The 461373-nt window shown below is 73.5% G+C and carries 404 protein-coding genes, 5 tRNA genes, 1 other RNA gene, 3 pseudogenes and 4 riboswitches (2 of these 417 only partly in view); of the genes and pseudogenes, 223 read left to right on the top strand and 190 right to left on the bottom strand.

Annotation, left to right across the window (positions count from 1 at the left end; genetic code table 11):
* Nucleotides 1–135 carry the final stretch of a pyruvate, phosphate dikinase gene (gene ppdK, locus OH807_RS14225; protein ID WP_406198358.1) on the top strand. It extends 2574 nt beyond the left edge of the window, so 135 of the gene's 2709 nt are visible here — the last part of the coding sequence; the start codon falls outside the window, past its left edge; the stop codon is at nt 133–135.
* A 265-nt stretch (nt 136–400) separates the two neighbouring features.
* On the top strand, nt 401–937 hold the full coding sequence (locus tag OH807_RS14220; protein ID WP_406198356.1) for a ribonuclease domain-containing protein: 537 nt from the start codon (nt 401–403) through the stop codon (nt 935–937).
* Nucleotides 938–970: 33 nt separating this feature from the next.
* Here OH807_RS14220 and OH807_RS14215 read toward each other — a convergent pair whose 3' ends face one another.
* Nucleotides 971–1732 (bottom strand): hypothetical protein, encoded by a 762-nt coding sequence (locus OH807_RS14215; protein ID WP_406198353.1) that lies wholly within the window; start codon nt 1730–1732, stop codon nt 971–973.
* A gap of 109 nt (nt 1733–1841) precedes the next feature.
* Between OH807_RS14215 and OH807_RS14210 the strand changes: the two are divergent.
* Nucleotides 1842–2735, top strand: a pseudogene (locus OH807_RS14210) (ADP-ribosylglycohydrolase family protein); the annotation flags it as partial.
* 497 nt (nt 2736–3232) lie between these two features.
* On the opposite strand, the gene OH807_RS14205 reads toward OH807_RS14210, so the two are convergent.
* Nucleotides 3233–3961: a GNAT family N-acetyltransferase gene (locus tag OH807_RS14205; RefSeq protein ID WP_406198351.1), complete on the bottom strand. Its 729-nt coding sequence runs from the start codon at nt 3959–3961 to the stop codon at nt 3233–3235.
* 688 nt (nt 3962–4649) lie between these two features.
* Between OH807_RS14205 and OH807_RS14200 the strand changes: the two genes are divergently transcribed.
* The 6 genes from OH807_RS14200 to OH807_RS14175 all read left to right on the top strand — a co-directional run bounded on the left by OH807_RS14200 (nt 4650) and on the right by OH807_RS14175 (nt 12171).
* Nucleotides 4650–5594, top strand: coding sequence for a PAC2 family protein (locus tag OH807_RS14200; protein WP_406198348.1), 945 nt, complete (start codon nt 4650–4652; stop codon nt 5592–5594).
* A gap of 242 nt (nt 5595–5836) precedes the next feature.
* Complete coding sequence (locus OH807_RS14195; RefSeq protein ID WP_406198345.1) at nt 5837–6829, top strand: SGNH/GDSL hydrolase family protein; 993 nt, start codon at nt 5837–5839, stop codon at nt 6827–6829.
* 117 nt (nt 6830–6946) lie between these two features.
* Complete coding sequence (locus OH807_RS14190; protein ID WP_406198342.1) at nt 6947–7312, top strand: hypothetical protein; 366 nt, start codon at nt 6947–6949, stop codon at nt 7310–7312.
* Nucleotides 7313–7460: 148 nt separating this feature from the next.
* Nucleotides 7461–8771, top strand: coding sequence for a deoxyguanosinetriphosphate triphosphohydrolase (locus OH807_RS14185; RefSeq protein ID WP_406198340.1), 1311 nt, complete (start codon nt 7461–7463; stop codon nt 8769–8771).
* Between the two features lie 100 nt (nt 8772–8871).
* Nucleotides 8872–10779: a DNA primase gene (gene dnaG, locus OH807_RS14180; RefSeq protein ID WP_406198338.1), complete on the top strand. Its 1908-nt coding sequence runs from the start codon at nt 8872–8874 to the stop codon at nt 10777–10779.
* A gap of 117 nt (nt 10780–10896) precedes the next feature.
* Complete coding sequence (locus OH807_RS14175) at nt 10897–12171, top strand: RNA polymerase sigma factor (RefSeq protein WP_406198336.1); 1275 nt, start codon at nt 10897–10899, stop codon at nt 12169–12171.
* 110 nt (nt 12172–12281) lie between these two features.
* Here the strand turns inward: OH807_RS14175 and OH807_RS14170 are convergent, their stop codons facing one another.
* The 4 genes from OH807_RS14170 to OH807_RS14155 form a co-directional block, all read right to left on the bottom strand.
* Nucleotides 12282–13505, bottom strand: coding sequence for a DUF2690 domain-containing protein (locus tag OH807_RS14170; protein WP_406198334.1), 1224 nt, complete (start codon nt 13503–13505; stop codon nt 12282–12284).
* Nucleotides 13506–13942: 437 nt separating this feature from the next.
* Complete coding sequence (locus tag OH807_RS14165) at nt 13943–15346, bottom strand: glutamate decarboxylase (RefSeq protein ID WP_406198332.1); 1404 nt, start codon at nt 15344–15346, stop codon at nt 13943–13945.
* Between the two features lie 131 nt (nt 15347–15477).
* Nucleotides 15478–16911, bottom strand: coding sequence for an FGGY family carbohydrate kinase (locus tag OH807_RS14160; RefSeq protein WP_406198330.1), 1434 nt, complete (start codon nt 16909–16911; stop codon nt 15478–15480).
* A gap of 107 nt (nt 16912–17018) precedes the next feature.
* A complete protein-coding gene (locus OH807_RS14155) occupies nt 17019–17312 on the bottom strand; it encodes a hypothetical protein (RefSeq protein ID WP_406198327.1) in 294 nt (97 codons plus the stop codon).
* Between the two features lie 242 nt (nt 17313–17554).
* Between OH807_RS14155 and OH807_RS14150 the strand changes: the two genes are divergently transcribed.
* Together OH807_RS14150 and OH807_RS14145 are read left to right on the top strand one after the other, a co-directional pair.
* Nucleotides 17555–17627 (top strand) — tRNA-Asn (locus tag OH807_RS14150).
* Between the two features lie 62 nt (nt 17628–17689).
* A tRNA-Asn gene (locus tag OH807_RS14145) sits at nt 17690–17762 on the top strand.
* A gap of 118 nt (nt 17763–17880) precedes the next feature.
* Here the strand turns inward: OH807_RS14145 and OH807_RS14140 are convergent.
* Together OH807_RS14140 and OH807_RS14135 are read right to left on the bottom strand one after the other, a co-directional pair.
* Nucleotides 17881–18630, bottom strand: coding sequence for a trypsin-like serine peptidase (locus OH807_RS14140; protein ID WP_406198324.1), 750 nt, complete (start codon nt 18628–18630; stop codon nt 17881–17883).
* 105 nt (nt 18631–18735) lie between these two features.
* On the bottom strand, nt 18736–19593 hold the full coding sequence (locus tag OH807_RS14135; RefSeq protein ID WP_406198321.1) for a trypsin-like serine peptidase: 858 nt from the start codon (nt 19591–19593) through the stop codon (nt 18736–18738).
* Between the two features lie 191 nt (nt 19594–19784).
* Between OH807_RS14135 and OH807_RS14130 the strand changes: the two genes are divergently transcribed.
* Nucleotides 19785–19858, top strand: a tRNA-Ile gene (locus tag OH807_RS14130).
* Nucleotides 19859–20211: 353 nt separating this feature from the next.
* Here the strand turns inward: OH807_RS14130 and OH807_RS14125 are convergent.
* Nucleotides 20212–22314, bottom strand: coding sequence for a hypothetical protein (locus tag OH807_RS14125; protein ID WP_406198318.1), 2103 nt, complete (start codon nt 22312–22314; stop codon nt 20212–20214).
* 262 nt (nt 22315–22576) lie between these two features.
* Between OH807_RS14125 and OH807_RS14120 the strand changes: the two genes are divergently transcribed.
* Nucleotides 22577–23497, top strand: coding sequence for a 1-aminocyclopropane-1-carboxylate deaminase/D-cysteine desulfhydrase (locus tag OH807_RS14120; protein ID WP_406198316.1), 921 nt, complete (start codon nt 22577–22579; stop codon nt 23495–23497).
* A gap of 51 nt (nt 23498–23548) precedes the next feature.
* Here the strand turns inward: OH807_RS14120 and OH807_RS14115 are convergent, their stop codons facing one another.
* Both OH807_RS14115 and OH807_RS14110 read right to left on the bottom strand, forming a co-directional pair.
* Nucleotides 23549–25132 (bottom strand): LCP family protein, encoded by a 1584-nt coding sequence (locus OH807_RS14115; RefSeq protein ID WP_406198314.1) that lies wholly within the window; start codon nt 25130–25132, stop codon nt 23549–23551.
* Nucleotides 25133–25303: 171 nt separating this feature from the next.
* Nucleotides 25304–25756, bottom strand: a complete 453-nt coding sequence (locus tag OH807_RS14110) for a MarR family winged helix-turn-helix transcriptional regulator (protein WP_406198311.1) — start codon at nt 25754–25756, stop codon at nt 25304–25306.
* A gap of 93 nt (nt 25757–25849) precedes the next feature.
* Here OH807_RS14110 and OH807_RS14105 point away from each other — a divergent pair, with 93 nt between their 5' ends.
* On the top strand, nt 25850–26872 hold the full coding sequence (locus tag OH807_RS14105) for an NADP-dependent oxidoreductase (RefSeq protein ID WP_406198308.1): 1023 nt from the start codon (nt 25850–25852) through the stop codon (nt 26870–26872).
* Nucleotides 26873–27236: 364 nt separating this feature from the next.
* On the top strand, nt 27237–27731 hold the full coding sequence (locus OH807_RS14100; protein ID WP_406198305.1) for a DUF3145 domain-containing protein: 495 nt from the start codon (nt 27237–27239) through the stop codon (nt 27729–27731).
* Between the two features lie 62 nt (nt 27732–27793).
* On the opposite strand, the gene fabF is transcribed toward OH807_RS14100, so the two are convergent.
* From fabF to OH807_RS14075, 5 genes are all read right to left on the bottom strand, one after another.
* Entirely contained in the window at nt 27794–29059 is a 1266-nt protein-coding gene (fabF, locus tag OH807_RS14095) for a beta-ketoacyl-ACP synthase II (RefSeq protein ID WP_406198303.1), read from the bottom strand.
* A gap of 148 nt (nt 29060–29207) precedes the next feature.
* The gene (locus tag OH807_RS14090; protein ID WP_406198300.1) at nt 29208–29450 is read right to left on the bottom strand and encodes an acyl carrier protein; all 243 of its coding nucleotides are present in this window, start codon (nt 29448–29450) and stop codon (nt 29208–29210) included.
* Nucleotides 29451–29532: 82 nt separating this feature from the next.
* A complete protein-coding gene (locus OH807_RS14085; RefSeq protein ID WP_406198298.1) occupies nt 29533–30564 on the bottom strand; it encodes a beta-ketoacyl-ACP synthase III in 1032 nt (343 codons plus the stop codon).
* Complete coding sequence (locus OH807_RS14080) at nt 30561–31508, bottom strand: ACP S-malonyltransferase (protein ID WP_406198296.1); 948 nt, start codon at nt 31506–31508, stop codon at nt 30561–30563. The genes OH807_RS14085 and OH807_RS14080 overlap by 4 nt, the downstream gene beginning before the upstream one ends.
* Nucleotides 31509–31599: 91 nt before the next feature.
* On the bottom strand, nt 31600–32796 hold the full coding sequence (locus OH807_RS14075; protein WP_406210975.1) for a PucR family transcriptional regulator: 1197 nt from the start codon (nt 32794–32796) through the stop codon (nt 31600–31602).
* Nucleotides 32797–33125: 329 nt separating this feature from the next.
* On the opposite strand from OH807_RS14075, the gene OH807_RS14070 reads away from it, so the two are divergent.
* A complete protein-coding gene (locus OH807_RS14070; RefSeq protein WP_406198294.1) occupies nt 33126–33902 on the top strand; it encodes a pirin family protein in 777 nt (258 codons plus the stop codon).
* Nucleotides 33903–33974: 72 nt separating this feature from the next.
* On the opposite strand, the gene OH807_RS14065 is transcribed toward OH807_RS14070, so the two are convergent.
* Nucleotides 33975–34808: a serine hydrolase domain-containing protein gene (locus OH807_RS14065; protein WP_406198292.1), complete on the bottom strand. Its 834-nt coding sequence runs from the start codon at nt 34806–34808 to the stop codon at nt 33975–33977.
* A 152-nt stretch (nt 34809–34960) separates the two neighbouring features.
* Here OH807_RS14065 and OH807_RS14060 point away from each other — a divergent pair, with 152 nt between their 5' ends.
* The 3 genes from OH807_RS14060 to OH807_RS14050 all read left to right on the top strand — a co-directional run bounded on the left by OH807_RS14060 (nt 34961) and on the right by OH807_RS14050 (nt 37604).
* Entirely contained in the window at nt 34961–35419 is a 459-nt protein-coding gene (locus tag OH807_RS14060; protein WP_406210973.1) for a MerR family transcriptional regulator, read from the top strand.
* Nucleotides 35416–36429 carry an aldo/keto reductase gene (locus tag OH807_RS14055; protein ID WP_406198289.1) on the top strand — a complete coding sequence of 338 codons (1014 nt, stop codon included), beginning with the start codon at nt 35416–35418 and terminating at the stop codon, nt 36427–36429. The genes OH807_RS14060 and OH807_RS14055 overlap by 4 nt, the downstream gene beginning before the upstream one ends.
* A 188-nt stretch (nt 36430–36617) precedes the next feature.
* Nucleotides 36618–37604, top strand: a complete 987-nt coding sequence (locus tag OH807_RS14050; protein ID WP_406198286.1) for a helix-turn-helix transcriptional regulator — start codon at nt 36618–36620, stop codon at nt 37602–37604.
* Nucleotides 37605–37622: 18 nt separating this feature from the next.
* Here the strand turns inward: OH807_RS14050 and OH807_RS14045 are convergent, their stop codons facing one another.
* The 9 genes from OH807_RS14045 to OH807_RS14005 all read right to left on the bottom strand — a co-directional run bounded on the left by OH807_RS14045 (nt 37623) and on the right by OH807_RS14005 (nt 49521).
* Entirely contained in the window at nt 37623–38834 is a 1212-nt protein-coding gene (locus OH807_RS14045) for an alpha/beta hydrolase (RefSeq protein WP_406198284.1), read from the bottom strand.
* A 125-nt stretch (nt 38835–38959) separates the two neighbouring features.
* Nucleotides 38960–39358 carry an MmcQ/YjbR family DNA-binding protein gene (locus OH807_RS14040; protein ID WP_406198282.1) on the bottom strand — a complete coding sequence of 133 codons (399 nt, stop codon included), beginning with the start codon at nt 39356–39358 and terminating at the stop codon, nt 38960–38962.
* A gap of 89 nt (nt 39359–39447) precedes the next feature.
* A complete protein-coding gene (locus OH807_RS14035; RefSeq protein ID WP_406198280.1) occupies nt 39448–41736 on the bottom strand; it encodes a Dyp-type peroxidase in 2289 nt (762 codons plus the stop codon).
* A gap of 50 nt (nt 41737–41786) precedes the next feature.
* Nucleotides 41787–43688, bottom strand: a complete 1902-nt coding sequence (locus OH807_RS14030; RefSeq protein WP_406198278.1) for a galactose oxidase-like domain-containing protein — start codon at nt 43686–43688, stop codon at nt 41787–41789.
* Nucleotides 43689–43967: 279 nt separating this feature from the next.
* Nucleotides 43968–45197, bottom strand: coding sequence for an acyltransferase (locus tag OH807_RS14025; protein WP_406198276.1), 1230 nt, complete (start codon nt 45195–45197; stop codon nt 43968–43970).
* A 107-nt stretch (nt 45198–45304) separates the two neighbouring features.
* On the bottom strand, nt 45305–46447 hold the full coding sequence (locus OH807_RS14020; RefSeq protein ID WP_406198273.1) for an alpha/beta hydrolase: 1143 nt from the start codon (nt 46445–46447) through the stop codon (nt 45305–45307).
* A 220-nt stretch (nt 46448–46667) separates the two neighbouring features.
* The gene (locus OH807_RS14015) at nt 46668–47342 is read right to left on the bottom strand and encodes a response regulator (protein WP_406198270.1); all 675 of its coding nucleotides are present in this window, start codon (nt 47340–47342) and stop codon (nt 46668–46670) included.
* Entirely contained in the window at nt 47339–48643 is a 1305-nt protein-coding gene (locus tag OH807_RS14010; protein ID WP_406198268.1) for a sensor histidine kinase, read from the bottom strand. Before OH807_RS14010 ends, OH807_RS14015 begins: the two co-directional genes overlap by 4 nt.
* A 179-nt stretch (nt 48644–48822) precedes the next feature.
* The gene (locus tag OH807_RS14005) at nt 48823–49521 is read right to left on the bottom strand and encodes a TetR/AcrR family transcriptional regulator (protein ID WP_406198265.1); all 699 of its coding nucleotides are present in this window, start codon (nt 49519–49521) and stop codon (nt 48823–48825) included.
* A 271-nt stretch (nt 49522–49792) separates the two neighbouring features.
* Here OH807_RS14005 and OH807_RS14000 point away from each other — a divergent pair, with 271 nt between their 5' ends.
* Entirely contained in the window at nt 49793–51397 is a 1605-nt protein-coding gene (locus tag OH807_RS14000) for an MFS transporter (RefSeq protein WP_406198263.1), read from the top strand.
* Between the two features lie 202 nt (nt 51398–51599).
* Here the strand turns inward: OH807_RS14000 and aceE are convergent, their stop codons facing one another.
* Nucleotides 51600–54350: a pyruvate dehydrogenase (acetyl-transferring), homodimeric type gene (aceE, locus tag OH807_RS13995; protein ID WP_406198261.1), complete on the bottom strand. Its 2751-nt coding sequence runs from the start codon at nt 54348–54350 to the stop codon at nt 51600–51602.
* Between the two features lie 516 nt (nt 54351–54866).
* Between aceE and OH807_RS13990 the strand changes: the two genes are divergently transcribed.
* The 5 genes from OH807_RS13990 to OH807_RS13970 all read left to right on the top strand — a co-directional run bounded on the left by OH807_RS13990 (nt 54867) and on the right by OH807_RS13970 (nt 58931).
* Entirely contained in the window at nt 54867–55301 is a 435-nt protein-coding gene (locus tag OH807_RS13990; RefSeq protein WP_406198258.1) for a DUF3052 domain-containing protein, read from the top strand.
* A 228-nt stretch (nt 55302–55529) separates the two neighbouring features.
* A complete protein-coding gene (locus OH807_RS13985; protein ID WP_406198256.1) occupies nt 55530–55988 on the top strand; it encodes a peroxiredoxin in 459 nt (152 codons plus the stop codon).
* 239 nt (nt 55989–56227) lie between these two features.
* Nucleotides 56228–56803: a TerD family protein gene (locus OH807_RS13980; RefSeq protein ID WP_406198254.1), complete on the top strand. Its 576-nt coding sequence runs from the start codon at nt 56228–56230 to the stop codon at nt 56801–56803.
* 388 nt (nt 56804–57191) lie between these two features.
* Nucleotides 57192–57767, top strand: coding sequence for a TerD family protein (locus OH807_RS13975; protein WP_406198252.1), 576 nt, complete (start codon nt 57192–57194; stop codon nt 57765–57767).
* 60 nt (nt 57768–57827) lie between these two features.
* Nucleotides 57828–58931 carry a DUF475 domain-containing protein gene (locus OH807_RS13970; RefSeq protein WP_406198250.1) on the top strand — a complete coding sequence of 368 codons (1104 nt, stop codon included), beginning with the start codon at nt 57828–57830 and terminating at the stop codon, nt 58929–58931.
* 87 nt (nt 58932–59018) lie between these two features.
* On the opposite strand, the gene OH807_RS13965 is transcribed toward OH807_RS13970, so the two are convergent.
* Entirely contained in the window at nt 59019–60218 is a 1200-nt protein-coding gene (locus OH807_RS13965) for a DUF2637 domain-containing protein (protein WP_406198248.1), read from the bottom strand.
* 414 nt (nt 60219–60632) lie between these two features.
* Between OH807_RS13965 and OH807_RS13960 the strand changes: the two genes are divergently transcribed.
* Nucleotides 60633–61361 carry a Tellurium resistance gene (locus tag OH807_RS13960; protein WP_406198246.1) on the top strand — a complete coding sequence of 243 codons (729 nt, stop codon included), beginning with the start codon at nt 60633–60635 and terminating at the stop codon, nt 61359–61361.
* Between the two features lie 79 nt (nt 61362–61440).
* Here the strand turns inward: OH807_RS13960 and OH807_RS13955 are convergent, their stop codons facing one another.
* Nucleotides 61441–62634: a TerD family protein gene (locus tag OH807_RS13955; protein WP_406198244.1), complete on the bottom strand. Its 1194-nt coding sequence runs from the start codon at nt 62632–62634 to the stop codon at nt 61441–61443.
* A 635-nt stretch (nt 62635–63269) separates the two neighbouring features.
* On the opposite strand from OH807_RS13955, the gene OH807_RS13950 reads away from it, so the two are divergent.
* From OH807_RS13950 to OH807_RS13940, 3 genes are all read left to right on the top strand, one after another.
* On the top strand, nt 63270–64577 hold the full coding sequence (locus OH807_RS13950) for an HpcH/HpaI aldolase/citrate lyase family protein (RefSeq protein WP_406198242.1): 1308 nt from the start codon (nt 63270–63272) through the stop codon (nt 64575–64577).
* 189 nt (nt 64578–64766) lie between these two features.
* Nucleotides 64767–67277, top strand: a complete 2511-nt coding sequence (locus tag OH807_RS13945) for a phosphoribosyltransferase (RefSeq protein ID WP_406198240.1) — start codon at nt 64767–64769, stop codon at nt 67275–67277.
* A 5-nt stretch (nt 67278–67282) separates the two neighbouring features.
* On the top strand, nt 67283–68245 hold the full coding sequence (locus OH807_RS13940; protein WP_406198238.1) for an HAD family hydrolase: 963 nt from the start codon (nt 67283–67285) through the stop codon (nt 68243–68245).
* 103 nt (nt 68246–68348) lie between these two features.
* Here OH807_RS13940 and OH807_RS13935 read toward each other — a convergent pair whose 3' ends face one another.
* The 3 genes from OH807_RS13935 to OH807_RS13925 all read right to left on the bottom strand — a co-directional run bounded on the left by OH807_RS13935 (nt 68349) and on the right by OH807_RS13925 (nt 70478).
* Nucleotides 68349–68570: a zinc ribbon domain-containing protein gene (locus tag OH807_RS13935; RefSeq protein WP_406198236.1), complete on the bottom strand. Its 222-nt coding sequence runs from the start codon at nt 68568–68570 to the stop codon at nt 68349–68351.
* Between the two features lie 19 nt (nt 68571–68589).
* Nucleotides 68590–69060: a DUF4442 domain-containing protein gene (locus OH807_RS13930; RefSeq protein WP_406198234.1), complete on the bottom strand. Its 471-nt coding sequence runs from the start codon at nt 69058–69060 to the stop codon at nt 68590–68592.
* 83 nt (nt 69061–69143) lie between these two features.
* Nucleotides 69144–70478, bottom strand: a complete 1335-nt coding sequence (locus tag OH807_RS13925) for a hypothetical protein (protein ID WP_406198232.1) — start codon at nt 70476–70478, stop codon at nt 69144–69146.
* 206 nt (nt 70479–70684) lie between these two features.
* Here OH807_RS13925 and OH807_RS13920 point away from each other — a divergent pair.
* The 3 genes from OH807_RS13920 to OH807_RS13910 all read left to right on the top strand — a co-directional run bounded on the left by OH807_RS13920 (nt 70685) and on the right by OH807_RS13910 (nt 73710).
* A tRNA-Val gene (locus tag OH807_RS13920) sits at nt 70685–70756 on the top strand.
* Between the two features lie 441 nt (nt 70757–71197).
* Complete coding sequence (locus tag OH807_RS13915) at nt 71198–71974, top strand: serine/threonine-protein kinase (protein WP_406198230.1); 777 nt, start codon at nt 71198–71200, stop codon at nt 71972–71974.
* Nucleotides 71971–73710: a DUF262 domain-containing protein gene (locus OH807_RS13910; protein ID WP_406198228.1), complete on the top strand. Its 1740-nt coding sequence runs from the start codon at nt 71971–71973 to the stop codon at nt 73708–73710. The genes OH807_RS13915 and OH807_RS13910 overlap by 4 nt, the downstream gene beginning before the upstream one ends.
* Nucleotides 73711–73842: 132 nt before the next feature.
* On the opposite strand, the gene OH807_RS13905 is transcribed toward OH807_RS13910, so the two are convergent.
* Entirely contained in the window at nt 73843–75534 is a 1692-nt protein-coding gene (locus OH807_RS13905; RefSeq protein WP_406198226.1) for an HNH endonuclease, read from the bottom strand.
* Between the two features lie 176 nt (nt 75535–75710).
* Here OH807_RS13905 and OH807_RS13900 point away from each other — a divergent pair, with 176 nt between their 5' ends.
* From OH807_RS13900 to OH807_RS13870, 7 genes are all read left to right on the top strand, one after another.
* Nucleotides 75711–76418, top strand: a complete 708-nt coding sequence (locus OH807_RS13900) for a VIT family protein (protein ID WP_406198224.1) — start codon at nt 75711–75713, stop codon at nt 76416–76418.
* A gap of 131 nt (nt 76419–76549) precedes the next feature.
* On the top strand, nt 76550–79087 hold the full coding sequence (locus OH807_RS13895; RefSeq protein WP_406210971.1) for an ATP-dependent Clp protease ATP-binding subunit: 2538 nt from the start codon (nt 76550–76552) through the stop codon (nt 79085–79087).
* Nucleotides 79088–79480: 393 nt separating this feature from the next.
* On the top strand, nt 79481–80686 hold the full coding sequence (locus tag OH807_RS13890; protein WP_406198222.1) for a sensor histidine kinase: 1206 nt from the start codon (nt 79481–79483) through the stop codon (nt 80684–80686).
* The gene (locus tag OH807_RS13885) at nt 80683–81360 is read left to right on the top strand and encodes a response regulator (protein ID WP_406198220.1); all 678 of its coding nucleotides are present in this window, start codon (nt 80683–80685) and stop codon (nt 81358–81360) included. Before OH807_RS13890 ends, OH807_RS13885 begins: the two co-directional genes overlap by 4 nt.
* A 301-nt stretch (nt 81361–81661) precedes the next feature.
* Nucleotides 81662–81970: an SHOCT domain-containing protein gene (locus tag OH807_RS13880; RefSeq protein WP_406198217.1), complete on the top strand. Its 309-nt coding sequence runs from the start codon at nt 81662–81664 to the stop codon at nt 81968–81970.
* Entirely contained in the window at nt 81967–82722 is a 756-nt protein-coding gene (locus tag OH807_RS13875; RefSeq protein WP_406198215.1) for an ABC transporter ATP-binding protein, read from the top strand. The genes OH807_RS13880 and OH807_RS13875 overlap by 4 nt, the downstream gene beginning before the upstream one ends.
* The gene (locus OH807_RS13870) at nt 82719–85298 is read left to right on the top strand and encodes an ABC transporter permease (RefSeq protein WP_406198213.1); all 2580 of its coding nucleotides are present in this window, start codon (nt 82719–82721) and stop codon (nt 85296–85298) included. The genes OH807_RS13875 and OH807_RS13870 overlap by 4 nt, the downstream gene beginning before the upstream one ends.
* A gap of 111 nt (nt 85299–85409) precedes the next feature.
* Here OH807_RS13870 and OH807_RS13865 read toward each other — a convergent pair whose 3' ends face one another.
* The 3 genes from OH807_RS13865 to OH807_RS13855 all read right to left on the bottom strand — a co-directional run bounded on the left by OH807_RS13865 (nt 85410) and on the right by OH807_RS13855 (nt 87157).
* Nucleotides 85410–86222: a metallophosphoesterase family protein gene (locus tag OH807_RS13865; protein WP_406198211.1), complete on the bottom strand. Its 813-nt coding sequence runs from the start codon at nt 86220–86222 to the stop codon at nt 85410–85412.
* Between the two features lie 385 nt (nt 86223–86607).
* Nucleotides 86608–86952, bottom strand: a complete 345-nt coding sequence (locus tag OH807_RS13860; RefSeq protein ID WP_406198209.1) for a hypothetical protein — start codon at nt 86950–86952, stop codon at nt 86608–86610.
* Nucleotides 86953–87001: 49 nt separating this feature from the next.
* Nucleotides 87002–87157, bottom strand: a complete 156-nt coding sequence (locus OH807_RS13855; RefSeq protein ID WP_406198207.1) for a hypothetical protein — start codon at nt 87155–87157, stop codon at nt 87002–87004.
* 51 nt (nt 87158–87208) lie between these two features.
* Here OH807_RS13855 and OH807_RS13850 point away from each other — a divergent pair, with 51 nt between their 5' ends.
* From OH807_RS13850 to OH807_RS13825, 6 genes are all read left to right on the top strand, one after another.
* Nucleotides 87209–88072, top strand: coding sequence for a TetR family transcriptional regulator (locus OH807_RS13850; protein WP_406198205.1), 864 nt, complete (start codon nt 87209–87211; stop codon nt 88070–88072).
* A 106-nt stretch (nt 88073–88178) separates the two neighbouring features.
* The gene (locus OH807_RS13845; protein WP_406198203.1) at nt 88179–89096 is read left to right on the top strand and encodes a serine protease; all 918 of its coding nucleotides are present in this window, start codon (nt 88179–88181) and stop codon (nt 89094–89096) included.
* Between the two features lie 139 nt (nt 89097–89235).
* A complete protein-coding gene (locus OH807_RS13840; protein ID WP_406198200.1) occupies nt 89236–90723 on the top strand; it encodes a S28 family serine protease in 1488 nt (495 codons plus the stop codon).
* Nucleotides 90724–90981: 258 nt separating this feature from the next.
* Nucleotides 90982–91611: a TetR/AcrR family transcriptional regulator gene (locus OH807_RS13835; RefSeq protein WP_406198198.1), complete on the top strand. Its 630-nt coding sequence runs from the start codon at nt 90982–90984 to the stop codon at nt 91609–91611.
* On the top strand, nt 91595–93229 hold the full coding sequence (locus tag OH807_RS13830; RefSeq protein WP_406198196.1) for an acyl-CoA dehydrogenase family protein: 1635 nt from the start codon (nt 91595–91597) through the stop codon (nt 93227–93229). The genes OH807_RS13835 and OH807_RS13830 overlap by 17 nt, the downstream gene beginning before the upstream one ends.
* Before the next feature lie 86 nt (nt 93230–93315).
* Nucleotides 93316–94272: an amidohydrolase family protein gene (locus OH807_RS13825; RefSeq protein WP_406210969.1), complete on the top strand. Its 957-nt coding sequence runs from the start codon at nt 93316–93318 to the stop codon at nt 94270–94272.
* Between the two features lie 3 nt (nt 94273–94275).
* Here OH807_RS13825 and OH807_RS13820 read toward each other — a convergent pair whose 3' ends face one another.
* Nucleotides 94276–95145, bottom strand: a complete 870-nt coding sequence (locus OH807_RS13820) for an inositol monophosphatase family protein (protein WP_406198194.1) — start codon at nt 95143–95145, stop codon at nt 94276–94278.
* A gap of 122 nt (nt 95146–95267) precedes the next feature.
* Between OH807_RS13820 and OH807_RS13815 the strand changes: the two genes are divergently transcribed.
* Nucleotides 95268–96326, top strand: a complete 1059-nt coding sequence (locus OH807_RS13815) for an Lrp/AsnC family transcriptional regulator (RefSeq protein ID WP_406198191.1) — start codon at nt 95268–95270, stop codon at nt 96324–96326.
* A gap of 93 nt (nt 96327–96419) precedes the next feature.
* Here the strand turns inward: OH807_RS13815 and OH807_RS13810 are convergent, their stop codons facing one another.
* Nucleotides 96420–96908, bottom strand: a complete 489-nt coding sequence (locus OH807_RS13810; RefSeq protein WP_406198189.1) for a DUF2269 family protein — start codon at nt 96906–96908, stop codon at nt 96420–96422.
* A 191-nt stretch (nt 96909–97099) separates the two neighbouring features.
* A complete protein-coding gene (locus OH807_RS13805) occupies nt 97100–97825 on the bottom strand; it encodes a 4'-phosphopantetheinyl transferase family protein (protein ID WP_406198186.1) in 726 nt (241 codons plus the stop codon).
* Nucleotides 97826–98026: 201 nt separating this feature from the next.
* On the opposite strand from OH807_RS13805, the gene OH807_RS13800 reads away from it, so the two are divergent.
* Nucleotides 98027–99637, top strand: coding sequence for a choice-of-anchor A family protein (locus tag OH807_RS13800; protein ID WP_406198184.1), 1611 nt, complete (start codon nt 98027–98029; stop codon nt 99635–99637).
* A 103-nt stretch (nt 99638–99740) separates the two neighbouring features.
* On the opposite strand, the gene OH807_RS13795 is transcribed toward OH807_RS13800, so the two are convergent.
* Nucleotides 99741–100367: a TetR/AcrR family transcriptional regulator gene (locus OH807_RS13795; protein ID WP_406198182.1), complete on the bottom strand. Its 627-nt coding sequence runs from the start codon at nt 100365–100367 to the stop codon at nt 99741–99743.
* Between the two features lie 76 nt (nt 100368–100443).
* Here OH807_RS13795 and OH807_RS13790 point away from each other — a divergent pair, with 76 nt between their 5' ends.
* Nucleotides 100444–101388: a hypothetical protein gene (locus OH807_RS13790; protein WP_406198180.1), complete on the top strand. Its 945-nt coding sequence runs from the start codon at nt 100444–100446 to the stop codon at nt 101386–101388.
* 70 nt (nt 101389–101458) lie between these two features.
* Here the strand turns inward: OH807_RS13790 and OH807_RS13785 are convergent, their stop codons facing one another.
* The 5 genes and pseudogenes from OH807_RS13785 to OH807_RS13765 form a co-directional block, all read right to left on the bottom strand.
* On the bottom strand, nt 101459–101956 hold the full coding sequence (locus OH807_RS13785) for a hypothetical protein (RefSeq protein WP_406198178.1): 498 nt from the start codon (nt 101954–101956) through the stop codon (nt 101459–101461).
* A gap of 246 nt (nt 101957–102202) precedes the next feature.
* Nucleotides 102203–102557: pseudogene (locus OH807_RS13780) on the bottom strand (SDR family oxidoreductase); the annotation flags it as partial.
* A gap of 40 nt (nt 102558–102597) precedes the next feature.
* Nucleotides 102598–102819 carry a hypothetical protein gene (locus tag OH807_RS13775; RefSeq protein WP_406198176.1) on the bottom strand — a complete coding sequence of 74 codons (222 nt, stop codon included), beginning with the start codon at nt 102817–102819 and terminating at the stop codon, nt 102598–102600.
* A gap of 85 nt (nt 102820–102904) precedes the next feature.
* A complete protein-coding gene (gene kynU, locus OH807_RS13770) occupies nt 102905–104131 on the bottom strand; it encodes a kynureninase (protein ID WP_406198174.1) in 1227 nt (408 codons plus the stop codon).
* Nucleotides 104132–104244: 113 nt separating this feature from the next.
* Nucleotides 104245–105075, bottom strand: a complete 831-nt coding sequence (locus OH807_RS13765; protein ID WP_406198171.1) for a tryptophan 2,3-dioxygenase — start codon at nt 105073–105075, stop codon at nt 104245–104247.
* 200 nt (nt 105076–105275) lie between these two features.
* Here OH807_RS13765 and OH807_RS13760 point away from each other — a divergent pair, with 200 nt between their 5' ends.
* Complete coding sequence (locus tag OH807_RS13760; protein WP_406198168.1) at nt 105276–105710, top strand: Lrp/AsnC family transcriptional regulator; 435 nt, start codon at nt 105276–105278, stop codon at nt 105708–105710.
* A 50-nt stretch (nt 105711–105760) separates the two neighbouring features.
* Nucleotides 105761–106303 carry an NADPH-dependent FMN reductase gene (locus tag OH807_RS13755; RefSeq protein ID WP_406198166.1) on the top strand — a complete coding sequence of 181 codons (543 nt, stop codon included), beginning with the start codon at nt 105761–105763 and terminating at the stop codon, nt 106301–106303.
* Nucleotides 106304–106357: 54 nt separating this feature from the next.
* Here the strand turns inward: OH807_RS13755 and OH807_RS13750 are convergent, their stop codons facing one another.
* Both OH807_RS13750 and OH807_RS13745 read right to left on the bottom strand, forming a co-directional pair.
* Nucleotides 106358–106993, bottom strand: a complete 636-nt coding sequence (locus tag OH807_RS13750) for a MarC family protein (protein WP_406198164.1) — start codon at nt 106991–106993, stop codon at nt 106358–106360.
* Nucleotides 106994–107015: 22 nt separating this feature from the next.
* Complete coding sequence (locus OH807_RS13745) at nt 107016–107333, bottom strand: barstar family protein (protein WP_406198162.1); 318 nt, start codon at nt 107331–107333, stop codon at nt 107016–107018.
* A 170-nt stretch (nt 107334–107503) separates the two neighbouring features.
* On the opposite strand from OH807_RS13745, the gene OH807_RS13740 reads away from it, so the two are divergent.
* The 3 genes from OH807_RS13740 to OH807_RS13730 all read left to right on the top strand — a co-directional run bounded on the left by OH807_RS13740 (nt 107504) and on the right by OH807_RS13730 (nt 110974).
* On the top strand, nt 107504–108064 hold the full coding sequence (locus OH807_RS13740; protein WP_406198160.1) for a DoxX family protein: 561 nt from the start codon (nt 107504–107506) through the stop codon (nt 108062–108064).
* 155 nt (nt 108065–108219) lie between these two features.
* Nucleotides 108220–108855 (top strand): FxLYD domain-containing protein, encoded by a 636-nt coding sequence (locus tag OH807_RS13735; RefSeq protein WP_406198157.1) that lies wholly within the window; start codon nt 108220–108222, stop codon nt 108853–108855.
* A gap of 298 nt (nt 108856–109153) precedes the next feature.
* Nucleotides 109154–110974, top strand: a complete 1821-nt coding sequence (locus OH807_RS13730; RefSeq protein ID WP_406198155.1) for a glycosyl hydrolase family 18 protein — start codon at nt 109154–109156, stop codon at nt 110972–110974.
* A gap of 139 nt (nt 110975–111113) precedes the next feature.
* Here OH807_RS13730 and OH807_RS13725 read toward each other — a convergent pair whose 3' ends face one another.
* Entirely contained in the window at nt 111114–111662 is a 549-nt protein-coding gene (locus OH807_RS13725) for a hypothetical protein (protein ID WP_406198153.1), read from the bottom strand.
* Nucleotides 111663–111837: 175 nt separating this feature from the next.
* Nucleotides 111838–112398 carry a MarR family winged helix-turn-helix transcriptional regulator gene (locus tag OH807_RS13720; protein WP_406198150.1) on the bottom strand — a complete coding sequence of 187 codons (561 nt, stop codon included), beginning with the start codon at nt 112396–112398 and terminating at the stop codon, nt 111838–111840.
* Nucleotides 112399–112580: 182 nt separating this feature from the next.
* Between OH807_RS13720 and OH807_RS13715 the strand changes: the two genes are divergently transcribed.
* The 4 genes from OH807_RS13715 (at nt 112581) to OH807_RS13700 (ending at nt 117330) form a co-directional block, all read left to right on the top strand.
* Complete coding sequence (locus OH807_RS13715; RefSeq protein WP_406198147.1) at nt 112581–113873, top strand: MFS transporter; 1293 nt, start codon at nt 112581–112583, stop codon at nt 113871–113873.
* Between the two features lie 238 nt (nt 113874–114111).
* Nucleotides 114112–115737 carry a dolichyl-phosphate-mannose--protein mannosyltransferase gene (locus tag OH807_RS13710; RefSeq protein ID WP_406198145.1) on the top strand — a complete coding sequence of 542 codons (1626 nt, stop codon included), beginning with the start codon at nt 114112–114114 and terminating at the stop codon, nt 115735–115737.
* 3 nt (nt 115738–115740) lie between these two features.
* Nucleotides 115741–116535, top strand: coding sequence for an ABC transporter permease (locus OH807_RS13705; protein ID WP_406198142.1), 795 nt, complete (start codon nt 115741–115743; stop codon nt 116533–116535).
* A gap of 210 nt (nt 116536–116745) precedes the next feature.
* Nucleotides 116746–117330 (top strand): TMEM165/GDT1 family protein, encoded by a 585-nt coding sequence (locus OH807_RS13700; RefSeq protein ID WP_406198140.1) that lies wholly within the window; start codon nt 116746–116748, stop codon nt 117328–117330.
* Nucleotides 117331–117394: 64 nt separating this feature from the next.
* Here the strand turns inward: OH807_RS13700 and OH807_RS13695 are convergent, their stop codons facing one another.
* The gene (locus OH807_RS13695; RefSeq protein ID WP_406198137.1) at nt 117395–118600 is read right to left on the bottom strand and encodes a peptidoglycan-binding protein; all 1206 of its coding nucleotides are present in this window, start codon (nt 118598–118600) and stop codon (nt 117395–117397) included.
* A 360-nt stretch (nt 118601–118960) separates the two neighbouring features.
* On the opposite strand from OH807_RS13695, the gene OH807_RS13690 reads away from it, so the two are divergent.
* Entirely contained in the window at nt 118961–121042 is a 2082-nt protein-coding gene (locus OH807_RS13690; protein WP_406198135.1) for an MDR family MFS transporter, read from the top strand.
* Nucleotides 121043–121132: 90 nt separating this feature from the next.
* Here the strand turns inward: OH807_RS13690 and OH807_RS13685 are convergent, their stop codons facing one another.
* Both OH807_RS13685 and OH807_RS13680 read right to left on the bottom strand, forming a co-directional pair.
* A complete protein-coding gene (locus tag OH807_RS13685) occupies nt 121133–121447 on the bottom strand; it encodes a hypothetical protein (protein WP_406198133.1) in 315 nt (104 codons plus the stop codon).
* Nucleotides 121448–121779: 332 nt separating this feature from the next.
* Nucleotides 121780–122289 (bottom strand): MarR family winged helix-turn-helix transcriptional regulator, encoded by a 510-nt coding sequence (locus OH807_RS13680; RefSeq protein WP_406198131.1) that lies wholly within the window; start codon nt 122287–122289, stop codon nt 121780–121782.
* Nucleotides 122290–122349: 60 nt separating this feature from the next.
* Between OH807_RS13680 and OH807_RS13675 the strand changes: the two genes are divergently transcribed.
* Nucleotides 122350–122733 carry a cupin domain-containing protein gene (locus OH807_RS13675; protein WP_406198129.1) on the top strand — a complete coding sequence of 128 codons (384 nt, stop codon included), beginning with the start codon at nt 122350–122352 and terminating at the stop codon, nt 122731–122733.
* Nucleotides 122734–122824: 91 nt separating this feature from the next.
* Here the strand turns inward: OH807_RS13675 and OH807_RS13670 are convergent, their stop codons facing one another.
* On the bottom strand, nt 122825–123760 hold the full coding sequence (locus OH807_RS13670; RefSeq protein ID WP_406198126.1) for an LAETG motif-containing sortase-dependent surface protein: 936 nt from the start codon (nt 123758–123760) through the stop codon (nt 122825–122827).
* 328 nt (nt 123761–124088) lie between these two features.
* Here OH807_RS13670 and OH807_RS13665 point away from each other — a divergent pair, with 328 nt between their 5' ends.
* On the top strand, nt 124089–124424 hold the full coding sequence (locus OH807_RS13665; RefSeq protein ID WP_406198123.1) for an antibiotic biosynthesis monooxygenase family protein: 336 nt from the start codon (nt 124089–124091) through the stop codon (nt 124422–124424).
* A gap of 201 nt (nt 124425–124625) precedes the next feature.
* On the opposite strand, the gene OH807_RS13660 is transcribed toward OH807_RS13665, so the two are convergent.
* Complete coding sequence (locus OH807_RS13660; protein WP_406198120.1) at nt 124626–125231, bottom strand: NADPH-dependent FMN reductase; 606 nt, start codon at nt 125229–125231, stop codon at nt 124626–124628.
* Between the two features lie 153 nt (nt 125232–125384).
* Here OH807_RS13660 and OH807_RS13655 point away from each other — a divergent pair, with 153 nt between their 5' ends.
* A complete protein-coding gene (locus OH807_RS13655; protein WP_406198117.1) occupies nt 125385–126233 on the top strand; it encodes a helix-turn-helix domain-containing protein in 849 nt (282 codons plus the stop codon).
* A gap of 73 nt (nt 126234–126306) precedes the next feature.
* Here the strand turns inward: OH807_RS13655 and OH807_RS13650 are convergent, their stop codons facing one another.
* The 6 genes from OH807_RS13650 to OH807_RS13625 all read right to left on the bottom strand — a co-directional run bounded on the left by OH807_RS13650 (nt 126307) and on the right by OH807_RS13625 (nt 133509).
* On the bottom strand, nt 126307–127200 hold the full coding sequence (locus tag OH807_RS13650; RefSeq protein WP_406198114.1) for an ECF transporter S component: 894 nt from the start codon (nt 127198–127200) through the stop codon (nt 126307–126309).
* The gene (locus tag OH807_RS13645) at nt 127197–128861 is read right to left on the bottom strand and encodes an ABC transporter ATP-binding protein (protein WP_406198112.1); all 1665 of its coding nucleotides are present in this window, start codon (nt 128859–128861) and stop codon (nt 127197–127199) included. The genes OH807_RS13650 and OH807_RS13645 overlap by 4 nt, the downstream gene beginning before the upstream one ends.
* A complete protein-coding gene (locus tag OH807_RS13640; RefSeq protein WP_406198109.1) occupies nt 128858–129988 on the bottom strand; it encodes a CbiQ family ECF transporter T component in 1131 nt (376 codons plus the stop codon). Before OH807_RS13640 ends, OH807_RS13645 begins: the two co-directional genes overlap by 4 nt.
* Nucleotides 129989–130345: 357 nt before the next feature.
* Nucleotides 130346–131098: an SCO2322 family protein gene (locus OH807_RS13635; RefSeq protein WP_406198107.1), complete on the bottom strand. Its 753-nt coding sequence runs from the start codon at nt 131096–131098 to the stop codon at nt 130346–130348.
* Between the two features lie 122 nt (nt 131099–131220).
* Nucleotides 131221–132486: a prenyltransferase/squalene oxidase repeat-containing protein gene (locus OH807_RS13630; RefSeq protein WP_406198105.1), complete on the bottom strand. Its 1266-nt coding sequence runs from the start codon at nt 132484–132486 to the stop codon at nt 131221–131223.
* 108 nt (nt 132487–132594) lie between these two features.
* Nucleotides 132595–132673: riboswitch (cobalamin riboswitch) on the bottom strand.
* Between the two features lie 179 nt (nt 132674–132852).
* Nucleotides 132853–133509: a TetR family transcriptional regulator gene (locus OH807_RS13625; RefSeq protein ID WP_406198102.1), complete on the bottom strand. Its 657-nt coding sequence runs from the start codon at nt 133507–133509 to the stop codon at nt 132853–132855.
* Between the two features lie 430 nt (nt 133510–133939).
* Here OH807_RS13625 and OH807_RS13620 point away from each other — a divergent pair, with 430 nt between their 5' ends.
* The 3 genes from OH807_RS13620 (at nt 133940) to OH807_RS13610 (ending at nt 137323) form a co-directional block, all read left to right on the top strand.
* A complete protein-coding gene (locus tag OH807_RS13620; protein ID WP_406198099.1) occupies nt 133940–135256 on the top strand; it encodes a glycosyltransferase family 4 protein in 1317 nt (438 codons plus the stop codon).
* A gap of 130 nt (nt 135257–135386) precedes the next feature.
* Complete coding sequence (locus tag OH807_RS13615) at nt 135387–136247, top strand: class I SAM-dependent methyltransferase (protein ID WP_406198097.1); 861 nt, start codon at nt 135387–135389, stop codon at nt 136245–136247.
* Nucleotides 136244–137323, top strand: a complete 1080-nt coding sequence (locus OH807_RS13610) for a prenyltransferase (RefSeq protein WP_406198095.1) — start codon at nt 136244–136246, stop codon at nt 137321–137323. The genes OH807_RS13615 and OH807_RS13610 overlap by 4 nt, the downstream gene beginning before the upstream one ends.
* Before the next feature lie 172 nt (nt 137324–137495).
* Here the strand turns inward: OH807_RS13610 and OH807_RS13605 are convergent, their stop codons facing one another.
* The 4 genes from OH807_RS13605 to OH807_RS13590 form a co-directional block, all read right to left on the bottom strand.
* Nucleotides 137496–138443, bottom strand: coding sequence for a hypothetical protein (locus tag OH807_RS13605; RefSeq protein WP_406198093.1), 948 nt, complete (start codon nt 138441–138443; stop codon nt 137496–137498).
* 207 nt (nt 138444–138650) lie between these two features.
* Entirely contained in the window at nt 138651–139712 is a 1062-nt protein-coding gene (locus tag OH807_RS13600) for an N-acetylmuramoyl-L-alanine amidase (protein ID WP_406198090.1), read from the bottom strand.
* Between the two features lie 7 nt (nt 139713–139719).
* The gene (locus OH807_RS13595) at nt 139720–140592 is read right to left on the bottom strand and encodes a hypothetical protein (protein ID WP_406198087.1); all 873 of its coding nucleotides are present in this window, start codon (nt 140590–140592) and stop codon (nt 139720–139722) included.
* A gap of 567 nt (nt 140593–141159) precedes the next feature.
* Nucleotides 141160–141813, bottom strand: coding sequence for a class I SAM-dependent methyltransferase (locus OH807_RS13590; protein WP_406198085.1), 654 nt, complete (start codon nt 141811–141813; stop codon nt 141160–141162).
* A gap of 202 nt (nt 141814–142015) precedes the next feature.
* Between OH807_RS13590 and OH807_RS13585 the strand changes: the two genes are divergently transcribed.
* Entirely contained in the window at nt 142016–143143 is a 1128-nt protein-coding gene (locus tag OH807_RS13585) for a zinc-binding dehydrogenase (protein WP_406198082.1), read from the top strand.
* A 129-nt stretch (nt 143144–143272) separates the two neighbouring features.
* Here the strand turns inward: OH807_RS13585 and OH807_RS13580 are convergent, their stop codons facing one another.
* The 3 genes from OH807_RS13580 to lanL all read right to left on the bottom strand — a co-directional run bounded on the left by OH807_RS13580 (nt 143273) and on the right by lanL (nt 148957).
* Nucleotides 143273–143509, bottom strand: coding sequence for a hypothetical protein (locus OH807_RS13580; protein ID WP_406198080.1), 237 nt, complete (start codon nt 143507–143509; stop codon nt 143273–143275).
* A 367-nt stretch (nt 143510–143876) separates the two neighbouring features.
* On the bottom strand, nt 143877–145898 hold the full coding sequence (locus OH807_RS13575; protein WP_406198078.1) for an alpha/beta fold hydrolase: 2022 nt from the start codon (nt 145896–145898) through the stop codon (nt 143877–143879).
* Nucleotides 145895–148957, bottom strand: coding sequence for a class IV lanthionine synthetase LanL (gene lanL / locus OH807_RS13570; protein WP_406198077.1), 3063 nt, complete (start codon nt 148955–148957; stop codon nt 145895–145897). Before lanL ends, OH807_RS13575 begins: the two co-directional genes overlap by 4 nt.
* A 599-nt stretch (nt 148958–149556) precedes the next feature.
* Here lanL and OH807_RS13565 point away from each other — a divergent pair.
* From OH807_RS13565 to OH807_RS13555, 3 genes are read left to right on the top strand one after another with little or no spacing between them, the layout of a single operon-like run.
* The gene (locus OH807_RS13565; RefSeq protein WP_406198075.1) at nt 149557–150393 is read left to right on the top strand and encodes a Nif3-like dinuclear metal center hexameric protein; all 837 of its coding nucleotides are present in this window, start codon (nt 149557–149559) and stop codon (nt 150391–150393) included.
* A 23-nt stretch (nt 150394–150416) separates the two neighbouring features.
* Nucleotides 150417–151160, top strand: a complete 744-nt coding sequence (locus tag OH807_RS13560) for a zinc ribbon domain-containing protein (RefSeq protein WP_406198073.1) — start codon at nt 150417–150419, stop codon at nt 151158–151160.
* A gap of 4 nt (nt 151161–151164) precedes the next feature.
* Nucleotides 151165–152322 carry a bifunctional RNase H/acid phosphatase gene (locus OH807_RS13555; RefSeq protein ID WP_406198071.1) on the top strand — a complete coding sequence of 386 codons (1158 nt, stop codon included), beginning with the start codon at nt 151165–151167 and terminating at the stop codon, nt 152320–152322.
* An 82-nt stretch (nt 152323–152404) separates the two neighbouring features.
* Here the strand turns inward: OH807_RS13555 and yaaA are convergent, their stop codons facing one another.
* Nucleotides 152405–153190 (bottom strand): peroxide stress protein YaaA, encoded by a 786-nt coding sequence (gene yaaA, locus OH807_RS13550; RefSeq protein ID WP_406198068.1) that lies wholly within the window; start codon nt 153188–153190, stop codon nt 152405–152407.
* 99 nt (nt 153191–153289) lie between these two features.
* A complete protein-coding gene (locus OH807_RS13545; protein WP_406198066.1) occupies nt 153290–153733 on the bottom strand; it encodes a DUF3995 domain-containing protein in 444 nt (147 codons plus the stop codon).
* Between the two features lie 150 nt (nt 153734–153883).
* Between OH807_RS13545 and OH807_RS13540 the strand changes: the two genes are divergently transcribed.
* The 5 genes from OH807_RS13540 (at nt 153884) to rnpB (ending at nt 158405) form a co-directional block, all read left to right on the top strand.
* Complete coding sequence (locus OH807_RS13540; protein WP_406198064.1) at nt 153884–154219, top strand: hypothetical protein; 336 nt, start codon at nt 153884–153886, stop codon at nt 154217–154219.
* Nucleotides 154216–154611: a type II toxin-antitoxin system death-on-curing family toxin gene (locus OH807_RS13535; RefSeq protein WP_406198061.1), complete on the top strand. Its 396-nt coding sequence runs from the start codon at nt 154216–154218 to the stop codon at nt 154609–154611. The genes OH807_RS13540 and OH807_RS13535 overlap by 4 nt, the downstream gene beginning before the upstream one ends.
* Before the next feature lie 150 nt (nt 154612–154761).
* Nucleotides 154762–156267: an RNB domain-containing ribonuclease gene (locus OH807_RS13530; protein WP_406198060.1), complete on the top strand. Its 1506-nt coding sequence runs from the start codon at nt 154762–154764 to the stop codon at nt 156265–156267.
* 218 nt (nt 156268–156485) lie between these two features.
* Complete coding sequence (locus OH807_RS13525) at nt 156486–157994, top strand: MFS transporter (RefSeq protein WP_406198058.1); 1509 nt, start codon at nt 156486–156488, stop codon at nt 157992–157994.
* 13 nt (nt 157995–158007) lie between these two features.
* Nucleotides 158008–158405, top strand: an RNA gene (gene rnpB / locus OH807_RS13520) — RNase P RNA component class A.
* A gap of 128 nt (nt 158406–158533) precedes the next feature.
* On the opposite strand, the gene OH807_RS13515 is transcribed toward rnpB, so the two are convergent.
* Together OH807_RS13515 and OH807_RS13510 are read right to left on the bottom strand one after the other, a co-directional pair.
* Nucleotides 158534–158791: a Prokaryotic metallothionein gene (locus tag OH807_RS13515; RefSeq protein WP_406198055.1), complete on the bottom strand. Its 258-nt coding sequence runs from the start codon at nt 158789–158791 to the stop codon at nt 158534–158536.
* Nucleotides 158792–158890: 99 nt separating this feature from the next.
* On the bottom strand, nt 158891–159289 hold the full coding sequence (locus tag OH807_RS13510; protein WP_406198053.1) for an ACT domain-containing protein: 399 nt from the start codon (nt 159287–159289) through the stop codon (nt 158891–158893).
* A gap of 144 nt (nt 159290–159433) precedes the next feature.
* Here OH807_RS13510 and OH807_RS13505 point away from each other — a divergent pair, with 144 nt between their 5' ends.
* Nucleotides 159434–160105, top strand: a complete 672-nt coding sequence (locus OH807_RS13505; protein WP_406198051.1) for a PadR family transcriptional regulator — start codon at nt 159434–159436, stop codon at nt 160103–160105.
* 79 nt (nt 160106–160184) lie between these two features.
* On the opposite strand, the gene OH807_RS13500 is transcribed toward OH807_RS13505, so the two are convergent.
* Both OH807_RS13500 and OH807_RS13495 read right to left on the bottom strand, forming a co-directional pair.
* On the bottom strand, nt 160185–160388 hold the full coding sequence (locus OH807_RS13500) for a hypothetical protein (protein WP_406198049.1): 204 nt from the start codon (nt 160386–160388) through the stop codon (nt 160185–160187).
* 29 nt (nt 160389–160417) lie between these two features.
* Complete coding sequence (locus OH807_RS13495) at nt 160418–160648, bottom strand: hypothetical protein (RefSeq protein ID WP_406198048.1); 231 nt, start codon at nt 160646–160648, stop codon at nt 160418–160420.
* Nucleotides 160649–161093: 445 nt separating this feature from the next.
* Here OH807_RS13495 and OH807_RS13490 point away from each other — a divergent pair, with 445 nt between their 5' ends.
* A complete protein-coding gene (locus tag OH807_RS13490; RefSeq protein ID WP_406198046.1) occupies nt 161094–161795 on the top strand; it encodes a bifunctional DNA primase/polymerase in 702 nt (233 codons plus the stop codon).
* 68 nt (nt 161796–161863) lie between these two features.
* On the opposite strand, the gene map is transcribed toward OH807_RS13490, so the two are convergent.
* Nucleotides 161864–162709, bottom strand: coding sequence for a type I methionyl aminopeptidase (gene map / locus OH807_RS13485; RefSeq protein WP_406198045.1), 846 nt, complete (start codon nt 162707–162709; stop codon nt 161864–161866).
* A 111-nt stretch (nt 162710–162820) separates the two neighbouring features.
* Between map and OH807_RS13480 the strand changes: the two genes are divergently transcribed.
* Nucleotides 162821–163045: a hypothetical protein gene (locus OH807_RS13480; protein WP_406210967.1), complete on the top strand. Its 225-nt coding sequence runs from the start codon at nt 162821–162823 to the stop codon at nt 163043–163045.
* A 33-nt stretch (nt 163046–163078) separates the two neighbouring features.
* On the opposite strand, the gene OH807_RS13475 is transcribed toward OH807_RS13480, so the two are convergent.
* From OH807_RS13475 to OH807_RS13465, 3 genes are all read right to left on the bottom strand, one after another.
* The gene (locus tag OH807_RS13475; RefSeq protein ID WP_406198043.1) at nt 163079–163753 is read right to left on the bottom strand and encodes a GNAT family N-acetyltransferase; all 675 of its coding nucleotides are present in this window, start codon (nt 163751–163753) and stop codon (nt 163079–163081) included.
* A 66-nt stretch (nt 163754–163819) separates the two neighbouring features.
* A complete protein-coding gene (locus tag OH807_RS13470) occupies nt 163820–165238 on the bottom strand; it encodes an MFS transporter (protein WP_406198041.1) in 1419 nt (472 codons plus the stop codon).
* A gap of 121 nt (nt 165239–165359) precedes the next feature.
* The gene (locus OH807_RS13465; protein ID WP_406198039.1) at nt 165360–165977 is read right to left on the bottom strand and encodes a hypothetical protein; all 618 of its coding nucleotides are present in this window, start codon (nt 165975–165977) and stop codon (nt 165360–165362) included.
* 46 nt (nt 165978–166023) lie between these two features.
* On the opposite strand from OH807_RS13465, the gene npdG reads away from it, so the two are divergent.
* Both npdG and OH807_RS13455 read left to right on the top strand, forming a co-directional pair.
* Nucleotides 166024–166716, top strand: coding sequence for an NADPH-dependent F420 reductase (gene npdG, locus OH807_RS13460; RefSeq protein ID WP_406198037.1), 693 nt, complete (start codon nt 166024–166026; stop codon nt 166714–166716).
* A gap of 161 nt (nt 166717–166877) precedes the next feature.
* Entirely contained in the window at nt 166878–167078 is a 201-nt protein-coding gene (locus OH807_RS13455; RefSeq protein WP_406198035.1) for a hypothetical protein, read from the top strand.
* A gap of 36 nt (nt 167079–167114) precedes the next feature.
* On the opposite strand, the gene OH807_RS13450 is transcribed toward OH807_RS13455, so the two are convergent.
* Entirely contained in the window at nt 167115–167930 is an 816-nt protein-coding gene (locus OH807_RS13450) for a site-2 protease family protein (protein ID WP_406198033.1), read from the bottom strand.
* A gap of 178 nt (nt 167931–168108) precedes the next feature.
* On the opposite strand from OH807_RS13450, the gene OH807_RS13445 reads away from it, so the two are divergent.
* Complete coding sequence (locus OH807_RS13445) at nt 168109–171597, top strand: AfsR/SARP family transcriptional regulator (protein ID WP_406198030.1); 3489 nt, start codon at nt 168109–168111, stop codon at nt 171595–171597.
* 100 nt (nt 171598–171697) lie between these two features.
* Here the strand turns inward: OH807_RS13445 and OH807_RS13440 are convergent, their stop codons facing one another.
* The 3 genes from OH807_RS13440 to panB form a co-directional block, all read right to left on the bottom strand.
* Entirely contained in the window at nt 171698–172510 is an 813-nt protein-coding gene (locus OH807_RS13440; protein ID WP_406198027.1) for an ABC transporter permease, read from the bottom strand.
* The gene (locus OH807_RS13435) at nt 172507–173529 is read right to left on the bottom strand and encodes an ATP-binding cassette domain-containing protein (RefSeq protein ID WP_406198024.1); all 1023 of its coding nucleotides are present in this window, start codon (nt 173527–173529) and stop codon (nt 172507–172509) included. Before OH807_RS13435 ends, OH807_RS13440 begins: the two co-directional genes overlap by 4 nt.
* A gap of 289 nt (nt 173530–173818) precedes the next feature.
* Nucleotides 173819–174688, bottom strand: a complete 870-nt coding sequence (gene panB, locus OH807_RS13430; RefSeq protein ID WP_406198021.1) for a 3-methyl-2-oxobutanoate hydroxymethyltransferase — start codon at nt 174686–174688, stop codon at nt 173819–173821.
* Nucleotides 174689–174973: 285 nt separating this feature from the next.
* On the opposite strand from panB, the gene OH807_RS13425 reads away from it, so the two are divergent.
* The 3 genes from OH807_RS13425 (at nt 174974) to OH807_RS13415 (ending at nt 178933) form a co-directional block, all read left to right on the top strand.
* A complete protein-coding gene (locus OH807_RS13425) occupies nt 174974–176623 on the top strand; it encodes an MFS transporter (RefSeq protein ID WP_406198018.1) in 1650 nt (549 codons plus the stop codon).
* A gap of 209 nt (nt 176624–176832) precedes the next feature.
* Entirely contained in the window at nt 176833–177474 is a 642-nt protein-coding gene (locus OH807_RS13420; protein WP_406198016.1) for a TetR/AcrR family transcriptional regulator, read from the top strand.
* Nucleotides 177475–177847: 373 nt separating this feature from the next.
* Nucleotides 177848–178933: an endonuclease/exonuclease/phosphatase family protein gene (locus OH807_RS13415; RefSeq protein ID WP_406198014.1), complete on the top strand. Its 1086-nt coding sequence runs from the start codon at nt 177848–177850 to the stop codon at nt 178931–178933.
* A gap of 3 nt (nt 178934–178936) precedes the next feature.
* On the opposite strand, the gene OH807_RS13410 is transcribed toward OH807_RS13415, so the two are convergent.
* Complete coding sequence (locus tag OH807_RS13410; protein ID WP_406198011.1) at nt 178937–180691, bottom strand: NAD+ synthase; 1755 nt, start codon at nt 180689–180691, stop codon at nt 178937–178939.
* Between the two features lie 150 nt (nt 180692–180841).
* On the opposite strand from OH807_RS13410, the gene OH807_RS13405 reads away from it, so the two are divergent.
* The 3 genes from OH807_RS13405 (at nt 180842) to OH807_RS13395 (ending at nt 187031) form a co-directional block, all read left to right on the top strand.
* Nucleotides 180842–182203 (top strand): glutamine synthetase family protein, encoded by a 1362-nt coding sequence (locus OH807_RS13405; protein WP_406198008.1) that lies wholly within the window; start codon nt 180842–180844, stop codon nt 182201–182203.
* 229 nt (nt 182204–182432) lie between these two features.
* Nucleotides 182433–183704: a hypothetical protein gene (locus tag OH807_RS13400; RefSeq protein ID WP_406198005.1), complete on the top strand. Its 1272-nt coding sequence runs from the start codon at nt 182433–182435 to the stop codon at nt 183702–183704.
* A 303-nt stretch (nt 183705–184007) separates the two neighbouring features.
* Nucleotides 184008–187031 carry a bifunctional [glutamine synthetase] adenylyltransferase/[glutamine synthetase]-adenylyl-L-tyrosine phosphorylase gene (locus tag OH807_RS13395; protein WP_406198003.1) on the top strand — a complete coding sequence of 1008 codons (3024 nt, stop codon included), beginning with the start codon at nt 184008–184010 and terminating at the stop codon, nt 187029–187031.
* A 66-nt stretch (nt 187032–187097) separates the two neighbouring features.
* On the opposite strand, the gene OH807_RS13390 is transcribed toward OH807_RS13395, so the two are convergent.
* Complete coding sequence (locus OH807_RS13390) at nt 187098–188063, bottom strand: phosphatase PAP2 family protein (RefSeq protein WP_406198000.1); 966 nt, start codon at nt 188061–188063, stop codon at nt 187098–187100.
* 318 nt (nt 188064–188381) lie between these two features.
* On the opposite strand from OH807_RS13390, the gene pulA reads away from it, so the two are divergent.
* The 5 genes from pulA (at nt 188382) to OH807_RS13365 (ending at nt 201239) form a co-directional block, all read left to right on the top strand.
* Nucleotides 188382–193940, top strand: a complete 5559-nt coding sequence (pulA, locus tag OH807_RS13385; RefSeq protein ID WP_406197996.1) for a pullulanase-type alpha-1,6-glucosidase — start codon at nt 188382–188384, stop codon at nt 193938–193940.
* 736 nt (nt 193941–194676) lie between these two features.
* Entirely contained in the window at nt 194677–197007 is a 2331-nt protein-coding gene (locus tag OH807_RS13380) for a M4 family metallopeptidase (protein ID WP_406197994.1), read from the top strand.
* A 341-nt stretch (nt 197008–197348) separates the two neighbouring features.
* Nucleotides 197349–198674, top strand: coding sequence for an ammonium transporter (locus tag OH807_RS13375; RefSeq protein ID WP_406197992.1), 1326 nt, complete (start codon nt 197349–197351; stop codon nt 198672–198674).
* Nucleotides 198671–199009, top strand: coding sequence for a P-II family nitrogen regulator (locus OH807_RS13370; protein ID WP_406197989.1), 339 nt, complete (start codon nt 198671–198673; stop codon nt 199007–199009). The genes OH807_RS13375 and OH807_RS13370 overlap by 4 nt, the downstream gene beginning before the upstream one ends.
* 478 nt (nt 199010–199487) lie before the next feature.
* The gene (locus tag OH807_RS13365) at nt 199488–201239 is read left to right on the top strand and encodes a carbohydrate-binding module family 20 domain-containing protein (protein ID WP_406197987.1); all 1752 of its coding nucleotides are present in this window, start codon (nt 199488–199490) and stop codon (nt 201237–201239) included.
* Between the two features lie 182 nt (nt 201240–201421).
* On the opposite strand, the gene OH807_RS13360 is transcribed toward OH807_RS13365, so the two are convergent.
* Nucleotides 201422–202186 (bottom strand): SDR family oxidoreductase, encoded by a 765-nt coding sequence (locus OH807_RS13360; protein ID WP_406197985.1) that lies wholly within the window; start codon nt 202184–202186, stop codon nt 201422–201424.
* Nucleotides 202187–202597: 411 nt separating this feature from the next.
* On the opposite strand from OH807_RS13360, the gene OH807_RS13355 reads away from it, so the two are divergent.
* Together OH807_RS13355 and OH807_RS13350 are read left to right on the top strand one after the other, a co-directional pair.
* On the top strand, nt 202598–203662 hold the full coding sequence (locus OH807_RS13355; RefSeq protein ID WP_406197983.1) for an alpha/beta hydrolase: 1065 nt from the start codon (nt 202598–202600) through the stop codon (nt 203660–203662).
* A gap of 517 nt (nt 203663–204179) precedes the next feature.
* Entirely contained in the window at nt 204180–204938 is a 759-nt protein-coding gene (locus OH807_RS13350) for a hemerythrin domain-containing protein (protein WP_406197981.1), read from the top strand.
* Nucleotides 204939–205038: 100 nt separating this feature from the next.
* Here the strand turns inward: OH807_RS13350 and OH807_RS13345 are convergent, their stop codons facing one another.
* Complete coding sequence (locus OH807_RS13345; RefSeq protein WP_406197979.1) at nt 205039–206523, bottom strand: FAD-dependent monooxygenase; 1485 nt, start codon at nt 206521–206523, stop codon at nt 205039–205041.
* Between the two features lie 131 nt (nt 206524–206654).
* Between OH807_RS13345 and OH807_RS13340 the strand changes: the two genes are divergently transcribed.
* Together OH807_RS13340 and OH807_RS13335 are read left to right on the top strand one after the other, a co-directional pair.
* Nucleotides 206655–207308, top strand: coding sequence for a TetR/AcrR family transcriptional regulator C-terminal domain-containing protein (locus OH807_RS13340; RefSeq protein WP_406197976.1), 654 nt, complete (start codon nt 206655–206657; stop codon nt 207306–207308).
* A 93-nt stretch (nt 207309–207401) separates the two neighbouring features.
* The gene (locus tag OH807_RS13335; RefSeq protein ID WP_406197974.1) at nt 207402–207782 is read left to right on the top strand and encodes a hypothetical protein; all 381 of its coding nucleotides are present in this window, start codon (nt 207402–207404) and stop codon (nt 207780–207782) included.
* 19 nt (nt 207783–207801) lie between these two features.
* On the opposite strand, the gene OH807_RS13330 is transcribed toward OH807_RS13335, so the two are convergent.
* On the bottom strand, nt 207802–208395 hold the full coding sequence (locus tag OH807_RS13330; RefSeq protein WP_406197971.1) for a DUF6891 domain-containing protein: 594 nt from the start codon (nt 208393–208395) through the stop codon (nt 207802–207804).
* 64 nt (nt 208396–208459) lie between these two features.
* Between OH807_RS13330 and OH807_RS13325 the strand changes: the two genes are divergently transcribed.
* Entirely contained in the window at nt 208460–209422 is a 963-nt protein-coding gene (locus OH807_RS13325; RefSeq protein WP_406197969.1) for a DUF1152 domain-containing protein, read from the top strand.
* A gap of 34 nt (nt 209423–209456) precedes the next feature.
* Here the strand turns inward: OH807_RS13325 and OH807_RS13320 are convergent, their stop codons facing one another.
* Together OH807_RS13320 and OH807_RS13315 are read right to left on the bottom strand one after the other, a co-directional pair.
* Nucleotides 209457–210002: an FHA domain-containing protein gene (locus tag OH807_RS13320; protein ID WP_406197967.1), complete on the bottom strand. Its 546-nt coding sequence runs from the start codon at nt 210000–210002 to the stop codon at nt 209457–209459.
* A 103-nt stretch (nt 210003–210105) separates the two neighbouring features.
* Complete coding sequence (locus OH807_RS13315; protein ID WP_406197965.1) at nt 210106–210672, bottom strand: DUF1697 domain-containing protein; 567 nt, start codon at nt 210670–210672, stop codon at nt 210106–210108.
* Nucleotides 210673–210750: 78 nt separating this feature from the next.
* Between OH807_RS13315 and OH807_RS13310 the strand changes: the two genes are divergently transcribed.
* The gene (locus OH807_RS13310; protein WP_406197963.1) at nt 210751–211221 is read left to right on the top strand and encodes a pyridoxamine 5'-phosphate oxidase family protein; all 471 of its coding nucleotides are present in this window, start codon (nt 210751–210753) and stop codon (nt 211219–211221) included.
* 77 nt (nt 211222–211298) lie between these two features.
* On the opposite strand, the gene OH807_RS13305 is transcribed toward OH807_RS13310, so the two are convergent.
* Nucleotides 211299–211664 (bottom strand): ArsC/Spx/MgsR family protein, encoded by a 366-nt coding sequence (locus tag OH807_RS13305; RefSeq protein WP_406197960.1) that lies wholly within the window; start codon nt 211662–211664, stop codon nt 211299–211301.
* A 131-nt stretch (nt 211665–211795) separates the two neighbouring features.
* Between OH807_RS13305 and OH807_RS13300 the strand changes: the two genes are divergently transcribed.
* Nucleotides 211796–213013 carry a cytochrome P450 gene (locus OH807_RS13300; protein WP_406197958.1) on the top strand — a complete coding sequence of 406 codons (1218 nt, stop codon included), beginning with the start codon at nt 211796–211798 and terminating at the stop codon, nt 213011–213013.
* 47 nt (nt 213014–213060) lie between these two features.
* On the opposite strand, the gene OH807_RS13295 is transcribed toward OH807_RS13300, so the two are convergent.
* The 10 genes from OH807_RS13295 to OH807_RS13250 are packed head-to-tail and all read right to left on the bottom strand — an operon-like array spanning nt 213061 to nt 222523.
* Nucleotides 213061–214653: an MFS transporter gene (locus OH807_RS13295; RefSeq protein ID WP_406197956.1), complete on the bottom strand. Its 1593-nt coding sequence runs from the start codon at nt 214651–214653 to the stop codon at nt 213061–213063.
* The gene (locus OH807_RS13290) at nt 214650–215129 is read right to left on the bottom strand and encodes a type II toxin-antitoxin system RatA family toxin (protein WP_406197953.1); all 480 of its coding nucleotides are present in this window, start codon (nt 215127–215129) and stop codon (nt 214650–214652) included. Before OH807_RS13290 ends, OH807_RS13295 begins: the two co-directional genes overlap by 4 nt.
* A gap of 51 nt (nt 215130–215180) precedes the next feature.
* Nucleotides 215181–216311 (bottom strand): acyl-CoA dehydrogenase family protein, encoded by a 1131-nt coding sequence (locus OH807_RS13285; RefSeq protein WP_406197951.1) that lies wholly within the window; start codon nt 216309–216311, stop codon nt 215181–215183.
* Complete coding sequence (locus OH807_RS13280; protein WP_406197949.1) at nt 216298–217158, bottom strand: alpha/beta fold hydrolase; 861 nt, start codon at nt 217156–217158, stop codon at nt 216298–216300. Before OH807_RS13280 ends, OH807_RS13285 begins: the two co-directional genes overlap by 14 nt.
* Before the next feature lie 50 nt (nt 217159–217208).
* On the bottom strand, nt 217209–218159 hold the full coding sequence (locus tag OH807_RS13275; protein WP_406197946.1) for a VlmB-like protein: 951 nt from the start codon (nt 218157–218159) through the stop codon (nt 217209–217211).
* Between the two features lie 23 nt (nt 218160–218182).
* Complete coding sequence (locus OH807_RS13270; protein WP_406197944.1) at nt 218183–219160, bottom strand: bifunctional lysylphosphatidylglycerol flippase/synthetase MprF; 978 nt, start codon at nt 219158–219160, stop codon at nt 218183–218185.
* On the bottom strand, nt 219157–219612 hold the full coding sequence (locus OH807_RS13265; protein WP_406197941.1) for a hypothetical protein: 456 nt from the start codon (nt 219610–219612) through the stop codon (nt 219157–219159). Before OH807_RS13265 ends, OH807_RS13270 begins: the two co-directional genes overlap by 4 nt.
* A gap of 24 nt (nt 219613–219636) precedes the next feature.
* Entirely contained in the window at nt 219637–220683 is a 1047-nt protein-coding gene (locus tag OH807_RS13260) for an SDR family oxidoreductase (RefSeq protein WP_406197938.1), read from the bottom strand.
* A gap of 45 nt (nt 220684–220728) precedes the next feature.
* Nucleotides 220729–221988, bottom strand: a complete 1260-nt coding sequence (locus tag OH807_RS13255; protein ID WP_406197936.1) for an aspartate aminotransferase family protein — start codon at nt 221986–221988, stop codon at nt 220729–220731.
* A gap of 55 nt (nt 221989–222043) precedes the next feature.
* Nucleotides 222044–222523, bottom strand: coding sequence for an SRPBCC family protein (locus OH807_RS13250; protein WP_406197933.1), 480 nt, complete (start codon nt 222521–222523; stop codon nt 222044–222046).
* A gap of 637 nt (nt 222524–223160) precedes the next feature.
* On the opposite strand from OH807_RS13250, the gene OH807_RS13245 reads away from it, so the two are divergent.
* Nucleotides 223161–224012: a CPBP family intramembrane glutamic endopeptidase gene (locus tag OH807_RS13245; RefSeq protein WP_406197930.1), complete on the top strand. Its 852-nt coding sequence runs from the start codon at nt 223161–223163 to the stop codon at nt 224010–224012.
* A 269-nt stretch (nt 224013–224281) separates the two neighbouring features.
* Here the strand turns inward: OH807_RS13245 and glnA are convergent, their stop codons facing one another.
* Nucleotides 224282–225694, bottom strand: a complete 1413-nt coding sequence (gene glnA, locus OH807_RS13240; protein ID WP_406197928.1) for a type I glutamate--ammonia ligase — start codon at nt 225692–225694, stop codon at nt 224282–224284.
* Nucleotides 225695–225966: 272 nt separating this feature from the next.
* Between glnA and OH807_RS13235 the strand changes: the two genes are divergently transcribed.
* Entirely contained in the window at nt 225967–226434 is a 468-nt protein-coding gene (locus OH807_RS13235; protein WP_406197926.1) for an RDD family protein, read from the top strand.
* Nucleotides 226435–226592: 158 nt separating this feature from the next.
* Here the strand turns inward: OH807_RS13235 and OH807_RS13230 are convergent, their stop codons facing one another.
* The 7 genes from OH807_RS13230 to OH807_RS13200 form a co-directional block, all read right to left on the bottom strand.
* Nucleotides 226593–227282, bottom strand: a complete 690-nt coding sequence (locus OH807_RS13230) for a DUF4191 domain-containing protein (RefSeq protein ID WP_406197924.1) — start codon at nt 227280–227282, stop codon at nt 226593–226595.
* Nucleotides 227283–227400: 118 nt separating this feature from the next.
* Nucleotides 227401–227598, bottom strand: a complete 198-nt coding sequence (locus OH807_RS13225; RefSeq protein WP_406197922.1) for a hypothetical protein — start codon at nt 227596–227598, stop codon at nt 227401–227403.
* Between the two features lie 160 nt (nt 227599–227758).
* Nucleotides 227759–228712, bottom strand: a complete 954-nt coding sequence (gene lipA / locus OH807_RS13220; RefSeq protein ID WP_406197919.1) for a lipoyl synthase — start codon at nt 228710–228712, stop codon at nt 227759–227761.
* Nucleotides 228713–228875: 163 nt separating this feature from the next.
* Nucleotides 228876–229646 (bottom strand): lipoyl(octanoyl) transferase LipB, encoded by a 771-nt coding sequence (gene lipB / locus OH807_RS13215; protein WP_406210966.1) that lies wholly within the window; start codon nt 229644–229646, stop codon nt 228876–228878.
* A 204-nt stretch (nt 229647–229850) separates the two neighbouring features.
* Nucleotides 229851–231791, bottom strand: coding sequence for a helix-turn-helix domain-containing protein (locus OH807_RS13210; RefSeq protein WP_406197916.1), 1941 nt, complete (start codon nt 231789–231791; stop codon nt 229851–229853).
* A 106-nt stretch (nt 231792–231897) separates the two neighbouring features.
* Entirely contained in the window at nt 231898–233292 is a 1395-nt protein-coding gene (locus OH807_RS13205; RefSeq protein WP_406197914.1) for an MFS transporter, read from the bottom strand.
* Between the two features lie 58 nt (nt 233293–233350).
* Nucleotides 233351–234112, bottom strand: coding sequence for a 3-hydroxybutyrate dehydrogenase (locus OH807_RS13200; RefSeq protein ID WP_406197911.1), 762 nt, complete (start codon nt 234110–234112; stop codon nt 233351–233353).
* Nucleotides 234113–234421: 309 nt separating this feature from the next.
* On the opposite strand from OH807_RS13200, the gene OH807_RS13195 reads away from it, so the two are divergent.
* Nucleotides 234422–236311, top strand: coding sequence for a regulator (locus OH807_RS13195; protein WP_406197909.1), 1890 nt, complete (start codon nt 234422–234424; stop codon nt 236309–236311).
* A gap of 59 nt (nt 236312–236370) precedes the next feature.
* On the opposite strand, the gene OH807_RS13190 is transcribed toward OH807_RS13195, so the two are convergent.
* Together OH807_RS13190 and OH807_RS13185 are read right to left on the bottom strand one after the other, a co-directional pair.
* On the bottom strand, nt 236371–237702 hold the full coding sequence (locus OH807_RS13190; RefSeq protein ID WP_406197907.1) for an NAD(P)/FAD-dependent oxidoreductase: 1332 nt from the start codon (nt 237700–237702) through the stop codon (nt 236371–236373).
* A gap of 394 nt (nt 237703–238096) precedes the next feature.
* Nucleotides 238097–239002 (bottom strand): TIGR01777 family oxidoreductase, encoded by a 906-nt coding sequence (locus OH807_RS13185; protein ID WP_406197905.1) that lies wholly within the window; start codon nt 239000–239002, stop codon nt 238097–238099.
* Nucleotides 239003–239131: 129 nt separating this feature from the next.
* Between OH807_RS13185 and OH807_RS13180 the strand changes: the two genes are divergently transcribed.
* Both OH807_RS13180 and OH807_RS13175 read left to right on the top strand, forming a co-directional pair.
* Entirely contained in the window at nt 239132–239629 is a 498-nt protein-coding gene (locus OH807_RS13180) for a GNAT family N-acetyltransferase (protein WP_406197902.1), read from the top strand.
* 268 nt (nt 239630–239897) lie between these two features.
* Entirely contained in the window at nt 239898–240974 is a 1077-nt protein-coding gene (locus tag OH807_RS13175) for a DUF2510 domain-containing protein (RefSeq protein WP_406197899.1), read from the top strand.
* Nucleotides 240975–241057: 83 nt separating this feature from the next.
* Here the strand turns inward: OH807_RS13175 and OH807_RS13170 are convergent, their stop codons facing one another.
* The 7 genes and pseudogenes from OH807_RS13170 to cobU form a co-directional block, all read right to left on the bottom strand.
* Nucleotides 241058–241573, bottom strand: a complete 516-nt coding sequence (locus tag OH807_RS13170; protein WP_406210964.1) for a DUF4240 domain-containing protein — start codon at nt 241571–241573, stop codon at nt 241058–241060.
* Nucleotides 241574–241714: 141 nt separating this feature from the next.
* Nucleotides 241715–243544: a 2-oxoglutarate dehydrogenase, E2 component, dihydrolipoamide succinyltransferase gene (gene sucB / locus OH807_RS13165; protein WP_406197897.1), complete on the bottom strand. Its 1830-nt coding sequence runs from the start codon at nt 243542–243544 to the stop codon at nt 241715–241717.
* 58 nt (nt 243545–243602) lie between these two features.
* Nucleotides 243603–244991 (bottom strand): dihydrolipoyl dehydrogenase, encoded by a 1389-nt coding sequence (lpdA, locus tag OH807_RS13160; RefSeq protein WP_406197895.1) that lies wholly within the window; start codon nt 244989–244991, stop codon nt 243603–243605.
* Nucleotides 244992–245409: 418 nt separating this feature from the next.
* The gene (locus OH807_RS13155; RefSeq protein ID WP_406197892.1) at nt 245410–246915 is read right to left on the bottom strand and encodes a leucyl aminopeptidase; all 1506 of its coding nucleotides are present in this window, start codon (nt 246913–246915) and stop codon (nt 245410–245412) included.
* A gap of 296 nt (nt 246916–247211) precedes the next feature.
* Nucleotides 247212–248009: an adenosylcobinamide-GDP ribazoletransferase gene (locus OH807_RS13150; protein ID WP_406197890.1), complete on the bottom strand. Its 798-nt coding sequence runs from the start codon at nt 248007–248009 to the stop codon at nt 247212–247214.
* Nucleotides 248010–248066: 57 nt separating this feature from the next.
* A complete protein-coding gene (gene cobT / locus OH807_RS13145) occupies nt 248067–249182 on the bottom strand; it encodes a nicotinate-nucleotide--dimethylbenzimidazole phosphoribosyltransferase (RefSeq protein ID WP_406197887.1) in 1116 nt (371 codons plus the stop codon).
* Between the two features lie 28 nt (nt 249183–249210).
* A pseudogene (gene cobU / locus OH807_RS13140) lies at nt 249211–249789 on the bottom strand (bifunctional adenosylcobinamide kinase/adenosylcobinamide-phosphate guanylyltransferase); the annotation flags it as partial.
* A 111-nt stretch (nt 249790–249900) separates the two neighbouring features.
* On the opposite strand from cobU, the gene OH807_RS13135 reads away from it, so the two are divergent.
* Nucleotides 249901–250104 (top strand): hypothetical protein, encoded by a 204-nt coding sequence (locus OH807_RS13135; protein WP_406197884.1) that lies wholly within the window; start codon nt 249901–249903, stop codon nt 250102–250104.
* Nucleotides 250105–250140: 36 nt separating this feature from the next.
* On the opposite strand, the gene OH807_RS13130 is transcribed toward OH807_RS13135, so the two are convergent.
* Entirely contained in the window at nt 250141–250863 is a 723-nt protein-coding gene (locus tag OH807_RS13130; RefSeq protein ID WP_406210963.1) for a class I SAM-dependent methyltransferase, read from the bottom strand.
* Nucleotides 250864–251039: 176 nt separating this feature from the next.
* On the bottom strand, nt 251040–251636 hold the full coding sequence (locus tag OH807_RS13125; protein WP_406197881.1) for a DUF3043 domain-containing protein: 597 nt from the start codon (nt 251634–251636) through the stop codon (nt 251040–251042).
* A gap of 299 nt (nt 251637–251935) precedes the next feature.
* On the opposite strand from OH807_RS13125, the gene OH807_RS13120 reads away from it, so the two are divergent.
* Together OH807_RS13120 and OH807_RS13115 are read left to right on the top strand one after the other, a co-directional pair.
* Nucleotides 251936–252742, top strand: a complete 807-nt coding sequence (locus OH807_RS13120; protein ID WP_406197879.1) for a PspA/IM30 family protein — start codon at nt 251936–251938, stop codon at nt 252740–252742.
* Nucleotides 252743–252779: 37 nt separating this feature from the next.
* Nucleotides 252780–253073, top strand: a complete 294-nt coding sequence (locus tag OH807_RS13115) for a hypothetical protein (RefSeq protein ID WP_406197876.1) — start codon at nt 252780–252782, stop codon at nt 253071–253073.
* A 116-nt stretch (nt 253074–253189) separates the two neighbouring features.
* Here OH807_RS13115 and nadA read toward each other — a convergent pair whose 3' ends face one another.
* Nucleotides 253190–254374: a quinolinate synthase NadA gene (gene nadA / locus OH807_RS13110; protein WP_406197874.1), complete on the bottom strand. Its 1185-nt coding sequence runs from the start codon at nt 254372–254374 to the stop codon at nt 253190–253192.
* A 376-nt stretch (nt 254375–254750) separates the two neighbouring features.
* On the opposite strand from nadA, the gene OH807_RS13105 reads away from it, so the two are divergent.
* The gene (locus OH807_RS13105; protein WP_406197871.1) at nt 254751–255215 is read left to right on the top strand and encodes an Lrp/AsnC family transcriptional regulator; all 465 of its coding nucleotides are present in this window, start codon (nt 254751–254753) and stop codon (nt 255213–255215) included.
* A gap of 276 nt (nt 255216–255491) precedes the next feature.
* Nucleotides 255492–256874 (top strand): pyridoxal phosphate-dependent decarboxylase family protein, encoded by a 1383-nt coding sequence (locus tag OH807_RS13100; protein ID WP_406197868.1) that lies wholly within the window; start codon nt 255492–255494, stop codon nt 256872–256874.
* 71 nt (nt 256875–256945) lie between these two features.
* Here OH807_RS13100 and OH807_RS13095 read toward each other — a convergent pair whose 3' ends face one another.
* Nucleotides 256946–257827, bottom strand: a complete 882-nt coding sequence (locus OH807_RS13095; protein ID WP_406197865.1) for a GNAT family N-acetyltransferase — start codon at nt 257825–257827, stop codon at nt 256946–256948.
* A 246-nt stretch (nt 257828–258073) separates the two neighbouring features.
* Between OH807_RS13095 and OH807_RS13090 the strand changes: the two genes are divergently transcribed.
* Entirely contained in the window at nt 258074–258427 is a 354-nt protein-coding gene (locus tag OH807_RS13090) for a HesB/IscA family protein (protein WP_406197862.1), read from the top strand.
* Between the two features lie 84 nt (nt 258428–258511).
* On the opposite strand, the gene OH807_RS13085 is transcribed toward OH807_RS13090, so the two are convergent.
* Nucleotides 258512–259231 carry a hypothetical protein gene (locus tag OH807_RS13085; RefSeq protein ID WP_406197859.1) on the bottom strand — a complete coding sequence of 240 codons (720 nt, stop codon included), beginning with the start codon at nt 259229–259231 and terminating at the stop codon, nt 258512–258514.
* 115 nt (nt 259232–259346) lie between these two features.
* On the bottom strand, nt 259347–259565 hold the full coding sequence (locus OH807_RS13080; protein ID WP_406197857.1) for a hypothetical protein: 219 nt from the start codon (nt 259563–259565) through the stop codon (nt 259347–259349).
* A gap of 247 nt (nt 259566–259812) precedes the next feature.
* On the opposite strand from OH807_RS13080, the gene OH807_RS13075 reads away from it, so the two are divergent.
* The gene (locus tag OH807_RS13075) at nt 259813–260790 is read left to right on the top strand and encodes a carbohydrate kinase family protein (RefSeq protein ID WP_406197854.1); all 978 of its coding nucleotides are present in this window, start codon (nt 259813–259815) and stop codon (nt 260788–260790) included.
* 53 nt (nt 260791–260843) lie between these two features.
* On the opposite strand, the gene OH807_RS13070 is transcribed toward OH807_RS13075, so the two are convergent.
* The gene (locus OH807_RS13070) at nt 260844–262226 is read right to left on the bottom strand and encodes a cysteine desulfurase/sulfurtransferase TusA family protein (RefSeq protein ID WP_406197851.1); all 1383 of its coding nucleotides are present in this window, start codon (nt 262224–262226) and stop codon (nt 260844–260846) included.
* A 367-nt stretch (nt 262227–262593) separates the two neighbouring features.
* Between OH807_RS13070 and coxB the strand changes: the two genes are divergently transcribed.
* The 4 genes from coxB to OH807_RS13050 all read left to right on the top strand — a co-directional run bounded on the left by coxB (nt 262594) and on the right by OH807_RS13050 (nt 267067).
* A complete protein-coding gene (coxB, locus tag OH807_RS13065) occupies nt 262594–263448 on the top strand; it encodes a cytochrome c oxidase subunit II (protein ID WP_406197849.1) in 855 nt (284 codons plus the stop codon).
* Nucleotides 263445–265220: a cytochrome c oxidase subunit I gene (gene ctaD / locus OH807_RS13060; protein ID WP_406197847.1), complete on the top strand. Its 1776-nt coding sequence runs from the start codon at nt 263445–263447 to the stop codon at nt 265218–265220. The genes coxB and ctaD overlap by 4 nt, the downstream gene beginning before the upstream one ends.
* Entirely contained in the window at nt 265220–265636 is a 417-nt protein-coding gene (locus tag OH807_RS13055) for a cytochrome c oxidase subunit 4 (RefSeq protein WP_406197844.1), read from the top strand. Before ctaD ends, OH807_RS13055 begins: the two co-directional genes overlap by 1 nt.
* A gap of 168 nt (nt 265637–265804) precedes the next feature.
* Nucleotides 265805–267067: an Ig-like domain-containing protein gene (locus OH807_RS13050; RefSeq protein WP_406197841.1), complete on the top strand. Its 1263-nt coding sequence runs from the start codon at nt 265805–265807 to the stop codon at nt 267065–267067.
* A 21-nt stretch (nt 267068–267088) separates the two neighbouring features.
* Here the strand turns inward: OH807_RS13050 and OH807_RS13045 are convergent, their stop codons facing one another.
* The 5 genes from OH807_RS13045 to OH807_RS13025 form a co-directional block, all read right to left on the bottom strand.
* Complete coding sequence (locus OH807_RS13045; protein WP_406197839.1) at nt 267089–267481, bottom strand: GntR family transcriptional regulator; 393 nt, start codon at nt 267479–267481, stop codon at nt 267089–267091.
* A gap of 103 nt (nt 267482–267584) precedes the next feature.
* Nucleotides 267585–269249 (bottom strand): cytochrome bc complex cytochrome b subunit, encoded by a 1665-nt coding sequence (locus tag OH807_RS13040; RefSeq protein ID WP_406197837.1) that lies wholly within the window; start codon nt 269247–269249, stop codon nt 267585–267587.
* Nucleotides 269246–270316 (bottom strand): Rieske 2Fe-2S domain-containing protein, encoded by a 1071-nt coding sequence (locus OH807_RS13035; protein WP_406197834.1) that lies wholly within the window; start codon nt 270314–270316, stop codon nt 269246–269248. Before OH807_RS13035 ends, OH807_RS13040 begins: the two co-directional genes overlap by 4 nt.
* The gene (locus OH807_RS13030) at nt 270313–271122 is read right to left on the bottom strand and encodes a c-type cytochrome (RefSeq protein ID WP_406197832.1); all 810 of its coding nucleotides are present in this window, start codon (nt 271120–271122) and stop codon (nt 270313–270315) included. The genes OH807_RS13035 and OH807_RS13030 overlap by 4 nt, the downstream gene beginning before the upstream one ends.
* Nucleotides 271123–271306: 184 nt before the next feature.
* Nucleotides 271307–271927, bottom strand: coding sequence for a heme-copper oxidase subunit III (locus tag OH807_RS13025; RefSeq protein ID WP_280674579.1), 621 nt, complete (start codon nt 271925–271927; stop codon nt 271307–271309).
* A gap of 397 nt (nt 271928–272324) precedes the next feature.
* On the opposite strand from OH807_RS13025, the gene OH807_RS13020 reads away from it, so the two are divergent.
* The 3 genes from OH807_RS13020 (at nt 272325) to OH807_RS13010 (ending at nt 275635) form a co-directional block, all read left to right on the top strand.
* A complete protein-coding gene (locus tag OH807_RS13020; RefSeq protein ID WP_406197828.1) occupies nt 272325–272750 on the top strand; it encodes a hypothetical protein in 426 nt (141 codons plus the stop codon).
* Between the two features lie 153 nt (nt 272751–272903).
* Nucleotides 272904–273980: an anthranilate phosphoribosyltransferase gene (trpD, locus tag OH807_RS13015; protein WP_406197826.1), complete on the top strand. Its 1077-nt coding sequence runs from the start codon at nt 272904–272906 to the stop codon at nt 273978–273980.
* Nucleotides 273981–274087: 107 nt separating this feature from the next.
* Nucleotides 274088–274205, top strand: a riboswitch (SAM riboswitch).
* Nucleotides 274206–274255: 50 nt separating this feature from the next.
* Entirely contained in the window at nt 274256–275635 is a 1380-nt protein-coding gene (locus OH807_RS13010) for an aminotransferase class V-fold PLP-dependent enzyme (protein ID WP_406197824.1), read from the top strand.
* Nucleotides 275636–275650: 15 nt separating this feature from the next.
* On the opposite strand, the gene OH807_RS13005 is transcribed toward OH807_RS13010, so the two are convergent.
* Complete coding sequence (locus OH807_RS13005; RefSeq protein ID WP_406197822.1) at nt 275651–275932, bottom strand: Lrp/AsnC ligand binding domain-containing protein; 282 nt, start codon at nt 275930–275932, stop codon at nt 275651–275653.
* Nucleotides 275933–275973: 41 nt separating this feature from the next.
* On the bottom strand, nt 275974–276756 hold the full coding sequence (locus OH807_RS13000; protein WP_406197820.1) for a rhomboid family intramembrane serine protease: 783 nt from the start codon (nt 276754–276756) through the stop codon (nt 275974–275976).
* A gap of 201 nt (nt 276757–276957) precedes the next feature.
* Here OH807_RS13000 and OH807_RS12995 point away from each other — a divergent pair, with 201 nt between their 5' ends.
* The 6 genes from OH807_RS12995 to OH807_RS12970 all read left to right on the top strand — a co-directional run bounded on the left by OH807_RS12995 (nt 276958) and on the right by OH807_RS12970 (nt 284411).
* On the top strand, nt 276958–277218 hold the full coding sequence (locus tag OH807_RS12995) for a hypothetical protein (RefSeq protein WP_406197818.1): 261 nt from the start codon (nt 276958–276960) through the stop codon (nt 277216–277218).
* A gap of 394 nt (nt 277219–277612) precedes the next feature.
* The gene (locus OH807_RS12990) at nt 277613–278935 is read left to right on the top strand and encodes an NYN domain-containing protein (protein WP_406210961.1); all 1323 of its coding nucleotides are present in this window, start codon (nt 277613–277615) and stop codon (nt 278933–278935) included.
* A gap of 212 nt (nt 278936–279147) precedes the next feature.
* Nucleotides 279148–280191, top strand: a complete 1044-nt coding sequence (locus OH807_RS12985; RefSeq protein ID WP_406197815.1) for an NlpC/P60 family protein — start codon at nt 279148–279150, stop codon at nt 280189–280191.
* A 327-nt stretch (nt 280192–280518) separates the two neighbouring features.
* A riboswitch (cyclic di-AMP (ydaO/yuaA leader) is annotated at nt 280519–280673 on the top strand.
* A gap of 10 nt (nt 280674–280683) precedes the next feature.
* Nucleotides 280684–281820, top strand: a complete 1137-nt coding sequence (locus OH807_RS12980; protein ID WP_406197812.1) for an NlpC/P60 family protein — start codon at nt 280684–280686, stop codon at nt 281818–281820.
* A gap of 225 nt (nt 281821–282045) precedes the next feature.
* Nucleotides 282046–283110: an NlpC/P60 family protein gene (locus OH807_RS12975; RefSeq protein WP_406197809.1), complete on the top strand. Its 1065-nt coding sequence runs from the start codon at nt 282046–282048 to the stop codon at nt 283108–283110.
* 269 nt (nt 283111–283379) lie between these two features.
* Entirely contained in the window at nt 283380–284411 is a 1032-nt protein-coding gene (locus OH807_RS12970; RefSeq protein WP_406197807.1) for a hypothetical protein, read from the top strand.
* 30 nt (nt 284412–284441) lie between these two features.
* On the opposite strand, the gene OH807_RS12965 is transcribed toward OH807_RS12970, so the two are convergent.
* Nucleotides 284442–285860, bottom strand: coding sequence for a glycosyltransferase 87 family protein (locus OH807_RS12965; protein WP_406197804.1), 1419 nt, complete (start codon nt 285858–285860; stop codon nt 284442–284444).
* Between the two features lie 246 nt (nt 285861–286106).
* On the opposite strand from OH807_RS12965, the gene OH807_RS12960 reads away from it, so the two are divergent.
* Complete coding sequence (locus OH807_RS12960; RefSeq protein ID WP_406197802.1) at nt 286107–287243, top strand: glycosyltransferase family 4 protein; 1137 nt, start codon at nt 286107–286109, stop codon at nt 287241–287243.
* 118 nt (nt 287244–287361) lie between these two features.
* Here OH807_RS12960 and OH807_RS12955 read toward each other — a convergent pair whose 3' ends face one another.
* Nucleotides 287362–289155, bottom strand: a complete 1794-nt coding sequence (locus OH807_RS12955) for an AMP-dependent synthetase/ligase (RefSeq protein WP_406197801.1) — start codon at nt 289153–289155, stop codon at nt 287362–287364.
* Between the two features lie 330 nt (nt 289156–289485).
* Here OH807_RS12955 and OH807_RS12950 point away from each other — a divergent pair, with 330 nt between their 5' ends.
* The 5 genes from OH807_RS12950 (at nt 289486) to OH807_RS12930 (ending at nt 293873) form a co-directional block, all read left to right on the top strand.
* Entirely contained in the window at nt 289486–289947 is a 462-nt protein-coding gene (locus OH807_RS12950) for an SRPBCC family protein (RefSeq protein ID WP_406197798.1), read from the top strand.
* Between the two features lie 26 nt (nt 289948–289973).
* Nucleotides 289974–291146: an ArsA family ATPase gene (locus OH807_RS12945; protein ID WP_406197796.1), complete on the top strand. Its 1173-nt coding sequence runs from the start codon at nt 289974–289976 to the stop codon at nt 291144–291146.
* Nucleotides 291147–291313: 167 nt separating this feature from the next.
* Nucleotides 291314–291673 (top strand): DUF5304 family protein, encoded by a 360-nt coding sequence (locus OH807_RS12940; RefSeq protein WP_406197792.1) that lies wholly within the window; start codon nt 291314–291316, stop codon nt 291671–291673.
* 192 nt (nt 291674–291865) lie between these two features.
* On the top strand, nt 291866–292810 hold the full coding sequence (locus tag OH807_RS12935; protein ID WP_406197791.1) for an ROK family glucokinase: 945 nt from the start codon (nt 291866–291868) through the stop codon (nt 292808–292810).
* A 304-nt stretch (nt 292811–293114) separates the two neighbouring features.
* On the top strand, nt 293115–293873 hold the full coding sequence (locus OH807_RS12930) for an endonuclease/exonuclease/phosphatase family protein (protein WP_406197789.1): 759 nt from the start codon (nt 293115–293117) through the stop codon (nt 293871–293873).
* 7 nt (nt 293874–293880) lie between these two features.
* On the opposite strand, the gene OH807_RS12925 is transcribed toward OH807_RS12930, so the two are convergent.
* Nucleotides 293881–294561 carry a hypothetical protein gene (locus OH807_RS12925; RefSeq protein WP_406197787.1) on the bottom strand — a complete coding sequence of 227 codons (681 nt, stop codon included), beginning with the start codon at nt 294559–294561 and terminating at the stop codon, nt 293881–293883.
* Between the two features lie 10 nt (nt 294562–294571).
* Nucleotides 294572–295366, bottom strand: a complete 795-nt coding sequence (locus OH807_RS12920) for an alpha/beta hydrolase (protein WP_406197785.1) — start codon at nt 295364–295366, stop codon at nt 294572–294574.
* 216 nt (nt 295367–295582) lie between these two features.
* Between OH807_RS12920 and OH807_RS12915 the strand changes: the two genes are divergently transcribed.
* The 3 genes from OH807_RS12915 (at nt 295583) to OH807_RS12905 (ending at nt 298437) form a co-directional block, all read left to right on the top strand.
* Nucleotides 295583–296470: a lysophospholipid acyltransferase family protein gene (locus OH807_RS12915; protein ID WP_406197782.1), complete on the top strand. Its 888-nt coding sequence runs from the start codon at nt 295583–295585 to the stop codon at nt 296468–296470.
* Nucleotides 296471–296513: 43 nt separating this feature from the next.
* On the top strand, nt 296514–297719 hold the full coding sequence (gene macS / locus OH807_RS12910; protein ID WP_406197780.1) for a MacS family sensor histidine kinase: 1206 nt from the start codon (nt 296514–296516) through the stop codon (nt 297717–297719).
* A 76-nt stretch (nt 297720–297795) separates the two neighbouring features.
* Nucleotides 297796–298437 carry a response regulator gene (locus tag OH807_RS12905; RefSeq protein WP_406210959.1) on the top strand — a complete coding sequence of 214 codons (642 nt, stop codon included), beginning with the start codon at nt 297796–297798 and terminating at the stop codon, nt 298435–298437.
* Between the two features lie 40 nt (nt 298438–298477).
* Here OH807_RS12905 and OH807_RS12900 read toward each other — a convergent pair whose 3' ends face one another.
* Nucleotides 298478–300412 carry an anthranilate synthase family protein gene (locus OH807_RS12900; RefSeq protein ID WP_406197777.1) on the bottom strand — a complete coding sequence of 645 codons (1935 nt, stop codon included), beginning with the start codon at nt 300410–300412 and terminating at the stop codon, nt 298478–298480.
* A 303-nt stretch (nt 300413–300715) separates the two neighbouring features.
* Between OH807_RS12900 and OH807_RS12895 the strand changes: the two genes are divergently transcribed.
* Nucleotides 300716–302053: a class II 3-deoxy-7-phosphoheptulonate synthase gene (locus OH807_RS12895; protein WP_406197774.1), complete on the top strand. Its 1338-nt coding sequence runs from the start codon at nt 300716–300718 to the stop codon at nt 302051–302053.
* A gap of 156 nt (nt 302054–302209) precedes the next feature.
* On the top strand, nt 302210–302491 hold the full coding sequence (locus OH807_RS12890) for a bacterioferritin-associated ferredoxin (RefSeq protein WP_406197772.1): 282 nt from the start codon (nt 302210–302212) through the stop codon (nt 302489–302491).
* 79 nt (nt 302492–302570) lie between these two features.
* Here the strand turns inward: OH807_RS12890 and bfr are convergent, their stop codons facing one another.
* Nucleotides 302571–303050 carry a bacterioferritin gene (bfr, locus tag OH807_RS12885; protein ID WP_406197769.1) on the bottom strand — a complete coding sequence of 160 codons (480 nt, stop codon included), beginning with the start codon at nt 303048–303050 and terminating at the stop codon, nt 302571–302573.
* A gap of 219 nt (nt 303051–303269) precedes the next feature.
* On the opposite strand from bfr, the gene OH807_RS12880 reads away from it, so the two are divergent.
* Complete coding sequence (locus OH807_RS12880) at nt 303270–303899, top strand: sulfite oxidase-like oxidoreductase (RefSeq protein ID WP_406197766.1); 630 nt, start codon at nt 303270–303272, stop codon at nt 303897–303899.
* A 39-nt stretch (nt 303900–303938) separates the two neighbouring features.
* On the opposite strand, the gene OH807_RS12875 is transcribed toward OH807_RS12880, so the two are convergent.
* The 5 genes from OH807_RS12875 to thiO form a co-directional block, all read right to left on the bottom strand.
* Entirely contained in the window at nt 303939–305309 is a 1371-nt protein-coding gene (locus OH807_RS12875; RefSeq protein ID WP_406197764.1) for an FAD-binding oxidoreductase, read from the bottom strand.
* A 162-nt stretch (nt 305310–305471) separates the two neighbouring features.
* Nucleotides 305472–307289 (bottom strand): Stk1 family PASTA domain-containing Ser/Thr kinase, encoded by a 1818-nt coding sequence (pknB, locus tag OH807_RS12870; RefSeq protein WP_406197762.1) that lies wholly within the window; start codon nt 307287–307289, stop codon nt 305472–305474.
* 139 nt (nt 307290–307428) lie between these two features.
* Entirely contained in the window at nt 307429–308205 is a 777-nt protein-coding gene (locus OH807_RS12865; RefSeq protein WP_406210956.1) for a thiazole synthase, read from the bottom strand.
* A gap of 131 nt (nt 308206–308336) precedes the next feature.
* Entirely contained in the window at nt 308337–308546 is a 210-nt protein-coding gene (gene thiS, locus OH807_RS12860) for a sulfur carrier protein ThiS (protein WP_406197759.1), read from the bottom strand.
* Entirely contained in the window at nt 308543–309709 is a 1167-nt protein-coding gene (gene thiO, locus OH807_RS12855; protein ID WP_406197757.1) for a glycine oxidase ThiO, read from the bottom strand. Before thiO ends, thiS begins: the two co-directional genes overlap by 4 nt.
* Nucleotides 309704–309816, bottom strand: a riboswitch (TPP riboswitch). (Overlaps the previous gene by 6 nt.)
* A 118-nt stretch (nt 309817–309934) precedes the next feature.
* On the opposite strand from thiO, the gene OH807_RS12850 reads away from it, so the two are divergent.
* Genes OH807_RS12850 through thiE form a run of 3 tightly spaced genes read left to right on the top strand, consistent with a single transcriptional unit; the run spans nt 309935 to nt 312198 of the window.
* Nucleotides 309935–311131: an NAD(P)/FAD-dependent oxidoreductase gene (locus OH807_RS12850; RefSeq protein WP_406197755.1), complete on the top strand. Its 1197-nt coding sequence runs from the start codon at nt 309935–309937 to the stop codon at nt 311129–311131.
* Nucleotides 311132–311182: 51 nt separating this feature from the next.
* Nucleotides 311183–311548 carry an Rv2175c family DNA-binding protein gene (locus tag OH807_RS12845; RefSeq protein ID WP_406197754.1) on the top strand — a complete coding sequence of 122 codons (366 nt, stop codon included), beginning with the start codon at nt 311183–311185 and terminating at the stop codon, nt 311546–311548.
* Nucleotides 311548–312198 (top strand): thiamine phosphate synthase, encoded by a 651-nt coding sequence (gene thiE, locus OH807_RS12840; protein WP_406197751.1) that lies wholly within the window; start codon nt 311548–311550, stop codon nt 312196–312198. The genes OH807_RS12845 and thiE overlap by 1 nt, the downstream gene beginning before the upstream one ends.
* Nucleotides 312199–312252: 54 nt before the next feature.
* On the opposite strand, the gene OH807_RS12835 is transcribed toward thiE, so the two are convergent.
* A complete protein-coding gene (locus OH807_RS12835) occupies nt 312253–313359 on the bottom strand; it encodes a polyprenyl synthetase family protein (protein WP_406197749.1) in 1107 nt (368 codons plus the stop codon).
* A gap of 186 nt (nt 313360–313545) precedes the next feature.
* Here OH807_RS12835 and metF point away from each other — a divergent pair, with 186 nt between their 5' ends.
* Entirely contained in the window at nt 313546–314460 is a 915-nt protein-coding gene (gene metF / locus OH807_RS12830) for a methylenetetrahydrofolate reductase [NAD(P)H] (protein WP_406197746.1), read from the top strand.
* Nucleotides 314461–314592: 132 nt separating this feature from the next.
* A complete protein-coding gene (locus tag OH807_RS12825; RefSeq protein WP_406197744.1) occupies nt 314593–315495 on the top strand; it encodes a hypothetical protein in 903 nt (300 codons plus the stop codon).
* A gap of 16 nt (nt 315496–315511) precedes the next feature.
* Here the strand turns inward: OH807_RS12825 and OH807_RS12820 are convergent, their stop codons facing one another.
* Both OH807_RS12820 and OH807_RS12815 read right to left on the bottom strand, forming a co-directional pair.
* Entirely contained in the window at nt 315512–317029 is a 1518-nt protein-coding gene (locus tag OH807_RS12820) for a phytoene desaturase family protein (protein ID WP_406197741.1), read from the bottom strand.
* 9 nt (nt 317030–317038) lie between these two features.
* Entirely contained in the window at nt 317039–317671 is a 633-nt protein-coding gene (locus tag OH807_RS12815; RefSeq protein WP_406197739.1) for a DUF4126 domain-containing protein, read from the bottom strand.
* Nucleotides 317672–318244: 573 nt separating this feature from the next.
* On the opposite strand from OH807_RS12815, the gene OH807_RS12810 reads away from it, so the two are divergent.
* The 3 genes from OH807_RS12810 (at nt 318245) to OH807_RS12800 (ending at nt 320496) form a co-directional block, all read left to right on the top strand.
* Nucleotides 318245–318832 (top strand): SAV_6107 family HEPN domain-containing protein, encoded by a 588-nt coding sequence (locus OH807_RS12810; RefSeq protein WP_406197737.1) that lies wholly within the window; start codon nt 318245–318247, stop codon nt 318830–318832.
* 79 nt (nt 318833–318911) lie between these two features.
* Nucleotides 318912–319664: a methyltransferase domain-containing protein gene (locus tag OH807_RS12805; RefSeq protein WP_406197735.1), complete on the top strand. Its 753-nt coding sequence runs from the start codon at nt 318912–318914 to the stop codon at nt 319662–319664.
* Between the two features lie 442 nt (nt 319665–320106).
* The gene (locus OH807_RS12800) at nt 320107–320496 is read left to right on the top strand and encodes a DUF3040 domain-containing protein (RefSeq protein WP_406197733.1); all 390 of its coding nucleotides are present in this window, start codon (nt 320107–320109) and stop codon (nt 320494–320496) included.
* Nucleotides 320497–320671: 175 nt separating this feature from the next.
* Here the strand turns inward: OH807_RS12800 and OH807_RS12795 are convergent, their stop codons facing one another.
* From OH807_RS12795 to OH807_RS12780, 4 genes are all read right to left on the bottom strand, one after another.
* A complete protein-coding gene (locus OH807_RS12795; RefSeq protein ID WP_406197731.1) occupies nt 320672–323131 on the bottom strand; it encodes a transglutaminaseTgpA domain-containing protein in 2460 nt (819 codons plus the stop codon).
* Nucleotides 323128–324450: a DUF58 domain-containing protein gene (locus OH807_RS12790; protein ID WP_406197729.1), complete on the bottom strand. Its 1323-nt coding sequence runs from the start codon at nt 324448–324450 to the stop codon at nt 323128–323130. Before OH807_RS12790 ends, OH807_RS12795 begins: the two co-directional genes overlap by 4 nt.
* 1 nt (nt 324451) lies before the next feature.
* Nucleotides 324452–325417: an AAA family ATPase gene (locus OH807_RS12785; protein WP_406210954.1), complete on the bottom strand. Its 966-nt coding sequence runs from the start codon at nt 325415–325417 to the stop codon at nt 324452–324454.
* A 473-nt stretch (nt 325418–325890) separates the two neighbouring features.
* The gene (locus OH807_RS12780; RefSeq protein WP_406197727.1) at nt 325891–326433 is read right to left on the bottom strand and encodes a beta-class carbonic anhydrase; all 543 of its coding nucleotides are present in this window, start codon (nt 326431–326433) and stop codon (nt 325891–325893) included.
* A gap of 568 nt (nt 326434–327001) precedes the next feature.
* Between OH807_RS12780 and rsmH the strand changes: the two genes are divergently transcribed.
* The 16 genes from rsmH to OH807_RS12700 all read left to right on the top strand — a co-directional run bounded on the left by rsmH (nt 327002) and on the right by OH807_RS12700 (nt 345608).
* Nucleotides 327002–327976: a 16S rRNA (cytosine(1402)-N(4))-methyltransferase RsmH gene (rsmH, locus tag OH807_RS12775; protein ID WP_406197725.1), complete on the top strand. Its 975-nt coding sequence runs from the start codon at nt 327002–327004 to the stop codon at nt 327974–327976.
* A gap of 36 nt (nt 327977–328012) precedes the next feature.
* The gene (locus tag OH807_RS12770; protein ID WP_406197723.1) at nt 328013–328567 is read left to right on the top strand and encodes a cell division protein FtsL; all 555 of its coding nucleotides are present in this window, start codon (nt 328013–328015) and stop codon (nt 328565–328567) included.
* A gap of 133 nt (nt 328568–328700) precedes the next feature.
* Nucleotides 328701–330986, top strand: a complete 2286-nt coding sequence (locus tag OH807_RS12765; RefSeq protein WP_406197721.1) for a penicillin-binding transpeptidase domain-containing protein — start codon at nt 328701–328703, stop codon at nt 330984–330986.
* A gap of 6 nt (nt 330987–330992) precedes the next feature.
* Nucleotides 330993–332645 (top strand): UDP-N-acetylmuramoyl-L-alanyl-D-glutamate--2,6-diaminopimelate ligase, encoded by a 1653-nt coding sequence (locus OH807_RS12760; protein ID WP_406197719.1) that lies wholly within the window; start codon nt 330993–330995, stop codon nt 332643–332645.
* Nucleotides 332642–334045 (top strand): UDP-N-acetylmuramoyl-tripeptide--D-alanyl-D-alanine ligase, encoded by a 1404-nt coding sequence (gene murF / locus OH807_RS12755; protein ID WP_406197717.1) that lies wholly within the window; start codon nt 332642–332644, stop codon nt 334043–334045. The genes OH807_RS12760 and murF overlap by 4 nt, the downstream gene beginning before the upstream one ends.
* Complete coding sequence (gene mraY, locus OH807_RS12750) at nt 334045–335106, top strand: phospho-N-acetylmuramoyl-pentapeptide-transferase (protein ID WP_406197715.1); 1062 nt, start codon at nt 334045–334047, stop codon at nt 335104–335106. The genes murF and mraY overlap by 1 nt, the downstream gene beginning before the upstream one ends.
* On the top strand, nt 335103–336551 hold the full coding sequence (gene murD / locus OH807_RS12745) for a UDP-N-acetylmuramoyl-L-alanine--D-glutamate ligase (RefSeq protein ID WP_406197712.1): 1449 nt from the start codon (nt 335103–335105) through the stop codon (nt 336549–336551). The genes mraY and murD overlap by 4 nt, the downstream gene beginning before the upstream one ends.
* A 109-nt stretch (nt 336552–336660) precedes the next feature.
* Nucleotides 336661–337968, top strand: coding sequence for a putative lipid II flippase FtsW (gene ftsW, locus OH807_RS12740; RefSeq protein ID WP_406210951.1), 1308 nt, complete (start codon nt 336661–336663; stop codon nt 337966–337968).
* Between the two features lie 6 nt (nt 337969–337974).
* On the top strand, nt 337975–339081 hold the full coding sequence (murG, locus tag OH807_RS12735; protein WP_406197710.1) for an undecaprenyldiphospho-muramoylpentapeptide beta-N-acetylglucosaminyltransferase: 1107 nt from the start codon (nt 337975–337977) through the stop codon (nt 339079–339081).
* The gene (locus OH807_RS12730) at nt 339074–339880 is read left to right on the top strand and encodes a cell division protein FtsQ/DivIB (protein WP_406197708.1); all 807 of its coding nucleotides are present in this window, start codon (nt 339074–339076) and stop codon (nt 339878–339880) included. The genes murG and OH807_RS12730 overlap by 8 nt, the downstream gene beginning before the upstream one ends.
* A gap of 365 nt (nt 339881–340245) precedes the next feature.
* Nucleotides 340246–341472, top strand: a complete 1227-nt coding sequence (gene ftsZ / locus OH807_RS12725; protein WP_406197706.1) for a cell division protein FtsZ — start codon at nt 340246–340248, stop codon at nt 341470–341472.
* A complete protein-coding gene (gene pgeF / locus OH807_RS12720) occupies nt 341469–342203 on the top strand; it encodes a peptidoglycan editing factor PgeF (protein ID WP_406197703.1) in 735 nt (244 codons plus the stop codon). Before ftsZ ends, pgeF begins: the two co-directional genes overlap by 4 nt.
* Complete coding sequence (locus OH807_RS12715; RefSeq protein ID WP_406197702.1) at nt 342200–343003, top strand: YggS family pyridoxal phosphate-dependent enzyme; 804 nt, start codon at nt 342200–342202, stop codon at nt 343001–343003. Before pgeF ends, OH807_RS12715 begins: the two co-directional genes overlap by 4 nt.
* 227 nt (nt 343004–343230) lie before the next feature.
* Nucleotides 343231–343833, top strand: coding sequence for a cell division protein SepF (locus tag OH807_RS12710; protein ID WP_030391444.1), 603 nt, complete (start codon nt 343231–343233; stop codon nt 343831–343833).
* 93 nt (nt 343834–343926) lie between these two features.
* Nucleotides 343927–344208 (top strand): YggT family protein, encoded by a 282-nt coding sequence (locus OH807_RS12705; protein WP_238740330.1) that lies wholly within the window; start codon nt 343927–343929, stop codon nt 344206–344208.
* 59 nt (nt 344209–344267) lie between these two features.
* Nucleotides 344268–345608, top strand: a complete 1341-nt coding sequence (locus OH807_RS12700) for a DivIVA domain-containing protein (protein WP_406197699.1) — start codon at nt 344268–344270, stop codon at nt 345606–345608.
* A gap of 154 nt (nt 345609–345762) precedes the next feature.
* On the opposite strand, the gene ileS is transcribed toward OH807_RS12700, so the two are convergent.
* Nucleotides 345763–348891 (bottom strand): isoleucine--tRNA ligase, encoded by a 3129-nt coding sequence (gene ileS, locus OH807_RS12695; RefSeq protein ID WP_406197697.1) that lies wholly within the window; start codon nt 348889–348891, stop codon nt 345763–345765.
* A gap of 607 nt (nt 348892–349498) precedes the next feature.
* Between ileS and OH807_RS12690 the strand changes: the two genes are divergently transcribed.
* The 4 genes from OH807_RS12690 to OH807_RS12675 all read left to right on the top strand — a co-directional run bounded on the left by OH807_RS12690 (nt 349499) and on the right by OH807_RS12675 (nt 352269).
* Nucleotides 349499–350002: a TraR/DksA family transcriptional regulator gene (locus tag OH807_RS12690; protein WP_406197695.1), complete on the top strand. Its 504-nt coding sequence runs from the start codon at nt 349499–349501 to the stop codon at nt 350000–350002.
* A gap of 111 nt (nt 350003–350113) precedes the next feature.
* Entirely contained in the window at nt 350114–350764 is a 651-nt protein-coding gene (gene lspA / locus OH807_RS12685; protein WP_406210948.1) for a signal peptidase II, read from the top strand.
* A 94-nt stretch (nt 350765–350858) separates the two neighbouring features.
* Entirely contained in the window at nt 350859–351797 is a 939-nt protein-coding gene (locus OH807_RS12680) for an RluA family pseudouridine synthase (protein WP_406197693.1), read from the top strand.
* A gap of 1 nt (nt 351798) precedes the next feature.
* Nucleotides 351799–352269, top strand: a complete 471-nt coding sequence (locus OH807_RS12675) for a GNAT family N-acetyltransferase (protein ID WP_406197691.1) — start codon at nt 351799–351801, stop codon at nt 352267–352269.
* A gap of 71 nt (nt 352270–352340) precedes the next feature.
* On the opposite strand, the gene OH807_RS12670 is transcribed toward OH807_RS12675, so the two are convergent.
* Nucleotides 352341–353366, bottom strand: coding sequence for a mechanosensitive ion channel family protein (locus OH807_RS12670; RefSeq protein ID WP_406197689.1), 1026 nt, complete (start codon nt 353364–353366; stop codon nt 352341–352343).
* A gap of 166 nt (nt 353367–353532) precedes the next feature.
* Here OH807_RS12670 and OH807_RS12665 point away from each other — a divergent pair, with 166 nt between their 5' ends.
* Nucleotides 353533–356391 (top strand): alpha/beta fold hydrolase, encoded by a 2859-nt coding sequence (locus OH807_RS12665; protein ID WP_406197686.1) that lies wholly within the window; start codon nt 353533–353535, stop codon nt 356389–356391.
* Nucleotides 356388–357245: an ABC transporter permease gene (locus OH807_RS12660; RefSeq protein WP_406197683.1), complete on the top strand. Its 858-nt coding sequence runs from the start codon at nt 356388–356390 to the stop codon at nt 357243–357245. The genes OH807_RS12665 and OH807_RS12660 overlap by 4 nt, the downstream gene beginning before the upstream one ends.
* Before the next feature lie 42 nt (nt 357246–357287).
* Here OH807_RS12660 and OH807_RS12655 read toward each other — a convergent pair whose 3' ends face one another.
* Nucleotides 357288–358922, bottom strand: a complete 1635-nt coding sequence (locus tag OH807_RS12655; RefSeq protein ID WP_406210945.1) for an alkaline phosphatase D family protein — start codon at nt 358920–358922, stop codon at nt 357288–357290.
* Between the two features lie 220 nt (nt 358923–359142).
* Here OH807_RS12655 and OH807_RS12650 point away from each other — a divergent pair, with 220 nt between their 5' ends.
* From OH807_RS12650 to OH807_RS12640, 3 genes are all read left to right on the top strand, one after another.
* A complete protein-coding gene (locus OH807_RS12650; RefSeq protein WP_406197681.1) occupies nt 359143–359745 on the top strand; it encodes a dienelactone hydrolase family protein in 603 nt (200 codons plus the stop codon).
* 160 nt (nt 359746–359905) lie between these two features.
* Nucleotides 359906–360994, top strand: a complete 1089-nt coding sequence (locus tag OH807_RS12645; RefSeq protein WP_406197679.1) for an alpha/beta hydrolase — start codon at nt 359906–359908, stop codon at nt 360992–360994.
* Nucleotides 360991–362202 carry a hypothetical protein gene (locus tag OH807_RS12640; protein ID WP_406197676.1) on the top strand — a complete coding sequence of 404 codons (1212 nt, stop codon included), beginning with the start codon at nt 360991–360993 and terminating at the stop codon, nt 362200–362202. Before OH807_RS12645 ends, OH807_RS12640 begins: the two co-directional genes overlap by 4 nt.
* A 3-nt stretch (nt 362203–362205) precedes the next feature.
* Here OH807_RS12640 and OH807_RS12635 read toward each other — a convergent pair whose 3' ends face one another.
* The gene (locus OH807_RS12635) at nt 362206–363534 is read right to left on the bottom strand and encodes a DUF2252 domain-containing protein (RefSeq protein ID WP_406197674.1); all 1329 of its coding nucleotides are present in this window, start codon (nt 363532–363534) and stop codon (nt 362206–362208) included.
* Nucleotides 363535–363760: 226 nt separating this feature from the next.
* Here OH807_RS12635 and dnaE point away from each other — a divergent pair, with 226 nt between their 5' ends.
* Nucleotides 363761–367246, top strand: coding sequence for a DNA polymerase III subunit alpha (gene dnaE / locus OH807_RS12630; protein WP_406210942.1), 3486 nt, complete (start codon nt 363761–363763; stop codon nt 367244–367246).
* A gap of 61 nt (nt 367247–367307) precedes the next feature.
* On the opposite strand, the gene OH807_RS12625 is transcribed toward dnaE, so the two are convergent.
* On the bottom strand, nt 367308–368198 hold the full coding sequence (locus OH807_RS12625) for a LysR substrate-binding domain-containing protein (RefSeq protein ID WP_406197672.1): 891 nt from the start codon (nt 368196–368198) through the stop codon (nt 367308–367310).
* 72 nt (nt 368199–368270) lie between these two features.
* Here OH807_RS12625 and OH807_RS12620 point away from each other — a divergent pair, with 72 nt between their 5' ends.
* The 6 genes from OH807_RS12620 (at nt 368271) to OH807_RS12595 (ending at nt 374770) form a co-directional block, all read left to right on the top strand.
* Nucleotides 368271–369161, top strand: coding sequence for a dihydrodipicolinate synthase family protein (locus OH807_RS12620; RefSeq protein WP_406197669.1), 891 nt, complete (start codon nt 368271–368273; stop codon nt 369159–369161).
* Between the two features lie 97 nt (nt 369162–369258).
* Nucleotides 369259–370287, top strand: a complete 1029-nt coding sequence (locus OH807_RS12615) for an aspartate-semialdehyde dehydrogenase (protein WP_406197666.1) — start codon at nt 369259–369261, stop codon at nt 370285–370287.
* 267 nt (nt 370288–370554) lie between these two features.
* Nucleotides 370555–371775, top strand: coding sequence for an NYN domain-containing protein (locus OH807_RS12610; protein ID WP_406197663.1), 1221 nt, complete (start codon nt 370555–370557; stop codon nt 371773–371775).
* 252 nt (nt 371776–372027) lie between these two features.
* Complete coding sequence (locus tag OH807_RS12605) at nt 372028–372975, top strand: ABC transporter ATP-binding protein (protein ID WP_406197660.1); 948 nt, start codon at nt 372028–372030, stop codon at nt 372973–372975.
* Nucleotides 372972–373784 carry an ABC transporter permease gene (locus tag OH807_RS12600; protein WP_406197658.1) on the top strand — a complete coding sequence of 271 codons (813 nt, stop codon included), beginning with the start codon at nt 372972–372974 and terminating at the stop codon, nt 373782–373784. The genes OH807_RS12605 and OH807_RS12600 overlap by 4 nt, the downstream gene beginning before the upstream one ends.
* A gap of 107 nt (nt 373785–373891) precedes the next feature.
* Complete coding sequence (locus OH807_RS12595; RefSeq protein WP_406197655.1) at nt 373892–374770, top strand: hypothetical protein; 879 nt, start codon at nt 373892–373894, stop codon at nt 374768–374770.
* 50 nt (nt 374771–374820) lie between these two features.
* Here the strand turns inward: OH807_RS12595 and ybaK are convergent, their stop codons facing one another.
* From ybaK to OH807_RS12580, 3 genes are read right to left on the bottom strand one after another with little or no spacing between them, the layout of a single operon-like run.
* Nucleotides 374821–375315: a Cys-tRNA(Pro) deacylase gene (gene ybaK, locus OH807_RS12590; RefSeq protein ID WP_406197653.1), complete on the bottom strand. Its 495-nt coding sequence runs from the start codon at nt 375313–375315 to the stop codon at nt 374821–374823.
* A gap of 55 nt (nt 375316–375370) precedes the next feature.
* Complete coding sequence (locus OH807_RS12585; RefSeq protein WP_406197651.1) at nt 375371–376099, bottom strand: LON peptidase substrate-binding domain-containing protein; 729 nt, start codon at nt 376097–376099, stop codon at nt 375371–375373.
* A gap of 42 nt (nt 376100–376141) precedes the next feature.
* Entirely contained in the window at nt 376142–377722 is a 1581-nt protein-coding gene (locus OH807_RS12580) for an oxidoreductase (protein WP_406197649.1), read from the bottom strand.
* 91 nt (nt 377723–377813) lie between these two features.
* Between OH807_RS12580 and hisD the strand changes: the two genes are divergently transcribed.
* From hisD to hisF, 8 genes are read left to right on the top strand one after another with little or no spacing between them, the layout of a single operon-like run.
* Nucleotides 377814–379202 carry a histidinol dehydrogenase gene (gene hisD, locus OH807_RS12575; RefSeq protein WP_406197647.1) on the top strand — a complete coding sequence of 463 codons (1389 nt, stop codon included), beginning with the start codon at nt 377814–377816 and terminating at the stop codon, nt 379200–379202.
* Entirely contained in the window at nt 379199–380299 is a 1101-nt protein-coding gene (locus OH807_RS12570) for a histidinol-phosphate transaminase (protein WP_406197645.1), read from the top strand. Before hisD ends, OH807_RS12570 begins: the two co-directional genes overlap by 4 nt.
* 6 nt (nt 380300–380305) lie before the next feature.
* The gene (gene hisB / locus OH807_RS12565) at nt 380306–380899 is read left to right on the top strand and encodes an imidazoleglycerol-phosphate dehydratase HisB (RefSeq protein ID WP_406197643.1); all 594 of its coding nucleotides are present in this window, start codon (nt 380306–380308) and stop codon (nt 380897–380899) included.
* Nucleotides 380896–381048 (top strand): hypothetical protein, encoded by a 153-nt coding sequence (locus OH807_RS12560; RefSeq protein WP_406197641.1) that lies wholly within the window; start codon nt 380896–380898, stop codon nt 381046–381048. The genes hisB and OH807_RS12560 overlap by 4 nt, the downstream gene beginning before the upstream one ends.
* 55 nt (nt 381049–381103) lie before the next feature.
* Nucleotides 381104–381739 (top strand): imidazole glycerol phosphate synthase subunit HisH, encoded by a 636-nt coding sequence (gene hisH, locus OH807_RS12555; protein WP_406197638.1) that lies wholly within the window; start codon nt 381104–381106, stop codon nt 381737–381739.
* A gap of 19 nt (nt 381740–381758) precedes the next feature.
* Complete coding sequence (gene priA, locus OH807_RS12550; protein ID WP_148645547.1) at nt 381759–382484, top strand: bifunctional 1-(5-phosphoribosyl)-5-((5-phosphoribosylamino)methylideneamino)imidazole-4-carboxamide isomerase/phosphoribosylanthranilate isomerase PriA; 726 nt, start codon at nt 381759–381761, stop codon at nt 382482–382484.
* Nucleotides 382481–382912: a Rid family hydrolase gene (locus OH807_RS12545; RefSeq protein WP_406197635.1), complete on the top strand. Its 432-nt coding sequence runs from the start codon at nt 382481–382483 to the stop codon at nt 382910–382912. The genes priA and OH807_RS12545 overlap by 4 nt, the downstream gene beginning before the upstream one ends.
* Nucleotides 382909–383679 (top strand): imidazole glycerol phosphate synthase subunit HisF, encoded by a 771-nt coding sequence (gene hisF / locus OH807_RS12540; RefSeq protein ID WP_406197633.1) that lies wholly within the window; start codon nt 382909–382911, stop codon nt 383677–383679. The genes OH807_RS12545 and hisF overlap by 4 nt, the downstream gene beginning before the upstream one ends.
* Before the next feature lie 60 nt (nt 383680–383739).
* Here the strand turns inward: hisF and OH807_RS12535 are convergent, their stop codons facing one another.
* From OH807_RS12535 to OH807_RS12525, 3 genes are all read right to left on the bottom strand, one after another.
* Entirely contained in the window at nt 383740–384522 is a 783-nt protein-coding gene (locus tag OH807_RS12535) for a VOC family protein (RefSeq protein WP_406197631.1), read from the bottom strand.
* A 131-nt stretch (nt 384523–384653) separates the two neighbouring features.
* Entirely contained in the window at nt 384654–385304 is a 651-nt protein-coding gene (locus OH807_RS12530; RefSeq protein ID WP_406197629.1) for a TIGR03085 family metal-binding protein, read from the bottom strand.
* A gap of 91 nt (nt 385305–385395) precedes the next feature.
* Nucleotides 385396–386037, bottom strand: coding sequence for a hypothetical protein (locus OH807_RS12525; RefSeq protein ID WP_406197627.1), 642 nt, complete (start codon nt 386035–386037; stop codon nt 385396–385398).
* Between the two features lie 133 nt (nt 386038–386170).
* Here OH807_RS12525 and OH807_RS12520 point away from each other — a divergent pair, with 133 nt between their 5' ends.
* The 18 genes from OH807_RS12520 (at nt 386171) to OH807_RS12435 (ending at nt 404923) form a co-directional block, all read left to right on the top strand.
* Nucleotides 386171–386644, top strand: coding sequence for a hypothetical protein (locus OH807_RS12520; protein ID WP_406197626.1), 474 nt, complete (start codon nt 386171–386173; stop codon nt 386642–386644).
* Between the two features lie 63 nt (nt 386645–386707).
* Complete coding sequence (gene hisI / locus OH807_RS12515) at nt 386708–387085, top strand: phosphoribosyl-AMP cyclohydrolase (protein WP_406197624.1); 378 nt, start codon at nt 386708–386710, stop codon at nt 387083–387085.
* A gap of 33 nt (nt 387086–387118) precedes the next feature.
* Nucleotides 387119–388639, top strand: coding sequence for an anthranilate synthase component I (locus OH807_RS12510; protein WP_406197622.1), 1521 nt, complete (start codon nt 387119–387121; stop codon nt 388637–388639).
* Nucleotides 388640–388751: 112 nt separating this feature from the next.
* Nucleotides 388752–389258, top strand: coding sequence for a Uma2 family endonuclease (locus OH807_RS12505; RefSeq protein ID WP_406197620.1), 507 nt, complete (start codon nt 388752–388754; stop codon nt 389256–389258).
* Complete coding sequence (locus OH807_RS12500) at nt 389255–389878, top strand: TIGR02234 family membrane protein (protein WP_406197618.1); 624 nt, start codon at nt 389255–389257, stop codon at nt 389876–389878. The genes OH807_RS12505 and OH807_RS12500 overlap by 4 nt, the downstream gene beginning before the upstream one ends.
* Nucleotides 389879–390089: 211 nt before the next feature.
* Nucleotides 390090–390332, top strand: a complete 243-nt coding sequence (locus tag OH807_RS12495) for an HGxxPAAW family protein (RefSeq protein ID WP_406197616.1) — start codon at nt 390090–390092, stop codon at nt 390330–390332.
* A gap of 103 nt (nt 390333–390435) precedes the next feature.
* Nucleotides 390436–390876 (top strand): DUF2752 domain-containing protein, encoded by a 441-nt coding sequence (locus OH807_RS12490; RefSeq protein ID WP_406197614.1) that lies wholly within the window; start codon nt 390436–390438, stop codon nt 390874–390876.
* A gap of 264 nt (nt 390877–391140) precedes the next feature.
* The gene (gene trpC, locus OH807_RS12485) at nt 391141–391947 is read left to right on the top strand and encodes an indole-3-glycerol phosphate synthase TrpC (RefSeq protein WP_406197612.1); all 807 of its coding nucleotides are present in this window, start codon (nt 391141–391143) and stop codon (nt 391945–391947) included.
* 10 nt (nt 391948–391957) lie between these two features.
* Nucleotides 391958–392107 carry a tryptophan biosynthesis modulator TrpM gene (trpM, locus tag OH807_RS12480; protein WP_406197610.1) on the top strand — a complete coding sequence of 50 codons (150 nt, stop codon included), beginning with the start codon at nt 391958–391960 and terminating at the stop codon, nt 392105–392107.
* A gap of 47 nt (nt 392108–392154) precedes the next feature.
* Nucleotides 392155–393405: a tryptophan synthase subunit beta gene (gene trpB, locus OH807_RS12475; protein ID WP_406210940.1), complete on the top strand. Its 1251-nt coding sequence runs from the start codon at nt 392155–392157 to the stop codon at nt 393403–393405.
* A gap of 1 nt (nt 393406) precedes the next feature.
* A complete protein-coding gene (trpA, locus tag OH807_RS12470; RefSeq protein ID WP_406197608.1) occupies nt 393407–394234 on the top strand; it encodes a tryptophan synthase subunit alpha in 828 nt (275 codons plus the stop codon).
* A gap of 260 nt (nt 394235–394494) precedes the next feature.
* Entirely contained in the window at nt 394495–394758 is a 264-nt protein-coding gene (locus OH807_RS12465; RefSeq protein WP_406197606.1) for a hypothetical protein, read from the top strand.
* Nucleotides 394759–394883: 125 nt separating this feature from the next.
* The gene (locus OH807_RS12460) at nt 394884–395372 is read left to right on the top strand and encodes a MauE/DoxX family redox-associated membrane protein (RefSeq protein WP_406197604.1); all 489 of its coding nucleotides are present in this window, start codon (nt 394884–394886) and stop codon (nt 395370–395372) included.
* Nucleotides 395373–395434: 62 nt separating this feature from the next.
* A complete protein-coding gene (locus OH807_RS12455; RefSeq protein WP_406197602.1) occupies nt 395435–396298 on the top strand; it encodes a DsbA family protein in 864 nt (287 codons plus the stop codon).
* 134 nt (nt 396299–396432) lie between these two features.
* Nucleotides 396433–397521: a prolipoprotein diacylglyceryl transferase gene (lgt, locus tag OH807_RS12450; protein ID WP_406197600.1), complete on the top strand. Its 1089-nt coding sequence runs from the start codon at nt 396433–396435 to the stop codon at nt 397519–397521.
* A 154-nt stretch (nt 397522–397675) separates the two neighbouring features.
* Nucleotides 397676–398407, top strand: a complete 732-nt coding sequence (locus OH807_RS12445; protein ID WP_406197598.1) for a VIT1/CCC1 transporter family protein — start codon at nt 397676–397678, stop codon at nt 398405–398407.
* 458 nt (nt 398408–398865) lie between these two features.
* Nucleotides 398866–403470 (top strand): glutamate synthase large subunit, encoded by a 4605-nt coding sequence (gene gltB, locus OH807_RS12440; RefSeq protein WP_406210937.1) that lies wholly within the window; start codon nt 398866–398868, stop codon nt 403468–403470.
* Nucleotides 403463–404923 (top strand): glutamate synthase subunit beta, encoded by a 1461-nt coding sequence (locus OH807_RS12435; RefSeq protein WP_406197596.1) that lies wholly within the window; start codon nt 403463–403465, stop codon nt 404921–404923. The genes gltB and OH807_RS12435 overlap by 8 nt, the downstream gene beginning before the upstream one ends.
* 245 nt (nt 404924–405168) lie before the next feature.
* Here OH807_RS12435 and OH807_RS12430 read toward each other — a convergent pair whose 3' ends face one another.
* Nucleotides 405169–406143 carry a helix-turn-helix domain-containing protein gene (locus OH807_RS12430; RefSeq protein WP_406197594.1) on the bottom strand — a complete coding sequence of 325 codons (975 nt, stop codon included), beginning with the start codon at nt 406141–406143 and terminating at the stop codon, nt 405169–405171.
* A 128-nt stretch (nt 406144–406271) separates the two neighbouring features.
* Here OH807_RS12430 and OH807_RS12425 point away from each other — a divergent pair, with 128 nt between their 5' ends.
* From OH807_RS12425 to OH807_RS12415, 3 genes are all read left to right on the top strand, one after another.
* Nucleotides 406272–407522 (top strand): MFS transporter, encoded by a 1251-nt coding sequence (locus tag OH807_RS12425; protein ID WP_406197592.1) that lies wholly within the window; start codon nt 406272–406274, stop codon nt 407520–407522.
* 79 nt (nt 407523–407601) lie between these two features.
* Nucleotides 407602–408468, top strand: a complete 867-nt coding sequence (locus OH807_RS12420; RefSeq protein ID WP_406197590.1) for a helix-turn-helix domain-containing protein — start codon at nt 407602–407604, stop codon at nt 408466–408468.
* Nucleotides 408469–408548: 80 nt separating this feature from the next.
* Nucleotides 408549–410006, top strand: coding sequence for an aldehyde dehydrogenase family protein (locus OH807_RS12415; RefSeq protein WP_406197588.1), 1458 nt, complete (start codon nt 408549–408551; stop codon nt 410004–410006).
* Nucleotides 410007–410057: 51 nt separating this feature from the next.
* Here OH807_RS12415 and OH807_RS12410 read toward each other — a convergent pair whose 3' ends face one another.
* The 3 genes from OH807_RS12410 to OH807_RS12400 all read right to left on the bottom strand — a co-directional run bounded on the left by OH807_RS12410 (nt 410058) and on the right by OH807_RS12400 (nt 413691).
* Nucleotides 410058–410630, bottom strand: coding sequence for a Uma2 family endonuclease (locus OH807_RS12410; RefSeq protein WP_406197586.1), 573 nt, complete (start codon nt 410628–410630; stop codon nt 410058–410060).
* 135 nt (nt 410631–410765) lie between these two features.
* Nucleotides 410766–412595, bottom strand: a complete 1830-nt coding sequence (locus OH807_RS12405; protein ID WP_406197584.1) for a bifunctional metallophosphatase/5'-nucleotidase — start codon at nt 412593–412595, stop codon at nt 410766–410768.
* A gap of 424 nt (nt 412596–413019) precedes the next feature.
* A complete protein-coding gene (locus tag OH807_RS12400) occupies nt 413020–413691 on the bottom strand; it encodes a LuxR C-terminal-related transcriptional regulator (protein WP_406210934.1) in 672 nt (223 codons plus the stop codon).
* A gap of 585 nt (nt 413692–414276) precedes the next feature.
* On the opposite strand from OH807_RS12400, the gene OH807_RS12395 reads away from it, so the two are divergent.
* On the top strand, nt 414277–417570 hold the full coding sequence (locus OH807_RS12395) for an AAA family ATPase (protein WP_406197581.1): 3294 nt from the start codon (nt 414277–414279) through the stop codon (nt 417568–417570).
* 30 nt (nt 417571–417600) lie between these two features.
* On the opposite strand, the gene OH807_RS12390 is transcribed toward OH807_RS12395, so the two are convergent.
* Genes OH807_RS12390 through OH807_RS12380 form a run of 3 tightly spaced genes read right to left on the bottom strand, consistent with a single transcriptional unit; the run spans nt 417601 to nt 420952 of the window.
* Nucleotides 417601–418206 carry a hypothetical protein gene (locus OH807_RS12390; protein WP_406197578.1) on the bottom strand — a complete coding sequence of 202 codons (606 nt, stop codon included), beginning with the start codon at nt 418204–418206 and terminating at the stop codon, nt 417601–417603.
* A complete protein-coding gene (locus OH807_RS12385; RefSeq protein ID WP_406197576.1) occupies nt 418193–419836 on the bottom strand; it encodes a VWA domain-containing protein in 1644 nt (547 codons plus the stop codon). The genes OH807_RS12390 and OH807_RS12385 overlap by 14 nt, the downstream gene beginning before the upstream one ends.
* Nucleotides 419837–419854: 18 nt before the next feature.
* Nucleotides 419855–420952, bottom strand: a complete 1098-nt coding sequence (locus OH807_RS12380; protein WP_406197575.1) for a hypothetical protein — start codon at nt 420950–420952, stop codon at nt 419855–419857.
* 266 nt (nt 420953–421218) lie between these two features.
* On the opposite strand from OH807_RS12380, the gene pyk reads away from it, so the two are divergent.
* Nucleotides 421219–422649, top strand: a complete 1431-nt coding sequence (gene pyk, locus OH807_RS12375; RefSeq protein WP_406197573.1) for a pyruvate kinase — start codon at nt 421219–421221, stop codon at nt 422647–422649.
* Nucleotides 422650–422687: 38 nt separating this feature from the next.
* On the opposite strand, the gene OH807_RS12370 is transcribed toward pyk, so the two are convergent.
* Complete coding sequence (locus OH807_RS12370; protein WP_406197572.1) at nt 422688–423476, bottom strand: helix-turn-helix domain-containing protein; 789 nt, start codon at nt 423474–423476, stop codon at nt 422688–422690.
* 103 nt (nt 423477–423579) lie between these two features.
* A tRNA-Leu gene (locus tag OH807_RS12365) sits at nt 423580–423662 on the bottom strand.
* 62 nt (nt 423663–423724) lie between these two features.
* Between OH807_RS12365 and OH807_RS12360 the strand changes: the two genes are divergently transcribed.
* Nucleotides 423725–424411 carry an ANTAR domain-containing response regulator gene (locus OH807_RS12360; protein ID WP_406197570.1) on the top strand — a complete coding sequence of 229 codons (687 nt, stop codon included), beginning with the start codon at nt 423725–423727 and terminating at the stop codon, nt 424409–424411.
* A gap of 64 nt (nt 424412–424475) precedes the next feature.
* Here the strand turns inward: OH807_RS12360 and OH807_RS12355 are convergent, their stop codons facing one another.
* From OH807_RS12355 to OH807_RS12330, 6 genes are all read right to left on the bottom strand, one after another.
* Complete coding sequence (locus OH807_RS12355; RefSeq protein ID WP_406197567.1) at nt 424476–425192, bottom strand: ABC transporter ATP-binding protein; 717 nt, start codon at nt 425190–425192, stop codon at nt 424476–424478.
* Complete coding sequence (locus OH807_RS12350) at nt 425189–426028, bottom strand: ABC transporter ATP-binding protein (RefSeq protein WP_406197565.1); 840 nt, start codon at nt 426026–426028, stop codon at nt 425189–425191. Before OH807_RS12350 ends, OH807_RS12355 begins: the two co-directional genes overlap by 4 nt.
* 8 nt (nt 426029–426036) lie before the next feature.
* On the bottom strand, nt 426037–427965 hold the full coding sequence (locus OH807_RS12345) for a branched-chain amino acid ABC transporter permease (RefSeq protein ID WP_406210932.1): 1929 nt from the start codon (nt 427963–427965) through the stop codon (nt 426037–426039).
* Between the two features lie 5 nt (nt 427966–427970).
* On the bottom strand, nt 427971–428900 hold the full coding sequence (locus OH807_RS12340; protein ID WP_406197562.1) for a branched-chain amino acid ABC transporter permease: 930 nt from the start codon (nt 428898–428900) through the stop codon (nt 427971–427973).
* A gap of 128 nt (nt 428901–429028) precedes the next feature.
* Nucleotides 429029–430261, bottom strand: a complete 1233-nt coding sequence (locus tag OH807_RS12335) for a branched-chain amino acid ABC transporter substrate-binding protein (RefSeq protein ID WP_406197560.1) — start codon at nt 430259–430261, stop codon at nt 429029–429031.
* A gap of 627 nt (nt 430262–430888) precedes the next feature.
* Entirely contained in the window at nt 430889–431365 is a 477-nt protein-coding gene (locus tag OH807_RS12330; RefSeq protein WP_406197557.1) for a PaaI family thioesterase, read from the bottom strand.
* Between the two features lie 265 nt (nt 431366–431630).
* Between OH807_RS12330 and polA the strand changes: the two genes are divergently transcribed.
* The 3 genes from polA to OH807_RS12315 all read left to right on the top strand — a co-directional run bounded on the left by polA (nt 431631) and on the right by OH807_RS12315 (nt 436477).
* Entirely contained in the window at nt 431631–434315 is a 2685-nt protein-coding gene (polA, locus tag OH807_RS12325) for a DNA polymerase I (protein ID WP_406210929.1), read from the top strand.
* Between the two features lie 108 nt (nt 434316–434423).
* Nucleotides 434424–434987, top strand: coding sequence for a hypothetical protein (locus OH807_RS12320; RefSeq protein WP_406197555.1), 564 nt, complete (start codon nt 434424–434426; stop codon nt 434985–434987).
* 311 nt (nt 434988–435298) lie between these two features.
* Entirely contained in the window at nt 435299–436477 is a 1179-nt protein-coding gene (locus OH807_RS12315) for a DUF3103 family protein (RefSeq protein WP_406197552.1), read from the top strand.
* 185 nt (nt 436478–436662) lie between these two features.
* Here OH807_RS12315 and OH807_RS12310 read toward each other — a convergent pair whose 3' ends face one another.
* The 3 genes from OH807_RS12310 to OH807_RS12300 all read right to left on the bottom strand — a co-directional run bounded on the left by OH807_RS12310 (nt 436663) and on the right by OH807_RS12300 (nt 440650).
* Entirely contained in the window at nt 436663–436911 is a 249-nt protein-coding gene (locus OH807_RS12310; RefSeq protein ID WP_406197549.1) for a DUF5302 domain-containing protein, read from the bottom strand.
* Nucleotides 436912–437112: 201 nt separating this feature from the next.
* Complete coding sequence (hrpB, locus tag OH807_RS12305) at nt 437113–439689, bottom strand: ATP-dependent helicase HrpB (RefSeq protein ID WP_406197546.1); 2577 nt, start codon at nt 439687–439689, stop codon at nt 437113–437115.
* Nucleotides 439690–439795: 106 nt separating this feature from the next.
* Complete coding sequence (locus tag OH807_RS12300) at nt 439796–440650, bottom strand: class I SAM-dependent methyltransferase (RefSeq protein ID WP_406197544.1); 855 nt, start codon at nt 440648–440650, stop codon at nt 439796–439798.
* Between the two features lie 411 nt (nt 440651–441061).
* Here OH807_RS12300 and rpsA point away from each other — a divergent pair, with 411 nt between their 5' ends.
* Nucleotides 441062–442552 (top strand): 30S ribosomal protein S1, encoded by a 1491-nt coding sequence (gene rpsA / locus OH807_RS12295; RefSeq protein WP_406197541.1) that lies wholly within the window; start codon nt 441062–441064, stop codon nt 442550–442552.
* 252 nt (nt 442553–442804) lie between these two features.
* Complete coding sequence (locus tag OH807_RS12290) at nt 442805–445006, top strand: MMPL family transporter (RefSeq protein ID WP_406197539.1); 2202 nt, start codon at nt 442805–442807, stop codon at nt 445004–445006.
* Nucleotides 445007–445024: 18 nt separating this feature from the next.
* Here OH807_RS12290 and zapE read toward each other — a convergent pair whose 3' ends face one another.
* Nucleotides 445025–446128, bottom strand: coding sequence for a cell division protein ZapE (gene zapE / locus OH807_RS12285; protein ID WP_406197537.1), 1104 nt, complete (start codon nt 446126–446128; stop codon nt 445025–445027).
* Nucleotides 446129–446249: 121 nt separating this feature from the next.
* Nucleotides 446250–446675: a MarR family winged helix-turn-helix transcriptional regulator gene (locus tag OH807_RS12280; RefSeq protein WP_406197535.1), complete on the bottom strand. Its 426-nt coding sequence runs from the start codon at nt 446673–446675 to the stop codon at nt 446250–446252.
* Nucleotides 446676–446737: 62 nt separating this feature from the next.
* Here OH807_RS12280 and OH807_RS12275 point away from each other — a divergent pair, with 62 nt between their 5' ends.
* Genes OH807_RS12275 through OH807_RS12265 form a run of 3 tightly spaced genes read left to right on the top strand, consistent with a single transcriptional unit; the run spans nt 446738 to nt 448586 of the window.
* Nucleotides 446738–447379 carry an MBL fold metallo-hydrolase gene (locus tag OH807_RS12275; protein ID WP_406197533.1) on the top strand — a complete coding sequence of 214 codons (642 nt, stop codon included), beginning with the start codon at nt 446738–446740 and terminating at the stop codon, nt 447377–447379.
* Nucleotides 447380–447411: 32 nt separating this feature from the next.
* Nucleotides 447412–448008, top strand: coding sequence for a dephospho-CoA kinase (gene coaE / locus OH807_RS12270; RefSeq protein ID WP_406197531.1), 597 nt, complete (start codon nt 447412–447414; stop codon nt 448006–448008).
* A gap of 38 nt (nt 448009–448046) precedes the next feature.
* On the top strand, nt 448047–448586 hold the full coding sequence (locus tag OH807_RS12265) for a GNAT family N-acetyltransferase (protein ID WP_406197527.1): 540 nt from the start codon (nt 448047–448049) through the stop codon (nt 448584–448586).
* Between the two features lie 74 nt (nt 448587–448660).
* Here the strand turns inward: OH807_RS12265 and OH807_RS12260 are convergent, their stop codons facing one another.
* Entirely contained in the window at nt 448661–449299 is a 639-nt protein-coding gene (locus OH807_RS12260; protein ID WP_406197524.1) for an HD domain-containing protein, read from the bottom strand.
* The gene (locus OH807_RS12255; protein WP_406197521.1) at nt 449296–450030 is read right to left on the bottom strand and encodes a glutamine amidotransferase-related protein; all 735 of its coding nucleotides are present in this window, start codon (nt 450028–450030) and stop codon (nt 449296–449298) included. The genes OH807_RS12260 and OH807_RS12255 overlap by 4 nt, the downstream gene beginning before the upstream one ends.
* A gap of 76 nt (nt 450031–450106) precedes the next feature.
* On the opposite strand from OH807_RS12255, the gene OH807_RS12250 reads away from it, so the two are divergent.
* Entirely contained in the window at nt 450107–450988 is an 882-nt protein-coding gene (locus OH807_RS12250) for a LysR family transcriptional regulator (RefSeq protein ID WP_406197518.1), read from the top strand.
* 70 nt (nt 450989–451058) lie between these two features.
* Here OH807_RS12250 and OH807_RS12245 read toward each other — a convergent pair whose 3' ends face one another.
* A complete protein-coding gene (locus OH807_RS12245; protein ID WP_406197515.1) occupies nt 451059–451475 on the bottom strand; it encodes a hypothetical protein in 417 nt (138 codons plus the stop codon).
* 175 nt (nt 451476–451650) lie between these two features.
* On the opposite strand from OH807_RS12245, the gene OH807_RS12240 reads away from it, so the two are divergent.
* On the top strand, nt 451651–452856 hold the full coding sequence (locus OH807_RS12240; RefSeq protein WP_406197512.1) for a serine hydrolase domain-containing protein: 1206 nt from the start codon (nt 451651–451653) through the stop codon (nt 452854–452856).
* A gap of 78 nt (nt 452857–452934) precedes the next feature.
* Here OH807_RS12240 and OH807_RS12235 read toward each other — a convergent pair whose 3' ends face one another.
* Nucleotides 452935–453396, bottom strand: coding sequence for a hypothetical protein (locus tag OH807_RS12235; protein ID WP_406197509.1), 462 nt, complete (start codon nt 453394–453396; stop codon nt 452935–452937).
* 164 nt (nt 453397–453560) lie between these two features.
* A complete protein-coding gene (locus OH807_RS12230) occupies nt 453561–453944 on the bottom strand; it encodes a hypothetical protein (RefSeq protein WP_406197506.1) in 384 nt (127 codons plus the stop codon).
* A 98-nt stretch (nt 453945–454042) separates the two neighbouring features.
* Between OH807_RS12230 and OH807_RS12225 the strand changes: the two genes are divergently transcribed.
* Nucleotides 454043–454507, top strand: a complete 465-nt coding sequence (locus OH807_RS12225; protein WP_406197503.1) for a MarR family transcriptional regulator — start codon at nt 454043–454045, stop codon at nt 454505–454507.
* Between the two features lie 82 nt (nt 454508–454589).
* Here OH807_RS12225 and OH807_RS12220 read toward each other — a convergent pair whose 3' ends face one another.
* A complete protein-coding gene (locus OH807_RS12220) occupies nt 454590–454787 on the bottom strand; it encodes a DUF397 domain-containing protein (protein WP_406197500.1) in 198 nt (65 codons plus the stop codon).
* Entirely contained in the window at nt 454784–455638 is an 855-nt protein-coding gene (locus OH807_RS12215) for a helix-turn-helix domain-containing protein (RefSeq protein ID WP_406197497.1), read from the bottom strand. The genes OH807_RS12220 and OH807_RS12215 overlap by 4 nt, the downstream gene beginning before the upstream one ends.
* Before the next feature lie 259 nt (nt 455639–455897).
* Between OH807_RS12215 and OH807_RS12210 the strand changes: the two genes are divergently transcribed.
* Both OH807_RS12210 and OH807_RS12205 read left to right on the top strand, forming a co-directional pair.
* The gene (locus OH807_RS12210; RefSeq protein WP_406197494.1) at nt 455898–456350 is read left to right on the top strand and encodes an ATP-binding protein; all 453 of its coding nucleotides are present in this window, start codon (nt 455898–455900) and stop codon (nt 456348–456350) included.
* Nucleotides 456347–456631 (top strand): hypothetical protein, encoded by a 285-nt coding sequence (locus OH807_RS12205; protein WP_406197492.1) that lies wholly within the window; start codon nt 456347–456349, stop codon nt 456629–456631. Before OH807_RS12210 ends, OH807_RS12205 begins: the two co-directional genes overlap by 4 nt.
* Before the next feature lie 275 nt (nt 456632–456906).
* Here OH807_RS12205 and OH807_RS12200 read toward each other — a convergent pair whose 3' ends face one another.
* Nucleotides 456907–457473, bottom strand: a complete 567-nt coding sequence (locus OH807_RS12200; protein ID WP_406197489.1) for a TetR/AcrR family transcriptional regulator — start codon at nt 457471–457473, stop codon at nt 456907–456909.
* A gap of 111 nt (nt 457474–457584) precedes the next feature.
* Here OH807_RS12200 and OH807_RS12195 point away from each other — a divergent pair, with 111 nt between their 5' ends.
* A complete protein-coding gene (locus OH807_RS12195) occupies nt 457585–458025 on the top strand; it encodes a hypothetical protein (RefSeq protein WP_406197486.1) in 441 nt (146 codons plus the stop codon).
* 235 nt (nt 458026–458260) lie between these two features.
* On the opposite strand, the gene OH807_RS12190 is transcribed toward OH807_RS12195, so the two are convergent.
* Complete coding sequence (locus OH807_RS12190; RefSeq protein WP_406197483.1) at nt 458261–458587, bottom strand: hypothetical protein; 327 nt, start codon at nt 458585–458587, stop codon at nt 458261–458263.
* A 172-nt stretch (nt 458588–458759) separates the two neighbouring features.
* Here OH807_RS12190 and OH807_RS12185 point away from each other — a divergent pair, with 172 nt between their 5' ends.
* Nucleotides 458760–459284 carry a GNAT family N-acetyltransferase gene (locus tag OH807_RS12185; RefSeq protein WP_406197481.1) on the top strand — a complete coding sequence of 175 codons (525 nt, stop codon included), beginning with the start codon at nt 458760–458762 and terminating at the stop codon, nt 459282–459284.
* Between the two features lie 18 nt (nt 459285–459302).
* Here OH807_RS12185 and OH807_RS12180 read toward each other — a convergent pair whose 3' ends face one another.
* On the bottom strand, nt 459303–459785 hold the full coding sequence (locus OH807_RS12180; RefSeq protein WP_406197479.1) for a cupredoxin domain-containing protein: 483 nt from the start codon (nt 459783–459785) through the stop codon (nt 459303–459305).
* Between the two features lie 150 nt (nt 459786–459935).
* Complete coding sequence (gene soxR / locus OH807_RS12175) at nt 459936–460466, bottom strand: redox-sensitive transcriptional activator SoxR (RefSeq protein WP_406197476.1); 531 nt, start codon at nt 460464–460466, stop codon at nt 459936–459938.
* A 55-nt stretch (nt 460467–460521) separates the two neighbouring features.
* On the opposite strand from soxR, the gene OH807_RS12170 reads away from it, so the two are divergent.
* On the top strand, nt 460522–461232 hold the full coding sequence (locus tag OH807_RS12170) for a transketolase (protein WP_406197473.1): 711 nt from the start codon (nt 460522–460524) through the stop codon (nt 461230–461232).
* Between the two features lie 36 nt (nt 461233–461268).
* Nucleotides 461269–461373, top strand: partial view of a transketolase family protein gene (locus tag OH807_RS12165; protein WP_406197471.1) — the 5' end (the start) only. It continues 789 nt past the right edge of the window; only the first 105 of its 894 coding nucleotides appear in the window; it begins with the start codon at nt 461269–461271; the stop codon falls past the right edge of the window.

The raw sequence follows: 461373 nt of genomic DNA, 5'->3' as shown, positions 1-461373 counted from the left end.
GGCGACCCGGAGTCGGTGCACTTCTTCCACGAGGTGGGGCTGGACTACGTCTCCTGCTCCCCCTTCCGGATCCCGGTGGCGCGCCTGGAGGCAGGCCGCGCCGCCATCGAGACTGCGGGCAGCGACTCGCGCTGAGCGGGTAGGCGCCCTCCTCACCAGGCATCGGTGAGGAGGGCCCGCCCGACCACGGCGCGGTCCCGTCGCTGACCGCATCCCTCCCGCACGGGAGGGCGTACACCGGAGCTCGGCGCAGGAGAACCGGCGTACGTAACGCGGCCGGGAGGGAACGGACAACGGCGTCCGCCCCTCCCGGCCGCGTACTGCTTTTCCGCGCCGGTGTGGCCGCAGCCACGCGTGTGGCTCGCCGGGCCCGGCCCGGCCGGCTGCCAAGCTGGAGCACATGACCAGCAAGAACCGCCTGCTCGGCCCCGTGGCCGCCCTGCTCTGCGTGCTCGCCGCCGCGGCCGGGTGCGGCACCTCGGACGACGCGGCGAAGCACCCGAAGGCCGCCTCCTCCGCCTCGGCTGCTGCCTCCTCCGCCGCCGTCGGCACGTCGACGGCCCCGAAGCCGTCCGCGCCCAAGCCGTCCGCGCCCTCCGTGGCGGCGTCCGGGACGCCCGGGACGGCCACCGGCTGGGTGCCCAGCGACCCCGCACTCGCCGACGTCTGCCGCACCGCGCTGCCCGGCCAGGCCGTCGACACGCTCGGGCTGATCGCCAAGGGCGGCCCGTACCCGTACCGCTCGGACGGCATCGTCTTCGAGAACCGGGAGAACCGCCTGCCGCGCAAGGCCTCCGGCTACTACCACGAGTTCACCGTGGTCACCCCCGGCTCCGGCGACCGCGGTGCCCGCCGGGTCGTCACCGGCAGCTCCGGCGAGCAGTACTGGACGGCCGACCACTACGGCAGCTTCCAGGAGATCGACGCCCGCTGCTGATCGCCCCGGCCGGCGCCGTCGGGCCCGGGCCTCTCACCGGGCCCGGCGCCGGCTGATCCGGGCGTGCGGGCCGTGCGGGCCGGTGGCGAGCAGCGCGGCCAACTCGCCCAGCACCGGAGCCGGATCGCGCCGCAGCTGGACGGGCGTGGTGCGGACCACCGGCAGCCCGGCCGCGGTGAACCGGTTGGCCCGGGTGAGGCTCCGCTCGTGGTCGGCCGGGCGCAGGTGCCAGGCCCGGGGGTCGATCTCCAGCGCCACGCAGGCCTGCGGCCAGTAGGCGTCCGGAACGGCGAGGAACCGTCCGTCCAGCAGGAGCACCGGATTCCAGAGCGGTTCGGGCAGGCCCGCGCCGAGCACCAGCCCCCGGGCCTCCCCTTCCACCACCGACCGCACTCCGGCCGCGAGGTCCTCCACCACCTGGGCGACGTGCGGGAGCCGGGGTACGGCGGGCCCGGCGAGCAACTGGTCCAGCAGTTCGCCGAGGCCTGCCCGGCGGACGGCAGTCCGGCGTCGGCGAGCACCGCCGCCCCGGTCAGCAGGACTTCGCCGTCCTGTGCGGCCCGGCCCTTCGGCCGCGTACGCCACTGCCGCGCGCAGCCGCCGATGGGCGGTCAGCCGCCCGCTCTGCAGGCGGATCACCCGGGGCAGCACCCGCTGCCGGGGCCCGCCCGGCCGCAGGCGGCGGGCGATGGTGCCGGGTGGCACGCCGAGGCTGCGCAGCTGTGCCCGGGTGACGATGTGCTGCTGGTCGGCACCGAGCAGCAGCAGTGGGTGGAGTGGATCGGAGCGGGTCATGGCGGGGTGTTTCCCGCCCGGCTCGGAGGTATGCGAAACATCCCCCGCCGGGGGAGTCCGAGGGGAATCGGGTTGACGGGCCCCGGCCGGGCCGGTGAGCTGGGGCGTGATGATGACACTTCACAGCGGCCCGGCGCTCGACGCGCTGAACGGCCTCTCCGTCGGCGACGCCCTCGGCGCCCAGTTCTTCGTTCCCGACACCGCCGCCGCCCACTTCGCGGCCCGCACCGCCCCGCCCGGTCCCTGGCCCTGGACCGACGACACCGAGATGGCCTGCTCGGTCCACGCGGCCCGGGCCGAGCGCGGCGCCATCGACACCGCGGACCTCACCTGGTCCTTCGCCCGCCGGCACGACTTCGACCGCGGCTACGGCCCCGCCGCCAACCGCCTGCTCCGGCTGGTCCGCGAGGGCGGCGACGCCAAGGCGCTGGCGGCCGAACTCTTCGACGGCCAGGGCTCCTACGGCAACGGCGCCGCCATGCGGGTGGCCCCGCTGGGCGCGCTGTACGCCGACGATCCGGCCGAGGCGGTGGGGCCCGCCGCGGACACCGCGGTGATCACCCACACCCACCCGCAGGCCGTGGACGGCGCGATCGCCGTCGCGGTGGCCGCCGCCTACGCGGTCCGGGCGCGGACCGTGGCCATGACGCCGAACACCTTCCTGGCGGCGGTCGCCGCGCTGACCCCGCGGGGGGCCGTCCACGACGGTCTGACCGAGGCGATCGGCCTGCTCGCCGAACCGGACATCGGCGTCGCCGCCTCGGCGCTCGGCAACGGCAGCCGGACCAGCGCCGCCGACACCGTCCCCTACGCGCTCTGGTGCGCGGCCCGTCGGCTCAGCGACTACCCGGCGGCGCTCTGGGAGGCGATCGGCGCGGGCGGGGACATGGACACCGTCGCCGCCATCACCGGCGGCGTGGTCGCCGCGTACACCGGCACGACCGGCATCCCGGCCGCGTGGATGGCCGCCCGCGAGGTGCTCCCCGCGTGGGCCTTCCCGGCGCCCGGCTCGGTGGCCGCCGCGCCGGTGGACCGGCGCCACCTGCGGCCGCTCCTGCTGCCGCGCCGCTGCCCGGTGCCGGACGTGGTCTGGACGGAGGAGGAGTGGCAGCGGATCAGGGGCGGTCTGCGCTCCCGCGAGATGGAGCAGAAGTGGGAGTCCTACACCGCCGAGGGCGTGCTGCACCTGCACCGCAGCTGGACCGGCTTCGCGGTGTGGAACGTCCGGGTGGCCCCGGTGCGGGGCGGCGGCTGGCGGCCCGTGTCGGCGCTGGTCGAGGCGCACCCCGACCGGTACAAGGGCGTGCCCGACGCCGAGGAACTCGCGGTGATCCTCGGCGTGGCCGCCCGGGGGTACCGGAGCTGACCCGTGCGTGGGCCGGCCCGGGCGGCGGCCTTCCGGGGCCGCCGCCCTCCCGCCGTCCTCCCGGCGCCGGCGGCCCCGGGGTGGCACGGTTCGCGCCGTCACCGCCCGGGGTGTCACGCCCCGGGCGGTGACGCTCAGGCCGTGATCAGCTGCGCGGTGCCGCCGCCGTGTCTGAGGCACTCCTGGTTGATCGCCGGATCCGGGGCGCTCGGCGAGGTGGCGGCGGCGATCCGCAGCTCGATGATGTCCCGCACCGCGGGCCACTCGGAGTCGAGGATCGAGTAGAACGCGGTGGAGCGGACCACCCCGTCCAGCCCGCGCGAGTGCGCCCGGCGGACGCCCTCCGAGGTGGCGCCGAGCCGCTCGATCGCCGCCCGCGACCGCAGGTTGCGGGCGTCCGCGCGCAGCGAGATCCGCTGTACCTGCCACTCCTCGAAGGCGTAGCGCAGCATCAGCAGCTTCGCCTCGGTGTTGATGCCGGTGCCCTGGGCGCGCGGCGAGAGCCAGGTGTTGCCGATCTCGGCGGCGTCCGGCACGGCCGTGGCCGGATCACCGAACGGCACGCCGGGCACCGGCGGCCAGACGACCGGGCCCTGCCAGTAGTCGAGCTCCAGGAACCGGGTGGAGCCGACCACCCGGCCGTCGGCGAGATTCACCGTCGCGAACGGCATCGACCGGCCCGCGGCCCGGTCGGCGAGGGCGCGCGCGATGTAGTCGCGGGCCGCTTCCAGGCCGTGCGGCACGGCGGTGAAGGCGTAGGTCGTACGGTCCTCGGCGCCGGCCATGGCGATGGCTTCGGCGTGGTGCGGGGCGAGGGGCTCCAGCCGCACGGTGCGGCCGGTGAGGATGACAGGTACGGGCACGGAACCTTCGGCCCTTCATCGGTCGGAGGGTGCGGCCCGCCCCGGGGTACGGCGCAGGCTGCGGTGGACATACGCCCCGTTCCGGAGGCCGCCCGTCCATGCCCGCGCACGCCGGAGGCTGGTCGAGCGGGGAGGGGGCGGCGGCCCGGAGGCGGGCAGCGCGGTGCCGGAACGGACACGGGTCGACGGACCGGTCCGGCGGGATGAGCGAGGGGACAGTGTGCGTCCGCGAAATGGCCGAAGAAGGAACGAGAGCGCGAAGGGAAGCAGGCGGCCAGGTGAAGGCAAGATGCGTCGTGGGTGACTGGCCGAACACCGGTCCGGGTCGTGATCGACGGCGTTACGGACGACGTGACGACGACGCGACGATGCGAGGCAGCGAGAGGACGATACCCGCCAGAAGGCGGTGCGTCACTTCGCAGCACACGAATGGGCGCGCAAGTGTGCCGCCGGCGTCTCCGGAAGGCCGCTCGGACGCCCGTGACCAGCGGATTTCCCTCCGGATGCGATCATGGTCGGGAGGGCACTTCGGTGGGCCGCGGGGGCACTCCGGCGGCCGGCCGGGCGTTCACCGGCGCAGTGGGGGAGCGGCGGCCGGCCGGGGCGGGAATTCCGGCGGGTCCCGGCACGCTGGAGACGGGGAGAAGCCGGTACGGATCGACGAGTAGAGAACGGGGTTGGGTGCGCGGTGCGTGATCCCCAGGCGCTGTACGAGCTGGATCAGCAGGGCGTTGCCGCGGTGGCCGCGGCGAACGCCACGTTGGCCGACACCGGCGCCGGTCTGGTGCTGCTCCACCACTTCGAGGGCTTCATGGACGCCGGCGAGGCCGGCGGTCAGGTGGTGGCCCACCTGCTGGAGCAGGGGGCGCCCCAGGTGGTGGCCCGTTTCGACCACGACCGTCTGGTGGACTACCGGGCCCGTCGCCCCGCGATGGTCTTCGACCGCGAGCACTGGTCCTCCTACGAGCCGCCGGAGATCCTGCTCCAGCTCGTCCACGACGCGGCCGGGGCCCCGTTCCTGCTGCTCACCGGGCCCGAGCCGGACGTCGAGTGGGAGGCCTTCGCGGCCGCCGTCCGCGGGCTGGTCGAGCGGTTCGAAGTCCGGCTGGCGCTGGACTTCCACGGCATCCCGATGGGCGTGCCGCACACCCGCCCGGTCGGCCTGACCCCGCACGGCAACCGGCTGGACCTCGCGACCGGCTACCCGCAGTGGTTCGAGCAGGCCCAGGTGCCGGGCAGTGCCCAGGCGCTGCTGGAGTACCGGCTCGCCGAGGCCGGGCACGACGTGCTGGGCTTCGCCGTGCACGTGCCGCACTACGTGGCCCGCTCCGAGTACCCGGCGGCGGCGGTGCTGATCCTGGAGGCCGTGCAGTCGGCCACCGGCCTGGTCCTGCCGGGCACCCGGCTGCGCGAGCGGGTCGGCGAGGTCTACGCCGACATCGAGGAGCAGCTGACCCACGGGGACGGCGAGCTGCGTTCGGCGATCCGCGGCATGGAGGGCCAGTACGACGCGGTGGCCGGTGTCGAGGGCCGGGAGAGCCTGCTGGCCGAGCCGGTGGACCTGCCGTCGGCCGACGAGCTGGGCCGGCGCTTCGAGCAGTTCCTGGCCGAGCACGAGCGCGGCCCCGAGTAGCACCACCACCCCGCCGGGGCGGGGCGCCGGGAGATCATCGGAAGGGCGGGAGTCATCGGACCCCGCCCGTTCGTTGGCGACGCGGTGCCCGGGGGACGGGCTGCTGCAGGGAGAGTCGTCGTCGTTCCGACCCCCGGGGGGATTCCATGCCGGTGCCCACGCGCCCGACCGCGCTTCTGCGCGCACACCTGCGTCCGCGTCCGCGGACACGCCCGAGTACGCATTCGGGCACACGTCCGGCGGTGCGTCCGGCCGGGGTGCGGGCCGCCGCGCTCGCCGCGGGCCTGGCCGCCGTGCTGCTGACCGGCTGCAGCGGCGGGGGCGGTGCGGACGGGGCCCCCGCCCTCCCGTCGGACGGCCCGCGCCCGGTGCGCGCGACGCCGACGCCGACCCCGACACCCCCGCCCACCGGCCCCTACGTGGCACTGGGGGACTCGTACACCTCGGGCCTGAAGATCGCCCCGCAGGTCGGCGAGCCGAAGGGCTGCGCACGCTCGGCCGTCAACTACCCGTCCCTGGTGGCCACGGCGCTGGGCCTGGGGGCCGGTCAGTTCCGCGACGTCAGCTGCAGCGGCGCCCGCACCGGAGACCTGACGGGCGCCCAGCAGACCGACGGCGGGGCCAATCCGCCGCAGTTGGACGCACTCACGCCGGCCACCCGGCTGGTGACCGTCGGGATCGGCGGCAACGACGCCGGGTTCATGGAGGTCGTCACCGAGTGCGCCAAGGAGAACCTGGTCGACGCGGTGAAGAGCATGATCGGCTCCGGCCGGGCGCAGGCGCCCTGCCGGGAGCACTATGCCTCGGTCGGCGGCGCCGCCGACCAGGTCCAGCGCAAGGTCGACGCGGCCGGCGAGCGGCTGGGCCAGGTGCTCCAGGAGGTCAGGCGCCGCTCCCCGCAGGCCCGGGTCTACGTGGTCGGCTACCCGTCGCTGCTGCCGGCCGAGCCGGCGAGCTGTGTGCCGGTGCTGGGGAACGCCGTCGCCGCCGCCGACCTGGGTTTCCTGGTGGAGAAGGAGCAGCAGCTGAACGCGATGCTCAAGCAGCGGGCGGAGGGCGCCGGCGCGGTCTACGTGGACGCCGCCGCGCCCTCGGCCGGTCACGACATGTGCGCCGGCGAGGCCACCCGCTGGGTGGAGCCGCCGTTCCCGGCGTCCGGTCTGGCGGCGATCCACCCCAACGCCAGGGGGCAGCAGGGCGTGGCCGACGCGGTGCTCAAGGCCGTCCGGGGCTGAACCCGGCCCGGACCGGCGCCCCCGGACCGCCCCGGACCGGCCCGGACCGGCGGGCGGGCGCGTCCCGCAGTGCGGCCGGCCCTTCCGCACGCCGTCCTCCCGTGCCACCATGCCGCGGTGAACTCCGCTGCCGCACCACGGGATCCGGTCCGACTCGGCGATGCCCTCCGCTTCCTCACCGAGCTGGTGGCCTGGGTCGCCACCCCCTGGGCCCTGGCCGGTCACTCGACGGTGCTCGCCGTGCTGTCGGTGGTCCTGCTGATCGGCCTCCCGACGGTCTTCGGCACCCCGGGCGACAAGAAGCAGGTGATCGTTGCCGTCCCCGGCGCGGGCACCGTCGCCCTGGTGGCCCTCCAGCTGGCCGCCGCCGTGGTCTCCTCGTGGGCGGCCTGGCCCGCCCCGGTCGCCGCCCCGGTCACCGTGCTGGCCGCCGCCTGCGCCGTCACCGAACTGCCCCGCTGGCGCCGGTTGCTCGCCACCTGACCCCCTCGCCGCCCGACCCCGGCCCGTCGCTGCCCGCTGCCCGCCGCTCGCCGCCCCGGGGCGGGGCCCAGGGTTCACGCCCCGGCCCGCGCCCCTTCGCGCGCGGCACACCTCCGGTGTCGGAGCGGCGGCCTACAGTGATTGGCATATGGACGACACCGCGCACCGCCCCACTGCCGACACGACTCCGTACGACCACGCCGCCGAGGCCCGTTGGGTCCCCGAGCCGGACAAGCGCCCCGGCCGGACGGCGTTCCAGCGCGACCGCGCCCGCGTGCTCCACTCCGCCGCCCTGCGCCGGCTGGCCGGCACCACCCAGGTGGTCGCCCCGATGCGCAGTGACTTCCCCCGGACGAGACTCACCCACTCCCTCGAATGCGCCCAGGTGGGCCGGGAGTTGGGTGCGGCCCTGGGGTGCGACCCGGACCTCGTCGAGACGGCGTGCCTGGCCCACGACATCGGCCACCCGCCGTTCGGCCACACCGGCGAGGAGGCCCTCGACCAGGCCGCCGAGGCCTGTGGTGGCTTCGAGGGCAACGCGCAGTCGCTGCGCATCCTCACCCGGCTGGAGCCCAAGCGGTTCGCCCCGCAGGGCGAGGAGCCGGCCCGGCTGGCCCCCTGGCCCGGCCGCAGCGTCGGCCTCAACCTGAGCCGGGCCGCGCTGGACGCCGCCACCAAGTACCCGTGGACGCACGGCGCCCACCCGGCCGACCCGGCCTCGCCCAAGTACGGCGTCTACGCCGACGACCTGCCGGTCTTCCGCTGGCTGCGGGCCGGCTCCCCGGCCGGGCGCAAGTGCTTCGAGGCCACGGTGATGGACTGGTCCGACGACGTGGCCTACTCCACCCACGACGTCGAGGACGGTCTCCAGGCCGGCCACATCGACCCGGCCGTCCTCCGGGCCCCGAGCGAGCGCGCCGAGCTCTTCAAGGTGGCCGAGCGCTACGCCCCGGACGCCGAGCCCGAGGAGCTCGCCGCGGCCCTGGACCGGCTGCTCGGCCAGGAGTGGTGGCCGAGCGCGTACGACGGCACGGCGCGGGCCCGGGCCGGTCTCAAGGACCTCACCAGCCAGCTGATCGGCCGCTTCTGCCTGGCCGCCGAGCAGGCCACCCGGGCCCGCTACGGCCCCGGCCGGCTCACCCGGTACGAGGCCGAGCTGGTGGTGCCGCGGGACGTCCGGCTGGAGTGCGCGGTGCTCAAGGCCGTCGCGGTGCGCTTCGTGATGCAGCGCGACGAGCAGGCCCAGCTCCGGGCCCGCCAGCGGATCGTGATCGCCGAGCTGGCGTACGTGCTCAACGAGCGCGCCCCCGAGGGGCTGGACCCGGTCTTCGCCGCGCTGTACCAGGAGGCCGACGACGACCGCGGCGCCCTGCGCGCGGTGATCGACCAGATCGCCACGCTCACCGACGCCTCCGCCCTCGCGCTGCACGGCCGGCTGGTCGGCGCGGCCTGGACGTAGCTGCCCCGGGTACGGGGGCCGAAGGGCCGGAACCGGGGGCCGGGGGGCCGGGTGAGCACGCTCACCCGGGAAACCCCGGCCGTCCCAGTAGACTTCCGGGGTGGCCGGGCGGATCAGGGACGAAGACGTACAGGCGGTGCGCAGCGCACTGCCGATCGACGTGGTCGTCGGCGACTACGTACAGCTCACCAATGGTGGCGGTGGTGAGTACAAGGGCGTCTGCCCCTTCCACGACGAGAAGTCCGCGTCGTTCTACGTGAACCCGGCCAAGGGTGTCTTCCACTGCTTCGGCTGCCAGGAGAACGGCGACACCATCGCCTTCCTGATGAAGATCGAGCACTTCACCTTCGCCGAGGCCGTCGAGCGGATGGCCGCCCAGGCCAACATCACGCTCCGCTACGAGGAGGGCGGCTACAGTCCGCGCCACCAGCAGGGCGAGCGCACCCGTCTGGTCGAGGCGCACAAGGTGGCCGCCGCCTACTACCGGGAGCAGCTGACCTCGCCGGAGGCGGAGATCGGCCGCCGGTTCCTCGCCGAGCGCGGCTTCGACGAGGCGGCGGCGAGCACCTTCGGGGTCGGCTACGCCCCGGTCGGCTGGGAGCACCTGGTCCGTTACCTGCGGGGCAAGGGCTTCAGCGACAAGGAGATCCTGGTCGGCGGCCTGGCCTCGCAGGGGCAGCGCGGCGGGCTGATCGACCGGTTCCGCGGGCGGCTGGTCTGGCCGATCCGCGACATCGCCGGCGAGGTGGTCGGCTTCGGCGCCCGTCGGCTGCGCGAGGACGACAACGGCCCGAAGTACCTGAACACGCCCGAGACGCCGATCTACAAGAAGTCCCACGTGCTGTACGGGATCGACCTGGCGAAGAAGGAGATCGCCAAGTCGGGCCGGGCCGTGGTGGTGGAGGGTTACACCGATGTGATGGCCTGCCACCTGGCGGGCGTCACCACGGCGGTGGCGACCTGCGGTACCGCCTTCGCCGAGGATCACATCAAGATCATCCGCCGGTTGCTGATGGACACCTCCCAGTACCGCGGCGAGACGGTCTTCACCTTCGACGGCGACGCCGCCGGCCAGAAGGCCGCCCTGCGGGCCTTCGAGGACGACCAGAAGTTCGCGGCCAAGACCTCGATCGCGGTCAGTCCGGGCGGCATGGACCCGTGCGACCTGCGGCTGGCCATGGGTGACAACGCCGTCCGCGAGCTGATCGACAACCCCGTCCCGCTGTTCGAGTTCGCGCTGCGGTCGGCCGTCGCCCGGCACCGGGTGGAGACCCCGGAGGGCCGCTCGGCGGCACTGGAGGAGGCCGCGCCGATCGTCGCCAAGATCAAGGACCGCTCGATCCAGCACCAGTACGCCGTCCGGCTGGCCGGCATGCTCGGCATCCTGGACGAGCAGTTCGTGGTCCGCCGGATCTCCCAGCTGGCCCGCTGGGACCGCGAGCGCCAGCAGAACCCGCGCGCCGCCGGCCAGCAGCGCCGCCCCGAGCAGCCGCAGCCGGTGAGGTCCGTCACCCCGCTGTTCCGCCTCAACCCGCGCGACCCGGCCCAGTTCGTCGAGCGCGAGCTGCTCAAGCTGGCCCTCCAGCACCCGGACCTCGTCGCCCCGACCTTCGACAACTACGGCGAGGACGAGTTTCCGACCCCGCCGTACACGGCCGTGCGCCGTGCCATCGGCCAGGCCGGCGGAGCGGCGTACGGGGCCGGCCAGGCCGACTTCACCGGTGCGGTGCGCGAGGCGTGCCCGGACGACCAGGTGCGGTCGCTGGTGACCGAGCTCACCGTGGAGCCGGTGCGTTCGCGCCGCAAGGTGGACGCGATCTACGCGGGGGAGTTCCTGGTGAAGCTGCGGCTCCAGGCGGTGGACCAGCGGATCACCGAAGGCCGGGCACACCTCAACCAGCTCCACGCCCGTGGCGCGAGCGAGGAGTGGAACGCGGTGAGCAACGAGCTCTGGCAGCTGGAGCAGTACAAGCAGCGACTGCGCAGCCAGGGTGCCGCCGGGCTGTAGCCCCGCCGGAGAAAGTCGGCGCACGAGTCTCGGCCACGGAGTGTGGCGTGCCGCACACTGGGGGCGTCCCACCTCTTTTCAGCGCGGGTCCGCCAGAGTCGCGCCCGCCCCGAGGGGATGCCCGTGGACCAAGGCCTTGCCGCGACCGCCCGCCCGACCACCGACCCGCTCGCCCCCCACGACGACCACGGCCGGGCCGGGGCGCCGCCCCCGGAGAGAGCCCGGCCGGCCGCCCAGGGCCACCCGCAGGACCCCGCCGGCGAGCCGGACCCCTCGGCCGGACCGGGCCCGGAAGCCGACGCGGACCTCGACCCCGGCCCCGACGACCCCGGCCCTGATCCCGGCCCTGATCCCGGCCTCGATCCCGATCCCGATCCCGATCCCGATCCCGAAGCCGAAGCCGAAGCCGAAGCCGCGACGCGGACCGGGGCCGGCCCGGACCTCGACGGAGGACGGGAGCCCGGCCCGTTGGGCGCCACCGGCCCGGCGGCCGACCTGTTCCGCCAGTACCTGCGCGAGATCGGCCGGATCCGGCTGCTGACCGCGGCCGAGGAGGTGGAGCTGGCCTGTCGGATCGAGGCGGGCCTGTTCGCCGAGGAGCGGCTGAACCGCGAGCAGTCGACCGCGGACCCGCTGGCCGGTGAGCTGGACGCGCTCGTGGTGATCGGCCGGATCGCCAAACGGCGGCTGATCGAGGCCAACCTGCGCCTGGTGGTCTCGGTCGCCAAGCGCTACATCGGCCGTGGCCTGACGCTGCTGGACCTCGTCCAGGAGGGCAACCTCGGCCTGATCCGGGCGGTGGAGAAGTTCGACTACGCGCGCGGCTACAAGTTCTCGACCTACGCCACCTGGTGGATCCGGCAGGCGATGAGCCGGGCCCTGGCCGACCAGGCCCGCACGATCCGGGTACCGGTGCACGTGGTCGAGCTGATCAACCGGGTGGTGCGGGTACAGCGCGCGCTGCTCCAGGAGCGGGGGGCGGAGCCCACCCCTGCCGAGATCGGCGTCGTCCTGGGCCTGACCGAGCACCGGGTGCGCGAGCTGATCCGGCTGGCGCAGGAGCCGATCTCGCTGCACACCCCGGTCGGCGAGGAGGACGACGTGGCGCTCGGGGACCTCATCGAGGACGCCGACGCGGCCTCACCCGCCGAGTCGGCCACCTTCCTGTTGCTGCGTCAGCACCTGGACGCGGTGCTGGCCACCCTCGGCGAACGCGAACGCCAGGTCGTCCAGCTCCGCTACGGCCTGGACGACGGGCGCCCGCGCACGCTGGAGGAGATCGGTGTGCTGTTCGGGGTGACCAGGGAGCGGATCCGCCAGATCGAGTCCAAGACCCTCGTCAAGCTCCGCGACCACGCCTTCGCCGCCCAGCTCCGCGGCTACCTCGACTAGCTGCGCCCGCCCCCGCAGCCCCCCGGTGACCCTGCCTCTGCACCGCCGCCCCCGTACCGCCGCCCCCCCGTACCGCTGCCGCCCCGCCGGAGTCCCGCCCCGTCCGCGCCCTAGGAGGACGCGGACGGGCTCGGCGCGCCCGCCGGCGGAGCGGCCGGGCTCGCGGCCGTCTCCGGGGGCAGGGCCGGGCTCGCGGAGGTCGCCGGCGGCGAGGCCGGGCCGATCGGGATCGGGGTGGAGGCGACCATCTGGGCCAGGCCGGAGACGTTCGCCGTGCAGTCGTTCCCGGCCGGCTGGTGCCCGCAGACCCGGAAGGTGGCGTTCGGGTCGGCGGCGTTCACCATGGCCGAGTAGTTGTCGTAGCCCCAGTGGATGAGGGCCATCTCCGTCTCGCCGGTGCTGCTGGTGATGGTGGCGAAGTCGTCCGGTTCGCCCTCGGTGATGGCGGCCCAGGCGGCCTGGCACTTCTGGCTGTAGCGGAGGTAGATCACCACCTTGCCGATGTTGCCGGTCTGCAGGGTCCGGGCGTCGGCGCCGCAGCCGGTGGTCTTGGGGTCCTTGTGCGAGCAGCCCATCGCCTGACAGGTGCCGGGCGGGGCCGGCGAGGCGGGCTTGGACGCCGGGCCGGAGGAGGCCAGTGGCTGCGCGACGGTGGCCGGGTCGCCCCCGGTGCGGTGCGTGTACCGGAGGCCGGCCAGGACCAGCAGCAGGGTCACCACCAGGGCACCGGTCAGCAGCGCCACCGGCCGGCGCCAGCGGCGCGGGGCCGCGGTGGCCGGCTCGGCCGGCACCAGCACGGGCTCCGCGTCGTCGGCGGGCAGCAGTACCGGTTCCGCGTCCCCGGCCGTCCCCGGGGCGCCCTGCGGGCCGTCCGCCGGGTCGGCCTCGACGAGGTCCTCCGCCCCGTTCTCCGCCCCGTTCTCCGCCCTGCTCTCCGTCGTGCTCCCTGCCCCGCTCCCGGCACCGCTCTCCGTGCCGGCCCCGACCACGGTCTCCGGCACGGCCTCGACCTCGGTGACGCCCGTGGTGAGGCCCTGGGCGGCGCCCTCCGGGCCGCCCGCCGCCTCGTCCTCCGGCGCCGACGTCTCCGCCCAGAGCCTGCGCAGTGCGGGGCCGTCGCACTCCACCGCCCTGATCAGCGCCTCCAGCGCCTGCTCGGTGACGATCCGTTTGCCGTTGAGCCAGCGCTCCCAGGAGGCCCGGCTGTAGTGGGTGCGGGTCGCGAGTTCGGACAGGGAGAGCCCGGTCGTGTCCTTGACGGCGCGCAGTTCTTCCGTCAGACGTTTGGCGGGCGCGGACAGGTCGTCCGGGAGTTGCTTCCAGGCGGATGCCATGCGGTCTTCCCAACATCGGAAACGGGGACGCGGGACGATCGGGCCGAGTTGGGCACCGGCCCGGGTCCGGGTGCGCTTCCGCGTCTCCAACCTCACCGGCCCGCCGTCTCAAACACCAGGTCATGGCGCTGAGACGGACGGAAGTGTCTCACAACACCGCTGACGGCTCGAACATTCACACGTCAGTCGTGCATTGTTCTCGGGCCGGTCCGATTTCGGCGCCGGGATGCTTCGTCCGGGCACCGTTCACAGGCCGTGCGTCCGTCGTCCCGACCCCCCCACACCGACCGTGGCAGCCTCGCGGGGGGAGGCTGCCCCGGTTGCAGGGACGCGCGGCGGGGAGAGCGCTTGCGTGCCGCTCTCCCCGCCGCGGACCACGGACCGGGGATCCCGGAACGATCACGGGGCCCCGGGGCGTGCAGGGGTGCCGGTGCGGATCAGTGGTGGAAGGCTGTCCGGGCCGGTACCCCGAGCTCCTTCAGCGGGCCGGGCTGGCTCCGCAGCTCCGGCAGCAGCCGGGTGAGGTCGTTGAGCAGCAGGTCGGCGAGGTCCCGCGAGAAGCCGTTGCGGCAGACCACCCGCAGGACCGAGAGGTCCTCCCGGTTCGCCGGGAAGGTGTAGGCGGGCACCTGCCAGCCGCGCTCGCGCAGCCGCCGCGACACGTCGAACACGTCGAACGGGACGTCGTCGGTGGTGGTGAAGGCGAAGACCGGGAGGTCCTCACCGCGGGTCAGCATCCGGAAGCAGCCGAGCGCCTCGATCTTCCCGGCCAGGTAGACGGCCACCTCCCGGGACGCTCCCTGGACCGCCCGGTAGCCGTCCCGGCCGAGCCGCAGGAAGGTGTAGTACTGCGCGATCACCTCGGCGCCGGGGCGGGAGAAGTTGAGCGCGAAGGTCGGCATCTCGCCCCCCAGGTAGTTGACCCGGAAGACGAGCTCCTCCGGCAGCGCCTCGTGGTCGCGCCAGAGCGCCCAGCCGACGCCCGGGTAGACCAGGCCGTACTTGTGCCCGGACGTGTTGATCGAGGCGACCCTGGGCAGCCGGAAGTCCCACTCCAGCTCCGGGTCGAGGAAGGGCGCGACCATGGCGCCGGAGGCGCCGTCCACGTGGACCGGGACGTCCAGGCCGGTGCGCCGCTGGAGCTCGTCGAGCGCCGCGCAGATCTCCGCCACCGGCTCGTAGGAGCCGTCGAAGGTGGAGCCGAGGATGCCGACCACGCCGATGGTGTTCTCGTCGCACAGCGCCACGGCCTGTTCGGCCCCGAGGTGGTAGCGCTCGCCCTCCATCGGGGCGGTGCGCGCCTCGACCTCCCAGAAGTTGCAGAACTTCTCCCAGCAGACCTGCACGTTGACGCCCATCACCAGGTTGGGCCGGGCACCGGCCGCGTAGCGGTCGGTGTTGCGGCTCATCCAGCGGCGCTTGAGGGCGAGGCCGGCCAGCATGCAGGCCTCGCTGGAGCCGGTGGTGGAGCAGCCGACCGCGCCGTCCGGGTCGGGGGCGTGCCAGAGGTCGGCGAGGATGGCCACGCAGCGCCGCTCCAGCTCGGCGGTCTGCGGGTACTCGTCCTTGTCGATCATGTTCTTGTCGAGGCACTCGGTCATCAGCCGGGTGGCCTGGATCTCCATCGACGTGGTGACGAAGGTCGCGAGGTTCAGCTTGGCGTTGCCGTCCAGCATCAGTTCGTCGTGGATCAGCTGGTACGCGGTGTCGGCCGGCACCGGGCCGTCGCCGAGCCGGTGCAGTGGCGGAGCCAGCTCCATCGCGCCGAGCGGGTCGGCGGCGCCGACGAACGGGCCTACGGTCAGCCGGCGGTCGTCGCCCGCTCCCTTGTGCAGAGCCATGGGATCCTGCCGCCCTTCGGTCTGGTAACCGCGTCCTCTCCCACGCTGCCACCGGCGGCCGGGTGACGCATCTTCACCGGCGGCGGCGACCACGGCGGCGGCGAGGGCCCGGGCGGCGGCCCCGGGGCGGCTCAGCCGGCCGTCTGCGGGTGGATCTGTTCCTTCGCAGCCCGGTACTGCCGCCGCACGGCCTCGCCCACCGGCAGGTCCTGTTCGGCGTCCGGCGTGACGGTGACCGTCTCCGGCAGCTCCCAGCGCGGCGGCTCGGGGGTGCCGGCCAGGGCCCAGGCGGCCTGCCGGGCCGCGCCGCGCGCGGCGTGCGCGCCGGGCGGGGGCACCACGACGGGGACGCCGAACAGCAGCGGCGCGATCTCCCGGACGGCCGGCAGCCGCCCGGCGGCTCCGAGCAGGAAGACCCGCCGTACCTCGACGCCGCCGGCCCGCAGCACGTCCAGGGCGTCCGCGAGGTTGCAGAGCATGCCCTCGACGGCCGCCCGGGCCAGGTGCTCGGGCGTCATCGACTCGGCCCGCATGCCGGTCAGCGTGCCGGCCGCGTGCGGCAGCGCGGGCGTCCGCTCGCCGTCCAGGTAGGGCAGCAGCACCATCCCGTACGCCCCGGGGGAGGACCGCAGGGCCAGCTCGCTCAGGCCGTCCAGGTCGCGGCCGAGCAGGGCGGCGGTGGAGCGGAGCACCTGGGCGGCGTTCAGGGTGGCGACCATCGGCAGGTGGCGGCCGGTGGCGTCGGCGAACGAGGAGACCAGCCCGGAGGCGTCCACCACGGCCTGCTCGTGCACCGCGAAGATGGTCCCGGAGCTGCCGAGCGAGACCGCCGCGTCACCGGGCTGCAGGCCGAGGCCGAGTGCGGCGGCCATGTTGTCCCCGGTGCCGGCCGAGATCAGCAGCCCTTCGGGGGTGTGTCCGGCGGGTTCGGCCGGGCCGAGCACCTCGGGCAGCTTCAGCTGGTGGCCGAGCGCCAGCTCGACGAGGTCCTGCCGGTACTCACCGGTGATCGGCGACCAGTAGCCGGTGCCGGAGGCGTCGCCCCGGTCGGTGGTACGCCGCTTGGGGTGACCGAGCAGTTGCCAGACCAGCCAGTCGTGCGGCAGCAGCACCTCGGCGACCCGGCGGGCGTTGGCCGGCTCGAACTCGGCCAGCCAGCGCAGCTTGGCGATGGTGTGCATCGGGCCGGGGACGGCACCGATCGCGGCCGTCCAGGCCGCCGGGCCGCCGAGCGCGTCGACCAGCGCGGCGGCGGCGCCGCTGGACCGCGGGTCGTTCCAGAGGATCGCGGGCCGCACCAGCACGCCGCCGGCGTCCAGGCCGATCATGCCGTGCTGCTGCGCGCTGACGCCGATCGCCCGGACGCCCTCCAGCAGGCCGCCGGCGGCCGCGTCGCCGAGCGAGTGCAGCCAGACCTGCGGGTCGGCCTCGCCGGCCCGGGTACCGCCGCCCTCCGGCATGGGGTGCGGGGCCTTGCCGGAGCGCAGAACCGCGCCGGTCCCGGAGTCGCACGCGACGATCCTGGTGCGACCGGTCGAGCTGTCTATCCCCGCGACGATGGCCATGTCGAGATCATGCCTCAGCGGACGTCCGGACGCGGTCCGTCCGGGCAAGTGTTGCCCGTTCGGTACCGCTCCGGAGTCGTCGCGGACGGCTTGCCGTCACCGGCCCGTCACGGCCGGAAGGTACCCCAGCTGTCGTCCTCCGCCCGGGCGCGGTTGAAGTACGGCACCCGGTCGGTGACCGAGTTCGGCAGCCGGTCCCCGACCTTGTCCGCGACGGCGCCGGCGGCCTTCCCGGCCACGGCGCCGGCCTGCTGCCTGGCCTTGTCGGCGGCGGTCTGCACCGTGGGGTTCCGGGCGACCTGCCGGGTGACCTTGGCGATCTGTTCGTACCGCTGGCGCCCGGCCCGCGAGCCCAGCACGTAGCCCGCTGCGAGTCCGACGATCAACGACAACTTCCACATGATCGGATTCCACCCTCTCCTGGCGGCCCCTGCCGCATTGCCCTACCCGTCCCTCGGGGCGGCGAACCGTCCGTGCCCCCAGCATCCCCGGGCAGTCTGCCGGGCGCGCGCGGGGCGCGCCGGGCGGGGTGCCGGGGCGGCCGGGGAAAGCGATTGGCGGACCACCCCCCCGAGTGCGCTAATGTATGTCCCGCAGCGAGCGCCGAGGAGCCCGGGAGACCGGGGGCCGAGGCGGGAGCCGATCCCCCATAGCTCAATTGGCAGAGCAGCCGACTGTTAATCGGCAGGTTATTGGTTCGAGTCCAATTGGGGGAGCTCAGGTGGCCGCCCGTCAGGGTCGGCTTGCCTGGCCGTGGTGCGACAGTTGTCCACTGCGATCCCGCATAGCTCAATTGGCAGAGCAGCCGACTGTTAATCGGCAGGTTATTGGTTCGAGTCCAATTGCGGGAGCTTCACCTGGTCCGCCCGGTGACTGCTCAGAGCGAAGGCCCCCCGGCCGACCGGGGGGCCTTCGTGTTTCTCCGGCGCACGCGGCTCACGCCGGGCCCGTCCGTGGTGGGCGCAGGCCTCAGCCGGTGGCCCGGCCGTAGAGCTCGGCGACCCGGCCGTCGAAGGTGATGCTGTACGAGGTGCCGGGGGTGTCGCCGCCCTCCTGGTAGCCGCCGATCACGCCGACCACGGTGCCGCCCGTGGTGACCCACGGGCTGCCGCTGGTGCCGTCGGTGTAGCCGCCGCAGTCGAACCGCTCCTGGGTCGCGCTCTGCGCACGCGTCCGGACCGAGCAGGTGATCGGCTCGTCGCGCTCGTTGGGGTAGCCGGTCACCGCGACCGGCAGGCCGAAGCCCTGGCCGGTGCCGAGCGGGTTGCCGCCGACGGCGTCCTCGATCTCCCGGCCGTCCACCGGCCGGACGGTGACGAAGGCCACGTCGTACTCGGGGTCGTCGCCGGCCGCCCAGTGCGGATCGACGGTGACCGACTGGACCGGCCAGCTGCCGTGCGGGGCGTAGCCGTTCCGGTAGCCGGGGGTGAACACCAGGCCGTCCAGCAGGCCGATCCGGCGGCTCTGCACGCAGTGCGCGGCCGTCACCAGGAGGTTGTGCCGGGGGCTGTGCACCACGCTCGCCGTGCAGGCCCGGGGGCCCTGGGCGGTGCGGACCGAGAGCGTGCCGATCCGGTCGCCCGCCGGGCTCTGCCGGGCCACCTCGGCGGTCGGCGGCTGTCCGTCCCCGCTGCCGCAGGCGGTGCCGGCGGCGAGCAGCAGGGCCGTCAGTGCGGCAGCCCTGGCCGCTGGCGCGGGCCGTACCGGGCGGGGGGCCATCCGGGCTCCGTCTCGTCCTCGGGGCGGGCCCTGCCGGGTCGTGCGGACCGCCGTTCGTGAGGAAGATCTACCAGGCGCCGCCCCGGTCCGCCAACCCCGGCCCGGTCAGCCGGTTGCGCGGTCGTACAGGGCCTGGACCCGGTCGCCGAAGTAGCTGCTGTACGAGGTGTCGGGGGAGTCGCCGCCCTCCTGGTAGCCGCCGATCACGCCGATCACGGTGCCGGTGCGGGTGGCCGGTTCGAAGTCCGTCACCCAGGGGCTGCCGCTGGTGCCGCCGGTCCAGTCGGGGCAGTCGATCCGCAGCTGGGTCGGGCTCTGCTCCGACGTGGTGTTGCTGCAGGTGATCGGCACGTCGCTGGTGCCCGGATAGCCGGTGACCTTCACCGGCACCTGGTAGCCGCGGTCGACGCCCAGCCGGTTGGCGCCGAGCACCTGCTGCACCTGCTGCCCGTTCTGCGACTGGACCACCGCGAAGGCGACGTCCACGTCCGGGTCGGCGTCGTCCTTCCAGGCCTGGTCGACGGTGACCGCCAGCAGCGGCCAGACGCCGCTGGGGGTGTCGCCGTCCCGGTAGCCGGGGACGAAGACCAGGTCGCTGCGCTGTCCCAGCCGGGAGTCCCAGACGCAGTGCGCGGCGGTGACGATCAGATTGAGCCCGGCGCTGTCGACCACGCTGGCGGTGCAGAAGTGGTCGCCGTCCGCGTTGCGGGTGAAGACGGCGCCGACCAGTCCGTTGAGCACGGTGGGCTTGGCGGTGCGGGTGACGCCGGTGTGCCGGCCGAGTGCGCCGCGGAGCCGGTCCCGGCTCCAGCCGTGGCTGTCGGTGGAGAGCGTGGTCGGTCCGGTGGCGGGGTGCGAGCTCACCGTCGGGGTGGCGCCGCCGGGGCCCGCCGCGGTGGTGCAGCCCGCCACCGCCAGGACCGCCAGTGCCGAGCCCACCGCCGCCAGCTCACGTACCGTCATCCGCCCAGGCTCCCCGGCGTCGTCGCGGGTCCGCCAGCGGGGCTGCTCCGGGCGGGGAGGCGTGTTCCCTCGCATACCCGTGTGCGCCCCCGGCGCGCATCACGGGTGATCGACCGGCTATGCTGCCCGGGACGGCCTTGCGGGGCCGTCTGCTGCTGCCGCGGCCGGGTCTCCGGTGCGGGTGGCGAACCGGGGCGGTAGCTCAGCCGGTTAGAGCAGGGGACTCATAATCCCTTGGTCGTGGGTTCGAGTCCCACCCGCCCCACCCTTCGCCCGGCGACCGGGCTTGACCAGGTGCGGTCATCTGCACGCACTCTAGTGACCGCTGCTCCCGGCAGCTGCACCGACAGGCCGGGAATCACTCGAATAGGGCCGCGTCGAGGGCGCGTTGACGCCCGGCCGGACAGCTCCGGCCCCGCGCCCGCCCCGGCACCGCCCGCGCGCCCCCGCCCGCACCACGGCTCCGCGCGCCACGTTCCCGCGCGCCACGTCCCCGCATGCCCCGCGCCTCCCCCGAGGCTCCGCAAGGACGCGTGACGGCCCGTACGCGCCGGCGAAGGCCGCAGGGCCGCCACCGGTGGTCGGTGGCGGCCCTGCGGTGTCGGCTTCGGTGTCGGCTCAGCCGATCCTGACCGGCTCGACCTCCAGCTTGCCCTCGGCGTTCCGCCGGATCTGGCAGACCTCCAGGCCGGGGTGCTTGCCCTTGCCGGCCAGCGACTTCACCTCGGCGATGAGCTTGGCGTCGTCCAGGTAGAAGCGCAGCGGGTCGGGCGAGGTGGCCGCGTAGTCCAGGATGTCCTGGGCGCTGCGGCGGCTGAGCGCCCACTCCCAGGCCTTCCAGGAGCGGCCCTGGTCCCGGTTGAGCACGCCGAGCCAGAGGTTGTCCTCGCCGGAGCCCCAGTCCGCGGCCTGCTCGCCCCAGGCCCGGGAGCCGCCCAGCGACACTGCGATGCGCTCGTCGTGGGCGGGCCGGGAGGTGTGGATCGCGGCGACCCGCTTGGCGACGTCCCCGCGGGCCTGCGCGCCGCGGAGCATGACCCGGCCGGGGCTGCCCTCCCAGCCGGAGGCGAAGGCGGCGTCCGGCTGGCCGTCGGAGATCACGCCGTAGAGCAGGCAGCCGGTCGCCGCCAGGACGGCGATGCCCGACCGCAGGCCGAGGCCCGGGCCGCGGGTACGGGTGCGGGGCTCCGTACGGGTGACCGCGGGCCGCCCGCCGGCGAAGACCCGGCGGCCGAACAGCGGGAGCAGCGCGGCGGCCATCGTGACCAGGCCGATCACCAGCAGCTGGTGGAGCATCTTCTCGTAGAAGTAGGACGTGCTGCCGACCGTCCGGACCTGGTACGTCATGATCCCGAAGGACAGCAGCACGATCCCGGTGCAGGAGACCAGCGCCGCCCGGCAGGCGCGGTTGGCGCGCGCCGCCGGGGTGAGCAGCACCACGACGGTCGCGGCCACCAGCGGGAAGAGCACGTGCCGGCCGACCGGGCCGATGCCGCCGGGCAGGGTCAGCACGTCGGCGGAGCCGGCCGACTTGAGGTTCACGTAGATCGGGAAGAGCGCGAGCACGCCGGCGACGGCGGAGGTCGCCAGCACGAACACCCAGTGCCGCTTCCAGCCGCGCAGGTGGACGACGGCCCAGCCGAGCACGGTGAGGCCGGCGGCCGGCAGCAGCAGGTAGTGGCCGAAGGAGATGCCCACGGTGAGCGCGGCCAGCACGACGACCTGCTCGTGGATCCGGGTGAGCGGCCGGATCGCCAGGGCGACCAGGACGGCCAGGAGGCCCAGCGCGAAGATCTCGCTGATGAAGCCGTTGAGGTACATCTTGGGCAGTTCGGCGACGACCAGGAAGGCGGTGGCGGGCAGCAGCAGGGCCAGGCCCCGCCAGCCGCGCAGCGCGGGCCCGGCGGCCCGGTGCATCGCCCAGAGCACCGCCACGGCCAGGGCCGCGGTGGTCACCGTGTAGAGCAGGACGAACAGCGAGGTCTGGATCAGCGATTCACCCCGCCCGGTCCCCCCGCGCAGGAAGCTGGTGATCACCGCCAGAGTCAGGTGGCTGCCCTGCGGATAGGTGGCGAGGCCCTGCTGCACGGTGCCGGCCGCCTCGGTCTGGTGCAGCGATGCGAGGCCGCCGAGACGCAGGATCGTGTCGTAGAGGGCGCTGTGCCGCCCGAGGTCCTCCGCCGACAGGATCAGGGCCAGTCGGCCGGTGGCGTCCCGGCGCAGCACCGGGTACATGATGAAGGCGCAGGCCAGGCCGGCGGAGAGCAGCAGCGGGTGGTCGCGGGTGGGCAGCAGCGCGCGGATCCGGGCGGCCGGTGCGACGCCGGGCCGGCGCGGGGCCGGCCCGACGGCAGCCCGGGCGACGACCAGCACGACGGCGGTCAGCTCGGCCAGGGCCAGTGGGGCGAGGCCCCACGGCCAGCGGCTGGCGACCAGGCCGAGTACGCACGTCCAGCCGACCAGGGTGACGCCGGAGATCATCATCCGGTCGAAGGCAGTGGCCTTGGACCGTATCAGCGTGGCGGCGGCGATCCAGAGCAGGAAGAAGCTGAGCACGTCGGCCCGGACCAGGTGGAACAGCGGCGGCAGCCCGAGCAGCAGGGCGGCGAACCGGAGCAGGTCGCTCCCCGGCCGGCGCCGGCCGGGCCGGGGGGACCGCCCTCCGCCGACGCGACCGCCGGGTCTGCCCGGTGAGCGGGGCTCAGCCGTTGGTTCTGTCATCTCTGTCACATCGGACGGTGCGAGCGGCACAGCGTTCCCCCACAAACATGAACGGCTTTTGGAAATTCGAAGACTCGTTTGAGGTTCTTCGGGTGGTACAAGTGTGAAGCATTGCTTCGCCTGCTACCGAAGCGGGGTCGGCCGAACGGGCAGGTCCGCAGGGCCTCCGAAGGGTGGACCGGCGAGGACGTCGCACGGTTGTGCGCCTTGTCGATTCTTTACCTTCCGGCCCCGGCGCCCGGGCGATTCGTATGCTGGCGTGATGCTCGAACCCGCACTGCTGCCGACCCCCCTGGTGGACTGCACCGACGAGGTGCTGGCCCGCGCCGGGGTGGAGCTGCGACTCAAACGGGACGACCTGCTGCACCCGTCGGTGCCGGGCAACAAGTGGCGCAAGCTGGCCCCCAACCTGGCGGCGGCGGTCGAGCAGGGGCAGGCGCGGCTGCTGACCTTCGGCGGGGCCTACTCCACCCATCTGCGCGCGGTCGCGGTGGCGGCCGGCGCGCTCGGGCTGGAGAGCGTCGGGCTGGTCCGGGGCGAGGAGCTGGCCGGCGCCCCGCGCAACTGGTCGCTGCGGGCCGCGGAGGCGGCGGGCATGCGCCTGGAGTTCCTGTCCCGGACGGCGTACCGGGAGACGGCGGGCCGCTGCACGGCGGGCGAGGTCGCGGCGGAGCTGCAGCGCCGGTGGGGGCCGTGCCTGGTGCTGCCGGAGGGCGGCTCCAACGCGCTGGCGGCGGCCGGCGCGGCGGCCGTCCCGGCCGAGCTGCCCGGCCTCGGTGAGCGGGACGTGGTCTGCTGCCCGGTCGGGACGGGCGGCACGCTGGCCGGGATCGCGGCCGGGCTGCCGCCGGGCGCGCGGGCGCTCGGGGTGGCGGTCCTGCGCGGGGGCGCCGGGTATCTGGAGGGCGAGGTGGCCCGCCTTCAGCGGGTCGCGTTCGGGCGGGAGTCCGGCAACTGGCGGATCGACCACGACCACCACGGCGGCGGCTACGGCCGGGTGCCGGCCGGGCTGTCCGTCTTCGCGGAGGATTTCGAGCGGCGGCACGGGGTCGCCCTGGAGCGCCGTTACGTCGCCAAACTGCTCGCCGCCCTGTACGACCTGGCGGCGGCCGGCGCCTTCCCGGCCGGCACCCGGCTGACCGCGGTGGTCACCGGTCTGCCGGATCCGCCGCAGGCGGACTGAGAGCGGCCCGGACCGGCCGGGGCCCCGGTGTCCCGGTCCCCGGCCCCGCCCTCAGCCGAAGGTGAGATCGGCGCAGGGGTCGGTGTCGGCCCCGCGGGTGTTCTCGGCGATGCCGCTGGGGACCCCGCTGGGCACGGAGGGCGTGGCACCGGCGCCCGTGGCACCGGCGCCCGGGGCACCGGTGCTCGCGGTGCCGGTGGTCGTCGTGCCGGGGACGCCGGGGTGCCGGCCGGCCTGGGCGCCCGGGTCGACCGGGCCCTCGACGGAGTCGAGCCCGGTGGACAGGCTCGGGAGGTAGTCGCGGCCCAGGGTGACGGTGATCCCCCCGTTGCCGGCCTCCTCGGTCAGCCTGGCCCCGGGGAAGAGCGGCGCCACCTGCTCGGCGACGGCCTTCAGGGCCGGGTCGTACGCGATCTCGGTCTGCAGCCGGCCGCCCTTGGTGGCGTCCAGGGTGACGTTCTGGAAGCCCTTGCCGCGGAGTGCCTCCGCGCCCTTGCCGGCCAGTCCGGGGGTGCCGACGCCGTTGACCACGGTGACCGGGGTGGCTGCCTGCTCGGGGGTGAGCGCGGTGGGCGTGGCCCCGGGCACGCCGCCGGGGGACGCGGCGCCGGGTGTCTGGCCGGTGCCCTGGCCGTCCAGCGTGCGGTCCTCGCGGAGCAGCTTCCAGAGGGTGTCGACGTCCGGGTGCACGAGCGCGACGCGATCGCCGGAGAACCGCCAGGGGGTGGTGACGAAGGTGATGTCGGAGAGCTTGATGCTCTGCAGCGACTGGGCGAAGTCCACCAGCTTCATCGCGGTGCCCAGGCCCTCGTCCACGGTGAGCGAGCGGGTGGCGGCGTCGGCCAGCGGGAGCAGGGTGGGCAGGGAGAAGCCGAGGCCCTGGATCTTGCGGATCATCGAGGAGAGGAAGGCCTGCTGGCGCTTCATCCGCCCGATGTCGGAATTGTCGCCGAAGCCGTACCGGGCCCGCAGGTAGTCCACCGCGGGCTGGCCGGAGATCTTCTGCATCCCCTTCTTGAGCCGGATGTTGTGCGAGTTCACGTCGTTGGGGACGCAGACGTCCACGCCGTTGACGGCCTCGGTCATCGCGGCGACGCCCTTGAAGTCGACCACGATGGTGTGGTCGATCCGCAGGCCGGTCAGGGTCTCGACGGTGTTCTGCGTGCACGCCGGGTTCCCCTTGGGGAACTCGCCGACGGTGAAGGCCGAGTTGAACATCTGGTTGGTCCGCGGGGCCGTCCAGCCGCCGTTCGGCAGCCGGCAGGCGGGGACGGTCACCAGCGCGTCGCGGGGTATCGAGACGCCGACGGCGTGCTTGTGGTCGGCGTATATGTGGAGCAGGATCGCGGTGTCCGAGTGGCCGACGCCGAGGTCGCCGCCGCCGAGGTCGTCGTTGCCGTCGTCCCGGGTGTCCGAGCCGAGCACCAGCACGTTGACCGGTACCGAGGCGCCGGGGGTGACCGGGACGGGGGCCGGGGGCCGCTCGGTGGCGACGCCGCCGGCGTCGAAGGTGGTGATGTTGCTGTCGAGCCGGTGGTAGAACCAGGCGCCGGCGCCGGCCACCGACAGCACCAGGACGGCCGCGAGGCCCACAGCGGTCCGTACGATGCGCCGACGGCGCGAGCTGCTGCTCATCCTCCCCGGCCCCCCCGTCTTCAGGTGTCGTTCCCTGCCCGCACCGGTGCCCGGGCAGGCCGGTGCGAGTCTCGAACGTTAGACGTTTCGGGGAAGTGTTCGGTTACAGTCGATGGCCGGCCAATTGGTACGGACCGGGCGCCGGGGCTGTGATGCTGCTCACGCCACCGGTCAGGAGGCGCCCGAGAGCATCCGGCGGAGCAGGTCCCGGAGCAGGGTCCGCTCCTGCGGGCCGAGCGCGGCCAGCGGCTCGCGGGCGAAGTTGAGCGACTCGCGGAGCTCCTCCGAGGCGGCCGCGCCGGTCTCGGTGGCGGCGACCAGTTTGACCCGGCGGTCCTGCCGGTCGGCCTCCCGGGTGACGAAGCCGCGCGACTCCAGCCGGTCGACGATGCCGGTGATGTTGGACGGCTCGCAGCTGAGCGTCTGGGCGATGTGCCGCATCGGCATCGGCCCGCGCCGCAGCAGCGCGAGCACCTTGGCCTGGGCGCCGGTGAGCGAGCGGGCGGCGGCGGCCTCCTCGTACTCGCGGTGGAAGAGCGCGACCAGACTGGCCATCAGGTCGACGACCTCACGGGTGATCTCCTCGGGCTGCGGCGTGGCGTCCCGGGTCGGCTGGGTGTCCATGGTTCACAGTCTACCTGAACAGTTGACAACATGAACCTTTCATGTCCATCGTTACTTCAGTAACTCAACCTTTCATGCACCAAGGAGTTCCCGATGGCCGAGTACGAAGCGCCCGCCACCGCCCGCGAATGGCACCTCGCCGCCCGCCCGCGGGGCTGGCCGGTCCCGGCCGACTTCGCGCTGGCCGAGGCGCCGGTCCGGGCCCCGGAGCCGGGCGAGATCCTGGTCCGCAACGCCTACCTCTCGGTGGACCCGTACATGCGCGGCCGGATGAACGACGTGAAGTCCTACGTCCCGCCGTTCCGGCTCGGCCAGGTGATGGACGGCGGCGCCGTCGGTTACGTCGTCGCCTCCGCGGCCGAGGGCTTCGCCCCGGGCGACGCCGTGCTGCACGGGCTCGGCTGGCGCGAGTACGCCACCGTCGAGGCGAAGCGCGCGGTGAAGGTCGACCCGTCCGTGCCGCTCTCCGCCTACCTCGGCGTGCTCGGCATGACCGGCCTCACCGCCTACGCCGGCCTGCTCGCGGTCGGCGGCCTCAAGGAGGGCGACCGGGTCTTCGTCTCCGGCGCGGCCGGCGCGGTCGGCTCGATGGTCGGCCGGATCGCCCGGCTCAAGGGCGCCTCACTGGTGGTCGGCTCGGCCGGCTCGGCGGAGAAGGTCGCCAAGCTGGTCGGCGAGTACGGGTTCGACGCCGCGTTCAACTACAAGGACGCCCCGGTCGCCGAGCAGCTCGCGAAGGCCGCCCCGGACGGCATCGACCTGTACTTCGACAACGTCGGCGGCGAGCACCTGGAGGCCGCGATCGGCGCGCTCGGCGTGCACGGCCGTGCGGTGCTCTGCGGCGCGATCGCCCAGTACAACGACACCTCGGCGCCGGCCGCCCCGCGCAACCTGGCGCTGACCATCGGCAAGCGGCTGCGCCTGGAGGGCATGCTGGTGGGCGACCACGCCGCCCTGCAGCCGGAGTTCGTCGCCGAGGTGGGCGGCTGGCTGCGGGACGGCAGGCTGCGCAACGAGGAGACCGTGGTGGACGGCTTCGAGCACACCGTGGACGCCTTCCTCGACCTGCTGCGCGGGGGCAACACCGGCAAGATGGTGGTCCGCCTCGACGGCTGACGCCGGGTCGGCGGAGCCGCCGGTGAACCGCCCCGCCACCCCTCCGGGTGCGCGGGGCGGTTTGCGTACCGGGCGCAGGGGATCCGGCCGCACTACCGCATTCCGGCCGGATCCGAAAGTGCGTCAGCCGTGGTGAGGGGCGGCGCGGTACGGTGGTTGCGCCCGGCGATGGGGCCGTTCGGGGGAGAGATCCCACCGAGGGGTGGACCGCGTTGAGGATTCGACTAGCATTGAGCGAAAGCCTGTCCGTTTTGCTCAATTTAGTGGCTTAATGTCGGCTAACGTGGGTAACTGTGGATCAACTACAGGCGCGAACGCGAGGCAGCTGGGGAAGGCGACCCTCGTCCACAGCCTGGAGGTCCCGGTGACGACACGTGGAGTCCTGTATGTCCACTCCGCGCCCCGCGCGCTGTGCCCGCACGTCGAGTGGGCCGTCGCAGGGGTGCTGGGTGCACGGGTGAGTCTGGACTGGATCCGCCAGCCGGCCGCACCCGGCCACTGGCGTGCCGAGCTCTCCTGGCAGGGCGAGCCCGGTACGGCCTCGAAGCTCGCCTCCGCCCTGCGCGGCTGGCAGCTGATGCGGTACGAAGTGACCAGTGAGCCCTGCGCCACGGCGGAGGGCGAGCGGTACAGCAGCACGCCCACGCTCGGCATCTTCCACGCCGTCACGGGCATCCACGGCGACATCCTGATCCCCGAGGACCGGCTGCGCGCCGTCCTGCTGCGCGCCCGCAGCGAGGGGGCCGACCTGGAGGCCGAGATCTCCCGGCTGCTGGGCAAGCCCTGGGACGACGAGCTGGAGCCGTTCCGCTACGCCGGGGAGGGCGCTCCGGTGCGCTGGCTGCACCAGGTGGTCTGAGTACGCGGAGGGGGCCGGCGCCGTTGACGGGCGCCGGCCCCCTCCGCGTGTTCGGGTACCGGTCAGACGCTGCGGAAGGCCAGCACCACGTTGTGGCCGCCGAAGCCGAACGAGTTGTTCAGCGCCGCGATCCGGCCCTCGGGCAGGGTGCGGGGCTCGCCCCGGACGATGTCCGCGTCCACGTCGTCGTCCAGGTCCTCGACGTTGATGGTCGGCGGGGCCGTCCGGTTGTGCAGGGCCAGCACGGTGGCGACGGTCTCGATGCCGCCGGCGCCGCCCAGCAGGTGGCCGGTCATCGACTTGGTGGCCGAGATGGCGATGTGGTCCAGGTGCTCGCCGAGCTCCTTGCGCAGCGCCTTCAGCTCGGCCGTGTCGCCCTGCGGGGTCGAGGTGGCGTGCGCGTTGACGTGCACGATCTCGGCCTTGTCCAGGTCGTTGCGGTCGAACAGGTCGGCCAGCGCGCGGGCCACGCCGGCGCCGGTCGGCTCGGGCTGGGCGATGTGGTGGGCGTCCGAGGACAGGCCCTGGCCCACGGCCTCGCAGTAGATCCGGGCGCCGCGCGCCTCGGCGTGCTCGACCGACTCCAGCACGACCACGCCCGCGCCCTCGCCGAGCACGAAGCCGTCGCGGCCCTTGTCGTAGGGGCGGGAGGCGCGCTCCGGCTCGTCGTTGTTCTTCGACATCGCCATCATGTTGGCGAACGCGGCGATCGGCAGCGGGTGGATCGCGGCCTCGGTGCCGCCGGCCACCACGACGTCGGCGCGGCCGGTGCGGATCATCTCGATCGCGTAGCCGATCGCCTCGGCGCCGGAGGCGCAGGCGGAGACGGGGGTGTGCACACCCGCGCGGGCGCCGACCTCCAGGCCGACGTTGGCCGCCGGGGAGTTGGGCATCAGCATCGGGACGGTGTGCGGGGAGACCTTGCGGACGCCCTTCTCCTTCAGCACGTCGTACTGGTCGAGCAGGGTGGTGACGCCGCCGATGCCGGAGGCGATCACGGCGCCCAGGCGCTCGGGGGCCAGCTTCGAGGACTCGTCGGTGGCGGGCGTCTCGTAGCCGGCGTCGGCCCAGGCCTCGCGGGCCGCGATCAGCGCGAACTGCGCCGAGCGGTCCAGTCGGCGGGCCAGCGGGCGGGGGAGGATCTCGCCCGGGTCGACGGCGGTGCGCGCGGCGATCCGGACGGGCAGCTGGGCGGCCCACTCCTCGGTCAGGGCTGCCACCCCGGAGCGCCCGGCGAGCAGGTTCTCCCAGGTGGTGGCGGCGTCGCCGCCCAGCGGCGTGAAGGCGCCGATACCCGTGACGACCACGGTACGGTTTTCAACGGTCACTGGATCTTCTTCTCTCACGTTCGTGCGGGGTTCGGCGGCGCGCCGGGAGTGTGGGGCCCGGCCGGGCGCCCCAGGAGGCGTCCCGGCCGGAGGGTCGGCCGGCTCACGGGGAGCCGGCCGACGTCAGGCGTCGAACGGGTTCGGACGCTCAGGCGTTGGCGATGATGTAGTCCACCGCGTCGCCGACGGTCTTCAGGTTCTTGACCTCGTCGTCCGGGATCTTCACGTCGAAGCGCTCCTCGGCGGCCACGACGACCTCGACCATGGAGAGCGAGTCGACGTCGAGGTCGTCGGTGAAGGACTTGTCGAGCTCGACGTCCTCGGTCGGGATGCCGGCGATCTCGTTGACGATCTCAGCGAGACCTTCCAGGACCTCGTCCTTGGTAGCCATACTGGCTGCTCCTCTTCGGTGGTGAATGCGGCCGCCCGGCGGACGGACGCAGGCTCTGTGGGTGGGTGGGGGCGGAAAGTGCCTAGGGGAGCGTAACGACTGCCGCCGCGTAGACCAGACCCGCCCCGAACCCGATGATCAGTGCGAGGTCGCCGCTACGGGCCTCGCCGCTCTCCAGCATGCGCTCCATCGCCAGGGGGATGGAGGCCGCCGAGGTGTTGCCGGTCTCGGTGATGTCGCGGGCGACGGGCACCGACTCGGGCAGCTTCAGGGCCTTGATCATGGCATCCGTGATGCGCATGTTGGCCTGGTGCGGGATGAACGCGCCGAGCTGGTCGGCGGTGATCCCGGCGGCGTCCAGCGCCTGCTGGGCCACCTTGGCCATCTCCCAGACCGCCCAGCGGAAGACCGTCTGGCCCTCCATCCGCAGGGCCGGCCACTTGAGCGCCTCGCCGGTGCCGTTGACGGCGTCCTCCTTGGCGAAGGCCGTGTCCCAGGCCTGGGTCTGCGTGATGACGTCCTTCTGGGAGCCGTCGGAGCCCCAGATGACCTTGCCGATGCCGGGCGTGTCGGACGGGCCGACGATCGCGGCGCCGGCGCCGTCACCGAAGATGAAGGCCGTCGAGCGGTCCGAGGTGTCGGTCAGGTCGCTGAGCCGCTCCACGCCGATCACCAGGACGTACTCGGCGCTGCCGCCGCGGACCATCCCGTCGGCCAGGCTCAGGCCGTAGCCGAAGCCGGCGCAGGCGGCCGAGATGTCGAAGGCGGGGGCGGTGCCGCAGCCCAGCCGTTCGGCGATCTCGGTGGCGATGGCGGGGGTCTGCTTGAGGTGCGACACGGTGGCGACGACCACGGCGCCGATCCGGTCGGGACCGATCCCGGCCTGGGCGATGGCCTTGCCGGCGGCCTGCACCGACATCTCGGCGACGCTCTCCTCCGGGCCGGCCCAGCGACGCTCGGCGATCCCGCTGCGGGTGCGGATCCACTCGTCGGAGGAGTCGATCCAGTTCAGCACCTCGGCGTTCGGGATCACCCGGACCGGGCGGTAACCGCCGACCCCGTGGATCCGCGAGTACTGGGCGCCGGTGACCGGCTTGATCTGGGGAGCAGTCATGCCTTGTTCTCCTCCTGACCGCCGTGTTCCGCGACGAGCTCGCGGGCCTTCTCCAGGTCGGCGGGGGTCTTGAGGGCCAGCGTTGCCACGCCCTTGAGGTTGCGCTTGACCAGTCCGGTGAGGGTGCCCGCGGGAGCGAGCTCGATGACGGCGGTCGCGCCGAGCCGCTGCAGGGTCTCCATGCAGAGGTCCCAGCGGACCGGGTTGGAGACCTGCGACACCAGGCGGTCCAGGACCTCGGCGCCGGACGCCACGACCGCGCCGTCCCGGTTGGACACGTACGCGACCTCCGGGTCGGCGACCGGCAGGGTCGGGGCCAGCTTGGCCAGCCGCTCCACGCCGGGAGCCATGTGCTCGGTGTGGAACGCGCCCGCGACCTTCAGCGCGATCAGCCGCGCGGAGGCCGGCGGGTCGGCCTTCAGGGCCTCCAGCTGGGGCAGCGTGCCGGCGGCGACGATCTGGCCGCCGCCGTTGTTGTTGGCCGCGGTGAGGCCGTGCTCGGCGAGCTTGGCGGCGACGGCCTCCGGGTCGCCGCCGAGGACGGCGATCATGCCGGTCTCGGTGGCCGCGGCAGCCTCGGCCATCGCCAGGCTGCGCTCACGGACAAAAGTCAGTGCGTCGTGGGCGGAGAGCACCCCGGCGCCGGCGGCGGCGGTGATCTCGCCGACGCTGTGGCCGGCCACGGCACCGACCAGCGCACGGGCGCGGTCCTCGTCCGGGAACAGCGCACGCGCGGTCACCAGGCCGGCGGCCACCAGCAGCGGCTGGGCGACGGCGGTGTCCTTGATCTCCTCGGCGGACGCCTCGGTGCCGGCGTGCACCAGGTCGAGCCCGGCCACCTCCGACCAGCCGCGGAGGCGGTCGGCGACGCCGTCGACCTCCAGCCAGGGGCTGAGGAAACCGGGGGTCTGGGCACCCTGTCCAGGGGCGACGATTACGAGCACGGTTCAACCCTCTCTCGCCGGACGCCCGGGGGCGGGTAGGCGACGGTAACGAAGAAAAGCATCCGGGATTGTAAGGTCCCTACATCGAGGGTCAGCCCTGCTCCCCGGCGGCGGTGAGTCGTCCCAGCGCCAGTGCGATCCGCAGCGTGAACGCCGAACGTACGTCGGACGGAGCGTAGCCGGTGACGTCAGTCACACGTCGGAGCCGGTAGCGCACCGTGTTGGGGTGGACGAAGAGCATCCGGGCCGCTCCCTCCAGGGAGGACGCCTGCTCCAGGTAGACGCTCAGGGTCTCCAGCAGCGCCGAACCGGCCTCGTCCAGCGGTGTGTAGATCTCCTCCACCAGCTGGCGGCGGGCCGCCGCGTCGCCGGCGAGCGCGCGCTCGGGCAGCAGATCGTCCGCCAGCACGGGGCGGGGGGCGTCCGGCCAGGCGGCGCAGGCGCGCAGGCCGGCCGCCGCGGCGTGCGCCGAGCGGGTCGCCGAGAGCAGGTCGGGAACGGTCGGGCCGACCACCACCGGGCCGGCCGCGAACTGGCCGATCAGGGCCCGCGCGGCGTGCACCGGCTCCTTGTCGCCGCCGACCACCACCACCAGGCGCTTGCCGAGCACACCGGTCAGCACGTGCAGCTTGGCGTACCGGGCGGCCCGGCGGATCGCCTCCACCACCAGCTCGCTGTCGCCGTCCGGGGCGCTCCCCATGACGACCCGGACCTGGCTCGGCTGGCCCCAGCCGAGGGCGGCGGCGCGGGAGAGCACGCCCTCGTCCGCGTCCCCGGAGAGCAGCGAGTTGACGACCAGTGCCTCCAGCCGGGCGTCCCAGGCGCCGCGCGCCTCGGCGGCCTGGGCGTAGACCTGGGCGGTCGCGAAGGCGATCTCGCGGGCGTAGACGAGCACGGACTCGCGCATGTCCGCCTCGTCGCCGGGGGAGGCCACCTCCTCGATGGCCTCCTCCATCACCTCGATCGTGGTGCGGATCAGCTCGACGGTCTGGCGCAGCGTGATCGCCCGGGTGAGCTCGCGCGGCGCGGTGCCGAAGACGTCGGTGGAGATCGCCTGGGGGGTGTCGGGGTGGCGGTACCACTCGGTGAAGGCGGCGATGCCGGCCTGGGCGACCAGGCCGATCCAGGAGCGGTGCTCCGGCGGCATGCGGCGGTACCAGCCGAGCTGGTCGTCCATCCGCGCGATGGCCGCGGTGGCCAGCTTGCCCGCGGACCGCTCCAACCGCTTGAGCGTCGCGGCCCGGCGCTCGGCGCGGTCCGCGGCGAGTCTGCGCTCCTGGGCGGTCAGGCGTGGGGCCGCGCGGCCGGGCCGGTCACGGCCCGCGCCGGCGGCCGGGGCCTTCCCGGTCTTCTCGGGCTTGGCGGTCGGGTCGCTCTTGGAGTTCGCGGATGCGGCTGGCACAGGGACAAGACTGCCTCACCGGAGTGACTGCTCGTGCACACCCCCCGCCACAGCGGCACGGTGGCAAGGGTCACAGTCTCGGGCGAGGGGCCCGCCGGCGCCGGATGCGGGGCTCGGCCGGCGGTTGGCGGCGGTGCGGACGACGCGGGCGAGGAGCGCGGTCGCCGGGCCCGGGGCGCCCCGGGAACGGGCCGCGGAGCCGCTACCGTGAGCCTGTGACCGATGCCCCCGCCCGCCCCCGTGCCGATCTGCGCCGCACCGCCGAGCGCTACCTGTCCACCCCGGCCGAGGGCATCGAGACCAGACACGCCTTCTCCTTCTCGGGCCACTACGACCCGGGGAACACGCACTTCGGCGCCCTGCTGGCGTGCAACGAGGAGACGCTCGCCCCGGGCGCCGGGTTCGACGAGCACCGGCACCGCGACACCGAGATCCTCACCTGGGTGCTGGAGGGCGCGCTGGCCCACCGGGACTCCCGGGGGCACAGCGGAGTGGTCCGCCCCGGGATGCTCCAGCACCTGAGCGCGGGCTCCGGCGTCACCCACACCGAGCGCAACGTCGGCGGCGCCGACGGACCGGTGCGCTTCGTCCAGATGTGGCTCCAGCCGGACGTCTTCGACGCGCCCCCGGCGTACGGGCTGCGGCGGGTGGTGCCTGCGGACGGCGGGTTGACGCTGCTCGCCTCCGGGCTGGACCGGGACGCGGGCACCGACGCGCTGCGGCTGCGCCGCGGCGACGCCGCGCTCTGGCTGGTCACCGCCGGCCCCTGGCAGCCGCTGCCCGGACTCCCGGGCGCCGGCTGGCGCTACGCGCACCTGACGGCCGGCTCGCTCGGCTACCGGACGGTGCCGGGGCCGCAGGGCGGCGGGCGGTCGATGGTGCCGGGCGACAGCGTCCGGATCACCGGCGCGGCGTTCGCCGACCCGACGGCCGGCGAGGACGGCGCCGAGCTGCTGCTCTGGGAGATGCACTCGCCGGTCTCGTACGGCTGAGCGCCCGGCAGCCCGGCCGGACCGGCGCCGGGGGCGGCGGTGGCCGGCCGGGGTCCACCGGGGCCTGCCGGGTCAGCCGGCCAGTTCGGTCAGTACCGCGTCCGAGAGGGCGGGCCAGACCTCGGCGGCCCACGGCCCGAAGTCCTGGTCGGTGAGCGCGATGCAGGCCGCGCCGGCCTCCGGGTCCACCCAGAGGAAGGTGCCGGACTGGCCGAAGTGGCCGAAGGTGGCGGCGGAGTTGCGGGTGCCCGTCCAGTGCGGCGCCTTGCCGTCCCGGATCTCGAAGCCGAGGCCCCAGTCGTTCGGCCGGCGGTGGCCGAAGCCGGGCAGCACGCCGCTGGTGCCGGGGAAGGCGACCTCGCGGGTGGCCGCGCGGACGGTCGACGCGTCCAGCAGCTTCGGTGCCTGCAGCTCGGCCGCGAACAGCGCGAGGTCGGCCACCGTGGAGAGGCCGCCGGCCCCGGCCGGGGACTTGTGCGCGGTGTTGATCAGCGTGGAGCCCATGCCGAGCGGCGCGAACACGGCCTCGGCGGCGTACCGGCCGAACTCGATCCCCGAAGCCTGCTGGAGGGCCTGTGCCAGGACGTCGAAACCGGCGTTGGAGTACAGCCGGCGGTTGCCCGGCTCGGCCATCACGCGGTGCTCGTCGAAGGCCAGTCCCGAGGTGTGGGCGAGCAGGTGGCGGACGGTGGAGCCCTCCGGCCCGGCCGGGTCGTCCAGCTCGAAGACGCCCTCCTCGACCGCGACCAGTGCGGCGTACGAGGTGAGCAGCTTGGTCACCGACGCCAGCGGGAAGAGGTGGTCCTGCGGCCCGTGCCCGCCCAGCACCGCGCCGTCCGCACCCCGTACGACGGCCGCCGCCGCGTGCGGCACCGGCCAGGTCTCGATCATCCGCAAGCTCTCCATGCGCCGACTCTAACGGGGCGGCCGGATCCTGTTGGCGGGAGCACCGGGGTGGCAGGCTTGCTTGGAGTGCACTCCAACTCGCTAGCGTCCTAGAAGAGCGCTCACCACTGGGGGTCCCGGTCATGGCAACACTCGCTCCGCTCAAGGTCGACATGCGCACCTGCTCCGACGTGTTCAACACCCCGGTCGGAGAGCCGGACCGCACCCCCCGGCACAGCATCAGCGAGGTGGCGGCGGCCAGCGGCCTCACCGCCCACACGCTGCGCTGGTACGAGCGGATCGGCCTGCTCGACCCGGTCGACCGCTCCGCCTCCGGCCGGCGCAGCTACTGCGACGCGGACCTGCACCGGCTGGCCTTCCTGGGCCGGCTGCGGCTGACCGGCATGACGGTGGCCGACATGCTCCGGTACGTCGAACTGGCCCGCCGTGGTGAGCAGACCTTCGAGGACCGGCGCGACCTGCTGCTCGCCCACCGCGAGGAGGTCCGGCAGCGGATCGCCGACCTCCACGCAACCCTCGCCGTCCTCGACTACAAGATCGATCTCTACGTCGGCAGGATCGCCGAACGCGGTGAGCCGGCGGACCGCCCGCAGAGGAAGAAGAGCGCATGAGCCTCCCCACTCTCCCCACGGCACTGCTCGGCACCGACGGCCCGACCGTCGGCGTCCAGGGCCTCGGCTGCATGGGCATGAGCGATTTCTACGGCCCGACCGACACCCCCGAGGCGCTCGCCACGCTGGACGCCGCGCTGGAGCGCGGCGTCACCCTGTTCGACACCGCGGACGCCTACGGGTTCGGCCGCAACGAGGAGCTGATCGGCCCCTTCGTCCGCGCCAACCGGGACCACGTGGTGGTCGCCACCAAGTTCGCCTTCGAGCGCAAGGAGGAGGACCCGGACTACCGCGGCATCCGCAACGACCCGGCGTACATCCGGGCCTCGGTGGACGCCTCGCTGCGCCGCCTGGGCGTCGATGTGATCGACCTCTACTACATGCACCGCCGGGACCCTGCCGTCCCGCTGGCCGAGTCGGTCGGCACGATGGCCGAGCTGGTGCGGGCGGGCAAGGTCCGCCACCTCGGGCTCTCCGAGGTGACCGGCGCCGAGCTGCGCGAGGCGTACGCGGTGCACCCGATCGCCGCCCTCCAGTCCGAGTGGTCGGTCTTCGCCCGGGACGTCGAGCGTTCGGCGGTGCCGGCCGCGGCCGAGCTGGGCGTCGCCTTCGTGCCGTACTCGCCGCTCGGCCGGGGCTTTCTGGCCGGCTCGTTCGCCGCCGCCGAGGAGCTCGCCGCGGACGACGTCCGGCGTACCCAGCCCCGCTTCACGGGGGCCAACGCGACGGCCAACGCCGAGCTGCTCGAACCGCTCCGGAAGATCGCCGGGGCCCGTGGCCTGACGCCCGCCCAGGTGGCGCTCGCCTGGGTCCAGCAGCGTGCCGAGGTGCACGGGCTGACGGTGGTCCCGATCCCGGGCACCCGCAGGCGCACCCGGCTCGCCGAGAACACCGCGGCCGCGACGCTGCGGCTGGACGCCGGGGAGCTGGCCGCGCTGGAGCCGGTCGCCGGCCTGGTCGCCGGCGACCGCTACCCGAACATGGCCCTCATCTCCACCGACCGGGAGTAGCGACCGGGAGTAGCGACCGGTCGAGCGGCCGGGAGCGGCCCGGGCCCCCGGCCGAGCGGCCGGGGGCCCGGGCCCCGGGTGGTCTCCGTGCGGAACCGGCCCCGGCGGAGCGCGCCGGTCCGGTTCGCGGAGGCAATTTCCCGGTAAAACCTGACAACCCGCGTCAGGGTTTCTGCGATCCTGCCGGGATGAAGGCCGACCGCCTGCTCTCGATACTGCTGCTGCTCCAGACCCGCGGCCGGGTGTCCGCCACCGAACTGGCCGAACGGCTGGAGGTGTCGGTCCGCACCATCTACCGCGACGTGGAGGCGCTGTCGGCGGCCGGCGTCCCGGTCTACACCGAGCGCGGACGGCACGGCGGGATCGCGCTGCTGCCCGGCTACCGCACCGATGTCAGCGGCCTCACCACGGACGAGGCGCGTGCCCTGTTCGTGCTGTCCGCCCAGGGCGCGCACAGCGACCTCGGGCTGGACGGCGCACTCGGCTCGGCGCTGCGCAAGGTGATGGCCGCGCTGCCCGCCCCGCACCGCCCGGCCGCCGAGCGGATCAGCGAGCGCGTCCTGGTCGACCCGGCGCGGTGGCTCCAGCCCGGGGCCCCGCCCGGTCCGGACCTCGGCGAGCTGCAGCACGCCGTCTTCGCCGACCGCCGGCTGCGGCTGCGCTACCGGCACAGCGGTACGCCGGCCCCGGTCGACTACACCGTCGATCCGTACGGCCTGGTCTCCAAGGCCTCGGTCTGGTACCTGGTGGCCGATCTGCACGGCGGGCCACGGCTGTTCCGGGTCGAGCGGGTCCTCGCGGCGGAGACCGCCGAGGAGCCGGTGCGCCGCCGCCCGGGGGTGGGGCTCGGCGAGGTCTGGGCAGGGCTGCGCGAGCAGATCGAGCGGCTGCCGAGGGAGGTGCCGGTGCGGGTCCGGGTGCGGCGCGGGCGGCTGGACATGTTCGTCCGGATCCACGGCGCCCGGCTCACCGCACCGCCGCCGCCCGACTCGGTGGCCGGGGCCGCCGACGAGTGGGTCGAGCTGGCGATGGCCTTCCAGACGCTGCCGTCCGTCCGGGCCCTGCTCTCCTTCGTCGCGGACGCCGAGGTGGTCTCGCCGCCCGCGGCCCGCCGGGAGCTGGCCCGGGCGGCCGCCGAGGCGGTCCGGCTCTACCGGGACCGGCCCGGCGGGTAGCCCGCCGGGCCGGCCGGCTCAGGCCTCGGGGGCGGGGCGGACCACGTCCTGGTAGTGGCCGAGCGAGATGGCCGCGAAGTTGTGCAGGCTGTCGGTGCCGTCGGTGAAGTAGCCATTGTGGCCGGAGGAGCGGGCCGAGGAGATCTGCTCGGCGCCGAAGTCGGCCGAGGTCGGGTCGGCGCCGTGGCCGAGCCCGCCGACCTCCAGGTACGGGACGTTCCCGATCCAGTCGCTGCCGTTGCGGGTGGCCCAGACGTGTACGCCGGTGCCGAGCTCGGCGGTGCTCTGCACACCCATGCCGGGGCTGCCGAACACCATGAGGTCGGTGATCCCGGAGGTGTCGGACGGCGAGGCGGCCGCCCGCGGGATCTCGGGGGCGGCGTTGCCGCAGACCACCGAGCCGTAGGAGTGGCAGAGCAGGGAGGGCGGCGCGTCCGGCCGGGTGGTCTCCTTGAGACCGGCGAGCAGCCGCTCCAGCCGCGGTGCGCCGACGTCGGCGAGCCGGGAGGTGACGGCGTCCGGGCCGAGGCCGGACGGCGTGACGTAGCCGGTCCAGGCGATCACCGCCGTGCGGGTGCCGGGTGACTGCCGGTGCTCCTCGGCGTACAGCGCGCGGGCCATGCCGGCGGGGGAGCGCAGCGGTTCGGCCGTCTGGTCGAAGTGGCCGAGGTCGGCGTCGGATCCGGGGACGAGGACGGCGATCCGGTCGGCGTCGCCGAGGTCGCCCCAGACCTCGGAGACCAGGCCCCGGCCGCGCGGGTCGAAGGCCAGGATCTGGCGTTCGGGGGCCAGCAGGTGGTCGATGTCGTTGGCCCGGGAGACGGCGAGCGCCCGCAGGTCGGAGTCGAGGTCCTGGTCGGCGGCGCGGGCCCGGGAGTGGTCCCGTTCGGCGGTGAGCGCGATCCGGTTGGCGCGGTAGCGCAGCTCGACCGGGGCGCCGTCGAAGTTGCCGACCACCAGCGGGTAGTCCTGGATCAGCCGGTCCAGCTCGGTGGGCGCCAGCGAGGCGAAGAACTCGGCGGCGGCGGCCGGTGCGGTGCTCGCGGGGTCGGGCAGCGAGCGGTCGAAGGAGTGGTCCTGGACCCACGCGCTGCTGCCGGCCGGTGGCGTGGAGATCGCCAGCTGCTCGGTCGAGGCGGCGGCCTGGGCCGCGGCGGCGCCGGCATCGGCGAGCACGGCGCACCCCGCGAAGGCTCCGATCAGTACACGCTTCCACCGCCGACGGCGCATCGCGTCAACTCCCTAGGGGCCCGTGACCGTTCCACGGGCGGGGCCCGGAGGGTGGTACGCCTGCCAGCTTCGACTGCCAACTTCTGTGCGCAAGCCTAGGGTGCCCGGAGGAACACCGGGCCGCCTCAAACTGTGGGATGGATCACATGAACCGGGAGTGTCCGGTCGGCGTCCCGCGCCACCCCGGGAGTGTCGTCGAACTCCCGGACCAGCCGCTTGGGCGCGGCGCGCCGCCAGGCCTCGGTGAGCAGGCCGCTGAGCTCCTCCGGTTCCACCAGGTCGAGCCGGACGCCGATCCAGCCGTGCCGGCCGACGTACTTGGGACAGGAGAAGACCTCGGGGTCGGCCGCGATCAGCTCGGTCTGGTCCTCCCGGGAGGCCTTGAGGCTGACGGTCGTGCCGTCGGGGGAGCCCATGGCGAAGATCTTCGTCCGGACCCGCAGGGTCTCGATCTCCCAGGTGGGCTGCTGCTCGGCCTCGGGCAGGGCGAGCGCCATCGCCCGGAACTCGTCGAACGTCACCATGGCCGCAGCGTAGGCCACCGGGGCGGCGGCGCGCGCCCGCCCCCGGTGCGTGGCGCGGACCGGGGGCGGGGCGGGGCGGTTGCCGGGGGTCAGGACAGCGAGGTCCAGGCGCTGCAGGCGCGGTCGCCGGTGACCAGGCGGTCCGGGTGGCCGCTGCCGTCGGAGACCGAGATCCGGCGGTAGTTCTCGCCGTGGAACACCCAGTACTCGCTCTTGCCGCCGACCCGCTGCTGGTCGGGCACCGGCAGGAAGCAGCCGACCGCGGCGATCCCGTTCAGCGAGCCCCACTGGGAGAGTTCGCGGTCGCTGCGCTCGCAGACGTCGGTGTGCGCGGCGCCGTCGGCCACCGAGACGAGCCGGTACCGCTGGCGGCCGCCGGTGGTGTGGAACACCCAGTACCAGCTCTTGCCGCCGACCCGCTGCTGGTCGGGCACCGGCAGGAAGCAGTCCACCCGGTCGACCCCGCCGAGTGAGCCCCAGGCGGTGAGGTCGCGGTCCGGGCGTTCCAGGGCGCCGGTGTGGGTGCTGCCGCAGGTGACCGAGACGGCGCGGTACTGCTGGCGGCCGCCGGTGGTGTGGAACACCCAGTACCAGCTCTTGCCGGCCGGGTTCCGGAGGTCCGGCATCGGCAGCACGCAGTCGATCCGGCCGATGCCCCGGAGGCAGTCCTGGCTGCTCAGCAGGCCGTCGGCCTCGACCGTGCGGTCGGTGTGGGCCGGGCCGTCGGCCACCGCGATCTTCCGGTAGCGGTCGCCGTGGCAGGCCCAGAACTGGCTCTGCCCGCTCTTGCGCCACTGGTCCGGTACGGCCACGAACTCGTCGGCCGGGTAGGCCCGGCCCGGCTTCGGGGTGCTCCCGCCGCCCTGCCGGCTCTGCGCCTGCCCGGTGAGCCGCCCGTCGGCGAGCGCCTTCAGGGTGCTGACGGACGGTGCGAACGCGTACACCGAGCCCTGGGTCTGGACGAACTGCTGGAAGCTCAGCGGGGTGTGCCGGACGGCGCCGTCCGGGCCGCGGCTCTCGAAGTCGACGTCGTCGGCCTCCTGGATCACCGGGTCCTTGCCGGGCTGCGGGTTGCGCCCGGGCGGGAAGTCCGGCTGGTCGATCCAGTCGGCCTGGATGAACTCGAACTGCCGGGCGATGTCGGCCTGGTAGCAGACGAAGAGCAGGCCGCGCGGGTCGTCCGGCCCGCCGGGGCCCTCGGCGGCGGGGTCGAACGGGTGGCCGTAGGGGGCGCCGCGCCGCATGATCCGCCGGCCGTCCAGGTCCTTGGCGTCGAGCGGGGGCCGACCGGGGTCGGGGGCCTGCAGGCCGGCGCGCGGACTGGTCTTGCGCAGGTGCGAGAAGAGCGGGGTGACCAGGCCCTCCAGGTCGTCCCGGTAGTCGAAGTCGTTGTCCGACGAGGCCTTCGGGTCGTTCGGGACGTCCCGGTCCTGGTGCTTGCAGACCGGCGCGCCGGAGCGCCAGCGGCCGACCAGCCGGGCGGCCAGCCATTCGGCGGTGGCGGTGTCCGGGACGGCCTTGGCCTGCTTGAGCTCCTTGAGCTTGACCGAGACCTGCGACCACCAGCCGGGGACGTCCTGGGCGAGCCGGCGGACCACCTGGAAGGAGCCGTTGCGCGCCCACGCGGGGAAGTCGGTGAAGCTGCCGGGGGCGGGCTCCTCGCCGACCACGAACTCGCCGGCCGGGACGATCCGGGTGCCCGGGTGGCCCTCGACCTGCTCCTGGTCGGCCGGGTCCGGCCGGTCGAAGAAGCGGATGCCGGGCTCGCTGATGCCGTCCTTGAAGCCGAAGTGCTCCTTGCCCCGGCGGCTGCCGAGCAGGGTCTTCGCGTTCTGCTGGAAGATGATCAGGATGGTGGCCTCGGCGGCCGCCTCGCGCTGGGCGGTGACGGCGGCCGCGAGGTCCTGCTCGGTGTCCGAGGCGATCGTCAGCACCGCGTGCACGGGCTGGGTCCGGCCGTTCCCGAAGAGCCAGTTCTCCGGCGAGTTGTCGCCGGTGTCGCCGAGCGCGCCGGCCCGCTTGGCCGAGCCCTCCTTGAAGGCCTCCAGGCCGCTGCCGGGCGGCGGGGCCTGCTCGAACGGGTCGGTGGCGGAGAGCACGCGCAGGCCCTCGTAGGTGAGGCTGACGCCCAGCCAGGTGGCCCTGAGCGAGCTGGGGTCGTCGCCGCCCGAGGTCCGCCGGGCCCGGCTGAACGCCTCGTTGAAGTCGGCGACCTGGCGGGTGGTGGCGATCTGCGGGGCCAGTACGCGCAGCCAGTCGCGGGCCCGGGCCGCGTCCTCGAACTTCAGGAACAGCAGCGTGACGTTGTCCTTCTTGAAGCCGGCGACGATGTCGCCCTGGATCTCATCGCTCTCGCGCAGTCTCAGATCCGTTGCCATGGGGTGGTTGTCCTCCGTCGGGTGGGTGGATGGGTGGGGCGGGGGCGGCATCAGGCCGTCGGGCCGAGCTGCACCCACTGGGCGACGGAGGGCACGCCCTGGTCGTTGAGCAGGAAGAGCATGTACCAGCCGGGGGGCGCCGCCTTGGCGTCCGGCGGCGCCTGGAACTCCAGCCGGTTGCCGGCTCGGCTGCTGAGCCGCAGCTCGACGTGGCGCTGGCTGGTGTTGACGGAGTGCGTCGCGGTGGTCGGCGAGAGCAGGACGGCCTTGGCGGCGCGCTCCGGGGTCGTGGTGGTGACCAGGAACTTCTTGTCGTAGCCGATCGGTGTGGTCGGGGCCCGGTCGAGCGAGGGCCGGTTGCCCTGGTGCAGGTAGGCCGGTTCGAAGATCTCGATGGTGCCGTTCATGTCGTCCTTGATGTCCGGGTCGTTGGCGAGCTGCTGGAGCTCGTCGCCGGTCACCATGACGCGCCCGTCGGGCAGGACCACGGCGTTGGAGTGGTAGCCGCGCGGCAGCCGCTGGACGGGGCCGAGCCGCCAGTTGCCCTGCGCGTCGCGCAGCTCGGTCTGCCGGTACTTGAGGTCGGCGTTGGGGTTGTAGGGCCCGTTCCCGTAGTCGCGGATGTCGTACGCGCCGTTGACGGTCATCAGCGTGCCGTTGGGCAGCAGCAGGGTGTCGTCCTGGGTGCGGCCGAACGCGCGGGACTTCTCCGCCGTCCAGGTGCCGTTGGAGAACCGCAGCGTGCTCGGGTTGTCGCGGTCGCCGCCGAGGATCAGCGCGGAGTCCGGGCCGTTGGGGCCGCCGGGCAGGGGGATCGCCGAGCCGTAGTTGCGCTTCTTGCCGTCCGGGCGGGCCTGGAGGTCGCTGCGGGTCTCGTTGACCGGGTCGAAGGACCACTGCTCGTCGGGGTGGCGGCCGAAGCCGTAGATGTTGCCGTCGCGCAGCGAGAACAGGTGCGGGTAGTCCAGGCTGAACGGCGCGTCGGCCCGGAAGCGGTCGACCGGGGTGTTCTTCGGGGTCTCGGTCTTCAGGTGCGGCACCGGGTAGCCCTTGGCGGGGAAGCGCTCCACCACCGGGGTCGGGGTGCCCCAGCCCAGTTCGGACTGGCCGGACATGATGAGCTGCCGGCCGTCGGCGCCGGTCACCACGGACGGGTACCAGCGGCCGACGGACATGTCGGGGTTGCGGGTCCAGGTCTCCGTCCACGGGTCGAAGACCAGCGAGAGCTTGGCGCCGGTGCCGCCGTTGCCGCCGAGGTTGCCGCCGAACACGCCGAGCATGCCGTTGGGCAGGAAGGAGTGGCCGGCGCAGAAGAACGGCGCCGGGCGGGGCTCGTTCAGGCCGTCCGGCATGTCGACCACCGGCGGGGTGACCTTCTTGAAGGCGTCCGCCCCGGTGCCCCTGGCCGGATCCCAGAGGAAGGCGCGGCCGGCGTTCTCCTTGCCGGTGGTCTGGGTCGGGGCGGGCTCCTTCTCCGGGTTGGTCTCGATCCGCTCGAACGAGAACAGCAGCACCTTGCCGGTCGGCAGCATGGCGATGTGCGCGGCGAACTCGGGGGAGGGGAAGTACTCCTTGAACGCGCCGAAGACGGTCGGGTCGAAGGCGGCGTTGATGCCGGTCTGGGAGTCCGTCAGGGCCTTGAGCCGGTTGGTCCGGGTGGTCTGCGGGTAGTCGCCGATGCCGCGGACGGCCGCGCGGGCCCGGGCGTGCTCCTCCGCGTGCTCCGGGCCGAGCGCCGCGACCTCGTCGTCCCGCAGCTCGGCGAGGACCCGGGGCGAGGTGATGTGCGGGGCGGTGCCGGCGGGTTCGTCGGCACCGTGGGCCCGGACCAGGGCGCCGGCCGGGGCGGCGCCGGCCAGGGCGGTGCCGGCGGCGAGTGCGCAGACCACGGCGGTGGCGGACAGCCGGCGGGCCCGGGACGGGCGCTGCGGCCGCGGCGGGGACAGGGACATGGGACTCCTCGCAAGGGGGGACGTCGGGAGGGTCGGGGGAGGGGCCGGCGGGTGCGGGCGTCCGGGCCGTGGGAGGGGCCGGGCGGAGCAGTCGTCGCCGACGGTCACAGGAGATCACGGCGCGTGGTGGTTCGCATGCGGACTCCCGTGCTTCGACGGGCGCGTGTCGCCGAACGGACGGGGCGTGCGCCCGAACGGCTCACGCCCCGTCAGTCCCTCGATCTCCCGCGCCGGTTCCCCCGGCCTGCTCCCGGCGGTACCCGGCCGGAGCCCGCCGGCTCAGACCACGCCCAGTGCGTACGCGGCGAAGAGCGCCGCCGCGGCGCCGGCCACCGCCTTCCAGGTCCGCGAGAACACCGTCCACGGGCCGTCGAAGCGGCGGGTGAACAGGCCGATCAGGGCCAGCACCGCGCCGAACAGCGGGAGCAGCGCCAGCCGGGCCGCCACCCAGCCGAGCGAGTCCGGGGCGCCGGTCAGCCCGGGCACCGTGCCGAGGGCCGCCGCCCCGGGCACCGCGACGGCGAGCATCGCGCTCTGGTGCCAGCAGAAGATCGTCATCGCCGAGAGGTTGACCACCGCCACCGGCAGCCAGAGCAGCGGACGGCGCTCCAGCAGCCGGCCCAGCCGCTCGCGCAGCAGTACCGCGGCGCCGCACTGCACTGCCGCCAGGGCCAGGACCAGCAGGGACGGCGGGTGCGAGTTGGTCCGCCCGGCGCCCGGCACGCCGACCATGCTGGCCGGGTAGTGGAAGACCAGCAGCAGGACGGCGAACAGCGCGCCGCCGCCGAGCAGCAGCAGCCGGGCGGCCGGCCGGCCCAGCTGCCCCCGGGCCCAGAGCACGCCCAGCTGGTAGGCGAACAGCCAGCCCGGCAGGATGTTCAGCAGCCCGATCCAGGAGGGCACGGCGTCCGCCCACGGGCCGTACCGCAGCAGGTCGACGGCGGCGACCGCGGCGACCAGGACGCCGGCCGACCAGCCGCGCAGCCGGCGGGCGGCGGTGACGCAGAGCGGGGTGAGCGCGGTCAGCCCGAGGTGGACCGCGATGTACCAGAGCGGCTGCACCACCAGCACCGAACCGGTCCGCACGGTGTCGCCCGGCACGCCGAGCCGTTGCAGCAGCGGGATCAGCACGGCCCAGACGGCGGCCACCCCGAGGACGGGGCGCAGCAGCCGGACGGCCCGGCCGCGCAGCCAGGCGGCGTGGCCGACCCCGCGGGCCCGGGCCCGCTCCAGCGAGTGGACGGCGGAGTGGCCGCCGACCAGGAAGAAGACGCCGAGCATCTGCAGCACCCAGCTGACCGGGGCGAAGAAGCCGAGCGAGGTGAGCGGGCTGGCGTTGTGCAGGGCGCCGTCGGGGGAGCGGGTGAGGCCGCCGAGCATCCAGTGCCCGACCGGGACGGCGAGCAGGGCGAGGGCGCGCAGGCCGTCCAGGGCGCGGTCGCGGCCTTCGGGGGTGCGGGCGTCGATCCGGGCGGCGGTGCGGCGCAGGGCGGTGAGCGGACGGGGCACGGCGTTTGCTCCCTCGGTCGGGCCGGGTGGGCGTGGGTGCGGACGGTTCTGACGTGGTCGGGCGTGGTCGGGCGCTGCCGGGCGCGGCCGGACCGGCCGCGTGTGCCTCAGTGGCCGAGGGCGACCGCGGCGAAGGCGGCCAGCGAGGCGGTGCCGGGGGCGAAGTAGCCGGTGTGGCCGTGGGATCCGGTGGCGGGCAGCAGGCGGGCGCCGAAGCCGGGGCCGGTCGGATCGGCGCCGTGGCCGAGGCCCAGGACGGAGACGTTGGGCACGTTGCCGATCCAGTCGGAGCCGTTGCGTTCGGTGGCCCAGAGCGGTACCGCGGGGTCGAGGCCGGCCGCGGAGCCGACGCCCATCCCGGGGGAGCCGAGCACCACCACGCCGGAGGCCTGCCGCGGCCCCGGCCGGGCCAGCCCGCAGACCACCGAGCCGTAGCTGTGGCAGAACACCGTGGCGGGCGCCTCCGGAGCGGTGCTGACGGCGAGTCCGTCGAGCAGCCGGCCCAGCCGCTGCGCCCCGGCGCGGGCGAGCGTCTCGGTGGCGGCGTCCGGGCCGAGCCCGACCGGGGTCGTGTAGCCGGCCCAGGCGATCACCGCGGTCTGCCGGCCGGTGGCCCCGTACAGTTCGCGGGCCATCCCGGCCGGGGTGCCGTACGGGTCGGTGGGCCGGTCGAAGCTGTCCAGGTCGATGTCGGAGCCGGGGACGACGACGGCCGTCCGGCGGGCGGCGGCGAGGTCGCCGTACACCTCGGCGACCTGGCCGCGGCCGCGCGGGTCGAAGGCGAGGATCTGCCGGCCGCCGTCGAGCAGGGTGCGGTAGCGCTCGGCGCGGTCGCGGGCGTCGGCCCGGTCCTGCGGGGTGGCCGCCGGGTCGGCGGCCGTGGCCAGCCGGCGGTCGCGCTCCTCGGCGAGGGCCAGCGCGTTGGCCCGGTACCGGAGCGCGACGGGGGCGCCGTCCAGGTTGCCGACCACCAGCGGGTGACGGACGGCCAGGGCGTCCTGCGCGGCCGGCGGCAGCCGGGCGAAGAGTGCGGCGACCTCGGCGGCGGAGGCGGTGCCCGGATCGGGCAGCCGGAGGCCGAGGGCGGTGTCCGCGACCCAGGCCGCACTGCCGGGCGGCGGGCCGGTGACGGCCTGCTGGGCGCCGGCGGCCCAGCCGCCCGCGCCCAGGACGGTGGCCAGGGCGACCGCGGCGGCGGCGACGGCCCGCCGGATCCGCCGGGGCCTGTGGTGGGTACGGGGCTGCCGCATGTCCGTGCTCTCCCTTGTCCGTTCGTTGCCGACGGAGAGGAAGGTAGGAGGACGGCGGCCCCGCGGGCGTCACACCGCGGGGCCAACTGCCGGGTGCTACCCGGGTATCACGGACGACCCGGCACCGGACGACCCGACACCGGACGGCGCGTCATCGGGTGGTGCGTCACCGATCGGGGGTCACTGATCGGGTCACCGATCGGGACTCACCGGCCGGGCGTCACTGGCCGGGCGTCACCAGGCCCGACTCGTAGGCGAGGACGACGGCCTGGGCCCGGTCGCGCAGGCCGAGCTTGCCGAGGATGCGGCCGATGTGCGTCTTCACGGTCTGCTCGGCGAGGACCAGCCCGGCGGCGATCTCCTGGTTGGAGAGGCCGCGGGCGATCAGCTCCAGCACCTCCGTCTCCCGGGGGGTCAGACCGTTCAGCCGCAGCTTCGGGTCCCGGCGCGGGGCGGGCCTGGTCCGGGCGAAGTCCTCGATCAGCCGGCGCGTCACCGACGGGGCGAGCAGCGCCTCGCCGGCCGCGACCACCCGGACGGCGGCGATCAGGTCGGCCGGGGGCGCGTCCTTCAGCAGGAAGCCGCCGGCCCCGGCCCGCAGCGCCTCGTACACGTAGTCGTCCACGTCGAAGGTGGTCAGCATCAGCACCTTCGGCCGGTGGGCGCCGGGGACGGCCGGGTCGAGCAGCCGGCGGGTCGCCTCCAGGCCGTCCATGACGGGCATCCGGACGTCCATCAGGACCACGTCCGGGTGGGTGCGTCCGCTGACCTCCAGGGCCTGCGCGCCGTCCGGGGCGTCGCCCACCACGTCGATGTCGCTCTGGGCGTTCAGCAGGGCGGCGAAGCCCGCCCGAACCATCGCCTGGTCGTCGGCAATGATCACGCGGATGGTCATGCTGGTGTCTCCCCCGGGGTGTCGAACGGCAGAACGGCGGCCACCTTGAAGCCGCCGTCCGGCAGCGGGCCGGTGTCCAGCCTGCCATCCAGCAGCCGGACCCGTTCGCGCATCCCGACCAGCCCGTGGCCGGTGCCCTCGGCCGAGGCCTCCAGCGACTCGGCGCGGGCGGGCGGGGCGCCGTTCACCACGGTGACCAGCAGGCGCCGGTCGTCGACCGCCAGCGAGACCCAGGCCTGCGCGCCGGGCGCGTGCCGCACGACGTTGGCCAGCGCCTCCTGGACGATCCGGTAGACGGAGAGGTCGACGGCCGGGGGCAGGGTGCCGGCCAGCTCCGGCGGAGCGGCCAGCTCGGCCGGCACCCCGGCCCGGCCGACCGTCTCGACCAGCTGCGCCAGTTGCCCGACGCCGGGCTGCGGCGCCGTCTCGGCGCCGGACTCCTCGCTGCGCAGCACGCCCAGCAGCCGCCGCATCTCGGCCAGCGACTCGCGCGCGGTGCCGGCGACGGCGGTGAACTCCTCGACGGCCGCGGTCGGGAGGCCGGGGATCCGGTAGGGGGCGCTGGCCGCCTGCACGGCGATCACCGACATGTGGTGGGCGACCACGTCGTGCAGCTCGCGGGCGATCCGGGCACGCTCCTCCAGCAGCGTGCGCCGCTCGCGCTCGGCCTCGCTGATGTGCTCCTGCTCGGCGAGCAGCCGCTGTGCCTCGGCCCGCTCGCGCAGGGCCCCGCCGAGCACCAGGACGGCGCCGGTCAGGGCCAGCGCCAGCACGCTGTTGTCGCCGCCGGAGCGGCCGAGCCCGACCACCGACAGGGCGAGACTGACGGCCCCGGTGACCAGCCAGACCAGGACGAGGACGCGCCGCGGCTCGCGGAGTGCGAGCAGCAGCATCAGGAACAGGTAGCCGACCAGGCCGGTGGCCGGCCAGGGCACGCTCGCCGAGCCGCTGCCGAAGGCCAGCACCAGGACGGAGGAGGCCAGGTCGGCGCCGGCGATCATCCACCAGGCGGGCAGCGGGCGGGTGACCGCGAGCAGCAGCGGCACCGTCTGCGCCACGGCCAGGGCGGCGGCGAGCCCCCCGCTCAGCCCGTAGTCGTGGGCGAGGACGTTGATCGCGCTGGGCAGCAGCGAGCAGACCGCGGCGAGCACGAGCAGGTGGGGCAGGGCGCGTACCCAGCGGTGCGGGGAGTGGGCCAGCGGCGGGGCGTGGTCGGTGGACGGGTGGGCGAGCGGGGCGAGCAGGGCGAGTGCGGCGGTCGCGGTGCCGCCCCCGGCCGGCCCGGCGGGCGGCTTGATCATCCGGTCAGCCTAGGGCGCCCGGGAGCCGCGGTCATCGGACCGGGGACCGGGATCCGGTGTAGCACTCCGGTACGACCTCGCGGCGGTCGGTGGTGCGGCGAGGCGGTGTGGCCGGCGGTGCGGCGCGGGGGCGGTCGGCGGTGCCGCCCGGGGCGGTCGGTGGTGCGGCGCGGGGCCGGTCACTGCCGCCAGTCGCTCGCCAGTGCGGGTCCGAGCTGGTCGAAGTGACGCTCGATCAGCTCGATCATCCCGTCCGGGCCGCCCTGCTCCTGGTCGTCCGTCCAGGACAGGTGGGCGGCGCGCAGCACGCTGCCGAAGACGGCGGCGATCACCCGGGGGCGCAGGTCCCGCGCCGGGTCCAGGCCCTCCCGGGCCGCGATCAGCTGGGCCACCACGCGCTCCTGCTCGGTGACCCGGCGCAGGTGGGCGGCGAGCAGGGTGGGGTTCTCCTCGATCATCTGGAGCAGCTCCAGCGCGCTGGTGACCGAGCCGGCGCCGGTGCGGAGCGGGGAGCCGAGGTCGCGCCAGGACTCCACGATCGCCGCGCGCAGCGCCTGCAGCGGGTTCTCGCCGGCGGGGCGCCCGCGCAGCCGGGCGATGAAGTAGTCCTCCGCCTCGGCGAGCACCGCGAGCGCGACCTCGTCCTTGTTGGCGAAGTAGCGGAAGAAGGTGCGCTGGGAGACGTCGACGGCGGCGGCGATCTCGTCCACGGTCGTCCGGGCGAATCCCTGGCCGAGGAACAGCCGGTGGGCGGCCTCGATCAGGGCGTCCCGGGTCTGCTGCTTCTTGCGCTCGCGCAGGCCGGGGCCGGCGGCCTGGCTGCCCTGGCCGGCGCCGTCGGCGGGTGCGGTGGCGGCGAGCAGGGGCTGAGCGGCCATGGCGGGGCCTTCCGGGCAGGGCGTGGACATGGGGCGTGGACGTGGGGCGTCGATCGGTGCGGTGCGCGGGTGCGGTGCGCTGGTGCGGGGCTGATCACAACTCTAGCGCTCTGACATATGTCAGTTCAGGCCATAAGGCAGTGTTTGCCGAATGACAGTCGCTGACATAATCTGCCGACGTGGCGCCCGCCGGGCCGGGTAACTCGTGGGGACGGGTGGGCCGGGGCGCCACGCCCATGCCTGTTCGCCGCCATGCCCCGGAGGGCCCCAGATGAGCCAGTCCGTCGTCAAGAGCGCCGAGGCGGACCTTCCGCCGCAGCGCAGGACCGCGTCGGGGGGCGGCCTCCAGGGGCACCCCTGGCTGACCCTGCTGACCGTCGCGGTCGGCGTGATGATGGTCGCCCTGGACGGCACGATCGTCGCGATCGCCAACCCGGTCATCCAGGCCGACCTCAAGGCCGCGCCGTCCGAGATCCAGTGGGTGACCAGCGGCTACCTGCTCGCCCTCGCGGTCTTCCTGATCACCGCCGGCAAGATCGGCGACCGGTTCGGCCACAAGAACACCTTCCTGGTCGGCGCGGTCGGCTTCGCCGCCACCTCGGCGGCCATCGGCTTCGCCGGGAACATCCAGACGGTGATCGCCTTCCGCGTCCTCCAGGGCCTGTTCGGCGCGCTGCTCCAGCCGGCCGCACTCGGCCTGCTGCGCGGGGCCTTCCCGGCCGAGAAGCTCAACATGGCGATCGGCATCTGGGGCGGCGTGATCGGCGCCTCCACCGCGGCCGGCCCGATCGTCGGCGGCCTGCTCGTCGAGCACGTCAACTGGGAGTCGGTCTTCTTCATCAACATCCCGGTCGGCCTGATCGCACTCGGCCTGGGCCTGTGGATCCTCAAGGACGTGCGCGCCGAGAAGGCCGCCAAGTCCTTCGACGTCCCCGGCATCGTGCTGCTCTCGGTGGCGATGTTCGCGCTGGTCTTCGGCATCATCAAGGCCCCCGAGTGGGGCTGGGGCGATCCCGCCACGCTGCTCTGCCTGATCGGCGCGGTCGTGCTGATGACGGCCTTCGCGTTCTGGCAGCGGGTGGCCCGCGAGCCGCTCGTCCCGCTCAGCCTGTTCCGCTCGCTGCCGCTGTCGGCCGGCACCCTGCTGATGGTGCTGATGGCCTTCTCGTTCTTCGGCGCGATCTTCTTCGTGACCTTCTACCTGCAGAACGTGCACGGCATGACGCCGGTCGAGGCGGGCGTCCACCTGCTGCCGATGACCGGCATGATGATCGTCGGCTCGCCGATCGCCGGCATCGCGATCGGCAAGCTCGGCCCGCGGATCCCGATCGTCACCGGCATGGTGATCACCACCGTCGCGATGTTCGGCATGTCCACCCTGGACGCCGGCTCCGGCAACGGCGCGATGGCGCTCTGGTTCATCCTGATGGGCCTGGGCATCAGCCCGGTCATGGTCGGCGCCACCGAGGTGATCGTCGGCAACGCCCCGCTGGAGCTCTCCGGCGTGGCCGGCGGCGTGCAGCAGGCCGCGATGCAGGTCGGCGGCAGCCTCGGCACCGCGGTGCTGGGCGCGCTGATGGCGGCCAAGGTCACCGACGTGCTGCCGGGCAACTGGGCGAAGGCCGGCCTCCCGCCGGTCGAGGGCGCCGAGGCGGCGGGCCTGAACCAGGCCGCGCAGCTCGGCATCGCCCCGCCCGCCCCGGCCGGCACCCCGCAGCAGGCGGTCGACGCGATGGCCGGCGCCGTCCACGACTCCTTCGTCAGCGGCATGTCGCTCGCCTTCGCGGTCGCCGCCGTGGTCGCCTTCGGGGCCGCGCTCCTCGGGCTGCTCACCCGCCGCGGTGCCACCGACGCCGGGCCGGCCGTGCACATCTGACACCGGCCCCGACGGCGGCCCCGGACTCGGCGGAGTCCGGGGCCGTCGGCGTTCCGCGCGCAGGCCGCGGGCCGGTACCGCCCGCCCGGCGGCCGCGGCGAGCGCGGCGGGCACCGGGGGTGGACGCCGTAAGGGCCGGACCCCCGGGAGGGAGTCCGGCCCTTACGGCACCAAGGAGCACTCAGCGGTGCTCAGGGTGTGCTCAGGCGTCGCCGCCGGCGGCACCCGGGTCGGCTGCCGCGACGTCCAGCAGCTGGTAGCGGTCGATCGCGTCCTTCAGCGCGCTGCGGTCGATCTTGCCCTGCTTGGCGAGCTCGGTGAGCACGCCCAGCACGACCGACTGCGCGTCGATGTGGAAGAAGCGACGGGCCGCGCCACGGGTGTCGGCGAAGCCGAAGCCGTCCGCACCCAGCGACTGGTACTGGCCCGGCACCCAGCGCGAGATCTGGTCCGGCACCGCGCGCATCCAGTCGGACACGGCGACGAACGGGCCCTCGGCGCCCTGGAGCTTCTGCGTCACGTACGGGACGCGCTGCTGCTCCTCGGGGTGCAGCAGGTTGAACTCCTCGGCCTCCACCGCGTCGCGGCGCAGCTCGTTCCAGGAGGTCGCGGACCAGACGTCGGCCTTGACGTTCCACTCCGCGGCGAGGATGCGCTGGGCTTCCAGGGCCCACGGCACGGCCACGCCGGAGGCGAGGATCTGGGCCGGGATCTGGCCGGCGGTGCCGGGCGCGTACCGGTGCAGACCCTTGAGGATGCCCTCGACGTCGACGTTCTCCGGCTCGGCCGGCATCTTGATCGGCTCGTTGTAGACGGTCATGTAGTAGAAGACGTCCTCGCCGTGCGGGAACTCCGCCGACGAGCCGTACATCCGCCGCAGGCCGTCCTGGACGATGTGCGCGATCTCGAAGCCGTACGCGGGGTCGTACGCGACGACGCCCGGGTTGGTCGAGGCCAGCAGGTGCGAGTGGCCGTCGGCGTGCTGCAGGCCCTCACCGGTCAGCGTGGTCCGGCCGGCGGTGGCGCCGATCACGAAGCCGCGGGCCAGCTGGTCGGCCATCTGCCAGAACTGGTCACCGGTGCGCTGGAACCCGAACATCGAGTAGAAGACGTAGACCGGGATCAGCGGCTCGCCGTGGGTCGCGTAGGACGACCCGGCGGCGATCAGCGAGGCGGTGCAGCCCGCCTCGGAGATGCCGTCGTGCAGCATCTGGCCGGTCGGGGACTCCTTGTACGCCAGCAGCAGCTCGCGGTCGACCGACTCGTAGGTCTGGCCGAGCGGGTTGTAGATCTTCGCCGACGGGAAGAGCGAGTCCATGCCGAAGGTGCGGTACTCGTCGGGCGCGATCGGCACGAAGCGGTTGCCGATGCCCTTGTCCCGCATGAGGTCCTTGAGCACCCGGACGAACGCCATGGTGGTGGCGATGGTCTGGTTGCCGGAGCCCTTCTTGACCGCCTTGTAGGCGTCGTCGCCCGGGAGCTCCAGCTGCCGCGGCCGCACCTTGCGGGTCGGTACGTAGCCGCCCAGCTCCTGGCGGCGGTCGTGCATGTACTGGATCTCCTCCGAGTCACGGCCCGGGTGGTAGTAGGGCGGGTAGCCCTCCTCCAGCTGCTTGTCCGTGATCGGGATGTGCAGGCGGTCGCGGAAGCGCTTCAGGTCCTCGACCGTCAGCTTCTTCATCTGGTGCGTCGCGTTGCGGCCCTCGAAGTTGGGGCCGAGCGTCCAGCCCTTGACCGTCTGGGCGAGGATGACCGTCGGCTGGCCCTTGTGCTCGCGGGCCGCCTTGAAGGCCGCGTAGACCTTGGCGTGGTCGTGGCCGCCGCGACCCAGGTGCTGGATCTGCTGGTCGGTCATGCTCTCGACCATCTTGCGCAGCCGCAGGTCGCCGCCGAAGAAGTTCTCGCGGATGTACGCGCCGGTCTCGGTGGCGTAGGTCTGGAACTGGCCGTCGACCGTGGTGTTCAGCTTGTTCACCAGGACGCCGTCGCGGTCCTGCGCGAGCAGCGGGTCCCAGCTGCGGTCCCAGACCAGCTTGATCACGTTCCAGCCGGCGCCGCGGAACTGCGACTCCAGCTCCTGGATGATCTTGCCGTTGCCGCGGACCGGGCCGTCGAGGCGCTGCAGGTTGCAGTTGACCACGAAGGTCAGGTTGTCCAGGCCCTCGCGCGAGGCGAGCGACAGCTGGCCGAGCGACTCGGGCTCGTCCATCTCGCCGTCGCCGAGGAAGGCGTAGACGTGCGAGGCGGAGGTGTCCTTGATGCCGCGGTGCTCCAGGTAGCGGTTCATCCGGGCCTGGTAGATCGCGCCGAGCGGGCCGAGGCCCATCGAGACGGTCGGGAACTCCCAGAAGTCCGGCATGAGCCGCGGGTGCGGGTAGCTGGAGAGGCCGTACGGGGCCTTCGACTTCTCCTGGCGGAAGGCGTCGAGCTGCTGCTCGGTCAGCCGGTCCAGGAGGAACGCGCGGGCGTAGATGCCGGGGGAGGCGTGACCCTGGAAGAAGATCTGGTCGCCGGACTCGCCGTCGGCGTCCTTGCCCCGGAAGAAGTAGTTGAAGCCGACGTCGTAGAGCGACGCGGAGGAGGCGAAGGTGGCGATGTGGCCACCCACCCCGATGCCAGGACGCTGGGCGCGCGAAACCATGACGGCCGCGTTCCAGCGAGTGGCGTTGAGGACCTTGCGCTCGATCTCCTCGTTGCCGGGGAAGAAGGGCTCGTCCTTGGTGGCGATGGTGTTGACGTAGTCCGTGCTGCGCATCTCGGGCACGGCGACACGCTTCTCGCGGGCGCGCTCGATCAGGCGGAGCATCAGGTAGCGGGCGCGCTCGCGCCCCCGCTCGTCGATGGCCGCGTCAAGCGACTCCAGCCATTCCGCGGTCTCCTCGGGATCGAAGTCCGGGACCTGACTCGGAAGGCCGCCAATGATGATCGGGTTGCGATCGGATCCGGAAGCCACGCTGTTCCTTCACTGTCGGTCGAAACTGAGGTGTGTCGCGCCGCCTCCATCGTGCTACCGCGCTCGGAGATCCGTCATCTCTACCGATCGGTAACCGTTCCGCCTGGTGGGCGGGACGGTCTGGCGGCGAGCGGATCAGGCGCTGTTGCCTGCACCGCGCACCGCCGGGTGTTACGAAAAGAGGTGGTCCGACCTGGTTGCCCGACCGTCCGATGGCGGGCGGTCGGGGTGAGGGCCAACAGGAGACTCTACGCCCGCACACGCGTGGACCCGAATGCCGTTCGCATCTCGGGCACGCGTACGGCCTGTGGGCCGGGACCACCCGAAGCATCCTTGTCCTACGCAGAGAAGGGCAAATCGGTGTGATTCGCGACACGTCGACCGGCGTGTTCCCGTGCGACACGTCAACCTTTGGAGGGGATCGGGGGTCGGGTACTTGCGCGAACCGCCGCGCCCGTGTGGACTACGGCCACAGCCTCGGCATGGACGCCGGGCCGAATACTGGAGGTTATTCCCGTGAGCGCGACCGCGGACCCCGCGGACAAGTCCAACCCGGCCCACCGTCTCGGTTTCGAGAAGGACCAGATCATCCAGGAGCTGGGGTACGACGAAGACAGTGACCAGGAACTCCGCGAGGGCATCGAGGAGATCACCGGGACGGATCTCGTCGACGAGGACTACGACGACGTCGCCGACGCCGTCCTGCTGTGGCACCGCGACGACGACGGGGATCTCACCGACTCCCTCGTCGACGCCCTGGAATACCTGGCGGAGGGCGGCCTGATCTGGCTCCTGACGCCCAAGACCGGCCGTGGCGGTCACATCGAGGCCTCCGACATCGCCGATGCGGCGCGGACGGCGGGCCTCTCGCAGACCAGCTCGATCGCGGTCGCCAAGGACTGGGCCGCCACCCGCCTGGCCACCAAGGCCGCCAAGGGCGGCAAGCGCTGAGCACTCGGTGACGGCACCGGCCGGGCCCCGCTGGAGGAAGCTCCAGCGGGGCCCGGCCGTTTCGCGCGGCCGGCTGGAGACGCTGCCGGGAGCGGCGTTCGCCCAGGGCGAAAGTGGTCGCCCGGAGCCGGGTGGCCTCACCCGTCCGGCCGAATCGGGGCAAACGAATGCGAGGATGGCGCTCGCCGCGCCCGCCGCGCGGTCCCGTCGCGTCAGAAAGGTCCCACCATGGCCATCGAGATCGGCACCGAGGCTCCGGACTTCGAGCTGAAGAACCAGCACGGCGAGCTGGTCAAGCTCTCCGACTTCCGGGGCGAGAAGAACGTCGTCGTGGTCTTCTACCCGTTCTCCTTCACCGGCGTCTGCACCGGCGAGGTCTGCGCGATCCAGAAGGAGCTGCCGCGGCTCCAGAACGACGACGTGCAGGTGCTCGGCGTCTCGAACGACTCGCCCTTCACCCAGCGCGTCTTCGCCGACCAGGAGGGCCTGGACTTCCCGCTGCTCTCCGACTTCTGGCCGCACGGCGAGGTCTCCCGCGCCTACGGCGTCTTCGACGAGGAGAAGGGCTGCGCCGTGCGCGGCACCTTCGTGATCGACAAGGCCGGCGTGGTCCGCTGGAGCGTCGTCAACGGCCTGCCGGACGCCCGTGACGAGCAGGAGTACCTGAAGGTCCTCGGCTCGCTCTGAGCCGCCTCCGAGCCGCCTCCGGGGCCTCTTCCCGGCCTTCTCCGGACCGGCTCCGGGCCCCGCGGGCCCGGCTCGGCCAAGAATCGAACAGCCACACCGGGCCCGTTCCCTGCCCAGGACGGGAACCCGGCACTACGATCGGTCCGTTGGCTGGTCAGAGGCCCGGGGGCAACCGCCACCGACGCCTCGGACCGCACCACGGGGGCACCAGCGAGTGCCTCCCGATTCTTGGAGGACAAGTGGGTGTCAGCCTGAGCAAGGGCGGCAATGTCTCGCTCACCAAGGAGGCCCCCGGCCTGACCGCCGTGGTCGTCGGCCTTGGCTGGGACGTCCGCACCACCACCGGCACGGACTTCGACCTGGACGCCAGCGCCCTGCTCTGCAACGACCAGGGCAAGGTCGGCGCGGACGGCAACTTCGTCTTCTTCAACAACCTGACCAGCCCCGACGGCTCGGTCGAGCACACCGGCGACAACCTCACCGGTGAGGGCGAGGGCGACGACGAGCAGATCAAGGTCAACCTGGCCGGCGTCCCGGCGGACGTTTCCAAGATCGTCTTTCCGGTGTCGATCTACGACGCCGAGAACCGGACCCAGAACTTCGGCCAGGTCCGCAACGCGTTCATCCGCGTGGTGAACCAGGCCGACAACAAGGAGCTGGCCCGGTACGACCTCTCCGAGGACGCCTCGACCGAGACCGCGATGGTCTTCGGCGAGCTGTACCGCAACGGTGCCGAGTGGAAGTTCCGCGCCATCGGCCAGGGCTACGCCTCCGGCCTGCGCGGCATCGCCCAGGACTTCGGCGTCAACGTCTGAGTCGGGTAACGGGCCCGACGGGCACGCGTCCCGACGGGCGCGCGTCCCGGCAGGTCCGGGAGCACCACCACCGGCCGGGGCGGCCGCGGGCGCGATGCGCCGGCGGCCGCCCCGGCTTCGTGCTGCCCGGCTTCGTGGCCCGGCCGGGGTGGTGGTCCGGCAGGTCGGCGGTCCGGTGGCGATCCGCCGTCGGGCGGGGGCCGTTCGGGTTCGTCCTGTTCCGGCGCCGCGGTGTCGCGGTGCCGGGGTGCCGCCCCGGCTTCGCGTTGACCCACCGCACTGGAAGGATAGGAGTTCAGGAAGTTCAGCCGGCCGGACGAGGCCGGACGGGGCCGCGGGGGAATACACCTGAGATGCGCCCCGGGAGGCAAAGGGAGGAAGGACAGCCATGAGTGTCACGCTCGCCAAGGGTGGAAACGTCTCGCTCACCAAGGCCGCGCCGAATCTGACGCAGGTGCAGATCGGCCTGGGCTGGGACGCCCGCTCGACCACCGGCGCGCCGTTCGACCTCGACGCGAGCGCGCTGCTCTGCTCGGGCGGACGGGTGCTCGGCGACGAGTACTTCGTCTTCTACAACAACCTCAAGAGCCCCGAGGGCTCGGTCGAGCACCAGGGCGACAACCTCACCGGTGACGGCGAGGGTGACGACGAGGTCGTGCTGGTCAACCTGGACCTCGTCCCGCCGCAGGTCGACAAGGTGGCCTTCCCGGTGTCGATCTACGACGCCGAGTCCCGCCTGCAGAACTTCGGCCAGGTGCGCAACGCCTACATCCGGGTGGTCAACTCCCTGGACGGGCAGGAGATCGCGCGTTACGACCTCACCGAGGACGCGTCCAGCGAGACCGCGATGATCTTCGGCGAGCTGTACCGCTACGCGGGGGAGTGGAAGTTCCGTGCGGTGGGCCAGGGTTACGCCTCGGGCCTGCGCGGTATTGCCCTCGATTTCGGCGTAAACGTACAGTAAAGGCGCAAAACTCGCATGCTACGTGTGCGACGCCATGAACTCGAAAGGTAACCAAGTCCCGTGTTCCTCCGCACATTCGGCTGGTCATTCGCGATCACCGTCATCGGGCTGATCGCAGCCGGCCTGCTCTGGGGAGCCGAGGGATTCGGCATTGTGCTGATCCTCTCCATCCTGGAGATCTCCCTGTCGTTCGACAACGCGGTGGTCAACGCCACGGTGTTGAAGCGGATGAACCCGTACTGGCAGAAGATCTTCCTCACCGTCGGCGTGCTGATCGCCGTCTTCGGCATGCGGCTGATCTTCCCGCTGCTGGTGGTCGGCCTCACCGCGCACCTCAGCCCGTCAACCGTCATCGACCTGGCGCTGCACTCGGACAAGACCTACGAGGGCCAGACGTACGCCCAGTACCTGGAGGCCGCCAACCCGGCCATCGCGGCGTTCGGCGGCATCTTCCTGCTGATGATCTTCCTCGACTTCATCTTCGAGGAGAAGGACTACAACTGGCTGGCCTGGATCGAGCGTCCGCTGGAGAAGGTCGGCAAGCTGGAGGCCTTCTCCTCGGTCGTCGCGCTGGTCACGCTGCTGCTCGCGTCCAACTTCTTCGCCGGTGACCACGCCGAGACGGTGCTGCTCGCCGGTGTGCTCGGCCTCGTCACCTACCTCACCGTCAACGGCCTCTCCTCGGTGTTCGAGGCCGGGCTGGAGGAAGAGGCGGAGAAGGAGGAGGAGGCCGAGAAGTCCGGCAAGTCCATCGTCCAGGTGGGCGGCAAGGCCGCGTTCTTCCTCTTCATGTACCTGGAGGTCCTGGACGCCTCGTTCTCCTTCGACGGCGTCGTCGGCGCGTTCGCCATCTCCAGTGACATCTTCCAGATCACCCTGGGCCTCGGTATCGGCGCGATGTACATCCGCTCGCTGACCGTCTTCCTGGTCCGCAAGGGCACCCTGGACGACTACGTCTACCTGGAGCACGGCGCGCACTACGCGATCGGCGCGCTCTCGGTGATCCTGCTGGTCGGCATCGAGTACCACATCCCGGAGATCGTCACCGGCCTGATCGGTGTCGCCTTCATCGGTCTCGCGCTGGGCTCGTCGGTCCTGCGCAACCGGCGGGAGGCCACCGGCGGCGGGGACGGCGAACGGGAACTGGTGAGCACCGAGAAGTAGCGGAGCTCCGCGCAGCGTCCAACGACGAAACGGCCGTCCCCCCGAGCGGGGGACGGCCGTTTCGTCGTTCCGGCGGTGCGGCGGTGGCTAGCCGAGCTGCTGCTCGATGGCGCGCAGCTTGCGCTCCAGCGAGTCCAGCTTGGGCATCGACAGGGTGTCGTCGTCGGCCGTCAGGTCGATGGTCGAACTGCGGTACGAGGAGGACGCCGAGGACGAGGACGAGGACGACGACGCCGACGAGGAGTACGACGTCGAGGAGCTGCTGCGGTACGGCGACTCGTCGGTGGAGCCGAAGGAGGAGTAGCCGGACGAGGCGGAGCCGACGGCGGCCCGCGGGCGGCGGCCGGCCTCCAGGGCGCTCATCGGCGAGGACTCCGGCGTGCTGGACGTGCTGGGGGAGGCGGTGTCGGCTCCCGCGGCTAGGGCAGGCTCCGTAGCGCTCTGGCCGTCTCCGGCAGCGGTGAGGGCGGGCACCTGGCGGCCACCACGGGCCCGGGAGAGCATGCCGCCCTGGCGGGAGATGGCCTTGAGCTCGGCGCGCTCGCGGCGGTCGGCCGTCCGGGCGCGCAGCTTGGCGTCCATCTTCGACTGGCGCTCCTCGCGCACCTCCTCGACGGCCTCGTCCAGGCTGCGGACGTTCTCCAGCAGCATCAGCGACCAGGCGGCGTAGGTCTCGCGGGGGGCGCGCAGCCAGCGCACGATGCGGATCTGCGGGAGCGGGCGCGGCACGAGGCCCTGCTCGCGCAGCGCGGCCTTGCGGGTCTGCTTCAGCGCCCGGTCGAAGAGGATCGCCGCCGAGATCGACATGCCGGAGAAGAACTGCGGCGCACCGTCGTGCGACACGCCGCGCGGGGCGTGCACCCAGTTGAACCAGGCCGAGGCGATCGCGAAGACCCAGACCAGCAGGCGCGAGCCGAGCGCCGCGTCACCGTGGCTGGCCTCGCGCACGGCGAGCACCGAGCAGAACATCGCCGCGCCGTCCAGGCCGAACGGGACGAGGTACTCCCAGCCGTTGGACAGGCCCAGGTTCTCCTTGCCGAAGCCCACCAGGCCGTGGAACGACAGCGCGGCCGCGACGCCGGCGCAGCAGAACAGCAGGACGTAGGAGGAGATCCCGTAGATCATCTCCTTGCGCCGGCGGCGCTCCTCGCTGCGCTCCCAGGAGTCGCCCGACTCCTCGGTCTTGCCGTTGTTCTTCAAGCGCAGCGTCGCCACCAGGATGGCGGTGAACAGCAGGGCTGCGCCGCCGATGACGGTCCAGACCAGCTGTATGGAGGTCAGGTTCATTGCGGGTCGGGCCTCGGGTTTCCGCAGGGGACAGGTCACAGTGCGACACAGGCGGTCAGGTTCCGTCCCCGGGACCGGGCCTGACGGTGCGTCTTTGCTGTCGGCGCGCCCGGGCCGCACCCGGGCGGGGGCGGACGGGACACCTGTGCGGCTAGACGATATCGCGTCCGAAGGGGCGGCATGTTACGGGAGGTGAGCTTCGCCCTGCCAATCGACCCGCCGGTGCCGCTCGGCGGGTCGGCGGGCCGGTGTCCGGATCGCGCCGTGGGCCGGTGGTGCGCGGCGGTGTCCGGGGTATGGGGCTGGGTAGGGACTCCGCCGGGTGGGAGTTCGGCTACCCGGCGGGCGGATTGATGCCCGATCATGGAGCGGCGGACCGTCGGAGCGACCGGCGGTGCCTGGGGGAGGACTGGAATGGCCTCGATTTGGGAGTACCTGCGCGGCGAGCGGAACACGCTCGACCCGGGCGGCCAGCAGAAGGTCACGCTCACCAAGTCGACCCCGCAGCACGCGATCACCGGGGCCGCGGCCACCACCGGCTACCTCTACGTCAACCTGCACTGGACGACGCGGATAAACGCTCCGCGCGCCTCCGGCCGGGACTCGCTCCGGCGCTGGTTCAGCCCGCGCATCCTCAGCCCGATGGAACCCGACGCGCAGCAGGGCGCGCAGGTCAACGTCGACCTCGACCTGGCCTGCATGTACGAGCTCTCCGACGGCAGCCGGGGCGTGGTCCAGCCGCTCGGCGGCTACTTCGGCGACCTCCGGAGCGCGCCCTACGTCAAGCTCAGCGGGGACGACCAGTACGGGGCGCCGTCCGGCGAGACGATGTACGTGAACCTGGAGAAGAAGGACCAGTTCAAGCGGCTGCTCATCTTCGTCTACATCTACGACGGCACACCCGCGTTCGAACAGGCCAACGCGGTGGTGACGATCGTGCCGCAGACCGGTCCGCGGATCGAGATCAAGCTGGAGGAGCGGGCGGCGGCGGCGCGCTCCTGCGCGGTGGTGCTGATCGAGAACAGCGGGGACAACACGCTGACCGTCCGCCGCGAGGTGCGGTACGTCAACGGGTTCCAGGCGGACATCGACCGGCTGTACGGCTTCGGGATGCAGTGGCAGCGCGGGTACAAGGAGGCGTGAGGGCCGCCGCCCGGGACCGCCTCGGTGCGTGCGGGTGCGGTTTCGGGTGCGGGTGCCCGCCCGGGCCGCGGGCCCGGTGTCAGCGCGGCTGGAACTGCGGGCCCTGCGGCGGCAGGGCGAACTCCTCGGCGGCGGCGGCCGGCGGCTGGTGGGCCTGCGGCTGCTGCTGGTGGGTCTGGTGCGGCGGCGGGGCGGTGTTCGGCTGGGGGTAGCCGTAGCCGCCGGCCTGTTGGGGCTGCTGCGGCTGCTGCGGTGGGTAGCCGTAGCCGTGGGCCGGCTGATTCGGCGCCTGCTGCGGCTGCGGCTGCTGCGGGTAGGGCTGCTGCTGCGGCTGGGGGTACCCGTAGCCACCGGCCTGCCGGCCACCCTGCTGCGGGTAGCCGTAGCCGCCCGGCTGGTGCGCGGCGGTCTGCGGGGCCGAGTTCGGCTGCGGGTAGCCGTAGCCCGGCCGGGGGTTCGGCGGGGCCTGCGGTGCGGGCGGGGCCGTCGGCGGCAGGGTGGGCGGCGCGGTCGGCGGCGGGGGAGTGTTGGCCGGGACGGCGGGAGCCGTCGTCGGGGCGGGGGGTGCCGTGGTGGGCATCGGGACGGCCGGGGCCAGGGTGAAGGTGCCGGGCTCGGGCCGCGAGCCCGGGCGAGGGTCCGGCAGGGCGGTGCGCGGGTCCGTCGCCGCGGCGGTACCGGGCAGACTCCGCGGGTCGGCGGGCTCGGTGGTCCGCGCCCCGGCCGCGTCGTCCTCGACGGTGATGCCGAAGTCCGTCGCCAGGCCGATCAGCCCGGAGGCGTAGCCCTGACCGACGGCCCGGAACTTCCAGCTGCCGCCCCGGCGGTACAGCTCGCCCGCGACCAGCGCGGTGACTTCGTCGGCCTCGGGCATCGCGAACTCGGCCAGCGCGGGAGCACCCTCGCCGGCGGCCGCGTCGAAGATCAGCACCCGCAGCCCGCTCACGGAGCGGAACGAACCGCCCTCGGAGGAGCCGGCGAGCACCACACGGTCGACGTCGACGGGCAGTTTGCCGAGTTCGGCCTCGATGGTGTCGGCGATCTCGCCGCCGCCGGTCTGCTGCTTGGGCAGGTGCCGCACCAGCCCCGACGGGTGGCGCGGCTGGTTGTAGAAGACGAAGTCGGCATCCGAACGGACCCTGCCGTCGGCGCCGAGGAGCAGTGCGGAAGCGTCCACGTCCGGCGCACCGGGCGTGGCGCTCCAGCGCAGCACGGCGCGGACCGCCGCCACCGGCAGTGCGATGTTGGCGCCCTTGGCCATCACGTGCGTCATAGCCGACCATCCTGCCTGTTCGCCGCCCCTTCGGACAACGTGACCGAAGGTGGCGAAACGGTGGGACTTTGCCAACGCTTGCGCTTTGTGAAGCGGAGGGTAATCTTCCGAGAATTCGATGTTTCGGAACCACGTTCGGCCAGGAGCCGTCCGTACGATGGGCGGCCAGAGGGCCTCGGGGGGTTCGGCAGGGCGTACCAGCAGCGCGAGCCCGGGCACCGCATCGGGAACCACCACGCCCGGCGGGCCGGTTAACCACATGAGGCCCCCGCACTCCGGAGCAGGGTCCGACCATCCGGTTCCGGCCCCTGGTCCGATCCCGGGATCCGACCGGAAACACCACTGCAGTACCCCGCAACCCCGCCCCGCACCCGCACCCGAACCGCCGCCCCGACACCACGCCGCACAACACCGCGACGGCCCGACACCCACGCCGCCCCCCGACGCCACGCCGCCCGCCCGTGCGGGCCCGGCGACCGACCGTTCGGCGCCCGACGGCTCCGGATTCCGCTCCGGAGTCCGCCCGCCCGGCGCACCCGAACACCCCAGCACGTACCCGTCCCAGCGCCCTGCCGCACACCCCGAACCGCTTCGCATCCGCCCGTCCGGCGGCCCGCACCCCTGAGGAGAGCACCATGCGCCACTTCGGCCACCTCGCCGACGACGTACGCGGCCGGCTCTTCCTCGAACAGCCCCGGGCCTTCTCCCCGGAGAGCGACGCCGCCGTGCTGGCCACCGCGCTCGGCGCGACCCTGTACAGCCCGGCCACCAGGCCCACGCTGAGCGCGGACATCCGCAAGCAGGCCGCCCGCGGCGTGGTCTCGATGGTGCTCTGCCTGGAGGACTCGATCGCCGACCACGAGGTGACCGCCGCCGAGGCGAACCTCGTCGCGCAGCTCGGTGAGCTGTGCGGCGGACCGGCGACGGGTGCGGGCGTGGATGCGGGAGCGGGGGTGGGTGCGGGGGCGCGTGCCGAGGCAGGTGCCGCGGTGGGTGCCGAGGCGGTTTCCGGGGAGATTCCGGGGGCCCGGGAGGCCGAAACCTCCACCAGTTGCACACAGGACCTGCCCCTCCTCTTCATCAGGGTCCGCGCCGCCGCCCAGATCACCGACCTCGCCGGACGGCTCGGCCCCGCGGTCCGGCTGATCACGGGCTTCGTCCTGCCGAAGTTCACCGACGAGAACGGCGGCGAGTACCTCGAAGCGCTCGCCGCCGCCGAGGCCGCCAGCGGCCGGCGCCTGTTCGCCATGCCGGTGCTGGAATCCCCCGAGCTCGCCCACCTGGAGACCCGCCGCGAGCAGCTCTTCGCCATCGCCCGCCTGCTCGACAAGTACCGCGAGCGCGTCCTCGCCGTCCGCCTCGGCGTCACCGACCTCTGCTCCGCGTACGGGCTTCGCCGCTCGCCCGACCTGACCGCGTACGACGTGGCCCTGGTCGCCGCGGTGATCGGGGACGTGGTCAACGTGCTGGGCCGGGCCGACGGCACCGGATTCACCGTGACCGGGCCGGTCTGGGAGTACTTCCCCGTCCAGGAGCGGATGTTCAAGCCGCAGCTGCGCCGCACCCCGTTCGCCGAGGCCGAGCCCTCCGGGGAGGCCGTGCGGCAGCGGATCATCGAGCACGACCTGGACGGGCTCATCCGTGAGTTCGAACTGGACCGGGCCAACGGACTGCTCGGCAAGACCTGCATCCACCCCAGCCACGTCCCCGCCGTGCACGCCCTCTCGGTGGTCACGCACGAGGAGTACTCCGACGCCCGGGACATCCTCGACCAGGAGCGCGGCGGCGGCGGGGTGCTGCGCTCGGCGTACACCAACAAGATGAACGAAGCCAAGCCGCACCGCGCCTGGGCGGAGCGGGTGCTGCTGCGGGCCGAGGTGTTCGGGGTGGCCCGGGAGGACGTCAGCTTCGCGGAGCTGCTCTCGGCCTGCCTCTGCGGTTGAGCCCGCGGCGGCGGTGCGGGCCCGTCCCGCCCACCGTCCGGTGCCGCCGTCCACCGCCCCGTACCGCTCCGCACGACCCCTTACCGCTCCGCACGACCCCTTACCGCTCCGTACGACTCGCACGATCCGCGTGACTCGCATGACCCGCACGATCCGCAGGACTCCGTACCATCGAAGGCAGGACCAGTAGTGACAGCACAGCAAGAGTGGACCGGCCGCTGGGTGGCCGACCGGGCCGGAGTCGCCCTGACCGGCTCGGAGCGGCTCCCCGAACTGGTCGGACTGGCCCTGCGCGAGAACCCCAGGCGGGCCCACCTGCTGGTCTCCACGGTGCTCGGCAAGCACGTGCCGCAGCGGCCGTCCGTGGTGCACGGCGCCGGGCTCGACCTCGGCCGCCGGGTCCGCGAGCTGCTCGGCGAGGAGGCGGCCGCGCGGGCCGTCGTGCTCGGCTACGCCGAGACCGCGACCGGGCTCGGCCACAGTGTCGCCGACGGCCTGGACGCCCCCTACCTGCACTCCACCCGCAGGTCGGTGACCGGTCTGACCCCGGTCGGCGGCTTCGAGGAGGAGCACTCGCACGCCACCTCCCACCTGCTGCTGCCCGCCGACCCGGAGCTGCTCGCCGGCGACGGCCCGCTGGTGCTGGTGGACGACGAGTTCTCCACCGGCAACACCGTGCTCAACACCATCCGCGAACTCCACTCCCACCACCCGCGCAGCCACTACGTGGTGGTCGCGCTGGTCGACCTGCGCGACGAGGCCGACCGCCGCCGGCTCGCCGACACCGCTACCGAGCTCGGCACCCGGCTCGACCTGGTGGCCGCCGCCAGCGGCGGCGTCGAGCTGCCCGCCGACATCCTGCACCGCGCCGAGCGCCTGATCGCCGAGACCGGCCCGGCACCGGAGCTGCCGCCCGCCCCTGCCGCCCCCGTGCTGCGGCTCGCCCTGGACTGGCCCGCCGGCCTGCCGGACGGCGGCCGGCACGGCTTCGACGCCACCCACCGGAGCCGGCTCGAAGCCGCCCTCCCGGCGCTGGCCGCACAGCTGGCCGAGGCGCTGGACGGCGACGACGGCCGGGTGCTCGTGCTCGGGTTCGAGGAGCTGATGTACGCGCCGCTGCGACTGGCCGGCGCCCTCGCCGACCTCCTGCCGGGCGGCGACGACCGGGTCCGCTTCTCCACCACCACCCGCTCGCCCGTCCTCGCCGTGGACGACCCCGGCTACGCCATCCGCACCCGGCTCGCCTTCCCCGCGCACGACGACCCGGACGACTCCGCCTCGCGTGAGCGCTACGCCTACAACGTCGCCCCCGGCACCGACCCGGCCCGCCGCTTCGGTGCCGTCGTCCTGGTGGTCGACGACGTCGCCGACACGCCCGCCCTGCACGAGGGCGAGCGGTCCCTGCTGGGCCAGCTGCGCCGGGTGACCGACCGGGTGGTGCTCACCGTGCTGCCCTCGCACCGGCCGGCCGGGGTGGGGGGCGCGGTTGCCGCTTCCCCCGCCGTTTCCCCTGTCGGCGCGTCCGCCGGCGCGTCCACCGGTTCGCTGCCCGGTCCGCTGCCCGGTCCGCTGCGCGGCCCGGCGTTCTCCTCGTACCGCCCCGACGAGGTGGCCTGGCTGCTCAAGGACCTCTCGGACGTCCCGCTGGAGGCGCCCACCGAGGAGCGCGAGGAGGCCGTCCAGAACGGTGGCGCCCACTACGCCGAGTCGCTCCCGGTCGAGTACCAGCCCAGCCCCGAGTACCAGGAGCTGTTCCACCAGGCGCTGCGGCTCTCCGCCCGCCGGATCGCGCTCGCCGTCGGCACCGTCGCCGAGACGCTGGTGCGCGAGCGCGGCCGCGGTCTGGTGCTCGCCTCACTGGCCCGGGCCGGCACCCCGGTGGGCGTCCTGATCCGCCGCTGGCTCGCCTTCGCCCACGGCCTGGACACCCCGCACTACGCCGTCTCGATCATCCGCGGCCGCGGCATCGACCCCGTCGCGCTGCGCTACCTGGACGCCCACCACCACGCCCCCGACGTGGTGTTCGTCGACGGCTGGACCGGCAAGGGCGCCATCACCCGCGAACTCGCCGCGGCACTCGAAGGGTCGTCCTTCGACCCCGAGCTCGCCGTGCTCGCCGACCCCGGCCGCTGCGTCCGCACCTACGGCACCCGGGACGACTTCCTGATCCCGTCCGCCTGTCTCAACTCGACCGTGTCCGGCCTGATCTCGCGCACCGTGCTGCGCCCCGACCTGATCGGCCCGGACGACTTCCACGGCGCCAAGCACTACACCGACCTGGCCGGCGGCGACGTCTCCGAGGCCTTCCTGGACACCGTCGCCGACCACTTCGCCGACGTCCTGGCGCAGGCCCGGGCCGAGGCCGATCTGCTGGCCTCCGCCGACCGCACGCCCGACTGGGTCGGCTGGGCCGCCGTCGAGCGGATCAGCACCGAGTACGGCATCGACAACATCAACCTCGTGAAGCCCGGTGTCGGTGAGACGACCCGGGTCATGCTCCGCCGCGTCCCCTGGCGGGTGCTCGCCCGCCGCGGTACCGGCGCCGACCTCGACCACGTCCGTCTGCTCGCCGCCCAGCGCGGCGTCCCCGTCGAGGAGGTGGACGACCTGCCGTACTCCTGCGTGGGCCTGATCCACCCCCGCTACAGTCGGGGAGCGACCGGTGCCTCCGGCACGGCCGTCCTGGTGAAGGAGTCCTGAACCCGATGAGTCCGAACGATCCCGCCGGTACCGGCGGTTCGGCCGCTTCGTCGAGCGGTGCCCGCGGCTTCCTGGTCGCGAGCGACCTCGACCGCACGCTGATCTACTCCAACCGCGCCCTCGCGCTGGACGTGCCCGACCGGCTCGCGCCGCGGCTGCTCTCGGTCGAGGTGCACGACGGCAAGGCGCTCTCGTTCATGACCGAGCAGGCGGCCGCCCTGCTGGTGGAGCTGGCCCGCGAGGCGCTCGTCGTCCCCGCCACCACCCGGACCAGGACCCAGTACGAGCGGGTCAACCTGCCCGGCCCGACGCCCGCCTGGATCCCGTCCTACGCGATCTGCAGCAACGGCGGCCGGCTCCTCGTGGACGGCGTGCCGGACGCGGACTGGGAGACGGAGGTGGCGGGCCGGCTGGCCGCCGCCTCGGTGCCGCTGGCCGAGGTGGTCGAGCACCTGGCGCTCTGCGCCGACCCGGAGTGGACGCACAAGCGGCGGGTCGCCGACGATCTCTTCGCCTACCTGGTGGTGGAGCGCGCCGAGCTGCCGGCCGGCTGGCTCGACGAGCTCAGCGGCTGGTGCACCGAGCGCGGCTGGACCGTCTCGCTCCAGGGCCGCAAGGTCTACGCCGTCCCGGCCCCGCTCAGCAAGAGCGCGGCCCTGGCGGAGGTCGAGCGGCGGGTCGGCGGGGCCACCGTGCTGGCCGCCGGCGACTCCCTGCTCGACGCCGACCTGCTGCTCGCCGCCGACGCCGCCTGGCGCCCCGGGCACGGCGAACTCGCCGACACCGGCTGGACGGCCCCCGGCGTCACCGCCCTCGACCAGGTAGGGGTGGCGGCGGGGGAGGAGATCGTCCGTCAGTTCCTGGCCCGAGTCCGGGGCGAGGCGGGTGCGGTGGGCGCAGCTGGTTCAGCTGGTGCAACTGGTGCAGCTGGTGCGGCTGGTTCGACCGGCGCGGTCTTCGCGGGGTAGTCCCCGGGCCGGGTGGGCCGTCCGGACCGGGTCGGCCAGGCTGTCGGTGCCGGTTCGGCGTCGATGCCGGCCCGGCCAGGCCCCGCCCCGGACCCCACCCGGGTCAGCCGCAGCAGCCGCCCCCGCAGCAGCCGCCCCCACCACCGGACGGGGCCTGCTGCGGGGCACCCCCGCCGGCCCCGCCGGTGACGGCGACGGCCGACAGCAGCTTCACGGTGTCCTCGTGCCCCTGCGGGCAGACCGCGGGGTCGTTGGCCTGCGCCATGGCGCGGCGGAGTTCGAAGGTGGCCCCGCAGGAGCGGCAGCGGAAGTCGTAACGTGGCATACCCGCAGGGTACCCAGCCTCAGACGGTGCGGCGCTTCTCCCGTACGTACAGCTGCTTGCGGACCCGGGCCACCACCGAACCGTCCGCCGCCAGGACCTCCGTGTCGAACCAGACCAGGGCCTTCTTGCCCTCCTGGGTGAGCTCGCGGATCTCGGCCAGCCGGTCCTCGGTGAGGACGAACTCGGCGAAGATGTCGCCGCGCCCCGGCGAGACGAAGCCGATCTCCGCGGAGGCGTCCCAGACCACGTAGTCGCGCCCGAGGTTCTGCATCACCAGGAGCATCCAGAACGGGTCGGTCATCGCGAAGATCGACCCGCCGAAGTGCGTGCCGACGTAGTTGCGGTTCAGCCGCCCGAGCCGGAGCCGGACCCTCGTCCGCCGGAAGTCGTCGGAGATGGCCAGCACCTTGATCCCGGCGAACAGGAACGGCGGCCAGAGGTTGATCCCACGCCGGAACGTGCGGGCGGAGACCTTGCGCTTACGAGCCATGGCGTGACTCTAGCCCACGAAGTTACCCGTCAGTAACTGGAGTGCTTGCCCGGGTTCGCCGGTGTTCCTTCCACTGCCTCCCGCTACCGGTGGCCGCCGATGTCCCCCCGGATCAGCCCCACCACCCGGGCCGCCGTCTCCCGCACCTCCGCCAGCTCGGTCAGGAAGTGCCAGTAGTCCGGGTGCCGGCCCGCCTCCTCCAATTGCGCCACCGCCCGGTCCAGCCGCCCGACCGCCGCGTCCAGCGGCGCGGCATGCCGCGGGTCCGGCGCCTGCCGCCCCGCCATCGCCAGCCGCTGGGCGTCCCGCAGGGCGAACCGGGTGCGCTCGATCTCCCGGTTCGGGTCGTGCTGCGCCTCGTTCAGCTGCCGCAGGCGCTCGTTCACCGCCACCACCGACCCGTCCGCGGTGTCCAGCAGGGCGCGCACCGTACCGATCGCGCCCGTCGCGTCCGCCCAGCGCTGCTCGTCGCGGGCCCGCGCCGCCTCGGTGAGCTTCTGCTCCGCCGCCCGGCCGGCCTCCGCGACCTGGTCCGGCACCCGCTGGAGGTCCTGCCAGCACGAGGCCGAGAACCGTCGGCGCAGCTCGCTCAGCGCCGGCTCCACCGTCCCCGCCTTCGTCTCCAGCGCCTGGATCCTGGTCCGCAGGCTGGCCACCCGCCGGTCGATCTCCCGCGCCCGCTCCGGCAGGTGCTCCGCGTCCGCCGTGATCGCGTCCGCCCGCTCCTTCACCCGCTCCGCACGCTGCAGCGTCGCCGCCACCCCGTGCCGGGCCGCCCCCTCGTTCAACCGCCCCAGCTCCGGCGCCAGCTCGGCCAGCCGCGCCGCCAGATCGTCCGCCTTCAACCCGGCCCCGCGCACCGCCTCCAGCGCGTTGGTCGCCGCCAGCAGTGCCCGCTTCGCCTGCTCCACCGCCGGCGTCACCCGCATCAGCTGCGACTCGGCGCGCTGCAGCACCGGCTGCAGCCGCTCCAGGAACCCGTTCAGCTCCGCCTGCGCCTGCCCCAGCTGGCCCTTCACGTCCTCCAACTGGTGCCGCGCCCGCGCCGCCGCCCCGGACTCCAACTCCTCCGAGTCCAGGTCGTGCGCGTCCAGCGCGGCCAGGTAGTTCACCGTCACCTGGTCGACCCGGCCGGAGATCGCGTCGAAGTCCGCCGCCGCCCGTCGGGCCGTCGCCTGCTCCGCCGCCGCCCGGACCGTCTCGACCGCCAGCCGCACATCACGCTGGGTCGAATCCAGCTCGTAGAACGCCTGCTGCGCCGCGTCCCGGGCCGCCTTGGCGTCCGCCCGCACACCCTCGCCGCCGCGCCGCCCCCACCAGCCACCACCGCGCCCGCCACCGGCACTGCCGAACGCCGCCGCCCCGGCCGCCCCCAGCGCACCGGCCACCACCAACGGCAGCACCAGCGCCTCGGCCACCGCACTCCCCGGCCGCCCCCGCCTGCTCCCGCCGGCCACCCTCACTGCGCGCTCCCTGCTCCGACCGCTGATCCACCACCCATTCTTCCCGATCACCCCGCCCCACCGGCACCCCACCCGTCCCACTCCCCGGCCGGCTGCACCGCGCCACCCCACGGACCAGGTACTCTAGGCAGTCGTCGTCACCCCACCGGGGCCACGACCGGGGGCGCGTAGCTCAGTGGTAGAGCGCTGCTCTTACAAAGCAGATGTCGGCGGTTCGAAACCGTCCGCGCCCACCCTTTGAACAAGCAGGACTGAGGCTGCGGCCCAGGTCAGGACACCAGTCCTGGCCTGGGCCGCAGCCATATGTCTTGAACCTGTAGCTCCCCTGAGGCTGGCTGCCGCCTGACTAGGCGCCTCCACCTCCTAAAATTCCCCTAAATGATCATGGCGTCTCTGCTGGTCATCAACGGGGGCGCCGGACGGATTCGCCTGAGGGCAAGGGCCGGTCGGGGCCGCAGGTGGGGAACCAGCGGTTGTGGGCTGCCTCCCGGTGGGCGTACGGGCGGGAAGGGGGCTGAGCCCGTTGGCAGGTGAGGCATCTGACGCTGAGCGGGGCGCCCGGTGGCCTATCCAACAGCACGTCGGTTGGTCCATGGTTGGGCGGACGATCTTCAGGTGGCGACCCCGGCCGTCCTTGAAGTTGTGGTCGAACTATGGGGAGCGATTGAACGTACATGGCAAAGTTCAAGAAGATTGAACTCCTGGACAAGGGTGGCCAGGGGGCAGTTTGGAAAGCCAAGGTCGTCGATACCGGCGATATTGTTGCACTGAAGTACCTAGCCTTCGATCCTGGCTCTTCTCGCGATGACCGCGCCAAGCAGAAGCAGCGATTTGTGCGCGAGGTCAACAGTCAGCGCGATCTGGAACATCCTGGAATAATGCCGGTGCTTGCCTGTGCAACTAATTCATCTCCGCCTTGGTATGCGATGCCTCTGGCCGACGGGTCATTGCAAAAATTTTTGGACGGCCCCAAGCAATCTGTTTCGTGGGTTTCCGCGGTGATGGGCGAGGTGCTGGCAGCAGTCGAGTATGCACATGAAAACGGAGTAGTTCATCGGGACCTGAAGCCCAACAACATACTCTCAATCGGCGGCAAATGGGTGGTATCTGATTTCGGATACTGTCGTCGACTCGACTCGAATAGTGCGACTATTACAGAGAAAAATAAGCTCGTTGGATCTGTGGCGTATGCTGCGTTCGAGCAGTATGACGACGCCCATCAGGCATCCCCGGCTGCCGATATATTTGCTCTGACAAAAATTCTGATCCATCTCCTCGCTTGGCAAATCCCTTATCCGTACTCGCGCATAGGGGAGACTCCGGAAGCTCTGCATGGTGCTTTGAAGAAGGGGATTGCGGAGGATCCGCGGAATCGCCCGCAGACTGTTGCCGAGTTCCGAAGCGGAATTAGCGAATTGCTCACAAGTCGACCTGGCAAGGAGAAGCTATGACGTCAATGTTTAAGGAAGACCCGGTATTCAAGACTAATCCGGAGACTATAGGTTCGCTGATTCGGTCGATTCATGACGGATCGCTGGCGCTGCCGAACTTTCAACGCAGCTTTGTTTGGGAGCCCAAGCGGACCGTCGAGCTGATCAAGTCCATAATCCTGCGTTATCCGGCGGGGACTCTTCTGACGTGGGAGCAAAGCTCCTCGCATCGATTCGATTCGCGTCCATTCGAAGAAGCTCCCGAAAACAGTGGGCTTCAACCGCGCCGGCTCGTTCTGGATGGCCAGCAACGACTTACTTCGCTCTATCATGTTCTTGCCGGGAAGGGGGAGTATCAGTTCTTCATCAAGGTGTGGCCGTTCATTGATCCGACCAGTTACACCTTGCGGCCGCTTGAGGAGGTGGAGCTTGAGACTGCCATCGTGGCCTACGATACGCGTGGCAGGTTGAGGTTCAATCCGCTGGACCATGAGTGGCAACTCTCGAACGGAACCTTTCCCCTCTCGAACTTCCAGGGGCTTCGGAAGTCCTTCAAGGCATTCTCCCGTGCGGTCGTCGAGGAGCGTGAGAAGCAGGATGTGCTGGAAGAAACGCTGCATCAGCTGAGGGAAGGCTACCTGCAGCCGCTCGAATCCTACCCCTTTCCCGTCGTCGATCTCCCTGAGCGCACCTCGCTGCTGGCGGTGTGCAACATATTTGAAACCCTCAATAAATCGGCTAAGCCGCTCGGTGCGTTCGAGCTGTTGACTGCAAAATTCTATCCGTCTGGCGCGAGATTGCGCGAGTGGTGGGAAAGTGCGCAGGAAGAATATCCGATCCTAGTTGAATTCGATATTGACCCCTATAATCTCCTCCAGGCGGTTTCACTCCGGGCGCGAGGCTCTGCTCAGCGTGCAGATATCCTCGGAAAGCTGACGTCGGAGGAATTGAAGCAGAATTGGTCGGCCACCGTCACTGCGGCTGCGGACGTGCTCGACATGCTCAAGCGTGAGTGTGGTGTGATATCGCCCCAGTGGCTGCCGTACGGGATGCTACTTGTCCCCATGGCGGCTATCTGGCCCGAGATTGCAGCCTTGCGAACTCAGCAGCGAGGGCATGCTCGTGAACGGCTGCGCCAGTACTATTGGTGCTCCGTTTTCACGGAGAATTTCGATCAGGGAGCCAATAGCCAGGTCGGCGCGGACTACAGATTGCTCAAGGGCTGGGTCCTCAGTCAAGAGGGAAGCCGGGCGCCTGAGGCCGTGGAAACCTTTGGCCTCACCGATGCAGATCTGCTGAGCGCGCGGTCGAATCGGAAGGCGCTCTACCGTGGTGTGATGTCTCTTCTGATTCAAGGCGGAGCGAAGGACTTCCCGTCAGCTCAGGCGGTGTCGAACATCCGGCCGTCGGAAGCGAAGATGGAGACAGTCCAGATATTTCCTAAGGTGTGGCTACAGCAGGAGTTGGCTGGAGCCTCTGCGGACCTCATCCTCAACAGAATAATGGTCGATGGAGAGACGCGTCGTTCAATCAAGATGCGCCCGATTCATGAATATCTGGCGGCGCAGGACTCTCCGCTCCAGACTAAGCTTTTGGATGTTTTGGGATCTCACCTGGTCAACGTGGAGGTTGGATACGGATTTCGAATCGGAAACTATGCAGACTTCCTCCAGGAGCGACTGTCCCTGGTTCTCGAAGCGATCGAGGAAGTAACTGGCCAGGTGGTCATCCTGGATTCAGAGGCGGGTCAGCCCTGAGACTTTATTCCTGCCGGTTCGAATGAATCGGTGATGGATCCTTTCAGGTCCGTACAGCCGAAACGAAGGGTCAGTCCGGTGGAGTTTTTCCACGAACTGGCCCTTCGTCGATTTGGCTGTTGGTGATCGGCGTTAATCCGAGTTGCTGTCGAATGCCGAACTATGGAGAAGCTGGGCAATTTTCTTGAGCTCCCGGCGCAGCTTCTCTCGATTCACCCCGTATGTCTTGAGTGCATGGCAGTTCGGGCATAGGGCAATCATATTCGACGGTATGTCGGGGCCGCCCTTGGCGAGATCTTGGATGTGATCGACCTGAAGGATGGGCGCACCCGCGGTGGTGAGCTCCGTGGGATGCCCGGCGCAGCGAGGGTTCTCGCAGCGACCGTTACTCCTGCGGATGACAGCAGCTCGCGCAGTCGAGCTCCGAACATAGCGCTCGACTTCAGATTGGCGCTTTGCCTCCTTGCGCTGGGCTGCGCCTTCTTCCGCGGCTTTGGCCAGGCGACGGTATGCCTCTTCGTCAGTTTCTTTAGAGTGCCGTGCGGTGGGGTCGACGTCTCCGGGCTGGTACTCCGTCGTCTCGTCGTAGAGTTCTCCGGTGTCGGTCTCCAGCGCATTCGTAACGTCATGCGGCCAGGTTTGGCGTAGTGGCGAGGGGACGGGAGCAAGGATCCATATGAATTCCCGCCGCCATTGCTTGTCCGCTCCTTGGCCCCATCGAAGCCTACGTTGGACGACGACGGCCCACGTTTCGAAGGTGAAGTCTCCGTCGAGAGGCTTGTGCCAGTAGCGGAGCGGCCGCTGAGCCGCCTGGTGATCGGCCAGCGCCTTGTTGCCGTCGACAAGTCGCTGATCACCCTTCAGGCCGTCCCCGACGTAGGCGATCCAGTCCGATCCGGGGAGCTGCCCGTCGGCGTACGGGCCGTTGTCCTTCGAGAACGTGCTGAGAATTCCATCGCCGAGGCTGCCGATCCCCGCCATCTTCTCTCCACCGTAGGAGTGCCAGATGTTGTCGCGCTTCTCGAACTTCTCCCCGATGAGCGGCCGGAGGGAATCGGCCCAGCGACTGGTGAGGAGGTCCCGGAGGTCAAGGGCCTCCAGGAAGTCGGCCGGCAGGGGGTAGAAGAAACGCAGGATGAGGCCGGCTGCAGCCTCGGCCGCTACCTCGGGCTGAGTCTGGATGAGCTGGTAGTCGGCCTCCGGGAACCCGGCTTTGGGGTTGAGCCGGTTCAGCGTTTCGAGCGTGGGTTTCCGTGGCTTGGACGTTGCCGCCGCGGCGTCACTGGATTCGGTCGACTCGATCTGCCAGAGATCGTCACCTACGAGGGCCGTGAACGGATAGTGCGCAGCTTGGGTGCCGTTTCGAACGTCGCCGTACTTCTCCAGGAGCGGGGCGAGCGCCGCGCGCGTCTCCGCCCAGGAACGCTCACGGGGTGCTCCCGCGACTGCCTGACCGATGGCCCACAGCACCAGGAGGGGGCGGTGCGGAGCCGGGCCGGTCTTGCGCATGGCCGGCCGCAAGCTACCGACGCGCCTGACGAACGTTCGGGGCGGTTTGGCTGCTGCGAATCCTTCCCGCTCCAGCCATGCCACTGCTCCTGCTGGCCCGCCACTGAACTGTCCTTGCTTGAGTGCCTCTCCCTGGTCGAAGAGGTGGGCCACCCCTGCGATGGCCTTTGCGTCGTAGTGCTGGCCTTCGTGAACGAGCAGATGTGCCGATACCGCCCGGAAGCCGTAGGTCAGGCGGAAGAGTTCCTCCCCGAGGCGCTCGTGCTCTGCGATCGCTTGCAGGATGCCTGAGCGCGTGATGCCACCGATCTCCATGGAGGAACGGTAGAGCACCTGTCCGACACAGCAGGTTGAGGGCGCTGACTCGGTGCTGAGCTGAGGGGGACGTGTCGCCGGCGTGCCGTGGCGCTTCAACGGGGCTTGGCGGGTGGCGGTCGGTGACGGGCCGGGTGAGGATCGGAAAGGAGGTGGCGTCTGAGGGCGGGGTGTGGATGGACGAGCAGGACAGCGGTAGTAGTCGGGCGGAGATGTCGGCGCGGCTGAATTGGTTGCGGGCGGCGGTGTTGGGGGCGAATGACGGGGTGGTGTCGACGGCGGGGATCGTGACCGGGGTGGCCGGTGCGGCCGGGTCGCGGACGGCGTTGGTGGCGGCCGGGGTGGCGGGGCTGTTGGCGGGGGCGATGTCGATGGCAGCCGGCGAGTACGTCTCGGTGAGCACCCAGCGGGACACCGAGCGGGCCGCGTTGGCCGAGGAGCGGCGTGAGCTCGCGGAGGATCCGGCGGGGGAGTTGGACGAGTTGACCGACTTCTTCCGTGGCAGCGGGTTGGAGGACGGTCTGGCCCGGGAGGTGGCGGTGGCGCTCACCGAGCGGGATGCGCTGGCGGCGCACGCGCACACCGAGTTGGGGATCGATCCGAAGGCGCTCACCGATCCGTGGCAGGCAGCGGTTGCCAGCGCGGCCGCGTTCACGCTGGGTGCGCTGGTGCCGTTGCTTGCGGTGCTGCTGCCGCCGGAGTCCTGGCGGCCGGCGGTGACGGTGCTCGCGGTGCTGGCGGCGCTCGCCGTTTCGGGCTGGACGAGTGCCCGGTTGGGTGGCGCCGGGCCGGGGCGGGCGGTGTTACGCAACGTGGCGGGCGGGATGCTCGCGATGGCCGTCACCTACAGCGGCGGTGTGCTGCTCGACCGTTTCACGGGGTGAGGGTGGGGTGAGGCGGACGGGAAGGGGACGGAAGGGGACGGGAGGGGGCGGGTCGTCCCGGGAGGCGAGGTCACCCGGCCTGTGTTTGTGTGGGCCCGAAACCCGCTTGGGAGAGGTGAATCACCGTGACGATGCCCCCGTTCGGATCGAACGATCCGTTCTCCGATCTGCTCAGCCGGTTCTTCGGCATGAGCCCGTTGGCATCCCCTCCTGCGGTGCAGCGGGTGCCGATCGGTCGGTTGCTGAGCGAGTCCTCGCAGGAGCTGCTGGCGCTGGCCGCGCAGCGTGCCGCGGAGGACGGGAGCAGCGATCTCGACACGGCGCACCTGCTCTGGGCCGCCACCCGGGTGGACCCTTCGCGCCGGATGTTGGAGCGGGCCGGGGTCGACCCGGACCGGGTGGCCGACGACGTGGCCAAGGAGCTGCCGGCCGGGGACGGCGGGGGTGGCGAGGGCGTGCCGGAGGGCCGGCCCGCGCTGACCCCGTCGGCGAAGCGGGCCCTGCTCGCTGCGCACGCGCGGTCGCAGGCGGCCGGCGCCTCGTACATCGGGCCGGAGCACATCCTCGGCGCGCTGCTGGAGGAGCAGCGTTCGGGTGCGGGGACGGCGCTGCGCAGTGCGGCGCCCTCGCCGGAGGCGCTGCGCACGGTGCTCGACGGCCGCGGTGCGGGCGGTGAGCGCAGCAGCACCGGGGCGCACCCGAGCGGGACGCCCACGCTCGACGAGTACGGGCAGGACCTCACCGAGCAGGCGAGGGCGGGCCGGCTGGACCCGGTCGTCGGGCGGGCCGAGGAGATCGAGCAGACCGTTGAGATCCTCTCCCGGCGGACGAAGAACAACCCGGTGCTGATCGGCGAGCCGGGTGTCGGCAAGACGGCGATCGTGGAAGGCCTGGCGCAGCGGATCGTCTCCGGTGACGTGCCGCAGAGCCTGCGGGACAAGCGCGTGGTGACCCTCGACCTCACCGGGCTGGTGGCGGGCTCCAAGTACCGGGGCGAGTTCGAGGAGCGGCTGAAGAGCGTGATCGACGAGGTCACGGCGGCCGAGAAGAGCGTGATCCTGTTCCTGGACGAGTTGCACACCGTGGTCGGTGCGGGCGGTGGCGGCGAGGGTTCGATGGACGCCGGCAACATCCTCAAGCCGGCGCTGGCCCGGGGTGAGCTGAGCGTGGTCGGCGCGACCACATTGGACGAGTACCGCAAGCACATCGAGAAGGACGCCGCGTTGGAGCGGCGCTTCCAGCCGGTGCTGGTGCCGGAGCCGAGCGTCGAGGAGACGGTCGAGATCCTGCACGGGCTGCGTGACGCCTACGAGGCGCACCACCAGGTGCGGTTCACCGACGAGGCGTTGGACGCCGCGGCGTCGCTCTCCGACCGGTACGTCAGCGACCGCTTCCTGCCCGACAAGGCGATCGACCTGCTGGACCAGGCCGGCGCGCGGGTGCGGCTGCGCAGTCTGAGCGGCTCCACCGAGGCGATGCCGGTGCAGGACCGGATCACCAAGCTGCGGCGGGAGCTGGAGGAGGCGGTCGCGGACGAGGAGTTCGTGCGGGCGGCCAATCTCAAGACCGAGTTGCGGCACACCGTGGACGAGTTGGCGGCGCTCGCCGAATCCCGCGAGGAGGTCGTCGAGGTCACCGCGAACGACATCGCCCAGGTGCTGTCGGGGCGGACCGGCATTCCGGTCGCCGAGTTGAACGCGACCGAGCGCGAGCGGCTGCTCAAGCTGGAGGAGCACCTGCACGAGAAGGTGATCGGGCAGGACCAGGCGGTCACGGCCGTCGCCCAGGCGGTGCGGCGCGGCCGGGCCGGGATGGGCGACCCGGAGCGGCCGACCGGCTCCTTCCTCTTCCTAGGGCCGACCGGCGTCGGCAAGACCGAGCTGGCCAAGGCGCTGGCGGCGCTGCTGTTCGGCGATCCGGACCGGATGATCCGCTTCGACATGAGCGAGTTCCAGGAGAAGCACACCGTCTCCCGGCTGGTGGGTTCGCCGCCGGGGTACGTCGGCTACGACGAGGCCGGGCAGCTCACCGAGGCGGTCCGCCGCAAGCCGTACAGCGTGCTGCTCTTCGACGAGGTGGAGAAGGCGCACCCGGACGTCTTCAACCTGCTGCTCCAGGTGTTGGACGACGGACGGTTGACCGACTCCCAGGGGCGTACGGTCGACTTCCGCAACACGGTGGTCATCATGACCAGCAACATCGGCTCGCAGCGGATCCTCGACCATGCGGGTGAGGTGGACGAGATCCGGGAGGACCTGATGCGGGACCTGCGGACGCAGTTCCGGCCGGAGTTCCTCAACCGGATCGACGAGGTGATCGTCTTCCACGCGCTGACCCGGAAGGACCTGCTCAAGGTGGTCGACCTGATGCTGGACCGCAGCCGGCGCCGGCTGAAGGCGCAGGAGGTCCGGCTGGAGGTCACCGACGGTGCCAAGGAGTGGCTGGTGAACCGGGGCTACCAGCCGGAGTTCGGGGCGCGGCCGCTGCGCCGGACCATCCAGTCGGAGCTGGACAACCGGATCTCCAACCTGCTGCTGGACGGCAGCGTGCAGGCGGGGGACACGCTGATCGCCGAGGTGAGCGACGGGGAACTGGTGGTGGCCCTGGCCCGGCCGGAGCCCTCGGCGACCTTCGAGGAGGCCGAGGCGAAGGCGATGGCGGAGGACTGAGGGCGGAGGGCCGGGCGGAGGAGCGGGCCGAGCGGCTGAGCGGGCCGAGCAGGCCGAGGGGGCGGCGGTGCCGTCCGGGGGAGCAGGGTGGCAGGGGTGGTCGGGGGAGATCCGCAGGACCGGCGGGGGAGCGACGGAGCCGGGCGTACTCCCGCGGGAGTACGCCCGGACGCAACCCTCGGGTGACGCGGCGGGGCGGGCGCGGGGTCTAGCCTTCCGGGCATGACGCCGCGTACACCCCAGTCACCGTCGTCGGGCTCCGGGCCGCCGTCGGCGGATTCCGCTCCGCCCGCGGGGGAGCATCCCTCGACGGGCGGGTCCGGTGTGCCCCCGGCCGAGCATGCGGAGCCGTGGCGGCCGCCGTGGGTACGGGCCGCCAAGGCGGGCTGGCCGGTGGCCGCGGCCGCGGTGGTCGCCGCGGTGCAGGTGGCGGGATCCACCGCGGCCGGGCGGCACCAGAGCGGGCGGGTCCCGCTGGACGCCTTCGGGTACCTCCTGCTGTTGCTCGGGCCGGCGCTGCTGGTGTTGCGCCGCCGGTGGCCGGTGGCGGTGGTGGCGGGCACCTCGCTGGTCACGGCGGTGTACCTGGTCGCCGGGTACCCGTACGGGCCGGTCTTCCTGAGCTGGGCGGTCGCCTGCTGCGTCGCGGTGGGCGCCGGGCACCGCAGGGCCGCCTGGGCCGGGCTCGGCGGGGTCTACCTCGTCCACGCGCTGCTCACCTTCGTGGTGCCGGCCGATTGGCAGCGCGCGGCGCGGCCGTCCGTCACGTGGTGGCAGGAGCTGGGGCTGATCGCCTGGCTGCTGCTGGTGGGATCGGTGGCGGAGATCGTGAGGTTCCGGCGGGAGCAGATGGCCGCCCACCGGGAGTACCGGCAGCAACTGGAACAACGCCGGGCCGACGACGAACGGCTGCGGATGGCAAGGGAGTTGCACGACATCCTGGCGCACAGCCTGTCGTTGATCAACATTCAGGCCGGGGTCGCGCTCGCGCTGATCGACAAGAGGCCGGAGCAGGCCCGGACGGCGCTGACCACGATCAGGGCGACCAGCAAGGAGGCGCTCGGCGAGGTCCGCCAGGTGCTCGGGACGCTGCGGGGGCCCGGGGAGGCGCCCCGCGGTCCGGCGCCCGGGCTGGACCGGCTGGACGAGCTGACCGAGCAGGCCGACAATGTCGGGCTGGCGGTCGAGGTGTACGAGGAGGGTGGCCGGCGCGCGCTCCCCGCCGGGCTCGACCTGACGGCCTTCCGGATCGTCCAGGAGTCGCTGACCAACGTGATCCGTCACTCCATCGCCCGGCAGGCGGCGGTCGTCCTGGACTGGAGGGATCCCGAGTCGCTGGTCGTCCGGATCGACGACCCGGGCCCGGCCGCTCCCGGTGACGCGGGCGGGACGGGCAGCGGGCTGGCCGGGATGCGCGAGCGGGCCGCGGCGTTCGGCGGCACCATCACGGCAGAGCGCTCGCCGGACGGCGGGTTCCGGGTCCGGGCGGTGCTGCCGACGAGTGAGCGCCCGGGCGAGCACCCGGCAGGCGGCCGTCCGACGGGCGGCCGTCCGGCAGGTGGGCGGTCGGGCGCCGCCGGTACGGAGGAGAGCGAGTGATCCGGGTCCTGTTGGCGGACGACCAGCTGCTCGTGCGGGCGGGCTTCCGGGTGCTGCTCGACATGCAGGAGGACCTCACCGTCGTCGGCGAGGCGGACGACGGCGAGGCCGCGCTCCGGCTGGCCCGCGAACTCCTGCCGGACGTCGTCCTGATGGACATCCGGATGCCCCGGATGGACGGCCTGGAGGCGACCAGGCGGATCGCCGCAGACCCGGCGCTCTCGGAGGTGCGGGTGGTCGTGCTCACCACCTTCGAGCTGGACGAGTACGTCTTCGAGGCGCTCCGCTCGGGTGCGGCCGGCTTCCTGGTCAAGGACACCGAGCCGGCCGAGCTGCTGCGCGCCGTCCGGGTCGCGGTCGCGGGTGACGCGCTGCTCTCGCCGGGGGTGACGCGCCGGCTGATCGGCGAGTTCGCCGCCCGCTCCAAGGCGCCGGAGGCGGCCGGCACGGGCCTGACCGACGTCTCGGTGCTGACCGAGCGGGAGCGGGAGGTGCTGGCGCTGGTCGGCATGGGCCTCTCCAACGAGGACATCGCCCGCCGGCTGGTGGTCAGCCCGCTGACCGCGAAGACGCACGTCAGCCGGGCGATGGTGAAGCTCGGTGCCCGGGACCGGGCCCAACTCGTCGTGCTGGCGTACGAATCAGGGCTGGTCCGGCCGGGGTGGCTCGGCTGAGGCGTGCGCCGCCGCCGTCCCCCGCGGGCTGCGCGTCCGTGCGCCACCGGTGTGCCCAGTGCCGCCCGCGTCACCGGGAGCCGCCGGATCGCCCGCCCCGCTCGTGTGCCGCGTGGCACTACTACCGCGCCGTGTGGCACCACTACTCCCCGGGCTGCGCCGGGTGGCCGCCCGTACTCCCGCGGGAGTATCCCGACTGCCGCTCCCCGGAGGACGCGGGAGCAGCGACCCCGGCGGGAGGCTCAAGGCACCTCGGGAACCACCCCGAGACCCGAAGCCCACGCCGAGGAGATGAACCACCATGTACACGTTGCTGGCCGACCACGACGGGCACTGGCCCGGCCCCTGGATCCTGCTGATCCCACTGGCCTGGGCCGCCGTGGTGTTCCTCGTGATCCTCCTCCTGCGTCGGACGGTCTGGCGCCGCGGCTGCTGGGCCGGTGCCGGTGCCGGAGCCGACCATCCGCTGGCCGTGCTGGGCCGGCGCTTCGCCGAGGGGGACATCGATGCGGAGGAGTACCGCGCGAGGCGGGCCGTGCTGACGGAGCCGCACCGCACCCGGGACGACGGCTCGTACGACGGTCGGTTCCGAGGGGGTGCCGCGAAGTGACCACCCTCGACGTCGTCCGCGGTACTGCCGCGCGGGTCGCCGATGCCGTCAAGATCTACGGCATCGGCGGCACCGAGGTCCGGGCGCTCGACCACGTCACGGTCGAGTTCCCGGCCGGCCGGTTCACCGCGATCATGGGCCCGTCAGGCTCGGGCAAGTCCACGCTGATGCACTGCGCGGCGGGGCTGGACACGCTCACCGCGGGCAGTGCCTACATCGGTGACACCGAGCTCGGCCAGCTCGGCGACCGGCGGCTGACCCTGCTGCGCCGCGAGCGGATCGGCTTCGTCTTCCAGGCCTTCAACCTGGTGCCCACCCTCACCGTCCGGGAGAACATCACCCTCCCGCTGGACCTGGCCGGCGCCGCGCCGGACCAGGACTGGCTGGACGCGCTGATCGACGTCGTCGGCCTCGGCGACCGGCTGCACCACCGCCCGAGCGAGCTCTCCGGCGGCCAGCAGCAGCGGGTCGCGGTGGCCCGGGCGCTCGCCGGCCGGCCCCAGGTGGTCTTCGCCGACGAGCCGACCGGGAACCTCGACTCGCGCACCGGCGGCGAGGTGCTCGGGTTGCTGCGCCGTGCGGTGGACGAGATGGGGCAGGCGGTCGTCATGGTCACCCACGACCCGGTGGCCGCCGGGCACGCCGACGAGGCGCTGTTCCTCGCCGACGGCCGGCTGGTCGACCGGATGGCGCAGCCGAGCGCGGGCCGGGTGCTCGACCGGATGAAGGCCTTCGAACGGGGGCGGTCATGAGCTCCTCGACGACCACCGCCCGGCTCAGCCTGCGCTCGCTGCGCGCACACAAGCGACGCCTGGTCGGCACGCTGGTGTCGATCCTCCTCGGCGTCAGTTTCCTGACCGGGACGATGGTGCTCGGCGACACACTGCGGGCCAACTTCGACACCCTGTTCGCCGATGCCAACGCCGGGACGGACGTGGTGGTCCGCAGCGCCGACGTGCTGGACTCGCCGGGCACGCCCGGCGGCGTCCGGGCTCCGGTGGACACCGCGTTGGTCGAGCGGCTGCGGGCCGTCCCGGGGGTGGCGGCGGTCGAGCCGTCCGTCCAGGGCGCGGGCCAGCTGGTCGGCAGCGACGGCAAGCCGATCGGCGGGCAGGGACCGCCCACCCTGGCCGGCAACTGGCTCGCCGACAGCCGGCTCAACCCCTACCGGCTGGCCGAGGGGCGTGCGCCCGCCGCACCGGGCGAAGCCGTGATCAACCGCGGCGCGGCGAAGACCGGCGGGCTGCACCTCGGCTCCACCACCGTGCTGCGCACCCCGGACCCGGTGCCGGTCACCGTCGTCGGGATCGCCACCTTCGGCGACAGCGCCGACGGGATGGGGCCGAGCACCTTCACCGCGCTCACCTTCGCGGAGGCCGGGCGCCATCTGACGCCGAAGGGTGCCGGACAGGCCAGCTCGATCCAGGTCCGGGCGGCGGGCGGGATCTCCCAGCGCGAACTGGCGGCCAGGATCGCCCCGCAGCTGCCGGGCGGGGTGGAGGCGGTCACGGGGGCGGCGGCCACCCAGGAGAGCACCGCGATGGTGTCCGGGCGGTTCCTCACCATGTTCACCACCCTGTTGCTGGTCTTCGCCGGGATCGCGCTGCTGGTCGCGACCTTCACCATCCACAACACCTTCGCCATCGTGGTGGCCCAGCGGACCAGGGAGAACGCCCTGCTGCGGGCGCTCGGCGCGGTGCGCGGGCAGGTACTCGGGGCGACGCTGGCCGAGGCGCTGGCCGTCGGCGCGCTGGCCTCGCTGGGCGGGGTGCTCGGCGGCATCGGGGTGGCGGCGGGGCTCAAGGCGCTGTTCTCGGTACTCGGCTTCTCGCTGCCGACCGGCGGCATGGTGATCAGTACGGCCGCGGTCGCCCTGCCGCTGCTGACCGGCACGGCGGTGGCGGTGGGCTCGGCGCTGCTGCCGGCTGTCCGGGCCGGGCGCACCGCGCCGCTCGCGGCGTTGCGCGAGACCGGGGTGGACCGGGCGGCCGAGGGGCGGTCCGGGGCGGTCCGGGTGGCCCTGGGCGGCCTGCTGGTCGCGGCCGGGGTCCCGGCCGCCGCGGTCGGTGCGACGGACGGGCCGTCCGTGACGCTGACGGTCGTCGGTGCCCTGGGGGCGCTGGCCGGGGTGGTGGTGCTCGGCCCGGTCGCCGCGGCCTTCGCGGTCCGCACCCTGGGGGCGCCGCTGCCCCGGCTGCGCGGGGTCTCCGGCACGCTGGCCCGGCGCAACGCGGCCCGCAACCCGCGTCGGACGGCGGCCACGGCGAGCGCCCTGATGATCGGCGTCGCGGTGGTCACGCTGTTCACGGTCTTCGGCGCTTCGATCAAGGCCACCCTGGATGACACGGTGGACTCCTCCTTCGCCGGCGACCTCGCCGTCACCGCGCCCTCGTTCGGTGCGGGTGGCAGCGGGGTCAGCCCGAAGCTGGCCGACGCCCTGGCCCAACTGCCGGAGGTCCGTCAGACGGTGGGCCTCGGTCGCGGGGTCGCGCGGGTGGACGGCCACGGCCGGACGCTGGACGTCACCGATCCGGCGCGGCTGGCCGGGATCGTCGACCTCGGGCGGGTCGACGGGGCTCTCGACGCCCTCGGCGCCGACGGCCTGGCGGTCTCGCGCAGCGAGGCGGCCCAGCACGGCTGGCGGCTCGGCCAGAGCGTCACCCTCGGCTTCACGGACGGCGCGAACGCCCCGTTCACCGTCCGGGCGCTGTACGAGGGGGGCGGGCTGGCCGGGGACTACCTGATAACCCGCCAGGCCTGGGCGCCGCACCGGGGGCAGGAGGCGGACACCATGGTGGCCGTCGGGCTGCGGAGCGGGGTGGGGCTCGACGCGGGCAGGGCGGCGGTCGAGAAGGCCGCGGCGCCGTTCGGGAACCCACAGGTGCAGGACCGCGACGAGTACGCGGCGAGCGCCGCCGGCGGCGTCGACATGATGCTCTCGGTGGTCTACGCGCTGCTGGCGCTGGCGGTACTGATCGCGCTGCTCGGGATCGCCAACACGCTGACGCTGGCCGTGCACGAGCGGACCAGGGAGCTGGGCCTGTTGCGGGCGGTGGGCCAGACCAGGGCGCAGTTGCGGGGCATGGTGCGCTGGGAGTCGGTGCTGGTGGCCGCGTTCGGGACGGTCGGCGGGCTCGGTCTCGGGGCGTTCCTCGGCTGGGCGCTGGTACGGGCCTCGGACAGCGCGGGGACGGGCGCGTTCGCGATACCGCCGGTGCAGCTCACGGTGGTGCTGGTGGCCGGGTTGCTGGCCGGTGCGGTGGCCGGCCTCCGTCCGGCGGGCCGGGCGGCGCGACTGGACGTGCTCCGGGCGATCGCGACGGACTGAGGAGGACAGGTGTCCGACCGTTCGGCGGCGGGTGCGCCGGGTGCAGCAGGCGTGCCGGGTGCACCCGCCGCACCCGCCGCACCCGCCGCACCTGCTGCACCCGGCGCGGGCTCAGCCCTCCTGCGGGAAGACCTGCCGCAGCAGCGGTTCGGGGAGGCCGCGCTTGCGCCACTCACGGGGGTAGCCGAGCGAGACCTCCTCGAAGCGGACTCCGTCGTAGCTGGTCACCCGGGGGATGTGCAGATGGCCGTAGATCATCGCAGCGGTGTTGAAGCGCCGGTGCCAGTCGGCGGTGAGCTCCGTGCCGCACCACTGGGCGAACTCCGGGTACCAGAGGATCTCGGTGGGGTGGCGCACCAGCGGGTAGTGGTTGACCAGGACCAGCGGCAGGTCCGGGTCGTGGGCCGCGAGCCGCTGCTCGGTGAGCCGGACGCGCTCGCGGCACCAGGAGTCGCGGTCCGGGAACGGGTCCGGGTGGAGCATCCGCTCGTCCGCGCAGACCACACCGCTGGTGTACGCGGCCTCCAGGGACTCCTCCTTGGTGGTCGTCCCCGGTGCACGGAAGGAGTAGTCGTAGAGCAGGAACAGCGGTGCGACGGCGACCGGGCCGCCGGGGCCCTCCCAGACGGGGTACGGGTCCTCGGGGGTCACGACACCGAGACCGCGGCAGAGCTCGACCAGGTGCTGGTAGCGGGCCACCCCGCGCAGCTGCACCGGGTCCTCGGGGTGGGTCCACAACTCGTGGTTGCCGGGGGCCCAGATCACCCGGGCGAAGCGCTCGGCGAGCAGACGCAGCGTCCACTCGATGGAGGTGGTGATCTCGGCGATGTCGCCGGCGACGATCAGCCAGTCGTCGGGGGAGTCGGGTTGCAGCTTCTCCACCAGGTCGCGGTTCTCCTGGTAGGAGACGTGCAGGTCGCTCACGGCGAGCAGACGGCCTGCCCGCCCGGAGCCTCCGGGCGCACCGGCCCGTCCCGACTGCGCGTCACTCTGGTATTCGGTCGTCACTCCAGCCCCCATACGGTCATCCGGCCGATGCCGCCACAGTACGGGGGCGGGCCGGTCCGGCGCCGAAGGTTGACTGGATCAGTCGTTCGAGTGGCTCGGTTCCTGCCCCGGCCCGGACGGTCCGGCCGGCGATCCGGCCGGCGATCCGGCCGGCGATCCGTCCGGAACCGTCCGGACGGTTCCGGACGGTCCCGGTCGGTCCCGGTCGGTCCCGGGGAGTCCCCGACAGGCCACGAGCGAGCTCTCCCCAGGCGGCCCCCAGGCGTCCACTCACGAGCGGACCCGGAAGGGCGGCCGGCGTTCAGTAGCCCAGGTGCCAGAGCACGCCGTGGCCCGCAACGGTGGTGACGGCGAGGATGACCAGCGAGGCGGCGCCGAGCAGCAGGCCGAGGGCGGCGCGTCCGCGGCGGCGGGTGCCCCGGACCAGGGCGAGCGTGCCGAGGGTGATGGCGAGCGGGCCCAGGACGAGGTTGAAGAGGAGTAGGCCCGGCAGGCCGAGCAGGAAGGAGGCGACGGCCAGGTTGTCGGCCTCGGCAGTGGTGTGACGGCGCGTCGTGCTCATGGCGGTGCGGGAAGCGGTGCTCGTGGCAGCGTTCGGGGCGGTGCCCACGGCGGCGCTCGTGACGGTGCTGGAGGCGGTGCTCATGATGACGGCAGGTCCTTCCGGGATCGGGGAGAGGTGAGCAGGCGGTGGGTCAACGCTGCCGCAGGCGGGCGAGGCCCTCGCGGGCGCCGAAGGCGAGCAGCCACGCGCCGATGGCGGCGGAGGCGGTGAGGAAGACCGGGAGCGAGGTGTGCGCGGCGGCGCCGATGAGGACGCCCATGGCGACCAGGGCGGTGAGCAGGATCATGGCGGGTCCCTTCGGTGCTCGTGCCGTGGGCGGCACGATGTCGGCGGATGGATGAAGGCTGACGGCCGGCAGTTGATCGGTGCCGGCATCCGGCATCCGGCATCGGCATTCGACGCCGACGCCGACACCGACATCGACACCGGCGTCCGACGCGGCATCCGACACCGGCCCCCGAAGTCGGCGTCCGCCAGCCGTCGACTTTCAGTTGACAACTGTTCGCTGAATCCTCCGTCACTCTACGCGGGCTGGCGAATTTCGGCAAACAACTGTTTACTGAATGACGTGAGTCACACCGTTGGGGCCAGGCAGGCCCAGAAGCAGCAGAGTCGGCGCGCGTTGCTGGACGCGGGGCTGGGTCTGTTGGCCGATCAGAACCTCGCCAGCCTCGGCGTGCGCGAGGTGACCCGGGCTGCCGGGCTGTCGCCGGCCGCGTTCTACCGGCATTTTCCGGATCTCGCGGCGCTCGGCGTGGCGCTGGTCGAGGAGTCGCTCGCCAGCCTCCATGTCATGGTCCGGTCGGTGCTGGCCGGGGCCGGCGGCCCGGAGGAGCTGATCGACCGGACGGTGGACGTCATCGAGCAGCACGTCCGAGGGCATCACCCGCACGTGCGCTTCCTCGCGCGCGAGCGGCACGGTGGGGTGCGGCAGGTGCGGGAGGCGATCGACGCCGAGCTGGGGCGGTTCGCCGAGGAGGTCGGTACGGCGCTCGCGCTCCAGTCGGTGTCGCAGGGCTGGAGTCGGGAGGATCTGCGGATGCTGGCGGAGCTGTACGTCGACCACATGGTCTCCACGGCCGCCGCGCTCCTGGAGGCGCAGGAGTCGGGGGATCCGGCCCGCGAGCGGCGGATCGCCGGCACGGCGCGGCTCCAGTTGCGGCTGATCAGCCTCGGCCGCCGTCACTGGCAAGGCAGTTGAGACGCCCGGCATCCGAAGCCGGATGACCTCTCTTTGTGGGCAGGACCCTTGACATCTCGTCATGTCCGCGCCAGCTTTGGTGCACCCCCACAACGAGAGGTCTCTCATGAAGAAGCCGCTCATAGGCATGTTCGCCGCGCTCCTGCTCGCCGGGGCGACCGCCCTCGCCGCCGCCCCCACCGCCGCCGCCGCCCCCACGGCCACCGGCACCACCACGGCTGCCGACGCCACCACCGCCACCGCCGCTGCCGCCGGCACCACCGCTGCCGATGCCACCGCCACCGCCGCGGCAGCCGTCAACTTCGCCGGGACGGTGGCGCTCAGCAACTGCTCCGGCTCCCTGGTCCGGATGCCCGGCTCCGCCGCGACGGACCCGGCGCTCGTCCTCTCGAACGGCCACTGCCTGGAGAGCGGGTTCCCCGGCCCCGGCGTGGTCGTCGTCAACCAGGCGTCCAGCCGCAGCTTCTCGCTGCTCAACTCGACCGGTGGAACGGCCGCCACGCTCCGCGCCACCAAGGTGGTCTACGGGACGATGACCGACACCGACGTGTCGATCTACCAGCTGAACACCACCTACGCCTCGATCCAGTCCCGCTACGGGATCGCCCCGCTGACCATCGCGGCGAGCCACCCCGTCCAGGGCACCTCGATCAAGGTCGTCTCCGGGTACTGGAAGAAGATCTACTCCTGCTCGGTCGACGGCTTCGTCTACCGGCTGAAGGAGGGGTCCTGGACCTGGAAGGACTCGGTCCGCTACACCTCCAGCTGCAACACCATCGGCGGCACCTCCGGCTCGCCCGTGGTGGACGTCAACTCCGGCCAGGTCGTCGCCGTGAACAACACCGGCAACGAGGACGGCCAGCGCTGCACCGACAACAACCCGTGCGAGGTCGACCAGAACGGTGTGGTGACCGTCCGCAAGGGCATCAACTACGCCCAGGAGACCTACGGCATCCCCGCCTGCTTCGCCGCCGGGAACCGCCTCGACCTCAGCCTTCCCGGCTGCGCCCTGCCGCGCCCCTGACCAGCACACTTTTTCCCGGTGGGCCACCCGCGACCGGCGGGTGGCCCACTCGGCCGTCTACCGGACGGCCGCCCGACCGGCAGCCGGGCACCGGCTGCCGGAGAGTGTCGAACAGTTCCGTTGACCCGATGGAGAATTGATGTCCACGAAGCTCAGAAGGCTGTTGGTCTCCGTACTGCTGATACCCGTGTTCGGCCTCGGCCTGGCGGCGCCCGCCCTGGCCGCGCCTCCCGCCCCGGACGGAAGGGCCGCCGCCGGGTCCTTTGCCGCCGGGTCCTCCGTCGCCGACAACGCCTCGGCCGACATCAAGGACCGCCTGGCGGCGCTTCCCGGGATGACCGTCACCGAGGAGAAGGCCACCGACGCCGACCACCGCTACTTCCTGCTCACCTACACCCAGCCGATCGACCACTTCCGCCCGTGGCTGGGTACCTTCCAGCAGCGGCTGAGCGTCTTGCACCGGGGCTACGACCGCCCGACCGTCTTCTACACCAACGGCTACACCCTCGGCACCAATCCGTCGCGCACCGAGCCGACCCGGCTGACCGACGGCAACCAGGTGTCCATCGAGTACCGCTACTTCACGCCGTCCCGGCCGGAGCCCGCCGACTGGACCAAGGCCGGCATCGAGCAGGCGGCGAACGACTCGCACCGGATCGTCACCGCACTCAAGCGGATCTACCACGAGTCCTGGCTCTCCACCGGCGCCAGCAAGGGCGGCATGTCGTCGACCTACTTCCGCCGGTTCTTCCCGGACGACGTGGACGGCACCGTCGCCTACGTCGCGCCCAACGACGTCGACAACCGCGAGGACTCCGCCTACACCGACTTCTTCAAGAACGTCGGTACCCCGGAGTGCCGTGCGGCGCTGAACGCCGCCCAGCGCGAGCTGCTCGTCCGGCGTGACCGGCTGGAGGCCCGCTACGTGGCCGACAACGCCGCCGCCGGCTCGACCTTCGCCACCACCGGCAGCGCCGACCGGGCGTACGAGGCCGGCGTGCTGGACGTGATCTGGGCGTTCTGGCAGTACAGCACCGCGGCGGACTGCGCGAGCGTCCCGACGGCCACCTCGACCGACGACCAGCTGTACGCGTGGTTCGACGTCCAGTCCGGCATCACCGGCAACAGCGACCAGTCGCTCGCCAAGTACACCGCGTACTACTACCAGGCCGGCACCGAGCTGGGCTCGCCCAGCTTCGACGTCTCGGCCCTCAAGGGCCTGCTGCACTACGACTACAAGGAGCTGTACTCGCCGCGCACCTACGTGCCGAAGAACATCCCGATGCGCTTCGACCCGGCCGCGATGCGCGACATCGACCGCTGGGTGAAGCACTCGGCCGAGCGGATCATCTTCGTCTACGGGCAGAACGACCCGTGGGGTGCCGAGCCGTTCCGGCTGGGCCGCGGCAGTGAGGACAGCTACGTCTACACCGTGCCCGGTGGCAACCACGGCTCCAACATCGGCAAGCTGCCGGCGGCGGAGTCGGCGGCGGCGACCGCCAAGGTGCTGGAGTGGGCCGGTCTGGCCGACCCGGCGAAGGCGCGCTCGCTCGCCGGGTCGCACACCATCCCGCCGTTCGGTCCGCTGGACGAGGAAGGCCTGAAGCTGGAGCACAACCGCCTGTAGCGGGGAACGGGGAGCGGCAGCGCCCGCGGCGGTGCCGCGCACCCGTCGCGCACCCGCCCCGCAGGGCCACCCGTCGGCAGTACGCCGGCGGGTGGCCCTTTTCTGCATCGCCGCGCCCGCACCCGCCCGCTGCGCCCGCACCCGCCCGCACCCGCCCGCCGCGCCCGCACCCGCCCGCGCCCGCCCGCGCCACCCGCCCCGCCGGGAAAGCGACTCCGCCCCCTCCCCGAAGCAGTGAATCAGTGCTTCAATGCTTCCATGGCCTACCGACGCACGCCCGCCGTCCAAGCCCGCCTGGACGCCCAGCGCGAGGCGGTGCTGCAGTCCGCGGTCGGGCTGCTCGCCGAGCGCGGCTACGGCGGCTGCTCGATGGCCGCCGTAGCGGACCGCGCCGGGATCGCCACCGGCAGCCTCTACCAGCACTTCGCCAACAAGGCCGAGCTGTCGGTCGAGCTCTTCCGCCGGGTGGTCAACCGGGAGGTCGCCGCCGTCCACGAGGCGGTCGCCCGCCAGGAGACCCCGCAGCAGCGGATCGCCGCCGTGGTCGAGACCTTCTCCACCCGTGCCCTGCGCGCGCCGCGGCTCGCCCACGCGCTGCTGGTCGAGCCGGCCGACGCCGTCGTGGACAGCGAACGCCTGGTGTTCCGGCGGGCGTTCCGGGACGTGATCGCCGCCCAGATCGGCGCCGCCGTGGCGGCCGGCGAACTGCCCCGGCAGGACCCGGAACTGACCGCCGCCGCACTGGTCGGCGCGGTCGGCGAGGCGTTGGCCGGCCCGCTCGTGGCGGCGCACACCCCGGCCACCGGGGACACCGTGCCCGAGGTGGTCCCCGCCCTGGTCTCCTTCACCCTGCGTGCCCTGGGAGGACGCGATGACAGCGACGCATGAGGTCACCAACCAGGTGCCCCTGCCGTACGGACACGACACCGCCGCCGACCCGGCCCTGCTCGCCGCCCTGCACCGGGCCGGTGCCGGCTGGGCCGAGCCCGAACTGCACGAACTCGGCCGCCTGGCCGGCTCCGAACAGGCCGCCGAATGGGGCCGGCTGGCCAACGAGAACCCGCCGGTGCTGCGCACCCACGACCGGTTCGGGCACCGGATCGACGAGGTGGAGTTCCACCCCGCCTGGCACGAGCTGATGCGCACCGCGGTCGGCCACGGTCTGCACGCCGCTCCCTGGCGCGACGAGCGGCCCGCCGCCCACACCGCCCGGGCGGCCAAGTTCTTCGTCTGGGGGCAGGTCGAGGCCGGCCACACCTGCCCGGTGTCGATGACGTACGCCGCCGTCCCCGCCCTGCGCGCGACGCCCGCCCTCGCCGCCGAGCTGGAGCCGCTGCTGACCTCCACCGTGTACGACTTCGGGCTGCGCGAGCCGCACGGCAAGCGCGGGCTGATCGCCGGCATGTCGATGACGGAGAAGCAGGGTGGTTCGGACGTCCGCACCAACACCACCACCGCCACCCCGCAGCCGGACGGCACCTACCGGCTGACCGGCCACAAGTGGTTCACCTCGGCGCCGATGTCGGACCTCTTCCTGACGCTGGCCCAGGCGCCGGGCGGACTGAGCTGCTTCGTGCTGCCGCGCGTCCTCCCGGACGGCAGCCGCAACCGGCTGCTGTTCCAGCGGCTCAAGGACAAGCTGGGGAACAAGTCCAACGCGTCCGCCGAGGTCGAGTACGACGGCGCGGTCGGCCTGTTGGTGGGGGAGGAGGGCCGGGGCGTTCCGACCATCATCGAGATGGTCAACATGACCCGCCTCGACTGCACCGTCGGCGCCGCCTCCGGCATGCGCCTCGGCGCCACCCGCGCCGTCCAGCACGCCGTCCACCGCCGCGCGTTCGGCAAGGCGCTGGTGGACCAGCCGCTGATGCGCAACGTGCTGGCCGACCTGGTGGTGGAGTCCGAGGCGGCCACCGCCGTGGCGATGCGGCTCGCCGAGGCCACCGACCGGGCGCTCGCCGGGGACGGGACGGAGGTGCTGGTGCGGCGGTTGGGGCTGGCGGTCGCCAAGTACTGGGTCTGCAAGCGTGGTCCGGCGCACGCCGCGGAGGCGCTGGAGTGCCTGGGCGGCAACGGCTACGTCGAGGAGTCCGGGATGCCCCGGCTCTACCGGGAGGCGCCGCTGGTCTCGATCTGGGAGGGCTCGGGCAACGTCGCCGCCCTCGACGCGCTGCGGGCGATGGCCAAGCGGCCGGAGACCGTCGAGGCGTTCCTCGGCGAGCTGGACGCCGCCGCGGGCGCCGACCGCCGGCTCGACGCCGCCGTGGCCGGTCTCCGCAAGGAGCTCGCCGACCTGAGCGACCTGGAGTTCCGCACCCGCCGGCTGGTCGAGTCGATGGCGCTGGCGTTCCAGGGGTCGCTGCTCGTCCGCCACGGCGACCAGGCGGTGGCGGACGCCTTCTGTGCCTCCCGGCTCGGCGGCGACCACGGCGCGGCGTTCGGCACCCTGCCCGCCGGCACCGACGCCGGGGCGATCATCGACCGTGCCCGCCCGGTGCCCGCGTGAGCGCCGGCGGGCCGGCACCCGTTCCCGGAGCTGCCCCCACCCCCGCCGGGCCGGACGGCCGCGAGCGGGCCGTCGACGCGGCCGAGGTGGCCGAGGCGGCCGAGGTCCGGGCGTTCTGGCAGCGCCTCGGCCTGCCCGGACTGATCGACGTGCACACCCACTTCATGCCGCAGAACGTCCTCGACAAGGTGTGGGCGTACTTCGACGCGGCGGGCCCGCTGGTCGGCCGGCCGTGGCCGATCACCTACCGCCAGAGCGAGGACGAACGCGTCCGCCGGCTGCGGGACTTCGGTGTCCGGGCGTTCACCTCGATGCTCTACCCGCACAAGCCGGGCATGGCCACCTGGCTCAACAGCTGGTCCGCCGGCTTCGCCGCCCGGACGCCGGACTGCCTGCACACCGCGACCTTCTTCCCCGAGCCCGGCGCGCCCGGGTACGTGGCCCGGGCGATCGAGGACGGCGCCCGGGTCTTCAAGGCGCACCTCCAGGTCGGCGGGTACGACCCGGCGGACCAGCTGCTCGACGAGGTCTGGGGGCTGCTCGCGGAGACCGGCACGCCGGTGGTGACGCACTGCGGCTCCGGCCCCGTCCCGGGCAAGCACACCGGCGCCGGTCCGATCGGCGAGGTGCTGGCCCGGCACCCGCGGCTCCGCCTGGTCGTCGCCCATCTCGGCCTGCCCGAGTACACCGACTTCCTCGACCTCGCCGAGCGGTACCCGGAGGTCCGGCTCGACACCACCATCGCGTTCACCGACTTCGTGGAGGGCGACACGCCGTTCCCGCCCGCCGAACTGCCCCGCCTGGCCGGGCTCGGCGAGCGCGTCCTGCTCGGCAGCGACTTCCCCAACATCCCGCACCGGTACGTGCACCAGCTGGTGGCGCTGGAGCGGCTGGGGCTGGGGGACGACTGGCTGCGCGCGGTCTGCCACGACAACGCGGCCCGGCTGTTCGGGCTCCCGCCGGTGGCCGGGCAGCCCGTCCCGAGGTCGTCCGCCGCGCCGCCGGCCGCCGTGTCCGCCCCCGCGCCGGCTGCCACCGGCTGACCGTCAGCCGACCCGGCCCAGGACCTCCAGCACCGGCCCGTGCAGCCCGGGCGCGGCGGCGAGGAAGCTGTCGGAGCCGGCCGTCCAGGCCGCTCCCGCCGCGTCCGAGACCGTCGCGCCCGCCTCGGCCGCGATCAGCGCGCCCGGCAGCAGGTTGCCCGGGTCGGCGCCGTACTCCCAGAACAGCGTCAGGTGACCCGAGCCGACCTGGGCGACCTGCAGCGAGGTCGGGCCCAGGTTGCGCACCGCGAGCACCTCGCCCAGCACCGCCGTGAGCGACTCGCCCGCCCGGCGCAGCGCGAGCTCGTCCCCGGCGGCCCCCGGGGGCTGGCTGGTCCCGGCGACGGCGACGGCGAGTTCGCGCTCCGGCGGCGCGACGGGCCGGCCGTCCAGTTCGGCGCCACCGCCCCGGACGGCCCGGTACGTCCGCCCTCCGAGCTGCGGCGCGTGCACCACGGCCAGCACCGGGGCACCGTCGCGGAGCAGGGTGGCCGTGACGGCCCAGTGCGGCAGGCCGAGCAGGTACTGCACGGCGCCGTCGGTGGCGTCGCAGACCCACCACTCGCCCTCGGCGGGCACCGATTCCGCGAGCTCGTCCGTCACCCAGCCGGCCTGCGGGCGCAGTTCGCCCAGCCGGGCCCGCAGCCGGGCGGCGGCGGGGCCGTCCAGCGCTGCGAAGTGCGCGAACGCCTCCGCCCGCGTCCGGGCGGCGATGGGCTCGGCGGGCTGCCCCGCTGCCAACCGCGCGCCGACCTCCCGTACCGCGGCCTCGACCCCGGTCAGCAGCTCCCTGAGCCCGTCCACCGTGCCCGCGTCCGCCTCCCCACCCGTGCCCGCACCCGTGTCCGTGCCCGCATCCGCTCGCCTGTCCATCGCCGTTCTCCCGATCCGTTCCGTTCCGGCGGCCGGTGATCCCGTCCGCTGCGGACAAGGAGTACCGTCCGTACTGCCGAACGCGCCTCTGCGGGGGCGGGAAGTGACGGAGATCGGACCTCATGGACCTCGAAGCTGCTGATCCGGACAGCGTGCTGGACGTGCTCGACCGCCGGCTGGTCTGCGCGTTGCAGGTGGACGGTCGGGCCGAGACCGGCCGGATCGCCGAGGTGCTCGGCGTCTCCGCCCGGACGGTCACCCGCCGGCTGGCCCGGATGCAGCAGACCGGACTGCTGCGCGTGGTCCGGATGCCCGATGTCGAGGACGCCGCGGTGGGCGCGCTGCTGCTGCGCGTCCGGGTGCTGCGCGGCAAGGTCGACACCATCGCGCAGGCCCTGGCCGACCGGCCGGACGTGCCGTTCGTCGACGTGATGCTCGGCGGTCAGGAGGTCGGCGCGGTGATGCTCGGCGACGCCGGCTCCCGGGACCGCCTGCTCCACGCGCAACTGCCGGCCACGGCCGCCGTCACCGAGACCACCACGCACGCCGTGCTGCACGCCTTCTCCGACGCGGGGCAGTGGCAGGCCGGCTACCTGGACGCGGCCGAGGTGGCCGCCCTCACCCCGCCTCCCGCGCCGCGGGCGGACCAGGGGCGGACGCCGCTCGACGAGCTCGACCGCACCCTGCTGGCCGGCCTCTCCGAGGACGCACGCCGGTCGCACGCGGCCCTCGCGGCGGCCGCGGGCGCGCCCGAGTCGACCGTCCGGCGCAGGCTGCACCGGCTCGCCGAGGCCGGGCTGATCCGCACCCACGCCACCGTCGACCCGCGGTTGCTGGGCATGGCGGTGGACGCCAACCTCTGGCTCGACGTCCCGCCGGGGCGGCTCGCCGAGGTCGGGACGGCACTGGCCCGCCACCCGCAGGTGCACGGCGTCTTCGCCACCAGCGGACCGGCCAACCTGGTGGCCACGGTGTTCTGCCCGGACCACGGCGGCCTCTACCGGTTCCTCACCGGGACGCTGGGCCCGCTCGGCGTCGACCGTGCCGAGACCGCGATCGTCGACCGTGCCGTCAAACGCGCGGGGGTACCGCTCCGCCGGCCGTTCCCACGGCCGGTTCACCGACCGGCTCGGCAGCCCGTTCCGCACCTGCCCCCGCACCGGTCGCGCGCCCGGCCCTGACCGGGAAGGCCCTGGTCGGGAAGGGCAGAGTCGGGAAGGGCGGGGCCGGGGAAGGCCCTGGCCGGGACGGTGCCGCCCGTGGTGCCGGGGGCGTCAGACGCCGGTGGTCGAACCCGGTCGGATGATCATCAGGACCACGACCACGGCCCAGAGCAGATTGAAGACGCCTGCCGTCATCGGGAGCAGCCGCAGGCCCTGGACGGCCTTTCCGTGCTCGGGTGCGTCGGCGTCGAGGTCGAGGTCGAGCGCGTCCACCGCGGCCTGCTGCGCCGGCAGCACGAAGAGCAGCAAGGAGAGCGCCGCGAGCGCGGTGAGCACCATCGAGACGATCAGCCAGGACTGCCCGAGCACGTCCATCACCTGGGCCACGCCGATGCCCATCACCGGGACGGCGACCCCCAGCAGCGCGTAGACCTGGGTGATCCGGTGCAGCAGCCGCAGCGAGCCCGCCTCGGCGGCCCGCTCCGCCCCGCCGGCCAGGGCGGCCTGCGCCCGGCGCGGGAACATGCTGACGGCCACCGCCACCGGGCCGATGAACAGCACCGAGGCGAGGACGTGCAGGCTCAGCAGGAACTTGGCCATGGCGGGAGCACCCCTCGGTCAAACGGGGGCTGCGCGCCGGTGACGTGGCGCGGGCAGCCGGGGCAGCCGGTTTCCGCGCCCCGAACAGGCACGCTAACACCGCTTATCCGGGGCCCGGCCGCGTGGGGTCCGGCCCCGACAGCCCCGAACGCTCCGGTCCCCGACAGTCCCCGACGGCCCTCCGGCCCGGCTCAGCCGGCGGACGGCGTCGTCAGCAGGGCGATCCGGGGCGCCGCGGTGCTGACCGCCGAGACGGCGGCGCCGTGGGCGGGATCGGTCCAGTCGAGCAGGTGGAGGTCCTGGTAACGGCTGTGCAGCGGCCGCCCGGCCGGGACGTCGAGCGGCAGGGCGGACAGGTCGACGGCGGCGAGGCCGTCCAGGCTGGCCCGGCCGAGCTTGATCAGCGACTCCTTGCGCACCCACTGCCGCAGGAACGCCACGCCCGGCTCGGGGTGACTCCGGACCTGTGCCAGCTCGGCCGGGCCGAGCACCCGCCCGGCGACGTCGAGCAGTGAGCCGCTGCGCGCGGTCAGCTCGACGTCGACGCCGATCGGCCGGAGCCCCGCGCCGGCGGCGACCACGCCGTTGGTGTGGGAGAGGCTGACGTGGACGTCCGGGTGGTCCGGCAGGTACGGCCGCCCGTGGTCCGCCTTCCCGCAGTCCGGGCAGTTCTGGGCCAGTGTCAGCGCCGTGACCGGGAGGCCGAGGAGCCGGGCGGCGCAGAGGCGGACCAGGATGTGCGCGGCGGTGAAGTCGTCCCGCGCCGCCTCGTACCGGAACCGGGCGGCGCGCTCGCGCTCCAGTGCGGTGAGCAGGTGCTCGCCGGCCTCGGGGTGCCGCAGGACGTCGGCGCTGGCCGCGACGGCGGCGAGCGGGGCGTGCTGGTCCTGATCGTGCTCCTGGTCCTCGGAAGTCATCCCCCCAACCTAGCGGGGCCGCGGTGGCGGTACGCCGACTGGCCCGTACGGATGATTTTCGGATCATTACTGATGGTCTATAGGGTATGAATAGTCCGATTTGATATCGGATGCTCCGGATCCGCCGGAAATCAGCCGGGATCAATGGAACGGTGGCGGGCCGTGCGGCCCGCCTTCTTCTCTGTGCGGAGGAATGTGTCGATGGATCAGGACACCGGTGCGCCGGACCGCAGCAGGACCGCCACGAAGAGGGCCCCGGAGGCCCGGCGGCGACGGGCCGTCCGGATCGGGGTGGCGACCGTCGTCGCGGCGCTGCCGCTGGCCGCCGTCCTGACGGTCGGTTCGGCCGCGCCCCTGGCCCCGCCGCTGGGTGCCTGCACCGGGCCGGACTGCCCCGCCACCTGGCCCTCGCCCCCGCACAACGGCGACTTCGCCGGGCGCGACGCCTCGATCAACATCTTCACCGGCGGCGACTACACGGTGAACGGCCGGGCCGCCGAGGCCGAGGGCAAGATCGTCACCCTGGGCAACCTCACCGTCGACAAGAGCCAGGGCGGAGGCAACTTCAACATGGGTGTGGTGGGCGTCGGTTCGCGCGTCGTGCCGCCCAACGGGAGCGACTTCGTCACCGTCGGCGGAAACGTGGACGTGAAGACCGGCAACCGGATCCTGATCGGCGGCAGCGACTCCAAGGGCCAGGCCTTCGGCAACCTCCGCTATGCGGGCACGCTCTCCGGCACCGTTTCCATCGACCCGACCGGTCAGGCGATCAAGGACGCGGACGCCGCCGCGCCGTTCCAGTCGGTGCTCACCCAGATCGAGGAGGTGTCCGCCTGCGTCGCCAGGGCCACCGCGACCGGCACGGTCGTCGTCACGAACAGTGAGGCGACCTTCACCGGTGACGGGACGAGCATGAAGCAGGTCTTCAACGTCACCGAGAACCTGGGCGCGGCCGGCCGGCAGATCGGCCTGGTCTTCGCCAATGTCCCGGCCGGTGCCACCGTCGTGGTCAACGTCCTGCCGGACGACGCGATCATCAACACCTACACCGGCACCGGCCTGCCGGGGGACCAGACCACCGAGATGCGCTCCAAGCTGATGTGGAACTTCCCCACGTCGAGCAATGCGCAGCTACTGGGTGGCGGGCAGTTCCAGGGCTCCGTGATGGCGGGCAATCCGGCGGGAACCACCACGATCGGGATCGCCGGCCTGAATGGCCGCGTCTACCTCGCCGGCAACCTCATCCAGACCGGGAGCGGCGGCTACGAGATCCACAGCTACCCCTTCGACGGGGACCTGCCGGACTGCAACGTGACGCCGAGCCCCTCGCCGAGCCCGACGTCCCCGAGCCCGACCTCGCCGTCGCCCTCGCCGACGTCCCCGCACCCGACGTCCCCGCACCCGACCTCGCCGCACCCGACCTCGCCGCACCCGACGTCCCCGCACCCGACCTCGCCGCGTCCGACGTCCCCGCACCCGACGTCCCCGCACCCGACCTCGCCGCGTCCGACGTCCCCGAGCCCCACCTCGCCGCACCCGACATGGTCCCCGACGTCCCCGAGCCCGACCTCGCCGGCGCCGACCTCGACGAGCGCCGCTCCGACCGGCCCGACCTGGCAGCCGACCAGTGACCGCCCGACCGACCATCACCCGACGCACCGTCCGACCGGCGGCGCACCGACCGGCAGTGGTTCACTGCCGTCCACCGGTGCGGGCAACGCCCCGGTGGTGTTCGGTCTGGCCGGTGTCGGCCTGCTCGGCCTCGGCGGTCTCGCCGTCCTGGCCGTCCGCCGCCGCGGCCGCCACGGCTAACCCGGCACGCGCGGCGCTCCGGTGCCGAGCCGACGTCAGGCCGCCCGGTCACCCGACCGGGCGGCCTGACCCGCTTCCGCTTCCGTTGCCGTCCCCGGCCGGCTCACCGCTTCGGGTAGTCCGCCAGGCCTCCCCGGAGCAGGTCGAACGCCGCCGCGGCGGCCGTCTCGACCCGGGCCCGGACGGCTCCGGCCGGCTCGCCGGCCACGATGCCGCGCCGGATCTCCGCGATCACCGCCCGGTGCGCCCCCGCCAGGGCGCCCGCCAGGATCCGCGGCAGTGGGTCCCCCGGGTCCGCGCCGGCCTCCTCGGCCAGTGCCTCGGCGAGCGCCGCATCGGACCGTTCGCCCAGTTCCAGCAGCCGGGCCCGGAGCGCCGGGCTCTCCGCGACCACCCGCCAGAACGCGATGGCTCCGGCGTTCAGCCCGTACGTCGGCTCGCCCTCCGTCAGTCCGGCCAGCAGGTCGGCCCGGACGGCGTCGACGGCCGAGCTGCCCGCGGGCCGCTCCCGGACCACCGTCGCGAGCCGGGCCACCACCTCGTCCTGCCGGTCGAAGAAGAGGTCCTCCTTGGTCGGGAAGTAGTTGAACACCGTGTTGGTCGAGACGCCGGCCGCCCTGGCCACCTCGACCACGGTGACCTGGTCGAATCCGCGCTCGACGAACAGGCCCATCGCCGTGTCGGCCAGCAGGGTCCGGGTCTGCCGCTTCTTGAGTTCGCGAAGTCCCATGACGGGCATCGTGCCAGGAATCATAGGGCTGCACCAAATTTGGAGTGACGCCAAAAATATCGGCTACGGTGACGGCATGACCTTCACCTTCGGCATCTACCCCGGCGGTCTGCTCGGCGACGAGACCGGCGTGATCGAACCCGCCAGCCCGGACGACCCGGCACTGATCGACGCAGCTCTGCGTGAACTCCAGGGCGCCGCACCCGACTTCCTGGTGCGCGCCTACCGCTCCCACCCCGGTGGGGCGTGCGCTCCGGCCGCACCCGAGCGCTACGCCGTCGACGGCCGCCGGCTCGACCTCGTGCTCCAGTTCCGGGAGTCGAGCGGGCGTCTGGACGGCTGGCTCGACTTCGTCCGGCGGACCGTCCGCACCGACGGCCACCGGATCGCCGTCCTGCAGATCTGCGAGGAGCCCAACGTCGACCTGCCGCCGGTCGACGGCAGCATCCCCAACGTCCGGCAGGCGCTGGTGCAGGGGGTGATCGCAGCCAAGGAGGAGGCGCTGGCCTGTGGGTACGACCTCGCGGTCGGGTTCAACGCGGCGCTGGACTTCGACCCCGCCGCCACCTTCTGGCCGGAGCTGGGCGCCCTCGCCGACGAGCGGTTCCACCGTGCGCTCGACTACGTCGGCCTGGACTTCTTCCCCGACGTCTTCCGGCCCGTCCCGGCGGGCCGGCTCGGTGAGGTGGTCGCCGGGGTGGTCACCGGGTTCCGGCGCGACGACCTCGCCAAGGCCGGCATCGGCCCGGCGGTGCCGATCCGGATCTGCGAACACGGCTGGCCCACCGGCCCGGACCGGACCGAGGAGCGGCAGGCCGAGGTGGTCGAGGAGGTGGTCCGCACGGTGGCCGGCCTCGCGGCCGAACTCGCTGTCGAGGGCTACGCGTTCTTCAGTCTCCGGGATGCCGACAGTGCGGGATCGGGCATCTTCGACCGGTTCGGCCTGCTTCGGGACGACTACTCCCGCAAGCCGGCCTTCGCCGTCTACCGGCGGCTGGTCGAGGAGCTGACGGTGAGCTGACCCGCTGGCTGATGGGCCGCCGGCCGGGCGAGCGGCCCGACCGGCCGTGCGGCCCATCCGGCCGTGCGGTTCAGCGTTCGTCGAAGAACCTTGCCACGGTGTTGCGTTGGGCGGCGACCGCAGCGAGCGGCTCGCCGACCACCCGCCCCGCCAGCTCGACGGCCAGCACGCCGACGTCCTGCTGGAGGACGACGCCCGCGAGCGCCTGGTCGACGGTGATCCGGGCGTTCGCCTCGGCGACCAGGCGGTCCCGCTCCCGGATGCCCTCCTCGCGGGCCGCCGCGATGATCGCCGCACCGCGCTCGGCGGCCTCCTGGCGGATCCGGGCTGCCTCGTGGCGGGCGGTCGCCAGCTCCTGCCGGTAGGCCTGGTACGTCCGTTCAGCCTCGGCGCGGGTCTCCTCCGCCCGCTCCTCCCGCCCCTCGATCGCGTCCCGCCGCTCGGCCAGTAGGTGTTCGATGCGCGGCAGGACGCTGCGGCCGAGCAGCTGGACCATCAGGAAGAAGCAGAGCAGTCCGAGGGCGAGTTCGGTCAGGTCGGGCTTCAGCGGTCCGAGTGCGAGGTTCATACACCCCTCCTATGGCCTGTCTGTCGATCATAGGACGGGCGCCCTCGGCCGAAAAGACTGATGGTACGTCAATTCGGTGGTGAGTGAGGCACGGTGGGCCACCGGTCGGACCGCCGGGTGGTGCCGGAGTGGCCACGGCGTCGTCGACGGGCGGCCGGGGGAGGGGTGTTCGGCGTGGTGCCGCGGGCCGGTGCCGGGGCTCGACGGGCATCGGGGGCCCCGGCGCCAGGTCGACCGGGCCGGGTGTCACTGCCCCATGACGTACTTCACGGTCGGTCCGGTGGTCCACGCCGTCGACGGCGAGCTCGGCGCCGGTGACGTACGAGGAGTCGTCGGAGAGCAGGTGGACCACGGCGGTGGCGATCTCGGGTGCCTCGCCGACCCGGGCCATCGGGGTGTTGGGGTAGTTGCCCTCGCCGCGCCGGATGCCGACGGCCGCGGTCATCGGCGTCTAGGTCATCCCCGGGTGGACGGAGTTGACCCGGATCCGCTCGGCGCCCAGCTCGACCGCGCCGATCTTGGAGAGGCCGCGGACGGTCCACTTGGACGCGCCGTAGCCGGCGGTGAGGGCGAGACCCATCAGGCCGGCGGCGCCGGTGATGATGACGGTCTTGCCGGTCAGGTCGTTCACGGGGTGCTCCTCAGGGGGTCGGTGCGGAGAGCATGGCGGCGGACATCGTCACCAGGTCGACGAGGAAGGTCTCCTCGTCGGTCAGCGGGGTGGCCCCGGTGAGGTACTGCTGCGCCCGGTCGGCCGGCGCGGCCCCGATCAGGGTCAGCACCAGGTCGATCCGCTCCAGCCGGACCGGCTCCGGCAGGGCCGGGATCCGCTCCTCGACCAGCCCGATCAGCTGCCACGGCAAGTGCCGTGGCGAAGCGCCGCAAGCAGCACGGCACCCCGGCAGGATCGCCGGGGTGCCGTGCCGTGCCGTGCCGTGCCGTGCCGGGTCAGGTCACCTCGCCGCGCCGGGAGAAGCGCTCCTCCCGCCACTCGCCGCTCTCCAGCACCTCGGCCAGCTGCTGCGCCGCGTCCCACACGTCGGTGTACGAGAGGTAGAGCGGCGTGAAGCCGAACCGCATCAGGTCCGGAGCACGGAAGTCCCCGATCACCCCGCGCGCGATCAGCGCCTGGACCACCGGGTAGCCGTCGGCGTGCCGCAGCGCGACCTGGCTGCCGCGCCGCGCGTGCTCGCGCGGGGTGACCACCTCGACGCCGTCCAGGCCCTCCACCAGGCTGATGAACAGATCGGTCAGCGCCAGGCTCTTCGCCCGCACCGCGGTCAGGTCCGCCTGCTCCCAGACGTCCAGCGAGGACTCCAGGGCCGCCTGTCCGAGCAGCGAGGGCGAGCTGGTCAGGAACCGGCCGATGCCCGTCCTCGGGTCGTAGCCGGGCTCGAAGGCGAACGGGCGGGCGTGCCCGAACCAGCCGCTCAGCGGCTGCTCCGGACCGGCCGCGAGGTGGCGCTCGGCCACGTACAGGAAGGCCGGCGAGCCGGGGCCGCCGTTCAGGTACTTGTAGGTGCAGCCGACCGCGAAGTCCGCGCCACTGGCGCCGAGCTCGACCGGAAGGGCGCCCACCGAGTGGCAGACGTCCCAGATCATCAGGGCGCCGGCGGCCCGGACCCGGGCGGTGATCCCGGGCATGTCGAGCAGCTCGCCGGTGCGGTAGTCCACGTGCGAGAGGACGACGGCGGCGACGTCCGCGTCCAGGTGCCGGTCCAGCTCCTCCGGCGTGACCAGGACGCTGCGCGCGCCCTCGAACAGCCCGGTGACGCCCTCGGCGATGTAGAGGTCGGTGGGGAAGGCCGCGGAGTCGCCGAGCACCGTCCGCCGGCCCGGACGCAGCCGCAGCGCGGTCGTCAGGACCTTGAACAGGTTGACCGAGGTGGTGTCGCAGACCACCACCTCCGCCGGGTCGGCCCCGATCAGCGGCGCGATCCGGCGGCCCAGCCGGTACGGCTGCTCGAACCAGCCGGCCTCGTTCCAGCTGCGGATCAGGGCCCGGCCCCACTCCTCCTCGACCACCTGCTGCACCCGCCCGGGGGTGCGGACGGGCAGCACGCCGAGCGAGTTCCCGTCCAGGTAGACGATGCCCTCGGGCACCGAGAACTCCTTGCGGAACGCCGCCAGTGGGTCGGCGGCGTCCAGCGCCGCGCACTTCTCGCGCGTGATCATTCCCGGCTCCCTGCCCACTCGCCCGTCCATCCCTTCGTCCACCGCAGCCCTGTCCGCCGCGTTCCCGTCCACTGCTTGCCCGTCCGTTGCGTTCCCGTCCGCCGCCCGCCCGGTCACAGCTCGTCCCGGACGGTCCACAGCTCGGGGAAGACGTCCTGCTCGGCCGCCTTGCGCAGCCAGGTCAGGCCGCTGGAGCCGCCCGAGCCGGGCTTGGCGCCCATCGCCCGGCGCACCGCGGCCAGGTGCCGCTGCCGCCACCTGGTCACCCGTTCGGCGACGTCCAGCAGGGCTTCGGCGAGCGGCTGCAGCGCGGCGTGCGCGGGGTCGGTGTAGACCTGCCGCCAGGCCGCCTCCACCGCCGGATCGGCGCGGTGCCGCTGCTCGGAGGGCTCGTGCGGCACGTCCAGCCCGTGCCGGGCGAGCAGGGCCAGCGCATCGTCGTACAGGCCGGGGGCGCGCAGGGCGGCGCTCAGCTCGGCGCGGTCGTCGGGCGCCTCGTCGTACATCCGCAGCAGGGCGGGGTTCTTGTTGCCGAGCAGGAACTCCAGGTGCAGGAAGGCCGCGGACTGGAAGCCCGAGGCCTCGCCGAACACCGAGCGGAAGGCGTTGAACTCGTGCGGCGTCATGGTCGCCAGGAGGTCCCACGACTCGACCAGTACGTTCTGCACATGGGTGCCGCGGCGCAGGGCGGCCAGCGCGGCCGGCAGGTCGTCCTCGCGCAGCGCCTGCTGGGCGAGCGTCCACTCGTGCCGCAGCAGGCCGAAAAGCAGCTCCATCACCTGGGTGCTGACGATGAACGACAGCTCCGCCGGCACCTTGCTGCGCGGGTTCTGCAGGCTGTGCAGCTCGGCCAGCCGCACGTACCGGGCGTACGGGGTGCCGTCACCCGGCTCGCCGCCCCGGCCGAACGACAGCTTGGGTGTCTCCACCGCGTCGTGCCCCATCCCGATCCCTCCTGATGACCCGCACCGTTGCGGGGCCCCATTGTGCGGCGGCCACCACCCGCTCTTGAATGGGCTCCGGACACCGCTAACCGGCTGACGCCTGTCGTTCGAGAGGTCTTTCCGCCGATCCTCCTTACGATCGGAAGGAAGCGGAATCCAGCCACCTGAAACCCGCCGATCACGACCCACCGGGAGCCGTTTTGGACGCCGTCGACCGCCGCCTGCTGGCCGAGCTGCAGGCCGATGCCCGGCTCTCGTACAACGAACTCTCCCGCCGGGTGAGCCTCTCCGCACCCGCCGTCGCCGAACGGGTCCGCCGACTGGAGGCGGACGGGGTGATCAGCGGCTACCACGCGCACGTCGACCCGGCCCGGGCCGGGCTGCCGATCACCGCGGTGGTCCAGCTCCAGTGCTACGGCCCGCGCTGCGTGCTGCGCGACCCCGAGGTGGCCCACTGGCCCGAGGTGCTCCAGCTGCACCGGGTGACCGGCGGCGCCTGCTGCGTGCTGCTGGTCGCGGTGCCCGGGATGGCCGCCTTCGAGGCCCTGATCGACCGCCTCGGCGGCTACGGCCAGCCGTCCAGCTCGATGATCCTCTCCAGCCCGGTGCCCTGGCGCCCGGTGGTCGCGCCCTGAGGCGGGCTTTTCCGCACCGGGCGGCCCGGCGGAACGGTAGGTTCCTCGCCATGCCGAACGACGACCGTCACATCCTGCTGCTCCCGGGCAGCCTGCGCGCCGGCTCCACCAACGAGACGGTGCTGCGCACCGCCGCCGCGGTGGCGCACGCCATCGAGGGCATCAGCGCCACCTACTACACCGGCCTGGCCGGACTCCCGCACTTCAACCCCGACCTCGACACCGACCCGCTCCCCGAGCAGGTCGCGGCACTGCGGGCGGCCGTCGAGGCCGCCGACGCCCTGCTGATCTGTACCCCCGAGTACGCGGGCACGCTGCCCGGCGCGTTCAAGAACCTGCTCGACTGGACGGTCGGCGGGGTCGAGATCTCGGACAAGCCGACCGGCTGGATCACCGCCGCCGCCCCCGGCCGCGGCGGGGGCGCCGAGGCGACGCTGCGCACCGTGCTCGGCTACACCGGCGCGGCCGTGGTGGACGAGGCCTGCGTGCGGATCCCACTGGACCGCGCCGGCGTCGGCCCGGACGGGCTGGCCACCGACCCGCTGGTCCGGGACCGGATCGGCGAGGTGCTGGCCCGCCTGGCGGCCGGCTGACGCCTCCCCGCACCGGCCGGTACCCGCACCGGGTGCGGCGCCTCCCGGACGGGCTCAGTGCCCGTCCGGGAGGTGCAGGCCGAGGCCGGCCAGGCCGTTCAGGAACAGCTCCACCCCGACCGCCGCGAGCAGCAGGCCGAGCAGCCGGGAGAGCACCTCCAGCGAGGTGCGGTGGGTGCGCCGCATCAGCGGGGCCAGCGCCGCGACGCAGAAGTAGTTGATCACCACGACGGCGATGTAGGCCCCGGCGACGGTGGTCCGCCAGCCCCAGTCGTCCTTGGTCAGCGAGCCGACCAGCACCGCCGTGATCGCCAGCGGGCTGGCGATGTAGGGCAGCAGCAGCTCGCGGATGCCGTCCACCATCGGGTTCGGCAGGTGCTCGTCCTCCTCGTCGGCGCCGATGCCGAGGTGGACGCCGAGGACCAGCGCGACGGCGTAGATGAAGAAGATCGCCCCGCCCGCCAGCTGCAGCGACTGGTCGCTGATGTGGAACAGCGTCGTCACGGCGTCGGCGCTGTAGGCGAGCACCAGCCCGATGAGGGCGGAGATCAGCGTCGACCAGGCCGCCAGCCGGCGCAGCTCGCCGGTGCTGCGGGTGCCGGCCAGCCGGGCGAACGACAACAGGACCTTCGGCGGGCCGACCACGGCGAAGAAGGCGATGAAGGCGCTGCTCAGGTTGAAGACGAACATGGGCCAAGCATGGCCGGGGCGGTCAGCGCAGCTCGACCGCCACGCCCTCGGCCTGCAGGGTGACGAGGATCGCCTCGAAGTAGCCGAGTCGCCGCTCGCCCAGCCGGACCGTGCCGGTCAGGTGCGCGCGGGCGACGCCGGCCTCCTCCCAGACCAGGGTGAACGGGGGAGTGGGACCGAAGCCGCCGTGCAGGCAGTCGGCCAGCGCGTCCAGGTTGGAGCCGTAGTAGCCCCCGGGGCCGTTCAGGGCGGCGCCCAGGGCCGTGTAGAAGGCCTCGCGGTCGGTGATCGGGCGTCCGTCCAGCACGTAGGTGGGCCGCTCCGGCCGGGTGACGGTCATGCGCGGCTCCGTTTCCGTTCACTCGGGTATTCCTCGCTCCCTCGATATTCGCCCGGATGGCGGTCCCGGGTCGAACCGACCCGCCCGATCGGCTGCTATGGAAACCGGCTGCTGCGGAAGCCGGACCACCTCCGCTGGAACGATCACCTCCGCTGGAACGAGGACTCGACATGTGTCTGAACCGTAAGGACCTGGGCCTGCTGGCCCTGCGCGGCGCCGTCGGCGGAGTGCTGATCGCGCACGGCACCCAGAAGCTGTTCGGCTGGTTCGGCGGCGGTGGCCTGGAGGGCACCGCCCAGGCGATGGAGCACATGGGCTTCCACCCGGGGCGGCAGAGCGCCCTGGCCGCGGGCCTCGGCGAGGCGGGAGGCGGCGCCATGCTGGTGGCCGGCCTGGCCACGCCGGCGGCCGGTGCGGTGGTGGCCGGCACGATGGCGGGCGCGGTCGCCGTGCACGCCCCGGCCGGCTTCTTCGTGACCGGCGGCGGCTACGAGTACCCGGCGTTCCTCGGGGCGACCGGCCTGGCGCTGGGCCTGGCCGGCCCCGGCCGGTACTCGCTCGACCACCTGACCGGCCACGCCTTCGACCGCCCGTGGGTGGGCGTGCTGGTGTTCGCCGCGAGCGCGGCCTCCGCGTACGGCGTGGTGGCCCGCCGCCGGCACGTGGTGCGGCTGCGGGAGGAGCGCGCCGCGGTGGAGGCCGAGGGGCAGGAGGGCGCGGGGCTCTCCTGACCGCCGCCCCGCGCCGGCCCGTGGTGCACCGCGGGCGCCGCCGGATCAGGGCTCACCCGGATGCACCAGCCCTGCTGGCGGCCGTGGGCGCCGCCTCGGAGGGTGGGCGGGAGGTGTGCCGGGCACCCCGGCCCAGGGCAGAATCGAGGACCCCGATGGACCGTCAGCCGGATCGCAGGCCCGAGGGCCGGGCGACCACGCCGTGCCGGCCGACCGCGCAGGACCAGGACGCCCCCGTGGTCCGCCGGCCGCGCCGCGCCGTGGCCGGCGCGCTGACCGCGGCCCTGCTCGGCGGGGCGGCCCTGGCCGGCTGCTCCTCGGGCAGTCCGGCGAACAGTGCGGTCTCCTCGGCCGCCGCCGCGGTGGAGTCGGGCATCTCGGCCGCGGCTTCGGCGGCTGCGTCGGCGGCCGCCTCGGCCGCGGGCGGGGTCTCCTCGGCGCTCGCCTCGGCCGTGGCGTCGGCGGCCTCGTCGGCGGAGGCCGCGGCCTCCTCGGCGGTGGCCGCCGTCAAGGGCGGGCTGGACGCCAAGGGCGACGTCACCGCCGCCGCGGTGACGATCGGCTCGGACAACAAGGCCGAGGTGCAGCTCACCGTCACCAACCACGGGCAGCAGTCGGCCCGGTACGTGATCCAGGTCAACTTCACCGACGGCTCCGGCAACGTGCTGGACGCGACGGCAGTGACCGTCCCGGACGTCGGGGCCGGGCAGAGCACCCAGGTCACCGCACGCAGCAACCGCGATCTGACCGGAACGGTCAAGGTCGACGTGGCCAATGCGGTCCGCTACTGACCCGCAGGTCAGCGGGGGTGCGGTGGGACGCGGGGAACCTTAACGGCGGCTCAAGGCTCAACATCACCCCTTGACGGGGGAGTTGGTCTAGTCCATTTTAATCCCAGGTGCAGGGAGCCCCTGAACCGGCGTCAGCGGTCTAGGCCGCGGGCGCCGGTTCGGCATATCCCGGTGTCCGTCAAGGCATGTTCCCGCTCGATTCCCTTCCCTGTTCTGTCATGCCCTGGTCGTGCGGCCCCACCCCGTACGAGCCCCCCGGGGCGGCGCGGAATCCCCCACAACCAGGAGTCACGCACCCATGCTCCGTTCACGTATCGAAAGGGCCGGGAGCCCGGTCCAGGAGAGCGGCCGCCGCCGGCGCCCGAAGAGCCTGGCCGCCATCGCGGCCGGCACGACCGCCTCCCTGCTGCTCGGCGCGGGCCTCGCCCTCACCGGCGGCGCCTCGGCCAACGCGGCCGTCACCAACAGCACCGGCGCGCCCGCCACCAGCGGCGGCATCAAGGTCGCCTACTTCGACCAGTGGTCGATCTACGCGAACGCGTACTACCCCAAGACGATCCAGGACACCGGCGTCGCCGGGAAGCTGGACTACCTGATCTACTCGTTCGCCAACATCAACCCGACCGACCTCGGCTGTTTCGAGGCGAACAAGGCGGCGAGCCAGGACGACAACAACCCGAACGCCGGTGACGGTGCGGGCGACTCGTTCGCGGACTACCAGAAGAGCTTCGGCCCGGACATCTCGGTGGACGGCGTCGGCGACGCCTGGGGCCAGCCGATCGCGGGCAACTTCAACCAGCTGAAGAAGCTGAAGGCGAAGAACCCGAACCTCAAGGTCCTCATCTCGCTGGGCGGCTGGACCTACTCGAAGTACTTCTCGGCGGCGGCCGCCACGGACGCCTCCCGCAAGAAGCTCGTGTCGTCCTGCATCGACATGTTCATCAAGGGCAACCTGCCGACCGAGGCCGGCTACGGCGGCCCGGGCTCGGCGGCCGGGATCTTCGACGGCATCGACATCGACTGGGAGTACCCGGGCGGTGGCGGCCACACCGGCAACATCTCCAGCCCGAACGACAAGCAGAACTTCACCCTGCTGCTGAAGGAGCTGCGCGAGCAGCTCGACGCCCAGGGCAAGACCGACGGCAAGACCTACGCCACCGCGGCGGCGGTCGGCGCCGGCCAGGACAAGATCCGGAACGTCGAGACCGACAAGATCGGCCAGTACCTGACGTTCCTGGACATCATGACCTATGACATGCACGGCGCCTGGGACGCCAAGGGCCCGACCAACCACCAGGCCCCGATCTACTCCGGCCCGGACGACCCGATGACCCCGGCGGCGCCGGGCCACGGCAAGTACTCGGTCGACAACGCGATCAAGGCGTACACCGCCGGCGACGCCGACTACGGCATCCCGGGCGGCTTCCCCGCCAAGAAGATCAACGTGGGTGTCCCGTTCTACTACCGTGGCTGGACCGGCGTCCAGAACAACGGCAAGAACGGCCTCTTCCAGCCGGCCACCGGCCCGGCCGCCGGCGCCTCGATGTCCGGCAGCGTCCCCGGTATCCAGATGTACAAGGAGCTGGCGGGCTTCGTCGACAACCCGGCGAAGACCTTCTGGGACGACACCGCGAAGACCACGTACTTCTACGACGGCACCACCTTCTGGTCCGGTGAGGACACCCGCTCGATCCAGGCCAAGGTGGACTACGCCCACTGCAACGGCCTCGGCGGCTCCTTCGCCTTCTCGCTGTACGACCTGGGCACCAAGACCGCGCTGTTCGACAAGATGGTCGAGGCCACCAACGGCTCCGCCGCCGCCTGCCCGGCCGCGCCGTCGCCGACCCCGACCGCGACCCAGACGGTGACCCCGACCCCGACCGCGACGGCGACCGCCACGGCGACGGCGACCGCCACCGCGACCCCGACGGCCACCACGACCCCGACCTCCCCGGCCGGTTGCGCCGGTGCCCCGAGCTGGGACGCGGCCGCCACCTACGCGACCTCGACCAAGGTCTCCTGGAAGGGTCACTACTACACCAACAAGTGGTGGACCAAGGGCGAGGACCCCACCACCACCGGTCAGTGGGGCGTCTGGACCGACAACGGTCCCTGCTGAGCACCTGAGCGACCGAGCGCCTCGGCAGCCGAGCTGCTGAGCTGCTGAGCACCTGAGGGCCTGACGGACCCTCGCACCGAAGACCGGGCGGCCCCGGGCGAGCATGATCTCGCCCGGGGCCGCCTGTCGTGCGCGCCGCTCAGATCTTGGCGTAGGTGACTGTGATGGTCTCGGCCGAGCTGCTGATCAGCAGGTTGATGTCCCCCTTCTCGGCGAGGCTCGTGCCCGTGCCCATGTCGGTCACCTCGAAGCCGGCGTCCTTCAGCGCCTTCGCGTAGGCGGCGTAGCCGCCGCCGGTGGCCTCGAAGGTCATGATGTACGTGCCGGTCGCGCCGTTGACCAGGGTGAGCTTGCCGGTCGGGAGCAGCACGCCGGGGGGCAGGTCGGCCGGCTTGGTCTTGCCGCCCAGGATGACGTCCGTCCCCGAGGGTGCCGGGGCGGGCGCGGCCGGCGTGGAGGAGGCCGGGACCGCGGCCGGGGTGGACGGAGCCGGTGCGGCCGTGGAGGCGGTCGTGGAGGCGCTTGCCGCGGTGGGGGGCGGGGTCGGGGCCGCCGCGGCGGTGCTGGGGGCGGAGCTCCCGGCGGCGGTGGCCGAGGTGCCGTCGTTGCAGGCGGTGAGCCCGAGCCCAGCCACGACGGCAATGGTGAGCAGGGCGGATGCGCGCTTGAGCTGCATGGTGGTGGCCAATCGGTGACGTGGTATCAGTGATCCCTTGTGTCAAGCAGATTGGCACACGGATGTGTCATTCCTCAGGGGATTCCTCCGACCATCCGGGCTCCCCGGGGTCGGCCCCGCCGCCCCGGCCCCGACCTGGCCCCGACTCCCTTGGCGCCGACGCCCCGGCCTCCCGGCCGGGGGTGGGTCAGGCCAGGTCGTCGGTGCGGCCGAGGGCGTCGGGCTGGCTCTCCTCGATGCGGCGCAGCATCCGGGCCAGCATGCCGGAGAGCACCGTGCGGTCCTCGCCGACGAGGTCCTGGAGCAGTTCCTCCTCGAAGACGGCGGCCATCCGCATCGACTCCAGCCACTTGTCGCGGCCGTTCTCGGTCAGCTCGATGATCACCCGGACCCGGTTGGTCTCGTCCCGCTCCCGGGTGACGAGGTCCTCGGCGACCATCCGGTCGATCCGGTGGGTCATCGCCGCCGGGGTCAGCCCCAGCCGCTTGGCCAGCTCGCCCGGGCCCAGTCGGTAGGGGCTGCCGGCGACCACCAGGGCCTTGAGCACCTCCCACTCGGCGGAGGTGATTCCCAGCACAGTCAGCTGCCGGCCGTAGGCGACGCCCATCCGCCGGGCGACCCGGGAGAGCGTCTGCACGATCGTCTCCACCTGCGGGTCCACGGTGGGGAATTCCCGCTGGTAGACGGCCACCTGCTCGGCGATGCCCAGCTCGCGGGTGCTGGCCGGCTCGGGCTTCTCTGCTGTCATGCGGACCAGTGTCGCACGCGGGGGTGCAGCCCTTAAGCCTTTGACTCCACACTCTTCCGGTGCTAAGACTTTATATCGCCAGACTTTAGCTCTTAAATCTTCTGGCCTTAAGACTATCCAGCGAAACCCTGGGCGTGACCCCGGGGGGACCCAGTGAAGGGGTGTGCACGGTGACCGGCACGGTGAAGCAGCAGAGGCAGCAGCGCGGGGCGGGCGGCCCGCTGCGCCGCGTCCAGATCGGCAACGCGCTCAGTGCGTTCGGCAGCGGATTCACGATGCCGTACATGTTCGTGTACGTGGACCAGGTGCGGGGCCTGGGATCGCTGGCCGCCGGGATGGTGTTCACCGTCTTCGCGCTGGCCGCGCTCGCCGTCCTCCCGTTCACCGGCCGCGGCATCGACCGGTACGGCCCGCGCCCGGTGCTGCTGGCCGGCGCCGCACTGGCCGCCACCGGGGCGTTCGCCTTCGGCCACGCCACCGGCACCCCGGCCCTGCTGGTCTCCTCCTTCCTCTTCGGAGCGGGTGTCACCACCTGCCAGCCGGCGCTGGCCACGATGATCGTCCGCTGCTCCACCGCGGCGACCCGCTCGCACGCCTTCGCGCTGCAGTTCACCCTGATCAACCTGGGCATGGGCATCGGCGCGCTGGTCGGCGGCCAGATCGTGGACGTCGCCGACCCGGCCAGCCTGACCCGGCTGTTCACCATCGAGGCGGCGACCTTCCTCGGCCTCGCCCTGGCGACCGGCACCGCGCGGATCCCGAACGCCGCCCCCGTCCTGCTCCAGGACCGGAAGGACGGCCCGCAGGGGCTGCGCGCCCTGGTCGCCGACAAGGCGATGCTGCGGCTCTGCGTGCTCGCCGGGCTGATCTTCTTCACCTGCTACGGCCAGTTCGAGTCCGGCGTCGCGGCCTTCGCCACCGACACCGTCGGCACCGCGCCCTCGACCCTGGGCATCGCCATCGGTGCCAACGCGCTGACCATCGTCGTCCTGCAGATGTTCATGGTGCGGATCACCGCCCGCCGCCGCCGCACCACCGCGATGGCCGCGGCCGGCGTGGTCTGGCTGGGCGCCTGGGCGATGGCGCTGGTCGCCGGCCTGATCCGGACCGAGACCATGGCCGCCACGGTCGCGATCGTCTCGATCTACGCCCTGTTCGGGGTCGGCGAGTCGCTGCTCGCCCCCACCATGGGCCCGATCGTCGCCGATCTCGCCCCGGCCCGGCTGCTCGGCACCTACAACTCCGGGTACGCCCTGGTGAAGCAGATCGCGATCGCGGTCGGCCCGGCCGTCGGTGTCCTGCTGGTCGGCTCCGGCACCTGGCCGCTCTACCTGGCGGCGATGGCCGGCTCCACCGTGCTGGTCGTCGTCCTGGCACTGAAGCTGCGGCCGTACCTCACGGCGGCGCAGGACAACGCGGCGCCGGTCGTGGTCCGCGCCCCGCTCCCCGTCCGGGAGCTGCAGACCGCCGCCTGAGCCCTCCGGGCCGCCGCCCGGACCGCCCGGACCGCCGGGCGCCGCGGCCCGGGACACCTGCCCGGGCCGCCGTCCGGGCAGGTCCGGGCGGCCCGCGGGCACCCGGGCGGCTGCGCCGTCCGGGTCACCTGGACGGCGCCCGTCGCGCTTGGATTCGGGACCACCGCCACATAGTGTCAGTGCCTGTTGACTGCCCGGCCCCGGCCGGCACAGGCGAGACAGGCGAATCGGCGAGGCTATGACGCAAGCGGCGCTCACGCACCCACCCGCACCCCCAGCCCCCGCGGCCCCCGAACCGGCGCCGCGGGGGCTGCTGCGCCGGGCGGCCGACCGGGCCGACTGGCTCGGGCCGATCGGCGTGGCACTCTTCGCGGGCCTGCTCCGGTTCTGGAACCTCGGCTACCCCAACGCCTTCGTCTTCGACGAGACGTACTACCCCAAGGACGCCTGGTCGCTGCTCGAGCAGGGCTACGAGGGCACCTGGCCGGACAGCGCCAACGCCGACATCCTGGCCGTCCCGCAGCACGTCCCGCTCACCTCGGCGCCCGAGTTCATCGCCCACCCGCCGCTCGGCAAGTGGGTGATCTCGCTCGGTGAGGCGGCCTTCGGACTGCACCCGTTCGGCTGGCGGTTCATGACCGCGCTGCTCGGCACCGTCACGGTGCTGATGCTGGCCAGGATCGGCCGCCGGCTGTTCGGCTCCACCCTGATCGGCTGCACCGCCGCCCTGCTGATGTCCGTCGACGGGCTCCAGCTGGTGATGAGCCGGGTCGGCCTGCTGGACGGCGTCCAGATGTTCTTCGTCCTCGCGGCCTTCGGCAGCCTGCTGATCGACCGCGACCGCACCCGCACCCGGCTGGCCGCCGCCCGCGAGGGGAACGGCCCCGACGGTGACCGGATCCGGCTCGGTTGGCGCCCCTGGCGGATCGCCGCCGGGGTGTTCGTCGGCGCGGCCTGCGGCGTCAAGTGGAACGGCGCCATGGTGCTCGCCGCCTTCGGCCTGCTCACCGTGCTCTGGGACCAGTCCGGCCGCCGCTGGGCCGGCGCCCGCCGCCCCTGGCGCTCGATGCTGCGCCGGGACGCGCCGCCCGCCCTGCTGGCCATGGTCGGCTCCGCCCTGGTGGTGTACGTCGGGGCCTGGGCCGGCTGGCTCGCCACCGGCGGACGGAACGCCGGCGGGTACGACCGGCACTGGGCCGACGACCGGGCCGGGCTCTCCCCGGACAGCTTCCTCGGCGTCCCGCTGCCGCGGCTGCCGATGACCTGGGTGCCCGCGCCGCTGCGCAGCCTCTGGCACTACCACTCGCAGATGTACGACTTCAACACCGGGCTGAGCACCCCGCACACCTACCAGTCCAACCCGTTCAGCTGGCTGGTCCAGGGCCGCCCGGTCTCCATGTACTGGGAGCAGGTGCCCGCCGGGCAGCACGGCTGTACCGCCTCCGGCGGCTGCGCGGCGCAGATCCTCGGCCTCGGCACCCCCCTGCTCTGGTGGACCGCCTGCTTCGCCCTGGTCTACCTGCTCTGGCGCTGGTTCTTCCGCCGCGACTGGCGCTCCGGCGCGGTGCTCTGCGGCGTCGCCGGCGTCTACCTGCCGTGGTTCCAGTACCAGGAGCGGACCGTCTTCTCCTTCTACATGGTCGTGCTGGTGCCGTTCCTCTGCCTGGCCGTCGCCCAGATGCTCGGCGCGATGCTCGGGCCGGAGGGCTGCACACCCGAGCGGCGCCGGCTCGGCGCGGCCGGGGCGGGCCTGATCGTGCTGGCGATCGTGGGCTGCTTCGCCTTCTTCTACCCCCTCTACACGGCGGAGGTGATCCCGATGACGTCCTGGCAGGACCGGATGTGGTTCACCAGCTGGATCTGAGCCGTGGCGCCGTCGGCGGCGACCCCGGTGGCGGCGGCCGGCAGCCAGCTGCTGCCGGTCACCCCGCTGCTCGGGGTGGTCACGGCACTCCTGCTGGCCGCCGCCGTGGCGGTGGCCGGCCGGGGCCTGCTCGGCCACGGGCGGGCGGTGCTCCGGGCCGGCCTGCGCGCGGTGGTGCAGCTGGCCGTCGTCGCCCTGGTGATCACCTGGGTGGTCGGCTCGCTCTGGTGGTCGGCGCTGTTCGTCGTGCTGATGTTCGCGGTCGCGGTGCGTACCGCCGGGCGCCGGATGACCCCCGGGCCGGCGTGGACGTGGGCGGCCGCGCCGATCGGCGCCGGGGTGCTCCCGGTGCTCGCGCTGCTGCTGGCGGTCGGACTGCTGCCGCTCAAGGGGCTGTCGGTCATCCCGGTCGCCGGCATCCTGATCGGCGGCGCGCTCAGCGCCACCTCGTTGGCCGGCCGACGGGCCCTGGACGAGCTGCGGCAGCGCCACGGAGAGGTGGAGGCGGCGCTCGCCCTGGGCTTCGAGGAGCGCGACGCCCGGCTGGAGATCTGCCGCACCGCCGCCGCGACCTCGCTCGTCCCGGCCCTCGACCAGACCCGGACGGTGGGCCTGGTCACCCTGCCCGGCGCCTTCGTCGGCATGCTGCTCGGTGGCGCCACCCCGGTGCAGGCGGGCGCGGTGCAGCTGTTCGTGCTGGTCGCGCTGCTGGCGGTGGAGTCGGTGGCGATCGTGGTGGTGCTGGAGCTGGTCGCCCGCGGGCTGGTGGGCGCCGGGCGTCCCGGCGGAGTCGGGTAGTCTTGGACGCGTTGAAGGGGAGTAGCCCTCCACCGGACCGTCGACATACTGGCCCCCCGGGGCCCGGCGCCCGGGGCATCCTGACCGTTGGGGTGCCGGCGAGACCTTCGGCCGCAGTGCTGTGATTTCTGACCAGTGCTGTCGGGCCGGAGCGACCCCTTGCGGAGCTGCCGAGGCCGGACAGCCCGACCGAGGGATACCGAACCCCCGATGAGCCTGACCGTTGCCGCCATCACCTTCGGCATCGTCTTCCTGGCCGAACTGCCGGACAAGACCGCCCTGGCCAGCCTGATGCTCGGCGCCAAGTACCGCGCGAGCTACGTCTTCGCCGGAATCGCCGCCGCCTTCGCCCTCCAGGTGGGCATCGCCCTGGTGGCCGGCCACCTGCTCTCGCTGCTCCCGCACCGCTGGGTGGAGGGCGTGACCGGCGTGCTGTTCCTGGCCGGCGCCGCCATGCTGCTCTTCCACGGCGGCGACGACGAGGACGGCCACGCCGCCAAGGAGCCGACGGCCAACAGCTTCTGGAAGGTCGCCGGCGCCAGCTTCGTGGTCGTCGCGATCGCCGAGTTCGGCGACCTCACCCAGATCATGACCGCCAACCTGGCCGCCAAGTACGCCGATCCGCTCGCTGTCGGCCTCGGCGCCTGGCTGGCGCTCTGCGCCGTCGCCGGGATCGCCATCGTCGGCGGGCAGAAGCTGCTGAAGCACGTGCCGATGAAGGTGATCATCCGGGTCGCGGCCGGGGTGATGGTGCTGATGGCCGGTGTGAGCATCTTCCAGGCGGTCACCGGCTGACGACGCGTCGCGGACGGCCGTCGCCCGGTGACCGGCCTGCGGGGCCGGCCCGGCCGACAGCCGTTCAGCAGGTGGTGCGCTTCGCGAGGGCGGCGGCGGTGTTGGGGCCGTAGACCCCGCTCTCGTCGCCCTGGACGCCCTGCATCACCTGGAAGTACTGCACCGACGTCTCGGTCCGGGAGTCGAAGCTGCCGTTCTGCGGGATGCTCATCCAGCACAGGACGACCGACAGCTTGCGCTGCATCTCCTTCACTCCGGCGCCCTTGTCCCCGTACTTCAGCGCCTGGAAGGTGGGGGAGGCCGTCGGCGTGGGAGTGGTCGCGGTCGGGGTGGGCGTCGGGGTGGGGGTCGGGCTCGGCGCGGGCGGCGTGGTGACGACGGGGGCCGGGGGAGCGGCCGGCGGCGTCGTGGCCGTGGCGGGCGGAGCCGTCGTCCTGGTCGGGCTGGGCCTGGCCGTTCTGCTCGCCGACGGGCTCGGCGCGTCACTCGTGGACGGCGGCGCGCTCGGGCTCGGCTCCGCCGGAGTGGTCGGGTCGGCCGGTGCGGGCGCCAGGCTCGTGGTCGGCGCCGGCTGCGCCTGGTGCTCCGGTTCGCCGGAGGGCGCCACCGCGTACGCCAGGCCGACGGTGAGTGCCAGCAGGCCGGCGCCGGCTGCGATCAGCAGGCCCTTGCGGCGGCCCGGCGAGCCCTCCTCGGCCTGCTCGGCCGCGCGGCGGGCGGCCCGGCCGCCGGTGCCCTCCGCCGGTCCGGCGGCCCCGGCGGGTGCCGTGCGGTCGAACGGGAAGAGGCCGATCTCGTCGCCGGCGGCCGGCGGCTGCCCGTCGTCGTGGCGCCCGCTGTCGTAGGGCCCGCTGCCGTGGCGCCCGCTGTCGTACGGCCGGTCGTCGTGCGGCTGCGGGCCCTGCCGGTACGGCTGCTGCTGGTGTCCGGTCTGCTGGTGTCCGGTCTGCTGGTACGCCGTCGGCTGAGGCGCCGACATCACCGGGGGCAGCACGGTGGTCGCGTAGGCGTCCGCGTCCGGTCCGAGCGGCGGGGCGTGCGGCGGGGCGTGCGGTACGGGCGGCAGGACGGAGGTGGCGAACGGGTCCGTCGCTCCGGCCGGGGGCGGGGTGTCCGCGACCTGGCCGACGGCCTGCGGCACGTACGGCCGGACCAGTGGCGGGCCTTCGAGGTGCGGGAGGACGGCGGTCTCGGTCAGGCCCGGATCCGGGAGGCACCGGCACCCGGCGGAGCGTGCGGTGCCGCACGTCGGGCAGTGCTGGTCCGGCATCGGCCGGCCCTCCTCGGTCTCGGATCGGTTCTCGCGGTGCCCCCGGCGGCGGTTCTCGGACGCGTGTTCCCGGGGGCGAACGCGCCTGATTATGCAGGACGTCCACAAGGGGGGACAGGGGCGTCCGACCGGCTCCGGGGGTGTTGTGCCGGTTGGTGGTGGTTGTGACCTGATGAACGGTCGATGGGCCCGGGCCGTCCCCCGAACGGCCCACGTTCTTACGTTCGGCTCAACTGGACGGCGCAAACCCGGGCATTTCTGACAGCATGGTGAACCGGGAGTGATCGTCCGCACGGACCCCGGCCGCCGGGGTCCGCGAGCCGCCCGCGAGTCCAGGCCCGCGACCCCTACGGAGACCTCATGACGGATCCGATCGCCGCGTCCGACCGGAGCCCGGTGAACGAACCGGGCCCGCCGGAGGTCACCGTCCCCAACCTGTGGGTGCCGATCAGCGCCCTGCTGCTGGCGATGCTGCTCGCCGCGCTCGACCAGACCATCGTCTCCACCGCGCTGCCCACCATCGTCAGCGACCTCGGCGGCCTGGAGCACCTCTCCTGGGTGGTCACCGCCTACATGCTGGCCTCCACGGCGGCCACCCCGCTCTGGGGCAAGCTCGGCGACATGTACGGCCGGAAGAAGTTCTTCCAGGCCTCGATCGTGATCTTCCTGCTGGGCTCGGTGCTCTGCGGCATCGCCCAGAACATGGGCGAGCTGATCGCCTTCCGCGCCCTCCAGGGCCTGGGCGGCGGCGGGCTGATGGTGCTGTCGCAGGCCATCGTCGGGGACCTCGTCTCCCCCCGGGACCGCGGAAAGTACCAGGGCCTGTTCGGTGCCGTCTTCGGCGTCACCAGCGTGCTCGGCCCGCTGCTCGGCGGCCTCTTCGTGGACAACCTCAGCTGGCGCTGGGTCTTCTACATCAACCTGCCGATCGGCGTGCTCGCCCTGGTGGTGATCGCCGCCGTGCTGCACGGGACGGAGGTCAAGCGGCAGCACCGGATCGACTACCTCGGCACCGTGCTGATCGCCTCGGTGGCCACCTGCCTGGTCCTGATGACCTCGCTCGGCGGGACGACGTGGGAGTGGAGCTCCTGGCAGATCGTCGGTCTCGGGGTGCTGGGTCTCGTCCTGCTGGTCGCCTTCGTCATGGTCGAACGGACCGCCGCCGAACCGGTGCTGCCGCTGCGGCTGTTCCGCTCCCGGACGTTCAGCCTGGTCGCCGTCATCTCCTTCGTGGTCGGCTTCGCGATGTTCGGCGCGCTCACCTACCTGCCGACCTTCCTCCAGGTGGTCATGCAGGTCTCGCCGACCATGTCCGGCATCCACATGCTGCCGATGGTGCTCGGCATGCTGGTCACCTCGATCGGCTCCGGCCAGATCGTCGCCCGCACCGGCCACTACCGGGCCTTCCCGATCGCCGGAACGGCCGTCACCACGGTCGGCCTGCTGCTGCTCTCCCGACTGGACGAGCACAGCAGCACCTTCGAGATGAGCTGCTACTTCCTGGTGTTCGGCCTCGGTCTCGGCCTGGTGATGCAGGTGCTGGTGCTGATCGTGCAGAACTCCGTCGGCTACCAGGACCTTGGCGTGGCCACCGCCGGCGCCACCTTCTTCCGCTCCATCGGTGCGTCCTTCGGCGTCTCCATCTTCGGCACCGTCTTCGCCTCGGGGCTCAACTCCCGGCTCCAGGAGGCCTTGGTGGGCATCCCGCTGCCGCCGGGGTTCGACCCCGGGGCGGTCACCTCCGACCCGCGCGTGATCGCGAGCCTGCCCGCGGACGCCCAGGCCGGGATCTACCACGCGTATGCCGAGTCGATCACCCGGGTCTTCCTGTACGCGGTGCCGGTCGCCCTCGTCGCCTTCGTGCTCTCGCTCTTCCTGCGCGAGCAGAAGCTCCGCTCGACCGTCACCGCCCCCGACCTCAGCGAGTCGATCGGGCTGAACCCGGTCGAACGGTCCTCGCTGGACGAGATCGCCCGCTCCCTCTCGGTGCTGAGCAGCCGGGAGGCCAGACGGGACCTCTTCCGCCGCATCACCGCCGGCGCCGGGCTCGATCTCAAGCCCGCCTCCAGCTGGCTGCTCCTGCAGATGTACCACCACGGCTCCGTCGAGCCCGCCGAACTGGCGGAGCGCCGGGTCGTCCCGATCGCGGTGGTCGAGGAGGCCGTCCGGGAGGTCGAGGGCCGCGGGCTCGCCCTGCGGCACGGAGGGCTCCCGATGCGGCTCACCGAGCAGGGTGAGGCCGCGGCGGTGCGTCTGGTGGCGGCGCGGCGCGAACAGCTCTCCGACCTGCTCGGCGACTGGGACGAGAAGCAGTACGCGGACCTCGCCGACCTGCTGACCCGGCTCTCCTCCACCCTCTGCGCCGACCGGCGGGACAAGCCCGACCCGCCCGACCGGGTCGGCCCCGAGCACCCGTACCACGCGGAGGGCCGCTCGTTCTGACGGGGCGTTCCGGGTGCCGGGGCGTTGCGGGCGGCGTGGCCGGGCCCGCCACCCGGGGGCGGCGGGCCCGGCCGTGGTGCGTCGGGGGCGTCAGCAGCGGGTCAGGCCGGTGAAGCGCGTCAGGTCGACGGCGGAGGCCGTCCTCACCTCGCCGGGGGCGAGGACCAGGCAGGTGCCCCAGGAGCCGCCGGCGAAGGAGGAGAAGTTGACCTTCACCTGCTGCTCGCCGGCGCAGCCGTTGGTGACCCGGACGGTGGTGCCGAGGACGGTGCTGACCCGGGTCGTGACGCAGCTGGGTACCGGGTCGGCCGAGGCGGGCGAAACGGCGCCGGCGATGCCCTGGCCCGACACGGCCAGGGCAATTCCGCCGAGCGCAACGACTGCGGTCCTGGTGGTAATGCGCATTTCGGCTGTGCTCCTCGCATGTTCGACAGGCGGCCTGATCGGCCGTGGAATTCCGTCGATTACATACCGCCGTCGGCCGTGAGGGCAGGGGTGCCGCGATTCTTTGCACCTTCCTGCGTCCGCCCTTGTGCCGGGGCCCCGGAGTGGTCTTGGATCGCCGGTCGGGGCGGCGCCGGAGGGCGCCCGGCCCCGCTTCCGCTCCGTATTTCCGGGACTTCCCCGGCCGGGCCTCAGGACCGGTCCGGAAATGGACCGTGTGGCTCCGCGCCGGCTCCGGTGAGTTCGCGGCCGAACGCCACGCCGATTTCGGCCCGGGCCCCGTCCGGTGCGGCCTAGGAGGCGCCGAACCAGCGGGGCGTGTCGAGTCGGAAGGGATCGCCGGGGGCGAGCGTCCGCAGGTCGGCCTCCAGGGCGCGCAGCCGCTCCTCGCCGAGCGTCTCGGACCACTGGGTGCGTAGCTCGTCGAAGATCCGGGCGGAGCGGACCAGGCAGTCCACGCCCCGCGCGGTGAGCCGGACCACCTTGCGTCGGGCGTCGGCCGGGTCGCCGGCGCGTTCGACGTAGCCGAGCTGTTCGAGGTGCTCGACGGTCTTGCCCGCGGCCTGCTTGGAGACCCCGAGGCGGCGGCCGAGTTCGACGGCGGTGGTGCCGTCCGGTCCGATCGCCTGGAAGACGAAGCCGTGCATCGGCCGGAGACCGGGGTGTCCTTCGCGGGCGATCCGTTCGTGCAGTTCGTCGATGATCTCGCGGAAGGCGAGCAGCAGGCGCAGTGGCAGCTCGTAGCCGGGGGCGGGGGTGGAGGCGGATGCGGGCGTGGCTGGGGGTGCGGGTTCGCTTGACACGATAGACAACCTCATTGACCATATAGACAACTCAGTTGTCTATCTTAGGGGGAGTCACCCATGTCCGTCGTCCGCAGCACCGAAGCCCGCCGCACCGAGACGCCCAACGCCGTGATGACCACCTTCGCCTCGCCCGCCCAGGGCGGCACCGGTCTGGCGATGTGGCGGGTGGAGATGGGCGCGGGCAAGCAGGGGCCGCTGCACGTGTTCGACGTCGAGCAGATCTGGACCGTCCTGGGCGGCGGCGCGACCGTCGAACTGGGTGCGGACGAGCTCGCGGTGGGGGCCGGCGACACGGTGATCATGCCCGCAGGTGTCGCCCGCCGGATCACCACGGGCACCGCGGGCGGCTTCACCGCCGTGGTGGCCGCGCCCGGCGGGGCCCGGGTGCACAAGGTCGGCGAGTCCGGGGACACGGCCTTCGTCCCGGGGTGGATCGCCTGACCGGGGCCGGCTCCGGCCGCCGGCCGATGCTTCGCACGCCGAGGGGCGCGGACGGTCGTCCGCACCCCTCGGCACCTCGCCGGAGCGGGGATCAGCTGTGCGCGCCCGCCTTGCGGCGGCGCAGCACGAGCAGCGTTCCGGCGCCGGCGGCGAGGACGGCGGCGCCGCCCAGGGCGATCGGGAGGGTGCTGGAGTCGGTGCCCGTCTCGGCCAGGTGCGGGCCGGCGGCGGGCGAGGAGGCCGCGGCCGCGGGGGTGCCGGTGGCTGCGGTCGAGGTGCTGCCGGCCTTGTCGGAGACCTTGAAGTTGCCCTCGTAGTAGGCGAGGTACTGGGTGCAGCTGTCCTTCTTGTCGGACGCGGGCTTCGGGATGCCGACGTTGTCGAAGGCCTCGGAGCCACCGCCGAGGTTGCCGCCGAACGCACCGGTCGGGGCGCTCTGGGTGGCGGCTATCCGGAACCCGAGGGTGAGCTTCTCGCCCTTGGCCAGCTTGAACGCACCCAGGTTGACGGCCCGGTCGACCAGCTTCGCGGGCTTCCAGTCCCCGCCGGGCACGTGGACCTGGACGTCGAAGAAGTCGCTCTTCCAGGCCACCGGCCCGGGCTCGTTCTCGTCCGTGATGTAGATGCTCGCCTCGAACTTCGCGAGGTCGACACCGGTGGTGTTCTCGAAGACGACGCTCACCTCCTGGGCCGGGCCGCCCTTGACCAGGGTGGCCCCCCACAGGCCGGTGCCGGTGAACTTGAGGTCGCCGTGGTGCACGCCGCCCGAGCAGCGGTTGTCGACGCTCGGCGTGGCGGTCGGCAGCGTCGGCCGGGTGGTCGGCGTGGCGGGGGCGGTGGTGGGGGCGGACGGCGTGCCGCTCGCCGTCGGGGCGGTCGACGGGCCGGTCGACGGGGAGCCGGTGGCGGAGTTGGAGGCGGTCGGGCTCGGCGAGACCGCGACGGCACCGGCGGAGGTCGCACCGATGGTCGCGCCGAGGGAGAGGGCGAGCAGCGTGGATGCGGCCAGGAGGCGGGAAGAGCGCAAGATCGATTCTCCGACGTTGGGCGAATTGTGCCTGAATACGGGTGGCTTGTGGGCCGGCGGTGGGCCGGGCCCGGGTCGCGCCGGCGCAGCCTATCGATCACTGGGCGAACGTTTTCGGCCGGGTGGCGGGAAGGGGCCGATGCCGCGCGCCGGTCGGGGTGGGCGCGACGGGGCCGGGCTCGCGCGGGCCTTCGTAGGCTGTCCCGGGTGGCGCCCCGGCGCCGTCCTCGCGTCGTTCGCCCCGTCGCAGGTGTGAGACTGCTCGCACGTGACCGGGGCAGGTCGCAGGTCGCCACCCCGGCCGACCGAGCAACTGGAGAGGTGTCAGATGGCTAGCGTGGTCAAGATCAACGTGCTGACCGTACCCGCCGAGCAGCGGGCGGAGCTGGAGAAGAGGTTCGCCTCGCGGGCCGGTGCGGTGGAGAACTCGGACGGGTTCGAGTGGTTCGAGCTGCTCCGGCCGGTCGAGGGCACGGACCAGTACCTCGTCTACACGCGCTGGCGCAGCGAGGACGACTTCAAGGCCTGGATGGAGGGCCCCATGCAGGCCGCCCACCGCCAGGGCCCGCCGTCCGAGGGCGGCGAGGCCCCGAAGCGTCCGGCGGCCAGCGGCTCCACGCTGTGGTCCTTCGAGGTGGTGCAGTCGGCCGGTCCGAAGGCCTGAGGCCCGGACGGACAGAACGGCGCGCCCCGGACGGTGGTCCGGGGCGCGCCGTCGTCAGGTGCGGCGGTGGTGTGCGCCGTCGTCAGATGCGGCGGTGGTGCGCGCCGACGCCGGTCACCGGCGGGCAGCGGCCCGTCGGACGGTGTCCCGCCACCGCCGGGGCCCGGGCGCGCGCGGCTGCCGGGGCTCACCGTCGGGGGCTCACCGGCCTGCGGTGAACGGGCGGTCGCGGCGGGCGTCGTGGAGGACCGAGGCCCACCAGTGCAGCTGGTCGAGCATCACCTTGGCCGAGCCCTCCGGCTCCTCCGGGGCGAGCAGCGTGCCGTCGGGCGAGAAGAGCAGGTAGTAACGGGGGAACGAGACGTAGTCGCGGACGGTGTGGGCGTGCAACTCGTTGAACACCTGGCGCAGTTGCTCGATCGCCAGCAGGCCGCCACTGGCGCCGCTGTAGCCGACGAAGCCGATCGGCTTGGCCTGCCACTCGGTGTAGTGCCAGTCGATGGCGGCCTTCAGCGAGGCCGGGAAGCTCCGGTTGTAGTCGGGCGTCACCACGACCACCGCATCGGCGGCCCTGAGCCGCCGGGTCAGCTCGGCCATTCCGGCGGGGCGGGGCAGGTCGGGCTGCATCGCGGGGGACACGGAGGGCAGTTCGAGCGGGATCTCGAAGTCCGCCAGGTCGATCGGATCGACGTCGAACTCGTCGTGCCGCCCTGCCTGGTCGACGAACCAGTTCGCCACGACCGGGCCGAACCGGCCGTTGCGGACGCTGCCGACGACCACGGCGAGCCTCAGCTTCTCAACGGACATGGGTGTGCTCCTCGGGAGGGGTGCGGACGGCCGGCCACCGTCGGGCCGGACGACTCCAAAACTGCCCGGCGCGCGGAGCGGGAGGAAGGCCGGGCGGAGACTGGTAGTGGCAGGGCCACGATCCGGTCCGGGCCCGGGTGTTACGTTCGCCGGGTGAGCGACAACGAGCTGGGTCTCTTCCTGCGCCTGCGCCGGGAGGCCGTCACACCGGCCGAGGTCGGCCTGCTGGCCGGGCCGCGTCGCCGGACGCCCGGGCTGCGCCGGGCCGAACTGGCCACCATCGCCGGGGTGAGCGTCGAGTACGTCACCAGACTGGAACAGGGGCGGGACCGGCGGCCGTCGGCACCGGTGCTGGCGGCGCTGGCCGACGCGCTGCGACTGACCGCGGGCGAGCGCGTCCACCTGCACCGGCTGGTCAAGGGGGCCGATCCGGGCTTCAGTTGCACCGGCGGCGCCGGGCCGAACCGGTCGGTGCGGCCGACCGTGCAGGCACTGCTCGACCGGCTGGAGCCGGCCCCTGCCGTGCTGCTGAACCGGCTGAGCGAGGTCCTGTCCTGTACGGACGGCTACCGGCAGGTCCACGGGCCGATCGGATCGCTGGACGGCAGGCAGCCGAACTTCGCGCGGTTCGTCTTCACCGACCCGCGGGCCCGCACGGCCTTCCCCGACTGGGAGACGGTCGCCGACGAGCAGGTCGCCGCCCTCAAGCAGGGGCCGGGCCGGTCGGACCCCCACGTCGGCGCGCTGGTAGACGAGTTGACGGTGTCCTGCGGGGCGGAGTTCACCCGGCGCCTGGAGACCCTGCCCGGGCTCCCGCGGGCGAACGGCGTCACCCGGCTGAGCCACCCCGGGGCGGGCGAGCTGCGGCTCGGCTACGAGACGCTCGAACTGCCCGCCGACGACGACCAGCGGCTGGTCGTCCACCTGCCGGCGGACGAGGCGACCGCCGCCGCGCTCGACCGGCTCACCGGCCGGCGGCCGGGCGCGCTGCGGGCGGTCTGAGGGGGGCCGGGGCCCAGCGGTTCCGGGGGCCGGCGGTCCGGGGTCGAGTGGTCCGGGGCGGCCCGGCCCGGCGTTACGGCGTCCGTTCGGGCGGGTTGAACTCGACCGGGGCGGCGAAGGCGGCGCGGCGGGTGGCCCGGCGCAGTGCGCGGAGCACGGGCGTGCCGAGGGTGAGGCAGAGCGTGACGGTGAGCACGGCGCGGGGGAGGTCCCAGCCGAGCGAGGTGGTGAGGCAGTAGACGGCGAAGCGGACCAGGTTGGCGGAGACGGGATCACCGGGAACGAAGGAGATCGAGCTCGCCAGGCCGGCGATGTAGGGCCAGCCCTGGAGGTTCATGATCGTGCCGTAGAGGATCGCGGCCGTGGCGCCGTAGACCGCGAGCAGGGCGAGTTCGCGGCGGCCGCGCAGGCCGGCCGCGCCCGGGAGCAGACCCGCGCCGAGGCAGACCCAGCCCATCGCGAGCATCTGGAACGGCAGCCAGGGCCCCACCCCGCCGGTCAGCAGGGCGGAGGCGAACATCGAGAGCGAGCCGAGCACGAAGCCGAACCCCGGCCCGAGCACCCGTCCGGCCAGCACCATCAGGAAGAACATCGGCTCCAGCCCGGCCGTCCCCGCGCCCAGCGGGCGCAGCGCGGCGCCCGCGGCGGCCAGCACGCCGAGCAGGGCGACCGCCTTCGCGTCCAGCCCGGGTGCGCCGCCGCCCGCCGCGCGGCCCTCGGAGATCTGCGCGATCACGACGGCGAGCAGCAGGGGCAGGAGCAGGGCGAACAGCCAAGGGGCGTCCTTGGCGTGGCCGACCAGGGCGGAGTCGGTGGCGGCGAGCAGCGGCCAGCCGAAGGCGGTGACGCCGACGAAGGAGGTGAGCAGCAGCGTCGCGACGGAGCGCCGGCCGAGCGGCACGGGGTGTCGGCCGAGCCGGGCGGTGTGTCGGCGGAGCCGGGCGGTGCGCGGGTCGGGGCGGGTCATCCGGCGCTCCCGTCGAGGGCCCGCTCGACCTGGTGGACGGTGAGCCAGGGGGAGGGGGCGAGGATCTTGGCGACCTGCGGGGCGAAGGCCGGCGAGGAGACCACCACCTCGGGGGTCGGGCCGTCGGCGACGATCTCGCCCTCGGCCAGGATCACCGTGCGGTGGGCGAGTTCGGCGGCCAGTTCGACGTCGTGGGTGGCCAGCAGCACGGCGTGGCCCTCGGCGGCGAGCGTGCGCAGGATCTCCACCAGCCGGGCCTTGGCGGCGTAGTCGAGGCCGCGGGTCGGCTCGTCGAGCAGCAGCAGGGGCGGCCGTGCCGTGAGGACGACGGCCAGCGCCAGGCTCAGCCGCTGGCCCTCCGAGAGGTCGCGCGGGTGGGCGTCGTCGGCGATGCCGGGCAGCAGCCGTTCGACCAGCGCGCGGCAGGTGCCGGCCGCGGCGCCCGCGTCGCCGTCGGCGGCTGCGCACTCGGCGGCGACGCTCTCCCCGTACAGCAGATCGCGCGGATCCTGCGGGACGAGGCCGACCCGGCGGATCAGTTCGGCGGGCCGGGTGCGGTGCGGGGTGAGCCCGCCGACCCGGACGCTGCCGGCGGCGGGCGCGTGCAGGCCGACCAGCGCGCCCAGCAGGGTGGACTTGCCGGCGCCGTTGCGGCCCATGAGGGCGGCGATCTCGCCGGGGCGGAGGGTGAGGTCGACGCCGCGCAGCGCGTGTACGGGGCCGCGCCGGACAGCCAGACGGTCGGCGTCGGCGATCGGGGCGGCCGTCGGGGTGGGGCTCTCTCCGACGGTCGGGGCGGTCGGGGCGGTCGGGGCGGTCCTGGTGACCGGTGCGGGGGTCGGGTGCAGGCCGTCCAGGCGGGTGCGCAGGCCGGCGGCCTTGCGGCGGGCGTCGCGGACCGACAGCGGCAGCGGGTGCCAGCCCGCGAGCCGGCCGAGGCCGACCACCGGCGGGTGGACGGGGGAGTGCGCCATCACCTCGGCGGGCTCGCCGAGCACGGGCGGCCTGCCGGGGTCGAGCAGCAGGACCTGATCGGCGTACTGGACGACCCGCTCCAGCCGGTGCTCGGCCATCAGCACGGTGGTGCCCAGGTCGTGGACCAGCCGTTGCAGTACGGACAGCACCTCCTCGGCGGCCCCCGGGTCGAGGGCGGAGGTGGGCTCGTCCAGGACCAGCACGCGAGGGTGGACGGTGAGCACCGAGCCGATCGCGACCCGCTGCTGCTGGCCGCCGGAGAGCGAATGCAGCGCACGGTCACGCAGCTCGGCGAGGCCCAGCAGGTCGAGCGTCTCCTCGACCCGGCGCCGCATCACGTCCGACGGCAGGCCCAGCGACTCCATGCCGTAGGCGAGTTCGTCCTCGACGGTGTCGGTGACGAAGTGCGCCTGCGGATCCTGCCCCACGGTGCCGACGAGGTCGGCGAGGTCGCGCGGCCGGTGCTCGCGGGTGTCCCGCCCGCCGACGGTGACCTGGCCGTGCAGCACGCCGCCGGTGAAGTGCGGGACGAGCCCGCTGACCGTCCCCAGCAGGGTGGACTTTCCGGAGCCCGACGGGCCCACCAGCAGGCAGAGTTCGCCCTCGGGGACGGTCAGGTCGACACCGCTGAGCGCCGGGGCGGCGGCATCGGCGTACTGGACGGAGACCTGCTCGAAAGTGATCACGAGGCCCTCCGGGGCGGGTGCGGGGCGGCGAAGGCCGGGACCAGGCCGACGAGGACGGCGAGGACGGCGGCCAGTGGCAGGGTGGGAGCGGTCGGCGGCACGACGGTGGGGGCGAAGGCGGCCGGGTGCTGGCCGGAGAGCCAGATCGTCAACCCGGCCACGGCGGCTCCGGAGCCGGCGGTCAGCCACTCCGGCCAGGCCCATGGGTCCGGCCGGTAGCGGGACCGGACGGATCGCCGGCTGCCGAGAAGCAGGCCGGTGAACGCGGCGGCCAGCCCGAGCAGCAGGACCGGCAGGGCCCAGCCGGCACCCCCGGCGGTCAGCAGGCCGTACGCGGCCAGGCAGATGCCCAGCAGGCCGGCCAGGGTGAGCGCGGCGGTGGTGCGGGCGAGGCGCGCCGGGACGTCGGCGGTGCGGCCGAAGCCCCGGGTGTCCATGGCGGCGGCCAGCGCCACCGAACGCTCCAACGCGCCCTCCAGCACGGGAATCCCGACGCTCAGCACGGCGGCGATGCCACGGTCGTTCCGCCCGCGCAGCCGGCGGGCCGCGCGCAGCCGCTGGACGTCGGCCACCAGGTTGGGCGCGAACGTCATCGCCACCACCACGGCCACGCCCGCCTCGTACAGCGCACCGGGCAGGGCGCGCAGCAGGCGGGCCGGGCTGGCGAGGGCGTTGGCGGCGCCGACGCAGACGAGGAGGGTGGCCAGCCGCAGCCCGTCGTAGAGGGCGGCGAGCAGGCCCTCGACGGTGACCCGGCCGCCGATCCGGACACCCTGCGCCCAGGCGGGGAGCGGCACCTCGGGGAGGGTGAAGAGCACATGCGTCCCCGGGACGGGCGAACCGAGCAGCACGGCGAAGACGAGGCGGATGCCGAGCACCAGAAGCCCGAGCCGGAGGAACGCGCCGTACGAACGCGACCACGGCGCATCCCCGCGCCGCGCGGCCACCACGTAACCGGCCACGGCGACGAGCAGGAGCAGGAGCAGCGGGTTGGTGGTGCGGGTGGCCGCGGCCCCGAGGCCGAGCGCCCACAGCCACCAGGCCCCGGGGTGCAGCTGGCGGGGGCCGGTGGGCGGGCGGCGGGTCCGGGTGGTGCGGGGCGGGCCGGCGGCGCGGGGTGTGGTCACGGCGGAGGGGTCCAGGTCGGTGGCGAGTGGGCGGGTGGGTGGGCGTGGCTGGCTGGGCGGGGACTGGGCGGGGGCTGGGCGAGCGGGCGGTTCGGTGAGTGAGCGCTTGGGCGGGCGGTTGGGTGGGCGGCGGGGTGGTGCCGGCGCAGGAAGTCGGACGGGCCGACTTCCTGTGCAGGTGGTGCTTCCCTGCTTCCCGGGCGCTGTCTGTGGGCGGGCCGGTATATGTAGACCGGTCCACAGAGGCGGGCCAGTCGTTGTCTCCGGACCGGTCGGTGCCTCCGGTATATACAGACCGGTCTACATATGTGGACCGGTCTACATATTCACCGGGTGCGGGCCGGGCCCGTACCGGGGTCAGCGGCGACGGCGGACCTGCCAGACGGCGCCCGCGGCTACGACGGCGACGAGTACGGCGCCGCCGATCACGCCGAGGTCCGGACCGCCGCTGCCGGACGAGGAGCCGTCGCGCACGGCGGCGGAGGCCCCTGCGGAGACGTTCCCGCCCGACGGCCGGTCCCCGGCGCCGAGCTGGTCGCCGCAGCCCGCCCGCGGGTATCCGGCGATGGCGCAGAGCAGCCCGTTGGCGCTGTACCGCAGCGGCGGGGCGACGCTCGCCAGCACCTCGGCCGAGTTCGCGTCGGTGGGGACGACGGCGCAGTCGGTGCGCGGCTCGGGCGGTGTCTCGCCGGCGGCGTCGGCGGCGGTGCCGAAGTCCAGGACGACGGCGACGCGCTTGCGCCCCTGCTGCTCCGGCGTGCTGCCGCAGACGGCGGCGAAGTCCCCGGCGGTCCCGGGGCGTGCGGCGTTGCGGCCGCCGTCCGGGCTGACGGCGAACCGCCACCCGTCCACGGCCCCGTCCGGGGGCACGTACACGGTCGGCCCCTGCTGCTGGTACGCCCAGGCGCCGTCCGACCACTTCCAGAACGACCAGTACCGGTACCCGGCCGCCTGGGCCGGTGCGGCCCCGAGGACGAGCAGGATCAGCACCCCGGCGACCATCCCGGCGACGAACCGGATGACGGCGGGAGTGACGCACCGGTTGCGGCCCGGGACGGCGGCCCCGGCGAGGTCGGCGGCCCCGGCAGGCTCACCGGTCTCGGCAGGCACAGTTACCGGCACCGGCACCGGCACCGGCACAGCCGCCGGCGCCGGGAGACCGGCGGTGCCGGGGAGACCCGCCTCCCCGGGCGGCCGCTGTGCGGCAGCCGCCCGGGGAGTGCCGGGGGTGGTCACAGCTTGGCGCCGCGCTTGCGCTGGAAGCTCAGCAGCAGCCCGCCACCGATGCCGATCAGCAGCCCGACGCCGATCAGCCACCACTGGCTGATGCCGCCGTCCTTCTTCTCCTTCGCCGGGGCGGACGCAGCCGAGGAGGCAGCGGAGGCCGCCGCCTTGGGCGCCGGGCCGAGGGCGGTCAGCTGTGCGACGAGGTCGCCGCCGAAGGAGGCGGGGTCGCGCTGCGCGGCCTGGGCGACGAGCAGCAGGGTGGCGGTGGCGGAGGCATCGGTGCCGCTCCTGGTCCAGGCGGAGCCCTCCTTGGCGAGCCAGTCCACCGGGCCGGCCGCCTGCTGCGGGTGGCCGCCCTGGATCAGGCCGAGGGCGGCCCAGGCGGTGGCGGTGTAGTCGGGCGTCGGGGGCGCGCCGGGGGTGGTGAGGGTGAGGTGCTGGCCGCCGGCGGTGAGCTGGGTGGTCAGGTAGGCCCCGATCGCCTCGGCCGAGTCGGCGCGCGGGACGCTGTTCCCGGTCGAGCCGTCGGCGCACGGCAGCGCCTTGGGGGCGGCGTCGGTCCGGTTGGTGTTGGTGACCGGCAGCTTGCCGCCGGCCGCGGCCAGCGAGGCCTGCCCGGCGGCGAGCGCGTTCGGTTCGAGCGCGCCGTCCGGCTTGGGCTGGTAGGCGAAGGCGCCGCGCTGGTCGGCGGGGGCGGCGCAGCCGAGCTGGAAGAGGGCGAGCCCGTCGAAGGCGCTCCGGCCGGCCTTCGCCACCGCGGCCGGGTCGGCCTTGGCGGCGATCAGGGCGTTGACGGCGAGGCCCGTGGAGTTGGCGTCGCCGGGGCTGCCGGGGTTGTAGGCCCAGCTGCCGTCCGCGTTCTGGTTGGTCCTGAACCACTGGACGCCCTTGTCGACGGCGTCCTGGTGCCCGCCGAGGGCGAGCAGGGCCTGGACGGCGACGGCGGTCGCGTTGCTGTCCTCGGTGGTGGCGTCGCAGGCGGCCGTGGTGTCAGCGCGGAACGAGGGCCAGCCGCCGTCGGCGCACTGCTGCCCGGTGAGCCAGGAGACCGCGGAGTCGGCCGGGGTCACCTTGGCGCCCGCCAGCGCGGTGAGGGCGAGGGACTGCCGCCACACCCCGTCGTACGTCGGGTCGCCCTTGCCGTACAGGCCCTCGGGGACGGGTGCGGCGGTGCCGGTCGCGGGGGTGTCGGCGAGGGCGGTCCCGGTGGCGGCACCGGTGAGCAGCGCGGCGGACAGGGCGGCGGCGCCCAGGCGGGCGGCGGTGAGCATGGTGGAGTTGAGCCTTTCGATGAGCGGTGGTGGCCCGGGTGGGCCGTGCCGTAGACCTCGACGGTGCCGGGAGCGGGTGCTTCCGGGCCGGCCGCTCGCCTCTCCACCGGGCACTCCGACTGGCCCGGTCGAACGCGCGCCGGGTTCACGGTTGCGGGGTCAGTGCCGGATTCGCACCGGCTTTCCCCGGAGGAGAAGCGGGATGGAGTTGTCCTGCGGGTGGGTTCTGCGCATCGACTCTAGCCGCCGTGCCGGGGCGTGCGGGACCGCCGGGGCGAGAACACGTTCCACCGGGAACGGGGGCGGGTGCAGTGCAGGTACGGACCCGGGTGCAGTGCCGGTACGGGCCCGGGTCCGGGGCGCCGGTCAGGGCAGGGTGAGCAGTTGGGCGGCGGTGTGCAGGTCGGCGCGGACCTCGGCGATCGAGGAGCGGCCGGAGAGCCAGGAGACGAGGGCCGAGTGCCAGGTGTGCTCGATCACCCGGACGGCCGCGCGCTGGCTCTCGGTGGGCAGGCCGGACTGGCCGATGGAGTCCAGGATGAGCTGTCCGGTGGCGGTGCTCACCCGGTCGACCTCGGCGCTGACCGAGCGGTCCGCGAAGGAGAGCGCGCGGACCATCGCCTCGGCCAGCAGCGGTTCGCGCTGGAGCGCGTGGAAGGCGCGGGTGAGCGTATCGGCGACGCGCGGTGCCGGCTCCGGCTCGGCCGGCGGGTGCCGCCGGACCTGCTCCTGGAGGCCCTGCAACTGCTCCAGCATGACGGCGACGAGCAGGTGGACCTTGGAGGGGAAGTACCGGTACAGGGTGCCGAGCGCGACCTCCGCACCCTCCGCGACCTCCCGCATCTGCACGGCCTCGTACCCACCGCGGGCGGCCAGGACGGTCGCGGCGCGCAGGATCCGCCGCCGCCGCTCGGCCTGTCGCGCGGTCAGCGGCGGGTCGGTGGTCGGTGCGGCGGACGCGGCGGACGTGCCGGGCACGGTGGGGTGCGCGGTGGACGGCGCGGGGGTGGTGGGCGACGGCAAGGGTGCTCCCGGGGCGCGAGAGTGGCGAGGCGCTCCAGCGGATCCGGAGCAGGTGCGGAGCGGATGCGGGGCGGATTCGGAGCAGGGCGCGAGCAGTGGCGGAGCGGATCAGGAGTGGATCAGTGGCGGACCCGGACCGGACCCGGAGCAGATCCGGGCCCGGTCCGCAGTGGCGCCGGACCGGGTTCGGAGCGGTTGCCGGGACGGCCCGGGGTGGGTCCGCCCCGCCGGCCCGGCAGGGTGCTCCGGCGTGGCGTGAATCACCAGCCCTGGCTCCTGACGGCAAGCTACGGGCCGGTATCTTCGAGGTCTCTCATTGTTCACATGGTTGCCGGTGAACTCCACACCGGACTGAAACCTGATCTACTTTAGCGACCGGCAGCACACTGCACACCGGATCGCACACCTAGCGCAGAGATGGGGGCCGACGATGGCCGCGACCGCACACCCGCTGCGGATTGCCCTGCTGTCGTACCGAGGCGACCCGTACTGCGGCGGTCAGGGCGTCTACGTACGGCACCTGTCGCGCGAGCTGGCCCGGCTCGGCCACCACGTGGACGTGATCGGCGCCCAGCCCTACCCGGTGCTGGACGAGGTCGAGGGCCCCGGCTCGGTGCGCCTGGTCGAGCTGCCCAGCCTGGACCTCTACCGCGCCGACGACCCGTTCCGCACCCCGGAACTCGCCGAGTACCGCGGCCCGGTGGACGTGCTGGAGGTGGCGACCATGCGCACCGGCGGCTTCCCGGAGCCGCTGACCTTCTCGCTGCGCGCCCGCCGCTACCTCGCCCTGCACAAGGGCCGCTACGACGTGGTGCACGACAACCAGACGCTCGGCTACGGGCTGCTCGGCCTGGCGCGGCACGGGTTCCCGCTGGTCACCACGATCCACCACCCGATCACCGTCGACCGGCAGTTGGAGCTGGACGCGGCGCCCACCCGGCTCAAGCGGCTGTCGCTGCGCCGCTGGTACGCCTTCACCCGGATGCAGCGGCGGGTGGCCGCCCGGCTGGAGCACATCATCACCGTCTCCGGCAGTTCGAAGCGGGAGATCGTCGAGCACCTGGGTGCCGCGCCCGGCGCGGTCTCGGTGGTGCCGATCGGCGCGGACACGCGGCTCTGGTCGCCGTCGGCGGCGGTGCACCGGGTGCCGGGCCGGATCGTCACCACGTCCAGTGCGGACGTGCCGCTCAAGGGCCTGGTGCACCTGGTCGAGGCGCTGGCCAAGGTGCGCACCGAGCGGGACGCGCACCTGGTCGTGGTCGGCAAGCCGCAGAAGGAGCGCGGGCCGGTCAGTGAGGCGGTCCGGCGCTTCGGGCTGGAGCAGCACATCGAGTTCCGCAGCGGTCTGACCGACCAGGAGCTGGTGGACCTCTACCGTTCGGCGGAGGTGGCCTGCGTGCCGTCCCTGTACGAGGGCTTCTCGCTGCCGGCGGCCGAGGCGATGGCCACCGGGACGCCGCTGGTGGCCACCACCGGCGGGGCGATCCCCGAGGTGGCCGGGCCGGACGGCGAGACCTGTCTGGCCGTCCCGCCGGGCGACGCGGGCGCGCTGGCGGCGGCGCTCGGCCGGCTGCTGGACGATCCGGAGCTGCGGAGCGTGCTCGGCGAGGCCGGGCGGGCCCGGGTGCTCGCCCGGTTCACCTGGCAGCGGGCCGCCGAACTGACCGTCGAGGGGTACCGGTCGGCGATGGCGACCGGGGCCGGGCAGCGGGCCCGCTCCGGACCGGGCTGGCGGTACGTGGCCTGACGGCCGCCCGCCGTGCCGTGCCGTCCCCGCCCGGTCGTGGACTCGACCCCGCAGTTCTGGTTTCTCTCCGACGCGACAACCCGTGACGTGCCGTCGGAACGTTTGGTGCCAAAGGAATGGGAGCCCCGCAGTGCTGACCGTTGATTTCTCGCGCTTCCCGCTCGCCCCCGGCGACCGGGTGCTCGACCTGGGCTGCGGCGGGGGGCGGCACGCGTTCGAGTGCTACCGGCGCGGGGCCAACGTGATCGCCCTCGACCAGAACGCCGAGGAGATCGCCGAGGTCAGGAAGTGGTTCGCGGCCATGGAGCAGGCGGGCGAGGCGCCCGAGGGCGCGTCGGCGGTCGCCATGGAGGGCAACGCGCTGGCCCTGCCGTTCGAGGACGACTACTTCGACAAGATCATCATTTCTGAGGTGATGGAGCACATCCCGGACGACAGGGGCGTGCTCAACGAGATGTTCCGGGTCCTCAAGCCCGGCGGCCTGCTCGCCGTCACCGTGCCGCGCTGGCTACCCGAGAAGATCTGCTGGGCGCTCTCGGACGAGTACCACGAGGTCGAGGGCGGCCACATCCGGATCTACCGCGGCGACGAGCTGCTCGGCAAGCTCCAGGACGCCGGGCTGGAGCCGTACGGCACCCACCACGCGCACGCGCTGCACTCGCCGTACTGGTGGATCAAGTGTGCGGTCGGCGTGGACAACGACAAGGCGCTGCCGGTCAAGGCCTACCACAAGCTGCTGGTCTGGGACATCGTCGGCACCCCGGTGATCAGCACCCTGACCAAGGCCGCCGAGAAGGCGCTCAACCCCGTCATCGGCAAGAGCTTCGTGGCCTACGCGGCCAAGCCCCACCGCGCCGAGCGGGCCGGGACCGGGACCGGGGCCGCCGGGGCCGCCGGGGCCGTCCCCGCCCAGGCCGAGCCGGTGCCCGCCGCCGCTGAGCCGGCCCAGGCCGAGCCGGTGCCCGCCGACGCCGGGCGGGCCGGCGAGTGACCGCCGCCGTCCCCGAGGTGCTGCTGCTGGACGGGGTGCTCGACGCCGCACAGGCCGCCGACACCGTCCGCAGCATCCTCGCCGAGCAGCAGAGCGACGGCGGGATTCCCTGGTTCACCGGTCACCACCTCGACCCGTGGGACCACACCGAGGCCGCGATGGCCCTCGACACCGCGGGTGAGCACGCCGCCGCCGAGGCCGCCTACCGCTGGTTGGCGGCCCGCCAGAACCCGGACGGCTCCTGGTACGCGGCCTACACCTACCCGTCGGACGGCAGCGGGGCGGAGGTCTCCGGCACGGCCAAGGAGACCAACTTCTGCGCGTACGTCGCGGTCGGCGTCTGGCACCATCACCTCAGCACCGGCGACGACGGCTTCCTGGACTGGATCTGGCCGGTGGTCAGGCGGGCCCTGGACTTCATCGTCGGCCTGCGGCTGCCGGGCGGCCCGATCTCCTGGCGGCTCGACGAGAACGGGGAGGCGCCCGACGAGGCGTTGCTCACCGGCTCGTCCAGCATCCTGCACGCGCTCCGCTGCGGCCTGGCCATCGCCGACTACCTGGAGGAGCCGCAGCCCGACTGGGAGCTCGCGACCGGCCGGCTGCGGCACGCCATCGCCCACCACCCCGAGCGGTTCCTCGACAAGGACCGCTTCTCGATGGACTGGTACTACCCCGTCCTCGGCACCGCCCTGCGCGGTCCGGCGGCGCTGGAGCGGATAGAGCGGGACTGGGAGCGCTTCGTCGTCCCCGGTCTCGGCGTCCGCTGCGTCAGCGACCGCCCCTGGGTGACCGGCGGCGAGAGCGCCGAACTGGCCATGGCCCTCTGGGCGGTCGGCGAGTCCGACCGCGCGGTGGACATCCTGCGCTGGATCCAGAAGCACCTGCGGCACACCGACGGCTCGTACTGGACGGGGTACGTCTTCGAGGACGACGCCATCTGGCCCGAGGAGCGCACCACCTGGACGGCGGGGGCGCTGCTGCTGGCCGTCGCCGCGCTCGGCGGCGACCCGGCCACGGTGTCGGTGTTCGGCGGCGACGAGCTGCCCGCCGGCCTGGTGGTGCAGGACTGCTGCTGAGGCGGCCCGGGCGCCCGCCCGCGGCAGCCGCCGGCGGGGACCCGCGGCGGAGTCCACGGCCGGAGCAACAGCCGGATCCACGGCGGGAACCCGCGGTGGGAACGGCAACGCCGAAGGGGCGGGACCGGAGCAATCCGGTCCCGCCCCTTCGGCGTTGCTGCCTTTGGGCGGATCAGCCGCGCTGGATGCCCGAGGCGTCGGTGAGCAGGCCCTGGGTCCCGTCCTGGAGCTGGGCGACCAGCGCGGCACCGCGCTGCTCGACCGCCAGGTACCAGGTGCCCGGGATCAGTTCGCCGACCGGCGCGCCGGCCGGGTTCTCCTTCGGCGCCAGCTGACGGGGCGCCGGGACGGCGAACCAGAACGGCGCGAAGTCGGCCGCCGGAGCCACCGGGGCGGGCTGCGCCTGGGCGGCCTGCTGGGCAGCGGCCTGGGCGGCGGCCTGCTGGGCCGCAGCCTGCTGAGCGGCGGCCTGCTGGGCGGCGGCGTCCAGCGGCTGGCCGGCCTGCGGGGCCGGGTAGCCGTACCCGCCGGGCTGGCCGCCGAAGGCCGGCGACTGCGCCTGCGGCTGCTCCTGGCCGGGGGCCGGGTAGCCGTACTGGCCCGGCTGGCCGGGCTGGCCCGCCTGCGGGGCCGGGTAGCCGCCCGGGTAGCCCTGCTGGACGGCCGGCTTGTCGGTGACCAGCGGCGCCTTCAGGAACGGCAGCAGCGGGGCGGCCGCGGCCGCACCGGCGAGCACGATCAGCGCGATGACGGCGAGCCAGGCGCCGAAGCCGTGGTTCAGGCCCTTCGGCCCACCGCCCAGGGACCAGATCGAGGTCCAGAGCGCGGCGACGGCGAAGGCGATGCCCCACTGGTCCAGCCGCAGGCCGAGCACCTGGCGGTTGGCGGCGGCGGCGCCCTGGAAGCGCTGCACCAGGATCAGGGCGGCGGCCGCGATGCCGAGCAGGAACACCGAGGGCAGGATGGGGAACAGGTCGCTGTCCCACGCGTTCGTCGAGGAGTTGCTGCAGTACCTGCCTGAGCAGTCGACAGTCCAGTACGGCAGGAAGGAGGCGATGAAGAGCAGGACGGCCGCACCTGCGACGGCGGCGTCTCCCCTGGTGAGAGCGCGCAGATTCACTAACGTTCCCCTCGTTGGTGTGTCGTGGACGGCGGTGTTGCACGGTCGGGGTTTCCGGCCAGGAAACTCCGAACGGACCAGAAGCCTAGGGCCAACCGCCCCGCGGGTGCACAGCGGGCTCGGGAATGGGGCGAAGTCGTTGCAAACTGCGCGGGTCCGACCCCTGCCGTCCACCTGCCGATCGGCCGGGCCGCCGGCCCCTGCCGCCTATCGTGTGGTCAGAAACGTCGTCAGGGCGTCGGCGATCCCCTGGGCGGCCTGCTGGCGCCACTGAGGGTCCGTCATTCGCCTGGCGTCGGCAGAGTTGCGCATGTTACCGCACTCGATGAACACCTTGGGCACGGCCGAGAGGTTCAGCCCGCCCAGATCGGAGCGGGTGTCCAGCCCCTGGCTCGCGACGTAGTCGGCGTACGGCTCCCCGGTCGCGGTGTGGAAGCTGTCGCGCAGCAGCAGGCCGAGGCGCTTCGAGGGTGCGACGATCGCCGTGTTGTCGGCCTTTCCCGCGACCACCCTGGCGGGCATGATCACGTGGAAGCCGCTGCCGCCGGCCGGGCCGCCGTCCGCGTGCACCGAGACCGCCGCGTCGGCGTGCGCCTCGGCGCCGGCCCGGGCGCGCTCGTCGATGCAGGGCCCCCACGGCCGGTCACCGTCCTGGGCCAGCACCACCGTGGCGCCGCGGGCGGCGAGGATCTCCCTGGCCCGCCGGGACACGTCCAGCGTGTAGTCGGCCTCGGTGTAGCCGGCGTTGGTGGAGGTGCCGGTGGTGTCGCACTCCTTGCGGGTGTTGCCGATGTCGACCTGGCGGTTGATCTCGGTGGAGTGCGCGAAGTTACCGGGGTTGTGGCCGGGGTCGAGCAGCACCGTCCGGCCGGCCAGCACGGTGGACGCGGGGGTGGCCGGGGCGGCCGGGGCGGACGAGGGCCCGGGGGCCGACGGGGTCGCGGCGGAGGGATCGGCGCCGGCCGGCGGGGTCGCCGGCGGTGCGTCGGCGGGGAGTGTGGCCGTCGGCCCAGACGGAGCGGCCGGACCGCCGGCCGGACCGGTGTCCGGCGCGGCTGCCGCGGCGTTGCCACGGGTGGCCGGCGCGGCGTCGCCCGTCCCGCCGTGGTCGGCGACGGCCTGCCAGCCCAGCCAGCCGGCCAGGCAGAGCGGCACCAGGACGCCGGCCACCGTGGTGGTGCGCACCAGGCGTGAGCGGCGGGGCGGTCGGTCGGGTGAGCTGTCGGGCGTGCCGGGCGTGCCGGGCGTGCCGGGGGTGGTGCGGGTCACGGGTGGTTCAGATCCTGTCCTGGGTGCGTGCGGTCAGGCCGTACGCGTCGGCGATCGCCTTCCACTTCGTCACGAAGTCCTTCTTCGCCTGGGTCGCCTGCGGGTTGAGCTCGTCCGCGTGCTTCTTGTCGGCGGTGTTCGGGGCCGAGCCGGAGCAGCCCTGCGCGGAGACCGCGCGGGCCCAGCTCGCGTACGCGCGGTCGATGTCGGCGGACAGCGACCAGGCGGACTTCAGCGAGGCCACCGCGTCCGCACCGCCGGGCAGGTCGGTGACGGTGAGGGCGGCCAGCTTGCCGAGCAGCTGGTCGCGCTGCTTGCCACCGGTGTCGAACACCTGCGCCGCGCTCTCGATGTCGGGCTTGGAGGGGCAGCTGGACACCTTGGCGACCGCGCTGCCGATCGGGGCCTTCGCGCTCTCGCCCTGGGTCAGCAGCTCGTCCATCGCCTTGGCCTGCGCCTCGGCGTTGGCGCCGGCGGCGCTCGGGCTCGCGGCGGCGGACGCGGTGTCGGTGGCGGCGGGAGTGGGCACCCCGGGCGTGCCGCCGGGCGCCGGCGGCGGGTTGCCGGCGGCAGGCGCGTCGGTGGACGCGGTGGTGCCCGACGGCGCCGGCGCGGCCTGGCCGGCCGGGCTGCCGTCGTCCTTCACCGCCCAGAGGATGCCGCCGCCGAGCGCCAGGACGAAGAGCAGCGCGAAGGCGATCAGCAGCGGCGCGCGCTTGCTGGAGGGGCGGTCCTCGTCGTCGTCCTCGTAGCCCTGCGGGAAGTCGGGCTGCCCGTAGGGCTCCTGGGGGTACGCCTGCTGCCCGTAGGGCTGCGGGGGGTGGGGCGGTTGGCCGTGCGGCTGCTGCGGGTACGACGGGAACGGGGGCGGCGCCGTCACGTGGCCCGGGAAGCCCGTGGCCGGCGCGGCGGGCTGCTGCGGGGCGCCCGGCTGCTGCGGGGCGACGGCCGGGAACGCGGGCGCGGTGGCCAGGTACGGGCGGGCCGCCAGCGGCGGGCCGTGGTCGCCGACGGCACCCGCCGTGGGGGCTGCTGCATCGGCGGCGGGCCGGGCTGCGGCGGGGCCGCTGCGGGCGGGGCCGGCGGGGCGGCCGGCCCCTGGGCGGCCCCCGGCTGCTGCTGCGGGCCGCGGACCCAGCCACCGGCGCCACCGCGCGCGGTGGGGTCCCAGACCGCCGGGGCGGTGTTCTGCTGGTCCGTCATTGCGTTCTGGCCCCCACCGTGTGCCCGGATGCTCTGCCTGGTGCTGTGCCGCTCGGCCGCTCGCGTGCGCCCGCGGTGCGCGTCGGTGCCGCGCGGACACCGTACCGTTCGAACCCCCGCCCGACAGCCCCGGCACGACGTTAGAGCATCCGTGACCGGCCGGGGGCCGGTCCGTGGATCCCGGCCCGGCCGGCCCGGGCGGTGGTACGGCGGGGGTGGTACGGGGCGCCGGGGCGCGGCCGGATCAGGCGGTGGCGCGGCGCAGCACCCGCAGCGAACCGGTCACCGAGACCTCCTCGAACCCCTCGGCCAGCGCCCGCAGGTACACCCGGTACGGCGCCTGTCCGCCGTCCGCCGGATCGGGGAAGACGTCGTGCACCACCAGCAGGCCCTCGGGCGCGAGCCGGGGCGCCCAGCCCTCGTAGTCCCCGGTCGCGTGCTCGTCGGTGTGGCCGCCGTCGATGAACACCAGGCCGACCTGCCCGCCCCAGACCGCCGCGATCTGCGGGGACCGGCCCACCAGGGCCACCACGTACTCCTCCAGGCCGGCCGCGTGCAGGGTGCGGCGGAAGCGTGGGAGCGTGTCCATCCGGCCGACCTCCGGGTCGACGAGCGTCGGGTCGTGGTACTCCCAGCCGGGCTGCTGCTCCTCGGACCCGCGGTGGTGGTCGACGGTCAGTGCCACCGTGCCGGTCTCCCGGGCCGCCGCGGCCAGCAGGATCGCCGAGCGCCCGCAGTAGGTGCCGATCTCCAGCACCGGCAGGCCCGTGCGCCGCGCCGCGGCCACCGCCGCCGCGTACAGCGCCAGCCCCTCGTCCACCGGCATGAACCCGGTCGCGGCCTCGAACGCCGCCAGGACGTCGGGCGCGGGCTGCGGGTTCTCCAGGAGGTCGGACATGGTGCTGCTCCTTGCCGGGGGGTGGGACGGTCGGGGCGCCGTACTCGCCGTACTCGCCGTCGGACCCTACTGGACGGTACGCGACGGCGTCCCGTCCGCCCGGGCCCGGGGGCGGGCGGAGTGGAACGTGTTCCAGTCCGGGCGGGTGGGTCGTGCCAGAATCGGCCCGACCACCGATCCGAGGCGACCCGGGAGCAGACCCATGCGCGCAGCCATCCTGCACAAGACCGGCCAGGACACGCTCGACGTCCGCGACGACGTGGTGGCGGTCGGTTTCGGCCCCGGCAGGGTGCGGGTCCGCCTGCGGGCGGCCAGCCTCTGCCACTCCGACCTCTCGGCGATGAACGGCGTCCTGCCGCAGCCCGCGCCGTTCGTGCCCGGCCACGAGGGCGCGGGTGACGTGGTGGAGGTCGGCGAGGGCGTGGCGGGTGTCGCGGCCGGCGACCGCGTGGTGCTCTGCTGGATGGCGCCCTGCGGCCGCTGCGCCCACTGCGAGCGCGGGCGCGGCCACCTCTGTGTCTCCAGCCTGCGCCGGCTCGGCGCCCCGGGCTTCCGCTTCGGCGGCGACGACGGTGCTGACGGCGGTGGCGCCGGTGAGGGTGGGCCGGGCGGCGCGGTCGAGGCCTCCGGCTTCTACGGCACCGGAGCGTTCGCCGAGGAGGTGGTCGTCGACCAGAACGCGGTGATCAAGGTCCCGGCCGACCTGCCGTACGAGCTGGCCGCCCTGATCGGCTGCGGGGTGACCACCGGCATCGGCGCCGCCGTCCACACGGCCCGGGTCGAGCCCGGGGCCTCGGTCGCGGTGATCGGCGCGGGCGGGGTCGGGGTGGCGGCCGTCCAGGGGGCCCGGGTCTGCGGCGCGGGCCGGATCGCGGTGGTCGACCCGGTCGCCTCGCGGCGGGAGCGGGCGCTGGCCTTCGGCGCCACGGACGCGCTCGCCCCCGAGGAGCTGAAGGGCGTCGCGAAGAGCCTGCCGGGCGGCGGGTTCGACTACGTCTTCGAGGCGGTCGGGCGGGCGGCCACCGTCCGCGCCGGGTACGACGCGGCGCGGCGCGGCGGCGCGGTGGTGGTGGTCGGCGCCGGGGCGCAGGACGACCTCGCGCAGTTCACCATGGGCGAGCTGTTCTTCAACGAGAAGCGGCTGCTGCCTTCGCTGTACGGCGGCGCGTCCGTGCCGCGCACCGTCGCGCTGGTGGTGGACCTGTGGCGGGCCGGGCGGATCGACCTCGACGGCATGGTCACCCACCGGGTCGGGCTGGCGGACGTCAACGAGGCGATCGCGCAGATGCGCAGCGGCGAGGCGCTGCGCACGGTGGTGACCCTGGGCTAGGCCCTCTCGTTCGGACTCGGCGGCCCCGGCCGGCCCCCGCCGCCCCGGCAGGGGCCGGGCGGGTCCGCCGGATGCGACAGGGCCCGCCGCTGCACCCGGCGGGCCCTGTCGTTCGGGCGGGAGCGGGGCTCAGCCCCGGCCGGCCCCGGCCCCGGCGAGCCGGTGGCGGCCGTGCGGGTCGGCCCCGGGGCTGTCGTTGTCGGCGGAACCGCCGCGGTGGCGGCCGTGCGGGTCGGCCCCGGGGCTGTCGTTGTCGGCGGAACCGCCGCGGTGGCGGCCGTGCGCCGCGGTGTCCCCGGTCGCGGTCCCGTCGGCGTCGGTCCCGGTCATCGCGGGGCCGGTGGTGTCGGTGAGGGTGTCGGACATCAGAATCGTCTTCTCCGTGCGAGGGTGCAGATGCTTCGGCGCCTGGCGGACGCCGTGGGCACGGACGGACGCGTGACCGGCACGACCGGGTCGGCGGGCCGCGTCCGGAGCCGGTGATCCCGGCCCGTGCCCCGGACACCCTAATGGCCGGAACGGGTGTGGTCCTATCGAGATCGTCACGGGCGCCCGGCGGCCGCCGGGGCCGCGTGCGACCCGGCGGATCCCCACCCGTGGCCCACCGGTTCGCGGTGGAGCGGTTCGCGGTGGAGCGGCCACAGCACCTGAAGGTCTCCGTGCCGGGCGAGCATGCCGTGGCCGCCGGGCACCAGCCGCCCGGGAGTCCGTGTCGCCGGTGGCGCGGTGTGCGCTACCCGGGCCGGCCGGTCCGCAGGAACGCGGCCAGCAGTTCGTGCAGCACGGCGGCGCCCTCCTCGGCCAGCACCTCGTGCCCGGCGCCGGCCGCCTCGACGTACCGGAAGTCGGCCCCCTCGGTACGGCCGATCCGCAGCAACTCGTGTCGCAGCGAACGGGACTGGCTCACCGGCACGACCTCGTCCCGGTCGCCGTGCACGACCAGCAGCGGCGCACCGATCCGGTGGGCCAGCTGGAGCACGTCGCGCGGGCCGCGGGCGTCGGCGATCGGCTCGCCGCCGCCCAGCCGGGTGGTCAACGCCCGTACCGGTGGGGCCGCTTCGGCCAGCAACCGGGCCCCGGACAGGAACGGTGCGACCACCGCGCAGCGCGCGACCTGCTCGGCCGGTGCGTGCGCGGCCGTCAGCAGGGCCAGGAACGCGCCGTAGCTGACGCCGAACAGGGCGGGCGGCTCCAGGCCGAGTGCGGCGCGCTGGCCCGCGATGCCGTCCAGCAGGTACAGGACGTCGTCGAGGTCAGGCCCGCCCCAGGCGCCCCGGACGGCCATCGCGTGCGCGACTCCGTAGCCGGTGGAGCCGCGCTGGTTCGGCGCGAGGACGGCGAGCCCGCCGGCCGCCATCCGCTGCAGGGCGGGGTCGAACTCCAGCCGCCAGGCGTCCGCCGGGCCGCCGTGCAGGGCGAGGACGAGGTGCGGGCTGCTCAGCCAGGCGTCGCCGCCGTACACCACGGCCTCCAACGGCCCGGCCGGTCCGGCGAGTTCGAGGCTCTGGGCCGGGTGCCACCGCCCGCCGTCGCCGGGCGGGGTGGAGCCGTCCAGCCGCCAGCCGGCGGCCGGTGCGGTCCGGGGTGCGCGCGGCAGGCCGGGCTGCCAGGGCAGGACGGCGTCCCGCCACGGACCGGTCAGGGCCGAGCCGGGCAGCCCGGAGCCGAGCGGTGCCAGTTGCAGGGGCAGCGGCATCGGGCCGGAGCCGGTGGCGGGGGCCGGTCCGTGCGCCAGCAGCGCGTCGACGTCCAGGGTGGCCAGCGCCGCCGGGTGGTCGGGCGCGGAGTAGGGCAGCCGCAGCCCGGCCGCGGACCAGTGCCCGACGGCACCGAGCCGGCCGGCCGGCACCGCCAGCGGCTCCAGCCGCCCGGCCGCCGGCCGCCACAGGGCCAGCGTCGAGCCGGCGCCGTGGTCGATCTGGACGGCCACCCGGGCCCCGTCCGGCGCGGGCCGCAGCGCCACCGGCCGCAGGAACACGCCCGCGACGTGCAGGCACTCGGGGAACCGCAGCGGCTCGCCGCCGCCCAGCAGGCCCCAGCCGAGCCGGTCGGTGCCGGGCGCGTCGCTGCGCACCATCGCGAAGCGGCTGTCCGGGTCGAACAGCACCAGCCGGTCGTTGCTGCCCTCGCCGATCTCCAGCAGCGGGGTGACGAGACCGGTGCGCAGGTCCAGCACGACGGTGCGGACGGTGCCCGCGTCGACCCGGTCCAGAGCCAGCAGGGAGCCGGTGCGGTCGAGCCAGACCCCGCCGCCGTGGAGCCCGGGGAGCTCGGCGACCTGCCGGGGCTCGCTGCCGTCGGCCCGGACCAGCCAGACCGTGGTGGCCGGGCGGGTGTCACTGCCCAGCGCGACGGCGACCGGTGCGCCGGGCCCGTCGTGGGCCTGGTCCGGGAGCGGCAGCAGCCGCAGCCCGGGGCGCTTCAGGGTGGCCAGCGCGCGTTCGGTGGTGGCCGGCCCGGTGCCCGGCCGGGCGGCGTCGAGCAGCACCAGGTCGTGCCGCTCGCCGTCGTGCCGGCAGACCAGGACGGAGCCGTCCGGCAGGGCGACCAGCTCCGAGCGCAGGTTCTCCGACCGGTTGCCGGGCAGGGCCAGCGGTACCGGCACGGCCGGGCCGCTCGCGGGCAGCTGCCAGCTCTCCGCGTACCAGCCGCCGTCGGCGGCCGAGGCGAGGCAGGCGGCGTGGCTGCCGTCGGCGGTGAAGGTGAAGCCGAGGCGGCGCAGGGCCTGCGTCGCCGTCCGGGTGACCACGGTCATGGCGCCCCCGTCCGGTCGGCGCCGGGCGGCCCGGGGGGACCGTCGGCGGGGGCGCCCGGGAAGCCCGGGAGGTCCGGGAAGGCGGGCGGTACCGGGTCCACCCAGAGGCGGGGGCCGCCGTGCCGCAGCCGCAGCAGGAAGGCGAGCGCACCCGCCGTCCCCGTCCCGTACGCGGCGGCGCAGCCGGTGCCGGTCTCGTCGGGCAGCACCAGCAGACCGTTCCGCAGGGCCGTTCGCGCGGTGATCAGCCGGGCGGTCTCCTCCGCGCCGGAGCGGAACTCGACGGCCCCGGTGGCCTCGGCCAGGTCGAGCAGGTACTCGCCGTTCCCGGCCAGCCCGTGGCAGGCGCTGACGCCGCAGTGCCAGCGGCCGGCCAGGACGGCCCGGCCGGCCGCGAGGGCGAGTTCACGGGCGTCCGCGTCGCCGGTGACCTGCCAGAGCCGGAGCAGGAAGGTGCCGGCGCCGGACGAGCCGCTGCACCAGTGGGCGAGCCGGACGTGCTCGGGATCCCGGGAGTCCTGCGGCCACCACGCGCTCTCCTGCACACCGGTGACGGCGGCGGACGCCTCCGCACCGGAGCGGCCGTGCACGGCGCCGCCGGTGAACTCCCGCCGGACGGTGGCCGCGAGCGTGCGGCCGGCTTCGGCGGCGCCGGCGAGCAGGGCCCGGTCACCGCTGGCCTCGGCGGCGGCCAGCAGGAACGCGCCGACGCCGGCCACCCCGTGGGCGAACCCGAGGTGGGTGCTCCCGGCGAGCGCCGAGTCGAAGTCCGCCGGAACCGGCCAGACCGTGCCGTGCGGCGTGGCGCGGCCGGCGGCGAGCAGGTGGTGCCCGCAGCGGGCGGCGCGGGCCAGGAACGTGCGGGCGGACTCCGCGTCCGGGGCGTCGGCGGCGCACCGCAGCTGGAGGAATCCGGCGCCCGCGGCACCGTGGCAGACGTCGGGGTTGGGCCACTCGACGGCTATCCGGCGGGCCAGCCCGGTGGCGCGGTCGGCGAGCGGCCGGTCGGCCAGCGCCGTGGCGGCGTCCAGCAGGGCCCAGGCGGCGCCCGAGCGGCCGAAGTGCAGCCCCGGCAGGACGACCGGCTCGGCGGCGCACCGCCGCTCGACCCACTCCACGGCCGTCCGGGCCGTCCGCCGCGCCTCCGCGCGGACCTCGGCGGGGAGCCCGTCGGCCAGCGCGGCCCGGGCCAGCAGGGCCAGCACCCCGGCGGCGCCGTGCTGGACGTTGCACGGGTCGGACCGCTGCCCGGCCGGGACGGTCGGCCAGAGCCGGTCGCGCCGCTGCGGCGAGGCGGTCGCGGCGAGGTGCCGCAGGCCGTCGTGCAGGACCTGCTCGACGACGGATCCACCGGGCGAGCCGGGCGAGCTGTGCGAGCCGCGGCCCACCGGCGCCGCAGCATGGCCGTTCGTGCCGCCGGCGCCGTCCGCGGCGCCGCCCGCGAGGGCGTCCCGCACCTGCTGCAGGCTCCACCGCTGCTCGGGCTCCTCCGCCCGCAGCCCCAGCACCGCCGGGGCGAGCCGTCGTGCGGTGTCCCCCGAGCGGGCGGCCAGCGCGAGCCAGCGGCCGAGCCGGTCGGCGACCGGGCGGGCGTGCGGCAGGTCCTCGGGCAGCAGCGGGTCGTGGCCGGTGGCGAGCAGGAAGAAGAGCCCGCCGAGCGCGTAGAGGTCGGCGGCCGGCTCGGCCACGGCGGACCCGGTTGCGCCGGCCCGGAGTGTCCCCGTCGCCGGGTCGTCCGCGACCAGGGCGAGCCGCCCCGGTCCCTGCTCGGGGGCCCGGTAGCCGGGGGTGCCGGCGGAGCCGGCGCGGCGGCCGGCCTCGGCGGCCAGTTCCAGGTCGACCAGCCGCAGCGTGCCGTCGGGCTGGACCAGGACGTTCCCGGGGGAGAGGTCGCGGAGCACCAGGCCGAGCTCGTGCACCCGCTCGACCAGGTCGAGCAGCGCGTGGACCAGGGGTCCGGCCTCGGCCCAGTCGACGTCCGGGCTGCCGTCGCGGCGCAGCCGTGCGCCGACCCAGCCGCCGAGCGGCTGCCCGGCGATTCGTTCCTGCACCAGGAACAGTGAGTCGTCCTGCTCGATCAGTTCGACCGGCCGCGGGGCCAGTTGCTGCCCCTCCAGCCGGGCCAGCAGTGCGGCCTCGTGCCGGAGCGCGGCCCGGGCGTCGGTGCCGGACCGGTCCACCTCGATGTGCGCACGGGCCTGCTTGACCACGACCTCCGTGTCGCCGTCGGTGTCCCGGCCGAGGAAGACGCCGCCCTTGGTGCTGTGCCGGATCGCGCCGGTGATCACGTACCGCCCGGCCAGCAGCACCCCACCGGCCCCGCGCCGGGCGGCGGCGGGCCGGCCCGCTCCCGGCCCGCCGCCCTCGTTGGCTGCTCCGGGCCGTTCCGCGAGCGGATCGCGCGCCCACGGGGGGCAGCGGTACGACGCCCCGCGCACGTCCTCGACGCGTTCGCCGCCGGGCCCGCGCAGCATCGACCGGTACCCGCCGTCGTTGCCCAGCTCGGCACGGGCCGCGAAGGCGCCGTACCGGTAGTGGACCCTGCTGCCGGGCCGGTAGGGGCGGTCGGAGAGCACGACCGGCCCGGGCAGTCCGTCGGTGGCCCGGTGCAGGGCGGCCGCCAGCCGCCGGAACTGCTCCTCGTCCGCCGGGTGGACGGTGACGAACTTGCCCGCCGAACCGCGCTCGCTGTTGCGGGAGTTCAGCTCGTGGAGCTGCTCCGGCCCGGCGGCGAACCTGAACGCGCACGGATCGTCGGCCAGCACCTCGGCGACGGCCGACAGCACCGCGCCCCCGACCGCCGAGGCCGCGCTGACGTGGATCTTCCAGCCCTCCTCGGCGAGTTCAGCCGCTTTTCCCGCGGACGGCCTGGCCGTGCACCAGAAGCCCTCGGTGGTGACCTCCCAGCCCCCACCGCGCTCCCGGCCCCCACCGCGCTCCCGGCCCCCACCGCCGGCCAGTGCCGTCCGCGCGACCTCCGGCCACGTGCCGCCCGCATGCGGCCCGCGGCCCGCCGATCCCGTTCCCCCGGCCGTCCGCAGCGATGTGCCCGCTCCCATCCGCTCCCACATCCCTTCGTCTCGGCCGGCGCCCGCCGGTGCCCACTGCTCCGGCACCCGGGCGCACGGCCACGGCCTGATCGGTTTTCCGGAAGCCCCGGGGGAAGCCCCGGGAGCGCTGCCCGGCCGCGTCCGGCGCGGGCCGGTCGGGCCCGGCGCGGCCCGGATCCAGCCGGGCCCGCGCTGCGGCGGGGCGCCTGTCCGACCCCCCGGTCGAGGCAACTTCCCTTCGCAGAAGTGAAGTTACTTTCGGTGCCCGGGCGGACTCAACGCGTGGCGAGTCACTTCACTCGTAAGGGTGATCCAGGCGCTGTTTCGAATATGTACGAGCGGCTCGCTGTGAGCGGCGGGTGCCGCCCGCCCCGCCGGGCGCCCGCCCGCATGCACTGCGCGAGCACGACCCGGGCGGCCCCCGGCCGCCGCCCGGGCGCGCGGGCGCGGTGGTTGACGCGCACCTGTGCGCCCCGTCCCCCGTACCGGGGACGCCCCGGTCGCCGCGCCCGGGCCCGCCCCGGAGGGCCGTCCGGCCGGGGGCACAGCCCGCCGCATCGCGCCCCCGGGCGGCTCGGGCGCCCCCGCGCGCACGGTAGTCTCGACAGGTGCCGAAACTGTCCGACGTCATCACCGCGCTCGAAGAGGTCTACCCGCCGGAGTGGGCGGAGTCCTGGGACGCCGTCGGCCTGGTCTGCGGAGACCCTCGGGCCGAGGTCCGCCGGGTGCTCCTCGCCGTCGACCCCGTGCAGGCGGTCGTGGACGAGGCCGTCGAATGGGGCGCCGACCTGGTGGTCACCCACCACCCCCTCTATCTGCGCGGCACCACCAGCGTCGCCGCCACCACCTTCAAGGGTCGGGTCGTGCACACGCTGATCCGCAACGGCATCGCCCTGCACGTGGCGCACACCAACGCCGACCACGCCGACCCCGGTGTCTCGGACGCGCTGGCCGAGGCGGTGGGCCTGCGGGTCACCGGCCCGCTGGTGCCGGATCCGGCCGACCCGCTGGGCCGCCGCGGCACCGGGCGGATCGGCCTGCTGGAGCCTCCGCTCCCGCTCTCCGCCTTCGCCGCGCGGGTCGCCGCGGGCCTGCCCGCCACGGCCGCCGGCGTCAGGGTCTCGGGGGACCCGAACCGGCTGGTCAGCCGCGTCGCGGTGTGCGGCGGATCGGGCGACAGCCTGTTCGCCGAGGTGCGGGCGGCCGGCGTCGACGCCTACCTGACCGCCGACCTGCGCCACCACCCGGCGTCCGAGGCCGCCGAGACGGCACCGGTCGCGCTGCTCGACGCCGCCCACTGGGCCACCGAGTGGCCCTGGCTCACCCTGGCCGAGAAGGCGCTGCACGGCGCCGCCGGAAAGCGGGGCTGGGCCGTGGAGACGAAGGTCTCCCACCGGGTCACCGACCCGTGGACCGCGCACGCCCCCATGTCCTTCACCGCCTGACCCGATTCACAGGAGCTCTCCGCTTGAACGCCGCGCCCGCCGACCAGATCCGCCTGCTCGACCTCCAGGCCATCGACTCGAAGCTCGACCAGCTGGCCCACCGGCGTCGCAGCCTGCCCGAGCACGCCGAGATCGACAAGGCCACCGCCGACCACACCGCGCTCAAGGACCTGGTGATCGCCGCCCAGGCCCAGCAGGGCGACACCACCCGCGAGCTGACCAAGGCCGAGCAGGACGTCGAGCAGGTCCGCTCCCGCTCCGCCCGCAACCAGCAGCGCCTGGACTCCGGCGCGATCACCTCGCCGAAGGACCTGGAGAACCTCCAGCACGAGATCGGCTCGCTGGCCAAGCGCCAGGGCGACCTCGAAGAGGTCGTGCTGGAGATCATGGAGCGGCTGGAGTCCGCCGAGACCCGGGTCACCGAGCTGACCGCGCGCCTGGAGCACTCCACGGTCGTGCTGACCGAGGCCGAGGCACGCCGTGACGCCGCCTTCGCCGAGATCGACGCCGAGGTGGAGAAGGTCCGCCGCGAGCGCGAGACCGTCGTCGCCGTCGTCCCGGCCGACCTGCTGAAGCTCTACACCCGCCTGCGCGAGCAGCAGGGCGGCGTCGGTGCGGCCCGCCTCTTCCAGCGCCGCTGCGAGGGCTGCCGCGTCGAGTTCGCCGTCTCCGACCTGAACGCCATCAAGGCCGAGCCCAAGGACGCGGTCGTCCGCTGCGACAACTGCGGCCGCATCCTGGTGCGCACCGCCGAGTCGGGCATCTGATCCGGTGGCGGGGCGCAGGTTCATCGTCGAGGCCGACGGCGGCTCCCGGGGCAACCCGGGGCCGGCCGGCTACGGCGCGGTGGTCCGGGACGGCGACACCGGCCTGATCATCGCCGAGGCCGCCGAGTTCATCGGCCACGCCACCAACAACGTGGCCGAGTACAAGGGCCTGATCGCGGGCCTGCGGGCGGCCCGGGAGATCGACCCGGACGCCTCGGTGGACGTCCGGATGGACTCCAAGCTGGTGGTCGAGCAGATGTCCGGCCGCTGGAAGATCAAGCACCCCGACATGCAGCCGCTGGCCGCCGAGGCCCGCACCGTCCTCCCGCGCAGCCAGGTCAAGTACACCTGGATCCCGCGCGAGAAGAACAAGGACGCCGACCGGCTCGCCAACGAGGCGATGGACGCGGGCAAGGCCGGCCGCCAGTGGGAGCCCAGGCCGTTGCGGGCCGCGGCCCCGGCGCAGGCCGTGCCGGCCGCCGAACCGCCGCTGGAGAAGGCCGCGCCGAAGGCCGGCTGGGCGGCCGCCGCCGACCTCGGCACCCCGAGCACCTTCGTGCTGCTCCGCCACGGCGAGACCCACCTGACCCCGGAGAAGCGGTTCTCCGGCAGCGGCGGCAGCGACCCCGAGCTCTCCGAGAAGGGCCGCTGGCAGGCCGAGCGCGCCGCCGAGGCGCTGGCCGCGCGCGGCTCCGTCCAGGCCGTGGTCGCCTCCCCGATGCGCCGCACCCGGGAGACGGCCGAGCTCGTCGCCGCCCGGCTGGGCCTGGAGGTCCGCTACGAGGAGGGCCTGCGCGAGGTCGACTTCGGTGACTGGGAGGGCCTGACCTTCGCCGAGGTCCAGGAGCGCCACCCCGAGGACCTCACCGCCTGGCTCGGCTCGCCCAGGGCGAAGCCGACCGGCAGCACCGAGAGCTTCACCACGCTCACCCACCGGGCCGGGGTCGCCCGGGACAAGATCCTCGCCCGCCACCCCGGGAAGACCGTGCTGGTGGTCTCGCACGTCAGCCCGATCAAGACGCTGGTGCGCCTCGCGCTCGGCGCGCCGCCGGACTCGCTCTACCGGATGGAGCTGTCCGCCGCCTCGCTCTGCGCCGTCCAGTACTACGCGGACGGCAACGCCTCGGTGCGGCTGCTCAACGACACCTCGCACCTGCGCTGACCCCGGGTGGCGGGCTCCCCGCGGAGCCCGCCGCCCCGGTACGCGCCCCGCTGCGGTCCGGGGCGGTGCGTCCGGTCCGGGCTCAGTGCACGTCGGTGACCACGACGTCCAGCTGCCACGGCTTGCGTGCGGTGCCCTCCGCCGCGACCTCCACCCGGTGGCCCAGTCCGAGCAGAGCGTCCGTCAGCTCGCCGGGCGTCTTCGGCTCGGCCCCCGCCACCAGCAGGTCCCGGACCAGCCGGCCCTTGGTCGCCTTGTTGAAGTGGCTGACCACGGTGCGCTTGCCGTTCCGCTCCTGGAGCACCCGTACCGTCGCCGTCCGGGAGGCCACCTCGCCGGCCGGCTTCCACGCCGCCGCGTACGCCGAGCTGCGCAGGTCCAGCACCAGCCCGTCCGCCACCTCCGGCAGCACGGATGCCATCGCGCCCCGCCAGTACGCTCCGAGCGCCCCCGGGCCGGGGAGTTTCACGCCCATCGAGCAGCGGTAGGGCGGGATCCGGTCGCCGATCCGCACCGCACCCCAGAGCCCCGAGAACACCAGCAGCGAACGCCCGGCCCGGTCGTACGCGGCCTCGTCCAGCGTGGCCAGGCCGAGGTTGTCGAACAGCACCCCGGTGTACACCTCACCGGCCGGCAGCGCGCCCGCTGTCGGCAGGCCCGCGTTGCGCGCGATCTCGCCGCGCAGCCCCGGGCTCAGCCCCAGCACGCCGGCGGCGGTGTCCTCGTCGCCGCGGCAGAGCCCGACCAGTGCCTCCAGCACCTGCGCCCGCGCCGCCGTCAGTCCGGGCAGCGAGAGCCCGTCGAGCGCGACCGGCACGCCGTCCCCGGACGCGGCCTTGCCCTCCGAGGGCGGCAACAGGACCAGCACAGCGGACTCCTCAACAGTTTGTGGCGGACGATCCCCGCCACCCTACGCACAAGACGGCCCTCCCCGGGCGCCCGGTCCGCCGCACGGACCGTCCCCGGCCTACTCCCGGACCGCCGCCGCGGCGACCACGGCGGTCCCGGTGCCGAGCGCCAGACAGAGCGGCGAGTAGTAGCGGGCGTTCAACCGCCGGAACCGCTCGCTGCGCTCGGACATGCGCCCGCCGAACACCGTCAGCCCACCCGCGCCGCGGGCCAGCAGCACCCCGGCGACCGCCCGGACGCCCTGCCGCCGCACCCACGTGGGCCCGGCCTTCGGCAGGACCCCGGTCTCCGCACCCACCAGGTACGCCGCCGCGCCGAGCAGCCCCGCCACCGCGGCGCACGCCGCCGCCGGCGGCACCCCGTCACCGGTGCCGACCACCGTGTCCGCGAACTCCTCCGGCGTGCGCGCCGGCCAGGGCGTCACCACCCACACCGCGTGCAGCGCCCCCGTCGCCGCCAGCACCCCGGCCACCGCGGCCCCCGTCACCCGTACCGCACCCATCGCGAACCCCCTTCGCACGTTGCTGTCCCGTCCACCCTAGATCCGCTCACACCGGCGCCCGCCCGTACCCCTGCGCGCCCGGCCACGGCCCGAATTCGGTGGGCCGGCACCGGCGCGCCCCTTACCGTGGGCGTGAAGGAGAGTGACGAGATGACCCTGCGCCCCCTGGACCTCGTGCCCGGCGACGACGACGCCGTGGAGGAGTCCCTGCCCGTCCGGCTGCCCGCCGGGCTGCCCCCGGAGACCAGGCAGGCCCTGGAGTTCGCCCTCCAGGCGGCCGCCGAGGCGGTGATGGCGGGCCGGGTCCGGGTGACGGAGACGGCCGGCCCGGACAGCGCGGAGCTGGCCTTCGACGTGCGCCAGTCCGAGGTGCCGCAGGGGCTGGTGGAGAAGCCGCGGCCTGGCCGGGCCGCGGTGCGGGCCGCCATGGTGGAGCGGATCCGCGCGGCCAACGCGGAGACGCTGGACCGGCTGAAGGACCTGTGAGCGCCGTGGCGGGGCCCGGCCCCACCGAGTACCTCGACCTGGAGGACGTCAGCTACCTCGCCGGCGGCCCGGAGAACATCCGGGACCTCGGGGCGCTGCTGTCGGCCCTGGGCCGCCCGCAGGCCACGGTGTTCGGCCAGGACGCCTACCCGGACCTCTGGGCCAAGGCGGCGGCCCTCGGCCAGAGCCTCGCCCGCAACCACCCGCTGGTCGACCGGAACAAGCGCACCGCCTTCGAGGCGATGCTGCTCTTCCTCGACTACAACGCCGAGCCCTACACCGACCCGCCGCCGGACGACGCGGTCGCGTTCATGCTCCGGCTGGCCACCGGCGGCTACGACGACGCCGTGACCCTCGCGGCGAAGGACCTCCGCTCGCTCCTCGGCCGCTGACCCGTCCGGCCCGCTGACCCGTCCGGGCCGCGAACCCGCCCGGGCTGCGAACCCGCCCGGCCGCGTCCCCGGCACCGGGCGCGCCCGACCACCGGCGCGCCCGGTGGCCGGTTCCGTCGGGAATCACCCGATTCGCCCTACGCTGCCCCCATGCCCCGCCGAAAGCTGCACGTCAAGGCCGCCGACTCCGCCCGGATCAACGCCGAACTGGCCGATTTGCGGGCCCGCCCGGACCTCCGCGTGGGATGGCCCGACGCCGTCCTCGTGGAGGCGGAGGAGGCCGCCCGGACCCCGCGGCTGCCGGAGTACGACGCGACCGCCCTGCCGCTGTTCACCGTCGACCCGCCCGGCTCCCGGGACCTCGACCAGGCCATGCACCTGGCGCACCGCCCGGGCGGCGGCTACCGGGTGCACTACGCCATCGCCGACGTCGCCGCGTTCGTCCGCCCCGGCGGACCGATCGACGCGGAGGCCCGGCTCCGCGTCCAGACCCTGTACTTCCCGGACCACCGCGTCCCGCTGCACCCGGCCCGGCTCTCCGAGGACGCGGCCAGCCTGCTGCCGGGCGAGCCCCGCCCGGCCCTGCTCTGGCAGCTCGACCTGGACGCCGACGGCGCCGTCGTCCTCGCCGACCTGCGCCGCGCCCTCGTCCGCTCGCACCGCCGGCTGGACTACGCGCAGGTGCAGCGCGCCGTGGACGCCGACGGCGCCGACGAGCAGCTCGCCCTGCTGGCCACCGTCGGCCGGCTGCGCGAGGAGCAGGAGCGGGCCCGGGGCGGGATCAGCCTGCCCGTCCCGGAGCAGGAGATCGAGGAGACCCTGCACGGCTACGTGCTCGGCTACCGCGCGCCCCTCCCCGCCGACGGCTGGAACGCGCAGATCTCGCTGCTCACCGGCATGGCCGCGGCCGAGCTGATGCTGGACGCCGGCGTCGGCCTGCTGCGCACCCTGCCCGCCGCCCCGCCGGAGGCCTACCGCCGGCTGCGGCGGACGGCCGAAGCCCTGGACATCGACTGGCCGGAGGGCCTGCCGTACCCGGAGCTGATCCGCTCCCTCGACCCGCAGGCCCCGCTGCACGCCGCCTTCCTCAACGAGTGCACCGGCCTGCTGCGCGGTGCCGGCTACCACGCCTTCGACGTGGCCCGGGACGTGCCGGTCCCGACCGCGCCGGTGCACGCCGCGCTGGCGGCGCCGTACGCGCACTGCACCGCGCCGCTGCGCCGGCTGGCCGACCGCTTCACCCAGGAGGTCTGCGCGGCCGTCGCCGCGGGTGAGGCGGTGCCCGACTGGGCCCGGGAGGCGCTGCCCGCCCTCCCCGGCCTGATGGCGGGCGGGGAGCGCCGCGCGGCCGAGGTGGAACGGGCCTGCGTGGACCTGCTGGAGGCGGAGCTGCTGGCGGGCCGGGAGGGGGAGGAGTTCCCGGCGCTGGTCATCGACGTGGACGAGCGGCGGCCCACCCGTGGCACCGTCCAGTTGCGCGAGCCGGCCGTCCGGGCCCGCTGCGACCGCGCCGACGTCACGGAGGGTGCCGCGGGCGCCACCGGTGGGGCGGCCGGCGCCGACGGGGCCGCCCCGCTCCCGCTCGGCGGACTGCTGCTGGCCCGGCTGACTGTGGCCGACCCGGCCACCCGGACGGTCCGCTTCGCCGCCGTCTGAGCGGCCGTCCGGCCGTCCCGGTGTGAGGATCGGACCGGAACGGCCGGACGGTACCCGCGCCCGGTCCCGCCCGCACCGGGCAGGACCGCAGCGGACCGCGCCGCACCGGGCCGGGCCGGGCCGAAGTCCTTTGACGACGGAGAGTCACCGGCATATCGTCGATCGATCGCGGGCGGACGAGTCGATCCCGAGCGGTCCGGAGCGGAGGAGGCGGCCTCATGGGCCCAGTTGGGCGGCCGGCGGAGTCGGAGCGGCCGGGGCAGGACGACGACCGGCGCCGCCGGCTGCTGATCCTGGCGATCTGCTGCCTGAGCCTGTTCATCGTCGGGCTCGACAACACCGTGGTGAACATCGCCCTGCCGGCGATCCAGAAGGACCTCGACGCCCCGGCCTCCGGCCTGCAATGGGTCATCGACGCGTACACCCTGGTGCTGGCCTCGCTGCTGATGCTGTTCGGTTCGGTGGCCGACCGCTTCGGCCGGCGCCGGGTCTTCCAGGCGGGCCTGCTGCTCTTCGTGCTCGGGTCGCTGCTCTGCAGCCTCGCGCCCAGCCTGGAGTGGCTGGTGGTGTTCCGCGCGGTGCAGGCGGTCGGCGGCTCGATGCTCAACCCGGTGGCGATGTCGATCATCACCAACACCTTCACCGACCCGCGGGAGCGGGCCCGGGCGATCGGCGTCTGGGGCGGCGTGGTCGGCATCTCGATGGCGCTCGGCCCGCTGCTCGGCGGCTTCCTGGTGGCCGGGGCGGGGTGGCCCTCGATCTTCCTGATCAACGTCCCGGTGGGCCTGGCCGCCTGCCTGCTGACGGCCCGGTACGTCCCGGAGTCGCGCGCGCCGAGGGCCCGCCGGCTGGACCCGGTCGGCCAGCTGCTGATGGTCGTGCTGCTCGGCTGCGGCACCGCCGCGATCATCGAGGGCCCGGAGCACGGGTGGACGTCGCCGCTGATCCTCGCGCTGGCCGCCGCGGCCCTGGCCGCACTGGTCGCCTTCCCGCTCTGGGAGCGGCGGGTCGCCGAGCCGCTGGTGGACCCGCGCTTCTTCCGCAGCGCGCCGTTCACCGGCGCCACCGTGACCGCCGTCTGCGCCTTCGCCGCACTCGGCGGCTTCCTCTTCCTCAACACCCTCTACCTGCAGGACGTCCGCCACTACAGCCCGGTGGAGGCGGGCCTGTGGACCCTGCCGATGGCCGGGATGATGCTGGTCTGCGCGCCGCTCTCCGGCCGGATCGTCGGCAGCCGCGGCCCGCGCGGCCCGCTGGTCGCGGCCGGCCTGGGCCTCGCGTCGAGCGGCCTGCTGCTGACCCGGCTGGCCGCGGACTCCCCGCCGGCCCTGCTGCTCGTCGCGTACGCGCTGTTCGGCTTCGGCTTCGGCATGGTCAACGCGCCGATCACCAACGCCGCCGTCTCCGGCATGCCGCGCGCCCAGGCGGGCGTGGCGGCGGCGGTGGCCTCGACCAGCCGCCAGGTCGGCCAGTCGCTGGGCGTTGCCGTGATCGGCACCGTGGTCACCTCCGCGGTGGTCGGCCCGGTCGTCACCGGGCTCGCCCCGGCCAGCCACGCCGGCTGGTGGATCGTGACCGGTCTCGGCGCCGCCATCCTCGTCCTCGGCCTGGTCACCACCACCGACTGGGCCACCGGCACCGCCGTCCGGGTGGCCGCCCGGCTCGGCGGCGAGCCGCCGGTCGTCCGGCCCGGAGTACGGGAGGTCCCGTCCGAGCGGCTACCATGACCACTACGGCGGACGAGCCGGCCGGGCGGTCGCGACGGGTCCTTGGACCCGCCGAGGAACGTCCGGGCTCCACAGAGCAGGGTGGTGGGTAACGCCCACCCGGGGTGACCCGCGGGACAGTGCCACAGAAAACAGACCGCCCGCCGCTTCGGCAGCGGGTAAGGGTGAAACGGTGGTGTAAGAGACCACCAGCGACCGGGGTGACCCGGCCGGCTCGGTAAACCCCACCTGGAGCAAGGTCAAGATCGGTGCCTCCGGGCACCGTGCGCGGATGATCGAGGGCTGCTCGCCCGAGTCCGCGGGTAGACCGCACGAGGCTGTCGGCAACGGCAGCCCTAGATGGATGGCCGCCTCCCCGGGCCGCGCAAGCACCCCGGGAGACAGAACCCGGCGTACAGGCCTGCTCGTCCGCCGCCCAGCGGCCTTTGCCCCGGAAAGGGCCTCCGACCTGAGTCGGAGGCCCTTTCCGAGCTTTCGGGGGCTTGCCGTGCCAGGCGGCCAGAACGTCCCTCGAACGGACCGGCGGGCCCTCGGGGGTTTCAGGAGGGGTGGGCGCCGACGGCGTCGCGGATCTGCTCGCCGAGGCCGCCGTTCACGCGGGCGCAGTTGGCGCAGCAGAAGAACCGGCCGGCGACTTCGACGCCGTGGCCCACGATCCGGACCTCGCACTGCTCGCAGCGCGGTGCGAGCTTCTCCATGGCGCACTCGAAGCTGTCGAAGGTGTACGTGTCGCCGGTGATCGTTTTGATCTCGAAGGCGAGCCAGTAGTCGTTGCCGCAGGTGACGCAGATGGCCATGGCGGCCGTCTCCCTTCCGGTGGGGGCTGACCGACCGGGCGGGCGCTCAGCCCTCCCAGTGTCGGAGCGGCCTCGGTGACCGGCCACTCGGCGCACCCCTCAGGCGGACCGGGTCGCGAGCTCCTCCAGGGCGCGGACCGCCCGGTCGGCGTCGTCGGCGGCGACGAACAGGTGGTCGTGGTGGAAGCCGGCCACCACGTTGCAGCTGATGCCCTCCTCGGCCAGTCGGCCGGCGACGGCGGCGGTCAGGCCGACGGCCTCCAGCGCCGAGTGGATCTGCAGCGTGATCCATGCCGCCACGTATTCGTAGCGCAGGCCGAGCGCGTCCGCCTCCTCCTGGGCCACCACCACCGTCACCCCCTCGGGTTCGGCGACGGTCACCACCGGCCGCATCCCGGCGGGCACCTTCGCGGGCAGCGTGCAGTAGACGTACCGCCCCGGGTTGAGCTGCGGGTGCATGCCGCGCAGCAGGGTCGCAAGGTCTCGTTCTCCGGCCATGCCCGCCACCGTAGCGGCTGCACCGGCGCGGGGAGGGCCGTCGCCGGCTGTGTCGAAAAGCGTTGACGAGCGACAGTCACCGATATATCGTCGAGATATCGAGACAGTGACACGACTGTCCGAACGAACGAGGAGGTGGGCGCGATGCGCTCAGGACGACGATTTCGTGAGGAGGGCCCGTGGGGCGGTAGGCGCCGCGGCCCGGGTCCGGAGTTCGGGGGGACGCCCGGTGAGGGCTTCGAGGGGCGTGGCGCGTTCGGCGCCTTCGGCCCGCCGCCGTTCGGGCCGGGGCGCCCCCCGGGCGGGCCGTTCGGCCACGGCTTCGGTGGCCACGGCGGGCGCGGCCACGGCGGCCCCCGCGGCCGGCGCGGCGGGCGGGCCCGGCGCGGGGACGTGCGCGCCTCGCTGCTGGCGCTGCTCCGGGAGCGGCCGATGCACGGCTACGAGATGATCGCGGAGATCGCCGAGCGGACGGGCGGCGCCTGGCGGCCGAGCCCGGGCTCGATCTACCCGAACCTCCAGCTGCTGGAGGAGGAGGGCCTGATCGTCGCCGAGGAGGTCGGCGGCAAGCGGTTGGTCTCGCTGACCGAGGCCGGGCGCACCGAGGCCGAGGCGGGGCCCGCCGAGCCGTGGGCGGAGGCCGGGCAGGAGGTCGACTGGGCGGCCGTCCAGGAGGTCGGCCAGGCCCTCGGCGCGGTCGACCAGGCGATCCGGCAGGTCATGACGACGGGGACGGAGGCGCAGCGCGCCAAGGGTCTCGCGGTGCTCAACGAGGCCCGCAAGAAGCTCTACCTGATCCTCGCCGAGGATGACTGACCGGCTCGGGGGAGTACGGCAGGGTGGAGCGGGGCCGGCCCGGTGGCGGAGGGGGAACGGCGGCGGCGGTGCTGCCTGCTCAGGGGCGGACGGCGAACAGCGCCACGCACGCGAGCAGCAGCACCGTCCAGCCGAACCAGAGCCAGCCGTTCGGGCCGATCACCGCGCTGTAGAGGCTGACCACGACGAGCAGCCCGGCGGTGACGCCGGCCACCTGGCGGTTGTGCTGCATCACGGCCCGGGGCCGCGTCCTGGAGTGCTGGTGTCGTGCGGTCCGTGCCATGGCCGCCCTCCTCGGGGGAGCGGCGGTCGTCACCCGGAGGCGCGGGCGCTGGCCGCCTCGTCGTACTCGTAGCGCCAGTGCCAGCGGGTGCCGTGCACCTGCTTGGCCCGGACGTACACCAGTGTGCGCGCGGGAGTGTCCCCGTGCGCGGGGACCGGCACCCGGTAGGTCTTGGGCACGCCGTACATCGGCCCCAGCGGGATCGGGAGGATCCGGCCGTCCAGGGGCCCGCCGACGAATTCGGTGTCCGCGCTCTTCACCCCACCAGGGTCTCACCCCGGCGCGGCCGCCCGGCCGGCCGGGAGGGTTCGGGACGGTCCGGGGGAGGGCTTGTGACGTGCCGGTGCCGGGAGTGTGACCGGCGAGGCACCGCCCCCGGTCATTCGGAGGCCCCGCGCACCCTTATCCTTCCTGTTACGCCCTCGGGGTTCACCCGGGTCAGCGGGCCCCGTACGGGCCGGGTCGGGCGCACGTCGGTGTGCCTGCCGGGCCGCCGAGCCGCAGTCTGCGTACTGCCGTGACTCCGTACCGTGACCCGGGCGTCGGTCGTCCGGCAACCCCGGCTCCGGCCGGCGGGGCGCGGACAGCAGGGCCGAGCACCCGAGCACCACCCCGGGAAGCAGCGGGGGGCGCCGTGCGTTGCCTCGGAGTGGTACGTCGAATGCTGTGTCACACCAGGCACAGCAGTGCGCGGAGAGGGGCCCGATGGAATCCGGCAGCAGGTGGACGACCTGGTGGCAGAAGCGTGATCGTCAGCGGGCCCGGCCGGGTGAAGCGGACGGCCCGGCCGCCCGACTGGATCAGCTGCTCGGCGCCGTGCGCGCCGGATTCCCGCTCGCGCCGGCCGCGCATCCGGCCGGGTACCGGTGTTCCTGCGACCGGGTGGCCTGTCCGGCCCCCGCGCAGCACCCGGTGTCCTTCGCCTGGCAGACCCAGGCGACGACCGACCCGGAGCAGGTCGGCCGCTGGCTCTCGCGGGATCCGCTGGCCAACTTCGTCACCGCCACCGGTCGGGTCCACGACGTGCTGGACGTACCGGTCGAGGCCGGCCGGCTGGCCCTGGAGCGGTTGACCGCGCTGGGTGTGGAAGGTCCGGTGGCCGCCGTCGGCGAGGACCGCTACCTGTTCTTCACCGCCACCCGCGGCACCCCGGTGGACGAGGACGAGTGGTGGCCGAGCGCGCTCGACTCCACCCCGGACACCATGTCCGAGCACCCGGGCCTGCGCTGGCACTGCCGCGGCTCGTACACGCTGCTGCCGCCGGCCGCGCTGCCGGACGGCTCCGAGGTCCGCTGGCTGCGCGGGCCCGAGCAGCCCCTGCCGGACCCCCTGCGCGTCCTCGACGTGCTGACCGACGCCTGCACCGAGGTGGGCGCGGTCGCCGAGGAGCAGTGGCTGATCGGGTGACACCCGGCCCGACCCGGCCCCGCCCCGCCCGGTGGGGCCGGGCCGGGCCGGGCGGGCGGGACTGCGGCCTACGGCAGCGTGAGGATCTCCGCGCCGTCCGCCGTGACCACGAGGGTGTGCTCGAACTGGGCGGTGCGCTTGCCGTCCTTGGTGACGACCGTCCAGCCGTCCGCCCAGATCTCGTAGTCGTAGGTGCCCAGGGTGAGCATCGGCTCGATGGTGAAGGTCATCCCCGGCTTGATCACCTCGGTGGCCCGCTCACTGTCGTAGTGCGGCACGATCAGCCCGGAGTGGAACGACGTGTTGATGCCGTGCCCGGTGAAGTCCCGCACCACGCCGTAGCCGAAGCGCTTCGCGTAGGACTCGATGACCCGGCCGATCACGTTGATCTGCCGGCCCGGCTTGACCGCCTTGATCGCCCTGGCGAGGGACTCGCGGGTCCGCTCGACCAGCAGCCGGGACTCCTCGTCCACGTCGCCGCAGAGGTAGGTGGCGTTGAGGTCGCCGTGCACCCCGTGGATGTAGGCGGTGGCGTCGATGTTGACGATGTCGCCGTCCTCCAGCACGGTCGAGTCGGGGATGCCGTGGCAGATCACCTCGTTGATCGACGTGCAGACCGACTTGGGGAAGCCCCGGTAGCCGAGGTCGGAGGGGTAGGCGTCGTGGTCGCACATGTACTCGTGGGCGACGGCGTCCAGGGCGTCGGTGGTGACGCCGGGCGCGATCAGCTTGGCGGCCTCCTCCATCGCCCGGGCGGCGATCCGGCTCGCGATCCGCATCTTCTCGATCGTCTCGGCGGTCTGCACCTCGGGCCCGGTGTACGGCGCCGGCGCGGGCCGGCCGACGTACTCGGGGCGCGCGATGTGCGCCGGGACCTTGCGGGTGGGGGACTGGATGCCGGGTACGAGAGCCATGGCCGCGAGTCTATCCGCCGGCCCCGCCCCGCCCCGGGGGTGTGCGGGAGCATCCGGGCCGGGGAATGATCGGTACGACGTACCCGCCGAACGGGAGTGACCGCCATGCCCATGGGATTCCACCGCAAGCCGACCGGCAAGCCCGGCGAGTGGTTCTACTGCATCAAGCACGCCAAGGTGGAGGAGGGGCCGGAGTGCCCGGCCAAGGACCGCCTCGGCCCGTACGCCACCCGGGAGGAGGCCGCGCAGGCGCTGGCGATCGCCGACGAGCGCAACCGCGAGTGGAAGAACGACCCGCGCTGGAGCGACAAGGCGGAGGGCGACCGGCCCGAGTAGCGGGCGGCCGCCCCCGGCCGGGCCGGCGCTTCGTCAGCCGGCCGCGAGGCCCAGGTACTTGGCGCTGGTCAGCGGCGCGACCACCTGCCAGCCGAGCGAGCTGTAGAGCGCGTGCCCGTCCGGGGTGCCGGCCAGCACGCCGGTCTGGGCGCCCTGCTCGTACGCCGCCGCGGCGAGGGTGCGCATGACGAGGCTGCCGAGGCCGCGCCGGCGGTGCGCGGCGGCGGTCTCGATCTGGTCGGCGACGGCGGTCGCGCCGGTGGGCGCGATCTGGCCGCGGGCCGCCAGCGTGCCGTCGGCGTCGGTGACCAGCGCGCGGACCACGCCACCACGGGTCCAGGTGCGCAGGTGGTAGCCGTCCGGGGCGGTCAGCCGGTGGGCGGGCACCGGCGTCAGCGGGACGGTCATCAGGTAGCCGGGCTCGTCGTCGATCCACCAGTCGGGCCCGAGCCACGGCGCGGTGACCGCGGGATCGGCGAAGATCTTGATCCAGAATCCCTCGGCGCGGACCGAGCCGGCCACCTTGCGGACGTCGGCCTCCCGGACGGCGTCGCCGGTGGCGTCGAAGACGTGCCGGCCGACGTGGCCGGTGAGGCCGACGTCGATCGTGTAGCCCCAGGGCTCGACCACGGGCGGTGCGGCCGCCCGCGACACGATCCATCCGTCGACCCAGCTGCGGACGACGTTCTCCGTCGTGGTCTCCAGCACGGCCACCCCTCCGTTCGGCAGGTCTGAACATCAGTGAGTGTAATGGTCTCGGGTCGCCTGTGTCACTTACTTTTCGACGGCTACCGCGCCCTGTTCCGTCGCCGTCGTGCCCCGCTCCGCCACGCCCCGCTCCGCCACGTCCTGCGCCGTCGTGCCCTGCTCCGCAGCGGCCCGCTCCGCCGCGGCGCGTTCGTGCTCGGCGCGGACGGCGGCCGCGTTCGGGTCGGTGCGGCTGTCGTAGGCCAGCAGGCTGGGCAGCGCGGCCACCAGGGCGAGCACGCCCGCCACGCAGGCCAGGCCGCCGGCCCAGACCGAGGCACGGACGCCGACCGCGCCGGCCATCCCGCCGGCCCGGACCTGGCCGAGCTGCGGGCCGACCGAGTAGCTGAGCAGCTCCACCCCGGCCATCCGGCCACGCACCTCGTCCGGGATGGACTGGTTCCACATCGTGGAGCGGGCGATACCGCTGATCTGGTCGGCGCCGCCGGCCAGGGCCAGGCAGAGCAGCACCAGCCAGATCGACGCGGAGAGCCCGGCCAGGGTCATCGCGGCACCCCAGCCGAGGGCGGCGGCCACCAGCATCCGGCCCTGCCGGTGGATGCCCGACGTCCAGCCGCTGGTCGCCGAGACCGCCAGCGCGCCGACGGCCGAGGCGGCGTACATCGGGCCGAGGGCCCAGCCGGCGTCCAGCTCGGAGGCGAGGAACGGGAAGATCGCCACCGGGAAGGCGAACAGCATCGCGACCAGGTCGACGGCGTAGGTGCCCAGCAGATCCTTTCGGCCCCAGGCGTACCGCACGCCGGTCAGCACGGCCCGGACGGAGGGCTTCTCGGCACCGGTGGGCGGCGGTACCGCGCGGATCCGGGCCAGCATCAGCAGCGAGGCCCCGAAGGTGAGCACGTCCAGCGCGTACGCGGTCTGCACCCCGGCGAAGGCCACGATGACCCCGGCCAGGGCCGGCCCGGCCACCGAACCGGCGTTGCGGTACAGCGAATTGAGCGCGAACGCGGCGGTCAGCTGGTCGTGCGGGACGATCCGCGGGGTGAGCGAGTCCAGTGCCGGGCGCTGGAGGCCGTCGGCGGCGGCGACCAGCGCGGCCACCAGGTAGACCGGCCAGAGCAGCGGGGTGGGCAGCAGTGCGTTGAGCAGCAGGACGCCGGTGAGCAGCCCGAGACCGGCCTCCGAGAACAGCACCAGCTTTCGGCGGTCCAGCGCGTCGGCGAGGGCGCCGCCCCAGAGCCCGAAGACGATCAGCGGCACCAGTTCGAACGCGCCGACCAGGCCGACCGCGAACGAGGAACCGGTGAGGTCCTTGATCTGCATCGGCACGGCGACGTAGGTGAGGAAGCTGCCGAGGCTGGTGATGCAGCCCGAGAGCCAGAGGAACCGGAAGTCGCGGGAGGAGCGCCACGGGGTCAGGTCGGGGCGGAGCGAGCGCAGCAGCGTCGGCAGCCGCCCGCCCGGGGGTGGTTCGGCGTCGTTCACGAACGACCATCCTCGGCGCCCCGTTCTTACCCCCGCAACAGGTTTTCCGCGGACCGGCCGGCGCGGTCCGTGGGCCGGCCGGTCCGCCGGCCCCCGGACGGCGGGCCCACCGGCCGCGGGCCTACCAGCGGCTGATCGCCGGCCCCGCGGTGAGCCGCCCGGCGAGGTCGGCCAGCCGGCCGAGCGCGGACCGGTGCGGTGCCGCCTCACCGGCGGCCGCGCTGACCAGGTGCTGGGCGAGGTCGAACGGCTCCTCCTCGGCGGTGCCGACGGCCAGCCGCTCGTGCGCCAGCCCGGCCAGCCCGGCCAGCCCGGCCAGCCCGGTCGGCCCGGCCGCGCCGTCCACCGCGAGCACCGTCGCGCCGCCGCGCCGGGCGTCCTGCACCCGCTCCAGCAGCCCCTCGCCGACCTCCGCCGGCGCCACCACCAGGACCGTCGCCCCGCGCCCGGCCTCCGTCAGCCGCCGCAGGCCGTGCGTCAGATGGGCCGGGGCCCCGGCGGGCACGCGGTGGCGCAGCAGGGTCGGTGCCAGCCGGGGGACGTCCGACCAGGCGGCCTCGTCCATCAGATGGGCGGCCAGGTGCCACGGCTCGTACTCCTCGGTGCCGACCAGCAGCAGCCCGTTCGCGCCGCGCCGGCCGACCGACCGCCGCAGGGTGCCCGCGAAGCCGCCGACCGTCTCCAGCCAGCCCGTCCCCGACAGCCGTTCCCGAAGTGCCGAAACTCTCACCGCGTCCATGCGGCCAGAATGTCGCGCGGGGCCGGGTGTTTGGCAGGATCGGCCCATGACTTCCCTCGAATCAGCGACAAACCCGGCCCACGAGCTGCCGGACGTCTCGCAGCTGGTGGTCGGCGTCCTCGGTGGCACCGGCGACCAGGGGCGGGGGCTCGCCGTTCGGCTGGCCAAGGCCGGCCAGCAGGTGATCATCGGTTCGCGCGACGCCGCCCGGGCCGAGGCCTCGGCGGCCGAGCTCGGCCTCGGCGTGCGCGGCGCCGACAACGCGACCACCGCGCGGGAGAGCGACATCGTGATCGTGGCCGTCCCCTGGGACGGTCACGCCGCCACCCTGACGGCGCTGCGCGAGGAGCTGGCCGGCAAGATCGTGGTGGACTGCGTCAACCCGCTCGGCTTCGACAAGCAGGGCGCGTACGCGCTGGTGCCCGAGGAGGGCAGCGCCGCGCAGCAGGCCGCCGCGCTGCTGCCGGACTCGCGGGTCACCGCCGCGTTCCACCACCTCTCGGCGGTGCTGCTCCAGGACGAGACGGTCGAGCGGATCGACACCGACGTGATGGTGCTCGGTGACGAGCGCGCCGCCACCGACGTGGTGCAGGCGCTGGCCGGCCGCATCCCGGGGATGCGCGGCATCTTCGCGGGCCGGCTGCGCAACGCCCACCAGGTGGAGTCGCTGGTGGCCAACCTGATCTCGGTCAACCGCCGGTACAAGGCCCACGCGGGCCTGCGGATCACCGACGTCTGAGCCGCGCTCCCGGACGGGGCTCCCGGACGGGGCTCCCGGTCCGGGAGCCCCGTCCGGCCGGCGGCGGCGCGCTGCCCGCCGGCCTCACCCCTGGACCCGGTCCGGGGGTGAGGTCGGCGACAATGGGAGCCGACCGTCAGCCCGCAGTAGGAGCCCCCGCCATGCCCCGTACGTCCCTGTTCGCCTCGATCGTCGTCATCCTCACGCTGGCCGCCGCGGTGGTCGCCCTGGTCCAGGGCAACCTCTGGGGCCTGGTGTGGATCCCGCTGGCCGGCGTCGCGAGCAACGTCCTCTGGCTGAACCTGCGCCGCGCGAAGCTGGCGAAGGCCGTTGCCGAGCGCGACCGGGCGCTGCACGGCTAGGCCGTTCTCGGAAGGCGTCCGGCTTCGCCGGGGGAGCTAGTTCTTCCAGAACGAGAACAGGTACCGGCCGAGCGTGGCGTAGTCGGCGTCCGCACCGAAGAGGCCCATCAGCCCGTACACCGCGTCGAAGAAGAACCGGTTCACCTCGGGCTGCCAGAGCAGGGCGAACACCGCCAGCATCCCGTACGGGGCGAACGGCTCCACCGCGCGCCGGGTCTTGTACGACAGCCAGGGCTCGACGATCCCGTAGCCGTCCAGGCCGGGCACCGGCAGCAGGTTCAGCAGGGCCGCGCTCAGCTGGAGCAGCCCGAGGAAGCCGAGCGCGCCGGCGAACGGCGAGACGGTCAGCTCGTAGCCGTTCCACTGGGCGTGCACCGACGGGTCGTCCAGCCAGCCCGCGCCGATCGGGATCAGCAGCACGGCCGCGCAGAGCAGGTTCACCAGCGGGCCGGCCGCCGAGATCAGGCTGTGCTTGAGCCGGCCGTTGATCCGGTGCCGCTCGATCCAGACCGAGCCGCCGGGCAGGCCGATGCCGCCGAGGATCACGAACACGATCGGCAGCACGAAGCTGAGCAGGATGTTCGTGTACTTGAGCGGGTTCAGCGTCAGGTAGCCCTTGGCCCCTACGGTGAGGTCCCCGCCGTGCAGGGCCGTCCGGGCGTGCGCGTACTCGTGCAGGCAGAGCGAGACCATCCAGCCCGCCACCACGAACAGGAACACCCCGAACGAGGCGTTGCCGTACCCCGCGTAGACCGCCCAGCCGGACGTGGCGAGTATCGCGAGCAGCACCCAGAACACCGGGCTGATCCGGCGGTCCTCGCTGCGCGAACGCTGCGTTGCGGCGAAGGTCATGAGTACGTGCTCCGGGGTGTCTGGGGAACGGGCAGGGGGACCGATCATGCCGGGCGGGCCCGTTGTCGGACAAGCCGTCCCGGGTGAACGTACGGCGCCCCGCCCCCGGTTCCGCCGTGCCGGGAGCGGGCCCGGACAATTGTGCGTGGTACCGGCGGCCATCGATCAGAATGGGCGGGTGCACTACGGCATCCTCGGTACCACCACGGCCCACCACGACGACGGCACGCCCGTCCCGCTCGGCGGCGCCCGGCTGCGCGCGCTGCTCGCGGCGCTGGCCCTGCGGCAGGGCCGGCCGGTGCCGGCCGAGCTGCTGGTGGACGAGGTGTGGGACGCCGAGCCGCCGCAGGACTCCGCCGCCGCCCTGCAGACCCTGGTCGGCCGGCTGCGCCGGACGATCGGCCGGGAGCGGATCGGCTCCGGCCCGGCCGGCTACTGGCTGACCGAGCCGCGCACCGACCTCGGCGAGTTCCAGCGGCTGGCCGGCGAGGGCCGCCGGGCGCTGGAGGAGGACGACCACGCGTCGGCCGCCGAGCACCTGCGGGCCGCGCTGGCGCTCTGGCGCGGCCCGGCCCTCGCCGACCTGCCCGACCCCGGCGGCCCCGCGACCCGGCTGGAGGCCCAGCGGGAGGAGGCCCGCCGGCACCGGATCACCGCCGACCTCGGCCTCGGCCGGGCCGCCGAACTGGTCGCCGAGCTGGCCGAGTTGTCCGGGCAGCAGCCGCTGGACGAGCCACTGCAGTACCTGCTGGTGCGGGCGTTGCACGAGAGCGGCCGCACCGCCGAGGCGCTGCGCCACTACGAGCGGACCCGGCGCATCCTCGCGGACGAGCTGGGCGTCGACCCGGGCCGCCGGCTCCAGGCGCTCCACGCCGAGTTGCTGGCCCCGGTCGCCGTTCCCCGGCCCGCCCCCGAGGCCGGAGCACCCGGAGCACCCGGAGCGCGCGTGGCCCCGGGGCCCCGGCCGGCCGCGTCCGGCGCCCCGGACCGGCCCCACGACCTGGCCCGGCCCGGTGATCCCGCCGGGCCCGGCGCCCCGGACCGGCCCGGCGACCACGACCGGTCGCCGGCGGCCGCCCCGCCGCGCAGCACGGGCAACCTGCGCGGCCGGCTCACCAGCTTCGTCGGCAGGGAAGGCGATCTCGCCGCGCTCCGCGCCGCCCTGACCGTCAGCCGCCTGGTCACCCTGACCGGCCCCGGCGGCTCCGGCAAGACCAGGCTCTCGGTCGAGGCCGGCCGCACCGAGCAGGGCGCCGGGCGCTGGCCGGACGGCGTCTGGCTGGCGGAGCTCGCCCCGCTGGACAGCCCGGCCGCCGTCCCGGCCGCGGTGGTGTCCGCGCTCGGTCTGCGCGAGACCGTCCTGCACACCGGCGGCATGGTCGCCGAGGTGATCGAGAGCCGCACCGAGGACCCGCTGCGCCGGCTGGCCGACCACTGCGGCCACCGCCGGATGCTGCTCGTCCTGGACAACTGCGAGCACCTGGTCCAGGCCGCCGCCGACCTCACCGACCAGCTGCTCGCCGAGTGCCCCGGCCTCACCGTCCTCGCCACCAGCCGCGAACCGCTCGGGGTGCCCGGCGAGACCGTCCTGCCGGTCGAGCCGCTGCCCGACCCGGTGGCGCTGCGGCTGCTGACCGAGCGCGCCACCGCCGCCCGCCCCGGCTTCGACCCGGAGGTCGACCGGGAGGCCTGCGCCGAGATCTGCCGCCGGCTGGACGGCCTGCCGCTCGCCATCGAGCTCGCCGCCGCCCGGCTGCGGGTGATGACGGCCCGCCAGATCGCCGACCGCCTGGACGGCCGCTTCGCCCTGCTCACCGGCGGCAGCCGCACCCTGCTGCCGCGCCAGCAGACCCTGCGGGCGGTGGTCGACTGGAGCTGGGACCTCCTCGGCAAGCGCGAACGGGCGGTGTTCCGGCGGCTCTCGGTGTTCGCCGGCGGCTGGACGCTGGAGGACGCCGAGGCGGTCTGCGCCGACGAGCGGGAGGTGCCCGCCGAGGAGGTCGCCGACCGGCTGCTCTCGCTGGTCGACAAGTCCCTGGTGGTGGCCGATCTGGCGGCGGACGGCCCGCCGCGCTACCGGATGCTGGAGACCATCCACGAGTACGCGGAGGAACGGCTGGCCGCCTCGGCCGAGCGGGCCGCGGTCGAGCGCCGCCACCTGGAGCATTTCTGCGAGCGGGTCCGCACCGCGGACCAGCACATCCACGGCCCGGAGCAGCTGTTCTGGCTGGCGGTGCTGGAGCGGGAGCAGGACAACATCCGGGCCGCGCTGCGCCGGGCCGTGGACCTCGGCGACGAGCAGCACGCGCTGGCCCTCGCGCTCGGCATGAGCTGGTACTGGTCGCTGCGCGGCTTCAGCCTGGAGGCCCGCAGCTGGTACGACGCCGTGCGGTCGATCGGCCCGGACCCGTTCGACCCGGCCGGTCCGCTGCCGGAGCCGCTGGAGCACGGCGTGCTGGACCACCGCCTGCCGATGCCGCCCGCGGTGGCCGCGGAGGCGCGCCGCCAGCTGGCGACGTACCGCCTGGTCGGGCTCTTCGAGGGCAACCTCGACGTGCTGGCCGACGGGGAGGCCGCCCGGCTCTCCCGGGGCCTGCTCGACGCCTACACCCCCGACCTCCCGCAGAGCTACCGGTTCCCCGGCCTGATGCGGGTGTTCGCGGCGTTCCTGGCGGGCCGGCCGGAGGTCCTGCGGGAGCTGCTGGACGACGCGGTGGAGGGCTGCCGCCGGCACGGGGCCCCCACCGACCTGGCGTTCATCCTGCAGATCCGGGCCAAGCTGATGAACGACTGGCCCGGCGGGCTGGAGCAGTCGATCCGCGACGGCGAGGAGTCCCTGGAGCTGTTCCGCCGGACGGGCGACCGCTGGGGGATGTCGCAGGCCTACGCGGCCCACGGCGAGGCGATGGCCCACCGGGGGAGCGCCGAGGAGGCCGTCGCCGCGTACCGGCGGGCGATCGAGCTGGCGGAGGAGCTCGGCGCCCCGCAGGAGGTGCCGATGCTGCGGATCCACCTCGGCAGCGCCCTGCTCGGCAGCGACCTCGCGGAGGGGGAGCGGCGGATCCGCGAGGCGCTGGCCGAGGTCGATCCGGAGGACACCCAGGCGGCCGGCGGCGCGCTGCTCTTCGGTCACCTGATGCTCTGCGGGATCCTCGCCGAGCGCGGCGAGTACGACGAGGCCCTGGCCACGCTGGAGTCGCTCAGCCTGGGCCGGGCCGGCTTCTTCGCCCCCGGCCTGGTCGGCGGGCTGCTGGCGGTCACCCGCGGCTGGGTCACGGCGCGGGCCGGGGATCCGGATCAGGGGCGCGAACTGGTCAACGAGGGGCGGCGGTTGCTGTTCTCCGTGCCGGAGTCCGCGAGCAGCTTCGCGGAGCAGATGGCGGCGATGATGGTGCCGGCGGCGGCCGGTGTCCTGCGGGCGTTCGCCGAGCGCGACGGGGACCTCGACGCGGCCCGCCGGGCGGCGGTGCTGCTCGGCGGCCACTCCGGGCTCAACGGGCCGAAGGGCGGTTACCTGGACCGCATCGAGCGCGAGCGGGCCGAGGAGGGCCTGCGCGGGCTGCTCGGGGACGAGGCGTTCGAGGCGGCGTACGCGGAGGGTGCCGCGACCCCGGTGGGACGGGTCCGGGAGCTGCTGGACCTGATGAACGGGAGGCCGGCCGGCTGACCCCCCGTCCCAGGGGTCGGCCGGCCGGCGGTCGGGTGGGGCCGCGGGGCCCGTGGGCGGTACCCGGCGGCCCGTGCGGGGAGCCGGGCCCGGTGCGGCGTCAGGTCCGCTTGCGGAACCGGGCCACCGCGAGCGGGGCGAAGACCGCGGTGATGCCGATCGACCAGCCCAGCACGATCAGCACCGGGTGGGCCACCGGGCCCTCGCCGTTGAGCAGGGCCCGGCAGGCGTCGGCGAGCGCGGACAGCGGGTTCACCTTGGTGAAGGACTGCAGCCAGCCCGGCATGGTGTCGGTCGGCGCGAAGATCGAGCTGCCGAACTGCATCGGCATCAGGACGAGCATCGAGACCCCCTGGACGGCCTGGACGCTCTTCAGCGACATCCCGAGCAGCATCGAGATCCAGACGATCGACATGCCGAAGAACAGTGACAGGCCGACCGCGGCGAGCAGCTCCAGCGGACCGGTCTTCACCTCGAAGCCGAGGATCATGGCGAAGGCGATCAGGATGGTGAAGGAGACCAGCGCCCGGCAGGTCTCCGCGACGATCTTGGAGAGCAGGACGGAGGACCTGCCGATCGGCAGCGTCCGGAACCGGTCCATCACCCCGGTCTGGAAGTCGCTGTTCAGGCCGGTGCCGACGGCCATCGCCAGTGTGATGCCGGTCTGTCCGAGCAGGCCGGGGATCATGTACTGCTTGTAGGCGTCCTGGCCGCCGGAGATCGCGCCGCCGAAGACGTAGACGAAGAGCACGGTGAAGATGATCGGCATCAGCACCGCGTCGAACATCGACTCCGGGTCCGCCTTGATCCGCATCAGGTTGCGGCGGGTCAGCGCACCGAGGTGGCGCAGCGTGCCGCTCAGGCCGATCCGGGTGTCCTCCACCCGGGTGGGCTCGACGGTTGCGGTGCTCATGCGACGGGCTCCTTGGCGAGGCTGGGGGCGGGCGCCGCGGTGGCCGCGGACTTGCCGGTGATGGTGAGGAAGACCTCGTCCAGGCTGGGCACCTTGGTGTCGATGCCGGCGATGGCGAAGCCGCGGGTGCCGAGCACCCCGACGACGGCGGTGAGCTGCTCCTCGCCGGTGATCGGCACCGACAGCAGCCCGGTGTCGGTGGAGAAGGTCGCCTCGGCGATCCCGGTCTCCTGCACGCAGCGGGCCATCTCGGGCAGTTCGGCCCGGTGCACCGGGCGGACCTGCAGGGTCTGGCCGCCGACCTGGGCCTTGAGCTCGGACACCTGGCCGGCGGCGATCACCCGGCCCCGGTCGATCACGGTCAGCTCGTCGGCGAGCTGCTCCGCCTCCTCCATGTACTGGGTGGTGAGCAGCACGGTGGAGCCCTCGGCGACCATCCGCTGCACCTCGTCCCAGACCTCGTTGCGGGTGCGCGGGTCCAGGCCGGTGGTGGGCTCGTCCAGGTAGAGCACCCGGGGGCGGCCGATCATGGAGGCGGCCAGGTCGAGCCGGCGGCGCATGCCGCCGGAGTAGGTCTTGGCGATCCGCTTGGCGGCCTCGGTGAGCGAGAACCGCTCCAGCAGTTCGGTGGCGCGGGCCTTGGCGTCCTTGCGGGAGAGGTCGAGCAGCCGGCCGATCAGGTAGAGGTTCTCGTAGCCGGAGAGCATCTCGTCGACGGAGGCGTACTGGCCGGTGAGGCCGATGGTGCGGCGCAGCTGCTTGGGCTGGCGCAGTACGTCGTAGCCGCCGACGAAGGCGGTGCCGGCGTCCGGCTTGATGAGCGTGGAGAGGATGCGGACGAGCGTCGTCTTGCCGGCGCCGTTGGGCCCGAGCACGCCGAGCACGGTGCCCTCGCGGACGGTGAGGTCGACTCCGTCGAGGGCCTTGGTGGCGCCGTAGTGCTTGACGATGCCGTGGACCTCCACGGCGTTGCCCGCGGCGGGCCCCCGGTCGTTCGGGGCGGTGGTGATTCGTGTCATGCCCCCAGGCTGCCCGGCCCGGCTGTCGCCCGGCTGTCACCGCGGGGGCCGGGCCCCCGGGCTGCTGTCATCCCGCTGTCGCGCTGCTGTCGCGCGGTGGCCGGCAGGAGGACGGCACGCGGCCGGCAGGGCGACGGTGCGGGGCCGGCAGGGCGACGGTGCGGGGCCGGCAGGGCGACGGTGCGGGGCCGGCAGGGCGACGGCGTGGTGGCCGCCGGGGTGGCGGCGCGGGGCCGGGGTGTGCGGTGGGGCCCCGCTCCGCACACCGGAGCGGGGCCCCACCGGCCCGTCAGTGGAAGGTGTGCTCGGGCGCCGGGAAGGTGCCGGACTGCACGTCCTCGGCGAACGCGCGGGCGGCGTCGCCGAGGACGGCCCGCAGGTTGGCGTACTGCTTGACGAACTTCGGCACCCGGCCGGCCGTCATGCCGGCGAAGTCGGTCCAGACCAGGACCTGGGCGTCGCAGTCGACGCCGGCGCCGATGCCGACGGTCGGGACGGAGAGCTGCTCCGTGACCTGGGCGGCCAGCTCGGCGGGGACGGCCTCCAGGACGACGGCGAAGGCACCGGCCTGCTGGACGGCCTTGGCGTCGCGCAGGAGCCGGTGCGCCGCCTCGTCGCCGCGCCCCTGGACGGGGTAGCCGCCGAACGCGTGCACGGACTGCGGGGTGAGGCCGATGTGGGCCATCACCGGGACGCCGGCCTCGACCAGGAGCTCGATCGAGCGGGCGCTGCGTTCGCCGCCCTCCAGCTTGACCGCTCCGACCCCGGCCTCCTTCATCAGCCGGGCGGCGTTGTGCATGGCCTGGGCGGGGGACTCCTGGTAGGAGCCGAAGGGCAGGTCGGCCACGATCATGGCCCGCTTCGTGCCGCGGACGACGGCTGCGGAGAGCATCACCATCTGATCCATGGTCACCGGTACGGTCGTCTCGTAGCCGAGGTGGCAGTTGCCCGCCGAGTCGCCGACCAGCAGCACCGGGGTGCCGGCCTCGTCGAAGACGCCCGCGGTCAGGGCGTCGTAGGCGGTGAGCATCGACCACTTCTCGCCGCGCTGCTTGGCGGCGGCGAGGTCCCGGACGGTGATGCGGCGGTTGGTGACCCCGCCGTAGAGGGTGGCGGTCGACGCCCGGTCCTGGGCAGGCGAAGGCGAAGAAGCGTTCATCGAACAGGCTCCTGAAGGGTTGTCGTCTCGTGGCGCCGTGCGGCGTCCCCGGATCACCTCCATGTTTGCACGGGCCGGCACGGGCGCAAAGAGGCGTGCACGGAGTCGGGTGCGATCCACGCCACACCGGTCCGTGGCAAGAGCGGGTGAGCGGCGGCTTTGCCCAAACTTTATGAAACGGAGTCGTCTCGTATCGAAAGTCGCGCTACGCTGTTCGGGGGGTTACGAGACGCATTCGACTCGGAATTGCCCGCCAGTGCCACGCCACCACGGACGGGATCCGCCATGACCACCGCAGCCGCGCCACCCCGCGTGCCCGAAGCCATCCACCGCCGCCGCTGGGCGATTCTGGGCACCCTGGTGCTCGCCCTGCTCGTCGTCGTTCTCGACAACTCGATCCTCAACGTCGCGATGAAGACCATCGCGTCCCCGGCGCCCACCGGCCTCGGTGCCAGCCAGAGCGACCTGGAATGGTCGATCAACTCGTACACCCTGGTCTTCGCGGGGCTGCTGTTCACCGCCGGACTGCTCGGCGACCGGTTCGGCCGCAAGCGCGCGCTGCTCGCCGGCATGGTGGTCTTCGGGATCGCCTCGCTGCTCTCCGCGCTGGCCGCCTCGCCCGGTGAACTCATCGGGTACCGCGCCCTGATGGGTGTCGGCGGTGCGCTGGCGATGCCGGCCACGCTGGCCATCATCATGAACGTCTTCGAGCGCGCCGAGCAGCCCAAGGCGATCGGCATCTGGGCCGGCGCGGTCGGCCTGGCCATCGCGATCGGCCCGATCACCGGCGGCCTGCTGATCGAGCACTTCTGGTGGGGCTCGGTCTTCCTGATCAACGTCCCGATCGTGGTGATCGCCCTGGTCGCGATGGTGCTGCTGGTGCCCGAGTCCAAGGACCCGAACCCGGGCCGGCTCGACCCGATAGGCGTGCTGCTGTCGATCATCGGCCTCGTCGCGCTGATCTACGGCATCATCAAGGGCGGCGAGCTGGCCGACTTCACCGCGGCCGCGGCCCTGGTGCCGATGCTGGTCGGCGTGGCGGCGCTGGTCGCCTTCGTCTGGTTCGAGCGCCGCACCTCCCACCCGGCGCTGGACGTCACCTGGTTCCGCAACAAGGTCTTCAGTGCCTCCGTGGTGGTCGTCGGCGTGGTGTTCTTCGCGCTGATGGGCGTCTCGTTCTTCGGCGTCTTCTACACCCAGAGCGTGCGCGGCTACAGCGCGCTCCAGGCCGGCATGCTGATGCTGCCGCTGGCCGTCGCCCAGCTGGTGTTCGCCCCCCGGGCCCGGCTGGTGGTCGACCGCTTCGGCATCCGCGCCACCTGCGCCGGCGGCATGGTGCTGATCGCGGCGGGCTTCGTCGGCTACCAGTTGCTGGACGTCGGCACGCCGATCTGGGTGCTGGTGGTGCTCGGGCTGCTGATGGGCAGTGGCATGGCCCACGTCATGCCGCCGGTGACCGTCGCCATCATGGGCTCGCTGCCGCGCGAGAAGGCCGGGGCCGGTTCGGCGATCAACAACACCTTCCGCCAGGTCGGCGGTTCGCTCGGGGTCGCCGTGCTCGGCGCGGTGCTCTCCACCGTCTACCGCGACGGCATGGCCGACAAGCTGGACCAGCTGCCGACCGAGGCGCTGCGCGAGAAGGCCGGCGAGTCCCTGGAGGCCACCCTGGCCGTCGCCGACCGGCTCGGCCCGCAGGGCGCCGGCCTGGTCGGCCCGGCCAACGACTCCTTCATCAGCGCCATGCACGTGGTGGCCGGGCTCTCCGCCGGCATCACCCTGGTCGGCGCGCTGCTGGCCTGGCTCCTGCTCCCCGGCCGGCTCCCGGCCGGCGGTCCCGGCGCGCCCGGCGGCGCGCCCGGGGCGAAGGACGCCCGGCCGGCGGAGCGGTCGGACGCCGCCGAGCCCGCCCGCGGCACCGCGGCCGCGGACGTCTGACCGGTACGCGGTCGCGGGCACCCCGCCCGCGACCGGGTGTCCGCCCGGCCGGTGCGCTGGGCGAGAATGGGGGCCCTGTCCACCCGGCGGCGTCCGGGCGGGCGGGGCCACCGTCCGTACCGCGGCTTTCACCGGCCCCGGCCCAGGGGCGACAATCGGGAGTGGGGACGGCGCAGCGCGCCCGCGAACATCCAGGAGAGAAGGCGAGGATGACGACGGACACCACCGCGGCGTCGACCTGCACCGGCCCGCGTCGGGGCCGCCCGCGCAGTGAGGCGGCCGAGCAGGCCATCTTCGCCGCGGTCGAGGAGCTCATGGCGGCCGGCACCAGCCTGCCCGAGCTGACCATCGAGGGCATCGCCACCGCCGCCGGGGTCGGCAAGGCCACCATCTACCGGCGCTGGCCCAACAAGGAGGCCCTGCTGATCGACATGGTCAGCAGGCTGGAGGCGCCCGTCCCCGAGCGCACCGGCGGATCGGCCCGGGACGACCTGGTCGCGATGGTCGAGTACATGCGCATCCGCGGCCTCGCCAAGCGCTCCCGCTGGGTGCTCAAGGCCGCGCTCGGCCAGATGCACAGCTGGCCGGAGCTGCACGCCGCGTACCGCGAACGGGTGATCATGCCGCGCCGGATGATGGCGCGCGAGGTGATCCGCCGGGGCGTCGCCGAGGGCGAGCTCCGGGCCGACCTCGACGAGGAGCTGCTGGCCGACCTGCTGATCGGGCCGATCCTCGCCCGCAGCGTGCTCTGGGAGGACTCCGACCTGGAGGATCCGGCGCTGGCCGTCCGGATGGTCGACGCCCTGCTCCAGGGCCTGGCCGGCCCGGTGGCCCGGCCCGCTTCGGGCTGAGACCGGCCGGGCGCGGCCCGCGCCGGTGCGTGTACCTGCGCGCACCGCCGCCGACCTGCATCGACCTGCGCCGAACCGCGCTGACCTGCGTCGTTGTGGAGCCCGGCATTCCGGATCGGGGTGCCCGGGGCGCCGGGCCCACCTCGTCCGACCATCCGTTTCCTCCCGGTTGTGCCCGCTTCCCCGGCGCTCCGGCGTGGCCTGGCTCACCAAACCCGGCCACGCCGGAACCCGCTCCACCGGCCCCGCGTCTGTCCCGGCATAGGCTGAGCCGGAAATCCGATCAAACCGGCACCAGTCCGGCAGCCCGCCCCGCCCACCGGCGGCGTCGTGCACCGGACCGGCAGGCGGGACGAACGACGGGAGCCACGGGATGGCGCAGGCGGACAGTGCGGACCGGGCGGCGGTACCGGAGGCGGGGGGCAGCGACCCGGCCGCCGCCGACGGCACCGACGCCCGGCCCGGCGGCCCCGGCGGCCCGGGGGCGGGCTTCCTGGGCCTGCGCGGCTGGGGCCGGGACGGCCGCGGCAGCACCACCTGGCGGCGCGGCGTGGCCGTCGCCGTCCTGGCCCTGCTCACCGCGGCGCTGCTGGCCTTCCACGCCGAGGTGCCCAACACCGTCGGCAACCTCGGCAGCCTGCTGGAGACCTTCCTGCCCTGGCTCGGCCTGGCCGTCCCGGTGCTGCTGGTGGCCGCACTGCTGCGCCGCTCCGCGACCGCGCTGGTCGCGCTGCTGGTGCCGGTGCTGATCTGGCTCAACATGTTCGGCGGGCTGCTCACCGACAAGAGCGGCGGCGGCGGCGACTGGACGGTGCTCAGCCACAACGTGGCCGCGGCGAACGCCGACACCCGGGGCACCGTGAAGCTGCTGAAGGAGTCCGGCGCCCAGGTCGTCGCGCTCCAGGAGCTGGCCGGCACGGCACTGCGGAGCTACGAGACCGGGCTGGCCGGCACCTACCCGTACCACGCGGTGGAGGGCACCGTCGGCCTCTGGTCCACGTACCCGATCAGCGGGGTGTCCGTGGTGGACATCAAGATGGGCTGGACCAGGGCGTTCCGGGCCCAGGTCGCCACCCCGCAGGGCCCGGTCGCGGTGTACGTGGCGCACCTGCCGTCGGTCCGGCTGAAGGCCGAGGGGGGTTTCACCGTCAACCAGCGGGACGCCAGCGCGCAGGCCCTCGGCGACGCGATCCAGGCCGAGCCGCTGAAGAAGGTCCTGTTGCTCGGCGACCTCAACGGCACCATGAACGACCGCAGCCTGGCGCCGGTCAGCTCGCAGATGCGCTCGGCCCAGGGTGCGGCCGGCGACGGCTTCGGCTTCAGCTGGCCGGCCGCCTTCCCGATGGCCCGGATCGACCAGATCATGAGCAAGGGCGGCCTGCGGCCCACCGACTCCCGGACCCTGGGCCGGGACGGCAGCGACCACCTCGCGGTGGTCGCCGCCTACCGCTACCAGTAGCGGTCAGCCCTGGCGCCACCGGTTGGTGATCGGGAGGCGGCGGTCCCGGCCGAAGCCCTTGACCGAGATCTTCGGGCCCGGCGGGTACTGCCGCCGCTTGTACTCGGCGCCGTCGACCAGCCGGACGACCCGGTCCACCACGGCCGGGTCGAAGCCGGCCGCCACGATCGCGTCCCGGCCCTGGTCACCCTCGACGTAGAGGTCGAGCACGGTGTCCAGCAGGTCGTAGTCGGGCAGCGAGTCGGTGTCCTTCTGGTCCGGCCGCAGCTCGGCGGACGGCGGCTTGCTGATGGTGTTCCCGGGGATCGGGGGCACCTCGCCGCGCCGCTCGGCCTCCTCGTTGCGCCAGCGGGCCAGCCGGAAGATCAGCGACTTGTAGACGTCCTTGATCGGGCCGAACGCGCCCACCGAGTCGCCGTACAGGGTGGAGTAGCCGACCGCCAGCTCGCTCTTGTTGCCGGGCGCGAGCACGATGTGCCCCTCCTGGTTGGAGATCGCCATCAGCAGCGTGCCGCGCAGCCGCGACTGCAGGTTCTCCTCGGCCAGGCCGGTCAGCTCGGTGGCCGCCAGGTAGGCGTCGAACATCGGGGCGATCGACACCGTCCGGAAGTGCAGCCCGGTGCGGCGGGCCAGCTCGGCCGCGTCGTCCTTCGAGTGGTCCGAGGAGTACCGGCTCGGCATCGAGACGCAGTACACGTTCTCCGCGCCGATCGCGTCCACCGCGATGGCCGCCACCAGGGCCGAGTCGATGCCGCCGGAGAGGCCGATCAGCACCGAGCGGAAGCCGTTCTTGCGCACGTACGCCTGGGTGCCGGAGACCAGCGCGGCCCAGATCTCGGCCTCGTCCGAGACCCGCGGCGCGACCTCGGCCCGCACCGGTTCGGCGGGCGCCTCCTGCGGCTCGCCGCCCAGTTCGGTGCGGACCAGCTGCAGCCCGTCGCTGAGCAGCAGGCCGTCGGTGTGGTCGCTGCTCGCGGCGGGCAGCTCCAGGTCCAGGACGAGCAGGTGCTCCTCGAACTGCGGCGACCGGCCCAGCACCTCGCCGTCCGTGCCGACCACGATCGAGTCGCCGTCGAAGACCAGCTCGTCCTGGGCGCCGACCATGTTCACGTACGCGAGCGGGCAGCCCGCCTCGGCGGCGCGGCGCTGCACCAGCTCCAGCCGGGCGTCGTCCTTGTTCCGCTCGTACGGCGAGCCGTTGATCACCAGCAGCAGGCCGGCCTCGGCCTCGCGGGCGGCGGTCACCCGGCCGCCGTCCTGCCAGATGTCCTCGCAGATCGCCAGCGCGACGTCGACCCCGTGCAGCCGCAGCACCGGCAGCTGGTCGCCCGGGACGAACCAGCGGTACTCGTCGAACACGCCGTAGTTGGGCAGGTGGTGCTTGGCGAACCGGGTCACCACCTCGCCCCGGTGCAGCACGGCGGCGCAGTTCTGCGGGGACCCGGCCGGGCGGCCGAACCGCGGCGAGGCGTGCTCGGAGCGGCCGAGGTAGCCGACCACCACCGGCAGCTCGCCCAGCCCCTCGGCGGCCAGCCGGCCGGCCAGCTCGACCAGCGCGGACCGCGAGGCCTCGACGAAGGAGCGGCGCAGGGCGAGGTCCTCGACCGGGTACCCGGTCAGGGCCATCTCGGGGAACGCGACCAGCTGGGCGCCGGCCTCGGCCGCCCGCTTGGTCCAGTGCACCACCTCATCGCTGTTGCGTGCGATGTCACCGACCCAGGGGTCGGTCTGGCTCAGGGCGAGACGGAGATTGGGCATGCCCCGGAGTTTATCGTCCATCTGACGCAATGTCTCGGCCGGGGGTCGCCACTGCCCACGGCGCCGGTGATCCGCCATGATGGGGTCAGTCGCTTTCGGGTGGTTTCCGGGCGTAACACGAACGTAAAGAGCAGAGGTGAGACTGTCCCCATGGGCAAGCAGCAGGAGTTCGTGCTTCGGACGCTCGAAGAGCGTGACATCCGTTTCGTCCGGCTGTGGTTCACCGACGTGCTCGGGTTCCTGAAGTCGGTCGCGGTCGCGCCGGCCGAGCTGGAGCAGGCCTTCGAGGAGGGCATCGGCTTCGACGGCTCGGCGATCGAGGGCTTCGCCCGGGTCTACGAGTCCGACATGATCGCGAAGCCGGACCCGACCACCTTCCAGATCCTGCCCTGGCGCTCGGAGACGCCCGGGACGGCCCGGATGTTCTGCGACATCCTGATGCCGGACGGCTCGCCCTCCTTCGCCGACCCGCGGTTCGTGCTGAAGCGCACCCTGGAGCGGGCCTCCGAACTCGGCTTCACCTTCTACACCCACCCCGAGATCGAGTTCTTCCTGCTGAAGAACCTGCCCGGCGACGGCACCGCGCCGATCCCCGCCGACCAGTCCGGCTACTTCGACCACACCCCGCGCGGGGTGGGCCACGACTTCCGCCGCCAGGCGATCACCATGCTGGAGTCGATGGGCATCTCGGTGGAGTTCTCCCACCACGAGGGCGCCCCCGGCCAGCAGGAGATCGACCTGCGGTACGCCGACGCGCTCTCCACCGCCGACAACATCATGACCTTCCGCCTGGTCATGAAGGAGGTCGCGCTGGAGCAGGGCGTGTACGCCACCTTCATGCCGAAGCCGTTCTCCGACCACCCCGGCTCGGGCATGCACACCCACCTCTCGCTCTTCGAGGGCGACCGCAACGCCTTCCACGAGTCCGGCGCCGAGTACCAGCTCTCCAAGGTCGGCCGCTCCTTCATCGCCGGCCTGCTGAAGTACGCCGCGGAGACCGCCGCCGTCACCAACCAGTGGGTCAACTCGTACAAGCGGATCTGGGGCGGCTCGCAGCGCACCGCGGGCGCCGGCGGCGAGGCCCCCTCGTACATCTGCTGGGGCCACAACAACCGCTCCGCGCTGATCCGCGTCCCGATGTACAAGCCGGGCAAGCAGGGCTCCACCCGGATCGAGGTCCGCTCCCTCGACACCGGCTGCAACCCGTACCTCGCGTACGCCGTCACCCTGGCCGCCGGCCTCAAGGGCATCGAGGAGGGCCTCGAACTGCCGCCCGGTGCCGACGACGACGTCTGGGCGCTGAGCGACTCCGAGCGCCGCGCCCTCGGCATCCAGCCGATGCCGCAGAACCTCGGCGAGGCCATCGACCTGATGCAGCGCAGCGAGCTCGTCGCCGAGACCCTCGGCGAGCACGTGTTCGACTTCTTCCTCCGCAACAAGCGCCAGGAGTGGGAGGAGTACCGCTCCGAGGTCACCCCCTTCGAGCTGCGGAAGAACCTCCAGGTGCTCTGACGGATCATCAACGTGCGAGTGGGCCTGCTCCGATCGGGGGCGGGCCCGCTTCGTTCTCCGTGCGGCCCGGGGGCTGCTGGCGAGGGGGTGGGGCGGCCGGCTCGGCCGGCGTCCTCCGCGCACGCTAATTCGTTGGGCCAATGCGGTTAACCTGCAGCGGTGCGAACCGGGGCCGGGTGGCGAAGGGGCGTATTCAGAAGATCCGTTTTGCGGATCATCCTGGAGTGTCATGCGTACTCGAATCACCACCCTGGTCGTGTCCGGACTGGCCTCGGCCGCTCTCGTGTGGGGCCCGGCCTGCACGGCCCACGCCTCGCCCCTCATCGATCACGGCGCGACCGTCGAATCGGCGGAGGCCCAGGGCGAATGGGTCGACAGCCTCCTCCGGCTGGCCGAGGAGGACAACAGCTCCGCCGACGGCGCCTGGAGCTTCACCGGCCGCAGCACCCTCTACTCGGGTCCCGTCCGCCCGGCCCAGCGGACCGACACCGACCTCGACGCCGACACCGTGGCCATGGCCGTGGCCGACAGCCGGGCGTCGGACGAGGAGCGGATCGACGCCGATGCCGATGCCGCCGTGCAGGGCGAGTCGGTCCAGCCGGGTGAGGTCGCCCCCGAGCGCGGTCAGCCCGGCGCCCAGCCGCCGGCGGGCGCGCACCCCGAGGGGAAGCCGGCCGGCCACGACGAGCCCTGCGAGGAGGACGGGCACGGTGGGCACGAGGGTCACGGTGGGCACGAGGGCCATGGTGACCACGGTGGGCACGAGGGTCACGGCGGGCACGAGGGCCATGGTGACCACGGCGGGCACGAGGGTCACGGCGACCACGGCGACCACGGCGACCACGGCGGTCCGGGGCAGGGCCAGGGCCAGGGGCAGGGGCAGGGGCAGGGGCAGGGGCAGGGCCAGAGCAACGAGCAGAACCAGGGCCAGGGCCAGGGTCAGGGTCAGAGCAGCCAGCAGAGCCAGGGTCAGGGCCAGAGCGGCGAGCAGACCCAGGGGCAGGACCAGCACGTCAACGTCACCGTCATCGTGCAGAACAGCGTCTCCAACAACCTCAACAACAGCGCGAACAACAGCGCGACCAGCAACTCGAACAACTCCGCGCAGAACAGCGCGCAGAACTCGGCGCAGAACAACCAGTCGGCCGCGCAGACCAACAACCTGTCCAACCAGCAGAACCAGGCCGCCCACCAGGCCAACCACCAGATCTCGAAGAACCTGGGCAAGGTCTCGCTCGTCGCGAAGGAGCGGACGCCGGAGAAGCCGGCCCACCACGGCGGGCACGAGTACGAGGGGAAGGGCCCGCACCAGAGTGGGGGCGGGGAGCACGGGTCCGGCTACCAGCACCACGGTGCGGGCCAGGAGCACGCGTCCGGCAGCCAGCACCACGGGGAGCTGGCCGAGACGGGCAACGAGGGGACGCCGATCCTGCTCGGTCTCTCGGCCGCGTTCCTCGCGGCGGGTGTGGCGGTGATGCGGCTCAGCCGACGCCGCGCATGACCGGTCCGTCCCCCGGGGGTGACGGGTGTCCCGGGTGCCGGGTCGCACCGCGTGGCCACCCGGGGGTGCCGTCCCGGCCGTCCAGCGGCCGGGACGTTTGCCGTCCCGCGGGATCGAGCTCGCCGGGCGCCCGGCGTTCCCGATCCCGCGGTGGCCGCCCGCCGGTACGGGGTACCCCCGCCGTTCGACCTGATTCCGCCCGGTCCACCGGCTGATCCCGGACCGGGCGGGTCCGGTCCGCGATCCTGCCCGGCGCGGCGCCGTGAGGGCGCGTAACCTGCTGAGCGGGCGGATGGAGGGGCCATGGCGGTGGAGGAGCAGCGAGCAGGGAGCCGGGTGAGCCGGCCGGAGATCAGGCTGGTCCGGCGCGGGTTCACCGATCCGGCCCAGGCCGTTCGGCTGCTCGCCGGACCGGGTCTGGAACAGCTGGCCGACGACCCCGTCCTGCTGGACGCGCTCGGCGCCACCGCCGACCCCGACCTCGCCCTGCTCGGGCTCGCCCGCCTGCTGGAGGCCGCCGACGAGCCGGACCGGCACACCCTGCGCGACACCCTCACCACCTCCAAGCCGCTGCGCGACCGGCTCCTCGGCGTCCTCGGCGCGTCCACCGCGCTCGCCGACCACCTGGCCCGGCACCCGCACGACTGGCACGCCCTGGTCACCTTCGAGCTGCGCGACATGCACCCCGGCCCGGAGGACTTCCTGCGCGCGCTCCAGCAGGGCGTCCGGGCGGACGACGCGGTCAGCCCGGCGGACGCGCTGCGGGTCGCCTACCGCCGCTGCCTGCTCGCCATCGCCGCCCGCGACCTCACCGGTACCACCGACCTCGCGCAGACCGCCGCCGAGCTGGCCGACCTGGCCGGCGCGACCCTGCAGACCGCCCTGGACATCGCCTCCGAGGAGGACCGGGCCGCCGCCGACGCCTGCCGCCTCGCCGTCATCGGCATGGGCAAGTGCGGCGGGCGCGAGCTCAACTACGTCTCCGACGTGGACGTGATCTTCGTCGCCGAGGCGCGGGAGGGCGTCGACGAGCACGAGGCGATCAAGGCCGCCACCCGGCTGGCCGCCGCGCTCACCCGGCTCTGCGCCGACACCACCGGCGAGGGCACCATCTGGCCGGTCGACGCCAACCTGCGCCCGGAGGGCCGCAACGGCCCGCTGGTCCGCACCCTCGCCAGCCACGTCGCGTACTACCAGCGGTGGGCCAAGACCTGGGAGTTCCAGGCCCTGCTCAAGGCCCGCCCGGTCGCCGGGGACGCCGAGCTGGGCACCGCGTACCTGGCCGCGCTGGAGCCGATGGTCTGGCAGGCCGCCACCCGGGACAACTTCGTCGCCGACGTGCAGCAGATGCGCCGCCGGGTGGTCGACTCCATCCCGGCCACCGAGCTGGACCGCCAGCTCAAGCTCGGCCCCGGCGGGCTGCGCGACGTCGAGTTCTCCGTCCAGCTGCTCCAGCTCGTGCACGGCCGCACCGACCTGGCGCTGCGCAGCGGCAACACCCTGGAGGCGCTCGCCGCGCTCTCCCGCGGCGGCTACGTCGGCCGGGCCGACGCCGCCTCGCTGGACGCCGCCTACCGGTTCCTGCGCTCGCTGGAGCACCGGATCCAGCTGCACCGGCTGCGCCGCACCCACCTGATGCCGACCGCCGAGGAGGACCAGCGCCGGCTGGCCCGCTCGCTCGCCCCGCTGATCAACGACGACACCCGGGCCGACCCGGTCGCCGCCCTCCAGCGGGAGTGGAAGCGGCACGCGGTGGAGGTCCGCCGGCTGCACGAGAAGCTGTTCTACCGGCCGCTGCTCGACGCCGTCGCCGAACTGCCGAGCGGTGCGGCCGGCCTGCGCCCGGACGCGGCCCGGGCCCGGCTGGAGGCGCTCGGCTACGCCGACCCGGCCGCCGCGCTGCGCCACCTCTCCGCGCTCGCCTCCGGCGTCAGCCGCAAGGCGGCCATCCAGCGCACCCTGCTGCCGGTGCTGCTCGGCTGGTTCGCCGACTCCGCGGATCCGGACGCGGGGCTGCTCAACTTCCGCCAGGTCTCCGACGCGCTCGGCCGCACCCCCTGGTACCTGCGGCTGCTGCGTGACGAGAGCGCTGCCGCGGAGCAGCTGGCCCGGGTGCTGTCGGCCGGGCGGCTCGCGCCCGACCTGCTGCTGCGCGCTCCCGAGGCGGTGGCCATGCTGGGCGATCCGCAGGGGTTGGTGCCGCGCGGCCGGGCCGGGCTGGAGCAGGAGATACTGGCCGCCGTCGGCCGTGCCGACTCCACCGGCGCCGCGGTCGCCGCGGCCCGTTCGGTGCGCCGCCGCGAGCTCTTCCGGACGGCCGCCGCCGACGTGCTGGGCCGCCTCGGTGACGATCCCGCCGAGGCCCTGGACGCCGGCGGCGAGGCGCTCACCGCGATCAACGCCGCCACCCTGCAGGGCGCGCTGCGCGCCTGCATCGCCGGCTGGGAGGCCCGGAACGGGGATCTGCCGACCCGGATCGCGGTGATCGCGATGGGCCGGTTCGGCGGCCACGAACTCGGCTACGGATCCGACGCGGACGTGCTCTTCGTCCACGAGCCGCTGCTCGGCTCGCTGGACCAGGAGGCGGCCAAGGCGGCCCAGGCGGTCTGCCACGAGCTGCGCACGCTGCTCTCCGCGCCGTCCACCGAGCCGCCGCTGGAGGTCGACGCCGACCTTCGCCCGGAGGGCCGCAACGGCCCGCTGGTGCGCACCCTCGCGTCCTACACGGCGTACTACCGGCGCTGGTCGCACGCCTGGGAGAGCCAGGCGCTGCTGCGGGCCGAGCCGGTGGCCGGGGACGCGGAGCTGGGCGCGCGGTTCCGGCAGCTGATCGACCCGCTGCGCTACCCGGGCAGCGGGGTGGCGGAGCGGGACGTGGTGGAGATCCGGCGGATCAAGGCCCGGATCGAGGCGGAGCGGCTGCCGCGCGGGGCCGACGCGACCACCCACACCAAGATCGGGCGGGGCGGGCTGGCCGACGTCGAGTGGACCGTCCAGCTGCTCCAGCTGCAGCACGGGCACCGGCTGCCGGAGCTGCGCACCACCCGGACCAGGGCCGCTCTGGCGGCCGCGGTGCGGGCCGGGCTGGTCGAGGAGGACGACGCGGCGGTGCTGGACGCCGCCTGGGTGCTCGCCTCACGGGTGCGGTCCGCGGTGATGCTGGTGCGCGGCCGGCCGGGGGACAGCTTCCCCGGGGATGCCCGGGAGCTGGCCGGGGTGGCCCGCTACCTCGGGTACGGGGCCGGGCACAGCGGGGAGCTGGTGGACGACTACCGGCGCACCACCCGGCGGGCCCGGGCGGTGGTGGAGCGGCTCTTCTACGGCTGACGGCCGGCAGCCGACGACGGAGAGGGCCCCGCGCATCGCGCGGGGCCCTCCCGGTGTCGCCTGTGCTCAGCGGCGTCCGGCGCCGACGGCCGGCTCGCTCCACTGCTCGGGGACGGTGACCGGCTCCTCCGCCGACTCCCGGGCGGGCACCCTGGGCAGTCGGTAGGGCCAGACGTGGTAGATCCACCGGGCGGTGAGGAAGCCGACCAGCAGGCAGAGCTCGCCGCCGACGGCGTCCATCCAGAAGTGGTTGGCGGTCGAGACGATCACGACCAGCGTGGCCGTCGGGTACAGCAGCCCGAGGACGCGGACCCACGTCCGGCGGGCCAGGAAGAAGATCGCCAGGCCGCACCACATCGACCAGCCGATGTGCATCGAGGGCATCGCCGCGAACTGGTTGGACACGTGGGTGGCCGGCCCGGAGGCCATCGACCCCCAGGTGCCGTGGGCCTTCACGGTGTCCACGAATCCGCCGTCGGTCATCAGACGGGGCGGGGCCAGCGGGAAGAAGTAGAAGCCGACCAGCGCGATGCCGGTGGTGACGAACAGCACCGTGCGGGCCGCGCTGTAGCGCCCGGGGTGGCGGCGGTAGAGCCAGACCAGGACACCGATGGTGACGATGAAGTGCAGCGTCGCGTAGTAGTAGTTCATCCCGGTGATCAGCCAGCCGACCTTGTCGACCGTGTGGTTCACCGAGCGCTCCACGGCGACGCCGATGTTCTGCTCGAACTCCCAGATCCACGACGCGTGCTTCTGGGCTATCGCCTCCTGCTCGGGGACGGCGTTGCGCACGAGGGAGTAGACCCAGTAGCTGATCCCGATCAGGGCCAGCTCGAACCAGATCCGTGGCCGCGCCGGTGAACGGCGCTGGTCGCGGATGCGGCTGCGCAGCGCGGCCGAGCGGGACTGGGCGGCACGGGTGGCTCCGTCGGGCATCCGGCCCCGGTGGGCCTGGCCCGCTCCGGAACCGCCACCGTGCGCCGCGTCGGCGTGCTCGGCACCGGGCTGCTGGATCTCGGTCGGTTCCCCCATGGACGAGAAGTCTGCCAGACGTCCCGTAGCCGTCTGCTCATCCTCTGGAAGTGGATTCTTCACCGGTTGTCCCCCTTGAGGGCTAGGGGGTCTCTCCCACCGGGGTAGGGGATGCGGCTGAGTCTGGGGCGAACCGGTGGGACGGACATACGTCCCATTCTCACGCCGAGCGGATCGACCGGCGCAATCGGGGGTCGGGGCACCGGTACGACAGGCGCATTTTCCCCGGAGGAAACGGTTTCTGCATCTTGCTGAAACATATTGCAGCCCGCTAGCGTCCTGGCAACTCGATCACCCCCTTCCCGCAGGGAGCCCTCCGTGGCCGATCTCCCGCCCCGCCGCCGGCGGAGCAGCAGTACCCGCAGACCCGGTCGGACGGCGGTGCTGCTCGCCGCCTCGCTGACCGCCGCGACCCTCGGCGCCGCCCCCGCGGCCCTCGCCGCCGCCCCGCCCGCCCCGCCCTCGGACGCCGCGCTCGCCGCCACCGCCGGGCGGCACGACCTCACCCGCGAGCAGTTCTACTTCGTCCTGCCGGACCGCTTCGCCAACGGTGACCACGCCAACGACACCGGCGGGATCACCGGCAGCAGGCTGGACCACGGCCTCGACCCGGCCGACAAGGGCTTCTACCACGGCGGCGACCTCGCGGGCCTGATCCAGCGCCTCGACTACATCCAGGACCTCGGCACCACCGCGATCTGGATGGCGCCGATCTTCAAGAACAAGCCCGTCCAGGGCGCGGGCGACCCGGCGGGCGCCTCGGCCGGCTACCACGGCTACTGGATCACCGACTTCACCCAGGTCGACCCGCACTTCGGCACCAACGACCAGCTCAAGGAGCTGATAGCCAAGGCGCACCAGCGCGGGATCAAGGTCTTCTTCGACGTCATCACCAACCACACCGCCGACGTCATCGACTACCAGCAGCAGCAGTACGGCTACCGCTCCACCGGTGCCTACCCGGTGCTGGACGCCGACGGCCGCCCGGTCGACGAGACCGCCGTGGCCGACGCCCTCGCGGCCACCGGCCAGGCCCCGGCGCCGGGCCCGACCCCGACCCCGACGCCGGCCTGGCCGAAGCTGACCAAGGACTCGTTCCCGTACAGCCCGGTGTTCCGCAACCCGGCCGACGCCACCGCCAAGACCCCGTCCTGGCTCAACGACCCCTCGCTCTACCACAACCGGGGGGACTCCACCTTTGTCGGCGAGTCCGCGACCGAGGGCGACTTCTCCGGCCTGGACGACCTCGACACCCAGAACCCCCGGGTGGAGAAGGGCTTCGAGAAGGTCTACCAGCAGTGGGTGAAGGACGCCGGCGTGGACGGCTTCCGGATCGACACCGTCAAGCACGTCAACATGGCCTTCTGGCAGCAGTGGGCCCCGGCGCTCAAGGACTTCGCCGCCAAGCAGGGGAACAAGAAGTTCTTCATGTTCGGCGAGGTCTACTCCGGCGACCCGGCGGTCACCTCGCCCTACGTCACCAAGGGCAGGCTCCAGGCCACCCTCGACTTCCCGTTCCAGAACGCCGCCCGCTCCTACGTCTCGCAGGGCGGCTCGGCCCGGAACCTCGCCGACGTGTACGGGCAGGACTACCGCTACACCACCGCCGACACCGACGCCTACGAGCTGCCGACCTTCCTCGGCAACCACGACATGGGCCGGTTCGGCTCCTTCCTGCTGAGCGACAACCCGGGCGCCGACGAGGCCACCCTGCTGAAGAAGGACCGGCTCGGCAGCGAGCTGCAGTTCCTCACCCGCGGCCAGCCCGTCGTCTACTACGGCGACGAGCAGGGCTTCACCGGCGCGGGCGGCGACAAGGACGCCCGGCAGGACCTCTTCGCCTCGCAGACCCCGTCCTACAACAGCGACCGGGTGCTCGGCGGCTCCGCCGGCTCCGCCGACCGCTACGGGCGGACCGGCGAGCTCTACCAAGGCATCGCCGGGCTGGCCCAGCTCCGCCGCGACCACCCGGCGCTCGCCGACGGCGCCCAGATCCAGCGGTACGCGGCGGACGGCCCGGGCGTGTACGCGTTCTCCCGGATCGACGCCGCCCAGCAGGTCGAGTACCTGGTCGCGGTCAACAACGCGACCGAGGCGAAGGCCGTCACCCTGGACACCTTCTCGGCCGGCCAGGGCTTCGACCGGATCTACCCGGCGGCGGGGGAGCGGCTGACCAGTGGCGCGGACCGCAAGGTCACCGTCACCGTGCCGGCGCTGTCCTCCGTCGTCCTCAAGGCGGGTACGAAGCTCGCCCCGGTCGCGGCGGCGCCGCGGATCGCGCTCCGCACACCCGCCGACGGCTCGTCCGGCACCGTGACCGTCGGCGCCGACGTCGACGGCGGCGGCTTCGACCGGGTCACCTTCGCGGCGCAGACCGGGAACGGACCCTGGCAGACCCTGGGCACCGCCGACACCGGGACGTACGCGGCCACCCAGGATCTCGGCGGCGTCGCCCCCGGCACGGTCGTCCGCTACAAGGCCGTCGTCCAGGACTCCAGCGGCCACCTGCGCTCCGTCACCGGCTCCTTCACCACCGGTACCCCCGCGCCGAAGCCGGTGCCCAGCGCCACCGCCCGCCCGTACGCCGTCGTGCACTACCAGCGCCGCAATGGCGACTACGACGGCTGGAACCTCTACGCCTGGGGAGACCTCGCCGACGGCGAGGCCACCCCGTGGCCGGCCGGCCACGGGTTCACCGGCCGGGACGCCTACGGCGCCTTCGCCTACGTGAAGCTCAAGCCCGGCGCCTCCGACGTCGGTTTCGTCGTGGAGAAGGACGGCGTCAAGGACGTCGACGCCGACCGGCACCTCGACGTCGGCGCCGGCGGCGAGGTCTGGCTCACGGAGGGCGACCCGGCCGTCCGCACCGCCAACCCCGGGCCGGTCAACACCCAGCCCGCCAACACCGCGGTGATCCACTACAACCGGGCCGACGGCGACTACGACGGCTGGGGCCTGCACGACTGGACCGGCGCCGCCACCCCCACCGACTGGGGCAACCCGCTACAGCCGGTACGCCGCGACGCCTTCGGCGCCGTCTTCGAGGTGCCGCTCGCGCCCGGCGCGACCAGCCTCAGCTACATCCTGCACAAGGGGAACGACAAGGACCTTCCCACCGACCAGTCGCTGGACCTCGCCGTCAACGGCCGCGAGGTCTGGATCCTCGGCGGCCGCGAGGGCTACCTGCTGCCGCAGAGCAGCGCCGCCGCCTCCCAGCTGGACCTCGGCTCGGCCAAGGCCCAGTGGATCGACGCCCGGACGGTGGTCGTCCCCGCCGGCTACGGCGCGGGCGACGCGGGCCTGGCCGGCGGGACCAGCGCCCAGCTGGTGTACGACCCGGCGGGCGGCATCACCGCCGACCGGGGCGTGCTGAGCGGCCCCGGCCGGTGGATCCGGCTCACCCCCGCACCCGGCGGCCTGACCGACGCCCAGAAGGCCGCGTTCCCGCACCTCGCGGGCTACCGGGCCTTCACCGTGGACCCCCGGGACGCCGCCCGGATCCCCGCCGCGCTCCGCAGCCAGCTGCTCTTCACCGAACACCTGCCGAGCGGTGCGGCCCTGGCCGCCACCGGGGTGCAGATCCCGGGCGTGCTGGACGACCTGTACGCGCGCCGCACCGGCCGGGTGGACTTCGGCCCGGCCTACTACAACGGCAAGGTGGCGCTCTCGGTCTGGGCGCCCACCGCGCAGGAGGTCTCCGTCCAGCTCTTCGACGGCCCGGCCGGCGGCACCCCGAGGACGGTGCCGCTGAAACCGGACGAGGAGACCGGGGTCTGGGAACTCGTCCGGGACAAGGCCGAGCTGGACGGCAAGTACTACCTGTACCAGGTGAAGGTCTGGGCGCCGTCCGTGCGGCAGACGGTGGTCAACACCGTCACCGACCCGTACTCGGTCGCCCTCTCCGCCGATTCGACCCGCAGCCTGGTCGCCGACCTCGCCACCCCGGCGCTCAAGCCGGCGGGCTGGGAGAACCACACCGTCCCGAAGGCCGTGCCGCCCGCGCAGCAGCAGATCCAGGAGCTGCACGTCCGCGACTTCTCGGTCGAGGACACCACCGTGCCGGCCGCCGAACGCGGCACCTACCTGGCCTTCACCGAGTCGCAGTCGGCCGGGATGCGGCACCTGCGCGAGCTGGCCTCGGCCGGCGTGACCACCGTGCACCTGCTGCCGACCTTCGACATCGCCACCGTCCGGGAGAACCGGGCCGAGCAGAAACTGCCCGCCTGCGATCTCAAGGCCCTCGCGGCGGACGGTGAGAAGCAGCAGGAGTGCGTGGCCGCCGTGGCCGCCGAGGACGCCTACAACTGGGGTTACGACCCGCTGCACTACAACGTGCCGGAGGGCTCGTACGCCACCGACCCCGGGGGCACCGCGCGGACGGTGCAGTTCCGGCAGATGGTGCAGGCGATCCACGCGGCCGGACTGCGGGTGGTGCTGGACGTGGTCTACAACCACACGGCGGCCGCCGGGCAGGCCGAGCACTCGGTGCTGGACCGGGTCGTCCCCGGGTACTACCAGCGCCTCGACGCCAACGGCAAGGTGACCACCGACAGTTGCTGCGCGGACACCGCGCCCGAGCACGCCATGATGAACCGCCTGGTGGTGGACTCGGTGACCACCTGGGCCCGTGAGTACAAGGTGGACGGCTTCCGTTTCGACCTGATGGGGCTGGACCCGAAGTCCACCATGCTGGACGTCCAGGCCGCTCTGCGCAGGATGACACCGGACTCGGACGGTGTCGACGGGAAGAACGTCTTCCTCTACGGCGAGGGCTGGAACTTCGGCGCCGTCGCCGACAACGCCCGGTTCCAGCAGGCCACCCAGCTGAACATGGCCGGCACGGGCATCGCCACCTTCGACGACCGGATCCGGGACGCCGCCCGCGGCGGCAACTTCCAGCTCTCCTCCGCCCCGCAACAGGGCTTCGCCTCGGGCCTGTTCACCGACCCGAACGGCTCGCCCGCGAACGGCACCCCGGCGGAGCAGAAGGCCCGGCTGCTCAAGCAGATGGACCAGCTGAAGGTGGCGCTCACCGGCAACCTGGCCGGCTACACCTTCACCGACAGCACCGGAAGGACCGTCACCGGCGCGGGAGTCGACTACAACGGCGCCCCGACCGGCTACGCGGCGAAGCCCGGCGAGTCGGTGGAGTACGTGGACGCGCACGACAACGCCGACCTGTTCGACGCGCTGGCGTACAAGCTGCCGGCCGGCACCGCACCGGCCGACCGGGCCCGGATGCAGGCGTTGGCGCTCTCGTTGACCGCGCTGACCCAGGGCCCGGGCTTCGCCCAGGCCGGCAGCGACCTGCTGCGCTCCAAGTCGCTGGACGCCAACTCCTACGACTCCGGTGACTGGTTCAACGCGATCCACTGGGACCCTTCGCAGGGCAACGGCTGGGGCCGGGGCCTGCCGCCGGCGGCCGACAACAAGGAGATGTGGCCGACCGCCAAGTCCCTGCTGGCCGACCCGCGGCTGACCGTGGGCGCGGCCGACATCGCCGCGACGAGCGCGCAGTACCAGCAGTTCCTGCGGATCAAGCAGGGCTCGCCGCTGTTCGCGCTGCCGACCCTGGCCGCCGTGCAGCAGCGGCTCTCCTACCCGCTCTCCGGCACCGCCGGTGAGACGCCCGGGGTGATCACACTGCACCTGGACGGCACCGGGCTGGCCGGCGCGGAGAAGGGTGTCACCGTGGTGTTCAACGCCACGCCCACCGCGCAGGGGCAGACCGTGGCCGGGCTGAAGGGGACGGCCCAGGCGCTGCACCCCGTCCAGACGGGCGGGACCGACCAGGTGGTCCGGCAGTCCGGATTCGACGCGGCGACCGGCACGTTCACCGTGCCGGGCCGCACGGTGGCGGTGTTCGTCCAGCGCTGACCCGTACCGGCCGGGCGCCTGTTCCGGCCGGACACCCGTCCCGGCGGGACACCTCTTCGGCCGGGCACCCGTACCGGCCGGAAAGGGGCCCCGTACCGCCTGCCCGGCGGTGCGGGGCCCTCGGTGTTCCCGGGCCGGCGCGGCCGCTGCGCACGGCGCTGCGGCCGGTGTCGCGCACGGCGCCGCGGACGGGCTGCGGCCGTCCGCCGGCGTCCGGTTGTGCATGCCCCCGCCGGAGGGTTCCCACTCGGACAATGACTGGCCGAAAACCGTTGTTGGCACGGCCGGAACAGTGAGGTGCCGCCTCCGGACGGCGCCGCCGCCCGCCGCCCGGTGGCGACGGCCGTCCCGTGCACTGGTCAGTGCCCGCCGGGGGTGGCCGAACCGTTCGGTGAACATGAAAACGGTCGCCACTAGTTCCTGCGCCTGTAACACAGTCAAAGGGCCTACCGGTATACGGTTTCGGTCGCTAATCGGCCAATCAGTGGCATGCATCTGTCATTCACGACTCGTTTGCTGCCACGATTCCCCCGGCTGCAGACGAGGGGACCCCACCCCCCGGTGCAGCTGCCCCAGGTCAGGAACAGCGCATCCCCCTGCCGGTAAGTGTTCCACCCTGCTCCGCAACCGCACCCGCGCCGCGCACCGGCGGCGGGGGCCCCCACTGAGCCGCAACCCTGCGGCCAGGTTCTCTCCACCGTTCGCGAACCCCGCGCCGGTCGGAAAAGGAGTCCGCATGTCCCGCTACACCCAGGCCCGGAAGGCAGCGGTTGTCATGGCCGCTTCCACCGCCCTGCTGGTGACCGGCATCCCGGTCATCGCGCAGGCGGCCACCCCCGACGCGCCGGCTGCCGTCGCCGCCCAGCAGGCGGACCGCGCACAGCTGATCTCCTCCGCGAACCAGCAGACCGCCACCCTCGCCCAGACCTTGGGCCTGGGCAGCGAGGAGAAGCTGGTCACCAAGGACGTCATCCAGGACGCCGACGGCACCCGTCACCTGCGGTACGAGCGGACCCTCAACGGCCTGCCCGTCCTCGGTGGCGACCTGGTCGTGCACCAGGCCGCCACCGGCGCGACCAAGGGTGTGGACCGCGCCAGCACCGCGCCGCTGACCGGTGTGAGCACCACGCCGAAGCTGGCCGCACCGGCCGCGCAGTCGGCCGCGCTGGCCGCCGAGTCCGGCACCTCGCTGGAGGCCGCGCCCCGCCTGGTGGTCTGGGCCGCGGACAACAGCCCCCGGCTCGCCTGGGAGACCGTCGTCTCCTCCACCGGCGAGGACGGCACGCCGAGCAAGCTGCACGTCGTCACCGACGCGACCAGCGGCCAGGTCATCCAGAAGTTCGAGGGCATCCAGACCGGCACCGGCAAGGGCGTCTTCGTCGGCAACGTCACCGTCGGCACCACGCAGTCCGGCTCGACGTACCAGCTGAAGGACGCCACCCGCGGTGGGATGTACACCACCAACCTGAACCACGGGACCTCCGGCACCGGCACCCTCTACAGCAAGTCGACCGACACCTGGGGCGACGGCACCGTCGCCAACGGCGAGTCCGCCGCGGTCGACGCCCACTTCGGCGTCTCGGCCACCTGGGACTACTACAAGAACACCTTCGGCCGCAACGGCATCCGCAACGACGGTGTCGGCGCCTACAGCCGCGTCCACTACGGCAACAACTACGTGAACGCGTTCTGGGACGACTCCTGCTTCTGCATGACGTACGGCGACGGCGCGAGCAACACCCACCCGCTGACCGAGCTCGACGTCGCGGGCCACGAGATGAGCCACGGCGTCACCGCGGCCACCGCGAACCTGGACTACTCGGGTGAGTCCGGTGGCCTGAACGAGGCGACCTCGGACATCTTCGGCACCATGGTCGAGTTCTACGCCAACATCCCGACCGACAACCCCGACTACCTCATCGGCGAGTTGATCGACATCAACGGGAACGGCACCCCGCTGCGCTACATGGACAAGCCGTCCAAGGACGGCGGCTCCGCCGACTACTGGTCCTCCACCGTCGGCAACAAGGACGTCCACTACTCGTCCGGCGTCGCCAACCACTTCTTCTACCTGCTGTCCGAGGGCAGCGGCGCGAAGGTCATCAACGGCGTCAGCTACAACTCGCCGACCCAGGGCAACATCACCGTCACGGGCATCGGCCGGGACAAGGCCGCCGCGGTCTGGTACCGCGCGCTGACCACCTACATGACCTCCACCACCAACTACGCCGCGGCGCGCACCGCGACGGAGAAGGCGGCCACCGACCTGTACGGCGCGGGCAGCGCCGAGCTCACCGCGGTCAGCACCGCCTGGGCCGGCGTCAACGTGGGCACCGCCCCGAACCCGGGTGGCGTCACCGTCACCAGCCCGGGCAACCAGAGCACCGCGCTGAACGGTGCGGTCAACCTGCAGATCGCGGCGAGCGGTGGCACGGCTCCGCTGACCTTCACGGCCACCGGCCTGCCGACCGGCCTGTCGATCAGCTCCGCCGGCAAGATCACCGGCACCGCGACCACGGCCGGCACGTACAACGTGACCGTCACCGCGACGGACGCCGCCAACAAGACCGGCACGGCGAGCTTCACCTGGACCGTCTCGGGCGGCGGCGGCAGCTGCACCCCGGCCCAGCTGCTCGGCAACGCGGGCTTCGAGACCGGCACCGCCGCCCCGTGGACGGCCACCAGCGGCGTCGTCGACAACAGCGCCTCCCAGGCCGCGCACGGCGGCACCTGGAAGTCCTGGCTGAACGGCTACGGCTCCACCCACTCGGACAACCTCTCGCAGACCGTCAGCATCCCGGCCGGCTGCAAGGCCTCGCTCAGCTTCTACCTGCACATCGACACCGCCGAGACCGGCTCCACGGTCTACGACAAGCTGGCCGTCACGGTCAACGGCACCGCGCTGAAGACCTACTCCAACGTGGACGCGGCCGCCGGCTACCAGCTCCGCACCTTCGACCTCTCGGCCTACGCCGGCCAGACGGTCACCCTGAAGTTCGCCGGCACCGAGGACTCCTCGCTGCAGACCAGCTTCGTGATCGACGACACCTCGATCCAGACCAGCTGACCCGCCCCGGCGGTCAGTAGGACCAGGTAAGACAGGGAGCAGGGCCCGGCAGCCACGGCTGCCGGGCCCTGCGTCGTGCCCTGCCGCGGGCCCCGCCGTCCCGTGCCCTGCCCTGCGCCCCGCCGTCCCGTGCGCGCCCCGCCGCCGGGTGCGCCGGTGGCCGTCCGGCGGTGCGGGCGGCGTGAGGTTTCCGAAACTCCCGGGCAACTGCGGGGCAACCGCCGGGCAACACGAAACACGGGCGAAACGCGTCCGTCCGCGACCGGAAATCCGTCCTCGCGACACTCTCCCCACCGCGACCTGCGACCCCACTCGACGCAGGCCTTTGGGAAGGCACCCCCATGTTCCTGGCTGACACGTCGCCCGGCCTCGACACCGGTGACACCGCCTGGCTGCTGGCCAGCACCGCACTGGTCCTGCTGATGACCCCCGGTCTGGCGCTGTTCTACGGCGGCATGGTCCGCACCAAGAGCGTGCTCAACATGATCATGATGAGCTTCGTCTCGATCGCCGTCGTCACGGTGGTCTGGCTGGTGGCCGGATACTCGCTCGCCTTCGGCTCCGACGTCGGCGGCTGGGGGCTGATCGGCGGTCTCGAACACATCGGGATGGCCGGAATCACCCCCGCCTCGCTCACCGGGCACGTGCCCACCGTGCTGTTCGCCACCTTCCAGCTGACCTTCGCTGTCATCACCGCCGCCCTGATCAGCGGCGCCATCGCGGACCGGGCCAGATTCGGCTCCTGGGTGGCCTTCACCGCCGTCTGGACGCTGCTGGTCTACGTCCCGGTGGCGCACTGGGTGTTCGCGCCGGGCGGCTGGATCCTGTCGAAGCTCGGCGCCCTGGACTTCGCCGGCGGCACCGTCGTCGAGGTCAACTGCGGGGCGAGCGGCCTGGCCCTGGCGCTGCTGCTCGGCCCGCGGATCGGGTTCCGGAAGGAGGCGATGCGCCCGCACAGCCTGCCGCTGGTGCTGCTCGGCGCGGGCCTGCTCTGGTTCGGCTGGTTCGGCTTCAACGCGGGCTCGGCGCTGGGTGCCAACGGCCTGGCGGCGTCCGCCCTGCTCAACACCCAGGCGGCCGGCTGCACCGGCCTGCTCGGCTGGCTGCTGGTGGAGAAGCGCCGCGACGGCCACGCCACCACGCTCGGCGCGGCCTCCGGCGCGGTGGCCGGCCTGGTCGCGATCACCCCGTCCTGCGGCAGCGTCGACCTGCTCGGCGCGCTGCTGATCGGGCTGGCGGCCGGTGTGGTCTGCTCGTACGCGGTCAGCTGGAAGTTCCGGCTCGGCTTCGACGACTCGCTGGACGTGGTGGGCGTGCACTTCGTGGCCGGGGTGATCGGCACCGCGCTGATCGGTCTGTTCGCCACCACCGCGATGACCGGCGGCCCGGCCGGCCTGCTGCACGGCGGCGGGCTCGGCCAGCTCGGCAAGCAGCTGGTGGCGATCGGCGCCGTCGCGCTGTACGCCTTCGCGGCGACGTACGGGATCGGGCGGGTGATCGACCGGGTGATGGGGTTCCGTGCCAGCGAGGAGCACGAACTCACCGGCCTGGACCTCGCCGTGCACGCCGAGACCGCGTACGATCACGGCGTCCTGGGGCACGGCACGACCGCCCACGCCACCGCCACCGTGTTCACGCACCCGTCCGACAGGACCCCCTCCGCATGAAGCTGATCACCGCGATCGTCAAGCCGTTCAAGCTGGACGAGGTCAAGAACGCGCTGCAGGCCGTCGGCGTGCACGGACTGACCGTCACCGAGGCCAGTGGGTACGGCCGGCAGCACGGGCACACCGAGGTCTACCGGGGCGCCGAGTACCGGATCGACCTGGTGCCCAAGGCCAGGATCGAGGTGGTCGTCGAGGACGAGGACGCCGAGCGGGTGATGGAGGAGATCGTCCGCGCCGCCCGGACCGGGAAGATCGGTGACGGCAAGGTCTGGTCGGTGCCGGTGGACTCGATCGTCCGGGTCCGCACCGGCGAGCGCGGGCCGGACGCGGTCTAGGCCCCCCTCTCTTTTCTTTCGGGCCCCGGGAGCTGACCCGGGGCCCGCCGCGCGCCCGCCCGGCGCCGCGCTGACCCGGGCCCGCCGCGCGCCCGCCCGGTGTTGCAGCCCAGGCACCGTCGGCCGGCCGGCGTCGGTGGCGATCCGCTGCCACCGGGCCGGGTCGGCGGGCGCGATCCGGGTGTCGTCCGCCCCGGCCATGTCGTCCCCCGTGCCCCCGTGCCCCCGTGCCCCCGTCGTGCGCCCGGTGCGCTTGGGGTGTCCGGGGGCCCTGTGCTGCCTGCTGTCATGACTCTCCACGCGACGGCGGGCCGGTAAGTCGCACCCGACCTTTCCGGGACTGCAGAAACGTTGTTCCCAAGACCTTGACGGGCTGCGGCCACGACCCTAGGTTCAGCGCTGCAAGTTTCCAGAAAGTTTCAGCAAGCTTTCACGAGCGGTACCCCAGGCTGCCCCACCCCAGCCCCCAGGAGACATCGTGGTCACCACCGCCCCCATCCGCCGGCCGGCCAGAACGGCCGGCGCGCTCAGCGCCACGGCGGCGCTGGCGCTCTCGCTCACCGCGGGCCTCGCCGGTGCCCCCGCCGCCCAGGCGGCCCCGCCCGGCAACGGAAAGGACGTCACGGCAACGCTCTTCGAGTGGCGCTTCGACTCCGTCGCCAAGGCCTGCACCGACACGCTCGGCCCGAAGGGCTACGGCTTCGTCGAGGTCTCGCCGCCCCAGGAGCACATCCAGGGCAGCCAGTGGTGGACCTCCTACCAGCCCGTCAGCTACCGGATAGCCGGCCGCCTCGGCGACCGGGCGTCCTTCAAGAACATGATCGACACCTGCCACGCGGCCGGCGTCAAGGTGATCGCCGACTCGGTCATCAACCACATGTCGGCCGGCTCCGGCACCGGCACCGGCGGCACCGCGTACACCAAGTACACCTACCCCGGGTACTACCAGGACCAGGACTTCCACTCCTGCCGCACCGCGATCAGCAACTACGGCGACCGCGCCAACGTGCAGAACTGCGAGCTGGTCAACCTCGCCGACCTCAACACCGGCAGCCCCTACGTCCAGCAGACCATCGCCGGTTACCTGAACGACCTGGCCTCGCTCGGGGCCGACGGCTACCGGATCGACGCGGCCAAGCACATCGCCGCCGCCGACCTCGCCGCGATCAAGGCCCGGACGGCCAACCCCAACGCGTACTGGGTCCAGGAGGTCATCTACGGCGCGGGCGAGCCGGTCCAGCCCTCCGAGTACACCGGCACCGGTGACGTCGACGAGTTCCGCTCCGGCACCTGGCTGAAGAGCGCCTTCCAGGGCGGCCGGATCGCCGACCTCGCCACCTGGGGCTCCGGCCTGCTGCCCACCGACAAGGCCCGCACCTTCGTCGACAACTGGGACACCGAGCGCAACGGCTCCACCCTGACGTACAAGGACGGCTCCGCCTACACCCTGGCCAACGTCTTCATGCTGGCCAACCCCTACGGCTCGCCCAACGTCTACTCCGGCTACGCCTTCTCCGGCCACGACGACGGCCCGCCGAACGGCGGCACCGTCAACGCCTGCTACAGCGACGGCTGGAACTGCACGCACGTCTGGCGGCAGGTGGCCAACATGGTCGGCTTCCGCAACGCGGTGGCGGGCACCGGGATCACCAACTGGTGGTCGAACGGCAACAACGCCATCGCCTTCGGCCGGGGCGGCAAGGGCTTCGTGGCCATCAACCGCGAGTCCGGCCCGGTCACCCAGACCTTCCAGACCTCGCTGCCGGCCGGCTCGTACTGCGACGTCCAGCACGGCGACCCGGCCGCGGGCGGCTGCACCGGCCCGTCGTACACCGTCGGCACGGACGGCCGGTTCACCGCCACCGTCGGCGCCGGCGACGCGGTGGCACTGTACGTGGGCGCCCCGGGCAGCGGTTCCGGCGGTGGCGTCCCGGTGACCGATGGCGCCTCCTTCGCGGTCAACGCCACCACCGTCTACGGGCAGAACGTCTACGTGGTCGGCAGCACCGCCGCGCTCGGCGGCTGGGACACCGGAAAGGCGCTGCTGCTCTCCTCGGCCGCCTATCCCGTCTGGAAGCTGGACGTGGCGATGGCCGCCGGCACCGCGTTCGAGTACAAGTACATCCGCAAGGACGGCGCCGGGAACGTGACCTGGGAGTCTGGCGCCAACCGGACGGCCACCGTGCCGGCCTCGGGCCGGGCGGCGCTGAACGACACCTGGCGCAACTGACCGGGTGATCCGGTGACGTGCCGATCCGGTGATCCGGCAAGGCGTTGATCCGGCGACGTGTTGATCCGGTGACGTGCTGATCGGTTCGACGGCCGCCTCCCCGCGCGGGGAGGCGGCCGTCGGGCTTGCGGCGGCGGCCCCCGTCCGCGCGGCCCCTGGTGCGCCGGGGCCGGCCCCCCGGCTCAGCCCCGTCCGATGTAGGGCATGGCCGTTGCCATCACGGTGGCGAACTGCACGTTGGCCTCCAGCGGCAGCCCCGCCATGTGGCGCACGGTGCGGGCGACGTCGGCCACGTCCATGGTCGGCTCCACGGCGACCCGGCCGTCCGCCTGCCGCACGCCGACGCTCATCGCCGCGGTCATGTCGGTGGCGGCGTTGCCGATGTCGATCTGGCCGCAGGCGATCCGGTACGGGCGGCCGTCCAGCGAGAGCGACTTGGTCAGCCCGGTGACGGCGTGCTTGGTCGCGGTGTACGCGATCGACTGCGGGCGCGGCACGTGCGCGGAGATCGAGCCGTTGTTGATGATCCGGCCGCCCTGCGGATGCTGGCCCTTCATCTGCCGGAACGCGGCCCGGGCACAGAGGAACGCCCCGGTGAGGTTGAGGTCGACCACCGCCCGCCACTCGGCGACGTCCAGCTCGTCCACCGGGGCCGGGGCGCCGAAGGTGCCGGCGTTGTTGAACAGCAGGTCGATCCGGCCGAAGCGCTCGGCCGCGGTGGCGAACAGCACGTCCACGGCGTCCGCGTCGGTGACGTCGGTCGGCACCGCGACCGCCGCCCCGCCGAGGTCGGCGCCGGCCGCCGCACAGAGCCGGGCGGTCTCGTGCAGCGGCGCCTCCCGCCGGCCGGCGAGCGCCAGCTGCCAGCCCGCGGCGGCCAGTTCCACGGCCACGGCGCGCCCGACCCCGCTCCCGGCTCCGGTGACGACGGCGATCTGCTGGGGCATGGCGGGCTCCTCGGGCGGTGGTACGGGCGAGCTGATCGTCCCCGATCAGGGGCCCGGAGTCACTGGTGCGAGGCACCAAGGCGCGAGGGTCCCGGCGCCCGTACGGCTGTGCTCCCCGCCGTCGGACCGCACCACCCCGCCGACCGGCGGGGGAGACGCCCCGTCGTCCGGCGGGGTGATCCGGTGCTTTTACCGGATCGGGAACAAACATTGGAACGCCGGTGGCTGTCGCGCAACCGGGCCGCCCCGGTCCACGTCATAAGATCGCAGGACGGCGGGCCGCCGCGCAGGCACGGCACGCCGACATCCGGGGACCACGAACGATGCGCCCCGGGCCTGTCCGGCCCCACCCGGGGGCCATCGCCCGCCTCCCGTCGGAGCGGGCGCGACACCGGTCGGAGAGTCCTCACCGTGCAGCCGCAGTCCACCCGTTTCCGCGCCGCCCTGACCGGCGCCGCCGCCTTCACGCTGGCCGCCTCGCTGGCGGCCTGTGGCAGTACGGACGGCAGTGGGAAGGGGGGCGACGGGAAGGGCGACAGTGCCAAGGGCGCTGCCGGCACGGCGAGCGCGAGCGGCAGCACGGCCCCGGGCACCCCGACGGCCGCCGGCAGCAGCTCCGCGCCGGTCGCCTCCGGCAAGGTCCTGATGCCGACCGGCCCGGCCGCGGCCCTGACCAAGGCCCGGGACACCGTCGCCGGCCAGATCCTGATGACGACGCTGAACGGTCCCAAGTCGGGCGTCTCGGGCAAGGTCTGGGTCTGGCTGCCGCCGGAGTACAACGACCCGAAGTTCGCCCGGACCGGCTTCCCGGTACTCACCCTGTTCGCGGGCGGCCAGAGCAACGGCTACAACACCTGGACCGACGACCAGCTCCCGATCCAGCAGATCGACGCCGAGCTGTCGAAGGCCGGCAAGGCCCACCCGTTCATCATGATCATGCCGGTGCAGAACTTCAATTCGGACGAGAAGAACGCCCTGGACTGCGCCGACATCCCCGGCCAGCCGAAGATGGCCACCTGGATGACCGAGGACATCCCGGACTTCGTCCGCGCCAACTACCGCACCGTGAAGGGCCGCGACGGCTGGGGCCTGATGGGCGCCTCCACCGGTGGGTTCTGCAGCGCGAAGCTCGCCCTCCAGCACCCGGACAAGTACAAGGCGGCCGTCCCGATCGACGGCTACTTCAACCCGGACTCCGGGCTCTGGAAGGGCCACGAGACCGAGCGGCAGGCCAACAACCCCGAGGTGCTGGTCGCCCAGGGCAAGGCCGACGTGAAGCTGCTCGTCACCGCCGGCGGCGCCAACGGGTACGAGACGAAGCTGGTCAAGGCGTGGGTCGCCAAGGCCGCGCCGCCGCTCTCCGTTGAGTACTACGAGCAGCCCGGCGGCAAGCACCTCACCAGCGACTTCAAGAAGATGATCCCGGACACGCTGCAGTGGCTCACCAAGAACCTGGCGGGCCCGCAGAGCGACTGAGCCGGCGCCCGGCCGCCGGGAGCACCTTCGTGCCCCCGGCGGCCGGGCCCGATGACCGACCGACCGTGTCCACCCTCCGGTCGTATGCCGCCCCCGGCCGCCGTGGAAGTCCGCCGGCCGTGTGCCGTGTGCGGTGTTCCGTGGCCCGCCTGCCGCCTGCCGCCTGCCGCCTGCCGCCTGCCGCCTGCCACCCGTCGCGCCTCGGGCTGCCACGCCCCCGCGCCGGCCCTCGCCCGGCCCCCGCCCGGCCCCCCGCCCCCCGGCCACCCGGCCCGCGCCCTCTGTCCGGCTGCCCGCGGCGGGCGCCGCGAGGTGCGGCGCGGCGCGCCGGAGTACCGCTCCGTCAGAGGCCCCGCAGGGGTCTCCCGTCCGGCCCGTCCGGCCTCTGACCTGCACGTCAATCGGACATTGATTCGGCCCTGATCGACTACGGCCACTGTGGTGGGAACGCATTCCGCCAGCTGCGAATCCTCCCGTGGCGACTCCGCCAGCCGTACCAAGCCGTGAAGAGAGTGTCATGCCGAGCCATCTGCTGCCCGTTGCGTCCCTGCCCGCAGTCCCCGCCCAGGCGGGCTCCGACCGTGAGCAGGCCACCGGCGAGGAGCCGCAGGCCGTCCGGTTCGCCGGGCTGCGGCTGGTGTACGCCGCGCTCCGCCGTGATCTGGCGCGACTGCCCACCTCGCTGCGGCTGCTCCAGCCCGGCGAGGACGAGAAGGGCGAGGCACTGCTGCGGCACTGGCACTTCGTCAACACGATGCTGACCTGCCACCACGAGCAGCAGGACACCCGGATCTGGCCGATCGTCAGCCGGTTCGCGCCCGAGCTGCGGCTGCTGCTCAACTGGCTGGAGGCGGACCACCACAACCTCGACCACTCCTTCACCCGGGTCACCACCCTGGTCCGGATCGCGAGCCGGGACGCCGGCAGTGCCTGGCCGGTCGCCTACGCGATGGAGGACCTGGCGGCCCGGCTGGAGACCCACCTGCGGATCGAGGAGCGCCAGCTGCTGCCGCGGATGGAGCGGGTCTTCACCGACCGCTCGCGGGTCGGCAGCCTGTCCGAGCTGCTGGATCTGCTCCAGTCCGCGGACGGCCCCGGCACGGCCGACGCGCTCGCCTGGCTGCTGGACGGCGTCGAGCCGGCGCTGGTCGAGCGGCTGATCGCGGAGTGCGACGACGACGTGGCCCGCAACTGGCCGCACTGGCAGGCCACCTACCAGCGCTGCACCGCTCCGCTCTGGGGCCCGGCCGACGTCCGGGGCGGCGTCGCCGAGTGACCGGCAGCCGTTTTTCCGGGCCCGCGATCTACGCGCGTGGCACATGCCGCACGCATATGCCGGACGGGACGACGCCCGGGCCGGTCCGGCCGCCCCGGCGTCAGCTGATGCCCAGCCGGGCCAGGTAGCCGGGCAGGTCGGCGGGGTCGTCGGTGGCCAGCCCGACGTAGCCGTCCGGCCGGACGACGAACAGCCCGCGGCCGTACGCCCCGGCCGCCACCCCGCCGTCGACCCGGTGCGCCCGCACCCCGGCCGGCACGGCCGGCAGGTCGAGGCCGACGGCGAGCACCGTCACGTGCGTGCCGCGGAAGAGGTCGAAGAGCCGGCCCCCGGGCGAGGATCCGCCCAGTGGCGCGTCCGGCGCCCGGTCGCCCGCGCGCAGCGCCTCCTCGGGGATCTCCCGGCGGGCCTCCACGGTGAGCGGGCCGTCCGGGTAGCCGATGCCCAGCTGCTCCGTGCGCGCCCCCCGGAGCCCGCTCCGCAGTGCGGAGTCCGAGCGGTGCAGCCGGGTGGAGATCTCCAGGACGTCGGAGGCGATCGGCAGCCGCTCCTCCTCGTAGCTGTCCAGCAGTTCCCCGGGTGCCCCGTGCCGCAGCACCTGGCCGAGCTTCCAGCCCAGGTTGTAGGCGTCCTGGATGCTGGTGTTGAGGCCCTGCCCGCCCGCGGGGGAGTGGATGTGCGCGGCGTCGCCCGCCAGGAACACCCGGCCGGCCCGGAACCGCTCGGCCAGTGCCGCCCTGGGGCGGAAGGCGGAGACCCAGCCCACCGCGCCGACCGCGGTGGCGGCGAGGTGGGTGCGGGCCGCGATCACCTCGCGCACCGCCGCCGCCGAGGCCTCCGGCTCCTCGTCCGCGCCGAACCGGGCGAACAGCTGGAAGTCGTCGGTGCCGGGCAGCGGGCAGAGCAGCAGGGCGCTGCCCGGATCCTTCCCCCAGTGGTGCCAGTTGCCGCGGTCGAGGCCGGCCACCCGGACGTCGGCGACCAGGGCGGGCTGCGGGTCGATCTGCTCGCCGGCCATCGGGATGCCGGCCAGCCGCCGGACGGCGCCGCGCCCGCCGTCGGCCGCCACCAGGTACCGGGCGTCGACGGTCCGCGTCGTGCCGTCCGCGCCGGTCAGGGTGGCGACGACCCGGTCGGGGTGCTGGTCGAGGCCGGTGAGTGCGGTGCCGAAGCGGACGGCGCCGCCGAGCTCCCCGAGCCGGTCGTGCAGGAGCTCCTGGGTGCGCCACTGCGGGACCATCCAGATGTGCGGGTACGGGACGGTCGGGTCGTCCGCCGGGCCGTCCGCGACGAGGTCCCACTCGCCCTGCGGCACGCCGTCCTCCCAGGACAGGATGCGGGGGTACCGGCCACCCGCCCGCTGGACGGCGGGCAGGACGCCGAGGTCCTCGAAGACCTCCTGGGTGCGGGGCTGGACGCCCTTGCCGCGGGATCCGGGGAAGAGCGCTCCGGCGCGCTCGACGAGCAGTGCGTCGACGCCGCGGCGGGCGAGGTCGCAGGCCAGGGTGAGCCCGGTCGGGCCGGCGCCGACGATCAGGACGTCGGTCTGCGCGGGGAGGTGCTCGGAGTGCTGGGAAGGCTGCATGGCGCTCTCCTTAACGACGTTAAGTTGACTGATGCGGAGAGCATGGGCTTAACGGTGTTAAGTTGTCAATCCCCGGGGACGGCGGCCGCCCGGCCGCCGGACGCCCGGAGCCACCGGAAGGACGGGCGCCCGTGCCGCCGAAGCTCGACCCCGCACAGGTCGTCGACACCGCACTGCGACTGCTCGACGAGACCGGCCTCGACGGCCTCACCCTGCGCCGCATCGCCACCGAGCTGGACGTCAAGGCGCCCGCGCTGTACTGGCACTTCGCCAACAAGCAGGCCCTGCTGGACGCGATGGCCACCGAGATGCTCCGCCGGATGTCCGCCGGCCACGCCACCTTGCCGGACACCTGGAGCGAGGCGCTCACGCTCACCTGCCGCGGTCTGCGGGCCGCCCTGCTCGGCTACCGGGACGGCGCCAAGGTCTTCAGCGGCACCCGGCTCACCGACCACGGGTTCGCCGAGGGGCAGCATGCCCTGCTCGCCGTCTTCGTCCGGGCCGGCTTCGAACTCGCCGATGCCGTCCAGGCGTTCACCACCGGCTACGCCTACACCATCGGCTTCGTGATCGAGGAGCAGGCCGTCCACCCGGCGCCGGGGGAGCGGGCACCCGGCTACGACCCGGAGCGGCGGGCCGCCGCGATCGACCCCGCGTACGCACTCGCCGCCGCCGCGGGGCACGACCTCTTCGACGGCTTCGAGCGCCGTTTCGAACGCGGCCTGGCCGTCGTCGTGGCTGGCGTCGAACACGTCCTCGGGCCGTCAACGACCAAGCGCCCCTAGGGGATTCGTCCCGGAAGCCTCCGGGGGCGGCCAGGGGGCGAGTACCGCTGCGGGCCGATGGCCCGGCGCCCGCGGGTGCCTACCGTCGGAGCCATGACCACCACATCGCGCCCGGCCCGGCGCCGCACCGCACCGCTCCGCCCGGCCGCCCTGGCGGCCGGCGCCGTCCTGCTGCTCGGCGGCGGGCTCGTCGCCTGCGAGGGCGGCGCCTCGCTCTGCCTGAACGACAACACCTGCGACGTCGTCGTCCGGACCGACGGGGGAGACTCCGCCCGCACCGTCGAGGTCTTCGACGGTGACAGGAAACTCAAGCTGACCGTCGGTCACATCACCGACCGGGCGGCCGAGGTCACGATCGGTGGCGAGACCAAGACGCTCGCCGAGGACGCCGAGACCGCCGTCGGCGCGGCGAAGATCACTCTCCGCAACGCCGATGCGCACGACCACTACGCCGAACTCCACGTCAGCCGCTGACCGAACGGCCGACCCGCCCCTACTCGGGCAGGCGGTTGAGCCAGGTCAGCGGGGTGACGCAGATCGCCTTGCCCGGCGAGCCGTCCCACTCCACGGTCAGGCCGGCCGCCTCCAGCGCCGCCGCCACCTCGCGGCCGATCTCCGTCGTCCGCCCCTCCGCCGACTCCTTCGACTCCCCGTCGGTCCGGAACCCGCCGAACCGCAGCATCAGCCCGCGCCCGGCGGCCGCACCCTCGGTGTCCTGCTGGTGGAAGAAGACGAAACCGCGCGAGTCGTCGTCCGCCTCGCCGCCGATCTCCTCGTAGCCGCAGCTCGCGCAACAGGTGAAGTCCATCGCGGCGACGATGCCCTGGTCCTCCAGCGCGTCGAAGGCCTCCTCCAGCCGGTCCACGTCGGTGACCTCCGGCCAGGACGCCTGCTCGGCCAGCCGCTCCCGCCAGAGCGGGGCGACGATCTCCTCGGCGTCCTCCTCCGTCAGCCCCTGCTCCTCGAACTCGTCGACCAGGGACTCGGCCATCTCGTCCGGCTCCTGGAACCCGCAGCGGATCAACTCGCGGGCACGCTCCTCGGCCTCGCGCCGTACCTCGAACGTGAGCTCGGTCTCCTGGTTCATGACCGAATCCTCGCACCGGCCACCGACAGTCGCGTCGCCGGGCCCCCGGTGTTACCGTCCGGCGGTGTCCTCTCTCGCCGAACCGCCCCTGATCACCCGTCTGATGGCCGCGGACCGCATCCTGATCGCCGGCGCGGGCGGCGGATTCGACGTGTACGCGGGCCTCCCGCTGGCGCTCGCCCTGCGCGCGGCCGGCAAGGAGGTGCACCTGGCCAACCTCTCCTTCACCCACCTGTACGGCCTGCCCGCCGACGTCTGGCTGGAGCCCGACGTGGCCATGGTCCGCCCGGACACCGCCGCGCCCGAGGGCTACTTCCCCGAGCGGACGCTCGCCCGCTGGCTGCACCGGCACGGCATTCCGGACACGGTCTGGGCGTTCCCCTCGGTCGGGGTGAAGCCGCTGCGCGAGGCGTACCGGGCGCTCACCGGCCACCTCGGCGTGGACGCGGTGCTGCTGGTCGACGGCGGCACCGACATCCTGATGCGCGGCGACGAGGCCGGGCTCGGCACCCCGGAGGAGGACATGGCCAGCCTCGGGGCGGTGGCCGGGCTGACCGGCGTGCCCGAGCGGCTGGTCGCCTGCCTGGGCTTCGGCATCGACGCCTTCCACGGCGTCAACCACGCGCTGGTGCTGGAGAACCTGGCCGCGATCGACCGCGCCGGCGGATACCTCGGCGCCTTCTCGATCCCGCGCGACAGCCGCGAGGGGGCGCTCTACCTGGACGCCGTCGAGCACGCCCGGGCCGCCTTCCCCGAGCATCCGAGCATCGTCAACGGCTCGGTGGCGGCCGCCCTGCGCGGCGAGTTCGGCGACGTCCGGTTCACCGACCGGACGCAGCACAGCACGCTCTTCGTCAATCCCCTGATGACGCTGTACTTCGGTGTCACCGTCGAGGCGCTGGCGGCGGAGAACCGCTACCTGCACCTGATCGAACGCACCGAGCTGACGCGTCAGATCAGCACCGTGATCGAGGAGTTCCGGGACGGCCTGCCCGCCCAGCGCCCGCCCCGCCAGTTCCCGCACTGACCGCACCCGCACTGACCGCACCCGCACCGGCCGGTCAGCCCGAGGCGAGCCGGAACTCCAGGTTCCCGAACCGCACCTGGTCGCCCGCGCGGACCCGGACCCCGCCCGCGATCCGCAGGCCGTTCACGTGCGTGCCGTTGGTCGAGCCGAGGTCGTACAGCACCCAGCCCTCGCCCTCCCGCCGCAGTTCGGCGTGGTGGCGGGATACCGAGATGTCGTGCAGCCGCAGACCGGACCCGGGCACCCGGCCGATCGTCAACTGCCCGGCCCCGTCGGCCGGCAGGCTCAGCCCCGGCAGCCGCTCGACCCGCCACGCCCCGCGCAGCCGCACCCCGAACGCCGAGAGCTGCCCCACCGTCCGCAGCAGGAACCGTCCGAGCGGGTTCCCGGCCGGGAGGTCCGCCAGTGCCCGGTCCAACTCGGCCCGGCTGTCGGCCTGCAGCACCAGCTCCATCCGGCCGAGGAAGGTGTCGTGCGAGAGCCGGCCGCTGCCCGCGCTCTCCCGCAGCACTCCGAGCGCGTGTTCGCGCTCGGCCTCGGACGGCCGGACCACGTGCGTCCGGATCTCAGGAGACGTCATGGCCCGATTGTCGGCTCAGCCGCCCCCGCGTGTCCAGATTGCCGGGGCCGCCAACCGGTTCGTCCGTCCCCGACCTGACTGCCGGCGGACTCGCGCGCAGCCGTCAGCCCTTCCGGGCGGCGGCCAGGATCTTGACGGTGGTGTGCAGGAAACGGGCGGTGGCCAGGCCCCGGTAGGACGGGCCGAAGAGCTTGCGGGTGGCGTTCCAGCGGCCGTCCCGCAGGTGGATCACCACGTAGGCGGTGCCCGGGTCGGCGGCGACCACCTGGTAGTCGCCGTCCGGCGAGGTGTACGGGACGGGGAAGTCCGCGGGCAGCGGCTCGGTGAGGAAGTTGACCAGCAACCGGACGTCCGGCGTCGCCTCGATGCCCCCGAACGGCTCGGCGGCGAGCAGCGCCTCGACCTCGTCGACCGTCCGCAGCATCGTCGGGACGGCGTAGCCGAGCGCCTCGGCCAGGTGCTCCTCGATGCGCCGGGTGAGCGCGGCCCGGGCCGCGGCGTCGGCGGCGTCCTCGTCGGCGGTGAAGAAGACGTTGCCGGTCTGGATGTACGAGCGGACGTTGCCGAGGCCCAGCTCGGCGAAGATGCCCCGCAGCCGTTCCATCCGCACCGTCCGGCCGCCGACGTTGATGGACCGCAGGAAGGCGATGTACGTGGTCGTGGTGGTCACCCGGCCAGTGTGGCACCGGCCACCGACACGGGGGCCGGTCGTCCCGCGGCCGCCGGGGCCCGGTGCCACACTGGCGCCATGGCTACCTGGCAGGACTTCGAGTCCGAGGCACCGGATCTGGCCCCCGCCGTGCGGGCCCGGTTCGAGGCGAACAAGCACCACGTCCTGGCGACGCTGCGCAAGGACGGTTCACCGCGGGTGAGCGGCATCGAGGTGGACTTCATCGGTGCCGACCTCACCTTCGGGTCGATGTCCGGGGCGATGAAGGCCCGCGACCTCCAGCGGGACGGCCGCTTCGCCCTGCACGCCCACCCGGGCGGCGAGACGATGGAGGGCGGCGACTCCAAGATCTCCGGCCGGGCCGTCGAGATCACCGACGAGGCCGAGCTGGCCGCCTGGGTGGCGGACCTGCCGGCCCCGCCGCCCGGCCCGTTCCACGCCTTCCGGCTGGAGCTGGAGCAGGTGGTGCACACCTCCGTGGGCGATGACCACCTCTGGATCACGTCCTGGCGTCCGGGCGAGCCGGTGCAGCGGGTCCAGCGGCACTGACGGCGGCACCGGCTGCACCCACGGCGGCGGCACCGGCTGTACCGGCGCCGGCCGGCCCGCCGGCCCGCCGGCCGGGCTCACTTCCGCGGCGGCAGCACCGACTTGACCACCTCGGGCGTCCGGGCCACCACGGCGTGGCCGTCGTCCGCCGTGATGATCGGGCGCTGGATCAGGATGGGGTGCGCCGCCATCGCGGCGATCCAGCGGGCCCGGTCGGCCGGCTCCCTGGTCCACTTCTTCATGCCGAGGTCCTGGGAGGCCTGCTCGTCGAGCCGGGTGATGTCCCACGGCTCCAGGGCCAGCCGCTCCAGCACCTGCTCCAGCTCGGCGGCGGTCGGCGGGTCCTCCAGGTAGCGCCGCACGGTGTACTTGGCACCGACGGCCTCCAGCTCACCGAGTGCCGACCGGCACTTACCGCAGCGTGGGTTGATCCAGATCTCCATGCCGCCAGCCTACCGACCGCCCCTCCCGGTCCGCCGGAACCCGCTTCGGCGGAACCACGGCCCGCGGGAACTCTGTCATGCCCGAAGGCGGTTGACGAACCGGGGCGCGGGTCTCGGGAGGGGAGTACCGGATGGACGGCACGTCGATCGTCGCGGAGCTGCTGACCGGCGAGGGCAGGGCGGATCCGTACCCCCTCTACGCCAGGGCGCACGAGCTGGGCCCGGCCGCCCCTGCGGGGCCGGGCACGGTGCTGGCGGTCGGGTACGCCGCCGCCGACCGGGTGCTGCGCGACCCGGCCTTCGCGCCGGAGGACGTCGAAGGCTCGGCGCTCAGGGACCTCGCCGTCGCCCGGCACTCGTCCGTCACCCTGCTCGGGCGTTCGATCCTGCAGCGCAGCGCGGCCGACCACGCCCGGGTCCGCTCGCTGATCGCCTCCTCCTTCAACGCCCGTCGGGTGGCCGCGCTGCGGCCCGCCGTCGGAGCGGCGGTCGGCCGGCTGCTGGACGACATGGCAGAGCTCGGTGCCGACGGCTCGCCCGTGGACTTCATGGACGCCTTCGCCTTCCGGCTGCCGGTCGAGGTGATCTGCGAGCTGCTCGGCGTGCCCGCCCGGGACCGCCGCCCGTTCCGCGGCCTCGCGGGGAGCCTCACCGCCGCGCTGGAGCTGGTCCAGGACCTCGACGAACTCACCGCCGCCGACGAGGCCGCCGACGAGCTGTCCGGCTACTTCACCGCGCTGGTCGCCGAGCGCCTGGCCCGCCCCCGGGACGACCTGGTCAGCGACCTCGCCCGGACGGCCGTCGACGCCCCCGGCCGGATCTCCGGCGCCGAACTGCTGGCCAACCTGGTGCTGCTGCTGGTGGCCGGCTTCGAGACCACCACCAACCTGCTGGGCAACGGGCTCGCCCTGCTCCTCCACCACCCGCAGGCGATGGACGGGCTGCGCACCGGCGCGCTCGACCCCGCGCTCTTCACGGACGAGGTGCTCCGCCACGACTCGCCGGTCCAGCTGACCACCCGGATCGCGACCGCCCACGGGCTCCGGGTGGCCGGCGTGCCCGCGCCGGCCGGCAGCCTGGTGCTGGTCCTGCTGGCCGCGGCCAACCGCGATCCGGCCCGGTACGACCGCCCCGAGGTGTTCGACCCGGGCCGCACCGACAGCCTGCCGCTCAGCTTCGGGGGCGGCCCGCACTTCTGCCTGGGCTCCCGGCTCGCCCGGCTGGAGGCCGAGCTCGCCGTGCCGGCGCTGCTCGACCGCTTCCCGCGGCTGGCCCCCGGCGGGGTCTCCACCCGGCGGGACCGCCTCGTCCTGCGCGGGTACGAGACCCTGCCGGTCACCGTCCGCTGAGCCGGCGCCCGGCAGGGCCGCGGCCCTGCCGACGGGAACTGCCGGGCCTAGGAGGACACCCCCGGCCGGAGGTCGGCCGTCGCGGGTTCCGGCCTGCCACCGGGTGCCGCGGGCGTGCCGCCGTCCCCTCGCCGCAGCAGGGCGGCCGCCGCGACGGCGGCCAGAGCCGCTCCCACCGCCGCCACCAGGACCGCCGTGTGCATCCCGTCCGCCATCAGGTCACCCGCCGAGCGCAGCACGCTCTGCCGGATGCCGGCCGGCAGCGCGGTGGCGTCGCCGGTCCGTCCGTGTTCGACGGCGTCGGCCAGTTCCTTGCGGGCGGCGTCCGGCAGCGGCAGCGCGGCCAGCGCGTTCGGCAGACCGGAGTGCAGCCGCTGCTGGACGAGGGTGCCGGAGATGGCCACCCCGAAGACGGCCCCGACCTGGCGGCAGGTCTGGGACATCCCCGACGCGAAGCCCGCCTGTTGCGGCGGCACCACCGACAGCAGCGCCACCGTGGCCGGCGCCCCGATCAAGGACACGCCGGTGCCGATCAGGACCAGCGGCCACCAGTACGTCCCGAAGCCGCCCCGGGCCTCCATGCCCACCAGGCCCACGAATCCACCGGCCGTCACCAGGGCACCGATGACGACGGCGATCCTGGTCCCCACCCGGGCGGCCAGGGCCGGTGCCAGCAGCGACGCCACCGTGATGGAGGCGGTCAGCGCCAGCAGCCGGAGACCGGTCTGCACGGGGGTGAGCCCGTTCACCTGCTGAAGGAAGAGGGTGAGCAGGAAGATGATCCCGTACAGGCCGAAGAAGCCGAGGAAGTTCACCGCGCAGGTCATCAGCACGACCCGGTGGCGCAGCAGGGGCAGCGGCAGCATCGGGTGGGACGTCCGGCTCTCCCAGTACAGGCATCCGGCGAGCACCAGGACCGAGCCGGCGAGCAGCCCGACGATCAGGGGCGATCCCCAGCCCCGCCGGCCGGCCTCGATCAGGGCGTAGGCCATCGCCCCGATGCCGGCGACGAACAGCAGCTGGCCGAACCAGTCGGCCTTCCGCCCTCCCGCCGGGCCCGGGCCCAGCGGCAGCAGCCAGGCGAGCGCCCCGAACGCCAGGACACCGATCGGCAGGTTGATCCAGAAGATGCTCTGCCAGGAGTAGGTGTCCACCAGCAGCCCCCCGACGATCGGACCGGCGGCCAGGGCGACGCCGCCCGACCCGGCCCAGGTCGCCACCGCCGACGCCCGCGCCCGCTCCTCCGTGTAGAGCTGCCGGATCAGGGCCAGCGACACGGTGATCATGACGGCACCGAAGACGCCCTGGACGGCCCTGGCCACCAGCAGCGCCTGGACGCCGGTGGACAGCGCGCAGGCCACCGACGAGGCGGTGAAGCCGGTCAGGCCGACCAGGAAGACCCGGCCGCGCCCCAGGGCGTCGCCGAGCGTGCCGGCGGTGAGCAGGAAGCAGGCGAAGGTGAGGACGTAGATGTCGAACACCCACTGGAGGGACGAGACCCCGATGTCCAGCTTCTCCTGCATGTCGGGGAGCGCCACCCCCACGACGGTGCTGTCCAGGTAGACCATGACGACGCCGGCGCAGATGAGGGCCAGGCGTACCGAGCGCGGGCCGCGTCCTTGCGGCCCCCGGGCCGTCACGAGCCGACGACAGCGGTGTCCTGGTGGCTGCTGGTGATTTCGATCCCCTCTCCCAGCAGACCGCGCAGGATGAGCCCGATGCTGTCGATCAGGGCGCGCATGGCGACCGGGTTGATGATCGGTTCCAGGCTGGGGATGCCCATGTCGAACTCGCAGGAGAACAGCACCACGACGTCGTCACCGGTCTGCCGGACGTCCCAGGCGCCGACGAACCGGGCGAAGTCCCCGGTGAGCTGTTCGAAGGTGATCGCCCGGGCGGCGGCGTCGATCACGTCCCGTTCGGTCCAGCGCAGGACGCCGCTGCGGAAGTTCACCGCCCAGGCGGAGTCGACGGTGCCCGCCCGGTCGGAGGTCACCGTGACCTCGCGCACGGCGTCGGTGTGGTCGGCGTACCGCTCGAAGTCGCGGATGCGGTCGAACACTTCGTCCGCGTCCTGGCCGGGGAGCAGTCCCTCGACACGTATCAAGCAGGGCATTGCGGTTTCCTTCCGGAGAGTGGAACGCCGGGCGGGCCGGCGGCGGTCGGTTCAGCCGAGGACCAGCGGTCCGCCGGCGTAGGCCGTGCACAGTGCCTGGCCGGACCAGGCGCGCGACGGCGGGTGGAACTTCAGGGCGGCCGCGCAGGCGGCCAGGTAGGACGTCTCGTCGTCGGAGACGTACGACATGCCGCCGAGCGCTTCCAGACAGCGCGGTACGACCCGGTCGAGGGTGTCCTGGGCCGAGAACCGGACCACCAGCGACTGCAGCAGCTCCGCCTGCCCGACGGGGCCGCCGCCGTCGAGCGGCGACGCGGCGCCGACGACGGCGCCCATCGCGGCCTCCAGCTCCACCAGGATCCGGGCCCGCTCGGAGACGTCCGTCCGGTCGCGGGCGAGCACCCGTTCCGCCAGAGCGCTCGCCATGCCCAGGTACGAGGCCGCCATCATCAGTTCGAACCAGATGAAGCCCACGGTCTGGATCCGGTCCAGGCTGCCGTCCTCGCCCAGCTCGGTGCGGACCACCATCTCCGCCGGCACCCGGACTTCCTCCAGCCGCACCTCGTCGCTCTCGGCTCCGGCCAGCGCGGTGGTGCCCCAGAACGGGTGCACGGAGATGCCGGGGCTGGCGGCGGGTACCAGTGCCACGGCCAGCTGCGGACCGTCGTCGGTGTCGAGCGTCACGGAGGCGGTCAGCAGGTCCATCGACGCGGACAGGCTGCAGGGCTTCTTGGCCCCGTTGAGGACGATGTCGTCGCCGTCCTGCCGGGCGGTGATGGAGGACGCCAGGATCGACTGCCCCGACCTGCCCTCGGCGAACCCGGAGGCCATCAGCAGCCTCTGGTCGGCAACGGCCTCCAGCAGCATCCACTCCAGGCCCTTGGTGGCCTCGTAGGCCTGGATCAGGCCCGCGACCGAGAAGTGGTGCATGGTGGTGGCCACCGCCAGCGACGGGCTGCGCGAGGCCACGGCCCGCTGCACCCGTACGGCCTGCACGGCGCTCGCACCCAGGCCGTGGTGCTCCGAGGGCACCACGAGCCCGGGGCCGCCCGCTTCCTTGAACAGGGCCAGGGCGGGGCCCTGCGGCCGTTCCCGTTCGCTCAGCGGCAGAGCGGCCAGCCGGTCGTCCAGTCCGGGCAGGAGGGTCTCCAGAGTCTCGCGCTCCGGTTCAAGAAACCGCATGGCTGTCTCCTGCGGGTCCGGGCCAGGGCTTGCCCGCGAGCGTGGTGTCGATCCATCGGCCGATCTCCCTGGCGATCGGCTCGGGCCGGTTGGCCCAGGCGGTGTGGCTGAGGCGTTCGGCGTGGTGCCAGCGGGACACCGCGGCGCCCGGCATCAGCCCGCACAGGGCGTCCACCGCGCCCGGCGGGGCCAGCAGGTCGTTGCCGACCGACACCGCCAGTACGGGCAGGCGCAGGTCCGCGATCAGCTGTTCGTAGTCGATGCCGGTGCCGGCCGGGCGGTAGCGGCCGGAACGGGCCATCCGGGCCCAGTCGCCGACCAGGACCCGGGACTGGCGCCCGGCGAAGCCCAGGACGTCGCCGGGCCAGTAGCCGCGCAACCGGGCGACCGCCGCGACGGCGTGGGTGCCCAGGAGCGGGATCAGCGCGGTCGGCCCCGGATAGCTGCGGAAGTGCGGTGTGCCGGCCGCGACCAGCAGGATCCCGTCCAGCTCGGCCGGGTTCCCGGCCGCGTACATCAGGCCGATCTGCCCGCCGATGCTGTGCCCCAGCAGGAACACCGCGCTGCCCGGCGCCCTCTCGCGGAGCGCGCCGAACACGGCGGGGTAGTCGACGGTGGCGAGCTCGTGGTAGCCGTACCGGGCCGAGGAGTCCGGCCGGGGGCGGCTGTCGCCCTGCCCGCGCAGATCGACGACCGCCACGCCCGGTCCGTGCGCGGCCAGTGCCGCGGCGAAGCGCCGGTAGAACCGGGCCCGTACGCCGATCGCGGGCCAGACGACCACCAGGGGAGCTCCGGCCGGGCCCGGCCAGTGGAGCACCGCCAGCTCGGCTCCGTCCGGCAGCGTCACCGTCAGCCGTTCTGCCGGGGCGTCCGCTGCCGGAGGCCCCGGCGGTCGGCTCACTCGCCCATCCCCATGTAGGCCAGGCGGGAGGTCTGGGTCCGGGCGGACCACTCCAGGGCGGTGGCGATCCGCTCGTCCGGGGTGGTGTCCAGCAGCCGGCGGCCCGGCCAGATCTCGTGGTCGCCGATGAGGTCGGCGAGCTGCTGGACGCCTTCCTGGAACAGTTCCTCCCGGCGTTGCAGCACCGCGAAGACCGGCAGCGAGGCCCACAGCTCGTTGCCGCGCCGGACCACGTCCGCCAGGTGTTCCTTGAGCGAAGGGTCCCGCTCCAGGTGCCGCTTGACGATCTCACTGCCGACGGTCAGGTGCCGGATCTCGTCGATCCCCGCTCCCCGCTCCACGCTCGCCGCCGCGGGGTCGACGATCTTCCACTTGTGCTCGCTGAGTTCGCCGGTGGGCGCCAGGATCCCCTCGACCAGGATGGTCAGGACGGCGACTCCGGAGACGAAGGGGTGCGGCCCGTTCATCACCTCCAGGCCGAACTCCTCCAGCGGGTCCAGGACGCCCAGCCGGTGCTCGCCGGCGTACTCCTCGATGACGCCTTCGAGTTCGGCCGCGGGGATGCCGACCTCCACCATGTGCGCGCGGAACGCCTGGGCGTGCCGGGCCTCGTCGAGGAGCTGGGTGGCGTAGAACTCCATGGATTTGACGTCGGGAGCGCTCTGCACCAGTGAGGTGATGGCCCGTGCGGCCTTGTCCTCGGCGATGGAGCGGAAGGAGAACTCAAGGAGGAGCGCGTCACGCAGCGGTCCGGGCTTTCGCATGTGGTCGGGCGTCACGGCGTCGGGGTGGTGGCCGTTCACCAGCCCCCGGAGGGTGCCCTGGGCGACGTTGGCGATCCAGTAGTCCAGGTCGCACTGCTCGGGGCTGAGCCGCAGTTCGCGGGCTCCCTCCAGCACGCCGGGGGCCAGGTCCCAGTCCGCCTCGGGTGCGATGTTCGTCGTCATCCTGTGCTCCTCACGATCGTCGGTCAGATGGCGTTGGTGATGCGGAACAGCTGCCAGAGGGAGGACGGCCGGGGGCCGCCCCTGAAGGCCACGTACTCGGGTTCGATCACCTGCGGCGCCCATTTGAGCTTGAACGCCTGCTGGGACCGGGCCGGGTAGACGAACGCGCCCCGTTCGCCGATCAGCCGCACCGTGCGGGTGAGCAGCGGGCTGGCGTCGGCGGCTTCGGTACCGAGCCCCGCGAACGGGGTCAGCCCCAGGTGGAGCCACTCGGCTCCTTCCTCGGCGAATGTCCGCAGGGCGGTGAAGTTGAGCAGCTCGATCGTGCCGACCGAGGCCTGCGGGGTGCGTCTGGTCAGGTCGTACAGCCAGCCGGGGCGGCTGCCGTACGACGGCGAGTAGGAGACGTAGCCGATCACGGCCCCGTTCCGCTCGGCCACGAACAGCCGCCGGTGCGGGATGCCCCGGCCGGTGCGTTCGCCCACCAGGAAGGTCATCCGTTTGACGTGCCAGCCCTTGTCGCGCAGCCATCTGCGGTCTATCTCGTCCAGTTCCGGCGGCGGGTCGGCGGCCGACACCTCGCGGACGGTGACCCCTTCCCGTCCGGCCCGGGCCATGTTCTGCCGGATCTTGGCCAGCGCCCGGCCCTTCAGCGAGAAGCGGGCCAGGTCGATGCTGTAGGAGCTGCCCAGCTGGTTGACCGTCCAGCCCCGTCCGGCGAACACGTCCAGGTCCGCGGCCCGGACCTGTGCGGCCACCAGGCGCTGCCGGCCGCCGACGACCCGCTGCTGGAACTCGGCCAGCAGCGCGCTGCGGTGCTCGGCCGGCGCGAACGGCCCGCCGAAGGTGAACACGGTGCCCCCGCGCCGCCGGTAGGCGATGACGCCCGGCACGGACGCGGAGGTGAAGTGCTCGACACCGTCGTTGTAGGCGAGGAACCCGCTGGGGTGGTCGGCGTACGCGGCGATGCTCTCCAGCGCGTCCGGCGTCGTGGCCGTCATACGGCGGGCACCTCCACCTGCCGTGCGGCGCGGAAGGCCTTCTGCCGGCCGGTCTCGAAGTGCTCGAAGGGCTCGCTGACCGGCTTGGCGTAGTTGCCCAGCAGGCCGCGGTCGCCGAACAGGTGCAGCGGGACGACCAGCAGGGCCCACTCCGGACCCACCAGCCAGGCCCACAGCAGGATCACCACGCCGGCGGCCAGCCAGGTGTGCATGACGTTGTACAGGACGTGGAACACCGGGTGGATCCGCCCGTCCCTGGACCGGGTGTAGGCGATCAGGCCCGGGATGTAGCCGATGAGGTCGATGTAGGCGAACAGCAGGATCGCCGGTCCCCAGCGCACCTCGCCCAGGTGCCAGAGGAAGGCGACGGCGGCCACGGCGAAGGCGCCGAGGTACTCCGCCCGCGTGGTGCGGTAGTTCTGCCGGTGTCCGAAGGCTTGCTCCGCGCTCATGGTTTCCTTCCAGTGCTCGGGCGGTCAGGCCGTGGCGTAGACGTCGTACCGGGTCCGGATCAGGTGGCGGATCGAGGCCCGCCACGCCTTCTCACTGGCCTCGACGTCCGCCCCGGACTCGCAGCCGGGGATCTCGGTCAGCGAACTGGGGATCGGGTGCTCGTGGAAGAGGACGGCGCTCATGTCCAGCAGCCGGTCGAGCCGGGTCTTCGCCCAGTCGGGCACCACGTCGAAGAACGCGGGGCGCACCAGGCGTTCCACGATGTCCGGGGCGAGCACCCGGAGGGGGTTGACCGTGATGCCCTGGGCGGCGGCCTCTTCGATGATCACCTCGGTCAGCCGGCTGGAGGTGAGCGCGTGGGGCCCGCTGCTGATCCAGTACTCGCCCGCCCGGACGTCCCGGTCCAGCAGCGTCACGATCGCCCGGGCCACCAGGTCCTGAGGGACGAAGTCGACGTAGCCGGTGGGGTCGCTGGGGACGAAGGGCAGCCGGTTGCGCAGGACGTTGTGGGCGAAGGTGTGCAGCCCCTGCGTCTCGGATATCTCCCCGGTGACGGAGTCCCCGATGATGATCGACGGCCGCACGATCACGGCCTGCGCGCCGCTCTCGCGGACGATCTTCTCGCCGGCGACCTTGGACGTCACGTACAGCGACGGACTGCTCCCGGCCCGGCCGGCCTGCTCGCCGCCCGCCGCCCGGATCTCCTCCGCCCGTGCGACGTAGGCCGTGCTGACGTGGATCAGAAGGGCGTCCGCGTCGAGGGCGAACTGCGACATCCCGCGCGCGCCCTGCACGTTGAGGGTTTCCATCTCCTCCGCGGTGCTGCTGAACTTCACCATGCCCGCGGCGTGGATCACGACGTCCACCTCCGCGCAGAGCCTGCGGTAGGTGGTTTCGTCCAGTCCCAGCAGCGGCCGGGAGACGTCGCCGTGCACCACCTCGTCGCAGCCCGGGGGAGCTTTCCGGTGGGCCAGGGCGATGACGCGGTGGTGCCTCAACTGCGGTGCGAGCGCGGTGCCGAGCACTCCGGAGCCACCGGTGAGCAGGACGGTCTTGCCTGACGTTGCCATGTGCGTGGCCTTCCGAAGCTGTCGGGTTGACCGGGCGGAGGGGTCTCAGAACTTCTTCGCCATGGCCGTCAGCGCCCCGTCCACTGCTTCCAGCAGCTGGGTCTCCTCGTCGGGGGTGATGACGGCGGGCGGGGTGAAGCGCACCACCGGGTGCGCGTTGAGCGAGTGGTTGACCACCACGTGACGCTCGACCAGCTCCAGCAGCAGCTCCCCGGCCTGGCTGGCGTCGACGAGTTCGACTCCGATGAGCAGGCCGACGCCGCGCACCTCGCGGACCAGGTGCGGGGCCCGGTCGGCGGCGATGGCGCGCAGGGCGGCCAGCAGCCGGGCGCCCGTCCCGGCGGCCCGCTCGGTCAGCTGCTCGTCGCGGATCACCTCGACGGTGGCGCGTGCGGCGGCCATCGCGATCGGCGCCCCCGAGTAGGTGGACGTGTGCAGGAAGGGGTCGGAGTCGAAGGGCGCGAACGCCTCCGCGGTGGCCAGCGTGGCCGACACCGGGACGACGCCCCCCGACAGGGCCTTCCCGACCAGCAGGACGTCCGGCCGGACCTCCGCGAGATCGCAGCCCCACCAGGCGCCCAGCCGTCCCAGCCCGGTCATCACCTCGTCGACCACCAGGAAGGCGTTGTGCGCCCGGCACAGGGCCGCCACTTCCTTGAGGTAGCCGGGTGGCGGCACGATCACGCCGGCCTCGCTCTGGACGGGTTCGACCACGACGCAGGCTTCGCCGTCGCCCGACCCGAGGACGGCGGCCAGCGCCGCGGTGTCACCGAAGGGGACGTGCTCGACGTGGGGCAGCAGCGGCCGGAACGGATCCTGGTAGAAGGACTTCGCGGTCAGGGAGAGGGCTCCGATGGTCTTGCCGTGGTAGCCGTTCTCCATCGAGATCAGGCGGCGCTTCCCGTGGGCCCTGGCCAGCTTGATGGCCGTCTCCGTGGCCTCGGTGCCGGATCCGGAGAAGTGGACCCGGTCGAGCCCGGCCGGTGCGACCGAGGTCAGCGCCCGGGCGGCGAGTCCGACGACGGGGTCGAGGAAAAGACGCGTGGAAAGGGCCTGCTTTTCCGCCTGCCGTTGTACCGCCGTGACGATACGCGGGTGCCCGGCTCCGGTGAAGAACACTCCGTAGCCGCCGCAGTTGAGGAACTCCTGGCCGTCGGTGGTGATGACGCGCGAGCCCGACGCGGACTGCTCGACGAGACTGCCGAACATCGCGGCGAGTTGACTGCGCCCCTTGCTCAGATGGGCGCGGTGCAGGGCGATCGCTTCATCGGTGGAAATGCTGTCGTCGCTCGCGGATGTACTCATTTCGGAACCCTTCTCCGGGGAGGCGGCTCGTTGTTCGCCGTGCACGAACGGGAACTCATGCCCGCTCCACCGCGGCTTTGAGCCTGGTCAGCGTGGTGCGCATGCCCTTCCGGTTGGCCGCGGGGCGGCCCTCGGGCGGGGTGCCCGTGAAGACCAGGCCGAGGAGTTTGGCGACGGGGGCGCTGCGACCGGATCGCAGGTCCTCCCAGTACTCGGTCACCAGGCAGCCGTCGTCCTGGTGCTCGAAGCGGTAGCCCCACAGGGCCACCGGCATGCCGAACGTGCTCACCGTGAACGCGAAGTCGCGGGCGTCCTCGGCGCGTACGACGGTGCAGGAGGTGAACCAGAGCCACAGTCGCCGGCGGTTCCACCCGATGAACCGCGTCCCCGCCTCGAACCGCCGGCTCCGGGACCACACGCCCACGCATTCCGGGCTCCACTCGCCCATACGCCGGACATTGCTCACCGCGCGGTAGACGGACTCCGCGGAAGCCATGACGAGAATTTTTTCTTCGACGCGCGGTGCGTGGTTCATCGACGCTCCAAACACATGCGGGAGGTGTCGTTCTCGAAACGGAAACAATCGGATGTTACTCGTGAGTCACTGCCGTTGTGGCCGGTTCTGCAAAAAAAGCCGGATGCACTGCGTGAGTTGTTGCCCCGAAGCCGGGGTAAGGGCGGCCGGGCCGCTGCGGCGGAGATCACGATGCCAACCGCGGAGACCTTGATCAAGGGACTATTCCGCCAACATACGGGAACCGCCGGTCGGCGCTAATGCCCGCGGCGGCGGGTGAATTGCGGTCGCTGAGCGGCGGAGGAAACGGGACCCACCGGAGTAAACCGACCCTTCCCGCGGCCGTCCGATCGCCCCCGGTCACCGTTGGGGGCCACGAGGCGAGGGTGACTCCCGTGGCGGACCGGGCCGAGATCCGTCGACCGCGCCTGCCCGGAGCGGCGCCGCCCCGGGCCGCCACGCAGTCACTCCCGGTCTGCCCGGCGAGGGAAGCGGGTGAGGCCCTCCGAGGCGGGGCGCCGCCGCCCGGAGGCGGGAGCGTCCGCCTATGAGTGCTTTAGGGGGCTTTTCCACCTAAATAGCATGAGAAGATCTACGGGAAACCCGCCGTGGTCGGCCGGCCCACCCGGAAGGGCGAGGATCCCGACCATCAGACGAAATGGGGCAGCCGGTGCGTGACGGAGCCGAACTCACACAGGACAGTCGACCGGGGCGCAGGCTGACATGGCAGTGGTTCCTGGTGGTGGTGGTCGTGTACGCGGCCGTCATCCAGGGCCTGGGAGCACTGATCGGGGTGGACACCAGCTACTCCGACAGCCAGTTCCCCACCACCGAGTCCCTGGTGCGCAACGCACTGATCCCCATCGGGGCGTCCATCGTGTTCGCGGCAGCCGTCGTCACCTGGCTCGGCTGGTGGGGGGAGGTCCTCCACTACCGTGCACCCGTGCGGCGCTGGGTGCGCTGGGTGCCGATCTCGATGCTCACCGTCGCGCTGGTCGGGATCAACTACGGTCACCTTGCCGACCAGAGCCTCTCCCTGGTGGCGTGCCTCCTCGTGCTCGGCCTGTTCGTCGGCGTCGGCGAGGAGCTGATGTTCCGTGGCATCGGCGTCCACGTCTTCCGCCGGGCCGGACTCACCGAGGGCAAGGTCGCCCTCTACTCCTCACTGGTCTTCGGCCTCGTGCACGTCAGCAACGCCTTCGGCGAGGGAGCGCAGGCCCTCCTCCAAGCCCTCATCGTCTCCACCTCGGGCTACTTCTTCTACCTGTGCCTGCGGGTCGGCGGCATCATCCTGCTCCCGATGCTCGTCCACGGCCTCTGGGACACCAGCCTGATCTCCAACCTCGTGGGCGACAAGCCCCAGGCGTCCGTGGGAATGCTCCTCATCCTCCTCCTCCAGATCGCCCTCATCGTGGTGCTGTTCGTCAAGCGCCACAAGATCGAGCCCGTACTGCCGGCCCACTACGAGCCGGTGACCGGCCCGAACCCGTCTGCGGCGGGATCGGTCTGAGCGTTCTCGCAGGTTCCGCGCCGTCGCCTGCGTGCTCGGCCGGGTGCGCGAGCACGTCCTGTTGCCGCCCGGCTGCGACGGCCCGGTGCCGGCCGACGGCCACGAGGTGGTCCGCAGTGGTGACGCCCGGACCGTCCTCGCCCCCGCTACGAGCCCTGCCCGTGGGTTTCGACACGACTGGGCCGCACAACGTTTCCGCAGGTCAGCGAGGTGCTGACCTGCGGAAACGATGAGAGATCGACCTGCGTTTCGGCAGCTCGAAGGAGCTTCTACAGGTCGTAGTAGAGCTCGAACTCGTGCGGGTGCGGGCGCAGTGCGATCGGGGCGATCTCGTTGGTGCGCTTGAAGTCGATCCAGGTCTCGATCAGGTCGGGCGTGAAGACGTTGCCCGCGAGCAGGTACTCGTGGTCGGCCTCCAGCGCCTCCAGGACGGCCGGCAGCGAGGACGGCACCTGGGGCACGTTGGCGTGCTCCTCGGGGGCGAGCTCGTAGAGGTCCTTGTCGACCGGCTCCAGCGGCTCGATCTTGTTCTTGATGCCGTCGAGGCCGGCCATCAGCATCGCGGCGAAGGCCAGGTACGGGTTGGACGACGGGTCCGGCGCGCGGAACTCGATGCGCTTGGCCTTGGCGTTGGAGCCGGTGATCGGGATGCGGATCGCGGCCGAGCGGTTGCGCTGCGAGTACACCAGGTTGACCGGCGCCTCGAAGCCCGGGACGAGCCGGTGGTAGGAGTTGACCGACGGGTTGGTGAAGGCCAGCAGCGAGGGGGCGTGCTTGAGCAGGCCGCCGATGTAGTAGCGGGCGGTGTCGGAGAGCCCGGCGTAGCCCTGCTCGTCGTAGAAGAGCGGCGAGCCCTCGGTCCACAGCGACTGGTGGACGTGCATGCCCGAGCCGTTGTCGCCGAAGATCGGCTTCGGCATGAAGGTGGCGGTCTTGCCGTTGCGCCAGGCGACGTTCTTGATGATGTACTTGAACAGCATCAGGTCGTCGGCGGCATGCAGCAGGGTGTTGAACTTGTAGTTGATCTCGGCCTGGCCGGCGGTGCCGACCTCGTGGTGCTGGCGCTCGACCTCCAGCCCGGACGCGGCCAGCTCCAGGGACATCTCGGCGCGCAGGTCGGCGAAGTGGTCGACCGGCGGGATCGGGAAGTACCCGCCCTTGTACTTGACCTTGTAGCCGCGGGCGTCGCCCTCGGCCGAGCCGCTGTTCCAGGCGCCGGCCTCGGAGTCGATGTGGTAGTACGACGCGTTGGCGCCGGTGTCGAAGCGGACCGAGTCGAACACGTAGAACTCGGCCTCGGGGCCGAAGAACGCGGTGTCGGCGATGCCGGAGGAGGCGAGGTAGGCCTCCGCCTTCTTGGCGACGTTGCGCGGGTCGCGGCTGTAGGCCTCGCCGGTGACCGGGTCCTGGATGAAGAAGTTGATGTTGAGGTGCTTTTCCTTGCGGAAGGGGTCGAGCCGGGCCGTGGCCAGGTCGGGGACGAGTGCCATGTCGGACTCGTGGATGGCCTGGAAGCCGCGGATCGACGAGCCGTCGAACATCAGCGTCTCGGACGGGTCGAAGGTCGCCGCGGGCACGGAGAAGTGCTGCATGACGCCCGGGAGGTCGCAGAACCGAACGTCGATGAACTTCACATCGTTGTCCTGAATGAACTGCTTCACTTCGGCGGCGTTGTTGAACATCCATCCTCCTCGGCGTGCGAATGGGGCGGGCCTCACCATAGGAACAGCCCGTTTCCAACCGGTGACCCGGTCGTTTCCTGAATGTTAACCGCCGCCCTCGACCGGGCGGCAAAGCCGTACGCTCCGGGGCAAAACGCTACGCCTGTCCGGGTCGTTCCGGCCAAGTGGTCTGGACCACTTGGGCAGCACGGGGAGCCCCGATTCACCCTTCGGTGGAGGTGCTGCGGGGAGGCGGTGCGGGCCCCGGGTGTTCGCCCGGTTAGTGTGGATTCGTGGACACCAGAGAAGCGTTGGGATCGTGGATCGACGGCCCGAGGGCGGCCGCCGAGAAGATGGGTGCCGACTTCGGGTACCGCGGTGAGCGCCTCGGACTGCCCCAGGAGGGCCCCGGCTCGGTCGGGGGCCCCGGTCGCCGGATCGGTGCTCTGTTCGTCGACGGCTGGCTGGTCTCCCTGGTCGCCTACGGGCTGATCTCCCAGGGCTCCCCGGGCTCCGCCAACCTGTGGACCACCCCGTTGTTCTTCGCCGTCACCGCGCTCCTCCTCGCCACCACGGGGACGACCGTCGGCAAGCGGCTGTTCGGTCTGCGGGTGGTGCGCGTGGACGGCTCCCGCGCCACCATCCCGCAGGTCCTGCTGCGCACGGTGCTGCTCTGCCTGCTGGTGCCGGCGCTGGTCTGGGACCGTGACACCCGCGGTCTGCACGACAAGGCCGTCGGCACCGTCGAGGTCCGGATCTGATCCCCGCCCCGGGGTGCCGCCCCGGGGATCCCCGCCCCGCCCGGAGCGCGGACGCGGCCCGTCACCGGGCCGCGGACGCCGCCCGCCGGGGCGGGAACGTCGAACGGCCCCGTCGCGGAGCTTCCGCGGCGGGGCCGTTTCGTACGAAGGGGGGTGGGTCAGCGGGCCTGGCCGCCCTTGGGCATCCGGGCGCCCTTGGGCATCGGGCCCTTGGGGATCGGCGCCTTGGAGAGCAGGTCGCCCAGTGCGCGCAGCCGGTCGTTGGTCTCGGTGACCTGGGCCGGGGTGATGGCGCGCGGCAGACGCATCAGGTGGATCTGCAGCTTCTTGAGCGGGATCTCGCCCTCGCCGGTGCCCACCACGATGTCGTGCACCGGGACGTCACCGACGACCCGGGCCATCTTCTTCTTCTCGGACGCCAGCAGCGGACGCACCCGGTTGGGGTTGCCCTCGCCGATCAGCGCGATGCCGGCCCGTCCGACGGCGCGGTAGACCGCGTCCTGGTTGCGGGTCACCGCCACCGGGGTGGAGCTGGCGCTCCAGCCGCGCTTGATGTTGTTCAGCACTGCCGCGACCGCTCCCGGCTGCCCCTCCATCTGCCCGAACGCCGCGCGCTCGGCCCGGCGCCCGAAGACGATCGCCATGGCCAGGAAGGCCACGATGAAGCCCAGGATGCCCAGATAGATCGGGTGGTCGATTGCGAAGCCGATGGCGAGGAACACGCCGAAGGTCAGCAGGCCGACGCCGCCGATGATCAGGCCGATCTTGGTGTCGACCTTCTTGGTCATGGTGTAAGCCAGGCGGATCTGCTTCAGTCGCCCGGGGTTCTCGGATGTTTCCCTCGCCATAACGCTCATGGTACGTGCCGTGGGTACGGGATATCCAAGCCCGGGTACCCGTTCGCCCCGAACCGTGACCCGGGTGACCCCGCGCGACTCCGTACAGGAACCGAGGGGATGCGCTCGGCTACCGGTGTGCGGAGCGTTCGGCCGGGCTCCCCGGCGGCGCGTCGCCGTCCCGGTCGGCCGCGTAGCGGCGGTTCTCGCAGACGGCCGTCCAGGCGTTGCGCCGGGCCTGGCGCTGGCCGCCCGCGAGCAGCACGCTCTCGGCCAGCCGGAGCGCGGTGCCCACCGACCGGATGCCGGCCTGCATGCGGACCTGCATGTCGAACAGCTCCCCTCGTGGCGGAAACGATGCGAACGCTTCCATCATCACCACTTCGTGTTACCAGTCGGTGACCCGGCAGTCAAAGCCCGGTGAACCCGGAGAACCCGAAGGGCGGAGCAGAAGCTCCGCCCTCGGGTGATTCGCGGGGTGCCGGCGGTCAGACCGCGGCCTTCGCGCGGTGCTCCAGCGCCTGCCGGTACAGCCGCCCGGCGCGGTACGAGGAGCGCACCAGCGGGCCGGACATGACCCCGGCGAAGCCGAGCTCCTCGGCCTCCTGCTGGAGCTCGACGAACTCGTGCGGCTTCACCCAGCGCTCCACCGGGTGGTGGCGCAGCGACGGGCGCAGGTACTGGGTGATGGTGATCAGCTCGCAGCCGGCCCCGACCAGGTCGGCCAGCGCCTGGCTGACCTCCTCGCGGGTCTCGCCCATGCCCAGGATCAGGTTGGACTTGGTGACCAGCCCGGCCGCGCGGGCCTGGGTGATGACGTCCAGCGAGCGCTCGTAGCGGAACGCGGGGCGGATCCGCTTGAAGATCCGCGGCACCGTCTCGACGTTGTGCGCCAGCACCTCGGGGCGGGAGGAGAAGACCTCGGCCAGCTGCTCCGGGACGGCGTTGAAGTCCGGGATCAGCAGCTCGACGCCGGTGCGGCCGCTCTCGCGGGCGGCCGTCAGCGCGTGCACCTGGCGCACGGTCTCGGCGTACAGCCAGGCGCCGCCGTCCTCCAGGTCGTCGCGGGCGACGCCGGTGATGGTGGCGTAGTTGAGGTCCATCGTCACGATGGACTCGGCGACCCGGCGCGGCTCGTCGCGGTCGAAGTCGGCGGGCTTGCCGGTGTCGATCTGGCAGAAGTCGCAGCGGCGGGTGCACTGGTCACCGCCGATGAGGAAGGTGGCCTCGCGGTCCTCCCAGCACTCGAAGATGTTGGGGCAGCCCGCCTCCTGGCAGACCGTGTGCAGCCCCTCCTTCTTCACCAGCGACTGGAGGGCGTTGTACTCGGGGCCCATCTTCGCGCGGGTCTTGATCCACTCGGGCTTCCGCTCGATGGGGGTCTCGCTGTTGCGGACCTCCAGGCGGAGAAGCTTCCTGCCGTCGGGTGCGACAGCGGACACGTGCGACTCCTAGAACTAGACGGGGTACCCCCAGGGTACGCCTGTGCTTGTACGGCCTCCGCAGGGCCTGCGGCCCGCAATCGCAGGGCAACAGAGCTACCGGCGGGTAGATTCCCGGGGGCCTCCGGGCCGGGCCCGGAATCCGCCGGGGCGTCCCCGGGGCTCAGCGGCTGAGTGCCGGCTCCGGCAGTTCGGCGAACACGTCGGCCAGGTGCTTCTCCACCACGGGGAGCGACTCCCCGACCGGGAAGTCCCGGCCCAGCTCCCCGGAGAGCGAGGCGACGCCCGCGTCCCGGATGCCGCACGGCACGATCCGGTCGAACCAGGTCATGTCCGGGTCGCAGTTCAGCGCGAAGCCGTGCATGGTGACCCCGCGCGAGACCCGCACGCCGATCGCGGCGAGCTTGCGGTCGTCGCCGCGCTGCCCGGCGTTGGACGGCGCGTACTCCGGGCCGGCCAGCCGCGGGTCGATGCCGAGCGGCAGGCCCATCCGCAGGGTCAGGCTGCCGATGTCCACCACCTGCGACGGGTCCACCACCGCGTCCGGGATGGTCTCGCCCAGCACCCAGACGCCGCTGCGGCCCTCGACCCGGGTGCTCTCCACGCCGAACTCGCGGCAGGCGCGGATCAGCGCCTCCTCCAGCCGGCGCACGTACGCGACGACGTCCATCGGCTCGGGGAGCTTCACGATCGGGTAGCCGACCAGCTGGCCGGGGCCGTGCCAGGTGATCTCGCCACCGCGGTTCACCTCGACCACCGGCGTGCCGTCCAGCGGCAGGTCGGCCGGGTTGGTGCGCCGGCCCATCGTGTACACGGGCGGGTGCTCCAGCAGCAGCACGGTGTCGGGGATCTCGTCCGCGACCCGCAGTGCGTGCAGCCGCTGCTGCTCCTGCCAGGCCTCCTGGTACGGGATCGCTCCCTCGCCCAGGCCCATCCGCACGAACCGTACGTTCTCGCTCACCGCTGCTGCTCCTTGCCAGGCGTTCGAGACCAACCTCGCCACTGTACGCCCCGGCCCGGAGCGGTCGTCCAGGTGTCCGGAGGTGGTCCCGGCCACTCCGGGCGGGCCGCCGCCTGCCGTGGGCGCGTTCGTGCGGGCCTTCCCCCGGGCTCCCGTGCCGCCGCCGGGCCGGTGCGCTCAGGCCCCCGCGAGCAGTTGCAGCCGCAGTGCCAGCTGGAGCTCCAGCGAGCGCTCCGGGTGGTTCCAGTCCCGTCCGAGCAGCACCTCGACCCGGTCCAGGCGCTGCACCACGGTGTTCACGTGGACGTGCAGCTCGTCCTTGGCCCGGGTCAGGCTGCCGCCGCAGTCGAAGTAGGCACGCAGGGTGCGGACCAGCTCGGTGCCGCGCCGGGCGTCGTAGTCGAGCAGCGGGCCGAGCACCTCGCCGACGAAGCCGTGCACGTCGTGGCCGTCACCGAGCAGCACCCCGAGGAAGCCGAGCGTCCGTGCGCAGGCGCCGTCCCCGGCCCGGCCGAGCACCCGCAGCGCCCGGACGCAGCGCAGCCCCTCGGCGTACGAGGCGGCCAGTGCCACCGGGCCGGCGGCGGCCCGGCCCGCGCCGACCGTGACCGGGAACCCGGCCAGCCGGGCGAGCCGCTCGGCGGCCTGCTCGGCCGCCCGCTGGGTGCCGCCCGCGGAGCCGTCGTCCGGGACGAGCAGGACGACGCTCTCGCCGTGCTCGGCGCTGATGCCGCGCGAGCCGAACAGGTACCGCCCGGCGGCGCCCGCCAGCCGGCCGCGCTCGGTGGCGGCGTTCGCGGCGTTCGTGGCGTTCGGCGCGACGGCGCCGCCGGCCGGCTCGGCGACCAGCACCAGGTGCGGACGGCCGAGGTCCACGCCGAGCCGGCGGCCGCGTGCGGTGAGGCCCGCCGGATCGCGGTCGGGAGCGGTGAGCAGGTCGGCGAGCAGCTCGCCGCGGACCCTGTTCTCGGTCTCGGCCACCGACCGGCGCAGCAGCAGGAGCAGCGCGGTGACCACGCCGGCCCGCTCGAACAGCCGCCGGTCGGCGTCGTCGAGGTCCGGCCGGCCGAGCAGCACCAGCGCGCCCAGCGGCTCCTGGCCGGCCAGCACCGCGCACACCCAGGTATCGCGGTGCCGCACCGACCGGCCCTCGGCACGGGACGCCGCGACCGCCTCGGCGAGCCCCTCGGCGGGCGCGGCCCGGCCGGCCAGCGGCTCGCCGCCGGTGTCGAGCACGACTATCCCGCCGCCCAGCAGCACGGCCACCTCGGCGGCCACGTCCGGCACCTCGGCGCCGCGCAGGACCAGGTCGGTGAGCCGGTCGTGGCCCTGCTCGGCGCGCTGCACGGCGGCGGAGTGGGCCCGGATCAGGGCGTTGGCGCTGTTCAGCTCGGCGAGCGCGGCCCGGGTGCCGGCCAGCGACTTGGCGGTGTCCAGCGCGATCGCGGCGTGCGCGGCCAGCGTGCAGAGCAGCGCCACCTCGTCGGGGGAGAAGGCGCGCGGCGAGCGGTCGGCGGCGAACAGGACGCCGATCACCCGCCCGCCGAGCAGCAGCGGCACCCCGATGATCGCGACCAGGCCCTCGTCCAGCACCCCCGCGTCGATCGTGCCGGTGTGGTGGAAGCGCTCGTCCGTCCGGTAGTCGGGGGTGGCGTACGGGCGGGCGGTCTGGGCGACCAGCCCGCCGAGGCCGTCACCGAGGCTGAGCCGCAGGGTCTGGAAGAGCACGGAGACCGAGCCGTCGGTGACCCGCATGTAGGTGTCGCCGGCGGCCTCGTCCGGGAGGGTCAGGTACGCGGTGTCGGTGCCGAGCAGCATCCGGGCCCGCCGGACGATCGCCTGCAGCACGGTGTCGAGCTCCCGGGAGGCGGCGAGGTCCCCGGCGGTGTCGAACAGCGCGGTCAGCTCGGCCTCGCGGCGGCGGTGCTGACGCAGCGTCCGGTGCACCCGCAGCGCCTGCCAGGTGGCGCCGTCGATCTCGCTCAGCACGGCCTCCGGCGCCCCCCGGCGGCGGGCCTCGGCCAGCACGTCGGCGAAGTCCTCGGTGGCCGCGCCGGAGGCGAGCAGATCGAGCAGCCGCCGCAGGGCCGGGGCCGAGCTGGTGTGCGGGTCGTTCATGGTGCGGGCCGCCAATCGGCTGTGAACGGGAAGCGCGATGGTACGCCAGACGCGCCACGGCCCGGCGCCCGCGCGGGGGCGGGTGCCGGTGCCGTCCGAGGGGTCGTCAGGCGGCGGCCGGCTTGGCCGCCACCGCGCCCTGCTCCACCCGCTCCCCGGCCTCCTCCCCGCCGGGCTCGATCCCGGTCAGGTCGCGTCCGCGGGTCTCCCGGGCGCACAGCACGGCCACCACGGTGACCAGGCCGGCGATCGCCACGTACACCGAGATCGGGGTCGAGCTGCCGTAGTCCTTCAGCAGCGCGGTCGCGATCAGCGGCGCCGGTGCGCCGGCCGCCACCGAGGCGAACTGGGCGCCGATCGAGGCACCCGAGTACCGCATCCGGGTCGCGAACAGCTCGGAGAAGAAGGCCGCCTGCGGCGCGTACATCGCACTGTGGAAGACCAGCCCGACCGTCACCGCCAGCACCAGCGAGCCGAAGGACTTCGTGTCCACCAGGCCGAAGAAGACGAACGCCCAGACCGCTACGCCGACCGCGCCCACCAGGTAGACCGGCTTGCGCCCGACCCGGTCGGAGAGCGCGCCGAAGAGCGGGATCAGGGCGAACTGCACCGCCGAGGCGATCAGTACGGCGTTCAGCGCGGTCTGCTTGGGCAGGTGCACGTGGGAGACGGCGTAGGCCAGGACGAACGTGGTCATCACGTAGTACGAGATGTTCTCCGCCATCCGGGCGCCCATCGCCACCAGCACCTCGCGCCAGTGGTGCCGGAACACCGCCACCAGCGGCGGCTGTTCGGTCTTCTGCTGCGCCGCCTTGCGGGCCTCGGCCTTCGCCAGCGCCTCCTTGAACAGCGGCGACTCGTCCACCGCCAGCCGGATCCACATCCCGACGGCCACCAGCACCGCCGAGAGCAGGAACGGCACCCGCCAGCCCCAGGCGAGGAAGGTCGCGTCCGACTGCACGGTGGTGAGCAGCGAGAGCACCCCCGCCGCCAGCAGGTTCCCGGCCGGCGCGCCGCCCTGCGGCCACGACGCCCAGAACCCGCGCCGCCGCTGGTCCCCGTGCTCCGACACCAGCAGCACCGCCCCGCCCCACTCGCCGCCGAGCGCGAACCCCTGCACCAGCCGGAGCGCCGTCAGCAGGACCGGCGCCGCGGCCCCGATCGAGTGGTACGTCGGCAGGCAGCCGATCAGCGTGGTGGAGCCGCCCATCAGCAGCAGGCTCACCACCAGCAGCTTCTTGCGGCCGATCCGGTCCCCGAAGTGCCCGAACACCAGGGCCCCGAGCGGTCGCGCGGCGAAGCCGATCGCGTAGGTGAGGAAGGAGAGGAGGGTCCCGGTCAGCGGATCGCTGTTGGGGAAGAAGATCTTGCCGAAGACGAGCGCGGCGGCGGTGCCGTAAAGAAAGTAGTCGTACCACTCGATGGTGGTGCCGATCAGACTGGCGCCGACCACCTTCCACAGCGGGGAGCCTGGTTTCGCGACGACGGGGGAACTGGCCATGGGCGGGATCACCTCGGACGGGGGAGGGACGGGGGCGGGTGCTCGGTGAGCGGGTGCTTCAGTGGGCGGTCCAGCCGCCGTCGACGGGGAGGCTGGCGCCGGTGATGAAGGAGGCGTGCGGGGAGCAGAGCCAGACGGCGAGCCGGGCCACCTCGTCGGGCTCGATCAGGCGCTTGACGGCGGTGCGGTCGAGCATGATCCGCTCGACCACCTCGTCCTCGCGGATGCCGTGCGCCAGCGCCTGCTCGGCGATCTGCCGCTCCACCAGGGCGGTGCGGACGTAGCCGGGGTTGATGCAGTTGCTGGTGACGCCGTACGGCGCGCCCTCCAGGGCGACCGTCTTGCTCAGCCCCTCCAGGGCGTGCTTGGCGGTCACGTAGGCCGACTTGAAGGGGCTGGCCCGCAGGCCGTGGACGGAGGAGATGTTGACCACCCGCCCCCACTCCCGCCCGTACATGTGCGGCAGGGTCCGGCGCAGGATGCGGAACGGGGCCTCGACCATCACCCGCTGGATCAGGGTGAAGCGTTCGAGCGGGAACTCGTGCACGGGCGCGACGTGCTGGAGGCCGGCGTTGTTGACCACGATGTCGGCGTCGTCCGGCAGGGCCTCCACCGCCTCCGGGTCGGAGAGGTCCGCGACGTGCGCGACGCCGCCGATCCGCTCGGCGAGCTCCGCGGCCGGAGCGGCCGCCAGGTCGACGACGTAGACCCGGGCGCCGGCCTCGGCGAGGGCCTCCGCGCAGGCCCGGCCGATGCCCGAGGCGGCCCCGGTGACCAGGGCCGTACGACCGTCGAGCGGGCGGGCTGAAGTGGTGTCCATGGCCGAGAACGGTAGGAATCCGGCGGCCCGACTCCTATGGAGTGGGGAGCCACAGCACCGGGCCTGACTGTGGCGGTCACCACCATGTGTGCCGGAGGGCGGTCCGGCCGCCGGGAGCCAAACCCGTGCTGTCCGGGCTTCCCCACAATGGGCGCCGATGGTTCACCCGTTCGGAGGATTGCTCGGTCAGAACCACCCATAGCGCCCGAATGCTCGCTACATTCACGCCGATTCCCGACAGGGGGCGTCGCCACGGGCAGCCGAAGTGCTGGTGGAGCCGGTGCGGCGTCCGAGAGGTGTTGACTGACTATGCCCCAACGGCCTGCAACCGACAGCCCGGCGTACGGACCGCTCGACCCGCTCGACCAGCACGGAGGCCCGGTCGGCCGGGCCCTTCCGGCCGCCCCCGACGCCCCGACCGCCGACGAGTTGCGAGTGCCTGTGCAGGTCACGTCCGCCGCCCCCGAACCGCACCCGGGCGCCGTCGCCGGCCAGGACGGGCCTGCCGCACCCGTACCGGCTCCGCCCGCGGCCGCGGCCGGCCACGCCGCCGCCGGTCCCCCTCCGGCGGCGCACGCCGCGGCGGCGCACCCGCCGGCCGGGCACGCGGGCCCGGGCCCGCAGAACGGCCAGTTGGCCGCGCTGATCGAGGAGGCCGGGTTCTCGCACGCCGGCCTGGCCCGCCGGGTGGACCAGCTCGGCCTGGAGCACGGCCTCGACCTGCGCTACGACAAGACCTCCGTCACCCGCTGGCTCCGCGGCCAGCAGCCGCGCGGCGCCACCCCCGCGCTGATCGCCGAGGTCTTCACCCGCCGGCTCGGCCGCCGCCTCACCGCCCAGGACCTCGGCCTGGACGCCTGCGCCCCGGTCTACGCCGGGCTGGAGTTCGCCGAGACCCCGCAGGAGGCGGTGGACATCGTGGCGAGCATGTGGCGCAAGGACAACGGCCCGCAGTCCGAGCTGCGCCGGATCGCCTTCACCCCGGCCGGTCTGGTCGTCCCCAGCCGGGACTGGCTGATCGGCCGGACCGACGAGCGGGTGGCCCGGGACGGCTCGACCCTGCCCCGGCCGGAGGCCGCCGCGGCCCCGCCCGCCGCCGTGCCGGGGGCGCCCGCCGCACCCCCGGTGCGCGGCGCCGCGCCCGGCGCCGCCGGAACGCCCGCCGCCCGGGCCGCCGCCGCGGGCCAGGCCGCGGCGTCCGCGCTCGGCCGGGTGCCCACCCAGAGCCGGCGCCCGCCGATCGCGGTCGAGCCGCCGTACACCGATCCGGCCCGCGAGTCGCGCCCGGCGCTACGGGTCGGCCGGGGCGACATCGCGGCGATCCGCGCCGTCGGCGACCTCTTCCGGGCACTGGACCACGCCTACGGCGGCGGCCACGCCCGCCAGGCGCTGGTCCGCTACCTGGAGAGCGAGGCCGAGCCGATGCTGCGCGGCCGCTACGGCGAGCAGATCGGCCGGGCCCTGTTCGGCGCCGTCGCCGACCTGACCAGGCTGGCCGGCTGGACGTCCTTCGACATCGCCGCGCACGGCCTGGCCCAGCGCTACTTCGTCCAGGCGCTGCGGCTCTCCCAGGCGGCGGGGGACCGCGCCCTCGGCGGCTACGTCCTGGTGACGATGAGCCAGCAGGCGGTGCACCTGGGCCACGGCCGGGAGGCCGTCCAGCTGGCCCGGGTGGCCCAGCAGGGGGTCGGCACCGCCGTCCCGCCGACCGTGCAGGCGCTGCTGCACGCCGCCGAGGCGCGCGGGCACGGCCTGCTCGGCGACGTCCGGGCCTGCACCACCGCGCTGGTCCGCTCCGAGCGGTCGCTGGCCGCCGCCCGGGCCGGCGACGAGCTGCCGTCCTGGGCGCGGTACTTCGACGAGGCCCAGCTCTCCGACGAGTTCGCCCACTGCTACCGGGACCTCCAGCAGTGGCGGACGTCCGCCCAGCACGCCGAGAAGTCCCTGCGGCTGCGGTCGCCCGCGTACGCCCGCAGCCGGATCTTCTGCCGGCTCGTCCTGGCCACCGCGCGGCTCGGCATGGGGGACTTGGACGAGGCGTGCACGATGGCCACCGACGCGCTGCGGGCGGCCGGGGAGATGCGTTCGGCCCGCTCGCTGGAGTACGTGCGGGACTTCCACCGCCGGCTCACGCCGTACCGCGGCAGCCCGGTGGCCCGCGCGTTCGAGGAGACGGCGCGTCAGGCGGGGGTGATCTGAGGCGGGCCGGCGGGGCGGCCCGCCCCGCCGGCCGTGCCCCGTGCGGAGCGGGCCCCCGGTCAGGCCGCGGCCTCCGCCGCGCCGACACCGCTCGGCAGCCCGAGGTCGCGCACCACGGCCTGCGCCGCCCGCCGCCCCGACACCAGCGCGCCCTGGGCGCTGCTGGTGTCCCGGTGGTCCCCGCAGACGTAGAGCCCGGCCAGCAGCCGCACCGGGCGCCGGCAGTTGTGCGGCGGCGGCATGGCCGGCACCGCGTCCGGCACGTGCCGCACGCTCAGGAACTGCCAGCCGACGGTCGACGTCCCGTACAGCTCCGCCAGCCGGGCCCGCACCGCCGGTTCGAGCGCGGCCGGGCCGCCCGCGTCGAAGGAGCGCCGGCCGAGCACCGTGGTGGCGATCAGCGCCTGCCCGCGCGGGGCGTACGAGGGGTGCAGCTCGCTGAGCACCACCGAGTGCGAGAGCGTCGGCTGCTGCCCGGCCGGCCGGTCGCCGTCCAGCAGCAGGACGGCCTCGCCCACCGGCGAGCGGTCGGCCGCGTGGTAGAAGGTCGTGACGGGGTGGAAGTCCGGCACCCGCAGCCCGGGCAGCAGCCCGGCGGCGGACCGGGCCCCGGTCGCCACCACCACGGCCTGGGCGCCGATCCGCCCGTGTCCGGCGGTCTCCACGCCGTCGGCCGCGATCGAGGTGACCTGCACCCCGGTGCGCACCGTCCCGGCCGGCAGGGCGGCGGCCAGCTGGGCCGGCACGGCCGCGATCCCGCCGGCGGGCAGACAGAGCCGGCCCCGCGCGTAGCTGCGCAGCACCAGGTCGGCGATCCGGCTGCTGGTGCCCAGGGCCGGGTCACTGAGCAGGGCGGTGAGCAGCGGTCGCAGGAAGCCGTCGACGGTGCGCGGGGCGAGGCCGCGCTCGGCCAGCGCGCGGGCGGTGGTGGTCTCCGGCCGGGCCTGCAGCCGGGCGGCCGGGGTGGCGGCCAGCCGGGCGAGCCAGTTGCCCAGCCGGGCCTTGTCCAGCGCGCTGCCCAGCGGCGCCCGGACGGTGGCCTGCCGGGTGGTGGTGAGCTGAGGGTCCCCGGCGCGGTACCGGCGGCCACCGCTGTGCACGAGTACGCCGGGGGCGAGCGGGCGCAGTTCGAGGCGGTCCAGGTCGAGGACGCGGCGCAGCTCGGGGTAGGCGGTGTTGAGCAGCTGGCTGCCGTGGTCGAGCCGGAACCCGTCCAGTTCACGGGTGGCCATCCGGCCGCCGACCCGGTCCGTGGCCTCCAGGACGTGAACGGTCAGTCCGTGGCCGGTCAGCACGCGGGCGGCGGCCAGGCCCGCGAGTCCGGCGCCCACCACGACGACGTCCGGATCGGAGTGTCGGCGGGTGCGGCGGGTGAAGTCGTACGTGGGCACTGGCGTGCTCCCTCCCTGGTCCCGGAGCTTCGGCCGACGCAGGCAGCGGGGTGCCGGGACACGGTCCGACCATGTGATGCCCAGTCAGTAGGAGCGTCAGACAAGCGCACCGGGCCGTATCCGGGGGCCGGAAGGGGTTCGGCCGCACGCGGCGGTGGCGCGGTCACGGACTGTGCGCCCAACCCGGGGGTTCGGGGGCCGGTGGGCGCGCACGGTCACCGGGGGCGTGCGACGCGCCCACCGTGTGCTCCCGTGCGCCCCCTCCCGGAGCCCCGCCCCGGATCGGCCGGGCATATGCCCCTGGCCAGCACGGATGCCGTAGCGGGCGTACGCGGGCCCGCACCCGCCGGAGCGGACACCCGCTGGACGCGCCGCTACCGGGGGAGTACTCCGCCTACAGCGCGGCCCGCACCGCCGAGTCGACGTCCGGGTGCCGGAACCGGAAGCCCGCGTCCAGCAGGCGTCGCGGCACCACCCGGTGGCTGCCCACCACCTCGATCGCCAGCTCGCCCAGCACCGCCTTCAGCACCGCCTCGGGCACCGGGAACGGCGTCGGCCGCCGCAGCCCCCGGCCGAGCGCCGCCGTCAGCTCGGCGTTGGTCACCGGCTCCGGCGCGGTGAGGTTGAACGCGCCGCTCAGGTCGTCCCGGTCGATCAGGAAGCGCAACGCCGCGACCTCGTCCGCCAGCGAGATGTAGCTCCAGTACTGCCGGCCGTCGCCGAGCCGCCCGCCGAGGCCCAGCCGGAAGAGCGGGAACAGCCGCCCGCCGGCCCCGCCGAGCGCGGAGAGCACCAGCCCGGTCCGCGGGTGGACCACCCGGATCCCGGCCCGCTCGGCCGGGCGCGCGGCGGCCTCCCACTCGACGCAGACCTCGGCCAGGAAGTCGTCCCCGGCGGGGGAGTCCTCGTCGATCACGGTGTCGCCGGTCTGCCCGTACCAGCCGACCGCCGAGGCGCTGACGAGGACCCGCGGCGGCTCCGCCAGCCCGGCCAGCGCGGCGGCGAGCGTCTCGGTGCCGAGCACTCGGCTCTCCCGGATCTCCCGCTTGTACGCGTCCGTCCACCGGTGGTCGCCGACCCCGGCCCCCGCCAGGTGCACCACCGCGTCGACGCCGGCCAGGCCCTCCCGGTCGACCTGGCCGAGCAGCGGGTTCCAGCCGATCGCCGTCGTGCCGTCCGGCTGCGGGCCGGTCCTGGACCGGTGCCGGACCAGCCGGACGACCTCGTGACCGTCCGCCAGCAGGGAGCGGACGAGTGCCGCGCCGATCAATCCCGTGGATCCTGTGACCGCGATTCGCATGGGGTCATCCTCGCAAATGCCGGAGCCCGAACCCCGTATGCGGCCGGGGCGCCGACCGGGTCGTGTCCGGTCGATCGGGCCGGTCGCGGACCTGGGCCGATCCACCGGGCACGCCCTAGCATGGCGCGCATGCACGAGGAAGATCTGATCATCCGTCCTGCGCTGTCCGAGGACGAGAAGGAGCTCTCCGAGCTCAACCGCGCGGCCTGGTCCTGGCTGAGCGACGTCGCTCCCCAGCCCCCCGAGGGCGAGCCGGTGTTCGACGAGCGCCACACCCCGGACCAGTTCCGGCTCGCCGTGCTCGGCGGCCGGATCGTCGGCTACGTCCGGGTGGTCCCGCCGACCCCGCTGGCGAGCAACCGGCACGTCCGGCAGATCCAGGGCCTGGCGGTCGACTCGTCGGTCCGCGGCCGGGGTCTGGGCCGGGCCCTGGTCGAGGCCGCCTGCACGGCCGCCCGGGAGGACGGCGCCCGCCGGATCACCCTGCGCGTGCTCGGGCACAACGCCCCGGCCCGGCGGCTGTACGAGGCCTGCGGCTTCGCGGTCGAGGGCTCGCTGACGGAGGAGTTCCTGATCGACGGCCACTACGTCGACGACATCTGGATGGCCCGCCGGCTCACCGACTGAGCCGCCGCCCCGCACCCGCCGGCTCACCGACCGAGCCGCCGCCCCGCACGGCCCGTCGCGCCGTCCCGCCGTCGCGGCAGCCCCGCCCGCAGCGGTTCCGCCGGACCCCGATCGGACCGTCCGTACCCGCCCGTCCGGCCGCCCGCCGCACCGTCCGCCCCACCCGCCCCCGCTCCTGACGGACCGTCGTGTTCCGTGTTCGTCCGGTAGCAGAGTCGTGACAAACCCAACCTGTCTGGAGGAGCGCCGCGCCGGGTACCGTACGGCCGTGAGCAACTCGACGCCTCCCGGGTGGTACCCGGTACCGGGTGCGGACGGCACGGCCGGTCATGAGCGCTGGTGGGACGGCAACGCCTGGACCAGTGACGTCCGCCCCGTCCAGGGGGGCGGCGGCGGGCTCGCCGACGCCCCGACCCAGGTCTCCTGGCAGACCCCGCAGCAGCAGGCCCCCGTCACGCCGCCGCCCGCCTACGGCTACGGCGCTCCGCAGCAGGGCGTGCCCGGCTACGGCGCCCCGCAGCAGGGCGCGCCCGGGTACGGCTACCCGGCGCAGAACCAGCCCGGCTACGGGTACCCGCAGGGCGGCTACCCGCCGCCCTCGCCGCCCGGCCGGATGAAGCCCGGCGCGGTCATCGGGATCGTGGCCGGGGTGCTGGTCGTGATCGGCGTGATCGCCGCGATCGCCCTGAACAGCGGCGGCGACACCCCGCGGGCGGACCCGACGCCGACGGTCACCGTCACGACGGACCCGAGCCCGACGGCGAGCCCGAGCCGGAAGACCAGCCCGCCGCCGACTCCGACCCCCACCCCGACCCCCACGCCCAGCCTGCCGCCGGTGCCGGTGGTCAAGGACACCGCCGCGGACACCCAGCACTCCATCACCGTGCCGGTCTTCCAGGGCTGGGACGCGCAGACCGACACCACGCACTCGACGGTCTTCCTCGGGAGCGGCCGCTACACCTGCCCGGGCGGCGGCTCGTGCATCCGCGGCCAGTTCTCGGTCGAGAAGGACACCATCGCGGGCGCCTCCGCCCGGGCGGCCGCGGAGGCGGCGATGCCGGCCTACGCGGGGGCCATCTTCACCGGGGTCACCGGGCACACCGACGCCGGCTCGGCGAACACCACGGTGGCGGGCGTCTCGGGGTACGCGGTGCGCTGGCACATCACCACCTCGGACGGCACCAAGGGCTACGTCCTGCTGGTGGCCGTCCCGGCCAAGGGCGGCGGTTACGTGGCCTTCGAGGGCGGGGTGGACGACGCCGCGGGCGCGCCCGACCCCACCGTGCTCGACCAGATCCTCGAGGGCATCAAGCAGGACGGCAGCGCCTCCGGCTCCGGCACCTGAGCCGGCGGCCGGACCGGGCCCCCGAACCGGCCCCCGAACCGCCGTCGGGGCGGTCCGGGGGCCGGCCCGTCCGGGCCCGCGGCTCAGTCCCCGTACCGCTCCCAGAGCTTGGGGAACCGCTTCGCCATCGCGTCCGGGTCGTCGAAGTCGAAGGGCGCGCCGAACGGCCGCGCGGGCTGGCGCCCGCCGACCTCGGGCAGCGGCAGCCCGGTCAGCTGCTCGTGCGCCTCGTCGGCCGCGTAGCCGAGGTCCTCGGCCTCGCCGTCCTCCTCCTCGTCGAACTCCGGCAGCAGGTCGGCCAGGTCGTCCGGCTCGTGCAGCGCACCTTCGAAGACCTCCCGGCCCTGGCCGATCAGCCAGCAGCGGAAGTAGTCGAAGGTGTCCTCGGAGGCGCCGTCGAGCAGCAGGTACGCCGCGCCCCAGAGGTCGGTCCGGTAGGCGCGCTGGAACCGCGCCTCGAAGAGCCGGGCGAAGTCGATGACGTCGTCCGGGGTCAGCAGGACCAGCCGCTCCACCAGCCGATCGGCCTGTTCGTCCGGGTCGCCGTCGGCGGCCTCCCGGGTGTCGTCGATGATCTGCCAGAAGTCGGTCTCGTCCATCACCGCTCAAGCATCCCTGTTCCCCCGTGCGCTCGCATGCGATGACGGTGTGAAACACCCGTCCTTCCGACGGCCGGACAGCGGAACCCCGCGCCGTCCGGGGACGACGCGGGGTTCCGGAGTACTGCGGTGCGGGGAGTCCTACAGGCCGAGCTCGACCTCGAACTCGCCGGCCTCCAGGATCTCCTTGACGGCCACCAGGTAGCGGGCGGCGTCGGCGCCGTCCACCAGGCGGTGGTCGTAGGAGAGCGACAGGTAGGTCATGTCACGGATGCCGATGGCGGTGCCGCCGTCGGCCTCGATGACGACCGGGCGCTTGACGGTCGCGCCGATGCCGAGGATGCCGACCTGGTTCGGCGGCACGATGACGGTGTCGAACAGCGCGCCGCGCGAACCGGTGTTGCTGATGGTGAAGGTGGCGCCGGACAGCTCGTCCGGGGTGATCTTGTTGCCGCGCACCTTGCCGGCCAGCTCCGCGGTCTTCTTGGAGATGCCGGCGATGTTGAGGTCGCCCGCACCCTTGATGACCGGGGTCATCAGACCCTTCTCGGAGTCCACCGCGATACCGATGTTCTCGGTGTCGAAGTAGGTGATGGTGCCCTCGGCCTCGTTGATCCGGGCGTTGACGGCCGGGTTGGTCTTCAGCGCCTGGGCGGCGGCCTTGACGAAGAACGGCATCGGGGACAGCTTGACGCCCTCGCGGGCCAGGAAGCCGTCCTTGGCCTTGTTGCGCAGCGACATGATCTTGGTGACGTCCACCTCGACCACGCTGGTCAGCTGGGCCTGCTCGTGCAGGGCCTTCAGCATGTTGTCGCCGATGGCCTTGCGGATGCGGGTCATCTTGACCGTCTGGCCGCGCAGCGGGGACGGCGCGGCGGCGGCGGCCTTCGGCGCGGCGGCCGGGGCGGCAGCGGCGACCGGGGCCGGCGCGGCCTTGGCGGCCTCGGCGGCGGCGATGACGTCCTGCTTGCGGATCCGGCCGCCGACACCGGTACCGGTGACGGAGGCCAGGGCGACGCCCTGCTCGGCGGCGAGCTTGCGCACCAGCGGGGTGACGTAGGCGTCACCGGCGTCGGCCACCGGAGCGGCCGGGGCGACGGGCGCGGCCGGCGCGACGGGGGCCGGTGCAGCGACCGGAGCGGGCGCGGCCGGGGCCGGGGCAGCGACCGGAGCAGCCGGGGCGACCGGAGCGGCCGGGGCCACCGGAGCCGGAGCGGCGACCGGGGCGGCCGGGGCCACCGGAGCCGGAGCAGCGACCGGAGCGGGGGCGGCAGCCGGGGCCGGAGCGGCAGCCGGGGCGGCCGGGGCGGCAACGGCACCGGCGGCGCCGATCAGCGCGAGCTGGGCGCCGACCTCGGCGGTCTCGTCCTCGCCGACCAGGATCTTCACCACGACACCGGCGACGGGCGACGGGATCTCGGTGTCGACCTTGTCGGTGGAGACCTCGAGCAGCGGCTCGTCGACCTCGACCGTCTCACCCTCGGCCTTCAGCCAACGGGTGACGGTGCCCTCGGTGACCGACTCGCCCAGCGCGGGCAGCAGCACCGGGGTGGCGTCGGCGGCCGGAGCGGCAGCGGCCGGAGCGGCCGGGGCCTCGGCGACCGGAGCGGGGGCGGCGGGCGCCTCCGCGACCGGGGCGGCGACCGGAGCCGGGGCGGCGACCGGAGCCGGGGCGGCGACCGGGGCCGGCGCGGCCTCGGCGACCGGGGCCGGGGCGGCGACCGGGGCACCCGAGCCGTCGTCGATGATCGCCAGCTCGGCGCCCACCTCGACGGTCTCGTCCTCGCCGACCTTGATCGAGGCCAGGATGCCCGAGGCCGGGGCCGGGATCTCGGTGTCGACCTTGTCGGTGGAGACCTCGAGCAGCGGCTCGTCGACCTCCACGCGCTCACCCTCGGCCTTCAGCCAACGGGTGACGGTGCCCTCGGAAACGCTCTCGCCCAGCGCGGGCAGTGTTACTGAGACCGCCATGGTTTCAGCGACTCCTATCAAGTCTTGCGAACTGGAATGGGGGGTTTGTGGGGCGCGATCAGTCGTGCGCGTGCAGCGGCTTGCCGGCCAGCGCCAGGTGCGCCTCGCCCAGGGCCTCGGACTGGGTCGGGTGCGCGTGGATGAGCTGCGCGACCTCGGCCGGCAGCGCCTCCCAGTTGTAGATCAGCTGCGCCTCGCCGACCTGCTCGCCCATGCGGGCGCCGACCATGTGGACGCCGACCACGGCGCCGTCCTTCACCTGGACGAGCTTGATCTCGCCGGCGGTCTTCAGGATCTTGCTCTTGCCGTTGCCGGCCAGGTTGTACTTGAGCGTGACGACCTTGTCCTTGCCGTACAGCTCGACGGCCTTGGCCTCGGAGATGCCGACGGAGGCGACCTCGGGGTTGGAGTAGGTCACCCGCGGCACGCCGTCGTAGTCGATCGGCACGGCCTTCAGGCCGGCCAGGCGCTCGGCGACCAGGATGCCCTCGGCGAAGCCGACGTGGGCCAGCTGCAGGGTCGGGGCGAGGTCACCGACGGCGGAGATGGTGGGCACGTTGGTGCGCATGTACTCGTCGACGAGGACGTAGCCGCGGTCCATCGCGACGCCGTTCTCCTCGTAGCCCAGGCCGGCCGAGACCGGGCCGCGGCCGATGGCGACGAGCAGCAGGTCGGCGTCGATCTGCTTGCCGTTCTCGGTGGAGACGCGCACGCCGGTCTCGGTGTACTCGACACCCGAGAAGCGGGCCTTCAGTTCGAACTTGATGCCGCGCTTGCGGAACGCGCGCTCCAGCAGCTTGGAGGAGTTCTCGTCCTCCAGCGGGACGAGGTGCGGCAGCGCCTCGACGATGGTGACCTCGACGCCGAAGGACTTCCAGACCGAGGCGAACTCGACGCCGATCACGCCGCCGCCGAGGATGACGGCCGACTTCGGGATGAAGCCGAGCTTCAGGGCGTGGTCCGAGGAGATCACGCGGTTGCCGTCGATCTCCAGGCCCGGGATCGAGCGCGGCACGGAGCCGGTGGCCAGGACGATGTGGCGGCCCTCGATGCGCTGGCCGTTGACGTCCACCGAGGTCTGCGAGGAGAGCTTGCCCTCGCCCTGGATGAAGGTCACCTTGCGCGAGGCCACCAGGCCCTGCAGGCCCTTGTACAGGCCGGCGATGACGTCGTCCTTGTACTTGTGGACGCCGTTGATGTCGATGCCCTGGAAGGTGGCCAGAACGCCGAACTCGGCGGCCTCCTTCGTCTCGTCCGCGATCTCGGCGGCGTGCAGCAGTGCCTTGGTCGGGATGCAGCCGCGGTGCAGGCAGGTGCCGCCCAGCTCACCCTTCTCGACCAGGGCGACGCTCAGGCCCAGCTGAGCGGCGCGGAGCGCCGCGGCGTAACCGCCGCTTCCGCCTCCGAGAATGACTACGTCGAAAACGGTGCTGGCGTCGTTCGCCACGTCACGTCCTCCATGCAATGGGGTGGGTCGCCGGGCCGGTCGCGGTCCGGTGGGTCGGAAGCCTTTGTGGGGCGCCCAGTCGTGCCGGAAATACATCTTCGCACTTGTTCACGGCGGCTGATGTCCGGGTCCGCCCCAGGGGTGTCCCACAGGGTGGTCACCGGGGTGGGAGTACCCCCGACGGAAGGGCATCATCGCAGCTCACGGCGGGGTTGACAGCGCCGGGGGCGGAGCTCCGGGCGGTCCGGCGCCGGGTGGGTTCCGCACAGTGGAACAAAGTTTCGCCCGCAGCGAACAGGGGTGCGGGCCCGGCCCGCCCGCTACTCGCAGGTAACCGCCCGGTCGGGGTGCGGACCGGTCCGGAAAGCCGGGCGGGGTCCGGCGCACCCGCGCCGGACCCCGCCCTCCGAAGCCCCGGTCAGGCCTTGTCGCCCGCCGCGGTCCGCTCGGCGAAGCGGACCAGGGTGCGCACCGCGCTCGCGGTGCCGCCCTTGGGGGTGTAGCCGAACGGCGCGCCCTCGTGGAAGGCCGGGCCGGCGATGTCCAGGTGGGCCCAGTCGATGCCCTCGGCCACGAACTCCTTCAGGAACAGGCCGGCCACCAGGCCGCCGCCCATCCGCTCGCCCATGTTGGCCAGGTCGGCGATGGTCGACTCGGTCATGCCCTTGCGCAGCTCGGCCGGCAGCGGCATCGGCCAGGACTGCTCGCCGGCCTCGCCCGCGACGGTGTGCAGCGTCTCGCGCAGCTCGTCGTTGTTGGCCATCACGCCGAAGGTGCGGGAGCCCAGCGCCATCATCATCGCGCCGGTCAGCGTCGCGACGTCGACGATCACGTCCGGGTTCTCCTCGCCGGCCCGCACGATGGCGTCGGCCAGCACCAGACGGCCCTCGGCGTCGGTGTTCAGCACCTCGACGGTCTTGCCGCCGTACATCTTCAGCACGTCGCCCGGGCGGGTGGCCGAGCCGGACGGCATGTTCTCGGCCAGCGCCAGCCACGCGGTGACGTTGACGGCCAGGCCGAGGCGCTTGGCGGAGACCACGGCGGCGAAGACCGCGGCGGCGCCGGCCATGTCGCACTTCATCGTCTCGTTGTGACCGGCCGGCTTCAGCGAGATGCCGCCCGAGTCGTAGGTGATGCCCTTGCCGATGAACGCCAGGCTCGCCTTGGCCTTCGGGTGGGTGTAGGCCACCTTCACCAGCCGCGGCGGGTTCACCGAACCGTTGCCGACGCCCAGCAGGCCGCCGAAGCCGCCCTTGAGCAGCGCCTTCTCGTCCAGCACCTCGACCTTGAGGCCGTGCTCCTTGCCGGCGGCCTGCGCGATCGCGGCGAAGCCCTTCGGGTTCAGGTCGTTCGGCGCGGTGTTGACCAGGTCGCGGGCCCGGTTCATCTCCTCGCCGATGATCAGGGCGCGCTCGACGGCCGCCTTGGCGTCCTTGCTGCCCTTGCGGGCGGCCGTCACCACGAGCTCGCCGACCGGCTCCTTGATGCCGCCCTCGCCCTTGTAGGCGCCGAAGGAGTAGGCGCCGAGCAGGCCGCCCAGCGCGACCGCCTCGACCTCGTCGGCGGACTCGGCCGGCAGTGCCAGCGCGGCCTTCTTGGTGCCGGCCAGCGCGCGGGCGGCGACACCGGCGGCGCGCCGCAGCGCCTCCGCCCCGTAACCGCCCTCGGCGGCGTCGCCGAGGCCGACCGCGAGCACGAGCGCGGCCTTCAGGCCGGCGGGGGAGGGCACCTTGACGGTCTCGCCCTCGGCGCCGGTCGCGCCCAGGGTGGTGAGGACCTCGGCCAGCTTGCCCTCGAACGCCTCGCTCACGGCCTCGGCACCGGGGGCCAGCACAATGCCCTTGGGGCCCTTCGCGACACCGATCACCAGGGCGTCCGCGCGCAGCGAGGCGACGGAGGAGGTGCTCACAGACAATGCAGTCACGTAATGCGTCCTGTTCTTTCGCGGTCCACGGCCGGTCGCGGCGCGGCTGCCGCACCGGCGCAGCCAGCCGCCGCCGCGGGCCCTCCGGCCGCCGCGAGCCGGGTCCGGGGCCACTGGTGCGCACGCCCGCCGGTCGCGGCGGCCGCACACAACAGAAGCCCCGGCTCCTCGACAGGCGTCGGCCGGGCAGGCCTGCGACGGTGCAGGGCTGCGGTGCTCACCGCATGGTAGTCCGCATACTGGGATCACGCGCCGCCCGGTGTCCCACCGCTCGGTACGGGGCCCGGCGGGGCCGTTCAGCCCAGCAGGGCGAGCGCCACCAGGGTGCCGGTCGCGGAGGTCTCGGCCATCGCGCCGAGGACGTCCCCGGTGATCCCGTCCAGTCGTCGTACGCAGCGGCGCAGCAGCAGCCAGGAGCAGCCGAGGCCGGCCGCAACGGCCAGTGGCAGCCGGGCGGCTGACCAGCCGTCGAGTGCGCCGAGGGCCGCCGTCAGCAGCAGCGTGCCGGCGGTGGCCGCCGTCGCGGCGGCCGGGGAGACCGTGCCCGCCACCATCGCCCCGAGCCCGCCCGGCCGGGCGGCCGGCACCGACCGCAGGCAGCCGAGGGCGAGCGCGCACCGGGCAGCCGTGGCCGAGGCGAGCACGGCCAGCGCGCCGCGGGCCGGCGAGGCGTCGAACTCCGAGGCCACCACGGAGATCTGGGCGAACAGGACGAGGAGCAGGGTCAGCACGCCGAACGGACCGATGTCGGACTGCTTCATGATGCGCAGCGCGTCCTCGGCGGGTTTGCCGCTGCCCAGGCCGTCGGCGACGTCGGCGAGCCCGTCCAGGTGCAGTCCGCGGGTCAGCGCCGCCAGCGCGGCGACCGCCGCCACCGCACCGGGGAGCCCGCCGGCCCGCCATGCCACCAGTGCCGCGGCGCCGGCCGCGAGGGCGCCGAGCACCAGCCCGACCAGCGGTGCGGTGGCCATCGCCCGCCCGGCCGCCGGCCGGTCCCACCGGTGCACCCGCACCCGCAGCACCGAGAGCGTCCCGAAGCCGAACCGCAGCCCGTCGCCCCACGAGGCCGGCCCGGTCGAAGGCTCGTCCTGCACGGCCCACCGTTCTTTCGTCCTGCACCACCGGGAGACCCGCGCGGGCCTCCCGGGCAGCTACAGCTGCCCGAGCAGCTCCGCCGCCGAAGGCAGCTTCGGCTGCTCCTTCGGCACGACCGGCCCGGCCGGGACGGCCGCCTGCTCGGCCAGGGCGTCCGCCGCGGCCTGCAGCAGCGGCAGCGCCATCAGCGCGCCGACGCCCTCGCCCATGGTGATCCCCTGCTCCTGCAGCGGCGTCAGGGTCAGCCGGTCGTACGCCTTCGCCTGGGCCGGCTCGCCGCTGGACTGGCCGGCCCGCCACCACTCCGGTGCGCGGAACGCGATCCGCTGCGCGACCAGCGCGCAGGCGGCCGCGACGACGCCGTCCAGCACCACCGGGAGCTTGCGCACCGCGGCCTGGAGCAGGAAGCCGGTGATCGCGGCGAAGTCCGCGCCGCCGGTGGCGCCGAGCAGGGCGAGCTGGTCGCCGAGCACCGGGCGGGCCCGCCGCAGCGAGTCGCGGACGGTCGTGCACTTGACCATCCACACCCGGTCGTCGATGCCCGAGCCGCGCCCGGTCACCGCGGCCGCGTCCGTCCCGCAGAGCGCGCCGACCAGCACGGCCGCCACCGTGGTCGAGCCGACCCCGAGGTCGCCCAGCACCACCAGGTCGGTGCCGGCGTCGGCCTCCTCGTCGGCGACGGCCATGCCGGCCCGGAAGGCCTTGACGGTCTCCTCCGGCGTCAGTGCGTCCTCGGTGTCGATCCGGCCGGAGCCGCGCCGCACCCGGTGCGCGACCACCTCGTCGGGGAAGTCCGCGGGGTCGGCGTCCACCGCGACGTCGACCACCCGCACCTCGGCGCCGAAGCGCCGGGCGAGCAGGGTGACCGGCGCGGTGCCGTCCAGGACGGCCCGGACCCGGGCGGCCGTGCCGCCCTGCGCGGGCAGCCGGGACACCCCGAGGGCCGCCACCCCGTGGTCGGCGGCGAAGAGCAGCACCTTGGGCGCCGACAGCGGCCGCACCGGGGAGCGCCCCTGCACGGACGACAGCCAGCTGCCCAGCTCCTCCAGCCGGCCGAGCCCGCCGCGCGGCCGGTCCAGTGTCTGCCAGCGCTCCTCGGCGGCCCGTCGGGCGCTCTCGTCGGGGCGCTCGACGAGGGAGGAGAAGGTATCGAGATCCACGGTCGTGTCCATCGGTCGGAAGGCTACACGCCGGAGGTGGTCAGCCTGCGGCGGGCTTGACGGTCAGTACCTGCCCCGCGACCACCAGCAGCACACGCTCGGAGGCGTCGGCCACCGCCATGTTCAGCCGGCCCAGGGTGTCGCGGAACCGGCGGCCGGCGGCGGTCGCCGGGACGACACCCATCCCGACCTCGTTGCTGACCGCGATCACCTGACGGTCCGTCCCGGCCCAGGCGGCGGCGAGGGCGGCGCACCGCGCCTGGACGGCGGCCTCGCCGCCGGCCTCCCACACCGCGTCGTCCCAGGCGCCGCACTCGTCCATCACGGCGGTCAGCCAGAGCGCCAGACAGTCGATCAGCACCGGCGCCGGGTCCTGGGCGTCGGCCAGCACGGCCGCCAGGTCGCAGGTCTCGGCGGTCCGCCAGCTCGCCGGCCGCCGCTCGCGGTGCAGCTCCACCCGCCGGGCCCAGTCGGCGTCGTCGCCCCGGGTGCCGCCGGTGGCCACGTACAGCACGTCCTCGTACCGGGCGAGCAGCTGCTCGGCCCGGGTGGACTTGCCGGAGCGCGCGCCGCCGAGGATCAGGGTGCGGGGGAGTGCGGGAGCGGGTGCCATGCGGCCCATCCTGCCCGACGAGGCATACGGAAGATCCCACCGGGCAGGCTAAGGTGCGCAGCACACCGGGCAGCACAGCTCTGCCCGGTACCGGGCAGCACGGAGGAGGAGCCGGGGATGGTCTGGACGTGGCGGTACGAGAAGGCGGACGGCTCCGTGGTGGCTCCGGGGAGCGGCCAGGAGGAGGAGTTCGCGGGCCAGGGGGACGCCGAGACCTGGATCGGGGAGAGCTGGAAGCAGCTGGCCGAGGACGGCGTGGACACCGCGGTCCTGCTCGACGACGGCCGGGAGATCTACTCGATGAGCCTGCACGAGGCCTGAGCGCCCCGGGCCCCGGGGGTCTCGCGGCCTCCGGGGCTACTTCGCCCCGAAGACGTGCAGCAGCGCGGCCACCTGCCGGTACGGGTCGGTGCGGCCGGCCCGCTCCTCGGCCTCCAGCAGCTGGGCCAGCTGCCGCCCGTCGACCGGCGGCGCCGCGTCGTCGGGCGCGTTGTCGGTGAAGACCCGGACGCCGTACCAGTGCCGCAGCGGCACGGACACCTCGGAGAGGGTGACGGAGAGGTCGGCGAGCCGGTCGGCCCGGGCGGCCAGACCGAGCCGGTTGTAGTACCGGTCGCTCTCGAAGGCGTGCAGGGCGGCCCGCCAGTCCCCGCCGGCGGCGGGCCGCAGGGCCAGCGCGTCGCGGTTGCGGACCAGCAGCGAGAGCAGCCCGCCGGGGGCCAGCAGCCGGGCCAGCGAGGCGATCATCGGGTCCGGGTCCGGCAGGTACATCAGGACGCCGTGGCAGAGCACCACGTCGAAGCTGCGGGGGCCGAACCAGCGCCCGCACTGGTGGCCGTCGCCGCTGAGCAGCTGGAGCCGGCCGCGCACCTCGGCCGGCTCCTCGGCGAGCGCCCCCTGGGCGACGCCGAGTGCGACCGGGTCGGAGTCGATGCCGGTGACGTAGTGGCCGGCCCGGGCCAGCCGCAGGGCCTGGGTGCCCTGGCCGCAGCCGATGTCGAGCACCCGCTGGGCGCTGCGGCCGGCCAGCTGTTCGGCCAGCTGCCGGGCGACCAGCTCCTGCCGGACGAGGTTGCGCAGGCCGCCGAGCCGTTCCGGCCACGGGCCGGCGCCGCCGGCGAAGGAGCCGCTGCGCGAGGGCAGCCGGCGCTCCTGGGTGATCCGGTCGTGGCCGCCGTCCCCCTGGCCCGGCAATGCGTACAGGCCGGGCCCCTCCCAAGCCGGAGGGGCCCAGCCGGAGTCCACCGGTTCGGCGGTCAGGGCTTCTCCCCGCGCCGCACCTGCGGCTTGGGCAGCCGGAGCCGGCGCATCTGCAGGATGCGCATCAGGCCGTAGGCGACGGCGCCGCGGGTGTTCTGCCCGGCGAAGCGCGTGGCGAACTGCTTGCGCAGCCCGAGGCCGAGGCGGACGAAGTCCAGGATCACCAGGACGAAGAAGAGCAGGAACAGCACGGTGGAGAGCAGCTGGAGGGCCGGCACCTTCACGATGCTGAGCACCAGGATGACCACCGCGGCGGGCAGGAAGAACTCGGCGAGCGACCAGCGGGCGTCCACGTAGTCGCGGGCGAACTTGCGCACCGGGCCCTTGTCACGGGCCGGCAGGTGGCGCTCGTCGCCCTCCAGCAGCGCGGTGCGCTGCTTCTCGCGCTCGCTGCGCATCCGCTCGCGGGCCTGGCGGGAGGCCTCCTTGCGGTCCTTGGGCACGGTCACCCGAGTGCGCCGGTGGGCCTCGGCCTCACTGCGCTTCGGCGTGGGGCGGCCCTTTTTCGCCTGCGGGTCGCGGGGCAGGGTCGTCTCGTCCTGCTTCTCCAGCACGGTGGAGGCAGCGGCATCATCTGAACGGCGTCGGAACACACCACCAGCGTACGGGGTGCGGAGCCGCTTCTCCGGGTGCCCTCGGACCCAAACGCATATCGATCGCGGCCGGACGGCCCCGGCAACGGATTCCGGGGGCGTCCCGTAGGGGATCGCTCCGGGGGGCGGTTGCTGGGATGAGGGGCGGATCCACCCCGGGGATGAGGCCGTCACGGGGTCGGCTGTAGCAGTCTTGTTGCAGGCAGGTGCACTGCGGCGACGGGCTCGCTGCACATACACTCGTCGTGTCTGGTAACGAGATAGAGACCGCAGGCCGGAGAAGGGGGTACCCGAGGCCCATGAGCGACGGAATCATGAAGCGTATGGGGCTGATCTTCCGCTCCAAGGCGAACAAGGCCTTGGACCGGGCGGAGGATCCGCGTGAGACGCTCGACTATTCGTACCAGAAGCAGCTCGAGCTGCTGCAGAAGGTACGTCGCGGCGTCGCGGACGTGGCCACCTCGCGCAAGCGCCTGGAACTCCAGCTGACCCAGCTCCAGCAGCAGTCCGCGAAGTACGAGGACCAGGGCCGCAAGGCGCTCTCGCTCGGCCGGGAGGACCTCGCGCGCGAGGCGCTGACCCGCAAGGCGAACATGCAGTCCCAGATCACCGACCTGGAGACGCAGTACCAGCAGCTCCAGGCCGAGGAGGAGAAGCTCACGCTCGCCTCCCAGCGGCTGCAGGCCAAGGTGGACGCCTTCCGCACCAAGAAGGAGACCATCAAGGCCACCTACACCGCGGCCCAGGCGCAGACCCGGATCGCCGAGTCCTTCTCCGGCATCTCGGAGGAGATGGGCGACGTCGGCCTGGCGATCCAGCGGGCCGAGGACAAGACCGCCCAGATGCAGGCCCGGGCCGGTGCGATCGACGAGCTGCTGGCCTCCGGCGCGCTCGACGACGCCAGCGGGCTCGGCCGCAAGGACGACATCGAGGCCGAGCTGGAGCGCGTGGCCGGCGGTTCGGACGTCGAGCTGGAGCTGGCCCGGATGAAGGCCGAGCTCACCGGTGGCCCCGCGGCCTCCGGTCCGCAGGCCATCGAGCAGGGCAAGGCGCAGCCGCAGGACGGCTCGTCGCAGGACACCCCGCGCATCAACTACAACAAGTGATCTGAGCTTCACCCCATCAACCAGGGAGACGCACGGCATGATCATGAGGGTCATGGGGGAGGGCCAGTTCGAGGTGGGCGAGGCCCATCTGAACCGGCTCAACGAGCTGGACGAGGAGCTCCTCGGCGCACTGGAGTCGGGGGACGAGGACCACTTCCGCCGGGCGCTCGGTGAGCTGCTCAGTGCGGTGAAGGAGTTCGGGTCCCCGTTGCCGGACGACTCCCTGGAGCCGTCCGACCTGATCCTCCCGGATGCCGACGCGACGATCGACGAGGTCAAGCAGCTGCTGCGGGCCGAGGGTGACGGCCTGATCCCCGGCATTCCCGAGTAGCTGCCGCGTTACCCGCGCCGGACGCCAGACGCGACACGAAGGGGCGGGCCCCTCCCGTACGTACGGGAGGGGCCCGCCCCTTCGGCGTTGCGGGCCCGGCGGTGCCGGTGGTCCGGCTACGGCAGGGCGAGCATCCGGTCCAGCGCCGCCTTGGCGTACTTCTCGGTCTCCGGGTCGACGCTGATCACGTTCGGCACCCGGCCCTCGACCAGCGACTCCAGCGCCCAGACCAGGTGCGGCAGGTCGATCCGGTTCATGGTGGAGCAGAAGCAGACCGCCCGGTCCAGGAAGACGACCTCCTTGTCCGGGTGTGCCTTGGCGAGGCGGCGGACAAGGTTCAGCTCGGTGCCGATGGCCCACTTGGAGCCGGGCTCGGCGGCGTCCAGCGCCTTGATGATGTACTCGGTCGAGCCCACCAGGTCGGCGGCCGCGACGACCTCGTGCCGGCACTCGGGGTGCACCAGCACGTTGACGCCGGGGATGCGCGCGCGGACGTCGTTCACCGAGTCCAGCGAGAACCGGCCGTGCACCGAGCAGTGCCCGCGCCAGAGGATCATCTTGGCGTTCCGCAGCTCCTCGACGGTCAGGCCGCCGTTCGGCTTGTGCGGGTTGTAGAGCACGCAGTCGTCGAGCGAGAGGCCCATCTCGCGGACGGCGGTGTTGCGGCCGAGGTGCTGGTCCGGCAGGAACAGCACCTTCTGGCCCTGCTCGTAGGCCCACTCCAGCGCCCGCTGGGCGTTGGACGAGGTGCAGATGGTGCCGCCGTGCTTGCCGGTGAAGGCCTTGATGTCGGCGGACGAGTTCATGTACGAGACCGGGACGGTCACGTCGGCTATGCCGGCGTCGGTCAGCACGTCCCAGCACTCGGCGACCTGCTCGGCGGTGGCCATGTCGGCCATCGAGCAGCCGGCCGCGAGGTCCGGGAGGATGACCTGCTGGGCCTCGGTGGTGAGGATGTCCGCGGACTCGGCCATGAAGTGCACGCCGCAGAAGACGATGTACTCGGCCTCCGGGCGGGCCGCCGCGTCGCGGGCGAGCTTGAAGGAGTCGCCGGTGACATCGGCGAACTCGATCACCTCGTCGCGCTGGTAGTGGTGGCCCAGGATGAAGACGCGGTCGCCGAGTGCGGCCTTGGCCGCCCGGGCGCGCTCGACGAGGTCCGGGTCGGAGGCGGCCGGGAGGTCGCCGGGACACTCGACGCCGCGTTCGCTGTTCGGGTCGGCCTCCCGGCCGAGCAGCAGCAGAGCGAGCGGCGTCGGGGTGGGGTCGACGCCGTAGGTCTCGGTGATGGTGGTGGTCACGGGCGGGTGCCCTTCTGTGCGGCCGATCGGTGCAGCCTTCTCGTCTATCTGACGCTATCTATGATAACCGGTTAGCGTCAGACTGACGATGGCCATCCTGTCGATGTGACGAGAACCGCTTGCCGGTTCGGACCCCTTCGGCGGAGCCGGGGGCCCACTGTGCGTGGGGTGCCGGAGCGGTCGAACGGATGTTCCGGAGTGGCCCGGGCAGCCGGCGTCCGGGGGTGCGGCCGGGCCCGGACCTGCCCCGGGCGGCCCCGCAGCCGTCATCTGCCGGCGGTGGACTCGCCCCTGTCATCGGCCAGAATGGGGTGCCGAACCGTTTCGGCATCCGCCGCCCCCGCCGATCCCGTACGACCAGTGGAGCCCCGCACCGATGAGCAGCAGCCGAGCGCACGAGACGGTCGCGGCCGACCTGGACGAGACCGACCGTCTGCTGCTCGCCCGGCTGGGCAGCGACGGCCGCGCCTCCTACGCGGAGATCGGCCTCCAGGTGAACCTCTCCGCGACCGCCGTCCGCCGGCGGATCGACCGGCTGCGGGCGCGCGGGGTGGTCCGCGGCTTCACCGTCGTCCTCGACCCCTCGGTGCTCGGCTGGCAGACCGAGGCCTTCGTCGAGGTCTACTGCCGCGAGCGGACCGCCCCCGAGGAGATCCTGGCCAGCCTGCGGAAGTTCCCCGAGGTGGTCGCGGCCTGGACGGTCACCGGCGACCCGGACGCCCTGGTCCACCTGCGCGCGGCCGACATGCGCCACCTGGAGGCCGTCATCGAGCGCATCCGCCGCGAGCCCGGCGTCCAGCGCAGCCGCTCCTCGGTCGTCCTCTCCCAGCTCATCGGCTGACCCCCCCCGGACGGCCCAGCGCGGCCCGGGACTGCGCGGCGCGGCCCGGCGGGGCCCGCGGTACGGCCCGCGGCGCCCCGCGGGCGGCCCGGACGGACCGCGCGCAGGAATCCTGCGCGCACCCCGCCGAACACGCCCGAAACCTGCCTGACCGGCCTCGTTCCGACGCGCGGCACCGGCCCTGCGCTGCCTAGGCTGAAGACGTCCGGCGCGGCGGTGAAAACGTCCCGTGGCGCCGGCCCCTCCCCCGACACCCCACAGCCGAGAGGGACCCCCGTGTCCGCAGCCCCCGACCGCATGCACCGGCCCGACAACGAGCTGGTCGACCTGGTTTTCGACTACATGCGGGAGCGGCTGCAGTACGACCCCGTCCCGCTCGACCACCCCGGTGACGGCGAGCACCTGCGCACCCAGCTGGCCGGCCTGCTCAACCCGGACGGCAACCACCCCGCCGACGTGCTCAAGCTGTACGACCACGAGCTCTCCCGCGCGGTGATCTCCGCCGACAGCCCGCGCTACCTGTCGTTCATCCCGTGCGCCCCCACCAAGGCCGCCCTGCTCTTCGACATGGTCGTCTCCTGCGCGTCGCTGCAGGGCATCTCCTGGCTGGAGGCGGCCGGTGCGATCGCCGCCGAGAACCAGGTGCTGCGCCTCATCGCCGACCGCGCCGGCCTGCCCGCCTCGGCCGGCGGCACCTTCGTCTCCGGCGGCTCGGCCGGCAACCTCTCCGCCCTGGTGGTCGCCCGCGACACCGCCCGCCGCAAGCTGGCCGAGCAGGGCCTGCCCAGCGGCCCGGAGGTCCGGCTGCGGGTCGCCGTCGCCGACCAGGTGCACTCCTCGGTCAAGAACACCTTCAACATCATCGGCGTCGAGGCGTTCAAGGTCCCGACCGTCGACCGGCGGTTCACCGGCGAGGCGCTGCGCGCCGCGCTGGCCGCGGACCCGACCCCGGAGACGGTGATCGCCGTCGTCGGCACCGCCGGCACCACCAACGAGGGCATCGTCGACGACCTCCAGGGTCTCTCCGAGGTCACCCGCGAGCGCGGCCTCTGGTTCCACGTGGACGGCGCCTACGGCGGCGCGGGCCTCTTCGCCCCCTCCGTCCGGGAGCGCTACAACGGCATCGAGCACGCCGACTCGTTCGTGGTGGACCCGCACAAGTGGCTGTTCGCCCCCTTCGACTGCGCCGCGCTGATCTACCGCAACCCGCAGCTGGCCCGCGCCGTGCACACCCAGGACGCCTCCTACCTGGACGTGCTGCACACCGAGGGCGACGAGTGGAACCCCACCGACTACGCGTACCACCTGACCCGGCGCGCCCGCGGCCTGCCGCTCTGGTTCTCGCTGGCCGTGCACGGCACCCAGGCCTACACCGACGCCATCGAGACCGGCCTCCGGCTGGCCCGGGACACCGCCCAGCTGATCCGCGACACCGAGCACCTGGAGCTGCTGTTCGACCCGCAGCTCTCCGCGGTCTGCTTCAAGCGCACGGGCTGGACCAACGAGGACTACTACCGCTGGTCGCAGCAGCTGCTCGCGGACCAGGTCGGCTTCGTCACCCCGACCGGCTGGGACGGCGAGACGGTCGCCCGCTTCGCCTTCCTGCACCCGGGCACCACCATGGAGATGGTCCGGGAGATCCTGGACACCATGGTCTGACCGGCCCGGACCCCGCCCGAACCCCCGCCGGTCCGTCCGGCGGGGGTTCGGGCGTCACCGGGGCGGCGCCGTCACAGCAGCGCGCCGTTCGGCAGGTACGGCGCCGGCGGACGCATCCCGCGCAGCCCCAGGTACCCCCGGGTCTGCGGGGCCAGGCCCACCTCCAGCCCGACGTCCAGCGCCCACTCCTGCTCGGCGGTGAGGAACTCCACCTCGGCCTCCACCCCCTCCGGCACCCGGGCCAGCGCCTCGCGCAGCAGCCGGACGGCGATCCGCTTCGAGGTGGCGGCCAGCAGCCGCACGCCGCCGCCGTCCCGGTAGCAGTAGCCGCTGCCGGCCAGCGCGTCGGCGACCAGCAGCTCCTCGCAGTGGGCCAGCAGCAGCTCGTGGTCCGGCCCGTGCGCGGCCCCGCGCAGCCGCCGGTCCACCGAGTCCAGCAGGTGCCGGTGGGTCGCGTTGCCGCGGTGCACGGGGATGTCCCCGGGGTCGAGCAGCCCGGACCGGTCCACCCGCCCGGCCAGCCGCATGGCGGGGTGCAGCGTGAACCCGGCCAGCCGGTAGCGGCGGGCCGCCGCCGGGGAGGGCGAGGCGCAGAGCATCCCGCGCAGGCAGCCCCGCCCGTACTCCGTCGCCCGCTCCAGCAGCAGCCGTCCGAGGCCCTTGCCCTGGGCCTCCGGCAGCACCGCCAGCAGCGCCAGGATCCAGACGCCCTCGCGGCGCAGCGACAGCACCGCGCCGACCGGCCCGCCGTCGATCTCGGCGAGCCAGCAGCCCTGCGGGTCGGTGCGGACGAGGTGTCTGGTGCGGGCCAGCCGGAAGACCGACCGGGCCCCTGCGGCGTCCGGGCCGTCGTGCCGGCCGGCGGTGTCGGGGAGCGCCGCGAAGGCGGCACGGGCGATCTGCTGGACGGCCTCCGCGTCGGCGGCGGTGTCCCGGACCTGTCGCAGGATCATGCCTTCCATCCTGGCCGCCGCGGCGGCCGCGCGGGGCCGGTTCGTCCGGATCGGCGGGCGGGAGCGGTCCCCGACCACCGCCGGTTGTGCGAGCATGGGGAGCGTAGGGGAGCGGGTGGTACACCCGGCCCACGAAAATTCCGCCGCCGAGGGCCACCGCAAAGACATCCGCCGTCCGGGAAATGAATCCGGACGGCCGTTGGTTGGCACTGGCGGCAGACCGTCGTCAAGACCGGGAGAAAGCAGATGACCGTCCAGGACGAGACCACCGTCGAAAGTGGCATCCTCCTTACCGATGCCGCCGCGGGCAAGGTCAAGGGCCTGCTGGAGCAGGAGGGCCGCGACGACCTCGCTCTGCGCGTCGCCGTCCAGCCCGGTGGCTGCTCCGGCCTGCGTTACCAGCTCTTCTTCGACGAGCGTTCGCTCGACGGCGACGTGCTCAAGGACTTCGATGGTGTGAAGGTCGTCACCGACCGGATGAGCGCCCCGTACCTCGGCGGCGCCACCGTCGACTTCGTGGACACCATCGAGAAGCAGGGCTTCACGATCGACAACCCGAACGCCACCGGCTCCTGCGCCTGCGGCGACTCGTTCAGCTAGTCGTTCTCCTGCCGCTCGGCAGACGGCGAGGGCGGCCCCGGATCCCCGGGGCCGCCCTCGCCGTTTCCGCGTCCACGCCCCGGGCTACCGCCCGCTGACGTCCGGGGTCGCCGGATCCGGTCCGACGTGCGGGTCCGCCTCCAGCGGCACCGGCTGCCCGGTCGCGAGGTCCGTCACCGCCCGGCCCGCCAGCGGCTGCTTCAGATCGGCGGTCACCGTCTGCCGCTTGGCCAGCTCCGCGCAGGACTGGCCGGCCGGGACGGGCGCCGCCACCGCGACCCGGACGTCGACCCGGCCGGGCTTCGACTCGTCCGCCTTGAGCGCGTACCGCTCGCAGATCCCGCCGTAGAACCAGACCGTCAGCCGGTTGCCGTCCACCCGGTAGGTGATCGCCGGGTGCACCGCCGACCCGGCGGACGCCCCGTTGGGATCGGGCTCGCCGACCGCGATGCCCTCGCGCGGGGGAGTGGGGGCCGGCGTCGGCGTGAGCGCCGGCCCGCTCGGCACCGGGCCGGTCGGCCGCGGATCGGGGGTGCTCGCGGAGGGATCGGCCGGCGGCGGCGTCACCGGCGCGGTGGCCGGCGGCGTCGTGGCGCCCGGGCTGCCCGGGGCCGAGGCGGCCCCGGCCGACGGTTGTGAGGTGGCCGCGTCGGAGGCCGTCTTCCCGCCCCCGTCGCACCCGGCCACCGTGACGGCCGCCGCCAGCACCAGACCCGCCAGTGCCGCCGCCCGCCGCCCGCGCGACCGGCCGGCCGGCGCACCGCCGCTGCGCCGCGACATCGGCTCCAGACCCAACAGATCCATCTGACCATCCTCCCGAGGGCTCAACGGTGCCGCCTCGGAAGCCGCACCGCGCGGATGTGACGTGCCCCGGACGGATCCGGTTCCCGCACCCCGTCGCGCACCCTGGGCCGCGCGGTCACATGCCGTACTCGGCCATCCCGGCGACCAGGCGCTGGGCGCCGGAGGAGACCCGGAAGCCGGGCCGTACGGGGGCGGTCGGCTCGGGGCCGGTCGCCAGCAGCGGCCAGAACCGCCGCAGCCGCCGGGAGGAGTCCACCAGTGCGTCGAGCGAATCGCCGTCCGCGTCGCCGCGCAGGGCGGGCGGAACACGCAGCGGGGGGTGACTGGGCATCATCGGTGATCGCTCCGATCCACGGTGCCGCGGCCGCACTGCCACGGCTCGGTCGGGGCCGGACAGGCCCCATGCCAGCGACACTAGGCCGAGGGCCCGGCCCCCACCAGAGCTACCCGGGGGTAGTACACGTTCGAGGGCGGCGGGTGCCAGTTCCGGCGGTATTGCTGCCGCCCACCCCCTCCCGGGTACCGTGGGCGGGTTCACCCCTGCTTCCCGTGGCCATGCCGCCATCCTGAGGAGACCTCCCGTGCGTATCGCCGTCGCCGGCTCGATCGCCACCGACCACCTGATGACGTTTCCCGGCCGGTTCGCCGACCAGCTCGTCGCCGAGCAGCTGCACACCGTGTCGCTGTCCTTCCTGGTCGACACCCTCGACATCCGTCGCGGCGGTGTCGCGCCGAACATCGCCTTCGGCATGGGTGTGCTCGGCCTGCGCCCGATCCTGGTCGGTGCGGCCGGTGCGGACTTCGCCGAGTACCGCAGCTGGCTGGAGCGGAACAACGTGGACTGCCGTTCCGTCCACATCTCCGAGACCCGGCACACTGCCCGCTTCATGTGCACCACGGACGAGGACCACAACCAGATCGCCTCGTTCTACACCGGTGCGATGGCCGAGGCCCGCAACATCGAGCTCCAGCCGGTCGCCGACCGCGTCGGCGGCCTGGACCTCGTCCTGATCGGCGCCGACGACCCGCAGGGCATGGTGCGGCACACCCAGGAGTGCCGTACCCGCGGCTACGCCTTCGCCGCCGACCCGTCCCAGCAGCTGGCCCGCCTCGACGGCGACGACATCCGGGAGATCGTCGACGGCGCCGCGTACCTGTTCACCAACGAGTACGAGGCCGCGCTGATCGAGACCAAGACCGGCTGGGACGCCGACGAGATCCTGACCCGGGTCGGCACCCGGATCACCACCCTCGGCAGCAAGGGCGTCCGGATCGACCGCAAGGGCGAGGCCCCGATCGTGGTCGGCTGCGCCCCCGAGAACGGCAAGGTCGACCCGACCGGCGTCGGTGACGCCTTCCGGGCCGGCTTCCTGGCCGGTCTCTCCTGGGGCCTGGAGCTGGAGCGCTCGGCCCAGCTCGGCTGCATGCTCGCCACCCTGGTGATCGAGACCGTCGGCACCCAGGAGTACGAGCTGCGCCCGGCGGTGTTCCTGCAGCGCTTCGAGGGCGCCTACGGCGCCGAGGCCGCCGCCGACGTCCGGGCCCACCTGGTCAAGTAAGCCCGCGCCGGTCCGCCGCCGCCCCGCGCTGCCCGGTCCGCCGGGCCGCACGGTCAGGCGGTGCGGCGGACCAGGTAGGCCGAGCCCCGGTCGGCGCCGTAGTCGGCGGCCGGGGCCTCGCCCAGGTACTCCTGCCCGCGCATCCCGCACCATGCCGGGATGTCCAGCCGGGCCGCCTCGTCGTCCGCCAGCACCACGACCGTCCCGCCCGGCGCCACCTCGCCGATCCGCTTCGCGAGCTCGATGACCGGCAGCGGGCAGCGCTTGCCGAGCGCGTCGAGGAGCAAAACGCCGCTCCGGCCGGCGGGCGCCGGCAGGTCCAGCCCGAGCGGGGCGCGGACGCCGGCCACCACCTCCGGCAGGACGGTGAGGAACCGCTCGACGTCCGCCTCGGCCGTACCGAACGGCAGCGAGACACGGACGTTCCCCTCGGTGAGCACGCCCATCGCCGCCAGCACGTGGCTGGGGGTCAGGGTGGAGGAGGTGCACGAGGATCCGGAGGAGACGGCGAAGCCGGCCCGGTCCAGCTCGGTCAGCAGCACCTCGCCGTCGACGTAGAGGCAGGAGAAGGTGACGAGGTGCGGCAGCCGCCGGACCGGGTCGCCGACCACCTCCACCTCGGGCACCAGCTGCGGCACCCGGGCCCGGATCCGCTCGACCAGGGCGTGCAGCCGGGCGTTCTCCCGCTCGGCCTCCGCCCGGACGGCCCGCAGCGAGGCCGCCGCCGCCACGATCGCCGGCACGTTGACGTAGCCCGGCACCCGGCCGTTCTCGCGCTCGTCGGCCGGCAGCGGCGAGGAGTACCGCACCCCCTTGCGCACCGCCAGGATCCCGACCCCGGCGGGCCCGCCCCACTTGTGCGCGCTGGCCGCCAGCAGCGACCAGCCGGCCGGTACGGCCACCCGCCCGGCGCTCTGCGCGGCGTCCACCAGCAGCGGCACGTCGCCGCAGAGCCCGGCCACCTCGGTGACCGGCTGCACGGTGCCCACCTCGTGGTTGGCCGACTGCAGCACGGCGAGCGCGGTGTCCGGCCGCAGCGCCGCCGCGAACCGAGCGGGGGAGACCAGCCCGTGGCGGTCCACCGGGACGGCCGTGGCGCTGCCGCCGCCGGCGGCGTGGCGTTCGGCGGTGTGCAGCACGCTGGAGTGCTCGACCGCGGAGTGCACCAGGTGCCCGCCCCGGCGCCGGTTCCCGGTCAGCGCGCCGAGGATGCCCAACTGCACGGCCTGGGTGCCGCTCGCGGTGAAGGCGATCTCGTCGGCCCGGGCGCCCAGCACCTCGGCGACGGTCTCGCGGGCGGCGTCCAGCAGCATCCGGGCCTGCCGTCCGGAGCGGTAGAGCCGGGCGGGGTCGGCCCAACCCTCGTCCAGGGCGGCGGTCAGCGCCTGCCGTGCGACGGGGTGGAGCGGTGCGGTGGAGGCCACATCGAAGTACACCGTCACATTTAACGACACACCCGGGTGCGTTCAGGTGGACCGGGCACCTCACCGCCCGTCAGTCGATCAACCCGAATGTCCGATTCGTCCCCTCCCGACGGACCGTCACCCCCGTTGTCCGAGGTCATCCCCCGATCGGGCGTACGGACCTCGAATGCCTACGATGACCTGCGACGCAGCCCTTGCGGGGCCTGATCGGGCGACCGGGCGGCGCGTTACCGGGACCTGCCCGTCAGCAGCGCATAAGGCTGGAGTAGGGTTTGGCCCGCATAAGCATTCAAACCGTGCCCGTGGACGGGTCGCCGGGGAGGCTCACCAACCTCCGCGGGGCGACGCGAAGGCGGGCGAGACTTCGGGAAGGCGCTACGTGAGTCCCAACGGCTCCGACCGCTCGCCGCGGCGCACGATGCGGCGGAAGCTGCCTCAGGCGCTGGCACTGGGCCTCGTCATCGCGACCGCTACCGGCTGCTCGGCCAACGACCTCCCCAGGCTTGGCCTCCCGAGCCCCGTCACCGAGGAAGGGCCCCTGGTCCTCCACATGTGGCAGGGCTCCTGGATTGCGGCTCTGGCAGTGGGCGCACTGATGTGGGGTCTGATCATCTGGAGCGTGATCTTCCACCGGCGCAGCCGCTCCGGTGTCCAGATCCCTCCGCAGACCCGGTACAACGTGCCCATCGAGGCGCTCTACACCGCGGTCCCCATCATCATCGTCTCGGTGCTCTTCTACTTCGTCGCCCGCGACGAGTCGAAGCTGATCGCCGTCTCCGAGAAGCCGCAGCACACCGTCAACGTGGTGGGCTTCCAGTGGAGCTGGGCGTTCAACTACGAGAACACCGAGAACCCGGACCCGGCCAACAGGGACGCGGCGTACGAGGTGGGCACTCCCAAGGAGATGCCGACGCTGTGGCTGCCGGTCAACGAGAGCGTCCAGTTCCGGCTGACCTCGCGTGACGTCATCCACGACTTCTGGCCGATCAACTTCTTGATGAAGATGGACGTCGTGCCGGGCGTGGTGAACAAGTTCGAGGTCACCCCGAACGTCAAGGGCGAGTACGACGGCAAGTGCGCCGAGCTCTGCGGCGTCGACCACTCGCGCATGCTGTTCAAGGTGAAGGTCGTCGACCGCGTCGACTACGACAAGCACCTGGCGGAGCTGCGGGCCAAGGGCCAGACCGGCGCGGTGCCCTCCGGCATCACGACCATGGGAAGTGAAGAGAAGTGACCATCCTCAACGAGCCCGCCGCGGCCGGCGGGGGCGCCGGGGCCGTCACGGTCGGGGCGCAGCGGACCCGCAAGCCGGGTTCGACCATCATCAAGTGGCTGACCACCACTGACCACAAGACGATCGGCACGCTCTACCTGGGCACGTCCTTCGCCTTCTTCCTGATCGGTGGCATCCTCGCCCTGGTCATGCGCGCCGAGCTGGCTCGTCCCGGGACGCAGATCCTGTCGAACGAGCAGTTCAACCAGGCGTTCACGATGCACGGCACGATCATGCTGCTGATGTTCGCGACGCCGCTCTTCGCCGGCTTCGCGAACTGGATCATGCCGCTCCAGATCGGCGCCCCGGACGTGGCGTTCCCGCGTCTGAACATGTTCGCGTACTGGCTGTACCTGTTCGGCTCGACCATCGCGGTGGCCGGCTTCGTCACCCCGCAGGGTGCCGCCGACTTCGGCTGGTTCGCCTACTCCCCGCTGTCGGACGCCGTCCGCTCGCCGGGTGTCGGTGCCGACATGTGGATCATGGGTCTGGCCTTCTCCGGCTTCGGCACGATCCTCGGTGCGGTCAACTTCATCACCACCATCATCTGCATGCGCGCCCCCGGCATGACGATGTTCCGGATGTCGATCTTCGTCTGGAACGTCCTGCTGACCGCGGTGCTGGTCCTGCTGGCCTTCCCGGTGCTGGCCGCCGCGCTGTTCGCCCTGGAGGCGGACCGAAAATTCGGGGCACACGTCTTCGATCCGGCGAACGGCGGGGCGCTGCTCTGGCAGCACCTGTTCTGGTTCTTCGGTCACCCCGAGGTGTACATCATCGCGCTGCCGTTCTTCGGCATCGTGTCGGAGATCATCCCGGTCTTCAGCCGCAAGCCGATGTTCGGCTACTCCGGCCTGATCGCGGCCACCATCGCGATCGCCGGTCTGTCCGTGACGGTGTGGGCCCACCACATGTACGTCACCGGACAGGTGCTGCTGCCGTTCTTCTCCTTCATGACCTTCCTGATCGCGGTCCCGACCGGTGTGAAGTTCTTCAACTGGGTCGGCACCATGTGGAAGGGCTCGCTGAGCTTCGAGACCCCGATGCTCTGGACGGTCGGCTTCCTGGTGACCTTCCTCTTCGGTGGTCTGACGGGTGTCCTGCTGGCCTCCCCGCCGATCGACTTCCACGTCTCGGACTCGTACTTCGTCGTCGCCCACTTCCACTACGTGGTCTTCGGCACCGTCGTCTTCGCGATGTTCGCCGGCTTCCACTTCTGGTGGCCGAAGATGACCGGCAAGATGCTGGACGAGCGCCTCGGCAAGATCACCTTCTGGACGCTGTTCATCGGCTTCCACGCCACGTTCCTGGTGCAGCACTGGCTCGGCGCGGAGGGCATGCCCCGCCGCTACGCCGACTACCTGGCCTCGGACGGCTTCACCACCCTGAACACCGTCTCGACCATCGGTTCGTTCCTGCTCGGTCTGTCGATCCTGCCGTTCCTCTACAACGTCTGGAAGACCGCCAAGTACGGCGAGAAGGTCGAGGTCGACGACCCGTGGGGCTACGGCCGCTCGCTGGAGTGGGCGACCTCCTGCCCGCCGCCGCGGCACAACTTCCTCACGCTGCCCCGGATCCGCTCCGAATCCCCGGCCTTCGACCTCCACTACCCGGAGATCGCCGCGCTGGACTACCTGGAGAACCACGGTGAGCCGGCCAAGCACCTCGCCGGCGTGACCCCGGCGAAGTACGACGCCCCGCAGCTGGGCAAGGGCAAGAAGGAAGGCGACGCCTGATGAAGGAACAGGGAAAGATCTTCCTCGGCCTCGCGGTGTTCGTCCTCGCGATGGCGATCACCTACGGCCTGTGGACCAACCACTCGGACCTCGGTATCGAGGCGGCGGGCACCACGGCGCTCTTCCTGGCCTTCGCCCTCTGCGCCTTCATCGGGTACTACCTCGCCTTCACCGCCCGCCGGGTGGACAGCGGCGCGGGTGACAACCCCGAGGCCGAGGTGGCGGACGACTCCGGCGAGCTGGGCTTCTTCGCCCCGCACAGCTGGCAGCCGCTCTCGCTGGCGATCGGTGGCGCGCTCGCCTTCATGGGCGTGATCTTCGGTTGGTGGCTGCTGTACTGGTCGATCCCGGTCATCCTGATCGGCCTCTTCGGCTGGGTGTTCGAGTTCTACCGGGGCGAGAACCAGAACCAGTAGGTCCTCCCCCTCGCACAGGGCCGGTCCTCCCGCACGGGAGGACCGGCCCTGTTGCGTCCCCGGAGTGAGCGCCTCACTCCGGTGGTCCAACGGCGGGTCCCCCGGATGTCGCTCTCCCGCCCTGCGTTCCTACGATCTGATCAATCGTGCGAACCCTCGGAGGCGGTCATGGCCGACAGGCGCGGAATCGCAGGTATCGGCGGCATCACGCTGGCCCTGGCAGTGCTGGCCCCGCTGGCCGGCTGCACGGCCGGCGGCGAGCAGGACGACGCCGGTACCGTCCACAAGATCGACGCGGCACCCCTCGTGCACGTCTCGGCCGAGGGCAAGGTGGACCCGTCCCAGCCCGTCACGGTGACCGCCGTGCCGGGCAGCCGGCTCACCGACGTCACCGTGCTCGGCCCGGACGGCCGGGTGGTGGCCGGGCAGCTCTCGGAGGACCAGCTCAGCTGGCAGACCACCGGGCGGCTCAAGGCGGCCACCGACTACACCGTCAGGATCGCCGCCGACGACGGCCGGGGCGGCCGCGGCGAGACCACCGCGGGCTTCTCCACGGTGGCCGCGCAGCGCCTGCTCACCGCCAAGCTCGGCCCGGACTCCTCCGGCACCGGCCTCTACGGCGTGGGCCAGCCGCTCACCGTCCAGCTCTCCGAGGCGGTGAAGGACCCGCAGGCCCGCCAGGAGGTCGAGCGCGCCCTGACCGTCACCTCGCAGCCCGCCGTCACCGGCGGCTGGTACTGGGTGGACGACAAGGACCTGCACTTCCGGCCCGAGGAGTACTGGCCGGCCGGGACGAGCGTGAGCCTGGCCTTCGACGGCACCGGCAGCCGGATCGCGGACGGCCTGTACGGCGGCGACCGCGCCGCCCTGGCCCTGCGGATCGGCGAGCGCGTGGAGACGGTGGTGGACGCCGCCCAGCACGAGCTCACCCTCAAGCGCAGCGGCGAGGTGGTCCGGACGATCCCGGTCACCACCGGCAAGCCCGGCTTCGACACCCGCAACGGCGTCAAGGTCGTGCTCGGCCAGGAGCGCCAGGTCCGGATGAGCGGCGAGACGATCGGCATAGCCGCCGGCAGCTCGGAGGCCTACGACCTCAACGTCGAGTGGGCCACCCGGGTGACCTGGAGCGGCGAGTACGTGCACGCCGCCCCCTGGTCGGTGGGCTCGCAGGGGGTGGCGAACGTCAGCCACGGCTGTACCGGCATGAGCACCGAGAACGCCAAGTGGTTCTACCAGAACACCCGGATCGGGGACCTCGTGACGGTCGTGAACAGCCACGGCGCCGGCATGGAGCCGTTCGGCAACGGCTTCGGGGACTGGAACGTCGCCTGGGCCGACTGGGTCAAGCACAGTGCCCTCGGACAGCCCGTCAGCACCAGCCCGCCCCCCTCCCGGTACCCGGCCGCGGGGATGATCCGCCCGGAGATCTGAGCAGCCCGCAGGGGGTCCCGGTCAGGCCTGCGGCCCCCGCGGAGCCTCCTCCTGGTAGGCGAGCTCCAGGGCGGTCCGCACGGCCGCCAGGGCGTCCGCGAGCGGCACCCCGAGGCGCCGGGCCCGCTCGGCGTACTCGGCGGCCGCCGCGGCGGCCAGCCGGTGTCCGGTGTCCCCGGTGGCGGCGATCAGGGTGCCGCGCCGGCCGTGGGTCTCGACCACGCCGTCGGCCTCCAGCTCCCGGTAGGCCCGGGCCACCGTCCCGGCGGCCAGGCCGAGCTGCTCGGCCAGGGCCCGGACGGTGGGCAGCCGCAGCCCGGTCGGCAGCTCGCCGGTCCGGGCCTGCTCGGCGATCCCGGCACGGATCTGCTCGTACGGGGGAGTGGCGGAGGCGGGGTCGACGGAAAGCTCCACGAGGGCTCCTGACGAAGGGGTGACCGGCGGAAAGCCCGAGGGCCGCCGACCAGAACGAACTCTGGTCGACGGCCCTCGGGGTGGCGCGGGGGTGCGTACGGGATCAGTGGTGGCCGTGGCCGCTGGTGATCTCGTGGTGCTCCTCGGCGGTGGGCTTGGGGATCTGGCTGCCCTCGCCGAAGTAGCCGCGGGAGACCTTCGCCCGGGTGCGGTCGAGGATGCCGGCCTTGCTGGCCACACCGTTCTCGTCCGTCTCGGCCGGCAGCTCGAACGGCTGCGGCTGCTCGTGCGCGGTGAGCGTGTGCAGGTCGGCCTGCGGCAGCTGCGCGTGCACCTCGACGAACTCGCCGTGCGGCAGGCGCTTGATGACGCCGGTCTCGCGGCCGTGCAGCACCTTCTCCTTGTCCCGGCGCTGGAGGCCGAGGCACCAGCGCTTGGTCACGATGAAGGTGAGGACCGGCACCACGAAGAAGCCGACCCGGACGGCGTACGTGACGTCGTTGAGCGACAGGTGCAGGTGGGTCGCGAAGAGGTCGTTGCCACCGGCGACCAGCAGCACCAGGTACAGGCTGATCCAGGCGGCGCCCAGCCCGGTGCGGACCGGGGCGTTGCGCGGGCGGTCCAGGATGTGGTGCTCGCGCTTGTCACCGGTGACCCAGCCCTCGATGAAGGGGTAGGCGGCGATGGAGACCAGCACCAGCGGGAAGACCACCATCAGCGGGATGAACACACCCAGGTTCAGGGTGTGGCCCCAGAGGCCGATCTCCCAGCCCGGCATGACGCGGATCAGGCCCTCGGAGAAGCCCATGTACCAGTCCGGCTGGGCGTCGGTGGACACCTGGTCGGGGCGGTACGGGCCGTACGCCCAGATCGGGTTGATCGAGGCGACCGCCGAGATGACGGCGATCAGACCGAAGACCAGGAAGAAGAAGCCACCGGCCTTGGCCATGTAGACCGGCATCAGCGGCATGCCGACGACGTTCTTCTCGGTCTTGCCCGGGCCCGCCCACTGGGTGTGCTTGTGGTAGAAGACCAGGATCAGGTGCGCGACCAGCAGGCCGAGCATGATGCCCGGGATCAGCAGGACGTGGATGGTGAAGAACCGCGGCACGATGTCGTGGCCGGGGAACTCGCCCCCGAACAGGAACATCTGGATGTAGGTGCCGATCAGCGGCGTCGCCAGGACGGCGCCCTCCATGAACCGGATGCCGGTGCCGGAGAGCAGGTCGTCGGGCAGCGAGTAGCCGAAGAAGCCGTCGAACATGCCCAGGACCAGCAGCAGGAAGCCGAAGACCCAGTTGATCTCGCGCGGCTTGCGGAACGCACCGGTGAAGAACACCCGGAGCATGTGCACGAGCATCGCGGCCACGAAGACCAGGGCGGCCCAGTGGTGGATCTGGCGGATCAGCAGACCGCCGCGGACCTCGAAGCTGATGTCGACGGTCGACTTGTACGCCTCGGACATCGAGATGCCCTTGAGCGGGATGTACGACCCGTCGTAGATCACCTCGCCCATCGAGGGCTTGAAGAAGAGCGTCAGGTAGACACCCGTCAGGATGATGATGACGAAGGTGTAGAGGCAGATCTCGCCCAGCATGAAGGACCAGTGGTCCGGGAAGATCTTCCGCAGGTTGGCCTTGGCGAGGGAGTAGATCCCCAGCCGGCCGTCCGTCCAGTCAGCGGCCTGTTCCCACTTGTTCGCGGGCTTGGCGCGGGTGCTGGCCGGCTTGGAGGCGGCACCGGAGGTGGTGCTGCTCGCGCTACTCATCGAGCACGCTCCCAGTAGCTCGGGCCGACGGGCTCGTCGAAGTCGCCGGTGGCGACCAGGAAGCCCTTCTCGTCAGTGGTGATCTTCAGCTGCGGCAGCGGGTGGCCGGCCGGGCCGAAGATGACGCGCGCGCCGTCCGCCAGGTCGAAGGTCGACTGGTGGCAGGGGCAGAGCGCGTGGTGGGTCTGCTGCTCGTAGAGGCTGATCGGGCAGCCGACGTGGGTGCAGATCTTGGAGTAGGCGAGGATGCCCTCGAAGCCCTTCTCCCGCGACTCGTCGTCCTTGATGTCCTCCGGCGCGATGCGCACCAGCATCAGGGCGTCCTTGGCGATCTGCTGCTGGAAGTCCTCGTCGTGGACGTGCAGCCCCTCGGGCATCGCAAAGGTCAGCGACCCCTGGATGATGTCCTCGGCCTTCATCGGCAGGTTGGTGTTCATGTTGATCAGCTGCAGCGGCTTGGCCGGGGTGGCCTCGATCCAGCCGGTGTGCTCCAACTTGTCCTCGGGCAGCGGGCCCAGGTCGCGCAGCAGCACGACACCGGAGAGCGGCACCAGGGCCATCGAGCCGATGAGGGTGTTGCGGATCATCTTGCGGCGGCCGAAGCCGGACTCCGCGGCGCCGGTCCGGAACTGCTCGATGACGTCGTTGCGGACCTCGTCGTCGGCCTCGATCGGGTGACGCTCGGCCGGGATCTCGTGGTCCGACATCAGGGTGCGGGCCCAGTGGACCGCGCCCGCGCCGATCATGAACAGCGCCACGCCCAGGGTCAGGCCCAGCGCGAAGTTCAGCGCGCTGATGTGGCCCAGCGGGAAGACGTAGACGATCTTGTCCGGGTCGATGGCCACGTAGGAGGCGATGAAGCCCACCGTCGCGAGCATCGAGACCACGAACATCAGCGAGACCTGGCGCTCCGCACGCTTGGCGGCCCGCTCGTCGATGTCGGTGCGACGCGGTTCGTGGGCCGGCAGGCCCGGATCGGCGAACGGATCGCCGTGGGCGGCCACCTCGTGGTGCCCGGCGGAGCCGTGGGACTCCGGAAGCTTCTCTTCTGACATGTCCTGGCTCATGACTTCTTGGCCTTGGTGGTGTGGGCGGCGACCCAGATCGCGACCGCGATGAGAACGCCGAGACCGAAGATCCAGCCGAACAGGCCCTCGGTCACCGGACCGAGGCTGCCGAGCGTGAGACCACCGGGGTTCGGCTCATCGTTGGTGGTGTGGCGGACGAAGGCCACGATCTGCTTCTTCTGCTCCTCGGGCATGGTGGTGTCCGGGAACGACGGCATGTTCTGCGGGCCGGTCTGCATGGCCTCGTAGATGTGCTTGGGGTCAACGCCTTCCAGCGACGGGGCGTACTTGCCCTTGGTCAGGGCACCGCCCTGGCCGGCGAAGTTGTGGCACTGGGCGCAGTTGGTGCGGAACAGCTCGCCGCCCTTGGAGATGTCCTCCGGGTTGGTCGAGGTGTACTGCTCCTCGGTCGGGATGACCGGACCGGGGCCGAGCGAGGCGACGAAGGCGGCGAGCTGGTCGATGTCCGCCTGCGAGTAGATGTTCTTCTTGCGCGGCACCTGGGCGCCGGGCTGCTGGGCCGGCATGCGGCCGGTGCCCACCTGGAAGTCGACCGCGGCGGAGCCGACGCCGACGAGGCTGGGACCGTCGCTGCTGCCCTGGCCGTTCAGGCCGTGGCAGGAGGAGCAGCCCACGGCGAAGAGCTTCTTGCCCTCATCGATCGCGAGCGACTGCGCGGCGACGTCGGCCTGCGCCTTGTCGGCGGGCGCGAACGCGGCGTACAGCCCCCCGGTTGCCGCCAGGGCGAGAAGTAGGACGACCAGCGCCGCCAATGGGTGGCGCCGTCGTGCGGAGAGCTTTTTCACGGAATAACCCCGGTGTCAGGATCTGGTCGACTGGTGGGTGCACCCGGCGGCCGGTCTGGCCGGCACGAGGCTGCCTGTCTAGGGCTGCGCGCGCGGTCGGTCGGTGGGAGCGGCACCGGCAAAGAGGCCCCTCGCCGGTGAGGGCGGGGCCCCGGGGCCGGTGGCCAGCGACCTGATCAGCTGGTTACTTGATCAGGTAGATGGTCGCGAACAGGCCGATCCACACGACATCGACGAAGTGCCAGTAGTACGACACCACGATGGCGGCGGTGGCCTGCTCGTGCGTGAAGCGCTTGGCTGCGTACGTCCGTCCCAGGACCAGCAGGAAGGCGATCAGACCACCCGTCACGTGCATACCGTGGAACCCGGTGGTGAGGTAGAACACCGTGCCGTACGGGTCGGAGGACAGCGAGAGGCCGTCCTTCTTGACCAGCTCGGTGTACTCGAAGATCTGGCCGCCGATGAAGATCGCGCCCATCACGAAGGTGATGACGAACCACGAACGGAGCTTCTTCACGTCCCCGCGCTCGGCCGCGAACACGCCGAGCTGGCAGGTGAGCGAGGAGAGCACCAGGATCGTGGTGTTGACCGAGGAGAAGGGCACGTTGAGCGCGTGCGCCTTCTCGGTCCAGAACTCGGCTCCCTTGACGGAGCGGAGCGTGAAGTACATCGCGAAGAGGGCCGCGAAGAACATCAACTCGGAACTGAGCCAGACGATCGTTCCGACGCTGACCATGTTCGGCCGGTTGACCGATCCGTGCGCGTGCCCGGTTTCTACTGCTGTTGCTGTCGCCACGACGGACATTATGTCGGTCCCTTATTCCGTCTTCACGCCGGGGGGTCTCCCTCGGAGTGTCCGGTGCGTGCGGTATGCCCCCCTGGCACCCGACGGAGCGTCCGGACCGGCACTGAGCAGCGGCGTGTCCCTTTTCTGACGGTTCTTAGAGGGCCCCTTCGACCCCTCTGCCCTGCGTGTCGCTACACCCCTGCGGGGTGGGTGGGGAGTAAAGGGAGGAGCCATTCTGTCGGCCGTACGGGTGGACCGCGCCTACGGGGGTGACGGCGGGTGCTCCGGGCGGGTGAGTCACGGGCGCGGCGGCTTGAGAAGGATCGGGCGGTTGGGGCTCGGCGGCGGGTGATCGGGAGTAGCATCCGGGATGAGGCGAACGTGGTCCGGATCACACTTCGAGGGAGCAGGGCCCATGGCGTACACAGCCGACGAGACGCTGACCGTTCTCGTCTACAGCCACGACCGCAACACCCGCGAACAGGTGCTGACGGCGCTCGGACGCCGGCCCGCCGAGGACCTCCCGGAGCTGTCCTACCTGGAGTGCGCGACCACCCCCGCGGTGCTGAAGGCACTGGAGAAGGGCGGAGTGGACCTCTGCGTGCTGGACGGTGAGGCGGTGCCGGCCGGCGGGCTCGGGCTGGCCCGGCAGCTGAAGGACGAGATCTACGGCTGCCCGCCGCTGCTGGTGCTGATCGGCCGGCCGCAGGACTCCTGGCTGGCGGCCTGGAGCCGGGCGGACGCGGCGATCTCCCGGCCGGTGGACCCGGTGGCGCTGGCCGAGGCCGCCGCCGTGCTGCTGCGGGCCCGGCTGGCGAAGCGCACGCCCGCCGCCGGCTAGCCGCGGCCCGGCGCCGGACGGCCCGGCGGCGCGGGCGTCTCAGTACGAGAGAAAGATCGGTTGCGGCGGGACGGCGGCGTCCCGCCGCTCGATAGGCTGGCTCCCATCCCTACGGACATCCCTCCGGGGATCCGACACGAGCTGGAGTCAGCCATGGTGAACGTGAACCCTGCGAACGGCGGCCAGGACCCCGTGCAGGTGGTCCGCACCTGGCCGGACATCCTGGCGGCGCTGCTGCGGGGCGAGGACCTCGACCAGGACGCCGCCTCGTGGGCGATGGACCGGATCATGAGCGGGGAGGCCTCCCCGGCCCAGGTCGCCGGGTTCATGGTGGCGCTGCGGGCCAAGGGCGAGACGGTCGACGAGGTGGCCGGCCTGGTCGACGCCATGTACGCGCACGCCGAGCCGCTCAGCATCCCCGGCCCGGCCGTGGACATCGTCGGCACCGGCGGGGACCGGGCGAAGACCGTCAACATCTCCACCATGTCGGCGATCGTGGCCGCCGCGGCCGGCGCCAAGGTGGTCAAGCACGGCAACCGGGCCGCCTCCTCGGCGAGCGGCTCCTCGGACGTGCTGGAGAAGCTCGGCATCCGTCTCGACCTCTCCGCCCGGCGGGTCGCCGAGGTGGCCGAGGAGGTCGGGCTCACCTTCTGTTCCGCCGCGAAGTTCCACCCGTCGATGCGGCACGCCGCCACCGCGCGGCGCGACCTCGGGGTGCCGACGGCGTTCAACATCCTCGGCCCGCTGACCAACCCGGCGCGGGTCACCGCCCACGCGATCGGCTGCTTCGACACCCGGCTGGCCGGGCTGATCGCCGGCGTCCTGGCCCGGCGCGGTGCCCGCGCCCTGGTCTTCCGGGGCGACGACGGCCTGGACGAGCTGACCATCACCACCACCTCGCGGGTCTGGATCGTGGCCGGCGGTGAGGTCACCGAGACCACCTTCGACCCGACGGAGGTGGGCATCGAGCCGGTCGGCATCGAAGCGCTGCGCGGCGCGGACCCGGCGTACAACGCGGAGGTGGCCCGCCGGCTGCTGGCCGGCGAGCGCGGGCCGGTGCGCGACGCCGTCCTGCTGAACGCCGCGGCGGGGCTGACCGCGCTGGACCTCACCGACGCGCCGCTCGCCGAGCAGCTGGCGGCGGGCATGGAACGGGCCGCGGCCGCCATCGACTCGGGCGCCGCGCAGGACGTCCTGAAGCGCTGGTCGGAGGCGACCGCCCAGGCCTGAGACGGCCGTTGGGGGCCCGCGGGGGCGCACTCCGCGGGCCCCTGCCGTTGTCCGGATGGCGGACCGGTGTTTGACCACCCGACGGACGCGACCTAGAGTCTTGGCCAGGTCATGAGTGACAGCACAAAGCCCCAGCTGGCTGTCCGGCAACCCTCCGTCCGTGGCGGGGTGCCCTGGGTGAGGACCGGGTCCCGCGGCAAACCGTCCGCGTGGCAAGCGCGGACGCCGGACGAGACGTACTCCCGGGGTCCTTTCCCCAGAAGGAGTGCATCCCCATGTCCCTCGCCACTGAGATCTGCGCCCCGCTCGCCGTCCTCGGCCACGACGTCCAGGTCCCGCTCGCCAGCGGTGAGAAGGTCGGCTACGCGGCCCTCGACTACGCCGCCAGCTCCCCGGCGCTCCAGCGCGTCTGGGACGACGTCGCCGCCTACGCCCCGTACTACGGGAGCGTGCACCGCGGCGCCGGCTACCTCTCCCAGCTCTCCACCGACCTGTTCGAGCAGAGCCGCCGCACCGTCGCCGACTTCCTCGACCTGCGCGACGGCGACCAGGTGGTCTTCACCCGGGCCACCACCGACTCGCTGAACCTGCTGGCCGGCGCCGTCCCGGCGGGCACCCGGGTGTTCGCCTTCGAGACCGAGCACCACGCCTCGCTGCTGCCCTGGGCGCACGCCGGCCTGGAGGTCACCTACCTGCGGGCCCCGCGCTCGCGGGAGGAGGCGGTCGCCGCCCTGGACGCCGCGCTGGCCGGGGCGCCCGAGGGCCCCAAGCTGCTCTGCGTCACCGGCGCCTCGAACGTCACCGGCGAGCTCTGGCCGGTCGCCGAGCTGACCGCCACCGCCCACCGGTACGGCGCCCGCGTGGTGCTGGACGCCGCGCAGCTCGCCCCGCACCACCGGGTCTCGGTGCGCGAGCTCGGGGTGGACTGGATCGCCTTCTCCGGCCACAAGATCTACGCGCCGTTCGGTGCCGGGGTGCTGGCCGGCCGCGCCGACTGGCTGGACGCGGCGGAGCCGTACCTGGCGGGCGGCGGCGCCACCCGTACCGTGGCCCGGGAGACCGACGGCTCGGTGGCCGTGCAGTGGCACACCGGCCCGGCCCGGCACGAGGCCGGCTCGCCGAACGTGATCGGCGCCTACTCCATCGCCTCGGCCTGCCGGGCGCTGACCGAGGCCGGCTGGGACGCGCTGGAGGCCCGCGAGCAGCAGCTCGTCGCCCGGCTGAAGGCCGGTCTGGCGGAGGTCCCGGAGGTGAAGGTGCTCAACCTGTTCGGCGCCGACTCGGCCCGGGTGGGCGTGCTCTCCTTCGTCGTCCAGGGCTGGAACAGCTCGCACTTCTCGGCCGCGCTCTCCGCCGAGTACGGCATCGGGGTGCGCGACGGCCTGTTCTGCGCGCACCCGCTGGTGCGCACGCTGCTCGGCGACGAGGACGTGGCGCCGTCCGAGTGCGGCGCGCCGGAGCCGTCGCTGCCGGGGGAGCGGAGCCTGAACGCCATCCGGGTCAGCTTCGGGGCCGGCACCCCCGACGAGCACATCGAGCGCTTCCTGACCGCCGTGCGCGAGCTCGTCACCGACGGCGCGGCCTGGAAGTACCGCAACGAGGGCGGCCGTTGCGTCGCCACCGTGGAGGTCGCCCGGGGCCGGCGCGAGGGCTGAGCGCCCGGCGGGCGGTCAGCCGTCCAGGCCGAGCGCGAAGGCGGCCTCCAGGTCGTGCTGGGAGTAGGTGCGGAAGGCGATCTGGGTCTCGGTGTGGGCCACGCCCGGGACCTTGTTCAGCCGGCCGGGGATCACCTCGGCGAGGTCGTCGTGCCGCCGCACCCGGACCATGGCCACCAGGTCGTACCCGCCCGTCACCGAGTAGACCTCACTGACGCCCTCGATGGCCGCGATGGCCTCGGCGATCTCCGGGATGCGGTCGACGCTGGTCTTGATCAGGACGATGGCGGTGATCACTGTTCGGGCTCCTTTGTGAGGTGCCGCCAGGGTATCGGGCGTCAGCCGGACCGTCGCGGGGGGCGGGTGGCCAGCGTGCAGGCGTACAGGAAGCCGGCCGAGAAGCCGATCACGTGCACCAGGTACGCGACGCCCGGCCCGGCCGAGTGCACCGACCACCACTGCAGGGCGAACCAGAGGCCGAGCACCAGCCAGGCCGGGAAGCGCAGCGGAAGGAAGAGGAGCAGCGGGACGAGCGTGGTCACCCGGGCGCGCGGGTGCAGCCGCAGGTAGGCGCCGAGGACGGCCGAGATCGCACCCGAGGCGCCGATCAGCACCCGGGTGGAGTCCGCCGAGTGCGCCTCGGCCAGGGCGAAGCCATAGGTGGCCAGCGAACCGGCGGCCAGGTAGAAGAGGGCGAACCCGGCCCGGCCGAGCCGCTCCTCCACGGTCGGGCCGAAGACGTACAGGAAGAGCAGGTTGCCCAGCAGGTGCAGCCAGCCCGCGTGCAGGAACAGCGCGCTGAGCACCGCGAGGGCCGGGTGCTTGCCCGGGGTGGGCGCCGCCGGGCAGCCGGGCACCGGATCGGGCGCCTCGGCGAGCTGGGCGGCGGTGAGCGGGCGTCCGGCCAGCAGCTCGGCCGGGACGGCACCCCAGCGCTGCTCGTACCGCTGCTCCGCGCAGACCCGCTCCTGCCCGCGGCCGTACAGCGGGTTGAGGCCGGCGGCCGGGCCCAGCAGGAAGACCAGGACGTTGAGCGCGATCAGCGCGTAGCTGACGGCCGGGACGGGCGCGGCCGGGCGGCCGCCCCGCGCACCGGTGTGGTCGAGGACCGGGATCGCCATGCGGCCAAGCATCCCTCCGCCCGGCACGGCCGGCACCGGGCTTACGGCAGGTGGGCTAGGGCGCCGAAGGTCGCGACCGGTGGCCGGTGCGGTTGCCTCAGGCAATAGGCTTGGGGCGGGCATTCCCGCCTCCCGCCGCCGACGCCGGGGCTCCGGGGGGAGCGCCTGCGCCCACCCAGGGACCACCCGAGAGGACCCCCGATGACCGTCCCCGCCCTGACCCCCGAGACGCGCTGGCGCTGCACCCTGTGCGGCAACCTGACCCGCTTCGACGTGACCCGGTCCGCCCGGGTCACCGAGTTCCTGCACTTCGACCTGGCCGGCGACTCCGAGGTGGAGGAGACCGAGGTCCACAGCGAGACCGTCGAGTCGGTGCGCTGCCGCTGGTGCAACGCCGTGGACCAGGTCGAGCTGGTGGCCCGCCCGGGCGCCGAGGACACCGAGGCCCCCGAGCAGGCTTGATGCCCGGCCCGTGCGGCGGGCGGCGGCGCGCGGCGCGGCCGCCCGCGGCACGGGACAATACAGACAGAGCGCACGGAGCGTGACGACGAGGGCGGCCGCCGACGGCCGTACCCGCTGGACCAGGATCGGAGCCGAGGACGTGGTGGACGCAGCGAAGGAGCCCGCCGGGCCGCAGGGGCGGCAGCCCGCTGTGGACGGGCGCGCGCCGGACGCGGCCGAGGCCGAGCCGTCCGGCACCGCAGCCCCCGCCGAGGCGGCCCCCGGCGGGCCGGTGGCGGGCGAGGAGTCCGGCGGTGACGAGCCGGCGGAAGCCGGTGCCGACGGCGGGGCGGACGCGGCGGACGCGCCAGGCGGCGGCTCCGGCCGAGCCGGGCAGCAGGTCGCGGAGAAGCCCGTGGAGAAGGCCGTGGAGAAGCTCGACCGGCCGCTGCCGGAGGGGGTGCGTCGGCGGGTGGTGGGCCTCGCCGCCGACGCACTGGGAGGGTTGCCGCCCGGCGAGCTGCCGCAGACGCTCCGCCAGTACGCCAAGTTCACCCCGGCCCGGCGCGCCAAGTACGCGGCCACCGCGCTCGCCGCCGCACTGGAGTCCGAGCCGGCCTTCCGGGTGCGGATAGCGGAGCGGCTGCGACTGGGCCAGCCCGATCTGGTGACGGCGCTGGAGTCGGGCACGGTGCCCGGGGCGGCCGACCCGATGGATGTCGCGGCCGCGGCCTACCTGGTGCGTTCGGCGGGCTGGAGCCGACTGGTCGCGGAGGCCGGTGAGGAGGCCGAGCGGGCCGGTGCCGAGGGTGCGGCGGCCGAGGCGGCCCGGCTGGTGGAGAAGCTGCAGGCGGAGCTGGCCGAGGTGCGGGCCGGGGCCCGGGCGGACCTGGACCGGCAGCGGAGCGAGTCGGAGGACGTCCGCAAGGAGGCCGAGTCGCTGCGCCGCAAGCTGCGGTCGCTGGAGAGCGACACCCGCCGGGCGCAGGCCGAGGTCCGCCGGCTCACCGCGGAGCTGGAGGCGTTGAAGACGCAGGTGGCCACCGAGCGTGGCGCCGGGGAGAGCGAGGTGCGCCGGCTCCGGCACCGGATCTCCGAGCTGGAGACCGCCGCCGAGCAGGGCCGCCGGTCGGCCCGGGAGGGGCGCAGCGTTGAGGACATGCGGCTGCGGTTGCTTCTGGACACGGTGCTGCAGTCGGCGCAGGGCCTCCAGCGGGAGCTGGCGCTGCCGGTCTCGCAGATCCGCCCGGCCGACCTGGTGGAGGCGGTGGTGCCGGGCTCGGCCTCGCCGCACGACGTGGCCCGGCGAGGGCTGGCCGAGGACGATCCGGCACTGCTGGACCAGCTGCTGGCGATCCCGCAGGTCCACCTGGTGGTGGACGGCTACAACGTGACCAAGACCGGCTACCCGACGCTCCCGCTGGAGCAGCAGCGGATCCGGCTGCTCGGCGGGCTGGCCATGCTGGCCCAGCGCACCCAGGCGGAGGTCACCTGTGTGTTCGACGGGCAGGACCTGGACGTGCCGGTGATCCTGGCGCCGCCGCGCGGGGTCCGGGTGCGCTTCAGCCGGACCGGCGAGACGGCGGACGAGCTGATCAGACGGTTGGTCCGGGCCGAGCCGCAGGGCCGTCCGGTGGTGGTGGTCTCCGCCGACCGGGAGGTCGCGGACGGCGTGCGGAAGGCGGGCGCGCGCCCCGTCGCCTCGGTGCTGCTGCTGAACCGGCTGGCCCGGCCCTAGGTCGGCGCGGAGCCCGTCCGGACCGGAGTGACGCCTGGTCAGCGTCCGGTTTGCGGGGATGTGGGGATCCGGTGAAGTCATGACGGCGGGCCGGAGTTCACGCCTTCGGGGGAGTGGCGGAAAGCGTGGATCTTCACTAGTGTCTGGCGTCAAACCTATTTTCCGGATTCTCACTCGTTAGGGTGAGTCCGTTGGAAGAAGGAGCCGGTCTCTTGGCCTCCCACCGCCGTCCCAAGCAGCCGAGCCGCGCGCGGGTCTCCGTGCTCACTGCCGCCGCTGCGACCGCGGTCGCTCTCTCCGCCCAGGTCGCCGCCCACGCCGCGCCGAGTCCGTCCCCCAAGAAGGAGGACGTGAAGGCGCAGATCGACCAGCTGCAGGAGGAGGCCGAGCAGGCCACCGAGAAGTACAACGGCGCCAAGGAGCGGGCCGACCAGCTCCGCAAGCAGGCCGACCAGCTGCAGGACCAGGTGGCCCGCGGCCAGGACCAGATGACCCAGCTTCAGGGCGGTCTGGCCGAGGTGGCGGCCGCGCAGTACCGCACCGGCGGCATCGACCCGTCCGTGCAGCTGATGCTCTCCTCGGACCCGTCCGGTTACCTGGACAAGGCCTCCAGTGTGCAGCAGGCCAGCTCCAGCCAGGCCGACGCGCTGAAGGGCCTCCAGGACCAGCAGCGCCGGCTGGACCAGCAGAAGACCGAGGCCGCCGCGATCCTCGCCTCGCTGGACACCACCACCAAGGACCTGAACCAGTCCAAGGCGGACGTCAACAAGAAGCTCAAGGAAGCCCAGGACCTGCTCAACTCGCTCAGCGCCGCCGACCGCGCCGCGCTGAAGGCCGCCCAGCAGCAGGACGACCGCGCCTCGCGCGGCAGCGAGCGGGCCGACCTGGGCAGCCTGCCGCAGGCCAGCGGCCTCGCCGGGGCGGCCGTCAGCAACGCGATGAGCAAGCAGGGCTCGCCGTACGTCTGGAGCGCCACCGGCCCGAACAGCTTCGACTGCTCCGGCCTGATGGTCTGGTCCTACGGGAAGGCCGGCGTCTCGCTGCCGCGCACCTCGCAGGCGCAGGCCACCTACGGCACCGCGGTGCCTTCGCTCGCGGCGGCCCAGCCGGGCGACCTGATCATCTACCGCAGCGACCGCAGCCACGTCGGGATGTACATCGGCAACGGCATGGTGGTGCACGCGCCGCACACCGGCGACGTGGTCAAGGTGATGAAGGCCGACGCGATGCCGATCAACACCATCCGCCGGGTCTGACGGACCGGCACGCCCACGGGTCGGGATGCGGCCCTGTGATCCGCGCCACCTCCTTGCCGGGGGTGGCGCAGGCGTTTCCGGCCGCGCGGTGACCAACGATCAGCTCCGCGTGGACCACTGATCACACCCGGTCATATTCACAAATGAACTTGGGTATTCTTCCGTCTTTTTTCTGACAAGGATTTGAACGGATCACGGTTCTGTTACTAGTGTCGTGCCTCGAACCACCGCACAGTCGATCACCCAGCCTGGGTGGCGGCGGGGGTTTACCGCCGAGTTCGTGAAGCAGCGGGACGGGTCGCACGACCTGTCCGACGGGGAGCCCAGTAGTCGGGGGCGCTGTGGAGCGGAGCCGGGGAACCATGTTCCTCCGGGGTGAATCGGCGCCAGGTCGGCCGTCTCGACGGCCGGTGAGGCGTCGTAGGGCACGCTTCCGGCCCGAACCCGTCAGCTCACCCGGTAGGCGGGCGTTGGAAGAAGGAGTCCGCCTTCGTGGCGTCCCATCGTCGTCCCAAGCCTGCCGGCCGCGCCCGGGTCTCGATCCTGACCGGTGTCGCCGCCGCGGCCGTCGCCCTGTCCGCGCAGTCCGGCGCCCACGCCGACCCGACGCCGACCAAGGACCAGGTCAAGGAGCAGGTCGACCAGCTCAACGAGCAGGCCGAGCAGGCGACCGAGAAGTACAACGGCGCCCAGGCCAAGCAGCAGGAGCTGCAGAAGCAGGTCGGCGAGCTCCAGGACAAGGTCGCGCGCCAGCAGGCCTCGGTGATCGAGGCCCAGGGCGGTCTCGCCGAGATCGCCGGCGAGCAGTACCGCAACGGCGGCATATCGTCGACCGTCCAGCTGATGCTCTCGTCCAGCCCGGACAACTTCCTGAACCAGGCCGGCGCGCTGACCCAGGCCAGCAGCACCCAGTCCGGTGCGCTGAAGGACCTCCAGGAGCAGCAGCGCAGGCTCGACCAGGACCGCAACGAGGCCCAGGGCAAGCTCGGCGAGCTGGAGGCCACCACCCAGCAGCTGAAGACCTCCAAGGACGAGGTCCAGGCGAAGCTGGCCAAGGCCCAGGACCTGCTCAACACGCTGACCGAGCAGGAGCGCCAGGCGCTGCGCGCGGCCGAGGAGAAGGCCGCCGCCGAGGCCAAGGCCAAGGCGGACGCCGCCAAGGCCGAGGCGAAGGCGAAGGCGGACGCCGACCGCGCCTCCCGCGACAACAGCCGCACCGACCTCACCGCGCCGGCCGCGAGCAAGCCCGCCGCGCCGGCCGCGCCCGCCGCCAACGGCTCGCGTGCCGCCGCCGCGATCGCCGCCGCGGAGAGCAAGCTCGGCGCGCCGTACGTCTACGGCGCCACCGGCCCGGGCTCCTTCGACTGCTCCGGCCTCACCGGCTGGGCCTACGCCCAGGCCGGCGTGTCGCTGCCGCGCACCTCGCAGCAGCAGGCCGGTGCCGGGACCAACGTCGGCACCAACATCGCCAACGCCCAGCCCGGCGACCTGATCATCTACCGCTCGGACGCCAGCCACGTCGCCCTGTACGTGGGTGGCGGGCAGGTCATCCACGCGCCGAAGCCCGGTGCTTCGGTCCGGTACGAGACCGCCAGCATGCTGCCGATCTCGGCCATCGTGCGCGTCTGATCCGGCATCGGTCCGGGCAGGCCCGGTCTCCCCTCGCGGGAGGCCGGGCCTGCGGCTTTTCCGGCGGTTCGGGCTAATGTCCGATGAGGAGTCAAATATTCGGGTTCGGAGGGGTTTGGACTCGATCGCCCGGACTCGCTAACGTCTGCCACCGGACACCCGCTGGAAAGCCGCCCGTCCCGGCGCGGCGGCGGGGCCGGGCCGCAGGATTGGAGCCGTCGCCGCATGGCCGTGCACCGCCGTTCGCCGCTGTCAGGAGCGCACGCCCTCGCCCGTGCGCTGGTGCTCACCGCGGCCGCCACCACCGTCCTGGGCATGGCCACCGGTGGCACCGCCCAGGCCGCGCCCGGCTCGCCGGACGCCCCGTCGAGCCGCAAGGACGTCAAGGCGCAGGTCGAGCAGCTCTACGACGAGGCCGAACAGGCCTCGGAGAAGTTCAACGCGGCGCTCGACGCCCAGCAGCGGCTCCAGCACGAGACCGGCACCCTGCAGCAGCAGGTCGCCGTCGGCCAGGACGAGCTCAACCAGCTGCGCGGCGACCTCGCCACCGTGGCCGGCGCCGAGTACCGCGGCGGCGGGATGGCGCAGACCGTCCAGCTGATGCTCTCCACCGACCCCGAGGGCTACCTCTCCAGGGCCCGCTCCCAGGAACAGGCGGCCGAGCGGCAGAACGAGACCCTGCACGAGCTGGTGGCCCGTCAGCGCCGGCTCGACCAGCGCCGGGCCGAGACCTCCGTCAAGCTCTCCGAGCTGGACCGGACCCGCCGTGCCCTCGCCGACAGCAAGCAGCAGATCCAGCAGCGGCTGACCACCGCGCAGAAGCTGCTCAACAGCCTGGGCGCCGGCGAGCGGGCCCGGATGGCGGCCCAGGACGCCCGCGAGGCCGAGCAGCGGGCCACCCGCGGCACCGACCGGCTGGACCTGGGCAGCACCCCGCCCGCCTCGGAACGCGGCGCGGCCGCCCTGGCCGCCGCCGTGAAGATGATCGGTTCGCCCTATGTGTACGGATCCACCGGGCCCCGCGCCTTCGACTGCTCGGGTCTGATGTACTGGAGCTGGCGGCAGGCCGGAGTGACCCTGCCGCGCACCTCGCAGGCCCAGGCGTACGCCGGCCAGCGGGTGGGCCTCACCGACGCACGACCGGGAGACCTGGTGATCTTCTACCGGGACATGCACCACGTCGGCATGTACGCCGGCGGCGGGGTGATCGTGCACGCCCCCTACCCGGGTGCGAAGGTCCGCTACGAGAGCGTCAACGCGATGCCCGTCGCCGGGGTGATCCGGCTCTGAGCGGGCCCGCCCGGGCCGCGTCGGCCGCCGGCCGGATCCCCTCCCCGGCGCCGCCCGCCGACGGTGCGCCGGCCCCGGCCGGGCCGCCGCTCCCGGCACCGACTCCGACCCCGCTCCCGACCCCGGCGCCGGGTGACGCCCCCGCCGGCCGCCGCCGTTCGCTGTCCCGGCGCGGTGCGCTGCTGCTCGCAGCCGGCGGCCTCGCCCAGCTCTCGCTGCCCGGGGCCGCCCCGGCCGCCCCCGCCGGTGCGGCGGACCGCCGGGCCGGGGTGGCCGCCCTGCTGGCCGAGCGGGCCCGGGCGCTGGCCGCCGGGCCGCCCGCACTGCCGCTGGCCGCGGCCGGCTACCGGAACCTCGTGCTCGGCGCGGGCGGTGCGCCGGACCGGCTGACCGCGACCGTCGACCTGGTCGTCCGGGTGGCGGGCCACGACGAGTACCCGGTGGTGTACCCGCGCCGGCTCGCGCTGCTGCGCACGGCCGGCGGCTGGCGGGTCGAGCGGGAGGAGACGGCGGGCGGCCCGCCGCCGCTCTGGGACCTCGGCACCGTCACGGTCGCGCAGGGCGAACGCTCCCTGGTGCTCGGCCTGGCCGGCGGACCGGACCCGGCCGGCCTGGCGGCCGTGGCCGACCGGGCCGTCCCGGCGGCCGCCGCGGTCTGGGGCGACGGCCGGCCCGACCGGCTGCTGCTCCTGCTGCCGGCCACCGAGGAGCAGTTCGCCCGGCTCCTGGAGGCCGACCCGGCGGCCTGGACGGGCATGGCGGCGGTCACCACGGCGGCGCCCGGCGCGCCCCGGAACACCCCGGCCGACCGGGTGCTGGTCAACCCCGAGGCGTACCTCGGGCTCAGTGACTTCGGCCGGCAGGTGGTCGTCACCCACGAGGCGGTGCACGTGGCGACGCGCGCCGACACCCGCGCCTGGACGCCGCTCTGGCTCTCGGAGGGCGTCGCCGACTGGACGGGCTACCGCGGCTCCGGCCGCTCCCCGCGGCAGATCGCTCCCGAGCTGGCCCGTGACGTCGCCGCCGGGCGGGTGCCCTCGGCGCTGCCCGCCGACTCGGCGTTCACCGCCGGTGCGGGCGGCATCGCGCAGGCCTACGAGCAGTCCTGGCTGGCCTGCGAGCTGATCGCCCGCCGGTACGGGCCCGAGCGGCTGGTCGGCCTCTACCGCGCGGTGGCCGCGGCCGGCCCGGGCGAGGACCGCGAGCAGTCGGCCGACCGCGTGTTCCGTGCCGAACTGGGGCTCGGGCTGACCGGGTTCACCGCCCTCTGGCTGGACGAGGTGCGGGGGCTGAAGGGCTGACGGGCCGACCGCCGGGTCCTGTGGCGGTCGCTAGCGCCGTTCGCCGGTCGCGGCCGGCCGGTCGATGCCGTCGAGCAGGTCCTGCTCGTACGCGATGCCCGGCCGTACGGGGTAGGCGGCCTGCGCCTGCTCCGGTCCGTCCAGGACCACGGTGGGCGGCAGCTGCGCCGGGCCGCGGGTGGAGCGCCAGAGCCGGACGCAGGAGAGCACGGTGGCGGCCACCAGCAGCAGGTTGCGCGCGGTCAGCACGGCGATCGCGGCCGGTGCGCTCTCGTTGACCTTGCTGAACATCAGCGGGAACTCCAGCAGCGTCAGCGGCGTCGAGGCCAGGACCAGCAGCGCCACCGGGCGCTGGCTGGTGCCGCGCACGGTCAGGCAGACCGCCGCCACGCCGACCAGCCAGACCACGTACTGCGGGCTGATCACCCGGCTGGTCACGGTGAAGATCAGCAGTGCGGCCAGCGCCGCGTCGTACATGGTGGCGGCGTTGCGGCGCTTGGCGGTGAAGCGCCAGAGCAGCAGCCAGGCGAAGCCCAGCAGGCTGCCGGCCAGCATCACCTTGGAGACCACCGGCACCCACGGCCCGAGCATCTCCGCCGAGCCGTAGTTCAACGTCACCCTGCCGTCCCAGGCCCCCGCCATCCGGGCGAAGTGCAGGGGCAGCGCGCCCACCGACTCCACCTCGATGCCGCGGTCCTTCTGGAAGGTCAGGAACTCGAAGGCGCCGTTCATGCCGGCCGCGAGCAGGAAGCCCACCGAGACGGCGGTGGCCGCCGCGGCCGTCCAGGCGCGGCGGGTCCGCCGTCCGGACGGCGTGCCGATCAGGCCGATCAGCGGCCAGATCTTGATGATCCCGCCCAGGCCCAGCAGCATCCCGCCGATCGCCGGGCGGCGGATCAGCACCAGCAGACCGGCCACCGCGACGGCGGTGACGATGACGTCGTACCGGTTGTAGATCATCGGGCCGAGCAGCGGCACGCCGGCCACCCAGACCCAGGCGCCGGTCAGCGCCCGGCCCTTGCGCAGGCCGGTCCGGACGAGCAGTGCCATCGCGGTGGCGTCCGCGACGGCGCAGATCACCCAGAACGAGACCAGGTACGACCAGGGCAGCAGCCCGGGCAGCATGATCACCAGGGCGGCGCCGGGCGGGTACTGCCAGGTGACGTCGTCCAGCGGGAAGGTGCCGGTCTGCAGGACGCCGTACCAGCCGTGGTAGATCAGCCAGACGTCGGTCGTGATGTCCCCGCCGGGCATCCGCAGCACGCCGGTCACCAGCAGCAGGAGCAGCGCCCGGGTGGCCAGCCACGTCCCGCCGAGGGCGCAGAGCGCTCCGGCCCGCCCGGCGGGGCGGCCGGGGGCCCGGACGGGCTCCTGGCGGACGGCCAGCGCCGTGCCGGGGCCGTCGGCGCCGCTGCGGGTACCGGACTCGGTGGCCGGGGCCAACTCCACTGCGCTCCCTCGTTCGTCTCGGACGTCCCACCGGAGGCGTCGCGCGACGGACGCCCGGGCGGTCGGTGGCGGGCGCCGCGCCGTCGTCCGGGCGCGCCCCCACCGGCTGCCTAGGTACTAGGACAGACCCGGGGGTGAAACGGTTGCCGTACGCGGTTCCGTTCCCGGCGGGCCATGGTGTTGACCTATCGTACGGATCACCCAGCGGTACACCGCGCACCCCCCGACCGAGCGAGCCGTGGCCTGATGCACAAGACCTTGATCGTCACCAACGACTTCCCGCCGCGGCCGGGGGGGATCCAGGCCTTCGTCCACAACATGGCCGTCCGTCAGCCCGCCGGGAGCATCGTGGTGTACGCCTCGACCTGGCGCGACGGCAGCGAGGTGGCCCGCTTCGACGCCGAGCAGCCGTTCCCGGTGGTCCGGGACCGGACGAAGGTGATGGTTCCCACACCGCGGGTCACCCGGCGGGCCGCCGAGATCCTCCGGGCCGAGGGGTGCGACTCGGTCTGGTTCGGCGCGGCCGCCCCGCTCGGGCTGATGGCACCCGCGCTGCGCCGGGCCGGGGCGGGCCGGCTGCTCGGTATGACGCACGGGCACGAGGCCGCCTGGGCCCAGCTCCCGGTGGCCCGGCAGCTGCTGCGCCGGATCGGCGCCGGTACCGACACCCTCACCTACCTGGGCGAGTACACCCGCTCCCGGATCGCCGCGGCGGTCGGCCCGGAGGCCGCCGCGCGGATGGTGCAGCTCCCGCCGGGCGTGGACGAGCAGACCTTCCACCCCGGTTCGGGCGGGGCCGAGCTGCGCCGCCGGCTCGGCCTGGCCGACCGGCCGGTGGTGGTCTGCGTCTCGCGGCTGGTGCCGCGCAAGGGCCAGGACACCCTGATCGAGGCGATGCCGCAGATCCTGGCGGACGTGCCGGACGCCGTCCTGCTGATCGTCGGCGGCGGCCCGTACCGGGCGGACCTGGAGAAGCTCGCCGACGCCCGGGGCGTGCGCGCCTCCGTCCGCTTCACCGGCTCGGTGCCGTGGGAGGAGCTGCCCGCCCACTACGGCGCCGGGGACGTCTTCGCGATGCCCTGCCGGACCCGCCGCGGTGGGCTGGACGTCGAGGGCCTGGGCATCGTGTACCTGGAGGCCTCGGCGACGGGCCTGCCGGTGGTCGCGGGGGACTCCGGCGGCGCGCCGGACGCCGTGCTGGAGGGGGAGACCGGCTACGTGGTGCCCGGCGGCGCCCCGGCCGCGGCGGCCGAGCGGATCGTCCGGCTGCTGAACGACGAGGGGCTGCGCCGGCGGATGGGCGAGGCCGGCCGCCGCTGGGTGGACCGCTCCTGGCGGTGGGACCTGCTGGCCGGCCGGCTGACCTCGCTGCTGGCGGGCTGACCGCCCGGCGCCCCGCGGCGGGTGGCGCCGGTGCCACCCGCCGCGGGGCCGGACGCCCGCCGAAAGGCCGGGCGGGCGGCGGAAGGGGGACCCCCTCCCGCCGCCCGCCCGTACCGGGTCAGCGCTGGTAGATCGCCTCGACCTCGCCGGCGAAGTCCTTCAGCACGACGTTGCGCTTGAGCTTGAGCGAGGGCGTGAGGTAGCCGCTCTCCTCGGAGAAGACGGTGTCCAGCAGCCGGAACTTCTTGACCGCCTCGGCCTGCGAGACGGCCGCGTTGCCGTCGTCCACCGCCGTCTGGACGGTGGCCAGCAGATCCGGGTCGTCGCGCAGGTCGGCGACGGTGGCGCCGGCCGGCTTGCCGTTCAGCTCCTTCCACTTGGGGAAGAAGTCCTCGTCCAGCGTGACGAGGCAGCCGATGAACGGCTTGCGGTCGCCGACCACCATCACCTCGCCGATCAGTGCGTGGGCCCGGATCCGGTCCTCGATCACCGCCGGGGCGACGTTCTTGCCGCCCGCGGTGACGATGATCTCCTTCTTCCGGCCGGTGATGGTGAGGTAGCCCTCGGAGTCCAGCGAGCCGAGGTCGCCGGTGGAGATCCAGCCGTCCTTCAGGGCCTCGGCGGTGGCCGCCGGGTTGTTCCAGTAGCCGGTGAACACCTGCGGGCCCTTGAACATGACCTCGCCGTCCTCGGCGATCCGGACGGCGGAGCCGGGCAGCGGCTGGCCGACCGTGCCGATCTTCGGCTTGTCCCACGGGTTGAAGGCGGTGGCGGCGCAGGTCTCGGTCAGGCCGTAGCCCTCCAGGACGGTGAAGCCGATGCCGCGGTAGAAGTGGCCGAGCCGCTCGCCGAGCGGGGCGCCGCCGGAGATCGCGTGGGTGGCCCGGCCGCCGAGCGCCGCCCGCAGCTTGCTGTAGACCAGCTTGTCGAAGACCGCGTGCTTGATCCGCAGGAGCGGTCCGGCGCCGCCGGCGTCCAGCGCCCGGCTGTAGGCGATCGCGGTGTCCGCGGCCTTGTCGAAGATCTTGCCCTTGCCGTCGGCCTGGGCCTTGGCGCGAGCGGTGTTGTAGACCTTCTCGAAGACTCTGGGCACGCCCAGGATGAGGGTCGGGCGGAACGCGGCCAGCTCGGCCGTGACGTCCTTGATCTCCGAGACGTGGCCGAGCTTGATCGGGGCCATCGCCGGCGCGATCTCGGCGATCCGGGCCAGCACGTGGGCCAGCGGCAGGAAGAGCAGGACGGAGCTCTCGCCGGTGCGGAACAGCGGCGCCAGGCGCTCCACGACGTTCCCGCACTCCGCCATGAAGTTGGCGTGGGTGAGCGCGCAGCCCTTGGGCCGGCCGGTGGTGCCCGAGGTGTAGACGATCGTGGCGACCGAGTCGGCGTCCGCCACCGAGCGGCGCTCGTCGACGGTGGCGCCGGGGACGTCCCGGCCGGCCTCGGCCAGGGCGGCCAGCGCGCCGTTCTCGATCTGCCAGGTGTGCTTCAGCTCCGGCAGGCGCTCGCGGACGGACTCGACCACCTCGGCGTGCCGGCCGGTCTCGGTGAGGACGGCCACCGCCCCGGAGTTGCCGAGGATCCACTCGACCTGCTCGGGGGAGGAGGTCTCGTACACCGGCACGGTGATGCCGCCGGCCGTCCAGATCGCGAAGTCCAGCAGCGTCCACTCGTAACGGGTGCGGGACATGATGCCCACCCGGTCGCCGGGCTCGATGCCGGCGGCGATCAGGCCCTTGGCGGCGGCGTGCACCTCGACCAGGAACTGGGCGGCCGTCAACTCCTGCCACTGGCCGTCCACCTTGCGGCTGAGCACCGCGACGTCGGGGTGCCGTTCGGCGTTCTGGTGCACGAGGTCGGCGAGGTTACCGCCGCTCGGTACCTGGTAGAGGGCCGGAAGGCTGAAGTCGAGCAAGACTGCTCCTCGTTCGCGACGCTGCGGGACGGCAGGACGTTACTGCCCAGTAGGCGGCTTCGACCAGGGGGGTCGGCTCCGGTGTTCGAAGTGTCACACCTTTACCCGTCCGACCAGGCCGTGACCAGGTCGTTCGACTGGCACCCTACGACAGCGACGGGGTGACCGGCCGGTAGCCCACCGGCGCCCGCACCGGCGGCATCCGGCTCCGCCCGGCCGACCCCGCCCCGGACCGGCGGGCGCCCCCGGGCGCGATAGCCTGCTCCGGGCGCACCCGACCGAGCAGGCTCGGCCGGTCCGGCAGCAAGGGACGACGCGGAGGGCCATTCCATGGCGGAGCACACCAGGTCGAGCATCACCATCGACGCGACCCCGGCCCGGGTGATGGCCGTGATCGCGGACTTCGCCGCGTACCCGGCCTGGACGGGCGAGGTCAAGGAGATCGAGGTGCTGGAGACCGCCGAGAACGGCCGCGCCGCCCAGGTGCGCCTGCTCCTCGACGCCGGCGCCATCCGCGACGAGCACGTCCTCGCCTACACCTGGGACGGCGACCGCGAGGTCGGCTGGACGCTGGTGCGCAGCCAGATGCTCCGCTCGCTCGACGGCTCCTACGCGCTCGCGCCGCTCTCCGGCGGCCGCACCGAGGTCACCTACCAGCTCGCCGTCGACGTCAAGATCCCGATGCTCGGCATGATCAAGCGCAAGGCCGAGAAGGTCATCATCGACCGGGCGCTGGCCGGTCTGAAGAAGCGCGTCGAGGACACCGGCACCGAGCAGGGCGTCCAGGGCTGAGGCCCGGAGAACGGGGGCAGGACGGCATGACGGCCACACGCACCATCCTCGTCAGCGGCGACGCGGCGGCGCCCACGGTGGCCGCCGCCACCGCCCTGCACGCCGCCCGGCAGGGCCGGCGCACCCTCCTGCTGGCCGCCGACGACCCGCACCGCACCCTGGACGCCGCCCTCGGCACCCGGCTGGAGCCGGAGCCCGCCGCGTACGCGCCCGGACTGACGGTGGCCCGGATCGACGAGCAGTCCGCCTTCCGGCACGCCCTCGGGGAGATCGGCGGCCGCCTCAAGCCCGCCCTCGACCTGCTCGGCGCCGAGCCGCTCGACCCCGAGGAGCTCACCGCGCTCCCCGGCACCGCCCGGCTCGCCCTGCTGCGCGCCCTGCCCGCCGCCGAGGCCGACGTCCTGGTGGTCCTGGCCCCGCCGCCGGCCGAACTGATCGGCGCGCTCGCCCTGCCCGAGCAGCTGGAGCGCTACCTCGCCCGGCTCGTCCCCGAGCAGCGCCAGGCCGCCCGGGCGCTGCGCCCGCTGCTGGCCGGCCTGGCCGGCGTCCCGATGCCCGCCGACTGGCTGTACGAGGGCCGGAGCAAGGCGGCCGGCGTCCTCGCCGAGGCCCGCGCGGCGATCACCGCGCCCGGCACCAGCGTCCGCCTGGTCACCGCCGCCGACGGTCACCCGTACGGGGAACTGCGCCGGATCCGCGCCGGGCTGGCCCTGCACGGGCACCGGCCGGACGCCGTGGTGGTGCACGGCGCGCTGCCGCAGGCCGCCGCCGGCTCGCCGGACCCCTGGCTGGCCGGGCTGGCCCGCCGCCGCGAGGAGGAGCTGGCCGCGCTGGCCGCCACGAGCGACGTCCCGGTCCTGGTCACCGGGCTCGCCGAGGTGACCCTGGAGGCCGTCGCGGACCGCCTGTACGGCAGCGGCCCGGGCCCGGCGCCGCTCGCCCCCGAGCCCTGGTCGGTCGAGGACCGGCTGGCCGAGGAGGGGCTGCTGGTCTGGCACCTCGCGCTGCCCGGCGCCGACCGCGCCGACCTGGACCTCGTCCGGCGCGGCGACGAGCTGGTGGTGGGCCTCGGCGCCCACCGGCGGGTGCTCGCCCTGCCCTCCGCGCTGCGCCGCTGCACCGTCGCCGGCGCGGGACTGAACGACGGGGTGCTCGCCGTCCGCTTCGCGCCGGACCCTGCGCTCTGGCCGCGCGGCTGAGCCACCCCTTCCCCGGCGGGGCCGGCGCCGCGCTGCGCCCGCCCGGGCCGGTGCGCCCGCCGGGCCGCCGGCCCCGGGCCGTCCGGCCCGCCCGGAGCCCGGAAGCGGTCCGGTAGCGTCGGGGGCCAGTGGCCGCAGGCGCGGCCGGAGCCGAGGAGACGCGCGCGATGACCACTGCCGACGACCGCACCGAGCAGGCCGCCGAGCACCCCTTCGGCCCGGAGCTGGGCCCGCTGGTGGACGAGGTGCGCCGGTTCGCCACCGCCTTCGGCGAGAAGGCGCAGGAGAGCAGCGCCGAGGCCCTGATCTCGCTCGCGGGCCTCGCCGACCGCCTGCGGGAGAAGCAGCCCGACGTCTACCAGCACCTGGCCGCCGCCGGGACGGGCCTGGCCGCGGCCGGCAGCGAGCTGGTGGCCGCCTACCGGGCCGCCGTGGCCGGTCACGAGTACCGCTGGACCGCCGGTGACGCCGCCCGCAGCGAGCGGATCGACCTCGACACGCCTGACGGACCGTCCGACAAGCAGTGAAGCCCTGATCCCGAAAGGGTCACCACCTGGCTGCACTCTGTGACGGAGGGGGTGAGAATGTACGACTTTTGAAGGGGATCGGCGAGCTTCGACGCGAATTGTCTTCGGTTAATGTAGGCGACACTGTGTACGGGGGCCGGGTTGGGCGGTACCGTTCCGTCCAGCGGGAACGAGTGAATAGCTGAGGGACACATGGCTCTGACCATCGGCGTCGACGTCGGCGGGACCAAGATCGCGGCAGGCGTGGTCAACGAGGCGGGCGAGATCCTGGCCCGGACCAGGGTGCCCACCCCGGCCGACCCGCAGTGGGCGGTCGACGCCATTGCGCAGGCCGTGCGCGAGCTCAAGGAGCAGTACCCCGACGTGGCGGCGACCGGCGTCGGGGCCCCCGGCTTCGTCGACCGCGACCGCTCGACGGTGATCTTCGCCCCCAACATCGACTGGGAGGCCGAGCCGCTGCGCAGCCGGATCGAGGAGCTCACCGGCCTCGACACCGTGATCGAGAACGACGCCAACTGCGCGGCCTGGGCCGAGTACCGCTTCGGTGCGGCGGCCGAGCACGAGGACATGGTGCTGATCACCGTCGGCACCGGCATCGGCGGCGGCCTCGTCCTGGACGGCCGGCTGCACCGCGGCCGGTTCGGCGTGGCCGGGGAGATCGGCCACCTCAACATGGTCCCGGACGGCCTGCCCTGCGGCTGCGGCGGCAAGGGCTGCTGGGAGCAGTACGGCTCGGGCCGGGCGCTGCGGCGCTACGGCCGGGAGAAGGCGGCCGCCGACCCGATCCACGGCAAGCGGATGCTGGAGCTCAACGACGGCGTCGCCGAGACCATCCGCGGGATCCACATCACCCAGGCCGCGGAGGAGGGCGACCCGCTCGCCCTGGAGTGCTACGCCGAGCTGGCCGACTGGCTGGGCCGGGGCATGGCCGACCTCGCCGCGCTGTTCGACCCGGCTGTCTTCGTGCTCGGCGGCGGTGTCTCCGACTCCGGCCGGCTGCTGCTCGACCCGGTCGCCAAGGCCTTCGAGCACTACCTGACCGGCGGGGTGCACCGGCCGCGCGCCGAGGTGGTGCTCGCCTCGATGGGCTCCGCCGCCGGGATCGCCGGTGCGGCCGACCTGGCCCGCACCGCCTGACCCACCCACCCACCCGCGCGCCTGCCGACGGCGGCGCGGCCCGAGGCCCTGCGGCCCGGCCGCGCCGCCGTCGTCGTACCGCCGTACCGCCGTCGTTCCGTCCGCGGCCCGCCGTGGTGCCGACGCCGTGTCGTTCGTGCCGTCGTCGCAGTGCCGTCCGTGGCCGCCCGGCGATGCCGACGCCGTCCCCGTCGTGAGGGGCCGCTCCCGGCGGCCGTGTTCTCCCGGCCCCAGGCCGCCCCGCTGTCGTACCGTCGACACCGGAGCACCACCCGGGCCCCACCGGACGACCGAGCGGAGGACCATGACCAGCGACCAGGCGGCCGCGGCCCCGGCCGAACTGCCCCCGCCCGGCCCGGGCCGGCTGCGGCTGCTCAGCTACAACATCCGCTCGCTGCGCGACGACCGGCGGGCGCTGGTCCGGGTGATCCGGGCCTGCGCGCCGGACGTGGTCTGCATCCAGGAGTCGCCGCGCTACTGGCGGCCGGAGGGCCGGGCGGCCTGGCTGGCCCGGCGGACCGGCACCGTCGTGCTGGCCGGCGGTGGCCGGACCGCCGCCGGCCCGCTGCTGCTCGGCCGCCCCGGGGTGGAGGTGCTCGCCGTCCACGACCGGCTGCTGCCCAAGACCCGCGGCCTGCACGCCCGCGGCTTCGCCGGCGCGCTGGTCAGGGTGGCCGGCTCGGTGCCGTTCTCCGTCACCAGCTGCCACCTGAGCCTGGACCAGCAGGAGCGGTACGGCCAGTTCGAGCTGCTGCTCGACCAGCTGCGGATCGCCGAACTCGGGGTGGTGGCCGGTGACTTCAACGAGCACCCGGACGGCCCCGGCTGGCAGCTGCTGGCCGGCCGGCTGCAGGACGGACACCCGACCGCGCCCTGGGGCGGCGAGTTCACGTCCGTCCCGGAGAACCCCTACCAGCGGATCGACGCCGTCTTCGCCACCCCCGGGGTGCGCGTCCTGGCCTGTGGGGTCCCGCACGGCCTGCCCGGGGTCACCGGGGCCGACCTGCGGGCCGCCACCGACCACCTGCCGCTGCTCGCCGTCCTGGAGCTCCCGGTCGGCTGAGCCGGCGTCAGACGACCGCGCCGCCGTGCGGGTCCTCGGGCTCGTCCTCGTCGCGTTCCTTCATCCGGACCACCAGCGTGACGAAGCCGCCCAGGAAGGCCGTCACCCCGACCCAGGCGGGCCAGCCCGCGACCTCGCGCCAGACCACCGCGTCGAACAGCAGCAGGGCCGGGCCGCCGAGCACGGCCAGCCAGGCGAACTTGGCGGTGACGTCGCCGGCCGGCAGCGGCGGCGGCTCCGGCGGGACGAAGTGGCCCTCGTCGGGGTCCTCGACCAGCTCGAAGTCGCGCGGGCCCGGGGCGGCCGCCGGCATCACCGGCCGGGAGGACCGCGGGCGGGGCTGCGGCGCGAGGTCGGAGAGGTCGTCGGGGTCGGCGGTGCGGTCGCCCTCCTTGTAGCCGCCCTTCAGCTCGCCGCGCGCCCGGAGGTTCTCGATCTCCGGCCAGTTCGGGTTGTTGAGGTCGACCGGGTCGTCGAACTGGGCGACCAGCGCGGCGAAGATCTCGTCCTGCTCGGCCTGACTGCGCTCGGGGGCGCGCCGCACCCGGGGCGGTTCCGCGGCGGCAGTGGCGTCCGCCCCGCCGCCCCCGGCGGTGCCCCCGGTGGCCTCGGCGGCCTCGGCCTTCGTGTTCTCCGTGTCCTCGCGGGGCGCCTCGTCCTCGCCGCCCGCCGTGCTGCTCTCGTGCACTTCCGGCCCTTCAGCCTTGGTGATCGTCGGATTCGACCCGGGTGACGCCCGCCGCGTGGGCGGGAGCCAGCCGTCGGATGAAGTCCAGACTGGCCGCGAATATTTCCGCCGCGTCGTGGTCCAGCGTCGCGACGTGGTAACTGCGCTGGCACAGCCGCTCCGTCACGTCGGTCGAGGATATCCGCGCCAGCACCAGTTCCGAGTTGGCCGGCGAGACGACGTGGTCCTGCGGGCTGTGGAAGAGCAGCACCGGTTGGGTCACCCGGGGCAGCCGGGCCTGGACCTCCTTCCACAGCCGGGCCAGTGACCAGGCGGCGTGCAGCGGAGTCCGGTCGTAGCCGAGCTCGGTCGCGCCCGGCCGGGCGATGTCGCCGGAGACCCCGGGCAGGCTCGGCACCAGGTGGCGCAGCACCGGAAGCAGCACACTCGCGGGGTTGTCGGAGCGCACCGACGGGTTGACCAGCACCAGCCCGGAGACCGCCGGCCCGTGCAGGGCGGCCAGCCGCAGGGCCAGCGCGGAGCCCATCGACAGCGCGACGACGAATACCTGCTCGCAGGTGGCGGAGAGCTCCAGCAGCTCCCGCTCGACCTCGGCGTACCAGTCCTCCCAGCGGGTCACCTGCATGTCCTGCCAGCGGGTGCCGTGCCCGGGCAGCAGCGGCACCGAGACGGTGAGGCCGGCTGCCGCCAGCTCCTCGGCCCACGGGCGCATCGACTGCGGTGACCCGGTGAAGCCGTGACAGAGCAGGACGCCCACCGGTCCGCCCTGCCGGCGGAACGGTTCGGCACCGGGCAGCAGCGGCATGGCGGGCTCCTTCGCGGGCGGGGACGCGGAGTTCAGGGGGGCGCTGGGGGCGGCGCCGGAACGACAGGCTGCGGAATTCGCATCGTCCCACGCACCTGCCCGCGCCGTACACCCCCGCCGTGCGCCGCTGCCGGGCGCCCCGCCGGGGCGGGGCGGGGCGCGGGCGGTGGCCGCGGGGCATTAGGATCGACCGGTCCGCATAACAGGAGGCCCGGGTTGTTCTACCGACTGATGAAGATGATCGTCGCGCCACTGCTTCGGATCTTCTTCCGGCCGTGGATCGAGGGTGAGGAGAACATCCCCACCGAGGGTGCCGCGATCATCGCGAGCAACCACCTCTCCTTTTCGGACTCCTTCTTCTTCCCCGCGCTGATCAGGCGCCGGGTGACCTTCATCGCGAAGGCGGAGTACTTCAACACCCCGGGTCTGAAGGGCAAGCTGACGGCCGCCTTCTTCAAGGGCGTCGGCCAGCTGCCGGTGGACCGTTCGGGAGCGCGCGGCGCCGGCGAGGCGGCGATCCGCTCGGCGATCGCGGTGCTGGAGCGCGGCGAGCTGTTCGGCGTCTACCCCGAGGGCACCCGGTCGCCCGACGGCAAGCTGTACCGCGGCAAGGTCGGCGGCCTGGCCCGCGTGGCGCTGGCCACCGGCGCGCCGGTGATCCCGGTCGCGATGATCGACACCGAGAAGGTCCAGCCGCCCGGCCAGGTCGTGCCCAACTTCGGCACCCGCCCGGGCATCCGGATCGGCCGGCCGCTGGACTTCTCCCGCTACCACGGCATGGAGAACGACCGCTTCATCCTCCGTTCGGTGACGGACGAGGTGATGTACGAGATCATGCGCCTCTCCGGCCAGGAGTACGTGGACATCTACGCGACCGCCGCCAAGCGGCAGATCAGCGACGACAAGAAGCGCGCCGACGCCGAGCGCAAGGCCGTGCAGAAGGCCGAGCAGGCCGCCGCGAAGGCCGAGAAGGCCGAGGCGGAGAAGGCGCTGAAGGCGGCCGAGAAGGCCGGGGCGGAAGAGGCGGCGGAGCAGGCGGCGGAGAAGCCGGCCGACAAGCCCGCCGGGCAGCCCGGCGAGAAGTCCGCCGGCCAGGAGCAGTAGGAGCGCGGGTCGGTCCGGGCCCGCAGGGGGAGGGGCAGGAACGATGGCGGACGGCAGCAGAACCGGCGCGGCCGGGGGTTCGCTCGCGGCCGGCGGCATGTCCGTCGAACTGCCCCTCTGGCGTGCGATCTCCTACTTCCGGGTCCTGGCGCTCTGCTACGCGCTGCTGCGCTACTTCAACTCGTACCTGGAGTTCCTGCACCCCGTCGCCGGCTGGATCTTCCTCGGCGCGCTGACGCTCTGGACGCTGGCCAGCACCCGGGCCTTCTCCGGGCCGCAGCGCTGCACCTGGTACGTGCTCGGCACCGACCTGACGCTCGTCGTCACCGGCATCGTGATGAGCGGCCTGACCGACGACCCCGCCCGGATCAGCCACGGCGCGCCCACCCTGCCCACCATCTGGGCCGCGGGCACCGTGCTCGGCTTCGCCGGCCGGGGCGGCTGGCGCTGGGCGGCGGCGGCCGGTTCGGTGATCGGCGTGGCCAACATCCTCGGCCACGGCGGTCCGACCGGCGACAACATCCACAACATCGTGCTGCTGATGGTGGCCGGCTGCGCGATCGGCTACGTGATCGAGCTGGCCCGGGCCAGCGAGGCGACGCTCACCCGGGCGCTCCAGGTGGAGGCCGCCACCCGGGAGCGCGAGCGGCTCTCCCGGGACATCCACGACGGCGTGCTCCAGGTGCTCGCGCTGGTCCAGCGCCGGGGCGGCGAGCAGGCCGAGGGCCGGCCGTCCGACTTCGCCGAGCTCGGCCGCCTGGCCGGCGAGCAGGAGCGGGCCCTGCGGGCGCTGATGAGCGGCGGCCCGCTGCCGGCCCAGCGCGCGCCGCTCGCCCCGCAGGACCTGCGCGACCTGCTCGCCCCGTACGCGGACGAGCGGGTCACGCTCTCGGCCCCCGGGACGGCGGTGCTGCTGCCGGGCCCGGCCGCCGGTGAGCTGGCCGCCGCCGTCGGCGCCGCGGTGGACAACGTCCGCCGGCACGCCGGGCCGCAGGCCCGGGCCTGGATCCTGGTGGAGGACGAGCCGGAGGCCGTCACGGTGAGCATCCGCGACGACGGGCCCGGCTTCGCCGCCGGCCGGCTCGGCGAGGCGGAGCAGGCCGGGCGGCTCGGCGTCTCCCAGTCGATCCGCGGCCGGCTGCTGGACCTCGGCGGCACGGCCGAGCTGTACTCGGCGCCCGGGGAGGGCGTCGAGGTCGAACTCCGCGTCCCGAGAGAGGGGTCCGATGACCGACCAGCCGACCACTGACCGGCCCAGTACCGACCGGCCGACCACCGACAGCCCGGCCACCGACGGCCCGGCCGGAGCGCCGCCGGTGCGGGTGATGGTCGTGGACGACCACCCGATGTGGCGCGACGCCGTCTCGCGGGACCTCGCCGAGGCCGGGCTGGACGTGGTGGCCACTGCCGGCGACGGCGAGGAGGCCGTCCGCCGGGCCCGTGCCTGCTCCCCGCAGGTGGTGGTGCTGGACCTCAACCTGCCGGGCCTGTCGGGCGCCGAGGCGTGCCGCCAGGTGGTCGCCCAGGACCCGTCGGTGCGGGTCCTGGTGCTCTCCGCCAGCGGCGAGCACGCGGATGTGCTGGAGGCGGTGAAGTCCGGTGCGACGGGCTACCTGGTGAAGTCCGCCGGGCGGGAGGAGCTGCTCGACGCGGTGCGCCGCACCGCCGTCGGCGACGCCGTCTTCACCCCGGGCCTGGCCGGGCTGGTGCTCGGCGAGTTCCGCCGGCTGGCCGCCGAGCCGGCCGCGCCGACCGCCCCCGCCGTCCCGCAGCTGACCGCCCGGGAGACGGAGGTGCTGCGGCTGGTCGCCAAGGGCCTGTCGTACCGGCAGATCGCCGACCGGCTGGTGCTCTCCCACCGCACGGTGCAGAACCACGTCCAGAACACCCTCGGCAAGCTCCAGTTGCACAACCGGGTCGAGCTGGTCCGGTACGCGATCGAACAGGGCCTGGACGACGAGATCTGAGCGGGGCGGGGCCCGGCGCCCCGCCCCCCCTTTCCAGGCCTCAGCCGTGCAGCGCCACGGCCTCCCGGAAGAGTCCGGCGACGATGTCCACGCCGTCCCGGGTGAGCACCGACTCCGGGTGGAACTGCAACGTGGCGAAGCCCGGCCCGCGCAGGGCGTGGACGTCCCCGGTCAGCGGGTCGCGGGAGACCTCGACGCCCTCCGCGGCCAGCCGGGCGGCGTCCTGCTCCGAGCAGCGCGCGGTGAACGTGTTGTAGAAGCCGACCGTGCGGCGGGTGCCGAACAGGTCGATGCTCTCCTGCGCGCCCTGGAACGGCACGGCCTTGCGGGCCAGCGGCAGCCCGAGCTCGCCGGAGAGCAGCTGGTGGCTGAGGCAGACGGCGAGCAGCGGCGCCGTCCGGGCGCCGGAGCGGACGGCGGCAAGCGCGTCGGCGACGACCGGGCGCAGCAGCGCCATCTTGGCGTCGTCGGGCGCCGCCGGGTCGCCCGGGCCGGGGCCGAGCACCAGCGGGCCCCGGTGGGCGGCGACCCGCTCGCGCAGGCCGGGCTCGTCGTAGCGGACCACGTCGACCCGGTGGCCGAGCGAGGTCAGCAGGTGGGCGAGCATCGAGGTGAAGGTGTCCTCGCCGTCCACCACCAGGGTCGGTTCGGTCCGGGTGACCGTGGCCGGCTCCTGCATCCGCAGCCAGAACGGGGCGAGGTTGGCGCGCCGGGCGTCCAGTGCCGCCTGCACGCGGTGGTCGTCGGCGAGCCGGGGGCCGGAGGCGTGCGCCGAGCGGGCCGGGGCGGGCCGGGCGCCGATCGCGGTGAGCACCCCGGCGGCCTTGGCGTGCGTCTCGGCGACCTCGGAGTCCGGGTCGGAGTGCCGGACGAGGGTCGCGCCGACCCGGACCACCAGGCGGCCGGTGGCCGGGTCGATGTCGGCGGCGCGGATGCAGATGGGGGAGTCCAGCAGCTGTCCGCCGCTGGCCGAGCGGCCGATCAGGGCCAGCGCACCGGCGTAGTAGCCGCGCCCGCCGCGCTCGTACCGCTTGATCACCCGGGTGGCGTTCTGCACCGGGCTGCCGGTGACGGTCGCGGCGAACATCGTCTCCCGGAGCACCTCGCGGACGTCCATCGAGGTGCGTCCGCGCAGCTCGTACTCGGTGTGCGCGAGGTGGGACATCTCCTTGAGGCGCGGGCCGAGCACCTGGCCGCCGAGGTCGCCGACGGTGCACATCATCTTGAGTTCCTCGTCGACCACCATGGTGAGCTCCTCCAGCTCCTTGGGGTCGCTCAGGAACGCGAGCAGGGAGCCGAGGTCGGGGCCGGCGGCCGGATAGCGGTAGGTGCCGGAGATCGGGTTCATCACGACGGTGCCGCCGCTCTGCCGGACGTGCACCTCGGGGGAGGCGCCGACCAGGACGCGGTCGCCGGTGTGGACGAGGAAGGTCCAGTAGGCGCCGCGTTCCTGCTCCAGCAGCCGGCGGAAGAGCGAGAGCGCGAGCGCGGGGGAGAAGCCGTCCAGGGTGGCGGTGAAGTCGCGCCGGATCACGAAGTTGGCGCCCTCACCGCGCCCGATCTCGTCCTCGATCACCCGGCGGACGATGCCGGCGTACTCCTGGTCGTCGATGTCGAACGCACCGCCGGACAGCGAGACCGGCAGCCGCGGCAGCGCGGGCGCCAGTTCGGCCAGCGTCAGGGCGTACTGCTCGGCCACCCGGAGGGCCTGCAGCGGGGTGGCGTCGTCGTGCGCCTCGAACCCGCGCTCGCGGATCTGGCGGAACGGGACGAGGGCGAGCAGGTCGTGCACCGGGCCGTCGGCCGGGACGCCCTCGCGCAGCGGCAGGTCGGCCAGCCGCTCGTAGCTGCCGACGCTGCCGAGCAGCACCTCGACGGTGTCCGGGGCGAGCCGGGGGGTGCGGCGGTGCAGCAGGGCGAAGGCGGGGGCGTCCGGGCCGGTCAGACGGGCGAGCAGGTCGGTGGCGGTGGTCACGGTGGCGGCTTCCTTCCGGGCGGGGCGGGGGGTGGTGCGCTGGGTTCCGCTCCCGGGAGGGCCGTCTGCCGAAAAGCCGACGGCCGCCCCGAGGGGCGGCCGTCGTGTTCGTCTAGGAACGCGCGATCTGTGGGCCACCCGAGGGATCGGCCCACCACCAGGAGAAGGTGTGCGGCGTGTTCATGGGTCGAGCGTAGCGGATGCCGTGGACGGCGTGAGGCCGGTCACGTGATTGTCCGTGATGTGTCTCACCCATCGGGCAGTGGTCACGAATCGGTTGTCGCACCCCGTAGCCTTGGCCGTGTGACCGTGACAAATCCCCACTCCTGGCAGTCCCTGCCCGCGGCGCAGCAGCCTGAATGGCCGGACCAAGAGGCTCTGCGCAATACCCTTGCCGAGCTCGCCTCCTATCCGCCGCTCGTCTTCGCCGGCGAGTGCGACCAGCTGCGCGCCCGGCTCGGTGCCGTGGCGCGTGGTGAAGCGTTCCTGCTGCAGGGCGGCGACTGCGCCGAGGCCTTCGACGGCGTCTCGGCGGAGCACATCCGCAACAAGCTGAAGACCCTGCTGCAGATGGCGGCCGTGCTGACGTACGCCGCCTCCGTCCCCGTGGTGAAGGTCGGCCGGATCGCCGGCCAGTACTCCAAGCCGCGCTCCAAGTCGACGGAGACCCGGGACGGCGTCACCCTGCCGGTCTACCGGGGCGACTCGGTGAACGGCTTCGACTTCACCCCCGAGTCCCGCAACCCGGACCCCGAGCGCCTGAAGCGGATGTACAACGCGTCCGCCGCGACGCTCAACCTGGTGCGCGCGTTCACCACCGGTGGTTACGCCGACCTGCGCCAGGTGCACGCCTGGAACCAGGACTTCGTGCGCAACTCGCCGGCCGGCCAGCGGTACGAGCGGCTCGCCCGCGAGATCGACAACGCGCTGGCGTTCATGAACGCCTGCGGCGTGGCGCCGGAGGAGTTCAAGACGGTCGAGTTCTTCTCCTCGCACGAGGCGCTGATCCTGGACTACGAGACCGCGCTGACCCGCGTGGACTCGCGCACCGGTGACCTGTACGACGTCTCCGGTCACATGGTCTGGATCGGTGAGCGCACCCGCCAGCTGGACCACGCGCACATCGAGTTCGCCTCCCGGATCCGCAACCCGATCGGGGTGAAGCTCGGCCCGACCACCTCGGTCGACGAGGCGCTCACCCTGATCGAGAAGCTGGACCCGGAGCGCGAGCCCGGCCGGCTCACCTTCATCACCCGGATGGGTGCGGGCAAGATCCGTGACCACCTGCCCGCCCTGGTGGAGAAGGTCACCGCCTCGGGCGCGCAGCCGGTCTGGATCTGCGACCCGATGCACGGCAACACCTTCGAGGCCTCCAGCGGCCACAAGACCCGCCGCTTCGACGACGTCCTGGACGAGGTCAAGGGCTTCTTCGAGGTGCACCGCGCGCTCGGCACCCACCCGGGCGGCATCCACGTGGAGCTGACCGGCGACGACGTCACCGAGTGCGTCGGCGGTGGCGACGAGGTGCTGGTCGACGACCTGCACCAGCGCTACGAGACGGCCTGCGACCCGCGGCTCAACCGCAGCCAGTCGCTGGACCTGGCGTTCCTGGTGGCCGAGATGTACCGCGGCGGCCACTGAGCGGCACCGAGTGTGAGACAGGCCTCTGCGGCCCCGGAGCGATCCGGGGCCGCAGAGGCTTTTTCACGCCCGTTCCAGCGGGTAAGGTGAGGCTTAGTGAACTAAGGCAAGCCTTAGTCAAGATCCATTCCGCTTCACCCCCCGGGAGATACCGCGATGTACGTGTGCATGTGTCATGCGGTCACCGAGGCCCAGGTGAAGAAGGAGATCGACGGGGGTGCCAACACCCCCCGCCAGATCGCCAAGGGCTGCAAGGCCGGCACCGACTGCGGCTCCTGCGTCCGCCGGATACAGGCCCTGCTGGGCGAGCACGGCGCGCGGCCCTGCCCGACCGCCCGGCTGGCCGCCAAGCTCGGGCTCGCCGACCCGGACGCCGCGCCGTACCCGGAGGCCGCACCGTCGGAACCAGCTCCGTTCGCGCCGCTGCGCGCGGCCTGATCGGCCGGCTGCCCGGCCCGGCCCCGGATTCCGGTGCCCGCGGCCCGGACGTGCGGGGAGCCGGCGCCCGGAGCGGCGCTCAGGACTCCGGCTGCTCGATCAGCTGGGCCAGGTAGAGCGCCTCGCCGAGCTTCTCCAGCAGCTCCAGCTGGGTGTCGAGGTAGTCGATGTGGTGCTCCTCGTCCGCCAGGATGGACTCGAAGATGTTCGCCGAGGTGACGTCGTTCTTGGCCCGCATCACCACGATCCCGCGCTTGAGCCGGTCGATCGCCTCGACCTCGACCTGGCGGTCCGCGTCGAACATCTCCTTGACGGTCTGGCCGATCCGGACGTGGAAGAGCCGCTGGTAGTTCGGCAGCCCGTCCAGGAAGAGGATCCGGTCGGTGAGCACCTCGGCGTGCTTCATCTCGTCGAAGGACTCGTGCCGGGTGTACTTCGCGAGCTTGGTCCAGCCGAAATTCTCCTGCATCTTGGCGTGCAGGAAGTACTGGTTGATGGCGGTCAGCTCTGCGGTGAGCTGCTCGTTGAGGAATTCGATGACCTCTGCGTCGCCCTTCATGGCGGCTGCCTTCCTGCTGTGCGTCCGGGAACCACGGCCGTACCCTCCGGCTGCACGCATCCTGGCACCGTGATGGGAAGAAATTCCAGTAAGTTCACACTCACTAGGACATGTGCCGGAATATCCGATTTGGGCCACCATTGGCCCGTACGGGCGGGGCGTGCGGGGCCGGAAAGGGGCGCGCGCCGGGCATCGTCCGCCGTCTGTCACCATGGAGCCATGGGTCAGTCCGAACAAGAACCGCTTCAGCCGTCTGACCCGAGGCTCCCGCCGGGGCAGCGCCCGCAACGCGGCTGGCCCGCCCTGCACTACGGCCCCGTCCCCCGTTTCAAGCCACTGACCTGGGACTTCCAGGTCTTCGGCGCCACCGCCTCGGCGGAGAAGCACAGCTGGGACTTCACCGGCTTCACCGCCCTGCCGCGCACCACCGTCCGGGCCGACCTGCACTGCGTCACCAAGTTCTCGATGCTCGGCAACGAGTGGACGGGCGTGCCGGCCGTCGAGGTGCTGGCCCAGGTGCCCCCCGCCCCCGGCGTCACCCACGTCATGGTCTGGGCCGAGTACGGGTACAGCGCCAACCTCCGGCTGGCGGACTTCGCCCACCCGGACACCCTCTTCGCCACCCACCGCAACGGCGAGGCGCTCACCGCGGAGCACGGCTTCCCCGTCCGGCTGGTCGTGCCGCGGCTGTACGCCTGGAAGGGGCCCAAGTGGGTCCGCGCGGTGGAGTACATGCGGGCCGACCGGCGCGGCTTCTGGGAGGAGCGCGGGTACCACAACCTCGCCGACCCCTGGCAGGAGCAGCGGTTCTCCTACCAGGAGGAGCCGGGCGACGGGCCGCTGCGCTGAGGCGCGGCCGGGCCGGGCGAGTCAGGCAGGTCAGGCGGGTCAGGGCTTGAGGTTCTGGTTCAGGTGGAACAGGTTCCCGGGGTCGAACCGCCGCTTCAGCTCCACCAGACGGTCGTAGTTCCCCCGGTAGTTGGCCTCGATCCGGTGCTGGTCGTCGTGGTCCATGAAGCCGATGTAGCCGGCCTCGTCGGAGTGCGGCGCGAGGGCGGCGTAGTAGTCGCGCACCCAGGCGGTGTTGGTGTCGTTGTCGGCCGGGTCGGGCCAGACCCCGGCGATCACCGTGGCGAAGGTGGCCTCCCGGTGGGCGAAGGCCGTCGCGTCGGCCGCGACCCGGTGGCAGGCCCCGTTGATCGGGTAGATGTGCACCGCGGAGTTGACCGTCGGCACCCGCCGGCCGAACTCCTGGTGGGCGGCGATCGCGCCGTCGGTCAGCTCGCTCGCGAACAGGCCCTTCCAGTACTGCTGGAGGCCCGGCGGCAGCAGCGGGTCGAAGGCCTCGCCGAACGCCGGGTACGGCACCGGGCCGACGCCCTCGGCCACCACCGGTGCGGCGTCGCGCAGCGCGGCGAGCACCCGCTCGGCCTCGGCCGGCGGCCCCGCCCAGCAGGGCACCAGGAGAAGGAAGTTGTCGCCGACGCGGTCCTCGGGGATGAACGGCAGCGGCGGTGCGACGTGGAATCCGGGGAAGAGGCCCAGCTGCTCGGGGGCGTCCTGGATGTACTCGCGGTAGAAGCGCAGGACGTCGGCCGCGTGCTCCAGCTCGTAGACGACCGGCCCGGCCACCACGTCCTTGACCGGGCTCAGCCGGTACTCGAAGGACGTCACCGCGCCGAAGTTGCCGCCGCCGCCGCGCAGCGCCCAGAGGAGTTCGGGCTCCTCCTCCTCGCTCACCGTGTGGAACCGGCCGTCGGCGGTCACCACGTCGGCGGCGATCAGGTTGTCGCAGCTCAGCCCGAGCCCGCGGGCGAGGTGGCCGAAGCCGCCGTTCAGGGTCAGCCCGGCGATGCCGGTGCTGCCGATGATCCCGCCGGTCACCCCTAGCCCGAAGGCGTACCCGGCCGCGTTCAGGTCGCCCCAGGTGACGCCGCCCTCGCAGCGGGCCGTCCGGCGTTCCGGGTCGATCCGGACGCCGCGCAGGCCGGAGAAGTCGATCACCAGGCCGCCGTCGCACGTCCCGAACCCGGGCGCGCTGTGGCCGCCGCCGCGGACGGCGAGTTCCAGCCCGTTGTCCCGGGCGAAGCCGACCGCCGTCATCACGTCGCCGGCGTTGGCCACCCGGACGACCGCCGCGGGCCGCCGGTCGACCATGCCGTTGTAGACCCGGCGGGCCTCCTCGTACCCCGCGTCCGCGGGGGTGATCACCGCGCCCCGTACAAGCTCCCTCAAGCCGTCGACGGCTGCTCCGGCCATGACGACCACATCCTCTGGGTACCAGGCCGCCACGCAGCCCCGTCCGGAGGTCCCGGCGCCGCAGCCCTCCCCCTTCGACGGCAGGCGGGGCCGGGCAGGCCTGGTTTCCACGCTACGCCGCCCCGCCCGCGACGGCCCGGCGCGGCCCGGGGGCCGGCCGGCTCAGATGAACGGGAAGTTGACCGTCACCACGGTGTGCTGCGGGCGGCGCTCGCCCGCGGCGGGGGACTGCCCGGACACCTTGCCGGTACCGAACAGGTTGACGCCGCTGCTCTGCATCGCGAAGCCGGCGGCCTGCAGGGCCTTGGCGGCGTCCTCCTTGGACAGGCCGGTCACGTCCGGGACGGGCACCATGCCCTTGCTGACCACCAGCGAGACCGGCGTGTTCTCCGGCAGCTGCTGGCCGGCCGCCGGCGAGCTGCTGATCACCGCGCCCTCCGGCACGGTGTCGTTGTACGTCTCGGTGACGTTGCCGCGCGCCAGCTGGACGCCGGACAGGGCGGCGGCGGCCTGCTCGGCCGGCTTGCCGGCCAGCTCCGGCACGGCGATCCGCTTCGGGCCGCGGGAGACGGTGACGCCGACCGCGTCGCTCTTGCGGGCCCGGGCGCCGACCCCCGGATCGGTGGAGATCACCTGGCCGGCCGGGACGCTCTCGCTGTACACCTCGGTGAACCGCCCGTGCATGCCCGCGGCGTCCAGGACCCGCTGCGCCTCGGCGCGGTCCTTGCCGATCACGGCCGGGACGGTCGTGTACAGCGCGCCGGAGAGCGCGAACGTGGTGCCGCCGACCAGCAGCGCCAGCGCCGCCAGCACGGAGACCCAGATCAGCGGCCGGCGGGGGAGCCGGCGCGGCCGGCCGGCCCGCCGGGCCCGCGCCGGCGGCGGCGGTTCGTCGTACGGGCGCGGCTCGGTGAGCAGCTGGTCCATCACCTCGGGCGGGACGTCCAGCACACTGGTCCGCTCGACCGGGCCCGCGGCGGGCCCGGCGTCCGGCCGGGCGGCGGCCCGGGCGGCGGCGGGGCGGATCACCGAGGTCGGCTCGTTGGTCGGGTACTGCGGGCTGGACCGGGTGGAGGCGGGCGGCTCGGCGTCCAGCTGGTCCGGGGTGAGCGCCCGGCGTGCCCGCTGCAGGGCGGCCAGCAGCTCGACCGCGTCGAACGGGCGGGCCTGCGGGTCGCGGGCGCAGGCGCCGGTCACTATCGCGTCCAGCTCGGGCACGACGCCCGGCACGGTGGCCGAGGGCGCGGGCACGTCCTCGTGCAGGTGGCGGTACATCACCTGGACGGGGTTCTCGCCGGTGTGCGGGCGGTGGCCGGTGAGCATCTCGTACAGCAGGATGCCGGCCGCGTAGACGTCCACCCGCTGGTCGGTGTCGGCGCCGGGCCGGATCTGCTCGGGGGCCAGGTAGGAGACGGTGCCCAGGACGGTGCCGGTCGTCGCGGTGCCGGAGGCGGCCGCGCCGTCCGGGGCGTTCAGCACCCGGACCAGGCCGAAGTCGGCGACCTTGACCAGCCCGCCGTCGGTGATCAGGACGTTCTCCGGCTTGACGTCGCGGTGCACCAGGCCGGCCCGGTGGGCGGCGCCGAGCGCGGCGAGCACCGGCTCCAGGACGTCCAGGGCGGCCCGGATGGAGAGTGCGCCGCGGTCGCGCAGCAGGTCGCGCAAGGTCCGGCCGGGCACGTACTCCATGGCGAGGAAGACGTGGCCGCCGTCCGCGCCCTGGTCGAAGACGTTGACGACGTTGGGGTGGGCGAGCCGGGCCACTGCCTTGGCCTCGCGGATGAACCGGCCGGTGAAGCCGTCGTCGCCGGCCAGCGCGGGGTGCATCACCTTGAGGGCGACGACCCGGTCGAGCCGGGTGTCCGTCCCCCGGTAGACGGTGGACATCCCGCCGGCCGCGATCCGCTGTCCGACCAGGTACCGCCCGTCGAGCAGGGTGCCGGTCAGGGGGTCGTGCAGTGCCATGTCCGCCTTGTCCACCCGGCGAGTCTAGTGGTGGCGCCGTCGACGCGGCCCTCCCGCGGCTCCGCGCGGGGCGTTCGTGGCCGGGCTGTGACAGTGCGCCGCCGGCCCGGCCAGCCCGGCCCGGGCCCACCGGACGGCGGGCCCGGGCGGCCGGTCAGAACGCCGGGCGCTCGCGGGTGTCGAGGTCCGCCCGGCCGGCCATCGCGGAGGACGCCTCGGCGTGGAACCGCCGCGGGATGCGGCCGGCCCGGTGGGCCATGCGGCCGGCCTCGGCGGCGTGCCGCATCGCCCCGGCCATCAGCACCGGATCCTGGGCGCGGGTCACCGCGGAGGCGAGCATCACGGCGGCGCAGCCCAGCTCCATCGCCAGGGCGACGTCCGAGGCGGTGCCCGCACCGGCGTCCAGGATCACCGGGACGCCCGCGCCCTCCACGATCAGCTGGAAGTTGTGCGGGTTGCGGATGCCCAGGCCGGAGCCGATCGGCGAGCCGAGCGGCATGATCGCCGCGCAGCCGACGTCCTCCAGCTTGCGCGCCAGCACCGGGTCGTCGTTGGTGTAGGGCAGGACGGTGAAGCCGTCGTCGACCAGCGTCTCGGCGGCGTCCAGGAGCTCGATCGGGTCCGGCAGCAGGGTCCGCTCGTCAGCGATCACCTCCAGCTTCACCCAGTCGGTGCCCAGCGCCTCGCGGGCCAGCCGGGCGGTCAGCACGGCCTCGCCGGCGGTGAAGCAGCCGGCCGTGTTCGGCAGGATCCGGATGCCGTTGCGGGTCAGTACGTCCAGCACGGAGCCCTGGGTGGTGGCGTCGACCCGGCGCATCGCCACCGTGGTCAGCTCGGTGCCGGAGACCCGCAGGGCCTGCTCCAGGATCTCCAGGCTGGGGGCGCCGCCGGTGCCCATGATCAGGCGCGAGCCGAAGGTGGTGCCGGCGATGCTGAGGAGGTCCTTGTCGTCACCGGCGGCGCCGGTCGGGCCGGCAGGGGTGGCTGGGGCGGCAGGGGTGGCTGGGGCGGCAGGGGTGGCTGGGGCGGCAGGGGTGTCGGTGCGGAGCGGGGCGCTCACGGTCAGCCCCCCTGCACGGCGGTGAGGATCTCGATCCGGTCGCCCGGCGCGAGCTCCGTGAGCGGCCACGAACCGCGGGGCACCACGGCCTCGTTGAGCGCGGCGGCGACGCCGGTGTTGGCCCGGCTGAGGGTGGCCACCACCTCGGCGAGGGTGGTCGCGGCGGGTACCTGGCGGGGCTCGCCGTTGACGGTGAGGGGGATGTCGCTCATGCGGGGACCTCTGTGGTGAAGCGAGTGGGGGAGAACGGTGCGGCGAGCTCCGGCGTCGTGCCGGAGGCCAGGTACTCGGCGAGCAGGTCGGCGGTCACCGGGGTGAGCAGCACGCCGTTGCGGTAGTGGCCGGTGGCGGCGACCAGGCCGGGCAGGGCGGTCGGGCCGAGCAGCGGCGCGTTGTCCGGGGAGCCGGGGCGCAGCCCGACGGACGTCTCCACCAGCGGCAGCTCGGTGATGCCGGGGACCAGCTCGTGGGCGTCGCGCAGCAGCTCGTACACCCCGCCGGCGGTGACGGTGGTGTCGTAGCCCTGCTCCTCGGAGGTCGCGCCGATCACCAGCTCGCCGTTCTCCCGCGGCACCAGGTACAGGTGCTGTCCGCGGACCACCGCGCGGACGTTGCGGCTGAGGAACGGCCGGTACGCGGGCGGGATCCGCAGCCGCAGGATCTGGCCCTTCACCGGGCGGATCGCCGGCAGCACGCCGGCGGGCAGGCCGGGCAGCCGGTGGCTGTCCGGGCCGGCGGCGAGCACGACCCGGTCGGCGGTGACCGTCTCGCCGGTGCCGAGCCGGGCACCGACCGCCCGGCCGTCCTCGACCAGCAGCTCGGCCGCCGCGCTGGGCCGGACGGCCACGCCCGCGGCCTCGCCGGCCCGCAGCAGCGCCGTGAGCAGCCGGCGGCCGTCCACCTGGTGGTCGTCGGCGACGTGCAGGCCGCCGCGGACGCCCGGGGCGAGCATCGGCTCCAGCCGGCGCGCCTCCCGGCCGGTCAGCCACTGCGAGTCCAGGCCGAGCCGCAGGTGGAAGGCGTGCAGCTCGCGCAGCTCCGCGCGGTCGTCGGCGTCGAGCGCGACGGCCAGCGTGCCGCACTGCCGGTAGCCGGTGTCCTGCCCGCCGCTCGCCTCTTCGAGTTCGGCGGCGAAGGCCGCGTACCGCTGGTTGGAGGCCATCCCGAGGCGCAGCAGCGGCTCCTCGCCGTACTGGAGTTCGGTGACGGGTGCGAGCATGCCGGCCGCGACCCGGGCGGCGCCGCCGCCGGGGGAGGGGTCGGCCACGACGATCCGCAGCCCGCGTTGCGCCGCCCGCCAGGCGACGGCGAGGCCGATGATGCCCCCGCCGATCACCAGCACGTCGGCATGGCTGCCCGGTGCCAAGCGTGTCAAAGTCGCTGCTCTCCCTTCGCCGGTATGACCCGGATCAGGTTCGGACGGTCGCAGGCCGTTCCAGCCCGCCTCTCAGCCCGGTCCGCCGGGCTCCCGTGATGGTGCCCCCACCTTAACTCCGGGCCCTGCCGCCGCCGAAGGCGCGTACGAAGGGTGGACAGCGGGCCCGCCGGCGGCCCGGGCGGTGGCGGACGGCGCCCGCCGGGGCGCCAGTACAGTGACGGCGTGGCAGAGCTGAGCGGGACGGATCAGGTGGTGGTGGTCGGCGCCGGGCTGGCCGGGGCGCAGTGCGCGTCGGGGCTGCGCCGGGGCGGCTGGCGGGGGCGGATCGTGCTGGTCGGCGAGGAGCCGCACGCGCCCTACGACCGGCCGCCGCTCTCCAAGGAGGTGCTGCTCGGCAAGGCCGACGCCACCACCCTCGACATCGACTACCCGCACCTGGGCATCGAGCTGCTCACCGGCCGCCGGGCCACCGGGCTCACCCCGGGAGTGCTGCACACCGACGGCGGCGACCTGCCCTACGGCGCCCTGGTGATCGCCACCGGCGCCGCGCCGCGCGTCCTGCCCGGTGCCGAGCGCGCACACCTGCTGCACACCCTGGACGACGCCCTGGCGCTGCGCGCCCTGCTCCGCCCCGGCCTGCGGCTGGTGCTGGTCGGTGCGGGCTGGATCGGCGCCGAGGTGGCCACGGCGGCCCGCGCGGCCGGCTGCGAGGTGACGGTGGTGGAGGCCGGCCCGGCGCCCGTCCCCGGCGCGCTGCCGGCCGGGATCGGCCGCGCGATGGCCGCCTGGTACGCCGAGGCCGGGGTCGAGCTGCGCTGCGGGGCCGCCGTCGCGGCCGTCGAGCCCGGCGCCGTCCTGCTGGCCGACGGCTCGCGCCTGCCCGCCGACGAGGTGGTGGTCGGCATCGGGGCGCGCCCGGCGACGGACTGGCTGGCCGGCTCCGGGATCGAGCTCGACGCGGCCGGCGCCGTCCTGGTGGACGAGCGGCTGCGCACCAACCTGCCCGGCGTCCACGCGGCGGGGGACTGCGCGAGCTACCCGTCCGCCCGCACCGGCGCCCGGCTGACCGTCCAGCACTGGGACCACGCGCTGCAGTCCGGCGAGGCGGCCGCCGCCGCGGTGCTGGGCGCGGACGTGCCGTACGACCCGGTGCCGTACTTCTGGTCGGAGCAGTTCGGCCGGACGGTGCAGTACGCCGGGCGCCACCGCGAGGGGGACGAGCTGCTCGGGCGGGGCTCGCCGCAGGACGCGTCCTGGGCGGTGCTCTGGCTGCGCGACGGCGTGCTGCGCGCCCTGCTCACGGTGGACCGCCCGCGCGACCTCACCCAGGGCCGCCGCCTGATCGAGCGCGGCGCGGTGCTCGACCGGGCCCTCGCGGCGGACCCCGCGGTGCCGCTCAAGTCGGCCGTCGCCGGCTGACGGGCCGTCCCTTTGGTGCGCGGGGGGCCGCCGAGGTGGCAGTCTGGTGGCGTGAGCGAGATCGAGAACAAGATTGAAGCCCTGGTCACCGACTGGATGTACCTGCCCGACATCTCGGAGCAGTGGGGCGTCCGGGTCACCGAGGTGCGTGACCTGGTCAAGAGCGGCGGCCTGATCGCCGTCCGGCGCGGCCCGAACAGGTCGCTCCAGGTGCCGGCCGCCTTCATCGACGGCCCGGGCCTGGTCAAGCACCTGTCCGGCACCCTGACCGTGCTGCGGGACTGCGGGTACAACGACGCGGAGATCCTGGAGTGGCTCTTCACCGAGGACCCTTCGCTGCCCGGCAGCCCCATCCAGGCACTGCAGGAGAACCGCGGCACCGAGGTCAAGCGGCGCGCCCAGGCGATGCTGATCTGATGGCGGCCGACACGCTGCGACGCCGGCTCGCCGACGCCCGGCTCTACCTCTGCACCGACGCGCGGCGCGAGCAGGGCGACCTCGCGGAGTTCCTGGACGCGGCCCTGACCGGCGGGGTGGACATCGTCCAGCTCCGCGACAAGGGGTTGGAGGCCAAGCAGGAGCTGGCCGCCCTGGAGGTCTTCGCCGACGCCTGCCGCCGGCACGGCAAGCTGCTGGCGGTCAACGACCGCGCCGACGTCGCGCACGCGGCCCGCCCGGACGTCCTGCACCTCGGGCAGGACGACCTGCCCGTCCCGGCGGCCCGGGCGATCCTCGGCGAGGACGTCCTGATCGGCCGCTCCTGCCACGCCGAGTCCGAGGTGGACGCGGCGGTCGCCGAGCCCGGCGTGGACTACTTCTGCACCGGCCCGGTCTGGCCCACCCCGACCAAGCCCGGCCGGCACGCGCCCGGCCTCGGCCTGGTCGGGTACGCGGCGAAGCAGGTCACCGACCGGCCGTGGTTCGCCATCGGCGGGATCGACCTCGGCAACCTCGACGAGGTGCTGGCCGCCGGCGCGAGCCGGGTCGTGGTGGTCCGCGCCATCACCGCGGCGGACGACCCGCAGGCCGCCGCCGCCGCGCTCGCCGCACGGCTGCGCCGGGCCTGACCGCCCCGGGGGCCGCGGCCGTTCCCGTACCGGCGCGTTCAGTACCCGGCGTGCTCAGTACTTGCGGACGGTGGCGGCCTCCGCCAGCGCCAGCAGCACCGCCCGGGCCGGCCCGTCGGCCAGCGGCGCCGCCTCCAGCGCGGCCAGCGACTGCGCCATCAGCTCCTCGATGCGGCGCTCCACCCGTTCGGCGGCGCCGCTGCGCCCGACCAGCGTGCGCAGCCGGGCCACCTCCTCGGGGCCGAGGTCCGGGGCGCCGAGGCGCTCGTCCAGGTGGCGGGCGTCGGCGGCGGGCAGCCCGCGCATCGCGTGGGCGACCAGCAGGGTGCGCTTGCCCTCGCGCAGGTCGTCGCCGGCCGGCTTGCCGGTGACCGCAGGGTCGCCGAAGACCCCGAGCAGGTCGTCCCGGAGCTGGAACGCCTCCCCCAGCGGCAGGCCGAACGCGCCGTACGCCTCGACCAGCTCCGCGGGGGCGCCCGCCAGCAGGGCGCCGACCTGCAGCGGTCGCTCGATCGTGTACTTGGCCGACTTGTAGTGCAGGACGGTCTGCGCCCGGTCCAGCGCGCCCGGGTCGGTGGAGTCGCCGGCGACCGGCTCCAGCACGTCCAGGTACTGGCCGACCATGACCTCCGTCCGCATCAGGTCGAACATCGGCTTGGCCGCGAGCACCGCGGCGGGCTCCAGGCCCGAGCGCAGGAACAGCTCGTCGCACCAGATCAGCAGCAGGTCACCGAGCAGCACCGCGGCCGAGGCGCCGTACTGCTCGCGGTCCCCGCGCCAGCCGCTCTCGCGGTGCAGCGCCTCGAAACGGCGGTGCACCGACGGCAGGCCGCGGCGGGTGTCGCTGCGGTCCATCAGGTCGTCGTGGACGAGCGCGCTCGCCTGGAGCAGCTCCAGGGCGGCCGCCGCGTTGGCGATGCCCTCGCCCCCGGCGGCCCCGCCGGCGCCGCGCCAGCCCCAGTAGCAGAACGCCGGGCGGAGCCGCTTCCCGCCGTCCAGCAGGAAGTCGCGCAGCGCGTCGGTGGCCGGGCCGAGCTGCGGGGAGATCTTCCCGAGCAGGGCCGCCCGACCGTCCATGAAGCCGGCGAGGGCCGCGTTGACGCGCTCGCGCACGTCCTCCACGTCAATGGGGTGGGCCGGCCGGTGGCTGGGCGAGGTCACGATGAGGCTCCGGAGGTTTTCGCTGGGGTGCAGCCAGCCTAGCCGGGCGGCCGGGAACGGCTGTACGGACGGGACTCCGGTGGCCCCCGGGGCGGCGGTGGACGGAAGGGGAGGGGTGTCCGCCGATTGTCTCAATTGCTGGGACCGAGTTGTCCCGGCCCTTCGCCCGGCGGTTAACCTGCCAACATGGCACTCGGCGTCGCTTCCACCAGAACAGACCGCGCGTTGACGGTCCGCGAGCTTCTGGCGGCCGGCAAGCGATCCTTCTCCTTCGAGTTCATGCCCCCGCGCACCGAGGTCGGCGAACAGCGTCTCTGGGACGCCATCCGCCGCCTCGAACCGCTCGACCCCAACTTCGTCTGCATGACGTACGGGGCCGGCGGCTCCTCCCGCGAGCGCACCGTCAACATGGTCGGCCGGATCGCCACGGAGACCACGCTGACCCCCGTCGCCCACCTGACCGCCGTCGATCACTCGATCGCCGAGCTGCGCAACATCATCGGCCAGTACGCCGACCAGGGCGTGCGCAACGTCCTCGCGGTGCGCGGCGACCCGCCCGGCGACCCGCTGGGCGAGTGGGTGAGCCACCCGCAGGGGGTCACCTACGCGTACGAGCTGGTGGAGCTGATCAAGGGCATCGGTGACTTCTGCGTGGGCGTGGCCGCCTCGCCGAACATGCACCCGCGCTCCACCGACTGGGACGAGGACATCCGGCACTTCGTCGCGAAGATCCGCTCCGGCGCCGACTACGCGATCACCCAGATGTTCTTCGAGGTCGACGACTACCTGCGGCTGCGCGACCGGGTCGCGGCGGCCGGCTGCGAGGCGCCGATCATCCCGGAGATCATGCCGGTCACCAACGCCAAGCAGCTGGAGCGGTTCCCGCAGCTGAGCGGTTCGGCCTTCCCGGCGGACCTGGAGGCCCGGCTGCGCGCCTCGATCGACGACCCGGCGGCGCTGCGCGCGATCGGCATGGAGCACGCCACCGCGATGTCCGAGCGGCTGCTCGCCGAGGGTGCCCCCGGCCTGCACTTCATCACGCTCAACCACTCGACCGCGACGCTGGAGATCTACCAGAACCTCGGTCTCCACCAGCGCTGAACCGCTCCGCCGGGCCGGCGGACGGGGCGGGCCGGGCGGCCGGGAACGCGATGCGGTACCCCGGCCGTTGAACCGGTACAGTCGCCGGACACGCGCGGCGCGCGCGGGCACGCGACTGGAGGTAGCGGGCGGATGGGTATCGGATACCTGCTGCTGTACGCCGCGTTGGCGGTGGTGGCGCTCTGGCTGGTGGCCGAGCTGCTGCTGCAGAACCGGGCCCCGGTGCACTGGCGGGCCCTCGCCCTGGCCGGCTTCCTCGGAGTGCCCGCCGGGATGGCGGCCGGCTCGGTCCTGGTGATCGGTGCGGGCGCCGCGGCGTTCGCGGCCGGCCAGACCCTCGTCACCCTCTCCGTGAAGCGCGGCTACGCGGCCGGCTGGTCGCTGCGCAAGGCCGACGGCGGCCTGCCCGGCCCGCTGGCCAAGGTGCCGCTGCTCGGTGCGCTCACCGGCGGTGCGGCCGTGGCCGCCGCGGTGGCGGCGGACCGGATCGGCACGGTCAGCGCGGTCGAGGAGACCCCGGAGCCGTCCCCGGTGCGCGAGGACGTGCCGGCCGTCGAGCAGACCGCCGCCTTCGAGATGCAGGAGCTCGCCGCGGACGGCGTCTACGCCGCCGGGTACTACGAGCAGCCGGGCCAGCACGTCCAGCAGTCGGACCAGCACGTCCAGCAGCAGGCGCAGCACCAGCAGCAGTACGGCTACGACCAGCAGCAGGCCTGGGACCAGAACGGCCGGCAGCAGTGGCAGCACCAGCAGCAGCCGGCCTTCGCCTACGACCAGGGCTACGGCACCTACCAGCAGCAGGCCGTCCAGCCGGACGCGTACGGGACGTACCCGCAGCAGGTCGACGCCTACGGCAGCTACCAGCCGCAGCCCGAGCACCAGCAGCAGTACGGCTACGACCAGCAGCAGCAGTGGCAGCAGCAGCCGGACCAGCAGCAGCCGGACCAGCAGCACCTGCCGCAGGGCATCCCGCACCAGCCGCAGTACGACTACGGCTACCAGCAGCAGAACACCTGGCAGCAGCAGCAGGGCTGAGCCGGGGGCGACCCGGTCAGGCCGGGCCGATCAGACCGGCCACGACGGAGGCCGACATGCCGACCCGGGCCAGTCCGCCGCCGGGGTGGGCGGCGCCACCGACCAGGTAGAGGCCGGGCACCGGCGACGCGTTGGCGAACTGCAGCCAGTTCCCGCCGTCCCCGGCCAGGGCGGGGCGGGGGACGCCGCCCAGGAAGGCACCGGTCTCCCGCCGGGTGTCCTCGGGGGTGCGGACCACCCGCCACAGGACCCGCTCGCGCAGGCCGAGGCCGGCCGCGTCGACGTGGTCGAGCAGCCGGTCGGCGTAGCGCTCGGCCAGGCCGGGCGCCGTCCAGTCGACGCCACCGTCGTCCCGGGTGCCCTGGGCCGGCACGGTCACCGTCAGCACCGCGCTCTCGTGGTCGTCGTCCGGCCGCAGGGAGGGGTCGTCGGGCCGCAGGACCTGGACGGTCGGGCGCTCGCAGAGGCCGGTGCTGAGCGTCAGGGCGTTCCACTCGGCCGCCGCGTCGGCGGCGTGCACCACGGTGCGGTGCACCGTCCCCGCCGGCCGGGCCCCGCGCAGCGCGAGCAGCACGCTGAACCGGCCGCTCGGCTCCTGGTACGGCCCCCACGCGGCCGGGTCACCGCCGTCCGGCCACTCGGCGATGCGCCGGCGGAACAGTGCCCAGGCGTCCATCGAGGAGATCACCAGGTCGGCGTCGATCCGGCCGGCCGCCGTCCCGACCCCCACCGCCCGGCCGTCCGCCACGACGACCCCGGTGACCTCGGTGTCGAAGCGGAAGTCCACCCCGCGCTGCTCGCACCGCCGGTGCACCGCGTCGGCCAGGGCGCGGATGCCGCCCCGGACGTACCAGACGCCGAAGGACTGCTCCATGTACGGCAGCACGGTGGCGCTCGCGGGGGCGGTGTCCGGGTGGAGGCCGAAGCGCAGTGCGTACTCGTTCAGCAGGGCGGTCAGGCCGGGGTGGCCGCCGAGTTCGTGGCGCGCGACGCTGCTGAGCGTCCAGGGCCGGGGGCGGGTCAGCCGGGCCAGCAGGCCCTTGCGCGGCGGCGCCGGGTACGGGTCGGTGTGCAGCGGTGTGCGGTCGGCCGGGAGCGGCTCCTCCAGCAGCGGGCGGCGGGTGGCCTCCCAGACCGTCCGGCCGTGGTTCATCACCTCGGCCCAGCGGGCGCCCGCGCCGGCGCCGAAGGCACCGTCCAGCGCCTGGACGACGCCGCCGCGGGAGGCGTTCGGCAGGACCAGGCCGGTGCCGTCGGCGAACAGGTGCCGGCTCTCCGGGTCGACCGGGGCCAGCCCGACCAGCTCCTCCAGCGGCTCCCGGCCGGTCTTCAGCGCGAGGTCGCGGTAGACCGCCGGGAGGGTGAGCAGCCCGGGGCCGGTGTCGAAGGCGAAGCCGTCGCGCTCGTACCGGCCGACCATGCCGCCGTACGTGCCGCCCGCCTCGCAGACCGTCACCCGGTGTCCGAGGGTCGCGAGCCGGGAGGCCGCCGCGAGCCCGCTCATTCCTGCGCCGATGATGACGATCCGTGCCATGGCCAGATCCTATGGCTGGGCGCCGTACACCCCGTCCACGGGTTGCGGCCGGCCGGCCGCGCGGGCCGCCCTTCGCTCCCGGCGGCGGTCGCGGAACCGGCGGATCCGGGTGATCACGAACCGGACCAGCAGCAGGCCGGCGATCAGCAGCACGGCGGCGATCGAGGCGGCCGCCCACGGATGGAAGATCGCCAGGGTGACCAGGCCGGCGACCGAGAGGTCCTCGGCGAGGCTGACCACGATGTTGCTGGCCGGCTCGGGCGAGGTGTTGACCGCCATCCGGAGCGAGGCCTTCACCAGGTGGCTGACCAGGGCCGTCGTCCCGCCCACCGCGCCCGCCGCGACCTCGGGCAGCGAGCCCGGGTCGGCGCTCGCGATCAGTGCGCCCACGGTGGCACCCGCGATCGGACGGATCACGGTGTGGACGGTGTCCCAGAGGCTGTCCACGTACGGGATCTTGTCGGCCACCGCCTCCAGCAGGAACAGCACGGCCGCCGCGATCAGCACGTCGGTGCGCTCCAGCGCGGGCGGCACCGAACCGGCTTCGGCGAACCGGCCCAGCAGGCCGAGCAGCAGCACCACCGCGTACGCGTTGATCCCGCTCGCCAGCCCGCTGGTGAAGACCAGCGGAAGGATGGTCATCCGTTCCTCCTCCGAGTGCCGCCGGGATCCGCCCGGCTCGCCGTACCGTACCGGGACGCCGGGCGGGCGACCTCCGGTTCCCGGCCCGCACGGCCTGAGTACGGATACTCAGAAACACGGTTGAGTATCCGAGCGGATGGCCCTGCGACCTGCGCGGACGGCACAGTGGTGGACACCGGGACGGCGGCGCGTCGGGCGCTGCGGGACCGGGACGGCGGACAGCTGCCGTCCGACGGCCGCGACGGTCGCCGGGCGTCACCGGCTGGTCCGCACCGGAGCCGGACGCAGGCCGTGCACCGCCGACACGGGGCGGCGGAGCGCGGTCAGGGGGGACCGGTGATCCTGGGGGCTCCGAAGCGCCGGGAACGGGGGCGGCGCTCCGGTCGGTGCGGGGCGGCGGTGCGCGGGGCCGGGGGGGAACGGCCGGGCGGCCGCCGCCCGCACGCATGCCCGGGGGCCCGCGGCCCGGCGGCGGAGCCGGATCTTCGGCGGAGCCGGATTGTCAGTGGTGCCGGTCACGATGGAGGAGCACGGACCACCCGGTCCGTGCGCTGCCTCGGAACGGGGGAGACCATGACCGTCAGCCGGCCCGGACCAGTCCCCGCACGCCTCCACTCCGCCTCCCACCGACCGGCCGCGCCGCAGCCCGAGGGCCACCGGCCGGGCACCGGTGCCCCGTCCGGCGGGGACGTGCACCCCGTCCTGCGCCGGGCCGCCGCCCCGCCCGCCGCACTCGGCCTGCTCGCCGACGCCCACCGCACGCTCGCCGGCTCCCGCCTCCTGGAGGACCCGCTGGAGCGGTACGCCACCGCCCACCTCGCCGCCCTGCGCACCGTCGCGGCGGTGCTGGCCGTCCGCGGCCGGCCGGAGAAGAGCGCCCGGCGGCGCCAGGCGATCCGCAGCGCCTGGGAGGTGCTGCCCGAGGTCGCCCCCGAGCTCGCCGAGTGGGCGGTGTACTTCGCGGCGGGGGCCCGCCGCCGCGCGGCCGCCGAGGCCGGGATCAGGGGGGCCGCCTCGGCCCGCGACGCCGACGACCTGATCCGCAACACGGCGCTCTTCCTGCGCCTGGCCGAGCGGCTGCTCGGCCTGCGCCCGGCCCCGCCCGCCCCGCGGCTGCCGCTGGACGGCGGCGGCGGTGACGACCCGGGCGCCCCGCGGTGACCGGCGGCACGGCCGCGCACCCCGGCCGGTCTAAGGTGGAGGCATCCTGATCGATCTGCACGTGCCAAGGAGCCCGACCTTGTACCCGACGCGTCCCCGCAGCGCCCTGCGTACCGCCGTGGTGTGGGAGGTGGTGCGGGCAGCCCTGGAGAAGCGGGCGGCCGAGCTGGACCAGCCGGTGCTCGACGTGGTCGACACCGGTGGCGGCACCGGGAACTTCGCCGTCCCGGTGGCCCGGCTCGGTCACCGCGTCACCGTGGTCGACCCGAGCCCGGACGCGCTGTTCGCGCTGGAGCGCCGCGCCGTCGAGGCCGGCGTGACGGACCTCGTCCGCGCCGTCCAGGGCGACACCCAGACGCTGCCCGAGCTGGTCGCCCCCGGCACCGTCGACGCGGTGCTCTGCCACGGCGTCCTGGAGGTCGTGGACGACCCTGCCGAGGCGCTCGGCAGCCTGGCCGGCACGCTGCGCCGCGGTGGCTTCGTCAGCCTGCTCGCCGCCAACCGCAACGGCGCGGTGCTGGCCCGCGCGCTCGGCGGCCACTTCAACGACGCCCGGACGGTGCTGGAGGCCACCGACGGCCGCTGGGGCGAGCACGACCCGATGCCGCGCCGCTTCACCGGCGACGAGCTGGACCGCCTGGCGGCCGGCGCGGGCCTGCGGGTGGACTCGGTGCACGGCGTGCGGGTCTTCGCCGACCTGGTGCCCGGCGTCCTGGTGGACGCCGAGCCGGGTGCGCTGGAGGCGCTGCTCAAGCTGGAGGAGGCCGCCGCCGGGCAGCCCGCCTTCCACGCCGTCGCGACCCAGCTCCACCTGTTGGCCACCCTCGCCTGACCGGAGCGCCCGCAGTCGTTCGCCGTCCGCTCACCGGCCCGGCGCCGTCCGCTCACCGGCCGATCACCCCCTGATCACCACCCGGTTCCCGGCCGGCGTGCGCCCGGCCGGCGGACCGGCTCCGCCGAAGCTCCCCAGGTCCCGGCCGATTCCACCCGGTCGGGCACTTGTCCGTGCGGTGCCGCGTTGTGTCCTAGTGCGGCAGGGAGCGCCCGAAGCGGCCCCGCCCACGCGTGGTCGACCACCCCGTAACGGGGCGGTGGACCGTATGATCTGGGTAAAGCCGGAAAGCATGACAGCCGGATGCATGGGGCATATGGACCACACGGACCCGGGCCCCCGTACAGGCGTCCGACCGCGTGTTCCCAAGGCTGATTGGACTTGCCTCCCCGACCGGGGCGGCGGACCGGTCGCACCCGCGACCGACGAGTAGGAGGACTCCGTGCCGCTCTCGGAGCACGAGCAGCGACTGCTCGACCAGATGGAGCGAGCGCTGTATGCCGAAGATCCCAAATTCGCGTCGGCGCTAGAGGGAACCGGGCTGCGCGCTCACACCCGTCGGCGGGTCTATCTGGCCATCGGCGGCTTCGTGGTGGGCATCGGCCTGCTGATGGGCGGCATGGTCGTGCCCGACCAGATCTGGGTCAGCGTCGTCGGATTCCTGGTCATGCTCGGGTGCGCGGTCTTCGCCGTGACGGGCTGGCGCCGGGGCCCGGCCGGCCAGGCGTCCGGTCCGCGCCCGGCCGCCGCTCCGCGCCGCAAGGCGGGGATGATGGACCGGGTCGAGCAGCGCTGGCAGCGCCGGCGGGACGAGCAGACCGGCGGCTTCTGATCCTTCGGACACCGGGGCCCGCGAACGTCGGGGCCGGTTGATCCGCACCGGCCGTGCCGCAGCACCGCATCCGCACCGGCCGGGCCACCCCGGGCAGCACCCGTGAACGCCGCGAGGGCGGGCAGTCGAAGCGACTGCCCGCCCTCGGCGCTGTCCTGGCCGGGTGCTGTCCCGGTCAGGCCTTCCCGTCGCACTGCGGGCCGCCCCGGCGGCGCAGCCGGTCCCGCAGGCGGCCGAGCGGTCCGGTGACCGTCCCCGCCGCCCGGGTCAGCCGGCTCCGCACCGCGAGCCGCCCGGCCAGCACCGCGTCGGAGATCCGCCACCAGAGCTGGGCCGAGGACGGCGGCAGCAGCGCCGCCCTCGCCCGGCCCGCCCGGCCGGCGCCGGCCCGCAGGCCGTCCCGGGCGGTCCGGACGTCGGCCATCACCGGCGCCGACACCTCGGCGGACCGGGCGTAGAGCACCCGCTCGGTGGCCATTGCCACCCGGCCGGCGGCGGCCGCCGACGCCTCGTCCAGCTCGGCGGCCTCGGCGATCCGGCGGGCGGCGGCGCGCGGGGTGCGCGACTCGTCCGGCGCGATGCCGACGTCCCAGGCGGAGTCGACGAGCTCGTCCCAGGCGGCCAGCACCTGCTCGTCGGTCAGCCCGGTCGGGCCGGTCGGGCCGTCCCCGCCGGGCCGGCGCCGCCCGGCCGCCCCGAGCCGGCGGCGGCGCAGCAGCGTCCGCCAGAGCATCGGGGTGAGCAGCAGCAGGATCAGCACCAGGACGCCGGCCAGCGTGGTCAGCACCTGCCAGGAGAGCAGCCAGGACTCCTGCTGGGCGCCGGCGGCGGTCCGCTTCTCGTCCCCGCACTCGCCCATCCGCCGCAGCTTCGGGTCGCAGTCGCTGCTGTTGGAGGGCAGCGCGACCGGGGCCGAGCTCTGCGCGGCGGCGGTCGGGGCGGCGGTCGGCGCGGTGGAGGGCTGGGCGACGGCTTCGGTGTAGCTCGGCTGCACGCCGACGCTCTTGGTGGGCTCGAAACGCGTCCAGCCGAAGCCCTCGAAGTACAGCTCGGGCCAGGCGTGGTACATCAGGCCGTTCACCGAGTACAGGTCGTTGCCCTTGGCGTCGCCCGGGGTGAAGCCGACCGCGACCCGGGCGGGGATGCCCAGGGTCCGGGCCATCGCCGCCATGGTGGAGGCGAAGTGCACGCAGAAGCCCCTGCGCTCGTTCAGGAACACCTCGATCGCGGAGTTGCCGGTGCCGGCCTTGATCTTGGTGTCGTAGGTGAAGTCGGGTCCGGTGAACCAGTCCTGCAGGGCGAGGGCCTTGTCGTAGCCCGTTTTCGCGTTCCGGGTGACGGCCTCGGCCTGCTGACGGACCAGCGCGGGCAGGTCCTTGGGCAGCTCGGTGTAGCGCTCGATGATCTGGGAGCGGGCCGGCTGCGCCTGGCGGAGCTCCTGGGCGGTGGGCCGGACGTCCAGTGCGGTGACCTTGTACTCCAGGCCCTTGAGCGCCTTCTCCTTGCCCCTGGCCGGCAGCACGGTGCCGGTGAGGGTGTCCACCCGCCAGTTGCCGGGGCTGGGGACGCCGACGCTCTGTGCGGGGTAGGGCATCGGCAGCCAGCCGGACTCCAGCCTGTCGCTGATCCTGAAGTCGCCCTGGACCGCCACGACGTTGGTGTCCTTGAGGCCCTCGGGAGGGGGGAAGGGGGCCTTGAGGTCCATGCTGCCGGGGTTGCTGAGCTTCCACGCGGCGCCGTCGAAGGCGTCCAGCGAACCGGTCCGCAGGTAGGCGGTGTCCGCCAGGCTGCTGTCCATCCGGTAGGTGAGCAGTTCCGCGCTGGTGGGCCGGGTGATCGCGGCCTCCAGGGTGACCAGCGGATCCAGATTGCTCGCACCCCCGACGCCGCCGGAGCCGCCCCCGGAGCTGCTGTGGATCAGTCCGCCGTCCCAGTGCGGCAGGAAGGCCGGCACCAGCAGGGCGACGGCCAGTGCCAGGATGCCGACCCGCTGGCCGCCCAGGCTGAGCGAGCCGCCGCCCTCGCCGGTGCGCGCGGAGCCGCGGAACACCCGGCCCCAGCGGGAGACCCGGTCCTGGCCCTCGGCGAAGAGCAGCACCAGGTAGCCGGCGGCCGCGAGGCCGAACCAGATCCAGCTGCCACGTTCGCCGGCCAGCCCGTTGCCCACCGAGTAGAGCGCCAGCAGCGGCAGCCCGGCCAGGGCGGAGCGCCGGTACGTCACCGCGACGGTGTCCACCACGATGGCGATCAGCCCGACCGAGCCGACCAGCATCAGCCGCAGGCCCGGGGTGGGCGGTGCCGGGATCGCGTACTCCCGGATGTCGTCCAGCCCGTGGCCGAGCACCCGGGCGAGCGTCTGCACCGACTCGGTGCCGGGGATCACCCCGCCGAACTTGTTGGTGGAGCTCGCGAAGCCGACCAGCAGCAGCACCAGCAGCACGAAGAGCTGCCCGAGCGGCACCGTCCAGCGGTAGAAGGGGGTGCGGCGCAGGCCCGCACCGGCCGCCGCGACCAGCGCGACCACCAGGACGGCGTGGGTGATCCAGCCCTTGGTGGTGAGGAGCGGGGTCAGGCAGAGCGCGGCCAGGGCGGTGGCCAGCGCCGAGTACACGGTCAGTTTGGCCCGGGTGGTCACGCGCCGGCCTCTTCTCGGTAGGGGGAGGGCGACTCGGTCCGGTCGGCGGCCTGCCACAGGTCGGGGGCGGAGTCCCCGGCGCGGACCGGCAGGACCGTCCAGCCCGCCTCGCGCAGCTGCCGGACCCGGGCGCGGAACTCCTCGCCGCCGGTGTCCGGCGCGAGCATCCGCAGGCCGGCCCAGGTGCCGGTGTCGAGCAGGAAGACCACCGCGCCGCCGGTGCGGTTGCGCAGCCGGGCCAGCCGGGTGGTCTGGGCCTCGTCCAGCTCGCCGACGACGGCGACCAGCAGGCCCTCACCGGTGGCCCGCAGCGGCTCCTCGGCGCGGGAGAGGCCGCCGCCGTCCGAGAGGTCGACCACCGCGAGCGCGTCCAGGATCTGGCCGGAGGCGTCGGCGGCGGTGTTGCCGCCGCCGGCGGCGGGGCCGGGGACGCAGTGGCCGGTGTCGGTGAGCAGGCGGGTCTGGTAGCCGCGCTCCAGCAGGTGGACGGCGACCGAGGCGGCACAGCTGACCGCCCATTCGAAGGAGGAGGCGGGGCCGCTGCCGCGGTGGCCCGTCTCGCGGGTGTCGAGCAGCACGGTGGCCCGGGCCTTCTGCGGCTGCTCCTCGCGGCGGACCATCAGCTCGCCGTACCGGGCGGTGGACTTCCAGTGCACCCGGCGCAGGTCGTCGCCGGGCCGGTACTCGCGCAGGATGACGTCGTCGTCGCCGGCCAGCGCCAGAGTGCGGGTGTGGCTCTCGCCCTGGCCGGCCCACTCGCCGCTGATCCGGACGTGCGGCAGGTGCTGTACCTGCGGCACCACGGTGAGGACGTCGGAGGCGGCGAAGGAGCGGTTCAGCTCGCACATCCCGAACGGGTCGGAGAGCCGCAGCTGGAGCGGGCCGAGCGGGTAGCGGCCGCGCAGGTCCGAGCGGACCCGGTAGGACACCTCGCGGTTGCCGCGCGGCTCGACCCGGTCCAGCACGAACCGCGGGCGCGGCCCGAGCACGTACGGGACCTTGTCCTCCAGCAGCAGCAGGCCGGTGGGCACCCGGGAGACGTTGTCCACCCGCAGGTGGACCCGGGCCTCCTGGCCGGCCACCGCCCGGCGCGGCGAGAGCCGCCGGCCGCTGGCCACCCGGTAACGGGTGTTCGCCAGCAGCAGCGCGGCGGCCAGCGGCAGCGCCGCGAGCAGGACGCCGACGCGCAGCAGCGCGTCCTGGTCGAGCAGGTAGGCGCAGGCCACCGCGGTGCCGCCGGCGGCCAGGAAGGAGCGGCCGCGGGTGGTGAGGCCGCGCAGGCCGGCGCGCAGGCCCGACGGTGCGTCGGACGGCCCCACCTCAGCCCCTCCGGACGGCCGGGCCGCCCTGCGGGCGCGGCAGCGGCAGGCGGGCGACGAGGTCGGCCACGATCTGCTCGGAGGTGCGCCGGCTGAGCTGGGTCTCGGCGGTGGGCATCAGGCGGTGGGCGAGCACCGGCACGGCCAGCCGCTGGATGTCGTCCGGCGTGACGTAGTCGCGCCCGTCCAGCGCGGCGGCGGCGCGGGCGGCGCGGACCAGGTGCAGGGTGGCGCGCGGCGAGGCGCCGAGCCGCAGTTCGTGGCTGGACCGGGTGGCGCCGACCAGGTCGACGGCGTACCGGCGGACCGGATCGGCGACGTGCACGGTGCGCACCAGCTCGATCAGCTTGAGGATGTCGGCGGCGTGCGCGACCGGCTGGAGGTCCTCCAGCGGGCTGGCGCCGCCGTGCACGTCGAGCATCGCGAGCTCGGCCTCGGGGCTCGGGTAGCCCATCGAGATCCGGGCCATGAAGCGGTCCCGCTGGGCCTCCGGGAGGGGGTAGGTGCCCTCCATCTCGACCGGGTTCTGGGTGGCCACCACCATGAACGGCGACGGCAGCTCGTAGCTGGTGCCGTCGATGGTGACCTGGCGCTCCTCCATCGACTCCAGCAGCGCGGACTGGGTCTTCGGCGAGGCGCGGTTGATCTCGTCGCCGACCACGATCTGGGCGAAGATCGCGCCCGGGCGGAACTCGAAGTCGCGCTGGTGCTGGTCGAAGATGTTGGTGCCGGTGACGTCCGAGGGCAGCAGGTCCGGGGTGAACTGGATGCGCCGCACGGTGCAGTCGACGGACCGGGCCAGCGCCTTGGCCAGCATGGTCTTGCCGACGCCGGGCACGTCCTCCAGCAGCAGGTGGCCCTCGGCGAGCAGCACGGTCAGCGCGATCCGGACGGCCTCCGGCTTGCCCTCGATCACGCTCTCGATGTTGGCCCGCACGCGGTCCACGACGGCGGCGAGCTCCGGCAGACCGACCGGGAGGTACCCGGGCGTCCGCTGATCGCCCCCCGTACGACCTTCGAGACCGGCCTGATCGTTGTAGCTCGTCACCCGTTCGCTCCCTGGCACGCTGCGCCCGCCTCACCCCGAGACCGGCCCCCACCCCATGCTTGACGCGGGCCCTCCGGGAGCGGTTCCGTGCGGGAACCGGTGCCGGGGGTTGCGGCCTGCGGCCTGGCCGCCCCAGGTGGTTCGGGGTCCGACCGGCAGGCGCATTCTCCCCCGGGTGGCGGCCAGAAGTCACCATTGCGCCGGGAAGCGTCGGGGAAGCCCGGGGGGAAGCGTACGGAGGGCCGCCGGGGCAGCACCCCGGTCCGGCCGGGCGGTCGGCGCGGCGCTGCGGCGGATCGTCGGTGCACGGCGCCGCGCGGTGCCGGGGTGGCCGCCGCGGGGCCCGGACGACACTGGCCGGGCCGGGGTGGCGGAGCGGGGGTGGGACAGGGTCAGGAGATCTCGCGGAGCAGCCCGGTGTGGACGTCGAACACGAAGCCGCGCACGTCGTCGGTGTGCAGCAGGAAGGGGGAGGTGCGCACCCGCTGCATGGACTGCCGGACGTCGCTGTCCAGGTCGACGAAGGACTCCACCGCCCACTGCGGGCGCTGGCCGACCTCCAGCTCCAGCTCGCGCCGGAAGTCCTCGGTGAGGCCGAGCAGGCCGCAGCCGGTGTGGTGGATCAGCGCGACCGAGCGGGTGCCGAGGGCGCGCTGGCTGATGGTGAGGGAGCGGATGGTGTCGTCGGTGACGACGCCGCCCGCGTTGCGGATGACGTGGGCGTCGCCGAGTTCCAGGCCGAGCGCCGCGAACAGGTCGAGGCGGGCGTCCATGCAGGCGACCACGGCGATCTTCTGGACCGGGCGGGCGTCCATGCCGCCGTCGCGGAAGGTCACCGCGTAGTCGCGGTTGGACGCGACGAAGCGGTCGATGATGGTCGGTGCGGCGGAGTCGGCAGCGGCGGTCGGCGTGGGCCGGTCGGGGGTCACTGTCATACCGGAGACGTTAGTGCGATTCGGTGCTCCGTGGTGAGGCCGGGGTCCACAGAGCACGGGGCTGTGACCGAGCGCATATCCACAAGCCGGCGCTCCGGTCGGCCGGTTCGGCATGGTATGTCCGACGTGCTCCGGGGGCCTGCCGCCGGGGCGCGCGCCGCCCGGCGCCGCCCCGGACGGTGCCGCCGCCGGGCCGCCGGGACGGCTTCGACCTGCGGTGATCCGTTCCGCCGCCCGGGTGGTGCGCCGGAGCGGACGATTGACTGACCGGGCCTGGGCGATAGAGTTGCGGCGCAGTGGAGCACACCCCCCGGGGCCCGTCAACCGGGCCCTTCCGGCCGGTCCGGCGTCCGACGCGGCCCGTGGCCTCCACCCGCTCCGTGCCACCTGGCGCACCTTCCCCGGCGCCGGGCGGCCAGTACCTTCCCCAGGAGCGGGCGGGGACCACGGGCCGCGTCCGCGGCCGCCGGAGCTCCCCCAGGCGCCGGTCGCGGCGCGCAGTGGGCCAAAATGGTCGGAAGCTCCCGGACACCGGGCTGCTCCGCACCGAGGAAGGGCGCCACCGCGCATGAGTACCGACGATCCTGCCCCCAAGCACGTCCCCGTGATGCTGCAGCGGTGCATGGACGCGCTGGCCCCGGCGATCTCGCGGCCCGGCGCCGTGGTGGTGGACGCCACCCTCGGCCTCGGCGGGCACAGCGAGGCCCTGCTGACGCAGTTCCCGGACGTCCGGCTGGTCGCGGTGGACCGTGACCCGGCGGCGCTGAAGCTCTCCGCCGACCGGCTGGCCCCGTTCGGTGACCGGGCCACCCTGGTGCACGCCGTCTACGACGAGATCCCCGAGGTGCTGGAGCGCCTGGACATCCCCGAGGTGCAGGGCGTCCTGTTCGACCTCGGCGTCTCCTCGATGCAGCTGGACGAGGCCGGGCGCGGCTTCGCGTACGCCCAGGACGCGCCGCTGGACATGCGGATGGACCAGACCCGGGGGATCAGCGCGGCCGAGGTGCTGAACACCTACACCCACGGCCAGCTGGCGCGGATCCTCAAGGTCTACGGCGAGGAGCGGTTCGCCGGCAAGATCGCCTCGGTCATCCTGCGCGAGCGCGAGAAGGAACCGTTCACCAACAGCGCGCGTCTGGTCGACTTGGTGCGCAATGCCATCCCGGCCGCCACCCGCCGCACCGGCGGCAACCCGGCCAAGCGCACCTTCCAGGCCCTGCGGATCGAGGTCAACGGCGAGCTGGAGGTGCTGGACCGGGCGATCCCGGGGGCCCTGGACGTGCTGTCGCTGGGCGGGCGGATCGTCGTGATGTCCTACCAGTCGCTGGAGGACCGCCTGGTCAAGCAGTACCTCGCCGCGGGGGCGACCACCACGGCCCCGCCGGGGCTGCCGTTCGTCCCCGAGGAGCACCAGCCCTGGCTGAAGCTGATCACCCGCGGGGCCGAGCAGGCCACCGAGGAGGAGATCGAGGAGAACCGGCGCGCCGCGCCCGTGCGGCTGCGGGTGGCGGAGAGGATCAGGGACCGAAGCACCCGGGGCTGACCGGGCCGCGGCGGGCCGAAGGGCGGAGGAGAGGGCGTGGGGCCGGTGGCCGGAGGCGGGGCGGGGAGCGCGGTGCTCCCCGGGCAGGGCGGCAGGGCGCGGATCACGGTCCGCCCCGGGCGGCGCCCGGTACGGGGGCGGACGCCGTTCGCGGTGCTGGTGGTGGTCCTGCTGGCGGCCGGCCTGCTCGGTCTGCTGGCGCTGAACACCGCCCTCAACGAGGGCTCCTTCGAGCTGTCCCGGCTCCAGCGGCAGACCACCGTGCTCACCGACGAGCAGCAGGGCCTGCAGCACCAGATCGACCAGAACTCCGCTCCGGACGCGCTGGCCCGCCGGGCCGCCGAACTGGGCATGGTGCCCGCCGGCGGGATGGCCTTCCTGGACGTCCCGAACGGCGGCAAGGTGCTCGGTACGCCGGCCCCGGCGCAGGACGGCCAGCCGGTGAAACGATCCACCGTCGAGCCGTGGCCGGGCAAGGCGCAGCCGTCGCCGAGCGCCCAGCCCGTCGCCCCCGCGCCGGGCGGCGACACCACCGTCCAGATCAACCCCGCCGCCCCCGCGCCGGCCCCGACCGCGGGTGCGGGCCGGTGAGCCGGCGGCGCGGGGGGCCGGCGCGGCCGGCCGGACCGCCGGCGGGGCACGGGCGGCACGAGCGGTACGAGCAGCGCGAGGGGAACGGGCGGATCATGGGCGGGTGGCGCGCAGCGCGCAGCGAGGTGGCGGCATGAGCACGCCCCGACAGCCCTCCGGCGGCACCGGCGGTACCGGCCGTCCGCGGCCCCCGGCCAAGGGCGCCGCCCCCCGGCAGGCCCCGCGCGCCCAGACCGGCAAGGTCCAGCCCGCCCGGCCGGCCCGGCCCGCGCAGCCGAAGCAGCCGGTGAAGCCACAGCCGAAGCAGTCGGCGAAACCGTCTGCGAGGCAGCAGCCGGCCAAGCCGGCGGCCGCCGCGGCCCGGCCCAAGCAGCCCGCGAAGCCGGCGGCCGCCAAGGTCCAGCCGGCCCGCAACCAGCAGGTCAGGGCGCCCCGCACACCCCAGCAGCGCCGTCCGGAGGGCCGTCCGCCGGTCCGCGGCCAGGCCCCGGCCCGGCCACGTCCGAAGTCCCGCCCGCCGTTGCGCCCGCAGCCCCGGGCGATCCGGCTGGCCGACCCGCGCCGCCGGCTCCGGGTCGTCACCGTGGCGCTGTCCCTGGTCTTCTCGGTCTTCGCCGGCCGCCTCGTCCAGCTCCAGCTGCTGGACTCCGACGCGCTGGCCGCGGACGCCAACACCAACCGCTACCTGAACATCCCGATCACCGCCGAGCGCGGCTCGATAACGTCCGCGGACGGCGTGGCGCTGGCCACCACCGTCGACGCGTACGACATCACCGCCGACCCGGCCATGTTCACCCCCCAGGCGGCCGGCGTCCCGGACGCGCCCGAGCAGGCGGCCGCGCTGCTGGCGCCGATCCTCGGCCTGCCCAAGGAGAAGATCGCCGCCGACCTGCACACCCCCAAGACCCGCTACAAACGGCTCGCCGCCCAGCAGACCCCGGACGTCAAGAACCAGATCAGCGACCTCAAGTCGGGCCTGGAGAAGCAGGCCGGCTCGCGCTCCTGCGCGGCCCAGAAGCGCCTGCTCAACAAGGCCGTGGACGAGGGCGGGCGGACCAGGCTGGACAACGAGTGCGTCAACCCGCTGGCCGGCGTCTTCAACCGGGAGACGCAGAAGCGGGTCTACCCCTCGGACGGACTGGCCGCCAACCTGGTCGGCTTCGTCAACGCCGAGGGCGAGGGCGCCGGCGGCCTGGAGTCGCAGTACCAGAAGGTGCTGGCCGGCAAGGAGGGTCACAGCAGCTACGCCCAGTCGGGCGGCCGGCTGGTGCCCACCGCCGGTGGCTCGCTCGACCCGGCCGTGCCCGGCACCGACCTGCGGCTGACCGTCAACCGGGACATCCAGTGGGCCGCCCAGCGCGCCATCACCGACCAGGTGAGCAACGCCGGGGCGGAGAAGGGCTACGTCGTCGTCCAGGACGTGAAGACCGGTCAGGTGCTGGCGATGGCCACCTCGCCCGGCTTCAACCCCAACGACCTGAGCAGCGCCAAGTCCGCCCAGCTCGGCAACGCGGCCCTGCAGGACGCCTACGAGCCCGGCTCCACCGCCAAGCTGATGACCATGGCCGCCGTGCTGGACACCGGCAAGGCCACCTGGGACACCAAGGTGACCGTGCCGTACCCGCTGGTCCGCGGCGACACGGCGTTCAAGGACGACGTCGAGCACCCGACCTGGTACCTGACGCTGGCCGGCGTGCTCGCCAAGTCGTCCAACATCGGCACCATCGAGGCGGCCCAGACGCTCGGCGCGACCCAGCCCGAGTCCAACAAGGTGCTCTACGACTACCTGCGCAGGTTCGGCATCGGCCAGCAGAGCGGCCTCGGCTTCCCCGGCGAGACCGCCGGGATCCTGGAGAAGCCGGAGGACTGGAAGGCGTCCAAGCAGTACACCATCCCGTTCGGCCAGGGCCTCTCGGTGAACGCGCTGCAGGCCACCTCGGTGTTCTCCACCATCGCCAACGGCGGGGTGCGGGTCACCCCCAGCGTCGTCCAGGGCACCACCGCGCCGGACGGCCGGTACACCCCGGCGGCGCCCGGGGCGGAGTCCCGGGTGGTCAGCGAGCAGACCGCGAAGACGCTCACCGAGATGCTGGAGTCGGTCGTCACCGACGAGCAGGGCACCGGCGGCAAGGCGGCCATCCCCGGTTACCGGGTGGCCGGCAAGACCGGCACGGCCAACCGGGTGGACCCGAAGACCGGCGGCTACCGCGGCTACACCGCCTCGTTCATCGGGTTCGCCCCCGCCGACGCACCCCGGGTCACCGTCTCCTGCGTGATCCAGGACCCGGTCAACGGCCACTTCGGCGGCCAGCTCTGCGGTCCGGTGTTCAAGCAGGTGATGGAGTTCACCCTGAAGACCCTGCAGGTCCCGCCGAGCGGCAGCGAGGCACCCAACCTGCCCGTCGAGTGGAAGCCGTGATCGACCATGAGCAAGCAGCGGGCGGGGCAGGGCGGCGGCACCGGGGAGGCCCGGTTTGGCCCTGGGCACCCTTCGGCGGATAGCCTTCGCGCCGTGCCGAAACCCGATCAAATCACCGTGAGTCCGCCGCGCCCCGACCGGGCGCCGGCCCAGCCGCTCGCCGAGCTGGCCCGCCTGCTCGGCCTCGCGCCGGTCGAGGGGGGCCCGGTCACCGGCGTCACCCACGACTCCCGCGCCGTCCGCCCGGGCGACGTGTACGTGGCCTTCCCGGGCGCCAACCACCACGGCGCGGCCTTCGCGGCCCAGGCCGCGGCGGCGGGCGCGGTGGCGCTGCTCACCGACCCGGCCGGCGCCGAGCTGGCGGCCGGCACCGGCCTGCCGCTGCTGGTGGTCGACCGCCCGCGGGCCCGGATGGGCGAGCTGGCCGCGGCCGTCTACGGCCGGCCCTCCGAGCGGCTGCTGATGCTCGGGCTGACCGGCACCAACGGCAAGACCACCACCTCCTACCTGGTCGAGGGCGGCCTGCTCGGCGCCGGACACAGCCCCGGGGTGATCGGCACCGTCGAGATGCGGGTCGGCAGCGAGCGGATCAAGAGCGAGCGGACCACCCCCGAGGCCACCGACCTGCACGCGATCCTCGCCGTGATGGGCGAGCGCGGTGCGGACGCCGTGACCATGGAGGTCTCCAGCCACGCGCTGGTCTTCGGCCGCACCGACGGCGTCGCCTACGACGTCGCGCTGTTCAACAACCTCACCCCCGAGCACCTCGACTTCCACCCGGACATGGAGGACTACTTCCAGGCCAAGGCCCGGCTCTTCCAGCCCGGCAAGTCGCGCCGGGGCGTGGCCAACCTGGACGACGCGTACGGGCGCCGGCTGCTCGCCGAGGCGGAGATCCCGATGACCTCCTTCTCCGCCACCGGGGCGCCGGAGGCGGACTGGCGGGCCGTCGACGTCCAGCTCGGCCCGGTCGGCTCGACCTTCCGCGTGCTCGGCCCGGACGGCGCCGCCGCCGACGCGGCCGTCCCGCTGCCCGGCCCGTTCAACGTCGCCAACGCGCTGGCCGCGATCGCGGTGCTGGCCACCGCCGGGCTGCCGCTGGAGCAGGTCGTCGCCGGGATCGCCGCCGTGCCCGGAGTGCCCGGCCGCCTGGAGCGGGTGGACGCCGGCCAGCCCTACGTCGCGGTGGTCGACTACGCGCACAAGCCCGACGCGCTGGAGGCCGTCCTCGGCTCGCTGCGCGAGGTCACCAAGGGCCGGCTGCACGTGGTGGTCGGCTGCGGCGGCGACCGCGACCCGCACAAGCGCGCCCCGATGGGCGCCATCGCGGCCCGGCTCGCCGACACCGCCCTGCTGACCAGCGACAACCCGCGCAGCGAGGACCCCCTGGCGATCCTCGCGACCATGCTGACGGGCGCCGCCTCGGTGCCCGAGGCCGGGCGCGGCGCCGTCCTGGTCGTCCCCGACCGCGCCGAGGCGATCCACCTCGCGGTGGCCCGCGCCCAGGCCGGCGACACCGTGCTGGTGGCCGGCAAGGGCCACGAGCTCGGCCAGTACGTACGAGACGAGATCCGCGCCTTCGACGACCGGGAGGTGCTGCGCGAATCCATCACGCAGACCACGGCCGCCCGGGGCACCGCAGGAGTGGAGCAGCCGTGATCGCACTGACCCTCGCCGAGGTGGCCGCAGCCGTCGGAGGCACCCTCGACGGCGCCGACCCCGCGACCCGGGTGACCGGCCCGGTCGAGGTCGACTCCCGCAAGGTCGGCCCCGGCTGCCTGTTCGCGGCCTTCGCCGGCGAGCACGTGGACGGACACGACTACGCCGCGCAGGCCGTCGCGGCCGGCGCCGTCGCGGTGCTCGCCTCCCGCCCGGTCGGCGTGCCCGCCGTGCTGGTCGACAGCGTGGTGGACGCGCTGGGCAAGCTGGCCCGCACCGTGGTCGCCCGGGCCGAGGGCACCACCGTGGTGGCGCTGACCGGCTCGGCCGGCAAGACCAGCACGAAGGACCTCATCGCCCAGCTGCTCCAGCGCCGCGGCGAGACGGTCTACCCGCCCGGCTCGCTGAACAACGAGATCGGCCACCCGATGACCGCGCTGCGGGTCGAGGCCGGCACCCGGCACCTGGTGATGGAGATGGGCGCCCGGCACAAGGGCGACATCGAGTACCTCACCTCGATCACGCCGCCCCGGATCGGCCTGGTGCTGAACGTCGGCACCGCGCACGTCGGCGAGTTCGGCTCGAAGGAGGCGATCGCCGAGGCGAAGGGCGAGCTGGTCGAGGCGCTGCCCGCGGACGGCGCCGCGATCCTCAACGCCGACGACCGGCTGGTCCGCGCGATGGCTGCCCGGACCAGGGCCAGGGTGGTGCTGTTCGGGGAGTCCCCGGACGCGCACGTCCGGGCACAGGATGTTCGCCTGGACTCCACCGGACGGCCATCGTTCACGCTGACCACCCCGGCCGGTTCCGCACCCGTGCACCTGCGCCTGTACGGTGAGCACCACGTCTCGAACGCCCTCGCCGCCGCCGCGGTGGCGGTGGAGCTCGGGATGTCCGTCGACGACACCGCCGAAGCACTGAGCGAGGCGGGTGCGCTGTCCCGCTGGCGCATGGAGGTCGTCGACCGGGCCGATGGTGTCACCGTCGTCAACGACGCCTACAACGCGAACCCCGACTCCATGCGGGCCGCGCTGCGGGCGCTGGTCTCGATGGGGGGACGCGGCCCGGAGCGCCGCCGGACCTGGGCGGTGCTCGGCGAGATGCGGGAGCTCGGCGAGGAGACCCTGGCCGAGCATGACGCCATCGGGCGGCTCGCGGTACGACTCGACGTCACCAAGCTGGTGGCGGTCGGCGGACGCGAGGCGGCCTGCATGGAACTGGGCGCGAGGAACGAAGGTTCGTGGGGTGAGGAGTCGGTGCTGGTGTCCGACGCGGACGCAGCGGTCGAGCTGCTGCGCAGTCAGCTTCGGCCGGGGGATGTGGTCCTGGTGAAGGCATCCCGCTCGGTGGGGCTGGAGAAGGTTGCCGAGGCGCTGCTCGCGGACGGTGCGACCGCCTGATGAAGCAGATTCTCTTCTCCGGCATGATCGGCCTGATCCTGTCGCTGCTCGGCACGCCGGCCCTGATCAAGCTGCTCGCCAAGCGCGGCTACGGCCAGTACATCCGCGACGACGGCCCCAAGGCGCACCACAGCAAGAAGGGCACGCCCACCATGGGCGGCATCGCCTTCATCCTGGCCACGCTGATCGCCTACTTCGTCACCAAGGCGATAACGGGCGAGTCCCCGACCGCCTCCGGGCTGCTGGTGCTCTTCCTGACGGTGGGTCTGGGCCTGGTCGGCTTCCTGGACGACTACATCAAGGTCGTCAAGCGCCGCTCGCTCGGCCTGCGGGCCAAGGCGAAGCTGGTCGGGCAGTCCGCCGTCGGCCTGGCCTTCGCGGGGCTGGCCCTGCAGTTCGGCGACGACCGCGGACTCACCCCGGCCTCCCAGCACCTCTCCTTCGTCCGGGACTTCGGCTGGTCCGTCGGCCCCGTGCTGTTCGTGATCTTCGCCTACTTCATGATCGCCGCCATGTCGAACGGCGTGAACCTCACGGACGGTCTGGACGGCCTGGCCACCGGCGCCTCGGTGATGGTCTTCGGCGCCTACACCTTCATCGGGATCTGGGAGTACACGCAGAGCTGCGCGTACGCGATCTCGGCCACCGCCAGCTGCTACGACGTCCGCGACCCGCTGGACCTCGCCGTCGTCGCCTCCGCCCTGATGGGCTCCTGCTTCGGCTTCCTCTGGTGGAACACCTCGCCCGCCAAGATCTTCATGGGTGACACCGGCTCGCTCGCCCTCGGCGGCGCGCTGGCCGGCCTGGCGATCTGCTCCCGCACCGAGCTGCTGCTCGCGCTGCTCGGCGGCCTCTACGTGATCATCACCCTCTCGGTGATCATCCAGGTCGGCTCCTTCCGGATGACCGGCAAGCGCGTCTTCAAGATGGCCCCGCTGCAGCACCACTTCGAACTCAAGGGCTGGACCGAAGTCCTGATCGTCGTCCGGTTCTGGATCATCCAGGGCCTCTGCGTGGCGGTCGGCCTCGGCCTCTTCTACGCGGGATGGGTGACCGGATGACCGACCCCGACTGGGCCGCACTGCCCGTCACCGTGGCCGGGCTCGGCGTCTCCGGCATCAGCGCCGCCCGCGTCCTGCACGGCCTCGGCGCCCGCGTCACCGTCGTGGACGGCGGCACCGGCGAAGGGCTCCGGGCCCGGGCCGCCGAGCTGGAGGCCCAGGGCGTCGCCGTCCGCCTCGGCGACGGTACCGGGACGTACAGGGAGGGCTTGCCCGAGGGCACCCGGCTGGTCGTCACCTCGCCCGGCTGGCCGCCGAGCAGCCCGCTCTTCGCCGCCGCCGCGCGGGCCGGCATCGAGGTCTGGGGCGACGTCGAACTCGCCTGGCGCCTGCGCCGGCCGCTGGCGTCCACCGGCGAGCCCGCCCCCTGGCTGGCCGTCACCGGGACCAACGGCAAGACCACCACCGTCCAGATGCTCGCCGCGATCCTCACCGCCGCCGGCCGGCGCACCGCCGCCGTGGGCAACGTCGGGGTCTCGGTGCTGGACGCGGTGCTCGCCGAGGAGCCGTACGACGTGCTCGCGGTCGAGCTCTCCAGCTACCAGCTGCACTGGGCGCCCTCGCTGCGCCCGTACGCGGCCGCCGTGCTCAACCTGGCGCCGGACCACCTGGACTGGCACGGCTCGATGGAGGCGTACGCCGCCGACAAGGGCCGGATCTACCAGGGCAACGTCGTCGCCTGCGTGTACAACCTGGCCGATCCGGCCACCGAGGCGCTGGTCCGCGAGGCCGACGTCGAGGAGGGCTGCCGGGCGGTCGGTTTCGGCCTCGGCTCGCCCGGCCTGTCCAACCTCGGCGTGGTCGACGGCCTGCTGGTGGACCGCGCCTTCGTGCCGGACCGGGCCAAGAACGCCGCCGAGCTGGGCTCCGTCGCGGACGTGAACCCGCCCGCGCCGCACAACATCGCCAACGCACTGGCCGCCGCCGCCCTCGCCCGGGCGTACGGGGTCGACCCGAAGGCCGTCCGCGAGGGCCTGCGGGCCTTCCGCCCGGACGCCCACCGGATCGCCGAGGTCGGCGTGGTCAACGGCGTCACCTACATCGACGACTCCAAGGCCACCAACACCCATGCCGCGGCGGCCTCGCTGGCCGCCTACCGGCCGATCGTCTGGATCGCCGGCGGCCTGGCCAAGGGCGCCACCTTCGACGACCTGGTCCAGGGCGCGGCCGAGCGGCTGCGCGGCGCGGTGCTGATCGGCGAGGACCGCGCGGTGGTCCGGGAGGCGCTGGCGCGACACGCCCCGGATGTCCCGGTGATCGAGGCGGCCGAGGGCCAGACTGGCGCGGTGGCGATGACCGAGGTGGTCCGAACGGCTGCGTCACTCGCCCAATCGGGTGACACGGTGCTGCTGGCCCCCGCCTGCGCCTCGATGGACATGTTCACCAACTACGGCGAGCGCGGCGACCTGTTCGCGGCGGCGGTCCGGGAGCTGGCGGGCAGCTGACGGCCCACCGGCCGGGCGAGCCGCGGAACGAGGAGAGCAGAACGTGGCGGGGCAGGGCAGGGCGGGCGGTTCCGGTGCGCCGGAGAAGGCCCCCGCCGATCCGTGGCGGGTGATCTCGGCCACCACGACCGCCTACAAGTCGGCCGGGCCGGTGGCGCGCGTGCAGGCCTCCCGGGCCCGCCTGCGGTACGCGCTGGACCGGCCGCTCACGCCCTACCTGCTGATCGTCGGCGCGACGCTGCTGCTGGTGCTGCTGGGCCTGCTGATGGTGTTCTCCGCCTCGCAGATCCTGGCCCTGGGCCAGCACCGCTCGGCGCAGTACTACTTCCTCAAGCAGCTGCTCGCGGCGATGCTCGGCCTCGTCCTGCTGATCGGCTTCGCGTCCGTCCCGGTCGCGGTGCTGAGGGTGATCGTCTACCCGGTGATGTTCGGGGTGATCGGCGCGCTCGCGCTGGTCGCCGTCCCCGGCATCGGGGTGGAGGTCAACGGCAACCGGAACTGGCTGGATCTGGGCTTCTTCCAGTTCCAGCCGTCCGAGTTCGCCAAGCTCGCACTGGTGCTCTGGGGCGCCGACCTGCTCGCCCGCAAGCAGAAGAACGGCACCCTCGACCAGTGGAAGCACCTGCTCGTGCCGCTGGTGCCGGGAGCCCTGCTGCTGCTGGCGCTCATCATGCTCGGCGGTGACATGGGCACCTCGATGATCCTGGTGGCCATGCTGTTCGGCCTGCTCTGGATGGTCGGCGCGCCGCTGCGGCTGTTCGTGGCCACCCTCGGCGTGGCCGTCGTGGTCTGCACCGCGCTGGTGGTGACCGTCCCGCACCGGGCCGAACGGCTCTCCTGCATCGGCGTCACCAAACTCGACCCGGCCGGCGCCTGCTTCCAGGCCCTGCACGGCATCTACTCGTTCGGACTCGGCGGCCCGTTCGGCTCCGGACTCGGTGCCGGCGTGGAGAAATGGGGCCAGTTGCCGGAGGCGCACACCGACTTCATCTTCGCCGCGACCGGCGAGGAACTGGGCCTGGTGGGGACGCTGTCGGTGATCGGCCTCTTCTCGGCACTAGGCTACGCGGGTATCCGTGTGGCCATCGGTACGAAGGACCCCTTCGTCAGGTACGCCGCGGGAGCCGCCACCACGTGGATCATGGCGCAGGCCGTGATCAACCTGGGGTCGGCGCTGGGACTGCTGCCCATCGCGGGCGTCCCGCTCCCGCTGTTCTCCTACGGCGGTTCCGCCATGCTGTCGGCCATGTCCGCGATCGGTGTGCTGCTCTGCCTCGCACGCAGCACCTCCGGCGCGAAGGCGGCTCTGGCCGCCCGGAACAAGAACTCCCGGATCAGGAGACGACTGGCCCGGGTGCTGCCACGACGACGAACCACAGCGCGCCCGGCCCCGGGGCCGGCGCGCAGGGAGCGGTGAATTTCGGTGCATGTCGTACTCGCCGGCGGGGGGACCGCCGGTCACATCGAGCCGGCCCTCGCCCTCGCGGACGCCCTCCGCAGGCACGACCCGTCCATCGGGATCACCGCCCTGGGCACCGAGCGCGGCCTGGAGACCCGGCTGGTACCCGAGCGCGGCTACCAGCTGGAACTGATCCCGGCCGTCCCGCTGCCCCGCAAGCCCACACCCGAGCTGATCACCGTCCCGGGCCGGCTGCGCGGCACCGTCCGGGCCGCCCAGGAGATCATCGAGCGGGTGAAGGCCGACGCCGTGGTCGGCTTCGGCGGCTACGTGGCGATGCCGGCCTACCTGGCCGCCAAGCGGGCCGGCGTGCCGATCGTGGTCCACGAGGCCAACGCCCGGCCCGGCCTGGCCAACAAGATCGGCGCCCGGTACAGCGACTTCGTCGCCGTCTCCACGCCGGACAGCAAGCTGCGCGACTCCCGGTACATCGGCATCCCGCTGCGCCGGACCATCGCGACGCTGGACCGCAACGCGGCCCGGCCGGAGGCCCGGCACTACTTCGGCCTCGACCAGCGGCTGCCCACCCTGCTGGTCTCCGGCGGCTCGCAGGGCGCCCGCCGGCTGAACGAGACGATCACCGCGATCGCGCCCAGGCTCCAGCAGTACGGCGTGCAGATCCTGCACGCCGTCGGTCCGAAGAACGAGCTGCCGCAGGTCGACGACATCCCCGGGATGCCGCCGTACCGCCCGGTGCCGTACGTGGACCGGATGGACCTCGCGTACGCCGCGGCCGACCTGATGCTCTGCCGGGCCGGCGCCATGACGGTCGCCGAGCTGGCCGCGGTCGGCCTGCCGGCCGCCTTCGTCCCGCTGCCGATCGGCAACGGCGAGCAGCGGCTGAACGCGCAGCCGATGGTCAAGGCCGGCGGCGGCCTGCTGGTCGACGACGCGGAACTGACGCCGGACTGGGTGCTGCAGAACGTGCTGCCGGTGCTCACCGACCCGCAGAAGCTCTGGGACATGAGCCGGTCCGCCGCCGAGTTCGGCCGCCGGGACGCCGACGAGCTGCTGGTCGGCATGGTGTACGAGGCGATCGAAGCCGCCCGGGGTGGCCGCCGACGTGGCTGACGGCCGGCTCGCCGATCCGCCTCCGGCCCCTGGCCGGGGGCGGCTCCGGGAGGAGCTGGAGTTCGGGGACGAGGAGTACGCTCCCCGGCTCCGGCTCTCCCGGCGGGGCATCGTGGTGCTGGGCGCCTTCGGTGCCGCGGTGATCGGCGTGCTGGCCTGGCTGGTGTTCCTCTCCCCGGTGCTGGACGTGCGCAGCGTCGCGGTGCAGGGGGCCTCGGACGACCGGCTGACGGCGGAGCAGGTCCGGGCGGCGATCGGCGAGCTCGGCGACGGCCCGCTGGCGCGGGTGGACCTGGACGAGGTCACCCGGCGGGTGAGGGCGATCCCGCGGGTGGCCGGGGCCGAGGTCTGGCGGGGCTGGCCGCACACGCTGCAGGTGAAGATCACCCAGCGCCGGGCGGTCGCCGCCGTCAAGGGCGAGGACGGCAGGTTCACCCAGGTGGACGCGGACGGCGTGAGCTTCGCCACCGAGTCGGCCGCCCCCGCGGGGGTGCCCGTGGTGGAGCTGCGGCTCAGTCAGCCGGCCCTGGACTCCGCGACGGTGATCGGCCGTTCGCAGCTGGTGCAGGGAGCGGTGACCGTGGCGGCCGGCCTGCCGGCCGAGGTCCAGCAGCGGGCCGGGGCGGTGCTGGTGCATTCGTACGACGACATCCAGCTCCAGCTCAGCGGGGGTGCGACGGTGCGCTGGGGGAGTCCGGAGCAGACGGATCGAAAGGCCCGGCTGCTGGTGGCACTGCTGCATCAGAAGGGTACGAACTTCGATGTGAGTGCGCCGGAGGCGCCGGCGGTGTCCGGATGATCCGGTAGGTTCTTTGTGTGGGGAAGGGGTTGACGCCTTTCGGTGTCGGCCCGAACCTTGGTGGTCACCCCGGTTACATCGGCCGGTCGATGATCACATAGGCTCAAAAGAAAAAGGGAAGCTCGGCGTGTTCGTTGAAACACGTGCCCGGGGCCACCTAGTGTCCTGTGTCACCAGCCTGTGTCCCCTGGTGATGTGACGGGGGCACGGGACTAACCCTAAAGGTCAAGTTTAGGGTTGGGGTCGGCGGTCGGCATTTCGGACATTAAGTCAGAAACCAGGCTCCCTACCCATCGACATCCGTCGGTACGGCATCCCATCGGTCGCCGGGCCGACCCGGAAATTCGAGGCGAGAGGCCTTCGACGTGGCAGCACCGCAGAACTACCTCGCAGTCATCAAGGTCGTCGGTATCGGCGGCGGTGGTGTCAACGCCATCAACCGGATGATCGAGGTCGGTCTCAAGGGCGTCGAGTTCATCGCGATCAACACCGATGCGCAGGCCCTCCTGATGAGCGACGCCGACGTCAAGCTCGATGTGGGCCGTGAACTCACCCGGGGTCTCGGCGCCGGCGCCAACCCCGAGGTCGGCCGGAAGGCCGCCGAGGACCACCGCGAGGAGATCGAGGAGGTCCTCAAGGGGGCCGACATGGTCTTCGTCACCGCGGGCGAGGGTGGTGGCACGGGCACGGGCGGCGCGCCCGTGGTCGCCAACATCGCCCGCTCGCTCGGCGCGCTGACCATCGGCGTGGTCACCCGCCCCTTCACCTTCGAGGGCCGTCGCCGGGCCAACCAGGCCGAGGACGGCATCGCCGGGCTGCGCGAGGAGGTCGACACCCTCATCGTCATCCCCAACGACCGGCTGCTCTCCATCTCGGACCGCCAGGTCAGCGTGCTGGACGCGTTCCGCTCCGCGGACCAGGTACTGCTCTCCGGTGTCCAGGGCATCACCGACCTGATCACCACCCCCGGTCTGATCAACCTCGACTTCGCCGACGTCAAGTCCGTCATGTCGGAGGCCGGCTCGGCGCTGATGGGCATCGGTTCGGCCCGCGGGGAGGACCGCGCCAAGGCGGCCGCCGTGATGGCGATCTCCTCGCCGCTGCTGGAGGCGTCGATCGACGGCGCCCGCGGTGTCCTGCTCTCCATCTCCGGCGGCTCCGACCTCGGCCTGTTCGAGATCAACGAGTCCGCGCAGCTGGTCAGCGAGGCGGCGCACCCCGAGGCCAACATCATCTTCGGTGCGGTCATCGACGACGCGCTCGGCGACGAGGTCCGGGTCACCGTGATCGCGGCCGGCTTCGACGGCGGCCAGCCGCCGGCGATCGTCCGCGACCCGGTGGTCAAGGCCGGCCAGTCGGCCCCGGCTGCGACGACGCCCGCCGCGCCCGAGCGCCCGGCGAGCCGGCCCTCGTACGGGAACATCGGTTCGGTGACCTCCCGGGCGGAGGCCGAGGGCGCGACCGCGTCGCGGGCCCACGAGTCCTCGGTCACCGCGACCGCCGCCCCGGTGCCGCCGCAGGTGCAGCCGGTCCGTCAGCCCTACGTGGAGAGCCCCGCCGAGGAGCTCGACGTCCCGGATTTCCTTAAGTGATCGATCGCACGTTCCGCAACGGTGCTCACTTCGCCTTCACCACCCGGTGGGGCGGGGTGAGCACTTCGCCGTACGGGGAGCTCAACCTCGGGGGCGCGGTGGGGGACGACCCGGCCGCCGTCCGGGAGAACCGGGTGATCGCGGCCCGCTCGCTCGGGCTGGACCCGGCGGACGTGGTCTGGATGAACCAGGTGCACGGTGCGGACGTCGCCGTGGTGACGGAGCGCCAGCCGGCGGGGGAGGCCCCGCGGGTGGACGCGGTGGTCACCGACCGGCCGCTGGCCCTGGCGGTGCTGACCGCCGACTGCACCCCGGTCCTGCTGGCCGACCCGGTGGCGGGGGTGGCCGGTGCGGCCCACGCGGGGCGCCCCGGCCTCGCGGCGGGGGTGGTGCCGGCGGTCGTCCGGGCGATGGTGGAGCTGGGCGCCGAACCGGGGCGGATCACCGCCGCGATCGGCCCCGCGGTCTGCGGCCGCTGCTACGAGGTGCCGGAGGCCCTGCGGGCCGAGGTGGCCGGCCGGGTGCCGGCCGCCCACGCGGAGACCTCCTGGGGCACCCCGGCACTGGACGTGCCGGAGGGAGTGGTGGCGCAATTGGCTGCTGCGGGAGTCACCGAGTCGGTGCGATCATCGGTCTGCACCCTCGAATCCGCCGATCACTACTCCTACCGCCGCGAGCAGCGCACGGGCCGGCTCGCGAGCTACGTCTGGTTGGGCTCCGAACTCTCATGACGAACGACATCTACGGACCGTTCCCGGGCAGCGCCCGGTTTCCCGACGCCGACTGGCCGGCCGCTCTGACCGAGGGCCAGCGGGCCCGGTACGAGGAGCTCGGCACCAATCTGGAGGTCGTCGAGCGCCGGATCGCCGACGCCTGTGCGGCCGCCGGGCGGGCGCGCGACGACGTGAAGCTGGTCGTCGTCACCAAGACCTACCCGGCCGAGGACACCGCACTGCTGGCCGGACTCGGCGTCACCGACGTGGCGGAGAACCGCGACCAGGACGCCGCCCCCAAGGCGGAGCGGTGCAGAAACCTTCCGCTGGACTGGCACTTCGTCGGCCAGCTGCAGACCAACAAGGTCCGTTCGGTGGTCCGGTACGCGAACCACGTGCACTCGGTGGACCGGCTGCGGCTGGTCCAGTCGCTCTCCGCCGCCGTCCTGGGCTCCGGCCGACCGGAGCTGGGCTGTCTGGTGCAGGTGGCGCTGGAGAAGGAGCAGGGCGAGGGCGAGGGCCGGGCCGGGGTCGCCCCGGCGGAGGTCGAGGCGCTGGCCGACGCGATCGCCGGTGCCCCCGGGCTCCGGCTGGACGGGGTGATGACCGTCGCCCCGCTCGCCGGACCGCTCGCCGGGAATCCGGCCCGGGCCTTCGAGCGGCTGGCGGAAATCGCAACCGCCGTACGGGCGGCCCATCCGGCTGCCACCATGGTTTCCGCAGGAATGAGTGGTGACCTTGAGCAGGCCGTTGCCGCCGGGGCGACACATGTGCGCGTCGGAACGGCGGTACTCGGAGTGCGGTCACCCCTCAGGTAACGTCACCGGGTAGTAGATCAGACTGCAGGACAAAATAGGACAGAAACTAGCAGCTTTCCAGAGCGCTAGTGAACCGTGGATCGCAGCTCCGCGGCCCCATCCCACGACTTCTGACCGGCCGTCGGCCTGACGGGCCGTCGTGGGCGGACCGCGGAATCCGCAGGCAGGGCCGGTCGGCCCGGCCGCCGGGACGGAGCCGGTCCACCACAAGCGGAGGAGACAGGAGCATGGCCGGCGCGATGCGCAAGATGGCGGTCTACCTCGGCCTCGTGGAGGACGAGACGTACGACGGTCAGGGGTACGACCCCGACGACGACTACGACGCGGACCCCGAGCCGATCCGTACCGGGCGGACGGAGGACATCCCCCGGCCGGCCTCGCCGGCGCCCGCCCCGGTCTCCTCGATCACACCGCAGCCGGTGCCGGCCGCGGTCCCGATCCGGCAGGAGACGCCGAGGATGGCCCCAGTGTCGTCCATCACACCCGAACGCCGCCACAACCTGGAGAAGAGCGCCCCGGTGATCATGCCCAAGGTAGTGAACGAACGAGAGCCCTACCGCATCACCACGCTGCACCCCCGGACCTACAACGAGGCCCGTACCATCGGGGAACAGTTCCGCGGCGGCACTCCTGTGATCATGAATCTGACCGAGATGGACGACACCGACGCCAAGCGCCTCGTAGACTTCGCCGCTGGACTCGTCTTCGGTCTGCACGGCAGTATCGAGCGCGTGACACAGAAGGTGTTCCTGCTGTCGCCTGCTAACGTCGATGTCACGGCGGAGGACAAGGCTCGGATCGCCGAGGGTGGGTTCTTCAACCAGAGCTGACCCGGCCACGACTTTACGTGTGGATCTGATCAACAGTGAGTTAGTGACAGGCAGCACGGCCGTAGGGCCGAGAACCGGGGAGAGGGAAGCGCGATGGGGATCGTGTGGGCGGTGCTCTACTACGCACTGACCGTCTTCCTGGTGTTCCTGCTTGCGCGGCTGGTGATGGACTGGGTGTTCCAGTTCGCACGTTCGTGGCGGCCCGGCAAGGCCATGGTCCTGGTCCTGGAGGCCACGTACACTGTCACGGATCCGCCGCTCAAGCTTCTTCGGCGGTTCATTCCGCCGTTGCGTCTCGGGGGCGTGGCGCTCGACCTGTCCTTCTTCGTACTGATGATCATTGTGTATGTCCTGATCTCGCTTGTGCGGCCCTAGTCGTAGGTGAGCGATGCGACAGGATGCCGGTGTGCCGACGATCACGTTGAGGTGAAGAGATGCCATTGACCCCCGAGGACGTTCGGAACAAGCAGTTCACGACCGTCCGCCTGCGCGAAGGCTATGACGAGGACGAGGTCGATGCCTTCCTCGACGAGGTCGAGGCGGAGCTGACCCGACTTCTCCGCGAGAACGAGGACCTGCGCGCCAAGCTGGCCGCCGCGACCCGTGCCGCCGCGCAGAACCAGGCCAACATGCGCAAGGAGCCGCCGCAGGACTCGCGTCCCGGCGCCCCCGTGCCGGCCGCCATATCCGGCCCGCCGGTCCCCGGGCAGCAGCAGGGCCCCGGTCCGCAGCAGATGGGCGGCCCCGGCGGCCCGCAGCAGATGGGTGGCCCGCAGCAGCAGCAGCAGATGGGCAACCAGCCGCTCGGCCTGCCGTCCGGCGCCCCGCAGCTCCCGTCCGGCCAGGGCGGCCCGATGGGCGGCCCGCAGCAGCAGCAGATGAACCAGACCATGGGCGGCCAGCAGCAGCTGGTCCAGCCGATGGGCGGTCAGATGCTCCAGCCGATGGGCGGCCCGCAGGGCATGGGCAACCCGATGGGCCAGGGCATGGGCCAGCAGCAGATGCAGCAGATGGGTGGCCCGATGGGCGGCCCGCAGCAGATGGGCGGCCCGCTCGGCGGCCCGATGCAGCAGCAGCAGCCGCAGCAGCAGCAGGGCCCCGGCGGCGACAGTGCGGCCCGCGTCCTGGCGCTCGCCCAGCAGACCGCCGACCAGGCGATCTCCGAGGCCCGTTCCGAGGCCAACAAGATCGTCGGCGAGGCGCGCAGCCGGGCCGAGGGTCTGGAGCGCGACGCCCGTGCCAAGGCCGACGCCCTGGAGCGGGACGCGCAGGAGAAGCACCGCGTCGCGATGGGCTCGCTGGAGTCCGCGCGTGCCACGCTGGAGCGCAAGGTCGAGGACCTGCGGGCGTTCGAGCGCGAGTACCGCACGCGTCTGAAGTCCTACCTGGAGACCCAGCTGCGCCAGCTGGAGTCGCAGGCGGACGACTCGCTCGCCCCGCCGCGCATCCCGGCCACCGCCTCGCTGCCGCCGGCCGCGTCGTCGATGGCTCCGGCCGGTGCGTCCTCGATGGGCAGCGGTGCGCCGGGCTTCGGTGGCAACCAGCCGTCCTTCGGCGGGAACCAGCCCTCGTTCGGCGGGCAGAGCTCCTTCGGCGGGAACGCCGGTGCGCCCAGCTTCGGCGGGCCGTCGGCGGGCAACTCCGGTGCCCCGCAGATGCAGCCGGCCGGGATGACGCAGCCGATGGCGGCCGTCCGTCCGCAGCCTCCGCAGCCGATGCAGCAGGCGCCGGCGCCGATGCGCGGGTTCCTGATCGACGAGGACGGCGACAACTAGTCGCGGTTCACCGGGCGCCCCCGTTCCGACCTCAGGGTCGGGGCGGGGGCGCTCTGTCGTTCCCGGCGCGGCCGGGGACGGTGGGTCGCCGGGGGCGGGCCGGGAACGGCGGAGCCGCCGCCGTCCGGTGCGGACGACGGCGGCTCCGGCGGGGTCAGGCCTTGCGGAGCTGGAACGAGAGCCCGAGGCCCTCGTCCGAGAAGGTCTCCGACTCCCAGTCGGCGGCACCGGCGGCGAAGTCGGTGGCCAGGACCTCCTCGGCGACCAGCGGGCCGTGCTCGGCGACGGCTTCGGCGGTCTCCTCGTCGGCGGCGCGCCAGCGCAGCACGATCCGGTCGGCGACGTCCAGGCCGGAGTTCTTCCGGGCCTCCTGGATCTGGCGGATCGCGTCACGGGCGATGCCCAGGCGCTTGAGCTCCGGGGTGATCGCCAGGTCGAGGGCGACGGTGGCGCCGGACTCGTTGGCGACGGCCCAGCCCTCGCGCGGGGTCTCGGTGATGATCACCTCGTCCGGGGAGAGGGTGACCGTCTCGCCGTCGAGCTCCACGGAGGTCTCGCCGCCGGCCCGCAGTTCGGCGGCGAGGCGGGCGGCGTCGGTGGCGGCGACCGCCTTGGCGACGTCCTGCACGCCCTTGCCGAAGCGCTTGCCCAGTGCACGGAAGTTGGCCTTGGCGCTGGTGTCGACCAGCGAGCCGCCCACCGCGGCGAGCGACTCCAGGGTGGCGACGTTGAGCTCCTCGGTGATCTGCGCGCGCAGGTCGGCGGGCAGCTCCTCCCAGCCCTGGGCGGCGATCAGTGCCCGGGAGAGCGGCTGGCGGGTCTTCACGCCGGACTCGGCGCGAGTGGCCCGGCCGAGCTCGACCAGGCGGCGGACCAGGGTCATGTGCCGGGAGAGCTCGGTGTCGATCAGCGACTCGTCGGCCACCGGCCAGGTGGCCAGGTGGACCGAGGCCGGGGCGTCCGGGGCGACCGGGACGACGAGGTCCTGCCAGACCCGCTCGGTGATGAACGGGGTGAGCGGGGCCATCAGCCTGGTCACCGTCTCCAGCGCCTCGTGCAGCGTGGCGAGCGCGGCGGCGTCGCCCTGCCAGAAGCGGCGGCGGCCGCGGCGGACGTACCAGTTGGAGAGGTCGTCGACGAAGCCGGAGAGCAGCTTGCCGGCGCGCTGGGTGTCGTAGGCCTCGAAGGCCGCGTCGACCTCGCGGACCAGGGTGTTCAGCTCGGAGAGCACCCAGCGGTCCAGCTGCGGGCGCTCGGCCGGGGCCGGGTCGTTCGCCGAGGGGGCCCAGCCGGAGGTGCGGGCGTACAGGGCCTGGAAGGCGACGGTGTTCCAGTAGGTGAGGAGGGTCTTGCGGACCACCTCCTGGATGGTGTTGTGGCCGACCCGGCGGGCCGACCACGGCGAGCCGCCGGCCGCCATGAACCAGCGGACCGCGTCGGCGCCGTGCTGGTCCATCAGCGGGATCGGCTGCAGGATGTTGCCCAGGTGCTTGGACATCTTGCGGCCGTCCTCGGCCAGGATGTGGCCCAGGCAGACGACGTTCTCGTAGCTGTTCCGGTCGAACACCAGGGTGCCGACGGCCATCAGCGTGTAGAACCAGCCGCGGGTCTGGTCGATCGCCTCGGAGATGAACTGCGCCGGGTAGCGCTTCTCGAACAGCTCCTTGTTCCGGTACGGGTAGCCGTACTGGGCGAAGGGCATCGAGCCCGAGTCGTACCAGGCGTCGATCACCTCGGGCACCCGGGTCGAGGTGCCGCCGCAGTCCCGGCAGGCGAAGGTGACGTCGTCGATGTACGGGCGGTGCGGGTCGAGGCCGCTCTGGTCCGTGCCGGTCAGCTCGGAGAGCTCGGCCAGCGAGCCGACGCAGGTGAGGTGGCCCTCCTCGCAGCGCCAGATCGGCAGCGGGGTGCCCCAGTAGCGGTTGCGGCTGAGCGCCCAGTCGATGTTGTTGTTCAGCCAGTCGCCGAAGCGGCCGTGCTTGACCGTCTCCGGGAACCAGTTGGTGGCCTCGTTCTCGCGGATCAGCGCGTCCTTGACGGCGGTGGTCCGGATGTACCAGGACGGCTGCGCGTAGTAGAGCAGCGCGGTGTGGCAGCGCCAGCAGTGCGGGTAGCTGTGCTCGTACGGCAGGTGGCGGAAGAGCAGGCCGCGCTCCTTGAGGTCCGCGACGAGCGCCTCGTCCGCCTTCTTGAAGAACTGGCCGCCGACCAGCGGGACCTCGGGGGCGAAGGTGCCGTCGGCCAGCACCGGGTTGACCACGGGCAGGCCGTAGCGGCGGCAGGTCGCGAGGTCGTCCGCGCCGAAGGCGGGCGACTGGTGGACGATGCCGGTGCCGTCCTCGGTGGTGACGTAGTCGGCGTTGAGGACGTAGTGCGCGTCCTCGATCTCGACCAGGTCGAAGGGGCGGCGGTACGCCCAGCGCTCCATCTCGGCGCCGGTGAAGGACTCACCGGTGGCCTCCCAGCCCTCGCCCAGGGCCTTCGCGAGCAGCGGCTCGGCGACGACCAGCTGCTCGGTGCCGTCGGTGGCCACCACGTAGGTGACGTCCGGGTGCACGGCGGCGGCGGTGTTGGAGACCAGCGTCCAGGGGGTGGTCGTCCAGACCAGCAGCGCGGCCCGGCCGGCCAGCGGCCCGCCGGTCAGCGGGAAGCGGACGAAGACCGAGGGGTCGACCACGGTCTCGTAGCCCTGGGCCAGTTCGTGGTCGGAGAGGCCGGTGCCGCAGCGCGGGCACCAGGGGGCGACGCGGTGGTCCTGGACCAGCAGGCCCTTGTCGAAGATCTGCTTGAGCGACCACCAGACGGACTGGACGTAGGACGGGTCCATCGTCCGGTAGGCCTCGTCGAGGTCGACCCAGTACCCCATGCGGGTGGTCAGCTCGGCGAAGGCGTCGGTGTGGCGGGTCACCGAGTCGCGGCACTTGGCGTTGAACTCGGCGATGCCGTAGGCCTCGATGTCCTGCTTGCCGGAGAAGCCGAGCTCCTTCTCGACGGCCAGCTCGACCGGGAGGCCGTGACAGTCCCAGCCGGCCTTGCGGGCGACGTGGTAGCCCTTCATCGTCCGGTAGCGGGGGAAGACGTCCTTGAAGACGCGGGCCTCGATGTGGTGGGCACCGGGCATGCCGTTGGCGGTCGGCGGGCCCTCGTAGAACACCCACTCGGGGCGGCCCTCGGACTGTTCGAGGCTGCGCTGGAAGACCTTGTTGTCCTGCCAGAAGGACAGGATCTGGTGTTCGAGGGCAGGCAGGTCCACCTGAGCGGGGACGGAGTTGTAGGTGCTCATCGCGGGTGTCAAACCTCCGGCGGACGTGGACTGGATCCGACGGAGGGACGAGGCGAGTGCCCCGCGGTACCACCCTCCTTGGCCGCGATGCTGTCTGCGGCCCTCTTGTTTGGGCTTGCTGCCGGGTCTACCGGGCCGCTGGGCGATGCCTGGCGGCCGTTCTTCCGGCGGCTCCGGGGTGATCTTCCCGTCGTGCACACCCCCGGGCTCGCACCGTCCCCGGGTCGCTGGTGGCTGCGTACGTCGGTACTCGTCCCATCTGCGCCTTGCAGGCCCAGTGTATCGGCCGCCGCAAGTCGGTTCCGTCCGCCGCCGCGGCGGCGCGCGGGGGGTGGTTAGGAGGAGGTGTTCTGGGCACAACTCAGGTCAGCGCGCGGGGCGGGGCGGCTGGGGCGGCTGCCTGGGTGGGATCATGGTGAGGCGTCGGTATGTCATGTTGTGACCGGTTTTGATGGGGATTATCGTTCCGGCACTGGAGGCCGCCGGGAACCGGCGGCTCGATTCGTTCGTAGATGGGGTCGAAGCCATGGCTGAGAAAGCAACCGGCGCGGGTACCGCCACCAAGCGGGCACGCAAGGCCGTGGCAGGCGAACCAGGGGAGGGGACCGTGACCACTACCGCACGGCACAAGACCAGCAACGACACCGCCCTCGTGGCCCCCGGCCGGATCCGCACCGCGGCCCCCGCGGCCCGCGGCGGCGCCGAGTCGGTGGACCCGGCCGAGCTGCCCGTACGCCCGGGCGAGGACCCGTGGACCTCGGAGGAGGTGCACGAGCTGCACGCCGAGCTGATCAGCGAGCTGGACCGGCTGCAGAACGAGATCGACGCGGCCGAGGCGGCCATCACCGGGCTGATGCGCGACTCCAACGACGGAGCCGGCGACGACCAGGTCGACGCCGGTACGAAGAACATCTCGCGGGAGAGCGAGCTGGCCCTGGCCAACAACGCCCGGGACAGCCTCGCGCAGACCGAGCACGCGCTGGTCCGGCTGGAGGGTGTCGGCTTCGGGACGTGCGAGTCCTGCGGCCAGGCGATCGGCAAGGCCCGGATGCAGGCCTTCCCCCGCGCGACGCTCTGCGTCCAGTGCAAGGCCAAGCAGGAACGCCGCTGACCGGGACGGACGAGGGGGTCGGGCTTGTGCCGTACGCTCGACCCCGTAACGTCGCCCGATCCCGCTCGATCGGGCAGTCCACCGGCCACCCACGTCACGGCAGCGGAGCGGATCATCACTACGCAAGGTTCCCCCCAGACGCGGGACGACGTCGTCCCCACCCCCGCCGAAGCCGTGGAGGAGGCCGTGGCCGAGCCCGGTGAGGTGACCGCCCCGGCGGAGCAGGAGACCCCGAGGGGCCGGCGGCGGATCGGCGTCCTGATGACCGTCGCGCTGGTCGCCTTCCTGATCGACCTGGGGACCAAGCTGCTGGTGGTGGCACGGCTGGAGAACCACGCGGCGATCAAGGTGATCGGCGACGTGATGACCTTCCAGGTGATCCGCAACTCCGGCGCCGCGTTCGGCATGGGCCAGGCGCTCACCATCGTCTTCACGGTGATCGCCGCCTCCGTCATCGTGGTGATCTGGCGGATCGCCCGCCGGCTCTACAGCCTCCCGTGGGCGATCGCGCTCGGGCTGCTGCTCGGCGGCGCGCTGGGCAACCTCACCGACCGGCTGTTCCGCGCACCGGCCGCCTTCCGCGGCCACGTGGTGGACTTCATCTCCGTGCAGCACTTCGCGGTGTTCAACCTCGCCGACTCGGCGATCGTCTGCGGCGGCATCCTCGTCGTCCTGCTCTCCTTCCGCGGCAGCAACCCGGACGGCACCGTCCACCAGCAGGCCGACAAGGCGCACAAGGGCGACGCCCCCGAGGGGGAGTAGCCCGGGGCTCCGGGCTCCGGGCCCCGGTGCTGGCGCCCGGGGGCCGGACCGCAGCGGTCAGGGGCGGGGCCGCGCGTCCGGCATACTCGTACGGGTGAGTACCGCAGCGCAGATCCGCAGCCTCCCCGTACCCGACGGCCTGGAGGGCGAGCGTCTCGACGCCGCCCTCGCCCGGATGTTCGGCTTCTCCCGGACGAAGGCCGCCGAACTGGCCGCCGACGGCAAGGTGACGCTCGACGGCGCCGTGGCCGGCAAGTCGGACCGGGTGACCGCCGGGTCCTGGCTGGAGGTCGAGATCCCCGCCCCCGCCGCGCCCGTGCAGATCGTCGCCGAGCACGTCGAGGGCATGCGGATCGTCCACGACGACGACGACATCGTGCTCGTCGACAAGCCGGTCGGCGTCGCTGCCCACCCCAGCCCCGGCTGGACCGGCCCGACCGTCATCGGCGGCCTCGCCGCGGCGGGCTACCGCATCTCCACCTCGGGTGCCGCCGAGCGTCAGGGCATCGTGCACCGGCTCGACGTCGGCACCTCCGGCCTGATGGTGGTGGCCAAGTCCGAGCGGGCCTACACCGACCTCAAGCGGCAGTTCCACGACCGGGTGACCGAGAAGAAGTACCACACGCTCGTCCAGGGCCACCCGGACCCGATGAGCGGCACCGTCGACGCGCCGATCGGGCGCCACCCCAGCTCCGACTGGAAGTGGGCGGTCACCCGCGAGGGCAAGGCGTCCGTCACCCACTACGACCTGATCGAGGCCTACCGGGCCGCCTCGCTGCTCGACATCAAGCTGGAGACCGGCCGCACCCACCAGATCCGGGTGCACATGTCGGCGCTGCGGCACCCCTGCGTGGGCGACCTCACCTACGGCGCCGACCCGACGCTGGCCAAGCGGCTCGGGCTGACCCGGCAGTGGCTGCACGCCGTCTCGCTGGCCTTCGAGCACCCCTCGGACGGCGAGTGGGTGAAGTTCTCCAGCGAGTACCCGGCGGACCTGCGCAAGGCGCTCGACATCATCGCCTCGGAGAGCTGAGATGACCGCCTTCCCCGGGCGGATCCGGGTGGCCGAGGGGCCGGACGACCTGGCGCTGGTGCACGTCGTCCGGCATGCGGTGTTCATCGCCGAGCAGAGCATCCCCGAGGAACTGGAGTGGGACGACCTCGACGCCACCTCCGAACACCTGCTGGCGGTCGGGCCGGACGGCGAGCCGCTCGGCACGGCGCGGCTGATCCACGGCGCACCGGCGCTGCGGCTGACCGGCGGGACCGAGGGGCGGGTGCTGCTCGGGCGGCTGGCGGTCGTGAAGGCGGCCCGCGGGACCGGCCTCGGCGCCGACCTGGTGCGGGCGGTCGAGGCGGCCGGCCGGGCCCGCGGCGCCCGTGAGGTCGAGCTGCACGCGCAGGTGCAGGCGCTGGGGTTCTACGAGCGGCTCGGGTACGCGGCCGAGGGCCCGGAGTACCCCGATGCCGGGATCCCGCACCGGACGATGACGCGCCGGCTCTGACGCGCCGGCTCTGCGTCCGCCGGCTCCGACCCGGCGGACGACGACGCGCCGGCTCCGACCCGGCGCGGGGTTCAGGCCTCGTCGCCGGTGCGGACCCGGGGGAGGGCGCCGGGGTGCTCGTCGCGCAGGAAGGCGACGAGCTGCTCGCGGACGTCGAACCGCAGCTGGGCGGCGTCGTCCGGGTTGCGGGCGGTCATGGTGGCGCGGACCACCAGCGTGCTCGGGGTGGTGTCGGTGACCTGCAGGGCCCACTCGGCGCCGTCCCAGAGCGGATGGGCGGCCAGCCGTTCGCGCAGCGCCGTGCGCAGCTGCCCGACCGGCGTGGTGTGGTCGAGGTGCAGCACGACCGAGGCGAGCAGGCCCGGATCGCGCCTGGTCCAGTTCTCGAACGGCTTGTTGACGAAGTACGAGACCGGGACGATCAGCCGCCGGTGGTCCCAGAGCCGCACCACCAGGTAGGAGAGGGTGATCTCCTCGACGGTGCCCTGCTGGCCGTCGACCACCACGGTGTCGCCGATCCGCACGGTGTCGCCGAAGGCGATCTGCAGGCCGGCGAAGAAGTTGCTCAGCATGCCCTGCAGCGCGATGCCGGCCACGATGCCGACGATGCCGGCCGAGGCGAGCAGACTGGCGCCGACGCTGCGCATCGTGTCGAAGGTCAGCAGCATCACCGCGACGGTGACCACGACGATCACCGCGCCCGTCACCCGGCGGAGCATGCTGAGCTGGGTGCGCACCCGCTGCACCCGGGCCGGATCGCCGGTGACCGTCTCGTAGCGGCTGAACACCGCCTCCAGGACCGCCGCCACCACCCGGACGGTCAGCCAGCCGAGGGCGGCCAGCAGGCAGAGCAGCACCGCGTGGTGCACCGAGTCGTCGTGCAGGTGGAAGATCCGCTCCAGCGGGCTCGCGGCGAGCAGCAGGGCCGTCACGACGACGAGCTGCAGCGGGATGCGGCAGCGGCGCAGCAGCGGCCAGACCGGGGCGTCGGGGCGGCGGTCGGCGACGCGCTGGAGCACCTGGTCGACGATCCAGCCGATCAGCAGGGTGGCGGCGATGGTGACGAGCAGGGACAGCAGCGGCCGGAGCACGGGCACCTCGTGGTCGGTCGGGTCGTCCGGGGCCCTCGGCGGGGCGGGACGGGGTCTGCGTACGATACCGGGCACAGTCGGGTGAACCGGGTGAATCCGCGCGGCCGGGACCGGGGGCGGCCCGGAGGGCTTTACCACCCGCCTACCGGCCCGGCCGATACGATCACGGACCATGGAGCTCGGTGGGGCGTGGCGCCGGTGGCGCGGTCGCGGGACGGCGACCGGACGGAGACTGGTGGCCGGCGCGGTGGCCCTGGTGGCGGTGGCCGGAGTCGGTACGGCGGTGGCGGTGGCCGACGGCGGCCCACCGGCCGTCCACCAGGAGGACCGGTTCCTCGCCATGCCGGAGACGCCCGGCAGTGACCGGCTCGTCCAGCTGGACACCTCCTTCTTCACCACCGGGACGAGCCCGCGCCCGGCCGTCCTGCTCGCCCACGGCTTCGGCGGCTCCAAGGAGGGCGAGCGCGACCGCGCCCAGCAGCTCGCCCGGCAGGGCTACGCGGTGCTGACCTGGTCGGCGCGCGGCTTCGGCCACTCCGGCGGCAAGATCGGCCTCAACGCGCCCGACCGCGAGGTGCAGGACGTCCGGCACCTGGTCGACTGGCTGGCCCAGCGCCCCGAGATCCGGCTGGACGGGCCCGGCGACCCGCGGGTGGGCATCACCGGCGCCTCCTACGGCGGGGCGGTGGCGCTGCTCGGCTCCGCGTACGACAGCCGGATCGACGCGGTGGCCAGCCAGATCACCTGGTGGAACCTGGCCGACGCGCTGTTCCCGCAGGGGGTGCGCGGCTCGGGTGCGGCCGACGGGGTGTTCAAGAAGCTCTGGGCCGGGATCTTCTTCACGACCGGTGCGGCGGGTGACCTCGGACCGTCCGGCGGAGCCCCGCGGCCGACGGCCACGGCCACGGCCACGGTGACGGCTGCGCCGGCCCCGGGCCGGACGGCGGACGGGGCCGCGGGCACGGCGGACGGCACGGCGGACGGCGGCATCGGTTGCGGGCGGTTCCTCGACGAACTCTGCCGGATGTACGACCGGGTGGCGACCGCCGGGCACGCGGACCCGGACGCCGTGGCGCTCCTGGACCGCTCCAGCCCCTCCTCGGTGGCCGACCGGCTCAAGGTGCCCACCCTGGTCGTGCAGGGCCAGCAGGACTCGCTCTTCCCGCTCGACCAGGGCGACGCCATCGCGCGCGCCGTCGCCGCCAACGGCGCACCCGTCGCGGTGGACTGGTTCGCCGGCGGGCACGACGGCGGCACCGACAGCAGCGCCCGGGTGGACGACCGGGTCGGCGCCTGGTTCGACACTCACCTGAAGGGCGCCGGAGCCGACACCGGACCGGCCTTCCGGGTCACCCGCACCGGCGGCGTCGACTCCACCGGCTTCCAGGCCGTGCTGCGCGGCGCCTCCGCCGACGCCTACCCGGGCCTCGGCGGCACCGGCTCGCGCACCGTGGCGCTGACCGGCGCCGAACAGGCCTTCGCCAACCCGGCCGGCGGCGCCCCGCAGAACATCTCCGCGCTGCCCGGGATCGGCGCGCTCAGCCAGGCCGCCGCCCTCGGCGCCGGGCTCTCGCTGGACTTCCCCGGTCAGACGGCCGGCTTCGACAGTGCACCGCTGGACGGCCCGCTGCACCTGACCGGGCAGCCGACGGTGGCGCTGAAGGTGCAGTCCGACCGGCCGGACGCGGTGCTCTTCGCCAAGCTGTACGACGTCGGACCGGACGGCCGGTCGAGCCTGCCGCAGCAGCTGGCCGCCCCGCTCCGGGTGACCGGCGCGGACGCGGCCGGCGGGCGGACCGTCACGGTGGCCCTGCCCACCGTCGACCACACCTTCGCCGCCGGCCACCGGCTCCGGCTGGTGCTCGCCTCCACCGACCTGGCGTACGCCTCGCCCGTCGAGCCGGCCACCTACCGGGTGGCGGTCGCCGGGGAGCTCACCGTGCCGACCGTCGACGGCCTGGTCACCGAGGCGGCCCCGCTGCCCGCCCGGACCTGGCTGCTGCCGCTGGCCGCCGTCGCCGTGGCGGCCGCGCTGGTGCTGCTGCCCCGGCTGCGCCGCCGCCGCGGCGGGGCCCGTGGGCCCGCGTACGACCCGGCCCTGGCCGGGGTGCCGCTGCAGATCACCGGGCTCAGCAAGCGCTACAAGGGCTCCGCCGACCGGTACGCCGTCCGCGAGCTGGGCTTCCGGGTGGAGCAGGGGCAGGTGCTCGGCCTGCTCGGGCCCAACGGCGCCGGCAAGACCACCACGCTGCGGATGCTGATGGGCCTGATCCGGCCCGACGAGGGCGAGATCCGGATCTTCGGCCACCTGGTGCGCCCCGGCGCGCCCGTGCTCTCCCGGGTCGGCTCCTTCGTCGAGGGGGCCGGGTTCCTCCCGCACCTCAGCGGGCGGGCCAACCTGCGGCTGTACTGGGAGGCCACCGGCCGCCCGGCGGCCGATGCGCACCTGGACGAGGCGCTGGCCATCGCCGGGCTCGGCGAGGCCCTCGACCGGGCGGTGCGCACCTACTCGCAGGGCATGCGGCAGCGCCTCGCGATCGCCCAGGCCATGCTGGGCATGCCCGACCTGCTGATCCTGGACGAGCCCACCAACGGGCTGGACCCGCCGCAGATCCGCGAGATGCGCGAGGTGATGATCCGGTACGCGGCGGCCGGGCGGACGGTGATCGTCTCCAGCCACCTGCTGTCCGAGGTCGAGCAGTCCTGCACCACCCTGGTGGTGATGGACCACGGCCGGCTCGTCACCACCGGCGCCGTCGCCGAGATCGTCGGCGGGGGCGAACTGCTCCTGGTCGGCACGCCCGGCTCGTTCGGGTCCGAGGAGCTGGCGGCGGCCGCCGACAAGGTGGGCGGGCTGGCCGGGGTCGGCTCGGCCGAGCCGGTCGAGGGCGGGCTGCTGGTGCGGCTGGACGGGATGCCGGCCAGCCGGCTGGTGGCCGAACTGGTCCGCCTCGGGGTGCCGGTGGAGCGGGCCGGCCCGCACCGCCGCCTGGAGGACGCTTTCCTGTCGCTGATCGGAGGCTCTGCGTGAGTGCCGTCGTTTCACCGGACCACGCCGCGGGGTACCGGGCGGGCCGGACGCTGCCGCTGCGGGTCGAGGCCGTGCGCCAACTGCGCCGCCGCCGGACCATGGTGATCGGCGGGGTGCTGGCGGCGATGCCGTTCGTCATCCTGGCCGCCTTCCAGATCGGCGGCACGCCGAGCCGCACCGACCGGACCACCTTCGTCGAGCTGGCCACCGCCTCGGGGCTCAACTTCGCGACCACGATGCTCTTCATGGGCACCGGCTTCCTGCTGGTGATCCCGGTCGCGCTGTTCTGCGGGGACACCGTGGCCTCGGAGGCGAGCTGGTCCTCGCTGCGCTACCTGCTGGCCGCGCCGGTGCCCCGGGCCCGGCTGCTGGCGCGCAAGTTCGTGGTGGGGCTGGCGTTCGCGGCGGCGGCCGTGGTGCTGCTGCCGGGGATCGGGCTGTTGGTCGGCACCGTCGCCTACGGCTGGGGGGACTTGAAGCTCCCGGCCGGGGTGAGCCTCCCGGCGGGGGAGGCGCTGCCGCGGCTGGCGCTCGCGGTGGCCTTCGTCTTCCTGAGCGAGGTGGTGATCGCCGCGCTGGCGTTCTGGCTCTCCACCCGCACCGACGCGCCGCTGGGCGCGGTCGGCGGGGCGGTGTTCGCCTCGATCCTCACCGGGGTGCTGGACGCCGTCACCGCCCTCGGTGACCTGCGCGAGTGGCTGCCCGCGCACTGGCAGTACGCGTGGGCGGACGCCCTGCAGCCGCAGCCGGAGTGGGGCGGCATGGTGCAGGGCGTCTCGCTCTCGCTGTCCTACGCGGCGGTGCTGCTCGCCCTCGCCTTCCGGGGCTTCGCCCGCAAGGACGTGGTGTCCTGACACCGGGTGGGGCCGCCGCGCGGCGGCCCCACCCGGGCGGGCTCACTTGACCGGCGCGTAGACCCGCTCGATCTGCTGGGTGCCGGTGCGGGTGCGGTAGGAGCGCGTCCACTTGGTGGTGGCGTCCTTGCGGGTGCGGTCGGAGAGGACGTAGTAGTCCATCTGCGTCTGGCCCGGGGTGATGTCCAGGACGCCGTAGCCGTGCGAGTCCAGGTCCACCCACTTGATGTGCGGGTTGCCCGCCCTGATCGCGGCGGCGGCCGCCAGCGAGACGGTCTGCGGCGCGACCTTGAGGATGTCGTCGATGTTGTCCGAGGTGACCGAGGTGACCACGAACTCGGTGGCGGCGCTGCCCGAGAGCGGATAGGTGGCGGCCTCGTTCGGGACGTCCGAGGCCCAGGCGGAGTGGATGTCACCGGTCAGGAAGACCGTGTTGGTGATGCCGTTCGACTTGAGGTGGCCGAGCAGCTCGCGGCGGTCGTGGGTGTAGCCGTCCCACTGGTCGGTGTTGACCGCCAGGCCCTCGCCGGGCAGGCCGAGCAGCTTGGCCAGCGGGCGCAGGATGTAGTCGGGCAGCGAGAAGAAGGCGACGGGGGAGATCATCACCTCGTTGCCGATCAGCCGCCAGGTGGTGTCGGAGGCGGTGAGCCCGGCCTTCAGCCAGTCCATCTGGGCGCGGCCGGTGATGGTGCGGTCCGCCGAGTCGACGTCGCCGTTGCCGACCTTGACCTGCTGGGAGCGGAACGAGCGCTGGTCCATCAGGTGCAGGTCGGCGAGCTTGCCGTAGCGCAGCCGGCGGTAGGTGGTACCGGCGATGGACGGGCGGACCGGCATCCACTCGAAGTAGGCCTGCTTGGCGGCGGCCACCCGGTCCGCCCAGTTGCCCTCGGCGCCCGGGGTGTGGTTCTCGGCGCCGCCGGACCACGCGTCGTTGGCGAACTCGTGGTCGTCCCAGATCGCGATGGTCGGGATCTGCGCGTGCAGCGCCTGGAGGTCCTCGTCCGTCTTGTAACGGCCGTGCCGGGTGCGGTAGTCGGCGAGGTCGATGATCTCGTGGGCCGGGGCGTGCGGGCGGACCACCGAGCCGCGGGCGCAGAACTCGCCGGTCTTGTACTCGTAGATGTAGTCGCCGAGGAAGAGGAAGGCGTCGAGGTCGCCTCTCGCCGCGAGGTGGCGGTAGGCGGAGAAGTAGCCGGCCTCCCAGTTGGCGCAGGACGCGACGCCGAAGCGCAGGCGGGCGAGGGCGGCGTCGGCGGCCGGGGTGGTGTGGGTGCGGCCGACCGGGGAGACGGTGCCGCCGGCGGTGAAGCGGTACCAGTAGGTGGTGTCCGGGGTGAGGCCGCGGACGTCGACCTTGACGGTGTGGTCGGCGGCGGCGCCGGCGGTCACCGTGCCGCTCGCCGCGATCCGGGTGAAGGCCTTGTCGGTGGCCAGCTCCCAGCGGACGTCGGTGTCCGGGCCGACGGCGGAGCCGGGGACGGCCTCGGGGGTCGGGGTGACCCTGGTCCAGAGCAGGATGCCGTCGGGGAGCGGGTCGCCGGAGGCGATGCCGTGGAGGAACTGCGGGGCCGTCGCGGCCTCGGCGGCGGTGCCGAGGGCGAGCGGCAGGGCGGCGGCGCCGGCCATGAGGGCGGTGGCCTTGAGCACCTGGCGGCGGTGCGGGCGGGCGGCGGTCATGTCTTCGACAAGGTCAGTCACGGCCGACAGGCTACCGGGCAGTAATGAGCTGTTCCATATGTTGAACTGACTGTTTGTCGCCGATTCACCGGCGCGTGACGTCCCGCCACCGGGGCGGGTGCGCGCGGCCACCCGGCGGTCATGAGCGATGATGGAGGGCGGTCCGCCACCACCGGCCCGCCCGCCCCGCCCACCCCCCTGCTGCAAGGAAGTCCCGCCCGTGGCCCAGATCCTGCTCCTGCACTCCGTGTACGGCCTGCGCCCCGCCGTCCACGCAGCCGCCGACCGGCTGCGCACCGCGGGGCACACCGTGCACACCCCCGACCTCTTCGAGGGGCGGACCTTCGACGACGTCGAGGAGGGCATGGCGTACAAGGAGGAGCTCGGCAGCGACGAACTGCTCCGCCGGGCCGTCGGCGCCGCGGCCCCGCTGCTCGGCTCCGGTGGCGCGCTCGTCTACGCCGGCCTCTCGCTCGGCGGCTCGCTCGCCCAGAACCTCGCGCTCGCCGACGAGAAGGCCCTCGGCCTGCTGCTCCTGCACGGCACCTCCGACATCCGCGAGGACGCGGCCACGTCGATCCCGGTCCAGCTGCACATCGCCGAGCCGGACCCGTTCGAGCCCGAGGACTGGCTGAACGCCTGGTACCTGGGCATGCGCAAGGCCGGCGCGGACGTCGAGGTGCACCGCTACCGGGGCGCGGGCCACGTCTTCACCGACCCCGACCTGCCGGACTACGACGCCGAGGCGGCCGAGCAGGCCTGGGCGGTGGCGCTGGACTTCCTGGCCGAGCTGGACGAGCAGGCGGAGCAGGCGGCCGGCTGACGGCCGCGCCCGGCCCCGGCTCCCCCTCCCGCGGCCCGCCGGTGGGTGGTTGACTACACCGTATGGATCTCGCGCGAGAGCCCCGCACCGGCACCGGCGTGCCGAAGACCCGTGCCGGCCGGCCCGTGGACCAGTGCCCCCTCGCCCGGCCGGACGGCCTGTGGTGACGCCCGGCGGCACGCCGGCGGAGCCCGGCCCCGACCCGGCGGGCCGGGACGCGCCGCCCTTCGACCCCGAACTGGCCGTGGCGCTGGCGGCGTTGGAGGCGCTTTCGGTCGAGGCGGGGCTGCCGACCGGCCCGCTCACCCCGGAGAACCTCGCGGCCCGGCAGGAGCGGGACACCGCGGCGCGGCCCCGGCCGACCGTCGGCGAGCTGGGGGCCGGCGGCCGCTTCGAGGTGGCGGAGCTGCGGGTGCCGGGCCCGCCCGGCAGCCCGGAGGTCACGCTCGTGAGCGCACGGCCCGCCGGGCTCACCGGGCCGCTGCCGCTGCTCTACTACCTGCACGGCGGCGGCATGGTGATGGGCAACGCGTGGTCCGTCCTCCCGCAGGCGCTCCAGGAGTGGGCCCTCCCGCTGGGACTGGCCGTCATCTCGGCCGAGTACCGGCTCGCACCGCAGGCCCGGTACCCCGGGCCGCTGGAGGACTGCTACGCCGGGCTCGACTGGGCGGCCGCGAACGCGTCGGCGCTGGGCATCGACGCGGACCGGATCGTCGTCGGGGGCAAGAGCGCCGGGGCCGGGCTCGCCGCGGCGCTCGCCCTGCTCACCCGCGACCGGGGCGGCCCCGCGCCGATCGGGCAGCTGCTCCTCTGCCCGATGCTCGACGACCGCGACGACACCTTCTCCAGCCAGCAGATGGCCGGCGTCGACACCTGGGACCGCACGTCCAACGCCACCGGCTGGCGGGCCCTGCTCGGCGACCGGGCGGGTGCGGCGGACCTGCCGCCCTACGCGGCCCCCGCCCGCGCCACCGACCTCTCCGGCCTGCCCCCGGCCTACATCGACGTCGGCTCCGCCGAGACCTTCCGGGACGAGGACGTGGCCTACGCCAACGCGATCTGGCAGGCCGGCGGCCGGGCCGAACTGCACGTCTGGCCCGGCGCCTTCCACGGCTTCGACACCCTGGCCCCCGACGCGGCGGTCAGCCGCGACGCCCGCGAGGCCCGCCGCCGCTGGCTGCGGCGCATCCTCGCGCAGTCCGGGGCGGGCGGCGGGCCCGTACCGGGGGCGGGGAGGATGGGGGAGTGAAGATGAGCGACGGGCGGTACGCACCGGCGGCGACGTTGACCGGGCTGGTGCAGCGGGGGCGCGGACTGGGCGCGCGGATGGTGGCCGAGGATCCGTCCGCCGCCGCCGAGCTGGTGCGCGGCTGCGTCCGGTGGGACTGGCGGTGGGACACGGTCGACCGGCGGGGGCTCTACCTGGCCCGCCTGGTCAGGGACTCGGGGATCTCGCCGGCGCCCGTGCTGGAGGCGCTCGGCCGCGGGGAGCGGGCGGGCGAGCGGGCCGCCCGGGTGCTGGGACTGCTCGCGCTGGACGGCTCGGAGGAGGCCCGGGAGGCACTGCGGGCCTACGTGCGGGACGGGGAGCACTGGGCGGCGGCGCTGGAGGAGATGGCGCGCCGGTGGCCGGCGGAGTGGTGGGAGGACCTGGAGGCGGTCGCGCGCGATCGCGCCGGGCGGGAGCCGGAGGACCGCTACGGGGACCCGTGGGACGGGTGGGGCCTGGCCGGGCCGGTGGTCCGGGGCGAGCGGGCACCGAAGCCGTTCGCGGAGCTGGGGACCGCCGTGCTGCTGGAGCTGCTGGCGGACCGGGCGGAGTCGGAGGAGCGCCGGACCGCCGCGCTCGACATCATCGACGACCGGGGACCGGAGCCCGGGGTGATCCCGTTGGTGCCCTCGCTGGGGCAGGCGGACGGGAGGTACGCCCTGTGGCCGCTGCGCGGAGTCGTCGAGAAGCTCGGGCCGGTGGCGGTGCCCGCCGCCCGGGAGTGGGCCGCCGTCGAGGAGCCCGCCTGGCTGCGGCTGCTGGGCCACGACGTGCTGGCCCGGCACGGAGCGGCCGAGGACGCGCCGGTGCTGGTCGCCGTGCTGGAGGGGGACTGGGTCGCGCGGCGGTGGTGCGGGCCGAAGCGGACGGCGGAGGGGCTGGCCCGGCTCGGGCCCGACGCCCGCGGGGCCGTCTCGCTGCTGCGCCGGTTCTGGCTCTGGACGCCGCACTCGTACGAGCGGGCCTCGTACCTGGAGGCACTGGCCGCCATCGATCCGACCGGCCTGGACGCGGTGTACGTGGAGTGCCTCTGGGACTGCGAGGACAACGCCCGGCTGCTGGGCATCGCGCACGCACCGGACGGGCCGGACGTGCGCGAGCGGCTGGCGTACCTGCGGGACGACCCCCTGGAGGTGGCGGAGGTCAGGGCCGCCGCCGGCGAGCGGCTGGCGGCCCCGACCCGCTAGCGCCTACAGGCCGGGGATGCGGCCGTTGCGGTAGAGGTCCACGAAGAGCTGGTGGTCCTGGCGGGCGCGGTCCCCGTACGCGTGGGCGAAGTCGACCAGCATCGCGGTGAACCCGGCCTCGTCGCGGGCTATCGCCTCGTGGATGGCGTGCTCGGTGGAGAACGGCACCAGGCTGTGGCCGCTGGAGGACTCGTCGGCCGCGGCGTGCATGGTGGCGGTGGCCCGGCCGAGGTACTCGGTGACGGCGAGCAGGTCGGGCAGCTCGTGGAGGTCGGTCCAGTCGAGGTCGGTGGCGTACGGGGAGACCTCGGCGACCAGCTGGCCGCGCCCGTGCAGCGTCGTGTACCCGAGCCACGGGTCGCTGTGGGCCTGGAGGGCGCGCTGCGAGATGACGGTGCGGTGGCCCTCGTGCTCGAAGTACCCGGCGATCGCCGGGTCGGTGACGTGCTGGGAGACGGCCGGGGTCTGGCCCTGCTTCATGTAGACGATCACGTCGTTCTCAAGGGCGTCGGTGTGGCCTTCGAGCAGCAGGTTGTACGAGGGCAGGCCCGCCGAGCCGATGCCGATGCCGCGGCGGCCGACCACGTCCTTGACCTTCAGCGCCTCGGGCCGGGTGCGGGAGGCGGGCGGCAGGGTGGTCAGGTAGTCCTCGAACGCGGCCAGCACCTCGGCCCTGGTGTGCTCGTCCAGTTCGATCGCGCCGCCGCCGAGGCGGAAGCGGCGGTCGTACCCGTCGATGACGGTGTCGCCGTCGAGGAGCGCCACCCGGGTCTGCAGACGTGCCGCGCGCAGGGTGTCCAGGACCGGCCCGGTGGCGGTGTCCAGGGTGTACGGGTCGGCGTCGCCGCTGGTGACGTGCGCGGCGATGCGGGCCCGGTAGGCCGCGGCGAAGGCGGTGACCAGCTGGGTGATCGTCTCGTCGGAGAGCGCCTTGGCGTAGCCGATCAGCGCAAGCGAGGCGGCGAGGCGCTGGACGTCCCAGGTGAAGGCGCCGACGTACGCCTCGTCGAAGTCGTTGACGTTGAAGACGAGGCGGCCCTCGGCGTTCAGGTAGGTGCCGAAGTTCTCCGCGTGCAGGTCCCCGTGGATCCAGACCCGGCCGGTGCGCTCGTCGAGGAAGGGCGCCGCGTACGTGGCGAAGGGGCCGGCGGTGAGGTCCGCGTAGTACAGGCCGGCGGTGCCCCGGTAGAAGGCGAAGGCGGAGGCGGCCATCTTCCGGAACTTGACCCGGAAGGCCGCCGGGTCCTTGGCGAGCAGGTCCCCGAAGGCCGTGTCGAAGACGCCGAGAATGGTCTCGGCGCGGTGCTCGGCGGTGGGCTGCTGGTCGGGCATGGAGTGCGTCCTTCGTTGCGGGAGGAGGTGCGGGCCGAAGGCTAGAGTAGGACCGTGAACGTGTGAGAGCCGGTCCGGGCCCGTGGTGAGGTGCTCGGGCCTCATATGTTTCCAGGGCCCCTCGTGACCTGCGCGTTCGCCGGCCAGCCAGACAAGCCCCAGCCTCCGGAGGCCCGCCTTGAGCGACCAGCCGTACGCGCACCTGCACGTTCACACCGAGTACTCGATGCTGGACGGTGCCGCCCGGCTGAAGCAGCTGTTCAAGGAGGTCGAGCGGCTGGGGCAGACCCACGTCGCGATGACCGACCACGGCAACATGTACGGCGCGGCCGAGTTCCACAAGCAGGCCACCGCCGCGGGCATCACCCCGGTGATCGGCATCGAGGCGTACGTCGCGCCGGAGGCCCGGACCAACACCAAGCGCGTGCTCTGGGGCCAGCCGCACCAGAAGCGCGACGACGTCTCGGCGTCCGGCGCCTACACCCACAAGACCATCTGGGCCCGGAACAAGGAGGGCCTGCACAACCTCTTCAAGCTGACCTCGCGCTCGTACGCCGAGGGCTGGCTGGTGAAGTGGCCCCGGATGGACAAGGAGATCATCTCCGAGCACGCGGCGGGCCTGATGGCCACCACCGGCTGCCCCTCCGGCGAGGTCCAGACCCGGCTGCGGCTCGGCCAGTTCGACGAGGCGCTGAAGTCCGCCGCCGACTACCAGGAGATCTTCGGCCGGGAGAACTACTTCCTGGAGCTGATGGACCACGGCCTGGACATCGAGAAGCGGGTCCGCGACGGGCTGATCGAGATCAGCCGGAAGCTGAACATCCCGCCGGTGGTCACCAACGACTCGCACTACACCACCGAGTCCGACGCCGGCGCCCACGACCTGCTGCTCTGCGTGCAGACCGGCAAGAACCTCTCGGACCCGGACCGCTTCCGCTTCGACGGCACCGGCTACTACATCAAGTCGGCCGCCGAGATGTACGCGCTGGACTCCTCGGACGCCTGGCAGGAGGGCTGCCGCAACAGCCAGCTGCTGGTCGCCTCGCGGGTCGACACCGAGGGCATGTTCGAGTTCAAGAACCTCATGCCGCGCTTCCCGATCCCGGAGGGCTACGCGTCCGAGGCGGACTACTTCAAGGCCCAGGTGTGGGCGGGCCTGGACTGGCGCTTCCCGAACGGGTACGACGACGAGCACCGGAAGCTCGCCGAGTACGAGATGGACACCATCATCCAGATGGGGTTCCCGGCGTACTTCCTCGTGGTCGCCGACTTCATCATGTGGGCGAAGAGCCAGGGCATCGCGGTGGGCCCCGGCCGCGGCTCGGCGGCCGGCTCGCTGGTCGCCTACGCGATGGGCATCACCGACCTCGACCCGATCCCGCACGGCCTGATCTTCGAGCGGTTCCTCAACCCCGAGCGCATCTCGATGCCCGACGTCGACATCGACTTCGACGAGCGCCGGCGCGGTGACGTGATCCGGTACGTGACCGAGAAGTGGGGCTCCGACAAGGTCGCCATGATCGTCACGTACGGCACCATCAAGGCGAAGGCCGCCATCAAGGACTCCTCACGCGTCCTCGGCTACCCCTACGCGATGGGCGACCGGATCACCAAGGCGATGCCGCCGGACGTCATGGGCAAGGGCATCCCGCTCTCCGGCATCACCGACTCCTCGCACCCGCGCTACGGCGAGGCCGGGGAGATCCGCGGGCTCTACGAGAACGACCCGGACGTCCGAAAGGTGATCGACACCGCGCGCGGCATCGAGGGCCTGATCCGCCAGCCCGGGGTGCACGCGGCCGGCGTCATCATGTCCGCCGAGCCGCTCACCGACCACATCCCGGTCTGGACGCGGCACACCGACGGCGTCACCATCACGCAGTTCGACTACCCCACCTGCGAGGGCCTCGGCCTTCTCAAGATGGACTTCCTCGGCCTGCGGAACCTGACGATCATGGACGACGCCGTCAAGGCGATCGAGAAGAACAAGGGCATCTCGATCAACCTGCTCGACCTGCCGCTGGACGACCGGCCGACCTACGAACTGCTGGCCCGCGGCGACACGCTCGGCGTCTTCCAGCTCGACGGCGGGCCGATGCGCTCGCTGCTGCGCCTGATGAAGCCCGACAACTTCGAGGACATCTCCGCCGTCCTGGCGCTGTACCGGCCCGGCCCGATGGGCGTCAACTCGCACACCAACTACGCGCTGCGCAAGAACGGCCAGCAGGAGATCACCCCGATCCACCCGGAGCTGGCGAAGCCCCTGGAGGAGATCCTCAAGCCGACCTACGGCCTGATCGTCTACCAGGAGCAGGTGCAGAAGGCCGCGCAGATCCTGGCCGGCTACTCGCTCGGCCAGGCCGACCTGCTGCGCCGGGCGATGGGCAAGAAGAAGAAGGAGATCCTGGAGGCGGAGTTCGTCCCCTTCCAGCGCGGCTGCCGCGAGCACGGCTACTCGGACGCGGCGATCCAGGCGGTGTGGGACGTGCTCGTCCCCTTCTCCGGCTACGCGTTCAACAAGGCGCACACCGCCGGCTACGGGCTGGTCTCGTACTGGACGGCCTACCTCAAGGCCAACTACCCGGCCGAGTACATGTCCGGCCTGCTGACCTCGGTCAAGGACGACAAGGACAAGTCGGCGGTCTACCTCAACGAGGCCCGGAAGATGGGCATCAACGTGCTCCCGCCGGACGTCAACGAGTCGGACGCGGACTTCACCCCGCACGGGGACACCCTCGTCCGGTTCGGCCTGACCGCGATCCGCAACGTCGGCGGGCCGGTCGTCGACTCGATGATCCGGACCCGGAAGGCGAAGGGGAAGTTCTCCTCGTTCCCCGACTTCCTGGAGAAGGTGGAGTCGGTGGTCTGCAACAAGCGGACCGTCGAATCCCTCATCAAGGCGGGCTCGTTCGACTCGCTCGGGCACACCCGCAAGGGCCTCACCGCGCAGTTCGAGCCGATGATCGACAACGTCGTCGGCGTCAAGCGCAAGGAGGCCGAGGGGCAGTTCGACCTCTTCGGCGGCGACGCCGTCAGTGACGAGCCGAGCTTCGGCCTGGACGTGGTCTTCTCCGAGGAGGAGTGGGACAAGTCCTTCCTGCTCACCCAGGAACGGGAGATGCTCGGCCTGTACGTCTCCTCGCATCCGCTGCACGGCATCGAGCACCTCCTCGCCGACAAGGCGGACTGCGCGGTGGCCGACCTCGCCGACCGGCCGGACGGCACCATCGTCACCATCGGCGGCATCATCTCGGGCCTCCAGCGGAAGATGACCAAGCAGGGCAACGCCTGGGCCATCGCCACCGTGGAGGACCTGGCGGGCTCGATCGACTGCATGTTCTTCCCCGCCAGCTACCAGCTGGTCTCCTCCCAACTCGTCGAGGACTCCGTGGTGTTCGTCCGCGGCAAGCTGGACAAGCGGGAGGACGTGCCGCGGCTGATGGGCATGGAGCTGCTGGTGCCGGACCTCTCGAACGTCGCCGCCCAGCTGCCGATCACCCTGACGATCGCCGAGAGCCGGCTCAGCCCGGCGGTGGTGGCCCGGCTCGGTGAGGTGCTGGCCCACCACAAGGGGAGCACCGAGGTGCACGTCCACCTCCGGCGGGAGAACAGCACCGTCGTGCTGCGGCTCGACCGGCACCGGGTGAAGTCGGACCCGGCGCTGTTCGGGGACCTCAAGCAGTTGCTCGGGCCGAGCTGCCTGGCGGTCTGACCCGCGCCGGCTGCCGCAGCGCGCCGGCTGCCGCAGCGCGGCGGCACTGCGGCGGCGCGGCTCAGGGCGTGCCGCCGCCGAGGCCCGGCGGCACCGCCGTGTGGAGGGCGGAGACGAAGGCGGAGACCGCCGGGTGCGAGCCCGCGCCCGCGCGGAAGGCGGCCCGGGTGCGCCGGTACATCGGCAGCCGGGTCAGCACGACGCCGGGCGGCGGCCGCTCGGTGCCCAACTGGGGGACGAGCGCCACGCCCTGGCCCGCCGCGACGAGCGCCAGCACGGTGGTGAAGTCGTCGATCTGGTGCCGGATCCGGGGCGCGTAACCGGCGCTCTCGCAGGCCCGGACGGCCATGCTGTGGCAGAGCGTGCCGCGTGGCGCCATGATCCACGGCGCGGAGCGCTGCTCGGCGATCGTGCCGGGTGCCAGGGCGGCCAGGTACATCGGCTCGGTGAAGACCGGGCGGGTCACCGCCAGGCCCGGCTCCGGTTCGGCCGGCACCAGGTCGTACTCGTGCAGCAGCGCGACGTCGAGCTCGCCCGCGCGCAGCGCCGCCGCCACGGCCGCCGGATCCACCTCGGTGACCATCGGCTCCAGGCCGGGGTGCCAGCCGGCCAGTTCGGCCAGCACCGCCGGGATGACCGACCGGGCCGCCGACGGGTAGCTGCCGATCCGCAGTGGACCGGCCAACCCCCGCCGGGCGTTGGCGAGTTCGGCGCCCGCCTGTTCCAGCCGCTCCAGCACGGCCTCGGCGTGCCGGACGAGGTTCAGCCCCGCGGGGGTGAGGGCGACCCGCCGGCCGGTGCGCTCCAGCAGCGGGACACCGGCCTCCTTCTCCAGCACGGACAGCTGCTGGGAGACCGCCGAAGGGCTGAAGGAGAGCGCCTCGGCGACGGCGGCGATGGTGCCGAGGTGGGCGAGTTCGCGCAGCAGGCGCAGGCGTCGGACATCGAGCATCGGCTCAGCTTACGAGAAGCGTCGGAAACGTGAACTGGACCTGCGGGGTCGGCGGGCCGCAGGATCGCGACCATGGAACTCAAGGGCATTCACGTCCCGCTGGTCACCCCCTTCGCCGAGGACGGCTCGGTGGCCCTGGACGCGCTGGAGAAGCTGGCCGGCGCACTGCTGGACGACGGCGCGGCCGGCCTGGTGGCGCTCGGCACCACCGGCGAACCCGCCGTGCTGAGCGCCGGCGAGCGGCGCGCGGTGGTCGAGGTCTGCGCGGCCGTCTGTGCGGCGCGCGGCGCGCTGCTGACGGTCGGCGCGGGCGGCCCGGACACCCGGGCGACCGCCGAGGAGCTGGCCGGGCTGCGCGACCGGGTGCCGGGGGCGGCGGCCGCACTCGTCACCGTGCCCTCCTTCGTCCGGCCGGGCGAGGCGGGCACGGTCGCGCACTTCCGGGCGCTGGCGGCGGCGAGCTCCGTGCCGCTGGTCGTCTACCACATCCCCTACCGGACGGGGCAGCAGCTGTCGGGCGGCACGCTGCTGGAGCTGGCCGCCGTGCCGGGTGTGGTGGGCGTCAAGTACGCGACCGGCGGGCTCGACGAGGCGGTCGTGGAGCTGCTCGCCCGCCGGCCCGCGGACTTCGCGGTGCTGGCCGGGGAGGACGCCTTCCTGTCGCCGATGCTGGCGCTCGGCGGCGCCGGCGGCATCCTGGCCTCGGCGCACCTGGCGACCGCCCGTTACGTCGAACTGGCCGCCGCCTGGGAGCGCGGGGACGCCGCCCGGGCCCGCGAACTCGGCCACCGGCTGGCCGAGCTGGCGACGGCCGCCTTCGCCGCGCCCAACCCGGCCGTGGTGAAGGGCGTGCTGCACGCCCAGGGCCGGATCCCCACCCCGGACGTCCGGCTGCCGCTGCTGCCGGCCGGCCCGGCGGAGGTGGCCCGGGCCCTCGAACTCGCCAGTGGTCTGGACCAGTAGCTCTCACACCGTGGAATACCAGGTCGCCCGGCCCCGGTCACAAGGCATGATGGGCGGAGTGCGGCTGTGACCAGCAACATCAAGAGGAGTAGTCGGAATGAAGATCGGCATTGTGGGTGCCACCGGCCAGGTCGGCGGCGTGGTGCGCGAGATCCTGGCGGAGCGCAACGTCGCGGTGGAGCAGCTGCGGCTGTTCGCCTCGGCCCGTTCGGCCGGACGCACGCTGCCCTGGCAGGGCACCGAGGTCACCGTCGAGGACGCGGCCACGGCCGACTTCACCGGCCTGGACATCGTGATCTTCTCGGCCGGCGGCTCCACCTCCAAGGCCCTCGCCCCGAAGGCCGCCGCCGCCGGTGCGGTCGTCATCGACAACTCCTCCGCCTGGCGCCGTGACCCCGACGTCCCGCTGGTCGTCTCCGAGGTCAACCCGGAGGCGATCGCCGACCGCCCCAAGGGCATCATCGCCAACCCGAACTGCACCACCATGGCCGCCATGCCGGTGCTGCGCCCGCTGCACGAGGAGGCCGGCCTCGCCGCGCTGGTCGTCGCCACCTACCAGGCCGTCTCCGGCAGTGGTGTGGCCGGCGTCGCCGAGCTGCAGGACCAGGCCGCCAAGGTCGTGGACGGCGCCTCCGCGCTCGCCCACGACGGCTCGGCCGTGGAGTTCCCCGAGCCCAAGGTCTACCAGCGCCCGATCGCCTTCAACGTGGTGCCGCTGGCCGGCTCCATCGTCGAGGACGGCTCCAACGAGACCGACGAGGAGCAGAAGCTCCGCCACGAGAGCCGCAAGATCCTCGGCATCCCGGAGCTGAAGGTCGCCGGCACCTGCGTGCGCGTCCCGGTCTTCTCCGGCCACTCGCTGCAGATCAACGCCCGCTTCGAGCGCCCGATCAGCCCCGAGCGCGCGGCCGAGCTGCTCGCCGGCGCCCCCGGCGTCGAGCTGAGCGACATCCCCACCCCGCTCCAGGCCGCCGGCCGGGACCCGAGCTACGTCGGCCGCATCCGGGCCGACGAGACGGTCGAGCACGGCCTGTCGCTGTTCGTCTCCAACGACAACCTGCGCAAGGGCGCCGCGCTCAACGCCGTCCAGCTCGCCGAGCTGGTCGCCGCCGAGCTGAAGGGCTGACCGGCCCCGCTCCGCACCCGGCGGGCCCCGTCCACACGGACGGGGCCCGCCGTGCTTTCCGGGCCCCGGAGCCCCGCTCCGCCTGTTGCCGGACCGCGACATCCGCCGAGGTTCGGCGCGCGAACCAGGGGTAAAGGTGACCCAACGATCGGGCGGCCACGGGCACCCCTCACCCCGCGAGGGCCCGACGCCGGGCGTACCGCGCCCACCCGGTACCGCCGGTTCGGACGGCGCCGGACTGCGAGGGCGAGCGAAAAGAGGTGCGCGATGGACCGCTGTGTCGTCCTGGTGGACGCCGGATACCTGCTGGGCGCCGCCGCCAGCCTGCTCGCCGGGGATCCCTCCCGCTCCCGGATCACCGTCGACCACACGGCCATGATCACCGCCCTGCGCGAGCGCGCCGAGGCCGAGACCGGCCTGCCGCTGCTGCGGATCTACTGGTTCGACGCCGCTCCCGACCGCCGCCCGATGCCCGAGCACCGCCGGCTCCGCGTGCTGCCCCGGGTCACCGTCCGGCTCGGCGCCCTCACCCGGGCCGAGGGCCGCTGGGTGCAGAAGGGCGTGGACGCCGCGATGCACGCGGAGCTCTCCGAACTCGCCCGCAACCGGGCCTGCTCCGACGTCGTGCTGATCACCGGCGACGGGGACCTCCTGCCCGGCATGATGTCCGCCAAGGAACACGGCGTCGTCGTGCACCTCTGGGCGCTGCAGGCCGCCGACGGCGACTTCAACCAGTCCGAGGACCTCGTCGGCGAGGCCGACGAGCGGCGGGTGCTCGACCGCGAGTGGATCGAGGGCTCGTTCAGCCTGCGCGAGACCTCCGCCGTCTTCCCCGCCCCCGGGCCGCGGCACGAGATCGCCAAGATCCTCGCCGCCCCGCCCGCCGGCCTGCCCGGGGGCGTCCCGGCCGCCGCCGTCCGGTCCGTCGCGCCCGGGCCGGCCGCCGTCCCGGTCGCCAACGGGCACGCCGCGCCCGCCGCCACCGCCCTCAAGGTCGTCCCGACCCCCAAGGACCTCGCCGGGCGGGCCGTCGCCCCGCCGCCCGCCGCCGCCCACCACCCGACCGGCCCGGTGCTGCGCTGGTCGTCCGACCGCGGCTGGGTCGAGCGGCCGGCCGCCGACCAGGCCGTCACCGCCGGCGACACGCTGCCCACGCTCGCCCAGCTCACCACCGCCGAGCAGCGCTGGGCCGACCGCGAGGAGGACATCACCTCCATCGGCGGCGACGCCCACGAGGTCGGCCAGGTCTTCGCCCGCCGCTGGACCGACCGGCTCGGCGACGTCGAGCGCCTCACCCTGCTCTGGCCCGACTACCCGCGCATCCCGCACCGGGTCGACGGCGAGCTGCTCCGGTACGCCGCCCGGTTCGGGCTGCTCGCGCACAAGGACGACCAGATCGACGAGCACGACCGGTACGCCATCCGGGCCGGCTTCTGGAAGGAGCTGGCCGGCCGCGTGCCCGGCGGCGACCTGGTGGTGGACGACTGACGGCGGCGGCCGCCGCCGCACGCACCGCCACCCGCCGGCCCCCCGGCCGGGCACCGCGGCGGCCCGCCCCCGGCGCCCGCCGCCGGTGCGGCGCGCGCACCGGTTGCGGGGGATCGGGCCCCCTTGTCCGGTTCGCGGGCTTCACCGCGTAGAGTCTTCGCTCGTGAGCGAGGGCAGCGAGTGAACCGCGGTGAGACGCGCGCCGGCGGGACGGGCGGGCAGGCTCCCGAGGAGCCTCCGCCGTGCTGCGCCGTGCGCGACCTGGTCAAGACGTACCGCTCCGGACGCGGCGGCCCGATCGCCCCGATCAGGGCCAACGACGGCATCAGCCTGACCGTCCGGCAGGGGGAGATCTTCGGGCTGCTCGGGCCCAACGGGGCGGGAAAGTCCACCCTCGTCCGCCAGCTCACCGGCCTGCTGCGCCCCGACTCCGGCTCCGTCGACATCCTCGGCCACGACGTCGTCCGGCACCCCGAGCGGGCCGCCCGGCTGCTCGGCTACCTCGGCCAGGAGTCCACCGCGCTGGACGAGCTGACCGTCGCGCTCGCCGCCGAGACCACCGGCCGGCTGCGCGGCCTCACCCGGGCGCAGGCCCGCAGTGCCGCCGCCGACGTGCTCACCGAGCTGGCCCTGGAGCCGCTCGCCCACCGGCCGCTCGCCAAGCTCTCCGGCGGCCAGCGCCGGCTCGCCTGCTTCGCCGCCACCCTGGTCGGCGACCGGCCGCTCCTCGTGCTGGACGAGCCGACCACCGGCATGGACCCGCTCGCCCGGCGCGCCGTCTGGACGGCCGTCGAACGCCGCCGCGCCGATCGGCGGACCACCGTCCTGCTGGTCACCCACAACGTGATCGAGGCCGAGACGGTGCTGGACCGGGTCGCGGTGGTGGACGAGGGCCGGGTGATCGCCTGCGACACGCCCGGCGGGCTCAAGGCCATGGTCGACGGCGACGTCCGGCTCGACCTGGTCTGGCGGGACGAGGCGCCGCTCGCGGTGCCCGCCGTCGCGGCCCTGGCGGAGCGGGCCGAGCGCACCGGCCGGCGCTGGACCGTGCGCACCACCCCCGAACAGGCCCGGGAGCTGGTCGCCGCCGTCACCACCGGGCCGGCGTTCGCCGCCCTGGACGACTTCACCCTGGCCACCCCGAGCCTTGAGGACGCCTACCTCAAGCTGGGCGGCCGCCATGGAGGACTGGCCAAGTGACGCTGCTCTCCGCGCCGCCGCTCTCCGCCGGACCGGCGCAGACCGGGCCCGCGCCACTGGCCCCCGCCGCCCGGCTGCTGCCCGCGCTGGCCGCCGTCTACCGGGCGCAGCTGGCCCGGGCCAAGGTGGCCCGCATCCCGCTGCTGTTCGTGGCCACCTTCCAGTCGCTCGGCATCCTGGTGATGATGCGCGGCGTCGTCGACCCCGGGCAGACCTCGGCCGCGCGCTCGGTGGTGGCCGGCTCCAGCGTGCTGGTGGTCGCCTTCGTCGCGCTCAACCTGCTCGCCCAGTACTTCGGCCGGCTGCGGGCCACCGGCGGTCTCGACCACTACGCGACCCTGCCCGTCCCGGCGGCCTCGGTGGTGCTCGGCGCGGCCGCCGCGTACGCCTCGTTCACGCTGCCCGGCACGCTGGTGACCGCCGCCGCCGGCGCGGTGATGTTCGGACTGCCGCTGGGGCAGCTCTGGGTGCTGCTCGCGGTCGTGCCGCTGGCCGGTGCGGCGCTCTCCGGGCTCGGCGCGGCCTGCGGGCTGCTCGCGCCCAAGCAGGAGATCGCCACCATGCTCGGGCAGCTCGGCATGTCGGCGGCGCTGCTGCTCGGCGTGCTCCCGGTCGACCACCTGCCGCAGCCGGTGCTCTGGCTGCGGGACCTGCTGCCCTCCACCTACGGGGTCGAGGCCTTCGCCCGGACCTTCGCGCCGGACCCGGACTGGGCGGCGGTGGCGGGGGACCTCGCGGTCTGCGCCGGGGTCGGCGTGGTGTCGCTGGCCGTCGCCACCTGGGCGTACCGGCGGGCCACCACCCGGTAGCGGCGCGCCGCGGCCGCGGCGGGCGGCAGCCCCGGGGCCGCGGAGGGCCGGCGTCCGCTCCCCGGGTGGCGGGGCCGTCCGGGCGGCTGTCGTGAAACGATGGGCCCGTGACCGTACCGAACACACCTCCGGATCCTCTGCGCGCCGCTGCGGGCACCGACGCGGACACCGCGGGCCAGGGCCCGGGTGCCGCCCCGAACCCGTACGCGCCGCCGGCCGGGCACACCGGGGACACCCCGCCGCTGCCGGCCGGCGTGCTCTCCGGCCCGGAGCGGCGGCCCGTGGCGGAGCGGCTGCGGCCCGAGCTGAAGGCCGGGGCGGTCACGGTGCTGGTCTGCCTGCTGCTGGGCCTGGCGATGGCCGGGCTCTGGGCGTGGCTGGCACCGAAGGTGCCGCTGGTGGTCGACGGCAACAAGATCCTCTACGGGGACCCGGAGGGCGAGCAGCGGGCCGGCGCCGACAGCGTCTTCGTGCTGATCGGGCTGGGCATGGGCATCCTGACCGCGCTCGGGGCCTTCCTGCTCTCCCGCCGCCGGGGCGGCGGCATCGCGATCGCGATCGGCCTCGCGGTCGGCGGTCTGCTGGCCTCGATCGGCGCCTGGGAGCTGGGCCGGCGGCTCGGCCCGAGCAGCGACCTGGTCGCGGAGGCCCGGCGGGTCGGCAACGGCGGGCACTTCAGCGCGGACATCGATCTCGGCGCGTACGGCGCCCTGCTGGCCTGGCCGATGGCGGCGATGGTGGTCCTGCTGGCCCTCTCGGCGGCGTTCGGCAAGCGCGAGGAGGACCCGCCCCCGTACTGGGCCGGGCCGTACGGCGTCCCGCAGGGGGCCTCCCCGGCCGCGGACGCGCAGCAGCACGGACAGCAGCAGCACGGACAGCAGCCGGACGGACAGCAGCAGTACGGACAGCCCGTCGCGGACGCACACCCGGTCGCGGACGCGCAGCACCGGCCCGGCGGGCTGCCGCCGGAGGACCACCGGCCCTGACCGACGGGCCCTGACCGACGGGCCCTGACGGGTGCCCGCGTCGGTGCGGGTCAGCGCCCGATCGGGGCGGTGCCGGCCCGGGTGAGGGCGACCAGGTCGGCGGGGGAGAGCTCGACCTCCAGGCCGCGCCGGCCGGCCGAGACGTAGACCGTGGGGTGCGCCAGGGCGCTGTCGTCCACCACGGTGCGCAGCGGACGGCGCTGGCCGAGCGGGGAGATCCCGCCGAGGACGTAGCCGCTGCTGCGCTCGGCGGCGGCCGGGTCGGCCATCACGGCGCGCTTGCCGCCGACCGCGGCGGCGAGCGCCTTGAGGTCGAGCTGTCCGGACACCGGGACGACGCCGACGGTGAGGACGCCGTCGACGTCGGCGACCAGCGTCTTGAACACCCGCTCCGCCGGGACGCCGAGCGCCTCCGCGGCCTCGCCGCCGTACGAGGCGGCGGCCGGATCGTGCGCGTAGGCGTGCACGGTGAACGGGACGGCGGCGTGCTCCAGGGCCACCGTGGCGGGGGTGCCCCGGCCGCCCTGTTTCGGCTTCCTGGCCATGCCGGCGGTCTCCTGGGGGCGTCGTGGGCGGGGCCGGTCGGGGGTGTCCGGCGGGTCAGTTCGGGCTGAACGACTGGCGGGTCAGTTCGACCGCCGGGAGTGAGGGCAGCCAGCTCAGCACGGCCGTCTCGCGGCGCAGCAGCTCCAGCTCGGCCCGGAGCCGCTGCGCGGTGTCGGGGCAGGCCAGCAGCGACTGCTTGACCGGCGTCTCGAACACCGAGGCGGCGGCCACCAGGTAGGAGAGCACCTGCGGGTCGTCCGGGAGGTCCTGGCGGCCGACGGTGCTGGCCTCGCGGGCGCCGGCCAGCCGCTTCTGGTACGCGCGGAACGCCCGCTCGACCCCGGCGGCCAGCGCGCCCGCGCCCTCGCCGGGCTGCTCCTCGATCGGCTCGATCTCACCGGTCAGGTACGGACCGCCGGTGTCCACCGAGCGGAGCCGGAACCGGGTGGTGCCCGTGACCAGCAGCTCGAACCGGCCGTCCGGCTGTTCCTGGGCGGAGGTCACGTCCGCCACGCAGCCGATGTGGTGCAGGGCCTCCAGCGGGTCGCCGGTGGCCGTCCCGAGGCCGTCCAGGGGCCCGGCCGGGCCGTTCTCGGGGCGGACGGGCGCGACCTCGCGACCGTCCTTGATCGCCAGCACGCCGAACCGGCGCGGCTCGTCCTCGGGGAGGGCGAGCAGATCGCCCAGCAGCCGTCGGTAACGCTCCTCGAAGACGTTCAGGGGCAGCACCAGGCCCGGGTAGAGCACGGTGTTCAGCGGGAAGAGCGGCAGCCGTTCTGTCACGGCGCACAGCGTAGTTCCCCGGACGCCCGGAATGCCCCGGGGTTATCCGCGCTGGAGCGTCCGGGTGGCGCCGGCGGCGACGGTGGTGGCCAGCACCCAGCCGACGATCACCAGGCCCGCGGAGACCCACCGGGCGGAGCCGGCCGGGTTCCAGCCCTGCTGGCCGAGGTCGACCAGCGGCAGCAACTGGCCCAGCGCGTACAGCACCGGATCCCAGTGGGGCCGTTCGTCGGCCTTCAGCGCCTCCGGCGGGTGGGCGGCGAAGTAGGAGCTGCCGAGCGCCCAGGCGAGCAGCAGCCAGAGCGCGGCCCGGCCGGGGCGGAACCCGTAGCCGACGGTGACGTCCTGGATCCGGCCCCAGAGCCGGGCCGGCAGCGGCAGGGTCTGCCGGCGGCGGCGCTGCTTGGCGTAGAGCACCTCGCGCGCGTCGTCGTCGGCGCCGTCGCGGCGCAGGGCGGCGGCCAGCTGCTCGTAGGCCTCGGGCTGGAAGTCGACCGAGGAGGACTCCAGCCAGGCGATCCGCTGCCGGATCCCGAACGGTGCGGCCGGGCGCAGGCACTCGTAGGTGAAGCCGGTCAGGCCGAGGCGGCCGTCCCGCGGCCAGGAGTCGGGGAAGTCCACCAGGTTGCCGACCCGGGCCCGGGAGAGCGAGACGCCGCCGCCGGCCGGGAACCGGCAGGTGAAGCGGAGCTCCGGGGTGTGCAGGCGGCTCAGCGACAGCTCCTCGCCGGGGCCGAGGTGGAACTCGGCGTCCGAGAGCAGGCAGGCGGCCTCGAACCGGGCGTCGGAGAGCCGGACCTTGCCGTGGGCCCGGAACGGCGTGCTGGGCGCCCCGGCGGGCGGGACCTCGCCGTAGCCGGAGCCGTAGTAGGTCTGCGACCCGTACCAGCCGCCGTCCGCCGAGCCGGAGAGGTAGAGCGTGTGGCCGACGGTGATCCGGACGAGGTTGAGGGCGCTGCGGTTCTCCGGGACGGCGTGCAGCTGGGCGCCGCGCAGCGAGAGCCGGCCGCCGATCCGCGCCGTCCGCATGCTGACCTCGCCGTGCGTCTCCAGCCGGTCGGCCTCGAAGTCCTGGTTGACGGCCATGCCGTCGGCGGACAGGGCCCGGCCGAACCGGTCGCCGCCCAGGACGGCCTGGTTGAGCAGCAGGTCGGTGCCTATGCGGGCGTCGGTGAGCCGCACGCCCTGCGGGACCCGGCAGCGGGCCAGGTGCAGGTCGCCGGAGGTGGCGAGGCGGGAGGCCTCGATCCGGGGGACGAGGCAGTTGACCAGGCGCAGCGTGCCGGCCTCGGCCTCGGACAGCAGGACCTTCTGGTCGAACCGGCAGTCGTGCAGTTCGACGTAGTGCCGGATGGTGCCGCCGGCCAGCCGCAGCGGGCCGGCGACCAGGACCCCGGTCAGCTTGAGCGAGGCGACCCGGCCGGGGACGGCGGCGGGCCCGTCCAGCAGCAGCCGGGACAGCACCTCGGCGCGCACCGTCCGCCCGGGCCCCCACTCGGCGTCGCCGAACGGGTCGTCCAGCGCGGCGTCGCCGGTCCGCAGGTCGTGGATCCGGCCGTGCCGGAACGCCTCCCACAGGCTCTGCTCCACCGGCGTCCAGCCGTCCGGTGCCCGCTCCGCCATCGTTCCCCCGTCTCCCCCGGTCGTCTCGCCTTTCGTATCACGGACTGAAATGCGGGGCCGCCGGTTCCGGCCACTCCTTACACTGGGTGGCGTGATCTCTCGAATCGACCTCCGCGGCTCGCTGAGCGACCCGCGTGACCTGCTGCCCCGTGCCGAGTTCGACGTCGCGGCCGCCCTGGAGACGGTGCGGCCGATCGCCGAGGACGTCCACCATCGCGGGGTCGCGGCGCTGATCGAGATCACCGAACGCTTCGACGGCGTGCGGCTGGAGTCCACCCGGGTCCCCGCCGAGCAGATCGCCGAGGCCCTGGAGACGCTCGACCCGAAGGTGCGCGCCGCACTGGAGGAGTCGATCCGCCGCGCCCGGCTGGTCCACGCCGACCAGCGCCGCGAGGGCCACACCACCCAGGTGGTGCCGGGCGGCACCGTCACCCAGCGCTGGGTGCCGGTCGACCGGGTCGGCCTGTACGTGCCGGGCGGCCTGGCCGTCTACCCGTCCTCCGTGGTGATGAACGTGGTGCCCGCCCAGGAGGCCGGCGTCGCCGGGATCGCCGTCACCTCGCCGCCGCAGAAGGCCTTCGGCGGCCGGGTGCACCCGACCATCCTGGCGGCCTGCGCGCTGCTCGGCGTCTCCGAGGTGTACTCCGTCGGCGGGGCCCAGGCGGTCGCGATGTTCGCCCTCGGCACCGAGGAGTGCGAGCCGGTGAACATGGTCACCGGCCCGGGCAACATCTACGTCGCCGCCGCCAAGCGCTACTTCGCCGGCCGGATCGGCATCGACTCCGAGGCCGGGCCGACCGAGATCGCCGTCCTCGCGGACGACAGCGCCGACCCGGTGGACGTCGCCGCCGACCTGATCAGCCAGGCCGAGCACGGCCCGACCTCGGGCTCGGTGCTCGTCACCGACTCGGCCGAACTGGCCGACGCGGTGGAGGCCGAGCTCAAGGTGCAGGCCGCCCGCACCCGGCACAGCGAGCGGGTGGCCGAGGCGCTGGGCGGCCGGCAGTCCGGCATCATCCTGGTCGACGACCTCGACCAGGGCCTGGTCGTCGTCAACGCCTACGCCGCCGAGCACCTGGAGATCCAGACCCGGGACGCGCGCGCCGTCTCCGCCCGGGTCCGCAACGCGGGCGCGATCTTCATCGGCCGGTACACCCCGGTCTCGCTGGGCGACTACGCGGCCGGCTCCAACCACGTGCTGCCGACCGGCGGCTGCGCCTGCCACTCCGCCGGGCTCTCCGTGCAGACCTTCCTGCGCGGTGTGCAGGTCGTCGAGTACGACCGCGAGGCGCTGGCCGGCGTCGCCGCGCACGTCGTCAACCTCGCCGAGGCCGAGGACCTGCCCGGCCACGGCGACGCGATCAAGGTTCGTTTCGTCGGAGACGAACAAATCTGGCACAGCGTCGGAGACGAACAAATCCGGCACAGCGTGGGAGACGAACAGAACTGGCACAGCGACTGGACGGTATCCGGCACGTGAGCACGATCGACTCCCTCCCCGTCCGTGACGAACTGCGCGGACAGTCCCCGTACGGTGCGCCGCAGCTGGACGTCCCCGTCCAGCTGAACACCAACGAGAACCCGTACCAGCTGCCCGAGGAGCTGGTGGCCCGGATCGCCGAGCGCGTCGCCGAGGCCGCCCGCCACCTCAACCGCTACCCCGACCGGGACGCGGTCGAGCTGCGCACCGGCCTGGCCGAGTACCTGACGACGACCACCGGCTTCGCCCGCACCCGCGAGCAGGTCTGGGCCGCCAACGGCTCCAACGAGATCCTGCAGCAGCTGCTGCAGACCTTCGGCGGGCCCGGCCGCACCGCGATCGGCTTCGAGCCCTCGTACTCGATGCACGCCCTGATCTCCCGGGGCACCGGCACCGGCTGGATCTCCGGTCCGCGCAACGACGACTTCACCATCGACGTGGACGCCGCCGTCGCGGCGATCGCCGAGCAGCGCCCGAACGTCGTGTTCGTCTGCTCGCCGAACAACCCGACCGGCACCGCCGTCGCGGCCGACACCGTGCTGCGGCTGTACGAGGCCGCGCAGGCCGCCCGGCCCAGCCTGGTGGTCGTGGACGAGGCGTACGTCGAGTTCTCGCACCGCGCCTCGCTGCTGCCGCTGCTGGAGGGCCGCCCCAACCTGGTCGTCAGCCGCACCATGTCCAAGGCCTTCGGCGCGGCCGGCCTGCGCCTGGGCTACCTCGCCGCCGACGCGGCCGTGGTGGACGCGGTGCAGCTCGTCCGGCTGCCGTACCACCTGTCGGCCGTCACCCAGGCCACCGCACTGGCCTGCCTGGAGCACACCGACACGCTGCTCGGCTACGTCGGCCGGCTCAAGGCCGAGCGCGACCGGCTGGTCGCCGCCCTGCGCGGGATGGGTCTGGAGGTGACCGACTCGGACGCCAACTTCGTCCAGTTCGGCCGCTTCGAGGACACCCACGCCGTCTGGCAGGCCATCCTCGACCGCGGCGTCCTCGTCCGGGACAACGGTGTCCCGGGCCGGTTGCGCGTCACCGCCGGCACCCCGGCGGAGAACGACGCCTTCCTGGCCGCCGTCGCCACTGTGATCAAGGAGCTGTAACCCCGTATGTCCCGTATCGGACGCATCGAGCGCACCACCAAGGAGACTTCGGTCCTGGTCGAGATCGACCTCGACGGAGCCGGCCGGACCGACATCTCCACGGGCGTCGGGTTCTACGACCACATGCTCGACCAGCTCGGCCGCCACGGCCTCTTCGACCTCACCGTGAAGACCGACGGCGACCTGCACATCGACACCCACCACACCATCGAGGACACCGCCCTCGCGCTCGGCGCCGCCTTCAAGCAGGCGCTCGGCGACAAGGTCGGCATCTACCGCTTCGGCAACTGCACGGTGCCGCTGGACGAGTCGCTCGCCCAGGTCACCGTCGACCTCTCCGGCCGCCCCTACCTGGTGCACACCGAGCCGGAGCACATGGCGCCGATGATCGGCAGCTACGACACCACCATGACCCGGCACATACTGGAGTCCTTCGTGGCCCAGGCGCAGGTCGCCCTGCACGTCCACGTACCCTACGGACGCAACGCCCACCACATCGTGGAGTGCCAGTTCAAGGCGCTCGCGCGGGCGCTGCGCTACGCCGCCGAGCGCGACCCGCGCGCGGCCGGCATCCTCCCGTCGACCAAGGGTGCGCTGTGAGCAAGGCCGCTGTTGTCCTCATCTTCGCCGGGCTCTTCCTGGCCGGCGGAGTGATCTCGTTCTGGAAGCAGAAGATCCCGAAGGGCGTCATCGTCGTCCTCGCCCTCGGGTCGGTGCTCTGCCTGACCTCCGGCGTGATGCGCCTCTAGGGCCGCCGAGCGAGCCCCGAGACCGCCGAAGACCAACAGACATGGACACCTGAACATGGGCAAGAACGTCGTCGTACTCGACTACGGGTCGGGCAACCTCCGCTCCGCGCAGCGCGCCGTCGAGCGGACCGGCGCGACCGTCACCGTCACGTCCGACTTCGACGCCGCGATGGAGGCGGACGGCCTGCTCGTCCCCGGCGTCGGGGCCTTCGAGGCCTGCATGCGCGGACTGAAGGCCGCCCGCGGGGACTGGATCATCGGCCGGCGGCTCGCCGGCGGCCGCCCGGTCATGGGCATCTGCGTCGGGATGCAGATCCTCTTCGAGAAGGGGGTCGAGCACGGCGTGGAGACGGCCGGCTGCGACGAGTGGCCGGGCAGCGTCGAACCGCTGGACGCGCCGGTCGTCCCGCACATGGGCTGGAACACCGTGGAAGCCCCCGCGGAGAGCCGGATGTTCGCCGGCCTCGACGCCGACACCCGCTTCTACTTCGTGCACTCCTACGCGGTGCGCAACTGGGAGCTGGAGGTGCACAGCGCGCGGATCAACCCGCCGCTGGTCACCTGGGCCACCCACGGGCAGCCGTTCGTCGCGGCCGTCGAGAACGGCCCGCTCTGGGCCACCCAGTTCCACCCCGAGAAGTCCGGCGACGCCGGCGCCGCCCTGCTGACCAACTGGGTCAACACCCTCTGACGATCTGAGAGTTGCAACGATGAGCCGCCTCGAACTGCTGCCCGCCGTCGACGTCCGGGACGGCCAGGCCGTGCGCCTGGTCAAGGGCGCCTCCGGCACCGAGACCTCCTTCGGCGAGCCGCTCGCCGCCGCCCTCGCCTGGCAGAACGCCGGCGCCGAGTGGCTCCACCTGGTCGACCTCGACGCCGCCTTCGGCACGGGCAGCAACCGCGACCTGCTCCGCGAGGTCACCGGCGCGCTGGACATCAAGGTCGAGCTGTCCGGCGGCATCCGCGACGACGAGTCGCTGGCCGCCGCGCTCGCCACCGGCTGCACCCGGGTCAACCTGGGCACCGCCGCCCTGGAGAGCCCCGAGTGGGTCGCCAAGGTCATCGCCGAGCACGGCGACAAGATCGCCGTCGGCCTGGACGTGGTCGGCACCACCCTGCGCGGCCGCGGCTGGACCCGCGACGGCGGCCAGCTCTTCGACGTGCTGGCCCGCCTGGACGCCGAGGGCTGCGCCCGCTACGTCGTCACCGACGTCAACCGGGACGGCACCCTGACCGGCCCCAACCTGCAGCTGCTGCGCGACGTCTGCGCCGCCACCGACAAGCCGGTCGTCGCCTCCGGCGGCGTCTCCTCGCTGGACGACCTGCGGGCCATCGCCACGCTGGTCGGCGAGGGAGTCGAGGGCGCCATCGTCGGCAAGGCACTCTACGAGCAGAAGTTCACCCTCGAAGAGGCGTTGGAGGCGGTTTCGGGATGACGGAGCGTCGGATCGTACGCGGCCGGGTCGGCGGATTCTCCTCCTGGGAGGAGAGCTTCGGCGCCTCGCAGGCGGTCGCCGCGGGCGACCACGTCCACGTGGCGGGCGCCCGGCCGCTGGTCGACGGCACCCTGATCGGCGAGGGCGACCCGTACGAGCAGGCGCGTGCCGCGCTGGGCAACGGCCTGGCGGCCCTGGCCGCGTACGGTCTGACGGCGGACGACGTCGTCCGCACCCGCGTCTACCTCACCCACGTCCGCGACGTCGACGCGGCGGGCCGCGCCCACCAGGAGGTCTTCGGCGCGGTGCGCCCGGCCGCCGCGGTCGTGGTGGTCCAGGGCCTGGTCGACTCCCGGATGCTCGTCGAGATCGAGCTCGACGCCTACCGCGCCGGACTCGCCGCAACACTGGAAGGCAATCAGCCGTGACCCTCGCCGTACGAGTCATCCCCTGTCTGGACGTCGATGCCGGCCGGGTGGTCAAGGGCGTCAACTTCCAGAACCTGCGCGATGCGGGCGACCCGGTCGAGATGGCCAAGCTCTACGACGCCGAGGGCGCCGACGAGCTGACCTTCCTCGACATCACCGCCTCCTCCGGTGACCGCGAGACCACCTACGACGTGGTGCGCCGCACCGCCGAGCAGGTCTTCATCCCGCTCACCGTCGGCGGCGGCATCCGTGCCGTCGAGGACGTCGACAAGCTGCTCCGCGCCGGCGCCGACAAGGTCGGCGTCAACACCGCGGCGATCGCCCGGCCGGAGCTGGTCCGCGAGATCGCGCAGCGCTTCGGCCGCCAGGTGCTGGTGCTCTCGGTGGACGCCCGGCGCTGCCCGGAGGGCACCGAAACCGCGTCCGGTTTCGAGGTCACCACGCACGGCGGCCGCCGGGGTACCGGCCTGGACGCCGTCGAGTGGGCCGGCCGGGCGGCCGAGCTGGGCGCGGGCGAGATCCTGCTCAACTCGATGGACGCCGACGGCACCAAGGACGGCTACGACCTGGAGCTGATCCGGGCCGTGCGCAAGGCCGTCTCCGTCCCGGTGATCGCCTCCGGCGGGGCCGGGCGGCTCGCCGACTTCGCCCCGGCGGTGGAGGCCGGCGCGGACGCGGTGCTCGCCGCCAGCGTCTTCCACTTCGGCGACCTGCGGATCGGCGAGGTCAAGAACGCGCTGCGCGAGGCCGGGCACCCCGTCCGCTGACCGGGCGCCCCGGCGGACCACGGGGCCGGCCCACCGCTGCGGTGGGCCGGCCCCGTGGGTTCAGCTCTGCTGCGGGTCGCCCTTGATCAGGGCGAACGGTGCGCCGAACGGGTCGGCCAGCCAGGCGATCCGGCCGACGTTCTGGACGTCCTCGGCGCCCATCAGCACCTTGCCGCCGGCCCGCTCCGCCCGGCCGACCAGCTCGTCCACCACCCCGGTCGCGAAGTACGGCGTCCAGGACGGCGGTTCGGCCTCGGCCATGACCGGCGCGATGCCGCCGAAGGAGGTGGCCTGCTGGTCGCCGTCGGCGGGGGAGAGCACCAGGTAGCTCATCCCCGGCGCCGGGAACTTCTCCGAGCGCCAGCCGAAGACCGTGGCGTAGAAGGCCGCGCCGGCCTCCTGGTCAGGGGTGTGCAGCTCGGCCCAGACCAGCGCGTTGTCGGTGGAGACGGCGTCCAGGCCGATGGTGGTGCCGGACTGCCAGACCGCGAACCGGGCACCCTGCGGGTCGGTCAGCTGGGCCATCCGCCCGGCCTGCATGACGTCGAACGGCTCGACCCGGACCTCGCCGCCCGCGGCCCGGACGGCCCGCGCGGTGGCCTCCGCGTCGGGCGTCCGGAAGTACGTCGTCCAGGCGGACTGCGCGCCCTCCTCGGTGAGCGCGCCGACCGCGGCCACGGTCCGGCCGTCGGCCTGCAGGAAGCCGTAGCCGCCGGCCTCGGGGCCGAGCGCCTGGAAGGTCCAGCCGAACACCGCGCCGTAGAAGGCGGCGGCCGCGGCCGGGTCCGGGCTGCCCAGGTCGAGCCAGCAGGGCGAGCCTTGGGGGAAGTCGGTGGTGAGCATGGGTGGTGCCCCTTCGACGGAACAGGACGGCCGGGCGGGTTCGCGGAGGCGCGGACGCGCTCCGCCCCGGCCACCTGCGAGTCTGCACCCCGCCACCGCCGCCCGCAGCCGGGACGCGGCCGCGGGGGCCGTCAGGCCCGCGCGGGCGGCAGCGGGAGCACGTGCCGCAGCGCGGCGAGCGCGTCCGGCGGGCCGTCCACGGCCAGCTCCGTGCGCTCGCCGCGCCCGTGGACGAACAGGATCAGCTCGGCCGGCTCGCCGGTGATCCGTACGGTGGGGGATCCCGCGGGGCCGACCGTCACGGCCGGCCCGTCCGGGCGGCGCAGTTCCAGCCGGACGGGGGAGCGGCGGCCCGCCTCCAGCCGGGCCAGCAGCGGCAGCCGGCGCCAGAGCGCCTCGGCCCGGCCCGGCGGCACCGCCTGCGGCTGCGGGTCGGCGCCCCCGCGGCGGACGTCCTCGGCGTGCACGAAGTACTCGACCGTGTTGGCCGCCTCGTCGGCGCCGGGGAGAGCGAACAGCGAGAACGGCGGCGGGCCGGAGCGGAACAGCCGCAGCAACTCCTCGTAGGGGCGCTCGGCGTACCCGCGCTGCACCCGGCCCGTCCAGCCGGCCAGCGGGCCGATCCGGATGCCCGCCGCGGCGTCCGGCCGGCGCTCCCGGAGCACCAGGTGGGCGGCGAGGTCCCGGGTGGACCACCCGGCGCAGAGGGTGGGGGCGTCCGGCCCGGCGGCGGCCAGGAGTTCGGCCAGACGGTGGCGCTCGGCGAGGGCGTGGTTCGGCATGGGCCAAGCCTAGGGCTTACCCCGGGCCGGGCCGGGCCGTGCCCGAGGCCCGTCGGCCGGCGGCGTGAAGTACCTCGCGGGGAAAGGACGTTCAGGGCTGCTTCAGGTGGCCGGTGAGCCTGGTGCCGCCCGGGTGGTTGCTGGCCGTCAGGGTGCAGGTGTAGTCCCGCCACCCCTGCTGGTAGAAGGCCGTCGACGGGCCGACCGGGTAGCCGTAGTACGGGCCGCCACCGCCCTGGCGGGCCTCCGCGGCCGCCTGCTGGTCCTTGCAGCCCTCCCGCATCGCCTTGCTGATCTGGCCGTCGCCGGTCAGCCCCTCGGGCAGCAGCAGGGTGGCGACCGACTCGCCGTCGTGCTCGCCCTCGCAGGGCCGGGCCTCCGGCTTGGTGACCGTCTTGTTCAGCTGCGGGTGGTCGAAGCAGGAGCCGACCGGGAAGAAGGTGTACGGCACCACCCTGGACGGGGTCGGCGTCGGTGTCGGCACGGGAGTCGGCGTCGGGCTCGGGGTGGTGGCGACCGGCGTGGGCGGCGGCGGCAGGGCGACCGGCTTCTTCTCCGGCCACAGCAGCAGGACGGCGACCACCGCGAGCAGCACGGCCAGCACGGCCGAGACGGCGAGGACCAGGCCCCGCGACGGGCGGGCGGTGCCTTCGGCCGGCCGCGCGGAGGCCGGCTGCGCGGAGGCCGGCTGCGCGGAGGCCGGCGGTTCGGTGGCCGGCTGCTCGGAGGTCATGGCCACGAGGATGGCCCAAGCCGGGGCCGTTCGGCAGCCGGTTGGCACAACTCGTACGAGCAGACCGGCCCGGGGCGGCCGGCCGCGGTCGGATAGGCTCGCCCCGGCACGGCACGATCCCAGGAGTAGGCGGATGCGCGTCGGAATCACCGGTCACCGGGGCCTGTCGGGTGGCATCACCGAGATGCTGGTCCGCGGAGACCTCTGGAAGCTGGTCACCACCTTCGGCCCGTACGAACTCGTCGGCGTCACCTGCGCCGACGAGGGCCCGGAGACGTGGTTCGCCGACTCCGTGACGGAGCACGGCGGAAAACTTGAGGTCATCGTCCCCGCCGGGGCGTCCGTCTTCGGCCGCGCCGACGACGGGCACCGCAGCACCCGGCTGCGGCTGATGAACGAGGCCAACGCCGTCCACCGGCTCGCCGCCGCCGAGCACGGCGGCCTCGGCGACGACACCGGGCGGGCCCTGGTCGGCATGATCGACGAGCTGATCGCCGTCTGGGACGGCGGGCCGGGCACCGAACCGGCCCGGGTGGCCGCACTGGCCCGGCAGGCCGGGCTCTACGTCCACCGGATCTGGCCGGACGGCTGCGAACGGCACGCCTGACCCGGCCGGGCCGCGATCCGGGCAGGGGGCCGGCGGGCCGGGCCGGGCTGACACAATGGCCCCATGCCGACCCCCAGCACGCCCGCCGCCCCGGGCTCCACCGCCCTCGACCCCGCGATCGCCGCCCGGCTCAAGCGCACCGGCGACGGCCTGCTCCCGGCCATCGCCCAGCAGTACGACACCGGCGAGGTGCTGATGCTCGGCTGGATGGACGACGAGGCGTTGCACCGCACCCTCACCACCGGCCGCTGCACCTACTGGAGCCGCAGCCGCAGCGAGTACTGGGTGAAGGGCGACACCTCCGGCCACGTCCAGGCGGTCAGGTCGGTCGCGCTGGACTGCGACGGGGACACCCTGCTGGTCAAGGTCGACCAGACCGGCGCCGCCTGCCACACCGGCGAGCGCACCTGCTTCGACGCCGACGTGCTCCCGCTCGCCTGACCGCCCCCTCTCACCCCTAAGGTGCCGCCCGCCATGGACCTCGAAGCCTTCCGCAAGCTCGCCGTCGACACCCGGGTCATCCCGGTCACCCGCAGGCTCCTCGCGGACGGCCTCACCCCGATCGGCCTGTACCGCAGCCTCGCGGGCGAGCGCCCCGGCACCTTCCTGCTGGAGTCCGCCGAGCAGGGCCGCAGCTGGTCCCGGTACTCCTTCGTCGGCGTCCGCAGCGCCGCGGTGCTCACCGCCGGCCCGGACGGCGACGCCCGCTGGCACGGCGCACCGCCGGTCGGCATCCCCACCACCGGCGACCCGCTCGACGTGCTGCGCGCCGCCCTGGAGGCGCTGCACACCCCGCGCGGCACCGACGACGGCCTCCCGCCGCTCACCGGCGGCCTGGTCGGCTACCTCGGCTACGACATCGTCCGCCGGCTGGAGAAGCTGCCCGACCTCAACCCGGACGACCTGTTGCTCCCCGAGCTGACCATGCTGCTCACCACCGACCTCGCCGTGCTGGACCACGCCGACGGCACGGTGCTGCTGATCGCCAACGCCGTCAACCACAACGACCTCGCCAGCGGCGTGGACGAGGCCTACGCCGACGCGGTGGCCCGGCTCGACGCGATGGAGACCGACCTGCTGAAGCCGGTCGACCCGGGGCTGGCCACCTTCACCCCGTCCGGCCCCGGCGAGGTCCGCTCGCCGTTCGGCGGCGCGCCCTACCGGGCGGCCGTCGAGGAGGTCAAGGAGCGGATCCGGGCGGGTGAGGCGTTCCAGGTCGTCCCCTCGCAGCGCTTCGAGGCGCCCTGCCCGGCCTCCGCGCTGGACGTCTACCGGGTGCTGCGCACCACCAACCCCAGCCCGTACATGTACCTGTTCCGCTTCCCCGGCCCGGACGGCGGCGCCGAGGGCGGCTTCGACGTGGTCGGCTCCAGCCCGGAGGCGCTGGTCAAGGTGACCGGCGGCGAGGCGATGCTGCACCCGATCGCCGGCACCCGGCACCGCGGCGCCACCCCGCACGAGGACGCCGGGCTGGCCGCCGAACTGCTCGCCGACCCGAAGGAGCGGGCCGAGCACCTGATGCTGGTCGACCTCGGCCGCAACGACCTCGGCCGGGTCTGCGAGCCGGGCAGCGTCGAGGTGGTCGACTTCATGCAGATCGAGCGGTACAGCCACGTCATGCACATCGTCTCGACCGTCACCGGCCGGGTGGCACCCGGGCGGACCGCCTTCGACGTGCTGACCGCCTGCTTCCCCGCCGGCACCCTGTCCGGCGCGCCGAAGCCGCGCGCGATGCGCATCATCGAGGAGCTGGAGCCCACCCGCCGCGGCCTGTACGGCGGCTGCGTCGGCTACCTGGACTTCGCGGGGGACTCCGACACCGCGATCGCCATCCGCACCGCGGTGCTGCGCGACGGCACCGCCTACGTCCAGGCCGGCGCGGGTGTGGTCGCCGACTCCGACCCGCACGGCGAGGACACCGAGTGCCGCAACAAGGCGGCCGCCGTCCTGCGGGCCGTGGCCACCGCGAATACGCTGCGCACGCCGGTGGTGTGAGCCGCCGCAGGAGGCGGGCCGGCCGCACCGCCCCCGGTGAACGCCCGGGCCGCCCCCCGGCGGACGAGCACTCCGGGGGCACCGGGCGCCGGCCACGGACGGAGGGATCCCCATGGAGCCGCAGGACGAGGACCGGCGGGCGGTCGTCCGCGGCGCCGCGGCGCAGATCGGCGAGCAGCTCGCGGGCCGCGGCCGCGTCCTGCCGGACGCCGTGATCGACTGCCCGGCCGGGGCCGTCGGGGACGCCCCCGACCTGGTGGTGCTCGCCCCCGGCGCCCGGCCCGACGGCCGGGGGCGCTACCGGGTGCGGGACGTCGAGGCGGTCCTCGACGTGGCCCCGCCGGGCCGGGCCCCGGAGCACGCCGCCAGGGCGCGGGCCTACGCGGAGTGCGGCATCGCGACCCACGTGGTGGTCGACCCGGCGGCGGAGGTCTGCACCGTCCACACCGCGCCCGCACCGGGCGGCGCCTACCGGGAGGCCGAGCACGTGCCGTTCGGCAACGACCTGTTCCTCCCGCTGGCGGGGCGGACGCTGGTGCTGCGGACCGACGACTTCTCCGCGGGGCGGCCGACCCCGGGTACGGGCCCGGACACCGGCCGGGGGATAGTGGACGGGTGAGCGTTCCTGACCAGCCCCGTGCCGAAGCCGCCCCCGCCGGGCCGCCCGCCGCCCCCGCCAAGGCCGGGCGGCGCACGCTCGGCCTGATGCTGCTGCTGACCCTGCTGGGCGTGGTGCTGGTGCTGACCGCCGCCGGCCGGGTCTGGTCCGAGGGCCGGGCCGGCACCCTGGAGGTGTCCGTCACCGGCAGCCGGATCTCCGAACTGCCCGGCGGGCTGGCGCTGGTGGCCCTGGCCGCGGCGCTCGCCGTGTTCGCGGTGCGCGGCGCCGGCCGGATCGCGGTCGGCGTACTGACCCTGCTGGCCGGCCTCGGGGCCGCGGCCGCTGCCGCCGCCGGGGCGGGCGACACCGTCGCGCTGGACAGCGAGGCGGCCGCCCGGCTCGCGCTCTCCGGCACCGCCGCGACCGCGGTCGGCCACACCGGCTGGCCCTGGGTGGCGCTGGCCGGCGGGCTGCTGCTGGCGCTGGCCGGGCTGCTCACCGCCCGCTACGGGCGCGGCTGGCCGGCCATGGGCAGCCGGTACGACGCACCGACCCGCAAGGCCCCGGCGAAGGCCGCGGAGAGCCCGTCCGACCTCTGGAAGGCGCTGGACCGCGGCGAGGACCCGACCGCGCTCTGATCCCTGCCGGCCGCTGTGCCCGCGGCTCCGCGGGCCGCCCGCGCGGTCCGCGCCGGGCCGCCGCACCCCCGCCCGGGGCGCCGCCGGGGGTGTGACCCGATAGACGAGCACCCGCCTTGGGGTGCCGCCGTACGGCCCGGCACAATGGAGAGCGTCAACCCGCCGGCGGCCCGCAGGGCCCGGCCGGGCCCCGAGACAAGGAGCACCATCGATGTCAGCTGCAGCACACGGCCACAACGCCGCCGCCTGGACCGGCGTGACCATCACCTTCGTCGGCTTCGCCATCGCGGGTGTCGCGATGATCCTGCCGTCGGTGCTGCTGGTCTGGGCCGGTCTCGCGGTCGTCCTGGTCGGCGGCGTGGTCGGCAAGGCCATGTCGATGGCGGGCATGGGCAAGCAGCCCAGCCCCCACGTGTACACCCCCGAGGAGCAGGCCGCGCTCGTCGCCGCCTGATCCCCGCGGTACCCGGTGAACGGCGGGCGCATGCCCGCCGTTTCCTGTCGCGGCCGCTGTGTCACGGTTCCCGTCGGCCGTGCGGCCGGGCAGAATCAGGGGCGTGAACGCCGCTCCCACCGCCTCCGCCCGGCCACCCGTCCTGCGCCGGCTGGGCGCGCCGCTGGCCGCCCTGGCCGCGGTGGCCGTCCCCACCGGGTACCTCGCCGTGGTGGATCCGAACGCCCCCGGCCACTACCCGACCTGTCCGTTCCTGGCGGCCACCGGCTGGTGGTGCCCGGGCTGCGGCGGGCTGCGCTGCGTCAACGCGCTGACCCACGGCGACCTCAGCACCGCCCTGCACGACAACGCGCCCGCCGTCCTGCTGTTCACGGTGCTGGCGGTGCTCTGGGTGCGCTGGGTGTGGGCCGCGCTGACCGGCGGCCCGGCACCCCGGATCGGGCCGGACCCGCGCCGCTGGGCGCTGGTGGCACTGCTCCTGCTGGTGTTCACAGTGGTCCGCAACCTGCCGATCGGGGCGGGGCTGGCACCGCCGCCGCTCTGAGCCCGGGCCGTGGGGGCGGTGTGAAGTCGCAGTTGGGAGGGGTCCCGGGGGCGTCCGTTCCGCGAGACGCGCGCCGGGTGGATGCGCCTCGCGCCCCCCGGTGCCGATACCATCGAAGGGCCGACGACCCCTCTGGCCGTCCGGCTACTCGCCGGCTCCGGCCGGCAGACCATGATGGGGGCGCCCCGTGACTCAGCGGAGCGAGCGAACCGAAGTAAGGGGCGTGTCGCGCTCAGCGCCCGCCGAGCGAAGCGAGGTGGGTGCATGAGTGTCCTCGACACGATCATCGACGGGGTCCGCGAGGACCTCGCCGAGCGGCAGGCCCGGGTTTCCCTGGACCAGCTCAAGGAACTCGCCGCCAAGGCCCCGGACGCCAAGGACGGTGTGGCCGCCCTCCGGGGCGACGGCGTACGGGTGATCTGCGAGGTCAAGCGTTCCAGCCCGTCCAAGGGCGCGCTGGCCGCGATCGCCGACCCGGCCGCGCTGGCGTCCGACTACGCGGCCGGCGGTGCCGCCGCGATCAGCGTCCTGACCGAGCAGCGCCGCTTCGGCGGATCGCTCGCCGACCTGGACGCCGTCCGTGCCGCGGTGGACACCCCGCTGCTGCGCAAGGACTTCATCGTCACCGCGTACCAGCTCTGGGAGGCCCGGGCCCACGGTGCCGACCTCGCGCTGCTGATCGTTGCGGCCCTCGAACAGCCGGCCCTGGTGTCGCTGATCGAGCGCGCCGAGTCGATCGGCCTCACGCCGCTGGTCGAGGTGCACGACGAGGAGGAGATCGCCCGCGCGGTGGACGCCGGCGCGCGGATCATCGGCGTCAACGCGCGCAACCTCAAGACCCTCGAAGTGGACCGCAACACCTTCGGCAACGTCGTCCACGCGATCCCGGACGGTATCGTCAAGATCGCCGAGTCCGGCGTGCGCGGCCCGCTCGACGTGATCTCCTACGCCAACCTCGGTGCCGACGCGGTGCTGGTCGGCGAGTCCCTGGTGACCGGCAAGGACCCGCGCGCCGCGGTGGCCGACCTGGTCGCGGCCGGGGCCCACCCCGCCCTCCGGCACAAGGACTGACCCCGCCGCCATGAAACTCGCCACCCGCCTCGCTCCCGGTTGCCGCCCGCGCGGCTGCCGCGCGCCCGCACGCCGGGTGCTGGGCAGGCGGGTGCGCTACGTGATCGGCTGCGAGCCCGGGCAGGTGCAGGGCCGTCGATGGCGCAGGACGCACGGCTGACCAGCCGTTCCGACGTCACTGTCGTCATCTTCGAGAAGGACTTCACCATGTCCGAGAAGGACTACCTGCCCGGCGCCGAGGTGCCGGACGCCCGGGGCTACTTCGGCGCCTACGGCGGCCGCTTCATCCCGGAGGCGCTGGTCGCCGCCGTGGAACAGGTCGCCGAGGAGTACGAGAAGGCCAAGACCGACCCGGCCTTCACCGCCGAGCTCGACGCGCTGCTCAAGGACTACACCGGCCGCCCCAGCCCGCTGACCGACGTGCACCGGTTCTCCGCCGAGGCGGGTGGCGCGCGCGTCCTGCTCAAGCGCGAGGACCTCAACCACACCGGCTCGCACAAGATCAACAACGTGCTGGGCCAGGCCCTGCTCACCCGCCGGATGGGCAAGACCCGGATCATCGCCGAGACCGGCGCCGGCCAGCACGGCGTGGCCACCGCCACCGCCTGCGCGCTGTTCGGCTTCGACTGCACCATCTACATGGGCGAGGTCGACACCCAGCGCCAGGCGCTGAACGTCGCCCGGATGCGGATGCTCGGCGCCGAGGTCGTCTCGGTGACCTCCGGCAGCCGCACCCTCAAGGACGCCATCAACGAGGCGTTCCGCGACTGGGTCGCCAACGTGGACTCCACCCACTACCTGTTCGGCACGGTGGCCGGCCCGCACCCGTTCCCGATGATGGTCCGCGACTTCCACCGGGTGATCGGCGTCGAGGCCCGCGAGCAGGTGCTGGAGCGCACCGGCCGGCTCCCGGACGCCGTCGTCGCCTGCGTCGGCGGCGGCTCCAACGCGATGGGCATCTTCCACGAGTTCATCCCGGACGCCGGGGTGCGCCTGATCGGCTGCGAGGCGGCCGGTGAGGGCGCCGACACCCCCAAGCACGCCGCCACCCTCACCAAGGGCGACCCGGGCGTGCTGCACGGCTCCCGGACGTACGTCCTGCAGGACGAGGACGGCCAGACCATCGAGTCGCACTCGATCTCGGCCGGCCTCGACTACCCGGGCGTCGGCCCGGAGCACGCCTGGCTGAAGGACACCGGCCGGGCCGAGTACCGCCCGGTCACCGACGACGCCGCCATGCAGGCGCTGCGGCTGCTGTCCCGCACCGAGGGCATCATCCCGGCCATCGAGAGCGCCCACGCGCTGGCCGGCGCCCTGGAGCTGGGCCGCGAGCTCGGCCCCGGGGCCACCGTCCTGGTCTCGCTCTCCGGGCGCGGCGACAAGGACATGCACACCGCGGCCGAGTACTTCGGCCTGTACGACGAGCCGGGCGCCGGCTCCGCCCACGGGGGTAAGTGACATGGCCGACAAGCCCAACGGGACCGACAAGCTCGGCGGCATCCTGGCCGCCGCCAGGGCCGCGGACCGCGCCGCGCTGATCGGCTACCTGCCGGCCGGCTTCCCGAGCGTCGACGGCGGCGTGCGCGCCGTCAACGCGCTCGTCGAGGGCGGCTGCGACATCGTCGAGATCGGCCTGCCGCACTCCGACCCGGTGCTGGACGGTCCGACCATCCAGACCGCCGACGACATCGCGCTGCGGGCCGGCGTGAAGATCAAGGACGTGCTGCGCACCGTCCAGGAGGTGGCCGCCGCGCAGCCCGCGGCCGCCGTGCTGGTGATGACCTACTGGAACCCGGTCGAGCGCTACGGCACCGCGCGCTTCGCCGCGGACCTGGCCGCCGCCGGCGGCGTCGGCTGCATCCTGCCGGACCTGCCGGTGGAGGAGTCCGAGGAGTGGCGCAAGGCGGCGGAGGAGCACGGCCTCGCCACCGTCTTCGTGGTCGCCCCGAGCAGCCGGGACAAGCGCCTCGCCGAGGTCACCGCGGCCGGCTCCGGCTTCGTCTACGCCGCCGCGGTGATGGGCGTGACCGGCTCCCGGGCCCAGGTCGGCGACCTCGCCGAGGACCTGGTCGCCCGGACCCGGGCCACCACCGACCTGCCGGTCTGCGTCGGTCTCGGCGTCTCGACGGCCGACCAGGCGGCCCAGGTGGCGGCCTTCGCCGACGGCGTGATCGTCGGCTCGGCCTTCGTCCAGCGGATCCTGGACGCCGCCGGTGACGAGCAGGCCGCCCTGGCGGCCGTCCGCACCCTGGCCGGCGAGCTGGCGGAGGGCGTCCGCCGCCGGTAGGCAGCCACGCCCGGACGGCCCGTCGCCCCCTCCCCGGGGGCGGCGGGCCGTCCGCGTTCCCCGGCCCTCCCGACCGCGCGCGGGCCCCCGGCCGGCCCTGTCGGCCGCCCGTGCCGACGACCCCTGCCGGCCGCCGGGGGGACCCGAACGGGTGAACAGTGACGCTCCCACGCATCAGGTGCGGTTGACCGGCGTTGAGTGGAGGGACAGGTGCACGAACGACGTGCTCGGGGGCGTCAAGCGAGCGAAGGGGTCTGCCGGTGCCGTGTCTCCAGCGAGCCGTCCTGCTGCGGGCCGCCGCCGCCCTGCTGGTCCTGGGCGCCGCGGTGGGGGCCGACCACACCGTGGTGGGGGAGGCGCTGGCCAAGCGCGGGGCCGAGCGGGCCGAGCGGGAGGCGTACGTCTGCGCGCAGGCGGCCCGGGTGGAGGCGGTGGCGCGGGCGGCCCGGTCCGGTCCGCAGGGCCGCGCGGAGCTCTCCGGGCCGGGGTGGCCGCCCCCCGGCTGCGGTTCGAACAGCCGCTAGCGCGGATTAGGACAGAACGTCAGAAGCCATCACTCTTTCGGCTTAATTCCTGAATATGGAGGAACCGGGCTTCATCCCTTACGGTTCATCAGCACGTGATGGTGTTTCCCGAGGGGGTTTCCTCTATGACGGCCGGACCGGCGGTGCGGCGCAGCCGTGCGGCGTGGACGGAATGGCTCGGTACGGCGGTGCGGCTGGGCCTCGCCGTGGTCTGGGGCTGGGCCGGACTGGCCAAGATCGCCGACCCGGCCGAGGCCGCCCAGGCCGTCCGGGCCTACGAGATCCTGCCCGAGTCCCTGGTCAAGCCGGTGGGGTACGCGCTGCCGTTCCTGGAGCTCGCGCTCGCCCTGCTGCTGCTGATCGGGCTGGGGGTGCGGCTGGTCGCCGTGATCTCCGCGCTGCTGCTGCTCGCGTTCATCGCGGGGATCGCCTCCGCCTGGGCGCGCGGCATCTCGATCGACTGCGGCTGCTTCGGCGGCGGCGGGGCGGTGGACGCCTCGCAGACCGAGTACCTCCAGGAGATCCTGCGCGACACCGGATTCCTGGTGCTCGCGGCCTGGCTGATCCGGTGGCCGCGCACCAAGTTCTCCGTGGACGGCTGGCTGGCGAGCTGACCGGCGGGCACCCCCGCACCCACCCCGAGCAGGCCCTCCCCCGATTGTGGATGTCAAGGCAGATGAGCGAGAAGAACCGAGAAGGCAAGCGCACCGCCCGCGAGCGGATGCTGGCGGACCGGGCGGCCGACGAGGCCCGCGACCGCCGGAAGAAGAAGCTGGTGATCGGCGGGGTGGCGCTGGCGGTGATCGCCGCCGCCGTCGTCACCGGCGTCGTGGTGCAGAACCAGCGCTCCAAGCCGGAGACCCCGGCCGCGGCCCCGGCCGGCACGATCGGTGACAAGAACCTGGTGATCCCGGTCGGCGCGGCCGACGCCCCGTCCGTCCTCACCGTCTACGAGGACCCGCGCTGCCCCGCCTGCGGCATCTTCGAACGCGAGTTCTCGTCGACCGTCGACCAGCTGGAGGACGCCGGCAAGATCTACACGAACTACCACATCGTCTCGTTCATCGACCGGGCCGTGCCGGGCAAGGGCTCCAAGACCGCCGCCAACGCACTGGCCTGCGCCCAGGACGCCGGGCACTTCCGCGACTACCACGACGTGCTCTACCGCAACCAGCCGGACGAGACCAACGACGCCTTCGGCGACAAGGCCACCCTGATCAGCCTGGCCAAGCAGGTCAACGGCCTGGACACCCCCGCCTTCGAGGCCTGCGTCAACAACAACACGTTCGGCGGCTGGGTCTCCGCCGTCCAGCAGGACTTCGACAAGTCCAGCTACAAGTCGACACCGACGGTGCTGCTCAACGGCCAGCCGATCTACCCGAAGAACGGCGCCGACGAGATCACCCCGCAGAACCTGGTGAAGTGGGTGGACGCCGCCAACCAGGGCAAGCAGCTGGGCGCGACCGGCTCGCACGGCCAGTCCCCGGCCCCGACCAGCACCGCCTCGGAGAGCAACAACCCTTCGCCGAACGCCGGCTGACCGCCGGCCCGGCCGCCGCGGCCCCCTCCCCGTCCGGAGGGGGCCGCGGGCGTCCGCGGGCACCCTGTTGTTCGGGATCTGTGACCGACGGGGTGCCCGGGGCGGGCCACCGACCCTGTAGCGTCGGAGCTGCCATGGATATCGCCTACATTCCCAGCCCGTCACGGGGCGTCCTGTACCTCGGACCCGTCCCGCTGCGCGCCTACGCCTTCTGCATCATCCTCGGTGTCGTCGTGGCCGTCTGGCTCGGCAGCAAGCGCTGGGTCGCCCGGGGCGGTGGCAAGCACACGGTCGGCGACATCGCCGTCTGGGCTGTGCCGTTCGGCCTGGTCGGCGGCCGGCTCTACCACGTGATCACCGACAACCAGCTGTACTTCGGCGAGGGGAAGAACCCCTGGAACGCCTTCAAGATCTGGGAGGGCGGCCTCGGGATCTGGGGCGCCATCGCGCTCGGCGCGGTCGGTGCCTGGATCGGCGCCCGCCGCCGGGGCGTGCCGCTGCCCGCGTACGCCGACGCGATCGCGCCCGGCATCGCGCTGGCCCAGGCGATCGGCCGCTGGGGCAACTGGTTCAACCAGGAGCTCTACGGCCGGGAGACGACCCTCCCGTGGGGCCTGGAGATCGACAAGACGCTGCCGAACGGCGAGATCGTCACCGGGATCTACCACCCGACCTTCCTCTACGAGTCGCTCTGGTGTGTCGGCGTCGCGCTGCTGGTGATCTGGGCGGACCGCCGGTTCACCCTCGGCCACGGCCGGGCGTTCGCGCTGTACGTGGCGGCCTACACGGCCGGCCGGTTCTGGACCGAGTGGCTGCGCATCGACGAGGCGCACACCTTCTTCGGGCTGCGGCTCAACGACTGGGTGTCGATCGCGGTCTTCCTGGGCGCCGTCGCGTACCTGGTGATCGTGGGCCGCAAGCGCCCCGGCCGGGAGGACCCGGCGACCGTCGACCCGATGGCGCCCGACGCGGCCGGTGCCGCCGGTGCGGCCGGTGAGGCCGACGCGTCCGACGAGGGCTCCGACGACGCCCAGTACCTGAAGGACCTGAAGGACGCGAAGGACGCGAAGGACGGCGGCGGTACGGCGAAGGACGCCGGCGACAGCGGGAAGGGCGCGGCCGGCAGCTCCGCGGCGTCCCGCCCCTCGGACAAAAACGTGGACGCCGAGCCGGCCGAAGCGAGCGCCGAGCCGACCGGCAAGGAAGCCAAGAACCTCACCTGACCTGGGAATCTCCCCGACTCCGGCCGCCCGCGGACACTCCGCGCAGGGCGGCCGGAGCGCTGTTCGGACAGCCTTACTTTGCTGGAAATGCCCGGGCCCCGCGGACTACTTTCGAGTCATCAGACGATCCGACGGAGGCCCGAGAACCGTGAGCGTGACCACCCTTGAACCCGAGGCCGGGCACCACCCCCGCATACCCGCCGCCGGGCACCACCGCGACGTGAACGGCGGCTGGCTGCGGCCGGCCGTGTTCGGCGCGATGGACGGGCTGGTCTCCAACTTCGCGCTGATGACCGGCGTGGTCGGCGGCGCGGCCTCCAGCAGCACGGTGGTGCTCACCGGCCTGGCCGGCCTGGCGGCCGGCGCCTGCTCGATGGCGGCGGGGGAGTACACCTCGGTGGCCTCGCAGCGCGAGCTGGTGCAGGCCGAGATCGAGGCGGAACGGCTGGAGCTGCGCCGCAACCCGCAGGGCGAGCTGGCCGAGCTGGCCCAGCTGTACGAGGCGCGCGGGGTGGAGCCGGAGCTGGCGCACGAGGTGGCCCGCCAGCTCTCCGCCGACCCGGGCCGGACGCTGGAGGTGCACGTCCGGGAGGAGCTCGGGGTCGACCCGCACGACCTGCCCTCGCCGTGGGTGGCGGCCGGGTCGTCGTTCGTCTGCTTCGCGGTCGGTGCGCTGCTGCCGCTGCTGCCCTACCTGCTCGGCGCGACCTCGCTGCTGCCGGCCCTGCTGCTCTCGGTGGCCGGCCTGTTCGCCTGCGGGGCCGTGGTGGCCCGGGTGACGGCCCGGAGCTGGTGGTTCAGCGGGCTGCGGCAGCTGGTGCTGGGCGCGGCGGCGGCCGGGGTGACGTACCTGCTCGGCTGGGTGATCGGCGGCCAGGTCGGCTGAGCGGGGCGGGCCCGGATCGTGGGAAGGTACAGCGACCTGCATGGTTATGCTCCGCAGTGCGTGACGTTCCGCACATGGAGAGCCGGCGTCACCTGGCCTAGTCTCACTATCCGGGCTCGGGAGCCGCTGATTCGCATCCTGTGCCCCGGCCCCGGGGATGGAATCGCAGGCGACCTTGATCGGCTTCTGTAGCCGGGGGATTTCGCCCCTGTTTCGGTCCGCCGCGCGGCGGGCACAATCGACGGGACGTGCACCGTGGCACGCCCCTCATTTCACCCTTGACCTGCGGATCTGTCCGCGATGTGGACGCGACATTCCGCTTCCCGGGATCTTGGGCATCATGTAACTTGCACGAAATCGCATCAGGGCCAACGTCGTCCCTACTGCACCAACTCCCCCAGCCCTCTGCTGGGAGGTAACGAATGACGACGACGGGAGAGCCGATGCTGTCTGCATCCATGCACTCCGCCAACGAGCCCCAGGCCGGCGCCGCGCGCCCGCCGTACGCGCTCGTTCCGGATGCGCGACCTGCTGCTCAGGGCCTGTACGACCCGAGGAACGAGCACGACGCCTGTGGCGTCGGCTTCGTCGCGACGCTGACGGGCATCGCCGACCACAAGATCGTCGAGCAGGCGCTGACCGTCCTGCGCAACCTGGAGCACCGCGGCGCCACCGGCGCCGAGCCGGACTCCGGTGACGGCGCGGGCATCCTGACGCAGATCCCGGACGCATTCCTCCGCTCCCAGGTCGCCTTCGAGCTGCCCGCCGCCGGCTCCTACGCGGTCGGCATCGCCTTCCTGCCCGACGAGGACGCGGCCGACGCCGCCGCCGTCGCGCAGATCGAGGCCATCGCCGCCGAGGAGGGCCTGACCGTCCTGGGCTGGCGCGACGTCCCCGTCACCCCGGACCTGCTGGGCGCCACGGCCCGCAGCGTGATGCCGCGCTTCCGCCACGTCTTCCTGAGCGCGCAGAACGGCGCCGAGGGCATCGTGCTGGACCGGCTCGCCTTCGTCGTCCGCAAGCGCTCCGAGCGCGAGGCCGGTGTCTACTTCCCGTCGCTCTCCGCGCGCACCATCGTCTACAAGGGCATGCTGACCACCGGCCAGCTGGAGCCCTTCTTCCCCGACCTGTCGGACCGGCTCTACACCTCCGCGCTCGGCCTGGTGCACTCGCGCTTCTCCACCAACACCTTCCCGAGCTGGCCGCTCGCCCACCCGTACCGCTTCGTCGCGCACAACGGCGAGATCAACACGGTCAAGGGCAACCGGAACTGGATGACCGCGCGCGAGTCCCAGCTCGCCACCGACCTGATCCCCGCCAACAGCAAGGGCCAGGGCCTCAGCCGGATCTTCCCGGTGTGCACCCCGGACCACTCCGACTCGGCCTCCTTCGACGAGGTCCTGGAGCTGCTCCACCTCGGCGGCCGCTCGCTGCCGCACTCGGTGCTGATGATGATCCCGGAGGCGTGGGAGAACCACGCCACCATGGAGCCGGCCCGCCGCGCGTTCTACCAGTACCACTCCAACCTGATGGAGCCCTGGGACGGCCCGGCCTGCGTCACCTTCACCGACGGCACCCAGATCGGCGCCGTGCTGGACCGCAACGGCCTGCGTCCGGCCCGCTACTGGGTCACCGAGGACGGCCTCGTCGTCCTCTCCTCCGAGGTCGGCGTGCTCGACATCGACCAGGAGAAGATCGCCAAGAAGGGCCGCCTGCAGCCCGGCCGGATGTTCCTCATCGACACCGCGGAGCACCGCATCGTCGAGGACGAGGAGATCAAGTCCGCGCTGGCCTCCGAGCACCCCTACGCCGAGTGGGTCGCGGCCGGCCAGATCCAGCTCGCCAAGCTCCCCGAGCGCGAGCACATCGCGCACACCCACGCCTCGGTCACCCGCCGCCAGCAGACCTTCGGCTACACCGAGGAGGAGCTGCGGGTCATCCTCGCCCCGATGGCGAAGACCGGCGGCGAGGCGCTCGGCTCGATGGGCACCGACAGCCCGATCGCCGCGCTCTCCGAGAAGCCGCGCCTGCTGTTCGACTACTTCGTGCAGCTCTTCGCGCAGGTCACCAACCCGCCGCTGGACGCCATCCGCGAGGAGCTCGTCACCTCGCTGCTGTCCAACCTCGGCCCCGAGGGCAACCTGCTGGGCGCCGAGGCCGCGTCCTGCCGCTCGGTCGGCATCACCTTCCCGGTGATCGACAACGACGAGCTGGCCAAGCTCGTCCACATCAACCACGACGGCGACCAGCCCGGCCTGAAGGCCGTCACCCTGTCCGGCCTGTACAGGGTCGCCGCCGGCGGCGAGGGCCTGGCCGCACGGCTCGCCGAGATCGCCGCCGAGGCGGACGCCGCGATCGCCGACGGCGCCCGGATCGTCGTGCTCTCCGACCGGCACTCCGACGCCGAGCACGCCCCGATCCCCTCGCTGCTGCTGACCTCCGCGATCCACCACCACCTGATCCGCACCAAGCAGCGCACCCAGGTGTCGCTGCTGGTCGAGGCCGGTGACGTCCGCGAGGTGCACCACGTCGCGCTGCTGATCGGCTACGGCGCCGGCGCGGTCAACCCGTACCTGGCCATGGAGTCCGTCGAGGACCTCGTCGCCCAGGGCGTCTTCATCGAGGGCATCGAGCCCGAGCGGGCCATCAAGAACCTGATCAAGGCGCTCGGCAAGGGCGTGCTCAAGGTGATGTCCAAGATGGGCATCTCCACCGTCGCCTCCTACCGCGGCGCGCAGGTCTTCGAGGCGATCGGCCTCTCCCCGGAGCTGGTCGGCGCCTACTTCGCCGGCACCACCACCAAGCTCGGCGGCATCGGCCTGGGCGAGATCGCCAAGGAGGTGGCCGCCCGCCACGCCAAGGCGTACCCGGCCTCCGGCATCCCCGCCGCGCACCGCGCGCTGGAGATCGGCGGCGAGTACCAGTGGCGCCGCGAGGGCGAGCCGCACCTGTTCGACCCGGACACCGTCTTCCGGCTGCAGCACTCCACCCGCAACCGCCGGTACGACATCTTCAAGCAGTACACGGACCGGGTGAACGAGCAGTCCGAGCGGCTGATGACGCTGCGCGGCCTGTTCCGGCTCGACGGGCTCGGCCGCACGCCGGTCCCCGTCGACGAGGTCGAGCCGGTCTCCGAGATCGTCAAGCGCTTCTCCACCGGCGCCATGTCGTACGGCTCGATCTCCCGCGAGGCGCACGAGACCCTGGCCATCGCGATGAACCGCCTCGGCGGCAAGTCCAACACCGGTGAGGGTGGCGAGGACCCGGACCGCCTCTACGACCCGGAGCGCCGCTCGGCGATCAAGCAGGTCGCCTCCGGCCGGTTCGGCGTCACCTCCGAGTACCTGGTCAACGCGGACGACATCCAGATCAAGATGGCCCAGGGCGCCAAGCCCGGCGAGGGCGGCCAGCTGCCCGGCCACAAGGTCTACCCGTGGGTCGCCAAGACCCGGCACTCCACCCCGGGCGTCGGCCTGATCTCCCCGCCGCCGCACCACGACATCTACTCCATCGAGGACCTCGCCCAGCTGATCCACGACCTCAAGAACGCCAACCCGGCGGCCCGCATCCACGTGAAGCTGGTCTCCGAGGTCGGCGTCGGCACGGTCGCGGCGGGCGTCTCCAAGGCGCACGCGGACGTCGTGCTGGTCTCCGGCCACGACGGCGGCACCGGCGCCTCCCCGCTGACCTCGCTCAAGCACGCGGGCGGCCCCTGGGAGCTCGGCCTCGCCGAGACCCAGCAGACCCTGCTGCTCAACGGCCTGCGCGACCGCATCGTGGTGCAGACCGACGGCCAGCTGAAGACCGGCCGCGACGTCGTCATCGCCGCCCTGCTGGGCGCCGAGGAGTTCGGCTTCGCGACCGCCCCGCTGGTGGTCTCCGGCTGCATCATGATGCGCGTCTGCCACCTGGACACCTGCCCGGTCGGCGTCGCCACCCAGAACCCGGTGCTGCGCGAGCGCTTCTCCGGCAAGCCCGAGTTCGTGGTCAACTTCTTCGAGTTCATCGCCGAGGAGGTCCGGGAGATCCTGGCCGAGCTGGGCTTCCGCTCGATCGAGGAGGCCGTCGGCCACGCCGAGCACATCAACGCGCAGGCCGCGATCACGCACTGGAAGGCCGCCGGGCTCGACCTGGCCCCGCTCTTCCACGTCCCCGAGCTGCCCGAGGGCGCGGCCCTGCACTGCACCACCACGCAGGACCACGCGCTCGACAAGGCCCTGGACAACCAGCTGATCGACCTCGCCCAGGACGCCCTGGTGCGCGGCGACGCCGTCCGCATCCAGCTGCCGATCCGCAACGTCAACCGCACGGTCGGCACCATGCTCGGCCACGAGGTGACCAAGCGGTACCGCGGCGAGGGCCTGCCCGAGGGCACCATCGACGTCACCTTCACCGGCTCCGCCGGCCAGTCGTTCGGCGCGTTCGTCCCCAAGGGCGTCACGCTGCGCCTGGAGGGCGACGCCAACGACTACGTCGGCAAGGGCCTCTCCGGCGGTGTCGTCATCGTCCGCCCGGCCCGCGACGCCGCCGCGATCGGCGCCGACGCGCAGAACCACGTGATCGCCGGCAACACCATCGGCTACGGCGCCACCGGCGGCCGCGTCCACCTGCGCGGCAAGGCCGGCGAGCGCTTCGCCGTCCGCAACTCCGGCGCCACCCTGGTCGTCGAGGGCGTGGGCGACCACGCCCTGGAGTACATGACCGGCGGCCGGGTGGTCGTCCTCGGGGAGACCGGCCGCAACCTGGCGGCGGGCATGTCCGGCGGCATCGCCTACGTGCTGGACCTGCGCCCCGCCAACGTCAACGACGGCATGGTGGGCATCGAGGCCCCGACCGCCGCCGACCGGGAGTGGCTGCGCGAGACCGTGCAGCAGCACTACGAGGAGACCGGCTCCACCGTCGCCGCCGAGCTCCTGGCCGACTGGGGCAGCGGTGTCTCCCGCTTCTCCAAGATCATGCCGACCGATTACAAGGCTGTGCTCGCCGCCAAGGACGCCGCTGAGCGCGACGGCCTCTCCGAGGCCGAGACCACTCGCAAGATGATGGAGGCGGCACGTGGCTGACCCCAAGGGCTTCCTGACCACCGGCAAGCAGCTGGCCGAGCGCCGGCCCGTGGACGTCCGTCTGCGGGACTGGAACGAGGTCTACGTCGAGCGCAGCCTCCTGCCGATCATCACCAAGCAGGCCGGCCGCTGCATGGACTGCGGCATCCCGTTCTGCCACAACGGCTGCCCGCTCGGGAACCTCATCCCCGAGTGGAACGACCTGGCCTACCGGGACGACTTCACCGGGGCGATCGAGCGGCTGCACGCCACCAACAACTTCCCGGAGTTCACCGGGCGGCTCTGCCCGGCCCCGTGCGAGTCGGCGTGCGTCCTCGGCATCAACCAGGACGCGGTGACCATCAAGAACGTCGAGGTCACCATCATCGACAAGGCCTGGGACCGCGGCGGCGTGCTGCCGCAGATCCCGGAGCGGCTCTCCGGCAAGACCGTCGCGGTGGTCGGCTCCGGCCCGGCCGGCCTGGCCGTCGCCCAGCAGCTCACCCGGGCCGGGCACACCGTGGTGGTGTACGAGCGCGCCGACCGCGTCGGCGGCCTGCTGCGCTACGGCATCCCCGAGTTCAAGATGGAGAAGCGCCACATCAACCGCCGCATCGAGCAGATGCGCGCGGAGGGCACCCGGTTCCGCACCGGCGTGCACGTCGGCGAGGACATCACCGGCCAGCAGCTGCGCGAGCGCTTCGACGCCGTCGTCGTCGCCGCCGGCGCCACCACCGCCCGCGACCTGCCGGTGCCCGGACGCGAGTTCAAGGGCATCCACCAGGCCATGGAGTACCTGCCGCTGGCCAACAAGGTGCAGGAGGGCGACTTCGTCGACTCCCCGATCAGCGCCAAGGGCAAGCACGTCGTCGTCATCGGCGGCGGCGACACCGGCGCCGACTGCCTCGGCACCGCACTGCGCCAGGGCGCGGCCTCGGTCACCCAGCTGGAGATCATGCCGCGGCCGGGCGACGACCGCCCCGGCAACCAGCCGTGGCCGACCATGCCGATGACCTACAAGGTCACCTCGGCCCACGAGGAGGGTGGCGAGCGGGTCTACGCGGTCAACACCACCCACTTCACCGGGGACGAGGACGGCAACGTCCAGGAGCTGCACCTCGTCGAGGTGGAGTTCAAGGACGGCCGGTTCGAGCCGGTGCCCGGCACCGAGCGGTCCATCCCGGCGCAGCTGGTCACCCTGGCCATGGGCTTCACCGGCACGGACGTCCGCAACGGCCTGGTCGAGCAGCTCGGCGTCGAGCTGGACGCCCGCGGCAACGTGGCGCGGGACGCCCGGTTCGCCACCAACGTGGACGGCGTGTACGTCTGCGGTGACGCAGGCCGCGGCCAGTCGCTGATCGTGTGGGCCATCGCGGAGGGCCGCTCGGCCGCCGCGGCGGTCGACAAGTACCTCGGCGGCAAGACCCCGCTGCCCGCCCCGATCCGCCCCACGGACCGCCCGCTGGTGGTCTGACGCACCGCCCGGTCCGCCGGCGGCCACTCCCGCCGGCGGACCGGGCGGACCCCAGAACGCCCGGCACCGCATTGCCGGGAGTACGAGCCGCTGCCCCCGCCAGCGTCGCCGGGCCCACGCGGTACCCAGGCGCCTGCCCTCTCCCCGACCAGTGGAGGGCGGGCGCCGTTCCGCGTTCCGGGCCGGGGCCCGCCCGGGCCGTTCCGTGTCGGGCCGTTCCACGCCCGGGCCGGGGCCGGGCCCGCTCAGCCGCGGAGCAGCAGTTCGGCCGCCTCCGTGCGGGCGTAGAGCACCGTGCGCCCGGTGCGATGGCGGGCCAGCAGACCGGCACCGTGCAGGGCGGTGAGGTGGTGCGAGACGTTCGCCGCCGAGCCGCCCGTCCGGGCGGCCAGCTCGGTGGTCGAGGCCGGCGACTCCAGCTCCGCCAGCAGCCGGGCCCGGGTGCGGCCCAGGACCGCGGCCAGCCCCTCCGGCGCGGTGGCCCCGGCCGTCTCCCAGAGCGTGGCCACCCCGCGCGGCGGATAGACCAGACCGGGCTGCCCCTCCGGCTCCACCTGCCAGACCATGCCCGGCCAGACGAACACCGACGGCACCAGCACCAGCCCGCGGCCGCCGTCCAGCCGCCGCTCGATCTCGTACCGGCGCTGCGCCACCGTCATCCGGCCGTCCTGCCAGCGCACCTTCGGGTGCAGGCCGTCGAACAGCGCCGCCGGGCCGTCGGCGGCCATCCGCCGCGCCCGGTACAGCACCTCGCCCTCCACCAGCCGCACGATCCGCCCCCAGTACGGCTCCACGACCGCCGACCAGTACGCCCGGACCTCGCCGGCCAGCCGCTCCAGCCCCGGCTCCGGATCGGCGTACAGCGCGGCCACCAGTGGCGGCAACGGCCGCCCGACGAGGTCCAGTTCGGCCCGGACGGCGGCCGGCGGGGTGGCCGTCAGCGCGGCGAGCTCGGCCTCGATGCCGGGCGCGGTGGCGGCGGGCAGGGCGGTCAGGAACTGCGGCAGGTGCCAGGCCGGCATCGGCACCAGCTGCGACAGCAGCTCGTACCGGACGCGGTCGGCCGCCAGCCGCTCGCGGGCCCGGCGCACCCACGGCAGGTGGACGGCCTTGGCGCCCGGATCCTTGAGCACCTGGATGCTCATCACCACCTCGACCACCCGCGAGCAGGCGAAGCGGGTGGCGGCGAGGTCCTGGGCCGAGAAGTCCAAGGTGAGCACGGGTGTCTCCGGGGGTGTCGCCGGTGCGGGAGGGCCGGCGCCCGGCCGGCGGGCGAACCGCGCCCTGCCAGGATTCGATCATGGTGGAATCTCTGGGCGCAGCATCCCACCGCCGGGAGGCTCGGTCCATGACCACCGCCACACCCACCCCGCTCCGCGACCGGCTCGGCCTCCCGCGGACCACCGGCCGGAACCGCCTGATCGGCGCCCACCTCGTGGACAGCCTCGGCACCGGGCTGATCCTCGCCTTCACCCTCGTCTACTTCGCCCGCACCACCGGCCTGGGCCTGGCCGCCATCGGCGCCGCCGTCTCCACCGCCCGGCTGCTCGCCCTGCCCACCGCGATCGTGGTCGGCCCGCTGATCGACCGGTACGGCGCCCGGACGGTGGCGGCCTGCGGCAACGCGCTCTCCGCGCTCGCGTACGGCGGCTTCCTGCTCGCCGGGCAGGCCTGGCAGATCGTGCTGGTCTGCCTGCTCGCCCAGATCGGCCACGTCGGCTACTGGACCTCCAGCACCGGCCTGGTGGTGCTCGCCTCGGCGGAGGGGGAACGGACCCGCTGGTTCGCCCTGGTGCAGACGCTGCGCAACACCGGGATGGGGCTGGGAGGGGCGCTGGGGGCCGTCCTGGTGGCCGGTGCCGGGACGGGCGGGCTGCGGGTGCTGGTGGTGCTCAACGCGGCCAGCTACGCGCTCGCGACGGGCCTGCTGGCCTCCTGGCGGCCACTGGCCGCCGAGCCCGCCCGCCCGGCTCCGCGGCCGGGCGGGGCGGCGCCGGGAGCGGGGCGCGCGGGCGGCGGCTACCGGGCGGTGCTGCGGGACCGGCGGTACCTGTTGCTGGTCGTCGTCCACCTCGCCTTCGTCTTCGGCTCGATGATCATCAGCATGCTGCTCGCCGTCTACCTCACCGAGGGCCTGCACCGCGACGCCTGGCTGGCCGGCACGCTGCTCGTGCTCAACGGCGTCCAGGTGGTGCTGACCCAGAACGCGGTGGCCCGCCGGCTGGAGCGCTTCCGCCCGACGCGGGTGGTCGCCGCCGGGGCGCTGCTGAACGCCCTCTCCTTCGGCCTCTTCGCCCTGCTCGCCGCCGCCCCCGGCTGGATCGTGCCGGCCGGCCTGTTCGCGGCGATGGCCGTCTACAACCTCGCCGAGACCGTCGCCACCCCCTACGCCGAGGAGCTCAGCGTCTCGCTGGCCGACCCGGACCGGCGCGGCCGCTACCTCGCCGTCTACCAGCTCTCCTGGAACCTCGGCCAGGCCGTCGCCCCCGCCCTGCTCACCCTGCTGCTCGGCCGCGGCGCCGCCTGGCCCTGGCTGTTCCTCCTGGTGCTGAGCCTGGCCGCGGTGCCCGGGCTGCTGCGGCTGGAACGCCTGCGCTGACGGACTGTTGTTTGTCGGTGCCAAGTGGCAGACTGCGGCCGACGGCCGGGGGGCTGCGCGAGGTGCGGAGGTTGACGGGATGAGCATGACTCAGGCGGGCGGCGGTGCCACGGTGCGGCGCCTGCTGCTGGGCTCCCAGCTGCGCAGGCTGCGGGAGGCCCGGGGCGTCAGCCGGGAGGAGGCCGGCTACTCGATCCGCGCCTCCGAGTCCAAGATCAGCCGGATGGAGCTCGGCCGGGTCGGCTTCAAGGAGCGCGACGTCGCCGACCTGCTCACCCTGTACGGGGTGGAGGCCGAGCAGGAGCGCGCCTCCGTGCTCGGGCTGGTCCGCGACGCCAACGCGACGTCCTGGTGGCACGCGTACGGCGACGTGCTGCCCGGCTGGTTCCAGACCTACCTCGGGCTGGAGGAGGCCGCCTCCCGCATCCGCAGCTACGAGGTCCAGTTCGTGCACGGGCTGCTGCAGACCGCCGACTACGCGCGGGCGGTGATCACGCACGGCGGGCACGTCACCGAGGCGGAGGAGGTCGAGCGGCGGGTCGAGGTCCGGCTGAAGCGCCAGCAGGTGCTCACCGCCGAGCGGGCGCCGCGGCTGCTCGCCGTCCTGGACGAGGCCGCGCTGCGCCGCCCCTGGGGCGGGCCGGAGCTGATGCGGGCGCAGATCGACCGGCTGCTGGAGCTGACCGACCTGCCCAACGTGGTGCTCCAGGTGATGCCGCTCGGGTTCGGCGGGCTGCGGGCGGAGGGCGGCGCCTTCTCGGTGCTCAGCTTCGCCGAGCCGGAACTCGCCGACGTCGTCTACCTGGAGCAGTTCACCACCGCGCTGTACCTGGACAAGCCCGCCGAGGTGGCCGAGTACGCCGGTGCGATGGACGGCCTGGCCTCGGACGGGCTCGGCCCCGAGCGGACACGGGAACTTCTTCGCTCCGTACGCCAAGAGCTCTGAAGCATAAGTACCATGAGCCTCGATCAGATCTGATCGAGGATGGCTCGCGAGCCCTCCCGAATCGGCATGAGAGGGTTCAGATGTCGTACCTTTCCGAGCTGGCGCTGCAGTACATCGACGGCGAGTGGCGGGCCGGCAGCGGCTCCTGGGACATCGTCGACGTCGACCCCTACACCGGTGACAAGCTGGCCACCATCACCGTCGCCACCGTCGAGGAGGTCGACCGGGCCTACCGGGCGGCCGAGCGGGCCCAGAAGGAGTGGGCCGCCACCAGCCCGTACGCCCGCCGGCTGGTCTTCGAGCGCGCGCTGCGGATCGTGGAGGAGCGCGAGCAGGAGATCACCGAGGCGATCATGACCGAGCTCGGCGGCACCGCGCTCAAGGCCGGCTTCGAACTCTCCCTCACCCGGGACATGCTGCGCGAGTCGATGCAGCTGGCGATCCGCCCCGAGGGCCGGCTGCTGCCCTCGCCGGTCGAGGGCAAGGAGAACCGCCTCTACCGCCTCCCGGTCGGCGTGGTCGGCGTGATCAGCCCGTTCAACTTCCCGCTGTTCCTGTCGCTCAAGGCCGTCGCCCCGGCCCTGGCGCTCGGCAACGGCGTCGTGCTCAAGCCGCACCAGGAGACCCCGGTGGTCGGCGGCACCCTGATCGCCAGGATCTTCGAAGAGGCGGGCCTGCCGCCCGGCCTGCTCAACGTGGTGGTCACCGACATCGCCGAGATCGGCGACGCGTTCATCGAGCACCCGGTGCCGAAGGTCATCTCCTTCACCGGCTCCGACAAGATCGGCCGGCACGTCGCGACCGTCGCCGCCTCGCACTTCAAGCGGACGGTGCTCGAACTCGGCGGCAACAGCGCGCTGATCGTGCTGGAGGACGCCGACCTCGACTACGCGGTGGATGCCGCCGTGTTCAGCCGCTTCGCGCACCAGGGCCAGGTCTGCATGGCCGCCAACCGGGTGCTCGTGGACCGCAGCGTCCAGGCCGAGTTCACCGAGAAGTTCGTCGCCAAGATCGCCGGCCTGCGGGTCGGCGACCCCAAGGACCCGGCCACCCAGATCGGCCCGCTGATCAACCAGGTCCAGGCCGACGCCATCACCGCCCAGGTCGACCAGGCCGTCGCCTCCGGCGCCACCGCGCTGCTCCGCGGCGGGACCAACGGCAGCCTGATGGACCCGGTCGTGCTCGGCGACCTGCCGGCGGGCGCCCCGATCCTGCAGCGCGAACTCTTCGGCCCCGTCGTCCTGGTGGTGCCCTTCGACGGCGAGGACGAGGCCGTCCGGCTCGCCAACGACACCCCGTTCGGCCTCAGCGGCGCCGTCCACACCGCGGACGTCGAGCGCGGCGTGCGGGTGGCGCAGCGGATCGAGACCGGCATGATCCACGTCAACGACGGCACCATCGCCGACGAGCCGATCGTGCCCTTCGGCGGCGAGAAGAACTCGGGTGTGGGCCGGCTCAACGGCGACTCCACGGTCGACGCCTTCACCACGGTGAAGTGGATCTCCGTCCAGCACGGGCGCAGCCGCTTCCCGTTCTGAGCCTCGCGGCCGGCCGGGCCCGTCGCACGCGGGGCCCCGCCGGCCGGCGCCTCAGCCGGCCGGGTAGCGGAGCAGCCGGTCCGTGGCGAGGCCGAAGGAAAAGGGGACCGGGACCGGCACCTCGTCCCCGAAGCTTCCTGCCCACTGCCGACGGTAGGTGCCGCCGTCGGGCTCGGAGTACAGGACGAGCCCGCCCTCGCGCGGGTCGATCACCAGGTACAGCGGAATGTGCATCAGCGGGTGGTCCCGGACCTTGCCGACCAGGTCGTTCTCCGGGTTGGACGGTGAGACGATCTCGACCGCGACGGCCGCCAGCTCCGCGGGCACCTCGTTCCCGCCGAGTTCGACCGTGGCGATCGGGATGTAGGTGAGGTCCGGATTGCGCAGCTTGCCGACGTTCGGCGACGCCAGGTCGGTGTTCTCGCTCGGCATCAGGTCCGCCGGGCGGTGCGCGTCGAACTGCTCGCGGACGATCAGCAGGTTGCGTTGGTGGATCACCGACGGGCCGGCCATCACGATGATCTCGTCGCCCGACACCTCGGCCTTCCAGTCGGCCGGCGGGGTGAGACTCTGCGCGTAGGCCACCAGCTGAGCATGCCGTTCGGGGATGCGGGACCCGGTCATGCCGCCATCCTCCCACCGTGCGGGCGGCGGGCGCCGGGAGCGCGGGCGGGCCGCGCCCGGGAAAGGCGGTGGCCCCGGGCCGTCGCGGGGACGGGCCGGGGCCACCGGAGCTGCGGCCGGGTGGGCTCAGCGGGTTCAGAACACCGGCTGGCCGGCGCGGACCAGGCGCCAGGACTCGGCGGCGAAGTCGGCCGGGTCGATGACGCCCCTGGCCTTCACCCAGGCGATCATCGCGTTGCGGATCTCGTCCGAGTTGGCCCACACCTTCGGGGCGGCGGCCACGTGCGGGAAGTTGCCGCCGCCGTTGGCCCGGTAGTTGTTGACGGCCAGCACGAACTGGGCGGCGAGGTCGATCGGCTTGCCCTCGAAGCTGAGGTTGACGATGCGCGAGCCGGCCGGCTGCGCGACGTCGATGTCGTAGCTCAGGCCGTACACCGAGTCGTAGTTGTAGTCCGGGGTGTTCTGCGCGTTGGTCAGCGTCGCGCGGTCGACCGGGGCGCCCGGGGCCAGCTGGTTGTAGTACCGGGCCGAGAACTCCAGGTAGTCCTTGAGCTGGGCGCCCGTCAGGATGCGGGCCTCCAGGGTGTTCTCGTAGATGTACAGGCCGGCCGCGTCGCGCAGCTTGACCTCGCCGGCCGGGATCCGCGCGGTGCGGTTGAACGGCGCGGCCTGGGCGAGCACCGGCAGCTTGGCGTACTGGCCGCCGGCCAGCGCCGCCTTCACCACGTCGGCCTGGACGCGGCCGATCAGGTCGATGATCGGCACGTCCTTGAACGGCGCGTCGGCGATCGACAGCTCGGTCTTCGCGGTGCCGATCACCTGGTTGACGTACGCGACGACCTTCTTGTGCTGGTCGGTCATCAGGCCGACGATCTCCGGGTCCTCCGGGACGGTGTTGGAGTTCAGCACCCGGGCGGACAGCGAGGCGACCTTCCAGGCGCCCCCGTCGAACTCCATCTCGAAGTCGAAGCAGGTCAGCCGCTGGCCCCAGCAGAGCGGCTCGGAGAGGACGACCGTCTTCCCGGTCTCCTTGTTGACGACCAGGCGCTGCGGGATCTCCTTGTGCGCGTGGCCCACCAGCACGGCGTCGATACCGGGCACCTGCTCGGCGAGCGCCACCGAGGCGTTCTCGGCCCAGGGCAGCTGGTCGCCGTAGGAGGTGGCCTCGTCCATGCCCGAGTGGCAGGCGACCACGACGACGTCGGTGCCGGCGGCGCGCAGCTTCGGCACCCAGACCTTCGCGGTCTCCACGATGCCGGGGAACGTCATCTTTCCGGCGACGTTCGCCTTGTCCCAGATCGCGATGCCCGGGTTGGTCAGGCCGAGGATGCCGACCTTCAGCGCCGGGCCGCTGCCGAGCTTCACCTTGCGGATGACGTACGGCGGGAAGGCCGGCTTGTCGTTCTTGGCGTTCAGCGCGTTCGCGCCGAGCAGCGGGAAGTCGAGCTGCTCCTCGTAGGCGCGCAGGGTGTCGATGCCGTAGTTGAACTCGTGGTTGCCGAGCGCCGCGGCGGTGTACTCCATGGTGTTCATGGCGAGCGCCATCGGGTGCTCGGGCGCGGTGTCCGCCTCGGTGGCGATCGGGTCGACCCGGGCGTAGTAGTAGGTCAGCTGGGTGCCCTGGATGGTGTCGCCGGCGTCGATCAGCAGGCAGCGGTCCCAGCCCTTCTCCTCGCGGACCTGCTTGGCCAGCGTGGAGATCTTGGCGAGGCCGACCTCGTTGTGCGCCTTGTCCGCGTAGACCGCGTCGGTGAAGTAGTCCCAGTTGAGCACCCGGCCGTGCAGGTCGGTGGTGCCCATGACGGTGAAGGCCTGCTTCTTGGCCGGCTTGCCCTTGGCGCGGGCGTCGTCCGGGCCCGCGGCCGCGGCGGGGGAGGCGGCGGCGAACGTGGCGCCACCGGCGATGGCGGCACCGGCGGCGGTGGCGGCGGACCGGGTGACGAAGTCACGGCGGTTCAGGGGCATGGACGACTCTCCCGGGTGGGGACGGCGGACGGAACGTCAACGATGCGTCGACGGGGGTGGTGGTGACGCGCGTAGAGGTACGCGCGTAGAAGTGTGCCGCGCGACCGGATCGATGGATAGCCCCCGGACGTTTCCGGCAGGTGAGATCTTGGCGACTCGTTCGTGACGCGCACGGGCGGGGCGCCACGGGCCCCACGGCTCCCCCCACAGCTCCCCGCGGCCGCTCCCCGTCCGCCGCCCCGTGGCCGCTCCCGATCCGCCGCCCCGGGCCGCCGACGGGCCGCCGCCGACCCGCCCCGGCCCGCCCCGGAACACGCCGAAAGCACGTCACCCGCCGCAAACCCCGCGGCGGGTGACGTGCTTCTTCGGGCAACGCGGCCCCGGGCGGACGGACCCCTCCCGGGATGCCCGGCCAGGCCCTCTCCTAGATGTACCCCTCGCGCACCGCATGGGCGACGGCGTGCGCCCGGTTGCGCAACTGCAGCCGGGTCGTCAGACCGTGCAGCACGTTCTTCACCGTCCGCTCCGAGTACGACAGCCGGGCCGCGATCTCCCCGGTGTCCCAGCCCTCGGCGACCAGCCGCAGCACGTCCGACTCACGCTCCGACAGACCCGACGGCGCATGCCCGGGCTGCCCCTGGACACTGCGCTGCAAGCGGCCCACCTGCGTGATCAGCCGGCCCAGCAGATCGGCCGGCAGGTCACCCTCGCCGCGCGCCGCGGCGAGCACCGCCCGGCCCAGCCGCTCGGCCGTCGCCTCCCGGCGCCAGAGGATCGCGGCCACGCCGCACTCCACCGCCTCCAGCAGCTCGGCCTCACGCATCCGCTCGACCACCAGCACCACCCGCTGGTCGGCGCCGCGCACCAGCCGGCGCAGCGTCGCCACCACGGCGGCGTCCGCCGACTCGGCGAGCAGCACGGTGACGACACCCGGCGCCCCCGCCGCATCCTCCGCCGCCAGCTCCAGGCCCGGGTGGCGACGCAACTGCGCCTCCGCACCGGCCCGCGAGATCGGATCCGCGGCCCGCACCACCACACTCGTCCGGCCGCCGCCGGTCGGGGCCGCGGCGGACGGAACGGTGTGGCGGGCGGGCACGGGGCGCTGCGCGGGAACGGTACGCGGCAACGTCGTCGCCGAGGGCACCCGTCGGGCCGTGCCGTGGCGGTCGTGATCGGTGTGCAGGACAGTCAAGCTGGCCCCCTCCTGGGTTACCCGGCCCGGCGTCCGGACTGCCGGCATGCCGCGCGGGGCGGTGCATGAACCCGGCGGACGAGGGCCGCACGGTGGAACGGCCGGGGCGGCGATGCCCCCGCTGCGTCCCATGGTTCCCGCCGCAGCCCGCCGCGGCCATCGTGGTCCACCACGAGATCGGGCCGGACACCGACCACGAGACCGGACCGCCCACCACGAGACCGCGGCCCCACCGGCACGGCGGCGCGCCGCCGCCCCGCCGACGGCCCGGAGGTAAGGTGCCGTGCAGACGCCGTACGGCGGGCCGGGCGGACGGACGGGGGCCGGCCGCGGCCCCGGGACGCGGGCCGGAGGCCCCGCCCCGGCCGAATGCGACGAGGATCACAGAATTAGTCCAGGCGCTGATGCGGCGTCAAGCCGTTTCCCCCTATGACGGCCAAGAGTGCCCGACCGGTCCCGCCGGAAGGGAACCTCGGGGAGGGGAAGCAGATGAACACCGTCAGGATCCGCAGACCGCGACAGGCCACCCCCGTGCCCGCGCCTGCACCCGCGCCCGTACACCTCACCGCCCGCGACCCCCACCTCCGGCGGATCGCCGCACTCGCCGGCCGCGCCCGGGCCGGCGCCGGCGGCGTCCTGCTGCTCACCGGCCCGGCCGGCACCGGCCGCAGCGCCCTGCTCGCCGAGGCCGCCCGCCGCGTCGCCGCCGACGGCACCACCGTCCTGTGGGCCCGCTGCGCCGCCGACGAGGCCACCACCCCGTACGCCGCCGCCCGCCAGCTCTTCGACACCGGCCCCGCCGCCTGCCCCGACCCCGCCGCCTGCCCCGACCCCGCCGGCCGCGCCGCCGAGGCCGGCGAGGACCTCTGGGCCCTGCTGCGCCTGCACGCCGCCCACAACCCCGTCCTGCTCGCCGTCGACGACATCCAGCACGCCGACCGGGCCTCCCGCGACTGGCTGCTCCAGGTCGCCCGCCGCACCGACCGGCTGCCCGTCCTGCTGCTCGCCACCGAACGCCGGCAGGCCGCCCTCGGCACGGCACCCGCCCGGTTCGGCCGCGGCCTGCCCCCCGGCCTCGCCGAAACCGTCCGGCTCGGCCCGCTCGACACCCCCGCCGCCGCCCTCCTCGCCGCCCGCCGGCTCGGCCCCGGCACGCCCAGCGCCCTGGTCGCCGACTGCGTCCGCGCCACCGGCGGCAACCCGCTGCTGCTCACCGCCCTCCTCGCCGACCTGCGCCGCCACCCCGACGTACCCGACGCGCCCGACGCGCCCGACCTGCCCGGCCTCGCCGGCTTCGCGGACCTCCCGGACCTTCCCGGACGGTCCGGGGAGGCCGGCCGCACCTGGCCGGCCGACCTGACCGACCTGCCCGAGCACTGCACCCGGCTGCCCGGCGGGGCCTTCTCCGAAGCCGTCGAGGAATGGCTGCGCGGCGGCGGCGACCGCGCCCCGCTCGCCGCCCGCGCCCTCGCCCGCATGCAGGAGCACCCCACCGCCCGCACCGCACCCCTGCTTGGCATCGGCACCGGCACCGGCAGCGGCGACTGCGACCCCGCCCCGCTGCTCGCCGAACTCGCCGGCGCCGACGCCGACCAGCTCACCGGCTGGCTCGCCGACCTCACGGCCCAGGCCTTCCTCGACGACCCCGGCCCCGGCCGCTGGCCCCGCTTCGCCCACCCCCTGCTGGCCGACGCCGTCCTCAGCGGCCACGAGCCCGGCCACCGGGCCCACGTCCACCGCACCGCCGCCGGCTTCCTGCACCGGGCCGGCGCCCCCGACGAACGCGTCGCCGGACACCTCCTCCTCACCCCCGCCCCCGGCCCGCGCTGGGCCGCCGACACCCTGCGCAGCGCCGCCCGCAAGGCCGCCGACACCGACCGCCCGGCCGACGCCGTCGCGCTGCTGCGCCGCGTCCTCGCCGAGCCGCTCGGCGACCGCCGGCGCGGCCTGGTGCTCACCGAGCTCGGGAGCCTCGAGGTGACGCTCGGCCCGGACGAGCGCACCGCCGGCGTCCGCCACCTCGCCGAGGCCGTCGACCTCCAGCAGTCCGACGAGGGCGTCTTCCGCACCGCCAACACCCTCGGCGCCGTCCTCGCCGCCCGCGGCGACACCCAAGCGGCGCTGGAGCTCATGGAGGAGCTGGCCGAGCGCTTCACCGACCGCGACGACCTCGCCCACGCCGTCCAGGCCGCCGCGGCCCTCATCGCCGCCCACGACGGCCGGAGCTGGCTCCAGGTGGTCGAGGGCGTCCGGCGGTTCGCCGCCCGCAGCACCCAGCGCCTCGCCCCGCCCGCCTACGCGCTGCTCACCGAGTTCGACTCGACCAGCGGCGTGCTCTCCGCCGACGAGGTGGCCGGCCGGATCCGGGAACTCCTCGACGCCCCCGCCGACCCGTTCTGCCGCTCCTACGTGCTGGTCTCCGCGGCCACCCTCGCCCAGTGGGCCGACCTGCTCACCGACGCCGACGACATGGTCGAACGCGGCCTCGCCGCGTACCGGGGGCCGTCCCTGGAGCCGGGCTACCAGTGCCTGCTCAGCGTCCGGGCCGAATCCCGGATCATGCGGGGGGAGTACCAGGCCCTGCTGGACGACTTCGCCCTCACCGGCCCCTCACCGGCCGCCCGGCCGCAGCCCGGACAGCGCTCCGGCGCCCGCTCCGGGACGCGCGGGCGGGCCGGTGGAGAGCCCGGCGAGCCCGCCGAGCGGCGCGACCGGGGCGAGCGTGCCGACCGGCCTGACCGGTCGGTGCGCTCCTGGTGGTGCGGCGGCGTGCCCGAGGACGACGCCCCCGCCGACGCGGCCACCGCCCCGGCACGCCCTGCCTCCGCCCGTCCCGCTCCCGGTGACGCCCCCGGTGACGCGACCGGGACTCTCGCCGAGACCGCCCCCGGGGCCGAAGCCGGCACCGAGGCCGCCCGCACCCGCTTCGCCGGACTCCTCGGCCAGCAGAACGCCCACCTGGCCGCCCAGGCGATCCTCGCCCTCGTCGAAACCGGCCGCTACTGGCAGGCCCACGGCCTCGTCCGCGCCGTCGCCGCCGACCGGGCCCAGGGCTCCTGGGAGTGGAACGAGTACCTGTACGCCCGCGGCATGCTCCGGCTCGCCACCGGCGAGCCCGCCGCCGCCCTCGCCGACCTGCTCGAATGCGGACGCCGCCAGGACGAACGACAGGTCCGCAGCCCGATCGTCACCCCCTGGCGCTCCGCCGCCGCCGACTGCCACACCCTGCTCGGCGAACCCGGCCCCGCCGTCGCCCTCGCCGAGGAGGAACTCCGCCTCGCCCGCGTCTGGGGCACCCCGCGCACCGTCGGCCGCGCCCTGCGCGCCCTCGCCGCCGCCACCGGCGGCCGGCACGGCCTCGACCTCGCCGGCGAGGCCGTCGAGCTCCTGCGCGGCGCCGAGGTGGAGCCCGAACTGATCCCCGCCCTCATCACCTACGGACGCCTGCTCGCCGACAGCGGCCGCCGCGGCGCCGCCCGCCGCGCCCTGCGCGAGGCCGCGGGGCGGGCCGAACGCCTCGGCGCCGTCCGGCTGCGCACCGTCGCCGTCGAGTCCCTGCGGGCCTGCGGGGCCCGCCTCGGCCGCGGCGAGCACGCCGGGGCCGAGGCGCTCACCGACAGCGAACTGCGGATCTGCCGGATGGCCGCGGCCGGGCACTCCAACGGCGAGATCGCCGCGACCCTGCACCTGGCCCTGCGGACGGTCGAGACCCACCTCACCAACAGCTTCCGCAAGCTCGGCGTCCGCCGCCGGGCCGAACTGACCGGAGCCCTGGCCGGCTGACCCGACGGGCCGGCCGGCCGGGGCCCCGGCTCACGCCGCCAGGGCCGCGGCCATCAGCTCCACCTCGTGGGCGAGCTCCGCCCCCGGGTCGGGGGCGCCCGCGGCCCAGCGCTCCCACGTCCGGGCCCGCAGGTAGCCGTCCACGGCCACCGGCAGCCGGCGCGCCACGATCAGCTCGGCCGCCGGCTGCCGCCCGACCTCCGCCAACCGCTCCAACAACGCGTCCAGCTTCGCCGGCCCGGGCACCGGCACCCCGTGCAGGTACGCGGTCAGCTCCGCGAGCTCCGGCCAGGCCGCGGCCCGGCCCGCTCCCGACGGACCGGCCGGCGTGCCCACCGGGCCGGCCGCACCGGCCGTACTGCCCGCTTCGGCCGCACCGGCCGCCGTACCGCCCGCTTCGGCCGGGCCCGTCACACCGGCCGGGTCCGCCGCCCGGACCGGCCCCCTGGGCCAGAGCAGCACCGCCGCGCCGTACAGCGCCGCCACGATCCCCGGCCACCAGTCGCCGCCCAGCCCCGCGGCGTGCAGACCCAGCCCGCCCAGCCCGGCTCCGCAGCCGACCAGATTGCGGGTCGACTCCACGTAGCCCCAGACCCGACGGCCCACCGAGGGCCCGGCGCCGCTACTGGTAGCCACGGATCTCCTCGAACGCGCCGTCCAGCGAGCCCGTCCCGTCGAACAACTTGCCCCCGGTCAGCTCCGCGATCCCCTGCAACTGCGCCTTCGCCGCGTCACCGAACAGGATCGGGAACACCGGCACCGCCTTCTGCGACGACGGCAGCCCGTTGTAGAAATCCTTGAAGTCCCGGTCCGTCGCACCCTCGTTGCTCTCGCCGTCCGTCATCACCACGATCGACGTGAACCGGTCGTCCCCGGCCGCCGACTGCCGGCTCTCGATCACCTTGTACGCCTCCTCCAGTGAGCTGTACACGGCCGTACCGCCGTCCGCCGACAACGCCTGCACGTCCGCGTTGATCGACGCCAGCTCCTGCTGCGCATCGGTCGCCGGCACCGTGTGCGTCTTCGTCGACTTCACCTTCGACGCGAACGACAGCAGCGAGACCTCCTCCCGGTTGCGGAACCTCCGTACCCCCCGGGTGTCGTCCGCCCCCGTCAACCGGCCCAGCGCCCGCTTCAACGACGCCAGCCGGTCACCCGCCATCGAACCCGAGGTGTCCAGCACGTACACCGTCCGGGACGGCCGACGCAGCTCGTTCTGGTACGAGGCCAACAGCCCGTCCGCCACCGACTTCGAACCCGGGAACGGCAGTTCACGCCGCCGGTCGGTCGGCAGCGACGACGCCGGCGCCGCACCCGCCGACACCGGACGCCGCAGCGTCAGCTCCGAGATCCGCTTCTGCACGTCGTCCTGGAGCAGGTACGCCGTCAGCCGCTGGAACGAGTCCCGCTCCCGCTGCGCCGACGAGCCCAGCAGCGTCAGCGGATAGTCCGCCGACACCACACCGTCCGTCGGCCGCACCACCGTCAGCCGCTGCCCCTCGGCCAGCGTCCGGTTCAACGACAGCAGCACCGACTCGTAGTTCACCAGCGCCCCCACCCGGCCCTGCTCCGCCCGGCTGTACGCCTGCGCCAGCCAGCCGGACGAACCCGAGGTCAGCTTCTGCCCGGTGAAGAACTTCTTCAGCGACGGCGTCGCCTTCTGCACGTCCGCGTCGGTCAGCGCCGCGTCCGCGCCCGAGAACGCCGACGCCACCGCGACCAGCGCCGAGAAACCCGAGTTGGACCGCGACGGATCCGCCATCCCGTACGCCAGCCGGCCGGCCGAGGCGGCGTCCGCCACCTGCGCCCAGCTCACCTTCGACCCGTCGCCCCAGCCCAGTTCGGCCAGCGTCGCCGACCGCACGCCCACCGCCACCGGCGACACCATCACCGGCGTCTCCGAGAGCAGCTTCGACCGGCCCGTGTCGTCCAGCCGCAGGTAGTGGTTGGACGGGAACCACACCGCGTCGTACTTGCCGTCCGCCCGGCCCGAGGAGACGGCGTCCGCGCCGTCCAGCGAACCCGTCCAGGCGAACTGCACGGTCACCCCCGTCGCCTTCTGCGCCTCCTCCAGCACCGGCGCCATGTCCTGCAGCTCACTGCCGGCCAGGATCCGCAGCACCCCCGCCTGGGCGGTCGGCGCGGGCGCGTCCGACGGCCGGGGCGGCGCGTCCGGGCCGGAGGAGGTGCAGGCCGTCGCCACCAGCAGCGCCAGACCCGCCGCGAGCACCCGCCCGCCGCGGCGCGCCGCGTTCTTCGCACGCATTGCCGTCGTCATCCCCCGTCACTTCCCCTTGGCCGCGTTGATCAGCTTGTTCAGCACCGCGACCGTCGGCACCGGGGCCTGCTGCACGCCCGCCGCCGAGAGGTCGGAGGCGTACACCGGGCCCTGCTTGCCCTGCACCGCCCGGGCGAGCGCCGCCGGATCGGCCTGCGGACGGAAGCCGTAACGGGCCTCCAGATCACGCAGCGCCGGGTCGTCGCGCAGCAGTGCCGCGAGCTTCTCGCCCCCCGGCTTCAGCGCGACGACGGTGTGGTCGCTCGACACCGTGGTGTCCGGGTAGAGCACCACCAGGTCACCGGCCGAACCGCCCGGGGTGGACACGCCCTTCGCGGTCAGCGCCGCCACCTGCGACTCGTACACCAGCACCGGGCCCGTGCCCACCCCGGACAGGAAGTCCTTGAACGGGCCGTCGCTGCTGGTCTTCTGGTCCCCCTGCAACGCGGTCACCTGCCGGACCACGTCCTTCACCCGCCCCACCCCGGCGTCGTCCGACACCACCTGGTGGCCGTTGGCCAGGTACGAGATCGCCGCCAGGTGCAGCGCCCCGGACGAGGACGTCGACGGGTCGGTGGTGGTCAGGAAGACCGAGCCGGCCAGCTCCGCGTGGCCCTGCGCCCCGGTGAGCTCCTGCCACTTCCGGCCCTCCTGGACGGCCTTCAGGTAGGCGTCCATCTTCAGCGTCCACACCTTGGACTCCGACTGGGCGGCCAGGCCGTTCGCCTTCAGGACGTCCGCCACCGACTGGTGCGCGATCACCACCAGCGGCGAGTAGAACGGGCGGACCGGCTCGCTCTTGATCTGCAGGTGGTCCCTGATCTCCTCGGCCGGCGACAGGCTGGCCGGGAAGGCGAAGTCGTAGGGCTTCAGGTCACTGTCGCCCATCAGCCAGGACCCGGTGGTCACGGTGGTGACCTTCAGACCGTTCTTCGCCAGCTGGGCGACGACGTCCGGATCGGCGAAGAACTCCCGCTTCTCCGAACCGATCACCCCTGAAATGGCCACCACGTCGCCACCGGGCCCGTCCTTCGGCCAGAACAGTGCGACCCCCACCCCGGCGAGCAGCGCCACCGCCGCCAGTACCGCGAACACACGCCTCATGCCGAACGTTTCCCCCTCGCCCCTCCGTGTCCGGGTGTCCACCCGGGTGACGAGCGTCCCGCCGGGGCGGGAGCAGCGGCCGAAGTGACGGTGAACCGGGGGTGAACAGGCCTTCACGGAATCGCATCGGCGCACGGCCCCGGGCCGGCCGGTCGCACACCGGTCCGAAGGTGTGTCAGATTGTTCAACTCACCTTCCGGGAAAGGTCATCCCGGGGTCTGGACGGACGTCGATGTTACGCGCCGGTAGTCCGTACTCTCAGCACTATGCGCCGAGCAAAAATCGTCTGTACCCTCGGGCCCGCCACCGACTCGTACGACCGGATCAAGGCCCTGGTCGACGCCGGAATGGACATCGCCCGCTTCAACCTGAGCCACGGCTCCCACATCGAGCACGAGGAGCGCTACCGGCGGGTCCGCAAGGCCGCCGACGAGACCGGCCGCAGCGTCGGCGTCCTCGCCGACCTTCAAGGCCCGAAGATCCGACTGGAGACCTTCGCCGAAGGCCCCGTACTTCTCGAACGCGGCGACGAGTTCACGATCTCCACCGACAAGGGCGTCGTCGGGGACCAGAACATCTGCGGCACCACCTACGCCGGCCTCGCCGACGACGTCACCCGCGGCGAGCGGATCCTCGTCGACGACGGCCGCGTCACCCTGGAGGTCGTCGAGGTCGACGGCCCCCTGGTCCGCTGCGTCGTCGTCGAAGGCGGCCTCGTCTCCGACCACAAGGGCCTCAACCTCCCCGGCGTCGCCGTCTCGGTGCCCGCACTCAGCGACAAGGACGTCGCCGACCTGCGGTGGGCCCTGCGGACCGGCGCCGACCTGATCGCGCTCTCCTTCGTCCGCAGCGGCAGCGACATCGAGGACGTCCACCGGGTCATGGCCGAGGAGGGCCGCTTCGTCCCCGTCATCGCCAAGGTGGAGAAGCCGCAGGCGGTCGAGAACCTGGAATCCATCGTCGACGCCTTCGACGGCATCATGGTGGCCCGCGGCGACCTGGGCGTGGAGATGCCCCTCGAACAGGTCCCGATGGTCCAGAAGCGCGCCGTCAAGCTGGCCAAGCGCAACGCCAAGCCGGTCATCGTCGCCACCCAGATGCTCGACTCGATGATCAACGCCTCGCGCCCCACCCGCGCCGAGGCCTCCGACGTCGCCAACGCCGTCCTCGACGGCACCGACGCGGTGATGCTCTCCGGCGAGACCTCCGTCGGCAAGTACCCCGTCGAGACCGTCCGGACCATGGGCCGCATCATCGAGGCCGCCGAGGAGGACGTCCTCTCCGCCGGCCTCCCGGCGCTCACCCCGTCCAACAAGCCGCGTACCCAGGGCGGCGCCGTCGCCCGCGCGGCCGCCGAGATCGGCGACTTCCTCGGCGCCAAGTACCTGATCGCCTTCACCCAGTCCGGCGACACCGCCCGCCGCCTCACCCGCTACCGCTCTCCCATCCCCGTCCTCGCCTTCACCTACGAACCGGCCGTCCGCAGCCAGCTCGCCCTCACCTGGGGCGTCGAGACCTTCCTCGGCCCGTTCGCCGCCACCACCGACGAGATGGTCGAACAGGTCGACGCCGCGCTGCTCTCCCTCGGCCGCTGCCGGAAGGGCGACATCGTCGTCATCACCGCCGGCTCCCCGCCCGGCCTCGCCGGCTCCACCAACCTCGTCCGCGTCCACCACGTCGGCACCCTGGACAACTGACCCCCGACTGCGCCTGCGCCTCCCCGGGGGCGCAGGCGTCAGTACTTGGGGCCGATGTGGGCGTCCATGAGGGCGACGGAGGCCCGCCGGGCCACGGAGACGTTGACCTGGCCGGTCGGGCGGGGGATCGAGGCCTTCCACTGCACGCCGACGGCGTCGAGGGTGGCGGTGAAGAGCCGGACGATGTCGGTCGAGGTGTTGGTGAAGAAGTAGCGCGGGTACTCGTGGCGCCGGACGACGCCGTTGACGGTACGGGTCGCCCAGTTGGTGATGCGGCAGCCGTCGGAGTGGATCAGGCCGCGCAGGAACTCCCAGGGGTGGGCGTCGACGATCGCCTGCTGCCAGGCCTCCAGGGCTATGCGGCGCTCGTGCTTCCTGCCGGGGCCGTGCTGCGGGAAGTAGCACGTCAGGTGGTTCGAGTAGACCTTGACGTCGTGGCAGCCGGCGCGCTTCACCCGGCAGGGCTTGTTGTTGGTGAGGACCTGCCGAATCGCCTGCTCGACGGCGTCGGCGATTCCGGGCCAGTGGTCGTCACAGGTGATCTGGAGGCTCTGAGTCCTGCGGTACTCGTTGGCCGTCAGAATGTGACCATCGCCGAGGTAGAGGCCGAGCAGGTAGGCGTAGGCCGGGTGGTTCAGCTCGCTGCCGTAGCAGTGGATGCAGGTCGAACGCTTACGGCCGGGGAGCTTGCCGTGCTTGGCGAGATCCTCGTGCTTCCACCAGGAGACCGTGCCGGAAGGGACTCCGAGACGTCGGGTCACTTCGGCGTTGCTGATGCCACGGCGCAGCAGGCCTACGGCCAGTTCGCGCACAGAAGGGGTGCTCATGTCGAGAGCATGGGAAGCGGGAAGCCGCTCGGTGGACTGCTCGCCAATGGTCCACTACATGTGATGAACTTCCCATGGCCTGGGAATATGAGGGTGAATCCGGTGCCGAGTGTGGGATTCGAACCCACACGCCCTTTCGAGCAATCGCTTTTGAGGCGATCGTGTCTGCCCTTCCACCAACCCGGCTGGTTTGCGCGTGTGAAGGATACCCTGCGCACGTAGCCCGGCGCAGCTAGGTACCCTCGTGCATGCAGTACCCCGCCGGAACGAGGAGCCCCGTGAGCACCGCCGACGAGCAGGCAGAGCCGCTTGAGACCGACATGCCCCAGATCACCCGAATTGTGATCGCCGAGGACGAGGCGTTGATCCGCCTCGACCTGAAGGAGATGCTCGAAGAGGAGGGGTACACCGTCGTCGGCGAGGCCGGGGACGGCGCGACGGCGCTCAAGCTGGTCGAGGAGCTGCGGCCCGACCTGGCGATCCTGGACGTGAAGATGCCCGTCCTGGACGGGCTCTCCGCCGCCGAGCAGATCCACGCGGCGCACCTGGCGCCCGTCCTGATGCTGACCGCGTTCTCGCAGCGCGAGCTGGTGGACCGGGCCCGCGACGCGGGCGCGATGGCGTACATCGTGAAGCCGTTCAGCAAGAGCGACCTGGTGCCCGCGATCGAGATGGCCGTGTCCCGGTACACCGAGATGCGGACGCTGGAGGAGGAGATCCAGGACCTCACCCAGCGGCTGGAGACCCGGAAGCTGGTGGACCGGGCGAAGAGCGTGCTGCAGACGAAGTTCGGGCTGAACGAGCCGGCCGCGTTCCGGTGGATCCAGAAGACCTCGATGGACCGCCGGATGACGATGGCCGCGGTCGCGGAGGCCGTGATCGAAGAGGGCGAGGCCCAGGACAAGAAGAAGGCCGAAGAGGCCCAGGGGGAGTAGCGCACCCGCGGAAGGGCCCGGCAGCAGGAGCTGCCGGGCCCTTCGCCGTACGTGCGGGCGGGGGTCAGTCCTCGCCGAGGTAGGCCTTGCGCACGGACTCGTCGTGCAGCAGGTCGGCGCCGGTGCCCTTGAGGACGATGCGGCCGGTCTCCATGACGTAGCCCTGGTCGGAGAGCGAGAGCGCCGCCTGGGCGTTCTGCTCGACCAGCAGGATGGTCGTGCCGGAGGCCTTGAGCTCGATGATCGTCGCCATGATCTTCTGCATCATGAGCGGGGAGAGGCCCATCGAGGGCTCGTCCAGCATCAGCAGCTTGGGCTGCGACATCAGCGCGCGTCCCATGGCGAGCATCTGCTGCTCGCCGCCGGAGAGGGTGCCGGCGGCCTGCTTGCGGCGCTCCCCGAGGATCGGGAAGAGGCCGTAGGCGCGCTCGACGTCGGCGGCGATGCCGGCGGTGTCGCTGCGCAGGAAGGCGCCGAGGAGGAGGTTCTCCTCGATGCTCATACGGGGGAAGATGTGCCGGCCCTCGGGGGAGTGGGCCAGGCCGAGCGCGACGATCTTGTGGGCGGGGACGGTGGTCAGCGGCTGCCCGTCGAACACGATCGTGCCGCTGGTGGGCTTGAGCAGCCCCGACAGGGTGCGCAGGGTGGTGGTCTTGCCGGCGCCGTTGGTGCCGATCAGGGTGGTGACCTCGCCCTGGTTGACGGTGAAGCTGATGCCCTTGACGGCTTCGATCTTGCCGTAGGCGACGCGGAGGTCCTGGACCTCGAGGAGCGCGGTCACTGGGTGTCCTCCGAAGCGGTGGTGCCTTCGAGCGGGGCGCCGAGGTAGGCGGTGATGACGCGCTCGTCGTTCTGGACGGTCTCGCGGTCGCCCTCGACGATCTTCTGGCCCTGGACGAGGACGGCGGTGCGGTCGCACAGGTTGAAGATGAACCGCATGTCGTGCTCGATGACCAGGATGGAGATGCCGCGGTCGCGGATCGCGAAGACGAGCTCCTCGGCGGCCCGGGTCTCCTGGGGGTTCATGCCGGCGGTGGGCTCGTCGAGGAGCAGCAGGCCGGGGTCGGAGGCGAGGGCGCGGGCGATCTCCAGCTTGCGCTGCTCGCCGTAGGGGAGGTTGCGGGCGAGGTGCTCGGCCTTGTCGGCGAGGCCGGTGAACTCCAGGAGTTCCATGGCCCGGGCCCGGCTCTCGGCCTCGGCGCGGTGGTAGCCGGGGCCGCGCAGGATGGCGGAGAAGATGCCTTCCTTGGTGCGGCTGTGCCGGCCGACGAGGACGTTCTCCAGGACGGTCATGTTGGCGAAGAGCCGGATGTTCTGGAAGGTGCGGGCGATGCCGGCCTGGGTGACGAGGTGGGGCTTGGGCGGCAGGACCGCTCCGCGGTAGGCGACGCGTCCCTCGGTGGGGACGTAGAGGCCGGTGAGGCAGTTGAAGAAGGTGGTCTTGCCGGCGCCGTTGGGGCCGATGAGGCCGATGATCTCGCCCTCGCCGACGGTGAGGGAGACGTTGTTGACGGCGGTGAGGCCGCCGAACCGCATGGTGACGCCGGAGACTTCGAGGAGGGGCTTGGCCGGGGCGGGCCGGTCGGCGACGGCCTCGGGGGCGTTGGTGGTGGTCATGTGGCGGGTCACGCCCCTGCCTTGGTGAGGGCGACCGGGTCGCCGGAGGTCTGGGCCGGGATCGCGGCCTCGTGGAACTCCAGCTGCCGGCGCCGGTTGGGGATGAGGCCTTCGGGGCGGACGCGCATCAGCACGATGAGGGCGATGCCGAAGGCGAGCAGCTGGTAGTCGGAGAGGAATTCGAGCTTCTTCGGCACGAGGAAGAGGAGGGTGGCGCCGGCCAGCGGTCCGCTGATGGTGCCCATGCCGCCGAGGATGACGGCGGCGAGCAGGAAGGCGGAGTTGGGCGGCAGGGCCTCGGCGAAGGTGTACTGGTCGGGGGTGACGGTGTAGCTGACGTGGGCCTGGACGGTGCCGGCGAGGCCGGCGAGGCAGGCGCCGAGGGCGAAGGCGAGGAGCTTGAGGCGGAAGCCGTTGATGCCCATGGCCTCGGCGGCGGTCTCGTCCTCGCGGATGGCGACCCAGGCGCGGCCGATGCGGGAGTCGCCGACGCGGGCGAAGACCAGCACGACGAGGGCGGTGACGACCAGCATCAGCAGGTAGTAGTTGGAGAACCGGCCGAGTTCGACGCCGAGGACGGTGTGCGGCTTGCCGAGGTTGAAGCCGAGGATCTCCAGGTCGGGGATCCGCGGGATGCCGTTGGAGCCGTTGGTGATCTTCGGGCCGGTGGTGCCGTTCAGGTTGAGCATGGTGATGCGGAAGATCTCGCCGAACCCGAGGGTGACGATGGCGAGGTAGTCGCCGCGCAGTCGCAGGGTGGGGGCGCCGATGAGGACGCCGAAGACCATGGAGACGACGGCGCCGGTGAGCATCGCGGCCCAGAACGGGAACTGGACGTGGATCGGCGAGGCGGGGGAGCCGGAGACCAGGGCGGCCGCGTAGGCGCCGACGCCGAGGAAGGCGACGTAGCCGAGGTCGAGCAGGCCGGCGAGGCCGACGACGATGTTCAGGCCGAGGGCGACGGTGGCGAAGATCAGGATGTTGGCGGCGACCGAGGTGTACTGGTCGCTGGTCTGGGTGAACGGGAAGCTGGCGGCGGCGGCGAAGGCGGCGCCGGTGGTGACCGAGCGGTTCTTGACGGTCAGCGCGCGCAGCCGGGGCAGCAGGCCGGACTTGGTGATCGCGGGGACGACGGTGGCGGCGAGCAGCAGGTAGGCGGTGAAGAGCTCGCCGTACTCGGTGTCGATGCCGAAGGTGATCGCGAACAGGCCGACGGCGAAGGCCGCGACGATCAGCAGCACCTCGATCCAGGAGGGCAGTTCGCGGGCGGTGGGGAGGGGGCGGCTGACGTTGCCGAGCCGCAGCCAGTGGTGGAGGAGGTGGCCGAGCTGGACGGCGACGACGGCGGCGGCGCCGATGGCGAGGCCGCCGGCGATGGCGGTGAGCACCGGGGCGACGGGCTTGTCCTCGGGGACGGCGTGGGCGCCGAACCAGATGACGAGGGCGACCGGGACGAGCAGGAAGAGCCGCCGGTCGAGGATGCGCAGGGTGACGTCGGTGCGCCGGTCGAGGGGGAGGCCGAGGGCGCCGGCGAGGGTGAGCAGCGAGCCGGCGCCGAGGACCCAGCCACCGGGTTCGAGGTTGGCGAGGCCGCCGAGGTCGACCGAGATGGCGATGATCGAGAACCAGCCGACGGCGAAGGCGCCGGTGGCGGCGAGCAGGACGGCGTTGTTGCTGCGCGCGGGGGCGGCCCAGCGCAGGCCGGGAACGCCCTGGGTGGCGAGCAGCAGGACGAGGGTGAGCAGTCCGGCGGTGACGGCGAGCCACTGGAGGCCGGCGGGGGAGCCGAAGTAGGTGAGGTCGCCGGGGAACTCGGAGGTCCACGTCCAGGACATCAGGGCGGAGGCGGCGGTGGCGACGGCGCCGAGGCCGGTGAGGAGGGTGGCGGCGCGGGCCGGCAGGGGGAGGACCGGGCTGGTCTCGGTGGTGGTGGTCATGGTGCTCACGCCCTGTCCGCGACGCGCTCGCCGAGCAGCCCCTGGGGCCGGACGAGCAGCACGACGATGAGGAGTACGAAGGCCCAGACGTCCTTCCAGGCGCCGCCTCCGAAGAGGTCCATGCCGGGCAGGTGCTGGATGTACCCGGTGGCGAGGGCTTCGGCGAGGCCGAGGGCGACGCCGCCGAGCATGGCGCCGTAGATGTTGCCGATGCCGCCGAGGACGGCGGCGGTGAAGGCCTTGAGGCCGAGCAGGAAGCCCATCCGGAAGTCGACCTGGCCGCTGCGCAGGCCGTAGGCGACGGCGGCGACGGCGGCGAAGGCGGCACCGATGGCGAAGGCCATGACGATGATCCGGTCGGTGTCGATGCCCATCAGCTTGGCGGTGTCGGGGTCCTGGCTGGTGGCCTGCATGGCGCGGCCGGAGCGGGTGCGGGTGACGAACCAGCCGAGGGCGAGCATGCAGAGCGGGGCGGCGATCAGCAGGAAGATGTCGCTGCGCTGGATGGTGACGGAGCCGATGGCGAACGGGTCACCGGGGATCTTCGGGAACACCCGGGCCTTCTTGGCGTCGGGGTAGAAGGAGAAGACCAGCTGCTGGAGGACGATCGACAGGCCGATCGCGGTGATCAGCGGGGCGAGCCGGGGTGCGGTGCGCAGCGGCCGGTAGGCGAAGCGCTCGGCGGCGACGGCGGTGAGGGTGGAGACCAGGATGCCGGCGATCAGCATCAGCGGTAGGGCCAGCCAGAGTGTGGTGCCGCCGGGGAGGGCGAGGTAGGCGGTCAGGGCGCCGAAGCCGCCGACCATGACGATCTCGCCGTGGGCGAAGTTGATGAGCTGGACGATGCCGTAGACCATCGTGTAGCCGATCGCGACGAGCCCGTACAGGGCGCCGAGGATCAGGCCGTTGGCCAGCTGCTGCGGTAGGTCGTGCACCGCTGGGCCTCCGTTGTGCGTGGGGTGGGTCCGCGTGGGTGGTGGATGTGAGGGCGCGCGGGGGCACTCGTGGCGCCCCCGCGCGGGTAACTCCGACGTGCTGTCGTGCTACTGACGCAGGGTCAGGATCAGCCGTTGAAGGTGCCGGACTTCTCCACGGCCCACTTGCCGTCCTTGACGGTGTAGACGGTGAGCTGCTTGTTGGTGGTGTCGCCGAACTCGTCGAAGGAGACCTTGCCGGTGACGCCGTCGAAGGAGACCTTCTGGACGGCCTCGACGACCTTGGCGCGGGGGCTGTCGGGGAGCTTGCCGTTGTTGGCGGCGGCGACGGCCTTGACGCCCTGGATGATGGCCCAGGCGCTGTCGTAGGAGTAGCCGCCGTAGGTCTCGTAGGCGTCCTTGTAGCCGGCGGTCTTGTAGTCGGCGATGAACTTGGCGGCGGTGGGGAGCTGCTCGACGGGCAGGCCGACGGCGGTGGCGAAGTCGCCGGTGCTCTTGGGGTTGAGCTTGATGAAGTCGCCGCTCTGGATGCCGTCGCCGCCCATCAGCGGGATGTTGACGCCGGCGTCCTTGAGCTGGAGGGAGAGCGGGCCGGCGGCGGGGTACTCGCCGCCGTAGTAGACGGCCTCGGCGCCGGAGGCCCGGACCTTGGTGACGACGGCGGCGAAGTCGCGGTCGTCGGGGTTGACGTGCTCCTCGCCGACGATGGTGCCGCCCTGCTTGGTGAACTCGCCCTTGAAGGTGGCGGCGAGGCCGGCGCCGTAGGTCTTCTGGTCGTCGATGAGGAAGACCTTGGTCTTCTTCGCGTCCTTGGCCAGGAACTGGGCGGCGAAGGGGCCCTGCACGGCGTCGGTGGTGGCGGTGCGGAAGTAGGACTTGAAGGGGCGGGCCTTGGTGCCGCTGGCCCACTTCTCGCCCTGGCTGAGGGCGACGCCGGTGTTGGCGGGGGAGATCTGGACGAGGTTGGCGTCGTTGAAGATCTGCTGCATGGACTGCGCGACGCTGGAGTTCAGCGGGCCGACGACGCCGATGACGTTCTTGTCGGCGACCAGCTGGGTGGCGTTCTGCTGGCCCGGGGCGGGCTTGGCGGTGTCGTCCAGTGCCTTGATCTCGAACTTGACGCCGGGCACCTCGTTCTTCTCGTTGGCCTGCTTGACCGCGAGCTCGACGGAGTTGCGGATGCCGAGGCCGAGGGCGGAGAGGTCGCCGGTGAGGGGGGCGTCGACACCGATGGTGACGGTGGTGCTGGACCCGGCGTTGTTGCCGTCCCCGGACTTCTTCTCGTCGCGGGAGCCGCAGGCGCTGAGGCTCAGGGCGCCGATGACGGCAATGCTCACGACAACTGCTGAACGGTGACGCACGAGGGTCCCCTTCGGTTCGGGAGGGCGCCGCGCCTGGAAGGGCGGGTGCCGGTTGCGCGGTGGGCCTGGCCCAATCCGTGGCGCGGTGACTGGCCGTGACTCTAGATGCCTCCGGAGCCCTCGGGCAGTGGTGTGGCGAGGCTGTAATTCTCTTGTTATGAGCACACGGAGCGACCGTCTCACTATGTGGTCGTTTCGGCTCGATCGATCGGGCATTGCCGGGGCTTTACTCGCTGGTAGAGGAATGTAAGGCCCAGAAATGCGGGTCACTCCTGGCTTCACCGATAATCGGACGCAACTGTCCGTGACCCTGGGGTCGGGCGTGTGCGTCCGAATACCGGACACCCAGGGGCTTGACACCGGGCTCCGTGGCTGATCCGGACCCCCGGGGGGAAATGGTTGCTCGGATTTCCTACCTGTTACGCACCGTTACATTCTGAATGTCTGCCAACAGAGCACCGCCCCCTTGTATAGACCACGCCTGCCCACCCTGGACGAAGGTCAAACAACTGATCGATCAAGGGAATTGATACACCGTCGGCCCGGCCGGTCCGCGGGTGCGGGCCGGCCGGGCCGACGGTGTGTCAGGTGGGTGCCGGGTGGGTGCCGGCCGGGCCGGCGCCCCGGTCAGAGGTCGCGGAGCAGGCAGGTCAGCCGGCAGCTGGTGATCCGCTTGCCGGTGTCGTCGGTGATCGCGATCTCGTAGGTGGCGGCGGTGCGCCCCTTGAACACGGCGGTCGCCACGCCGGTGACCAGGCCGGAGGTGGCCGAGCGGTGGTGGGTGGCGTTGAGGTCCACGCCCACCGCGTACCGGCCGGGGCCGGCGTGCAGCATCGCGCCCACCGAGCCGAGGGTCTCCGCCAGCGCCGCCGAGGCGCCGCCGTGCAGCAGCCCGTACGGCTGCTGGTTGCCCTCGACCGGCATGGTGCCGACCACGCGGTCGCCCGAGGCCTCGACGATCCGGATGCCGAGCTTGTCGCCGAGGTGGCCGCCGGAGAAGGTGGCCGGGTCGACGCCCAGCTTCGCGAAGTGGTCCAGCACCTCCTGCGGGATCTTCAGGGCGGGGGCCGCGCCGGGGGCGGTCTCGGGGGCAGCGTCGGTCATGGGGGAGCTCCTGCCGCTCGGGGTCACGTGGTCGTGCTGCCTGTGATCGTACGACCGTCCTACTCGGCGGTAGCGGTCGCACCGGGAGGCCCGCGTGGCGGCGGCCGGGCGTGCGGGCGGCCCCGGGCTCCGGCGCGCCCCTTTTGTCGGTGCCGGGCCATAGGATCGGTGACCGGCAGTGGAATCGGCAGGAACGGACGTTGACGTGGCTACGCAGAGTACGGACAAGAGCGCGGCGGGTGGCAGCGGGGCCCGGCCGCGGCTGATGCTGCTCGACGGGCACTCGATGGCCTACCGGGCGTTCTACGCACTGCCCGTGGAGAACTTCAACACCTCCACCGGCCAGCCCACCAACGCGGTGTACGGCTTCGCCTCGATGCTCGCCAACACCGTCCGGGACGAGCAGCCCACCCACCTCGCGGTGGCCTTCGACCTCTCCCGGCAGACCTTCCGCTCCGCCGAGTTCCCCGACTACAAGGCCAACCGCGCCAAGACGCCGGACGAGTTCCGCAGCCAGGTCCCGCTGATCGGTGAACTCCTCGACGCCATGCGCGTCCCGCGGATGACGGTCGAGGGCTTCGAGGCCGACGACATCATCGCCACCCTCGCCACCGCCGCCGAGGCGGCCGGCTTCGACGTCGACATCGTCACCGGCGACCGGGACTCGCTCCAGCTGGTCACCGAGCACGTCACCGTGCTCTACCCGACCAAGGGCGTCTCCGAACTCACCCGCTACACCCCGGAGAAGGTCGCCGAGAAGTACGGCGTCACCCCGCGCCAGTACCCCGACCTCGCGGCGCTGCGCGGCGACCCGTCCGACAACCTCCCCGGCATCCCCGGCGTCGGCGAGAAGACCGCCGCCAAGTGGGTCAACCAGTTCGGCTCCTTCGACGAACTCGTCGCCCGCGCCGACGAGGTGAAGGGCAAGATCGGCGAGAAGCTGCGCGAGCACCTCGACTCGGTCAAGCGCAACCGCGTCCTCACCGAGCTGGTCCGCGACGTCGAACTCCCCCTCGGCATCGACGACCTGGGGCGCAGCGCGTTCGACCGCGAGGCCGTCGGCACGCTGATGGAGTCGCTGGAGTTCCGCAACGCCAACTTCCGCGACCGGGTCTTCGGCATCGACCCGGCCGCCGCCGAGCCCGAGGCCGCCGCCGAGCTCGCCCCCGGCGTCGAGGTGGACGGCGAGCTGCTCACCGACCCGGGCACGCTGGCCGGCTGGCTCCGCGAGCACGCCGCCGGCAAGGCGCCGGTCGCGCTGGCCGCCGTGTACCGGTGGGCGCTCGGCAGCGGCGAGGTGACCGAGGTGGCGCTCGCCGCGGGGGATACGGCCGCCTGGTTCGACCCGGCGCTGCTCGCCGAGGAGGACGAGCGCGCCTTCGCCGCCTGGCTGGCCGACCCGGCCGCCCCCAAGGCCCTGCACATCGCCAAGCAGGTCATGCGCGCCTTCGCCGAGCGGGGCTGGACCATCGAGGGCGTCGTCGCCGACACCGCCCTCGCGGCCTACCTGGAGAAGCCCGGCCGCCGCACCTTCACCCTGGAGGTGCTCGCCGAGGAGTACCTGGCCCGCTCGCTCGCCCCGGCCCCGGCCGCGGAGTCCGGCCAGCTGGCCTTCGACGCCCCCGAGGAGGACGCCACGGCCGGCGCCCAGGCGCTGATGCTCCAGGCCCGCGCCGTGCTCGACCTCGCCGCGCTCTTCGACACCCGCCTCGGCGAGGTCGGCGCCACCGAGCTGCTGCGCGACATGGAGCTGCCGATCGCCGCGCTGCTCGCCCGGATGGAGCGCACCGGCATCGCCGCCGACCACGCCTGGCTGACCAGCCTGGAGGCGCAGTTCGCCGCCGAGATCCAGCGCGTGGTGGAGGAGGCGCACGCCGCCGCCGGCCACGAGTTCAACCTCGGCTCGCCCAAGCAGCTCCAGGAGATCCTCTTCGGCGAGCTGGCGCTGCCGAAGACCAAGAAGATCAAGACCGGCTGGACGACCGACGCCGACGCGCTCACCTGGCTGGCCACCCAGACCGACAACGAGCTGCCGGTCATCCTGCTGCGCCACCGCGACCAGGCGAAGCTGCGTACCACCGTCGAGGGCCTGCTCAAGACGGTCTCCCCGGCGGGGCGCATCCACACCACCTTCAACCAGATGGTCGCCGCCACCGGCCGGCTCTCCTCGCAGGACCCGAACCTGCAGAACATCCCGGTCCGCACCGAGGAGGGCCGGATGATCCGCCGGGCCTTCGTCGTCGGCGAGGGCTACGAGGCACTGCTCACCGCCGACTACTCGCAGATCGAGCTGCGGATCATGGCCCACCTCTCCGAGGACGAGGCCCTGCTGGAGGCCTTCGCCACCGGCGAGGACCTGCACACCACCGTCGCCTCCCAGGTCTTCGACGTCCCCGGGGACGCCGTCGACGCCGAGATGCGCCGCAAGATCAAGGCGATGTCCTACGGTCTGGCCTACGGGCTCTCCGCGTACGGGCTCTCCCAGCAGCTCGGCATCAAGCCCGCCGAGGCCCAGGGCCTGATGGACACCTACTTCGAGCGCTTCGGCGGCGTGCGCGACTACCTGCGCCGGGTCGTCGACGAGGCCCGCGCCACCGGCTACACGGAGACCCTGCTCGGCCGCCGCCGCTACCTGCCGGACCTCAACAGCGACAACCGCCAGCGCCGCGAGATGGCCGAGCGGATGGCCCTCAACGCCCCGATCCAGGGCTCGGCCGCCGACATCGTCAAGATCGCCATGCTCCGGGTCGACGAGGCGCTGAAGGCGGCTGGCCTCACCTCCCGGATGCTGCTCCAGGTGCATGACGAAATCGTGCTGGAGCTGGCGCCCGGTGAGCGCGAGCGGGTCGAGGCGGTCGTCCGCGAGCAGATGGCGGGCGCCTACCCGCTGCGTGCCCCGCTCGACGTCTCGGTCGGCGTCGGCGCCAACTGGGAGGTCGCCGCGCACTGACGGTGCGCCACCGCCCGCGGGCGGACGTTCCACCGCCCGCGGGCGCCGACCGGATCGGCGGCGCCCGCGGGCTTTCCGCTGCCGGTACGGCCGCCCTGCGCTGGGGCGGTGGCGGAGCGGGTGGCCGTGCGGGTGGGGGCGGAGTCGGCGGTGCTGGTGCTCGGCACCGGGCGGGACCGGGCGCGTGAGGCGGCCGGGATCCTGGGCCGGGAGCTGCTGTCGGCGCTGGGCATGCAGGTGCTCTGGCTCCCCGTGGGCGGGGTCGCCGGCCTGGTCGCCCACCTCGCCCTCGGCGTGGGCGTCGGGGCGGTGGCCCCGGCGGTCGCCGCGGCGTCGGTGCTGGAGGTCGTGGTCACCGGCGTGCTGTCCGGCTGGACGGACCTCACGCGGCCGGGCCGGCTGGAGTTCGCGCCGCCGGACGTGCCGGTGCGCGTGCGCGCCGTCAGGTCCGGGCTGCCCGGGCGGTGGCGCTCGGTGGCCGAACTGGGCACGGTGCGGGTCGCCCATCGGATCACCGAGCCCGTGGCCGGGGATCCGCGCACCGCGCCGGACGTGCCCGACGTGCCGGACGTGCCCGACCTGCCGGGCCGTGCCCGGGGCCTTGGAGCCCCCACCGATGCCGCCCCCACCGATGCCGGTCCCGGCGACGCGGGGCCGGAGGGCGGGCGCTGAGCGCCGGCCGGCGAGCGCGGGGCGTACCGGGCGGGTCCGACCATTCCCGCCGCGTGCCGGCCCGATGCGAACGGTCGGACGCGGCGTAGGGGTTGATCCGACGTCAGGGAACCTCTTCACTTGTCATGGCACCGACGCGCATGATCGCGGCGCGGTGCCGTTCCGGTGCTGTTCCTGTTCCGCCCGCTGCACCCGCCCGGTCCACTGCACCCGCCCGGTCCACTGCACCCGCCCGGTCCACTGCACCAGCTGCACCAGCTGCACCCGCTCCGATGCTCCGACGCCTCACCCGACGAGTCTGGAGATCCCTCATGCCCCTGCCCCGCTCGCGGCGTGCCCTCGTGGCACTCACGGCCCTGCCCCTGCTCGCGCTCGGCGCGGGCCAGGCCGTGGCCGGCCCGGCCCCCGCCGCGCCCGCTCCGGCCCCCGCCGCACCCGCCTCCGCCACCCAGGTGTCCGCGATCGAGGACGAGGTCGCCCGCACCCTGGCCGCCTCCCTCACCGACCCCGCGCTGCGCGCGGAGCTGCGCTCCGCGACCGCGGGCCCGGTGGCCGGCCCCGCCGGCCTCGGCGCGCTGGCCGCCGCCGCCCAGAGCCCCACCGCCCGCGGGCTCGCCGCCACCGCCGCGCAGGCGGACCGCCGGATCGCCGCCGCCAAGGGCCTCGGCCCGGAGGTCGGCCCGCTGCTGCGCGTGCAGCTGGCCGATCTGTCGATGCGGGCCGCCCTGGACGCGGGCGCGGCGCCGCTGGTGGCCACCGCCGTCGCCGACGACCACGCCCGCACGATCCGCGCCTACGACACCGCCGGCCGGGTGCACGCCCTGGACGCCGCCGCGGTGCCCGGGCAGCCGGTCTACCTGGTCGACATCGACACGGCCAGGACGCTCGCCGCCGGGATCGCCGTGCTCCAGCGGGAGTTCGGCGCCCGCGGTCTGGACGCCACGGGCCTGAACGCCGCCGGTCCGGCCGCCGAGGCCCCGGACGCGGCGCAGGCCGCCGCCGGCTGGTGGGCCACCAAGATCAGCGGGATCGAGGTGGCCGACGACGAGGAGCCCTGGTTCAAGGGCGCCGCCGAGATGTTCAGCCTGGTCACCGGCTTCGGCCAGGACGGCAAGGTCCGGGTCGACTCGGTCGCCATGCCGTACCTCCAGTACGACGGCACGGTCTACTACCCGAACCAGATCCTGGTGAACTGGTCGAACTACAAGTACAACCTGGCCGATGTCGTCCTGATGGAGGACGACGGCGACACCAACTACCTGGCCCTCGCCCAGGCGGTCGCCGCCGTCCTGCTCACCATCGCGGACCAGGGCGCCTACATTCCGCTGGTCAACGCCGTCCTGGCGGCGCTGCCCTCCTCCTGGTGGACGGACGACCCGGACTACGTGGAGTCCTGGTACACCCTCGCCCGCTCGTCCTCGGGCCGCCTCAACGGGGCCCGTGGCAACGGCTGGATGACGGTCGAGCCGTACTTCGTCCAGCAGTTCTGACCCCGCAGGCCCCCGCAGGCCCCGGCAGGCGCGGCTCGGTCGACTTCGCCGCGCCTGCCGGGCCCGGCCGAGCCGGGCATCCGGCTCCGTGCGCGTAGTGCTTGACGGCACGCAGGCCGGGTCCTGGCCGGGCGCTCACGCTGCCCGACCGGGTCCCGTCCCGGGGCCGGTGCCTGCGGCAGCGGTCAGCCGCCGCTCTTGCGGCGGAAGTTGCGCTTGCCGCCCGCCGCGGCGTGCGCGCCGTGGATCTTCGACTCGCTGTTCGGACCGCCGGCCGTGCTCCCGCCCTTGGCGCCGTGCTTGCGCTCCAGCGCGGCGAGGAACTGGGCCTTGACGTCGTCCTGGGCGGCGGGCGCGGGAGTCTCGGCGGCCTGGCCGGCCTCCGGGGTCTCGGGGGTCTCGGGGTTCTCGGGTGACGCTGCGGCGCTGCTCATGCAGGACCTCCTGGTGGAGTGGTGTCGGATGGTGCCTTCACGGGACACGATGCCACGTCCGGAAATCGGCCCGCGTACGCTCCGGGCCGCTCGGGGTACCCGGCCGGTGGCCCGGAGCCGCTCGCCGAGTGCTTCCCGCGGGCACCACCGCGGGCGCGTCGCCCTCCGAGGGCCGGTCGGCCGCGTCCCGGGCCGTCCGTTTCACCGCCGGGTGTTGGTGCGCTTCGTCGGCTCCGCGGTGGTCGGGTCCTCCGGCCACGGGTGGCGGGGGTAGCGGCCGCGCAGGTCGGCGCGGACGGCCCGGTAGCCGTCCCGCCAGAACGAGGCGAGGTCCCCGGTGACGGCCGCCGGGCGGCCGGCGGGGGAGAGCAGGTGGACGGTCAGCGGCACCCGCCCGCCGGCCAGCGCCGGGGCCGCCGCCCAGCCGAACAGCTCCTGCAACTTCACTGCCAGCACCGGGCGTTCCCCGCTGTAGTCGACCCGGATCCGGGAGCCGGAGGGCACGGTGATCCGCTCCGGCGCCAGCTCGTCCAGCCGCCCGGCCGTGCCGCCCGCCCAGGGGAGCAGCCGTTGCAGGGCGGCGGCGGTGTCGATCCGGGCCAGGTCGGATCGCCGCCGGGCACGGGAGAGTTCGGGCTCCAGCCACTGCGCGGCGGCGGCCAGCAGCGCCTCGTCGGAGACGTCGGGCCAGGGCTCGCCCAGCGCGCCGTGCAGGAAGGCCAGCCGCTCGCGCAGCCCGGCCGCCCCGGCCGGCCAGCTCAGCAGCGTGCTCACGCCCTCGCGGGCCAGGCCCTCCAGCAGGGCGGCCCGCACCAGCGCCCGGTCGGGCCGGTCCAGCTTCGCCGAGGCCAGCTCGACGGCGCCGAGCGACTCCACCCGGCGTGCGGTCACCTCGCCGCGGCGGGTGTCCCAGTGCACCTCCTCGCGGGCGGTCAGCAGGGGCGCACCGGCCAGCCGGGCGGTGTCCTCGTCCAGCGCGGCCGCGTGCAGCACCCGCGCGGACGGTGCGCCGGCCGGGCGGTCGGCCACCGCGACGGCCAGCCACGGCACGGCGCCCAGCGTGGTGCCGGGGGTCAGCTCGGCCGCCGTGCCCGAGGCCATCAGGTACGGGCTGCGCGCCCCCGGTTCGGGCTTCTCCACCCGGGCCCGGGCGATCCGTTCGGGGAAGGCCAGCGCGACCACCAGCCCGACGGCGGTGGCGTCCGGCAGCGGTGCGGCGGTGCGGCCGCCCTCCTTCGCCGCGGCCGGGCCGCCGTCGGTGCCGCGCTGCAGCCGGCGCACCTCCTCGCGCCAGCGGCCCGCGTAGGGGTCGCGGCCGTCGCGGACGGTGCGCAGGACGGCGCCGAGGTCGTCGCCGAGGGCGCGCGGCGGCTCCTCGGAGAGCAGGGCGACCACCTCGGCGGCCCGCCGTGCCCCGACGGCCGGGGCGCCGTCGACCAGGGCGCGGGCGAGGCGGGGGTGCAGCCCGGTGCGGGCGAGGCGGGTGCCGCGCGGGGTGGCCCGGCCGTCGGCGTCGACGGCGCCGAGTGCCCGGAGGGTCTGCCGGGCGGCGGCCATCGCGCCGGCCGGGGGCCGGTCGGGCAGGGCGAGGCCGGTGGCGTCCGGGTCCCCCCAGCAGGCGGTCTGGAGGGCGAAGGGCGTGAGGTCGGCGAGCGCGATCTCGGGGGTGGGGTAGCGGGCGGCGAGGGCGTCCTCGGCCGGTGCCCAGCAGCGGTAGACGGTGCCGGGGGCCTCCCGGCCGGCCCGGCCGGCGCGCTGCCGGGCGGCGGCGAGCGAGGCGCGGACGGTGACCAGGCCGGCCAGGCCCCGGGCGTGGTCGGTGCGCGGCTCGCGGGCGAGCCCGGCGTCCACCACCACCCGTACGCCCGGCACGGTCAGCGAGGACTCGGCGACGGCGGTGGCCAGCACCACCCGGCGGCCGGCGCCGGGGGCGAGTGCCGCGTCCTGGACGGGCTGCGGGGCCCGGCCGTGCAGTTGCAGCACCTCGGCGGGAGCGCCGGCGAGCAGGCCGGCGACCCGGGCGATCTCGCCGACGCCGGGCAGGAAGCAGAGCACGTCGCCGTCCTGCTCGGCGAGGGCCCGCCGGACGGTCGCGGCGACGTGCTCCAGCAGCGCCGGGTCGACCCGGGTGCCGTGGGCGGGGCGGACGGCGCGCGGCGGCGGCGCCCAGATGGTGTCGACCGGGTGGGCCACGCCGTGCGCCTCGACGACGGGGGCGCCGCCGAGCAGTTCGGCCCAGGCGGCGGTGTCGGAGGTGGCGGAGGCGCAGACGATGCCGAGTTCGGGGCGGAGCGCGGCCCGGACGTCCAGCAGGAAGGCGAGGGCGGTGTCCGCGTCGAGGTGCCGCTCGTGGCACTCGTCGAGCACCACCACGTCCACGCCGGGCAGCTCCTGGTCCCGCTGGAGCCGCTGGAGCAGCACGCCGGTGGTGACCACCTCGACGACCGTGCCGGGCCCGACCCGCCGTTCGCCGCGGACGGTGAAGCCGACCTTCCCCCAGCCTTCGGCCGGGGGTGCCCCCAGCCCCGACCGGGAGTCGAGCAGCCAGGCCATCCGCCGGGCGGCCGCCCGGACGGCCAGCCGGCGCGGTTCGGCGACCAGCACCCGGCGGGCCGGGCGGCCGTCCTCGGCGAGCAGCCCGGCCAGCGCGAGCGGGACGAGCGTGGTCTTGCCGGTGCCGGGCGGGGCGGCGAGGACGGCGACGCCGTCCGCGTCGAGCGCGCGGTGCAGGGCGGGCAGGGCGGTACGGACGGGCAGTTCGCGCCAGGCGGGGTTCACCCGGACAGTCTCCCCGAAGCGCCGGCCGGGCTCTCCGGGCCGCCGGGCCCGGTGCGTGCCCTCCGCTGCGCGTCCTCCCCGGCGCCCCCGGCCGGCTCCCGCCCGGTCAGTCCCGTTCGGCGACGAAGATCGCGGTGCCGGGGATCAGCCGGCCGCGCAGCGGCGACCAGCCGCCCCACTCCTGGTCGAGCCCGGCCGGCCACTCGGGCTCGATCAGGTCGAGCAGCCGGAACCCGGCGCCGACCAGTTCGCGGACCCGGTCCCCGACGGTGCGGTGGTGTTCGACGTAGCTGGCCCGCCCGTGCTCGTCCTCCTCGACGTACGGGGTGCGGTCGAAGTAGGGGGCGACGGCGGTCAGCCCTTCGACGCCGGGCTCGTCGGGGAAGGCCCAGCGGATCGGGTGGGTCACCGAGAAGACCCAGCGCCCGCCGGGCCGCAGCACCCGGTGCACCTCGCGCATCAGGGCGGCGGTGTCGGCGCTGAACGGCACGGCGCCGTACGCGGAGCAGGCCACGTCGAAGGAGGCGTCGGCGAAGGGCAGGACGGCGGCGTCGGCCTGGACGACCGGGACGGGCGGCGTGTCGCGGGCGAGGTCGATCCGCAGGGAGTGCTGGAGTTGGCGGAACGAGATGTCGAGGGCGACCGGCCGGGCGCCCTCCCGGGCGAGCCAGCGCGAGCACTGGGCGGCGCCCGCCCCGATCTCCAGGACGGTCCGGCCCGCGACGTCGCCGAGCAGCCGGGCGTCGGCCTCGTCGAGGCCCTCGGGGCACCAGGTGAACCGGGCGTCGCCGAGGAACGCGCCGTGCTCGTCCTGGTAGTCGTCGGCGTTGCGGTCCCACCAGTGCCGGCTGGCGCGGCTGCTCTCGCCGGCCTCGGCATCACGCCTTACCGCGTCGTCGCCGTCGTCGTCAAGATCACGGGCGTCGGACTGGGGGGTGGTGGCCACGGTGATAATGCCCATCGCGTAGGGTGTGGTCTGCGGAAGCGCCGCTGCCGTGAACCGGCCCGCAAGGGTCCGGCTCGGGCGGTGGCATCCGGGGTAAAGGTCCCTGCGGCCGCCACCGTGAGGTGCGCAACCGGAGGATATGGCCTGATCCATACCGGCCTCCACCGTCTTGGCGCCCTTGGCGTTGACCGTGCCTGGCCGTCCCCGTATGCTACAAGTTGCGCTGCGGGCCTGCGCGCCTCGGACGGAGCAGGTCGCGCTCGCATCTGTCGAAGACCCCACGGTCGCAAGACGGACACCGATTCCCGGTACCCGGGATCTATCGGTGTGCCGTGTTCCTGGCTGTCCGGCTTTCGGTGGGAGCGATACGGGCCCTCCGCGTGGCATTACCTACGACTTCATGTCCGCACCGGAGCCCTTTTCCTAATGACGAGCCCCACCGACTCTTCCACCAGCACCACCCCGCAGGTCGCGGTCAACGACATCGGCGACGCTGAGGCCTTCCTCGCCGCCATTGACGAGACCATCAAGTACTTCAACGATGGTGACATCGTCGAGGGCGTCATCGTGAAGGTCGACCGTGACGAGGTGCTCCTCGACATCGGTTACAAGACCGAGGGCGTCATCCCGTCCCGCGAGCTCTCGATCAAGCACGACGTTGACCCGCACGAGGTTGTCAAGGTTGGTGACAACATCGAGGCCCTGGTTCTCCAGAAGGAGGACAAGGAGGGTCGTCTCATCCTGTCCAAGAAGCGGGCTCAGTACGAGCGCGCCTGGGGCACGATCGAGAAGATCAAGGAAGAGGACGGGATCGTCACCGGTACCGTCATCGAGGTCGTCAAGGGTGGTCTCATCCTCGACATCGGCCTCCGTGGCTTCCTGCCGGCCTCGCTTGTCGAGATGCGTCGCGTCCGCGACCTCCAGCCCTACGTGGGCAAGGAGCTCGAGGCCAAGATCATCGAGCTGGACAAGAACCGCAACAACGTGGTCCTGTCCCGCCGTGCCTGGCTGGAGCAGACCCAGAGCGAGGTCCGCCAGACCTTCCTCACCACCCTGCAGAAGGGCCAGGTGCGCTCCGGCGTCGTCTCCTCCATCGTCAACTTCGGTGCCTTCGTGGACCTGGGTGGCGTTGACGGCCTGGTGCACGTCTCCGAGCTGTCCTGGAAGCACATCGACCACCCGTCCGAGGTTGTCGAGGTCGGCCAGGAGGTCACCGTCGAGGTTCTCGACGTTGACATGGACCGCGAGCGCGTCTCCCTGTCGCTGAAGGCGACCCAGGAGGACCCGTGGCAGCAGTTCGCCCGTACCCACCAGATCGGCCAGGTCGTTCCGGGTAAGGTCACCAAGCTGGTTCCGTTCGGTGCGTTCGTCCGCGTGGACGAGGGCATCGAGGGTCTGGTCCACATCTCCGAGCTGGCCGAGCGCCACGTCGAGATCCCGGAGCAGGTCGTGCAGGTCGGCGACGAGATCTTCGTCAAGGTCATCGACATCGACCTGGAGCGTCGCCGCATCAGCCTCTCGCTGAAGCAGGCCAACGAGGCGCTGGGTGCCAACCCGGCCGAGGTCGAGTTCGACCCGACCCTCTACGGCATGGCTGCCTCGTACGACGATGCGGGCAACTACATCTACCCCGAGGGCTTCGACCCCGAGGCCAACGACTGGCTCGAGGGCTTCGAGAAGCAGCGCGAGGCGTGGGAGGCCCAGTACGCCGAGGCGCAGTCGCGCTTCGAGCAGCACCAGGCCCAGGTCATCAAGAGCCGTGAGGCCGACGCCGAGGCCGCTGCCGAGGGTGGCGACGCTGTTGCCGCCGCCGCCGGTGGCTCGTACTCCTCCAGCAGCGACGAGGGCTCCGGCGCTCTCGCTTCGGACGAGGCCCTGGCTGCCCTGCGCGAGAAGCTGGCGGGCGGCCAGAGCTGAGGCTCCGACCACCTGTCGCTGACGTGCGGCGCATAGCGTGACCGATGGACCCCACCCGGTTTCCGGGTGGGGTCCATTGTTTTTTCTCTTCACTTATTTGTTCCTTATGTGAAGGATTTTTGTGATTAGGGGCTCATTGGATGGCTATGGGCGATTCAGGACCTAGGCCCTACCTTGGGGTTAGTTGCCCGATGGGTCGCTCACCCGGCCCCACACGCTAGGCACCCCCCACATATGCGCCGTAGCACCGCAATGACCTCCCCCTCCCGTACGTCCGCCGGCCCGAAGGTCGACGGACGCCTTGCTGCCCTCGGCCGGTTCTGCTTCCGGCACCGGCGCTGGGTGCTCGGTTTCTGGGCGGTCATTCTGGTCATAGGCGTGCTGATCGGCGGGCGGGTCTTCGCCGGATCGGTGGCCGGCGCCTCCTCGGCGGCCTCCGAGGCGGACCGCGGGAGCGCGGTCGTCACCGCGGCCGACCCGGCCCGCGGCACGGTGACCGCGGTGGTGGACGGCCGGGCCGTGGACGATCCGGCCGTTCGGGACGCCGTCACCCGGGCCACCGCCGAGATCGCCGCGCTGCCCGGCGTCTCCTCGGCCGCCGACGCCTACGGGCCCGGCCCGGCCGGCGCCGCGCTGCGCTCCGCCGACGGCCACGCGAGCCTGGTCTCCGTCCGGATGGCCGACGGCAGTACCGACGCGCAGACCGGCGCCGTCACCGAGCGGCTGGCGGCGATCCACGCCGACGGCGCCCAGGTGAAGGTCGGCGGGGACCTCGTGCTCCAGGACGAGGTCAAGAAGCAGACCGAGAAGGACACCCGGTTCGGCGAGATCGTCACCCTGCCGCTGACCCTGATCGTCATGGTGCTGGTCTTCGGCGGCCTCGCCGCGGCCAGCCTGCCGGTGATCGGCGCCGTCGCCTCCGTCGGCGGGGCGCTGCTGGCCATGTTCGGCTTCAGCAAGATCATGGACATCGACACCAGCGTGCTGCCGATCGCCACCGTGCTGGGGCTCGGCCTCTCGATCGACTACGCGCTCCTCATGGTGAATCGTTTCCGGGAGGAACGCGGCCACGGCGCGGGCATCGCCGCGGCCGTCGAACGGACCGCCGCCACCGCCGGCCGGACCGTCGCCTTCTCCGGGCTGACCGTGGCCGTGGCGCTCTCCGGCCTCTTCGTCTTCACCAGCCCCGTCCTCGGCGCGGTCGCCGCCGCCGGCGTCAGCGTGGTGGTGATCGCCGTCGCCGCCGCGCTCACCCTCGTCCCCGCACTGCTCGGCTTCGCCGGCGGCCGGATCAGGACCCCCACCGCACCCGTCCCCGACGAGGGCTTCTTCAGCCGTACCGTCCGCCGGGTGCGCAAGCGCGCGGTGCCCGTCGCCCTCGCCTGCGTCGCCCTGCTGATGGCCGCCGGGGCGCCGTTCCTGCACGCCGACATGCGCAGCTCCGGCGCCGCCGTGCTGCCCGCCTCCTCGGCCGGCCGGCAGGTGGCCGAGACCGTCGACCAGCGCTTCCCGCTGGCCTCGGCGGCCCCGATCACCGTGGTCGTCGAGGGTGGCGCCCCCGTCGCCCAGGCCTACGCGGACGACGTGGTGGCCAAGCTGCCGGGCGTCAGCGCGGTCCGTGCGGTGAGCCCGGTGAGCGACAAGGTCTCCACCATCGACGTGCTGGTGCACGGCGACCCGCAGGGCGGGGAGGCCAAGAAGGTGGTCGAGGAGCTGCGCGCCGACCGCGGCGGTCTCACCACCCACGTCACCGGCGGAGCCGCCTCGATCGTCGACTTCCAGCACGAACTGCTCACCCGTGGCCCGATCGCCCTCGGCCTGGTGGCGCTCGGCACGCTGGTGCTGCTCTTCCTGATGACCGGCTCGGTGGTGATGCCGGTCAAGGCCCTGCTGATGAACCTGCTCTCGCTGGGTGCCTCGCTCGGCGCGCTCACCCTGGTCTTCCAGGACGGCTGGTTCAGCGGACTGCTCGGTTTCAGCCCCACCGGCGGGCTGGAGACCTTCATCCCGGTGCTGGTCTTCGCCTTCGCGTTCGGGCTGTCGATGGACTACGAGGTCTTCCTGCTCGCCCGGATCAAGGAACTTCGGGACAAGGGCCACAGCTGTACGCGGGCCGTGGAGCTGGGCGTCCAGCGCAGCGGGAAGATCATCACCTCGGCGGCGCTGCTGATGGTGATCGTCTTCGCCGGTTTCGCGCTCGGCGACATGCTGATGGTCAAGCAGATGGGCATCGCGCTCGCCGTCGCCGTGGCCGTCGACGCCACGCTCGTCCGCTGCCTGCTCGTACCGGCGGTGATGAGCCTCTTCGGCGAGTTCAACTGGTGGGCCCCGGCGCCGTTGCGCCGCCTGCACAACCGGTTCGGCCTGAGCGAGCACGTCGAGCTGCCGACCATCGAGCCGGCCGTGCTGCCCGCCCAGCGGCCCGCGAAGGACTTGGTCACCACGGCGCCGTAGGGCGGCCGGCCTGCCGGGCTACGTCCGGGCCTGCTCCTGCGGCTCCCGGCCAGGTTGCCGCAGCAGGGCGAGGCGGCTGGCGGTGCGGTCGAGGTCGCGCATCAGGGTGGAGTCGGCGGGCAGGCCCGCGAGCGGGTCGGCGCCGACCAGGTAGAGCCGGACGCCGCGGTCGCAGCAGACGTCCACCAGGTTGGCGAAGCGCCGGCGGGCGTCCGCGGACGCCTCGGCGAGCGGGGGGACGCCGTCGAGCACGAGGGTGGGGAAGCGCTCGGCGAGCGCGAGGTAGTCCGGTACGGCCGTCCGCCCCTCGCACAGCTCGGCGAAGCCGAACCAGACGAGGTCGTCCCGGACGGCGCGGGCCGGCAGCTCGCGGTGGTGCGTCGCCACCGGGCGGGCCTCGTCGGCCCGGGGCGGGGTGAGGCCGGCCGCGGCCTCCTCGCCCGCGTCCAGCCGGGCGCCCAGCGCGAACCCGTCGACGTGCTCCGGCCGCGGCTGCCGCCGGAAGTCGGTCCGTCCGGCGACGTCCAGCACGTCCATCCGCTCCTCGATCAGCCAGATCGTCGGCTCGAAGAGGTGGTGGTAGAGCGGGTCGGGCATCAGCCCGGCGGGCGGGTAGTTCGACGTGGTGACCAGGGTGATCCGCCGGTCCAGCAGGGTCCGGAAGAGCCGGGCGACGAGCATCGCGTCGCCCGCGTCGTGGGCGTGGAACTCGTCGAACACGAGGAGCCGGCAGTCGCCGAGCAGCTCGTCCACGGCCTGGTCGACGGCCGCGCCGTCGGTGTGCGGGCCGCCGGCGTGCTGGGCGGCGGTGTGCTGGGCGACGCCCTCGTGCAGGCGGCGGAAGAAGTCGTGGAAGTGCAGCCGCCGCTTCTGCGGGGTCGCGAGCCCGTCGAGGAAGGTGTCCACCAGCCAGCTCTTGCCGCGGCCGACCGGTCCCCAGAGGTAGAGGTGGCGCGGGGGCCTGCGCAGCCGCCACAGCGGATGGGCCAGCTCCTCGGCGAGCCGGCCGAGCCGCTCGGCCGGGGCCTCCTGGGCCGGATCGAGGGTGAACCCGCGCTCCTGTGCCGCGCGCCGGAAGTGCGCGCGCATCGCCTCGTGCTGCTTCCCCGCCCTGGCTGTCACGGACGAGGACCTTAGCAGGCGTCAGCATACGGATGATCGGCGGGAGTTGACCGCCCGGTGCGGGCGGCCCGGTGCAGGGGCTCGGCGTCGGTGGCTCGGTGCAGCGACTCGGTGCAGGGGCTCAGTGCAGGCGGTGGAGCAGCTCGACGGCCGCGCGCAGCGTCTCCCGTTCGCCGGGGGTCAGCCGGGCCTCGATGGCGGCGGCGATCTGCGCCTCGCGGCGGGCCCGCTGCTCGTACAGGGCGGTGCGCCCGGCCTCGGTGGGGGCCACCAGCAGTTTGCGGCCGTCGGTGGCGTGCGGCTGCTGGGTGACGAGGCCGGCCTCGGTGAGCAGGGCGACGGTGCGGGCCATCGACTGGTGCCGGACGCGCTGGTGGGCGGCCAGCTCGCTGACGGTGCAGGTGCGGTCGTCGCGGATCAGCAGGCCGAGCACGGCGGCCTGGTTCTGCGGGAGTTCGTCACCGGGGCGCAGGGCGCGGACGAGTTCGCCGACGGCGGTGCGCAGGTCGGCGGCGAGTTCGAGGGTTTCGGGGGCCGGGCTGTTCATGGGAGCAGCCTACCCGAAAGATGTCCAGCAAGACTGTGCAGTTCTGCTGTATGTTCTGGAGCATGCGAATCACCAAGTTCGGCCATGCCTGCATACGCCTGGAGCACGACGCCGCCACCGTCGTCGTCGACCCGGGCATGTTCACCGATCCCGCCGCCCTCACCGGCGCGGACGCGGTGCTGATCACCCACGAGCACGTCGACCACTTCGAGGAGGCCGGGCTTCGCGCCGCCCTGGAGGCCGACCCGGCGTTGCGGGTCTGGACCAACAGTGCTGTCGCCGCACAGCTGGACGGCCTGGCGCAGCGGGTCACGGTGGTCGGCGAGGGCGACGCCTTCGAGGTCGGCGGGATCGGGGTGAGCGTGCACGGCGAGTGGCATGCGGTGATCCACCCCGACATCCCGCTGGTGAAGAACGTCGGCTTCCTGTTCGACGGCCGGATCTTCCACCCCGGCGACGCGCTGACCGTGCCGCCGCACACCGTGGAGACGCTGCTGCTGCCCGTCGCCGGCCCGTGGACCAAGGTCTCCGAGCTGATCGACTACGTCCGGGAGGCGGGCCCGCGGCAGGCGGTGCCGGTGCACGACGCGGTGCTCAGCCCGCTCGGCCTCGCGGTGCACAGCCGGTTGCTGGGGCCGGGCGGGCCCGGGACGGGCGCGGAGCTGACCGCGCTCGGCGACGGCGAGAGCCTCGACCTGGGCTGACCGCGGGGGCACGGCGCCGGTAGCCTGGCGCCATGCTGAAGATCGGACTGACGGGCGGCATCGGCGCGGGCAAGAGCGAGGTGTCGCGGCTGCTCGCCGCCCACGGCGCGGTGATCGTGGACTCCGACGTGATCGCCCGCGAGGTGGTCGCGCCCGGGACGGACGGCCTGCGGGCCGTGGTGGCCGAGTTCGGCCCCGGGGTGCTCCGGGCCGACGGCTCGCTGGACCGCCCGGCGCTCGGCGCGATCGTCTTCGCCGACCCCGAGCGGCTCAAGGCGCTGAACGCCGTCGTGCACCCGCTCGTCCGGGCCCGCTCCGCCGAACTGGAGGCGGCCGCGGACCCGGACGCGGTGGTGGTGCACGACGTCCCGCTGCTCGCGGAGAACGGGCTCGCGCCGCTCTACGACGCGGTGCTGGTGATCGATGCCGAGGACGACGTCCGGATCGACCGGCTCGTCCGGCTGCGCGGCATGACGGAGGACGAGGCCCGGGCCCGGATGGCCGCCCAGGCCACCCGGGCCGACCGGCTCGCCATCGCCGGCCTGGTCATCGACAACAGCGGCCCGCTGGAGGCCCTGGCCCCCCGGGTGGCCGAGGTCTGGGACGAGCTGAAGTCCCGTCAGGTCTGATCCGGCCGGATGCCGGGTGCATCGGTGATCATGGGGGGATGACTGAACACATAGCGTCCGGGCCGCCCGTCGTGGTGCGCCTCGCCGAGTACACCGGCGCTGACGTCGAGCAGATCCTCGGCGCGGGGGAGGACCACTTCGGTGTCGCGTACACCGGGCTGAGCTGGCTGCCCAAGGACATCCACTTCGGGGTCCGCGACGCGGGAGGCCGGCTGCTCGCGCACGCCGGCCTGCTGCGGCTGCCGCTCACGGCAGGCGGCGTCGACCTGGAGGTGATGGGCGTCGGCGGTGTGGCCGTCGCGCCCGAGGCCCGCGGGCGCGGCCTGGCCCGCGCGGTGGTCGGCGCGGCCCTGGACCATGCGCGGACGTCGGGGGCGCAGCATGCGCTGCTGTTCTGCCGGCCGCCGCTGGCCGGCCTCTACCGCCGGCTCGGCTTCCGCGAGGTGGCCGATGACGTCCACGTGGAGCAGCCGGAGGGGCGCGTCGTGCTCATGCCGCTCCGGACGATGCGGGCGCCGCTGGCCGGGGGCGGCGGGTGGCCCGAGGGCCCGGTGCGGCTCCGCTCCCTCCCGATGTAGCGGTCACTCCGGCCGGGCGGGGGCCCCGGTGCGGCGGTCACTCCGGCGGTGCGGGGTCCTCCCCGGTGCGGCGGTCACTCCGGCCAGGCGGAGTGCTCGATCACCTCGACGAAGTCGGTCCGCTCGAACCCGGGGCTGAACCGGGCCAGCACGTCCGCCTTGACGTTGCCGAAGGCGGTCTCCGGCCTGGGCGCGATGCCCGTGTGGAACGCCGCCAGGATCCCGCGCTTGAAGTCGGGCCGGGGGTGGGCGGCGACCACCGCGTCCCGGGCCCCGGCGGACAGGTCGTGGTAGCCGATGCCGAGCACGTCCAGCTCCACGCCGGCCGTGGTGAGGGCGATCTCCGGCTCCAGGTACTCCGGGATGCCGGGTGTGGTGTGCAGGGCGATCGCCTCCCAGACCAGCCGGACCCTCGGCTCCGGCACCTGGCGGTCGCGGAGGAAGGCGGCGGCCGCCTCGGCCCCGTCCACCTCGAACCGCCGCCCGGAGGAGCGGTGCTCCGGCGCGAGCCCGAGGTCGTGGAACATCGCGGCCAGGTAGAGCAGTTCGGCGTCGAAGACGAGGCCGCGGCGCTGCCCCTGGAGGGCGCCGAACAGGTGGACCCGGCGCGAGTGGTGGTAGAGCAGCTCGGTCGAGGTGTCCCGGACCAGCTCGGTGGCCTCGGTGGCGAGCCTGCTGTCGGGGATCGTGATGCCGGCGATCTCGGTGCTCATGCGGTGGCTCCTCGGGAGGTGGTGGTGTCGGCGTGCGCGACGGCGGCCGCCGCGAGGGCGCGGACGACGGGGTGGGCGCGGGTGCCGTCGCCGGCCAGCTCGGGCTGGAACAGCGAGGCGAGGAAGAACGGGTGCCCGGGCAGTTCGAGCATCCGCAGGTCGCCGTCGTCGTCGACGGCGCTGAACCGCAGGCCGCCCGCGCGCAGCCGCTCCAGGTAGGCGGGGTTCAGCCCGTACGCGCAGTGGTAGCGCTCCAGCGTGCGGGTGGTGCCGAGGATGCGCTCGGCGAGCGTGCCCGGTGCGATCTCCACCGCGCCCTCGTGCCCGACCAGCGAGCAGCTGAGCGGCACGATCACCAGGTCGTCCTCCTCCGGGTGGCTCTCGCCGTGCGCGGCGCCGCCGATCCCGCAGACGTTGCGCGCGTACTCCAGCACCGCGTGCTGGAACCCGGCGCAGGTGCCGAGGAAGGGGATGCCGCGTTCGCGGGCGGTGCGGACGGCGGCCACGGCGCCCGCCTCGCTGCGGTACGGGCTGCCGGGGAGCAGCCAGATCGCGTCGAAGCCGTCGAGGGCGCCGGGTGCCTCGGCGTCCTCGGTGGGGATCCAGTAGGCGTCCAGCACCAGCTGGTCGTGGGTGGCGAGGGAGTCGAGCAGGCCGGGGATCCGGGCGTGCGAGCGGACGGCGGGGGAGCGGTCGCCGACGAGGGCGAGGCGCGGGGTCGGGTAGGTCATGCGGCTATCCTGACCCCGCGTTGGGCATCAGCGCCAACGATGATTTCTGACCCTTCGATCAGAGGATCTGATACTCGTGGATCCGCAGCAGCTGCGCACCTTCGTCGCCGTGGTCCGCCTCGGATCCTTCTCCGAGGCGGCCCGCGACCTCGGCTACACCCAGTCCGCCGTCTCGCAGCAGATCGCGGCGCTGGAGGCAGACCTCGGTACCGCCCTGCTGACCCGGCGCCCGGTCGGCCCGACCGAGGCCGGCGCGCGGCTGCTGGAGCACGCCGGGCCGCTGCTCGTCCGGCTGGACGCGGCGCGCGCGGACGTCGCCCGCCTGGCCGGTGCCCCGAGCGCCCGGCTGACCGTCGGCGCCACCCCGCTGGCGGTCGGCGCGGCCCTCGGGCGCGCGCTCGGCGACGTGCGCCGGGCCCACCCCCGGGCGGAACTCGTGGTCCGGGTGGTGGCGCAGCAGGCGCTGCCCGCACTGGTCGCCACCGGCGAGGTGGACCTCGCCCTGATCGACGGCCTCGCCGCCCCCAGCGACCCGCTGCCGCTGCCGGACGTCGGCCCGCTCGGCACGGTCGCGGTGGACGAGCAGCCACCGGCCGTCGCCCTGCCCGCCGGTCACCCGCTGGCCGGGCGCGCGGGCCTGGCGCTGGCCGACCTCTCCGCCGCCCGCTGGCTGGAGGCCCCCGACCTCGCGCCGACCGCCGCCCGGCTGCGCGCCGCCACCGCCGTCGACGGCTTCCGGCCCGCCGCCCGGTACCTCGGCACCGACGTACGGGGGCTGCTGGCGCTGGTCGCGGCCGGGCACGGGCTGGCGGTGCTGCCCGCCGCGGTGGCGGCCGGTGCGCCGGGCGTCGTCGCCGTACCGGTCCGCGAGCCGCGGCTGGTGCACCGGACGGAGCTGGTGCACGGCAGTCTGCCGGAGGGGCCGGCGGCGCTGCTGGCCCGGCTGCTGGGCGGCTGACGGCCGGTCGGTGGGCCCCGGGAGGGCGTGCGGTGTGCGGCCGGCCGGTGGTGGGAGGGTTCCGCCGGCTTCAGCCGACGATCTCGGCGCCCTCGCAGCACGGCCCGTCGAGCTGGTAGCAGAGGTAGCGCAGGCAGCCGAGGCAGATCTCGATGTTCTCCAGTCGCCAGGTGTCGCCGTGGCAGGCGCAGACGGCCCGCTGCCGCAGTGTCAGGCCCCATCCCGTGCTGCCGCCGAAGGCGTCGTAGGCCTGTCCGAGGAACGCGGCCGTCGGCGCGCCGAGCTGCTCGCCGCGCTCCGGTGCGGCCAACTGCCAGCAGCGGAGCGCGAAGTAGGCCCGGTCGTCCACCAGGGCCGCCGGGCTTCGCCCGCCCTCGTCCCAGGCCCGGGCCGCCGCGGCGACCCGCTCGGGGAACGGGCGCGTGCGGTCGAGGAGGATGGAATTTCCCGTCGGTGCGGTCGAGTTCGGTATCGGGCCGGTTGTCATGGCGGCCTCCCTTCGGGGCTCACGGTAAGTCATGGGCGGCCGGTGGCGTCAGTGCGGGGTGCCGGCCGAGGGCCCGTCCCGCCACCCCGTTCCCCGTCCGCGGCGTCCCGCCGTCCGGGGGACCGGCGGAGTGGCGTGCGCCGGATCACCGGACCCGCCCGCCCATAGTGCGTCCATGACGCGTCCACGGACGGCGGCCCTGCTCTGTGCCGCCACACTGATCGCCACCGGTCTCCAGGCCACGGCCACGGCCGCCGCCGGTGTGCCGGAGTACCGGCCCTGTGTCAGCTCCCCCGAGCCGGCCGGCGGCCCGGCCCGCGAGGTCCTCGACATCGCGCGGCGGGCGAAGGAGGAGCTCCACCTCAAGTCGGTGGTGCTGAGGGTCACCGTCGACGGCCGGGAGCTCGTGACCGGTGCCCTCGGCGAGTCGATGACCGGTGTCCCCGCCGAGCCGCGCATGCACTTCCGCGCCGGATCGGTCGCCATCGCCTACCTGGGCACCGTCCTGCTCCAGCTCGTGGACGAGCAGCGGGTCGGCCTGGATGACCCCCTCGCGCGCTGGCTGCCCGACGCGCCGCACGCCGACCGGATCACCCTGCGGATGCTCGGCGACTCCACCTCCGGCCTCGCGGACTACGTCACCGACCCGGGGTTCCTCGCCGACTACAACGCCGACCCGTTCCGTCAGTGGACCCCCGGGGAACTGGTCGGGATCTCCGCCGCCCACCCCCTCTGGTACGCCCCGGGCACCAACTGGAGCTACTCGCACGCCAACTTCCAGCTCCTCGGCGCCGCGCTGGAGAAGATCACCGGCACGCCGCTGGACGAGCTGCTGGAGCAGCGCGTGATGGGCCCGCTCGGCCTGCGCGACACCCGGGACGGCGGCACGCCGGACATTCCGACGCCCGTGCTGCACTCCTTCACCGCCGAGCGCGGCACCTACGAGGAGTCGACCTTCTGGAACCCGTCCTGGACCACCGCCCCCGGCGCCGTCCTCACCACCCACATCTGTGACCTCGCCCGCTCGGCGGAGGCCATCGGCGCCGGTCAGCTGCTGTCGGAGCACGCCTACCGGACCCAGCTCGACCCCGGCACGGTCGGCCTGCCCGGGCCGACCCGCACCTGCCCCGACACCGTCTGCCTGCCGGGCTTCAACACCGAGGAGCGGCACTTCGGGCTCGGCGTCACCGTGGTGAACGGCTGGGTGATCCAGAACCCGTCGTTCGCCGGCTACGCCGCCGTCCAGGCCTACCTGCCCGCCGACCGGATCGCCGTCGCCGTCACCTCGACCAAGGACTGCGACGCCCCGGCGGGCAACAACTCCGACACCATCACCAAGCGCATCGCGGCGGCACTCGCCCCCGACCACCCGATCGACTGACCGACTTGACCGTGCGGACGTGCGGCGCCCCGGGCTTCCGGCCCGGGGCGCCGTTGTTGTTCCTGCCGTGGCCCGGGCTCAGGCGGTGGCCTTGCCGGCGGCGACCAGGGCGCGGAGCGAGGTGCGCTGGGCGTAGACCATCAGGAAGACGGTCAGGGGGGCCAGCACGACGGCGAAGACGACGTGGCCGAGGGCGGAGGTGACGCCGAAGCCGATCGCCTTGAGCAGCAGGTGGCTGCCGAGGCGCAGGGCGAGCAGGGCGATGGCGATGTTGCGGGTGCTCCGGCCGCGCCAGAGCATCTTGGCGAGCTTCAGCCGCGGCCGCAGCACGGTGAGGGAGACGGCGATGTTGGCGGCGATCAACGCGACCAGGACGGGCCAGGCGGAGGGGAGGGCTTGCAACAGGTCGAACGCGCCGGCGATCACGCCTTCGAAGCCGAAGTACCAGATGGGAAGGCGGAGTTCCGCGACGGTCGGGACGGGCTCGGCGGCAGTGCCGGTGCTGTCGGCGGTGGTGTCGATGTCGGTGTCGGCGCTCATGGTGTTCCCCCGGTGGTGATTGCTGCCCGGCCTGCGCCGGTGCTCACACTCTGCCGGTCCGGCGGTCAGCGGCGGAAGGATCTGACCTCACGTCTCCCGTATGACGGATGTCATGGGGTGGGCTCTCCCCGGGCCCGGTGTCTGCCTCTGCCCGTGCCCCCGGCTCAGCCCGCCTGGCCGGCCACGCCGCTGCGGCCGGCCGGGACCCCCTCGATGGTGACGACGGTCTGCCGACGGACGTCCTCGCCGAGGACGACGGCGAGGGCGTCGGTGGTGGCCGCGATGAGCCGGGCGGGCGCGTCCGGCACGTGGTCGAGGTGGTACGCGCCCTCGCGCATGCTGAGGGTGACCTGCGGGGCGTCCTCCGTCGTCGGCAGGCCGCCGACGCCCCGGCGTTGCTGGGGGACGCCGATCAGCTCCACCGCGACCATCGGGCGGACGCCCTCGCCGAACACGCTGACCACGGCGTCGGTGAGGGTGCGGATGAGTAGGGGTTCGACCGTCCCGTCGAGGGATTCTTCGCGGATGTGCAGGCTGTAGTGCGGCATGGTGGAGCTCCGTTCCCGTCGGTTCGTACCATGGGCGGGCAGTTCACTTTGCACGTAAAACATCTTTGAGCTCAAAGGTAACTGGAGAGGGGTGGGCGATGTCAACGCCTGGGACCGGAAGCGGTGCGGGAGTCGACGACGCCGTACGGGAGTTGCTGCTGCTCATGCCGCGGATGGTGGGCCGGGCGAAGCGGATCCCGCTGCCCGAGGCGCTGAAGTCCTTCGCCCTCGCCCCCCGGCACCTGTCGCTGCTCTCCTACCTGCTGCTCGACGGCCCGCTCACCGTCAATGATCTGGCCGCCCGCCTGGAGGTCGCGCCGACCACTGTCAGCCTGATGGTCGGCGAACTCAGCCGGCAGGGAATCCTGGCCCGCCGCGAGGACGAGGCCGACCGCCGCCGCCGGATCGTCGCCATCACCCCCGAGCAGCAACCTGCCATCGCCGGCTGGCTCGCCCCCGGCGCAGCCGCCTGGCGCACGGCGCTCGCGCCGCTGAGTCCGGAGCAGCGGCGGATGTTCGTGGACACGCTGCTCGCCTACGAGGCTGCGGTGGGGGAGCGGTAGCGGGCGTAAGTCGGCTGCGGGGTAACGCTTTCACCGCAGCGAAGCCCCCGCGCCGGGCAGGCGGCGCGGGGGCTTCGGAAGGTCAGAGCTCGCCGGTGTGGATGGCGGTGAGGAAGGAGCGCCAGGCGTCGGTGGTGAACGTGAGGGTGGGCCCGTCGGGGTCCTTGCTGTCCCGGACAGGTACTGCGCCGGGCACGCCGTCGGCGACCTCGACGCAGTCACCCTCGCCGTTGCTATGGGTGCTCTTACGCCATTCGCTGCCTCGGTAGTCCTGCATCATTTGCTGTACTCCTCCGCGACTTTTCTCAACCAGGAGATTGACTTCTCGGGTTGGACTGAGGCCGCCATGAGGCGTAGAAATGCATCTTCATGGCGGGCGACTTCGGCTGGGCGCTCCGTGTAGATGCTGCTGGTTGTTGCTTCGGAGTAGGCCACGCTGCCAGGGATGTCAGTGAACGACAGCACCGAGAATGACGCCCCCATGGCGGCGTGTGCCCCCGCGGAGAATGGCAGCACCTGGATGGTGATGTTGGGCCGGTGGTCTGCCATGTCAGCGAGGTGGTGCAGTTGCTCGGCCATGGAAGATGCGCCTCCCACGGGGCGGCGTATCACTGCCTCTCCGATGATCGCCCAGAGTTGCGGCGGTTCGTGCCGGTCGAGGATCTGCTGGCGAGCCGTGCGAAGTGCTACGCGCCGCTCGACATCGTCGGCAGACTCCATGGGCTTCATTGCCCGGATGACGTTCCGGGCGTACTTCTCCGTCTGGAGCAGTCCGGGTACGAGTTCGCACTGGTAGGTGACGATCTTCGTGGCATCGGACTCGAATCCCACGTAGGCGCGAAACCATTCGGGCAGGGCATCGCCGTAGGCGTGCCACCAACCCTGTTGACGGCTCTGCCTGGTGAGGCTGAGGAAGTGCTTCACCTCTTCGGGTGAAGTGACGCCGTAGTGGGCCAGCAGCTTGGCCGCGTCCCGCTCCTGGAGGGGAACGAGTCCGCTCTCGATCCGGCTCAGCTTCGAGGCGGACCAGCCGAGGGCAGCGGCCACATCCTTGGCGTTCAGCTCGCGCGAGGCGCGCAACTTGCCAAGTTCGCCGCCGAGCCTACGCCTCAGCACGGTCGGACTGCCCACTCGCCACACTCCCAGCCTGGTTGGTTCCGTGCATAGTCTGCCACCCCCTTCTGGGACTCAACCATCCCTCAAGATCATGCAATTGCTTGACGGAAGCGGTTGCATGCAATTGCCCTGAGCGGGCACCCTACAGGGAGTGACACGACAGTTCGTCTGAGTGATCAAGGCGGCTGGTCGCCGGGCATTCCTTTGCCTTCTCCCGGCTGCTCCCCTCCGCCAACTCGCCTTCGCTCCACTGCGCCTGGAAGGTGGCTCCCCCATGTCCGAAAACGCCGGACCGCCCCCCGTCCCCACCCCCGCCGCTCGGGCCGACTGCTGGCTGTTGCGCAGCCGGCGATCGCCCGCCGAGGCCCGGCGGCGGCTCGAACAGCTGCTCGCCGAGGCCCCGGGCGGTCAACGCTTCGCCGATGCCGGGCTGTTGCTCGTCTCGGAGCTGGTCACCAACGCCGTCGTGCACGGCACGCCCGCCGGTAACAAGGTGCTGCTGGTGCTCGACCTCGACTCCGCCCGGCTCCGGATCGAGGTCCACGACGCCCGGGCGGACCGGGAGCCCGTGCTCCGCGCCGCGAGCCCGGAGGACGAGTCCGGGCGGGGGTTGATCCTCGTCAAATCACTTGCTCTGCGCTGGGGTTGCTGCCCGCGCGTGGGTGTCGGGAAGATCATCTGGGCCGAGATCGGCCCCGACACCGTTCCCGTGGAGCGTGCCGCATGAGGGACGCCCGCTCCGTCACGGTCGAGATCACCGGGATCATGCCGCCGACGACCCACCCGCTGCTCCTCGGGGCCCTCGACGCGCTCTGGGCGGCCCTGCAGTTCCGCTCGCTCGGCAGGCCCCAGTGGCAGTGGTTCGAGTACTACCTCACCGGCCCGGGTGCCGACCGCTTCGTCGGTGACTACCTCGACCGGACCGGCCCGCTCTCCCTGCCGGTGATGCTCCCGGAGGGTGTCCACCACTTGCGCATCCAGTGGGCCCCCGCCGAGGCGGGCCGGTGATCCGCCGGATCCGCTCCAGCGGGCGGTCCGGGCTGCCCGACTGGTGGCTCCGGCACTGCTCCCGGGCTCAGGTGGCGCGTCTGCTCCGTGCGGAACGGCGCCGGCTCGACGCGGAGTTGGCGTGCGCCCTCCCCGGGGCGACGGCCCGGGTCCGCCGCCGGGTCCTCGCCGGGCTGGGTGCGGCGACGGGCCGGCCGTACTGAAACCGCATGCACGCGGAGCAGGAAGTCGGCCGGCCCGACTTCCTGCTCCGGGGCCCTCCCCGCGAGGGGCGCTCACTCCTGCCGGAAGACCAACCGCAGCACCGTGCGGGCCAGTTCCTCCACGTCGCCGTCCGCGCTCTCGGGCAGGGCGCCGCTCAGCCAGAGGCCGGCGAACCCGTGGGCGAGCGACCACGCGGCGATCGTGGTCGCCCGGTCCGGCGCCTCGCCCGGTGCCAGCTTCCGGGCGCTGGCGGCCAGGACGGCGCCGGCCCGCTCCCGGGCCGTGGCCATGCCGGGGTCGTCGGTCCGGTACAGCTCGGGCCGGAACATCACCTCGAAGTACGGGCGGTGGTCGACGGCGAACCGCACGTACGCCACACCCGCTCCGTACGGGTCCCCGGCCGCGCGCTCCAGGCTGTCCGCGAACAGCTCGAACCCCTCGGCGGCCACGGCCGTCAGCACGCCGGTCTTGTCCCCGAAGTGATGGGCGGGCGCGGCGTGCGACACCCCGGCCCGGCGGGCCAGCTCGCGCAGGCTCCACCCGGACGGGCCGGACTCGCTGATCGCCTCCAGGGCCGCGTCGAGCACGGCGCGGCGCAGGTTGCCGTGGTGGTAGCTCGGCTGGTCGTTCTGTCCCACCGGTGCTCTCCCGTCGTTCGAGGTCTCGCCCCCAGTGTATCTAGGCATTGACAAGATTGCCCGTCTGCGCCAATCTTGCCAGTGACAAGATTCAATGATTCGGAGGACGGGATGATCCCGCTCATCGCCCTCGTCGGCGGCTTTGCTGTACTGCGACTGCTCGGCTTCCTCGTCTTCGACGGCCTCGACGCCTGGCAGCCCGCCCTGCGCGGCGGCCTCGCACTGCTCTTCGTCACCACCGGGATCCCGCACTTCGTGCCGTCCTGGCGCCGCGACTTCGTCGGGATGGTCCCGCCGGCGCTCCCGCGGCCCGAGCTGCTGATCACGCTCACCGGTGTCCTGGAGCTGGCCGGCGCGGCGGGCCTGCTCGTCCCCCCGGTCGCGTCCCTCGCCGCCGCCTGCCTGGCGCTGCTGATGATCGCGATGTTCCCGGCCAACGTGTACGCGGCGCGGAACGGGCTCAGCCTCGGTGGCAAGCCGGTCACGCCGCTCCCGGCCCGCACCGCCCTCCAGGTGGTCTTCGTCGCGGCGGCCGTGGCCGCGGCCCTCTGAGCCGAGCGGTACACGCAGCCGGGGAGTGGCGCGTCGGGGAGTGGGGAGTCGGCCGGTCCGGCGTCCCGCTCCCCTTTCTGTGGGTGAGGTTGCCGCGGCCGAGGGGTGACCGGCCGGCGGTCGGCAGGCTCCCCGCTCGCGCGGGTGCCCTCGGCCTGCCTTGCTGTGGCAACCCGAGGGCGCCACGATCAGGGCCGCCGGTCCGTCGGCGGGCGGACGGGGGCGGACGCACCGATCAGGAGAAGATCACCGACCGGAACCCGGTGAGCAGGCCCAGCCTCTTGCCGGGGAGCATCACGATGTAGTCGTCGCCGTCGCAGCCGGCCGACCGGAAGATCGTGGCCGTGGAGTCGGTGAGGTTCTGGGGGGAGTGTGCCGGCACGAGGTCGGTGGCCTCGGGCACCTCGATGCACTCATCGTTGAGCGGATCCAGCAATGTGTGGCTCTTGCCGAGAGGTCCCCGGTACTGGAACTCGCCGACGGCCGCAGGGGCGGAGGTCGGTACCGAGAGGGTGATCGGCAGGGCTCCGGCCGCAGCGATCACGGTGTCGCGAAGGCGCATGGTGCTTCCTCGCTGACAGATTCGCCGGAGGATCCGGCTCGTCAGCGATTCCCTGCTTCGCCCGTGGTGGTGGCCGCGCGCCGGATCGGGGTGGAAGTTCACCCGGGTGGCCCGCTGCGCGGCCGATCCGGCCCACGCGTACGCGGCGGTGGCCGGTCGTTACAGTGACCGGATGAGCCAAGAACAGGTGTTCCTGCGTCCGGTCTCCGAGGCCGATCTCGCGCTGCTCGAAGCGCTGTTGGCCGATCCGGACGCCATCGGCCCGCTCCAGTGGTACGGCTGGTCGGATCCGGGGCGCCTGCGGCGCAAATGGGCGGAGAACGGGCTGCTGGGGGAGGAGCAGTCCCAGCTGGCGGTGGTCTCCGGCGGGGAGTTCCGCGGGTTCGTCGCGTGGCGGCGCAGCGCGGTGGTGCCGGCCGCGCCGTACTGGAACGTCGGGATCCAGCTGGTGCCGGGCGCGCGCGGCCGGGGGATCGGCACGGCGGCCCAACGCCTGCTGGTGGACTACCTGTTCGCGCACTCCCCGGTGGTCCGGCTGGAGGCGGACACCGAGACGGGCAACCTCGCCGAGCAGCGGGCCCTGGAGAAGTGCGGCTTCACCCGGGAGGGTGTGCAGCGCAGCCTGGTCTTCCGGGACGGGCAGTGGCGGGACATCGTCCGTTACAGCCTGCTCCGCTCGGACCCGCGGCCGGCGTAGTCGCAGCTGCCGGGCGGCTCACTGCACGACGAGCGTGCCCTTCATGCTGGGGTGGATGTCGCAGTGGAACGGGTAGGTGCCGGGGGCGGACGGTGCGGTGATCGTCGCCGACTGCCCGGTGGCGAGCACGCCGGTGTCGAACTCCTTGCCGGCCGTGGTGGCGGTGAGTGTGTGCTCGGCGCTGTCCTGGTTGGTGACGGTGATCGTCGCGCCGGGTGCCACCGTGAGGTTGTCGGGGTGGAACAGGAAGTCCTGGATGGTCACGGTCAGTTGGCCCGCAGGTGTGGAGGCCGCCCCGGACCCGGACGACGAGGCGGTGGCGGTGGGCGAGGACGGCACCGATGCCGAGGCGCTCGCGGTACTGCTCCCGCTCCCGCCGCTGGAGCAGCCGACGCCGCCGAGCAGCAGGCAGGCGGCCGCCGCGACGGCGAGCGCGGTGCGCCGGGCGGCGGCTCGCCCGGCCGGGGCGAGGGCACGGGTGGGGGAGGCCTCGGTGGGCATGGGCGCAGCTCCGCTCTCGGCAGGACGCACGGGTTGACGGTTCGTCAGCGTAGTGCCGGGAGTGCGGGGGGCCGGTGACCGCCGCGACCTCGGTGGGGTTTTCCTCCGGAGCCCCGTGACTGCCCCGCCCGCTCCCGGGCCTCAGCCGCCTCAGCCGCCGCAGGCGTCGAGGGCCACCTCCGGGGCGGCGGGCTCGGGGCCGGTGGCGGGGTCGCGGGTGAGCAGGTAGCGGGCGCCGGGGCCGGCGGCCGCCGCGCGGTCGCCGGCGTTGTAGAGGGCGCAGCGGGTGAGCGAGAGGCAGCCGCAGCCGATGCAGCCGCCGAGTTTGGCCTTCAGGCGTTCGAGTTCCGCGATCTGCTCGTCGATCCGGCTCTGCCAGGATCCGGCCACGGAGTCCCACTCGTCGCCGTTGGGGGCGCGGTTCTCGGGGAGGCGGTCGAGGGCGACCCTGGCCTCGTCCAGGGAGAGGCCGACCCGCTGGGCGGCCCGGACGAAGGCGATCCGGCGCAGCGTGACGCGGGTGTAGCGGCGCTGCCCGCCGGTGGTGCGGGTGGCGTGGATCAGGCCGAGCTTCTCGTAGTAGCGCAGGGCCGAGGTGGCGAGGCCGCTGCGCTCGGAGAGGCGGCCGATGGTGAGCAGGTCGTGCCGGCTCGGTGCGCCGGCGGTCTCGGGTGCGGGCATGCGGTCACTCTAGCGGCTTGACTTGAAGCTGACTTCAAGTTGCAGGATCGTGGGCATGACGACGCAGACGGAGCACGCTCCCGCCGCGACCACGTTCGCGGACCTCCCGGGCCTGATGGGCCTGATGACCGGCGCCGAGAAGCACGGGCCGGCCGCCACCTCCACGCTGGACGCCCTCTGGGTGCTCTACGACCGCGTGCTGAGGGTCTCCCCGGCCACCGCGGGGGACCAGGGCCGTGACCGGTTCCTGCTCTCCAAGGGCCACGGCCCGATGGCGTACTACGCGGTGCTCGCGGCCAAGGGGTTCCTCGACCCGGCGGTGCTGTCCGGCTTCGGCGCGTACGACTCGCCGCTCGGCCACCACCCGGACCGCATGCTCGTCCCCGGGGTGGAGATCGCCTCCGGTTCGCTGGGGCACGGCCTGCCGCTCGGGGTGGGCACCGCGCTCGGGCTGCGTGCCCAGGGGCTGACCGGCCCGGCGGTCTGGGTGCTGCTCGGGGACGCCGAGTTCGACGAGGGCTCGAACCACGAGGCGGTCGCCTTCGCCGGCGCGTCCGGGCTGGACCGGCTGCACGCCGTCGTCATCGACAACTCCTCGGCCACCCACGGCTGGCGGGGCGGCATCGCGGCGCGGTTCGCCGCCGAGGGCTGGTCGGCCGAGGCCGTGGACGGGCGCGACCACGAGGCGCTGTACGCGGCGTTCACCGCCGCGCACCCGGGCCGCCCCCACGTGGTGGTGGCGCGGGTCGAGCCGAAGAACTCCTGAATCCCGCAATCGACGGAAAGGCAAGGGCTTCCTCCCATGGACACGATGCGCGAACGGTTCATCGACGTGACCACCCGGCTGCTCGACGACGACCCCCGGCTGGCGCTGGTGCTCGCCGACATCAGCGCGGCCGGCTTCACC

This window comes from Kitasatospora sp. NBC_01560 (assembly GCF_045208415.1).
Taxonomy (GTDB): domain Bacteria; phylum Actinomycetota; class Actinomycetes; order Streptomycetales; family Streptomycetaceae; genus Kitasatospora.
This window is presented reverse-complemented; position numbering and strand designations above follow the sequence as displayed.

Coding starts and splice junctions, on each gene's coding strand:
- priA (WP_148645547.1), top strand. CDS start 381,759: ATGAGCCGCCTCGAACTGCTGCCCGCCGTCGACGTCCGGGACGGCCAG.
- OH807_RS12760 (WP_406197719.1), top strand. CDS start 330,993: ATGAGCAAGCAGCGGGCGGGGCAGGGCGGCGGCACCGGGGAGGCCCGG.
- thiS (WP_406197759.1), bottom strand. CDS start 308,546: ATGAGCGACATCCCCCTCACCGTCAACGGCGAGCCCCGCCAGGTACCC.
- OH807_RS13370 (WP_406197989.1), top strand. CDS start 198,671: ATGAAGCTGATCACCGCGATCGTCAAGCCGTTCAAGCTGGACGAGGTC.
- OH807_RS13440 (WP_406198027.1), bottom strand. CDS start 172,510: ATGAGCACCGCAACCGTCGAGCCCACCCGGGTGGAGGACACCCGGATC.
- OH807_RS13080 (WP_406197857.1), bottom strand. CDS start 259,565: ATGATGCCCAGTCACCCCCCGCTGCGTGTTCCGCCCGCCCTGCGCGGC.
- OH807_RS14010 (WP_406198268.1), bottom strand. CDS start 48,643: ATGATCAAGCCGCCCGCCGGGCCGGCCGGGGGCGGCACCGCGACCGCC.
- OH807_RS12920 (WP_406197785.1), bottom strand. CDS start 295,366: ATGCCGCTGCTGCCCGGTGCCGAACCGTTCCGCCGGCAGGGCGGACCG.
- ileS (WP_406197697.1), bottom strand. CDS start 348,891: ATGAGCACCTACAACTCCGTCCCCGCTCAGGTGGACCTGCCTGCCCTC.
- OH807_RS14135 (WP_406198321.1), bottom strand. CDS start 19,593: ATGACGGTACGTGAGCTGGCGGCGGTGGGCTCGGCACTGGCGGTCCTG.
- pyk (WP_406197573.1), top strand. CDS start 421,219: ATGCGCCGAGCAAAAATCGTCTGTACCCTCGGGCCCGCCACCGACTCG.
- OH807_RS13225 (WP_406197922.1), bottom strand. CDS start 227,598: ATGCAGGTCCGCATGCAGGCCGGCATCCGGTCGGTGGGCACCGCGCTC.
- OH807_RS13040 (WP_406197837.1), bottom strand. CDS start 269,249: ATGAGTAGCGCGAGCAGCACCACCTCCGGTGCCGCCTCCAAGCCGGCC.
- OH807_RS12245 (WP_406197515.1), bottom strand. CDS start 451,475: ATGACAACCGGCCCGATACCGAACTCGACCGCACCGACGGGAAATTCC.
- OH807_RS13105 (WP_406197871.1), top strand. CDS start 254,751: ATGAGCAGCAGCCGAGCGCACGAGACGGTCGCGGCCGACCTGGACGAG.
- OH807_RS13950 (WP_406198242.1), top strand. CDS start 63,270: ATGCGCCACTTCGGCCACCTCGCCGACGACGTACGCGGCCGGCTCTTC.
- OH807_RS13530 (WP_406198060.1), top strand. CDS start 154,762: ATGCCCCGCCGAAAGCTGCACGTCAAGGCCGCCGACTCCGCCCGGATC.
- OH807_RS12265 (WP_406197527.1), top strand. CDS start 448,047: ATGACTGAACACATAGCGTCCGGGCCGCCCGTCGTGGTGCGCCTCGCC.
- OH807_RS12890 (WP_406197772.1), top strand. CDS start 302,210: ATGTACGTGTGCATGTGTCATGCGGTCACCGAGGCCCAGGTGAAGAAG.
- OH807_RS13575 (WP_406198078.1), bottom strand. CDS start 145,898: ATGACCGTGGTCACCCGGACGGCGACGCAGGCCCTGCGCCGCCTCGGC.
- OH807_RS13870 (WP_406198213.1), top strand. CDS start 82,719: ATGAGCTCCTCGACGACCACCGCCCGGCTCAGCCTGCGCTCGCTGCGC.
- OH807_RS12330 (WP_406197557.1), bottom strand. CDS start 431,365: ATGACCGACGCTGCCCCCGAGACCGCCCCCGGCGCGGCCCCCGCCCTG.
- OH807_RS13975 (WP_406198252.1), top strand. CDS start 57,192: ATGAGTGTCACGCTCGCCAAGGGTGGAAACGTCTCGCTCACCAAGGCC.
- OH807_RS14060 (WP_406210973.1), top strand. CDS start 34,961: ATGCGCACCTGCTCCGACGTGTTCAACACCCCGGTCGGAGAGCCGGAC.
- OH807_RS13710 (WP_406198145.1), top strand. CDS start 114,112: ATGACGCAAGCGGCGCTCACGCACCCACCCGCACCCCCAGCCCCCGCG.
- soxR (WP_406197476.1), bottom strand. CDS start 460,466: ATGCCCGCACCCGAGACCGCCGGCGCACCGAGCCGGCACGACCTGCTC.
- OH807_RS12280 (WP_406197535.1), bottom strand. CDS start 446,675: ATGAACAGCCCGGCCCCCGAAACCCTCGAACTCGCCGCCGACCTGCGC.
- OH807_RS13265 (WP_406197941.1), bottom strand. CDS start 219,612: ATGAGCGCGGAGCAAGCCTTCGGACACCGGCAGAACTACCGCACCACG.
- panB (WP_406198021.1), bottom strand. CDS start 174,688: ATGAACGCTTCTTCGCCTTCGCCTGCCCAGGACCGGGCGTCGACCGCC.
- OH807_RS13510 (WP_406198053.1), bottom strand. CDS start 159,289: ATGGCCGGAGAACGAGACCTTGCGACCCTGCTGCGCGGCATGCACCCG.
- rpsA (WP_406197541.1), top strand. CDS start 441,062: ATGACGAGCCCCACCGACTCTTCCACCAGCACCACCCCGCAGGTCGCG.
- OH807_RS13200 (WP_406197911.1), bottom strand. CDS start 234,112: ATGGACACCACTTCAGCCCGCCCGCTCGACGGTCGTACGGCCCTGGTC.
- OH807_RS12580 (WP_406197649.1), bottom strand. CDS start 377,722: ATGGCGGAGCGGGCACCGGACGGCTGGACGCCGGTGGAGCAGAGCCTG.
- OH807_RS12705 (WP_238740330.1), top strand. CDS start 343,927: ATGGGGATCGTGTGGGCGGTGCTCTACTACGCACTGACCGTCTTCCTG.
- OH807_RS12905 (WP_406210959.1), top strand. CDS start 297,796: ATGGTCGTGGACGACCACCCGATGTGGCGCGACGCCGTCTCGCGGGAC.
- OH807_RS12495 (WP_406197616.1), top strand. CDS start 390,090: ATGTCAGCTGCAGCACACGGCCACAACGCCGCCGCCTGGACCGGCGTG.
- OH807_RS12300 (WP_406197544.1), bottom strand. CDS start 440,650: ATGGGCATTATCACCGTGGCCACCACCCCCCAGTCCGACGCCCGTGAT.
- OH807_RS13540 (WP_406198064.1), top strand. CDS start 153,884: ATGACCCTGCGCCCCCTGGACCTCGTGCCCGGCGACGACGACGCCGTG.
- rsmH (WP_406197725.1), top strand. CDS start 327,002: ATGAGTACCGACGATCCTGCCCCCAAGCACGTCCCCGTGATGCTGCAG.
- OH807_RS13050 (WP_406197841.1), top strand. CDS start 265,805: ATGGCCGACAGGCGCGGAATCGCAGGTATCGGCGGCATCACGCTGGCC.
- OH807_RS12425 (WP_406197592.1), top strand. CDS start 406,272: ATGACCACCGCCACACCCACCCCGCTCCGCGACCGGCTCGGCCTCCCG.
- OH807_RS13515 (WP_406198055.1), bottom strand. CDS start 158,791: ATGGCCATCTGCGTCACCTGCGGCAACGACTACTGGCTCGCCTTCGAG.
- OH807_RS13650 (WP_406198114.1), bottom strand. CDS start 127,200: ATGACCCGCCCCGACCCGCGCACCGCCCGGCTCCGCCGACACACCGCC.
- OH807_RS13690 (WP_406198135.1), top strand. CDS start 118,961: ATGACGGATCCGATCGCCGCGTCCGACCGGAGCCCGGTGAACGAACCG.
- OH807_RS12940 (WP_406197792.1), top strand. CDS start 291,314: ATGACCACTGCCGACGACCGCACCGAGCAGGCCGCCGAGCACCCCTTC.
- OH807_RS13730 (WP_406198155.1), top strand. CDS start 109,154: ATGCTCCGTTCACGTATCGAAAGGGCCGGGAGCCCGGTCCAGGAGAGC.
- OH807_RS14125 (WP_406198318.1), bottom strand. CDS start 22,314: ATGACAGAACCAACGGCTGAGCCCCGCTCACCGGGCAGACCCGGCGGT.
- OH807_RS13465 (WP_406198039.1), bottom strand. CDS start 165,977: ATGGACGCGGTGAGAGTTTCGGCACTTCGGGAACGGCTGTCGGGGACG.
- OH807_RS13765 (WP_406198171.1), bottom strand. CDS start 105,075: ATGGGGCACGACGCGGTGGAGACACCCAAGCTGTCGTTCGGCCGGGGC.
- OH807_RS13805 (WP_406198186.1), bottom strand. CDS start 97,825: ATGACTTCCGAGGACCAGGAGCACGATCAGGACCAGCACGCCCCGCTC.
- OH807_RS14115 (WP_406198314.1), bottom strand. CDS start 25,132: ATGAGCAGCAGCTCGCGCCGTCGGCGCATCGTACGGACCGCTGTGGGC.
- OH807_RS13895 (WP_406210971.1), top strand. CDS start 76,550: ATGCCCCCGTTCGGATCGAACGATCCGTTCTCCGATCTGCTCAGCCGG.
- OH807_RS13675 (WP_406198129.1), top strand. CDS start 122,350: ATGTCCGTCGTCCGCAGCACCGAAGCCCGCCGCACCGAGACGCCCAAC.
- OH807_RS12950 (WP_406197798.1), top strand. CDS start 289,486: ATGGCGGAGCACACCAGGTCGAGCATCACCATCGACGCGACCCCGGCC.
- OH807_RS13910 (WP_406198228.1), top strand. CDS start 71,971: ATGACGTCAATGTTTAAGGAAGACCCGGTATTCAAGACTAATCCGGAG.
- OH807_RS13630 (WP_406198105.1), bottom strand. CDS start 132,486: ATGCTCACCGCCGCCCGCCTGGGCGCCGCCGCCCTGTCCGCCGCGCTG.
- OH807_RS12655 (WP_406210945.1), bottom strand. CDS start 358,922: ATGACCGCCGCCCGCCCGCACCGCCGCCAGGTGCTCAAGGCCACCGCC.
- OH807_RS13835 (WP_406198198.1), top strand. CDS start 90,982: ATGGCCTACCGACGCACGCCCGCCGTCCAAGCCCGCCTGGACGCCCAG.
- OH807_RS13025 (WP_280674579.1), bottom strand. CDS start 271,927: ATGTCCGTCGTGGCGACAGCAACAGCAGTAGAAACCGGGCACGCGCAC.
- OH807_RS13660 (WP_406198120.1), bottom strand. CDS start 125,231: ATGTCCGTTGAGAAGCTGAGGCTCGCCGTGGTCGTCGGCAGCGTCCGC.
- OH807_RS13410 (WP_406198011.1), bottom strand. CDS start 180,691: ATGCCCAATCTCCGTCTCGCCCTGAGCCAGACCGACCCCTGGGTCGGT.
- OH807_RS13525 (WP_406198058.1), top strand. CDS start 156,486: ATGGGCCCAGTTGGGCGGCCGGCGGAGTCGGAGCGGCCGGGGCAGGAC.
- OH807_RS13425 (WP_406198018.1), top strand. CDS start 174,974: ATGACCACCGCAGCCGCGCCACCCCGCGTGCCCGAAGCCATCCACCGC.
- OH807_RS13840 (WP_406198200.1), top strand. CDS start 89,236: ATGTCCACGAAGCTCAGAAGGCTGTTGGTCTCCGTACTGCTGATACCC.
- OH807_RS13750 (WP_406198164.1), bottom strand. CDS start 106,993: ATGTTCGTCTTCAACCTGAGCAGCGCCTTCATCGCCTTCTTCGCCGTG.
- OH807_RS12675 (WP_406197691.1), top strand. CDS start 351,799: ATGACCGCCTTCCCCGGGCGGATCCGGGTGGCCGAGGGGCCGGACGAC.
- hisI (WP_406197624.1), top strand. CDS start 386,708: ATGCCGACCCCCAGCACGCCCGCCGCCCCGGGCTCCACCGCCCTCGAC.
- OH807_RS14215 (WP_406198353.1), bottom strand. CDS start 1,732: ATGACCCGCTCCGATCCACTCCACCCACTGCTGCTGCTCGGTGCCGAC.
- OH807_RS13380 (WP_406197994.1), top strand. CDS start 194,677: ATGTCCCGCTACACCCAGGCCCGGAAGGCAGCGGTTGTCATGGCCGCT.
- OH807_RS13545 (WP_406198066.1), bottom strand. CDS start 153,733: ATGGGTGCGGTACGGGTGACGGGGGCCGCGGTGGCCGGGGTGCTGGCG.
- OH807_RS13400 (WP_406198005.1), top strand. CDS start 182,433: ATGCGTACTCGAATCACCACCCTGGTCGTGTCCGGACTGGCCTCGGCC.
- OH807_RS13395 (WP_406198003.1), top strand. CDS start 184,008: ATGGCGGTGGAGGAGCAGCGAGCAGGGAGCCGGGTGAGCCGGCCGGAG.
- OH807_RS14170 (WP_406198334.1), bottom strand. CDS start 13,505: ATGGCATCCGCCTGGAAGCAACTCCCGGACGACCTGTCCGCGCCCGCC.
- OH807_RS12935 (WP_406197791.1), top strand. CDS start 291,866: ATGGCTCTGACCATCGGCGTCGACGTCGGCGGGACCAAGATCGCGGCA.
- OH807_RS12930 (WP_406197789.1), top strand. CDS start 293,115: ATGACCAGCGACCAGGCGGCCGCGGCCCCGGCCGAACTGCCCCCGCCC.
- OH807_RS12415 (WP_406197588.1), top strand. CDS start 408,549: ATGTCGTACCTTTCCGAGCTGGCGCTGCAGTACATCGACGGCGAGTGG.
- OH807_RS13250 (WP_406197933.1), bottom strand. CDS start 222,523: ATGAACCACGCACCGCGCGTCGAAGAAAAAATTCTCGTCATGGCTTCC.
- OH807_RS12210 (WP_406197494.1), top strand. CDS start 455,898: ATGTCCGAAAACGCCGGACCGCCCCCCGTCCCCACCCCCGCCGCTCGG.
- OH807_RS13255 (WP_406197936.1), bottom strand. CDS start 221,988: ATGAGTACATCCGCGAGCGACGACAGCATTTCCACCGATGAAGCGATC.
- OH807_RS12625 (WP_406197672.1), bottom strand. CDS start 368,198: ATGCTCGATGTCCGACGCCTGCGCCTGCTGCGCGAACTCGCCCACCTC.
- OH807_RS13900 (WP_406198224.1), top strand. CDS start 75,711: ATGGACGAGCAGGACAGCGGTAGTAGTCGGGCGGAGATGTCGGCGCGG.
- OH807_RS13740 (WP_406198160.1), top strand. CDS start 107,504: ATGTGTCTGAACCGTAAGGACCTGGGCCTGCTGGCCCTGCGCGGCGCC.
- OH807_RS13960 (WP_406198246.1), top strand. CDS start 60,633: ATGGCCTCGATTTGGGAGTACCTGCGCGGCGAGCGGAACACGCTCGAC.
- OH807_RS12220 (WP_406197500.1), bottom strand. CDS start 454,787: ATGATGCAGGACTACCGAGGCAGCGAATGGCGTAAGAGCACCCATAGC.
- OH807_RS13210 (WP_406197916.1), bottom strand. CDS start 231,791: ATGAACGACCCGCACACCAGCTCGGCCCCGGCCCTGCGGCGGCTGCTC.
- trpD (WP_406197826.1), top strand. CDS start 272,904: ATGGTGAACGTGAACCCTGCGAACGGCGGCCAGGACCCCGTGCAGGTG.
- OH807_RS13500 (WP_406198049.1), bottom strand. CDS start 160,388: ATGGCACGGACCGCACGACACCAGCACTCCAGGACGCGGCCCCGGGCC.
- OH807_RS13260 (WP_406197938.1), bottom strand. CDS start 220,683: ATGGCAACGTCAGGCAAGACCGTCCTGCTCACCGGTGGCTCCGGAGTG.
- OH807_RS12975 (WP_406197809.1), top strand. CDS start 282,046: ATGGCCGTGCACCGCCGTTCGCCGCTGTCAGGAGCGCACGCCCTCGCC.
- OH807_RS14165 (WP_406198332.1), bottom strand. CDS start 15,346: ATGGCTCTGCACAAGGGAGCGGGCGACGACCGCCGGCTGACCGTAGGC.
- OH807_RS13310 (WP_406197963.1), top strand. CDS start 210,751: ATGGCTACCTGGCAGGACTTCGAGTCCGAGGCACCGGATCTGGCCCCC.
- OH807_RS13420 (WP_406198016.1), top strand. CDS start 176,833: ATGACGACGGACACCACCGCGGCGTCGACCTGCACCGGCCCGCGTCGG.
- OH807_RS12405 (WP_406197584.1), bottom strand. CDS start 412,595: ATGCCCCTGAACCGCCGTGACTTCGTCACCCGGTCCGCCGCCACCGCC.
- dnaE (WP_406210942.1), top strand. CDS start 363,761: ATGCTGGACGGTGCCGCCCGGCTGAAGCAGCTGTTCAAGGAGGTCGAG.
- OH807_RS12385 (WP_406197576.1), bottom strand. CDS start 419,836: ATGCGTGCGAAGAACGCGGCGCGCCGCGGCGGGCGGGTGCTCGCGGCG.
- OH807_RS13820 (WP_406198194.1), bottom strand. CDS start 95,145: ATGGACAGGCGAGCGGATGCGGGCACGGACACGGGTGCGGGCACGGGT.
- OH807_RS12635 (WP_406197674.1), bottom strand. CDS start 363,534: ATGCCCGACCAGCAGCCCACCGCCGAGCACCGCGCCGAGACCATTCTC.
- OH807_RS13580 (WP_406198080.1), bottom strand. CDS start 143,509: ATGTCCGACACCCTCACCGACACCACCGGCCCCGCGATGACCGGGACC.
- OH807_RS13405 (WP_406198008.1), top strand. CDS start 180,842: ATGGGCAAGCAGCAGGAGTTCGTGCTTCGGACGCTCGAAGAGCGTGAC.
- OH807_RS13790 (WP_406198180.1), top strand. CDS start 100,444: ATGACCTTCACCTTCGGCATCTACCCCGGCGGTCTGCTCGGCGACGAG.
- OH807_RS12710 (WP_030391444.1), top strand. CDS start 343,231: ATGGCCGGCGCGATGCGCAAGATGGCGGTCTACCTCGGCCTCGTGGAG.
- OH807_RS12235 (WP_406197509.1), bottom strand. CDS start 453,396: ATGAGCGCCGACACCGACATCGACACCACCGCCGACAGCACCGGCACT.
- OH807_RS12240 (WP_406197512.1), top strand. CDS start 451,651: ATGACGCGTCCACGGACGGCGGCCCTGCTCTGTGCCGCCACACTGATC.
- OH807_RS12820 (WP_406197741.1), bottom strand. CDS start 317,029: ATGGCACGGATCGTCATCATCGGCGCAGGAATGAGCGGGCTCGCGGCG.
- OH807_RS13290 (WP_406197953.1), bottom strand. CDS start 215,129: ATGCCCTGCTTGATACGTGTCGAGGGACTGCTCCCCGGCCAGGACGCG.
- OH807_RS14155 (WP_406198327.1), bottom strand. CDS start 17,312: ATGTGGAAGTTGTCGTTGATCGTCGGACTCGCAGCGGGCTACGTGCTG.
- OH807_RS13505 (WP_406198051.1), top strand. CDS start 159,434: ATGCGCTCAGGACGACGATTTCGTGAGGAGGGCCCGTGGGGCGGTAGG.
- lgt (WP_406197600.1), top strand. CDS start 396,433: ATGGATATCGCCTACATTCCCAGCCCGTCACGGGGCGTCCTGTACCTC.
- OH807_RS13905 (WP_406198226.1), bottom strand. CDS start 75,534: ATGGAGATCGGTGGCATCACGCGCTCAGGCATCCTGCAAGCGATCGCA.
- OH807_RS13620 (WP_406198099.1), top strand. CDS start 133,940: ATGGCCGCGACCGCACACCCGCTGCGGATTGCCCTGCTGTCGTACCGA.
- metF (WP_406197746.1), top strand. CDS start 313,546: ATGGCACTCGGCGTCGCTTCCACCAGAACAGACCGCGCGTTGACGGTC.
- OH807_RS13935 (WP_406198236.1), bottom strand. CDS start 68,570: ATGCCACGTTACGACTTCCGCTGCCGCTCCTGCGGGGCCACCTTCGAA.
- OH807_RS12315 (WP_406197552.1), top strand. CDS start 435,299: ATGCCCCTGCCCCGCTCGCGGCGTGCCCTCGTGGCACTCACGGCCCTG.
- OH807_RS13205 (WP_406197914.1), bottom strand. CDS start 233,292: ATGGCCAGTTCCCCCGTCGTCGCGAAACCAGGCTCCCCGCTGTGGAAG.
- OH807_RS13000 (WP_406197820.1), bottom strand. CDS start 276,756: ATGGCGATCCCGGTCCTCGACCACACCGGTGCGCGGGGCGGCCGCCCG.
- OH807_RS13245 (WP_406197930.1), top strand. CDS start 223,161: ATGGGGCAGCCGGTGCGTGACGGAGCCGAACTCACACAGGACAGTCGA.
- OH807_RS12370 (WP_406197572.1), bottom strand. CDS start 423,476: ATGAGCACCCCTTCTGTGCGCGAACTGGCCGTAGGCCTGCTGCGCCGT.
- OH807_RS14030 (WP_406198278.1), bottom strand. CDS start 43,688: ATGTCCCTGTCCCCGCCGCGGCCGCAGCGCCCGTCCCGGGCCCGCCGG.
- trpC (WP_406197612.1), top strand. CDS start 391,141: ATGAGTGTCCTCGACACGATCATCGACGGGGTCCGCGAGGACCTCGCC.
- OH807_RS14185 (WP_406198340.1), top strand. CDS start 7,461: ATGGACGACACCGCGCACCGCCCCACTGCCGACACGACTCCGTACGAC.
- OH807_RS12620 (WP_406197669.1), top strand. CDS start 368,271: ATGGAACTCAAGGGCATTCACGTCCCGCTGGTCACCCCCTTCGCCGAG.
- coaE (WP_406197531.1), top strand. CDS start 447,412: ATGCTGAAGATCGGACTGACGGGCGGCATCGGCGCGGGCAAGAGCGAG.
- OH807_RS13085 (WP_406197859.1), bottom strand. CDS start 259,231: ATGGATCTGTTGGGTCTGGAGCCGATGTCGCGGCGCAGCGGCGGTGCG.
- OH807_RS14055 (WP_406198289.1), top strand. CDS start 35,416: ATGAGCCTCCCCACTCTCCCCACGGCACTGCTCGGCACCGACGGCCCG.
- OH807_RS13390 (WP_406198000.1), bottom strand. CDS start 188,063: ATGGGGGAACCGACCGAGATCCAGCAGCCCGGTGCCGAGCACGCCGAC.
- glnA (WP_406197928.1), bottom strand. CDS start 225,694: ATGTTCAACAACGCCGCCGAAGTGAAGCAGTTCATTCAGGACAACGAT.
- OH807_RS12190 (WP_406197483.1), bottom strand. CDS start 458,587: ATGCGCCTTCGCGACACCGTGATCGCTGCGGCCGGAGCCCTGCCGATC.
- OH807_RS13735 (WP_406198157.1), top strand. CDS start 108,220: ATGGACCGTCAGCCGGATCGCAGGCCCGAGGGCCGGGCGACCACGCCG.
- hisB (WP_406197643.1), top strand. CDS start 380,306: ATGTCCCGTATCGGACGCATCGAGCGCACCACCAAGGAGACTTCGGTC.
- murD (WP_406197712.1), top strand. CDS start 335,103: ATGACCGACCCCGACTGGGCCGCACTGCCCGTCACCGTGGCCGGGCTC.
- OH807_RS12510 (WP_406197622.1), top strand. CDS start 387,119: ATGGACCTCGAAGCCTTCCGCAAGCTCGCCGTCGACACCCGGGTCATC.
- OH807_RS13800 (WP_406198184.1), top strand. CDS start 98,027: ATGGATCAGGACACCGGTGCGCCGGACCGCAGCAGGACCGCCACGAAG.
- OH807_RS13745 (WP_406198162.1), bottom strand. CDS start 107,333: ATGACCGTCACCCGGCCGGAGCGGCCCACCTACGTGCTGGACGGACGC.
- OH807_RS14085 (WP_406198298.1), bottom strand. CDS start 30,564: ATGACTGCTCCCCAGATCAAGCCGGTCACCGGCGCCCAGTACTCGCGG.
- OH807_RS12615 (WP_406197666.1), top strand. CDS start 369,259: ATGAAGATCGGCATTGTGGGTGCCACCGGCCAGGTCGGCGGCGTGGTG.
- OH807_RS12195 (WP_406197486.1), top strand. CDS start 457,585: ATGATCCCGCTCATCGCCCTCGTCGGCGGCTTTGCTGTACTGCGACTG.
- OH807_RS13095 (WP_406197865.1), bottom strand. CDS start 257,827: ATGATCCTGCGACAGGTCCGGGACACCGCCGCCGACGCGGAGGCCGTC.
- OH807_RS13270 (WP_406197944.1), bottom strand. CDS start 219,160: ATGACGGCCACGACGCCGGACGCGCTGGAGAGCATCGCCGCGTACGCC.
- OH807_RS14120 (WP_406198316.1), top strand. CDS start 22,577: ATGCTCGAACCCGCACTGCTGCCGACCCCCCTGGTGGACTGCACCGAC.
- OH807_RS12545 (WP_406197635.1), top strand. CDS start 382,481: ATGACGGAGCGTCGGATCGTACGCGGCCGGGTCGGCGGATTCTCCTCC.
- OH807_RS12875 (WP_406197764.1), bottom strand. CDS start 305,309: ATGGCCGGAGCAGCCGTCGACGGCTTGAGGGAGCTTGTACGGGGCGCG.
- OH807_RS12945 (WP_406197796.1), top strand. CDS start 289,974: ATGACGGCCACACGCACCATCCTCGTCAGCGGCGACGCGGCGGCGCCC.
- OH807_RS13700 (WP_406198140.1), top strand. CDS start 116,746: ATGAGCCTGACCGTTGCCGCCATCACCTTCGGCATCGTCTTCCTGGCC.
- OH807_RS13685 (WP_406198133.1), bottom strand. CDS start 121,447: ATGCGCATTACCACCAGGACCGCAGTCGTTGCGCTCGGCGGAATTGCC.
- OH807_RS13120 (WP_406197879.1), top strand. CDS start 251,936: ATGAGCGACGGAATCATGAAGCGTATGGGGCTGATCTTCCGCTCCAAG.
- OH807_RS13275 (WP_406197946.1), bottom strand. CDS start 218,159: ATGACGACGAACATCGCACCCGAGGCGGACTGGGACCTGGCCCCCGGC.
- OH807_RS12410 (WP_406197586.1), bottom strand. CDS start 410,630: ATGACCGGGTCCCGCATCCCCGAACGGCATGCTCAGCTGGTGGCCTAC.
- OH807_RS13490 (WP_406198046.1), top strand. CDS start 161,094: ATGGAATCCGGCAGCAGGTGGACGACCTGGTGGCAGAAGCGTGATCGT.
- OH807_RS14000 (WP_406198263.1), top strand. CDS start 49,793: ATGAGCCAGTCCGTCGTCAAGAGCGCCGAGGCGGACCTTCCGCCGCAG.
- OH807_RS14035 (WP_406198280.1), bottom strand. CDS start 41,736: ATGGCAACGGATCTGAGACTGCGCGAGAGCGATGAGATCCAGGGCGAC.
- OH807_RS14110 (WP_406198311.1), bottom strand. CDS start 25,756: ATGGACACCCAGCCGACCCGGGACGCCACGCCGCAGCCCGAGGAGATC.
- OH807_RS13375 (WP_406197992.1), top strand. CDS start 197,349: ATGTTCCTGGCTGACACGTCGCCCGGCCTCGACACCGGTGACACCGCC.
- OH807_RS12665 (WP_406197686.1), top strand. CDS start 353,533: ATGGAGCTCGGTGGGGCGTGGCGCCGGTGGCGCGGTCGCGGGACGGCG.
- OH807_RS13720 (WP_406198150.1), bottom strand. CDS start 112,398: ATGACAGCAGAGAAGCCCGAGCCGGCCAGCACCCGCGAGCTGGGCATC.
- OH807_RS13345 (WP_406197979.1), bottom strand. CDS start 206,523: ATGCAGCCTTCCCAGCACTCCGAGCACCTCCCCGCGCAGACCGACGTC.
- OH807_RS12780 (WP_406197727.1), bottom strand. CDS start 326,433: ATGACAGTGACCCCCGACCGGCCCACGCCGACCGCCGCTGCCGACTCC.
- OH807_RS13810 (WP_406198189.1), bottom strand. CDS start 96,908: ATGGCCAAGTTCCTGCTGAGCCTGCACGTCCTCGCCTCGGTGCTGTTC.
- OH807_RS13135 (WP_406197884.1), top strand. CDS start 249,901: ATGGTCTGGACGTGGCGGTACGAGAAGGCGGACGGCTCCGTGGTGGCT.
- OH807_RS12225 (WP_406197503.1), top strand. CDS start 454,043: ATGTCAACGCCTGGGACCGGAAGCGGTGCGGGAGTCGACGACGCCGTA.
- OH807_RS14220 (WP_406198356.1), top strand. CDS start 401: ATGACCAGCAAGAACCGCCTGCTCGGCCCCGTGGCCGCCCTGCTCTGC.
- OH807_RS13435 (WP_406198024.1), bottom strand. CDS start 173,529: ATGACACGAATCACCACCGCCCCGAACGACCGGGGGCCCGCCGCGGGC.
- OH807_RS12350 (WP_406197565.1), bottom strand. CDS start 426,028: ATGACCACCACCAACGCCCCCGAGGCCGTCGCCGACCGGCCCGCCCCG.
- OH807_RS13830 (WP_406198196.1), top strand. CDS start 91,595: ATGACAGCGACGCATGAGGTCACCAACCAGGTGCCCCTGCCGTACGGA.
- OH807_RS13795 (WP_406198182.1), bottom strand. CDS start 100,367: ATGGGACTTCGCGAACTCAAGAAGCGGCAGACCCGGACCCTGCTGGCC.
- OH807_RS13090 (WP_406197862.1), top strand. CDS start 258,074: ATGACCGTCCAGGACGAGACCACCGTCGAAAGTGGCATCCTCCTTACC.
- OH807_RS14040 (WP_406198282.1), bottom strand. CDS start 39,358: ATGGTGACGTTCGACGAGTTCCGGGCGATGGCGCTCGCCCTGCCCGAG.
- OH807_RS14015 (WP_406198270.1), bottom strand. CDS start 47,342: ATGACCATCCGCGTGATCATTGCCGACGACCAGGCGATGGTTCGGGCG.
- OH807_RS13035 (WP_406197834.1), bottom strand. CDS start 270,316: ATGAGCCAGGACATGTCAGAAGAGAAGCTTCCGGAGTCCCACGGCTCC.
- OH807_RS13860 (WP_406198209.1), bottom strand. CDS start 86,952: ATGAGCACCGCCTCCAGCACCGTCACGAGCGCCGCCGTGGGCACCGCC.
- OH807_RS12205 (WP_406197492.1), top strand. CDS start 456,347: ATGAGGGACGCCCGCTCCGTCACGGTCGAGATCACCGGGATCATGCCG.
- thiE (WP_406197751.1), top strand. CDS start 311,548: ATGGCGGCCGACACGCTGCGACGCCGGCTCGCCGACGCCCGGCTCTAC.
- trpM (WP_406197610.1), top strand. CDS start 391,958: ATGAAACTCGCCACCCGCCTCGCTCCCGGTTGCCGCCCGCGCGGCTGC.
- OH807_RS12610 (WP_406197663.1), top strand. CDS start 370,555: ATGGACCGCTGTGTCGTCCTGGTGGACGCCGGATACCTGCTGGGCGCC.
- OH807_RS13815 (WP_406198191.1), top strand. CDS start 95,268: ATGGACCTCGAAGCTGCTGATCCGGACAGCGTGCTGGACGTGCTCGAC.
- OH807_RS13665 (WP_406198123.1), top strand. CDS start 124,089: ATGGCTAGCGTGGTCAAGATCAACGTGCTGACCGTACCCGCCGAGCAG.
- OH807_RS12275 (WP_406197533.1), top strand. CDS start 446,738: ATGCGAATCACCAAGTTCGGCCATGCCTGCATACGCCTGGAGCACGAC.
- kynU (WP_406198174.1), bottom strand. CDS start 104,131: ATGATCACGCGCGAGAAGTGCGCGGCGCTGGACGCCGCCGACCCACTG.
- OH807_RS13930 (WP_406198234.1), bottom strand. CDS start 69,060: ATGGCTCGTAAGCGCAAGGTCTCCGCCCGCACGTTCCGGCGTGGGATC.
- OH807_RS14140 (WP_406198324.1), bottom strand. CDS start 18,630: ATGGCCCCCCGCCCGGTACGGCCCGCGCCAGCGGCCAGGGCTGCCGCA.
- OH807_RS13230 (WP_406197924.1), bottom strand. CDS start 227,282: ATGGCGAGGGAAACATCCGAGAACCCCGGGCGACTGAAGCAGATCCGC.
- OH807_RS12395 (WP_406197581.1), top strand. CDS start 414,277: ATGAACACCGTCAGGATCCGCAGACCGCGACAGGCCACCCCCGTGCCC.
- OH807_RS14105 (WP_406198308.1), top strand. CDS start 25,850: ATGGCCGAGTACGAAGCGCCCGCCACCGCCCGCGAATGGCACCTCGCC.
- OH807_RS12700 (WP_406197699.1), top strand. CDS start 344,268: ATGCCATTGACCCCCGAGGACGTTCGGAACAAGCAGTTCACGACCGTC.
- OH807_RS12825 (WP_406197744.1), top strand. CDS start 314,593: ATGGGTATCGGATACCTGCTGCTGTACGCCGCGTTGGCGGTGGTGGCG.
- OH807_RS12230 (WP_406197506.1), bottom strand. CDS start 453,944: ATGCCGCACTACAGCCTGCACATCCGCGAAGAATCCCTCGACGGGACG.
- OH807_RS14065 (WP_406198292.1), bottom strand. CDS start 34,808: ATGGAGAGCTTGCGGATGATCGAGACCTGGCCGGTGCCGCACGCGGCG.
- OH807_RS13180 (WP_406197902.1), top strand. CDS start 239,132: ATGCACGAGGAAGATCTGATCATCCGTCCTGCGCTGTCCGAGGACGAG.
- bfr (WP_406197769.1), bottom strand. CDS start 303,050: ATGAAGGGCGACGCAGAGGTCATCGAATTCCTCAACGAGCAGCTCACC.
- OH807_RS13955 (WP_406198244.1), bottom strand. CDS start 62,634: ATGACGCACGTGATGGCCAAGGGCGCCAACATCGCACTGCCGGTGGCG.
- OH807_RS13855 (WP_406198207.1), bottom strand. CDS start 87,157: ATGATCCTGCTCACCGCCCTGGTCGCCATGGGCGTCCTCATCGGCGCC.
- OH807_RS12995 (WP_406197818.1), top strand. CDS start 276,958: ATGACCGTCCCCGCCCTGACCCCCGAGACGCGCTGGCGCTGCACCCTG.
- OH807_RS13785 (WP_406198178.1), bottom strand. CDS start 101,956: ATGAACCTCGCACTCGGACCGCTGAAGCCCGACCTGACCGAACTCGCC.
- sucB (WP_406197897.1), bottom strand. CDS start 243,544: ATGGCGGTCTCAGTAACACTGCCCGCGCTGGGCGAGAGCGTTTCCGAG.
- OH807_RS12455 (WP_406197602.1), top strand. CDS start 395,435: ATGAGCGAGAAGAACCGAGAAGGCAAGCGCACCGCCCGCGAGCGGATG.
- OH807_RS12255 (WP_406197521.1), bottom strand. CDS start 450,030: ATGACCTACCCGACCCCGCGCCTCGCCCTCGTCGGCGACCGCTCCCCC.
- OH807_RS12960 (WP_406197802.1), top strand. CDS start 286,107: ATGCACAAGACCTTGATCGTCACCAACGACTTCCCGCCGCGGCCGGGG.
- OH807_RS13305 (WP_406197960.1), bottom strand. CDS start 211,664: ATGGAGATCTGGATCAACCCACGCTGCGGTAAGTGCCGGTCGGCACTC.
- OH807_RS12360 (WP_406197570.1), top strand. CDS start 423,725: ATGCAGTACCCCGCCGGAACGAGGAGCCCCGTGAGCACCGCCGACGAG.
- polA (WP_406210929.1), top strand. CDS start 431,631: ATGCTGCTCGACGGGCACTCGATGGCCTACCGGGCGTTCTACGCACTG.
- OH807_RS12505 (WP_406197620.1), top strand. CDS start 388,752: ATGGAGCCGCAGGACGAGGACCGGCGGGCGGTCGTCCGCGGCGCCGCG.
- OH807_RS12525 (WP_406197627.1), bottom strand. CDS start 386,037: ATGACCTCCGAGCAGCCGGCCACCGAACCGCCGGCCTCCGCGCAGCCG.
- OH807_RS13695 (WP_406198137.1), bottom strand. CDS start 118,600: ATGCCGGACCAGCACTGCCCGACGTGCGGCACCGCACGCTCCGCCGGG.
- OH807_RS13480 (WP_406210967.1), top strand. CDS start 162,821: ATGGGATTCCACCGCAAGCCGACCGGCAAGCCCGGCGAGTGGTTCTAC.
- OH807_RS12880 (WP_406197766.1), top strand. CDS start 303,270: ATGGGTCAGTCCGAACAAGAACCGCTTCAGCCGTCTGACCCGAGGCTC.
- OH807_RS12815 (WP_406197739.1), bottom strand. CDS start 317,671: ATGACCATCCTTCCGCTGGTCTTCACCAGCGGGCTGGCGAGCGGGATC.
- OH807_RS13335 (WP_406197974.1), top strand. CDS start 207,402: ATGACCACCACATCGCGCCCGGCCCGGCGCCGCACCGCACCGCTCCGC.
- cobT (WP_406197887.1), bottom strand. CDS start 249,182: ATGGACACGACCGTGGATCTCGATACCTTCTCCTCCCTCGTCGAGCGC.
- OH807_RS13170 (WP_406210964.1), bottom strand. CDS start 241,573: ATGGACGAGACCGACTTCTGGCAGATCATCGACGACACCCGGGAGGCC.
- OH807_RS14175 (WP_406198336.1), top strand. CDS start 10,897: ATGCCCGTGGACCAAGGCCTTGCCGCGACCGCCCGCCCGACCACCGAC.
- lanL (WP_406198077.1), bottom strand. CDS start 148,957: ATGGGAGCGGGCACATCGCTGCGGACGGCCGGGGGAACGGGATCGGCG.
- OH807_RS12535 (WP_406197631.1), bottom strand. CDS start 384,522: ATGCTCACCACCGACTTCCCCCAAGGCTCGCCCTGCTGGCTCGACCTG.
- OH807_RS13850 (WP_406198205.1), top strand. CDS start 87,209: ATGAAGGCTGACGGCCGGCAGTTGATCGGTGCCGGCATCCGGCATCCG.
- OH807_RS13455 (WP_406198035.1), top strand. CDS start 166,878: ATGCCCCGTACGTCCCTGTTCGCCTCGATCGTCGTCATCCTCACGCTG.
- gltB (WP_406210937.1), top strand. CDS start 398,866: ATGCACTCCGCCAACGAGCCCCAGGCCGGCGCCGCGCGCCCGCCGTAC.
- OH807_RS13285 (WP_406197951.1), bottom strand. CDS start 216,311: ATGCGGTTTCTTGAACCGGAGCGCGAGACTCTGGAGACCCTCCTGCCC.
- OH807_RS14020 (WP_406198273.1), bottom strand. CDS start 46,447: ATGCGGCAGCCCCGTACCCACCACAGGCCCCGGCGGATCCGGCGGGCC.
- OH807_RS13330 (WP_406197971.1), bottom strand. CDS start 208,395: ATGAACCAGGAGACCGAGCTCACGTTCGAGGTACGGCGCGAGGCCGAG.
- OH807_RS13845 (WP_406198203.1), top strand. CDS start 88,179: ATGAAGAAGCCGCTCATAGGCATGTTCGCCGCGCTCCTGCTCGCCGGG.
- OH807_RS13585 (WP_406198082.1), top strand. CDS start 142,016: ATGCGCGCAGCCATCCTGCACAAGACCGGCCAGGACACGCTCGACGTC.
- OH807_RS12260 (WP_406197524.1), bottom strand. CDS start 449,299: ATGAGCACCGAGATCGCCGGCATCACGATCCCCGACAGCAGGCTCGCC.
- OH807_RS13350 (WP_406197981.1), top strand. CDS start 204,180: ATGCCGAGCCATCTGCTGCCCGTTGCGTCCCTGCCCGCAGTCCCCGCC.
- OH807_RS12420 (WP_406197590.1), top strand. CDS start 407,602: ATGAGCATGACTCAGGCGGGCGGCGGTGCCACGGTGCGGCGCCTGCTG.
- OH807_RS14005 (WP_406198265.1), bottom strand. CDS start 49,521: ATGGCCGCTCAGCCCCTGCTCGCCGCCACCGCACCCGCCGACGGCGCC.
- macS (WP_406197780.1), top strand. CDS start 296,514: ATGGCGGACGGCAGCAGAACCGGCGCGGCCGGGGGTTCGCTCGCGGCC.
- OH807_RS12715 (WP_406197702.1), top strand. CDS start 342,200: ATGACGAACGACATCTACGGACCGTTCCCGGGCAGCGCCCGGTTTCCC.
- OH807_RS12170 (WP_406197473.1), top strand. CDS start 460,522: ATGACGACGCAGACGGAGCACGCTCCCGCCGCGACCACGTTCGCGGAC.
- OH807_RS14090 (WP_406198300.1), bottom strand. CDS start 29,450: ATGGCTACCAAGGACGAGGTCCTGGAAGGTCTCGCTGAGATCGTCAAC.
- OH807_RS13985 (WP_406198256.1), top strand. CDS start 55,530: ATGGCCATCGAGATCGGCACCGAGGCTCCGGACTTCGAGCTGAAGAAC.
- map (WP_406198045.1), bottom strand. CDS start 162,709: ATGGCTCTCGTACCCGGCATCCAGTCCCCCACCCGCAAGGTCCCGGCG.
- OH807_RS13185 (WP_406197905.1), bottom strand. CDS start 239,002: ATGCGAATCGCGGTCACAGGATCCACGGGATTGATCGGCGCGGCACTC.
- OH807_RS12810 (WP_406197737.1), top strand. CDS start 318,245: ATGACCGTCAGCCGGCCCGGACCAGTCCCCGCACGCCTCCACTCCGCC.
- npdG (WP_406198037.1), top strand. CDS start 166,024: ATGACTTCCCTCGAATCAGCGACAAACCCGGCCCACGAGCTGCCGGAC.
- OH807_RS13940 (WP_406198238.1), top strand. CDS start 67,283: ATGAGTCCGAACGATCCCGCCGGTACCGGCGGTTCGGCCGCTTCGTCG.
- OH807_RS13915 (WP_406198230.1), top strand. CDS start 71,198: ATGGCAAAGTTCAAGAAGATTGAACTCCTGGACAAGGGTGGCCAGGGG.
- OH807_RS12345 (WP_406210932.1), bottom strand. CDS start 427,965: ATGACCACCACCACCGAGACCAGCCCGGTCCTCCCCCTGCCGGCCCGC.
- OH807_RS12185 (WP_406197481.1), top strand. CDS start 458,760: ATGAGCCAAGAACAGGTGTTCCTGCGTCCGGTCTCCGAGGCCGATCTC.
- OH807_RS13055 (WP_406197844.1), top strand. CDS start 265,220: ATGAAGGAACAGGGAAAGATCTTCCTCGGCCTCGCGGTGTTCGTCCTC.
- OH807_RS12460 (WP_406197604.1), top strand. CDS start 394,884: ATGACGGCCGGACCGGCGGTGCGGCGCAGCCGTGCGGCGTGGACGGAA.
- OH807_RS13320 (WP_406197967.1), bottom strand. CDS start 210,002: ATGACGTCTCCTGAGATCCGGACGCACGTGGTCCGGCCGTCCGAGGCC.
- OH807_RS13450 (WP_406198033.1), bottom strand. CDS start 167,930: ATGACCTTCGCCGCAACGCAGCGTTCGCGCAGCGAGGACCGCCGGATC.
- OH807_RS13755 (WP_406198166.1), top strand. CDS start 105,761: ATGCCGAACGACGACCGTCACATCCTGCTGCTCCCGGGCAGCCTGCGC.
- OH807_RS12290 (WP_406197539.1), top strand. CDS start 442,805: ATGACCTCCCCCTCCCGTACGTCCGCCGGCCCGAAGGTCGACGGACGC.
- OH807_RS13415 (WP_406198014.1), top strand. CDS start 177,848: ATGGCGCAGGCGGACAGTGCGGACCGGGCGGCGGTACCGGAGGCGGGG.
- OH807_RS13115 (WP_406197876.1), top strand. CDS start 252,780: ATGATCATGAGGGTCATGGGGGAGGGCCAGTTCGAGGTGGGCGAGGCC.
- OH807_RS13965 (WP_406198248.1), bottom strand. CDS start 60,218: ATGAACCTGACCTCCATACAGCTGGTCTGGACCGTCATCGGCGGCGCA.
- trpA (WP_406197608.1), top strand. CDS start 393,407: ATGGCCGACAAGCCCAACGGGACCGACAAGCTCGGCGGCATCCTGGCC.
- OH807_RS13010 (WP_406197824.1), top strand. CDS start 274,256: ATGTCCCTCGCCACTGAGATCTGCGCCCCGCTCGCCGTCCTCGGCCAC.
- OH807_RS13300 (WP_406197958.1), top strand. CDS start 211,796: ATGGACGGCACGTCGATCGTCGCGGAGCTGCTGACCGGCGAGGGCAGG.
- OH807_RS12380 (WP_406197575.1), bottom strand. CDS start 420,952: ATGAGGCGTGTGTTCGCGGTACTGGCGGCGGTGGCGCTGCTCGCCGGG.
- OH807_RS13195 (WP_406197909.1), top strand. CDS start 234,422: ATGCCCCAACGGCCTGCAACCGACAGCCCGGCGTACGGACCGCTCGAC.
- trpB (WP_406210940.1), top strand. CDS start 392,155: ATGTCCGAGAAGGACTACCTGCCCGGCGCCGAGGTGCCGGACGCCCGG.
- lipB (WP_406210966.1), bottom strand. CDS start 229,646: ATGGGCCTGGGCGAGGGAGCGATCCCGTACCAGGAGGCCTGGCAGGAG.
- OH807_RS13360 (WP_406197985.1), bottom strand. CDS start 202,186: ATGCCCCAGCAGATCGCCGTCGTCACCGGAGCCGGGAGCGGGGTCGGG.
- ybaK (WP_406197653.1), bottom strand. CDS start 375,315: ATGGCCAGGAAGCCGAAACAGGGCGGCCGGGGCACCCCCGCCACGGTG.
- OH807_RS12310 (WP_406197549.1), bottom strand. CDS start 436,911: ATGAGCAGCGCCGCAGCGTCACCCGAGAACCCCGAGACCCCCGAGACC.
- OH807_RS12520 (WP_406197626.1), top strand. CDS start 386,171: ATGCGCGTCGGAATCACCGGTCACCGGGGCCTGTCGGGTGGCATCACC.
- OH807_RS14050 (WP_406198286.1), top strand. CDS start 36,618: ATGAAGGCCGACCGCCTGCTCTCGATACTGCTGCTGCTCCAGACCCGC.
- OH807_RS13880 (WP_406198217.1), top strand. CDS start 81,662: ATGTACACGTTGCTGGCCGACCACGACGGGCACTGGCCCGGCCCCTGG.
- OH807_RS13020 (WP_406197828.1), top strand. CDS start 272,325: ATGGCGTACACAGCCGACGAGACGCTGACCGTTCTCGTCTACAGCCAC.
- OH807_RS12530 (WP_406197629.1), bottom strand. CDS start 385,304: ATGCCGAACCACGCCCTCGCCGAGCGCCACCGTCTGGCCGAACTCCTG.
- mraY (WP_406197715.1), top strand. CDS start 334,045: ATGAAGCAGATTCTCTTCTCCGGCATGATCGGCCTGATCCTGTCGCTG.
- OH807_RS12765 (WP_406197721.1), top strand. CDS start 328,701: ATGAGCACGCCCCGACAGCCCTCCGGCGGCACCGGCGGTACCGGCCGT.
- OH807_RS12180 (WP_406197479.1), bottom strand. CDS start 459,785: ATGCCCACCGAGGCCTCCCCCACCCGTGCCCTCGCCCCGGCCGGGCGA.
- hisH (WP_406197638.1), top strand. CDS start 381,104: ATGGGCAAGAACGTCGTCGTACTCGACTACGGGTCGGGCAACCTCCGC.
- OH807_RS14160 (WP_406198330.1), bottom strand. CDS start 16,911: ATGGCCATCGTCGCGGGGATAGACAGCTCGACCGGTCGCACCAGGATC.
- OH807_RS14045 (WP_406198284.1), bottom strand. CDS start 38,834: ATGCGCCGTCGGCGGTGGAAGCGTGTACTGATCGGAGCCTTCGCGGGG.
- OH807_RS13590 (WP_406198085.1), bottom strand. CDS start 141,813: ATGTCCGACCTCCTGGAGAACCCGCAGCCCGCGCCCGACGTCCTGGCG.